The organism is Niallia sp. NCCP-28 (assembly GCF_023168165.1).
Classification (GTDB): domain Bacteria; phylum Bacillota; class Bacilli; order Bacillales; family Cytobacillaceae; genus Niallia.
Map to the genome: position 1 here is coordinate 1 of NZ_BQYJ01000004.1, position 461,373 is coordinate 461,373.

The 461,373-nt window shown below is 35.0% G+C and carries 416 protein-coding genes, 1 tRNA gene, 1 other RNA gene, 6 pseudogenes and 4 riboswitches (1 of these 428 only partly in view); of the genes and pseudogenes, 109 read left to right on the top strand and 315 right to left on the bottom strand.

The genetic code is table 11. The annotated features are described in order from the left end of the window. On the top strand, positions 1–1,272 hold a 1,272-nt coding region (locus NCCP28_RS12665), incomplete at its 5' end, for an Nramp family divalent metal transporter (protein WP_282579567.1). A 79-nt stretch (positions 1,273–1,351) separates the two neighbouring features. Here NCCP28_RS12665 and NCCP28_RS12670 read toward each other — a convergent pair. Continuing rightward, on the bottom strand, positions 1,352–1,864 hold the full coding sequence (locus NCCP28_RS12670) for a superoxide dismutase family protein (RefSeq protein ID WP_248561793.1): 513 nt from the start codon (positions 1,862–1,864) through the stop codon (positions 1,352–1,354). Positions 1,865–2,016: 152 nt separating this feature from the next. On the opposite strand from NCCP28_RS12670, the gene kapB reads away from it, so the two are divergent. After that, a complete protein-coding gene (gene kapB / locus NCCP28_RS12675; protein ID WP_248561794.1) occupies positions 2,017–2,397 on the top strand; it encodes a kinase-associated lipoprotein KapB in 381 nt (126 codons plus the stop codon). A gap of 154 nt (positions 2,398–2,551) precedes the next feature. On the opposite strand, the gene kapD is transcribed toward kapB, so the two are convergent. Next, positions 2,552–3,169 carry a 3'-5' exonuclease KapD gene (kapD, locus tag NCCP28_RS12680; RefSeq protein ID WP_248561795.1) on the bottom strand — a complete coding sequence of 206 codons (618 nt, stop codon included), beginning with the start codon at positions 3,167–3,169 and terminating at the stop codon, positions 2,552–2,554. A gap of 263 nt (positions 3,170–3,432) precedes the next feature. Here kapD and NCCP28_RS12685 point away from each other — a divergent pair, with 263 nt between their 5' ends. After that, entirely contained in the window at positions 3,433–5,289 is a 1,857-nt protein-coding gene (locus NCCP28_RS12685) for a transglycosylase domain-containing protein (RefSeq protein ID WP_248561796.1), read from the top strand. 269 nt (positions 5,290–5,558) lie between these two features. Here the strand turns inward: NCCP28_RS12685 and NCCP28_RS12690 are convergent, their stop codons facing one another. Continuing rightward, a complete protein-coding gene (locus NCCP28_RS12690) occupies positions 5,559–6,116 on the bottom strand; it encodes a DUF5366 family protein (RefSeq protein WP_248561797.1) in 558 nt (185 codons plus the stop codon). A 72-nt stretch (positions 6,117–6,188) separates the two neighbouring features. Beyond that, positions 6,189–6,407 carry a hypothetical protein gene (locus NCCP28_RS12695; RefSeq protein WP_248561798.1) on the bottom strand — a complete coding sequence of 73 codons (219 nt, stop codon included), beginning with the start codon at positions 6,405–6,407 and terminating at the stop codon, positions 6,189–6,191. Positions 6,408–6,807: 400 nt separating this feature from the next. Here NCCP28_RS12695 and NCCP28_RS12700 point away from each other — a divergent pair, with 400 nt between their 5' ends. The 9 genes from NCCP28_RS12700 to NCCP28_RS12740 all read left to right on the top strand — a co-directional run bounded on the left by NCCP28_RS12700 (position 6,808) and on the right by NCCP28_RS12740 (position 13,557). Next, positions 6,808–9,204 (top strand): Na+/H+ antiporter subunit A, encoded by a 2,397-nt coding sequence (locus NCCP28_RS12700; protein ID WP_248561799.1) that lies wholly within the window; start codon positions 6,808–6,810, stop codon positions 9,202–9,204. Then, the gene (locus NCCP28_RS12705; protein WP_248561800.1) at positions 9,191–9,616 is read left to right on the top strand and encodes a Na(+)/H(+) antiporter subunit B; all 426 of its coding nucleotides are present in this window, start codon (positions 9,191–9,193) and stop codon (positions 9,614–9,616) included. Before NCCP28_RS12700 ends, NCCP28_RS12705 begins: the two co-directional genes overlap by 14 nt. Next, entirely contained in the window at positions 9,616–9,957 is a 342-nt protein-coding gene (locus tag NCCP28_RS12710; RefSeq protein ID WP_248561801.1) for a Na(+)/H(+) antiporter subunit C, read from the top strand. The genes NCCP28_RS12705 and NCCP28_RS12710 overlap by 1 nt, the downstream gene beginning before the upstream one ends. Next, entirely contained in the window at positions 9,950–11,419 is a 1,470-nt protein-coding gene (locus NCCP28_RS12715; RefSeq protein WP_248561802.1) for a Na+/H+ antiporter subunit D, read from the top strand. The genes NCCP28_RS12710 and NCCP28_RS12715 overlap by 8 nt, the downstream gene beginning before the upstream one ends. A gap of 5 nt (positions 11,420–11,424) precedes the next feature. Continuing rightward, positions 11,425–11,901 carry a Na+/H+ antiporter subunit E gene (locus NCCP28_RS12720; RefSeq protein ID WP_248561803.1) on the top strand — a complete coding sequence of 159 codons (477 nt, stop codon included), beginning with the start codon at positions 11,425–11,427 and terminating at the stop codon, positions 11,899–11,901. 47 nt (positions 11,902–11,948) lie between these two features. After that, the gene (locus tag NCCP28_RS12725; RefSeq protein WP_375709410.1) at positions 11,949–12,188 is read left to right on the top strand and encodes a Na(+)/H(+) antiporter subunit F1; all 240 of its coding nucleotides are present in this window, start codon (positions 11,949–11,951) and stop codon (positions 12,186–12,188) included. Further along, entirely contained in the window at positions 12,169–12,528 is a 360-nt protein-coding gene (gene mnhG / locus NCCP28_RS12730) for a monovalent cation/H(+) antiporter subunit G (protein WP_248561805.1), read from the top strand. Before NCCP28_RS12725 ends, mnhG begins: the two co-directional genes overlap by 20 nt. Before the next feature lie 297 nt (positions 12,529–12,825). Beyond that, positions 12,826–13,008, top strand: a complete 183-nt coding sequence (locus tag NCCP28_RS12735) for an asparagine synthase (RefSeq protein WP_101177368.1) — start codon at positions 12,826–12,828, stop codon at positions 13,006–13,008. A gap of 168 nt (positions 13,009–13,176) precedes the next feature. Further along, positions 13,177–13,557, top strand: a complete 381-nt coding sequence (locus tag NCCP28_RS12740; RefSeq protein ID WP_248561806.1) for a YuzC family spore coat inner layer protein — start codon at positions 13,177–13,179, stop codon at positions 13,555–13,557. A gap of 149 nt (positions 13,558–13,706) precedes the next feature. Here the strand turns inward: NCCP28_RS12740 and NCCP28_RS12745 are convergent, their stop codons facing one another. After that, positions 13,707–13,895 (bottom strand): hypothetical protein, encoded by a 189-nt coding sequence (locus NCCP28_RS12745; RefSeq protein WP_375709404.1) that lies wholly within the window; start codon positions 13,893–13,895, stop codon positions 13,707–13,709. Between the two features lie 253 nt (positions 13,896–14,148). On the opposite strand from NCCP28_RS12745, the gene NCCP28_RS12750 reads away from it, so the two are divergent. From NCCP28_RS12750 to NCCP28_RS12760, 3 genes are read left to right on the top strand one after another with little or no spacing between them, the layout of a single operon-like run. Beyond that, positions 14,149–14,916 (top strand): SDR family oxidoreductase, encoded by a 768-nt coding sequence (locus NCCP28_RS12750; protein ID WP_248561807.1) that lies wholly within the window; start codon positions 14,149–14,151, stop codon positions 14,914–14,916. Between the two features lie 28 nt (positions 14,917–14,944). Further along, the gene (locus NCCP28_RS12755; RefSeq protein ID WP_248561808.1) at positions 14,945–15,436 is read left to right on the top strand and encodes a hypothetical protein; all 492 of its coding nucleotides are present in this window, start codon (positions 14,945–14,947) and stop codon (positions 15,434–15,436) included. 1 nt (position 15,437) lies between these two features. Then, entirely contained in the window at positions 15,438–16,457 is a 1,020-nt protein-coding gene (locus tag NCCP28_RS12760) for an alpha/beta fold hydrolase (protein WP_248561809.1), read from the top strand. Between the two features lie 118 nt (positions 16,458–16,575). Here the strand turns inward: NCCP28_RS12760 and NCCP28_RS12765 are convergent, their stop codons facing one another. Then, positions 16,576–18,081 carry a leucyl aminopeptidase gene (locus NCCP28_RS12765; protein ID WP_248561810.1) on the bottom strand — a complete coding sequence of 502 codons (1,506 nt, stop codon included), beginning with the start codon at positions 18,079–18,081 and terminating at the stop codon, positions 16,576–16,578. Positions 18,082–18,414: 333 nt separating this feature from the next. Here NCCP28_RS12765 and NCCP28_RS12770 point away from each other — a divergent pair, with 333 nt between their 5' ends. Then, positions 18,415–18,891, top strand: coding sequence for a divergent PAP2 family protein (locus NCCP28_RS12770; protein ID WP_248561811.1), 477 nt, complete (start codon positions 18,415–18,417; stop codon positions 18,889–18,891). An 84-nt stretch (positions 18,892–18,975) separates the two neighbouring features. Here the strand turns inward: NCCP28_RS12770 and NCCP28_RS12775 are convergent, their stop codons facing one another. Further along, positions 18,976–19,680 carry a 3D domain-containing protein gene (locus NCCP28_RS12775; RefSeq protein ID WP_248561812.1) on the bottom strand — a complete coding sequence of 235 codons (705 nt, stop codon included), beginning with the start codon at positions 19,678–19,680 and terminating at the stop codon, positions 18,976–18,978. Between the two features lie 257 nt (positions 19,681–19,937). Here NCCP28_RS12775 and NCCP28_RS12780 point away from each other — a divergent pair, with 257 nt between their 5' ends. Further along, positions 19,938–20,978, top strand: a complete 1,041-nt coding sequence (locus NCCP28_RS12780) for an NAD(P)/FAD-dependent oxidoreductase (RefSeq protein WP_375709411.1) — start codon at positions 19,938–19,940, stop codon at positions 20,976–20,978. 384 nt (positions 20,979–21,362) lie between these two features. Here NCCP28_RS12780 and NCCP28_RS12785 read toward each other — a convergent pair whose 3' ends face one another. Continuing rightward, entirely contained in the window at positions 21,363–22,826 is a 1,464-nt protein-coding gene (locus NCCP28_RS12785) for a SulP family inorganic anion transporter (RefSeq protein ID WP_248561814.1), read from the bottom strand. Between the two features lie 171 nt (positions 22,827–22,997). Here NCCP28_RS12785 and NCCP28_RS12790 point away from each other — a divergent pair, with 171 nt between their 5' ends. Continuing rightward, positions 22,998–23,540, top strand: coding sequence for a recombinase family protein (locus NCCP28_RS12790; protein WP_248561815.1), 543 nt, complete (start codon positions 22,998–23,000; stop codon positions 23,538–23,540). Positions 23,541–23,854: 314 nt separating this feature from the next. Here NCCP28_RS12790 and NCCP28_RS12795 read toward each other — a convergent pair whose 3' ends face one another. Beyond that, positions 23,855–24,220, bottom strand: a complete 366-nt coding sequence (locus NCCP28_RS12795) for a HesB/IscA family protein (RefSeq protein ID WP_248561816.1) — start codon at positions 24,218–24,220, stop codon at positions 23,855–23,857. Between the two features lie 279 nt (positions 24,221–24,499). Here NCCP28_RS12795 and NCCP28_RS12800 point away from each other — a divergent pair, with 279 nt between their 5' ends. Further along, positions 24,500–25,186, top strand: a complete 687-nt coding sequence (locus NCCP28_RS12800; RefSeq protein ID WP_309296628.1) for a DUF2225 domain-containing protein — start codon at positions 24,500–24,502, stop codon at positions 25,184–25,186. 245 nt (positions 25,187–25,431) lie between these two features. Here the strand turns inward: NCCP28_RS12800 and NCCP28_RS12805 are convergent, their stop codons facing one another. Continuing rightward, positions 25,432–25,671, bottom strand: a complete 240-nt coding sequence (locus NCCP28_RS12805) for a YuzB family protein (protein WP_375709405.1) — start codon at positions 25,669–25,671, stop codon at positions 25,432–25,434. Positions 25,672–25,981: 310 nt separating this feature from the next. On the opposite strand from NCCP28_RS12805, the gene NCCP28_RS12810 reads away from it, so the two are divergent. Beyond that, positions 25,982–27,061, top strand: a complete 1,080-nt coding sequence (locus tag NCCP28_RS12810; RefSeq protein ID WP_248561817.1) for an NAD(P)/FAD-dependent oxidoreductase — start codon at positions 25,982–25,984, stop codon at positions 27,059–27,061. A 276-nt stretch (positions 27,062–27,337) separates the two neighbouring features. On the opposite strand, the gene NCCP28_RS12815 is transcribed toward NCCP28_RS12810, so the two are convergent. Next, complete coding sequence (locus tag NCCP28_RS12815; RefSeq protein WP_248561818.1) at positions 27,338–27,661, bottom strand: YuzD family protein; 324 nt, start codon at positions 27,659–27,661, stop codon at positions 27,338–27,340. A gap of 87 nt (positions 27,662–27,748) precedes the next feature. Between NCCP28_RS12815 and NCCP28_RS12820 the strand changes: the two are divergent. After that, a pseudogene (locus tag NCCP28_RS12820) lies at positions 27,749–28,044 on the top strand (NifU family protein). A 168-nt stretch (positions 28,045–28,212) separates the two neighbouring features. Here the strand turns inward: NCCP28_RS12820 and thrB are convergent. From thrB to yutH, 4 genes are all read right to left on the bottom strand, one after another. Next, a complete protein-coding gene (gene thrB, locus NCCP28_RS12825; RefSeq protein WP_248561819.1) occupies positions 28,213–29,139 on the bottom strand; it encodes a homoserine kinase in 927 nt (308 codons plus the stop codon). After that, positions 29,136–30,200, bottom strand: coding sequence for a threonine synthase (thrC, locus tag NCCP28_RS12830; protein ID WP_248561820.1), 1,065 nt, complete (start codon positions 30,198–30,200; stop codon positions 29,136–29,138). The genes thrB and thrC overlap by 4 nt, the downstream gene beginning before the upstream one ends. Beyond that, positions 30,197–31,495 carry a homoserine dehydrogenase gene (locus NCCP28_RS12835; RefSeq protein WP_248561821.1) on the bottom strand — a complete coding sequence of 433 codons (1,299 nt, stop codon included), beginning with the start codon at positions 31,493–31,495 and terminating at the stop codon, positions 30,197–30,199. Before NCCP28_RS12835 ends, thrC begins: the two co-directional genes overlap by 4 nt. Positions 31,496–31,824: 329 nt before the next feature. Beyond that, positions 31,825–32,832: a spore coat putative kinase YutH gene (gene yutH / locus NCCP28_RS12840; RefSeq protein WP_248561822.1), complete on the bottom strand. Its 1,008-nt coding sequence runs from the start codon at positions 32,830–32,832 to the stop codon at positions 31,825–31,827. A gap of 187 nt (positions 32,833–33,019) precedes the next feature. Between yutH and NCCP28_RS12845 the strand changes: the two genes are divergently transcribed. Further along, complete coding sequence (locus NCCP28_RS12845; protein WP_248561823.1) at positions 33,020–33,517, top strand: phosphatidylglycerophosphatase A family protein; 498 nt, start codon at positions 33,020–33,022, stop codon at positions 33,515–33,517. A gap of 62 nt (positions 33,518–33,579) precedes the next feature. Here the strand turns inward: NCCP28_RS12845 and NCCP28_RS12850 are convergent, their stop codons facing one another. From NCCP28_RS12850 to lipA, 5 genes are all read right to left on the bottom strand, one after another. Then, a complete protein-coding gene (locus NCCP28_RS12850) occupies positions 33,580–34,356 on the bottom strand; it encodes a TIGR01457 family HAD-type hydrolase (RefSeq protein ID WP_248561824.1) in 777 nt (258 codons plus the stop codon). Positions 34,357–34,509: 153 nt separating this feature from the next. Then, positions 34,510–34,947, bottom strand: a complete 438-nt coding sequence (locus NCCP28_RS12855; RefSeq protein ID WP_248561825.1) for a DUF86 domain-containing protein — start codon at positions 34,945–34,947, stop codon at positions 34,510–34,512. Positions 34,948–34,964: 17 nt separating this feature from the next. Next, positions 34,965–36,206 (bottom strand): EAL domain-containing protein, encoded by a 1,242-nt coding sequence (locus NCCP28_RS12860; protein ID WP_248561826.1) that lies wholly within the window; start codon positions 36,204–36,206, stop codon positions 34,965–34,967. A gap of 130 nt (positions 36,207–36,336) precedes the next feature. Next, a complete protein-coding gene (locus NCCP28_RS12865; protein ID WP_248561827.1) occupies positions 36,337–36,618 on the bottom strand; it encodes a YutD family protein in 282 nt (93 codons plus the stop codon). Between the two features lie 252 nt (positions 36,619–36,870). Next, on the bottom strand, positions 36,871–37,785 hold the full coding sequence (gene lipA / locus NCCP28_RS12870; protein WP_248561828.1) for a lipoyl synthase: 915 nt from the start codon (positions 37,783–37,785) through the stop codon (positions 36,871–36,873). 341 nt (positions 37,786–38,126) lie between these two features. Between lipA and NCCP28_RS12875 the strand changes: the two genes are divergently transcribed. After that, complete coding sequence (locus tag NCCP28_RS12875; RefSeq protein WP_248562192.1) at positions 38,127–39,041, top strand: M23 family metallopeptidase; 915 nt, start codon at positions 38,127–38,129, stop codon at positions 39,039–39,041. A gap of 96 nt (positions 39,042–39,137) precedes the next feature. Here NCCP28_RS12875 and NCCP28_RS12880 read toward each other — a convergent pair whose 3' ends face one another. The 20 genes from NCCP28_RS12880 to NCCP28_RS12975 all read right to left on the bottom strand — a co-directional run bounded on the left by NCCP28_RS12880 (position 39,138) and on the right by NCCP28_RS12975 (position 60,241). Then, complete coding sequence (locus tag NCCP28_RS12880) at positions 39,138–40,223, bottom strand: HD-GYP domain-containing protein (RefSeq protein WP_248561829.1); 1,086 nt, start codon at positions 40,221–40,223, stop codon at positions 39,138–39,140. 460 nt (positions 40,224–40,683) lie between these two features. Beyond that, positions 40,684–40,986 carry a YunC family protein gene (locus NCCP28_RS12885; RefSeq protein WP_248561830.1) on the bottom strand — a complete coding sequence of 101 codons (303 nt, stop codon included), beginning with the start codon at positions 40,984–40,986 and terminating at the stop codon, positions 40,684–40,686. 109 nt (positions 40,987–41,095) lie between these two features. Continuing rightward, positions 41,096–42,439 carry a bifunctional metallophosphatase/5'-nucleotidase gene (locus NCCP28_RS12890; protein ID WP_248561831.1) on the bottom strand — a complete coding sequence of 448 codons (1,344 nt, stop codon included), beginning with the start codon at positions 42,437–42,439 and terminating at the stop codon, positions 41,096–41,098. A 339-nt stretch (positions 42,440–42,778) separates the two neighbouring features. After that, the gene (locus NCCP28_RS12895) at positions 42,779–43,624 is read right to left on the bottom strand and encodes a DUF72 domain-containing protein (protein ID WP_248561832.1); all 846 of its coding nucleotides are present in this window, start codon (positions 43,622–43,624) and stop codon (positions 42,779–42,781) included. Between the two features lie 238 nt (positions 43,625–43,862). Further along, on the bottom strand, positions 43,863–45,260 hold the full coding sequence (gene sufB / locus NCCP28_RS12900) for a Fe-S cluster assembly protein SufB (protein WP_248561833.1): 1,398 nt from the start codon (positions 45,258–45,260) through the stop codon (positions 43,863–43,865). Between the two features lie 70 nt (positions 45,261–45,330). Further along, positions 45,331–45,762, bottom strand: coding sequence for a Fe-S cluster assembly sulfur transfer protein SufU (gene sufU / locus NCCP28_RS12905; protein ID WP_248561834.1), 432 nt, complete (start codon positions 45,760–45,762; stop codon positions 45,331–45,333). Then, complete coding sequence (locus tag NCCP28_RS12910) at positions 45,752–46,981, bottom strand: cysteine desulfurase (RefSeq protein WP_248561835.1); 1,230 nt, start codon at positions 46,979–46,981, stop codon at positions 45,752–45,754. Before NCCP28_RS12910 ends, sufU begins: the two co-directional genes overlap by 11 nt. Then, complete coding sequence (gene sufD, locus NCCP28_RS12915) at positions 46,981–48,288, bottom strand: Fe-S cluster assembly protein SufD (protein WP_248561836.1); 1,308 nt, start codon at positions 48,286–48,288, stop codon at positions 46,981–46,983. The genes NCCP28_RS12910 and sufD overlap by 1 nt, the downstream gene beginning before the upstream one ends. A 16-nt stretch (positions 48,289–48,304) precedes the next feature. Then, a complete protein-coding gene (gene sufC, locus NCCP28_RS12920) occupies positions 48,305–49,090 on the bottom strand; it encodes a Fe-S cluster assembly ATPase SufC (RefSeq protein WP_248561837.1) in 786 nt (261 codons plus the stop codon). A gap of 412 nt (positions 49,091–49,502) precedes the next feature. Next, positions 49,503–49,868, bottom strand: a complete 366-nt coding sequence (locus tag NCCP28_RS12925) for a carboxymuconolactone decarboxylase family protein (protein ID WP_248561838.1) — start codon at positions 49,866–49,868, stop codon at positions 49,503–49,505. 155 nt (positions 49,869–50,023) lie between these two features. Continuing rightward, the gene (locus NCCP28_RS12930; RefSeq protein WP_248561839.1) at positions 50,024–50,866 is read right to left on the bottom strand and encodes a MetQ/NlpA family ABC transporter substrate-binding protein; all 843 of its coding nucleotides are present in this window, start codon (positions 50,864–50,866) and stop codon (positions 50,024–50,026) included. A gap of 11 nt (positions 50,867–50,877) precedes the next feature. Then, the gene (locus tag NCCP28_RS12935) at positions 50,878–51,546 is read right to left on the bottom strand and encodes a methionine ABC transporter permease (protein ID WP_248561840.1); all 669 of its coding nucleotides are present in this window, start codon (positions 51,544–51,546) and stop codon (positions 50,878–50,880) included. Then, complete coding sequence (locus NCCP28_RS12940; protein WP_248561841.1) at positions 51,543–52,559, bottom strand: methionine ABC transporter ATP-binding protein; 1,017 nt, start codon at positions 52,557–52,559, stop codon at positions 51,543–51,545. The genes NCCP28_RS12935 and NCCP28_RS12940 overlap by 4 nt, the downstream gene beginning before the upstream one ends. Positions 52,560–52,719: 160 nt before the next feature. After that, positions 52,720–52,831, bottom strand: a riboswitch (SAM riboswitch). Between the two features lie 290 nt (positions 52,832–53,121). Continuing rightward, positions 53,122–53,466 (bottom strand): hypothetical protein, encoded by a 345-nt coding sequence (locus NCCP28_RS12945; RefSeq protein ID WP_248561842.1) that lies wholly within the window; start codon positions 53,464–53,466, stop codon positions 53,122–53,124. A 544-nt stretch (positions 53,467–54,010) separates the two neighbouring features. Next, the gene (locus tag NCCP28_RS12950; RefSeq protein ID WP_248561843.1) at positions 54,011–54,325 is read right to left on the bottom strand and encodes a thioredoxin family protein; all 315 of its coding nucleotides are present in this window, start codon (positions 54,323–54,325) and stop codon (positions 54,011–54,013) included. Positions 54,326–54,327: 2 nt separating this feature from the next. Further along, the gene (locus NCCP28_RS12955) at positions 54,328–54,675 is read right to left on the bottom strand and encodes a toprim domain-containing protein (RefSeq protein WP_248561844.1); all 348 of its coding nucleotides are present in this window, start codon (positions 54,673–54,675) and stop codon (positions 54,328–54,330) included. A gap of 228 nt (positions 54,676–54,903) precedes the next feature. Continuing rightward, a complete protein-coding gene (gcvH, locus tag NCCP28_RS12960) occupies positions 54,904–55,287 on the bottom strand; it encodes a glycine cleavage system protein GcvH (RefSeq protein WP_248561845.1) in 384 nt (127 codons plus the stop codon). 46 nt (positions 55,288–55,333) lie between these two features. Next, the gene (locus NCCP28_RS12965) at positions 55,334–55,693 is read right to left on the bottom strand and encodes an arsenate reductase family protein (RefSeq protein WP_248561846.1); all 360 of its coding nucleotides are present in this window, start codon (positions 55,691–55,693) and stop codon (positions 55,334–55,336) included. Between the two features lie 369 nt (positions 55,694–56,062). Continuing rightward, positions 56,063–57,775 (bottom strand): acyl-CoA dehydrogenase family protein, encoded by a 1,713-nt coding sequence (locus tag NCCP28_RS12970; protein WP_248562193.1) that lies wholly within the window; start codon positions 57,773–57,775, stop codon positions 56,063–56,065. 87 nt (positions 57,776–57,862) lie between these two features. Continuing rightward, the gene (locus NCCP28_RS12975; protein WP_248561847.1) at positions 57,863–60,241 is read right to left on the bottom strand and encodes a 3-hydroxyacyl-CoA dehydrogenase/enoyl-CoA hydratase family protein; all 2,379 of its coding nucleotides are present in this window, start codon (positions 60,239–60,241) and stop codon (positions 57,863–57,865) included. A 234-nt stretch (positions 60,242–60,475) separates the two neighbouring features. Here NCCP28_RS12975 and NCCP28_RS12980 point away from each other — a divergent pair, with 234 nt between their 5' ends. From NCCP28_RS12980 to NCCP28_RS12990, 3 genes are read left to right on the top strand one after another with little or no spacing between them, the layout of a single operon-like run. Next, positions 60,476–60,607 (top strand): YuzL family protein, encoded by a 132-nt coding sequence (locus tag NCCP28_RS12980; protein ID WP_101177314.1) that lies wholly within the window; start codon positions 60,476–60,478, stop codon positions 60,605–60,607. Between the two features lie 37 nt (positions 60,608–60,644). Continuing rightward, on the top strand, positions 60,645–60,923 hold the full coding sequence (locus tag NCCP28_RS12985) for a hypothetical protein (RefSeq protein ID WP_248561848.1): 279 nt from the start codon (positions 60,645–60,647) through the stop codon (positions 60,921–60,923). 29 nt (positions 60,924–60,952) lie between these two features. Continuing rightward, positions 60,953–61,288 carry a spore coat protein gene (locus NCCP28_RS12990; RefSeq protein WP_248561849.1) on the top strand — a complete coding sequence of 112 codons (336 nt, stop codon included), beginning with the start codon at positions 60,953–60,955 and terminating at the stop codon, positions 61,286–61,288. Between the two features lie 225 nt (positions 61,289–61,513). Here the strand turns inward: NCCP28_RS12990 and NCCP28_RS12995 are convergent, their stop codons facing one another. From NCCP28_RS12995 to NCCP28_RS13005, 3 genes are all read right to left on the bottom strand, one after another. Then, positions 61,514–61,756, bottom strand: coding sequence for a DUF2573 family protein (locus NCCP28_RS12995; RefSeq protein WP_248561850.1), 243 nt, complete (start codon positions 61,754–61,756; stop codon positions 61,514–61,516). A 337-nt stretch (positions 61,757–62,093) separates the two neighbouring features. Further along, positions 62,094–63,260, bottom strand: coding sequence for a rod shape-determining protein RodA (gene rodA, locus NCCP28_RS13000; RefSeq protein WP_248561851.1), 1,167 nt, complete (start codon positions 63,258–63,260; stop codon positions 62,094–62,096). Between the two features lie 1,001 nt (positions 63,261–64,261). Further along, positions 64,262–65,548 carry a methyl-accepting chemotaxis protein gene (locus NCCP28_RS13005; protein WP_248561852.1) on the bottom strand — a complete coding sequence of 429 codons (1,287 nt, stop codon included), beginning with the start codon at positions 65,546–65,548 and terminating at the stop codon, positions 64,262–64,264. Between the two features lie 489 nt (positions 65,549–66,037). On the opposite strand from NCCP28_RS13005, the gene NCCP28_RS13010 reads away from it, so the two are divergent. Then, a complete protein-coding gene (locus tag NCCP28_RS13010) occupies positions 66,038–66,226 on the top strand; it encodes a hypothetical protein (protein WP_248561853.1) in 189 nt (62 codons plus the stop codon). Between the two features lie 171 nt (positions 66,227–66,397). Here NCCP28_RS13010 and NCCP28_RS13015 read toward each other — a convergent pair whose 3' ends face one another. From NCCP28_RS13015 to NCCP28_RS13050, 8 genes are all read right to left on the bottom strand, one after another. After that, positions 66,398–67,135, bottom strand: a complete 738-nt coding sequence (locus tag NCCP28_RS13015) for an amino acid ABC transporter ATP-binding protein (protein WP_248561854.1) — start codon at positions 67,133–67,135, stop codon at positions 66,398–66,400. Between the two features lie 32 nt (positions 67,136–67,167). After that, the gene (locus NCCP28_RS13020; protein ID WP_248561855.1) at positions 67,168–67,869 is read right to left on the bottom strand and encodes an amino acid ABC transporter permease; all 702 of its coding nucleotides are present in this window, start codon (positions 67,867–67,869) and stop codon (positions 67,168–67,170) included. Next, positions 67,856–68,665, bottom strand: coding sequence for an amino acid ABC transporter substrate-binding protein (locus NCCP28_RS13025; RefSeq protein WP_248561856.1), 810 nt, complete (start codon positions 68,663–68,665; stop codon positions 67,856–67,858). The genes NCCP28_RS13020 and NCCP28_RS13025 overlap by 14 nt, the downstream gene beginning before the upstream one ends. 361 nt (positions 68,666–69,026) lie before the next feature. Next, positions 69,027–70,892 (bottom strand): ABC transporter ATP-binding protein, encoded by a 1,866-nt coding sequence (locus NCCP28_RS13030; RefSeq protein ID WP_375709406.1) that lies wholly within the window; start codon positions 70,890–70,892, stop codon positions 69,027–69,029. Beyond that, the gene (locus NCCP28_RS13035) at positions 70,889–72,613 is read right to left on the bottom strand and encodes an ABC transporter ATP-binding protein (protein WP_248561857.1); all 1,725 of its coding nucleotides are present in this window, start codon (positions 72,611–72,613) and stop codon (positions 70,889–70,891) included. Before NCCP28_RS13035 ends, NCCP28_RS13030 begins: the two co-directional genes overlap by 4 nt. A gap of 20 nt (positions 72,614–72,633) precedes the next feature. Next, complete coding sequence (locus tag NCCP28_RS13040; protein WP_248561858.1) at positions 72,634–73,083, bottom strand: MarR family winged helix-turn-helix transcriptional regulator; 450 nt, start codon at positions 73,081–73,083, stop codon at positions 72,634–72,636. A 275-nt stretch (positions 73,084–73,358) separates the two neighbouring features. Beyond that, positions 73,359–75,368, bottom strand: coding sequence for a methyl-accepting chemotaxis protein (locus NCCP28_RS13045; protein ID WP_248561859.1), 2,010 nt, complete (start codon positions 75,366–75,368; stop codon positions 73,359–73,361). A gap of 695 nt (positions 75,369–76,063) precedes the next feature. Continuing rightward, positions 76,064–77,005 (bottom strand): carbohydrate kinase family protein, encoded by a 942-nt coding sequence (locus NCCP28_RS13050; protein ID WP_248561860.1) that lies wholly within the window; start codon positions 77,003–77,005, stop codon positions 76,064–76,066. A 267-nt stretch (positions 77,006–77,272) separates the two neighbouring features. On the opposite strand from NCCP28_RS13050, the gene NCCP28_RS13055 reads away from it, so the two are divergent. Next, the gene (locus NCCP28_RS13055) at positions 77,273–78,112 is read left to right on the top strand and encodes an undecaprenyl-diphosphate phosphatase (RefSeq protein WP_248561861.1); all 840 of its coding nucleotides are present in this window, start codon (positions 77,273–77,275) and stop codon (positions 78,110–78,112) included. 40 nt (positions 78,113–78,152) lie between these two features. On the opposite strand, the gene NCCP28_RS13060 is transcribed toward NCCP28_RS13055, so the two are convergent. Continuing rightward, positions 78,153–79,583 (bottom strand): sensor histidine kinase, encoded by a 1,431-nt coding sequence (locus NCCP28_RS13060; protein ID WP_248561862.1) that lies wholly within the window; start codon positions 79,581–79,583, stop codon positions 78,153–78,155. A 447-nt stretch (positions 79,584–80,030) separates the two neighbouring features. Here NCCP28_RS13060 and NCCP28_RS13065 point away from each other — a divergent pair, with 447 nt between their 5' ends. Continuing rightward, on the top strand, positions 80,031–80,246 hold the full coding sequence (locus NCCP28_RS13065; RefSeq protein ID WP_248561863.1) for an aspartyl-phosphate phosphatase Spo0E family protein: 216 nt from the start codon (positions 80,031–80,033) through the stop codon (positions 80,244–80,246). Between the two features lie 110 nt (positions 80,247–80,356). On the opposite strand, the gene NCCP28_RS13070 is transcribed toward NCCP28_RS13065, so the two are convergent. Continuing rightward, positions 80,357–81,382 carry an AI-2E family transporter gene (locus tag NCCP28_RS13070; protein ID WP_248561864.1) on the bottom strand — a complete coding sequence of 342 codons (1,026 nt, stop codon included), beginning with the start codon at positions 81,380–81,382 and terminating at the stop codon, positions 80,357–80,359. Positions 81,383–81,759: 377 nt separating this feature from the next. Here NCCP28_RS13070 and bcaP point away from each other — a divergent pair, with 377 nt between their 5' ends. After that, the gene (gene bcaP, locus NCCP28_RS13075) at positions 81,760–83,142 is read left to right on the top strand and encodes a branched-chain amino acid transporter BcaP (protein ID WP_248561865.1); all 1,383 of its coding nucleotides are present in this window, start codon (positions 81,760–81,762) and stop codon (positions 83,140–83,142) included. Between the two features lie 48 nt (positions 83,143–83,190). Here the strand turns inward: bcaP and NCCP28_RS13080 are convergent, their stop codons facing one another. After that, positions 83,191–86,316, bottom strand: a complete 3,126-nt coding sequence (locus NCCP28_RS13080) for an MMPL family transporter (RefSeq protein WP_248561866.1) — start codon at positions 86,314–86,316, stop codon at positions 83,191–83,193. After that, on the bottom strand, positions 86,313–86,741 hold the full coding sequence (locus tag NCCP28_RS13085; RefSeq protein ID WP_309296629.1) for a MarR family winged helix-turn-helix transcriptional regulator: 429 nt from the start codon (positions 86,739–86,741) through the stop codon (positions 86,313–86,315). The genes NCCP28_RS13080 and NCCP28_RS13085 overlap by 4 nt, the downstream gene beginning before the upstream one ends. A 215-nt stretch (positions 86,742–86,956) precedes the next feature. Between NCCP28_RS13085 and NCCP28_RS13090 the strand changes: the two genes are divergently transcribed. Beyond that, the gene (locus NCCP28_RS13090) at positions 86,957–87,349 is read left to right on the top strand and encodes a hotdog fold thioesterase (protein ID WP_248561867.1); all 393 of its coding nucleotides are present in this window, start codon (positions 86,957–86,959) and stop codon (positions 87,347–87,349) included. Positions 87,350–87,400: 51 nt separating this feature from the next. On the opposite strand, the gene NCCP28_RS13095 is transcribed toward NCCP28_RS13090, so the two are convergent. Together NCCP28_RS13095 and hxlR are read right to left on the bottom strand one after the other, a co-directional pair. Next, positions 87,401–88,426, bottom strand: coding sequence for a LacI family DNA-binding transcriptional regulator (locus NCCP28_RS13095; protein WP_248562196.1), 1,026 nt, complete (start codon positions 88,424–88,426; stop codon positions 87,401–87,403). A 264-nt stretch (positions 88,427–88,690) separates the two neighbouring features. Beyond that, entirely contained in the window at positions 88,691–89,053 is a 363-nt protein-coding gene (gene hxlR, locus NCCP28_RS13100) for a transcriptional activator HxlR (RefSeq protein ID WP_248561868.1), read from the bottom strand. Between the two features lie 180 nt (positions 89,054–89,233). On the opposite strand from hxlR, the gene hxlA reads away from it, so the two are divergent. The 3 genes from hxlA (at position 89,234) to NCCP28_RS13115 (ending at position 91,269) form a co-directional block, all read left to right on the top strand. Further along, complete coding sequence (hxlA, locus tag NCCP28_RS13105) at positions 89,234–89,866, top strand: 3-hexulose-6-phosphate synthase (protein ID WP_248561869.1); 633 nt, start codon at positions 89,234–89,236, stop codon at positions 89,864–89,866. A gap of 5 nt (positions 89,867–89,871) precedes the next feature. Further along, positions 89,872–90,429 (top strand): 6-phospho-3-hexuloisomerase, encoded by a 558-nt coding sequence (gene hxlB / locus NCCP28_RS13110; protein WP_248561870.1) that lies wholly within the window; start codon positions 89,872–89,874, stop codon positions 90,427–90,429. A 123-nt stretch (positions 90,430–90,552) separates the two neighbouring features. After that, the gene (locus NCCP28_RS13115; protein ID WP_248561871.1) at positions 90,553–91,269 is read left to right on the top strand and encodes a 3-ketoacyl-ACP reductase; all 717 of its coding nucleotides are present in this window, start codon (positions 90,553–90,555) and stop codon (positions 91,267–91,269) included. 95 nt (positions 91,270–91,364) lie between these two features. Here NCCP28_RS13115 and gtfA read toward each other — a convergent pair whose 3' ends face one another. From gtfA to NCCP28_RS13130, 4 genes are all read right to left on the bottom strand, one after another. Continuing rightward, a complete protein-coding gene (gene gtfA, locus NCCP28_RS13120) occupies positions 91,365–92,834 on the bottom strand; it encodes a sucrose phosphorylase (protein WP_248561872.1) in 1,470 nt (489 codons plus the stop codon). A 12-nt stretch (positions 92,835–92,846) separates the two neighbouring features. Beyond that, positions 92,847–93,803, bottom strand: coding sequence for a carbohydrate kinase family protein (locus NCCP28_RS13125; protein ID WP_248561873.1), 957 nt, complete (start codon positions 93,801–93,803; stop codon positions 92,847–92,849). A 310-nt stretch (positions 93,804–94,113) separates the two neighbouring features. Beyond that, positions 94,114–94,242: a hypothetical protein gene (locus tag NCCP28_RS23635; protein ID WP_282579568.1), complete on the bottom strand. Its 129-nt coding sequence runs from the start codon at positions 94,240–94,242 to the stop codon at positions 94,114–94,116. Positions 94,243–94,316: 74 nt separating this feature from the next. Beyond that, positions 94,317–95,519, bottom strand: coding sequence for a 3D domain-containing protein (locus NCCP28_RS13130; protein ID WP_248561874.1), 1,203 nt, complete (start codon positions 95,517–95,519; stop codon positions 94,317–94,319). Between the two features lie 536 nt (positions 95,520–96,055). Here NCCP28_RS13130 and NCCP28_RS13135 point away from each other — a divergent pair. From NCCP28_RS13135 to NCCP28_RS13145, 3 genes are all read left to right on the top strand, one after another. Next, complete coding sequence (locus NCCP28_RS13135) at positions 96,056–97,180, top strand: CdaR family transcriptional regulator (protein WP_248561875.1); 1,125 nt, start codon at positions 96,056–96,058, stop codon at positions 97,178–97,180. Between the two features lie 123 nt (positions 97,181–97,303). Continuing rightward, positions 97,304–98,716, top strand: a complete 1,413-nt coding sequence (gene glcD / locus NCCP28_RS13140; protein WP_248561876.1) for a glycolate oxidase subunit GlcD — start codon at positions 97,304–97,306, stop codon at positions 98,714–98,716. Continuing rightward, positions 98,713–100,050, top strand: coding sequence for a (Fe-S)-binding protein (locus NCCP28_RS13145; RefSeq protein WP_248561877.1), 1,338 nt, complete (start codon positions 98,713–98,715; stop codon positions 100,048–100,050). The genes glcD and NCCP28_RS13145 overlap by 4 nt, the downstream gene beginning before the upstream one ends. A 73-nt stretch (positions 100,051–100,123) precedes the next feature. Here NCCP28_RS13145 and cdaS read toward each other — a convergent pair whose 3' ends face one another. From cdaS to NCCP28_RS13180, 8 genes are all read right to left on the bottom strand, one after another. Further along, positions 100,124–100,747 (bottom strand): sporulation-specific diadenylate cyclase CdaS, encoded by a 624-nt coding sequence (gene cdaS / locus NCCP28_RS13150; RefSeq protein WP_248561878.1) that lies wholly within the window; start codon positions 100,745–100,747, stop codon positions 100,124–100,126. Positions 100,748–100,882: 135 nt separating this feature from the next. Then, the gene (locus tag NCCP28_RS13155; RefSeq protein ID WP_248561879.1) at positions 100,883–101,968 is read right to left on the bottom strand and encodes a nitric oxide synthase oxygenase; all 1,086 of its coding nucleotides are present in this window, start codon (positions 101,966–101,968) and stop codon (positions 100,883–100,885) included. 12 nt (positions 101,969–101,980) lie between these two features. Further along, on the bottom strand, positions 101,981–102,205 hold the full coding sequence (locus NCCP28_RS13160) for a hypothetical protein (protein ID WP_248561880.1): 225 nt from the start codon (positions 102,203–102,205) through the stop codon (positions 101,981–101,983). Positions 102,206–102,481: 276 nt separating this feature from the next. Beyond that, positions 102,482–102,604, bottom strand: coding sequence for a hypothetical protein (locus tag NCCP28_RS23640; protein WP_282579569.1), 123 nt, complete (start codon positions 102,602–102,604; stop codon positions 102,482–102,484). A 412-nt stretch (positions 102,605–103,016) separates the two neighbouring features. Continuing rightward, positions 103,017–103,781, bottom strand: a complete 765-nt coding sequence (aroD, locus tag NCCP28_RS13165; RefSeq protein WP_248561881.1) for a type I 3-dehydroquinate dehydratase — start codon at positions 103,779–103,781, stop codon at positions 103,017–103,019. A 29-nt stretch (positions 103,782–103,810) separates the two neighbouring features. Next, positions 103,811–105,040 carry an MFS transporter gene (locus tag NCCP28_RS13170; protein WP_309296630.1) on the bottom strand — a complete coding sequence of 410 codons (1,230 nt, stop codon included), beginning with the start codon at positions 105,038–105,040 and terminating at the stop codon, positions 103,811–103,813. A gap of 80 nt (positions 105,041–105,120) precedes the next feature. After that, a complete protein-coding gene (locus tag NCCP28_RS13175; RefSeq protein WP_248561882.1) occupies positions 105,121–105,984 on the bottom strand; it encodes a shikimate dehydrogenase in 864 nt (287 codons plus the stop codon). 130 nt (positions 105,985–106,114) lie between these two features. Beyond that, the gene (locus tag NCCP28_RS13180) at positions 106,115–108,106 is read right to left on the bottom strand and encodes an oxidoreductase (RefSeq protein WP_248561883.1); all 1,992 of its coding nucleotides are present in this window, start codon (positions 108,104–108,106) and stop codon (positions 106,115–106,117) included. A gap of 339 nt (positions 108,107–108,445) precedes the next feature. Between NCCP28_RS13180 and NCCP28_RS13185 the strand changes: the two genes are divergently transcribed. Then, complete coding sequence (locus tag NCCP28_RS13185; RefSeq protein WP_248561884.1) at positions 108,446–109,357, top strand: LysR family transcriptional regulator; 912 nt, start codon at positions 108,446–108,448, stop codon at positions 109,355–109,357. 282 nt (positions 109,358–109,639) lie between these two features. On the opposite strand, the gene NCCP28_RS13190 is transcribed toward NCCP28_RS13185, so the two are convergent. Both NCCP28_RS13190 and NCCP28_RS13195 read right to left on the bottom strand, forming a co-directional pair. Further along, positions 109,640–110,890 carry an MFS transporter gene (locus NCCP28_RS13190; RefSeq protein WP_248561885.1) on the bottom strand — a complete coding sequence of 417 codons (1,251 nt, stop codon included), beginning with the start codon at positions 110,888–110,890 and terminating at the stop codon, positions 109,640–109,642. A 253-nt stretch (positions 110,891–111,143) separates the two neighbouring features. Continuing rightward, positions 111,144–111,650, bottom strand: a complete 507-nt coding sequence (locus tag NCCP28_RS13195; RefSeq protein WP_375709412.1) for a shikimate kinase — start codon at positions 111,648–111,650, stop codon at positions 111,144–111,146. Positions 111,651–112,065: 415 nt separating this feature from the next. On the opposite strand from NCCP28_RS13195, the gene katA reads away from it, so the two are divergent. Next, complete coding sequence (katA, locus tag NCCP28_RS13200) at positions 112,066–113,520, top strand: catalase (RefSeq protein ID WP_248561887.1); 1,455 nt, start codon at positions 112,066–112,068, stop codon at positions 113,518–113,520. Positions 113,521–113,592: 72 nt separating this feature from the next. Here the strand turns inward: katA and NCCP28_RS13205 are convergent, their stop codons facing one another. The 6 genes from NCCP28_RS13205 to NCCP28_RS13230 form a co-directional block, all read right to left on the bottom strand. Next, positions 113,593–113,733, bottom strand: coding sequence for a hypothetical protein (locus tag NCCP28_RS13205; RefSeq protein WP_157827630.1), 141 nt, complete (start codon positions 113,731–113,733; stop codon positions 113,593–113,595). A gap of 343 nt (positions 113,734–114,076) precedes the next feature. After that, positions 114,077–116,491, bottom strand: coding sequence for a heavy metal translocating P-type ATPase (locus tag NCCP28_RS13210; RefSeq protein ID WP_248562198.1), 2,415 nt, complete (start codon positions 116,489–116,491; stop codon positions 114,077–114,079). A gap of 128 nt (positions 116,492–116,619) precedes the next feature. After that, entirely contained in the window at positions 116,620–116,826 is a 207-nt protein-coding gene (gene copZ / locus NCCP28_RS13215) for a copper chaperone CopZ (protein WP_248561888.1), read from the bottom strand. 12 nt (positions 116,827–116,838) lie between these two features. Next, the gene (locus NCCP28_RS13220) at positions 116,839–117,180 is read right to left on the bottom strand and encodes a metal-sensitive transcriptional regulator (RefSeq protein WP_248561889.1); all 342 of its coding nucleotides are present in this window, start codon (positions 117,178–117,180) and stop codon (positions 116,839–116,841) included. Positions 117,181–117,309: 129 nt separating this feature from the next. Next, complete coding sequence (locus NCCP28_RS13225) at positions 117,310–117,534, bottom strand: hypothetical protein (protein ID WP_248561890.1); 225 nt, start codon at positions 117,532–117,534, stop codon at positions 117,310–117,312. 193 nt (positions 117,535–117,727) lie between these two features. Next, positions 117,728–118,492: a MerR family transcriptional regulator gene (locus NCCP28_RS13230; RefSeq protein ID WP_248561891.1), complete on the bottom strand. Its 765-nt coding sequence runs from the start codon at positions 118,490–118,492 to the stop codon at positions 117,728–117,730. A gap of 403 nt (positions 118,493–118,895) precedes the next feature. Here NCCP28_RS13230 and NCCP28_RS13235 point away from each other — a divergent pair, with 403 nt between their 5' ends. Continuing rightward, the gene (locus NCCP28_RS13235) at positions 118,896–119,027 is read left to right on the top strand and encodes a hypothetical protein (protein ID WP_248561892.1); all 132 of its coding nucleotides are present in this window, start codon (positions 118,896–118,898) and stop codon (positions 119,025–119,027) included. Positions 119,028–119,060: 33 nt separating this feature from the next. Here NCCP28_RS13235 and NCCP28_RS13240 read toward each other — a convergent pair whose 3' ends face one another. The 11 genes and pseudogenes from NCCP28_RS13240 to NCCP28_RS13290 all read right to left on the bottom strand — a co-directional run bounded on the left by NCCP28_RS13240 (position 119,061) and on the right by NCCP28_RS13290 (position 132,301). After that, positions 119,061–120,023: a 2-hydroxyacid dehydrogenase gene (locus NCCP28_RS13240; RefSeq protein ID WP_248561893.1), complete on the bottom strand. Its 963-nt coding sequence runs from the start codon at positions 120,021–120,023 to the stop codon at positions 119,061–119,063. Between the two features lie 477 nt (positions 120,024–120,500). Beyond that, complete coding sequence (locus NCCP28_RS13245; protein WP_248561894.1) at positions 120,501–122,282, bottom strand: ABC transporter ATP-binding protein; 1,782 nt, start codon at positions 122,280–122,282, stop codon at positions 120,501–120,503. After that, a complete protein-coding gene (locus NCCP28_RS13250; protein ID WP_248561895.1) occupies positions 122,283–124,031 on the bottom strand; it encodes an ABC transporter ATP-binding protein in 1,749 nt (582 codons plus the stop codon). A 366-nt stretch (positions 124,032–124,397) separates the two neighbouring features. Then, positions 124,398–125,163, bottom strand: a pseudogene (locus tag NCCP28_RS13255) (glycoside hydrolase family 1 protein); the annotation flags it as partial. A gap of 206 nt (positions 125,164–125,369) precedes the next feature. Continuing rightward, entirely contained in the window at positions 125,370–126,134 is a 765-nt protein-coding gene (locus tag NCCP28_RS13260) for an SDR family oxidoreductase (RefSeq protein ID WP_248561896.1), read from the bottom strand. 44 nt (positions 126,135–126,178) lie between these two features. Next, positions 126,179–127,156, bottom strand: a complete 978-nt coding sequence (gene glpX / locus NCCP28_RS13265) for a class II fructose-bisphosphatase (protein ID WP_248561897.1) — start codon at positions 127,154–127,156, stop codon at positions 126,179–126,181. A 126-nt stretch (positions 127,157–127,282) separates the two neighbouring features. Continuing rightward, positions 127,283–127,933: a dihydroxyacetone kinase subunit DhaL gene (gene dhaL / locus NCCP28_RS13270; RefSeq protein WP_248561898.1), complete on the bottom strand. Its 651-nt coding sequence runs from the start codon at positions 127,931–127,933 to the stop codon at positions 127,283–127,285. Between the two features lie 14 nt (positions 127,934–127,947). Next, positions 127,948–128,952 carry a dihydroxyacetone kinase subunit DhaK gene (locus NCCP28_RS13275; protein WP_248561899.1) on the bottom strand — a complete coding sequence of 335 codons (1,005 nt, stop codon included), beginning with the start codon at positions 128,950–128,952 and terminating at the stop codon, positions 127,948–127,950. Further along, complete coding sequence (gene rpiB / locus NCCP28_RS13280) at positions 128,949–129,413, bottom strand: ribose 5-phosphate isomerase B (RefSeq protein ID WP_248561900.1); 465 nt, start codon at positions 129,411–129,413, stop codon at positions 128,949–128,951. Before rpiB ends, NCCP28_RS13275 begins: the two co-directional genes overlap by 4 nt. A gap of 411 nt (positions 129,414–129,824) precedes the next feature. After that, on the bottom strand, positions 129,825–131,099 hold the full coding sequence (locus NCCP28_RS13285) for an MFS transporter (protein ID WP_248561901.1): 1,275 nt from the start codon (positions 131,097–131,099) through the stop codon (positions 129,825–129,827). A gap of 83 nt (positions 131,100–131,182) precedes the next feature. Further along, positions 131,183–132,301, bottom strand: coding sequence for an MDR/zinc-dependent alcohol dehydrogenase-like family protein (locus NCCP28_RS13290; RefSeq protein WP_248562199.1), 1,119 nt, complete (start codon positions 132,299–132,301; stop codon positions 131,183–131,185). A 470-nt stretch (positions 132,302–132,771) separates the two neighbouring features. On the opposite strand from NCCP28_RS13290, the gene NCCP28_RS13295 reads away from it, so the two are divergent. The 4 genes from NCCP28_RS13295 to NCCP28_RS13310 all read left to right on the top strand — a co-directional run bounded on the left by NCCP28_RS13295 (position 132,772) and on the right by NCCP28_RS13310 (position 136,801). Continuing rightward, positions 132,772–133,566, top strand: a complete 795-nt coding sequence (locus NCCP28_RS13295; RefSeq protein WP_248561902.1) for a DeoR/GlpR family DNA-binding transcription regulator — start codon at positions 132,772–132,774, stop codon at positions 133,564–133,566. A gap of 576 nt (positions 133,567–134,142) precedes the next feature. Continuing rightward, positions 134,143–135,009 carry a permease gene (locus tag NCCP28_RS13300; protein ID WP_248561903.1) on the top strand — a complete coding sequence of 289 codons (867 nt, stop codon included), beginning with the start codon at positions 134,143–134,145 and terminating at the stop codon, positions 135,007–135,009. A 13-nt stretch (positions 135,010–135,022) separates the two neighbouring features. Continuing rightward, complete coding sequence (locus NCCP28_RS13305; protein WP_248561904.1) at positions 135,023–135,868, top strand: TIGR03943 family putative permease subunit; 846 nt, start codon at positions 135,023–135,025, stop codon at positions 135,866–135,868. Between the two features lie 315 nt (positions 135,869–136,183). Then, complete coding sequence (locus NCCP28_RS13310; RefSeq protein ID WP_248562200.1) at positions 136,184–136,801, top strand: DNA-3-methyladenine glycosylase; 618 nt, start codon at positions 136,184–136,186, stop codon at positions 136,799–136,801. A gap of 169 nt (positions 136,802–136,970) precedes the next feature. On the opposite strand, the gene NCCP28_RS13315 is transcribed toward NCCP28_RS13310, so the two are convergent. The 5 genes from NCCP28_RS13315 to NCCP28_RS13335 form a co-directional block, all read right to left on the bottom strand. Next, positions 136,971–137,228 carry a hypothetical protein gene (locus tag NCCP28_RS13315; RefSeq protein ID WP_248561905.1) on the bottom strand — a complete coding sequence of 86 codons (258 nt, stop codon included), beginning with the start codon at positions 137,226–137,228 and terminating at the stop codon, positions 136,971–136,973. A gap of 436 nt (positions 137,229–137,664) precedes the next feature. Further along, the gene (locus NCCP28_RS13320; protein WP_248561906.1) at positions 137,665–138,516 is read right to left on the bottom strand and encodes a Cof-type HAD-IIB family hydrolase; all 852 of its coding nucleotides are present in this window, start codon (positions 138,514–138,516) and stop codon (positions 137,665–137,667) included. A gap of 161 nt (positions 138,517–138,677) precedes the next feature. Then, complete coding sequence (locus tag NCCP28_RS13325; RefSeq protein ID WP_248561907.1) at positions 138,678–139,172, bottom strand: PTS sugar transporter subunit IIA; 495 nt, start codon at positions 139,170–139,172, stop codon at positions 138,678–138,680. Between the two features lie 29 nt (positions 139,173–139,201). After that, a complete protein-coding gene (locus NCCP28_RS13330; protein ID WP_248561908.1) occupies positions 139,202–140,563 on the bottom strand; it encodes a class-II fumarase/aspartase family protein in 1,362 nt (453 codons plus the stop codon). Between the two features lie 30 nt (positions 140,564–140,593). Further along, positions 140,594–142,147: a PTS transporter subunit EIIC gene (locus NCCP28_RS13335; RefSeq protein ID WP_248561909.1), complete on the bottom strand. Its 1,554-nt coding sequence runs from the start codon at positions 142,145–142,147 to the stop codon at positions 140,594–140,596. 208 nt (positions 142,148–142,355) lie between these two features. Here NCCP28_RS13335 and NCCP28_RS13340 point away from each other — a divergent pair, with 208 nt between their 5' ends. Further along, positions 142,356–143,927 (top strand): PRD domain-containing protein, encoded by a 1,572-nt coding sequence (locus tag NCCP28_RS13340; RefSeq protein WP_248561910.1) that lies wholly within the window; start codon positions 142,356–142,358, stop codon positions 143,925–143,927. Between the two features lie 428 nt (positions 143,928–144,355). Here NCCP28_RS13340 and ssrA read toward each other — a convergent pair. From ssrA to NCCP28_RS13375, 7 genes are all read right to left on the bottom strand, one after another. Next, positions 144,356–144,714, bottom strand: a transfer-messenger RNA (tmRNA) gene (ssrA, locus tag NCCP28_RS13345). 155 nt (positions 144,715–144,869) lie between these two features. Then, positions 144,870–145,337, bottom strand: a complete 468-nt coding sequence (gene smpB, locus NCCP28_RS13350) for an SsrA-binding protein SmpB (RefSeq protein WP_248561911.1) — start codon at positions 145,335–145,337, stop codon at positions 144,870–144,872. 105 nt (positions 145,338–145,442) lie between these two features. Further along, a complete protein-coding gene (gene rnr, locus NCCP28_RS13355) occupies positions 145,443–147,788 on the bottom strand; it encodes a ribonuclease R (protein WP_248561912.1) in 2,346 nt (781 codons plus the stop codon). 25 nt (positions 147,789–147,813) lie between these two features. Further along, positions 147,814–148,560: an alpha/beta hydrolase gene (locus NCCP28_RS13360; RefSeq protein ID WP_248561913.1), complete on the bottom strand. Its 747-nt coding sequence runs from the start codon at positions 148,558–148,560 to the stop codon at positions 147,814–147,816. Between the two features lie 282 nt (positions 148,561–148,842). Further along, positions 148,843–149,076, bottom strand: a complete 234-nt coding sequence (secG, locus tag NCCP28_RS13365; RefSeq protein WP_248562201.1) for a preprotein translocase subunit SecG — start codon at positions 149,074–149,076, stop codon at positions 148,843–148,845. A gap of 244 nt (positions 149,077–149,320) precedes the next feature. Next, a complete protein-coding gene (locus NCCP28_RS13370; RefSeq protein WP_248561914.1) occupies positions 149,321–150,283 on the bottom strand; it encodes a LacI family DNA-binding transcriptional regulator in 963 nt (320 codons plus the stop codon). 566 nt (positions 150,284–150,849) lie between these two features. Next, a complete protein-coding gene (locus NCCP28_RS13375) occupies positions 150,850–151,275 on the bottom strand; it encodes an alpha-L-rhamnosidase C-terminal domain-containing protein (protein WP_309296635.1) in 426 nt (141 codons plus the stop codon). Here NCCP28_RS13375 and NCCP28_RS13380 point away from each other — a divergent pair. Continuing rightward, on the top strand, positions 151,253–151,663 hold the full coding sequence (locus NCCP28_RS13380; RefSeq protein ID WP_248561915.1) for an AraC family ligand binding domain-containing protein: 411 nt from the start codon (positions 151,253–151,255) through the stop codon (positions 151,661–151,663). The genes NCCP28_RS13375 and NCCP28_RS13380 overlap by 23 nt on opposite strands. An 83-nt stretch (positions 151,664–151,746) precedes the next feature. Next, the gene (locus tag NCCP28_RS13385; protein WP_248561916.1) at positions 151,747–152,082 is read left to right on the top strand and encodes a helix-turn-helix transcriptional regulator; all 336 of its coding nucleotides are present in this window, start codon (positions 151,747–151,749) and stop codon (positions 152,080–152,082) included. Positions 152,083–152,548: 466 nt separating this feature from the next. Here NCCP28_RS13385 and NCCP28_RS13390 read toward each other — a convergent pair whose 3' ends face one another. The 9 genes from NCCP28_RS13390 to NCCP28_RS13430 form a co-directional block, all read right to left on the bottom strand. After that, entirely contained in the window at positions 152,549–152,722 is a 174-nt protein-coding gene (locus NCCP28_RS13390; protein ID WP_248561917.1) for a hypothetical protein, read from the bottom strand. A 294-nt stretch (positions 152,723–153,016) separates the two neighbouring features. Then, the gene (locus NCCP28_RS13395) at positions 153,017–153,268 is read right to left on the bottom strand and encodes a phage integrase N-terminal SAM-like domain-containing protein (RefSeq protein ID WP_248561918.1); all 252 of its coding nucleotides are present in this window, start codon (positions 153,266–153,268) and stop codon (positions 153,017–153,019) included. Positions 153,269–153,369: 101 nt separating this feature from the next. Then, a complete protein-coding gene (eno, locus tag NCCP28_RS13400) occupies positions 153,370–154,665 on the bottom strand; it encodes a phosphopyruvate hydratase (RefSeq protein ID WP_248561919.1) in 1,296 nt (431 codons plus the stop codon). Positions 154,666–154,689: 24 nt separating this feature from the next. Then, complete coding sequence (gpmI, locus tag NCCP28_RS13405; protein ID WP_248561920.1) at positions 154,690–156,225, bottom strand: 2,3-bisphosphoglycerate-independent phosphoglycerate mutase; 1,536 nt, start codon at positions 156,223–156,225, stop codon at positions 154,690–154,692. Next, positions 156,222–156,980: a triose-phosphate isomerase gene (gene tpiA / locus NCCP28_RS13410; protein WP_248561921.1), complete on the bottom strand. Its 759-nt coding sequence runs from the start codon at positions 156,978–156,980 to the stop codon at positions 156,222–156,224. The genes gpmI and tpiA overlap by 4 nt, the downstream gene beginning before the upstream one ends. 36 nt (positions 156,981–157,016) lie before the next feature. Further along, the gene (locus NCCP28_RS13415; RefSeq protein WP_248561922.1) at positions 157,017–158,201 is read right to left on the bottom strand and encodes a phosphoglycerate kinase; all 1,185 of its coding nucleotides are present in this window, start codon (positions 158,199–158,201) and stop codon (positions 157,017–157,019) included. Positions 158,202–158,307: 106 nt separating this feature from the next. After that, positions 158,308–159,315, bottom strand: a complete 1,008-nt coding sequence (gene gap / locus NCCP28_RS13420; RefSeq protein ID WP_248561923.1) for a type I glyceraldehyde-3-phosphate dehydrogenase — start codon at positions 159,313–159,315, stop codon at positions 158,308–158,310. Between the two features lie 52 nt (positions 159,316–159,367). Then, positions 159,368–160,384 carry a sugar-binding transcriptional regulator gene (locus NCCP28_RS13425; protein WP_248561924.1) on the bottom strand — a complete coding sequence of 339 codons (1,017 nt, stop codon included), beginning with the start codon at positions 160,382–160,384 and terminating at the stop codon, positions 159,368–159,370. A gap of 304 nt (positions 160,385–160,688) precedes the next feature. Beyond that, positions 160,689–160,760: transfer RNA gene (locus NCCP28_RS13430), tRNA-Arg, on the bottom strand. A 329-nt stretch (positions 160,761–161,089) separates the two neighbouring features. On the opposite strand from NCCP28_RS13430, the gene clpP reads away from it, so the two are divergent. Next, positions 161,090–161,701 carry an ATP-dependent Clp endopeptidase proteolytic subunit ClpP gene (clpP, locus tag NCCP28_RS13435; protein WP_248561925.1) on the top strand — a complete coding sequence of 204 codons (612 nt, stop codon included), beginning with the start codon at positions 161,090–161,092 and terminating at the stop codon, positions 161,699–161,701. A gap of 44 nt (positions 161,702–161,745) precedes the next feature. Here the strand turns inward: clpP and NCCP28_RS13440 are convergent, their stop codons facing one another. The 26 genes from NCCP28_RS13440 to NCCP28_RS13565 form a co-directional block, all read right to left on the bottom strand. Further along, entirely contained in the window at positions 161,746–161,991 is a 246-nt protein-coding gene (locus NCCP28_RS13440; protein ID WP_248561926.1) for an HPr family phosphocarrier protein, read from the bottom strand. Positions 161,992–162,279: 288 nt separating this feature from the next. Next, positions 162,280–163,224 carry a DNA-binding protein WhiA gene (gene whiA, locus NCCP28_RS13445; RefSeq protein WP_101177242.1) on the bottom strand — a complete coding sequence of 315 codons (945 nt, stop codon included), beginning with the start codon at positions 163,222–163,224 and terminating at the stop codon, positions 162,280–162,282. 190 nt (positions 163,225–163,414) lie between these two features. Next, positions 163,415–164,389: a gluconeogenesis factor YvcK family protein gene (locus NCCP28_RS13450; RefSeq protein WP_248561927.1), complete on the bottom strand. Its 975-nt coding sequence runs from the start codon at positions 164,387–164,389 to the stop codon at positions 163,415–163,417. A gap of 5 nt (positions 164,390–164,394) precedes the next feature. Next, a complete protein-coding gene (rapZ, locus tag NCCP28_RS13455; protein ID WP_248561928.1) occupies positions 164,395–165,276 on the bottom strand; it encodes an RNase adapter RapZ in 882 nt (293 codons plus the stop codon). A 19-nt stretch (positions 165,277–165,295) separates the two neighbouring features. Next, positions 165,296–165,754 carry an NUDIX hydrolase gene (locus NCCP28_RS13460; protein ID WP_101177239.1) on the bottom strand — a complete coding sequence of 153 codons (459 nt, stop codon included), beginning with the start codon at positions 165,752–165,754 and terminating at the stop codon, positions 165,296–165,298. 581 nt (positions 165,755–166,335) lie between these two features. After that, on the bottom strand, positions 166,336–167,289 hold the full coding sequence (gene trxB, locus NCCP28_RS13465) for a thioredoxin-disulfide reductase (RefSeq protein WP_248561929.1): 954 nt from the start codon (positions 167,287–167,289) through the stop codon (positions 166,336–166,338). 373 nt (positions 167,290–167,662) lie between these two features. Further along, a complete protein-coding gene (locus tag NCCP28_RS13470) occupies positions 167,663–169,168 on the bottom strand; it encodes a tetratricopeptide repeat protein (protein ID WP_248561930.1) in 1,506 nt (501 codons plus the stop codon). A gap of 223 nt (positions 169,169–169,391) precedes the next feature. After that, entirely contained in the window at positions 169,392–170,036 is a 645-nt protein-coding gene (gene hisIE, locus NCCP28_RS13475; protein WP_248561931.1) for a bifunctional phosphoribosyl-AMP cyclohydrolase/phosphoribosyl-ATP diphosphatase HisIE, read from the bottom strand. Beyond that, positions 170,033–170,794 carry an imidazole glycerol phosphate synthase subunit HisF gene (gene hisF, locus NCCP28_RS13480; protein ID WP_248561932.1) on the bottom strand — a complete coding sequence of 254 codons (762 nt, stop codon included), beginning with the start codon at positions 170,792–170,794 and terminating at the stop codon, positions 170,033–170,035. Before hisF ends, hisIE begins: the two co-directional genes overlap by 4 nt. After that, on the bottom strand, positions 170,788–171,522 hold the full coding sequence (hisA, locus tag NCCP28_RS13485; protein ID WP_248561933.1) for a 1-(5-phosphoribosyl)-5-[(5-phosphoribosylamino)methylideneamino]imidazole-4-carboxamide isomerase: 735 nt from the start codon (positions 171,520–171,522) through the stop codon (positions 170,788–170,790). The genes hisF and hisA overlap by 7 nt, the downstream gene beginning before the upstream one ends. 5 nt (positions 171,523–171,527) lie before the next feature. Then, entirely contained in the window at positions 171,528–172,151 is a 624-nt protein-coding gene (gene hisH / locus NCCP28_RS13490) for an imidazole glycerol phosphate synthase subunit HisH (protein ID WP_248562203.1), read from the bottom strand. A 1-nt stretch (position 172,152) separates the two neighbouring features. Next, positions 172,153–172,740 carry an imidazoleglycerol-phosphate dehydratase HisB gene (gene hisB, locus NCCP28_RS13495; RefSeq protein ID WP_248561934.1) on the bottom strand — a complete coding sequence of 196 codons (588 nt, stop codon included), beginning with the start codon at positions 172,738–172,740 and terminating at the stop codon, positions 172,153–172,155. A gap of 48 nt (positions 172,741–172,788) precedes the next feature. Next, entirely contained in the window at positions 172,789–174,054 is a 1,266-nt protein-coding gene (gene hisD, locus NCCP28_RS13500; protein ID WP_248561935.1) for a histidinol dehydrogenase, read from the bottom strand. A 29-nt stretch (positions 174,055–174,083) separates the two neighbouring features. After that, positions 174,084–174,728 (bottom strand): ATP phosphoribosyltransferase, encoded by a 645-nt coding sequence (gene hisG, locus NCCP28_RS13505; RefSeq protein WP_248561936.1) that lies wholly within the window; start codon positions 174,726–174,728, stop codon positions 174,084–174,086. Beyond that, positions 174,725–175,909, bottom strand: coding sequence for an ATP phosphoribosyltransferase regulatory subunit (locus NCCP28_RS13510; protein WP_248562204.1), 1,185 nt, complete (start codon positions 175,907–175,909; stop codon positions 174,725–174,727). The genes hisG and NCCP28_RS13510 overlap by 4 nt, the downstream gene beginning before the upstream one ends. Positions 175,910–176,400: 491 nt before the next feature. Then, positions 176,401–176,931 carry an acyltransferase gene (locus tag NCCP28_RS13515; protein ID WP_248561937.1) on the bottom strand — a complete coding sequence of 177 codons (531 nt, stop codon included), beginning with the start codon at positions 176,929–176,931 and terminating at the stop codon, positions 176,401–176,403. Beyond that, positions 176,928–177,581, bottom strand: a complete 654-nt coding sequence (gene ppaX, locus NCCP28_RS13520) for a pyrophosphatase PpaX (RefSeq protein ID WP_248561938.1) — start codon at positions 177,579–177,581, stop codon at positions 176,928–176,930. The genes NCCP28_RS13515 and ppaX overlap by 4 nt, the downstream gene beginning before the upstream one ends. Before the next feature lie 39 nt (positions 177,582–177,620). Next, a complete protein-coding gene (gene lgt / locus NCCP28_RS13525; RefSeq protein WP_248561939.1) occupies positions 177,621–178,424 on the bottom strand; it encodes a prolipoprotein diacylglyceryl transferase in 804 nt (267 codons plus the stop codon). A 58-nt stretch (positions 178,425–178,482) separates the two neighbouring features. Continuing rightward, entirely contained in the window at positions 178,483–179,412 is a 930-nt protein-coding gene (gene hprK / locus NCCP28_RS13530) for an HPr(Ser) kinase/phosphatase (RefSeq protein ID WP_248561940.1), read from the bottom strand. A gap of 429 nt (positions 179,413–179,841) precedes the next feature. Further along, a complete protein-coding gene (locus tag NCCP28_RS13535) occupies positions 179,842–180,198 on the bottom strand; it encodes a phage holin family protein (protein ID WP_248561941.1) in 357 nt (118 codons plus the stop codon). 5 nt (positions 180,199–180,203) lie between these two features. Beyond that, positions 180,204–180,392: a PspC domain-containing protein gene (locus NCCP28_RS13540; RefSeq protein ID WP_248561942.1), complete on the bottom strand. Its 189-nt coding sequence runs from the start codon at positions 180,390–180,392 to the stop codon at positions 180,204–180,206. 16 nt (positions 180,393–180,408) lie between these two features. Beyond that, positions 180,409–181,518 carry a DUF4097 family beta strand repeat-containing protein gene (locus tag NCCP28_RS13545; RefSeq protein ID WP_248561943.1) on the bottom strand — a complete coding sequence of 370 codons (1,110 nt, stop codon included), beginning with the start codon at positions 181,516–181,518 and terminating at the stop codon, positions 180,409–180,411. Between the two features lie 382 nt (positions 181,519–181,900). Beyond that, positions 181,901–184,768 (bottom strand): excinuclease ABC subunit UvrA, encoded by a 2,868-nt coding sequence (gene uvrA / locus NCCP28_RS13550; protein WP_248561944.1) that lies wholly within the window; start codon positions 184,766–184,768, stop codon positions 181,901–181,903. A 4-nt stretch (positions 184,769–184,772) separates the two neighbouring features. Further along, positions 184,773–186,752, bottom strand: coding sequence for an excinuclease ABC subunit UvrB (gene uvrB, locus NCCP28_RS13555; RefSeq protein WP_248561945.1), 1,980 nt, complete (start codon positions 186,750–186,752; stop codon positions 184,773–184,775). Between the two features lie 432 nt (positions 186,753–187,184). After that, complete coding sequence (locus NCCP28_RS13560) at positions 187,185–187,415, bottom strand: CsbA family protein (protein WP_248561946.1); 231 nt, start codon at positions 187,413–187,415, stop codon at positions 187,185–187,187. Positions 187,416–187,444: 29 nt separating this feature from the next. Further along, entirely contained in the window at positions 187,445–188,296 is an 852-nt protein-coding gene (locus tag NCCP28_RS13565) for an STAS domain-containing protein (RefSeq protein ID WP_248561947.1), read from the bottom strand. Positions 188,297–188,849: 553 nt separating this feature from the next. Here NCCP28_RS13565 and NCCP28_RS13570 point away from each other — a divergent pair. Continuing rightward, complete coding sequence (locus tag NCCP28_RS13570; RefSeq protein ID WP_248561948.1) at positions 188,850–189,872, top strand: HD-GYP domain-containing protein; 1,023 nt, start codon at positions 188,850–188,852, stop codon at positions 189,870–189,872. Between the two features lie 362 nt (positions 189,873–190,234). On the opposite strand, the gene adhE is transcribed toward NCCP28_RS13570, so the two are convergent. Further along, positions 190,235–192,841: a bifunctional acetaldehyde-CoA/alcohol dehydrogenase gene (adhE, locus tag NCCP28_RS13575; protein WP_248561949.1), complete on the bottom strand. Its 2,607-nt coding sequence runs from the start codon at positions 192,839–192,841 to the stop codon at positions 190,235–190,237. 389 nt (positions 192,842–193,230) lie between these two features. Here adhE and NCCP28_RS13580 point away from each other — a divergent pair, with 389 nt between their 5' ends. Continuing rightward, on the top strand, positions 193,231–193,854 hold the full coding sequence (locus tag NCCP28_RS13580; RefSeq protein ID WP_248561950.1) for a TetR/AcrR family transcriptional regulator: 624 nt from the start codon (positions 193,231–193,233) through the stop codon (positions 193,852–193,854). A gap of 237 nt (positions 193,855–194,091) precedes the next feature. After that, positions 194,092–196,302 (top strand): MMPL family transporter, encoded by a 2,211-nt coding sequence (locus tag NCCP28_RS13585; protein ID WP_248561951.1) that lies wholly within the window; start codon positions 194,092–194,094, stop codon positions 196,300–196,302. A gap of 52 nt (positions 196,303–196,354) precedes the next feature. On the opposite strand, the gene ggt (NCCP28_RS13590) is transcribed toward NCCP28_RS13585, so the two are convergent. The 3 genes from ggt (NCCP28_RS13590) to allC all read right to left on the bottom strand — a co-directional run bounded on the left by ggt (NCCP28_RS13590) (position 196,355) and on the right by allC (position 200,854). Next, positions 196,355–197,965 carry a gamma-glutamyltransferase gene (gene ggt / locus NCCP28_RS13590; RefSeq protein ID WP_248561952.1) on the bottom strand — a complete coding sequence of 537 codons (1,611 nt, stop codon included), beginning with the start codon at positions 197,963–197,965 and terminating at the stop codon, positions 196,355–196,357. 383 nt (positions 197,966–198,348) lie between these two features. Next, entirely contained in the window at positions 198,349–199,599 is a 1,251-nt protein-coding gene (locus NCCP28_RS13595) for a pyridoxal-phosphate-dependent aminotransferase family protein (RefSeq protein WP_248561953.1), read from the bottom strand. Between the two features lie 19 nt (positions 199,600–199,618). Next, positions 199,619–200,854, bottom strand: a complete 1,236-nt coding sequence (allC, locus tag NCCP28_RS13600) for an allantoate deiminase (RefSeq protein ID WP_248561954.1) — start codon at positions 200,852–200,854, stop codon at positions 199,619–199,621. A 239-nt stretch (positions 200,855–201,093) separates the two neighbouring features. Between allC and NCCP28_RS13605 the strand changes: the two genes are divergently transcribed. Both NCCP28_RS13605 and NCCP28_RS13610 read left to right on the top strand, forming a co-directional pair. Continuing rightward, positions 201,094–202,716, top strand: coding sequence for a PucR family transcriptional regulator (locus tag NCCP28_RS13605; protein ID WP_248561955.1), 1,623 nt, complete (start codon positions 201,094–201,096; stop codon positions 202,714–202,716). Between the two features lie 161 nt (positions 202,717–202,877). Then, on the top strand, positions 202,878–204,194 hold the full coding sequence (locus NCCP28_RS13610; RefSeq protein ID WP_282579570.1) for a nucleobase:cation symporter-2 family protein: 1,317 nt from the start codon (positions 202,878–202,880) through the stop codon (positions 204,192–204,194). Between the two features lie 276 nt (positions 204,195–204,470). Here the strand turns inward: NCCP28_RS13610 and ystJ are convergent, their stop codons facing one another. From ystJ to NCCP28_RS13645, 7 genes are all read right to left on the bottom strand, one after another. Then, entirely contained in the window at positions 204,471–205,664 is a 1,194-nt protein-coding gene (gene ystJ / locus NCCP28_RS13615) for an NADP-dependent malic enzyme (RefSeq protein ID WP_248561956.1), read from the bottom strand. 423 nt (positions 205,665–206,087) lie between these two features. Continuing rightward, positions 206,088–206,744, bottom strand: a complete 657-nt coding sequence (gene fsa / locus NCCP28_RS13620; RefSeq protein ID WP_248562206.1) for a fructose-6-phosphate aldolase — start codon at positions 206,742–206,744, stop codon at positions 206,088–206,090. 98 nt (positions 206,745–206,842) lie between these two features. Continuing rightward, positions 206,843–207,508 carry a ribose-5-phosphate isomerase RpiA gene (gene rpiA, locus NCCP28_RS13625; RefSeq protein ID WP_282579571.1) on the bottom strand — a complete coding sequence of 222 codons (666 nt, stop codon included), beginning with the start codon at positions 207,506–207,508 and terminating at the stop codon, positions 206,843–206,845. Between the two features lie 193 nt (positions 207,509–207,701). Continuing rightward, positions 207,702–208,562, bottom strand: coding sequence for a DUF421 domain-containing protein (locus NCCP28_RS13630; RefSeq protein ID WP_248561957.1), 861 nt, complete (start codon positions 208,560–208,562; stop codon positions 207,702–207,704). Positions 208,563–208,574: 12 nt separating this feature from the next. Then, positions 208,575–208,781 (bottom strand): DUF1657 domain-containing protein, encoded by a 207-nt coding sequence (locus NCCP28_RS13635; RefSeq protein ID WP_248561958.1) that lies wholly within the window; start codon positions 208,779–208,781, stop codon positions 208,575–208,577. A 63-nt stretch (positions 208,782–208,844) separates the two neighbouring features. Then, entirely contained in the window at positions 208,845–209,051 is a 207-nt protein-coding gene (locus tag NCCP28_RS13640; protein ID WP_248561959.1) for a DUF1657 domain-containing protein, read from the bottom strand. Positions 209,052–209,652: 601 nt separating this feature from the next. After that, positions 209,653–210,066 (bottom strand): MarR family winged helix-turn-helix transcriptional regulator, encoded by a 414-nt coding sequence (locus tag NCCP28_RS13645; RefSeq protein WP_248561960.1) that lies wholly within the window; start codon positions 210,064–210,066, stop codon positions 209,653–209,655. Between the two features lie 132 nt (positions 210,067–210,198). Here NCCP28_RS13645 and NCCP28_RS13650 point away from each other — a divergent pair, with 132 nt between their 5' ends. Next, the gene (locus tag NCCP28_RS13650) at positions 210,199–211,662 is read left to right on the top strand and encodes an MFS transporter (RefSeq protein WP_375709413.1); all 1,464 of its coding nucleotides are present in this window, start codon (positions 210,199–210,201) and stop codon (positions 211,660–211,662) included. A gap of 254 nt (positions 211,663–211,916) precedes the next feature. On the opposite strand, the gene zupT is transcribed toward NCCP28_RS13650, so the two are convergent. From zupT to NCCP28_RS13695, 9 genes are all read right to left on the bottom strand, one after another. After that, the gene (gene zupT, locus NCCP28_RS13655) at positions 211,917–212,729 is read right to left on the bottom strand and encodes a zinc transporter ZupT (protein ID WP_248561962.1); all 813 of its coding nucleotides are present in this window, start codon (positions 212,727–212,729) and stop codon (positions 211,917–211,919) included. Between the two features lie 350 nt (positions 212,730–213,079). Then, the gene (locus NCCP28_RS13660; RefSeq protein WP_248561963.1) at positions 213,080–213,292 is read right to left on the bottom strand and encodes a hypothetical protein; all 213 of its coding nucleotides are present in this window, start codon (positions 213,290–213,292) and stop codon (positions 213,080–213,082) included. Positions 213,293–213,551: 259 nt separating this feature from the next. Then, entirely contained in the window at positions 213,552–215,576 is a 2,025-nt protein-coding gene (locus NCCP28_RS13665) for a Na+/H+ antiporter (RefSeq protein ID WP_248561964.1), read from the bottom strand. A gap of 190 nt (positions 215,577–215,766) precedes the next feature. Then, positions 215,767–217,464: a methyl-accepting chemotaxis protein gene (locus NCCP28_RS13670; protein WP_248561965.1), complete on the bottom strand. Its 1,698-nt coding sequence runs from the start codon at positions 217,462–217,464 to the stop codon at positions 215,767–215,769. After that, entirely contained in the window at positions 217,448–219,127 is a 1,680-nt protein-coding gene (locus NCCP28_RS13675) for a pyridoxal phosphate-dependent decarboxylase family protein (RefSeq protein WP_248561966.1), read from the bottom strand. Before NCCP28_RS13675 ends, NCCP28_RS13670 begins: the two co-directional genes overlap by 17 nt. 96 nt (positions 219,128–219,223) lie before the next feature. After that, positions 219,224–219,314: riboswitch (cyclic di-GMP riboswitch) on the bottom strand. A gap of 181 nt (positions 219,315–219,495) precedes the next feature. After that, positions 219,496–220,689, bottom strand: coding sequence for a PDZ domain-containing protein (locus tag NCCP28_RS13680; RefSeq protein WP_248561967.1), 1,194 nt, complete (start codon positions 220,687–220,689; stop codon positions 219,496–219,498). Positions 220,690–220,922: 233 nt separating this feature from the next. Further along, positions 220,923–221,801: a 6-phosphofructokinase gene (locus tag NCCP28_RS13685; protein WP_248561968.1), complete on the bottom strand. Its 879-nt coding sequence runs from the start codon at positions 221,799–221,801 to the stop codon at positions 220,923–220,925. A gap of 153 nt (positions 221,802–221,954) precedes the next feature. Then, the gene (locus NCCP28_RS13690) at positions 221,955–222,791 is read right to left on the bottom strand and encodes an aldo/keto reductase (protein WP_248561969.1); all 837 of its coding nucleotides are present in this window, start codon (positions 222,789–222,791) and stop codon (positions 221,955–221,957) included. Then, complete coding sequence (locus NCCP28_RS13695; RefSeq protein WP_248561970.1) at positions 222,792–224,000, bottom strand: MFS transporter; 1,209 nt, start codon at positions 223,998–224,000, stop codon at positions 222,792–222,794. It lies immediately after the preceding gene. Between the two features lie 242 nt (positions 224,001–224,242). On the opposite strand from NCCP28_RS13695, the gene NCCP28_RS13700 reads away from it, so the two are divergent. Next, the gene (locus tag NCCP28_RS13700) at positions 224,243–224,605 is read left to right on the top strand and encodes a winged helix-turn-helix transcriptional regulator (RefSeq protein WP_248561971.1); all 363 of its coding nucleotides are present in this window, start codon (positions 224,243–224,245) and stop codon (positions 224,603–224,605) included. A 135-nt stretch (positions 224,606–224,740) separates the two neighbouring features. On the opposite strand, the gene NCCP28_RS13705 is transcribed toward NCCP28_RS13700, so the two are convergent. The 21 genes and pseudogenes from NCCP28_RS13705 to flaG all read right to left on the bottom strand — a co-directional run bounded on the left by NCCP28_RS13705 (position 224,741) and on the right by flaG (position 250,110). Further along, on the bottom strand, positions 224,741–225,772 hold the full coding sequence (locus tag NCCP28_RS13705) for a zinc-binding dehydrogenase (protein WP_248561972.1): 1,032 nt from the start codon (positions 225,770–225,772) through the stop codon (positions 224,741–224,743). 35 nt (positions 225,773–225,807) lie between these two features. Beyond that, a complete protein-coding gene (locus NCCP28_RS13710; RefSeq protein WP_248561973.1) occupies positions 225,808–227,079 on the bottom strand; it encodes a PTS galactitol transporter subunit IIC in 1,272 nt (423 codons plus the stop codon). 404 nt (positions 227,080–227,483) lie between these two features. Continuing rightward, the gene (locus NCCP28_RS13715; protein WP_248561974.1) at positions 227,484–227,768 is read right to left on the bottom strand and encodes a PTS sugar transporter subunit IIB; all 285 of its coding nucleotides are present in this window, start codon (positions 227,766–227,768) and stop codon (positions 227,484–227,486) included. A gap of 78 nt (positions 227,769–227,846) precedes the next feature. Further along, positions 227,847–228,158 (bottom strand): PTS sugar transporter subunit IIB, encoded by a 312-nt coding sequence (locus NCCP28_RS13720; RefSeq protein ID WP_248561975.1) that lies wholly within the window; start codon positions 228,156–228,158, stop codon positions 227,847–227,849. A 1-nt stretch (position 228,159) separates the two neighbouring features. Then, positions 228,160–228,642 (bottom strand): PTS sugar transporter subunit IIA, encoded by a 483-nt coding sequence (locus NCCP28_RS13725; RefSeq protein WP_248561976.1) that lies wholly within the window; start codon positions 228,640–228,642, stop codon positions 228,160–228,162. Positions 228,643–228,664: 22 nt separating this feature from the next. Continuing rightward, a complete protein-coding gene (locus tag NCCP28_RS13730) occupies positions 228,665–230,716 on the bottom strand; it encodes a BglG family transcription antiterminator (RefSeq protein WP_248561977.1) in 2,052 nt (683 codons plus the stop codon). Between the two features lie 349 nt (positions 230,717–231,065). Next, positions 231,066–232,490 (bottom strand): S41 family peptidase, encoded by a 1,425-nt coding sequence (locus tag NCCP28_RS13735; protein ID WP_248561978.1) that lies wholly within the window; start codon positions 232,488–232,490, stop codon positions 231,066–231,068. Positions 232,491–232,894: 404 nt separating this feature from the next. Beyond that, positions 232,895–235,272 (bottom strand): annotated as a pseudogene (locus tag NCCP28_RS13740) (heavy metal translocating P-type ATPase). Between the two features lie 484 nt (positions 235,273–235,756). Further along, on the bottom strand, positions 235,757–236,098 hold the full coding sequence (locus NCCP28_RS13745; RefSeq protein WP_248561979.1) for an ArsR/SmtB family transcription factor: 342 nt from the start codon (positions 236,096–236,098) through the stop codon (positions 235,757–235,759). Positions 236,099–236,318: 220 nt separating this feature from the next. After that, the gene (locus tag NCCP28_RS13750) at positions 236,319–237,722 is read right to left on the bottom strand and encodes a murein hydrolase activator EnvC family protein (protein WP_248561980.1); all 1,404 of its coding nucleotides are present in this window, start codon (positions 237,720–237,722) and stop codon (positions 236,319–236,321) included. Between the two features lie 157 nt (positions 237,723–237,879). Then, the gene (gene ftsX, locus NCCP28_RS13755; protein ID WP_248561981.1) at positions 237,880–238,773 is read right to left on the bottom strand and encodes a permease-like cell division protein FtsX; all 894 of its coding nucleotides are present in this window, start codon (positions 238,771–238,773) and stop codon (positions 237,880–237,882) included. Continuing rightward, positions 238,763–239,449 (bottom strand): cell division ATP-binding protein FtsE, encoded by a 687-nt coding sequence (gene ftsE / locus NCCP28_RS13760; protein WP_248561982.1) that lies wholly within the window; start codon positions 239,447–239,449, stop codon positions 238,763–238,765. The genes ftsX and ftsE overlap by 11 nt, the downstream gene beginning before the upstream one ends. Positions 239,450–240,275: 826 nt before the next feature. Beyond that, positions 240,276–240,587, bottom strand: coding sequence for a cytochrome c551 (gene cccB / locus NCCP28_RS13765; RefSeq protein ID WP_248561983.1), 312 nt, complete (start codon positions 240,585–240,587; stop codon positions 240,276–240,278). Between the two features lie 52 nt (positions 240,588–240,639). Then, the gene (locus NCCP28_RS13770) at positions 240,640–241,458 is read right to left on the bottom strand and encodes a YitT family protein (RefSeq protein ID WP_248561984.1); all 819 of its coding nucleotides are present in this window, start codon (positions 241,456–241,458) and stop codon (positions 240,640–240,642) included. Positions 241,459–241,902: 444 nt separating this feature from the next. Beyond that, a protein-coding gene (gene prfB / locus NCCP28_RS13775) for a peptide chain release factor 2 (RefSeq protein WP_248561985.1) occupies positions 241,903–243,013 on the bottom strand; the annotation gives its coding sequence in 2 pieces (ribosomal slippage) (positions 241,903–242,940 and positions 242,942–243,013; 1,110 coding nt in all). Between the two features lie 264 nt (positions 243,014–243,277). Then, positions 243,278–245,794, bottom strand: a complete 2,517-nt coding sequence (gene secA / locus NCCP28_RS13780) for a preprotein translocase subunit SecA (protein WP_248561986.1) — start codon at positions 245,792–245,794, stop codon at positions 243,278–243,280. A gap of 444 nt (positions 245,795–246,238) precedes the next feature. Continuing rightward, the gene (gene hpf / locus NCCP28_RS13785; protein ID WP_248561987.1) at positions 246,239–246,787 is read right to left on the bottom strand and encodes a ribosome hibernation-promoting factor, HPF/YfiA family; all 549 of its coding nucleotides are present in this window, start codon (positions 246,785–246,787) and stop codon (positions 246,239–246,241) included. 673 nt (positions 246,788–247,460) lie between these two features. Further along, positions 247,461–247,802, bottom strand: coding sequence for a flagellar protein FliT (gene fliT, locus NCCP28_RS13790; RefSeq protein WP_248561988.1), 342 nt, complete (start codon positions 247,800–247,802; stop codon positions 247,461–247,463). Beyond that, positions 247,802–248,203, bottom strand: a complete 402-nt coding sequence (fliS, locus tag NCCP28_RS13795; protein ID WP_248561989.1) for a flagellar export chaperone FliS — start codon at positions 248,201–248,203, stop codon at positions 247,802–247,804. The genes fliT and fliS overlap by 1 nt, the downstream gene beginning before the upstream one ends. A gap of 15 nt (positions 248,204–248,218) precedes the next feature. Continuing rightward, positions 248,219–249,739 (bottom strand): flagellar hook-associated protein 2, encoded by a 1,521-nt coding sequence (locus tag NCCP28_RS13800; RefSeq protein ID WP_248561990.1) that lies wholly within the window; start codon positions 249,737–249,739, stop codon positions 248,219–248,221. Positions 249,740–249,756: 17 nt separating this feature from the next. Beyond that, positions 249,757–250,110, bottom strand: coding sequence for a flagellar protein FlaG (gene flaG / locus NCCP28_RS13805; RefSeq protein ID WP_248561991.1), 354 nt, complete (start codon positions 250,108–250,110; stop codon positions 249,757–249,759). A gap of 1,158 nt (positions 250,111–251,268) precedes the next feature. Here flaG and NCCP28_RS13810 point away from each other — a divergent pair. Then, positions 251,269–252,432 carry a glucose-1-phosphate adenylyltransferase gene (locus NCCP28_RS13810; RefSeq protein WP_282579572.1) on the top strand — a complete coding sequence of 388 codons (1,164 nt, stop codon included), beginning with the start codon at positions 251,269–251,271 and terminating at the stop codon, positions 252,430–252,432. Between the two features lie 203 nt (positions 252,433–252,635). Here the strand turns inward: NCCP28_RS13810 and NCCP28_RS13815 are convergent, their stop codons facing one another. Continuing rightward, the gene (locus NCCP28_RS13815) at positions 252,636–253,478 is read right to left on the bottom strand and encodes a PD-(D/E)XK nuclease domain-containing protein (RefSeq protein WP_248561992.1); all 843 of its coding nucleotides are present in this window, start codon (positions 253,476–253,478) and stop codon (positions 252,636–252,638) included. A gap of 39 nt (positions 253,479–253,517) precedes the next feature. Then, positions 253,518–254,723 carry an ATP-binding protein gene (locus tag NCCP28_RS13820; RefSeq protein ID WP_248562209.1) on the bottom strand — a complete coding sequence of 402 codons (1,206 nt, stop codon included), beginning with the start codon at positions 254,721–254,723 and terminating at the stop codon, positions 253,518–253,520. Positions 254,724–254,992: 269 nt separating this feature from the next. Between NCCP28_RS13820 and NCCP28_RS13825 the strand changes: the two are divergent. After that, positions 254,993–255,201: pseudogene (locus tag NCCP28_RS13825) on the top strand (IS5/IS1182 family transposase); the annotation flags it as partial. A gap of 67 nt (positions 255,202–255,268) precedes the next feature. On the opposite strand, the gene NCCP28_RS13830 reads toward NCCP28_RS13825, so the two are convergent. From NCCP28_RS13830 to NCCP28_RS13925, 19 genes are all read right to left on the bottom strand, one after another. Beyond that, positions 255,269–255,832, bottom strand: coding sequence for a hypothetical protein (locus NCCP28_RS13830; protein WP_248561993.1), 564 nt, complete (start codon positions 255,830–255,832; stop codon positions 255,269–255,271). Between the two features lie 461 nt (positions 255,833–256,293). Beyond that, the gene (locus tag NCCP28_RS13835) at positions 256,294–256,395 is read right to left on the bottom strand and encodes a flagellin (protein ID WP_374109838.1); all 102 of its coding nucleotides are present in this window, start codon (positions 256,393–256,395) and stop codon (positions 256,294–256,296) included. A gap of 360 nt (positions 256,396–256,755) precedes the next feature. Further along, positions 256,756–257,991, bottom strand: coding sequence for a flagellin N-terminal helical domain-containing protein (locus NCCP28_RS23645; protein ID WP_282579573.1), 1,236 nt, complete (start codon positions 257,989–257,991; stop codon positions 256,756–256,758). A 132-nt stretch (positions 257,992–258,123) separates the two neighbouring features. After that, on the bottom strand, positions 258,124–258,354 hold the full coding sequence (gene csrA / locus NCCP28_RS13850; RefSeq protein ID WP_248561994.1) for a carbon storage regulator CsrA: 231 nt from the start codon (positions 258,352–258,354) through the stop codon (positions 258,124–258,126). A gap of 4 nt (positions 258,355–258,358) precedes the next feature. After that, the gene (gene fliW, locus NCCP28_RS13855; RefSeq protein ID WP_248561995.1) at positions 258,359–258,805 is read right to left on the bottom strand and encodes a flagellar assembly protein FliW; all 447 of its coding nucleotides are present in this window, start codon (positions 258,803–258,805) and stop codon (positions 258,359–258,361) included. A gap of 15 nt (positions 258,806–258,820) precedes the next feature. Continuing rightward, positions 258,821–259,411, bottom strand: a complete 591-nt coding sequence (locus NCCP28_RS13860; protein WP_248561996.1) for a DUF6470 family protein — start codon at positions 259,409–259,411, stop codon at positions 258,821–258,823. Positions 259,412–259,821: 410 nt separating this feature from the next. Beyond that, on the bottom strand, positions 259,822–260,706 hold the full coding sequence (flgL, locus tag NCCP28_RS13865; protein ID WP_248561997.1) for a flagellar hook-associated protein FlgL: 885 nt from the start codon (positions 260,704–260,706) through the stop codon (positions 259,822–259,824). A 10-nt stretch (positions 260,707–260,716) separates the two neighbouring features. Further along, complete coding sequence (gene flgK / locus NCCP28_RS13870; RefSeq protein WP_248561998.1) at positions 260,717–262,267, bottom strand: flagellar hook-associated protein FlgK; 1,551 nt, start codon at positions 262,265–262,267, stop codon at positions 260,717–260,719. A 13-nt stretch (positions 262,268–262,280) separates the two neighbouring features. Next, positions 262,281–262,778, bottom strand: coding sequence for a flagellar protein FlgN (locus NCCP28_RS13875; protein WP_248561999.1), 498 nt, complete (start codon positions 262,776–262,778; stop codon positions 262,281–262,283). 191 nt (positions 262,779–262,969) lie between these two features. Beyond that, positions 262,970–263,239, bottom strand: coding sequence for a flagellar biosynthesis anti-sigma factor FlgM (gene flgM / locus NCCP28_RS13880; protein WP_248562000.1), 270 nt, complete (start codon positions 263,237–263,239; stop codon positions 262,970–262,972). A gap of 259 nt (positions 263,240–263,498) precedes the next feature. Further along, the gene (locus NCCP28_RS13885) at positions 263,499–263,960 is read right to left on the bottom strand and encodes a TIGR03826 family flagellar region protein (protein WP_309296631.1); all 462 of its coding nucleotides are present in this window, start codon (positions 263,958–263,960) and stop codon (positions 263,499–263,501) included. Next, positions 263,935–264,630, bottom strand: coding sequence for a ComFC family protein (locus tag NCCP28_RS13890; protein ID WP_248562001.1), 696 nt, complete (start codon positions 264,628–264,630; stop codon positions 263,935–263,937). The genes NCCP28_RS13885 and NCCP28_RS13890 overlap by 26 nt, the downstream gene beginning before the upstream one ends. Further along, entirely contained in the window at positions 264,631–266,118 is a 1,488-nt protein-coding gene (locus NCCP28_RS13895) for an ATP-dependent helicase ComFA (RefSeq protein WP_248562002.1), read from the bottom strand. Continuing rightward, positions 266,088–266,372, bottom strand: coding sequence for a hypothetical protein (locus NCCP28_RS13900; protein ID WP_248562003.1), 285 nt, complete (start codon positions 266,370–266,372; stop codon positions 266,088–266,090). The genes NCCP28_RS13895 and NCCP28_RS13900 overlap by 31 nt, the downstream gene beginning before the upstream one ends. Positions 266,373–266,651: 279 nt before the next feature. Then, the gene (locus NCCP28_RS13905; protein ID WP_248562004.1) at positions 266,652–266,867 is read right to left on the bottom strand and encodes a nuclease-related domain-containing protein; all 216 of its coding nucleotides are present in this window, start codon (positions 266,865–266,867) and stop codon (positions 266,652–266,654) included. A gap of 377 nt (positions 266,868–267,244) precedes the next feature. After that, positions 267,245–268,090: a DegV family protein gene (locus NCCP28_RS13910; protein WP_248562005.1), complete on the bottom strand. Its 846-nt coding sequence runs from the start codon at positions 268,088–268,090 to the stop codon at positions 267,245–267,247. 155 nt (positions 268,091–268,245) lie between these two features. Continuing rightward, the gene (sda, locus tag NCCP28_RS13915) at positions 268,246–268,398 is read right to left on the bottom strand and encodes a sporulation histidine kinase inhibitor Sda (RefSeq protein ID WP_248562006.1); all 153 of its coding nucleotides are present in this window, start codon (positions 268,396–268,398) and stop codon (positions 268,246–268,248) included. A gap of 167 nt (positions 268,399–268,565) precedes the next feature. Continuing rightward, positions 268,566–269,252, bottom strand: coding sequence for a response regulator (locus NCCP28_RS13920; RefSeq protein ID WP_248562007.1), 687 nt, complete (start codon positions 269,250–269,252; stop codon positions 268,566–268,568). Positions 269,253–269,279: 27 nt separating this feature from the next. After that, a complete protein-coding gene (locus NCCP28_RS13925; RefSeq protein WP_248562008.1) occupies positions 269,280–270,422 on the bottom strand; it encodes a sensor histidine kinase in 1,143 nt (380 codons plus the stop codon). A 668-nt stretch (positions 270,423–271,090) separates the two neighbouring features. Here NCCP28_RS13925 and NCCP28_RS13930 point away from each other — a divergent pair. Further along, entirely contained in the window at positions 271,091–271,741 is a 651-nt protein-coding gene (locus NCCP28_RS13930) for a YigZ family protein (RefSeq protein WP_248562212.1), read from the top strand. 149 nt (positions 271,742–271,890) lie between these two features. Beyond that, positions 271,891–272,961 (top strand): LCP family protein, encoded by a 1,071-nt coding sequence (locus NCCP28_RS13935; RefSeq protein WP_248562009.1) that lies wholly within the window; start codon positions 271,891–271,893, stop codon positions 272,959–272,961. 132 nt (positions 272,962–273,093) lie between these two features. On the opposite strand, the gene NCCP28_RS13940 is transcribed toward NCCP28_RS13935, so the two are convergent. The 6 genes from NCCP28_RS13940 to galU form a co-directional block, all read right to left on the bottom strand. Continuing rightward, positions 273,094–274,158 (bottom strand): glycosyltransferase family 4 protein, encoded by a 1,065-nt coding sequence (locus NCCP28_RS13940; protein WP_248562010.1) that lies wholly within the window; start codon positions 274,156–274,158, stop codon positions 273,094–273,096. A gap of 502 nt (positions 274,159–274,660) precedes the next feature. Then, positions 274,661–275,470 carry a teichoic acids export ABC transporter ATP-binding subunit TagH gene (gene tagH, locus NCCP28_RS13945; protein ID WP_248562011.1) on the bottom strand — a complete coding sequence of 270 codons (810 nt, stop codon included), beginning with the start codon at positions 275,468–275,470 and terminating at the stop codon, positions 274,661–274,663. 14 nt (positions 275,471–275,484) lie between these two features. Further along, positions 275,485–276,300, bottom strand: a complete 816-nt coding sequence (locus tag NCCP28_RS13950; RefSeq protein WP_248562012.1) for an ABC transporter permease — start codon at positions 276,298–276,300, stop codon at positions 275,485–275,487. A gap of 65 nt (positions 276,301–276,365) precedes the next feature. Further along, the gene (locus NCCP28_RS23650; protein WP_282579574.1) at positions 276,366–278,483 is read right to left on the bottom strand and encodes a CDP-glycerol glycerophosphotransferase family protein; all 2,118 of its coding nucleotides are present in this window, start codon (positions 278,481–278,483) and stop codon (positions 276,366–276,368) included. 403 nt (positions 278,484–278,886) lie between these two features. Then, positions 278,887–282,762 (bottom strand): PA14 domain-containing protein, encoded by a 3,876-nt coding sequence (locus NCCP28_RS13960; protein WP_248562013.1) that lies wholly within the window; start codon positions 282,760–282,762, stop codon positions 278,887–278,889. 290 nt (positions 282,763–283,052) lie between these two features. Further along, positions 283,053–283,943 carry a UTP--glucose-1-phosphate uridylyltransferase GalU gene (gene galU, locus NCCP28_RS13965; RefSeq protein WP_248562014.1) on the bottom strand — a complete coding sequence of 297 codons (891 nt, stop codon included), beginning with the start codon at positions 283,941–283,943 and terminating at the stop codon, positions 283,053–283,055. Between the two features lie 435 nt (positions 283,944–284,378). On the opposite strand from galU, the gene tagD reads away from it, so the two are divergent. After that, positions 284,379–284,777, top strand: coding sequence for a glycerol-3-phosphate cytidylyltransferase (gene tagD, locus NCCP28_RS13970; protein ID WP_101178828.1), 399 nt, complete (start codon positions 284,379–284,381; stop codon positions 284,775–284,777). Further along, on the top strand, positions 284,770–285,957 hold the full coding sequence (locus NCCP28_RS13975; protein ID WP_248562015.1) for a CDP-glycerol glycerophosphotransferase family protein: 1,188 nt from the start codon (positions 284,770–284,772) through the stop codon (positions 285,955–285,957). The genes tagD and NCCP28_RS13975 overlap by 8 nt, the downstream gene beginning before the upstream one ends. 212 nt (positions 285,958–286,169) lie before the next feature. Here NCCP28_RS13975 and NCCP28_RS13980 read toward each other — a convergent pair whose 3' ends face one another. Next, on the bottom strand, positions 286,170–288,206 hold the full coding sequence (locus tag NCCP28_RS13980; protein WP_248562016.1) for a DUF6270 domain-containing protein: 2,037 nt from the start codon (positions 288,204–288,206) through the stop codon (positions 286,170–286,172). A gap of 476 nt (positions 288,207–288,682) precedes the next feature. Between NCCP28_RS13980 and NCCP28_RS13985 the strand changes: the two genes are divergently transcribed. Continuing rightward, positions 288,683–289,852 carry a glycoside hydrolase family 55 protein gene (locus tag NCCP28_RS13985; protein ID WP_248562017.1) on the top strand — a complete coding sequence of 390 codons (1,170 nt, stop codon included), beginning with the start codon at positions 288,683–288,685 and terminating at the stop codon, positions 289,850–289,852. Between the two features lie 55 nt (positions 289,853–289,907). Here the strand turns inward: NCCP28_RS13985 and NCCP28_RS13990 are convergent, their stop codons facing one another. Both NCCP28_RS13990 and NCCP28_RS13995 read right to left on the bottom strand, forming a co-directional pair. Further along, positions 289,908–292,877 (bottom strand): CDP-glycerol glycerophosphotransferase family protein, encoded by a 2,970-nt coding sequence (locus NCCP28_RS13990; protein ID WP_248562018.1) that lies wholly within the window; start codon positions 292,875–292,877, stop codon positions 289,908–289,910. A 286-nt stretch (positions 292,878–293,163) separates the two neighbouring features. Further along, complete coding sequence (locus NCCP28_RS13995; RefSeq protein WP_248562019.1) at positions 293,164–293,640, bottom strand: VanZ family protein; 477 nt, start codon at positions 293,638–293,640, stop codon at positions 293,164–293,166. Positions 293,641–293,883: 243 nt separating this feature from the next. Between NCCP28_RS13995 and tagU the strand changes: the two genes are divergently transcribed. The 5 genes from tagU (at position 293,884) to NCCP28_RS14020 (ending at position 300,290) form a co-directional block, all read left to right on the top strand. Continuing rightward, positions 293,884–294,813 carry a polyisoprenyl-teichoic acid--peptidoglycan teichoic acid transferase TagU gene (tagU, locus tag NCCP28_RS14000; RefSeq protein ID WP_248562020.1) on the top strand — a complete coding sequence of 310 codons (930 nt, stop codon included), beginning with the start codon at positions 293,884–293,886 and terminating at the stop codon, positions 294,811–294,813. Between the two features lie 535 nt (positions 294,814–295,348). After that, positions 295,349–296,065: an IspD/TarI family cytidylyltransferase gene (locus tag NCCP28_RS14005; protein ID WP_248562021.1), complete on the top strand. Its 717-nt coding sequence runs from the start codon at positions 295,349–295,351 to the stop codon at positions 296,063–296,065. Further along, complete coding sequence (locus tag NCCP28_RS14010; protein ID WP_248562022.1) at positions 296,058–297,083, top strand: ribitol-5-phosphate dehydrogenase; 1,026 nt, start codon at positions 296,058–296,060, stop codon at positions 297,081–297,083. Before NCCP28_RS14005 ends, NCCP28_RS14010 begins: the two co-directional genes overlap by 8 nt. An 89-nt stretch (positions 297,084–297,172) precedes the next feature. Beyond that, positions 297,173–298,303: a CDP-glycerol glycerophosphotransferase family protein gene (locus tag NCCP28_RS14015; RefSeq protein WP_282579577.1), complete on the top strand. Its 1,131-nt coding sequence runs from the start codon at positions 297,173–297,175 to the stop codon at positions 298,301–298,303. 112 nt (positions 298,304–298,415) lie between these two features. After that, the gene (locus NCCP28_RS14020) at positions 298,416–300,290 is read left to right on the top strand and encodes a CDP-glycerol glycerophosphotransferase family protein (protein WP_248562024.1); all 1,875 of its coding nucleotides are present in this window, start codon (positions 298,416–298,418) and stop codon (positions 300,288–300,290) included. Positions 300,291–300,698: 408 nt separating this feature from the next. On the opposite strand, the gene gloA2 is transcribed toward NCCP28_RS14020, so the two are convergent. The 3 genes from gloA2 to NCCP28_RS14035 all read right to left on the bottom strand — a co-directional run bounded on the left by gloA2 (position 300,699) and on the right by NCCP28_RS14035 (position 303,166). After that, the gene (gene gloA2 / locus NCCP28_RS14025) at positions 300,699–301,085 is read right to left on the bottom strand and encodes an SMU1112c/YaeR family gloxylase I-like metalloprotein (protein ID WP_248562025.1); all 387 of its coding nucleotides are present in this window, start codon (positions 301,083–301,085) and stop codon (positions 300,699–300,701) included. Positions 301,086–301,183: 98 nt separating this feature from the next. Then, the gene (galE, locus tag NCCP28_RS14030) at positions 301,184–302,146 is read right to left on the bottom strand and encodes a UDP-glucose 4-epimerase GalE (RefSeq protein WP_248562026.1); all 963 of its coding nucleotides are present in this window, start codon (positions 302,144–302,146) and stop codon (positions 301,184–301,186) included. A gap of 246 nt (positions 302,147–302,392) precedes the next feature. Further along, positions 302,393–303,166 carry a WecB/TagA/CpsF family glycosyltransferase gene (locus NCCP28_RS14035; RefSeq protein WP_248562027.1) on the bottom strand — a complete coding sequence of 258 codons (774 nt, stop codon included), beginning with the start codon at positions 303,164–303,166 and terminating at the stop codon, positions 302,393–302,395. Positions 303,167–303,524: 358 nt separating this feature from the next. Then, positions 303,525–303,612: riboswitch (cyclic di-GMP riboswitch) on the top strand. Positions 303,613–303,636: 24 nt separating this feature from the next. On the opposite strand from NCCP28_RS14035, the gene NCCP28_RS14040 reads away from it, so the two are divergent. Then, entirely contained in the window at positions 303,637–303,771 is a 135-nt protein-coding gene (locus NCCP28_RS14040) for an anti-repressor SinI family protein (RefSeq protein ID WP_309296632.1), read from the top strand. A 196-nt stretch (positions 303,772–303,967) separates the two neighbouring features. Here NCCP28_RS14040 and NCCP28_RS14045 read toward each other — a convergent pair whose 3' ends face one another. The 8 genes from NCCP28_RS14045 to NCCP28_RS14080 all read right to left on the bottom strand — a co-directional run bounded on the left by NCCP28_RS14045 (position 303,968) and on the right by NCCP28_RS14080 (position 312,003). Then, positions 303,968–305,152 (bottom strand): efflux RND transporter periplasmic adaptor subunit, encoded by a 1,185-nt coding sequence (locus NCCP28_RS14045; RefSeq protein WP_248562028.1) that lies wholly within the window; start codon positions 305,150–305,152, stop codon positions 303,968–303,970. 13 nt (positions 305,153–305,165) lie between these two features. After that, complete coding sequence (locus NCCP28_RS14050) at positions 305,166–305,828, bottom strand: hypothetical protein (RefSeq protein ID WP_248562029.1); 663 nt, start codon at positions 305,826–305,828, stop codon at positions 305,166–305,168. Positions 305,829–306,150: 322 nt separating this feature from the next. Further along, a complete protein-coding gene (locus NCCP28_RS14055) occupies positions 306,151–307,056 on the bottom strand; it encodes a peptide ABC transporter permease (RefSeq protein ID WP_248562030.1) in 906 nt (301 codons plus the stop codon). Continuing rightward, positions 307,049–307,927: an ABC transporter permease subunit gene (locus NCCP28_RS14060; protein WP_248562031.1), complete on the bottom strand. Its 879-nt coding sequence runs from the start codon at positions 307,925–307,927 to the stop codon at positions 307,049–307,051. Before NCCP28_RS14060 ends, NCCP28_RS14055 begins: the two co-directional genes overlap by 8 nt. 535 nt (positions 307,928–308,462) lie before the next feature. Next, on the bottom strand, positions 308,463–308,615 hold the full coding sequence (locus NCCP28_RS14065; RefSeq protein ID WP_248562032.1) for a hypothetical protein: 153 nt from the start codon (positions 308,613–308,615) through the stop codon (positions 308,463–308,465). A gap of 13 nt (positions 308,616–308,628) precedes the next feature. Next, entirely contained in the window at positions 308,629–308,970 is a 342-nt protein-coding gene (ssb, locus tag NCCP28_RS14070; protein ID WP_248562033.1) for a single-stranded DNA-binding protein, read from the bottom strand. A 662-nt stretch (positions 308,971–309,632) separates the two neighbouring features. After that, positions 309,633–311,372, bottom strand: coding sequence for a phospho-sugar mutase (locus NCCP28_RS14075; protein WP_248562034.1), 1,740 nt, complete (start codon positions 311,370–311,372; stop codon positions 309,633–309,635). Positions 311,373–311,484: 112 nt separating this feature from the next. After that, on the bottom strand, positions 311,485–312,003 hold the full coding sequence (locus tag NCCP28_RS14080) for a cupin domain-containing protein (RefSeq protein WP_248562035.1): 519 nt from the start codon (positions 312,001–312,003) through the stop codon (positions 311,485–311,487). A gap of 301 nt (positions 312,004–312,304) precedes the next feature. Here NCCP28_RS14080 and NCCP28_RS14085 point away from each other — a divergent pair, with 301 nt between their 5' ends. Further along, positions 312,305–313,996, top strand: a complete 1,692-nt coding sequence (locus tag NCCP28_RS14085) for a methyl-accepting chemotaxis protein (protein ID WP_248562036.1) — start codon at positions 312,305–312,307, stop codon at positions 313,994–313,996. Between the two features lie 551 nt (positions 313,997–314,547). On the opposite strand, the gene NCCP28_RS14090 is transcribed toward NCCP28_RS14085, so the two are convergent. Both NCCP28_RS14090 and NCCP28_RS14095 read right to left on the bottom strand, forming a co-directional pair. Further along, positions 314,548–316,026: an MFS transporter gene (locus NCCP28_RS14090; protein WP_248562037.1), complete on the bottom strand. Its 1,479-nt coding sequence runs from the start codon at positions 316,024–316,026 to the stop codon at positions 314,548–314,550. A 470-nt stretch (positions 316,027–316,496) separates the two neighbouring features. Beyond that, positions 316,497–317,930, bottom strand: coding sequence for an NAD-dependent succinate-semialdehyde dehydrogenase (locus NCCP28_RS14095; RefSeq protein WP_248562038.1), 1,434 nt, complete (start codon positions 317,928–317,930; stop codon positions 316,497–316,499). A gap of 512 nt (positions 317,931–318,442) precedes the next feature. Here NCCP28_RS14095 and NCCP28_RS14100 point away from each other — a divergent pair. The 5 genes from NCCP28_RS14100 (at position 318,443) to NCCP28_RS14120 (ending at position 321,885) form a co-directional block, all read left to right on the top strand. Further along, positions 318,443–318,694 carry a hypothetical protein gene (locus NCCP28_RS14100; RefSeq protein WP_248562039.1) on the top strand — a complete coding sequence of 84 codons (252 nt, stop codon included), beginning with the start codon at positions 318,443–318,445 and terminating at the stop codon, positions 318,692–318,694. Then, complete coding sequence (locus NCCP28_RS14105; protein ID WP_248562040.1) at positions 318,687–319,241, top strand: hypothetical protein; 555 nt, start codon at positions 318,687–318,689, stop codon at positions 319,239–319,241. The genes NCCP28_RS14100 and NCCP28_RS14105 overlap by 8 nt, the downstream gene beginning before the upstream one ends. 444 nt (positions 319,242–319,685) lie before the next feature. Then, a complete protein-coding gene (locus tag NCCP28_RS14110; RefSeq protein WP_248562041.1) occupies positions 319,686–320,636 on the top strand; it encodes a hypothetical protein in 951 nt (316 codons plus the stop codon). 93 nt (positions 320,637–320,729) lie between these two features. Continuing rightward, positions 320,730–321,080, top strand: a complete 351-nt coding sequence (locus NCCP28_RS14115; RefSeq protein ID WP_248562042.1) for a PadR family transcriptional regulator — start codon at positions 320,730–320,732, stop codon at positions 321,078–321,080. After that, on the top strand, positions 321,067–321,885 hold the full coding sequence (locus NCCP28_RS14120; RefSeq protein ID WP_248562043.1) for a permease prefix domain 1-containing protein: 819 nt from the start codon (positions 321,067–321,069) through the stop codon (positions 321,883–321,885). The genes NCCP28_RS14115 and NCCP28_RS14120 overlap by 14 nt, the downstream gene beginning before the upstream one ends. Before the next feature lie 444 nt (positions 321,886–322,329). Here NCCP28_RS14120 and NCCP28_RS14125 read toward each other — a convergent pair whose 3' ends face one another. Continuing rightward, on the bottom strand, positions 322,330–322,668 hold the full coding sequence (locus NCCP28_RS14125) for a 2Fe-2S iron-sulfur cluster-binding protein (protein WP_248562044.1): 339 nt from the start codon (positions 322,666–322,668) through the stop codon (positions 322,330–322,332). Positions 322,669–322,877: 209 nt separating this feature from the next. Between NCCP28_RS14125 and NCCP28_RS14130 the strand changes: the two genes are divergently transcribed. After that, complete coding sequence (locus tag NCCP28_RS14130) at positions 322,878–323,681, top strand: aspartate dehydrogenase (protein ID WP_248562045.1); 804 nt, start codon at positions 322,878–322,880, stop codon at positions 323,679–323,681. 148 nt (positions 323,682–323,829) lie between these two features. Here NCCP28_RS14130 and NCCP28_RS14135 read toward each other — a convergent pair whose 3' ends face one another. The 7 genes from NCCP28_RS14135 to NCCP28_RS14165 form a co-directional block, all read right to left on the bottom strand. Next, positions 323,830–324,513 carry a GntR family transcriptional regulator gene (locus NCCP28_RS14135; protein WP_248562046.1) on the bottom strand — a complete coding sequence of 228 codons (684 nt, stop codon included), beginning with the start codon at positions 324,511–324,513 and terminating at the stop codon, positions 323,830–323,832. Between the two features lie 283 nt (positions 324,514–324,796). Beyond that, positions 324,797–325,276 carry a GlcG/HbpS family heme-binding protein gene (locus NCCP28_RS14140; RefSeq protein ID WP_248562047.1) on the bottom strand — a complete coding sequence of 160 codons (480 nt, stop codon included), beginning with the start codon at positions 325,274–325,276 and terminating at the stop codon, positions 324,797–324,799. A 36-nt stretch (positions 325,277–325,312) separates the two neighbouring features. Then, positions 325,313–326,776 (bottom strand): aldehyde dehydrogenase family protein, encoded by a 1,464-nt coding sequence (locus NCCP28_RS14145; RefSeq protein ID WP_248562048.1) that lies wholly within the window; start codon positions 326,774–326,776, stop codon positions 325,313–325,315. A gap of 150 nt (positions 326,777–326,926) precedes the next feature. After that, positions 326,927–327,655: an iron-containing redox enzyme family protein gene (locus NCCP28_RS14150; protein ID WP_248562049.1), complete on the bottom strand. Its 729-nt coding sequence runs from the start codon at positions 327,653–327,655 to the stop codon at positions 326,927–326,929. Between the two features lie 230 nt (positions 327,656–327,885). Next, a complete protein-coding gene (locus tag NCCP28_RS14155; RefSeq protein WP_248562050.1) occupies positions 327,886–329,340 on the bottom strand; it encodes a hypothetical protein in 1,455 nt (484 codons plus the stop codon). Between the two features lie 115 nt (positions 329,341–329,455). Beyond that, positions 329,456–330,223, bottom strand: coding sequence for a creatininase family protein (locus tag NCCP28_RS14160; RefSeq protein WP_248562051.1), 768 nt, complete (start codon positions 330,221–330,223; stop codon positions 329,456–329,458). Positions 330,224–330,287: 64 nt separating this feature from the next. After that, a complete protein-coding gene (locus NCCP28_RS14165) occupies positions 330,288–330,614 on the bottom strand; it encodes a 2Fe-2S iron-sulfur cluster-binding protein (protein ID WP_248562052.1) in 327 nt (108 codons plus the stop codon). Positions 330,615–331,116: 502 nt separating this feature from the next. Between NCCP28_RS14165 and NCCP28_RS14170 the strand changes: the two genes are divergently transcribed. Further along, the gene (locus tag NCCP28_RS14170; RefSeq protein WP_248562053.1) at positions 331,117–331,452 is read left to right on the top strand and encodes a hypothetical protein; all 336 of its coding nucleotides are present in this window, start codon (positions 331,117–331,119) and stop codon (positions 331,450–331,452) included. 146 nt (positions 331,453–331,598) lie between these two features. Here NCCP28_RS14170 and NCCP28_RS14175 read toward each other — a convergent pair whose 3' ends face one another. The 3 genes from NCCP28_RS14175 to NCCP28_RS14185 form a co-directional block, all read right to left on the bottom strand. Beyond that, a complete protein-coding gene (locus tag NCCP28_RS14175; RefSeq protein ID WP_248562054.1) occupies positions 331,599–332,990 on the bottom strand; it encodes a hypothetical protein in 1,392 nt (463 codons plus the stop codon). Positions 332,991–333,348: 358 nt separating this feature from the next. Further along, positions 333,349–334,272: an LCP family glycopolymer transferase gene (locus NCCP28_RS14180; protein WP_248562055.1), complete on the bottom strand. Its 924-nt coding sequence runs from the start codon at positions 334,270–334,272 to the stop codon at positions 333,349–333,351. A gap of 149 nt (positions 334,273–334,421) precedes the next feature. Then, positions 334,422–335,411 carry an NADPH:quinone oxidoreductase family protein gene (locus tag NCCP28_RS14185; protein ID WP_248562056.1) on the bottom strand — a complete coding sequence of 330 codons (990 nt, stop codon included), beginning with the start codon at positions 335,409–335,411 and terminating at the stop codon, positions 334,422–334,424. 360 nt (positions 335,412–335,771) lie between these two features. Between NCCP28_RS14185 and NCCP28_RS14190 the strand changes: the two genes are divergently transcribed. Beyond that, positions 335,772–337,505, top strand: a complete 1,734-nt coding sequence (locus tag NCCP28_RS14190) for an ABC transporter ATP-binding protein (protein WP_248562057.1) — start codon at positions 335,772–335,774, stop codon at positions 337,503–337,505. A gap of 185 nt (positions 337,506–337,690) precedes the next feature. On the opposite strand, the gene NCCP28_RS14195 is transcribed toward NCCP28_RS14190, so the two are convergent. Further along, positions 337,691–338,539: an NAD(P)-dependent oxidoreductase gene (locus NCCP28_RS14195; protein WP_248562058.1), complete on the bottom strand. Its 849-nt coding sequence runs from the start codon at positions 338,537–338,539 to the stop codon at positions 337,691–337,693. Positions 338,540–338,778: 239 nt separating this feature from the next. Between NCCP28_RS14195 and NCCP28_RS14200 the strand changes: the two genes are divergently transcribed. Further along, entirely contained in the window at positions 338,779–339,522 is a 744-nt protein-coding gene (locus tag NCCP28_RS14200; RefSeq protein WP_248562059.1) for a GntR family transcriptional regulator, read from the top strand. A gap of 187 nt (positions 339,523–339,709) precedes the next feature. On the opposite strand, the gene NCCP28_RS14205 is transcribed toward NCCP28_RS14200, so the two are convergent. From NCCP28_RS14205 to ric, 7 genes are all read right to left on the bottom strand, one after another. Further along, positions 339,710–340,678, bottom strand: coding sequence for an SIS domain-containing protein (locus NCCP28_RS14205; protein ID WP_248562060.1), 969 nt, complete (start codon positions 340,676–340,678; stop codon positions 339,710–339,712). A 109-nt stretch (positions 340,679–340,787) separates the two neighbouring features. Next, complete coding sequence (locus NCCP28_RS14210; RefSeq protein WP_248562061.1) at positions 340,788–341,624, bottom strand: sugar phosphate isomerase/epimerase family protein; 837 nt, start codon at positions 341,622–341,624, stop codon at positions 340,788–340,790. 33 nt (positions 341,625–341,657) lie between these two features. Next, on the bottom strand, positions 341,658–342,503 hold the full coding sequence (locus NCCP28_RS14215; protein ID WP_248562062.1) for a fructoselysine 6-kinase: 846 nt from the start codon (positions 342,501–342,503) through the stop codon (positions 341,658–341,660). Between the two features lie 14 nt (positions 342,504–342,517). Beyond that, positions 342,518–343,240 carry an amino acid ABC transporter ATP-binding protein gene (locus tag NCCP28_RS14220; protein ID WP_248562063.1) on the bottom strand — a complete coding sequence of 241 codons (723 nt, stop codon included), beginning with the start codon at positions 343,238–343,240 and terminating at the stop codon, positions 342,518–342,520. Beyond that, positions 343,227–343,889, bottom strand: a complete 663-nt coding sequence (locus NCCP28_RS14225) for an amino acid ABC transporter permease (RefSeq protein WP_248562064.1) — start codon at positions 343,887–343,889, stop codon at positions 343,227–343,229. The genes NCCP28_RS14220 and NCCP28_RS14225 overlap by 14 nt, the downstream gene beginning before the upstream one ends. 114 nt (positions 343,890–344,003) lie before the next feature. Beyond that, the gene (locus NCCP28_RS14230) at positions 344,004–344,828 is read right to left on the bottom strand and encodes a transporter substrate-binding domain-containing protein (protein WP_248562065.1); all 825 of its coding nucleotides are present in this window, start codon (positions 344,826–344,828) and stop codon (positions 344,004–344,006) included. 459 nt (positions 344,829–345,287) lie between these two features. Beyond that, complete coding sequence (gene ric / locus NCCP28_RS14235; protein WP_248562214.1) at positions 345,288–345,977, bottom strand: iron-sulfur cluster repair di-iron protein; 690 nt, start codon at positions 345,975–345,977, stop codon at positions 345,288–345,290. 159 nt (positions 345,978–346,136) lie between these two features. Here ric and NCCP28_RS14240 point away from each other — a divergent pair, with 159 nt between their 5' ends. After that, the gene (locus NCCP28_RS14240) at positions 346,137–346,814 is read left to right on the top strand and encodes a Crp/Fnr family transcriptional regulator (protein WP_248562066.1); all 678 of its coding nucleotides are present in this window, start codon (positions 346,137–346,139) and stop codon (positions 346,812–346,814) included. Positions 346,815–346,878: 64 nt separating this feature from the next. Here the strand turns inward: NCCP28_RS14240 and NCCP28_RS14245 are convergent, their stop codons facing one another. The 11 genes from NCCP28_RS14245 to NCCP28_RS14295 form a co-directional block, all read right to left on the bottom strand. Further along, on the bottom strand, positions 346,879–347,607 hold the full coding sequence (locus NCCP28_RS14245) for a ZIP family metal transporter (protein ID WP_248562067.1): 729 nt from the start codon (positions 347,605–347,607) through the stop codon (positions 346,879–346,881). A gap of 324 nt (positions 347,608–347,931) precedes the next feature. Continuing rightward, positions 347,932–349,413 carry a glycosyltransferase family 2 protein gene (locus NCCP28_RS14250; RefSeq protein ID WP_248562215.1) on the bottom strand — a complete coding sequence of 494 codons (1,482 nt, stop codon included), beginning with the start codon at positions 349,411–349,413 and terminating at the stop codon, positions 347,932–347,934. A gap of 614 nt (positions 349,414–350,027) precedes the next feature. After that, a complete protein-coding gene (gene ggt, locus NCCP28_RS14255; protein WP_248562068.1) occupies positions 350,028–351,608 on the bottom strand; it encodes a gamma-glutamyltransferase in 1,581 nt (526 codons plus the stop codon). Further along, positions 351,605–352,843, bottom strand: a complete 1,239-nt coding sequence (locus NCCP28_RS14260; protein WP_248562069.1) for an MFS transporter — start codon at positions 352,841–352,843, stop codon at positions 351,605–351,607. Before NCCP28_RS14260 ends, ggt (NCCP28_RS14255) begins: the two co-directional genes overlap by 4 nt. A gap of 318 nt (positions 352,844–353,161) precedes the next feature. After that, positions 353,162–354,394 carry a Zn-dependent hydrolase gene (locus NCCP28_RS14265; protein WP_248562070.1) on the bottom strand — a complete coding sequence of 411 codons (1,233 nt, stop codon included), beginning with the start codon at positions 354,392–354,394 and terminating at the stop codon, positions 353,162–353,164. Between the two features lie 38 nt (positions 354,395–354,432). Beyond that, positions 354,433–354,666 (bottom strand): hypothetical protein, encoded by a 234-nt coding sequence (locus NCCP28_RS14270; protein WP_248562071.1) that lies wholly within the window; start codon positions 354,664–354,666, stop codon positions 354,433–354,435. A gap of 25 nt (positions 354,667–354,691) precedes the next feature. Beyond that, positions 354,692–356,170: an NCS1 family transporter gene (locus NCCP28_RS14275; protein WP_248562072.1), complete on the bottom strand. Its 1,479-nt coding sequence runs from the start codon at positions 356,168–356,170 to the stop codon at positions 354,692–354,694. A 161-nt stretch (positions 356,171–356,331) separates the two neighbouring features. Continuing rightward, on the bottom strand, positions 356,332–357,750 hold the full coding sequence (hydA, locus tag NCCP28_RS14280) for a dihydropyrimidinase (protein ID WP_248562073.1): 1,419 nt from the start codon (positions 357,748–357,750) through the stop codon (positions 356,332–356,334). Between the two features lie 27 nt (positions 357,751–357,777). Beyond that, positions 357,778–359,061 (bottom strand): NAD-dependent dihydropyrimidine dehydrogenase subunit PreA, encoded by a 1,284-nt coding sequence (gene preA / locus NCCP28_RS14285; protein WP_248562074.1) that lies wholly within the window; start codon positions 359,059–359,061, stop codon positions 357,778–357,780. Positions 359,062–359,086: 25 nt separating this feature from the next. After that, positions 359,087–360,448 (bottom strand): NAD(P)-dependent oxidoreductase, encoded by a 1,362-nt coding sequence (locus tag NCCP28_RS14290; RefSeq protein ID WP_248562075.1) that lies wholly within the window; start codon positions 360,446–360,448, stop codon positions 359,087–359,089. A gap of 416 nt (positions 360,449–360,864) precedes the next feature. After that, the gene (locus tag NCCP28_RS14295; protein ID WP_248562076.1) at positions 360,865–362,229 is read right to left on the bottom strand and encodes an aspartate aminotransferase family protein; all 1,365 of its coding nucleotides are present in this window, start codon (positions 362,227–362,229) and stop codon (positions 360,865–360,867) included. A gap of 288 nt (positions 362,230–362,517) precedes the next feature. On the opposite strand from NCCP28_RS14295, the gene NCCP28_RS14300 reads away from it, so the two are divergent. Beyond that, positions 362,518–364,152, top strand: coding sequence for a PucR family transcriptional regulator (locus NCCP28_RS14300; protein ID WP_248562077.1), 1,635 nt, complete (start codon positions 362,518–362,520; stop codon positions 364,150–364,152). Between the two features lie 167 nt (positions 364,153–364,319). Here the strand turns inward: NCCP28_RS14300 and NCCP28_RS14305 are convergent, their stop codons facing one another. The 20 genes from NCCP28_RS14305 to NCCP28_RS14400 all read right to left on the bottom strand — a co-directional run bounded on the left by NCCP28_RS14305 (position 364,320) and on the right by NCCP28_RS14400 (position 382,345). Further along, positions 364,320–365,288 (bottom strand): nuclease-related domain-containing protein, encoded by a 969-nt coding sequence (locus tag NCCP28_RS14305; protein ID WP_248562078.1) that lies wholly within the window; start codon positions 365,286–365,288, stop codon positions 364,320–364,322. Positions 365,289–365,476: 188 nt separating this feature from the next. Beyond that, positions 365,477–365,647, bottom strand: coding sequence for a hypothetical protein (locus NCCP28_RS14310; RefSeq protein ID WP_248562079.1), 171 nt, complete (start codon positions 365,645–365,647; stop codon positions 365,477–365,479). Next, the gene (locus NCCP28_RS14315) at positions 365,644–365,892 is read right to left on the bottom strand and encodes a hypothetical protein (RefSeq protein ID WP_248562080.1); all 249 of its coding nucleotides are present in this window, start codon (positions 365,890–365,892) and stop codon (positions 365,644–365,646) included. Before NCCP28_RS14315 ends, NCCP28_RS14310 begins: the two co-directional genes overlap by 4 nt. A gap of 177 nt (positions 365,893–366,069) precedes the next feature. Then, the gene (locus NCCP28_RS14320) at positions 366,070–366,507 is read right to left on the bottom strand and encodes a hypothetical protein (protein WP_248562081.1); all 438 of its coding nucleotides are present in this window, start codon (positions 366,505–366,507) and stop codon (positions 366,070–366,072) included. A 191-nt stretch (positions 366,508–366,698) separates the two neighbouring features. Next, positions 366,699–367,142: a VanZ family protein gene (locus tag NCCP28_RS14325; RefSeq protein WP_309296633.1), complete on the bottom strand. Its 444-nt coding sequence runs from the start codon at positions 367,140–367,142 to the stop codon at positions 366,699–366,701. A gap of 310 nt (positions 367,143–367,452) precedes the next feature. Then, positions 367,453–368,034, bottom strand: coding sequence for a DUF6944 family repetitive protein (locus NCCP28_RS14330; protein WP_248562083.1), 582 nt, complete (start codon positions 368,032–368,034; stop codon positions 367,453–367,455). A 370-nt stretch (positions 368,035–368,404) separates the two neighbouring features. Beyond that, positions 368,405–369,403 (bottom strand): SIS domain-containing protein, encoded by a 999-nt coding sequence (locus NCCP28_RS14335; protein ID WP_375709414.1) that lies wholly within the window; start codon positions 369,401–369,403, stop codon positions 368,405–368,407. Positions 369,404–369,521: 118 nt separating this feature from the next. Then, positions 369,522–370,943, bottom strand: a complete 1,422-nt coding sequence (gene aspA, locus NCCP28_RS14340; protein WP_248562085.1) for an aspartate ammonia-lyase — start codon at positions 370,941–370,943, stop codon at positions 369,522–369,524. Between the two features lie 331 nt (positions 370,944–371,274). Then, the gene (locus tag NCCP28_RS14345) at positions 371,275–371,895 is read right to left on the bottom strand and encodes an amino acid ABC transporter permease (RefSeq protein WP_248562086.1); all 621 of its coding nucleotides are present in this window, start codon (positions 371,893–371,895) and stop codon (positions 371,275–371,277) included. Next, positions 371,876–372,607, bottom strand: coding sequence for an amino acid ABC transporter permease (locus NCCP28_RS14350; protein WP_248562087.1), 732 nt, complete (start codon positions 372,605–372,607; stop codon positions 371,876–371,878). The genes NCCP28_RS14345 and NCCP28_RS14350 overlap by 20 nt, the downstream gene beginning before the upstream one ends. A gap of 20 nt (positions 372,608–372,627) precedes the next feature. Then, positions 372,628–373,371, bottom strand: coding sequence for an amino acid ABC transporter ATP-binding protein (locus NCCP28_RS14355; protein ID WP_248562088.1), 744 nt, complete (start codon positions 373,369–373,371; stop codon positions 372,628–372,630). 13 nt (positions 373,372–373,384) lie between these two features. After that, positions 373,385–374,239, bottom strand: a complete 855-nt coding sequence (locus NCCP28_RS14360; protein WP_248562089.1) for a transporter substrate-binding domain-containing protein — start codon at positions 374,237–374,239, stop codon at positions 373,385–373,387. A 67-nt stretch (positions 374,240–374,306) separates the two neighbouring features. Beyond that, entirely contained in the window at positions 374,307–374,660 is a 354-nt protein-coding gene (locus NCCP28_RS14365) for a sugar phosphate isomerase/epimerase family protein (protein ID WP_248562090.1), read from the bottom strand. A 796-nt stretch (positions 374,661–375,456) separates the two neighbouring features. After that, a complete protein-coding gene (locus NCCP28_RS14370; RefSeq protein WP_309296634.1) occupies positions 375,457–376,305 on the bottom strand; it encodes a PfkB family carbohydrate kinase in 849 nt (282 codons plus the stop codon). 154 nt (positions 376,306–376,459) lie between these two features. Further along, entirely contained in the window at positions 376,460–377,197 is a 738-nt protein-coding gene (locus tag NCCP28_RS14375) for a UTRA domain-containing protein (protein WP_248562091.1), read from the bottom strand. Positions 377,198–377,288: 91 nt separating this feature from the next. Next, a complete protein-coding gene (locus tag NCCP28_RS14380) occupies positions 377,289–378,026 on the bottom strand; it encodes a GntR family transcriptional regulator (protein ID WP_248562092.1) in 738 nt (245 codons plus the stop codon). 375 nt (positions 378,027–378,401) lie between these two features. Next, complete coding sequence (locus NCCP28_RS14385; RefSeq protein ID WP_248562093.1) at positions 378,402–378,668, bottom strand: hypothetical protein; 267 nt, start codon at positions 378,666–378,668, stop codon at positions 378,402–378,404. A 372-nt stretch (positions 378,669–379,040) separates the two neighbouring features. After that, positions 379,041–380,666 (bottom strand): glycoside hydrolase family 13 protein, encoded by a 1,626-nt coding sequence (locus tag NCCP28_RS14390; protein ID WP_248562094.1) that lies wholly within the window; start codon positions 380,664–380,666, stop codon positions 379,041–379,043. Between the two features lie 167 nt (positions 380,667–380,833). Further along, positions 380,834–381,838, bottom strand: a complete 1,005-nt coding sequence (locus tag NCCP28_RS14395) for a LacI family DNA-binding transcriptional regulator (protein WP_248562095.1) — start codon at positions 381,836–381,838, stop codon at positions 380,834–380,836. A gap of 213 nt (positions 381,839–382,051) precedes the next feature. Beyond that, the gene (locus NCCP28_RS14400) at positions 382,052–382,345 is read right to left on the bottom strand and encodes a methyl-accepting chemotaxis protein (RefSeq protein ID WP_282579578.1); all 294 of its coding nucleotides are present in this window, start codon (positions 382,343–382,345) and stop codon (positions 382,052–382,054) included. Positions 382,346–382,723: 378 nt separating this feature from the next. On the opposite strand from NCCP28_RS14400, the gene NCCP28_RS14405 reads away from it, so the two are divergent. From NCCP28_RS14405 to NCCP28_RS14425, 5 genes are all read left to right on the top strand, one after another. Then, positions 382,724–384,361 (top strand): spore germination protein, encoded by a 1,638-nt coding sequence (locus NCCP28_RS14405; RefSeq protein ID WP_248562096.1) that lies wholly within the window; start codon positions 382,724–382,726, stop codon positions 384,359–384,361. After that, positions 384,351–385,550: a Ger(x)C family spore germination protein gene (locus NCCP28_RS14410; protein ID WP_248562097.1), complete on the top strand. Its 1,200-nt coding sequence runs from the start codon at positions 384,351–384,353 to the stop codon at positions 385,548–385,550. The genes NCCP28_RS14405 and NCCP28_RS14410 overlap by 11 nt, the downstream gene beginning before the upstream one ends. A 28-nt stretch (positions 385,551–385,578) precedes the next feature. Beyond that, positions 385,579–386,691: a GerAB/ArcD/ProY family transporter gene (locus NCCP28_RS14415; protein ID WP_248562098.1), complete on the top strand. Its 1,113-nt coding sequence runs from the start codon at positions 385,579–385,581 to the stop codon at positions 386,689–386,691. An 85-nt stretch (positions 386,692–386,776) separates the two neighbouring features. Continuing rightward, positions 386,777–387,898 (top strand): GerAB/ArcD/ProY family transporter, encoded by a 1,122-nt coding sequence (locus NCCP28_RS14420; protein ID WP_248562099.1) that lies wholly within the window; start codon positions 386,777–386,779, stop codon positions 387,896–387,898. 87 nt (positions 387,899–387,985) lie between these two features. Then, complete coding sequence (locus NCCP28_RS14425) at positions 387,986–389,086, top strand: GerAB/ArcD/ProY family transporter (RefSeq protein WP_248562100.1); 1,101 nt, start codon at positions 387,986–387,988, stop codon at positions 389,084–389,086. Here the strand turns inward: NCCP28_RS14425 and NCCP28_RS14430 are convergent. The 3 genes from NCCP28_RS14430 to NCCP28_RS14440 form a co-directional block, all read right to left on the bottom strand. Beyond that, on the bottom strand, positions 389,079–389,306 hold the full coding sequence (locus NCCP28_RS14430) for a YczF family membrane protein (protein ID WP_248562101.1): 228 nt from the start codon (positions 389,304–389,306) through the stop codon (positions 389,079–389,081). The genes NCCP28_RS14425 and NCCP28_RS14430 overlap by 8 nt on opposite strands. Positions 389,307–389,506: 200 nt before the next feature. Beyond that, positions 389,507–390,688 (bottom strand): NupC/NupG family nucleoside CNT transporter, encoded by a 1,182-nt coding sequence (locus NCCP28_RS14435; protein ID WP_248562102.1) that lies wholly within the window; start codon positions 390,686–390,688, stop codon positions 389,507–389,509. Between the two features lie 520 nt (positions 390,689–391,208). Beyond that, complete coding sequence (locus NCCP28_RS14440; RefSeq protein WP_248562103.1) at positions 391,209–391,364, bottom strand: hypothetical protein; 156 nt, start codon at positions 391,362–391,364, stop codon at positions 391,209–391,211. A 164-nt stretch (positions 391,365–391,528) separates the two neighbouring features. On the opposite strand from NCCP28_RS14440, the gene NCCP28_RS14445 reads away from it, so the two are divergent. The 3 genes from NCCP28_RS14445 (at position 391,529) to NCCP28_RS23845 (ending at position 395,905) form a co-directional block, all read left to right on the top strand. Continuing rightward, entirely contained in the window at positions 391,529–394,141 is a 2,613-nt protein-coding gene (locus NCCP28_RS14445) for a S8 family serine peptidase (RefSeq protein ID WP_248562104.1), read from the top strand. 705 nt (positions 394,142–394,846) lie between these two features. After that, a complete protein-coding gene (locus tag NCCP28_RS14450) occupies positions 394,847–395,329 on the top strand; it encodes a sigma-70 family RNA polymerase sigma factor (protein WP_248562105.1) in 483 nt (160 codons plus the stop codon). Positions 395,330–395,650: 321 nt separating this feature from the next. After that, positions 395,651–395,905 carry a YkvA family protein gene (locus NCCP28_RS23845; RefSeq protein ID WP_375709407.1) on the top strand — a complete coding sequence of 85 codons (255 nt, stop codon included), beginning with the start codon at positions 395,651–395,653 and terminating at the stop codon, positions 395,903–395,905. A gap of 59 nt (positions 395,906–395,964) precedes the next feature. On the opposite strand, the gene NCCP28_RS14460 is transcribed toward NCCP28_RS23845, so the two are convergent. The 4 genes from NCCP28_RS14460 to NCCP28_RS14475 all read right to left on the bottom strand — a co-directional run bounded on the left by NCCP28_RS14460 (position 395,965) and on the right by NCCP28_RS14475 (position 399,346). Next, positions 395,965–397,278 carry a nucleobase:cation symporter-2 family protein gene (locus NCCP28_RS14460; RefSeq protein ID WP_248562106.1) on the bottom strand — a complete coding sequence of 438 codons (1,314 nt, stop codon included), beginning with the start codon at positions 397,276–397,278 and terminating at the stop codon, positions 395,965–395,967. Between the two features lie 2 nt (positions 397,279–397,280). Next, on the bottom strand, positions 397,281–397,889 hold the full coding sequence (locus NCCP28_RS14465; protein ID WP_248562107.1) for a xanthine phosphoribosyltransferase: 609 nt from the start codon (positions 397,887–397,889) through the stop codon (positions 397,281–397,283). Positions 397,890–397,989: 100 nt separating this feature from the next. Beyond that, a riboswitch (purine riboswitch) is annotated at positions 397,990–398,091 on the bottom strand. Positions 398,092–398,369: 278 nt separating this feature from the next. After that, positions 398,370–398,876: a hypothetical protein gene (locus NCCP28_RS14470; protein ID WP_248562108.1), complete on the bottom strand. Its 507-nt coding sequence runs from the start codon at positions 398,874–398,876 to the stop codon at positions 398,370–398,372. Continuing rightward, a complete protein-coding gene (locus tag NCCP28_RS14475; protein ID WP_248562109.1) occupies positions 398,876–399,346 on the bottom strand; it encodes a hypothetical protein in 471 nt (156 codons plus the stop codon). Before NCCP28_RS14475 ends, NCCP28_RS14470 begins: the two co-directional genes overlap by 1 nt. Positions 399,347–400,633: 1,287 nt before the next feature. On the opposite strand from NCCP28_RS14475, the gene NCCP28_RS14480 reads away from it, so the two are divergent. Then, a complete protein-coding gene (locus NCCP28_RS14480) occupies positions 400,634–401,428 on the top strand; it encodes an endonuclease/exonuclease/phosphatase family protein (RefSeq protein ID WP_248562110.1) in 795 nt (264 codons plus the stop codon). A gap of 199 nt (positions 401,429–401,627) precedes the next feature. Here NCCP28_RS14480 and NCCP28_RS14485 read toward each other — a convergent pair whose 3' ends face one another. The 6 genes from NCCP28_RS14485 to NCCP28_RS14510 form a co-directional block, all read right to left on the bottom strand. After that, a complete protein-coding gene (locus NCCP28_RS14485) occupies positions 401,628–401,828 on the bottom strand; it encodes a YwbE family protein (RefSeq protein WP_248562111.1) in 201 nt (66 codons plus the stop codon). Continuing rightward, positions 401,828–402,025 (bottom strand): hypothetical protein, encoded by a 198-nt coding sequence (locus tag NCCP28_RS14490; RefSeq protein WP_248562112.1) that lies wholly within the window; start codon positions 402,023–402,025, stop codon positions 401,828–401,830. The genes NCCP28_RS14485 and NCCP28_RS14490 overlap by 1 nt, the downstream gene beginning before the upstream one ends. 259 nt (positions 402,026–402,284) lie before the next feature. Continuing rightward, positions 402,285–402,887: a response regulator transcription factor gene (locus tag NCCP28_RS14495; RefSeq protein WP_248562113.1), complete on the bottom strand. Its 603-nt coding sequence runs from the start codon at positions 402,885–402,887 to the stop codon at positions 402,285–402,287. Next, positions 402,884–404,017 carry a sensor histidine kinase gene (locus NCCP28_RS14500; protein WP_248562114.1) on the bottom strand — a complete coding sequence of 378 codons (1,134 nt, stop codon included), beginning with the start codon at positions 404,015–404,017 and terminating at the stop codon, positions 402,884–402,886. The genes NCCP28_RS14495 and NCCP28_RS14500 overlap by 4 nt, the downstream gene beginning before the upstream one ends. Before the next feature lie 9 nt (positions 404,018–404,026). After that, positions 404,027–404,764, bottom strand: coding sequence for an ABC transporter permease (locus NCCP28_RS14505; RefSeq protein WP_248562115.1), 738 nt, complete (start codon positions 404,762–404,764; stop codon positions 404,027–404,029). After that, the gene (locus tag NCCP28_RS14510) at positions 404,765–405,664 is read right to left on the bottom strand and encodes an ABC transporter ATP-binding protein (protein ID WP_248562116.1); all 900 of its coding nucleotides are present in this window, start codon (positions 405,662–405,664) and stop codon (positions 404,765–404,767) included. Positions 405,665–405,907: 243 nt separating this feature from the next. Here NCCP28_RS14510 and NCCP28_RS14515 point away from each other — a divergent pair, with 243 nt between their 5' ends. Then, on the top strand, positions 405,908–406,159 hold the full coding sequence (locus NCCP28_RS14515) for a hypothetical protein (RefSeq protein WP_248562117.1): 252 nt from the start codon (positions 405,908–405,910) through the stop codon (positions 406,157–406,159). A gap of 481 nt (positions 406,160–406,640) precedes the next feature. Here NCCP28_RS14515 and NCCP28_RS14520 read toward each other — a convergent pair whose 3' ends face one another. After that, on the bottom strand, positions 406,641–407,294 hold the full coding sequence (locus NCCP28_RS14520) for a cupin domain-containing protein (RefSeq protein WP_248562118.1): 654 nt from the start codon (positions 407,292–407,294) through the stop codon (positions 406,641–406,643). Between the two features lie 166 nt (positions 407,295–407,460). Here NCCP28_RS14520 and NCCP28_RS14525 point away from each other — a divergent pair, with 166 nt between their 5' ends. The 3 genes from NCCP28_RS14525 (at position 407,461) to NCCP28_RS14535 (ending at position 410,047) form a co-directional block, all read left to right on the top strand. Further along, a complete protein-coding gene (locus NCCP28_RS14525) occupies positions 407,461–407,598 on the top strand; it encodes a hypothetical protein (protein ID WP_248562119.1) in 138 nt (45 codons plus the stop codon). A 324-nt stretch (positions 407,599–407,922) separates the two neighbouring features. Beyond that, on the top strand, positions 407,923–408,594 hold the full coding sequence (locus tag NCCP28_RS14530; RefSeq protein ID WP_248562120.1) for an HAD family hydrolase: 672 nt from the start codon (positions 407,923–407,925) through the stop codon (positions 408,592–408,594). A 217-nt stretch (positions 408,595–408,811) separates the two neighbouring features. Next, the gene (locus NCCP28_RS14535; protein ID WP_248562121.1) at positions 408,812–410,047 is read left to right on the top strand and encodes a mannitol-1-phosphate 5-dehydrogenase; all 1,236 of its coding nucleotides are present in this window, start codon (positions 408,812–408,814) and stop codon (positions 410,045–410,047) included. A 113-nt stretch (positions 410,048–410,160) separates the two neighbouring features. Here the strand turns inward: NCCP28_RS14535 and NCCP28_RS14540 are convergent, their stop codons facing one another. Together NCCP28_RS14540 and putP are read right to left on the bottom strand one after the other, a co-directional pair. Continuing rightward, positions 410,161–412,005 (bottom strand): Ig-like domain-containing protein, encoded by a 1,845-nt coding sequence (locus NCCP28_RS14540; RefSeq protein WP_248562122.1) that lies wholly within the window; start codon positions 412,003–412,005, stop codon positions 410,161–410,163. A gap of 511 nt (positions 412,006–412,516) precedes the next feature. Further along, positions 412,517–413,974: a sodium/proline symporter PutP gene (gene putP / locus NCCP28_RS14545; protein ID WP_282579579.1), complete on the bottom strand. Its 1,458-nt coding sequence runs from the start codon at positions 413,972–413,974 to the stop codon at positions 412,517–412,519. A 252-nt stretch (positions 413,975–414,226) separates the two neighbouring features. On the opposite strand from putP, the gene NCCP28_RS14550 reads away from it, so the two are divergent. Both NCCP28_RS14550 and NCCP28_RS14555 read left to right on the top strand, forming a co-directional pair. Next, entirely contained in the window at positions 414,227–415,324 is a 1,098-nt protein-coding gene (locus NCCP28_RS14550) for a DUF5050 domain-containing protein (RefSeq protein ID WP_248562124.1), read from the top strand. A gap of 225 nt (positions 415,325–415,549) precedes the next feature. After that, positions 415,550–416,521 (top strand): nuclease-related domain-containing protein, encoded by a 972-nt coding sequence (locus tag NCCP28_RS14555; protein WP_248562125.1) that lies wholly within the window; start codon positions 415,550–415,552, stop codon positions 416,519–416,521. Positions 416,522–416,729: 208 nt separating this feature from the next. Here the strand turns inward: NCCP28_RS14555 and NCCP28_RS14560 are convergent, their stop codons facing one another. From NCCP28_RS14560 to NCCP28_RS14580, 5 genes are all read right to left on the bottom strand, one after another. Beyond that, the gene (locus NCCP28_RS14560) at positions 416,730–417,977 is read right to left on the bottom strand and encodes an MFS transporter (protein ID WP_248562126.1); all 1,248 of its coding nucleotides are present in this window, start codon (positions 417,975–417,977) and stop codon (positions 416,730–416,732) included. A gap of 210 nt (positions 417,978–418,187) precedes the next feature. After that, positions 418,188–418,748, bottom strand: coding sequence for a TetR/AcrR family transcriptional regulator (locus NCCP28_RS14565; RefSeq protein WP_248562127.1), 561 nt, complete (start codon positions 418,746–418,748; stop codon positions 418,188–418,190). Between the two features lie 14 nt (positions 418,749–418,762). Beyond that, on the bottom strand, positions 418,763–419,452 hold the full coding sequence (locus NCCP28_RS14570; protein ID WP_248562128.1) for an MBL fold metallo-hydrolase: 690 nt from the start codon (positions 419,450–419,452) through the stop codon (positions 418,763–418,765). A 124-nt stretch (positions 419,453–419,576) separates the two neighbouring features. Beyond that, on the bottom strand, positions 419,577–420,566 hold the full coding sequence (gene bioB, locus NCCP28_RS14575) for a biotin synthase BioB (protein WP_248562129.1): 990 nt from the start codon (positions 420,564–420,566) through the stop codon (positions 419,577–419,579). Positions 420,567–420,782: 216 nt separating this feature from the next. Beyond that, positions 420,783–421,379 (bottom strand): TetR/AcrR family transcriptional regulator, encoded by a 597-nt coding sequence (locus NCCP28_RS14580; RefSeq protein ID WP_248562130.1) that lies wholly within the window; start codon positions 421,377–421,379, stop codon positions 420,783–420,785. Positions 421,380–421,627: 248 nt separating this feature from the next. Here NCCP28_RS14580 and NCCP28_RS14585 point away from each other — a divergent pair, with 248 nt between their 5' ends. Further along, positions 421,628–423,121, top strand: a complete 1,494-nt coding sequence (locus tag NCCP28_RS14585; RefSeq protein ID WP_248562131.1) for an MDR family MFS transporter — start codon at positions 421,628–421,630, stop codon at positions 423,119–423,121. 215 nt (positions 423,122–423,336) lie between these two features. Here the strand turns inward: NCCP28_RS14585 and NCCP28_RS14590 are convergent, their stop codons facing one another. Beyond that, a complete protein-coding gene (locus NCCP28_RS14590; RefSeq protein ID WP_248562132.1) occupies positions 423,337–424,203 on the bottom strand; it encodes a hypothetical protein in 867 nt (288 codons plus the stop codon). Between the two features lie 177 nt (positions 424,204–424,380). Further along, positions 424,381–424,818, bottom strand: a complete 438-nt coding sequence (locus NCCP28_RS14595) for a hypothetical protein (RefSeq protein WP_248562133.1) — start codon at positions 424,816–424,818, stop codon at positions 424,381–424,383. Between the two features lie 594 nt (positions 424,819–425,412). Between NCCP28_RS14595 and NCCP28_RS14600 the strand changes: the two genes are divergently transcribed. Together NCCP28_RS14600 and NCCP28_RS14605 are read left to right on the top strand one after the other, a co-directional pair. Continuing rightward, a complete protein-coding gene (locus NCCP28_RS14600; protein ID WP_248562134.1) occupies positions 425,413–426,126 on the top strand; it encodes a polysaccharide deacetylase family protein in 714 nt (237 codons plus the stop codon). Between the two features lie 291 nt (positions 426,127–426,417). Next, on the top strand, positions 426,418–427,260 hold the full coding sequence (locus NCCP28_RS14605; RefSeq protein ID WP_248562135.1) for an aldo/keto reductase: 843 nt from the start codon (positions 426,418–426,420) through the stop codon (positions 427,258–427,260). A gap of 70 nt (positions 427,261–427,330) precedes the next feature. Here NCCP28_RS14605 and NCCP28_RS14610 read toward each other — a convergent pair whose 3' ends face one another. Then, positions 427,331–428,389, bottom strand: a complete 1,059-nt coding sequence (locus tag NCCP28_RS14610) for an NAD(P)-dependent alcohol dehydrogenase (RefSeq protein WP_248562136.1) — start codon at positions 428,387–428,389, stop codon at positions 427,331–427,333. A 510-nt stretch (positions 428,390–428,899) separates the two neighbouring features. Here NCCP28_RS14610 and NCCP28_RS14615 point away from each other — a divergent pair. The 3 genes from NCCP28_RS14615 to NCCP28_RS14625 all read left to right on the top strand — a co-directional run bounded on the left by NCCP28_RS14615 (position 428,900) and on the right by NCCP28_RS14625 (position 431,916). Further along, positions 428,900–429,118, top strand: coding sequence for a heavy-metal-associated domain-containing protein (locus NCCP28_RS14615; protein WP_248562137.1), 219 nt, complete (start codon positions 428,900–428,902; stop codon positions 429,116–429,118). 79 nt (positions 429,119–429,197) lie between these two features. Next, positions 429,198–431,117: a heavy metal translocating P-type ATPase gene (locus tag NCCP28_RS14620; protein ID WP_248562138.1), complete on the top strand. Its 1,920-nt coding sequence runs from the start codon at positions 429,198–429,200 to the stop codon at positions 431,115–431,117. Between the two features lie 112 nt (positions 431,118–431,229). Then, positions 431,230–431,916, top strand: a complete 687-nt coding sequence (locus NCCP28_RS14625; RefSeq protein ID WP_248562139.1) for a Crp/Fnr family transcriptional regulator — start codon at positions 431,230–431,232, stop codon at positions 431,914–431,916. A gap of 312 nt (positions 431,917–432,228) precedes the next feature. Here the strand turns inward: NCCP28_RS14625 and NCCP28_RS14630 are convergent, their stop codons facing one another. From NCCP28_RS14630 to NCCP28_RS14650, 5 genes are all read right to left on the bottom strand, one after another. Then, entirely contained in the window at positions 432,229–433,032 is an 804-nt protein-coding gene (locus tag NCCP28_RS14630) for a DUF4097 family beta strand repeat-containing protein (RefSeq protein WP_248562140.1), read from the bottom strand. Next, positions 433,025–433,585 (bottom strand): HAAS signaling domain-containing protein, encoded by a 561-nt coding sequence (locus NCCP28_RS14635; protein WP_248562141.1) that lies wholly within the window; start codon positions 433,583–433,585, stop codon positions 433,025–433,027. The genes NCCP28_RS14630 and NCCP28_RS14635 overlap by 8 nt, the downstream gene beginning before the upstream one ends. Next, positions 433,578–433,901, bottom strand: a complete 324-nt coding sequence (locus tag NCCP28_RS14640; protein ID WP_248562142.1) for a PadR family transcriptional regulator — start codon at positions 433,899–433,901, stop codon at positions 433,578–433,580. Before NCCP28_RS14640 ends, NCCP28_RS14635 begins: the two co-directional genes overlap by 8 nt. A gap of 249 nt (positions 433,902–434,150) precedes the next feature. After that, complete coding sequence (locus NCCP28_RS14645) at positions 434,151–435,608, bottom strand: DHA2 family efflux MFS transporter permease subunit (RefSeq protein WP_375709408.1); 1,458 nt, start codon at positions 435,606–435,608, stop codon at positions 434,151–434,153. 15 nt (positions 435,609–435,623) lie between these two features. After that, positions 435,624–436,202, bottom strand: a complete 579-nt coding sequence (locus NCCP28_RS14650; protein ID WP_248562143.1) for a TetR/AcrR family transcriptional regulator — start codon at positions 436,200–436,202, stop codon at positions 435,624–435,626. Positions 436,203–436,419: 217 nt separating this feature from the next. Between NCCP28_RS14650 and NCCP28_RS23850 the strand changes: the two are divergent. The 3 genes and pseudogenes from NCCP28_RS23850 to NCCP28_RS14660 all read left to right on the top strand — a co-directional run. Further along, positions 436,420–436,578: pseudogene (locus NCCP28_RS23850) on the top strand (L-glutamate gamma-semialdehyde dehydrogenase); the annotation flags it as partial. 30 nt (positions 436,579–436,608) lie between these two features. Further along, positions 436,609–436,754: pseudogene (gene rocD / locus NCCP28_RS23855) on the top strand (ornithine--oxo-acid transaminase); the annotation flags it as partial. Between the two features lie 415 nt (positions 436,755–437,169). After that, positions 437,170–438,021: a dimethylarginine dimethylaminohydrolase family protein gene (locus NCCP28_RS14660; RefSeq protein ID WP_248562144.1), complete on the top strand. Its 852-nt coding sequence runs from the start codon at positions 437,170–437,172 to the stop codon at positions 438,019–438,021. A 540-nt stretch (positions 438,022–438,561) separates the two neighbouring features. Here the strand turns inward: NCCP28_RS14660 and NCCP28_RS14665 are convergent. From NCCP28_RS14665 to NCCP28_RS14695, 7 genes are all read right to left on the bottom strand, one after another. Beyond that, positions 438,562–439,380, bottom strand: coding sequence for a fructoselysine 6-kinase (locus NCCP28_RS14665; RefSeq protein ID WP_248562145.1), 819 nt, complete (start codon positions 439,378–439,380; stop codon positions 438,562–438,564). 13 nt (positions 439,381–439,393) lie between these two features. After that, positions 439,394–440,362, bottom strand: coding sequence for an SIS domain-containing protein (locus NCCP28_RS14670; RefSeq protein WP_248562146.1), 969 nt, complete (start codon positions 440,360–440,362; stop codon positions 439,394–439,396). Positions 440,363–441,446: 1,084 nt separating this feature from the next. After that, complete coding sequence (locus NCCP28_RS14675) at positions 441,447–442,346, bottom strand: hypothetical protein (protein WP_248562147.1); 900 nt, start codon at positions 442,344–442,346, stop codon at positions 441,447–441,449. Between the two features lie 300 nt (positions 442,347–442,646). Next, positions 442,647–443,723 (bottom strand): NAD(P)/FAD-dependent oxidoreductase, encoded by a 1,077-nt coding sequence (locus NCCP28_RS14680; protein ID WP_248562148.1) that lies wholly within the window; start codon positions 443,721–443,723, stop codon positions 442,647–442,649. After that, a complete protein-coding gene (locus tag NCCP28_RS14685; protein WP_248562149.1) occupies positions 443,710–443,994 on the bottom strand; it encodes a (2Fe-2S)-binding protein in 285 nt (94 codons plus the stop codon). The genes NCCP28_RS14680 and NCCP28_RS14685 overlap by 14 nt, the downstream gene beginning before the upstream one ends. 24 nt (positions 443,995–444,018) lie before the next feature. Beyond that, the gene (locus NCCP28_RS14690; RefSeq protein WP_248562150.1) at positions 444,019–444,936 is read right to left on the bottom strand and encodes an NAD(P)/FAD-dependent oxidoreductase; all 918 of its coding nucleotides are present in this window, start codon (positions 444,934–444,936) and stop codon (positions 444,019–444,021) included. Beyond that, positions 444,929–445,234, bottom strand: coding sequence for a 2Fe-2S iron-sulfur cluster-binding protein (locus NCCP28_RS14695; RefSeq protein WP_248562220.1), 306 nt, complete (start codon positions 445,232–445,234; stop codon positions 444,929–444,931). Before NCCP28_RS14695 ends, NCCP28_RS14690 begins: the two co-directional genes overlap by 8 nt. A 469-nt stretch (positions 445,235–445,703) precedes the next feature. On the opposite strand from NCCP28_RS14695, the gene NCCP28_RS14700 reads away from it, so the two are divergent. Next, positions 445,704–445,880: a hypothetical protein gene (locus NCCP28_RS14700; protein ID WP_248562151.1), complete on the top strand. Its 177-nt coding sequence runs from the start codon at positions 445,704–445,706 to the stop codon at positions 445,878–445,880. A 195-nt stretch (positions 445,881–446,075) separates the two neighbouring features. Here NCCP28_RS14700 and sinI read toward each other — a convergent pair whose 3' ends face one another. The 3 genes from sinI to NCCP28_RS14715 all read right to left on the bottom strand — a co-directional run bounded on the left by sinI (position 446,076) and on the right by NCCP28_RS14715 (position 447,178). Next, complete coding sequence (gene sinI / locus NCCP28_RS14705; protein ID WP_248562152.1) at positions 446,076–446,192, bottom strand: DNA-binding anti-repressor SinI; 117 nt, start codon at positions 446,190–446,192, stop codon at positions 446,076–446,078. A 177-nt stretch (positions 446,193–446,369) separates the two neighbouring features. Continuing rightward, positions 446,370–446,585, bottom strand: a complete 216-nt coding sequence (locus tag NCCP28_RS14710; protein ID WP_248562153.1) for a hypothetical protein — start codon at positions 446,583–446,585, stop codon at positions 446,370–446,372. Continuing rightward, positions 446,582–447,178, bottom strand: coding sequence for a TetR/AcrR family transcriptional regulator (locus NCCP28_RS14715; protein ID WP_248562154.1), 597 nt, complete (start codon positions 447,176–447,178; stop codon positions 446,582–446,584). The genes NCCP28_RS14710 and NCCP28_RS14715 overlap by 4 nt, the downstream gene beginning before the upstream one ends. Positions 447,179–447,453: 275 nt before the next feature. Between NCCP28_RS14715 and NCCP28_RS14720 the strand changes: the two genes are divergently transcribed. The 4 genes from NCCP28_RS14720 to NCCP28_RS14735 all read left to right on the top strand — a co-directional run bounded on the left by NCCP28_RS14720 (position 447,454) and on the right by NCCP28_RS14735 (position 452,348). Continuing rightward, a complete protein-coding gene (locus NCCP28_RS14720; RefSeq protein ID WP_248562221.1) occupies positions 447,454–448,911 on the top strand; it encodes a DHA2 family efflux MFS transporter permease subunit in 1,458 nt (485 codons plus the stop codon). A gap of 394 nt (positions 448,912–449,305) precedes the next feature. Further along, positions 449,306–450,226: a bifunctional helix-turn-helix transcriptional regulator/GNAT family N-acetyltransferase gene (locus tag NCCP28_RS14725; protein WP_248562155.1), complete on the top strand. Its 921-nt coding sequence runs from the start codon at positions 449,306–449,308 to the stop codon at positions 450,224–450,226. 429 nt (positions 450,227–450,655) lie between these two features. After that, a complete protein-coding gene (locus tag NCCP28_RS14730; RefSeq protein WP_248562156.1) occupies positions 450,656–451,240 on the top strand; it encodes a WxL domain-containing protein in 585 nt (194 codons plus the stop codon). Between the two features lie 70 nt (positions 451,241–451,310). Next, a complete protein-coding gene (locus tag NCCP28_RS14735; protein ID WP_248562157.1) occupies positions 451,311–452,348 on the top strand; it encodes a WxL protein host-binding domain-containing protein in 1,038 nt (345 codons plus the stop codon). 256 nt (positions 452,349–452,604) lie between these two features. On the opposite strand, the gene NCCP28_RS14740 is transcribed toward NCCP28_RS14735, so the two are convergent. The 7 genes from NCCP28_RS14740 to NCCP28_RS14770 form a co-directional block, all read right to left on the bottom strand. Continuing rightward, positions 452,605–453,636: a LacI family DNA-binding transcriptional regulator gene (locus NCCP28_RS14740; RefSeq protein ID WP_248562158.1), complete on the bottom strand. Its 1,032-nt coding sequence runs from the start codon at positions 453,634–453,636 to the stop codon at positions 452,605–452,607. Positions 453,637–453,678: 42 nt separating this feature from the next. Further along, complete coding sequence (pgmB, locus tag NCCP28_RS14745; RefSeq protein ID WP_248562222.1) at positions 453,679–454,347, bottom strand: beta-phosphoglucomutase; 669 nt, start codon at positions 454,345–454,347, stop codon at positions 453,679–453,681. Positions 454,348–454,371: 24 nt separating this feature from the next. After that, entirely contained in the window at positions 454,372–455,199 is an 828-nt protein-coding gene (locus tag NCCP28_RS14750; RefSeq protein WP_248562159.1) for a carbohydrate ABC transporter permease, read from the bottom strand. Positions 455,200–455,204: 5 nt separating this feature from the next. Next, entirely contained in the window at positions 455,205–456,086 is an 882-nt protein-coding gene (locus NCCP28_RS14755; protein ID WP_248562160.1) for a carbohydrate ABC transporter permease, read from the bottom strand. Positions 456,087–456,199: 113 nt separating this feature from the next. After that, complete coding sequence (locus NCCP28_RS14760; protein ID WP_248562161.1) at positions 456,200–457,450, bottom strand: sugar ABC transporter substrate-binding protein; 1,251 nt, start codon at positions 457,448–457,450, stop codon at positions 456,200–456,202. 27 nt (positions 457,451–457,477) lie between these two features. Further along, a complete protein-coding gene (locus NCCP28_RS14765; RefSeq protein ID WP_248562162.1) occupies positions 457,478–459,826 on the bottom strand; it encodes a glycoside hydrolase family 65 protein in 2,349 nt (782 codons plus the stop codon). Between the two features lie 400 nt (positions 459,827–460,226). Continuing rightward, positions 460,227–461,373, bottom strand: partial view of a UDP-glucose dehydrogenase family protein gene (locus NCCP28_RS14770; RefSeq protein WP_248562163.1) — the 3' portion only. It continues 191 nt past the right edge of the window; only the last 1,147 of its 1,338 coding nucleotides appear in the window; its start codon lies beyond the right edge, outside the window — the gene reads right to left on this strand; it ends in the stop codon at positions 460,227–460,229.

A 461,373-nucleotide genomic window follows, 5' to 3' on the forward strand; every position in this document is an offset into this window, starting at 1 on the left:
AAGGAAAGTGAAAATACCTTACCAAATAAAAAGGACGCAACGGTTGAAGCTATTTTAGACGGAAAAACAAAGGGATTTCGCCAAATCCTTCCTTTTTTAGGTCCTGCTTTTATTGCCGCAATTGCTTATATTGATCCTGGCAATTTTGCAACAAATATTGCTGCTGGCTCTAAGTATGGCTATTTATTATTATGGGTTATATTGTTTTCAAATATTATGGCATTGATTATCCAATCACTATCTGCAAAACTTGGAATTGCAACAGGGAAAAATTTGGCAGAAGTAGCGCGAGAAGAGTTTCCAAAACCAGTTTCTGTTGGTTTGTGGATTCAAGGCGAACTTGTGATAATCGCGACTGATTTAGCTGAATTTATTGGGGCCGCTCTTGGCATCTATTTATTGTTTGGCATCCCAATGATTGAAGCAAGCATTATTGCCGCAATTGGTTCATTTGCAATTTTAGAATTGCAAAGAAGAGGATTCCGTTCACTAGAAGCTGGCATTACAGCCATGCTTTTTATGGTAGTATTATCTTTTGTTGTACAAATGTTTTTTGCAAAGCCAGATATACATTCTGTTTTGCAGGGACTTTTCACTCCTCAGTTTCAGGGAAATGACAGCATATTGCTTGCAGCAGGCATACTAGGAGCAACAGTTATGCCTCATGCCATTTATTTGCATTCTGCTTTAACTCAAAATAGAATTGTCGGTCATTCTGATAAAGAAAAAAAAATTATCTTCCGTTTTGAATTTATTGATATTCTTATTGCAATGCTTGTTGCTGGCTTTATTAATGCTGCGATGCTGATTGTTTCCAGTTCCTTATTTCATCAAAATGGATTATTTGTCGAAGATTTAGAAGTAGCCTTTCATCACTTTGAACGCTTGGTTAGTCCATTATCTGCCATTCTTTTTGGTTTAGGGCTATTAATTGCAGGTCTCTCTAGTTCTTCTGTAGGCACTATGTCTGGAGACGTTATTATGCAAGGATTTATTCATTACAGAATCCCCCTTTATGTAAGAAGATTTATTACGATCATTCCACCTATTGCTATTATTGCTTCAGGGGTAAATCCCACTACTGCACTAGTGCTTAGTCAAGTGGTGTTATCTTTTGGAATTGGATTTGCATTAATTCCTCTCATTATGTTTACAAGTAATAAGCGCATTATGGGACCGCTCAAAAATTCAGCCATTATTACCATAATTTCTTGGCTAATGGCGGTTATTATTGTCTTTTTAAATATATTTTTATTAATTCAAAGCTTTTAACAAGAAAAAATATTGCTTCTAAAATTTATTTTTACAACACATAAAGCGATGCCGCTATTTTGTAGCATCGCCTTATTTATTATTTTTTTATGGCACTACAAGAAATCCGTGCGCCTGAATCTCCAGCGGGCTGCGTCATGCCATCATCCCCTGTTTCTGTTATCACAATAGATGTTCCCTTTTTTTGAAACAACGAATTTTTCCCTTCTTTTAAAGTAACTTGTGGGGCCATAATTTCCGCCTTTACTGTTCCATCATCTTCTGCAATAATGTTTGGCAGATCCCCAGCATGTGCACCCTTAGGGTGAAGAAGGCCATGTTCTTTTTTATCTGGATTAAAATGATTTCCTGCTGTTTGAAAATCTGGAGCATCACATTTTTTTGTTTCATGAATATGAATGCCATGAACACCAGGCGTTAATCCTTTTAAATCTAAACTTAGCATAACCCCATTTGATTTCTCCGTTAATGTAATGGTTCCTAATGAATCTCCTACATCATTAAACATTTCTACATCCATTTTTGTCACATTTCCTTGCGCGCATCCGCTAAGAAGAAACAGCATAGCACCTACTACAATTAATTTTTTCATTTTTTTAGCCTCCGCAAACATTTTTTTTAGTTTTTGTAGAAACAAACATATTTATGCCCGTTTATTCATGTCCACAAAAAAAGCAATATGATACTATTTAGTCAGCGGCTAAGCAAACATAGACGCCTATAAAAAATGAAGGGGGTTTTATTTTGTCAGAATTAAAGGTAGGAGAAGTTGTTTCTGCTTTTTATAAAACAGGAAAATATATAGGGGAGATAAAGGAAATTCGTAGCCAAAGTTATTTGGTGGAAGTTCTTGCTGTTTTAAAGCACCCTATGCAAGGAGATCTTCATCATCCAAAAGCAGTAGAAGGTGTTTTTTTTCATGAACGCAAAGCGCTTAGCTTTAAAGAAAAAACAAATGTCCCAAAACAAATGGCCAAAAGATTTGAAGAATCTATTCCAAGCTATCAAGATTCTTTAAATGCCGCTTTAGAAAAAATGCGACAAGAACTTTCTGAAGATTCATCAGAATTTGCCCAGCGTAGTTTGCAAAACCTTGCTATTATTGAAAAAGAGTATTCTTTGTAACATAAAACTTCAGCCATTGAGATTATTACTGGCTGTTAAATAGGGAGCAACAATCCTTTTCATTCATTAATGCAAATAAAAAAGTGGGATAAATGAAAATGCTTCGTTTCATTCACCCCACTTTTTCACATATACTCTTACTGTTTGATTTCCTTTAAGCAAACTTATTAAATAGTTTCGAAACATCAATTAAGTCTCCAATAGTTGTTGGTTCAGGTTTTTCCAAATATTTTTTGTCCTGTTCTACAAGCCTGAAAATATGATAGGTCGTTAAAGCGTCATCCAAAGCACAATGATGTCTCCCAGTTCCTTCTCTCCCATATTCTTTAACAGCCTTCCATAAACCAGTTTGATTTTGGTCACCAAAAAAACGCTTATATTCCATCGACAAATCTATTTCGTCCAATTGCAGAGAAAAGGGAATGCCCGCTTTAAAGCAGTTATTCTTTAATACCTTCATATCCATATTGCCCCAAGTGACAATAATATTGCGATAGCCGCAACATACTTCCTCTATTTTCTTCACTAAGTCGTAAAAAGATATTCCTTTATTCACCTCTTGTTGTGATATATGTAGAAAGGATTTGCATCTTTCAGAAAGAATTGGAAATTTACGGGGAGCAACATAGGACGAAAATTTTTCTCTAACGACATCATTTACAACCGCTACAATACCCACTTCAATAATTTCAGGAAAAAAACCTTTAAATTTTGCACTTTTTTCAGGCATTGTAAATTCAAAGTCAATAAATACATATTGAGTTTTTTCCATCTTTTCACCTTCTTTCACACTCTTATGACGAAAACAGATGATTCTAATGATTTCCTACTACTAAAATATGAAAACAAATGCAACATTTATGTTTTTATTTTATTATAACAGAATATTTCGGTATCCTTTTTAATTTTCTGTATTTTTTATAAGAATTATGGAAAAATTTTTAATAAAAGGGGCACCAAAAAAAGAAGTAATCTTTATTTAAATACTATATGATAAAAAGGAACTACTACTAAAGACTAAGCAGAGGAAAAATCGTGGCCAAAAAAAGAAATTATATCATTATATGCATTCTGTTCAGCTTATTTATTTGTATGGTTATAGCTGTAGCAAAAGAAAAAAAGCAGCTAGTCAGCTTTCATGGTTATTTAGAAAAAAAAATACCTATGTCAAATCTGGAGCTTGAAGAAACAAGCTATATAAAGGATCAACATAATCAAGTTATATCAGAAATTCAAACATCTATTCACAGAAAAAGCCTAACGGAAGAGGAAATACCTGATTTTATAAAACAAGTATTTATTCTTTCAGAAGATCAACATTTCTATGAACATAAAGGCTTTGATGTTCCCTCCATTGGCAGAGCGCTATTTACCAATTTAGAAGCGCAAAACATTAAACAAGGAGCCAGTACAATTACACAACAGCTGGCACGGAACTACTTAAAATCTTATGATAAAACATATAACCGCAAACTGCAGGAACTTTTTTATGCATATGAATTGGAGCAGAAAAGAACAAAAAAAGAAATTTTGACTGATTACATAAATGCCATTTATTTTGCTAATGGAATGTACGGTTTAGAAGCGGCGGCAGAGTATTATTTTAGCCATTCTGCAGGGGAATTGACAAATGCGCAACTTGTTTTTTTAGCAAGCATTCCTAATAATCCAACTGTCTATAATCCCATTAATCATTTCAGCCATACAAAAAAAAGGCAGGAACGACTGATAGACTTGCTTGCAGCCCATAACATTATCTCTAAAAAAGAAGGCCTGTTATTAAAAAAAGAGAAAATCATCTTAAAGCACAAAAAAACGATTGATTTATACCCAGACTATACAACTTATGTCAAAGAAGAATTAAAACAATTATTTGCTGAAAACAATGGCTATAGCAAAAAACTCCAAACTGCTTCAGATAAAGAAAAACAAGTATTAGAAAAAAAGCTGCAGGAAGAAGTAGCTGATTTATATAAAAAAGGGATTACCATTCAAACCGCGCTTTCACCATCGATTCAAAAAAATGCTGTACTAGCGCTGAATAAAACACTTGCACCTTATGAAACAGAAGGTGCAGTAGTTATTATAAATCATCATACACATCAAATTATTGCATTAGCAGGAGGAAAAAACTATAAAAAGCATGATTTTAACCGAAGTTATCAAGCCTATCGTCAGCCAGGTTCTGCCATTAAACCTATTTTAGTATATGCTCCTTATCTAGAAGAAACAAAAAAAGGGCTTTATTCTAAAGTAAATGCGGGGGCTTATTGCAGCGGAAGCTACTGCCCCCAAAATTATAGCGGCAAAAATTATGGAATGGTTACAATTGAAAAGGCATTTATCCATTCTTACAATACACCTGCTGTAAGACTTTTAGATGCTCTCGGAATAGAGAAGGCCTTTACTTATTTACAGCCATTCCAATTCCAGCGAGTTTCTAAAAATGACCATCATTTATCAGCAGCAGTCGGGGGACTTTCTTCAGGGCTCACCCCTCTTGAACTAACAGATGCTTATACTACGTTTGGAAACGATGGAATGTATCAAAAGGCAAGAGCTATCCTTTCAGTCAAAGATGCAAAAGGAAAAGAAATAATGAGATGGAAAAACAGATCAATTCCTGTTTGGAGCGAACAAACAAATGAAAAAATGAGGAGGCTGCTACAACAGACGGTTACATCTGGCACTGCAAAAAAGGCTTATTTCCCCTCAGCTTATCTTGGCGGCAAAACAGGCACTACCAATAACTATAAAGACTATTGGATTGTAGGTTTATCAGATAAACAGACAGCAGGCGTTTGGATTGGCAAAGACCAGCCAAGCAGCTTAAAAACGATAGAATCTCATTCTCTGCATCTTAAAATATGGAAACAAATAATGCAAAAATAAAGTGAAACTTCAATCAGTGAGGGTTTTCCATTTCCCCCACTGATTGTTGGCTGAATCAACCAGGCTTTGATGGGCAAATTTCTACCCAACTAGTTTTTTCCTTTTTTCTTTATCCCCTTGAGGTGGGGTCAAAAGTTCGTTAATGCGTGATAAAAAGGCTGTCCAAAGTCAATTTTTCTGACTATTGAACAGCCTCTTTTTCCATTCAAGAATATGGGTATATTAAAAATCGTAAATTTAATGGATTTCCCCCTTTTGGGAAAACTTTTTCAAATAGGCAGGTTCCTCAATAGCATGTTATAGAGCTTTAAGCAAAAAAAGACAATAGTTGCTAAAAGAAGAGACCACGTAAGCACTTGGAATAAAATAATAAAAATCATTCCTGTAAAACTTAAACTGGCACTTGCTGCATTTACAAAGTAAACAAAATACACAAGCGCTGTTATTATAAAGATGGCAGCAAGCAATATCGGATAAAAAATGCAAAATAATGAAATAATACTTCCAATAAAATAGATACTGCTCCCTTTTTTTGCCTTCACAAGACTTTCCCCTGTTGAATCTGCAGAAAAAAATAATAAAGACAGTTGATTTATAGTATCAGCCATAAGTTTTAATGCAGAAAATATCATAAAAAAGCAACCTGCTAAAAAAATAAGCAAAACCAGTCTGATGCTCGTTTCTGTAAAAAATTCTAATAATCCTTTGTATATTCCGATTTCCCTAAATAATGACAACAATGCAGTTTCTGTATTCATAGCAAATGCTAGACTAAACAAACTAATCGAAAAAAGAGGGAAATAGCTTGTAACATATGTATTGTTCATGAATACCTTCCTAAAAATACCTTCCTTATCACAACTAAAATTCTACTTGCCATTATGGATGAAAAAATTCCTCTATCTACTCCCTTCCTCCAAAGAATCATCTGCTATTTGCCGAATATACTCTCTCGGTTCAAACCGCATATCTACATTAATAAAAAATCTGTCTAAGTTTTCTGATGCTACACTATCTATTGGAGAATAAAACTCCCTTTTTTGCATTTGATTGATACAAAATGCACCAATGAATATTATCCCAAAAATAAACAAAGACAAGCAAATTTTATGCACCATTCCCCTCCCTCCTTTTTCTTATACTTGCAGAAAAATTCCAATCAGATAAGACTATACAAAAGAATTTCTAGTCTATTTTCAAAACAACACAGATTTATTTAATAAGCAATTATTCAACATTACAAAATATTTTTTAAAATTTTATTTAGTTTTTTCTTTTTCTTATCCTTTTATACAAAAAATAAAAAATTTTTTCCGAGGAATTTTTACGCATTTCTACCTATTTAATAAACAAACTAATAATAAAGAGATAGAAGCAATACGGGTTGTGCAGAGCCTTTTTTTTTGCGTTATAATCTTATTTAATTAATGGAAATGAACATTTTAGCAGGCTGATAGGATTGCAGTTTTTTCTGAATGCTATTTTTGTTCATTTATTTTTGCTAAGGAGGTTATTACTTTGACATTGCTACACTGGGCTGCATTATCTCCCTTTATTTACGCATTGTTTATTCCATTCATACATAAATGGTTTAAAAATCTGCATATGGGATGGTTTATTCTGCCGCTGCCTACTGCTTTATTTTGCTATCTTCTGAGCATGATTCCAACAACAGCTGCTAATGAAACCATAGTAGAGGTGGCTAATTGGATTCCATCATTACATATAGACTTTACAGTAAATTTAGATGGTCTTTCTCTATTATTCGCCTTATTGATAACTGGAATTGGTGCGTTGGTATTGTTATATTCCACTTTTTATTTAGATAAACAAAAAGAAAAACTTAACCTTTTTTATTTTTATTTGCTTTTATTTATGGGGGCTATGCTTGGCATCGTTCTTTCCGATAACTTGATTGTTCTTTATACATTTTGGGAAATCACTAGCTTATCATCCTTCTTATTAATTGGTTATTGGAACGAAAGAGAAAAATCCCGAAACGGTGCACTTAAATCAATGATTGTTACTGTCTTTGGCGGTTTATCTTTATTAGGCGGCATCATCTTGCTTTATTTATTGACAGGTTCTTTTGAAATCAGAGAAATTATTGCCTATATCCAGCAACAAGATGTTCATTCGCATCCTTTTTTTCTTTTAAGCATGTTCTGTTTATTAATAGGGGCATTTACAAAATCAGCACAATTTCCATTCCACATTTGGCTGCCTGACGCTATGGAAGCGCCGACGCCGGTTAGTGCTTATTTGCATTCTGCTACAATGGTTAAAGCAGGAATTTACCTTGTTGCTAGACTAACCCCAATCTATGCTGAGTCTGCCTATTGGTTATGGACAATCGCTGCAGTCGGAATAATTACGTTATTGTACGGTTCCTTTTTTGCAGTCAAGCAAACTGATTTGAAAGGAATTTTAGCGTATTCTACCATTAGTCAATTAGGTCTTATCATGTCGTTATTAGGATTAGGTGCAGCAAGCGTTCACTTTTCCTTAGAAAATGACTATTTTACAATTGCTACTGCTGCTGCCTTATTCCATTTAGTGAATCATGCAACATTTAAGGGAAGCTTATTTATGATGGTAGGAATTGTAGATCATGAAACTGGCACAAGAGATATTCGAAAGTTAGGCGGTCTAATGACATTTATGCCAATTACCTTTAGCATTGCTGTTATTGGCGCTTTTTCTATGGCTGGTTTGCCGCCATTTAATGGTTTTCTTAGCAAAGAAATGTTTTTTACCGCTATGATAAATATAACGAAATTTGATTTATTCCAATTTAACACTTGGGGCGTGCTGTTCCCAATACTCGCATGGATAGCAAGTGTTTTTACTTTTATTTACAGCATGTTGCTAGTCTTTAGAGTGTTTGCAGGAAAATATAAACCGGAGCAGCTGCCAACTAAACCACATGAGGCACCAATTGGCATGCTTATTTCACCATTGATACTCGTATCTCTAGTTATAGTTATTGGACTATTTCCTAATATTCTTTCCAATACCATTTTATCGCCTGCTATCACTGCAGTTTATGGAGGTGTTCCATCCTACGACCTTCATATCTATCATTGGCATGGATTTAACATAGAATTTTTTATGACAATTGGTGTATTTGTCCTTGGAATTCTTTTAACCTTAACTTTTACAAAGTGGAAAAATTTCTATCGAATATTTCCATATAGCATAAACGCTCTTTATAACTTTCTGATAGAAAAAGGGAAACTTTGGTCAAAACAATTAACAAATAGATATATGGTAGGTTCTATTCGGACATATCTTCTCTATATTCTTACATTTTTAGTTGCTACTGCAGGCTATACTTTATTAACAAAAAATGGAGTCAACTTTTACGGAAAAAACTTAGCTCAGATTGGATTGTATGAAATAGTTTTATCACTGATATTAATCGTTGCGACCATTTCTATTCTTTTCGCAAAATCCCGCTTAGCTTCCATCATTTTATTAGGGGCTGTCGGCTATAGTGTTTCCCTGTTTTTTGTTATTTTTCAAGCCCCAGATCTGGCATTGACTCAGTTAGTAATAGAAACTGTTTCTGTTGCATTATTTTTATTATGTTTCTATCATTTGCCTAGAAATGCACGAAAAAAGGAAAGCATTGGCTTTAAAATGAATAATGCTATCATCTCCGTATTAGTGGGAATTACCTTTAGCATTATTGCGATTTCCAGCTATAATACTAAATTATTCGATTCGATTTCATCCTACTATGTAGAGAATACCTATAAAAAAGCAGCTGGAGAAAATATGGTTAATGTTATATTAGTTGATTTTCGTGGATTTGATACTTTATTTGAAATTGCAGTACTTGCTATTGCTGCGATTGGAATCTACACGATGATTAAGCTGCGATTAGGAGGAAATAACCGTGAAAACAAATGATTTAATTCTACAGACTATTACCAAAATAATTATTTTCCTTATTCTCCTTTTTTCAGTAGATATCTTTTTTGCAGGACACTACACTCCTGGCGGTGGATTTGTGGGAGGATTAATGACAAGTGCGGCTCTTGTCTTATTATTGATTGCCTATGATATCAAAACGGTCGCAAACCTTTTTCCAGTCAATTATATCTATGTAGCCGCAACAGGTTTGCTTATCGCGCTTGTTACTGGAATAAGTTCTATTATTCGACATAAACCATTTTTGACGCATGCTTTTAATAAACATGTACATCTTCCTCTTTTCGGCGAAACATCCCTTCATACTGCGGCATTATTTGATTTGGGAGTTTACTTAGTTGTTGTTGGTGTGACAATGACCATTATTCAAAGCATTGGAGAGGATAAATAATGGAAATTTTAATGTCCATCATTATAGGAATCTTATTTGCATCTGCAACTTATTTAATGCTTTCTAAAAGCATATTGCGGATTATTATTGGAACTGGGCTTTTAAGCCATGGCGTTCATTTGCTGCTTTTAACAATGGGAGGGCTGAAAAAGGGAGCAGCCCCACTGCTTGGACAGCATGCCAGCTCTTATTCAGATCCACTGCCGCAAGCATTAATTTTGACAGCTATTGTCATCAGCTTTGGAGTAACCTCCTTCTTTTTAGTGCTTGCCTATCGCACCTATCAAGAACTGGGCACTGATAATTTAGAGAAATTGCGAGGTAAAAAAGAACATGAGTAATATTAGCGTTTTTCCGATTATCATTCCTTTTTTTACAGGAATTCTCTTAATTTTTTTCCATAAACACATTATGATTCAACGAATAGTATCTGTTGTCAGCTTAATAGTTTCTATTATTATTTCCCTTATTCTTATTGATACAATAAAAAAAACCGGTGTGCAGACTCTTAATCTCAGCAATTGGGAAGCTCCTTTTGGCATCACGCTTGTTTCTGACATGCTTTCTGCTTTATTGATTTTAACAACTAATATAGTAGCATTATGCTGCATACTCTACTCTTTTCAAGGCATAGATCAAGATAGAGAAAGCTACTTTTATTATTCCCTTATACAATTTTTGCTTGTGGGCGTAATTGGAGCTTTTTCTACGGGAGATATTTTTAACTTATTTGTCTTTTTCGAAGTGATGCTTATGGCTTCTTATGTGCTTCTTGTTATCGGCGGCACAAAAGTGCAGCTAAGAGAAACAGTAAAATATATACTAGTAAACATTATTTCTTCTGCTTTATTTGTTGCAACTGTTGGCTATTTATATTCCGTTGTCGGCACATTAAATATCGCTCATATTTCAAAAAGGCTGAGTGAAGTTGAAAATTCAGGCATTATTACAGTTATTGCGGTACTGTTTTTGGTTGTTTTTGGATTAAAAGGAGCAATTTTCCCTTTATTTTTCTGGATGCCCGGCTCCTATTATGCTGCACCTATCCCTATTTTGGCCCTCTTTGGGGCTCTTTTGACAAAGGTGGGAGTATATTCGATAGCAAGAACTTTTACGCTATTTTTCTCTGCAAATGAATATATTTTTACACTCTTAAGTATTTTATCTCTTATCACCATTGTGTTAGGAGTCATCGGATCTTTAGCTTATAATGATATTAAAAAAATTATCATCTATAATATTTTAACTGCAGTTGGGGTCATTTTGTATGGAGTGGCAGCATTTACTGAAAACTCTCTAATTGGATCCCTTTTTTATTTAATGCATGATATGGTCATCAAAACTGCCTTATTTTTGCTGATTGGCGCAATTTTTGCTGCTAGCGGTACATTCCATTTAAACAAAATGGGGGGATTATTGAATAGCCACCCTGCACTTGCCTGGACATTCTTTATTGCTGCCATCTCTTTGGCAGGCATTCCACCATTAAGCGGCTTTATCGGCAAACTGATGATAATTCAGGGAGGATTTGAAAAGCATGATTATTGTGGAAGCTTTATTGTCTTAATTTCAAGCCTATTTGTGCTTCTATCTGTTATCAAAATTTTCATCAAAGCATTTTGGGGAACAAAAACAAAAGCCGAAAAACCTTCCATCAAAGCTTTATTGTTCCCATCCATTATCCTTGTTTGCCTTTCCTTTTTCATGGGGATTTTTTCTGAAAGCATTTATTCATATATTTCACTCGCAGCTGACACTCTGCTTCATCCAACCAATTATATTGAAGCTGTTTTAAAGGAGTAGTAACTATGGCATTCCAATTATTATTAAATGTGTTTTTAGCATTTGTCTGGATGTTTTTAAAAGGATCCAAAGAAGCTGATACGTTTATTATTGGCTATATCATTGGATTGCTTTTAATTTTTTTGACAAGACGCTTTTTTACTGGACGTTTCTATTTATACAAAATCGTCTCTATTCTAAAACTGTTGTTGATTTTTATCAAAGAGCTTATTTTGGCAAATTATGCTGTCTTAAAGTCCATTTTTCAGCCAAATGCCAAATTGACGCCAGGCATTTTTGCAATGAAAACAGTGCTTACAGCAGATTGGCAAATCACCATATTATCTAATTTAATTACATTAACCCCAGGCACTTTAGTTGTTGATGTTTCAGAAGATAATTCTACATTATATATTCATGCAATGGATATCAGCGATAAAGAAGAAACAATCAAAGCGATTCAAGAAAGTTTTGAAAAAGCAATATTAGAGGTGAGTAAATAATGTTTTCTTTTGTTTTGCATGCTTCACTAATCCTTATTGCATTATCTATGATCGGTTTTATTTATCGTGTTATTAAAGGGCCTTCTACACCAGATAGAGTAGTTGCTCTTGATGCTATCGGCATTAATTTAGTGGCAATTACGAGCATTCTTTCCATCTTGTTAAAAACAACCGCATTTTTGGAAGTAATTTTGCTAATTGGAATTCTTGCTTTTATTGGCACAGTAGCTTTTTCAAAGTATTTAGAAAAAGGAGTGGTTGTGGAACATGATCGAAATAACCATTAAAATCATTACTGGTATCCTAATTTTTTTAGGAGCCGCTCTTGCTGTGGTTGCAGCATTTGGGGTAATTAAATTGCCAGATGTCTATACAAGGAGTCATGCTGCTTCCAAATCTGCCACTCTTGGAATTATGTGCATTTTGCTTGGCACAAGCCTTTACTTTTTCCAAACAGAAGGTGTGCTTCATTCGCGGTTAATTCTTGCCATTGCCTTTATATTTATTACATCTCCTGTCGCTGGCCACCTTATTATCCGAGCTGCCTACAACACAAAAGTCCCTATGTGCGATAATGCAATTCGAGATGATCTAAAGGACAAGTATAGGACTGTAACGAAATACTAGTTGATGATTGCAGCGGTAATTCTATTGCCGCTGTTTTTATTTATCATGCATTAACAGGCAGCTATCCCGAAGCGAAAAATAAAAATATAGATGTGGGATTTTCTCCATTCTCACTGTTGAAGTTTCAATTTATGCAAAATATGATGGAATAGTTTACAGGCCAAGCAGTATAAACCACGCTTCTATATTTAACTGCCAAAAAGTTCCCCATGTATTTCCACTTCTATTCTTGCCTCTACATGCCATACTAAAAAAGTCCATATACGGACCAAACCAAAAAACAGGAGTGATTTTTTAATGGAGCATATTCGTGAAGGGCTTATTCCTACTGTGTTGGGTACCGCAGTCACTACAGCTGGTCTTGTGATGAAACAAAACCGTAAAATTGATTCTATGATATCCAATACTGTTTTTGGTTTTGGACTGGCTCATATTGTGCTAGGAACCATTGATTTAGTGGAACATCGCAACCGATTTTAATAAATTCGGCAAGGAGTTCATCTTCTCCTTGCCCTATACAAACATTGCTTTTTCTCTATTGTTTCTCCATTTCCCAAAAGCTTCCCTATCTTTTCATCATATTTTCTCATCTTCCTGAATAAAATGGGGTTAGAAAATAGGTACCTGTTTAATGAAAGGATGGGTTTTATGCATCATAGATCTAAGTTCTTTTATATTCGGCACCCTGCTGTTATTTACCATCCCCATCTACATTATCCCCTTTTCCTTCGGGAACTTCCTGAAGTCAATCCTAATCAATGGATAGCATCAGCCAAAGACTCATTATTATTACTAAAAGATGCAGAGGCCTTACTGACAAAAATTATCCAATCACAAGCAATATCTAAGCAAATTATGAGTGCTGCTCAAGCTTCCAAAACCCAAACAGTGGAAAAGCTTGTCCAATCTCTTGGAACAAAAACGATGCCCAAAATATCGTATAATCCAGATGGAATTACTTTTAATTTTGACCATAAAAATCAGCCTCCCCATTGTTGTTTTCTTTCCATCCAATTAAAATGGAGATAATTAGAACAAACAAAAGCGAATAAATTCGCTTTTGTTTGTTCTTTTTCTTTTATTAATCGCTTTGTTAAATTTGCCTGTTGATTGCAGCGAGAGGTATTCGCTTCAATCAACAAGTGTCAAAATCAACAATGAGCTTTACCATATCCTTATTAATAATAAGGATATGGCCCGTATGGCACTGGTCCATATGGTACTGGTCCGTATGGCACTGGTCCATATATAAAAGGTCTTGGCCTCGCTATTGCTCCACCTACTAATCCGCCTACTAATCCACCTAATAATGGTGCTCCAAACCAAATTCTTGAATCTTGATAAGGATTTCTGTATCCATACATCATCGGCAATTACCTCCACTCTCTTCTTTTTTTATCCCCAATCTATCATATGCATACGCCCTGTGTTTGGACTGGGCTTTCCCCCTAAGTAATTGGTCCTTTGTCACAATGCTCTGATGATAAAGCTTCCTGTTTTTCTTCATACTCTTCAAAATCAATATGGACAAGGGCTAACTGATTAATTTATTCACCCTTCTTATGATGCTTGTTTATACTAATAAAGAAATATAGAACGAAAAAGGAGGTTGTAAATTCTATGAATAATTATTTCGATCTTACAGATAAAGTAGCCATTATTACAGGTGGGGGAGTAGGACTGGGCAAACAGATGGCCATTGCTCTTGGAGAATCTGGCGCCAATATAGTCATATGTTCTAGAAAAATCGAAAATTGTCTGCAAACGGTGGCAGAATTAAAACAAAAGGGCGTTCAAGCAATAGCAGTTCCTTGTGATATTTCTAAACAAAAAGATATAGACCATGTCATTCAGACAACAATTAAAAAATTTGGCTCTATCGATATCCTTATTAATAATAGTGGAACTTCTTGGATGGCTCCCACTTTAGATTACCCAGAAGATAAATGGGACAAAGTCATGGATATCAATCTAAAAGGCACCTTTCTATTTTCCAAAGCAGCAGCAAAAAAAATGGCAGAACATAAAAAAGGAAAAATAATTAATATTTCTTCTGTTACTGCCTTTCAAGGAACTCATCCTAGCTTTCTAGATGCAATCAGCTACAATACAAGCAAAGGAGCCATCATTACATTAACCAAGGAATTATCCGTTAAACTTGCTCCATATAACATTCAAGTAAATGCGATTGCGCCTGGATTTTTCCCAACAAAAATAACCTCTGTTTTCGAACAGCATAAAAAGCAAATTCTTGCCAAAATACCAGCAGGCCGATTAGGAGCAGAAGAAGATTTAAAAGGAATCGCTTTGCTTTTATCTAGTCAGGCTTCCGATTATATAACAGGTCAAATTATTGCAGTAGATGGTGGATTATCCTCTATGCTATAACACATAAAAAAGAAAGGATGGAAAATATATGAATGTTACACTTGATTTTTATGAAATATTAAAAAAGGGAGGAGGCTTGCTGCAATTTAGAATTAATGATTTTATTCAGCAACAATTAAATAGCACTTCAGCTATTCATTTAGTGAAAGATCATACTGGCACTTTAACAAAAAAAATTGAAAAAGTACAAAACTATGTAGAAAGGACAGCTGCTGTCATCAATCTGCCTACAAAAACAGATTTATCGAATGCTACTCAGCTAATCCTTCAATCAGAAGAAAAAATTGATGATTTAGATGAACAAATTTATGATTTGCAGATAAAGATTCAAGAAATAAAAGAACTTCTAGAAAAACTGTCTATTGCTCCAAAAGGCCATGCTGCAAATGCCTACAAACAAGAAGAAGTCATTTCAGCACTTCAACAGGAAATGAATGAAGTGAAACAAAAAGTCTCCAAACAAAAAAAGATATTAGCAAAGCTTCAAAATCCAATCGACTCCCCCGATAAGGAGCAGTAATATGAATAAGGGTAAATTATCATCCTTTATCGAAACAATCTCCTACTCTTTAGATCCTGAAGTTGGACTCTCTGAAAAATATCCGATTTGGAAAAAAAACAAAGCTACTTTATGGTATTATCCATCTCCAAACAAAAAATATAAAGAACCTATTTTTCTCATCTATTCTTTAGTCAACAAAGCCTATATTCTGGATTTAGCCCCCTCTATTAGTCTTATCGAAGCATTTACTCAAGCTGGCTATGATACCTATTTAATCGATTTTGGCATACCTGGTTTTGAAGATCGTAATATTACGATTGATGATTATCTTACAAAATATATTGAGAAAAGCTATAAACGAGCAATCCGACATGCCGGAACGGACGAAATGACTGTTATTGGATTTTGTCTTGGCGGAACACTCGCGACTATTTTTGCTGCCATAACAAAACAAAAAATGAAAAACTTAATTCTTGCTGTATCTCCAATAGATTTTTCCACATTCCCTATTTACGGCAATTGGTTAGAAGCTCTTCGCAATGGTGATATTTACATCGATGATTTAGTAGATAAAATGGGGATGATTCCACCAAGTTCCATTAAATATGGAACAAGGCTACTGGTTTCTCCTGTTGCCTATAGTCATTATTTAGCATTATTAAGCCAAGCAAATAATCCTAATTATCGTGAAAAATGGACGCGCATGAATAAGTGGACCATTGATCATATCCCATTATCTAAAGAAGCATTTAAACAAATTATGAATGATCTTATTCGTGATAATAAAATTATAGAAGGGGGATTAATAATCGATAATCAACCAGTTGACTTTCAAAATATTCGCTGCAACTTACTCGTTTTCTCCACTAAAAGCGATCCTCTTGTTCCAAGTAACTTATGTGAACCTATTATGGATTTAGTAGCAAGCAAAGATAAAACATTTACTCTGTTTGAAGGGGGACACGCATCCTTAGTTGCAAAAGGAACGATGCCCTATCCAATGGAAGAGTGGTTAATGAATCATACTACCCTTATTTGATGCTGTTAATCAGCTTAGACACCACTATACTAATGAAAAAGCTTTTCTTTAACATAAAACAACAAAAAAGGGTCTGTTAGTCAAATTTCTGACTACAACAGCCCCTTTTTCTCTTATTTTATTTGCCTTTTGCTTCGAATCTTTCTACTAACAATGCAAGTGTTCGCGTCATAGCACCTGTTGCCCCTGCAGCTCCTAAATTATAGCTGCTGTTTGTAGTAGACGTCCCTGCAATATCCAAATGAACCCATGGCGTATTTTCTGCAAATTCCCCAATAAATGCCCCACCCATAATCGCATGGCCATCTCTTGTTGGTGAATTATTTAAATCAGCGACAGCACTGCTTCGAACTTTCGCTTTATGACAGTCAAAAATCGGCAGCCTCCACAGCTGCTCTCCAGCTTCATAACTTGCTTCCAACACTTGCTCAAATAATGCTTCATCATTTGTCATTCCGCCTGTTGTTTCCATCCCTAAAGCTACTATAACGCCACCTGTTAATGTAGCAACATCTACTAAATAATCTGCTCCATGATGTTTTGCATAGGTAATGGCATCTGCTAAAACCAATCGCCCTTCCGCATCTGTATTTAACACCTCAATCGTTTTGCCGCTCATCGATGTAATCACATCATCTGGTTTAAAAGCAGCTCCACTAATCATATTGTCTGTTGATGGGATAACAGCGACCACATTTTGTTCCGGCTTTAATTCTCCGATTATTTCCATTGCTCCTAAAACAGCAGCAGCTCCGCCCATATCTGTTTTCATGCCCACAATGCCTGTTTTGGGTTTGATCGAATAGCCTCCTGTATCGAATGTTATGCCTTTTCCGACTAATCCAATAACATCCTGCCATACTTCTTTTCCCTGGTATTTAAGTACAATCATTTTAGGCGGCTCTACTGACCCCTGATTTACTGCTAATAATGCTCCCATCCCAAGCTTTAGCATATCTTCTTTTTCTAGGATTTCTATTTCAAAAGAATATTTTAATGCAAGTTCCTGTGCATAATCTGCCAAATCGCTAGCTTGAAGCATATTTCCTGGTAAATTCACTAAATCGCGAGCAGAATTTGTTGCTTTTCCATATACATAACCAACATGCAATGCAGCTTCTATGTCTATTTGATCAGCATAGCTGTAAACTGTTATTTCTTCTATATTTTTATCTGGTTCATTTGATTTTTGTTTATAGCCTGTAAATTCATAAGTTGCAAGAGAAAATGCCTCACTGAATGCATGGGAAACATCTAATGCATCTAATTTGCTTGTCGTAAACGAATCAGCCAATAAAGAGGTTTCAATCCATTTTTCTTTTTTAATTTTTTTGAATGCTGCCCCAAACAAATCCTTTAATTCGTGGAAGTTCAAATCTTTTTCTTTTCCCAATCCAATAAAGATAATGCGTTTTGATCCAATTTTTCCAAAAGTATGAATAGCCGATACCTTTTTTTTCTTTGCAGAAATATCATTTTCTTTAATTAAATTGGTTAGCTCGCCTTCAAAGACTTTATCCAGTTCAGCCAGTTGTCCTTCTAATTTGCTGGATTTCTCAAATAGCCCAATTATGATGCTCTCATGATGATTAGTGAAATTCCACTCGTTTTTATATGTAAACATAAAGATTCCCTCCATTCTTTCTATATTTATTATACTAAAATAAAATAAAGTTCGAATAGCTAATTATTTTTTTACTAAATAAAAAAATGATACCTCCCTCTTTTTTATGAATAAAACTGCTGCTATGGGAGTTTTTATTTATTATGTTATAATAAATAAAACTTTAATCAGCAAATATCTTGCTGCCAAATAGCAAAATAAATTCACTATTTTGTTCATCTTGATTTTCTTTATTCTATCGAAAAGTTCATACTATGTCTGCAATATTACTTTCTCCTTTATTAGGGTAAGAATATAACCATGGATATTTTATAAAAAGTGGAGGTGACTTTTTTGGATTTACTTTATAATTTCCCTTTAATCGCCAGTCTTGCAGCAATCTTTTTTGCTCAATTTATTAAAGTTCCCATTACTTTTTTTATCACAAAAAAAATAGATTGGAAGCTCCTTACTAGCACAGGGGGAATGCCAAGCTCTCATTCTGCCGCTGTAACAGCATTATCTACTGGAATCGCTCTTGAAAGCGGCATGGGTTCTCCTTTATTTGCTGTTGCAGCTATATTTGCTATCATCACGATGTTTGATGCAACAGGTGTTAGAAGACAGGCAGGGGAACAAGCTATCGTGCTTAATCAGCTAGTTGCTGACTTTAATAAATTCCTATTAGATGCAAAAGGTTGGCAAAATAAACCGGAGCAGCAAAAAAGAAAAGAACTAAAGGAATTGCTTGGACATAAGCCTATTGAAGTATTTTTCGGCGGGTTAACTGGAATTGCGTTAACACTTATTCTTGACAATCTTTTAAAATAATCAAAGAATACTTATGCTCAAAAGCAAAAAAGGATAGAACTGGTTCTATCCTTTTTTAATATGTATTTAACAACCTACAAGTTATTATCTACTTTCAGAATTGGTATATTGTTGTCGAAAAACTTGCATAGATTTTTTTTCATTCAATTTTTTCAGCATTGCTTCTGTTAGTTTCCCATTTCCCTTTTCGACTATATACACATCTAATGTTTTTTTCCCCCACTTTTTATAAACATCATCTACTGTTTTATAGTATAAATCCAATTTATTTCCATTTATTGCTGAGCCTGTATCTGCCACCACACCAAAACCGTACTCAGGAATAAACAATATAGTGCCTATTGGAAAAACTTTTGGATCAGCAGCAATCGTACTGTATAAATCTCTTTTTACTTTTACTCCAGAATAAGTAATGCCAAATAGTGGATCATTAGGTGTTTTTCCTGTTGATTCATATCCTGCTGTATACCCTGTTGCGACAACCTTTTTTTTCGGATAAGCTGACCAATCTCTATTTTCCAATAATGGCTTTTCTCCCAATACTTCCCTGCTAGAGGAAACTTGAGTTTTTTCTGCTTGTACCTTTTTTAAACTTTTAAAGGAGACATCCATTTCTTTTAATTTATGATAAATACTAGTTTCTTTTATACTCTCTATTTTATTTTGTTTCTCCTTACTAGAATAGGAACTTGCTTCAACACCCGAAATAGCTTGAAAAGTTGTTAATAATGCAAGAATAAATAATAGAAGCATTCCTATCCTTATCATTATTTTTTTCCTAAAAGTCATTCTTTCACTCCTCCCAATCCTATTCATTTCCTATTTTTAAAAAAATTATGCAAAAACAAGCTAGAAAAACAAGGTGACAAACTAGTAAATATTAACAAATGTATTTTTTCTTAAAAATAAAATACTAAAAATTAACAATATGCTAGTTTTATTAACATTCGTTAAAGAAGATAAAATAACCTTTTTATCCTAAATTTTTGCTACTGTTCTGGATAAAATAAGTTATTTTGCAAGTGTCTAATATTGTTTACTATGATATGATAAAAAAAAGTAATTTATCTATTAGAGGAGGCTTATACGCATTGAAAGAAGATCAAACCATTTATGACATAACAGTAATCGGGGGAGGACCTGTTGGCATGTTTACTGCTTTTTATGGTGGAATGAGACAAGCTACTGTAAAAGTAATTGAGAGTCTTCCACACCTAGGAGGACAGCTAACTGCTCTTTACCCTGAAAAATATATATATGACATTGCAGGCTTTCCAAAAGTTCGCGCACAAGAATTAGTAGATAACTTGACTGAACAAATGTCTAAGTTTGAACAAAACATTATTTTAGAACAAGCTGTACAATTGGTGGAAAAACAAGCTGATGGAATATTTAAATTAACAACAGATAAAGAAGTTCATTTTTCAAAAACCATTATTATCACTGCCGGAAATGGTGCATTTCAGCCTCGTAAATTAGAGCTAGAACAAGCTAAAGAATACGAAGGGAAAAACCTGCATTATTTTATTAATGATTTAAACCAATTTGCAGGAAAAAAAGTAATGGTATTTGGTGGAGGCGATTCTGCAGTAGACTGGGCAATGATGCTTGAACCTATCGCAGAGACAGTCTACCTTGCTCATCGCAGAGATAAATTCCGTGCTCATGAACATAGCGTAGAAAATTTAATGAACTCAAAAGTAGCAGTTAAAACTCCATTTGTTCCTTCTGAATTAATTGGTGATGAAGCAGGAATTAAACAAGTTGTCCTTGAAAATGTGACAACACAAGAGAAAGAAATAATCGATGTAGATGCAGTCATCGTTAACTATGGTTTTGTATCTTCACTCGGACCTATTAAAGACTGGGGTTTAGAAATTCAAAAGAACTCCATTGTGGTCAACAGCAAAATGGAAACAAATATCCCAGGAATTTATGCTGCTGGCGATATTTGCACATATGATGGGAAAGTTAAATTAATTGCATCAGGTTTTGGCGAAGCGCCAACTTCTGTCAATAATGCAAAAGCATATTTAGATCCAAAAGCACGTGTACAGCCGCTTCACAGTACTTCTATGTTTAAATAAACTATAGATCATTGCACAAAAAAGTGTAGAGAATCTCTAGAGACTTTCTACACTTTTTTTATTTGCATAAACCATCATTACAGGCCCGGCTTTCCTCTAAGAAACATTGTTAGCTTTGATTTGTTTTTCTATCGGCAATAATTTTGCCCTTCTTGATTGCTCTAATTCTTCTTTGCTTTGAAGAAATCTACACCCTATACTTATCTGTACCTTCATTTATCAGACTTGCAATTCCACTCGCTTCTTGGGCCGCTCTTAATGAATGTTCTGAAATATCTACAGCTATAATAAGATTATTTTATCATTTGCCGACAGAAGTCTTCCACTTCAAGCATTAGCTAGGTGGAGGCAATTCAAACATTCGTTACACTTCCAAACAATAAATTAATGCACAGATAATTTTGAATTCGACTTTTTATATATAGCTAATTTATCCACTAACCTTTTACTTGAGGAATTTAACCCTTTAATCATTACATTATTACGATTTTCACGGTATTTTAACACTACTTTATCTATAGCTCCTACTGCTGAATCATCCCAAATATGCGCATTCGAAAAGTCAATCACAATGTCCTTAGATTGAACCGAAAAATCAAAGGCTTCTACAAAACCTTCTACAGATGCAAAAAACAGTTGTCCTTCTACTTCAAAAACAATGCTGGAATTTTTTTGTTGTTCTTTTACTTTTATCGTGGAGATTTTCGCAGCAAAAAATATAGCACTTAAAATAACACCTGCTATTACTCCCTTGGATAAATCATGTGTTGCCACTACAATGAGAACAGTTGCAAGCATTACTATTGCATCCGTTCTTGGAGCTTTCAACAAGTATTGAAATGAAGACCAATCAAATGTGCCAATGCACACCATAATCATAATACCTGCTAGAACAGGCATTGGAATTTGTACAACTAAATCTCCTAAAACGATAATTAAAAACATCAAAAAAAGACCGGCCGTTAGTGTAGAAAGTCTCCCGCGCCCTCCTGACTTCACATTAATTACCGATTGTCCAATCATTGCACAGCCTGCCATGCCGCCAAAAAAACCATTAATAATATTCGCTATGCCTTGGCCTCTAGATTCTTTGTGCTTATTGCTGTCTGTTCCTGTCATATCATCTACAATAGAAGATGTTAATAACGATTCTAATAATCCAACAATGGCTAAAGCAATGGAATAAGGAAAAATAATTTTTAATGTTTCCCAAGAAAAAGGTACATCAGGAATAAAAAAAGAAGGAAGAGTTTGGGTAATAGAACCTAAATCTCCTACTGTCCGCAAATCAGCACCTGTATAAATAGATATAATCGTTAATAGAACAATAGCAATCAGCGGTGCAGGAACAGATTTAATAAATCTAGGCATAATATAAACGATCAGCAATGTTATCCCTACAAAAACATACGTTAATGCGGAAACTCCCCAAAAATGAGGTACTTGTGCCAGAAAAATAAGAATGGCTAATGAATTGACAAATCCAATCATGACAGCTCTTGGAATAAATTTCATTAATTTTGCTATTTTAAACATACCAAATACTACTTGAATTAATCCTGTTAAAATGGTTGCAGCCAAAAGATAATTTAAACCATATTCCTTTACTAAAGGAACCATTAATAATGCCATGGCTCCAGTCGCTGCTGAAATCATACCTGGACGACCGCCTACAAAGGCAATAATCACGGCTATACAAAAAGATGCATATAATCCAACCATTGGATCTACACCTGCAATGATGGAAAAAGCAATTGCTTCTGGAATTAACGCCAATGCTACTACAATGCCAGAAAGCATGTCTGCCCGAATGTTTGAAAACCACTCATGTTTTATTTTTTCTACCAATTTCCGTTCACCCCATCTATATATTTTAACTTGTTCTGCAAGTCATTTTATATTCAGCAGACATAGTTTACCATCTATCTTCCCAAAAAGGAACTATTTTGGAACTTTTTTATTTTAATAGTTTGTTATGTTATGATAAAAAAGAAGTATAATCGTTAAGGGAGATTTTGAATGCTAATTGGATATATGAGACCATATGAGGATGATTTTAATTGTAAACATCAATTAAAATCATTAAAAGAGCATTTTTGTGAAATGATTATTTCCGAGGAACATTCCTCAGCAAAAAAAAGAATACAACTTAACAATATGATAAATCACCTTAATCAAGGAGATAAAATAGTTGTAGCAAAACTATTTGCAATCGCAGATTCTACACGCCACTTAGTTGAGCTGTTAGAAACATTAGACGCTAAAGGAGCATACCTTCAATCTCTTGCTGAGAATGTAGATACAAGCAATGAATCAGGCTATCCCTTCTATGATATTGTAAAGCATCTTGTAGAATTCCAAGGTGATGTCATTAGCGAAAAAACAAAAAAGGGGTTATTAGAAGCAAAACAAAAGGGAATCTCGCCAGGACGCCCTAGAAAACCTGATGAAAATGTGCAACGTGCTATTATTATGCATCAAAGCAAAAAATATAGCCTTACCCAAATCAAAGAAGAGACTGGAATCAGCAAATCTACATTATATCGATATCTAGAAAATTAATGGGCGTTGCTTCCATTAAAAGATAGGCGAATGATTAAGATCATGCGCCTATTCGAAACTCCTCTATTATATAACTTCTCCATCTGCCCCGCTTCTTGCTATAGCAGTGGCTTTTTTATTTTCTCAACTGGATTCTTTTGTTTAGAAACATAAAAAATCCTCCTCAATCGTTATGTTTTGGACATTAACTAAATTGAGAAGGCTTGTAATCCACAACCCTAATAGGAAACATTAAGGTTTATTATACATTTTTAGGCTTTTGCACATATATAAATCCCCTGTAATTCACAATCCCTGCTATCGTTTTTGCTTTTTTAGCATTCCTCAGGGCTTCCAGCATTTTTCGCCGTTCTGAATGATGAGCCGCATCCGCATGACGCAATCGCATTTGGATTGTCGATGGTAAAACCGCCGCCCATCATGGATTGTTTGTAGTCTATTTTTGTTCCTTTTAAAATAGCTGAATCATTTTGGTCTACAATTAACTGGATTCCAAATTGTTCGGATAGCACATCTTGTTCTTCCTTTTCCGCTGCAAAACCCATTCCATAAGATAATCCGCTGCATCCGCCGCCTCTTACAGCAACTCTTAAGAATGTTGCATCTTCTTCACTTTCTTTCATCATTTCTTTTATTTGTAAAGCAGCCGCTTCTGTTAAAATAACAATTTCTTCTGACATATTATATATTCCTCCCTTATTTATCTTTTCTTTAGTATATACTCCTAAACATAACTACTCAACTGAATCGTTTTTGAGAAATTCTGATATTCTCCCTATCTTCACTAAAAAGAAACCTTAACCAGCAAACACTCTCTTTTATCCCCACTGTTCTTAGCTTTAAGATCCATCTTTTATTCTGTAAATTTTTTTTTATAAACCATCAAAACAAACAAGTATAATAGTACTATTTCGTGTATAATCATTTTGAACTATATTCCCTATCTTCAGGAAGGTGCGATGATGACTAGTATAGAACCACTTTACGATAAGCAATGTACATGTTTATTATGCGGCACTGATTTTACAACAAAAAAAATCCGCATAAAGTTTGTTAATGTGTTAAACCTTGATTCAGACTTTTCTCCTACATATGCTGATAGTAATAATCCATTATTTTATTATGTACATGTTTGTCCAGCTTGCGGATTTTCCTTTCATGAAGAATCCACTCCTAAATTTTCATTTAATGAAAAAATGCTTTTAATTGAAAAAGTATGCAACCAGTGGACACCTCGTTCTTTTGGCAGCAAGCGCTCTCTCAGCGATGCTATTACATCTTATAAGCTAGCGACTTATTGTGCGACATTGCGAGAAGAAAAACATGTTTTAATTGGAGGCTTATATATAAGATTGGCATGGATATACCGCTCCATTCTTGAGAAGAAGCAAGAGAATCGATTCCTTCTTCTTGCCCTGCAAGAATATGAAGCTTCTTATATGACAGGAGACTATAAAGGAACAATAGTCTCTGAATTAAAAACGATGTATTTAATAGGAGAACTAGCTAGAAGAACTGGACAAATCTCCAAAGCAATAAAATACTTTTCTCGTGTTATTGAGCAGCAAACTAACACGGTTGAACCTAATATCATTCATTTAGCCAAAGAAAGCTGGAGTAGAATCAAGGAATTTCCCCATACATGATTTACATAAACTAGAGCTTACATCTGATAAAAGACAAAGGGATTATCCAATAAGTTAATTCGCCAACTATTGGATAACCCTTTTTATGTTCAAGAATGCTGTTATACCAACATTTTTATTATTAAATGTTAATAGATTTTTCTTTTTGGACAATTTCTTTTATTCAGGCTATGTTAAAGTTTATTATTGATTGAAACAAAGGCCTGTAGTGGAAATCAACAGATACGTTTAACAGGGGGCTTTATTTAAAAAAAGGGATCTTCCTCTATAAATGTATAAACATTTTTAACTAATTCTTCTGTAGTTTCCCCTGTCACTACTTCCCCATTTACCAATGCAAATAAAGATTCGCCACATTGCCCACATAGTCCTAAACAGCCATAATCCAATACATCTAAATTTTCATCGCTTTCTAAAATTTCTTTGGCTGCTTGTGATCCAGAAGAAAGATTACTAAGGCAGAATTCTATAATTGGTTTAAACAAGTTTCTCACCTCTTTAATACAACATATCGTATCTTTTTTCATTTTAATAATCAAGAATAAAGTTGCTCTATCCATTAATATACTGTTGTATCAGGACAAAGTTTTTCGCCTTTTTCCCAATTGAATAGGCAATAAAGCCCTCATCTAAAAAGCAGGGAAAGACACAAAAATTTAGTCGGCAGAAACTGGCTGATTATAAGCACTATTATTGCTTGTACTTTGTTTATCTAAAACTTGTAAACTCCATAATGGAATAATAAATCATTACCAAATAAGTTTCGCAATAATTTACTTTTAAAGGGGACGTTGTATGAAAAATCTTGTTATTCTTGGAGGTGGCTATGGCGGGATAAAGCTTCTTACTAGTATTATTCCTCATTTGCCATACAATATTTTAGTAACACTTATTGATAAAACACCCTACCATTTTCTAAAAACGGAATATTACGCCTTAGCTGCAGGAACTATATCAGATAATCATATCCGCATTCCCTTTCCGGAGCATCCTCAAGTATCCTTTATTGAAGGAGAAGTGGGTGAAATTGATTTACAGCATAATAGAATTTTATTAAAGAATAAAATTACTATTTTATATGATGATTTAATTATCGGACTCGGCTGTGAAGATAATTACCACAATGTTGCAGGTGCGGATACATATACACATAGCATTCAATCTATTGAAAAATCGAGAAGAACTCATCAAGAACTAAATCAGCTCCTTCCAAAATCTAAGGTTGCGATTATTGGTGCTGGCTTAAGCGGAGTAGAATTGGCTTCAGAGTTGCAAGAAAGCAGGTCTGATTTACACATAACCCTTTTTGACAGAGGGAAAAATATTTTGTCTTTTTATCCACCTCGTGTCAGCAAATATGTAGAAAAATGGTTTGAAACACATCAAGTAAAGATTATTCGCTGCAGCAAGATAACAGAGATTAAAAAAAATACCGTCTACAATCACGGAGAGGAAGAGCATTTTGATTGTATTGTTTGGACAGCAGGAGTAAAACCAAATAAAGTGGTACAAAACCTCCAAGTAGAAAAAGATAATAAAGGACGTGTTATCTTAAGTAAATATCATCATCTGCCAAATAATAAGCACGTTTTTGTTGTTGGGGATTGCGCTAGTTTAAACAAACCACAAAGTGCTCAACTTGCCGAAGGACAGGCTGAGCAAATTGCAACAGTACTGATTGCCCGCTGGAAAGGGGAAAAACTGCCTGAAAAGATGCCTGAAATAAAATTAAAAGGAATTTTAGGCTCTTTAGGCAGCAAACATGGTTTTGGATTAGTTGCCAATACCCCATTAACTGGAAGAGTGCCACGCCTCATTAAATTAGGAGTGCTTTGGAAGGATAAAACAAAAAAGAAAAAAACATTTAGATTTTAATGAACAAAAAACTGGTTTAACTAAGCTGCTTCCTAAAAGATAATTGTTTTTAAATAGATCTTGTTGACGCAAACCATAAAAAAGCAAATTGATTAGAGCATAAGTTGCGAAATTAGTGGGACAGGTGGCCGTGCAATTCATCGCATTCTTGAGGATGCTCACCACCTGCCCCGCAGAAAGCGAGCATCCTCACAAAGAAATCAACTTGCTCCTTTGTTGATTAAACAGCGACAAAGTTTACGAAAACAGCTTTTAACTAAAAGAGTTTCCTCTTTTTCACATGCTGATATAACCATATTTTTCAAATTCTGCATAAATTGACTTCAAACGAGGATTGCCTTCTCCTATAATCTCGCCTTCAATCACCACAACTGGATAAAACAAATCTTCTTCAATAACTCTTTTGCAAAAAGCATTTTTTGCTTCATCTGCAGGCGGCTGAAAAATATCATAATATTTAATCGAAAATTTTTGGTCGGGAAATTTCCTTCCAATTGCTGCTTGCAGCCATTCATACGTATCTTTTGATGATGGCAAATTCACACAGCTTGCACAAATTTGTTCTGCCCCATAGATGCTGACTTCGACTTCTTTTATCACACTTATCGCTCCCTTGCTTATATATTTCTAGCTGCATTCTTCTAGCTTAATAAGTACCATTTATTGTTTAAATGATTTACTACTTCTATAATAGATTTTTTGTCTTATTGTGATTATAATAAAGAATAGGAAAGGAGTCGATATATATGGCAGAATTAGAAATGAAAGAACAAGTTCAGGAAGTATTAGATAAATTGCGCCCATTCCTTTTAAGAGATGGTGGAGACTGTGAATTAGTGGACGTAGAAGATGGTATTGTTAAATTGCGTTTATTAGGCGCTTGTGGCTCTTGCCCAAGTTCTACAATCACTTTAAAAGCTGGTATAGAGCGTGCATTATTAGAAGAAGTTCCTGGAGTTATGGAAGTAGAACAAGTATTCTAAGCATTCCAAATAAAAGAGACACCTTCAAAGAGACATTGCTTGTGGGATTTTACACTCGCAGTACATCCCTTTCATGGTGTCTTCTTTTTTATGCTTAATATAACTTTCCTGATAAAAAAAATCCTTGCTCCAAAGACTAAAAAGCAGTCAAGAAACAAGAATTCCCACTTATTTTTTTAATAAAGCATAGTCTAAACTTCCTGTTACACAACTACCTTTATAATCTACATGAATTGGCAAATAATCCATATTGGGAAGTAATTCTTTTAATCCATTGATTACGGCAGAGCTTTGTCCTTTTTTGATAAAACATAATACAGTAGGACCAGCACCACTCAAAGTAACGCCATATGCTCCAAACTCAAGGGCATGATCTTCGATTACTTGCAGATGAGGAACTAAAACTTTGCGGTACGGCTGATGATATTTATCCTTTGTCATCATTTTTCCCGCTAATTCCATATTTCCTGTTAAAAGTGCTGCAACTAATAAATTAGAAACTGCCCCTGCTGCAACCGATTCAGAATAGGACATCACCTCAGGCAGAACGCCTCTTGAAGATTTTGTAAGCAATTCTTCATTAGGAATTACTGCCACTAGTTCTAAATCAATAGAATGGATAACCTCTGCATCTATATCCTCATCTAATTGGCACCCTATTATTAATCCACCAAAAATGCTTGCCCCTACATTATCCGGATGCCCCTCCAGCAATGATGCTATATGAAATTTTTCCTTTTTGGATAATTTCAGATCACATATACAATCTGCAAGCTCAATTCCTGCTACTATGGCAGAAGCACTTGATCCGAGCCCTCTCGCCAGCGGAATATTGCTTGAAACTTTTATTTGGCAAGGCGTTAACTCTTTATTGTATTTTTTTGCAACTTCTGCTGCTGTTTTTACAATAAAATTCGTGTCATCTTTAGGGAAATTTTCTAATTCCTTTTCCATAGGGATTACTTCCCATTTATCAGAAGGGGTAACATCCAGTGTTAAATATAAATCCAAAGCTAATCCGATACTATCAAAACCAGGACCCAAATTAGCTGAACTTGCTGGAACCCTTATTTGAAGCATATCTCCTTCGCTCATATATGAACTACTCCTCTGATATGTTCCGCTACTGCTTTCTCGTCATTAGGAAGAAGGACTGGCTTAATAGGGCTTACATCGATAGCCGTATTTGGATCTTTTAGTCCATTGCCTGTTAAAACTGCAACTATTTTGCTGCCTTTAGCGATTTTTCCGCTTTGAATATGTTTATAAACTCCAGCAATAGATGCACAAGAACCGGGTTCAGCAAATACTCCCTCTGTTGCAGCAATTTTACGATAAGCTGCAATAATTTCTTCATCTGTCACTTCATCTATAATACCATTTGATTCTTTTTGTGCCTGTACAGCCAATTCCCAGCTAGCAGGGTTTCCGATGCGAATAGCAGTTGCAATCGTTTCTGGATTTTCAAATACTTTATTATGAACGATCGCTGCTGCTCCAGCTGCTTCAAAACCATGAATCTTTGGAAGACCCGTTTGCTTCGCTTCATGATATTCTTTAAATCCTTTCCAATAAGCACTAATATTTCCGGCATTTCCGACTGGAATCGCTAAAATATCTGGTGCTTGCCCGCCAAGCTGATCGCATACTTCAAACGCTGCTGTTTTTTGGCCGTCTAAACGATACGGGTTTACAGAGTTTACAAGAGCCACAGGTTCTGTTTCGCTGATTGTACGAACCATTTGCAATGCCTGATCAAAATTTCCTTCAATTGAAATAATTTCCGCTCCATACATTACTGCCTGCGCCAATTTCCCCATGGCAATTTTGCCTTCTGGTATTACGACGATACAGCGCATGCCTGCACGGGTTGCATATGCTGCAGCCGCTGCAGATGTATTTCCAGTTGATGCACAGATAACAGTATTATTCCCTGCTTCCTTTGCTTTTGCAACAGCCATAACCATCCCTCTGTCTTTAAAAGAGCCTGTAGGATTTGTTCCTTCTGTCTTAACGTATAATTCTACTCCCCATTCTTCAGAAAGCTTATCTAATTTAATTAAAGGAGTATTTCCCTCATTTAATGTCAGCATCGGTGTTGCTTCATTTACTGGCAGAAATTCTTTATATTCTTCTAAAAGGCCTTTCCATCTCATTGCACTATTCCTCCTTCTACACGATACGAACTTTTTACTGTTTGAACAGTTTTCAAATCTCTTAATTCAACTAAGATATTTTCATAATCTGCTAGTGACGCATGATGTGTCACTAAAACGATTTCCGCTAGCCCTTTTTCTTTTACAGGCAGTTGAAGTATCTTTTCAAAGCTTACACCATGTTGTGAGAAAATTGAAGTAATTTCAGCAAATACTCCAACCTCGTCTTTTACTTGCAATCGAAGGAAATATTTAGAAAAAATCTCATTTGCTTCTTTTAATTTCTTTTTATACTGTGGAGCCACTGCCCCTTTTCCATTTACGCCAAGTCTCATGTTCTTTAAAACATTTACCAAATCAGAAACGACTGCAGTTGCTGTTGGCATACTTCCTGCACCTGGTCCATAGAACATGGTTTCCCCCACTGCTTCTCCAAAAACATATACAGCATTAAACTCATCATTTACAGCTGCAAGTGGATGACTGTCAATTAAGAAGGTTGGCTGCACACTGACTTCCACCTTCTCATTATCCCGTTGTGCTACTCCAATTAACTTCATTGTATAGCCAAGCTGACTTCCATAGCGAATATCTTCTTCTGTTACTTTCGATATTCCCTGCACCTTTACGTCTTCTAGACTAATATTCATGGAAAAACCAAGAGTTGCAAGAATTGTCATTTTGCGGGCAGCATCCAAACCTTCTACATCAGAAGTTGGGTCACTTTCTGCAAAGCCAAGTTCCTGAGCTTCTTTTAATACCTCATTATAGGTTCTTTGCTGCTTGCTCATTTTTGTTAAAATAAAGTTGGTTGTCCCATTAACAATCCCCATCAATTTATTAATGCGATCTGATGCTAATCCATCTACAAGACCTCTTAAAATCGGAATGCCGCCAGCAACACTTGCTTCATAAAAAAGATCGCAGCCGCTTTGGCTGGCTTGCTGCAAAAGTTTTGCTCCATGAAGCGCCATTAAATCTTTATTTGCTGTAACTACATGTTTTTTATTTTGAAGAGCTTTGGTTAAGTAGTCCTTTGTTTCCTCTACTCCTCCCATTACTTCAATTACAACATCTATCTCCGGATCATTTAAAATATCTTCTGCATTCGTCGTCAGCATTTCTTTAGTAATAGAAATATCTCTTTCTTTATTTACATTTTTCACAAGGACTTTTTTTACTTTTACCGGACAGCCAACTTGGTGCATAATCTTATCTTGATGATTTTCAATAATTTTTACAACACCTGTTCCTACTGTACCTAACCCAAGTAAACCTATTGATATTGCTTCCATCTGTTTTCCCCCTAAAGATGTGCTTTATAAACGAACAATTGTCTACCTATAGTAGACATTATAGTGTTAGTTTATTTTTTTGACAAGAGGTGATTTACATATTCTTCTGAAATCTTTTTCACCACGTAAAATTTCCCCCTAGTATTACTTAGATTTGGTTATATTGTTAACATTGTTTTTCTACATTATAAAACAATGATTCGTTTATTCAACCCAAATTTTCTAATTAATATGATTTTTTATAAAATAGAGATTAATTTTTATCTTCATTAATAAAAGCCTTCACTTTAAAGTGAAAGCTCAGTAAAAAATATCATGTTGTTTTAACATTAAGTAGCCAGCCAGCCAACAGCCGGAAGTTTCATTTTTTTCATCGGCACTTCCACATTTTCGAAAAAATAACTTAAAAAACGCTCTGAATCCTTTGATTGGCTTAAGAATTTTTTCAAACGATCCTCTAAAAATAAACGATCTGCTTCATGAGAGGCAGAGTAGTAATTTTCAATGCATTCGATATAATGCATTGGAAAAAGCAATCTTGCGTAAATTAACCGCCAAGAAAAGGCGCTTAATGGCATAACACTTTGATAATCCCTGAAAAAGTTCCTTATATCTCTATGGTATGTTTTAATATTTTGAAAATACCGTTCCCGAGACCACTCTGATAAATCTCTTCCACAATGATCAAATACCCAATCAAAAGGGTTTTTAATATAATACTCCCCCATCCACGTTTCTTTACTAAAACGATTATGGCAAATCGTCCCACTGTCTACAGCAGCAGGCTCCTCGTCTAATTCTGCGTCTACTAAGTATTGCAGTGCATTTTCTGCTATCCCTAAATAATAGGGGAATGACTCTAGAAATAACCTATCAAATTCACTTTCTGGTTCTTTGTACAACATGCTGTTCCAAAAGCCCTCTATTTGATCAAGGCGCTTCTCCCAAAGATTTTTCCACTTTCCAATACGACTGATTTTTTCTACATTAAAAGGAACCGTTCTTCCTCTATAGTGAAATTTCCCAAGTTTTCTGCCTAGTTGTTTTGATGTAAATCTAGTCAATTGTTGATTTTGAAGCACACAAAATGTTTCTTCATTCATTTCAACACGGGTTTCCCCTTCTTTAGTAGCCAAAAAATGACTAACTTGACGATCGCCGCTTTCCACTAAATGCTGGACTAATTGCTCTAATTCATCCATTTCTTCATTATTTTTATTTCCAATAGGAACTAATGTATATAACTCTCCATTATGAATACACGCTTCAAATATTCCGATTCTTGTCTCCTCTTCCACCTCTATGCCATACTTACTGTATAGAATATTACGAATCATATGCCCCTCTCCTTCCTCTTTTCTTACTTTATTTCTATGCTCAAAAAAAAAATTTAATAGCAAATTGTACTTTTTTGCATATACTAATAAGCACAAGTAGATAAAGTGAAACTTCAATCAGTGGGGGTTTTACTGCCCGTTAATGCGGGATAAAAAGTTCCTACAACAAAAGAAAAAGGTGAAGTCTATGACATTTGAGGATATGGATCTAACAGAAAAAACAGCTAGACAATGGCTGCACGAAAGAGGCGTAGAGATACGGGATATAGCTGACCTTGTCTATCTACTGCAAGAAAAGTATCATACTAACTTGGAAATGTCTGATTGTATCGAGAACGTGGAACGAGTGCTTTCAAAAAGAGAAGTTCAAAATGCTATTTTGACAGGTATACAATTGGATGTTCTAGCAGAAAAAAAACTGCTCGAGCCTCCATTGCAATCAATAATTGAAATTGATGAGGGCCTTTATGGAGTCGATGAGGTACTTGCATTCTCCATTGTAAATGTTTATGGTTCTATCGGTTTTACCAATTATGGTTACGTCGATAAACTAAAACCTGGCATTCTCAAAAAATTAAATGATAAATCAACAGGAAAGTGCCATACATTCCTGGATGATATTGTAGGAGCAATTGCTGCGGCAGCTTCAAGCAGACTTGCCCATCGCGTTCGAGGAAAAGAATAGAACCTAAAAAATTTGACCCCAAACTTTTTATATCCATTGCTCTTTGGGGTCAAATAGGCCAATTATTTTATTACTTTCCAATCACTTAAACTATCCACAATAAAACTAGGCTTTTCTTCTATTGTCGACAGCTCTTCTTTTGTTGTAACACCAGTATGTACTAATATTGTCTCTACTCCAGCATGAATACCTGCTAATATATCTGTATAATAATTATCCCCAATCATTGCAATATCCTTTTTATCTATGCCCAATAATTTAATTGCTTGATCGACAATAATAGATTCAGGCTTGCCAATAACAAGAGGCTTTGTCTGGGTGGAAACAGTTACTACAGACGACAAAGCGCCATTCCCAGGCAATAATCCTCTTTCTGTAGGCAAAGCAGTATCTCCATTTGTAATAATATAAGAAGCGCCTTTTCTTACAGCTAAACAGGCCGCAGCTAATTTTTCATAATTAATATGCTGGTCCATGCCAATTACTACATAATCAACTGTTTCATTTCCTTCAGCAAGATCAAGATTTTGATTTAATAAAGCCATTTTTAGACCTTCTTCACCAATCATAAATACTTTTGCTGAGTTATTTTCATCCCAAATATAATTCGCCGCAGCCATAGCGGAGGTAAATACATCTTCTTTTTTGGCTGGAATATCAAATTCTCTCAGTTTTTGCGCAACAGCCTCTGGAGTTTTTGTTGAATTATTTGTTACATATAAATAGGGAATGTCCTCTGCTATCAAGCTTTTTACAAAATCACGAGCTTCTGCAATAACTTCTGTCCCTCTATACATAGTTCCATCTAAATCAATTAAATATCCTTTAAAACGTTTCATACATTTTACTCCTTTTTATTAAGGCTTAGTTAAAGAAGTCTGTGGATTTTGGCCTTATTCAAAATTTTTTTATACACAAAGCCAAAATTCTTCTATCAATCCTATTCGTTTACATAGCCCTTATTAAAATTTGCAGCGAATAAGACCTTCAGCTTAATTCTTAAAAGCTGTTACAGGCCCTAGCTCATTTAATAAATAATCATGAATTGCGACAATAAATTCTTTTAATGTTTGCACTCTTGCAGCAAAAGCATCATAAAGTTCCTGATGATCAATATTCAAATAATCATGAACTAGTTTTTTTCGATATAATAAAAGTTGTTTTAATTCTGCTGCGATTTTTTCAGAATATACTTTTTCATCTTCTAGGATATCAACAATGTCTTCATAACTGCCAGGATCTCTCATTATAAATCCGTCTATCATGCTGTTTCCAACATCAAGAACAACCTCTAGCATCATATGTGTTATTCTTTCTAAAGCAGCCTTCTCCATTAATGTATTCCAATTAGATTGATTCTCTAATAAAATAATTTGATTATCTAGATAGTGTAATTGCGCTTCGATTTTTTTGCGATCCACAAAATACATACCGTCTGTTCTCCCCTTTATATGCTTCTATTTAGACTGACAGGTCTACCATAAAAATACCCTTGTGCAAGGTCCACATTATAGCGGGAAAGCACCGATGCTTCTTCCTCATTTTCAATTCCTTCTGCAACCACTACAGAACCTATTTCTTTTGCGATTAAAAGTATCCCTTTCAACATGGACTCTTTTACAGAGGACTTATCAATATTCTGGATAACAGAACGATCAATTTTGATGATATCCGGCATAATTTCATTGATAGAATGCAAGCTTGCATAACCTGATCCTGTATCATCTACAGCAATACGAAAGCCTTTTTCTCGCAATGCTCTTAAATTAGGAATAAAATATTGCAGCCCTTCTATGGAGTCCCTTTCTGTCACTTCTATCGTGATTCTTTTAGGATTAATCTCTTTATATTTTTTCATTTTTTTCATTAATTCACGGACAAAACGGTGATTTCCAATTGTAAGTGGAGTAAAATTGATAAATATATCCTGCTGCCATGTGGTAGATTTTATTTGCTCTAATGTTTTATCTAACACAATCATTTCCAAATCATATAAGCACTTCATTTGTTTGGCTATAGAAAATAAACGCAAAGGGCTTTCCAGCGAAGTTCCACAAGGGCCTCTTGTCAGCATTTCGCATGCACGCACCTCTTTTGTTTCCATATCAAGTATCGGCTGCGCCAGCACACGTATTTCTTTATTGATAATAATCTTTTTGATTGTGCTAGCCATTTCATCATATTTAAACGATTGACGTTTTACTGCCATTAAAAAGGCTACTTGATGTGCTTTCATAATTGCCTCTTGCAAAAAAATGTTGTCCTTCTCTATAAATGCATAGCCAGCATTTATACTTGCAGTGATTATTTTTTGTTTTTCTTTTGAGGATGCTTGTACCTTATCTGCTATTTGCCGTATGGATGTTTCCACATTTCCGGTGGTTTCCGAGCGGTAATCAACGCGCAATAATAAAGTGAAATTTCCTGAAAAAAAATCATGCAGCGATAACACGCTTTCTGTATTTAACACGCTTTGGACTGTTTCCTGAAAAATGTGTTTAAGTCCAGTTATATACTGTTGAAAGTCATGTGGACCTAACTGCTGTTTCATTTCATCGTAATTATCTATATGATACGCAATTACCATCACTTCATATCCCTTTTTTATTGCAGATCTAACGCCCTTTGTGATTGGTTTTCTGATAATAAAACTCGGCGGGAAATATTTCAACCAAACTGTTGGAAACAAAATCTTACTCCAATTAATCAGCTTAGTTATTTTTTTATTATAGTTTTTGACCATGACTTCATTCCTCTCAAGCTCCACATTCCCCAAACCATTACACCATTTTTTCATAAAACTACTTTGTTCATGAAGTTCATTTTCCCTTTTTTACTTTTTTTACAACAAAATAAGCACAGCCGAAATTGCAGTATTCATATAAGTATTCTGTTAAAGTGCTTATTTTTGTATCAAAGCTTGATTTTTGATTTTGGTCGTCAAAAAAGCCGCGCAGCCGAAGTTGCCCGTAACCCCAATCTCCCACTATATAATCATATTTTGTTAAAATCTCACTATATCGATTTTTAAATGCCTCCTCATTATATCCATCTTTTCTTTCTTCCACTAGTTCATAACAATAATTATTTATGCAAATCAAATCTGTCACCTCCGCTTTTTGCCATTTTCTATGTATTGATCTACGCAGGATGCACTCTCTCTAATCCATTGACCACTATTTTGAGTATTTTTATTTTTCCTTTCCATTATAACCTTTTACTGAATAATTACATAGGGATGAAAACAGAATTTGCTTTATTTCTTTCCCCTTTAGAAAATATTAGAAAAAGGGAAAGAATAGTAAAACTATCCTTTCCCTTTTGTTATGGAAACAATCAAAAGAGCCTTTTCTTTAAGCTTCTTTAGCTTGTTCTGTACGCATTTGGTTTTTCTTTGCTTCATTTACTTGTTCATCCGCATGGTAAGAAGAACGAACTAAAGGACCTGCTTCGCAATGGCTAAATCCTTTGCTTAAAGCAATTTCTTTCAATTCCTTAAATTCATCTGGATGATAGTACTTTTGTACTTTTAAATGTTTTTTTGTTGGCTGTAAATATTGTCCAATTGTCATAATATCTACATTATTTTTTCTTAAATCATCCATCGTAGCAATGATTTCTTCTTTTGTTTCTCCCAAACCAATCATTAAACTGGACTTTGTAGGAGTATTTGGGTACATTTCTTTCGCTCTTCTTAAAAACTCTAATGATCTGTTATATTTAGCTCTAGCACGTACTCTCGGCGTTAAACGCTCCACTGTTTCAATATTATGGTTCAAAATATCCGGCTTTGCATCCATTAATATCCGTAAGTTTTCTTCCACTCCACCCATATCAGACGGTAGAACTTCGATGCTGGTAAAAGGACTTTTTCTTCGAATTGCTCGGACTGTTTCTGCAAATACTGCTGCACCGCCGTCTTTTAAATCATCTCTTGCAACTGCTGTAATAACCGCATGTTTTAGATTCATGCTAAATACAGAGTCGGCTACTCTTTCTGGCTCTTGCCAGTCCAACTCAGTAGGCAGTCCTGTTTTAACAGCACAAAATCTGCATGCCCTTGTACAAATATCCCCTAAAATCATAAAAGTTGCTGTTCTTCTTACCGCCCAGCACTCGTGAATATTTGGGCATCTTGCTTCTTCACATACTGTATGAAGTTTTTTTTCTTTCATCATTTTTTTTAAGCCTGTGTAGTTTTCATTTGTATTTAATTTTATTTTTAACCATTCAGGTTTGCGCAAGTATTCATCTTTTCGATCTGACATACTGTCATTCATCTCCTAGCTTATAAATTTCATTTCCCTATTGCTAAACACTGCTCTTATATAATCTGGCGACTATACTATAACACAGCTGTAAATGAGAACATGTATAATATACAATAAATTCTACTCTATATTCTTCTTTTGTCACTTTAACATAATGGCATGTTTGCTACAAGCTGAAGGTTCTATAATTACCATTAATTGATATTAATGATTTTTCTTTTTTCTCGGCAAAATAAGAGAACAATGCTGTAGAAAGGAGGACTCTCCATTTGTATAAATTAATCATCCTATTGGCAGTCTTGATATACTCATTTCCAGCTTTACCTGTAGCTGCTGCCATGAATCAAGAAGATATCTATAATAAACGTTTAGCTTTATATAAAAAAGTGGAAGCAGTATCTCAACTGCCTTGGTATTATTTAGCAGCTGTCGATCAATATGAACGAAATATTCGTTTTGCGAGAAGAGATTTACCTAAAGCAGATGGTTTAACAGGGATTTATTTTTCTAAAGAAAGATGGTCTGGCATCATTAATCCAGATTACAATGATACAAATCCAATCACAATTGAATTGTTTGGCGGGTTCGGTATAGATGGAAATGGAGACGGCAAAGCAGAAAGATCAAATGATGAAGATGTTCTTGCTTCATTTACTGATTATATCCTTCAATATGGAATAGATGAGGATAACTTTAAAATCGGCTTATGGAATTATTATAAGCGGGATAAAACCGTAGGAATTATTATGGGAAAAGCAGCGATCTATCGACATTTTGGAAGATTAAATCTTGATTCTCATGCCTTTCCTGTCCCATTAAGCAGCAACCATAGTTATCGCAGCACCTGGGGCGATGCTAGAGGATGGGGAGGAAAACGCATCCACGAAGGCACCGATATTTTCGCAGACTATAGTGTTCCTGTTAGAGCGACATCTTACGGCATCGTTGAAATGAAAGGATGGAACCGCTACGGAGGATGGCGTATTGGAATTAGAGATATAAATAATAATTATCATTATTTCGCCCATCTAAGCGGATTTTCAAAAGACTTAAAAGTCGGATCCATTGTAGAACCTGGAATGTTAATTGGCGGGGTTGGAAGTTCTGGGTATGGCCCTCCTGGCACATCCGGAAAGTTTCCGCCACATTTGCATTATGGAATGTATAAAGATAATGGCTACACAGAATGGTCATTTGATCCATACGCTCATTTAAGATTATGGGAAAGCCAGGAAAGGCAACAGCGAAAATAAAAAATAGATTATTGGTTTCGCTATGCTTAAAATAGCGATTGAACCAATAATCTATTTTTTCATTTCAAAATAAACATCCTATTTTCCCCATTAACTTTATAAAATCGATTCACAACCAGTAATAGTAATAGCAAGATTGACTTTTAAGTCTAATTCATATGGTACAACCTTTAATCCATTTCTCTCTAAAATACGAATGATTGGCCGTTCATTTAATCCCTTGTTTTGTCGGCAGACAATTCCTTTTTCCCCATTGCTTAGTGTCACTCCTAAACCAGTTGGATATAATACAATAGATTTTTTAAATGCTTGAACAATTTTTGCATCATATAGTGTATCAATACCAGTATATAGAATTTCTAACGCCTCATGGGGCAGCATGGCTTGTCTATATACACGGTTCGATGTAATTGCATCAAATACATCTGCGACTGCAATAATTTTTCCATAAAGATGAATAGTATCACCCGTTATCCCTCGAGGGTAACCAGAACCATTTAATCTTTCATGATGCTGATAAGCACAATGGGCAACTAATAAAGGCATCGTGTGCACTTTTCGCAACATTTGAAAACCGGCTTCGGCATGCTGCTTGATGATTTCATATTCTTCTTGGGTCAATTTTTGTGGCTTCATCAAAATATCTAACGGGATATTCATTTTTCCTACATCATGTAAAATGGCCCCTAACCCGAGAACCTCTAACTCCTTACGTGATAATTTTAATTCGATGCCTAATGCCAATGAATAAATAGTAACATTTAAGCTATGTGAAAAAATATAGTTATCATATAAAAACACTTCTGACATCAGCGAAAATAATTCTTTATTTGTTTGAAGCTCATCCAATACGTTCCCAATCAAGTTTTTAAATGTTGAGACAGCCTTTTCCATCATAATAGGCTTTTTTATAGTCACCGCATTTTTTATTTCATTAAATTTCTTCTCAATTGTTTGCATTGCTGCTTTTTTTAGTTTCTCTGAGATAGCTGGATTAGGATAAATATCATTTGTTCGTTCATCCTCTATGTATAGATAAGAAATGCCAAGCTCCATTAATCGTTTGATCCTATTGCTGTCAAGCTCTATGCCGCTATTAATTAGAACTAGTCCTTGATCATTTATTATTGGCTTTGCTAATTTTACTCCTTCATTAATATACTTTGTTCCGATTAATCTCATTTAAAGCTCCCATTCCATTTAAGATATATACGTAAAAAAGATTATACCGATAAAGCGAAACTACAAACAGAAAGGATTTTTCCATATCCTTCACTTTTTGCAGCCTAAAACAAGATAGGATATAGGTTACACAGACATTTCACAAAAAGTGGTTCTTATAAGTGTTTGTTCTTTTATATCGGGCTTTTGGCCATGCAAGATTTCCTCTAAACTCTCTTGCCTTTTCAGTAGGAGCCTTTAAGATAAAGCAATGGCCTAATCAGCGGGGCATTCATGCCTGCTACTATAATTTGTTATGTATATACATTCTATGTATGCAAAAAAAAACCAATAAAGACTTCTCAAACGCTATCGATTAAATAGGAATCAGATAGAAAATAACCTCTATCTGATTTTTGGTATGTTAGTTTTGTTAAAGAACACTATTTCGTTAACATAAACTTTATTTTATCATATAGATTTAAATCATTTTCAATAATGCTTCTTTTCCAATCATACCTGCGTAAATGCCGTAATTTTCTGCTTCCGCTGTTACTGACTCTAACGGGGCATCTAATAATTGCTCTATGGTTTTTACTCCAACTGCTCTTCCAGCAATAATTTTTCTATCTTTTAATTTTTCATTTAACAATGCTACATCTAATGCGCCGCACATAATATACCCTATTTCACTTTTAACAACAAGCAAGTTGGTTTTTGGTAATTGTACACTTATGCCAATAAATATTTTATCTTCTATCGTTATAGGAAATACATCTACCATTGCAAGTCACTCCCCTCTTTTACTACCACTAGTATATTCACGAGGGGGGAAAATCGTGTATTTTCTTGCTGCATCCGAAAAAAAAAATCCGTCTGATATTAAATGCGTCTTACAATGTTTCCGCCATTATATTTCTCATAAATTCAGGCAAAAAATATTGCTTTTCTTTGGCGCGATATATAGCAGGAAAAAAATTCCCAAAAGTAAACATATCTGGAAGAGCCACTGTATATGCTGCATCACCAACCAGTTCTTTATCCTGAAAATAAAAAACTGTTCGTTCTCCGATTGTTTTTGCTTCTATGCCCCAGCAAATCATTTTTCCTAACAAATTCCCTCTAAAGCCAAGTCCTTTTACTTGAAGATGCTCCCATTTTTCATTTTGCATATCAATAAGGATTTCTTTTAATTCAGCACCTGTTATTGTCACTTTACATGGATTAATCGGATGTGGGCAAATAGTTAATAAATCAAAGTAGGAAACAGGCCCTTCTTTTAATTCACCTAAAATGATTCCTTCATTGATAATAGAACAATCAGCATTGCACCATGTTTTTATTTCTTGGCATAAAAATAGTGCCAATTCTTTTTTAGACCATGATTTGCTTAAAGTTGTTACTTGAGATGATAAAGCTTTTTTTCCTTCTTGATACAAACGGTCGACAAAACTATCTTCGTCCTGAACAGCAGGCAGCTTGCTGGTATCATACAATTGTGCTTTTTTTTCTATTATCTTTTTGGTAGCAGTATCTACCGTTAAAACAATATGACCAATAAAGTGCCCAAATTTACCTGCGGCACCTAAAAGACTATTTTTTATCAATTTGCCTTGATGAAGAATATGATGGGTATGAGCACCCAAAATAACATCAATTTCAGGGAAACGGGCTGCCATTTCTTCATCTTCATTAATGCCTAAATGGGATAATACCATTACAATATCCACTTTGCTTCTTAATTGAAGAAGTTCTTTTTCTAATTCATAAAAAGGATCGGTCAATTGCCAGCCCAACAGTTCATATAGATGATTAAAATATGCAGTTAAACCGATAACGCCAATTGTTGTCCCCTCGTTAGTTGTATATATTTTAGAAGGAGTTAGCCAACTGGGGCGTTCTCCATTTTCTTTATATAAATTAGCTAAAATAACATCAAATGTTGCGTCTTCATATAAATGATCAAGTGCTTCATATGGCAGTGTAATTCCTTCATTATTGCCTATCGTCACTGCCGTATAATGTTCATTATTTAATAATTGTGTATTGATTTTCCCTTTTGTAGCTTCTGTATAGGGATGCCATAAATCTAAATGATCTCCAATATCAAAAAAATAAACCGAATCCCCAGCATTAATATGCCATTGTTTTCTTTCTCGCAAAAGCGCAAAAATTTTCGGCCAATTTTCAAAATGACTATGTAGATCATTTGTATGATATATATGGATAGCTTCCATTCTTTCGCCTTCCTTTTCGATAAGTAGTAAAATCAAATATGAGTTTCGCCGATTTCTTCCATTAAGTAAGGCTGCATAAATAAGCAAAGCTGGAATCAGTTGAAGTTTTGTTTAACACTAAGCTCTAATTTTCAACCTATTTTTATTAAAAGGCTGTTTTCGTAAACTTTGTTGCTATTCACTAAATATTAGGAAAGGTTAATTTCCGCTTCAGGATGCTCGCTTTCCGTGGGACGGGCGGTGCTCCCACAAGAGTATCGCACCTTCCGCTCCAATCAACCTAAATAGTTTTTGTTTACAAACTTATTTAAAAACAACAATCTTTTAGAAAAGAGCCTATTAAAACAAATCTAATTGCCTTGGTGCCAAGTTTTTATATTCAATATTTAATAGCTTAATTAATTGTAGTGCATTATCTGCAGCATCTCCACCAGAATTATTATTGAATACAACAAATATATTTTTGCAAACACTATGTAAATAGTTTATATGCTCTCTCCACTCTTCTAATTCCTTTTGATTATATTTATATAAATAACGAACCTCTCGCCATTTAGGATTATTTTTTTGCTGCCAGCCCTGCACGTTCCTTCCATGAAAACGTATTAAAACACTTTCTTCATTAGATGGCTCAATAATAGCTGGAATAGATCCTGTTCCCGCTTGTGGTTCATCACAAATACTATGAATCCACCCTTCCTCCTTCATAAATTGCAGCGTTTTATCGCGAAATTTTGGCATAAACCAAGATTGATGTCTAAATTCTAATGCACAAGGTATATTTCCCATTAATTTCTTGCAAGTTCGCAAATATAGAACATTTTCTTTTATACAATCAAACCAAGGAGGAAACTGAAATAAAACCATGCTTAATTTATTTGCCTTTTGATAAGGCTCTAATGATGCTATAAAAGCTGTAAACATTTCTTCCGTTGTAGAAAATGGAAGTTCTCCTCTTTGGTGGCCCGTCATTCCTTGATATGCCTTCACGATAAAACGAAAATCAGCAGGTGTCTCCCTACTCCATTTTTCGCCGTTTTTTTTCGGCTGGACAGCATAAAAAGAAGCATCCACTTCCACAATAGGAAAATATGCCGCATATTCAACTAGCTTATTGCGCGAGGAAGTGTTTGCCCTATATAAACTGTCATGATCTCCCCAACCAGTTAAACCAATATTTATCAAAATATCACCTTCTAAAGGAATTGCCAGTATGTATAATTAGACTTATTTTTTGGCTGTGTAAAAAAATTGAATTATTCGTTTTATACTATTCACTAACCTAGCTGTTTTTCTTCTTATTATCATAACATAATCAACTTAAATAACTACTTTTTAAAGTTATTTCCACTTTCTAAATTTAAAACATCTTATCATTCCTACACGCAAAAAACGCATCCTAATAGGATGCGTTTTTCATGAATTACCCGATTGAACCTTCCATCTCGAACTTGATTAAACGGTTCATTTCTACTGCATATTCCATTGGCAATTCTTTTGTAAATGGTTCAATGAATCCCATTACGATCATTTCAGTTGCTTCTTCTTCTGAGATGCCTCTGCTCATTAAATAAAATAATTGTTCTTCAGAAACTTTAGAAACTTTTGCTTCATGTTCTAATGAAATATTATCATTTAAAATTTCATTGTATGGAATAGTATCAGACGTTGATTTATTATCCATAATCAATGTATCGCATTCGATGTTAGCACGTGCTCCATCTGCTTTGCGCCCAAAATGAACAATTCCACGATACGTAACTTTACCGCCTTGTTTAGAAATAGATTTCGAAACAATTGTGGAAGATGTATTTGGAGCTAAATGAATCATTTTTGCACCAGCATCTTGGTGTTGTCCTTTCCCAGCAAGCGCAATAGATAATGTCATTCCTCTTGCGCCTTCTCCTTTAAGGATAACAGCAGGATACTTCATTGTTAATTTAGATCCAATATTTCCATCAATCCATTCCATTGTTGCATTTGCATCACAAACGGCACGTTTTGTAACTAAGTTATACACATTGTTTGCCCAGTTTTGAATGGTAGTATAACGGCAATACGCATCTTTTTTGATGATAATTTCAACAACAGCACTATGAAGAGAGTTAGTGGTATAAACTGGAGCTGTACAGCCTTCTACATAGTGAACATGTGCTCCTTCATCAACAATAATCAATGTTCTTTCGAATTGTCCCATATTTTCCGAGTTGATGCGGAAATATGCCTGCAATGGCGTATCTACTTTTATCCCTTTTGGCACATAAATAAATGAGCCGCCAGACCAAACAGCAGAGTTAAGTGCTGCAAACTTATTATCCGTTGGCGGTATAACAGTTGCCCAATGCTCTTTGAAGATATCTTCATTTTCTTTTAAAGCAGAATCCGTATCTTTGAAGACAATTCCCATTGCTTCCAAGTCTTCTTGCATATTATGATAAACTACTTCAGATTCATATTGAGCAGATACACCTGCTAAATATTTTTGCTCTGCTTCTGGTATACCTAATTTATCAAAAGTTTGTTTAATTTCATCTGGAACTTCATCCCAAGATTTTTCTGTTTTCTCAGAAGGTTTTACATAATAAGTAATTTCATCAAAATTTAATGAAGCTAAATCTCCACCCCACTGCGGCATTGGCATTTTATAAAAATGCTCTAATGACTTTAAGCGAAAGTCTAACATCCATTGTGGTTCTTCTTTCATTTTTGAAATCTCTTCTACAATTTCTTTCGTTAAACCGCGTTTAGAACGAAAGATAGAAACGTCTTTATCCGAGAATCCATATTTATAATCCCCAATTTCAGGCGCTTTTTTTGCCATTTCATTTTCCTCCATTCTATATGCAATTATTAACAAATTTAAGCAAAAAGGATTTGCTAACTTACTAGAATTAGATTCCTTCATTAACTCCTTTTTCCATTGCTTTCCATGCTAATGTTGCACATTTAATTCTTGCTGGAAATTTGCACACACCCTGCAGTGCTTCAATATCTCCTAAATCTATATCATCGCTATAATCTTTTCCTTGGATCATATCGGAAAATGTTTTGGAGAGCGTTAATGCTTCCTCTACTGTTTTTCCTTTAATTGCTTGTGTCATCATCGAAGCAGAAGACATGCTGATTGAACAGCCCTCACCTTCAAACTTTGTATCTTTCACTATTCCCTCTTCTACCTGCATTGTAAGTAAGATGCGATCTCCACATGTTGGATTATTCATATTAACCGTTAGACTTCCCTCTAAAACACCCTTATTGCGAGGGTTTTTATAATGGTCCATAATCACACTTCTATAAAGTGTATCTAAATTGTTAAAAGACATCGCTAAAATACTCCTTTGTTTTACTAATTCCTTCAACTAGTTTATCAATTTCATCTTCAGAATTATATAGGTAGAAACTGGCTCTTGCAGTTGCAGATACATTAAGCCATTTCATTAATGGCTGTGCACAATGATGTCCTGCACGAACAGCAATGCCCTCCGCATCTAACACAGTTGCAACATCATGTGGATGAACATCTTCTATATTGAATGTAATTACCCCTGCGCGATTTTTGGCATCTTGGGGTCCATAAATGGTTAGACCATTTATGCTGGACATTTTCTCCATTGCATATGCTGCCATTTTATGTTCATGTTCAATAATATTATCTAATCCAACCTCTTGAAGAAAATCAATAGCAGCGCCTAATCCAATTGCATTTGCAATGATTGGCGTTCCGGCTTCAAACTTCCAAGGAAGCTCTTTCCATGTTGATTCATATAATCCAACAAAATCAATCATTTCTCCGCCAAACTCAATAGGCTCCATTTTTTCAAGCAATTCTTTTTTTCCGTATAAGACGCCAATGCCTGTTGGGCCGCACATTTTATGCCCGGAAAATCCAAGAAAGTCACAGTCGATATCTTGAACATCCACTTTCATATGCGGAGCTCCCTGTGCTGCATCTACTACTAATACAGCTCCATTTTTATGAGCAATTGCTGCAATCTCTTTAATTGGATTAATTACTCCCAAAACATTGGAAACATATGTTACAGAGACAAGCTTTGTAGAAGAAGTAACCGTCGCTTCCACATCAGCAATAGAGATTGTTCCATCTTTCTGCAACGGAAAATATTTTAATACAGCACCTGTTTTTTTCGCTACTTGCTGCCATGGAATAATATTGCTGTGATGTTCCATCGGAGAGATGATTATTTCATCCCCCTCCGATAAATTAGCCATTGCATAACTTTGGGCAACAGTATTTAAAGCGGTTGTTGTTCCTCTTGTAAAAATAATTTCTTCTATAGATTTTGCATTGATGAAATTTTTTACTTTATCTCTTGCACCTTCATATGCGTCTGTCGCTTTTGTCCCTAATGTATGAACACCACGATGAACGTTTGAATTATATTCTCGATAATATTTATCCAATGTTTCTATCACTTGAACTGGTTTTTGAGATGTAGCTGCACTATCGAGATATACCAAGGGATGACCGTTGACTTCTTGATTTAATATAGGGAAGTATTGACGAACATCTTGGATATTCATTATTTTACTTTCCTTTCAATTATCTCAACCAATTGTTTTTTAACTCCTTCAATAGGAAGCTGTTCTACAACCGGTGCAAGGAATCCATGAATAACTAATCTTTCTGCTTCATGTTTTGGAATACCGCGGCTCATTAAATAATACAATTGCAATGGATCCACACGTCCAACAGATGCAGCATGTCCTGCTGTTACATCATCTTCATCAATTAAAAGAATTGGATTTGCATCTCCTCTTGCTTTTTCACTTAGCATAAGAACACGAGATTCTTGTTCAGCATTTGCTTTTGTAGCGCCATGCTCTATTTTGCCGATTCCATTAAAGATGGATGAAGCACTTTCTTTCATGACACCATGCTTTAAAATATATCCTTCTGAATTTTTGCCGAAATGGACAACTTTTGTTGTAAAGTTTTGTTTTTGTTCTCCTCTTCCAACAACAACTGACTTTGTATCGCCATATGAACCATCGCCAATTAGATTTGTAGTATTCTCAGAAATAGTGTTTCCATCATTCATAAAACCTAATGCCCATTCAATTTTCGCATCTCTATGAGCAATACCGCGGCGATTTACATATGTTGTAACACCTTTAGCCAAATTATCTACAGCACCATACTGAATTTTTGCATTTGCATTTGCAATAACTTCTGTCACAATATTAAATACAGCATTTTCTGGATCTACAGTAGATACATAGTTCTCTACATATACTATAGAGCTATTATCTTCAGCAACTACCAATACATGGTTGAAAAGATTTGCTTCTTTATCATCATGTAAGAAAATTGCCTGTATCGGTTCTTCTAATTCTACATTCTTTGGAACGTATAAGAATACTCCGCCGTTTAATAATGCAGCATGCAATGCCGTTAATTTATGTTCATCCACACTTACTGCATCTTTCATAAAATATTTTTGCACAAGATCGCTGTATTCTCTTGCAGCTGTAAAAATATCAGTGAATATTACTCCTTTTTCTTTTAACTCATTAGAAACAGCTAAAAAAGTAGGGCGGTTATTTCTTTGGATATACAATGTTTTATTTTTTTCTAGGTCAATAAGCGCCTTTGCTTCTTCCGGCAGTTCATTAACATCAGAAAAATCTTCACTGCTAACAATATGCTTTTCAATTTGAGTTAAATTCCAATTAGTAATTTTTGTTTTATCCGGTCTTGGCATCGGAAGGTCTTCAGCTTTTTCAAAAGCCTTCACACGTAATTCTGTTAACCAAGCTGGTTCGCCCATATCTTTTGAAAAGGACGTAATATATTCCTGATCAAATGGTAATTTAATTTCCGTTGTCATGTCGATCCCCCTAACCTTACGCTTCTTGTTCAACTGTTTCGTCTTCGATTCCAAGCTCTTTCTTAATCCAATCGTAACCTTCTGCTTCTAAACGCTGTGCAAGCTCTGGTCCGCCAGTTTTCACAATGCGTCCTTGCATCATTACATGAACCACATCTGGTGTAATATAATCTAACAATCTTTGATAATGTGTAATAATTAAACATCCAAAGTCTTCGCCGCGCATTTTGTTAATGCCTTTTGATACAACTTTTAATGCATCGATATCTAACCCAGAATCAATTTCATCTAGAATGGCAATTTTAGGTTCTAACATCATAAGCTGAAGAATTTCATTGCGTTTCTTTTCACCGCCAGAGAAACCTTCATTTAAATATCTTTGAGCCATATCCGGATCCATTTCAAGGAACTCCATATTGCTGTCCATTTTGCGGATAAATTTCATAAGAGAAATTTCATTTCCTTCTCCCAAACGGCTGTTTAATGCCGAACGTAAAAAGTCAGCATTTGTTACTCCACTAATTTCGCTTGGATACTGCATAGCAAGAAACAGGCCTGCACGAGCACGTTCATCTACTTCCATTTCCAATACATCTTCCTCATCAAGTGTAACGGAACCGCTTGTTATCTCATATTTTGGGTGACCCATAATCGCTGAAGATAGAGTAGATTTCCCTGTACCATTTGGTCCCATAATCGCATGGATTTCTCCACCCTTAATTTCAAGGTTAAGACCTTTAATAATTTCTTTTTCATCAATTGCTACATGTAAATCATTTATTACCAATTTCGATTGACTCATTATTTTATACCCCCATAATAAAAAGAAGTTTTATTCAAAAATTTTGTCGAAACTTCATTATCATTTTATTCTCATTCTAATATTATAACAAATAAAAACTGATATCAACCTATAGAATTGTTCTTTGCTGTTTCTCTGAAAAATGGAAAGGATTCCATTATAATATCAGCTTTATTTTATGTAAATTGTGTGAATTTTAAGAATTTTTAATTTGATCAGTCTAATTAGAATTCAACAGTTTCATTTACTTCTTAGCATGAATATTTCTCTGCTTAATAATGTAAGGAGAGGAACCAAATTTTTTGGTTCCTCAGAATAGCAGCAGCAAATTCAATAGAAAAAATTTCTATTATATTTGAAAGATCTTTTGTAAAATAATCATTTGACGAAAAGAATCTACAATAAAAATATTTTATTGCTTTAATGTTGTTAATTCCGAAACTGCCTCTTGAACAAGGGTAACTGCTTGACTCATGGTTGCACCGCCGCCAAAGGCAGCAGTTACCCCAATCGTTTCCAAAATTTCTTCCTCCGTTGCCCCTTGGTCTAGACAGCCCTTCACATGGTAGATAATGCAATATTCATCTTGCGAGTAAAGACTGATTCCTAATGCAATAAGCTGTTTTTGTTTTTTAGATAATGTTCCTTCTTGAAAACAAACTTCTGTGAATGCCTGAAAACTCTTAGCCAATTCTGGCATTTTTTGCGTAAATGTTCCTAATCCTTCTTTATAATGAAGCAACGCATGTTCCACAGAATGCCCTGATTGAATCTCCAAAATATCCACTCCCTTTATTCTTTCACATTACCTTTGTAGTATTGTATATTCCCATCTAATCTATTCTTCCCCAAACTGCTCTACTCAAACAAGAATTAAAATCGATAGTGGACAAAATAAAAGAGCCTGCAAATGCAGGCTCTTTTCAAAAAATATTATTCAGTGACAGGAACAACTGCACCTTTATATTTTTCGTTAATAAAATCTTGAATTTCTTTAGAATGTAGAACCTCTACTAAAGTTTTAATGCTTTCATTATTTTCATCACCTTTGCGAACTGTGATGATATTAGCATATGGTGACTCGCTTCCTTCGATTTCAATGGAATCTTTAACAGGATTTAAGCCGGCATCTAATGCATAGTTAGCATTGATGACAACAGCATCCCCTTCATTGTTGTTATAGATTTGCGGCAATAATGAAGGCTCATAATCTGCTTTAAATTTAATGTTTTTAGGGTTTTCTACAATATCTTTTACAGTTGCAGCTGTTTTTTCTACGCCATCTTTCAGCTTAATTAGACCGCCTTTTTCAAGCAATGCTAATACACGGCCATGTTCTGCTACAGAATTGCTGAAAATAACTGTTGCACCTTTTGGAAGTTCATCTAGGCTTTTATATTTTTTAGAGAATACTGCCATTGGTTCAATATGAATTGCTCCAGCGCTGACAAAGTCATAACCGTTGTCTTTGATTTGCTGTTCTAAGTAAGGAATATGCTGAAAATAGTTTGCATCCAATTCTTTTGATTCTAACCCTTTATTTGGCAATACATAATCTTGGAATTTTACAATTTCTAAATCAATGCCTTTTTTCTCTAAAAGAGGTTTTGCTTCTTCAAGAATTTCAGCATGCGGCACATTAGAAGCACCAACAACTAGTTTTGTTTTGCCATCTTCATTTTCTGCTGCATTGTTGTCTTCTTTTTTTGCTGTTCCACAAGCTGCAAGTGCCAACACTAAAGTAAACACTGCTAATAATGCAAATAACTTTTTCATTTTTTTCTCTCCTATCTTTTGTCTAATTTAGATGTAATATAATCTCCAATAAATTGGATGATAAACACAATAATAAGAATGATGATGGTTGCTACAAGCGTAACATCTGATTGTCCCCGCTGGAAACCTTCTAAATATGCCAAGTTTCCTAACCCACCTGCACCAATTACACCAGCCATTGCCGTAGAACCAACTAATGCAATAGTAGTTACGGTAATTCCAGATACTAGCGCCGGCATCGATTCAGGAAGCAGCACTTTAAATATAATAGTGGATGGTTTAGCTCCCATTGATTTTGCTGCTTCAATTACCCCTTTATCCACTTCCCTTAGTCCTATTTCAACCAGGCGAGCATAAAATGGCGCAGCACCAATGATTAAAGCAGGCAATGCAGCATTAACGCCAATCATGCTTCCCACTAAAATCGTGGTGAGCGGGATTAATAGAACGATTAAAATGATAAAAGGAATGGAGCGGAAAATATTTACAATCGCACTAATAATTTTATTGATGGCTGGGTTGCTCCACATATTTTCTTTAGCTGTTAAAAATAAAATAACGCCTAATAAAAGTCCTAAAATAAAAGTTGCGATAATGGAAATGCCCGTCATATATAATGTTTCTTGGGTAGCCAGCCACATTTTCTCCCAATCTACATTTGGAAATAAGTGTGTCATCATTTTTTAATCACCTCCACACTAATTTCTTCTGATTGAAGAAACTGAAGAGCTTGTTCTTTTTCCGCTCCATCTAAATGGATATATAATGTACCATATGAACCATTTTGTGTAGGGGATATTTTCCCTTGAATAATGTTCACTGTTATATCAAAAGAGCGAATCAACTTGGTAATGATTGGCTGTTCTGCATTTTCTCCGACAAAGCCTAACATCACAATGCTTCCAGATGTATACTGCGCAAGAATATGTTCAATGGTATCTTTCGTTTCTTCTGGCTCAATTACTTGTTGTACAAAACGTTTTGTAATCTCTGCTTCCGGATGTTTAAATACATTGATGACAGGGCCAGCTTCTACTACTTTTCCATTTTCCATTACAGCAACTCGATGGCATATTTTGCGGATTACATGCATTTCATGTGTAATTAAAACGATTGTTAGCCCTAATCTTTTATTTATATCTACTAGTAAATCCAAAATAGCATCCGTTGTTTGGGGATCTAGAGCAGATGTAGCTTCATCGCATAATAGAACTTTTGGATCACTTGCAAGAGCTCTGGCAATTCCAACTCTTTGTTTTTGACCACCGCTTAGTTGAGATGGATAAGTATTTTCTCTTCCTTCTAACCCAACAAGCTTAATTAACTCATCGACTTTTTTATCTCTATCTGCCTTTTTCACCCCTGCAATTTCAAGAGGAAAACTAATATTTTCTTTAACTGTTCTAGACCACAGCAAGTTAAAATGCTGAAAAATCATGCTTATTTCTTGTCTTGCTTGTCTTAATTTTTTTCCTTTTATTTTTGAAACTTCATGACCTGCAACGGTTACAGAGCCTTCTGTTGGAATTTCCAAGCCGTTTAACATGCGTATTAGTGTACTCTTTCCAGCGCCGCTATAACCTATAACTCCAAATATTTCTCCTTGGTTAATTTCCAAATCCACATTGTCAACCGCTCTTACTTCTTCATTTTTAGAAGGGTATATTTTTTTTACCCTATTTATATGAATCATATTCCCACCTGCTTTTTCACAAAAAATATATTTATGCTAATAAAAATCCCATTATTATTTTTATATATTATTGGATAGAGTCAAAAACTTCATCCTTTTTTCAACAAAAAAAACCTTTCTGCACATTATGAGCAGAAAGGCATGATAATCTGTTACCTTTCTCTCATCTATCAAAGCACAATTGCTTTGTGTGAATTGGCACCATATCAGCATTTTTCGCTGACGGTTGCCGGGTTTCATCGGGCACATCCCTCCACCTCTCTTGATAAGAGCAACTATATAATTAAAAGAATTTTTGTCGAAATTATTCGTTAGACGTACTTTAACATGTTCGTAAAGAAAGTGTCAATCCTATTTTCAGCATTTTTTAATATAATATTTTTTCTGAATTTTTAGTGAACAAAAAAAATACCCTTACATTCTTTTTGAATAGGCAAAAAAAATACACTGGCTATACCGCAGCGTACATTATATTTTCATTATCCCATATATTTAATTATATAAGAATATACTTTATGATTAAAACAAAGATGTTCTAAAGGCACTTTGCAAAAGACTCCAATTATTCAGCAGCTGCATCATGTAGATTTCCTAAATAAAAAAGGGACTCTAACATTAATACTTTTCGAAAATTAGAGGTAATAAAAATATCTTGGCTTTTTTTTGACTCACGCAATAATGTTTTGCCCAGCAATATCGCCTGCAAACCTTTCCTGCAGCCTTCTAATACAATATCTGGCTTACATTCCAATTTTTCTACAAGATGAAACTGAACATTTTTTAATTGAATACAATAATGTTCTTCCTCACATTTTACCAATAAAATAAATGTTTTTTTATAAAGCAGCGGTTTTATTGCATTACTTTTATTTAAATTATCTATCAATCGCTTTACTAGTTGATGCATAAATATACCCTCCTTCTTTTCATCCTCCCTATATCTTTTATAATGTATTCTTTCCTTCTATCTAAAACCCTTTTTAAAAAGCAGAATCCCTATTATTTTTATTTAGACAAAATAAGCGCTTTATTGCACAATTTGTTGAAGTTTGTCAATTTTCCGCTTATTTTAAAATAAAACGCCTTTCTTAAAATAAGGCAAGTAAAGTTAGTAATAATTCCGTCCATATATTTCCCGAGAAATGTCATACTATTATCTTCCATGTCGATTTGTATAAAGTAAAACTAACAATCAGTGAAGGTTTTCTCCATCCCCAATTGAGAAAGGATGGATTATGAGTCACTCAGCGTTGTCCAGAACTTGGATGTTTACATGTTCTTTTCTATCAGGACTTCACGGGCATTTTTTGCTCGCCTAGATTCCTTTTTTTATCAGCCCTTAAACAGAGAAACAAAATGCCGGATAACTGTCTAGCTAAAAAAATCGCCTTTTACAAAAAAGGCGGTTTTCCATTCCAGCTGAATAGTAAGGGCATCAGCTAACAAAACTATTATGTATATTTTTGAATTTCTTCTAATAAATAAGGAACCGAATGAAATGCATATTTTTTCTCCAGCAAGTTTCCTTCCTTAAATATTAACAGACATGGAACACTCTCCACCTCATATTTTTCTGCAAGTGCCGGATAATAATTTAAATCAATTTTTGCAAACACTCCATTTTTCACCATAGCTTCCACAACAGTCAGCATTTTTGAGGCAACCTGGCATGTCCCGCAAAGAGGTGTATACAAATAAAGCATAAAAGCCTGTTCCTTTTCTCCTGATATAACACTATTTATTTGTTCTATCGGCCAATTATTCATTTCTAATTCATCCTTAAATCTAAGTATTCCGGGAAAACATCAATATTCGCATGCAATAGAACCGTAGCCAGATGATGTGTTGGTGCACAGGCAACTTCTCTATACATTTTGTCAATATATAAATGTTCTGCTTCAGGCATTTCTTTTCTGAATTGTTTTCTTAACTTTTCACCAGATTTGTCAGCATCTACTAAGATATAAACATCTTTATCAAATAATTCATCTATTAATGCATCCAGCTTTGATACACCGATCGTTCCATTTGTACAAATAATCTCAATTGGCTCTCTAATAATATTTTTAATTTTCAACTTATCTGATTTGCCTTCAACAATGATTATTTTGCTCATCTCTGATCACCTAAATGGAAGTATTGAATTCAACTTTATCATATATAAAACAAGAGGGAAAGTACTTTTGATTATTTTTCTGAATTTTCACACCATTATTCTTTTTCTGGATAAAAAAAGGAGCTGATCCATTCATGCACGAATTCTTCCCACTCCTTTCAGCTTTATTTATGCTTACTATGAATGTCGAAGTTTTCGTTCATGTTTTAGGACAACTCCTTCTCTTTATTAATGTTCTTTTGTCATTTCCCCATATTGCTCTGCATTCATCAGTCCGTCAATATCCTCTTTGTTAGTAGGTTCAATCAAAACCATCCATGCTTTTTCATATGGTGATTCATTAACATACTCTGGATTATCGCTTAAATCTTCATTCACTGCCACTACTTTGCCGCTGATTGGAGCGTATAATTCGGATACCGTTTTAACTGATTCAACACTTCCAAATGGCTCGTTTGCAACAACATCATCGCCGACTTCAGGAAGTTCAACAAACACAATGTCCCCTAATTCTGATTGTGCAAAATATGTAATACCAATACGGGCGTTTTCATCTTCTACTTTTACCCATTCATGTTCTTTTGAATATCGTAAATCTTTTGGTATGCTCATATACAAGTCCCTCCAAATAATATTATTATATTAAAAAAAGCAGGCTTTATTTATTCCAACTTTCTTTAAATTCTTCTTCTTTAAACCCAAGTGTTACTTTATTTCCATCTGTAATTAATGGACGTTTGATCAGCATGCCGTCTGATGCTAGTACATCTAATAGCTCAGCGTCTGATGCTTCTTTTACTTTGTCCTTCAACCCAAGCTCCCGATACTTTTGACCACTTGTATTAAAGAATTTCTTTAATTCCACTCCACTGTTTTTATACAGCTCTTCCAATGTAGAGCGGGAAGGAGGATTTTCTACAATATGTACTTCTTCATATGCTACATTGTTTTCATCAAGCCAATTTTTAGCTTTTCTGCATGTACCGCATTTTGGATACCAATAAAATGCAACTTTCATTCTATCACCTATTTTTTGTTGAATTTCATTACATATACTTGCATATTATCATATTTTTCCTCAAAATCATAATAGAGAATAAACCTAAAAATGATCATATTTATAAATTGATGGCTAAAATTATTGTCAGGCCACTTTCCCATAAAAGTTTTTTTCCATATAAAAAGACTCTGTTCGTAAAGTTGTTTTTCAGCAAATAAATTTGTCTCTATTTAACTGATGTTAGCTTCCAAAAGGAAACAAAAAATCCTGACAGAAACTTGTCTCTAAAATTCCAATTTATCCAACGAACAATTACCACAAAAACAGTCTATAAAAAAAGACAAATTTAATGGAAATAATTTGTCTTTTTCTTCAGATTTATCCTTATTATACAATATATTGTTTTTTCGCTATTATTTCCTCTGCTGCTTTTCTTTTTAAGGAAATAATTGGTTTTGGCAAATGCCTTGTCAGCTTTTTTAAAGTTGCAAGCAGCAAGCGAAGATCATCTCCACTTTCCATATTTGCCAATATTTCTATTGCTTCAGAGTTGATTTGTTGAAATGCTTCTGCACAATAGATTTCTGTATAGAGTATTTTTTGCCCTTCCTTGTTTTCTCCTCTCTTTATGCCTTTTTCTGTTCGTAATATCACAGACTCCATATTGTAGACCATCATAATAATATTTGATAGATTGGCAAGTATTTCTTGTTCATTTTCTAATTTTCGGCCGAATTTTTGAGCGGTTAAGCCAAGTAAAAGCAATGCTATTTTTTTTCCGTTTTCCATAAACATTTTTTCTTGTGCTAAAACGGACTTTTCAGGGTCAGCCGGGAGCAGTGTCAGCAATTGTCGTTCTAGATTTTTAGCAGCTTGCAATAATGGAAGTTCTCCCTTTATTCCCTTTTTTAAAAGGGTAGCTGGAACTAATAATCGATTAATCTCATTTGTACCTTCAAATATACGATTTATTCTAGCATCACGATACATCCTCGTTATATCATACCCTTCCATAAATCCGTTTCCTCCATGCAATTGCAGACATTCATCCACAATCATATCAAGCACTTCCGAAGCGAATACTTTATTTAGGCTGCATTCAATCGCATATTCATTTATAGCAGAAGCTACTAATCTTCTATCAGCATCATGCGGCAATGTACTCATACTAGTGGAGATTAATCCGGCAGTTCTATAAACAGAACTTTCTGCTGCATATAAATAAGCAGACATTGTGGCTAACTTTTCTTTTGTTAGTGGAAATTGAGTAATTGGGGTATGAAACTGGATACGATTATTTGTATAGGAGATTGTCTTTTTGATTGCTTCTTTGCTTGCACCAACTGCCCCGACGCCTAATTTAAAGCGGCCAATGTTTAAAATATTTAATGCAATAATATGTCCTTTTCCCTTTTCTCCAAGCAAATTTTCTACAGGGACAGCTACATGGTCAAACTTTAATGCACAAGTGGAGGAACTTTTTATGCCGAGCTTATTTTCTTCCTTGCCGATAGAAAATCCTTCAAATTCTCTTTCTATGATAAAGGCGGAAAAATCTTTTCCATCTATTTTTGCGAATACAGTAAAAACATCAGCGATTCCAGCATTTGTAATCCACTGTTTTTCCCCTTTTAGAATATAATGGGTGCCTGCTTCATTTAAAGCAGCAGTTGTTCTAATGCTCATGGCATCCGACCCTGCTTGTGGTTCCGTTAATGCATATGCTGCTATTTTTTCTCCAGTTGCTAAATAGGGCAAATATTTTTCCTTTTGTTCCTGATTCCCAAATAAAACAATAGGAAGAGAACCTATGCCAATATGTGCGCCATGAGTGACAGAAAACCCTCCTGCAATAGACATCTTTTCTGAAATAATGGCAGAACTTATTTTATCTAATCCTAATCCGCCAAATTCCTCTGGGATATCACCACTTAAAAGGCCTAACTCTCCCGCTTCTTTCAACAATTCCACCACTTGCTTAAAATCGTGGTTTTCCATTGCAGCTAGATTTTTCATAACTTTTTTATCCACAAAATCTGTTGTCATCTTTCCAATCATCCAATGTTCTTCCGTGAAATCTTCTGGTGTAAAAATATCCATTTCTTTTGTTTCTTCTGTTAAAAAGCTTCCGCCCTTTTTCAATCTTATCACTCCGTCACAGTTATCTTATTTTTATCAAACAAAATTTTAGTCAGCAGGGGAAGTATCTTTCTTTTTCTCTTGATATATTTTTCCTAGCTGCAATAAATGAAGCATTCGTTTTTGTGTTTCTTTGTCTTGAATCAGCTCCATAAATGCTGATCTTTCCAATTGCAGCAAATAAGCTTCCTCTACTTCTGACTTAAAGGGCAAATTTCCTCCCGTTAAAACAAAGGCTAATTTTTCGCCGATTATTTGTTCATAAGATGAGATTCTTCCTGCTATTGCTAACTTAGATAATTCCCTTTTTAACAAATCATATCCTAGTTTGCCAGCAACAACCACTTTGCTTTTTTCCGGCGGATTATACAAAGCAGAATGTTTAAGCACCATTTGTTTTGCGTCATAAATTAAATAGCGTTTATTCATCGTAATTTGATCCTTTTTATTAAGCAGTTTCCATTCTTTTCCCTCTTCTGCGGAAGTAGCTACTTTACTTGTAAAAACAGTGAAAAATACTTCTCTGACTGTTTTTATTAATGCTTCCTCTTGAAGCAAATCTACTTCTTTTAATGAGTTTATATACAGTTCTTTTGTTCCCCCGCCTCCAGGAATTAGCCCTACCCCTGTCTCCACTAATCCAATATAAGTTTCTTGTAATGCTTGAACATAAGAAGAAGCTAAACAAATTTCAGCACCTCCTCCCAAGGTATTGCCAAATGGTGCTGAAACAATCGGCTTTTTCGCATATTTTATTTTCATCATGGCCTCTTGAAATTTTTGCACAACTAGTTCAATTTCCAAATAATCTTCTGACTGTGCTTCCATTAAGAGCAATGCCAGGTTTGCTCCTACACTAAAATTCATTCCTCCGCTGCCGATAACCAATCCCTTAAACGAAGAATTTTGTTCGACTTCTCTAACGGCTTCCTCTAACATCTCAATTGCATCCATTCCAATTACATTATGTTTGGCATGAAGTTCAAGCATAGCTACTCCATCACCAATATCAAAAAGCGTTCCACTATTATTTCTGGCTATTATGCCATTTTGTCTTTTTTTCTCCTGTACATCTATTTGGTAGGCATCCTTTTGAACTGGCTCATACGTTCCCTTATTGTAATAGGTGAGTGCTTCCTCTTCTTTTTTATAAAAAACATGTTCTCCGTTTTCTATCATTTCGGTTATCCAATTTGGAACCTCAATAGTTTCAGACTTTAACTTTGTTATGCTTTTAACCAATCCAATACTATCCCATATTTCAAATGGCCCCTTTTCCCAATTGAAGCCCAGTTTTACAGCCTCATCTATCTCGTAAATGGTATCTGCTATTTCACCTAATAAAGCAGCACTGTATAATAGAAATGGCATGATGCTTTCCCATAAAAACTTTGCATCTCGGCTGTCCTCATAAATAAACTTCTGCAATTCTTTTTCTGGCAGTTTCTTTTTTTCTACCCTTTTGTATTGCATGGTTTGATAATCAAGTGCCTCTATTCCTTTTTTGGTTTTTCTATAAAAACCGTTTCCTGTTTTTCTTCCTAACATATTGTGCTGAATCATTTCTTCCATAAAAGAAGGCATGATATAAAAATCTTTTTCCCTTTGATCGGAAGACCTTTCCCGAATATTTTTTACGACATATGAAAATGTATCTAATCCTACTAAATCTAATGTTTGAAATGTTCCACTTTTAGAGCGTCCAATTAACTTCCCAGTTAATTCATCTACTTTTGGAATTGACAGCTTTGACTTTGTCATTACTTTTACTATTGTTAAAAATGCATAGGCACCGATTCTATTTGCGATAAAATTAGGAGTATCCTTTGTAAGGATTACATTTTTCCCTAATTGTTTTTCTGCAAATTCTTTGAATTTTTGTAGGGCAGCCGGATTCGTTTTAGGAGTTGCTATTAATTCTAAAAGAGTAATGTAGCGTGGGGGATTAAAGAAGTGTGTACCCAAAAAATGCGCTTGAAGGTCTTCTGAACAATTTTTCATCATCGTTTCAATGGAAATGCCTGATGTATTGCTGCTTACAATTGATCCTTTTTTTCTGAAATCATCTATCTTTTGAAGCAATGATCTTTTTGCTTCTATATCTTCTGTAATTGCTTCAATAATCCAGTCTGCCTTTGATATTTTAGATAAATCGTCTTCTATATTTCCGGTTTCTATTAAAGAAAGTTTTTGCAAAGAAACAATTGGGCTAGGTTTTTGATTGATTAAATTTTTTTTTGCTTTATTCGCTAATCGATTTCTGCTATCAGTATCCAGTTGGGAGCGCAATTTATTCTGTTTTTCTAAAAGATCATCAGGAATTATATCAAGAAGCAGTGTAGGAATATCGGCATTTGCTAATTGAGCCGCTATAGATGCTCCCATTACGCCAGCTCCTATAACAACGGCTTGCTTTATCACACTCATTTTTTTCCTCCCTCTCATTTTTTATAATTTTTCAAAATAAACAATATTCGCCTATTTTATGCATCATAAATTTACCTTTTTATATTTATATACGATATTTTCTTATATCCTGCCTGTTTTTTTGTCCACATTTTTATCATTTTTATTTGAAAACTTATGGTAAATGATGATTTAATTCATTAAAAGTTTTGAGATAGGAAAGGCTACTATGTGTAAGTGTAGGAGGTGACATCAATGCCTAGAGTGAAAAAAAATCCATCAAAAGCTGGCGTAAGTGCAGCAAGTGTAAAAGGGAATGCTGGACCAACAGTTGAAAACGATGGTGGAGGAAAAGTAAACAGCCAAAATAATCAGTATAAAAAATAATAAATATTCCAAACCATTTCGATTGGAGGAAATTACTATGCAGCAAACAGCACATTCTGCTGTGCAAAATACAAATATAATGATGCAGCCGCCAGCCGCCATAACCGTAAAAGACTCTCTGTACTTGACAGACATGCTTTCATGGAATTTACTTGCAATGAAAAAAGCACATTTTTTTGCTGCCAATACAAAAGATCAAACAATAAAGTCCCATCTAGAAAAATGTGGACAAATGCATCAAAAACATTATGAACAGATAATTTCTCATTTAAATGCTCAACAACCTTTCAACAGTGGCACTCATCAACAGCAATAATTGTTTGAATTAGTTATGGAGGGAAACTGATGAACCAACAACCCATTCAAAATCCAGAAACACAAGTACCTAAAACACCACAAATGAATGACAGAGATTTTATTAATGATTTATTGGCGACAGAAAAGTATATGACTGCTTCTTATTCCACTGCTTTAAATGAAGCAAGCCATCAAGCACTATATCAAGATTTATTAGCAATTTTTACAGAAACACAAAATATGCAAAGGGAATTATATACTGTGATGTTCCAAAAAGGCTGGTATAAATTAGAGCCTGCAGAACAACAAAATATGCAGAAGTCTTACCAACAATTCAAAGGATATGCTAATCAATTTCCTTATAGTTCATCAACAGTTCAATAAAGGGAAACTCAATTAGGCTTTTACGGGCAAGCTTCTGCCCACCTAGATTTCTTGCTTTCTCTCGTAATCCCTTAGGGAGGCAAAAGCCCATTAATGCGTAATAAAACAAACAGGTAATCAGTGGGCTTAGTGTTTTTTAGTCCACTGATTATTAACAATTTCGATTAGAAAAATTTACTGCATGCATAAAAAGATTGTCCAGACCTCTTAGTAGCATATGTTTTGTTATTTATTTTGTTTTTGTTTTTCATTGATTTTTTTAATTTCTGCTATGATGTTCATGATTTCCTGCTTGCCTTCTGGAAACTCCTTATTCCAATGTTTCACTAAACTAGGCATAGATTTTGCCATATGCGAATAAAGCATCCAAATTTCTACTTTTGTTTGAAGTTCCTCGTTTTGTTGTCCCAATAGTAGCTCTGTATAGTCAGATAACAATCCAGCAAATTTTTTTTGAAATTCTTCCATTTTTTCCTCCACTAAAAATTTATAAAAATAAAGATTGACACAACACATATTATAATTTATTATAATATTAAATCAATTGATAATGATTATCAATATCGTTTGATTAAAATTATTTTATATCGACTGTTTCCTTCCCCCTCACCCAAAGGAAACAAGTAGATAAGTAAAAAAATAACCTGTCACATGACAGGTTATTTTTTGCGCCAAGAAATTCCTCTATTGCTTATGCACTTTATCCAGCTTTTAAACTCTATCACGCATTAGCTGACCCCATCTCCTACATTAAAATTACAAAAAACCAGACGGATGGAGCCCCTTCACTGAGAAAAATTTCACTTTATTCTCCATTTGAAAACATATATTTTTTATAGTGGTAACGTATAGAGAAAATTAATCCCATGGCCAGCATATTTCCCATCAAAGAACTTCCTCCATAACTAATAAATGGCAATGGAATTCCTGTAATCGGCAATACTCCAACTGTCATGCCGATATTTTGAAATACATGGAAAGTAATGGCGCTGATAACCCCGACACAAATGCATGTATAAAAAGAATTTTTTGTTTCTAAAGCAACTTTTGTAATATGATATATAAGAAGAAAAAATAAACTAACTAGCACACTTGCACCAATAAAACCAAATTCCTCTCCAATTACGCTAAATATAAAATCAGAATGGCTCTCTGGCAAATATACATCTCTTGTACCCATTCCTTTTCCAGCCGTTTCTCCTGAACCAATTGCCAATAATGATTGCGTTAAGTGATATCCCGTAGAACTTTGATAATTGTAAGGATCCAGCCAAGAGTAAATGCGTCCAAATTGATATTCTTGCACTCCTAAGTATTTTTCCAATAAATCCGGCTGCCACACTACTAGGTATAAGATTCCCGCTCCAAATGAGGCACCCCCCATAAATAAAGGCACTATTATTTTCCAAGTTATCCCTGATACAAAAATCATTCCAAGCATAATAGCAATAAAAACAAGGGAAGTTCCCAAATCTGGCTGCTGCATCACTAAAATAAGGGGGAAAAAAGTAATGCTCACGATTTTTATTAGCAGCCATAAATCTGTTTTTATCGTTTTCGCTAAGTATTTTTCTTGATGTTCCACGATAATTCTCGAAAGAGCCAAAATAATAAACACCTTAACAAACTCAGAGGGCTGAAGGGAAATACCTGGAAGCTGGAACCAGCTTTTTGCTCCATTTATTTCTCTTGCGATACTTTCAGGGGCAACAATTAACAGCAGCAAAAGAAATATGCCAAATCCATATGCATACCATGCCATCTTTTTTAATTGATCAGAATCTAAAGAGATAACCCCTGCAATAATAGCAACCCCTACGGCATACCAAAAAATTTGTTTGATTAAAAAGTTTTCATTGTATTGTCCAGTACTTTGCGCACTAAAAATAGCAACACAACTTGCAAGACAAAGCAGCATCAATATAAGCACAAGACTAAAATCTATTTTTGAATTATTTTGATTACGGTTCATTTATACATTACTCCTTGAAAAAATTACAGGATTAAAGTGAAATCTTATTATACTTACTGCCATTTAATCCAAAGTAATCACACAAGGCAGCAAATTTTTTGTCCATTGATACATTAAGCATTTATTCAATTCTTCATTATATTTGTATTTTTACTAAATAACAACTTTCGACATTTATTTAACTTAAATTTAATATACAAGTGATGTAATTGTAAAATAAAATTAAAGCTTTCCAAACATTTAAGCTCTTTTTTATCATTCCCGACAGAAAGACTCCTACTTCAAGAAATAAGAAGAGAGTAACCCAATGAATAAACGGAGATATGAAGTTCTAGCAGGAAAAACATCTGCTAGGTAAAATTTTCTATATTCTAAGCAACCATGCATACCGAAGTGGCGAAAACCAAGCTAAAGTGTAGAAAACGCGGTGAGTCAGCGTACAGGATTTTGTAAGTTTTCACCGTAGGACTACGGGTAATAAAGTCTACTTCATAACTAGTGGATACACTGGTGTTCGTAAAAATCCCCACTTCAAGCGTTAGGTAAGTGGTAGGTAGTTCAAGCATAGGTTTATTATTAATCAATTGTACACCCATTATCAGAAAAGCATCCTTATTAAAAACTATTATGCCTTATCTATTTCCAAATAACAGTTTCTTTAGCATATCACAAAAAAAAGGTAGACTGTCTACATATGTTAGACCGTCTACCTGATATATGCAACTATTTTATGAGGCATTAACGGGCTTTTGCCCCCTAGCTCAAGATGACAAGTAAAAACGGGAAATCTAGGCTGGCAGAAACTTTCTGAGTAAAAACCTGCTAGAAAGTCCTGAGGCAACGTCAGCAGGGATGGAACCTCCACTGATTATTAGTCGCCATTTATATTTGTACCTTTTTAATAAATTTTGCTTCATTTATTCTGCCATTGCTGAAAAATGCATGATTCAAACAATAAGCTGATTATAAATTGACTTCTATTAAGAAAATCCTCTTCTTTTTTATCTGTCAATAGTAAAACCTTTTGTTAAAGCAACTAAATCATCTGCTATTTGAGCAAGCTGTTTGGTTGAGCTTGTTATTTCCTCCATTGCTGCTAATTGTTCTTGAGAAGATGCAGAAACATTGATAGAATTTTGGCTGTTTTCTTTCGCAATGCTTGTTACTTGGTCTACAGACCCTGCAACCTCCATAATATTAATCGATATTTTATTTGTGGCCTGAAGCACACTATCCATTTGATGGCTCATATCGGACATAGAATCAGAAATAAGATTAAATTTCTCTTTTGTATTATTAGTAATATTAATCCCATCTTTTACTTCCTCTGTCACTCGTTTCATAGTTTTAACAGAGGTAAGTGTATCTTTTTGAATCTCATTTACTAGTACAGCAATTTGTTTTGCTGATTGGTTGGATTGCTCTGCCAACTTTCTTACTTCTTCTGCTACAACAGCAAAGCCTTTTCCAGCTTCTCCAGCACGTGCTGCTTCAATGGCAGCATTTAATGCAAGTAAATTTGTCTGATCGGCAATTTCCGTAATTACTTTTAAAAATTGCCCAATCTCTTGTGAACGCTCCTGCAATAAAGCAATAGAGCTATTCGATTCTTTAACAGAATTTTGAATAAGGCTCATTTGTTTTACGGTGCTTTCTACCACTTCTTGTCCTTCTTTTGCTTTTACAATGGCAGCATTGGACGATTTAGCCATTTCTTCTGTACTTTTTGCAATTTCTTTAATTTCACTATTCACCACTGCAACAGACTCTACAATAATTTCCATGCCATTTGTTTGCTCTTCAGATCCTGCTGCAACACTTTGAATAGCAGAGGAAATTTGTTCTGAAACATGGCTTGTGCTAACCGTATTTTCTGATAATACTTCCGCAGAAGAAGTAATATATTCAGATGTTTCGTTTACTTTTACAACAAGATTTTTAATGGAGTTTTTCATTAGAATAAATTCTTCCGTCAACATGCCAATTTCGTCATTTGATTGTTTCTTCATTTCAATGTTCAAATTGCCTTCTCTTATTTCTTTTGTGGAATACAGCAATTTTTTTATCGGACGAAGAATAATTCGATGAATAAAAAAGGATGCAATCAATGTTGTAATAATTAAATTAATAATAGTATTAATAAACATGCTGAGTTCAGGGCGAAACACCTGTGCGTTCCTCATTATTTCGTTCAAATAAATGGAGATAGGGGTGCTAATCATAGTAGCAAGAATAATAACAAGTATTAGTTTTATATTCAAGCTTGCAAACAGAGTCTTTTTACTCATAAATCATACCGTCCTCACCTTTTTATAGGATATTATAACTAATTTTTTTCTTAATGAGAAATTTTTTCTCTTTTTTATATTACATGTATCGGCTTTATTTTTCCTTTATAAAGTTGATTATTAAATTAATAGCTTTTTTATTTTTGGGATTACTTATAAAATGTAAAAATTCAGTTTATTATCAATAAAAAAAGAGGCATAGTTCCTAAGAACTATGCCTTAAAATGAGAGGAGGTTATGGGGTTACGGTATAAAGAGTAGCTTGCAATTACTTTCTGGAAGGTAATACAAGCTATCCTTTATACTTATTAGATATGTAATTTTTCAGAAAAAGTGTGGGCTTATCCTTTTTTTTTAAAAAAAGGGGCATTTCACTGCAAAAAGTCATGTATCTTTTTTGTTCTATCTTCTATTCTTGTTTATCTTGTCATATGTTTATTAAAGATTAAATGAGTATACTATAAAGGAAAATGGAAAGAAGGTAACAAAGTGAAAAACCTTTTTATTTTATCTGCTGTTCAATACTGTATGATTTGGACCTTTTTCAGCACTTTTATTTGCTATATCCTTACAGGTTTTACAGTATACACCCTAGCTGCGCTACTTGCCGGAATCACACTTTCCTTTTTAAACCTATTAGAAGACGAAGTGATTCATAGGAAAATTAGAGGAGATTAAAAAATTTACATTTATTATGTATAAAAAATAAAAAAAGAGACTACACTGTAACTACAAAGTGTAATTCCCCCTTTTGTTGAAGAGGAGTTAACATTCCGATTGAGGTATGCTGACTTCCTCTTTTTTTATTTTCTATAAAACAAAAGGCCTGATTAAATGGCAGGCTCCTTTTTATTCTTGGATTAATTGTAAAAATCGTTTGGTTCTTTGTTCTTTTGGAGCTGTAAAAATAGCAGCGGGATTTCCTTTTTCTATAATATAGCCACCATCCATAAAAATGACCTCATCTGCTACTTCTTTAGCAAACTTCATTTCATGTGTCACAATAATCATCGTCATGCCTTCTTTAGCAAGTTCTTTCATTACCTTTAATACTTCCCCAACTAATTCTGGATCAAGAGCAGAAGTTGGCTCATCAAATAACATAACTGCTGGTTCCATCGCTAATGCTCGTGCAATGCCTACACGTTGCTGTTGTCCTCCGGAAAGCTGATGTGGATAAAAACCCACTTTATCTCCTAAACCAACTTTTGACAACAATTGTTCGGCCCTTTTTTCAGCAATAGCTTTGGCTTCTTTTTTTACGACTACTGGTCCCTCCATTACATTTTCAAGAACTGTTTTATGTGGAAATAAATTATAGCCTTGAAAAACCATGCCAGTTAATTTTCGAAAAGCATTTATTTCCTTCTGTCCAACTTTTTTAGAAAAATCCAGCGTTTGATCTTGGATTGCTATTTTTCCTGAAGTCGGAATCTCGAGTAGATTTAAACAGCGCAGCATTGTTGTTTTTCCTGATCCTGATGGGCCAACAACTACAATTACCTTTCCTTTTTCCACTTCCAAACTTATGTCTTTTAATACTTCTAATTGTCCAAAATGTTTGGACAAGCCATTTATGGATATCATGTTATGCTCCTTTCAAAAAGGATTGCTGCCCTTTATTTCTCCAAATGTTTACTTAGCCTTTCTTCGATATGCTGCTGAATGATCGTAAGCGGAAAACAAATGATCCAATAAAGCAAGGCTACTTCCGAATACAACAGCAAAAACTCATAATTTGTGCTGGCTATTTGCTGTGCCACACGAAACATTTCTACTACTAAAATCATGGAAGCAAGGGATGTATCTTTAATTAAACTAATAAATGTATTAGATAAAGGCGGCAAGGAAACTCTGGCCGCTTGCGGTAAAATGATTCTTTTTAAGTTTTGGCTGTAGCTCATGCCAATAGAATAGCCAGCTTCCCACTGCCCTTTAGGAATACTAAGGATAGCAGCGCGGACAATTTCTGACCCGTAAGCTCCTACACTCAAAGAAAACCCAATAACAGCTGCAGGAAATGGATCAATAATGATATTTAAATTAGGCAAACCGTAGAATATAATAAACAGCTGCACTAATAATGGCGTTCCTCTAAAGATGGAAACATAAATTCTCGCTATATATTGAAGCACTTTAATATCAGACATTCTTGCAAGTGCAGTAAAAATCGCTATTATAAGACCAATAATAAAGGAAATGATGGATAATGGTATCGTATTAAAAAACGCTCCCTTCAGCAAAGGCAGAAGGGAACTCTGAGCAATCTCCGTATATCTTTCAAGCAGATCCGGGTCTGTAAATATATTACTTAAGAACATTTTCACCAAACCATTTTTCAGAAATTTTTGTGTAAGTACCATCATCAATCATTTCTTTTAACGCCTTGTTCACTGCATCAACTAGTGTATCATTATCTTTTCGGAACATTAATCCACTTTGTGAAACATCATCAGCCGAATCCACAATCTCAATCTTAGCATTTGGCTTTTGCTTTTTATAATCTAAGAAGGATAATTTATCATTAATCGTTACATCTACTCGCTTAGAATTTAATAATTCTGCCGATTGGTTAAACCCATCAACACCAACTAATTCTGCTCCATATGATTTCGCCATTTCTCCATAGTTGCTTGTTAAAGATTGTGCTGCCTTTAAGCCTTTTATATCTTCAAAGCTTTTTACATCCGAATCGCTTCTTGCAATTAGAACAGCCGAAGAAGATATATAAGGATCAGAAAAAGAATATTTTTCTTTTCTTTCATCATTTATTCCTACTTGGTTTGCAATCATATCAAAACGTTTTGCATCTAATCCTGCAAACATTGCATCCCATTGAGTCTCTTTAAACTCTGCCTTAACGCCAAGGCGTTTTGCCACTTCTTCTGATATTTCCACATCAAAACCAGTTAATTTGCCATTATCATCATGATAAGAGAATGGAGGATATGTTCCTTCCGTTCCCACAACTAATTTGCCATTTTCTTTTACTTTTGCCAATAAATCATTTTTTGTATCTGCACCATTGGACTTATCCGATTCTTCTTTTGTGCCGCATGCAGCCAGTACAAAGGATAAGCTCAATAATAATAGAATCATTATACTTAATTTCCTCATATTGTAATTCCTCCAAATTCCGATATGTCTTGTCAGCAATTGCTATCATATTATAATAAATAGGCTTTTGTCAAAGCTTAATACTCGCTTTTATTTTCACCAAAAAAGCAGGTATTAAACTTAAAAATTCTTTTTTGTTTTTTGGAATAATCAGTTATTTAATCATTTCAATCAAGTAAAATAAAAAGTGTTAAAAAAATTGGCAAGGGAAAATTTAGACTGAATGACAAAGCATGGCCATCGAGAAACTCCCCTTTTCGAGGAGCGGAGTTACCGTTTTGGGGTAAGGAGCACCGCAGAAAAGGGGAGTGATAAAAAGAGAACGTTTTTCAGCAGCCTGAAGAGTGGATTATCCACTCTTCTAATTAGCTTGGGCACCAGCAAACTGGCTATAGTAGAGATCTGCATAAAAACCATGTTTCGCTAACAGATCATCATGACAGCCTTGTTCTATCACCATGCCCTCTTTCATTACTAAAATCATATCCGCATCTTTAATAGTGGAAAGCCTGTGTGCAATGACAAAACTAGTTCTATTTTTCATTAATTCTGCCATAGCTTCCTGAATCTGCGCTTCTGTTCTTGTATCTACACTGCTTGTTGCTTCATCAAGAATTAACAGGGTGGGATTGGCAAGCAGCGCTCTTGCTATTGTAAGCAATTGTTTTTGCCCTTGGGAAATATTTGTTCCTTCTTCATTAATAATTGTGTCATAGCCATCTGGCAATGTTCGAATAAAATGGTCAGCATTGGCAAGCGTTGCCGCCTGCACAACTTCGTCTTCTTTTGCATCTTCTTTTCCATAAGCAATATTATCGCGAATGGATCCTTTAAACAACCAAGTTTCTTGAAGCACCATTCCAAACATGCTTCTTAAATGTCCACGATCCATATCCTGTATATTTATTCCATCAATAGAAATGGTCCCACTGTCTATTTCATAAAAACGCATTAATAAATTGACTAACGTTGTTTTTCCAGCACCTGTGGGTCCAACAATTGCAACTTTTTGTCCTGAATTAATAGAAAGGGATAAATTTTTAATCAATTCTTCTTCTTTTTTGTAGCTAAAATAAACAGAATCAAAGCGGACAGCGCCTTTTGGAAAGTCAATCGCTTTAGCTGATGAAGTTGTTTTTATTTCTTCTTCTTCATCTAACAGCTCAAATACTCTTTCAGCAGATGCAAGGGTGGACTGAATGATATTAGATATATTCGACAATTGCGTAATTGGTTGAGAAAACTGTCGTGCATATTGGATAAATGCTTGTACATCACCGACTGTAATACGCCCGGATGCTGCAAAAATTGCTCCGATTACAACAATAAGGACATATCCCAAATTATTAATCAATGTCATTAGTGGCATAATTAATCCAGAAATAAACTGAGATTTCCAGCTGGATTCATATAATTTGTCATTAATGCCATTAAATTTAGCAATGGCTTTTTGTTCATGCCCAAATGCTTTTACCATTTGATGGCCTGTAAATATCTCCTCTACATGACTATTTATTTTACCCAGTGTTGCTTGCTGATTTTTAAACTGAATTTGAGAACGTTTGGCGATCTTGATGGTAACAAAAATACTCAATGGAATTGTCAAAAAGCAAATAAGCGCCAATATTGGGCTTATTGTTAACATCATAATAATTACTCCTATAAATGTAACAACAGATGTAATTAACTGTGTTACACTTTGCTGCAGCGTATTATTAATATTATCAATATCATTTATCGCCCGGCTTAAGGTTTCTCCATAAGGGGTTTGATCAAAATATTTTAAAGGCATTTTTTCTAGTTTTTTCTGCACATCTTGTCTTAGCTCAAAAACTGTTTTTTGTGAAATGACAACCATAATAAGTTGTTGAATATACGTAAATAATGCACTTATAATATATAATCCAACCAGAAGAAGCAGTATCTTTCCAATAGCAGTAAAATCAATGGCTGCATCTGGTACTCCTTTTGACTTTGCAACAAGACCTTCAAATAAATGATCAATTGCTTTAGCCAAAATTTTGGGACTTAATATAGAAAAAACCGTGCTTAATATTGCTGCAATTACTACAAAAAACAATTGGATTTTATATTTCCCTAAATACACTGCAAGTCTCTTTAAGGTTCCTTTTGCATCTTTCGCTTTTCTGACAGGCATATGATTAGGGCCGCCATGTCCTCTTGATGGAATAATAGGGGATTTGTTATTTCCTTGACCTTTTGTCATACCGTTTCCTCCATAACGCCTTGTGAATAAACAATCTCTTTATACACTTCACATGTTTCCACAAGTTGATGATGGGTGCCGACTCCTGCAATTTTCCCATCTTCTAGCACAATAATATGATCCGCATCTTTAATGGTTGATACCCTTTGAGCTACGATAACTATTGTTGCATCGCCAATTTCTTTCTGTAAGGCGTTGCGAAGTGCAGCATCTGTACGATAATCCAATGCAGAGAAACTATCATCAAAAAGATACATCAGCGGTTTTCTCACAAGTGCTCTAGCAATCGATAACCGCTGCTTCTGTCCACCAGAAACATTAGTTCCCCCCTGTGAAATTGGTGCATTTATTCCTTTACTGAAATTTGCTACAAATTCTTTTGCCTGAGCAACATCCAATGCTTTGTCTACTTCTTCATCTGTTGCATCTTCTTTGCCGAAACGAATATTCTCTGCAATCGTCCCTGAAAATAAGACAGCTTTTTGAGGAACAAAACCTAATGTTTGTCTGAGTGCATCTTGTTTAAATTCCCTAATATTAATGCCGTCAATCAGAATTTCTCCTGCTTGTATATCATAAAATCGTGCAATCAAATTTAATATAGTCGATTTTCCCGAGCCAGTTCCACCAATAATAGCTGTTGTTTGACCTGGTTTTATTTTAAAAGATAGATTTTCAAGCACTGGCTTTTCCGCTTGAGGATAAGAGAATACAACATTTTTAAATTCAATTTCTCCTTTTATTGGCTTTTGATCTCCACTGTCTTCATCTATTATGCTTGCAGGCATGTGCAGCACTTCATTAATTCTCTCTGCAGATGCAGATGCACGAGGCATCATCACAAAAATCATGCTTACCATCATTAAAGAAAACATAATTTGCATGCCATACTGAATAAATGCCATAATATCGCCTACTTGCATCATACCTTGATCTACCTGGACGCCTCCAAACCATATGATTGCAACCGTTGATATATTTATAACAACTATCATAATGGGCATTGTAATTGCCATAATTTTATTGACATGAAGCGCTGTTTCTGTCAAATCTTTATTCGCCTGCCAAAACCGCTTCTGTTCATATTTTTCTTTATTAAAGGAACGAATTACTCGAAGGCCTGTTAAATTTTCTCTTAACACACTATTTAACTGATCAAGCTTTTTTTGCAATAATTTAAACAATGGAACTCCTTTTTTCATAATAGAAAAAATGACAAGTGCCAATACTGGTATGACTACAACAAAAACTAACGATAATTTTGCATTTTTGCTTACAGCCATAATAATGCCTCCAATACACATCATTGGAGCAAAGGCAACCATTCTTAATATCATAATCGTTACTTGCTGCACTTGATTAATATCATTTGTTGTTCTATTAATTAAAGAAGATGTTCCTAAGCTGTTTACCTCTTCCAGTGCAAAACTCTCCACCTTTTGGAACATATTTTCTCGAATATCCCTGCCAAATCCTGCTGCAATACGTGCTGAATAATAGCTAGACAGAATAGCGCAGACAGTTCCAAATGCTGCTATAGCAATCATCCATGCACCTAGCTGCAGCATATAGCTTCTATTGTTTTCCATAATGCCCACATCCACGATATCTGACATTAAATTTGGCAAATAAAGTTCTGAAAAAGCTCGAAACAATGTTAATACAAGAACAATAATAATTCCTATACGATACTTAGTTAATTCGCGCAGCAGCTTATTCATTTTAAATGCTCCAGTCTTTTTTAATTTGTTTCATCCCACTTGTTGTTAACAAAATAATCATTTACTTCATGCAATAAGCTAATAAACATGTCACTTTTTTCATCTCCTAAATATTGAACAAGATGAGTATACTTTTCTTCTATCTTGTGGAGGATTTCTTTTGTTAAGTCAGCTCCTTTTTCCGTTAAAGCTATTCGCACAATACGGCCGTCATCTTTATCATTGACCCTTTTAACCACCCCATCTTTTTCTAAAACATTAATTACTTGTGTAACCGATGGAGAAGTTATTTTCAATGCTGAACTAAGTTGCGAGATGGTTATCTCCTTTTCATTCTTATTGTTTTCTTGATGAATAATAAACAGCATAATTATCTCGCTTCTTTTATAACCATTAAAGGAGAAATGAATATGGGTAAGTTTTCGAAATTCCCTTAATGAATGCAATAATTGTTGCGCTTTTTCCTTCATTTAAATCATGCCTCCTTTTTTAATTAGGTAAGTAACCTAATTATATGGCGGAAAGATTGATTGTCAATTATTAAAGTATCCAATGAACTGAACATTATAAAAAAAAGAGACACTCGCCGCGAATGCACTCTTGGCAATTTTGCCTCTTTTTTCATAATGGGTGTTAGTCGAACGATTTTTACTTTTTCACAAAGCGAATATTTTTATGCCTTCTAACAAATGAGACAAGAATGCAAAGCTGTTGTTTTAAAAACAATCGATGAGAACTTTAAAAACTATTTTTTAAACATATTAACGATAATCATCAATTCTTCTGCCATTAAGGTTAATGCTTTAGCCGAATGAGAAATCTCGTCCATTGATGCAAGCTGTTCTTGGGATGCTGCCGCTACTTCTTCTGCACTTTCTGCATTAAGAGAGGCAATGGACACGATTTCGCCTGATTGGGATGTCACTTCTTGGAGGCCTGCTGACATTTGCTGTACAGTAGCAGATATCTCCTCAATTTGCGGACCAATTTCTTTTGTACTTCTAATAATTTGAGCAAATTTATTGGAAGTAGCTTCTGAAATAGATAAACCATCTTCTGCATTTATTAAAACTTTGCTCATTATTTGGACAGAATGCTCTGTATCCTGTTGAATTTCTGCAATTAAAGAAGATATTAGCTTAGCTGATTCTTGAGACTGTTCTGCTAATTTTCTCACTTCATTTGCTACTACTGAAAATCCTTTTCCATGTTCTCCTGCTCTGGCAGATTCAATTGCTGCATTTAATGCCAATAGATTCGTTTGATTGGAAATAGAGTGGATTACTTCTATTATCTTGCCGATTTCCTTTGAGCGATTGGAAAGAGAATGGATTACTGCATTGGACTGCTTTACTGATTTATTGATAAACTTCATTTGATGAAGATTTTGAGCAACGAATTCTCCGCCATCTTCTGCTAATGTGACTGTTTCTTTCGATAAAGCAGCAACATTAACAGATCTATCTGCAATTTGAAGAGCACCTTTTAAAATTTCTTCTAAAGAATGATTGGAACTTATCATTTTATCTGTTATTCCTTCTGCATCACTAGCTATTTGCTGTACAGCATTGCTTACTTGATTAGAGGCTGCTGACGTTTGCTCAGCACTTGCCAAAAGTTGTTCGGAAGAAGATGTTACCTGTTCCATGCTTGCGTTTAATTGCCCAATAAGCATTTTCAAATAGTTCTGCATCTCTGCAAAACTCTTGGAAAGCTCACCAATTTCATCATTCCCTGCATAAACAATTGTTTCTGTTAAATCACCATTGCTGATTTTTTTAGCACTGTTTGTTACCTTTTGTAATGGAGCTATAATCGATTTAATTATAATAAAAATAAGTGCCCCGCCAATAATGATGGATACCGCTATCACAATGGCCGTCATAATAAATATATTGGAAGAAGCCTGAGTAACTTCAGAATTGTACATAACCCCTGCAATTTTCCATCCTGTATCTTTATCTGTTTCAAATAACATTACTTTATCTTTGCCTTTTTCACTGAAACTTACGGATCCTTTTTCTTTACTGTAGATTTTTTTATGCCATGCAGCCTCTTTTGGCTTTATCCCTGAGGTTACTTGTGGATGGTACATATACTTTCCTGATTTATCCAATAAAGTCAAATATCCTTCTTTCCCAATTTTAGAGCCACGAATCATATCCTTTAATGAACTTAGTTTAAGGTCTATCCCAATAACACCTTTTTTATCATATGTAGTTTTTGCAAATGTCACAATGGAGTTGCCTGTACGACCATCTTCACGAGGCTGCAGCATAATAATTTCTCCATCTGCCTTTATAGCTTGCTGATACCAGTTTTCCTTTAGCGGATCTAAGCCTTCTGGTATATTTTGATTTGCATTCAGGAACATTTCCCCATCTTCTCTTGCAAAATACACCCCAAAAACATTTTGATTTTGTCCTAAGTATTGGGTGAAAATCCTTTGAATTTCTTCTTGATTTCCATCCAGCATACTGGCATTAATATTATTCGCCAAAAAAGTGGCATCCTGCTCTTTTGCCTCCATAATATTCTTGATTTCAGTATGAATGAAGGCCACACTTTGCTGTGCAGAGAGAAACATATTATTTTCAAGTTTCTGCTTGGCGCTATAAAAAGAAACTGCACCAATAATGATGCTTGGAACCAATAAAATAATCAAAAATGAGATAAGCAGTTTTTTGCGCAGCGATAAATCTGAAAGTTTGTGAAATTTAACAGATAGTAAATTTACTCCTTTCTTTTTTTTCATACTATTTTTTCTCCTCATATTAAATATTGCCCCTTTTAAAAATAAGTGTTATTAAGTTTATCGACAATATCGAGCAGATTATTATAGCAAAATAGCCATTTTTCTGAAAAAAAACACAAATCAGCGGTTATGATGTATTTTTCTTATTGTTTTACTATATGAATAGCCCTATATCACAATATAATCCAATAATTTTTTACGCTTTCCTTAATTCAATCAGTGCACTCCTCCGTAGCTCCGCCAATATGATTGGAGCAGAACACATTTTTTAATTGTGCCAATTGTAAATTAGGTAACACATCCATTGCTGCTCCCTTTATGCTTTTTTCCTTGAGACATTAATAGTTTCCAGCTCCCGCTTTTTACTATATCGTTTGATTCTGCTAAGTATCTGCTTGCAGCAAGCATTAAGCCAAATACTGAATTTGCTACAGAAGAGGCATTTGTCCTGGTGTATCAGTGGCCTTAACCCTCGCCTTTTTGCATCCTGTATGCAATCAATCATAGATCCTGTTTTGTTACAAGATAAACAGCTTCCATACCTAATTATGCTAATTCAGCGCAAAGCTGTTTCTCTTGTTTTTTAAAACTTCACTTAATGATAATAAAAACTTTGCATATTGTTTATGTTCCCTTCTCCATCTATTACTTTTTTAGTATTTTATTCTAATAAATTATTCAGGTGAAAAAATCCATTAGTCCATGTTAGAAGAGATTATTTGGCGATAATCATTTAATAAAGGCAATGATCCTATATGTTCAGTTACCTTCCCTCCTAAAATATTTCCAATTATTAAACACTGGCTTAAGGCTTCTGCTGTAGTTGGCATCCCACTTTCATGGATACAATAAAGAATAGCTGCCATAAAAGCATCTCCTGCTCCATTCGTATCAATTGCTTCCATTATTTCCCCCTTTTGATGAACCAATGAATCAGGCAGCAAACCATATGCACCTTTGTCTCCCATCGTAATAAAAACAACAGGAATACGATATTCCGCTAATCTCTTTAAACCTTCTTTAAGAGTATCTACCTCAAAAAGAAATAGCACTTCTTCTTCCGATAGTTTCAATATATCTATAGTATGGAATAAACTTTTAATGACGTTTCTGCACTCTTTTTCACTTGACCATCTTTGCAGCCTGATATTAGCATCAAAACTCACTAGCAAATTCATTTTTTTAGAAATATTTAATGCCCTTTCTGTCGCTTTTTTTGCTTCCGGATGAAAAAGTGTACCAGATCCAAAATAAAATATTTTTTTATTATGGAAAGCATCCAACGTAATGTCTTGTTCCTTTATAACAAGATCTGGTGTGTTGTTACTGTATGAATGAAAACGCCTTTCCCCGTTCATGCCTGTATGAATATGAACAGCACTTAATTCCTTATTACAATCAATTACGCTATATTTTAAACGAACTCCTTCTTTTTCTATTTCTTCTCTTACAAATAGACTATCTTCTTTTGTTCCTAGCTTTGTCAGATAATAGCTAGGTATTTGAAACCGACTAATATGTACAGCAACATTTACAGTTGCTCCACCAAGCTTCTTTTCAAACGAATTGTTTTTGCTGGTTGTAGAAAAAAAATCAATAAAGGCATCCCCAATAGTAATAATTCCTTGTTTTTTCAAAATCATCTTCCTTTTTAAAAGTTTATTTATGCATTAATCATACAAAATGAATCTCTATTTCCAAAACACTTTTTAAAACAATATTTTGAAAATGTGAAACTTCTTAATGAATCTTTTCGTTTTATATTAAGTGGAAAAGGAAAGAACCTATTCTCTGAAATTGGGAGTTTTTCTTTCACCATAAATTTGTTATGATATGGTAGGACATAAAGCCGAAATTAACAAATATACATATAGAAACTACAAGATTTAATAGGAGTGAATAGTTTGAACGAATTATGGAATATTATTGTTGCGGTTATATTAGGGCTAGTGGAGGGACTGACAGAGTTTGCTCCTGTTTCATCTACAGGACATATGATTATTGTTGATGATTTATTATTAAAATCAAAGGAAATTTTTTCCGAACCAGTTGCGAATACTTTCAAAGTCGTTATTCAACTAGGATCTATTTTAGCGGTTGTCATTTTATTTAAAGATCGTTTTTTAAATATTTTAGGCTTAAAAAAAGAAATTAATGGCGTTCGAAAAAAAGGACACCGATTAAGTTTAGTGCAAATTATCATTGGATTGCTTCCTGCTGGAATATTAGGTGTATTATTTGAGGATTATATCGATGAACATTTATTTACCATTCATACTGTAGTATACGCGTTGATTGTGGGAGCCGTTTTAATGATCATTGCTGATTTTGTGCAAAGACGAAGAAAAAATGCAGCAATTGACACAGTAGACAAGATTACAAACACCCAAGCCTTTTTAATTGGCCTGTTCCAATGTATTGCCTTATGGCCAGGATTTTCCCGTTCTGGATCTACTATTTCTGGAGGGGTATTGCTTGGGTTAAGCCACCGTACTGCAGCTGACTTTACCTTTATTATGGCTGTGCCGATTATGGCTGGTGCGAGCTTTATCTCATTGCTTAAAAACTGGCAATATATCACAATGGATGCACTGCCTTTCTTTATTGCAGGGTTTATCAGCGCTTTTATTTTTGCGATTATATCCATTCGTTTCTTCTTAAAATTAATTGATAAAATCAAACTATTGCCATTTGCGATTTATCGTATTGTACTAGCGGTTATTCTTATTGTGGTTTTCCTATAATAAAAAAAAACGATTCTTACCAAAAATAAGAATCGTTTTTTTATTCCGCCAAAGCATATAAAGGAATCAATATTTCAAATTCCGTCCCATTTGAAGAACTTTCCTTAATGCGAATATCTCCTCGATGTTCTAAAATAGTTTTCTTCACAAAAGCAAGCCCCAGTCCCATCCCTTTTTCTTTTGTTGTCGTAAATGGATTAAAAGCCTCTTCTAATTGATTAATTTCAATGCCTGTTCCACTATCATGCAATGTTATCACAACATTTTCGTTCATCTCACCTACCGTAATTAAAATCATTCTTGTTGTTCTTTCAGGAGGAATGGCCTCGATACTATTTTTTATAAGGTTAATAAACACTTGCTGAATATTCGGCTTATTTATATACGCCTTTATGTTTTTTTGCAGGTAATAAAGTTTAATAGTAACTCTATATTCTTTAGCACTTTCATTCACCATTTCCACTACTTCTTCTAAAAGTGCGTTAACATCTTCCATTGCAAAAGTCAGTTGTGCTTGTTTCATATAAAGTGAATAATTCTCTACAATTTCTTTAAGCTGGTAGGATGCTTTATCCACTAGGTCAAAAAACTCTTCATTTTTCTGATCAAGAACTGTATTTTCTTTTATTAGTTTGTGAAAGCCTCTAATGACTTGCACGTTATTTTTGACTTCATGTATAAGGCTGCTTGATAAACTGCCTGCATAATCTAATTTCTTCTGCCTTTCCAACAAGCCGTTATATTGATTTGTTTTATCTATATTCATTTTGATAAATTCAAAAATAATCATGCTGGCAAATAATACAATTCCAAGACTGCTAAATAAAATCCCCGTTTCTGGGATAAAATTAAGAAAACCAGAAAAAAACAATAAAAGAGAATAAATGGCATATGCCCGTAAAAATCTTTGTACATAATGATTTTCAACTTGCTTTGCTACAATGATCAAACAAAACAAAAATAAAAGAAATATAGTCATATGAAAAAAGTAGACAGTATTAAAAGATCCATAGACTGGAAAATAAAAATGAAGTCCGAACACTTTATTTTTTACAATAGTTAAACCTTGAATGCCAAGGGATGTCCAATTCATAACATATACAAATATGCTCCAAACAACATAAAAATAAAAAACTTTTCTATTGAATAGACAATGCCGCAATTTGATAGAAAAGTGAGGAGTGTTTTGATCTAATTTATTATTATCCAATATGATGATCACAAGATAAAAAATGATGGCAACAGAAAAGGTAGGTCCCATACGGAAAAGACGAAACAAAAATAAAGCAACCTCTTCTGATAGCAGTGTTGGAAAATATAATACACTAACAGACAATTGCCAAATGCTAATAAATAGCATGTAAATTAGTAAAGCAATGGAAAATTTAGAACCATTAAACAACCTAAAAGTGCCAATTGCTAATACAATAGGAATTAAACCAATCAAAAATATAAATATACCAACTATCATGCATTTCTCCTTCTATCAATAACCAAAATTAGTATAAACACAGATAAGTTCAATCTTTCAAAACCTCACTAAAAAAGTTTTGGCTATTTCCCTCATATATAATACCACTTTTTAATTTTTTCACAATCACATCGTTCTTTTGTCTAGTCACAAAGAATCATTTTAATAAAACACATAAAAAATCAAGTAAAAATCTTTAATTTTTTACATTTTTTTGGTAACATCCTAAAAGTACCCCTTATTCAAAGGGGCAAAAAGATCTTCATACTTGAAAATGAAAAGGAATAATAAGGAAGTCTAAGTCAGACAAATGAGTGTAACTGTAAAAGCCAGCAATTACACAAACCTAAACGAACACAAATACAATTCGCAACGATGTCTATTTTTCAGCGGCGAAGAAAAAACTCTTACTGACTGAAGTTTCACTTTATAAGGGAGTTAATTTTGATGACTGTTCCACTAGATAACAGAGAAGCTAATAATTTGTTGGTCCATATTCAACGTTTAAGAAAAGAGTTAATTGAAATTGGTCTACAAGAGGGCTTTCAAAGCACCAACACGATTCAAATAAGTCAAACATTAGATAATTATATCGTGTCATATCAAAAAATGATTTTAACATGCGGAAAAGACTTGCATACTGGAATTAGAAAAAGCTGTTAACTGCATTATATATTGTAAAGAGTCCATGACTAATCCTCAAAGGGCTCATTTCTTCTGTTCCCCTTTCGATATGGAATACTCCTTTACTATAATGCTGTTAACAACTTTATCTACTTTTTGCGATTGCCCTTTTTGGTACGTACGTTTTTCACTTCTAAAACATCTAAAAGAAAAATAAAAATCGGAATGCCTACAATTAGACCCCATACACCAAAAAAGTTTTCTGAAAAAATAAGAACTATAAAAGTAAAAAATACGGGCAAATCTGTTTTAGAAGACATTAATTTTGGATTCAAGATATATGCTTCCAATGCATGTATAATAATAATTAATATTATAATTGTTATCACTTGGGGAACTCCACCTAAAGTGTACGCAATTGTGGCCAACGGAATAAAAGAAATAATCACACCTGCAACTGGAATAAGCCCAAAAATAAAAATCATTATCGCTATACCAAATAATTGAGGAAAACCTAAAAAATATAACACTAATGTTGTTAATGCCGTATTAAATAATGCAATCATAAATTGGGCTTCAATTACTTTTCCAAATGTCCCCGCAAATTTCTCTCCAAAATATCGAAATTCAAAGTATAGAGCTGAAATCTTACTACGCTCAACATATTGCAAAAACTGCCTTAATTTATTCTTTTCCAATAAGTAGAAAAAACTTAAGACCATTGCCATAAATAATTGTACGCTAATTTGCCCAATACCAGAAAAGTACTGCACCAAAAAAGCAAACCCTTGGTGTAAATAGGATGAAATTTGATAATTTTTTATAATATCCACAACATAATTAAACACAATGTTATCATGGGGCTGCATATAAAAATTTATAATGCGCCTGATTAGCTGAGTAATCTCCACTATGACGGCAGGCAAATAAGCGCTAATGCCATATACTAAAACTCCAATTACAAAAAAATATAAAACAACTACAATAATATTTCGTCTTATTGGAATTCGAGTGGCAAATACATTTACAAATCGATCCATTAAAAAGGAAATAATAAATGTAAATAAAATAAGATTAATCATGCTTCTGACAGCATAAATAATACCGACAAAAAAAAGAAGAATAAAAAATCGTTTTACATCCTTGTTCAGGACAAGTTTTGACAAATAATCCATTTATAAGACCCCTGACAATTTTTGAATACTATATACAATATGTAGCAAACTTTCATTTATGCTATCTATTCCTTTTCCCTCATTATTTACGAATTCCATTAAAATAACAAGGTATATTTCCTTAAATTCCGACAAAATTTGCAAAAAAGAAAAAAGCCTCTCTCCTCGATATTTAACTTTATGCTTTTTTGAAAAGAAAGCATAACTATGAATAATGTCTCCCTTGAATACAAATGAATAATGCTATAGAAAAAATTTTCTCAATATACTAAATAGCTTCTTTACAAGTTATTTAAAAGTTAGTAAACTAACAAAGTTATTTCTTTTTTCTACATTATTTGATAATTTTCAACATTTATCTACAACAGGAGGATCATATGAATTTATTTCGTAAAAAGGCTGTTGCTACAAGCACTTCAACCCCTTTAAATCGAGTGTTAGGCGCTTTTGATTTAACTATGCTTGGTGTCGGCGCTATTGTAGGAACAGGTATATTTGTTTTAACAGGAGTGGCTGCCGCTGAATATGCAGGACCGGCGCTTATTCTTTCCTTTATCATAGCAGGATTAGCCTGTACATTTGCTGCTTTATGCTACTCAGAATTTGCCTCTATGATTCCAGAGTCAGGGAGTGCCTACACATATAGTTATGTTGCATTTGGCGAAATTATCGCTTGGATATTAGGCTGGGATTTAGTGTTAGAATACGGATTGGCTTCTGCTGCTGTTGCAAGCGGATGGTCTGGCTATTTCCAAGGACTATTAAGTGGATTTGGCATTCATCTTCCTACATTTATGACAAGCGCTTTCAATCCAGAAGCAGGAACCTTTGTTGATATGCCTGCCATTCTTATTGTTTTTATCATTACATTAGTATTGACTCGCGGCATTCAAGAATCCTCCAAATTAAATATTATAATGGTTATTATTAAAATTGCTGTTGTTTTATTATTTATCGTTGTTGGAGTATGGTATGTAAAACCAGATAACTGGGTGCCATTTACACCTTATGGTTTCTCGGGAGTAGCAACTGGGGCTGCTGTTGTTGTTTTTGCTTATTTCGGTTTTGATGCTGTTTCGACTGCTGCAGAAGAAGTAAAAAACCCGCAGCGAAATTTACCGATTGGAATTATCTCTGCATTAGCGATCTGTACTATTCTTTATATTATTGTTTCATTAATATTGACTGGCATCGTTCCATATACAGAATTAAACGTTAAAGATCCAGTTGCTTTTGCCTTAAATTTCATTAATCAAAATTGGGCTGCTGGTTTTGTTTCATTAGGTGCAATTATCGGAATAACAACTGTGCTAATGGTAATGATGTTTGGACAAACCCGTTTATTTTATGCAATCAGCAAAGATGGACTGCTTCCAAAAAAACTGCAAAAAGTTAGTCCAAAAAGACAGGTTCCGATTGTAAGCACATGGGTTACCGCTGCTTTAGTAGCAATCTTTGCAGGATTTGTGCCATTAAATCAACTGGCTGAATTAACAAATATCGGCACACTTTTTGCTTTTTCAGCCGTTTCCCTTGGAATTCTTGTATTAAGAGTAAAACAGCCAAATTTAAAGCGGGGATTCAAAACGCCGCTCGTTCCTTTTGTTCCAGCACTCGCTATTATATTCTGCTTTTACTTAATGCTGCAGCTTAGCACATTTACATGGCAGGGCTTTGGCGTTTGGCTAGTGATTGGATTAGTGATTTATTTCCTATACGGATACAGACATAGTAAGTTAAATCAAAAAAATAAAATCTAAAAAAGCATCGGTCCATTGCGGCCGATGCTTTTTTCCTTATGCAACTTTTTAATTGTTTGGTCTCTTAAAGGGCCACCAATTTGCTTCACCAAAGTTTTTGACCATAACTGGTATAAACAGCGGCAGAATAATGCACGCATATAAAGCTAAACCAATTAGAACAATGCTTGCAATTTGCAATAATGAAAGCATTCCTGAAGGCATCATGGCAGCGAATGTCCCACCTAAGATTACCGCGGCTGAAAGAATAACGGTTCCCATTTTTTTCATCGCTTCTAGCATCGCTTCTTTTATAGACAAATCACGATACTCATTAAATCGATCCATTAAAAAAATGCTGTAATCAACACCTAAGGCTATTAAAATAACAAATCCAAAAAACGGTACTGCCCAACTGATGCCCGTATACCCAATTAAATTCACATAAATTGCTTCATTTATTCCCATCGCTGTATAAAAAGCTAAAATTAAAGATCCAATAATATAAACTGGCATAATAATAGAGCGGAATAAAAAGATTAAAATAATCGAAATGCCAACAAGCATTAAAACAACCGTTCTAGAATAATCCTGATTAGACATTGTCCGCAAATCTGCATTAGTGCTGGTAATCCCGCCTACTGCCACTTTGGCGTTCTCTAATTTTGTTCCTTTTGTCACACGCTCTACTGTATTTTTGATATCATCGACTTGATTCATTGCTTCATTTGAATAAGGATTTGCAGCAAATATTATGTCAAATGTCATCAACTTGCGATTTTTTGACAAATACGTATCAATTGATTGCGCAAAATCTTTGCTTTTTAGTACTTCTTCCGGCAAATAAAAGCTGTCTTTGTCATTTTCCGATAAACCAGATAAATAATCTGTTGCTGATCCTATCCCCTCTGAAACCTTATCTAATCCTTCGGCACTCTGATTAAGCCCATCTGATAATTCACCAATTTGGCTGCCGATGCTGCCAAAACCTTTTAATAATTGTTTCTGCCCATCATTTACATCATTTAAGCCATTGGTTAACTTCGGCATATTCGAAACAATGGTGCCTTGTCCATCTGCCAATTGATTAAAAGCAGCTTGTTGTTTTTTTATTCCAGCAATTAGCTGCTCTAAACCTGAACCAAGTGATGCTTGATTTTTCAGCACTTCACTATAGCCATTATTTGCTTCTGTCATCCCTGATTGAAGCTGCTGCAGGCCGTCATTTAATTGATTAATGCTTGCTGCTATCGTCGGCAGCTGCTCTTGTGTGGTCAAGATTCCTTGTTTAATCCCTTGGTAAGCTGTTTCTTCATTTAAACCAGCATATTTTTGTTCTAAATAAGTAAAGGATTCTCCAGGAATTTGATTGATACCTTTTGATAATTCTTCCACTCCTGCACCTAATTTTTGATATTGAGATACAATTGTCGTTAAATTATTTTCTATTTTCTCATAACCTGGCTTTAACTTTTTATGTGCCGCCAATAATTGATTTGCCCCCGACTCTGCGTCTTCCAGCCCTTTAATAATTTGATCAGATCCTGCTGCTCCTTGACGAATTCCGTCTTCTATTTTCCCTAAATTCGTCTGAACTTCTGCTAATCCCGATTGAATATCAGATGTACCGCTAATTAAATCATTAATGCCATCTGTTGCGCTATTGAGCTGTGGAGTTGATTTAGAAAGCTCGCTTCCAGCATCATCGAGCCCTTCCTTAATCTTATCAATGCCCTCTTTGCCTTCCCCAAGTCCCTCTTCTAAGTCTTTAGCTTGTTTCGATAAGTATAACTCTTCGATTGGCTGCCCTGTTGGTCGTGTAACCGATCGAACCTTATCCACAAGCTTCACTTTTTCTAATTCTTTGCTGATATTTTCTGCTAAAGCCATATATTCTGCCGAATTCATTTCTTCATCATTTTTTATCACAACAGTTGTTGACATCGCTTCTCCAGGTCCAAAGCTATCAGCAATTGCATTAAATGCTTTAATAGAAGCAACATCACCTCCCACCTCATCTAATGAATTAAACGAGAGCTTTCCATCATATGTAACAAGAAATGGCACACATACAATCCCTACAATCGCTAAGGCAATAAGGGGACGTTTTAATGAAAATCTACCTGCAATTCCCCATAATTTACTATCATTATGACCTGCTGCACCTTTTGATGGCCAAAAAATCTTATGACCTAATACAAGCATAAAAAATGGAACAACCGTAAACAGAGCAATTAGCAATAAAGCAACCCCAACAGCTACTGCTGATGCAGATTGATATAATTTAAATTGCGAAAAACCAATGGCTGCAAATCCTATCATAACAGCAATACCACTAAAGAATACTGTTCGTCCCGCATTTTTATATGTTTCCACTATTGCTTCCACAATACTTTCCTCATGCTGCAGTTCTTCTTTAAAGCGTGATATTAAAAGAATGCAATAATCTGTACCTATCCCAAATAATACAGCTACTAAAAAGATCTGCGTATAATTAGAAATCGGAAAGTTGAATTGATCTACTAATATTGCTACAATCGATTGCGAAGCCAAATAAGAAACTCCAACTGTTATAAGGGGAATTAGTGGAGCCACAACAGAACGGAAAACGATTAATAAAACAGCCAAAATAAAAACAACCGTAATTCCTTCTGTTTTCTTTAGTCCTTCTTCTGAGCTTTTCGTCAAATCAAGATCAATCATCCAATTGCTCGTATAATAATGCTCTACATTAAACTCTTTAATTTCCTTATATAAAAGAGTATTTAATTCTTCTGCTTCCCTGTCATTCCAGCTGACAGAAAGAGAAACAAGAATTGTTTTTCCATCTTTTGCTACAAGTTGGTCTTTTAAATTTTCATCTTTAAAATGTGTTAATATATCTGTAATTCCTATTTGCTTTTTATTTTTTTCTAATTTTTCTACTGCCTTTTTGGCTTCTATTATTTCTTTGTCTGTCAGTTTTTTATCATCATAAAACACAAGAGCAACCGTAGACTGGTCTCCTATGCTTTTTTGACTCTGAATCTCTTCTATGAGTTTGCTTGCCTCAGAAGAACTATAAGTGCTTGGTGCACTAACTTTTCCCTTTTCTCTCACAAGATCAGCTATATTAGGTGCTGCCATAAATAAACCGACAATGACAGCAATCCAAATAATCGGTATAAACCATTTCCCCCTTAATATAGTTCTCATTGATTCCCCTCCTCATGAATTTCTTTGCTCTCATCGATTAATCGATCTAATTTTTCAAAGGTTTTCAAAAATGTTTGGATTTCCTCGTCATTAAATTGATTGATAATCGATTCTACTAAGCGCTGAATACGTTCTTCCATTTTTAAAAACACAGATTCTCCCTTTTCTGTAAGGGCTAAATAGATGACTCTTCTATCCTTCTCATCTCTTGTGCGATTAATCAATTCTCTTTCAAACAGACGATTAATAATAGAAGTAACTGCACTTTTATTTACTCCAAAAACCTGAGCTAATTCAGATGATGTACATGAAGTGGCCTGATTAATATAACGCATTGTATAATGCTGTTCACATGTTAGGGTATCTCCTATTTCCATGCGGATAAGATAATCCAGTTTTCGATTTACAGAAAAATTAATATCCACATAACGATCTACTACTTCTTTAATATTATATTTACTGATAAGACCCCGCCTCTCCACTAATTAGTTAAAACATTTAACTATTAAACATTTTAACTAATTAATGATTTTTATGTCAATAACATTTCTTATATTTTTAACTGTAGATTCATGCCTTATGCCTTTTCTTTATGCTATAATGTATCGCAAATATAGTAGACGCTTTGGAGGCCAATTGAATGTTTGAAATAAATAATACATTGATGGAAGCATTAGGAATAGAAATAAAAGAGGTAAAAGCAGATGGAACTTGCATCGCTACTATGCCAGTCGATCACCGCACTAGACAGCCATTTGGCTACTTGCATGGCGGAGCATCTGTCGCACTCGCCGAAACAGTGTCAAGTTTAGGAGCAGCAAGCTTAGTTGATCTGCAATCAGAAGCAGTCTTTGGACAAGAAATAAATGCTAATCATATTCGCTCTAAAAAAGACGGAACCGTTACTGCCATTGCAACAGTAATCCATAAAGGCCGGACAAGTATGGTCTATGAAACAAAAATTCTCGACGAGCAAGAACAATTAATAAGCATTTCCCGCTGCACGATTGCAGTGGTAGCTAAAAGAAGATAATAAAAAAGGGTGAAACTAGCATACTAGTTTCACCCTGATTATTATCTTTTTTTACATTGTTTTTCTGCAGCAAGATTTCCTTTCCACTATTTTTGCTGGCACTGTAATTCTTCTTGGCACAAAATCATCTTCCTTCAATAATTGAAGCAGGTATTTTGCAGCTTCCACTCCCAACTGATAGATATTAATATCGACTGTTGTTAAAGAAGGTTTTATATATTTTCCTATGATAATATTATTAAATCCTACAATTGAAATATCCTCTGGAACAGCAATCTTCAAATCCTCTGCATAGCTGATTAATTCAATCGCAACAAAATCATCAGCTGCAACAATAGCTGTTGGTGGATGGGGATCCTGCAAAAGTTTAGAAAATTGTTCCTTCATTCCATTCTTTAGCTGAGTATCATATACAACGAAACGTTCATCAAAAGAAACTTCTGCTTGTTCTAGCGACTGCTGCAATCCTTGTAATCGGTCAATTGTATAAACCATTTCCATATTTGCACCAACAAAAGCAATTCGAGTGTGCCCAAGCCCCAATAAATAATCTGTAATTTGTTTCGTTATATAAATATTATCATTGTCTACATAAGTAATTCGCTCTGCATTAATAAAGGGTCTTCCTATTACAGTAAAAGGAAATTGCTCTTTTAGTAAATAATCCATGATGTAATCATTGGTTTTGCTGTATAAAAGAATAATGCCATCTACCCTTTTCCCTTGAACCATTTGAACTACTTCCTGATAGATTTCGTCAGTTGATGCCCCTGTTGTCAAGTATATTCCATAATGACTTTCTCTTGCTTTTAAGCTGATGCCTCGCAGCACTTCAGGAAAAAAAGGGTTTTCAAGCGCTAATTCAGCGGAGTTTGGCATAACTATTCCGATTGTATTAGTTGATTTTACAACAAGACTTCTTGCCTGCAAGTTTGGATGATAGCCCAATTTTTCCATTGCCTCACGAACTTTTCTTTTTGTTGCTTCACTTATTTTTGGATGGTTTGCAAGCACTCGAGAAACAGTTGAGGGAGAGACATTCGCCACCTTTCCAACATCTTTAATCGTAACAGCCACCATTTATCCCCCTTTTAAAATTTATCACTTAGAATATTTATATAATAAAATAAATTTTAAATTTTTAATCATTATCGCTTTCTGTTTTTACATAAGTATTAAAAAATATAGCGCAGCTAAGATGCAAACGTTTGCATTTATTAATAAAAATATAGCATAACCAACTGGATGATGCAATAAATCATGTCATTTCACTAAACATCCAACCATTTGGTTATATCGCCTTGAAACTTTCTCTCAAATTAACTAAAGCCTTTTTATCTATTATTTTGTTTCTTTAATAGCAGGAGGAGTATCTAACACTGTATCTATATACTTTCTTCCCCATTTATACATACTTTCCAAAATCGGCATTAAACTTTCTCCTTCTTTTGTCAGAGAGTATTCTACTTTCGGAGGAACAACAGGATACACTACTCTTTTTACAATTTGATCTTCTTCTAGTTCCCTCAGCTGATTAACAAGCATTCTTTGTGTAATTCCTGGAATTAAAGCTTTTAGCTCTCCAAATCTTTTTGTTCCTTCTAGCCCTAAGTGCCAAAGTATCAACATTTTCCATTTCCCTCCAATAATACTCAATGTCAATTCTTTTTCACAATTAAATTCTTTATTTTCCATTCTTCCCATTATTAAACCTCCATTCCTTTTCTATCACATAGTATACTTTTTGACACTATATAAAAAAAAAGTGCGTACTTACTTAAAAGAATTATAAGTCGTATAATCAATTTTGTACAGAAAATGTATAAATAAGCAATTTAATTTTAGATAAACGAAATGCCAACATAAAAAGGGAGTGTGCTAACCATGAAATTACAATTAGCCTTAGACTTAGTTAATATACCACAGGCAATAGAGATAGTATCTCAAGTGCAGGAATATGTAGACATTGTAGAAATTGGTACACCTGTAGTTATAAATGAAGGCTTAAATGCTGTTAAACAAGTAAAAGAAGCATTTCCTAATACAACTGTATTAGCTGATTTAAAAATTATGGATGCTGCTGGTTATGAGGTAAGCCAAGCTACTTCATATGGTGCAGATATCGTAACGATTCTTGCTGTTGCAGAAGACGAATCAATCAAAGGCGCAGTAGCAGAAGCAAAAAAACAAGGAAAAGAAATCCTTGTAGATATGATTGCTGTGAAAGATATTAAAACACGCGCAAAAGAACTAGATGAATTTGGCATAGATTATATTTGTGTTCATACAGGCTATGATCTGCAAGCTGTAGGCAAAAACTCTTTTGATGATTTAAAAGCAATCAAAAGTGTTGTTAAAAAAGCAAAAACTGCTGTTGCAGGCGGAATCAAACTAGAAACATTACCAGAGGTTATTGCAGCTCAACCTGATTTAGTTATCGTTGGCGGCGGAATTACTGGCAAAGAAAACTTAAAAGAAACAGCATCTCAATTCAAAGAACTTATCGTGCAAGGTTAAGATTTATGAAGTCAACTGACTATATGCAAGAAGTGATAAAAGAGCTGAACCGAGCCTCCAAACTTGTATCTGATCATGATTTAGAAGAATTGGTGGACAGTATCCTCTCTGCAAAAAAAGTACTGGTTGTCGGCGCCGGAAGATCTGGATTTATGCTAAAGTCATTTGCGATGCGAATGATGCATATGGGCATTGATGCCTATGTTGTCGGTGAAACTGTAACAGCTAACTTTGAAAAAGAAGATTTGCTGATCATCGGCACAGGCTCTGGCGAAACAAAAGGACTTGTTTCCATTGCCGAAAAAGCAAAAGCAATTGGCGGAAAAGTAATTGCTGTCACTATCTTTCCTGAATCAACTGTTGGAAGCCTAGCTGATTATGCAATTAAACTTCCAGGTTCGCCAAAGGATAAAACAGACAGCGATTTTTCCACTATTCAGCCAATGGGCTCTTTATTCGAACAGCTTTTATTGCTTGTTTTAGACAGCGTCATCTTAAAGTTTATGGAGAAAAAGGGACTGGATTCTAATACAATGTATGGAAAACACGCGAATTTAGAATAATAGCAGGGAAAAGAGGTGCCCTACAACTAGGCCATTTCTTTTCCCTATTTTCATGCACTTTAGTAGATTTATAATAGATTTTCTTTTATATTAATATTTAATGTTGATAAAGGAGTGTTTTAAATGGCATCACTTAAAGGAAAAGTAGCATTAATAACAGGCGCTGGCCGAGGAATTGGCCGTGCAACTGCAATTGCCCTTGCACAAGAAGGCGTCCATCTTGGTTTGATTGGACTAACATCAGCCAATTTAGAAAAAGTAGCAGAAGAAGTAAAACAATATGGTGTAACTGTATCAATTGCAACTGCAGATGTTGCAAATAACGAGTCTGTTATCGAGGCAGTCAACCATGTAACTAGCGAATTAAAACAAATTGATATTTTGATCAACAATGCTGGAACGGCTAAGTTTGGCGGATTCCTTGATGTTTCTACAGAAGATTGGGAGAAAATCATCCAAGTAAATCTTCTTGGCACATATTATGTAACAAAAGCGGTTCTTCCAGGCATGATTGAAAGAAAATCAGGAGATATTATCAATATTTCTTCATCAGCCGGCCAAAAAGGAGCTCCTGTTACAAGTGCATACAGTGCCTCTAAATTTGCTGTATTAGGATTAACAGAATCTCTGATGCTGGAAGTGAGAAAACATAATATTCGTGTAACAGCACTAACACCAAGTACAGTTGCTACTGATTTGGCAATCGAAACAAATTTAACAGATGGCAATCCAGAAAAAGTAATGCAGCCTGAAGATTTGGCAGAATTTATGGTAGCCCAGTTAAAATTAAACTCTCGTGTATTTATTAAAACAGCTGGCATGTGGTCTACAAATCCTTAAACATATAAAAGGCAAGGAGCAGCCTAATCTTTAAGATTGATGCCCCTTGCCTTTTTTTTTCGCAAAATGTTTAAAAAACTCCTCTGGGGAATTTTTTAAATATCATATTGTACTTCTTCCCCTGATTCATTCACATACTCAATTACAGACTTATTTGTCTGAAGATTAATATATAGTGTACAGTATTTGTCATCCTTTTTCCAAGATAGACAAATTTCATCTGCAGCAGATTCTAATACTTCAAATGCTCCGTTAAATGCATCATATTCATTTCTAAAACGGATAAGCCTTAACAGCCTTTGCACTACTTCTTTGCCTAGAAACTCTTCAATTTCCTTCAAACTAAAGTTATGGCGGTTAATTTCACGGCCTTCACCTGTTTTTTGGACATTTTCTACATCATTTTCTCCTGCAAGAAGTCCTACATAATATACTTGAGGAACACCTGGTGCAAAAAACTGAATTGCCCTTGCTGCTAAATAAGCATCATCATCGCAATTAAGGACCGAATAATAAGAACATCTAATCTGATGCACATCAAATCCATCTTCCGCTTTATGCTCATCTGATAATATAAGACTAAGATTAGAGCCCCTTTCTAAGCAAACATCCACTAATGCTTTCGCTTCTTTCGTATCAATAAGGTCATCCATATCCGGTTTAACTGGGATGCCGTCATGACAATCAAGCATTGTAAACTGTTTATGTGGACGGTTTTTTAAATAATCAAGCAATTCATTGCTTGATTTATTGATTAATGTATCAAGAATTCTATATGGCAAGATAAAATCATAAATCCAACAGCCATGCTCTGCTAATTTATATTGAATCGAATAATGGGAATGAACTTCAGGAAGCAGTTCAATGTCTAGTGAATCAGCTAATTCCATCACCCAGTCAAGAAACTCATATATTTCTGGTTCAACGAAAAAACAGCTTGTGCCCAGTTTTTTAATAACATAGCCTACTGCATCCAATCTGACTATCTTTATATTCTGTTCTTTAAAATTAACAAAAAAGTCTGTAAGCAGCTGCTTTACTTTTTTTGATTTAATGTCTAAATCAATTTGTTCAGAAGGATCTGTTTTTCCAAAGGTTGTCCAAACTTTCTCTTCTTCACCAGTTTCTTCAATAGTAAAAGTAGAATATGGAAGAGGTCTGCGCAAAAACATTTTATCAATATCTTCTTGAACAGGTTGTCCATCTTCCCAAAGTTTATCTAATGTAATAAATAGATCGGCATATTCAGATTTTCGCCCTTTTTGAAGAAAATCTTGGAAATAGGCTGATTGTCTCGAAATATGGTTAACCATTAAATCGACTAATATATCAAAGTTTTCTCCAATTTGTCTGATATCTTCCCAAGTGCCAAAACTTGGTTCAATCTCTAAATAAGTTAGCGGAGCAAATCCCCTATCTCCTGAGGATGGAAAAGGAGGAAGAATATGAACTCCGCCTTTAAAAATATCAGAAAAATGTTTTAAAAGCACTTGATTAAGAGTCTTTAAGTCTCCTCCTAACGAATCTGGATATGTAATAAGCTGTACTTGATTTTTCACTGCCATTATTAATTCCTCCTAATATCCATACATTTCTTGAATTGCTTCCAATTTTGGCAAATCTACTACCGCACCAGTATATTTCAATTTATAGGCACTAACTGCAAAACCTAGATTTAACGCTTCTTTTATCGAATATCCTTTCACCACTGCTGTATAAAATCCAGACCAGAAAGCGTCTCCTGCTCCTGTTGTATCGACAATTTCTGTTGCCAATGTATGAAACCTGAGCGTTTCTGCTCCATTTGAAACGATGGCTCCATCTTCTCCTAATGTCATAATAACAAGTTTTGCACCAAGTTTCAGAAATTTCTCTATTTGATTTTCTGGAGTATCTTTTCCAAATAATCTTTCTGCATCATCTTCAGATGGTTTGATGATATCTACTTTACTGATAATACTTTTCACATACTCTACTCCATCTTCTCCCTTTTTCCATATCATCGGATGATAGTTCGGATCAAAGCATACTAATATATTATGCTTATTTGCTGCTTCCATTACCTTTTCAATTGTCTCACGAACAGGCATCCTAGAAATAGGCCAGCAAGAAAAGTGGACAATTTTTGACTGCAATAATGCCTCTTCAAGCTTAGAAGTATAAGCTATTCTGTAGTCTGCCCCTCGGTAAAAAACGGGAATGGGCGTTGATTTACTTTTAGTTACTACCACCATGCTTGTGGAATAATCGACTCTCTGCACACAATTTGTGTCAATGCCGGCATTTTGCAAATGATTTATTAAAAAGTCTCCTAAACCATCCTCGCCAACAGCTGATGCCACTTTAGAGTTGATGCCCAAGCTCTTCACATTCATTGCAATATTGGAAGGAGACCCTCCAAAAAATTTATGATAAGCAGTACTCTCAAAGTTTTCATCATAATCTTCAGAAATCATATCGATAAGAAGCTCTCCTACCGTTAAAATATCATTACTTCTATCTGAAAACTCAATTTTTTCATCCAATTTGAACATATGTACTCCTCCAAAATAGATTAATAAATACTTGCTAGATTATATTTATTGATTGATGGTAAAATCTATCTTCGACTTTCAAACAATCTCCTATAAAGCAAAACTTCAATCACCACGATTTTACGAGCAAATTTAGATCTCTTGTTTTCTTTCTCATTCTCGATATGTCAACCAAAAGCTCGATAAATGGGGGAATCATTTCTAAATGCTATTTTGGTACCGATTCCATTTCGGACTGCAATTAAGAAAGTATTTTCTAACATACAGATAAGCAATATAAAACATTTTTATCCTTTTAGAAACGATAATACTAACCAATTATCATCGTGATGGATTTTTTAAATGGCATCGTTTTCATACATAATTTATCATCTGCTTTTCTTTCTGTCAATTGTTTTTTTGTTATCGTTTTCACAAAAAATGCTTTCTTTTTTTTCAAAATTCATTTACTTCTTTTTCATAAAAAAACTCCCACAAAATAGTTTTGTGAGAGTTTCTTATGGACTCAATAATTTATTTTAAAATAATGACTTTAACTGTTTTTCTTCCCCATGCTATTGATTTGCTGTTATTTGGCATCAATACATCAATTTTATGTCCTTTGATGGCTCCTCCGGTATCGCCGGCAATTGCCTGACCATACCCTTCTACCCATACTCTTGTACCTAATGGAATAACAGAAGGATCAACTGCAATCAGCTTCATATTATTATTCTTTTTTATGTTATAGCCAAGTGCTGTAAAATCTGATTTTGTACTTTCATGACTGTAGGCAGTTGCAGTAACATACATTGTTTCTTCACTGCTTTTATTGCTCTGTTTGCTGCTATTGGCTGTACTGCTATTATTTGTTGAAGTATTGTTTGACTTGCTGCTTTCTTTTTTAGTAGAAACAGCTGCCACCTTTGTTGTTGCACTTACTGCTTCTTCTGCTGATTCCTTCGCTTTGGCAAGTTTTTGTTTTCTTGCTTCAGCAGATTTTTCTTGTTTTTTCAAATTAATTTGCTCTTGTTTAATTTGATCTTGAATAGCTGATTTTTCATTTTCAGCGAGTGTAATCTCTTTAGAAATATCATTGTATTTTGATTGTACGCCAGCAAGTGTTTGTTGGCCCTTTTGCAGATTTTTTTCTAATTCTGCTTGATTGACTGCCAATGTTTCATACTGATTTTTCAATACTTCCTCTTGCTCTGCAATTGCCTGCTTTTCTGTTTCAATTGTTTCCAAATCCTTTTGCTGTTGTTCCAGTATATCTCGATCTGTATTAAATATGACAGAAACAGCTGTTGCACGATCTAAGAAATCCGATAAATCTTCTGCATTAAGCAAGACCTCCAAAAAGACATTTGTTTGGTCATTATGCTGAAGTGTAACAAGGCGCTCTTTCATTACTTCTTTTCGCGCAAGTACTTTATCTTCTAATACAACAATTTCCTTTTTCTTTTTATCTATTAAGTTTTGAGTTTCTTTAATTTCATTTTCCAAAGCAGATATGTTTTCTTTATTTTTTTCTGTTTCATTCTTAAGGTCTGCTAAATCGTTATGTACAGCCTCAAGTTCTTTCGAAACTTCTTGTTTTTCTGCTTTTTTTTCTTGAATTAACGCTTCTTTTTTCTCTAGTGTTTCTTGATTCGTTTCTGCATGAGCCATCATAGATGTTGACAAGAATACGATACTTGTCAGAGAAATGACTATTATTTTTTTTAAGGAACGCATCTAAAAACCCCTTTCTCTATCTTTTATAACATAAGTAAAGGGGGGTTATATTACAATTCTATTAAATTATTAAGTCATTTAGCTTAAAAATGTCTTATTAACAGAAAATTCACTCTAAAACCTCGGTAAAAAATAGAAATTTCAACCATTTAAATTCCTTATTTTTCCATCATAATCATTATTTTTTATCTGGCTTTTTCATTTCCATTATACAGAAAACATGCACTGTAGAGGGAATGTATTGTCATTATTTTGATAAGCACTTACTATTTTCTCAAATCTTCCATATCCAATAAAAGGTAAAAATTAAATAACAGGCTTTAAAAAACTAAATATTCCAATATTAATCTTTTTTTCTTGGTGTCCATCTTTTTAATTATATAATGAAAGATAATCAATATTTATTCCATATTATATAATCCTACTGAATTTTATACTGTGACAGCCAATTATAAAAAAGATATCAATATAATAAGAGATGCTTTTAAAGAACCATTTGAACAACAAGGAAAACATTGGGAAAGGAAATGTGGAAAATGCTGCAGTCACTTTTAGCGAAAAACATTATTTTGGAAGTTAAAAAATGCTTAAATGAAGATCTCATTATTACAGATGTAAATGGGATAATCATTGCAAGCACCAACGAAAGTCGCATTGGTTCCTTCCATGAAGGAGCTCTTATTTGTTCGCATAAACAAACAAAAATAATCATCACAAATAAAGATCAAAAGATATTAAAAGGAGTGAAATCAGGCATTAACCTACCTGTGTTTTTTAAGCAGCAAATTATTGGTGTAATTGGCATAACAGGTGATCCTAGTAATGTCTCTCCATATGGAGAAATCATCCAAAAAATGACCGAATTGCTTGTTAAAGAAAGTTATTACTCAGAGCAATTAGAAAGAGAAGCTCGCACATTAGAAGCTTTCGTTTTTGATTGGGTTCAACCGAAAGAATGGTCCGAAACTTTTCAAAATCAAGCCGAACTATTAAACATTGATTTACATACAGACAGACAAGTAATTATTTGCCATTATTTAAGCAGCACAAAAGATTTAATGCAGACTAATATTTTGCAAGATATACAGCAGACATTCAAAATGACAGCCAACGATATTTTTGTCCGCTGGGGAAATCAGCATTTTGTTTTGCTTCATGCAACAAATAAAAAGGACAACAAGGGGCGCATATTGCATTTCCTAGAACAGCTGCAAACGTACTTGCAAGAAAAATACGCCTTAAGTACAACATTTGGGATTGGACAAACAAGTTTTCCCCATCACGTTTTTCAATCGTTCAAACAAGCTGAACGTGCTTTAATTGTGGCACAAAAGACAAATTCTATTATATTTGATGATCAATTGCTTCTTGAGATGTGTTTGCAAGATATCAAAAAAGAAACACGTATAGAGTTTGTTAACCGCACAATTAAAAATATAATAAAAGATGCAGAACTGCTTTCTACATTGCAGACATTTTTATCAGAAAATCAATCCTTTAAACGAACAGCACAAAAGCTGCATATTCATATTAATACACTTCATTACCGTCTAAAACGCATAGAGGAACTGACAAAACTAAATCCAAAAGACTTGCAGAATTTGACTACTCTCTACCTCGCCATTCAATTTTTGGATGATTATCTAAAAAACGTTAAATGAAACCGCTTAATTTTCAGTTGTTTATCCATAGCCAAACACTTTTTTATTTTTTATTATTAATACAAATGGGTGGGAAAGATTACGGATTTTGTTTTTCATCCTAATAAATGGAGGGATGATACATTGATAACAAAGGAAATAAAAGCATTATTTTGCGCTATAGTTGGCGCTGAAAATTATGATGACTCAAAAGTGGGCTGCCTTGTTTATTCCTATGATGCAACACCACAGTATCAAGCAATGCCTGAAGCTGTCATAGCTCCAAAAAATGCAGCTGAAATATCTGCAATTGTAAAAATATGCGATAACCACAAAATTCCAATTGTGCCCCGAGGCTCTGGAACAAATCTTTGTGCGGGAACATGTCCAACAGAAGGAGGAATTGTCCTTTTGTTTAAACATATGAATTCTATTTTAGACATTGATGAAGAAAATTTGACCGCAACAGTTGAACCTGGCGTTATTACCTTAGATATGATTGCAGCGGTTGAAAAGAAGGGGCTGTTTTATCCCCCTGATCCAAGTTCGATGAAAATATCAACAATCGGCGGCAATATTAATGAAAATTCTGGAGGTTTAAGAGGTCTTAAATATGGTGTCACTCGAGACTATGTTATTGCACTAGAAATAGTTCTTCCAAATGGAGATATCATTCAAACTGGAGGAAAACTTGCAAAAGATGTAGCTGGCTATGATTTAACCCGTCTATTTGTCGGCTCGGAAGGCACTCTTGGCATTATAACAAAAGCAACATTAAAGCTTATCCCAATGCCAGAAACAAAACAAACCATGCTTGCACTTTACCAAGACTTGGAAGCAGCTGCAAGAAGTGTTTCCAAAATTATTGCCAATAAAATCATTCCAACCACACTGGAATTTTTAGATCAGCCAACATTAAAAGTTGTAGAAGATTTTGCGCAAATCGGTCTGCCGACAGATGTAAAAGCAGTCCTTCTTATTGAACAAGATGGTCCTCTAGAAGTAGTCGAACAAGATATGAAAAAAATGGCAGACATTTGCAAAACAGAGGAAGCCATCTCCGTTCAAGTAGCACAATCTGCAGAGGAGGCAGAAAATCTTCGCACAGCACGGCGTTCCGCTTTATCAGCTTTAGCAAGATTAAAGCCGACGACTATTTTAGAAGACGCCACCGTGCCTCGCTCTGAAATCGCAAAAATGGTTGCAGCAATAAATGAAATCGCTGAAAAATACAGCCTTGATATATGTACATTTGGCCATGCTGGGGATGGAAATCTTCATCCAACATGTACAACAGATGTACGTAATCATAAAGAAATCGAAAGGGTCGAACAAGCTTTTGCAGAAATTTTTCAAAAAGCAGTAGAATTAGGTGGAACCATTACAGGAGAACACGGTGTTGGCATGATGAAGGCTCCATATCTTCATTTGAAACTTGGAGAAGCGGGAATTGCGGCAATGAAAGCAATAAAACAGGCATTCGATCCAAATAATATTATGAATCCTGGAAAAATCTTTGCAAAAGATACAAAAAAGCGTGTGGTGGTGGCAAAATGACAACGAGCAAAGAAAAAAAAGTGATTCAAGAGCAATTTAAAGAGCGGCTTAATGAAGATGATCTTCTTAACTGTATGCGCTGTGGTTTTTGTCTCCCTACTTGTCCTACGTATATTGAATCTGGTTATCTGGAATCCCATTCTCCTCGTGGAAGATTGGCTATTATGAAGGCGGTGACAGATGGTCTGATAGAACCCGATGAAGATGTAGAGCGTTCCCTTAATATGTGTTTAGGCTGTAGAGCCTGCGAACCAGTTTGTCCATCTGGAGTAAATTACGGCCATCTTTTGGAAGATGTTCGTGATATTATCAATCAAAACAAAAAGCATTCTCTTCCTGTAAGAACTATCCGTAAAGCAGTATTTGATGGACTATTTCCTTATAAAAATAGGATGCAGTCATTAACAGGACTAATTGGATTTTATCAGCGCTCAGGGCTTCAGACTATTGTTCATACAACAGGAATGCTAAAGCTTTTGCCAGATAGCCTCTCTTCTATGGAAAAAGTTCTTCCAGCGATTCCAACAAAAAAAGAGATGAAGAATCGTCCAACACATCTTTTGTCACATATTGAAACAAAAAAACGTGTAGCCTTCTTTTCAGGCTGTTTGATGGATACGATGTTTATGAAAACAAATGATGCAACATTAAGGTTGCTGCAGCTTGCTGGGTGTGAAATCATTATTCCATCAGAACAAGCCTGCTGTGGGGCTCTTCATGGACATAGCGGCGAAAAAAATGCAGCGAAAAAATTAGCAAAACAAAACATTGTGGCATTTGAATCTCTTCAAGCAGATTATATTATTACAAATGCCGGCGGGTGCGGTGCCTTTTTAATCGATTATGACCATCTTTTAAAAGATGAACCTGAATGGGCGGAACGAGCAAAAAAATTCACAGATAAATTAAAAGATATATCCAGCATTTTAGTAGCCTTAGAGTTCCATAAAAAAGCAAATTTGCATCTTCCCCATCAAATAATTACCTATCAAGACTCATGTCATTTGCGCAATGTGATGAAAATATCAACTGATCCTCGAACATTACTAAAAGCAATCGGCAATATAGATTATCGAGAAATGAAAAATGCCGACAGCTGCTGCGGTTCTGCCGGAATATATAATATTGTAGAATCAGAAATGTCCATGAAAATTTTAGACAGCAAAATGAAAGCAGCTAAACAAACGGAAGCGAAAACGATAGTAACAGCAAATCCTGGCTGTTTGCTGCAAATGAAATTGGGAATTGAAAGGGAAGGATTAGCCGATAAAGTTCGTGCTGTCCATATTGCGGACTTGCTACTGGAAGCATATCTACAGCCTGCTTCTAGCTAAATTACAGTTTATTTAAAAAGGCTATATCCATTTTCACCGCATTATGGAAAAATCTCACTTCCACTAAGTGGATTTAAACTAATCCATGGGGATGAACTGGATATAGCTTTCCACTAACGGCAAAAGAAATTCGTCCTGTTTCTTCTGAAACAACAAGCACAAGTGCATCTGTCTGCTCACTTAATCCAATAGCTGCACGGTGTCTTGTTCCTAACTTTTGTTCTCCTCTATATTGCTTGGACGTAGGAAAAATGTTTCCGGCAGATACAATTGTATTCTGATCAATCAATACACCACCATCATGAAGGGGATTGCCATTGTAAAAAATGGCTTCTATCAGCGAATAAGATAGTTTCGCATAAATTTGAACACCAGAATGAATAAAAGCTTCGACATTATCTTGTCTTTTAATGGCAATGAGCGCACCATGCCTCCTATTTGATAAATGCTGCACTGCTGCCGTTAATGCGTCGACCTCATTGGTAAAAGGCTTCAGATAGGTTTTTAAATAATGACTTGCTGCCGTTGCATGAACTATCCCAAAAATGGCATTCATCTCTTCAAAATCATTTAATATGCAGCAGCTGGTCTCCTCTATCATTTTTTCTAATGTAAGCATTCGCTCTAATAATTGATTCACCTGCACTTTCAGCATATCTCTTATTTCTTCGGGCAGCTCTACTTTACTAATTTCCATAAAAAACACCTGTCTTTTTTTCTCTTAATTTCTCCTTTATTGATATTATCTATACTCCCTTTTATTCTCTTTTTATAATATAAAAAACTATCCAACAGACGAAAATTCGGCTTATTGGACAGCTCTTTCTTTCATTTAATAACGAGGTTTCTGATTAAAAAAATTGGGAGATTTTGTTTCATTATTATATCGTTTATGAAAAATATGTGTAGCAGCCGGAGACATCGGCGGAATAAGCCAGGCCCAGTTACCAGTAATATCTCTCCCCTTATTTTCTTCTTTTTGCTCAAATATTTTAAACTGTTGTGCTGCCGTATGATGATCTACTATTGCTACACCATCCTCTTGAAAAGAGTGCAATACAGCAATATTTAATTCTACTAATGCTTTATCCTTCCAAAGCGATGCATTTTTGTGCTGATTCAATTCCAACATCGAAGCTATTTTAGGCAGCATATTATAACGATTATCATCAGCAAAATTCCTTGCCCCAATTTCCGTTCCCATATACCAGCCATTAAATGGAGCCGCTGTATATTGAATGCCTCCTATTTCTAGTCGCATATTTGAAATAATTGGCACAGCATACCATTTCAGCTTTAAATCTTGGAATCCTGAAATTTCCGGATGACGAATGGAAACTTCTAAAATTAACTCTTCTGGAATAGGGAACCATTGCGGCTTATCCTCATTTATTTGGACTACTAATGGAAGTACATCAAAATAAGTGCCTTGTCCCCTCCAGCCTAACTCTTGACAATATTTAGTGAAGTTCAGCGAATCAGGATCTCCAATTATGCCATTTTTGGTTTCATATCCCGCATATCTGATTAATTGATGATTTAAAATTCGTATGTTTGTTTGCTCTGTTGATTGATGAAAAATAGTAATGGTTGGTTTAATTTTCCCTCCATTTGTTGCATATTCAATATGTTCAAACAAAGCCTCTTTAATATCTGCAACTTCAGCTGCTTCTCGTTTATCTATTACATGCAATGTATCCCAAAACAATCTTCCAATACAGCGGTTATTGTTGCGCCAAGCCATTTTCGCTCCATATGCCAGCTCTTCTTTTGTATGGATATAATGTCCTTTATTTTTTATGTCTTTTTCAATTTCTTCTAAACGCTTTTCTATTTGCTGTTCCTTTTTATTTAATTCTTTGTAGCATTCCTTAATAAATGATGTTGCTTCATGAATAATATCTTGTTTGCTATTCAAAAAAAATCCTCCCTATTTAGATAGGATTATCCTATCATAAGCTTGTTTGAAGGAAAAATAATAGACGTTCACTTTCATAATTTCCGTAGAATATTTAACTTCTTTTCCGTATAAGGAGGCTGCAACAGAAACTTTGCCTTCTATTGGCCGAATATATGCAGAATAAAAGGTCACCTGCATAATTTCTGTAATAACTGCAGAAACAGATGGAGTCATTTCCCGCAGCAATGGCCCCAATTAATGGTACAACTACTAACTGAAAAGGATAATTAAATGGGCCTCTAATCAAAACTGTTCCTTATACTTCATAACGAATATAGCTTTTGGCCAGAAACACAGTAAAAGAAGTTTTTATCTTTTTTTGTATTTTCCATTTTTTTAATGCTTTATTGTATATGTAATGCTGCTTAAAACAAAACCAATTTCCGTTGTATAGCTTTCAAATGGATGTTTTCCTAAATCTTTTTTTAATGCAGCAATTATTTGCTCCTTATACTTTTTGATTTTTCCCCTTTAGTTTTTAAGGAATTGCTGCAAACAAAAATCAAATGGTCTCATTGCTTTAGTATAAAAAAATTGCTGTTTCTCTCGAATTAACTTTTGAATATACTGTTGATTGATTATTTCATCCGTCACTCCCTCTATCCCCTTTTATGTCTATCTTCATTTACATATAAAATCAAACAGTCTCCCTAAAAATGCAAGATATGCAAAAAGGCTGATGAAAATCGCTGTTATCGTTACCTTTTAGGATACTTATTACTATCAAAACAGTAATCTGTTCCTTAATAAGATAGTTCCTCGATAATCGAACGTTTCATTCAGCCTAAATTTCTTTTTGACTTTTTTAGCACTTCTGAAGCTAATATTGGCTCCAATGAGCAAATACTTATAAATTAACCGTCAATAAATCAGTAAAGGAATCATCTACTGATTGTTAGTTGCAACAATCAAGCTTCTATGAACAAGTTTCTCTTTTCGGAGGATTTTTCATTTCCTCTCCTCATCTTGAGGTGATGACTTACTGATCATTATATAACGGGGTAAATTATAATCCACTATGCACAACATCTAATATTCTTTTTAATTCCCCAACAGCAATCTGTCCAGGTGCAGAAGCTTTTTTCGCAGCAGCAAATGTTAACGCTGAACCAAATACTTCTCCTGCCATGCGGCTTACTGCTCCTTTTCCAGCCATTGACATTGTAATGATTGGTCGATCTGCATATTGCTCTTTCATTGTATTTGTTGCATCTAAAACAGTAATCACGTCTGCTGCACTATTTGGCATTAAGGCAATCTTGGGAATGTCTCCACCAAGTTCCTGAGCTTTGCGAAGGCGTGAAATAATTTCCTCTTTCGAAGGAGTTTTGCCAAAGTCATGATTAGAAATAATCACAGCAACATTATTAGCATGAGCAAATTCTACAATCTCTTTTATATCTTCTTCCTCATTAAATAACTCTACATCAATAATATCTGCTAGATTTGTTTCACATACTGCTTTATTTAGAGCAAAATATTCAGAAGCAGGCAACTCCTTCTCTCCCCCCTCTTTTGCACTCCTAAAGGTAAAAATCAACGGAATATTGCCGATTATACTGCGAATCGCTTGCAATGTTTTCATAACACTAGCTGTATTTTCTACTTCTTCATAGAAATCAACACGCCATTCTATTACATCTAACGGTAACGATGTAAGCATCAAAGCCTCTTCTTTTAATAAATCAACTGTGCTGCCAATTATGGATACGCATATTTTCGGAACTCCTTCCCCAATCTTTACCTCTCTTACCTTTACTATATTCCCCATCTTCTCTACTCCTTTTTCACTTTTTGCTTTTACTTAACCGCTACTTCCTCATTTACGATTTTTTCATTTACTTTTTGTATAACTTTACGATAGCGAATATTTACTACTACTGCAAGAAGAACTCCAAATAATGTAATCATTGCGTCAAAAAAGATAATACTGCTAATACTTGTTTTTGACATTACTCCTGTTATGACCGGTATAGAAAATGTTGCTAAGCTAGAAGCAGTATAAACAATTCCAGTAATTTTTCCTTTACTCGCTGGAAATAATTCAGACATAGTTGTTAACGCTAGCTGCAAAACTCCACCTGCTGCTGCAAAACCAATAATTATTCCTGCAATGATGCAAATTGCTGGTGATGGAAATGCCCATAATATCATTAGAGCAATAAAAGATATTAACGGATATACAAATACAAATGTGACAGGCTTTACTAAACCTTTTACTAAGTAAGATGTAATAAATACAGCTAATAAAGAACCAATGCTATAATAACTAATTAAAGATAAGGAGGCTGTTTGAGACATGCCGCCGACTTCTCTACCATATGTGGGAAGCCATACAGAAATCAAATAAAAAGTGGCCGTAGCTGTATATCCGATAAGAATCAAACATAAACCTTCTACCCAAAACTTTGGTTTACTTTTAAACTGCGTTTCTCCTATTCTTTCTTTATCCCCGTCTCCTTGTTGCTTATGATTTGGGAAAGGGCGCTTAATTAAAAATAATCCATTTAGCAAAAAAATCACCATACAGAATATAAAAGAATAGCCATAATATAAATCATTGTTCATAAAAAAACCAATCATTAATGGTAAGACAAATTGTCCGGCAGATATAAATGCTTTAATAATAACATTTGCTGTTCCGGCTGATTTCGGAAAAGATTCCATTAAGGCAGGATAGGTTCCAGAATCAAGAATAGAATTCGCCATTCCTGCTAATAACGCAAATACGAAGGCAACTGTTACATTAGTGCTTAGCAAAATACCGAGAAAGAACAGAGAATATACTCCCATTCCGATAAAAACAAATGGTTTTCTTCCGAATTTATCTGAAAGAACCCCAGATATAAAGAGAACAAGCAGTCTCCCTATCCCTAAAGCAGATATTACATAGGAAACCCCAGCAACATCAGTGTTTAACTGCTTTGTAAGAAAATCCATGTTTTGGGCCAATATAATAGCACCCATTCCATGTATAAAATAGTTGATATATAAGGAAATGGCAGTCGGCATATAACGATTCTTCAACATTTGTTTATCTCCTTTTGATAAAATAGTTGATTGCTCTATTTATTTTGTGATTTTATTCACAAATGCAATTATAAAAGAAATTAAAATAAAATTTCCTTTATATAATCAACAGGCATTTCTTTTCCAGTCCACAGCTCGAATGCTTTTGCCCCTTGCCACAGCATCATGCCTAATCCATTAATCGTACGGCATCCTTGTGCATCTGCCATGTCTAATAATTTCGTTTTCTCTGGCATATAAATGACATCAGAGACAATTAGATCCGAACGAAGCATACTTGGATCAGGAATTACACATTGTCCTTCCATTGGTTTCATGCCTACAGATGTACCATTTGTGAAGATTACACTATCAGCAATTTCCGCCCGTAAAGACTCAATATCATCTAAATCAAATAAATTTGCTTTACAATTAGTTTTTTCATTTATTTCATGAACTGTTTTTTCTGCTCTACTATAGTTCTCATCTTTTTTATTAAAAATGGAGATTTCCGCAACACCATCTAATGCCGCTTGAATACAGATAGCAGTAGCTGCTCCGCCTGCACCAGCAATCGTCATCTTTTTGCCGATAATATTAATTCCCGCTTCTTTTAGTGCACGCATATAGCCGGTGCCATCTGTAATATGACCTGTTAATATACCATTATCATTTACAATTGTATTTACAGCTCCGACCATTTCAGCTGCTGGTGACAATTTATCTAAATAGTTATGCACAATTGTTTTATTTGGCATTGTTACATTAGAGCCTCTAATATTTAATGCACGATATCCTTCTATAACAGCAGGAAGTTGTTCATTGTTAACGTCAAATGCTAAATAAACATAATCCAATCCTAGTTTTGCAAATGCTTCATTGTGCATTTTGGGTGATTTACTGTGAGATATTGGTGTTCCTAATAACCCTATTAATTTTGTTTTCCCTGAAATTCTTTCTGCCATTTTCTTTCACTCTCCTAATTTTTTATTGCAATCTTTAGCTGTAGATTATAATTCTTACAAGCTTTTATTTTCAATATATTTTATTAGAGAGGAAAACTTAGCAAAAGAGGCTTCCTCTCCATATATAAACTTACATTGCTCCTATTTTTTCAAGAGTGGTTAAAATATTGCGGCCTTCTCGCATGCCATCCATAATTTTTCTAGTAGACCAGCTATCTCCAATATTTACAACTTCCACATCTTTGTGCAAATAAAATTCTTGCAGTGCACTTAAACCTGGATTTTCCGGTTTCATGCCTAAACAAACGAATCCATAATCAAATTCTATCTGTGATTCTTTTCCCTTATGCTTCACTTTAAAATGATCTGCTGTCACTTCTGTTAATGCTGTATTCACATAAATATCAACATTTCTTTCTTTTAGCATAGTCATCATAGATAATTTAGTAATTATGTCAAGATCTTTTCCTAATTCTGGCTGCATTTCTATAATGGAAACACCAGCCCCTCTTTCAGCAAAAAATTCTACAACATCCAATCCTACTGCTCCACCGCCAATAACAGCTACTTTTTTGCCTTCAAATTCTGTGAAATCATTTATATTATTTAATAAGCCGAAGATAGACCAGACTTTTTCCCCTTCTACATCAATATGCTTTTTCAACCCTGGAATCGGCGGCAATAGTGGCTTAGAACCTGTTGCATTAATGACTACATCGGGATTCAATTGATCAATTCCATCTATATCTGCCTTTGTATTTATAAATGTAACAAGATTATTTAATTTTTCTGCTCGTTTTACTAAATAATCAGGCAGGTCCTCAATTCTTTTCTTCTCTGGCAGTCTAGCAATTTCTCTTGCAAGGCCTCCTAAATAATCTTTTTGTTCAAATAAGTAGGTTGTGCAGCCTACTTCTGCGGCAGTGCATGCAGCTTCTAACCCTGCAGTGCCGCCGCCAACTACAACAACATTAACTGGCTTCTTTATTTTTTTATTTTTGTATTCTTCATTATGAATAACATCAGGATTTACTGTGCATCTTATTGGTCGGTTTAAAGCGATTCGATGCCCTGCACATCCAATGTTGCAAGAGATGCATTTTCTAATTTGGTCAATAGTCCCTTTTGCAAGCTTCTCAACATAAAATGGATCTGCAATCATTTGTCTTCCCATTCCAATAAAGTCGGCATCTCCCCTTTCAAGAATCTCCTCTGCAATCTCTGGATTTCGAATATTGCCCGTTGTAATGGTCGGTTTATTAAATTTTTCCTTCACTGCCCTAGACATATAGGATCTCCAGCCATCAGCAAGACTCATTTGGTCAATTTGGAATTGCAAGGTTGGATTTAAAGCAGCCGATACATTCAATACATCCACGCCTTCTTGTAAATACTCTAATAAGTTTAAGATATCCTCTAAAGTGTTTCCTCCCTCTACAAAGTCTTCTGCGCTAAAACGCAAGGAAATTGGGAAGAATGGTCCTACTTCTTTACGAATGCAATCAATAACCAATCTTGCAAATCTAGCCCTATTTTCATAACTTCCACCAAACTCATCTGTTCGTTTATTATAAACTGGTGATAAAAATTGACATAAGATATAGGAATGTCCGGCATGGATTTCGATCAAATCAAATCCAGCCATTACCGCTCTTTTGGCAGCTTTTCCATAATCCTCTGCAATTTGATAAATTTCTTTTTTATTTAAAGGTCTAGGAATAGCACCACCTTCTTTTGAAGGAATATTAGATGAAGAAACTGGCTGCCCGCCAATTCTTTCCGGCACTGCTGAAGCTCCAGCATGATTTATTTGAATGGCAGCTGCTGCACCATGCTTATGGATTCTTTCAGTTAATTTATACATTCCAGGTATAAATTTGTCATGATCTATTCTAATTTGCGTCGTTCCATTTGAACCTTGAGGGTAGGTTATACAAGCATTTTCTACAATAATTAAACCAGTTCCTCCTTTTGCGCGCTGTTCATAATATTTTATATGATCTTCATTAAATTCACCGCTAGGCTCTGCAAAATTTGTCCCCATAGGCGGCATCACGATTCTATTTTTGATTGTTAGCCGATTAATCGTAATGGGAGTAAAAATATTACGATATTTTGCCATTTCTTTTTCCTCCAATACTACCTTTCTATTTCTTCAATAATTCACAATTAACAGTCATAAATGTTCAGAGTTTCACAAACTTCAAGAAAAAAATATGAAATAGAATTTTTTCTATTATTTTTATAAAGTTACTTAAATTGTAACGAGTACCACCATTTTCTCTTTTTAATATATGTTAAACTCGAAACAATCAATAACCTTATTTCTTACAAGTTAAGTATATAAGATGACAATCTATAAATCTAATGTGTTTTTTTTAGTTTATCTATAGATTTTTTCTATAATTTTTAATTCAAACGGTTGTTGCTTTTTTATTTACAGAGGAGAGGAATATGTAAGATGAATTTAAGACATCTCCATTATTTTCGTGTACTTGCTAAGCGGGAACATTATACACAAGCTGCAGAAGAACTGTCTATTGCCCAGCCAAGCTTAAGCCATGCAATTTCAGAATTGGAAAAAGAATTAGGTACATTTTTATTTGAAAAACAAGGCAGAAATATTCGATTGACTAAATATGGACGTTTTTTTTTGGACTATGTTAATTCTGGTCTCGAACAATTAGAAATAGGGGAAAAAAAGCTTAAACAAATACTAAGCCCCACTGAAGGACAAATTGATGTTGCTTTTATTTATACACTAGGAGCTAACTTTGTTCCTAATCTATTAAAAGCTTTTACTTCAAAAAAAGATTATGAAAAATTCTCCTTTAACTTGCATCAAAGTACAACCAAAAACATCCTGACGCTCCTAAAAGACCAAAAAACAGATTTGGCGTTTTGCTCTTATGTTGAAAATGAGCCTGATATCGAATTTATTCCTATAGTACAAGAAGAATTAGTGCTGGTCGTTTCCAACGATCATGCACTTGCTGATTTTGATACAATAAACTTAAAAGATACACAAAATTACCCATTTATCTTTTTTAGTAAATCTAGCGGTATACGCCCTTTTATTGAAAAAATGTTTAAGAAAATAGATATCCACCCTAATATTATTTGTGAAGTAGAGGAAGACCATGCGATGGCAGGATTAGTTTCCATTAATTATGGAATTGCCATAATGCCTAAGCTGAAAGCATTGCAGCATTATAATGTAAAAGTGATTTCTATTGCCGAACCATTAGTGCAAAGATTTATTTATATTGCAAGTTTAAAAAATCACTATTTATCGCCAGCCACTCAAAGCTTTCGAAACTTTACCATTAATTATTGCAATGATTTTTATTTAAAATACAGTAAGCTTATTTAAAGAAATAAAAACAGGGGAAGAAAAACAATTTGTTTTTCTTCCCCTGTTTTTTGATTTCTATTCATTTTACAAAAAAAGACGTTTTTTTGTATTTAATTAAAAAAAATTATGTAATGCTTATGATGGATTTTGGCACTTGGTTGATTCGAATGGAAGGCTCGAGACTCCTGCGGGCAAAGCGAACGCCTGAAGTAAAAATTAACAGGCAAGTTTAACAGAACTAAAAAGAGGGGTTGTACTCAAAAGTCATTTTTTAATGACTTTTGGGACAGCCTCTTTATCTTATGATGTTTGCTTTCTTAAATTTTTTAATATCATCTTTTTTTTATATCCAAAAACTTGATTATATCTTATTAAAACATAAAGTGCTAATCCAATACCGATGCCATTAATAACTAGTGCAAAGATAAAAACAGAGCTAATGCTTACATTTTTTTGCAATAATCCTGTCAAAAAAGGAATCAAAGTATATGCAATGGATGTGGCAGTATAAACAAAACCAGTAATTTCTCCTTTTCTATCGTTAAAAAACTCACTCATTACCGTGAGTGCTAATTGAAGTACACCTGAAATGGAAAACCCAATAATAAATAAGCAAATAATACTGAGTAAATGTGATTTAAATATAAGCAAAGAAGTGATTGCAGCTAAGGAAATTATCGGATAAATTAAAATAACACTTACTGGTTTAATGAAACGATGCAGTGTAATAACTAATACAGCAACAGACAAAAGGGAACCAAAACTATAATAGCTTACTAGCTCTATGGCATCTGTTTTGGAAAGGTGCAGAATTTGCTCTCCAAAAGTAGGAAGCCAAAGCTGCACTATATACAGCAAAGCTGGACCTGTAAACCCTATTGCAATAAGTGCCAAGCCTTCTTTTAAAAACTTAGGCTGACTAATAGCAATAGAATATTCCACTTTTTTCAGTTTTCTTTCTTTTTTTGGTTGATATGTATTTTTTGGAAACTTGCTATTCATAATCATTATTGCATTAATAAGAAAAACCAGTGCCGGTATAAAAAAAGATACTCCAAAAAAAATATCATGATTAATAATAAAAATAATGATATATGGCAGCAAAATAGCACCAATTGAAATAACACCACGTACTAAAACATTTGCCACTCCCGCTTTTTCAGGGAAAATTTCCATTAAAGCTGGATACGTACCAGAATCGAGAAAAGAGTTGGCAACACCTGCTAGCACTGCAAGTATAACAGCTAAAGTATAGCTGGATGTAAGCGGTATTCCTATTAAAAAAACAGCCATTAATATTCCAGCCAGCACAATAAATATTTTCCTATTATATTTATCTGATAACATACCAGATATATATAATGTACATAATCTTCCAAATCCCATTGCTGAAACTAAAAAACTGATTCCTGCTTTATCGGTATCAAAATGTTCTGTTAAAAAAGACATATTTGAAGCCAACATAATATTGACCATACCAAACATAATATAGTTGATGTACAATCCTATCGAAGTTTTAAAATACTTGTTATTTTCTAAGGCACTTATCATTGGTAAAGCCTCCTAAAAAAATCTGTTTTATTTTATAGTTTGAAAACTATTTTCATTTGTGAATACATTCACATGTTTTGCCAGATTTTTTTCTTTTGCTATACTCTTGAACACTAACATCATATCTAGATTATAAATATAATTCAATACATTTATTAAAACGACATATTTATTTCGATTTTTACACTAGGAGAATAAATGCACTGTAAACTGAAAAAAGAAATGCTCTGCATTTGAACATCCCTTTTTCCCATTATGCAAGGGGCTCATTCACTTCCCAAGCCAATTTTAAAGAATTAACAATATAATCTGCAACGTCCTCAATTTCTTGCCTGTCTGTCAATACTTTAGAATGATGATCAGAGTAGATGGCTTTTCGTTGATTAAATAAATCTTCCATGTCTTTAATAGATTTTCCCTGAAGCACTGGTCTGCTATCAATAATTAAGCTGATTCTTTCTTTCCATGAATCCCATGATAAATCTAAATGAATGACAATGCACTCTTCTAAACAAACTTGTTTGATTTCCTCTTGTAAAAAAGATCCACCGCCTAAAGATAAAATATGCAGCTTCTTCTGTTGACAAAGTTTAATAACTGTTTCCTTTTCTTTATCACGAAATGTCTTTTCACCCAGTTTATTAAATATTTCCGAAACAGGCATTCCATACTCTTCTTCTATTACTTGATCCACATCAAGAAAATCTCTGTATAATTTTTTGGCAACCGCTTTTCCAATAGCCGTCTTGCCTACTCCCATAAAACCAATAAAAACTATATTTTTTTCTTTCAGTGGAATACTTCGTCTATTCAAGGTAAATCCCCCTATTCTTACATAAAAATCGAGTTTTTTCTTTCTATATTATACGTCATACTAAATTTTTATAATAGGTTATTATGACAATATTCCAGCCTAATTTCTTTTTGATATTCCCTTACTGAATTCTCATTAAAACTGCTATATTCTCTATTACATTTCAAAAAACTCTATTTTTATCAACTATCTTTTTAAATTCCCCTTGCTTTCTAGATATATTTCTGTAATATTCCGATGCTTTCTAGCATAGTTATTTACAGGATCGAAAAAATTAATTATAATAATTATAAAATAATATTGATTTTCTAACTAGAGATGTTATCATTATGTTATTAGAATAAATTATGAGGTGATTCGCATGGCTAACAATAAATTAACAACAAGCTGGGGAGCTCCAGTTGGAGACAACCAAAATTCAATGACAGCAGGACACCGTGGTCCATCCTTAATTCAAGATGTTCATTTGCTAGAAAAATTAGCACATTTTAATAGAGAACGTGTTCCAGAGCGTGTGGTGCATGCTAAAGGCGCAGGTGCACATGGCTATTTTGAAGTAACTAATGATGTATCTAAGTACACAAAAGCTAATCTTTTCTCAGAAGTTGGAAAAAGAACGCCCATGTTTATCCGTTTTTCCACTGTTGCTGGGGAATTAGGATCTGCTGATACAGTACGTGATCCTCGTGGATTTGCTGTAAAATTTTATACAGAAGAAGGGAACTATGATATCGTAGGAAATAATACACCAGTCTTCTTTATTCGCGATGCAATCAAATTTCCTGATTTCATTCATACACAAAAAAGAGATCCGAAAACACATTTAAAAAATCCAACAGCAGTTTGGGACTTCTGGTCACATTCTCCCGAATCGTTGCATCAAGTATCCATTCTTATGTCCGATCGTGGAATTCCAGCTACATTAAGACATATGCATGGTTTTGGAAGCCATACATTTAAATGGGTAAATAAAGAGGGCGAGGGTGTTTGGGTTAAATATCACTTTAAAACAGAACAAGGCGTTAAAAACCTAGATGTAGCTACTGCTGCACAAATTGCTGGGGAAAATCCTGATTATCATACAGAAGACTTATTTAATGCGATTGAAAACGGCGACTATCCTGCATGGACTCTATATGTGCAAATTATGCCTTTAGAAGATGCAGATACGTACAGATTTGATCCATTTGATGTAACAAAAGTATGGTCTCAAAAAGACTATCCATTAATTGAAGTTGGCCGCATGGTGCTGGATCGCAATCCTGAAAATTACTTTGCAGAAGTAGAACAAGCAACATTCTCTCCTGGAACATTAGTGCCTGGGGTAGAAGTTTCTCCAGATAAAATGCTGCAAGGACGTTTATTCGCATATAGTGATGCACATCGCTATCGTGTGGGCGCTAACCACAATGCATTGCCGATCAACCGTCCAAAATGTCCAGTCCATAATAATCAACGTGATGGCCAAATGCGCTTTGACGGCAATGGCGGCGGTTCTGTTTACTATGAACCAAATAGTTTTGGAGGACCAACAGAATCTCCTGAAGCTAAAACGACTCCATTTACTGTATCAGGTGTTGCAGATAGTGTAGCTTATGATCATAACGACCACTATACACAAGCAGGAGATCTATACCGTTTATTATCAGAAGAAGAACGTACTAGATTAGTAGAAAATATCGTTGGTGCTATGCAACCTGTTGAATTGGAAGAAATCAAAGTGCGCCAAATCGGCCACTTCTACAAAGCAGATCCTGAATACGGCACTCGTATTGCAAAAGGTTTAGGATTAACTGTACCCAATGCAGTGAAATAAAAAGCTATAAATGGGAAAGCCTAAAAGTCTGCGCTTTAGACTTTTAGGCTTATTCCATTTTAACTTAATCATTTATTCTTCGATTGATTTTTTATTGGTAGATGCCCATTGATTATTTGTTTCGCTTTTATGATTTGTTTTAGATTTTTCCGTTACATCTACATTTGCTCCTGCCCATTGATTATCATTTTGCGATTTTTTTGCTTTTGTCATCCTAATTCCCTCCATTTATCTTTATAGTGGAAACTCACTACAGACTTACAAAGTTAGTATGGATATAACTCCTTCAAATTATGAAACAATATTTCACTTCAACCTTTTTTGACATTTCATATATTGCTCCTGCTGCATATCCTCTAAGAAAAAATTTGTTTTATTTTTTCATTTTTGCTTCCTTTTCGCCTTACTTTGAATCAAATTTTCCAAAATAGCTATTTTTCGACAAAAGTCTTATTTCCCCAGCATATTTTTCCCATAAGCAGCTGCAACCTAAAAAAACTGCCAATAATAACGAATCAACATTGGCAATTTCCTTTGTTCTTTAAAAATTATCCTTTTACAATTTTACTCTTTGCAGTCGAAGTGCATTTAATACAACAGAAACCGAGCTGAATGCCATTGCGGCCCCTGCAAGCCATGGCGCTAAAAAACCGAACGCTGCAAATGGAATGCCAAACACATTATAAGCAAATGCCCAAAATAAATTTTGCTTAATATTTGTCATTGTTTTTTTACTTAAAACAATACTATCTGCAACACTATTTAAATCTCCTTTCATTAAAGTAATATCGCTAGCTTCCATTGCAATATCGGTTCCTGTTCCAATTGCCATGCCGATATCTGCTAATGCAAGTGCTGGAGCGTCGTTAATGCCATCCCCAACCATTGCAATTATCTTTCCTTGCTTTTGCAGTTTTTTCACTTCATTTGCTTTTCCTTCTGGAAGCACTTCTGCAATCACCTGGTCAATCCCAGCTTCTTTTGCAATAGCTTTTGCTGTTCGTTGATTGTCGCCAGTAATCATAATTACTTCCAATCCAAGTTTTTTCAATCTATTGATGCTTTCTTTCGACGTCTCTTTTATCGTATCTGCTACCGCAAGCATTCCTGCATACTCTCCGTCAAAAGCGGCAAGCATCACTGTTTTGCCTTGCTCCTCTAATGCTTCCATCTCCGTTTGGATCATTGAAATATTGACCTCATTTAACTCCATTAACTTACGTGTACCAACTAGCACTGATTGCTGATCTACTGTTGCTTTAATTCCAAAACCAGGAATAGACTCAAATAAAGATACATCTAGCATAGAGATATTTTTTTCTGCCATACCATTGACCATAGCCCTTGCAAGTGGATGTTCCGATTGATTTTCTGCTGATGCAACTAATGCTAAAAATCGCTTTTCTTCATAATTGGTTCTAATATCCGTTAAAACTGGCTGACCATTTGTAACAGTGCCTGTTTTATCTAATAAAACGGTTTGGACTTTATGTGTCATTTCCAGATATTCTCCACCTTTAAAAAGGATGCCATACTCTGCCCCACGTCCAGATCCAGCCATTATGGATGTGGGAGTTGCTAGCCCTAGTGCACATGGGCAAGCAATGACTAGTACAGCTATTAAATTTTCTAAGGCGGCAGCAAAATGAAATGGATCTACTGCAAAATACCATATGCAGAAAGTAAAAATGGCTAAAGCAACAACAACTGGCACAAAAATTCCGGAAATTTTATCAGCAAGACGCTGTATGGGCGCTTTGGAACCTTGTGCTTCTTCTACTACTTTAATAATTTGCGAAAGCGCCGTTTCTTTTCCAACCTTTGTTGCTTTTACTTTTAAGAATCCATTTTTATTGATGGTAGAGCCAATCACTAAATCAAAGGCCTTTTTGTCGACTGGTATGCTTTCCCCTGTAATCATGGACTCATCTACGGCCGATATTCCTTCTAGTATTTCACCATCAACGGGTATTTTTTCCCCTGGTTTAACTGATACGATATCATGTACTTTAACTTCTTCTAGGGGAATGACAACTTCTTTTCCATCTCGCCATACTGTTGCTGTTTTTGCCTGCAATCCGATTAACTTTTTGATGGCTTCCGATGATTTCCCCTTTGCTTTTGCTTCTAATAATTTTCCTAAAATAATTAATGTAATCAGTACAGCACTTGTTTCAAAATAAAGTCCTTCTATATGTCCATGATGGCCTATCGATTGAATAGCTAAAAATAAACTATAAAAATAGGCTGCTGATGTGCCTAATACAACAAGTACATCCATATTGGCACTAAAGTTTTTTAATGCTTTATATGCACCAATATAAAATTGTTTTCCGATAATAAATTGAACAGGTGTGGCAAGAGCAAATTGAAACCATGCATTCATAAAAATTTCTGGAATATACAAAAAGGATGTAAACTGAAAATGACCAACCATTGTCCATAATAGCGGCAAGGATAAAATGGAAGAAAAGATAAATTTTCTCTTCTGCTTTCTAAATGTTTTCTCACGATAATCATCTGTTTCCCTATCATTTTTCGCATTGCTAATGGTTGCACCAAACCCAAGTTTTTCTATCTTTTCTATCATCTCTTTTTGTGAAACAATGGACGGAATATAATCAATGATTGCTTTTTCCAGCGCTAAGTTAACAGATGCGCCATTAACTCCTGCTACTTTTTTTAATCCCTTTTCAATACGGCTTGCGCAAGCAGCACAACTCATTCCTGTTATTGCAAGTTCTGCTTTTTCTTGCCTTACCCCATAACCTAAACCTTCTACTTTTGATTGAATGTCCAAAGGCGTTAGCAAATCTTCTCTATAGTAAATGGTTGCTTTTTCCAAAGCTAAATTTACATTAGCTTCTGTTACTCCATCCATTTTTTTTAATCCTTTTTCAATTCGATTTGCGCAGGCTGCACAAGTCATCCCAATAATTTCAAATTGGCTTTCTTTTACTGGCAGCTCCATTTGAGGGGCTGCATGATCTTTTTCACTCATCACTAACACTCCTTATACCTATACGGGGTATATAATCATTAAAAAAGAAAGAGGACTCCATATCATCGTATGCAAAAAAAGCCCCCTTCCTTTTTCATTTACTTTACATCATAGCCTTGATCATCAATAGTTTCCTTGATTGATTCTACACTCAATTCTTTTTCATTAAACTCTACATCAACAAATCCATTTTCCAAATTAACTTTTACTGCTTTTACACCTGCAAGTTCACCTACACTGCTTTCTACTGCTTTTACACAATGCCCGCATGACATTCCTTCTACTTTTAATGTTATTTTTTCCATATTTAACACCTCTTATTTTTTCATTAATCTTTGAATAGTAGTCAATACTTCATCGACTACTTCCATATCGCCTTCTTGAATGCGATCCACTACACAATTTCGCAAATGTCCCTCCAATAAAATTTTAGCTACACTATTTAAAGCAGATTGTGTGGCAGCTATTTGTGTAATGACATCATCACAATACGTATCTTTTTCAATTAGCCCCTTAATGCCCCTTATTTGACCTTCCACTCTATTTAAACGAGTAACTAAGTTTTTTTTGACTAAATCAGAATGATGGCTTTTCCTTTCAGAAACAGTGTGGCAATGTGCTTCTTTTTCCTCAGCCGCCGCTCGCTCTTTTTTCTCCATTACACCACTCCTTTTAATAAAATCCTAACATACCTACTAGGGGTATATCAAGATTTTAATATTGAATACTTTGTGACAATCTCCTTCTTTTAAAAAAATGATTCTGCAATTAAAGAATCGGAATCAACTTTATCTTCCAAAAGATATAGATTGCAAAGAATCATAACTTCTTCTGTTTGATACTGTTCTTGTAAACAAAGCAATTCTTTCCCCTAACTTTTCTTTGGTTCCAATAATCATTCGCTTTCCATTTTCTTTCCGTATTCTTTTCTCTAATTTCACTTTGTTTTGCAATGTTGTTCTTGCAGTAGATGCGTTGCTAATAACGGACTGATCGAGCACATTAAGTTTCAACTAATTTAATTATCTTCTTCCCTTTCTATACGTGGTGTATGATAATGATACACTACTACTTCAGCTATTATCCAAATCAGATATTGTTAAAACAGAAGTCCCACCGAGCATCTCCTTAAATCGTTGGCAATTATCAACATAAAAAAGGAATCAGTTAAGCTAACTGATTTCCTCCTTAAATTTCTTCCATCTATTATTTCTTCATTCCTGTGTAAATATAAATAGCATCTCGTAAAAATTCTGCACTGCCGGACTGCTTTTTATCATAATAGGCTGCAAACCTTTCATCATCCACGTACATTTGCGCCAAATTTGCATGTGCTTCCTTGGTATATGCACTCCAAGAGAATAGAAGCCATTGTTTATGCAGATCTGCTGTCTTTTGTGCGATATCGCTAGCAGGATCTCCTGTTTTAAAAGCTTCTGCCAATGTATCCAGCAATTCTTTTTCTAGATTTATCATCTTTTTATAGTTTGCCTCTGACATATTCCTAAATTTTGCATTTGCTTGATCAACGGTTTCATCTCCATATTTTTCGCGGATTTCTTTTCCGTATTTTTTTTCATTTTCTTCTATTTTACTTTGTTTAAATCCCTCAAACTTTTCTTTATTGCTCATATTTATTCTCCCTTCTGATCTTGCGATAGTTTTCTCTACATTCTCTATCAATGCATCTAATTGTGTGCGCTTTTCTAAAAGTTTTACTCGATGATCCAAAAGCGCTTCCTTTACATTAAAGGCAGAAGACATAATAATGCTTTTGATCACCTCAAGACTAACACCTAACTCTCTATAAAATAAAATCTGCTGCAATCGGTCCACTTCTTCTTCTCCATATATTCGATATCCAGATGAATTAATTCTGAATGGCTTAAGAATACCAATTTCGTCATAGTATCGTAATGTTCTTGAACTTACTCCCGCTAATTTAGCAAGACTTCGGACAGTATATTCCACTGCCTCACCTCCTTATAGCTACATAATAAAGGTTAACGCAACGTTAATGTAAATAGGTTTTTATATAATAATTTTCATTTCTTTTATATTAAAAAATCGAGTAACTTTCCAACAGGTATTTATTTGATAATTCCAAAAAAACAGGATAATCCCAGCTATAATTGTGTATAATAAAAGGAGAAAGAACTTTTCTTTTTTACCCTCATTAGCAAAATCCTTCCAAAACAAATTTTCAAAATTATTTATTTTTCATTCCGTTGGTTTTCAGCCATTATTTCCATCATTCATATTTATGGATGCGCCCATTTTTAAACCAAGCTTTGACTCTCAGCTTGTAGAATAATTTTCATTGGATAAAAATGATCAATGTTTCCATAATAAAAGGAAAAGAAGGGAGAATATCATGTTTCCAGAAAAAAATGATATCATTTCAGATGAGTTTTTAGATAAGGTTGCAAAAGAGATTAATGAAATATATGGATGGCATACAAAACTTCAAACCGAAGAGGACTTAGAAGAAGAAAAGGAAAACTAACTATATGAAAGCAAATTTTCCTTTTCCTTATTTTTATACTACAACATGCTTTGGTCTTTCATTATTTAATGCTGCAAGTAAATTTTCTGCAGCTAATTTGGCCATCTTTAAGCGGGTGTTGATGCTTGCACTCCCAATATGAGGAAGAGCAACTACATTATTAAGAGATAAAAGCGGATGATTTAATGAAAGCGGCTCCTCTTTAAAAACATCTAGACCTGCTGCCCAAATTTGTTTTTTTAATAAAGCCTGATATAAATCTGCTTCATTGACAATACTGCCTCTAGCTGTATTAATAAGTATCGCTGTCTCTTTCATCATCCTCAGTTCTTTTGCTGCTATTAAATTTTCTGTTTCTTTGGTATATGGAGTCATAATGCAAACAAAATCGGATTTTTTTAATAAGTATTCTAATTCCACATATTGCATATCAAGCTCTTTCTCTAAGTCCGACTTTTGGCTGCGATTATAATATAAAATATTCATATCAAAACCTTTGGCTCTTTTTGCTAATGAAGCGCCAATTCTTCCCATGCCAATAATGCCAATCGTTGCTCCAAAAATATCTTGTCCCGTCAATTGCATCGGAGACCATGTTTGCCATTCTCCATTTTTCAGATAATCGCTTGCTTCTACTAGTCTTCGGGCTGTTGACATAAGAAGAGCGAATGTTAAATCTGCAGTAGTTTCTGTTAAAACTCCAGGTGTATTCGTTACGGTAATTCCAAGATTCTCAGCTGCCTGTATATCAATATTATTATAACCAACTGCCATATTGCTGATTACTTTTAAATTTTTCGCTTTTTCCAATAAAGCTCTATCAATATTTTCTGTTAACAGGCAAAAAAGTCCATCCACTTCTTTAATTTCCTTTTCTAATACTTCATAAGGAACTGGAACATCCTCTTCCTGCCACATTTTAATGCTGCATGTACTCTCTATTTGCGCAATAATCTCCTGAGGCAATTTTCTTGTGATAAATACTTTCGGCTTCACCTCTACCACTCCTTTGCATCATTTATATTGATACTAACTGCTGCATTCTATTTCTAGCTTCCTAGTTTATTATAAAGGAAAAAATCATCTTCTAGTAAATCAAAAGAGCATTATAGTACTTTTTAATATACTGGAAGAAGTAATAACTTTGATAATAAAGAAGGGAAAATTTCCTTTTCTATGCCTTCCTCTTTTTTTCAGAAAGGCTCTTGTTAAATGTTCCAGTTGATTACAGCGAGACTCTTCGTTTTTTGCAGGCAATCCGGTATTACGCCTTCTGCTGAAATCAACAATAGAGTATTAACTCTTCCTTATAAAAAAGATGGCCTTTAAAAAGCCATCTCCCTTTTATATTATATAATTACTCTACTATTTCTCCATTCGAAGCAATGACTTCTTTATACCAATCAACCCCTTTTTCTTATAATATTTTCAAACTTTCCGCCAGAACTTAATAAAAGGTTTTAGCACGATTTTTTAACCTGCCGCATGTGCTGCATATTGAGACTTATATAATTTCCAATAAGCTCCTTTTCTTTTTATCAATTCCTCATGAGTGCCTTCTTCTATAATCCTTCCTTTTTCAATATAGAGAATCCGTGATGCATTTTGAATAGTCGATAATCTGTGAGCAATAATAAAAGATGTTCTGTCTTTAAGCAAAGATTCAAGTCCTTTTTGAAGAGCTATTTCTGTTTCCGTATCAATAGAAGATGTCGCTTCATCTAGAATGAGTATACGAGGATTCGCTAATAATGTTCTGGCAAATGAAATCAATTGTCTTTGCCCTGCCGATAATCTTGCTCCTCTCTCATTCACTTCTGTTTGATACCCTTCTTTTAATCTCCTAATAAAGGAATCTGCCTGCACAGCCTTTGCTGCATTTATCACTTCCTTATCTGTAGCATCCAAGCGTCCATAACGAATATTATCCATAATAGATCCTGAAAAAATAAATGGATCTTGAAGCATAATTCCCATTTGTTTTCTTAAAGAAGGTATTGTTACAGATTTTATATCTACTCCATCTATTTTTATGTAGCCGCTGTTTAAATCATAAAAACGGCTGATCAAATTAATAATGGATGTTTTTCCAGAGCCCGTAGCGCCGACTAAAGCAATTGTCTCACCTGGATTCACATGAAAATCGATATCCTTTAACACCCTGTCTGCCCCTTCATAGCCAAAATCTACATGCTCAAATTCTACCTTCCCATTAACAGGAGGCAATTCACGGTCATTAGGATTATTTAGAACTGTTGGTTTTTCATCCATCATTTCAAAAATTCTTTCCAAGTATGCCATTGCATTAATGATGGCATTGTAAAAATTACCTATATTAGATAAAGGAGTCCAAAACATCCAAATATATCCTATAAATGCTACTAAAGCTCCAACTGTAACACCTTGACCTATCATCGAAATTCCCACTATATAAATGAAAGAAACAGTAAGAACAGAGATATTCTCAATGGAGGGCCAAAGCAAAAATTGAATGCGTACAGCTTTCATCCAAGAATTTTTATATCCTTTTGAAACTTCCATAAAAATTTTTTCATTTTCATCTTCTCGAGCAAACGCCTGTGTTACCTTTATTCCATTAATACTCTCATGTATATAGGCATTCATATTGGACTGCTTATTGCTTAAATCTTGCCATGCCCTTCGCTGGGCATTTTTAATCAAGAAAATGATTGCCGCAAGCACTGGGAATCCAGCCATTGCAAAAATGGCAAGTTTTGGATTAATAGCAAACATAAATCCGATAATAACAATAAGACTAAATATATCTGTAATTAAATTGATGATTCCATTTGATAATAAATCACTTAGTGAATTAACGTAATTGACAATTCTTACAAGTATTTTCCCATGCGGTCTATTATCATAAAAGGAAAAAGAAAGAGACTGAATATGAGTAAATAAGTCTTTGCGGATATTCTGTATCACACTTTGCCCAATTTCAGACATCATTCTGATTCGATATTTCATGCAAACAGCAATTAAAAACAGGGCAATGACATATATTCCTGCGAGCAAAGACAGTTCTTGAACATTTTTTTCTGGTATCGCTGAGTCAATAGCATGTTTAATTAAATATGGACCTGTTAATCCAGCTGCACTAGCTAAAAGCATAATAAAAATAGTGAATATTATTTTTATTTTATATGGTTTAATATATTGCATGAGCCGTTTTAAATGGCTATAGCTGAAAGGAGTTTCTAATTCCTCATCAACATCAAATTTATTCCGAGCCATTTATATCACTTCCTCACCAATTTGCTTATTTTCAAAATTTCCATATTGATTCATGTACACGTCAAAATAATAGCCTTTTTTCTTCAGCAACTCTTTATGTGTTCCCCGCTCCATAATCTTTCCATTATTCATAACTAAAATGATATCTGCATCTTTAACAGAAGAAATTCGATGGGCGATGATAAAATTTGTTTTTCTTTTTTGCAATGATTTTAGTGTGTTTTGAATTCTATGTTCGGTTTCCATATCTAAACTAGATGTTGTATCATCTAATATAAGAATCGCAGGATCTTTTAATAAAGCTCTTGCTAAAGCAATCCTCTGTCTTTGCCCGCCAGATAAGCCAACTCCACGTTCCCCTACCACTGTGTCATAACCTTCAGGCAATTTAGAAATAAAGTTATGTGCATCTGCCATTTTGGCAGCATTTTGCACAGCCGCAAGCGAAGCCTCTGGATTGCCGTATGCAATATTGCCTTCAATTGTATCCGAGAATAAAAATATATCTTGCATAACAGTAGCTATACCATTGCGGAGTCTTTGGATATCCCACTTTTTCACATTTATGCCATCTAACAATATCTCGCCAGCATCTGCATCATAAAAACGGCTGATAAGATTCACCAATGATGACTTTCCAGCACCGGTTGGTCCAATAATCCCAACAGTTTCTCCCGTTTTTACGGAGAAGTGAATATCTTTTAAGACTGTTTCTTCTCCATAACTGAAAAAAACATGATGAAATTCCACCATTCCAGTCATTTTTGCTGTAACCGGCTGGTTGATATTGAGTATTTTTGATTTCATTTTTAATAAATCTTCTATTTTTTCAGCAGAAGCAATAAAACGCTGAACATCATTAAGTAGCCATCCGGCCATTTTCATTGGATTGCTGATAGCCCATATAAGCGAATTAAACATAACCAATTCCCCAAATGTCAGAGTTCCTTTAATTACCATAAGTCCCCCAATAAAAATCATTAATACAGTTAGCACTCCACCAAATGAATCAAGTATAGGCAAGTATTTTTCCCATATCTTAGAAGATTGTAGGTTTTTTTCTTTAAATCTATCATTTTCGATGGAGAATTTTTTAATTTCATAATTTTCCTTTGCAAATGCCTTTACAATCCGATTTCCACTGATATTTTCTTGTACCACTGAATTTAATTTAGCAAATTGGTTCCTGATTTCTGTAAAAGTTGGTTTTACATCTATAGTTAATCGAAAAGCAAAATACCCTATCACTGGGGTTACAATCAATAGCGTTAAAGCAAGCGGAGGATGAATATAAAACATAAAACCGATAGCAAACAGAAGAATGGTTGCGTTTTCAAAAATCATATAAATAGTCCATGCAGTAAAATGCCGCACTGCTTCTAAATCACCAGTCATTTTTGACATGATATCGCCTGTTTTCGTTTGATCATAAAAACTAAAATCAAGATGATGCAGCCGATTATACATATGTTCCCTCATCATAAAAATCACATTTTGGGATAAACCTTCAAAAACCATTTGATAGCTATAACGAACCATTGTTCTAACAAGTGTACCCACTATCATAATGCATAGAAATATCCATAATAAATGGTTTTCATTTCCCAGAATTACTTTATCGATTATCTTTCCTGCCAAATAAGGATTAACCATATTTAAAGCGGAAACAATTAATGCCATTAGCAATCCAGCACATAACCTTCGCCAATAATGAGACAAATATCCCCAAATCCATCGTAAACTGTGCAAACGTAACATACTCCTTTCTACGTGCAGTGATTATTCACAGCTTTAAGGAATCAGCAAACTATTATGGAACAAACGCCTCCTTTTTTAAAATGCACTAAATAATCTTATTAGGCTAAATGCTTTTCTATGTATGTATTTTGTGTATCTGCTGCTTTCATTTTTAAATTTAATGGTACTGCCGCTATCACAGAAGCAGCAGAAAGCAAATAATAATTATCAAAAAACCTCTTCGTTCACACTGCCTAAGCAATCTAGAAAAAAGAGCGGCCATAAATAGCCCCTCTCTGATTTATCACGCACTAACAAGCAGTGGAGGACGTGGAAAACCCTCACTGATTGAAGTTTCGCTTTATTTTATTTAGTCGATTAAAATCCATTGTCCTCGGCAACTGCCTTAAACCAATGCCCGCTTTTTTTAATTGTTCGTTCACCATCTTGATTTAGATTAACCGATACAAAACCATATCTGTTTTTATAGGCATTTGTCCAAGACCACATATCCATAAATGATATCCCTTCCATTAGAATCTTCTTGAATTGCTTGATGCCCCCCTTTCACATGATCCTGAATAAACTCAATGCGATAGTCATCTTGAATTATTCCATTTGCATCTCGAAATTTTTCTTCTCCTTCAACGCCCATTCCATTTTCAGAAATAAAATATTCTATATTTCCATAGTTTTCTTTTAGATTTACGAGAATATTATAGATTCCTTTTCATAAATTTCCCATCCTCTATGTAGATTCATTTTTCGTCCTGGCATAATATAATTATCAAAATAACGGTCTGGCATAAATGGACTTTCAGGATTAGGCAAATGTTCTTTTGCTTTTACTCGTCTTGGCTGATAATAGTTCACTCCAAAAATATCTACTGTATTATTTTTAATAATCGTTAAATCGCCATCTTCTATTATTGGCATATAACCCTCTTCTTGCAAAATCTCGACTAATTCCTTTGGAAATTCTCCTTTTACTGAAGGATCTAAAAATGACCGATTAAAGAAAGCATCTGCAAGTACAGAAGCTTTTACATCAGCAGGATTTTGGCTTCTTGAATACGAAGGTGTCAAGTTAAGGACAATGCCGATTTTTTCCTTTTTGTTTTTGTTCTTTGTATGCCTTAATTGCTGCCATTATCCCCGCCATTTATATAAATCGTTATTCCTACGCAGTTACATGGAAAGAAGCTTTTTTATTCGCTCTCTTTAATTTAGAAACTGAAAAAAGGACAAAACAGCTAGTTTATATGCTAACTAGCTGTTTTGTCCTTTTTCTTTACTATCATTTTTTTCAGAATTAATAATCTTAAAACTTCATCTATAATTTTATAAATATTATTTAATAGAATAGCCTCCATCTATTACCAAATTTTCTCCTGTAATCAGATTAGAAGCATCGCTTGCTAAAAAGACAGCACAAGCTGCTACTTCCTCTGGATACCCAAATCTACCTGCCGGAATTAATTGTTTCATATCCTCTCCAACTTTTCCTGCCCATGCTTTTTCACCAAGTTCTGTTAATATAACGGTTGGAGAAATAGCATTAACTTTTATATTATATGGAGCCCATTCTAATGCCAATACTTTTGTCATGGCAACAATTGCCGCTTTGCTTGCACAATAAGCTACATGCCGATCCAGCGCAATAACCGCTGCTTGTGAAGCCATATTGATGACGTTTCCACCGCCACTTTTGATCATTTCTTTTCCAACAATTTGAGAAAATAGGAAGGAAGCTTTCACATTTAATTCCATTGTTTTATCCCAATCGCTTTCTGTTAAATCTTCTGCCTTCTCAAGCAAAGCGACACCTGCTGAATTAAACAATATATCAATTCTTCCAAATATATCTTTTACTTTTTTTACACATGCTTCTATATTATTTTTATTTGTAATATCTGCTTTAATTCCAATGACCCGTTCTGGATGAATCGACTTTGCAATCTCCTCCAGTTCTTCTTTTACATCTACAATAGCTACATAAGCGCCCTTTTCTAAAAATAATTCTGCAGTTGCCTTACCAATTCCACTTGCTCCACCAGTTATCACAGCAATCTTATCTGTTAAATTAAAGTTAATGTCAAATCGGCTTTTTTCCATTTATACTCTCCTCTTATCTTAGATTAGATTACTTTTTAAATCGCTTAAATAGAGTGCCTCGCTTCAATAAATTGATAATTTTTGCTTTCTCCGCCAATTGCCACAAACGAATGAGTTAATCTAGTTGTTCCATCTTTGCTTTTAACACCTTGCAATAGCATGCCACTTGTTATCCCGGTTGCTACAAAAAAGCATTCTTCTGATCGAACAATTTCTTCCATTTTAAGCACTTTTGCAGGATCATCGATTCCCATTGTAATACAACGATTGTACTCTTCTTCATTTTGCGGCACTAATTTCCCTTGAAAATCACCACCTAAGCATTTTAATGCAGTTGCAGAAATAACGCCTTCTGGAGCACCACCTGTACCTACAAAAATATCTACATCACTTTCTTCAATGGCTGTTGCAATTGCCGCAGTAATATCCACATCGGAGAAAAGCTTTACACTGGCACCAACAGAAAAAACTTGTTCTATTAAATGTTGATGTCTTGGTCGATCTTGAATCATAACCGTAAGTTCTTTCACATTTTTATTTAAGGCCCTTGCTACTGCTTGCATATTCTCTGTCAAAGACCATTCTAAATTAATGCATCCCTTTGCTTTTGGTCCGACTGCTAATTTTTCCATGTACATATCAGGTGCATGCAATAAACTTCCACTACTGGATGCAGCGATTACACACAATGAATTATCTTGCCCTTTTGACACTAAAGTTGTACCTTCTACTGGATCAACGGCAATATCCAATGCAGGTCCCTTTCCTGTTCCAAGTTTTTCTCCAATATACAACATAGGAGCTTCATCCATCTCTCCTTCTCCAATAACAATCAAACCTTGCATATCAATTTGGTTCATTCCTTCGCGCATCGCTTCTGTTCCTGCTCCATCCGCTAGATTCTTATTTCCTTTTCCAACCCATGGATAGGACGCAATTGCCGCTTTTTGAGATATTTTTAGAAATTCCATTGCAAAACTTTGAACAGCACCTTCACTAAATACCATGTTGGAAGATTTCATATTATTCCCCCCCATTTTTTATTCAACACATTGAATAAATATGCATAAATTATAGCAACAAACTAATTATTTACTGTTCTAACCGCAGAAAGAGGAAAGTATGTTTACGCACTTTCCTCCATTTTTTTAAACCGCTTGGGTATCTTTTACCGTTTCTAAAAAAGCAGAAAGAATAAAATATGCAGATGTAGCTCCAGGATCTTGGAAACCTAGCGATCTTTCTCCTAATCTACTAGATCTTCCTCGTTTTGATAATAGCTCTTTTGTAGAGAGCATTCCTTTTTCGCCGGCAGAAACTGCTTCTGTAAATGCTGATAAAAAATCATTCGTTAGCATAAAATGACTTTTTAATGCTTCTAACGTCGGCTGTAAAGTATCAATCATTGTTTTGTCGCCAACTTCTGCTTTCCCTCTATCCTTCACCCCTTCAATAAAGGCAATCCAAAAATCTGCCAAATCCTGATCCACTAATTCTGTTTTATTTTGAAAAGCCTTCGATCCTCTTAAGAAACCAGTTGCATATAGGGGACCAACCGAACTTCCAACAGCACTTAAAAAAGTTTTTCCAGCAGACACAGCAATTTTTCCACAATCTTGTTCTTCTTTTAAGTCCGTTTTTAATTTTTCATCGATTGCCTGCCAGCCAATCGACATTGTTACACCATGATCTCCATCGCCTAGCTTTCTATCAAGTTCCGATAGATAGTCTTTTTGCTCTTCAATCATTTCCACTACATTATTAAGAAACCTTTTTAAATCTTCTGCTGTAAATTTCATTTTAATCTCCTCCTTTATCGTTGAACATACATAGCACAATCAGCTGGAGCATCTACTAATTCTTTTAATTCGTCATCTAATTTAATCAATGTTACAGAACAGCCGCCCATCTCTAATGAAGTACTGTAGTCACCAACATAAGATCGATGAATCTGAATTCCTTTTTCCCTAAGAATTTGTTCCACTCTTCGAAACATAATATAAAGCTCCATTCTAGTCGTTGAACCTAAACCATTTACAAGAACAGCTACTTGCTCTCCTTGATCTAGAGGCATATCTCTTAAAATATCTTCTACCAAACGAGTTGCCACCTCATCTGCAGGCAACAATTCTCCTTTTTCAACACCAGGCTCACCGTGATGTCCAAGTCCAATCTCCATTTCATTCTCCCCTAATTCAAAACTAGGTTTTCCAGTCTGCGGCAAGGAACATGGTGTTAATCCTACTCCCATAGAACGAGTGTAATCGTTTGCTTTTGTTGCTACACGAACAACATCTTCTAAAGAATAACCTTTATTAGAAGCAGCTCCAGCAACCTTTGTGATAAAAAACTCTCCTGCAATTCCTCGACGCTTCTCACTCTCTTCTTTTGGAGCTGAAGCGACATCATCTGTTACTAAAACAGTTCCAACCTCAATTCCAACTTCTAAATCTGCCAATTCAGCCGCCATGCCAAAATTCATAACATCTCCAGCATAATTTCCATATATGTAAACAACCCCAGCACCTTTATCTATCGCTTTTGTTGCTTCTAAAATTGGATCTGGAGGTGGAGAAGCAAAAATATTACCTACTGCAACACCATCTGCCATCCCCTCCCCAACATATCCCATAAATGCTGGTTCATGGCCAGACCCTCCTCCAATTAATACTCCAACTTTATTTTCACGAGTTTTACTAGCTACAACAAGAGAGCGTTTATTCTCTTCTAATTGCTTTACATAATTAGGATAAGCGCTTACATATCCTTCAATCATTTCATCTACTACATGGTCTGGATTATTTATAAGTTTTTTCATTTTGCAACCCCCTTTAAATACTCTTGCTCTTTATCCATAATCTGCTGCACTTTTCTTCCTGAATTTCCTCCTGTAAACTCTGACTCCAAATATGCCTGCACTACTTTTTTTGCTGCTTCCACTCCAATAATTTGGGCACCCATCGTTAAAATTTGAGCGTTATTGCTTTTTTGAGCACGCTCTGCAGAATAAACATCATGGCATAATGCCGCTCTAATTCCGGGAATCTTTCCTGCTGCAATCGCAACACCAATACCAGTGCCACAAATTAAGATGCCTCTATCAACCTTATTTTTTAAAATTTCATTTCCTACTTCAAATGCAACAGCAGGATAATCTACTTCACTGCAATTATCTGTGCACCCATAATCAATTACTTCGTGGCCAAGCTCTACTATAAATTTTTTAATAGCTTCTTTCATATCAAATGCATTGTGATCTGAACCTATTCCTATTTTCATTGTAGCATGCCATCTCCCTCAATATATAAATATTTTTCTATAATTACCCTTTTCTTGATTATATTTTTTCATTTTTTATTGAAAATGTCAATATTTTTAATCGTTTATTTTCGTTTATTTTCATTTTTTATTTTTTTATAAAAATAAACAGTTCAATCACTCTATTGTTATTATTCATAAAATAGCTCCATTTATACAAATCTATAAAAACATTAAATAAAAGAGAGACTTGATATAAACTACTGTATCAAGCCCCTCTACTTTTTTATCTCGCATTAACAAGCAGTAAAACCCTTATCTCTTGATTAGAAAAAAACATAAGAAATCTAGCTGGGAGGCCAACTGCCCGTAAAAGCCAGAGTACTTAACCAACAAACAGCAGGGGATCCCCCCACTGCTTGAATTTTGACTTTATTGAGCTGTACTCAACTTAGCATTTTCATCTTTTGGAACTTGTATATCTTGTTTTGGAAGATTAACAAAAATCATAAGAAATGCACTAAATAAATATAGCCCGGTATAAATCCAAATAATGCCTACTGTACCTACACTTGCAAAAAATAAGCCAACTAGTGCTGGACCGACAAAGGTACTTAATCCTGCACCTAAATTTAAAATAGACATAGCGGCACCACGTGATTCTGGAGCAAGGGACGGAATCAATGCAGATAGCGGTACATATGCAGCTAGACATGCACCAAAACAGATGCCAACTAGCGTTGTTGCGAAATAGTTTGCTCCCATAAAATGAGGAACATAATATAATAATGCAGTAAAAATGGCACAACCAACTCCACCAAACCACATGATCGTATTTCTCCAGCCTAACTTATCTCCTATAATACCCCATATTAGGTTAAATATTACATTACTAGACCATAAAGCTCCATATATTTGCAGCCACTCTGTTCGTGTAAAACCGATTTCAATCATATAAGCAGGCAAAAATACAACAAATCCATATGCACCAGCTGTATTAATAGTACGTACAATTCCACCTAAGCCAACTTTAGGTTTTTCAAACGCAATTGTAATACCTTTTGCAATATATTTAAACATATCTGCCTTTGTTTTAAATTTTTTCTCCACGCTATTTTTTTCATTATCTTTATTGATAAAGATTGCTAAAACAGCTCCAAGCACTACAAATATTAACGCACTCCATAATGTTTTCATTTCACCTAAAACAGGAAGTGCAAAACTAGAATAATACGCACCTAAAACATTTAGTCCGCCAGCAAATGAAACCCAAAACCATCCTACTGCTGTCCCTAATTTTTCCGTAGGGGCATAATAAGTCAACCAAACAAGGAAAGAGTATGAAAATAAGGGATATCCAAGTCCTCTCAGTGAGTATGTAGGAATCATCACGGCAAGATTCATGTTTGGAATACCAACTGTTAAAAAAACCAAAGTACCTACAATAAATAAAACAAATCCAATAGTCATTGCTTTTTTTGGCCCAAGTATTTCAGCTAAAACACCAGAAAGCCATGCAGCAATAGCAACAGCAAACCCATAAACGCTAAATAAAAGTGCTGATTGCTGAATAGAAAGTCCATTATCAATTAAATAAGATGATAACCAGCCTTGTTCTAATCCATCTCCCATCATAAACACTAAAACACCAATATATCCTAAGGCCATTTTATTATCCATTCCTAGTTTGGATAAAAAAGAATTCATGCTTATTCCCCCATTATTTTGTTCTATTTGCTTTTAAAAAGCAGTTATTATGGAGATGCCTTAATAACTGCTTTAAAATTATCCTATTCTTTTTCGAAATTTGGAATTAGAACAACTTTTAGCGACTCTTTGCCGCTCTTCACTAATTCGAATCCTTGTTCAAATTCTTCTAATGGCAACTTATGGGTTACTACACCTTCTGTTGGCAAATCTCCATTCATAATGCCTTCAATTACTAATGGATAGCAGTATGGGCCTAAGTGGGAACCTAATACATCTAATTCCTTTCTATCACTGATAATGCTCCAATCAACAGTTACCGGATCTTTAAATACGCTAAATTCAACGAATGTACCTAATTTGCGGATTAAGGATAATCCTTGTTCAACTGACTTTTGTGCACCAGTTGCTTCTATATAAATATCACAGCCGTAACCCTCTGTTAAATCTTTAATAATTTTTTCCACATCATCTCTTAGTGGATTCAAAACCATATCTGCTCCAAATTTTTTTGCAAGTTCAAGTCGATCATCAAATAAATCAAGAACGATTAATTTACCTGGTCCAGATTTTTTTATTGCACCTACCATGCCTAATCCTAGCGTCCCAGCTCCTGCAAGAACTACAACATCTCCAAGCTGAATTTTTGCACGTTGAACAGCATGGAAAGAGCAAGCATACGGTTCAATTAATATCGCCTTTTCAATAGGCAATTCCTCTGGTACATGATAATTAATTGCTTCTTTTGTAAATTTCATATATTCAGCCATACCGCCGTTTACGTTATTTTGAAATCCGTATAGATCATGTTTTTCGCACATCCAATATTGACCACGCTTACAAAAACGACAATCCCAACATGGCACTATTTGTTCTGAAATAACACGCTCCCCTACTTTATACCCTTCCACCTTATCTCCTACCGCCACAACACGACCAATAAATTCATGACCTGGAATCATCGGAGCTTTTATATATGCTGGCTGCTTTTCATCTCCCCAAAAGCTTGGTGCTCCGTCATATGCCTTCGCATCACCTGCACATATGCCACATGCTTCAACTTTAATTAAAATTTCCTCATCAGAAATTTGAGGCACTGAAACTTCCTCTAAACGATAGTCTCCTGGTGCGTATGCTACGATAGCTTTCATTGTTTTCGGAATGATTACTTCACTTTGATCTTCGTTTACAACAGTATTCATGCTCATTGTACTTATCCCCTTTTATATGTTTTTATAAATCTCTTCATCCAGTTAAAAAGTTTAATTGAATAATAGCAACTGTCAACCTGTCTCTCTTAAAGTTTCCATCTTCGCTTTTTAAAAGTCTTAAAGATAACGCTTTCAAACGCAGGAATAGTTATTAGCAGATCCCTCCTTAAAAGAAAGAAGTTTTTGTGCCAAACCAGAATCATTGCTCGCCATATCCATTAGTAGGTTTTGCTTGATTTCATTATAGTATCATCATTATCGTTTAGTCAAATTATTTTTGTTGTTTTTTTTCATTTATTTTCATTTGTTTTCTTTTAACAATAAATATTTACATTATACACAAATAATGTTGTAATATAAGTAATATACTTTTTTTGTTTTATTGTATTTTTGTTTTAAAGCTATTAATCGAATGAATCTTCCACCACTATATATAATAAATTAAGAATTTAGGTGAAATAATGGAAAAGAAATTTGCACCAGAGCGCAGAAAAATTATTCTTGAACAGTTGCAAGAAAAGCATCGCGTAATAATAAAAGATCTCTCAAAAGAAATTAAGGTTTCAGAAGCCACACTCCGCACAGATCTTTCAAAAATGGAAGAAGAAGGGCTGTTAAAAAGAACACATGGCGGAGCAATCTTAGTTGATTCCGATTCAGATACAAGTTTCTATACAAGAGAAGGGAAAAATAAACAAGAAAAAAATATCATCGCAAATATAGCGAAAGATTATATTAAAGATGGACAATGCATTATGTTTGACTCAAGCTCCACCGCCCTAGAACTTGTGCGCCTTCTTAATGATTCCTCTCTCCGCCTAACAGTTGTAACAAGCGGCATCAATACAGCACTAGAACTTAGAGATCATCCTAGTATTACGGTTATTTTACTTGGGGGAATTGTAAAAAAAGGATCATTTTCTCTTGAAGGAAATCTCGGAGTAAGCATATTGAATAAAATCAATATTGATATTTTATTCACATCAGCAAATGGTTTTTCATTTGAAGCAGGCTTAACTGATTTTAGCGTGTATGAAGTAGAATTAAAAAAAGCAATGGTTGAGGCTTCCAATAAAATTATTGCTCTGCTTGATCATACGAAGCTAAACAAAAAATCTATTGCTGCATTTGCAGAACCAGACAAAATAACTACCATTATTACTGATCATCCAGTTACCATGGAATTTCTTGAAAAAGCAAAAACCTATTCTATTGATGTTGTCTCTGCTTCTAAAAACAAACTAGATGCCCAATAAAATCATTTTAACTTGCTGCTTAATCTTCACTAAAAAATGTTCCTTGTTTTTGGAAGACGAAGGTAGTCTCTCTTGCAAAAAACAAATAAATTCGTAATATATTTGCTAACTGCTGTTCTTAGAGAAAAGAAATTAAATAGAAGCAACAAAAACCAGGATCTAAGAAACTTTTTTTTATAATTAGATTCTGGTTTTTCTTATATAGAGCAGACACCCACATATAGAAAATAGCTGCTCCAATATCTTGTCCCCTCTCCTCATTATTTTTCAAAACAAAATTTTTTTAAACTAACCTACACAATCAGCAAATTTTTTAGCCACGACTAATTAGAGGCAGCAATATTTCCGCCATATTATCACTTACGGCACCTTAATCGACAAAATATCCACAGAGCATTACTATTTTTATTTAATAGTGCAGATAATAAAGTAGATAATAAACTTTACTTAAACTGATATCTTTTATATAGTTATAAATTCAGCAAAGAAAAAATCTTTTTTTCATAAAACATTCATTTTCACATGATATAGTGACAATGAATGTTTATTCGTCTACAAATTAATTAGGGGTTGCATATGAATACTCAAACATTATTGCAAATGAACACTATCTTTATAAGCATTGTGATAGAAGCCCTGCCTTTTATCTTAATAGGGGTTATCATTTCTGGAATCATCCAAATATTTGTATCAGATGAAATGATCGCAAAATTCATTCCAAAAAACACCTTTTTATCTATCTTATTAGCCTCTTTTTTAGGCAGCATTATTCCTGCATGCGAATGTGGAATTGTGCCAATTACGAGAAGGCTAATCTTAAAGGGAGTGCCGCTGCCAGCTGCCATCGCCTTTATGATGACAGGACCAATTATTAATCCAATTGTGCTTTTTTCTACTTTTCTTGCTTTTGGAAACAGCTGGACAATGTTTTTTTATCGAGGGGGCTTAGCCCTTATTGTCTCCATGATTGTTGGATTTATCTTAAAATTAACCATTAAAGATTCTCCATTAAAAAATAGTCATCACCATCCTGTTCACTATCGCTCCATCAAAGATCGAATCAGTGCCATGCTAGAGCATTCCATTAATGAGTTTTTTTCTGTGAGCAAATATTTAGTTATAGGGTCATTATTAGCAGCAATCGTACAAACATATGTTAAAACATCTACACTTGTTGCAATTGGCAATGGCCCTATTTCTTCCCATATTGTAATGATGGGACTGGCTTATGTTTTGAGCTTATGTTCTCAAGCCGATGCATTTGTTGCGGCAAGTTTCAGAAGCAGCTTTTCGACAAGTTCATTACTCGCATTTTTAGTATTTGGACCAATGCTTGATATTAAAAATACTTTTATGCTCCTAAGCACCTTTAAAAGTAAATTTGTTCTTTTTGTATGCACAATTACTACACTTACTGTGCTAGTGGTTACACTAGTTTTTTAATGGAGGTTTGAACATGTTTCGGATATTAGTGCTTATCGGATTTACTTATTTATTTATGCATCTTCATGCCTCTGGAAATATTTCTAAATATATTAATATGAAGTATTCCTATATTTCAGAGGCGGCCATCTACATTTTTATCTTTTTTACGCTAATCTGCATTTACTTTTATATAAAAAAAGATAATGAACACGATCATAACCATTGTGGTCCAGATTGCGGACATAATCATGACAATGAGGATAATACTTGGTGGAAGCGAAGTTTTACCTTTTTAGTGCTGATACTTCCTGCAGCAACTGGCCTATTTCTGCCTACTGCTACACTTGATTCTAATATCGTGGCTAAAAAAGGGCTGTTTTTTTCCGCTTATAAAGAAGGAGATGCATATAGCCAGCGGCAGTTTCTGCAGCCAGATACAACAAGCTATTATGGAAAAGATGACTATTCCGAACTAATGGATAAAGGAGTCAAAAAGCTGCAAAAACAGGAAACCATTACGTTAGGAGAACAGAATCTTCTAAATGATTTAGAAACCATTTACAACTATCCAGGCCAGTTTATAGACAAGCAGGTAACAATAACCGGCTTTTCTTATAAAGAAAAGGAAATGAGCCAAAATCAAATATTTTTGCTGCGCTTTGGGATTATTCATTGCATTGCTGATTCAGGAGTATATGGCATGCTTCTCGATTTGCCTAAAGATGTCCAGACCAAAAATGATGAATGGCTGCAAGTCAGCGGCAAATTAGAAACGATTTATTATCAGCCATTCAAAAAAACTATTCCTGTACTTAAAGTTACTTCTTGGAAGAAGGTAGCACAACCCGAGGATCCTTATGCTTATAGAAGTTATTAAGACCACTCAAGTTTTTTGAGTGGTCCGGCTATCGGCAAACGCTCGCTTTCTTCGTTGTTCACCATGCTCGGATGCTCATTACCCATCATGGTAACTCCGCTCCTCCCATGGCTTCACGCCTCAAAATTCAATCGTTTTCGATTAGCCTGAAAGTTTGCATTTTTGATTTTATCTGCACACTGACCACTCAAGTTTTTTGAGTGGTTTCTTCATGGAATTGCTTATTTTTTCGTAAGGAGGGAATTATGGAATAGAACTAGTATAATTATAAAAATAATTTTATTTATACGAAAGGAGCAATGCATCTTACATATGATCGATTTTATTCATTCCTCTACTGAAGATATTGCCAAGAATTTATTAGGAAAGTTGCTTATACATAAAACCAGCTCTTGTATCTATAGCGGCTATATAGTAGAAACAGAAGCATATCTAGGCATTGATGATATGGCTTGTCATAGCTATGGAGGAAAAAATACACCTCGATTGCAGTCTATGTACAAGATAGGCGGAACAATTTATATTTATACGATGCATACTCATCATATGCTGAATATTGTTACAAAAGGGCAAAATGATCCCCAAGCTGTTCTTATTCGAGCAATAGAACCTGCGGAAGGTCTCGAGCAAATGGCTGCAAACAGAAAACAAAGTGGTATCCTTATCAGCAATGGTCCAGGAAAATTAACAAAAGCAATGGCTATTACAAAAGGATTAGATGGAAGGATGATAAATGAAGGCGCGTTATATATGGATGAAGAAAACAGCAAAATCCCAAATGAAATTATGACAACACCTCGCATTGGAATACCTAATAAAGGAGACTGGACTCTCTCTCCCTTACGTTATTATGTAAAAGGAAGTCCTTTTGTTTCAGGCTTAGCAAAAAAAGAGGTTCTCCCGACTTCGAAAATATGGAAGAATATAATATAAAAGGAGTTTGCATTTTCAAAGCTCCTTTCTTCCTTGCTTTGCTATTTTTCTAAGTATTCATCTAAACAAACAAATGGAGAGAACATCCTTTCAATACTTCTCATTTACTTGCTGCAAATCCTCTGGAGTTGGAACTTTAGAGCGTATAATTAACTTTATTTTCACATTTTCACCGACTTTTCCCACTATCTTCTTTATAATTTTTCCTTTGTTTATAAAATTCAATTGTTCCTAATAATTCATTAGAAAGCAACTCCATTTTTTCAAGATCCGCTCTTGTGACCACTGGATCTTCTGGATGCCATTTTACCGTTCGGACAAAATAATAATTTTTGATTGGATAAAGAACAACCTTAGATTGAGGAAATTTATTATAGATAAATTCCATCGTTCCTCGTTTTTTATAAGAATGTTTAATAATTTCCATAGATATCAATCCTCTTTTCCCAGCTAATGAACAAACTATGTCATATATCCCCTTATCTAACGTAAAAAAACGAAAAAACCAAGGGAATCTGTCCCTCTTAATTTTCGTTTCTTTTATTATTTTTGCCTCTTTATATATAATAAAAAGAGACTTCAATCTTTAATTTTCAATTGCAGCATAATAATTTTCCTACTGCTGAAATAACAATATTTTTAAAGTTCAATTACTGCTCTTTTATGAGTTTTAACTAAATCATCCTAAAAACAAAACAAGTGGAAATTAGTATAGTTCATTCATGCTAACTCAATTATAAACGAAAAATAAACTAAGCAGCAAAAAAACGCTGGGAATATGAGCAGAATTAATAAAAGAGAGGAATATTTCATAATAAAAAATGCGATTATTTTCTTTTATGAATCATTTATAGTTATACTTTCTATTGAATTTCAGATACAAAATTATTCAAGGCATATGCCACTCCATTATTATCATTTGCTAAGGTAATAATGTTGCATAAATTTTTCACCTCACAAATTGCATTCCCCATTGCGATAGGAAGACCTGCAATTTTCAGCATAGGTAAATCATTATAATTATCCCCTATGGCTATTGTCTCATTTAAGGGTATAGAATAGTATTTAGCTACTGCTCTTAGGCCATTCCCTTTGTCTCCTCTTCTATCCATAACTTCTACGTTAAAAATGCCTGAAGAAGTAATATAAATATTATTATTCCCATGTAGCCCCAATAGCACTTCTTCCTTTTTCTCCCTGTCAAATAAGAGAATAAATATTTTTTGTATCCATACATCTCCTAATTCAACTATTTGTTTTAAATCAGCATATCGTTTTATTAATGAGGAATTGTATGGTTTTTCTGTAAATCGTCTAAATTTCTTTTTATTTTCCTCATCTAAACTCTCTAATGATTGATATACCCTCTTGTTCCATTCATTATGTTCATAAATTCCTTGATTTGTATACAAACGATAAGGAATGTTTGTATCATCCAATTTACTTGTAATTTTTTGAACATCCTGTTCATTCATAGAAATCATATTTACTATTTTATTATCTATTTTTACAAATGTTCCATTACTTGCTGCAATAGGGCATGATAATCCATGACTATCTAAAATCTGTTCCACATCCTCCTGGGCACGTCCAGAACAAATCATTACAATATGCCCATTATTTTGAACGTGATGAATAGCTTCTATATCTTTTGAAGAGATTTTTTTATCTGGAGTTAATAAAGTTCCATCCAAGTCCAATGCTATCAATTTCATTCCATTAACCTCCATTCAGTGTAAGATAGCTTATATACTAAGAGCCGTCTCAAAAGCATAAGGTCAGATTCCACCATATATCTAGTAGAAATTTTCATTAAAAAGATTCTACTTATAGATATTCAAGTAAGATTCAGCCTTTTTGAGACAGCTCTACCTTCTTATTTTTGCTTAATTGTTATTATAGTTGTTTCTCCGCCTGTTACAACTTTCGGACTTTCTAAGGAAAGGGCTAAAAATCCTTCTGAGCTATTGGTAATAATGATAGGAATAATTGTGCTGCTCGCATTCTTCTGAATGTAATCAAGGTCAGCCTCAATAATTTTATCCCCCTTATTAACAGTATCTCCAACTCTTGCAAAAGTTTGAAACCCTTCCCCTTTGAGTGCAACAGTTTCTAACCCAATATGAACTAATACTTCTGCACCTGAATTTGTTTTTATTCCAAAGGCATGTTTTGTATCCGCCAATTGAACGACTTCCCCACTAACTGGAGCAACAATTGATCCATTATTTGGTTTAATCGCAACCCCTTCTCCCATAAGCTTTTGACTAAAAACTGGATCTGGAACATCCTCTAGTTTAATTAATTGGCCAGATACTGGACTTACTAGAATTTCACTCTCTGCTTTCTTCCCAAACCATTTTTTTAACATCTCTTTCACACTCCTTTTAAAAAGCTTTTCTATTTTTCTATTGCTTTAGCAATTAACCTTGCCTTTTTTGCCATCTCTACAGAAAAAACTTCTGATAATCCAATATAGCTTTCTGGTTTAAGCATTTGTTCTATTTCTTTTATAGTAAATACACTATTTATTTTTTCATCTTGTAGAAGAATCTCTTCAAAATCCACTCTATTATTCAGAGATTCCATAGAAAGATGGTAGAGTAAAGAGTGAGCTTGATCTTTCCCTACTCTCTCTGCAATTTTCATCATGATATATTCACTATTATCCAAGCCCTTATTTATTTGAACATTTTCATACATTTTCTCTTTATGCACAATAATATCTTTAGTTAATTCTTCTGTACGCAGAATGATTTCTATAATTAATGAAATAGCTTCTTCTAAGGTAGCATCAAAAATCATATAACTGCTGCTATCAGCCTCAAAAGGCCGTGCATTTGCTACAAGCCCAACCTGAGGAAGGGAGTAAATTTTCTGAGAGTTGGCTATTATTCCTTTAGAAAGCTTAGGATTTATTTTATGCGGCATCGTACTGCTTCCAACCGTTCCTTTTTTAAATCCCTCTGAAACTTCCCCATACTCTTCAATAGATGTTGCATAAACCTCTTCTGCAATTTTATGGCAATTACTTGCCAATAAAGCTAAGTTCATTATATATTCTATTTTATGTGCATTTATATTTCTTGAAGGAATTTCCATAGAATACATGGATAATATCTCAGCAACTCTTTGTTGTACTTTTCTTCCGTCTTCTCCTAATGAATTGAAAGCCCCTATTGCTCCACCCATCATTATCTGAAAAACTCTTTTTTCTGACTCTCTTAATCTCTCAACTGTAGCAATAAAGTCATTAATCCATACAGAAACTTTATATCCATATGTTATAGGAATAGCATGGCGGCCATGTGTCCTTCCAGCCATAATGGTATCTTTATGATTTTCTGCTAACTCCCCTAGGTTTTCTAAAATTTGAGCGACTACCTTTAATAATTTTTGATGTATTTTGTACATATTTAGTAGTTGTGCGCTCTGCTGAATGTTTTGAGTAGTAGCACCAAAATGAATATATTTCCCACTTTTCTCATCACATGCTTTTACTAACACTTTTAAAAATGGCACAAATCCATGCCCTATTTCTTGATAGATACGATCCATTTCTTCTAAATCTATATTCTCTATCCTGCAAGCAGCATTTATATTTTCAGCTGCTTCCTTAGGAATGATTCCGAGTTCGCCTTGAGCCTTTGCCAAAGCTGCTTCTACATCTAGCCATGATTGATATTTAGCTTCTTTCGTCAACAACTCTCTCATGCCATAGTCATACATTGTTTTAGTCTTTGAATCATACATTGCTCTCATTTATATCCTTCCTTCTGTTGATAATTTCTTTTATTTCCTTTCATCCACAGCATTTCTAATAAATTCAACATGTGGTCCAAATACAATGTGTATATGATTTTTTTGCGGGAAGAAAATGCCTGAAGTTCCAGAGTCTTTTATTCTATCTTCATTTACTTTTTCTTGGTCCATTAAATCAATTCTTAATCTTGTTACACAGTTATCAACGTTTTTAATATTTTCTTTTCCACCTAGACCTTCAATTACTATTTCAGCAATCTCTGGGTATTTTTTCTCTTTTAATAATGTACTATTTCTAACACTTTCTTCACGTCCAGGAGTTTTTAAATTAAATTTAGTTATAGCGAATCGGAAAACAAAATAGAATACAACAAAGTTAACTAGACCAAGTATTATCAATTGAACCCAATGTGTATTCTCATAAAGAAGGCCAAATATCCCAAAATCAAATATGGTGCCTCGAATATAACCAATAGAAATATCCAAGAAGTTTAATGGCAAAGCCATAATCCCGCTAAGTATGGCATAGACGATAAATAAGCCTGGCGCAATGAATAAAAAGGTGAATTCTAAGGGTTCTGTTACATTACCTAAAAAAGCAGTCAGTACAACAGTAATTAGTACACCTTTTGTAATCGTCTTATTGGACTTAAAAGCAGTATGATACATAGCTAAACCAATTGCTGGAATTCTAAATAATGTAATAAGCATTTGACCGGAAGCTAAATATTTTGTTAAATCAGGCATTAACCTATCCCAGCTTTCATGCTGTGGCCCTAATTCAAAAAGTATTTTATTTGTAGCATTTAAAATCCCAATATAATTTTGGCCATCTATAAGGTATACCCCACCTGCTTCTGAAAATCGAACAACAGATGCTAATACATGATGTAATCCGAATGGAATTAATGCTCTATGTGCAAACCAATAAAATCCAACCCCGACATATTCATTCATAAAGATAAAGGAAATAGCTAATAAAAACTGTGTAACAACTCCCCATATGATTGGAATTAAAATTCCTATAGGAAGCATCACCAAAAAGGTAATAATTGGTACTGATTTTTTCCCGCTAAAAAAGGCAAAGGCTAAAGGCAATTGCAGTTTATAGAACCTATCCGTTAATTTTGCGGCTATTAAACCTGCTATTATTCCGCCAAATGCATCAAGTCTTAATGTTTGAATCCCTAAGACCATGCCTTGGCCAACTTGCGATAGTTTTGCAGGATCTTCCACTAATGTTCCAGTAATGGATAGATAAACGTTCATTACAATTGTCATAATCAAATAACCAAGTACAGCTGAAAATACCGCTATTCCTTTTTCCTTTTTAGATACTCCATAGGCCACTCCCATAGCAAAAAGCAAAGGAATATTATTAAATACAACACTCGTTATTGTCTGTAAACTACTTATTGTAGTTTGAACTACTTCATTTCCTAAAAAAGGAATCTTATTGATCATATAATCCTGTCCTAATGCCCCTGTAATACCCATTATCATTCCTATAGGTGCCATTACAGCAATAGGCAGAAGCAATGAACGCCCAAAAACCTGAATACCAGTCTTTATTTTTTCTTTCATGGTATAATTATCTCCTTTACATAATGTTTGCTTCGTAATTGATTGTATGTTTGTTAAGCGCTTTCCTCAAGGTAACTTTATGGTTTGAAAGCGATTAACAAAGTTGCCCTAAAATATTTCTGCTAAATTTGTTATGATACTAGTAAAAGAAATCTTTGCACTATCTCCGAACATCTATCCATTTAATAAATTCTTATTGTAAAAGGAGATGAAATCTATTAGTATTAATAGCCTTGATTTAAAAATCGCAAGTTATCTGCAAGAAAAAAATTTGTTGAATTTATCTGAATCAGAACAGATCTTTAATAGAAGCATAAATAGTCTGAAGAGACATATCGCAAATATTAATATGTATCTTCCCGATGACAAGCAATTTGTCATGGATGGAAGCATAATAAAAAGCAGCTTAAAATATACCGACTATATTCAATTTATCAGCAATTTAAGTATTCAAGATTATATATCTTCCCAAGAAGAACGTATTTCGATGATTATTGTACTATCATTTTTAACCAAATATTTAAATACTTCTAAAATTTATGAGGACATTGGGATTAGTTTAACTACTAAAAAGAAAGATTTAAAAGCACTTTCAGATTACTTAACAAAAAATTATTTGAATTTAAAAACTGTACCAGCAAAAGGAATACAGATAGAGGGAACAGAGTGCACGTTTAGAATTTTAACTGCATCTATTTTAGTTTCTTTAATAGAGATCAATGAAAAGGAAGAATTGATTAATAGGAAAGCAAATAATCCTATTCAAAAATATCTAGTGGATATTTTTTTCGAGGTTGTCAAACCAGAAATAGTTCATTCAAAAGTTCTCATTAATGACTTTTATCAAAAAAATCATTTTAGAGTGTCCTATACGTCGAAAAAGTTTTTTTATTTATATATCATTTTAAGTTTATATCGAAGGAATCATAAGCACTTTATAGAAAAAAACGAAAATATAGGTCTTTATGTGTATAAGTGGAACTTTTTTAAGCATGCAGATGAACCCGAAAATCATTTTCTGGATTATATTATTGCGTCTTTAGACTACAATGCAAACGCTCCCTACATTATGGATGAACACTTAAAAAGGACAACAGAACGCTTCATTAAGAAAATACAAAAAAATATCATTACAAACTTCTATCAATATAAGCCTCTTTTTAAAGAGGTTTATACGTATCTTTACAAATGCATTATTCATTCACAGTATGGTTTTTATTTCTATGATAATAAGTTAGAAGACACCTATAAATTCTTGCCTAAATTATTTACTATTGTCAGTAGCGCTGTAAAAGTAATAGAAAATGATCATAATATTAAATTTAATAAATCACAAATCTCCACACTGACTTTAATTTTCAAAAAGTTTATAATGGAAAATAAGGTGATTGGAAGAAATACTAAAAGAATTGTTATTGTTACAAATTCAGCAATTGAGAAAACTGATTTTTTTATAGAGAATTTGCGTCATCATTTAGATATTGAGGTAATTCATACATTAAATATTAACGAGCTATATTTAATTGAAAAATTAGATTACGATACTATCATTACTTTTTCAAACCGAATTGCAACATTGCTGGCAGAACAAAAATACTCATGTGTAAAGCTGAAATTTTATTTTGATCAGAATGACATAGATATTTTATTAAAAGCTGGATTTTCGACCAGCTCTAGACGCAAGATTATTGCCGATTCATTTATAAATGAAATTTCCAACTTAAATTCTGATGATATAAAAAAACTATTGTTAGATAAATATGCTTCTCACTTTTTATAGGCAAACGCCTAATACCTTAGGTTGAATCAGATTGTTGCACTTAATGAAATTAATGGTAAATAAATTTCATCGTTCCTCTTTTTCGATAAGAATGTTTAATAAATTTTATCACGCAACAACGGGCTTTTGACCCCACTTAAGGGATGGTAAAAGAAAAAGAGAAATCTAGCTGGATAGAAACTTGCCCATAAAAGCCTGATTGGTTCCACTAACCATCAGTGGGGGGACGTGGAAAACCCCCACTGATTGAGTTTCACTTTATAGCAATCTTCTTTTTACAGCTAATGATTAGACTTTTTCATTTGCATACTCGCGTCTAAAGCAAAAAACCCTAAAATATGAGGAAAAGTTAACTTTCCCTCATATTTTAGGGTTTTCTTTATCTAATTCTTATGGACTAAAAAGCAAAAAACCACCAAATATGTATTTGGTGGAGACGGAGGGAGTCGAACCCTCGTCCAGAAACATCGTCACTTAAGCTTCTACGAGTGTAGTCAACATATTCGCATTTCGCTCATTCTTATGCCTGTTGACTGGCGTCCGATGAGCTAGTCTGATTGTTCTCTTCCTTCATCCTCAGACGGTGAAATCCGGCGTAGCCCACTATCGTTGAGTCCCTTACCCTACCACATGGGCGATGGAGGGAGGAACCGCTAAGCGCTATTAAGCAGCTAAAGCGAAGTTGTTTTGTTGTTTGCCAGTTATAGGCTTTGACGTTTTAACGAGGCCGATCCCCTCGACTCGCAACTTAAGCTCGAACTATCCCTGTCGAATCCGTAACGTCCCCATTAGGATAAAATCTTGCAATTGTTACATTGCATGATTCACGCAATATGCGTTCACGTTAGGAAGCTCAAAAATAGGAGCTTAAAAGCTTGCATGTCTTATCGACATAATTTATTATAGCATAAACTCACCAAATATCAATTGTAAGTTTTTGGATTACATTTTTTGCCTTTCACGCAATGCTCGTTCGATATTCCGATTTGCTTCTTTCTTTTTTAATGTTTCCCGCTTGTCATAATTCTTTTTACCCTTGCCGAGTCCAATTAAAACCTTTGCAAACCCATCTTTTAAATATAATTTTAATGGAACAAGAGCATAACCAGCTTCTTTTGTTTCTCCAATCAACTTGGAAATTTGCTTTTTATGAAGCAGCAGTTTTCTTGTTCGCAGCGGATCGTGATTATATCGGTTCCCTTGCTCATATGGACTAACATGCATGCCATATAAAAATACTTCCCCATTATGAATGCGTGCATACGATTCTTTTAAATTGATTCTTCCGGCACGAATGGCTTTTATTTCTGTTCCTTGAAGAACAATGCCAGCTTCATATGTTTCTTCTATAAAATAATCATGATTTGCTTTTTTATTTTGGGCAACTACCTTGCCTTGTCCTTTAGGCATTTCTCTTCCCCCTTACTTATAGCACCATTGTAGCAAAAAAAACGATTGCAAACAAATAATCAAAAATTAAGAAGCCGCTTAGGGGGAATGATTCCCCCTACTCTTTTAGCGGCGTTTCTTTTTCCTTTTTGCTTTTGGTGCATTTTCAAAAAACTTTCTTTCTTTTTTTCCTTTACGTTTCCCGTCTCCGCTGCTTTTTGCGCCTTTGCGGTCTTTGTCTGCTCTTTCCGATTTTCCTTTACGCGGGGAACGTGCAGTGCTTCCTGTAGAAAATACTCTGCCTTCTTTTTTCGGATCTTTCCGGCGAGTTCCCTTCATGCCTACAATTTCAAAGTCGATTGCTCGCTCATCTTTATTGACACTAACGACCCGAACCGTAATTTCATCCCCGATGCGGAATACTTTGCCTGTTCTTTCACCAATCATAGCAAAATGACGCTCATCATAACGATAATAATCATCTGTCATATAACTTACATGGACTAACCCTTCAATTGTATTAGTCAACTCAACAAACATCCCAAAGTTTGTAACAGAGCTAATAATGCCATCATATTCTTCACCAATTTTATCAAGCATATATTCTGATTTTTTCAGTTCATCTGTTTCCCGTTCTGCTTCCACAGATCTTCTTTCCATATTCGAAGAATGCTCCGCAATATCTGTTAGTTTGCTGTTCCATTTCTCTTGTGTTGGAGCACTTATATCCCCTTCGATTAAATAGGTGCGAATTAAACGGTGAACAATTAAATCAGGATATCGTCTAATTGGTGATGTAAAATGGGTATAAAACTCTGTCGACAATCCAAAATGTCCTAAACTATCTGGGTTGTATTTCGCTTGCTGCATCGAACGAAGCATAACGGTCGAAATCACCATTTCTTCTGGCGTCCCTTGAACTGCTTCAATGATTTCTTGAAGTGCCCGCGGATGCACTTCATTTGCTGTTCCTTTTACAACATAGCCAAAATTCGTAATGAATTCAAAAAACCTTCTTAGCTTTTCTTCTTTTGGATTTTCATGGATTCGATAAATAAAAGGAACTTGCATCCAATGAAAATGTTCTGCAACAGTTTCATTTGCAATTAACATAAATTCTTCAATTAATCTTTCCGCAACAGAACGTTCTCTTAATACTACATCTTCTGGTTTTCCATTTTCATCTACAAGCACTTTCGATTCTTTAAAGTCAAAATCAATGGCACCCCTAGTCATTCTTTTTTTGCGAAGGATTTCAGCAAGTTCTCCCATTAATTCAAACATTGGTACAAGATTCTTATATTTATTAATTAGTTCTTCATCTTTGTCTTGAAGGATAGACTTAACATCGGAATACGTCATGCGTTCAGTTGTTTTAATTACACTTTGAAAAATCTCATGAGAAACGACTTCCCCTGTTGAACTGATTTCCATCTCACATGATAAGGTTAATCTGTCTACTTTAGGATTTAAAGAGCAAATCCCATTGGAAAGGCGATGTGGTATCATTGGAATAACCCGATCGACTAAGTAAACACTTGTCCCTCTATCTTCTGCTTCCACATCAATTGGAGAAGACTCTGTCACATAATAGGAGACGTCTGCAATATGGACTCCTAATTTATAATTGCCATTATCTAACTTTGTTACTGTAACCGCATCATCCAAGTCTTTTGCATCTGCACCATCAATTGTAACAATCGTTTCATTTCTTAAATCACGGCGATTTTCTATTTCCTTCTCATCAATTACTTCTGGAGTTTGATTTGCTTGATCCAGCACTTCTTCTGGAAAAGCTAATGGCAAACCGTGTTTATGTATAACAGATAAAATATCGACGCCAGGATCATTTTTATGCCCTAAAATTTTAACAACGGCACCTTCAGCATTTTTGCGTCCTTCTGGATACGCGGTTAATTTAACAACCACCTTATGTCCTTCAATCGCTCCTTTAGTGCTTCCTTTCGGGATAAATACATCCGTTGCTATTTTCTTATCATCTGGAATAACAAAACCAAAATGTTTACTCTCAGAATAAGTTCCAACAATCTGCTGTATCCCTCTTTCTATAATACGGACAATCGTTCCTTCTCTTCGTTGACCAGAACTTTCTGAAGTAACACGAGCGAGAACAATATCTCCATTCATTGCTGTATTGACTTCATTTGGAGGAATAAATACATCGTCCATTCCTTGTTCTTCTGGAATAACAAAAGCAAACCCTTTAGCATGTCCTGCTAATTTCCCTCTAACTAAATTCATTTTCTCAGGCAGTCCGTATCTATTGCTTCTAGTCCGCACAACTAGCCCTTTTTCTTCCATTTGCACCAATGCTTTGACAAAATCTTTAAATCCAATAGAATCTTCAATTCCAAAGGCATCTTCCAATTCTTGTACTGTTAACGGCTTATATGCTTCATCTTTCATATAGGTTAACAGCTTATCGATATGTTGCTGAATTATTTCTTCCAAATTATAAACCTCCTTTAAGTCTTTTCTAATATTCTGTCCAATCTAGTTTTTCTAAAAACGCATAAAAATCACTAAAAACAGCATCCTTTTCTTTATCATGTGTAATAACATGGCCAGAATTTTCGTACCATTTTATTTTTTTAAAATCAGATTCTACTTCTTGATAGATAATATTAGCGCTGTCTGTGTTAATCATATGATCATGTCTCCCTTGAATTACAAATACTGGAGAATAAATCAAATCCACTGATTGACGCACATCTGCAATTAAATTCCGCAATTCTGTTAAAGTATTCATAGGAGCAAAATCAGCCATTTCCTTTTCAACTAGATCCTCTGACTTGCCTTCCCGCACTTTATAATTGCGGGCATATTCTAATACTCCTTCATACATCACTTCTTCACTCTTTAGATACATCGGCGAACACATTGTTACAATACCCTTTACAGGTACAGTGTAACCTAATTTCAGGGAAAATACGCCGCCAAGGGACAAACCGCCAACCGCTATTTCTTCATAGCCTTCATTTTTTAAAAATTCATATCCTGCCATCACATCTTGCCACCAATCTTTTGGGCCATATTGCACTAAATCTTCTGGTGGAACCCCGTGTCCTTTATATAAAGGAATATGGCAAGTATATCCTTTTGTATTTAAAAAACGACCTAACATTCGCACATCTGATGTGTTGCCAGTAAATCCATGCAATAATAATACTGCTCTTTTATTATCTCCTTTGAATGTTAACGGCTTTTGCTGAACTACTTTCATTATCTATACTCTCCTTTTCTTATACTTATCGTGCCCTAAGTCTTTTTATTCACTACATTTTCATTAAGCAAAATTATATAGAAAACAAATAATGAAAATACTGCTAAATCTATTCAAAAATATTAGGTACTCTTTATTTTAGTCAGAGACGGAACAAACAATCCAGTATTATGTTTTCCTTCTATAAAACCGACCTTTTTCTAAATTTACCCACATAATGAACTTCGAAAAAAAACCTGACCTTTACCAGGTCAGGCTTTTTACTCTATACCAGACTATTTTTTATAAATCAAAATAACTTACCGCAATCGTTAATGCAAAAAACAAAATAGCTAAAACGATTGTAGTATTGTGAAGAATTAAATCCAACCCTCTAGCTTTCTGTTTACCAAAAAGCTGCTCTGCTCCACCAGAGATGGCACCAGATAAACCTGAGCTTTTTCCTGATTGAAGAAGTACAACAGCAATAAGCGCTATAGCAACTATCATTAATAAAATAATTAAAACAGTGTGCAGCATATTAACACCTCCATTAAGACGAACATCACATTAGTATTAATGTAACATATTTTAGAAAAGGGAACAATAGCAGGCCCTATTAAAGAGAATCGTTTTTTTTATTATTTTTTCCTTATCTATTCCTTATAAAAGTAGGGTCTTCAAAGATAATTCAGTCAGTGTGCCATAGTGCGTGCTTATAAAGTCAAAACCAGCGATTTTCTCTCCTTCCTATGCCTTTTAACTTCAAAAACAATCTATTTTATACAGTTTGTCGTTTAATTAATTTGACAGCTATCTCTTCATGAGAAATTGTGGAACTGTCCATTGCCTGAAGAAATAGTTTTCTTCCAACTGCCTTTAATGGAATCTCCAGTGTCGTTATATTCATCACTTTTGCTATTGGCTGATTGTCGAACCCCATTAATGCAAGCTCATTCGGCACATGAATATTATGTTCCTTGCAGCAAGTTAAAATGCCAGCCGCTACCTGATCACTTGCAACCAATAGTGCTGATGGCGGATTTTCCATCTTCATCAAACGCTGCATTATCTCTTCTCCATCTTCAAAGTTGAAACACTCATAGAAAATATAATTTGGTCTGAATTCTTCCTGCCATTTATGAAGAAAATCTTTATAAGCAGCTTCTCTTTGTTTACTGTTAGTACCTGTTTTTCTTCCTACACAATAACCAATTTTATGGTGGCCCTTATTATGAAGATATTCTAAAGCTATGGAAAAACTTTTATAGTGATCGATATAAGTAGAAGATATATTTTTCCCCCGTGCATCTTCACCTAAAATAATAGGGCCATAAGCTGCGTACCCAGTGATAATGTCCCAATTGCAAATTCTAGAACAGATGATTAAAGCATCTATTTGCTTGTGCTGCAACATTTTTAGAGCTTCCACTTCTCGCTCTTCCTTATAATTCGTTTGAAACACAACTAACTTATAGTTGTGTTTTACTGCTTCATTAGCGATGCCTTCTACTAATAAACCGAAATAAGGATGATTAGTGAACGGTATAACCACACCTATTAAAAATGTTTTTCCTTTGCTTAAATGTACCGCATTGATATTACGCTGATAATTGCATTTCTCCATTGCAAGTCTTACTACAGCTTTTTTTTCATTGCTTACATATGGATGATTATTTAATACACGAGAGACGGTTGCTACCGACACTCCCGCCATCTTTGCTATATCTTTAATGTTTGTCATAGACTCACCTTCTATTAAAACTTTTCCTTGCTCTGAAACGCGTTTCATCATTTACGCTTAGTTTAAAGGGAGGAATGTTAGATGGAAATGATTTTGGGTATACTATGCTTAATTTTTTTATGTAGTTCCATACTTATTTTATCATCATTGCCCATAGCTCTTTATCAAAAAAAGCAATATACAAAACATAAATTATTAAAAAAACATAAAGATTATTACCTTTACTTATTTGATGTGTATTCTGACCATAATGATAAGTAACCGATGCTTAATCCCATTCATTAAGAAACTGGTATTAATTTATAACAAATTCACCCATTTTTTTGCAATAAATGCGTATAGATAATCATAAACAAACAAAAACCTCCTGCTTATAAATATACATAAGCAAGAGGTTTTTTGAACCTATATTGTATATAACGCCTTATTTAGATTGTTACTTACTCTTATTAAAGCACTCTTTACTTTCAGTACAATTTCTCACTATCTTTCTTTAAGAATAATAAAAAGATTGACATTTCACTTAATTTTTTTAAAAAAGTGCTCATTACCAATAAAACATTACTTTAAATATTTAAAACACGATTATCCCTATATTCAAACTGGTGCACACCACTTCCAACTCTAACATTTAAATCTTCTTTATTTGCACGTTTCAATAACTCTCCATTTAAAGTCAGATCAACATCTCCAGGTAGAATTACAGTTGCAGTTGTATTTGCCGGCACTTCAATATTCAATTTTACCATGTTATCTATTTTGGACCATGATGAAGACAATATTCCGTCACCGGTTTTAATTTCTGCTTTTGCCCATGTTAATCCACAATTGGTATAAGGTGCAATAATGTTTGTTTTATATCCCGGTTGCTCAGACTTTATCCCCCCTATATGTCGATATAACCAATCCCCAATACATCCAAATGCATAATGGTTAAAAGATATATGACCAACTTTTCCATCCGGTGCTATGGCAGACCATGATTCCCAAATTGTAGTTGCCCCATTTGATTCCCATAAACATGATTATTTGGAAATCAGTTATGCCTATTTTGGAAGTTTTACTCAAGTGATTAATGGCCAGATTGTCGAGATGAAAGAAGGGGACCTCACAATCCTTGATACAGATGTGATTCATACGATTAATAAGGTAGGAGAAGAAACCATTATCATTAATATCTTGCTAAGGAAAAATTACTTTATTCTATCCCGCTTAACAGAAAATGATCTCATTTCTGAATTCGTTATTGATGCAATCTATAAACCTAGTATAAATGGACGTTTCTTTACTTTCCATCTCATGGAAATGGAAAAGTCAGGCACTATATCAGTACTGCCATGTGCGAATATTTTGATCCAGATCTTGCGACCATTGAAGTGATCAATTGCAATATCGTCCTTCTATTCACCGAGTTGATGAGATTAGCCAGAAAAGCAAAACTGCCTAATAAGGAGACAACATCATTGAATTTATCCCTTGTGGAGATTCTTAAGTATATTGAGGAAAATTACCTATCAACAAGCCTTACAGAGGTGGCACAGAAGTTTCATTTCCATCCCAATTATTTAAGTCGGATTCTTAAAGAGCATTTTGGCAAGACCTTTAGTGAGATGATTCAAAAACTTCGTCTTCGCCAGGCAAAGCTTCTGCTTGAAAACACTCCATTACCAATAAACCGAATCGCGGATGAAATAGGATACTCCAACTTTAATCACTTTTATAAAAAATTCAGGGAATATTTTAATGTTACTCCCGCTGAATACCGAGTACAAATCACACAGCAACCAGACAAAAAGTAAAGAGCAAGAACACAATCTGTGGAAAAGAGCACTATGGGGGCAAAGGAAATTTTTGTGGAGTTAAGAAAACTTTCCGATTGCATGAGCATTTCATCCGAAGAAAACAAGCACTTTACTTGGTGTTATAAATGATAAAAATTTTAGATGTATTAAAGGGAGATAGAAAAATCATCAACTAATCTTTCGGATAATACCGAAAGATTCCAAAAGTGTCAGAGGATCTTAATAGATTCAAGCCAAATCCTGAACAGCTTTAACAACAATTTATTAAAACAAAATTAGCTTTTTACTTACAATTCTATTGTAATGAGGTATATAAGAAAGAATCGGAGTATATTCATTATAAGGAAAAAACGATCAGATCTGCATTGAAATTTTAGGATAGAACAAGCTTGAAGATGCACCTGTTATCTAACAATCCCCCGACCCATTAAGTCTAGGGGATTTCATCCTACCTTTTTGTGGGCTACAAACCACCACAGGACTGATTAGCATCCTTTGTTTTTTGCTGATTGTGTGCTTCTTCCGTTTCTTTTTGAACGGGTTCAAGTCCATAACCGGTAGAACTAATTTCTAAGTTCTTTTCTTGATTCTTTTTAGATGCCGGATTTAAAATTGGATCAAAATTATTTGTTTCCATTAGCGCCTCCTTAAAATCATGATATATAAATTATCTGCAATCATTTATCTTTTTATGATTAAAATATGATTTTCTTTTTGATTAGATTGACACGGCCTGGGTAGCCTTCACTTTCACTTATATTTTAAGCTCACATAAAATACGAATAGAACAATCAGAGAAGAATCCACCATAAGCAAAAAATCCCACCGAACTTTCACACAGAATTTAAACAACAAATGGTGCAGCTATATTCAAATGGAAAATAATATTTTGAAGCAGAGAACGCTGATACTAGGAAAAAGGTAAATGTAATCAAAAACGGCCAGCACAAGTACTCAACCGTATTTTATATAGGTTCGATTTGTTTCCGTTTCCTACTTGGTATTGTATGAACTTCTTTAAATGAATAGATGATATATCCTCAATCTGATCTACTTCATATTCCTTTTTTAAATACGCAATGAATTGCCCAATATTGTAATTGTACGTTTCATTTGTTCTTTTGGAGTAGTTCTTCATCTGTAATTCAAATAAGAACTCTTTTAATAAATCCTTAGTCAACATAAAAAAACCTCCTATTTAATGTGGATAACTCACACATAAATAGGAGGTTTTAAAGCTAAATATTGTACAGCTAAATTCAGCCTTTAGTTTCTACAATCTTATTATTTTTTAAGGTTGTAAAAAGATTTAAGACCATCATATACTGCTAAATCTCCAAGCTCGTCTTCGATGCGAAGAAGTTGGTTGTATTTAGCGATACGGTCTGTACGAGATAATGAACCAGTTTTGATTTGGCCAGCGTTTGTAGCAACAGCGATATCAGCGATTGTTGCATCTTCTGTTTCACCAGAACGGTGAGAAACTACTGCTGTGTAACCAGCACGTTTAGCCATTTCAATTGCTTCGAAAGTTTCAGTTAACGTACCAATTTGGTTAACTTTGATAAGGATTGAGTTAGCAATTCCTTTTTCGATACCTTCAGCTAATTTTTTAGTGTTTGTAACGAATAAATCATCACCAACTAATTGAACTTTAGAACCAATGCGGTCTGTTAATAGTTTGTGACCTTCCCAGTCATTTTCATCTAATCCATCTTCAATAGAGATGATTGGGAATTCGTTTACTAACTCTTCATAGAAAGTTACTAATTCTTCAGAAGTTAAACCAGTGCGGCCTTCTCCTGCAAGATCGTATTTGCCAGTTTCTTTGTTGTAAAACTCAGAAGAAGCAACGTCCATTCCTAAGAATACATCTTTACCAGGCTCGTATCCTGCTTTTTTGATTGCTTCGATGATTACTTCTAATGCTTCACGGTTAGAGCCAAGGTTTGGAGCAAATCCACCTTCATCACCTACAGCAGTATTTAAACCTTTTGCAGATAATACTGATTTTAATGCATGGAATACTTCAGCACCAGTACGTAAAGCTTCTTTAAATGTTGGAGCACCTACTGGCAAGATCATGAATTCTTGGAAATCCACGTTGTTATCAGCATGTGAACCACCGTTGATGATATTCATCATTGGAGTTGGCAATTGTTTTGCATTGAAACCACCTAGGTAACGGTATAATGGCAAACCTACTACTTCAGAAGCAGCATGTGCAGCAGCCATAGAAACACCAAGAATTGCGTTAGCACCTAATTTGCCTTTATTTTCTGTTCCATCAAGTTCGATCATTGCTTTATCGATTCCAGCTTGATCTGTAACGTCCATACCGATAATTGCCTCAGCAATTACTTCATTTACATTTTCTACAGCTTTAAGAACACCTTTTCCAAGGTAACGAGATTTGTCACCATCGCGTAATTCTACAGCTTCGTATTCACCAGTTGAAGCACCTGATGGCACAAGTGCACGTCCAAAGAAACCTGATTCTGTTAAAATTTCCACTTCTACTGTTGGGTTACCGCGTGAATCTAGTACTTCACGAGCGTATACATGTTGAATATATGGCATATTAATTCTCTCCTTTAAAATAACTTATTTTTTAATAATAGATGTTCCAGTCATTTCTGCTGGTTTTTCTAACCCTAATAAATCTAACATAGTTGGAGCTAAATCTCCAAGAATACCATCTGTACGCAATTCTGCATCTTTTTGAGTGACGATAACTGGTACAGGATTAGTAGTATGAGCTGTCATCGGCGTGCCCTCTAATGTTACAACTTCATCAGAATTACCATGATCTGCTGTAATAATAGCTTTACCGCCTTTTTGCTCAATCAATGTGATAATTTTCCCTAGACATTCATCAACTGTTTCAATTGCTTTAATCGTTGGTTCAAGCATTCCGGAGTGCCCAACCATATCAGGATTTGCAAAATTTAGGATGATAGCGTCAAAATTATCTGCTTCAATTTCTTTTAATAATGCATCTGTTACTTCATATGCACTCATTTCAGGTTTTAAATCGTATGTTGCCACTTTAGGCGAGTTGATCAAAATACGCTTTTCCCCTGGAAATTCTGCTTCACGGCCACCACTCATAAAGAAAGTAACATGAGGATATTTTTCCGTTTCTGCAATACGAAGCTGTGTTAATCCATTTTGCGATAATACTTCGCCTAAAGTATTATCAAGATTTGTTGGCTTAAATGCCACATACCCTTTTACTGTTTCACTAAAATGAGTCAAACATACAAAATAAAGATTCTTTGGATGGTTCTCTCCACGATCAAATGAACGGAAATCTTCATTTGTAAATGTATTGGAGATTTGAATTGCACGGTCTGGACGGAAATTATAGAAAATTACTGAATCTTCATCTTCAATCGTTGCAACTGGTTCTCCATTTTCTTTTGTAATAACAGAAGGCAATACAAATTCATCAAATATACCATTGCGATAATTATCTTCTACAACATCAAGAGGATTGGAGTAGCTAGGTCCTTCCCCATATGCCATTGCACGATAAGATTTTTCTACACGATCCCAGCGTTTATCTCTATCCATGGAATAATAACGGCCTGAGATGGTAGCAAATTCGCCTACACCATATTCTTTCATTTTATCTTGAGTTTCTTTAATGTATTTTTCAGCTGTCTTTTGACCGACGTCTCGACCATCAAGAATTCCGTGAATATATACATCTTTGATACCCTCTTCTTTTGCAAGACGAAGAAGAGCAAACATATGTTCAATATGGCTGTGTACTCCACCATCTGATAATAAACCAAAAAGATGAAGTTTTTTGCCTTTTTCTTTTGCATTTTTTATTGCATTTACAAAGGTTTCGTTTTTCTCAAAACTGCCTTCTCTAATTGCAACATTCACTCTAGTTAAACTTTGATAAACAACACGTCCTGCCCCAATATTTAAATGACCAACTTCAGAGTTACCCATTTGCCCCTCGGGAAGGCCTACTGCTTCACCGCTAGCAACTAAAGTAGCATGTGGATACTCATTCCAATATTTATCAAAATTAGGCTTATTTGCTTGAGCAACGGCATTTCCCATACGTTCGCTTCTTAAAGCAAAGCCATCCAATATGATTAATGCTACTGGCGATTTACTCATGCTTTACCTGCCTCCAATAATTGAAGGAAACTTTGAGCTTCTAAACTTGCTCCACCTACTAAAGCTCCATCAATATCAGATTGAGCCATGTATTCTTTAATATTTTCAGGTTTTACACTGCCGCCATACTGAATGCGAATGCTTTCAGCAACTTCTTTAGAAAACTGTTCACTTACTACTTTACGAATATGTGCACATACTTCGTTAGCATCAGCTGAAGTAGAAGATTTTCCAGTTCCAATAGCCCAGATTGGTTCATATGCTACAACAGTAGCTTTTAATTGGTCTGGTGTTAAACCTTGTAGAGCTTTAGTTACTTGAGTTGCAACGAAATCATTTGTTTCGCCGTTTTCTCTTTGCTCTAAAGTTTCTCCACAGCAAACGATTGGAGTTAAGCCATTTTCAAATGCAGCAATTGTTTTTTGGTTTACAGTTTCGTCTGTTTCATTAAAGAATTCACGACGCTCTGAATGTCCAAGCACAACATATTTCACACCAATATTTTCAAGTGCAACTGGGCTGATTTCGCCAGTAAATGCACCGCTTTTTTCAAAATGCATATTTTGTGCACCGATTTTTACTTCCGTACCATCAGTAAGTTCTACTAATTGTCCAAGAAATAATGCAGGAGCGCATACTACCGCGTCTACATTTTCACTTGAAGGAATAGAACCTTTGATTTCTTGAATGAATTCAACAGCCTCAGGAAGCGTTTTATTCATTTTCCAGTTACCTGCAATTATAGGTTTGCGCATGTTTCATACATCCTTTCATGCCATCTTTGTAAATGCTTATTTGTCGTTTAATGCTACAACGCCTGGAAGTTCCTTGCCTTCCATAAATTCTAATGACGCACCGCCGCCAGTCGAAATATGACTCATTTTATCCGCTAAATCAAATTTCTCAACTGCTGCCGCAGAATCTCCCCCACCAATTACAGAGTATGTATCTTGAGATTCAGCAAGTGCTTCTGCTACTGCTTTTGTGCCTTTAGCAAATGTATCCATTTCGAATACACCCATAGGTCCATTCCAAATTACTAATTTAGAACTCTTAATTACATCAGCATAAATTGCTGCTGTTTTAGGACCGATATCTAAAGCTTCCCAATCAGATGGAATTTCTTCAATAGAAACTTGTTTGATGTTTGCAGATTCTGAAAAATCGTCTGCAATTGTAACATCTACAGGCATGTAGAATTTAACGCCTTTTTCTTTTGCTTTTTCCATGTATGACTTAGCAAGTTCAATCTTATCTTCTTCTAAAAGAGATAAACCAACTTCATGTCCTAGAGCTTTCACAAAAGTATAAGCTAAACCGCCGCCAATAATTAAATTATCCACTTTTTCAAGCAGGTTTTCAATAACGCCAATTTTATCTTTTACTTTTGCTCCACCGATGATAGCAGTAAATGGACGATCTGGATTAGACAAAGCTTTTCCAAGAACATCTAATTCTTTTTGCATCAATAAACCTGATACAGCAGGAATATGATGGGCAATGCCTTCTGTTGAAGCATGCGCACGGTGTGCTGCTCCAAATGCATCATTTACGAATACATCAGCAAGCTCTGCATAGTTTTTTGCTAATTCTGCATCATTTTTTTCTTCGCCAGCATTAAAGCGAACGTTTTCAAGAAGAAGAACATCCCCTTCAGAAAGTTTGCTGATTTCTGCCTTAACAGCATCCCCGTAAGATTCATCTGTTTTCGCAACTTCTTTTCCTAGAAGCTCTGAAAGGCGTTTAGCAACTGGAGTTAAACGTAATTCTTCTACCACTTGGCCTTTTGGACGTCCTAAATGGCTTGCTAAAATAACAATTGCTCCTTTTTCTACTAATTCATTGATAGTAGGAAGTGCAGCTTGGATTCTTGTTTCATCTGTAATTGTTTGATCTTTCATTGGAACGTTGAAATCTACACGGACAAATACTTTTTTTCCTTTTAATTCGATATCGCGGATTGTTTTCTTGTTCATTATAGATACCCTCCACTTGCTATTTTTTTAAAATAGCGGAAACAAGATGTTTCCGCTGTTTGATTAAGGGTGTAGTAAACACTCCTAATTTTAGTTGTTACTAAAATTATTTTGTAAGTTGTGCGAAGTGTTTAACTGTTCTAACAAGTTGGTTAGTGTAAGACATTTCATTGTCATACCAAGCAACAGCTTTAACAAGTTGTTTGTCGCCAACTGTTAATACTTTTGTTTGAGTAGCATCAAATAATGAACCATAGCTAATTCCGATGATATCAGAAGAAACGATTTCGTCTTCAGTGTAACCAAAAGATTCGTTAGCTGCTTCTTTCATAGCTGCATTTACTTCTTCAACAGTTACAGTTTTATCAAGAACTACTACAAGTTCAGTTAATGAACCCGTTTTAACAGGAACACGTTGTGCAGCTCCATCTAATTTACCTTGAAGTTCTGGTAATACTAGACCGATTGCTTTAGCAGCACCAGTTGAGTTTGGAATGATGTTTTCAGCTGCTGCACGAGCACGACGGAAGTCACCTTTTGGATGTGGAGCATCTAAAGTGTTTTGGTCGCCAGTGTAAGCATGGATTGTAGTCATTAAACCTTCAACGATACCGAATTTATTTTGAAGAACTTGTGCCATTGGAGCAAGACAGTTAGTAGTACAAGAAGCACCAGAAATAACTGTTTCAGAACCATCAAGAATTTCATGGTTAACATTGTAAACAATAGTTTTCATTTCTCCAGTAGCTGGAGCAGAAATTACAACGTTTTTAGCTCCTGCTGTTAAATGAGCTTCTGCACTTTCTTTTGTTGTGAAGAAACCTGTAGATTCGATAACTGTATCTACATCAAGTTCTCCCCATTTAAGGTCTGCTGGATTTCTTTCAGCAGTTGTTACAACTTTTTTGCCGTTTACTAAGAAATAGCCTTCATGTACTTCGATTTCGCCTTGGAAAGTTCCTTGAGATGAATCATATTTTAAAAGATGTGCTAACATTTTAGTGTCAGTCAAATCGTTGATTGCAACAACTTCTAATTCTGGGTTTTCCATAATTTTTCTAAATGCTAAACGTCCGATACGTCCAAATCCATTAATACCAACTTTTACTGTCATTTTTATTTCCTCCTCGAATTTTAAGGATATTAATATATAAAGGGAATTCCCGTTATATCAAACTTTTGGCGGCTCCTTCATCTGTAATTAATACAGTAGAAGGCGGTGCTTTTTTTAAATATGCACGTATAGCCTTTGATTTTGATGAGCCTCCAGCAACTGCTATCACATTTGGCACTTCCGGCAGATTATCAAGGCGAATGCCAATGGTATCTACTTTGTGGACCACTTTGCCATTTTCATTAAAATAATAGCCAAATGCTTCACCAACTGCCTCTGCTTCTTTTATTTTAGACATGTTGCTAGCACTAGTTCTTCTGCGTTGCGCCATAGTAATCGCCTCGCCAATTCCATGCACTAATAAATCAGCAGACTTGATCAGGCTTAGCACTTCACTGATGTGAGGATCTTTTATGATGCTTTTGTACATATCTTCGCTTACCTCATCGGGAACATATAAGACACGGTGTTTGCTATCTGTATGATCTGCCATCATTGCACAAATAGTATTGGCTTGGTTTTTCACATCTTCCCCTATACCTCCCCTGGCAGGGACAAAAAGCAGCTCTCCATCCACAACATCAGGGGTTAGCATTTCTGCAACGGAAGCCATCGTAGTGCCTCCAGTAACCGCGATGATATTATCTCCTCTGAGAAGAGTTTTCATACAATTTGCTGCAGCAAGACCCATTTCTTTTTTCACCCATGGAGAATAGTCACTGTCACCAGCAACAATTATTACTTTGCTAATATTAAGTTTTTTATGCAATAATTTCTCCATTTCATTAATACCCGTTACTTCTCTCATTACACTAGAAAGACTTTCCAGAGTTTCTTTGCCAATCGAAGTCAGTGACATTCCAATAGTAGAAATTTGTATTAGTTTCTGTTCTTTTAAAAATTCCACTTCTCCTCGCAAAACTCTTTCAGTCAAACCTAAACTTCCTGCCAGGCTTCTTCTTCCAACAGGCTGCATATTATTAATGTAATGAAGTATGTAATATCTTTTTTGCATAACTGTAAGCAAATCAGGTAATAATCTTTTTTGAATCTCAATAAATGACAACATTGATGTAGCTCCTTCACTTACAGTGGTCATCAAAAGTCCCACATAGACATATTATGTCCCAGTGGATGCAAAAAAAAACATTCCTGCTACAAAATCATTCTAACACCAGTGTTAGAGATATTCAACTTAAATGAGTCTATTTTTAGTGAAATTTGGCGAAAAAGTGAAGTTTTCTCTTTGATGCAAACCCTATGTACAAACTTTTCCCTATACCATCCATAATCCCATTTTCATTTATAGCTAGCATTAAAATAATAAAAAAACACCTTTTTGCCAGGATGGCAAAAAGGTGTTTTTTTATTAGCGCCCTCGGAGGGAATCGAACCCCCATTTCAAGAACCGGAATCTTACGTGCTATCCGTTACACCACGAGGGCAGCATAAAAATTATTCTTATATAAATTTCACCTTCCTATTATATGCTAAATCTCCTTTGTTTGCAAGGCTTGAATTGTTTAAAATGATTGTGAGTGGGTAAACTGGTAAAGACCATGTAATTTATCAGAAACTGTATACCTTCATCTTTTCAGTATATAATTGTCCTAATAAATGGGTTTCGAAGGATTATTCTTAACTTATAGTAGTAATCGTTTGACCTTAATTGACCATCCGTGTATCATTATGATTACATACAGCATAGAAATTTCATTCTATACTGACAGAAACAATACTTATAACGTAAAATTATTTCAAAGGAGGATTTGTAATGAATTTAATTCCTACAGTTATTGAACAAACAAATAGAGGAGAACGCGCTTATGACATTTATTCTCGTCTATTAAAAGACCGCATCATTATGTTAGGAAGCGCAATTGATGATAATGTAGCGAACTCAATTGTATCTCAGCTATTATTTTTAGAAGCGGAAAACCCTGAAAAAGATATTTCTATTTATATCAATAGTCCAGGTGGAAGCATCACTGCTGGTATGGCTATTTTTGATACAATGCAATTTATCAGACCAAAAGTGCAGACTATCTGCATCGGAATGGCTGCTTCTATGGGTGCATTTTTGCTTGCAGCAGGTGAAAAAGGCAAACGCTACTGTCTTCCAAATAGTGAAGTAATGATCCATCAGCCTCTTGGTGGCGCTCAAGGCCAAGCAACAGAAATAGATATTGCGGCAAAACGAATTCTATTCTTGCGTGATAAATTAAATGGCATCCTTTCTGAGCGTACTGGTCAACCGCTTGAAACAATTGCTCGTGATACAGAACGCGATAACTTTATGACTGCAGAAAGAGCAAAAGAATACGGCCTTGTAGACCATATCATTACACGCAGCACATTAACAGAGAAAAAAGAGAACGATAAATAAGCTTACCGCAAAAAACACCTCGCTTTTAAAAGCGAGGTGTTTTTTTACAATAGTTCACTAAGACCTTTAAGCGCTTCCATCTCATCGCTTCCTTCAATGATCAGCTTAATAGTAGCACCCGAATTGATAGCTAGCCCCATAATGCCCATTATACTTTTAGCGTTTACTTTTCTTCCATCCTTTTCAATAAATACTTCTGATACATAATTGGATGCCTCTTGCACAAATATTGCAGCCGGACGAGCTTGCAGTCCTGTTTTTATCGTAACTACTATTTCTTTTTCCACCATCTTTTCACAATCCCTCCCGAAAATGTTATTATTCTATATTATACAAGTAATCAAGCAAAACATCATCTATTAATATAAATGCCCTTTAATTATTATTATTGCTTCAAAATTTCATGCCTCTTTTAACCAACGTTAAAAGTAATTTATCCTAGGAAAAATACCCTTTATCTTCTGCAACTGATTTTTTTGCTAATTCAGTCTATTTTTATAGGCAAGTTCCCTTTAATCTCCTCCATTTAATGAGTAATCCTAAAGGAAACTTGCCTATTTGTATAGTAGGAAAAGAAATTAAACGACACTTTCTCCCCTGCGCAAAGCTTCTGCAATTTCATCAATTTTTCTTAGACGATGATTAATGCCCGATTTGCTTATGTTTCCGGAGGTCACCATCTCTCCTAGTTCCTTTAATGTAACATCCTGATATGCTACTCGCAATTCAGCAATTTCGCGGAGTTTTTCTGGCAATATTTGCAAACCGACTGTTCTATCTATAAAACGGATATTTTCCACTTGTCTTAATGCAGCACCGATTGTTTTATTTAAATTAGCTGTTTCACAATTAACTAGCCTATTCACTGAATTTCTCATATCACGCACAATACGAATATCTTCGAAACGAAGAAGTGCACCGTGTGCACCAATAATATTTAAAAACTCAGTAATTTTTTCGGCTTCTTTTAAATAAGTGATACAGCCTTTTTTTCTTTCTAGCGTTTTGCTGTTTAAATCGAAAGTATTCATCAACTCACATAATGCGTCAACATGCTCTTTATATAATGAAAAGATTTCCAAGTGATAAGAAGAGGTTTCAGGATTGTTAACAGAACCGCCAGCTAAAAAGGCTCCTCTTAAATAAGATCTTTTGCAGCACTTTTTCTTGACAAGTTCTGCTGATATTTCATGTGTAAACATAAAATTTTCTGTTAATATTTTCAATTCTTCCAATATCTCTTTTGCTTTAGTTGAAAGTCGGACCATATAAACATTATTCTTTTTTAACCGCATTTTTTTTCGTACAAGAAGTTCTACTGGAATATCAAAATATCTTTTAATCAGCGTATAGATTCTTCTCGCAATTGCTGCATTTTCGGTTTGTATATCTACCACTAATTTTTGATTAGAAAAAGATAAAGTGCCGTTCATTTGGATCAACGCAGATAACTCTGCCTTTCCGCAGCAATTTTTGACTTCAATTGTAGTTAGTTCCTTTTTTGTCTCTGAAGCGAAAGACATTTCCTTCACCTCCATTAAAAAACGCAATATCATTAATCCACGTAGATTATTAATATAGCGTTCAAAATTATTTAAAGAGTAATATATCTAATATACTCTTTTTTATTTTCAGGGTTTTAAAATAATCCTGCATTTTCATTATAAGCTGTAATCTGATTAATCAATAGACTACAAATTATGGTTGATACTCCTATTCGCTTACAGCACCGCTATCTAAAAGGGAATAGAGTATTTTTGCTACTTCTAAAGTATTGTGGCGTATTACTCCCTCATCTAAGCTAATAATATCTCCCGCAATTACATTTAAGCCAAGGTATTCCAACTGATCTGTATCAAAAAATACAGGTTTCGCTTTTTCTTCATTGTATCTTTCCTGTACACTCTGAGGAATGTTTTCTTTATTCACCAGAATTGTATCAAGAAAGGAATTCTTCATATGCCTATAAATAGCTTTCACATGATCGCTTGCAGAATAATCTAATGTTTCACCTGCTTGTGTCATAATATTGCAGATATATATTTTTTTAGCTGATGCTTTTAGTATCTCTTCTGCAATTTCTGGAACAATTAAGTTAGGCAAAATACTTGTATATAAACTGCCAGGTCCAATTACAATTAAATCTGCATGGCGTATCGCCTGCAAAGCTTCTGGCAATGGGGAGGAATCTTTTGGGGTTAAAAATACTTCCTGAATTTTCTTATCACTCTGGGGAATTCTTGATTCGCCGCTGATGATTGTTCCATCCTCCATTAATGCATTTAATACAACACTATGATTGGTTGCTGGCAATACTTTTCCACGAACATTTAAGACCTTGCTCATTTCCTGTATGGCATACGTAAAGTTCCCTGTTATAGAAGTCATTGCTGCAATAATCAAATTTCCCAATGAATGCCCATCTAAATCTTTGCTGTTTGAAAATCGATGCTGAAACATTTCTTCCACTAAGGGTTCCACGTCTGATAAAGCTGCCAATACATTTCTTATATCACCAGGTGCTGGAATATCAAGATCATCTCTTAATCTTCCAGAGCTCCCTCCATCATCGGCAACGGTTACAATTGCTGTAATATCCACTGGATACTTTTTTAAGCCTCTTAGCAAAACGGATAAACCTGTGCCGCCACCGATGATTACTATTCTAGGCTGTTCGTTTTCACTCATGCATATTAATCCTTTCTCCTCTTCATATCACGATGAGTTATTGATACATGATAATCCTTTTCAAAATGATGCCCGATGTATTCCGACAAAGCAACAGATCGATGCTGTCCGCCTGTACATCCTATTGCGACAACCAGCTGAGATTTCCCTTCTTTTTTATAATGCGGGAGCATAAACGTCAATAAATCAAGTACTTTCTCAAGGAATTGATTTGTTTCCGTCCATTTTAATACATAGCTTGACACTTCCACATCAAGACCTGTTTTCGGGCGCATATGCTCAACGTAATGAGGATTTGGTAAAAAACGCACATCAAATACTAAGTCTGCATCAATTGGAAGACCATGTTTAAATCCAAAACTCATAACATTCACATTGAAGATAGAGTCTTTATTACCAGAGAATTCCTTTAGGATTTTCTCTCTTAACTCCCTTGGAGAACTTTGTGATGTATTATAAATTATTTGAGCCCGGCCTTTTAATTCCTCCAATAATTCCCGTTCTAATTTAATGCCTTCTAAAGGGAGGCCAGATGGTGCGAGAGGGTGAGATCTTCTTGTTTCTTTATACCTTCTTACAAGGGTGCCGTCCTCTGCATCTAAAAATAATACACGGGGTGCCACCCATGATTTTGCCATTTCATCAAGAGCACTGAATAAATGGTCAAAGAATTCTCTTCCCCTTAAATCCATAACCAATGCGACTTTATTCATCTTATTCTTGGATTCCTTCATTAGTTCTAGAAATTTTGGCAAAAGAGTTGGCGGCAGATTATCGACACAAAAAAATCCTAAATCTTCAAAGCTTTGTATGGCTACTGTTTTCCCTGCACCAGACATTCCAGTAATAATGACAAGCTGTGTTTCATTCACTCCACTCGCACTCATATTTATTCCCCCTATAAATTCAGCTTGGATCTAATCGGTAACTAATCAATTTAAAATCAGGAGTATACGTAAAGGTCCCATAAATAAGCCCATTGCCGTGAATCATATAATCTAAAATATGATAATCTCCCTCAGCCATTGGCAAATTTTTTATTTCTTCTAGATCATGCCATACAATTTTTCCTTCTTCTGACTCTTCTACATGAATGCCATCAGAATTGGTGGAGAAAAAGGTAAACATCATCCATTCAGATACTATCTTATCGCCATCTTTTATAATAAAAGTAAAGATTCCTTTAATATTGGGATTTCTTAAATAGATACCAGTTTCTTCCCTAAATTCACGAATGCATGAGTCTCTTACAGATTCTCCTGGTTCCATTTTCCCGCCAGGAGCAACCCACCAACCGCGTCTAGGCTTTTGTAATAAAAGTACTTTATTATCCTTTAATAACAAACAATTTGTCACTCGCTGCACTTCATTCACCTCAAACTTTTGTAAGTAACTTATGTAGGCAAACACACTCTATTCCTTTCATTATACTATTAATGCGACACACCCACAATAAAATGCCCTCTGTATTTAAAGGGAATCAATCTATGTTTTTGCATCAATCATTTAAAATAATAGATAGAAATATAACAAAACTGCCTCTAAGTTCTATTGCTTTTCTAATTTAGCAAGATTTAATCAACCTATTCATTAGCATTGCTTTTGTATACAAGTTTATTCCTAGTCATCTGTCAGCAAGACTGCATCACAAAAGATTGTAGCTAGCTAAAAAAGGACAAGGAATAAAAAGACGGGCAATTTTTTGCCCTCCTAGACCTCCTATCACCTCAAAATGGGGAGGGGAATAAAACCCTGGTAATGCGCGTGACCAAAAAGAGGCATCGTTTTAAGGCACAAAAAAAGCATAGGTTGATTACCTATGCAAAAAATATATATCTTAAAGGGGGTTAATTCTATTTTTATATTACCCAAAATATATTTCACTTTTATTACAGCAGAATTAAAAGAGGGTGACACTTTTTAGCATCTCCCTCTTGCAAACCTAGTTACTTGGCTTTTTCTTTTAATGTCTCCAGCAATTCTTCTACATAGTGCTGAACACTTTGTGCAGCAATGCTTCCATCACCTGTAGCTGTCACAATTTGGCGCAATGATTTTTCGCGAATATCTCCAGCTGCAAAAATGCCTGGAACTTTCGTCTCCATTCGGTCATTTGTTTCAATATAGCCATTTTCATTCGTAACACCAAGATTTTCAAAAGGTTTTGATAAAGGAACCATGCCAATATAAATAAATACACCATCTGCATCCAATTCCTGTTCTGTGCCATCCGCTGTTGAAACAAGCGTCACACTGCCAACTTTTCCATCTTTTTCATGAATGGATTTAATCGTATGGTTCCAAATGAAATCAACTTTCTCATTATCAAATGCTCTTTGTTGAAGTATTTTTTGTGCACGCAGTTCATCACGACGATGAACTATGGTAACTTGTGATGCAAAACGAGTTAAATATACGCCCTCTTCAACAGCTGAGTCTCCTCCACCAATTACAAATAAGCGTTTATTTTTAAAGAATGCTCCATCACAAACCGCACAATAAGATACTCCACGGCCGCCAAGTTCTTTTTCGCCTGGTACGCCTACTTTTTTATATTCTGCCCCTGTTGATAGAATGACAGCTCTTGCCTTATATTCTTTGGAACCTGCTTTTACTGTTTTATATTCTTTTCCATCCACAATTTCCTTAATATCGCCATATGCATATTCTGCGCCAAATTTTTTCGCATGATTAAACATTTTATTCGATAAATCTGGACCTAGGATGCTTTCAAAACCTGGAAAGTTTTCGACATCCTCTGTGTTTGCCATTTGTCCGCCAGGTATGCCTCTTTCAATCATTAGTGTTGATAGATTGGCTCTGGAAGTATAAACTGCTGCTGTCATTCCTGCAGGGCCTGCACCAATAATTATCACATCATAAATTTTTTCCTCTGTCATCCTAATCTCCTCCTTTTTTAATAGGCTTTGTTAATTAGCTTTGTTGATAAAACAAGTCGGTTCTATCTTATGAAATCTATAGTTACAATCCTTACAGGTAAGGCAAGGATTTTTTCGAATTCAAAATCACCAATGTTTATGATCATAAATGTCCATATAGTTCATCAAGTATTTTTCCCTTTTACCATCATCTCATCTATAGTATGGTTAGTACGTAAACATTATATTTTTCCGCAAGAAAAAGATCTTCTAATGCCATAATAAAGTATGTGCTATTTCTACTATAAGTATGACTAGCTATTCCTATCCTATAAAACAAACTGCTAATAGTCCAAAAATCTGCTCACTGCAGATGAATAAAGGGCGCTATTGCTCACCCCAAATAATCTGTTACTAATTTAACGTACTTTTGCAGTGTAGAAGTAGAAAGGCCGTAATAGCCTGCTGCTTCTTGTTGTGAAATTTTTTCATTTCTATATTTATGCCATATATATTCCATCGCAGCAGCAAAAGCTAGATTATTTTTCATAGAAATTCCCTTTTTGTGCAATCCAATAAAAACAGAAAACCACATTAAATATAATCCTGCCTCAGACGTTCCAACTGGGTGATGTTTTTTATACATCAATAATGCTGTATTATGTGCATGCAAAAGGGGCGCTTCTTTCATTTGAAGACCTGTTTTAATATAAAAAGAATATTGTTCTTCTAGCGGCGATAAATCACGATGTTCTGTCACATCAATAGAGGCAATTATTTCGTCTTTATAAGAAGAAACACTTGTTAAAAACCATGCAAATAATCTTTCCTCCAAATGATCGCTTTCTAATCTTTTTCGAATAGAATCTACATGATCTTCAAATCCATGCACATGATTTCTTATTTTATTCCATGGTTCATGTCCCTTTTTCTCGGGATTTTCTTGCAATACTTTTTCCCAAATGGATGCAGCAAAATTCTCTCTTCCCGTAAAAAAAGCCGCGTAGGATAACCAATAATGGAAAGAAGCATCTCCTGAAAACCCCTGTTTATAGAGTTTCCGCAGCCAAAAAAAAGCCGGAGTATATTCTCCTACTAATGCAAAGGTCGTCCCCAGCTTATATTGATGATCGCTGGACATAGGGTTGATTTTTTTTAGCATTTCCGTTAATTGCTCTACATTTTCCTTTTGGTCTTCATAAAAAGCAAACACCAACTTATTGCATAGTGCATGCAAGTTCCCCATATTCTTCTCTAGTACTTCATCTAAGATGCTATTTGCTTTTTTTACATCTCCAAGATAAAAATATGCTAATGCAAGATTATTATAGGCTGACCAATACTCTGGATAATCGCCTATTACCTTATTCAATACCTCAACAGCTTTTGGAAAATGTCCTGTTTCAAGCAATTCTCTTGCTTCTTCTTGTCTATTTATTAAATCTTCCTCTTCATATGCATCTTCCTCATGCAAATTATCTGACTCAAGTGTCAGCACTTCCAGAAGATCTTCTGTATCCTCCACAAAATCTCCATCTGGATCTAATTTCAAATAAAGGGTTGCATGATAATATGCATCCTTAAAAAATCCTAAATGCGCATAATTATTTGCAAGGAAATAATAACATTCCACCATCTCTTCATCTAATTCTTCAATAATAAGATGAAGAAGCTCATTTGATTTTTTGTATTCTCCAGTATCTGCATACACAATAGCAAGCTGGCATAGAATCATTGGTTCTCCTGGCTCTAACGCTTGCGCTCTTTGCAAATACTTTAATGATTTATAATAATCTCTTCGATGATATGCTTTAATGCCTTTTGAAAAATAATATTCGCCTGTAGGATTAAATGTAATAATTTTACCCATCGGTTGTAAAATTTTTGAGTTTTTATGCATAAAATCCTCCAATATAATGAAAGTCCCTCTTAGAACCATAACTTATAATAACGATAACTAATGTAGTATACCATATGATAAAGCATTCGGAGAAGAATCATTACTGGAAGTTTTGTCTTAATTTAAACATTCTCTTAAGAGGTATTGCTGTTATTCAAACAAATTTCCCAAAAAAAGAGTCTCCTAACAGCTGCAACAACTTTAGGTAGACTCTCTATATTCTTTATCCTTTTTCTTGATGACGTTTTTCTAACACCGTTAAAATTTCTGCAAATGGCAGCTCTTGCTCTCTTAATAATACAAGCAAATGATATAAAAGATCAGCGGATTCCCATTTTAATTCTTCAGCATCGCGATTTTTTGCTGCAATGATTACTTCTGATGCCTCTTCTCCAACTTTTTTAAGGATTTTATCTACACCTTTTTCAAATAAATACGTTGTATAAGCACCTTCTGGACGATTAGCTTCTCTTTCTTTAATCACTTGTTCAAGATTATATAAAATTTTGTATGGAGCTGAATCAAAATCCGCATTGCTTGCCTCACTATTTTGATAAAAACTTTCTGCAAAACAGCTAGTTGTGCCATTATGGCAAGCTGCTCCTTTAGGATTTACTAATACAACTAAAGCATCTGAATCACAGTCAAATTTTATTTCTGCAATTTTCTGTGTGTTGCCGCTAGTAGCTCCCTTATGCCAAAGTTCTTGTCTTGATCTGCTAAAAAACCAGGTTTCTCCTGTTTCTATTGACTTCCCTAACGATTCTTTATTCATATATGCTAAAGTTAACACTTCTTTTGTAGCAGCATCTTGAACGATTGCTGGAATAAGTCCTTTATCGTCAAATGTTAATTCTTCTATATTCATCTAACAAGCACTCCTCTTTCTTTCAGATATTCCTTTACTTCATGTACGGATGTTTCTTTATAATGAAAGATCGATGCAGCAAGTGCAGCATCTGCTTTTCCCTCTTCGAAAAAAACATCTGCAAAATGTTCTGCATTTCCTGCACCGCCAGATGCAATAACCGGTACAGAGACGGCCTCACTTACTGCTTTTGTTAAAGCTAAATCAAACCCTTTTTTTTCGCCATCTGAGTCCATGCTTGTTAAAAGAATTTCTCCTGCACCAAGTGTTACCGCTTCTTTCGCCCAAGAAACAACATCCTTGCCTGTCGCTTTTCTTCCCCCATGTGTAAAGACGCGCCAAGTGTTTATTTCCTGATCAAATTTAGCATCAATCGCAACTACAATACACTGGGAACCAAAAAAATTAGCACCTTCAGCAATTAGATTTGGATTTGTTACCGCTGCAGTATTTAAAGACACTTTATCGGCACCAGCACGAAGAATTTTTTTCATATCATCTAATGTATTGATGCCTCCCCCAACTGTAAACGGAATAGCTAATTCAGATGCAACTTCTTTTACTACATCGACCATTGTTTTTCTGCCTTCATGGGATGCAGAAATATCTAAAAACACCAGCTCATCTGCACCTTGTTCATCATAAAATCTTGCCAATTCTACTGGGTCTCCGGCGTCTCTTAATTGAACAAACTGCACTCCCTTTACAACACGGCCATCCTTTACATCTAAGCATGGAATAATTCTTTTCGTTAGCATGAACTATTCACCTCTAACGCTTCCTGAACAGAAAATCGCCCTTCATACAAGGCTTTACCAACAATAGCGCCACGAACGCCCACATCGCTTAATTCCTTTAATGTCACTAAATCTTCTAATTGGCTGACGCCCCCTGAAGCAATTACTTCTTTTCCTGTTTCTATCGCCATTTCCTTTACCGCTTGAAGGTTTGGGCCACTAAGCATTCCATCTGTTGCTATATCGGTAAAGATAAAAGTTTCTGCTCCTGCATCAGCAAATCTTTTCCCTAAATCAACTGCTCGCGCCTCTGATGTAGTGATCCATCCATGTGTAGCCACAAAGCCATTTTTTGCATCTATGCCTACTGCTATTTTCGAACCATATTTGCGAATCATTTCAATAGCAAATTCCGGATTGGACACAGCAATACTTCCAATAATTACGCGTGCTATTCCTTTATCTAAATAATGCACGATATCTCCTTCTGTACGTATGCCCCCACCAATTTGCACATTAACTCCTAATTTTTGAGCTGCATCAATAACAAAGGAATCATTTACTCTTTTTCCATCTTTTGCTCCATCAAGGTCTACCATATGTATCCATTTACTGCCTTGCTCAGCGAAATTTTTTGCCATTTCGAAAGGAGAATCTCCATAAACTGTTTCTTTATCATAGTCCCCTTGCAGCAGGCGTACACATTTACCGCCGCGCATATCGATTGCAGGATATACTGTAAAGCTCATTTGTTTCATCCTTTCTTTATCAGCTGTGTAAAGTTATTTAATAAATGCATGCCTAGCTTACTGCTTTTTTCAGGATGGAATTGCATCCCATAAACATTGTCTTTACCGACAACAGCAGGGACCTCTTTATCATAGATGCTTTTTGCAATTATCACATCTTCCTCTGTCTGTGCATAATAAGAGTGAACAAAATAAGCATAGCCATCCTGCACTTTTTCTGTTAACGGACCGTTTTTTTGAAAAGACAATAAATTCCATCCCATATGAGGAACCTTATACGTTTCTTCATTAGCCGTTATTCCAGGAAAACGAACCACTTTTCCTGGAAGCAAACTCAATCCCTTCGTAAGCCCATGTTCTTCGCTTTCTTCAAATAGAAGCTGCATGCCAAGACAGATGCCTAAAAGAGGGCGGCCACTTTCCACATAAGAATGAATCATAGCAGACAATCCTGTATCATTTAAGCAGCTCATTGCATCTTTAAATGCACCTACACCTGGAAGAATTAGTGCATCAGCTTCCATTAATTTTTGTTTGTCATCTGAAATAAAATAAGGAACACCCAATCGCTCAAGCGCCTTGCTGACGCTAAATAAATTCCCCATTCCATAATCAATAATGCCTAACATATTACAGCATTCCTTTCGTAGAAGGTACCCCTTTAATTCTTGGGTCAATGGTTGTTGCTTCATCAAGCGCTCTTGCCATCGCTTTGAAGATTGCTTCAATCATATGATGCGTATTGCTCCCATAATGCAAAATAACATGCAAATTCATTCTTGCTTCTAATGCAAACTTCCATAAAAACTCGTGCACTAATTCTGTATCAAAGGTTCCCACCTTTTGGCTTGGGAATTCTGCGCGGAATTCTAAATGAGGACGATTACTCAAATCCACCACTACTTGCGCCAATGTTTCATCCATTGGCACAAAACTGTTTCCATATCTTTTAATGCCTTTTTTATCGCCAACAGCATCCTGCAAAGCTTGCCCAAGACAAATTCCAATATCCTCTGTGGTATGATGATCATCTACTTCAATATCACCATTTGCTTGTACTGTTAAATTAAATTGGCCATGCTTTGTAAACAGATCAAGCATATGATTCATAAACGGAACCCCAGTGTCTATTTCTGAAATGCCTTCTCCATCAATATTAAACGATAGCTGAATATTTGTTTCACCTGTTTTTCTGCTTATGGCAGCTGTTCTTCCCATCCTAATCCCTCCAAAAAACATCTACTAATCTATTACAATAAACATTGATTATTTATATCGTGATTCAATCGCTCTTGCATGTGCTTCGAGGCCTTCTAATCGTGCAAAAGCGGCAATTTTCTCTGCATTTTCAAAAAAAGCATTTTTACTATAATAAATAACACTAGATTTTTTCTGAAAATCTTCAACATTTAAGGGGCTTGAAAACCTCGCCGTTCCATTTGTCGGAAGAACATGATTAGTGCCTGCAAAATAGTCTCCGACTGGCTCTGAGCTATATCGTCCTACAAAAATGGCGCCTGCATGGCGAATTGCTCCAATTTGTTCAAAAGCATCTTCTGTTATGATTTCTAAATGCTCCGGCGCCAATTCATTAATTGTTTCAATCGCTTCTTCCATTGTTTCCTTAACAAGGATTAAACCAAAATCTTCGATGGATTGCTGAGCAATTTCCTTTCGCGGCAAACTGCTCAGCTGCTGCTCTACCTCTTTTGCTACAGCTAACGCCAGCTCCTTTGATGTAGTTACTAAAACAGCGCTTGCTCTTCTATCATGTTCTGCTTGTGACAACAAATCTGCTGCTACTTCCTTTGCTTTTGCTGTCTCATCTGCTAAAATGGCAATTTCACTCGGCCCTGCGATCATATCAATATCTACATCACCAAATACTTCTCGTTTAGCAAGTGCTACATAAATATTGCCTGGTCCAACGATTTTATCGACAGGCGCAATAGTTTTTGTGCCATATGCCAACGCAGCAACTCCTTGCGCGCCGCCGACTTTATATATTTCTTTTACTCCTGCAATATGTGCTGCAACCAAAACAGCACTTGGAATTTCCCCATTTTCTCCTGGAGGGGATACCATTACAATTCTTTTGACGCCAGCAACATGTGCTGGCATAACATTCATTAAAACCGAAGAAGGATATGCTGCTGTTCCACCTGGCACATATACCCCTACAGAATCTAATGGCGTTACCTTTTGCCCAAGAATGGATCCATTTTCTTTTGTCACCATCCAGGACGACTTTAGCTGATTTTTATGATAACTGCTAATATTGTCTGCCGCTTCTTTTATAATGGCTACCATTTCTTCTTTTATATCACTATATGCTGCTTCGATTTCTTGTTCAGTTACCAAAAAATCTGTAATGTCTGTACGATCAAACTTTTGCGTATATTCCTGTAATGCGCTATCTCCATTTATTCGTACATTTTCAATAATTTCTTTAACAATATTCCTTTGTTCCTCTGTTCCTGAATCTACAGAACGTTTGATATTAATATTTTCTTCTCCATAGATAATTTTCATTTTAGGTCCTCCTTTCACTCTATATCGCCTTATCTTGTTAATGCATTGCCTTTAACAACATGATTGAGCCGTTCCACCAAGTCACTAATTCTTTCATCTTTCATTCGGTAACTCGCCGGATTGACGATTAGGCGTGATGTAATATCCACAATTCGTTCATATTCAATTAGCCCATTTTCTACAAGCGTTTTTCCTGTTGAAACAATATCAACAATTCTGTCGGATAATCCAATTATCGGGGCAAGTTCAATCGATCCATTTAATTTAATAATTTCCACTTGTGAACCCTGTTCTCTAAAATAAGCGGCTGCAACATTAGGATATTTTGTTGCGACTCGAGGTGCAATTTCATTTAGCTTTGTATTCGGCAATCCAGCTACAGCAAGATAGCATGCACTAATTTTCAAATCTAAAAGTTCATAAACATCTCGCTCTTCTTCTAACATGACATCTTTTCCGGCTATCCCTAAATCAGCTACTCCATGTTCCACATATGTTGGCACATCCATTGGTTTAGCTAGGATAAAGCGGAAATTTTCTTCTTCTACATCAATGATCAGTTTTCTAGAATCATCAAACTCTGGAGGCAATTTAAATCCTGCTTCACGCAATAAGTTTGCCGCTTCTTCAAAAATTCTTCCTTTTGGCATGGCAATTGTTAATATATCACTCATTTCACAACCTCCATTCCTGCTTTTCCTACTAATAATGATATTTCATTATATTGTTTGGTACATGCATCGACATTGCCAACTCCATTGATATCCTGTGTAATCACTTTAATGCCTGCTGCTCTTTTTTCCTTTGCCAGCTCAAAAGCTTCTTTTCTGCGATCTCCACTAAATAAAATACAATGGATATCCTTTGTTTTTTCTATTTCTCCAAGGGCTTCCAACAAATGATCCATACGGATAGCAAAACCAGTTGCCCCTGTTGATTTCCCGAATTTTTCAAGCAAAAGATCGTATCTTCCTCCACTGCCAATTGGAAAACCGACTCCCTCCGCATATACTTCATATAAAATCCCCGTGTAATAGCTCATATGACTCACTAATGTTAAGTCCAGTTTAACTCTTCCTGTTTCTTTATAATCCACAAGAATTTCCCATAACTGTTTTAATTCATCTATGGCGCTTTTCCCTTTATTATCTTCAATTAAATCATAGGCAAAATTAATTACTTCTTCTCCGCCTCTTAACTTTAAAAATTGATGCAATCTCTGTTTATCAATGCTAGATAAGGACAATTTATCTACATGCTGACGATAACCAACATAATTTTTTTCATATAAATATTTAGTTAAAGCATCTGCTCGTTCCTTTGTGCCCAATATTTGCAAAAAGAAAGTTTTCACAAATCCAATATGTCCAATCGATAATTGAAAGTTCTCTAATCCTGCTTCTTTTAAAGAAGAAATCATCAAGGCAATTCCTTCTCCATCTGCACTAATTGTTTTATCTCCAATATACTCCACGCCAATTTGCTCAAATTCTGCTGGGCGCCCGCCTTCTCTCTGCTGTGCCCGAAATACAGAAGCATTATAAGCTAATCGCAGCGGCAGTTGTTCTGTTAATAATTTAGATGCAGCTACACGTGCAATTGGTGCTGTCATATCAGGCCGAAGTACAAGTGTATGTCCTTGTTGATCCAATAATTTAAATAACTGTTGATCTAAAATTGCAGAAGCGGTGCCAACTGTTTCATAGTATTCTAATGTAGGTGTTTCAATAAATTGATATCCCCATTTTTTTATGTCTTTTTCCATTTTTCTTTTTATTTTATTTTTTGTTTCATACGTTTCCGGTAATGTATCTCTCATGCCTAATGGCTTTTCAAACATAAATAAACTGCTCATCATTACACCTCTTGTCGAATATTCCGAATACTTTAGTTCGCTAATATACTAACAAATTAAAGAGTTATTTGTAGTTTACTCCTCCTCTAACAGGAGGTCAAGAAAAAAATAAAAAATCTCCTTTTATTTTTATATAATTCTGAACTTAAAAGATAAAACATACTATTTAAAGATTCAGTCAATTAAAAAGAAAACTAATGCAGCTATTTCTTTTTTATTCTAATGAATCAGCGAATACAATAAAAAAGACGACTGCTTAAAGGAAACTTTACTCCATTGCATCAGCTTTTTGCTGCTTAACATCATCTTTTTGGAATAGAAACAAGTTTTCAGTAATAGTCGTCTCTTTTTATCTATCTCGCATTAACGGACTTTTAAACTCTCTCTCAGATTATGAGAGGAAACGAGAAAGCTTTCTTTTATCTAGGTGGGGGATAATTGCCCGATTGGTTCAGCCAGCAATCAGTGGAGACGCTGGCTGGCCACTTTTATTATTCCACAATATAAACAGGATTATTTTTTTTTCGTTCTTTCATTTCTTCCGCTGTATAAATAATCTGCATAGGATTCCCTCCGACAAAACTTCCAGCCGGCACGTCTTGATGAACAAGTGTACCTGCAGAAACAATTGCTCCATCACCAATTGTTACTCCAGGCAAAATAGTAGTGTTTGCTCCAACCATTACCTCATCACCAATTTCAATATTCCCGATTCTATATTCATCTATTAAATATTCGTGGGCAAGAATCGTTGTATTGTATCCGATTATGGTATTTTTACCTACTTTTATTTTTTCAGGATACATAATGTCGAGCATCACCATTAAGGCAAATGATGTCTGCTCTCCAATATTCATTCGCAAAAAAGTCCGATACATCCAATTTTTGCATGCAAGAAAAGGAATATATCTTGCTAACTGAATAATAATAAAGTTTTTTATTACTTTTATAAAAGGAACCGTTTTATAAACATGCCACAGCGAATTGGCCCCACTGACAGGATAACGGGTTGTCTTTCTCATTCTGCTTTCACTTCTTTAATAGAAAGCAATTCCTCCATATTATCGAAAATATAATCTGGTTTGTATTCTGCTAGGTGCTGCTTTCCTTTTAATGACCAGGCAACACCTGCTGTCATCGTTCCAGCATTTTTTCCTGCCAAAATATCATGATGATTATCGCCGATCATTATCGCTTCTTCCGGTTTAGCCTTCAGCTTTTTTAATGCTAAAAGAACTGGCTCTGGATCTGGTTTAGGTGTTTTCACATGATCCATTGCAACAATTACTTCAAAAAATTCATCTAATTTAGTTAGTTTTAATCCCATGGCTACTACATCTGATAATTTTGTTGTTACAATAGCAAGTTTAAATCCGCGATTCTTTAATTCTTTAACTGTTTCATACACCCCATCAAATATTGTTACAATACTATCATGATTTGCTAAATTATATTCCCGATATACTTTAATCATTTCTTCCGCTTTTTCTGCATCTAAAGATTCAAATGTTTCCTTAAGGGAAGGCCCCATAAACGGCAATACATCTTCTCTTTTATATTGAGTTGGATAATATTGCTCTAATGTATGTAAAAAAGAAGAAATAATTAATTCATTTGTATTAATAAGAGTTCCATCTAAATCAAACAGCAGCGTGTTTATTTTTTTACTCAAAATCCAGCTTTCCCTTCTATCCATTTATACATGCAATGGTTAATCTAAATAGCGCTTATTTGCAAACCCTGTTTTTCTTCTGTAAAAAATCGCCATAACAGCAAATGCTATCAGTCCGAGAGATATTAATTGCGCCATTCTTAAATCCCCAATCATCAGACTGTCTGTTCTCATTCTTTCAATAAAGAATCTTCCAATAGAATACCAGGTGACATAGGATAAAAAGATTTCCCCAGATCGCAAGTTTGCCTTACGCAACAGCAACAATACCACAAAACCTAATAAATTCCATATAGACTCATATAAAAAAGTTGGGTGATAATAAACACCATCAATATACATTTGATTAATGATAAACTCAGGCAAATGCAAATTTTCCAGAAAAGCTCGGCTCACTTCTCCACCGTGTGCTTCCTGGTTCATAAAGTTTCCCCAGCGTCCAATTGCTTGTCCCAATATAATGCTTGGTGCAGCTATATCCGCCATTTTCCAAAATGAAATATTTTTTTTCTTTGTAAATATGTAGGTAGTAATAATAGATCCAATCAACGCTCCATGTATGGCTATACCTCCATGCCATATTTTCGGAATATCACTTAGATGATTGCTATAATAATCCCACTCAAAAATTACATAATAAATTCTTGCAGAAATAATCGCAATAGGTATAGCCCAAAGCATTAAATCTGGAAAGTCATCATTGTGCAAGCCTCTTCTATTTCCTTCTCTAATGGCTAGGATTAGAGCTAAAACTAATCCTGTTCCAATAATAATTCCATACCATCTGACGTCAAGTCCACCTAAAGAAAAAGCAATAGGATCTATTGGCTGAATTTCTCCCAATTTATTTCCTCCTTCAATTATCTCTCATCCCTTTGTCTGCAAAGCCTGTTAACTATAATCATTTCCCAGCATCATCGGAAATAACATTTGCCAACTTACTCGTAAATTGCTCTGCTGCATTTACACCCATTCTTTTTAGACGGAAATTCATGGCAGCTACTTCAATAATGACAGCTAAATTTCGTCCTGGTCGAACTGGAATAGTTATTTTGGTAACATCCGTATCAATAATTTTCATTTTTTCTTCATCTAATCCTAAACGGTCATATTGTTTATTTTGCTCCCAAAGCTCTAAAGACATTACCATAGATATCTTTTTATAGCTTCTGACAGCACCTGCTCCAAATAATGTCATTACATTAATAATGCCTAGCCCGCGAATCTCTAATAAATGTTCTATCAGTTCTGGTGAACTTCCAACAATTGTATTTTCATCTTCTTGACGAATTTCTACACAGTCATCTGCTACTAAACGGTGTCCCCGTTTTACTAATTCTAACGCTGTTTCACTTTTCCCTACTCCACTTTTTCCTGTAATTAGAACCCCAACACCATATATATCTACAAGAACTCCATGAACAGCTGTTGTCGGTGCAAGTTTTTTTTCTAGAAAATTGGTCAATCGGCTGGAAAATAATGATGTCTTTTGTTTAGAGCGCATGATTGGCACAGAATTCTGTTCAGAAGCTGCAATTAATTCTGCCGGCACTTCTTTATTTCTTGTTATAATAATTCCTGGAGTAATATCACTGCAAAGTCTTCCCAGCCTAGATGTTTTCTCTTCACTGCTTAGTTTATTTGCAAATGTTAATTCTGTTTTTCCTAATAATTGAATACGTTCTGCTGGATAATAATCAAAGTAACCAGCCATTTCTAAACCGGGGCGGGATATATCACTTACCGTAATTGGTCTATTTATTCCTTCTTCTCCACTTATTAATTCTAAATCAAATTCTTTCATTACTTCTTTTATCAATACTTTCGCCACTGGAGCTCCTCCTTTAAAAGGTTCATTGCTGTTTATAAACATACACCATTTTTTAGCTCTTTTAAACATTCACTTTATTTTAGCATTATTCGCTAAATTTATGCTATATTCCATGTCGAAAATAACCTAAACCTAGATATAAAACCTCATTTGTGAAACAAAAACAAGAGTCGGGCTTTTTCCGAAGAGCTAATTTATTCAATTTTTAAGACTGCTTTCCCATTAATTGTTGTTTTTTATATAGTTTCATTCAGATTCCCCGTCGATTTGCCGTAATGCCACAAAATTTACGAAAAAAGCTATTAAAAAAATCTAAAATATTGATATATCCCCATTCTTGAATATAAAAAAGGCATCCAATAGCCAAATTGACTTATTGGATACCTCTTGATCCTCTATTATGTATAAAAATAAATAATCAATAGACAACTATTCTTTTTTTCTTCCCAATACCGTATTTTGAATAACAAGATTAAATAAAGATAAGAGGATGCTAAAAAATATACTCATTCCAAAACTGGAAATTCCAAAACTGTCTCCCATTAATTGAGCAGTCAGCGATAATGTAACAGCATTAATGATAAATAAAAATAAACCTAAAGAAAGTATTGTTACAGGCAATGTCAAAAGTACTAATATTGGCTTAACAATTACATTTAACAAGGATAGGATAATGCTTGCACCTAGTGCAGCACCTATCCCTGATAAATAAAAGGAATCACGAAATAGACCAGCTAATGCAATAAAAAATATGGCGTTTATAACAATACTTACAATCCAACGCATTTGTCTTACACCTCATTCGGCAATACATATACTAGCACAAGATATATTATTGCTAATGGAAAAAATCCAGTTGAAATGATTCCAATAATAAAAATCAGCCGCAGCAGATTTGCATTTATATTAAATCTTTCTGCTAATCCTCCTATAACCCCTGCTAGCTTTCTGTTGCTTTTTGATCGTTTTATTTCTTTCATCTTTTATTCTCTCCTTCTAACTTACCTCTTGATTCCCAATTTTTTTTATTTTGATTGTTCCTGTTTTTGTATTTGCATCAATTGACGTGCGCTTTTCCATCGATTGAATCGATTGAAACTGCAGTGTTTTTTGAAGCACATCCTTTTTTTCTTCTATTATTTGTATACCCTCTAACTCTACATTAAATCCGCCAAAGTTTGTTTTTAAATTCCCATTTACGGCCAATTCTTCTATAATATTTACATCCATATTTCCTGTGGTTCCTTTTAATTCAATATATTCGCAATCCTCCGAATGGTTGGTGCATACTATATCTCCATTAAATGATTGCAAGTCTACTCTTTCAAAGTAGCCGTCTACATGTATTGCGCCATTAATGGTTTCTGCATCCATAGCAGTTGCACTGGTTTTTTCGACATCTATACTCCCATTCGCTGCATCAACTTCCAGTTTTTTAGCTTGAATGGCTGTTAAATGAATTTTTCCATTTGCTGTTTTTGCATATATCTGACCGGAATGAAGATTATTGCTTTTTATCGGACCATTAAAAAGGCGTATCTTGGTTACTTTATATTCTTCTGTTGGTACATAGATGGTTGTTTGCAGCTTCATCCATTTATGATGCACTTTTACTTCTAGTTTTTCTTTATCTGCAGCCACGTCTACTTCCTTTAAGAATACGCGTTTTGCATCTTCTAACGAATCGACACGATAAACCTTCGCCTTACATTCTATGCGGATTTCTTGATTTTCCCAAGGAATAAGCTCCACATCTCCATTTGGAATATCAATATCAATCGTTTCTGGAATAATATCTGTATATTGAAAGATATGAAAAACTTCTTCATAATGGCCGAAGTTTAAATCTAAATCTACTTCTTTTACTTTTTTAATAGTCGAATCAACAAAATCAAAAATCTTTCCTTTTGCAGTTTGAAAATTAAAGGAAGAAGCCGTTTCTTTTTTCTTTTCCTGAAATTTAGATTCTTCAAAATCTACATGCCATATATCCTGCTCTTTTTTATTTTCCTCTTTATCCACCATTTCCATTAAAGCAATTGCTTCATCAACTGATAATTTTCCGCTTTCCACTAGCTTTAAAATTCGTTTTTTCTCATCTGCCATTTTGTTTGCCCCCCGTTCTGTTCGTAAAAACAAATAATCAATCCTGTTATCATTATATTTTGCATCCCATTCATTATCATCATAACCAAAAAGAGAATTGGCAAAAGCTAAAGTACATATGAGAGGGGAATTTTTTTATGCTGTTTCCCTTCTGCTTTACATACGAATCAGCTCCAACAAAGTTTCATTCCAAATCTAAATCTCCAAGAATAAGGATGTTAATCCTGATGGCCATCAGTCATTTAACATGCTTCGTATTTAGTTTATGTTTTCTTTTTTCCTTTAAGAATTAGTTTTAAGAAAAAAAGAAATGCAAAAATGCATTTCTTAAAAATCAGCTGCTCGCTGGTTACCATTCAAATAAGTGTTTGACTGTTGCCGTTTATACCTTTTCCAGTTCCTCTATTTGCTGCTTCATTCGAAGTCGGTCTCGCTCTAAAATAGGCTTTAAATATTTTCCGGTATAAGACCCTTCCAATTCGACTATTTCTTCAGGTGTGCCAAATCCTAATATTGTTCCACCTTTATCTCCACCTTCAGGCCCTAAATCAATAATATAATCTGTTGCTTTTATCACATCTAAATTATGTTCAATGACTAATACAGTATCGCCATTTTCCACCAGACGCTGCAAGACAACTAAAAGTCTGGATATATCATCGACATGAAGGCCTGTTGTTGGTTCATCTAAAATATAAAAAGATTTTCCTGTGGACCGGCGATGCAGCTCAGAAGCAAGCTTTACTCTTTGCGCTTCTCCTCCAGAAAGAGTAGTTGCAGGCTGCCCAAGTTTTATATATCCTAATCCAACATCCACAATTGTTTGCAGCTTACGATGAATTTTCGGTATATTTTCAAAAAAAGATAATCCATCTTCCACTGTCATTTCTAATACATCGGAAATATTTTTCCCTTTATATTGAACTTCTAATGTTTCCCTATTATACCGTTTGCCATGGCAAACTTCACATGGAACATAAACATCTGGAAGAAAGTGCATTTCAATTTTAATAATGCCATCTCCTCTGCATGCCTCGCACCTTCCTCCTTTTACATTAAAGCTGAATCTTCCTTTTTTATAACCTCGCACTTTTGCTTCATTTGTTGTTGCGAATACATCGCGGATATCATCAAAAACACCCGTGTATGTTGCAGGATTAGACCTTGGAGTTCGCCCTATAGGGGATTGATCGATATCAATGACTTTTTCCAAATATTCAATGCCGTTAATTTCTTTATGTTCTCCTGGTTTTGCTTTTGCACGATTTAATCGCTGAGCTAAAGATTTATGAAGAATTTCATTAATTAACGTACTCTTTCCAGATCCAGAGACACCAGTTACAGCGATAAATAAACCTAATGGAATCTTAACATCAACATCTTTTAGATTATTTTCATTTGCGCCAATAATTTCTATAAATCTGCCATCATTTTGTTTCCTTTCTAAAGGAAGCGGAATGAATTTTTTTCCAGATAAATATTGCCCTGTGATGGACTTTTTATCCCGCATCACTTGTTTTGGCGTTCCCGTCGAAATAATCTGCCCCCCATGAACTCCTGCTCCTGGACCAACATCAATTAAATAATCTGCTTCCATCATTGTGTCTTCATCATGTTCTACCACAATTAGAGTATTGCCAATATCCCTCATATGTTTTAATGTTTCAATTAATTTATCATTATCCCTCTGATGCAAACCAATAGAAGGCTCGTCTAATATGTACAAAACACCTGTTAAACGAGAGCCGATTTGTGTTGCTAATCTGATTCTTTGCGCCTCACCGCCGGAAAGAGTTCCTGCCGCTCTGCTTAATGTTAGATAATCTAAGCCAACATTTATTAAAAAACCGATTCGTTCTGTTATTTCTTTTAAAATAAGATTAGCAATTTGCTGCTCTTTTTCCGTTAAAGTAAGGTTCTTAAATAAATCATTCACTTCTACAATTGATTTTTCTGTTATTTTTCCAATATGCAAACCATTTACAAGTACTGCTAGCGCTTCTCTTTTTAAACGATATCCCTTACATGCGGGACAATGCTGAGTGGCCATATACTTTTCCATTTGCTCCCGAATATAATCTGAACTGGTTTCTTTATAGCGTCTTTCGACATTTTTTAAGACGCCTTCAAACTGAATATCATTCTCCCGCAATAGTCCAAAATCATTTTCATAACGAAAATGTATTTTTTCCTTTCCAGATCCATATAAAATTTTATCCAGAAGATTTTTCGGCAAATCTTTAACAGGAATATTCATATCAATTCCATAATGATTGCACACACTTTCCAATAATTGCGGATAATATTGAGAACTGATTGATTCCCATGGTGCAATCGCATTTTCCTTTAAAGTTAAATGCGGGTTGGGAATAACTAAATCAATGTCTACTTCCAGTTTGGTTCCTAATCCGTCACAATCAGGACATGCTCCAAAAGGACTGTTAAAAGAAAATAATCTTGGCTCTAATTCCCCTATAGAAAAGCCGCAGATTGGACAGGCATGATGCTCGCTGAACAGAAGCTCTTCCTGTCCAATCACATCAATAATCACTTTTCCTTCTCCAAATTGCAAAGCAGATTCCAAAGAGTCAGCCAGCCTTGCAGCAATTCCCTCTTTTACAACAAGCCGATCTATAACTACTTCAATATTATGTTTTTTATTTTTTTCTAAGGAAATTTCCTCTCCGATTTCAAACATATCTCCATCAATGCGAATCCGGACATATCCTTGTTTTTTTATATCCTCGAGCACTTTTATATGGGTGCCCTTTCTTCCAGAAATAACAGGTGCTAAAATTTGCAGTCGAGTTTTTTCTGGATATTCTAAAATTCGATCTACCATTTGTTCGATCGTTTGTGAGCTGATTTCTATTCCATGATCTGGACATGTTGGTCTGCCAACTCGTGCAAAAAAGAGCCTTAAATAATCATAAATTTCGGTTACCGTTCCAACTGTTGATCTTGGATTTCTGCTTGTTGTTTTCTGGTCAATAGAAATGGCTGGAGAAAGCCCTTCAATAGAATCAACATCGGGCTTATCCATCTGCCCTAAAAACTGACGAGCATATGCGGATAATGATTCCACATATCTTCTTTGGCCTTCTGCATAAATAGTATCAAAAGCTAGGGACGACTTTCCTGAGCCAGATAAACCAGTTATAACAACCAATTTATCTCTTGGAATTGTAATATCAATATTTTTCAGATTATGTGCTCTTGCACCTTTCACTATTATTTTATCTTTTGCCATATTTTCATCCCTCTGCTTTTAATTCTAAAAGTAAATCACGCAGCTCTGCAGCTCTTTCGAAATTCAGCGCTTTTGCTGCTTCTTTCATTTCTGCTTCCATTTGCATGATCATTGATTCTTTTTCTTTTTTTGTTAATTTTTTTAATTTTACAGAAGTTTGATATTCTTCAGGAGACTCAGCTGCTTGCGTTGCGCGAATAGTTTCTCTAATTTCTTTTTGAATCGTTTGTGGAACAATGCCATGTTTTTCATTGTATTCTTCCTGTATTTTTCTCCGCCGTTTTGTTTCTGATAAAGCCAGCTCCATAGATTTTGTTATTTTATCTGCGTACATAATTACATGTCCGTTTGCATTCCTTGCAGCCCGGCCAATGGTTTGAATAAGAGACCGATCAGACCGTAAAAATCCTTCTTTATCCGCATCTAGAATGGTTACTAGGGAAACCTCTGGAATATCCAATCCTTCTCGCAATAAATTGATGCCGACAAGCACATCATATTTTCCCATGCGCAATTCTCTAATAATCTCAATACGCTCTAATGTTTTTATTTCGGAATGCAAATATTGAACTTTTATCCCGATTTCCTTTAAATAATCAGTTAAATCCTCTGACATTTTTTTCGTTAATGTAGTGACAAGAACTCTTTCATTCCGTTTCATTCTTTCATGAATTTCTCCAATTAAATCATCTATTTGACCCTCAATCGGCCGAATATCGATAGTTGGATCAAGCAGACCTGTTGGCCGAATAATCTGTTCTACCATTTCAGGCGTATGCTCTAATTCATAAGGTCCTGGCGTAGCGGATACACAGATCATTTTATTGATATGTTTTTCAAACTCATTAAAGGTCAGTGGACGATTATCTAGAGCGGAAGGCAAACGGAATCCATGCTCTACTAATACGTTTTTCCTTGCTTGGTCCCCGTTGTACATCCCTCTGATTTGAGGAAGAGTAACATGTGATTCATCAATTACGATTAAAAAATCTTCTGGAAAATAATCTAACAGCGTATATGGTGTAGAACCTGGCGGACGTAATGTTAAATGTCTAGAATAGTTCTCAATGCCGGAACAAAAACCCATTTCCCGCATCATTTCCAAATCGTAGCGGCAGCGCTGTTCTAATCTCTGTGCTTCTAATAATTTATTATTTTCTCTTAATTTTTCTAATTGTTCTTCCAGTTCTTTTTCTATATTTTCAATTGCCAATCGCATTTTTTCTTCTCTTGTAACGAAGTGGGAAGCCGGAAAAATGGCAATATGATTTCTTTCGCCGAGAATTTCGCCAGTTAAAGCATCTACTTCTCTAATCCGGTCTATTTCATCGCCAAAAAACTCAACCCGGATACAATGCTCATCACGTGAAGCGGGAAAAATCTCTACAACATCTCCTCTAACTCGAAAAGTTCCCCTTTTAAAATCGATATCGTTGCGGCTATATTGAATGTCAACCAACTTGCGAAGAAGCTGATTTCTCTCTATTTCCATACCCGTTCTAAGAGAAACAACCATTTCCCTATATTCCTCAGGTGATCCCAAACCATAAATGCAAGATACACTTGCCACAATGATAACGTCTTCTCGTTCAAAAAGAGAAGAAGTTGCCGAATGTCTTAATTTATCTATTTCATCGTTAATGCTTGCATCTTTTTCAATAAATGTATCTGTTTGCGGAACATATGCTTCTGGTTGATAGTAGTCATAATAACTAACAAAATATTCAACAGCATTATTTGGAAAAAATTCTTTAAACTCACTGTATAATTGTCCAGCCAGCGTCTTATTATGGGCAATAATTAAAGTTGGCTTTTTCACTTCTTTAATCACATTGCTTACTGTAAAAGTTTTTCCCGTACCTGTTGCTCCCAGCAATGTCTGTATTTTTTTTCCTGATTTTATCCCCTCGACCAATTCCTTTATAGCCCCTGGTTGATCGCCTTGAGGGGTATACTTAGAAACTAAATCAAATTCCTGATTCACCTAAAATCCTCCCAATCAATCCTTATGCAATAGGATTATTTCCTTACTTATCAACAAAAAAACAATTATTTTAGATAAGCCATTTTTACAAGAATCTCATTTCCATTTTTTATTTCCTGTCAGCTTCTCTTCATTATTATATGTAAAAATTAAACCTATATTTTTGCTTAGTATATTACCATTCTACCACAAACCAGCCATTTCAAACCAGAAAAAAGCGAACAAATATTCGTTTTTTCTTTTTGCCTAAAAGAAAAAGAATAACAAAGATTCGAATCACAACTCTTTTTTTACAAAATAGATAGTCTGCATTCTCATCAGTTATTCTTACTGTTAAACTTTATTCAGTTAAATGGAACCCCTCGGCAATTCTCCTCACAATCAATCACTGCGGGTTAACTAGAGAACTTTGGGACAACGAAAATAAAAAAGTTATATGCGGGACTCTCGGCGATCCTTTAGCCACTTGCTGTACCAAAAACCAACCGTCAAAGAAAAGGAATCTATCACAATAAGCAAAAATGAATCTGTATATCCTTTATAAACAGAAGCTGCAATCAAAGCTACTGTTAAAATGAGTGCAATTACCCGATTGTAAGTCACTCTTGTAAACAAGACAACTAAAAGTCCAGGAAAAAAAAGTGCCGATAAATATTTAATCACAAAATATACACCTCTTTATTACGTTATCATTATTTTAGCGACGGCAGGCTTAATGAAGCTAAAGCACTTGCCAAATTATTGAAAGTTGAAACTTTGCTAAAATCTATTCCTAATTGAATAATAGTTTGAGCAACTTGTGGTCTTATACCTGAAAAATGCGCTTTAACACCAATTAATTGTAATGTATAAATAACATGATATAGCTGATTTGCCGCCATCATATCAATAATAGGCACCCCTGATAAATCAATAAATAAATTATTAATCTTTTTATCTGAACATTGCTCTAAAGTTGTTTCTACGATAAAACGTGTTCTTTGCATATCAAACACACCAATTAATGGCATTACGCCAATGCCATCAGAAATAGGGATAACGGGGTTGCTAAGATCATTAATTATTTCTTGTTGAACAGACAGCTGCTGATGTTTAAACTTATCATAATATTCAATAAAAATATTAGTAAATAATTCAAATGCAAAATTTGCTAAACCAATCCAGTTAAATACAATCGGCACTGTTAATTTGCTAGGATCATTTTCGGCAAACTTCCGAATATAAGAAATCAGTATTAATTTAACCTGGTTTAATTGCTGAATAGATTCTAAAATCGGCACTAATTCCTTTGACCTTTTTTCAGCAATGACCACAGCCCAATCGTTTAAATTTTGTGTATACACATCTTCATCTTCTATAAATACTGTTAAAACATTTTCAATTAAAATGCGGTGACTTTCTTTTAATTTTGCAAAAGCGGCAGCAGAAATATTCGAATTATAATAAGTTGAAGGGCTATTTTCTATTGTTTTTAACCAATCATCCGTCATATTATTAATATGATTTTTTAAATATGTATATAAATCTTTTCTACAATCTATCATAAATTCTCCTCCTAGATAAACCACTGCACATTTGACAAGCAGAAAGCACCTTCTCTTTTTTTTGCATTCAGTAAAAAGGAAGTCATCACAGAAGATCCCGATGCAAATATGTATTTATCCTGCTATATTTTATTTTTTCTTATGGAAAATTTTTTTTGTGAATTTTGTCAACAAAACCTCTAACGGCTAGAGACTTAAAACTTCTTTTCTCCCATTTAATTGCTAAATATTTATTAGTCAGTTTTTTATTCTATTATATAGTTGTATTTTTTTTCTAACAAGCTAGATGTACAGTAACAAAAAGGAAATTTTTCTCTATTATTTAATCACTGCCGCGAAACCTTTAATATGCTTCCATCATATAGACTAAAACCAACTAAAAAGCAACTTCATTCATCCAAGTTCTTCCTATTAATATTTTTTTATAAAATTAGGATAAATGATTGATACTTACTAGGAATATAGTAGGTTTTGTCATTTTTCTTTATAAGGTAAAATTTACTAGAATAATTTATTTCTATTTTCAAATTTTTTTTATTAAGGAGACATTTATATGGAAGATAAAAATATTTTAATAGACATCATTGGAAATGAATTAACAGAAGATATTTTTTCCAATTCCATAGACGGTCTTTTACTGCTTAAAAAGGGAGTAAAAATAAACGCTACACATATAGAACTATTAAAAAAACATCAAGTAGAACCAGCTTTTGCCATTTCATTAATTAAACAGCATTCTGTCTCTATTGATAAATCATATACTTTTTTATTAGAGGACGTAAAAGAGATATTCCATAACATATTGCAAAAAAAAGAAGATGGCATAGAAGAATTGCTGACCCATTTTGCTAAAGTACTAGAACTTGCTTTAAAAGACCTTTCCATATTAGATATCATTCATCAAGATATTGATCCCTCCAATTATATTTATCAACATAGCATTAATGTTGGAATTATTTCAGCAATCATTGGCAAAATACTCGGCCTTTCAAAAAAGGCATGCCATTTACTCGGACAAATGGGCTTATTCCATGATATAGGCATGTTAGCAGTCAATCCTGAAATTCTGCAAAAAAAGGAACGATTAACGCAAACAGAATACAAAGAAATCCAACAACATACTATTATTGGAAAAAGTTTACTTTTCCCCATCACTCAATTAGATATTCTAATATCAAGAACCGCTCTATTGCACCATGAAACAATCAATGGAAAAGGCTATCCAAATAAACGTACAGAAAAAGATATCCCTATTATGATACAAATTATTACAATTGCAGATACATTCAATAGCATGTGTACAAATACTTATCAACAAAAAAAATCATATTATGAAGCGATAAATAAGTTAATTAATAGTGCACAAAGCAATGTTTTAAATCCTGCCATTGTTATTCCTTTTGCCCAATTTATCATGAATAAACAATTATTTAAAAAAGTGAAATTAACAAACAATAAAATTGCGGAAATTATCTTTATTCATCAAAATGACCCCCACTTGCCAATAGTGCGAATAGAAAATGAATATCTTGATTTGCGACTGGCTAATCCAATCAAAATATCTGGTCCAGCCTAATAGCATAAAAAAAACGAGGACATCAATTCCTCGTTTTTTCATGTATAGAAATATTGGAATTCTGCTTTATTCCATTCAACCAAAATAAAGCAGAGAGAGTAACTAAAGTTAACAATATGCTTCTATTTATCACGCATGATCGGAATTTTGCCCCCACTTCAAAATGATAAGAGAACATGAAAATCTATGTGGGCAGAACCTTGCCTGTAAAAGCCTGATATGTGTTATAAACAGACACATACTAAGAACAAAACATCCTATATCAACACCTTTGTGACCTTATATCCTATAGGACACCTCTGACACAATCAGTGAGGATGGAGCCCCTCTTAGAGCCCCATCAGACTAATTGAAGTTTCACTTTATACGCCTTTAAATGCTTTGCGATAAATATCTGCCAGTTCAGAAACCAATGGCAATTTAGGATTTGCTGTTGTGCATTGATCTTCAAATGCACGATCTGCTAAATAATCTACTTTCGCTTCAAAATCTTTTGCATTTACGCCATTTGCTTCGATGCTCATCGGAATATTTAATTCTTTGCCAAGACGAATAACAGCGCGGATAAAACTGTCTACTCCTTGTTCTACTGTATTTGCTGGCAATCCTAAAATTCTTGCTAATTCAGCATAACGCTCATCTGCTTTAAAATATTCATATTTCGGAAATGCAGTGAATTTTTTTGGTTTTTCAGCATTATAGCGAATAACGTGAGGCATTAATATCGCATTAGAACGTCCATGGGCAATATGGAATTCTGCTCCCAATTTATGTGCTAAACTATGGTTAATTCCTAAAAATGCATTTGCAAATGCCATCCCTGCAATAGTAGAGGCATTATGCACTTTTTCACGTGCTTCCTCATCTGTTGCACCATTTTTGTATGCTCTTGGCAAATATTCAAATATTAACTGAACTGCTTTTACGGCAAGTGCATCTGTATAGTCATTTGCCATATTGGATACATATGCTTCCACCGCATGTGTCAATACATCCATACCAGTATCAGCTGTAACTGCTGGCGGAACTGTCATCACAAATTGTGGATCAATAATCGCTACATCTGGAGTTAATTCATAATCAGCTAATGGATATTTTACATTTTGTTCTTTATCTGTAATAACAGCAAATGAAGTTACCTCAGATCCTGTTCCAGAAGTAGTTGGAATGGCAACAAATTTTGCATTGCCTCCTAAACTAGGATATTTATAGACTCTTTTTCTAATATCTAAGAATTTTTGTTTTAATCCAAAGAAATCTTCATCTGGATGTTCATAGAATAGCCACATGCCTTTTGCAGCATCCATTGGAGAACCACCGCCAAGTGCAATGATGCAGTCTGGTTTAAATTTAGCCATCATCTCTGTTCCTCTTATTACGGTATCTAATGATGGATCTGGCTCTACATCAGAGAATACTTCTACTTGGACTAAATTTTCTCTTTTTCTTAAATGATATAATAATTTATCCACATACCCAAATTGCACCATATATGGATCTGTTACGATAAATACGCGAGAAATATCTTTCATTTTTTGTAAATATTGCACTGAATTTTTTTCAAAATAAATTTTTGGTGGAACTTTAAACCATTGCATATTATTATTCCTTTTAGCCAGTTTTTTTACATTCAATAAATGTACATCTGTAACATTGGTAGATACAGAATTTCTTCCATATGATCCGCAGCCAAGCGTCAATGAAGGCATAAACCCGTTATAAATATCGCCGATTGCCCCTTGAGAAGATGGAGCATTATTAATGATGCGGCATGCTTTCATTCTTAATGCAAATGCTTTTGTTACTTCTTCATTTTCAGAATGAATAACAGCAGAGTGACCCAATCCGCCGAACTCAAGCATTTCTTCTGCACGTTTAATTCCTTCTTCTGTTGAATCTACTTTATAGCAGGCAAGTACTGGACTTAATTTCTCTCTAGAAAGTGGATATTGCGGTCCAACTCCTTCAAGTTCTGCTATTAAGATTTTTGTATCCTCAGGGACTTTTACTCCTGCCAAATTTGCAATAAAGTGTGCGGATTTCCCTACAATATTAGGATTTACTGCACAAGTATTTTCGTTGATTACTAGACTTTCAACTTTCTTTTTCTCTTCTTCATTTAAGAAATAGCAATTATTGCGCTGAAGCTGATCTTTCACTTCATCATAAATTTCTTTATCAATAATGACTGCTTGTTCAGATGCGCAAATCATTCCATTGTCAAATGTTTTAGAAAGAATTAGGTCGTTTACTGCTCTTTTTACTTTTGCTGTTTTTTCAATATAGCAAGGAACATTTCCTGCTCCAACGCCAAGTGCCGGTTTGCCGCAGCTGTAAGCGGATTTTACCATTCCAGGACCGCCAGTAGCTAGAATTAAGGCAATTCCAGGATGGTTCATTAAAGCTTGCGTCGTTTCAATAGATGGCTGCTCTATCCATTGAATGCAATTTTCAGGTGCTCCAGCTTTAACTGCTGCATCCCGTAAAATTTTTGCTGCTTCACTGCTGCATTTTTGTGCAGATGGGTGAAATGCAAACACAATTGGATTTCTTGTTTTAATTGCAATAATTGCTTTGAACATCGTTGTTGATGTTGGATTTGTAACCGGTGTAACCCCTGCAATTACACCAACCGGATCAGCTATTTCCACAACTCCATTTACTTCATCATCATTGATGACGCCTACTGTACGATCATATTTAACATTATGGTAAATATATTCCGTCGAAAAAATATTTTTAATAATTTTATCTTCATAAACGCCTCTTCCTGTTTCCTCCACAGCAAGCTTCGCTAAATACATATGTTTATCTAAACCGGCTAATGCCATTTCTTTGACGATCTGATCAACCTGTTCTTGATTTAAATCATAAAACTCTTCCAAAGCTTTTTTTCCTTTAGCGGCTATTTCATCAATTATTGCATTCACATCTTTTTTTGCTTTTACATCCTTTTCTACAACAGACATCTTTAAATCCCTCCACTTTATTAGAGAATCTTTCCAAATAAACATGTGAAATATTTCACATATAAATTTTGAAGAAAAACTACTTATTTAGTAGCTGATTGCCTAGAATGACCACATCCTTTTACTGATTTTAACATAATAAAATAGATGAAGTTCAAACAATTGATGGTTAAAGATAGTTGGATAATATTAACTAATCATCCATATTTATCTTTGTTTTTCTTTACACCCTTATAATAAACTGTTTTATAACAACCATCAATAGTTTTAAATAAATTTGTTCAATATTTCACAAACTTTTTCACATTTCAGTCACAATTGCTTTTTTTTTCTAATCCCCTTATACTTATCAAGTGATAAGCACATGCAAGAAAGGAAGCATGCTATTAATGGATTCATTATCAGGAAAACAATCTGCAGAACTTGATACGCCTAAGCTTATTGTCCAAGTGGCTTATTCCTTATTTATGGAACTGGGCTATAGAGCCGTCAGCACAAGAAAAATAGCACAAACTTGCGGCATCACTCAACCTGCCCTCTATCATCATTTTAAAAATAAACAAGAAATATATGTGGAAGTTCTTATTGATGCTATTAATCAAATAGAAGCCGCTCTTTTTGCTATTAAGGAAAAACATGCAGAAATTAAGGAACGCCTATATAGAGTTACCTGTTATTTTATGCAGAATTATCAAGTGGACTTAATGCAAATGTTTCACGACCTTCAGCATGAGATGCCGTTAGAAATTCAAAAAGACATAGAAGAAAAGTGGAAAAAAGGATTTCTTCGCCCTATCATTAATATGCTGGATGAGGCTATAGCTAAAGGTGAAATTGCTGCATTGGAAAAGATTCATACAACAAGTCATGAAATTTCTCTTCTTCTATTAAGTATTATAAAATCAGCTATTCAACCTGATTATTTAAAAAGGATGTCTGTGCTAGAACAACAAACCTATATAACTAATAAAGCTCGCTTAATTGTACATATCCTTTTATCTGGAATCAAGTAAGCTTTATTAATTATTCTAATAGAATCATTGCATGTCATCCCATTTTTATTTACATGGCATGCAATCCTTTTTCCTCTCAGCTTATCAATTGATAAGCCGAGAGGAATGGTTAACGTATGTTTCACTTAAATCGGCGCTTTTTATCCCAATTAATATGGGATAAAGTGAACCTTCAATCAGCGGGGGTATTACTGCCAGTTAATGCTTGATAAATAATAAGAAGAAGGAGAATAAAACATGAAAAAAATCATTTCTAATTATTTCACCTTTGTAGCAAGTGCTAAAGGAAGAGTGATAACCATCGTGAGCTGGATTTTTCTTGTTGCTCTTTTAAGCATTTTTTTGCCGCAAGCGAGTGAACAAAAAAATGAAATCGCCAAAAATCTATCAGCAAATGCTCCTTCACAGGAAGCTGCAAAAATTGCTGAAAAAGAATTTCCAAATGAGCAAGGTACACCAGCATTAATTACTTTTTACAGAAAAGATGGCATAACAGAAAAAGATTTAGCAAACTTTCAACAATTAGCAGCAGAGATTTCCAAAAATCCCGTTGCTCATCAACAAAGTATTATGCCTATCCACCAGCTGCCTACCCGGGCTTTATTAAAAAATATTTCAAAAGATGGAACTTCATTTGTCTTTCCAGTCCTTTTTGATAAACAAACAGAAACAGCTGAATTAGAAAAAGGCATTCAGGAACTAAAAAAAGCGAGCAAAGATATTTTTTCTTCCGATCCGTTTGATACAAATTTAAATAAAGACAATGTTCTGCACGCACGCATAACAGGTCCTGTTGGCATATCCATTGATGCAACAGCATTATTCAGTCAAGGAGATCTTTCCTTATTGTTTGCAACAGTTGCCATTGTTTTAATTTGTTTGCTTGTTATCTATCGTTCTCCTATTCTTGCACTTATTCCATTGATTGGAGTAGCAATCGCATATGGTGCAATCAGTCCCATTCTTGGTGCTTTAGGCAAATCTGAGTGGATTGTATTTGATTCCCAAGCCATCTCCATTATGACGGTCCTTTTATTTGGAGCCGGCACAGACTACTGTCTATTTTTAATTGCGAAGTATCGTTCTTTATTGAGCATTGAATCAGATAGCCGTATTGCTATGCAAAAGTCTCTATCTCGTGCTTCTGGAGCAATCGCGATGAGCGGTTTGACAGTTGTTGTTTCTCTTTTCGTTTTATTGTTAGCCAAATACGGTTCCATTCAGCGGTTTGCAGTTCCTTTTAGTATCGCTATTCTGATTATGATGATTGCAAGCCTGACTCTTGTTCCAGCAATACTGAGCATACTAGGAAGAATTTCTTTTTATCCGTTTATTCCACGCACAGAGGAGATGCAGCAAAAACGAAATAAAAAACCCAAAAAAACGAACAAGAGATTCGGAAACTTTATTGGAACATTAGTAACGAAACACCCTTGGAAAGTGACTATCGTTACCTTGTTATTTTTATCCGTATTCGCACTATATTCTACCAAAATAGAATATACGTATGATACGTTATCGTCTTTTCCAAAAGATATGCCTTCTCGTGAAGGCTTCACATTAATTGAAGAACATTTTACAGCAGGCGAGCTTGCACCTGTTCAAGTTATTATACAAACAGATGGAGAAGAAATAAATGTAAAAGAAACAATAGAAAAGCTCACTTTTGTTTCTACTGTTTCAGATAGCGAGCCAGCGAAGAATGATAAAAATCTTCAAAAATATACAGTAGAGTTAAATACAAATCCATATTCTAATAAGGCAATGGAAGAGCTGCCATTGTTAGAAAAAGCGATTGTAAAGTCTTTAGAAGATAGCGGTATACAAAACAGCAAGGAGAAAGTTTGGATTGGCGGCATCACCGCCGAACAGCTCGATACAAAAAATATAACTACAGACGATGCTAGTATTATTATTCCTGTTGTAATTAGTATGATTGCTGTTTTACTATTTGTTTACCTGCGCTCTATCACAGCTACCATCTATTTGATTGCTACTGTGCTTTTATCTTATTTCAGTGCACTAGGAATAGGCTGGGCCGTTTTGCATTATTTCTTTGATGTTGATGCGATACAAGGATTAATTCCTCTTTACTCCTTTGTATTTATTGTGGCATTAGGAGAGGATTACAATATTTTTATGATCTCAAGCATTTGGAAAAAAAGCAAAGAAATGCCTTTGCTTCGAGCCGTTAAAGAAGGCGTTTCAGAATCTGGTAGTGTTATTACGTCAGCAGGTATTATTTTAGCGGCAACCTTTATGGTATTAACAACATTACCTATTCAAATCCTCGTCCATTTTGGAACAATTACAGCTATTGGCGTTTTGCTTGATACATTTGTAGTCCGTCCATTTTTGGTCCCAAGCATTACAGCAATATTAGGAAAAAAAGCCTTTTGGCCTGCAAAAAAACAAATCAGATTACTAAAAAAACAGGAAAATAGCTAAAAAAGGGAGATGCTCGCAAAATAGCATCTCCCTTTTTATACAAAAAATAACGTTACCAAACAGCCACACTGCCATCTGTCCGGGATTCTGTGCCTCCATAATACACGCCTGTCTCTGGATCTCGCCAAATAATCTGCGCTCTGCCAAACTCATTCGAATCAATAGACATGTTTATTTCATGCCCTTTTCTTCCTAATCCTTCTATAATATGGCGAGGGACACTTGTTTCAAGCATAATTCGATTATCTCCAAACCATTGCCAGCGAGGTGCATCAATGGCAGCTTGAGGATTTAAGCCAAACTCAATCATATTCATTAATACTTGCACTTGTCCTTGTGGCTGCATAAATGCTCCAATAACGCCAAAAGGTCCAATTGGCGTATTCCCTTTTGTGATAAAACCAGGAATAATCGTATGATAGGTTCTTTTTCCCGGCTTCAAACAATTAACATGGTCTGGATCAAGGGAGAAATTATGCCCTCTATTCTGCAGGAGAATTCCTGTTCCCGGCACAACTAAACCTGATCCAAAATCACGATAATTACTTTGAATAAAAGAAACCATATTACCGTCCTCATCAGCTGTTGCCATATAGACTGTTCCACTATACTGAGGTTTTCCAGCCTCTGGAGGTTTCGCCGTATCGGTGATTAAGCTTCTCCGTTCGTTCGCATATTCATCTGATAGAAGCTCCTCCACTTTCACACGCATATCTTCTGCTTCTGTAACAAATGCTTTTCCATCAGTGAAAGCTAATTTCATTGCTTCCAACTGTGTATGATATGTTTCGATTTGCTCTTTTTCATGAAACTTATACGCTTTTAATATATTTAAAGCCATTAATACGACAATCCCTTGGCCATTAGGAGGGATTTCCCAAATATCATAGCCTTTATAATTAGTAGAAACCGGTGTCACCCATTCTGGATAAAAATTCGCTAAATCTTCTTTTCGAATTTTCCCGCCATATTTTTTAGAAAAGGCATCAATTTGATCAGCGAGCTCTCCTCTATAAAAAGATTCTGCATTCGTTTCGGCAATGCTTTCTAAAGTGGTGGCAAAATTTTCACACTTCCATATCTCCCCGATTTGCGGGATTTTCCCATTTGGAGCAAAAGTGTCAAAAAATGCTTCATATTCTTCGCCTTTTAGCATTTCTTTTAATTTATCTACTCCATTTCTCCAATTCCTTCCCCCAGTTGGCGAAAGAGGAAATCCTTCCCTAGCATAGTTAATCGCTGGCTTTAATACTTCTTTTAAACTTAGCTTTCCAAATCGCTTAGAAAGAGCGGCCCATGCACTAGGAGCTCCTGGAACAGTTACAGGAATAAATCCTCTTTCAGGAATGGAATCATAGCCTTCGGACTTTACATAATCAACCGTTGTTTCCATCGGAGCAGTACCACTTGCATTTAAACCATAAAGGGAATTATTCATCCAGACAAGGGCAAACGCATCACCGCCAATTCCATTAGAGGAAGGTTCCACCACTGTTAAACAAGCGGCTGTCGCAATAGCTGCATCAACAGCATTGCCTCCCATTTTTAATATTTCCATGCCTGCTTGTGCCGCAAGAGGCTGGCTTGTCGCAACCATTCCTTTTTTTGCAATAGAACATACTCGCTTAGATGGATAAGGATAAGTTAAAAAATAATCATTCATCTATAAACCCCTCTCTTTTTAGAAAAGGCTGTTTTCGCAGTGATTGTATAAAGTGAAACTTCAATCAGTGCAGGTTTCCACGTCCCCCACTGATTGTTAGTTGAACCAATCAGGCTTTTTTGGGAAAGTTTCTATCCACCTAGATTTCTCGTTTTCTCTTACAATCCCTTAGGTGGTGGTCAAAAGCCCGTTAACGCGTGATAAACTAAGTTTACTGCAAAACAACAAAGTTTACGAAAAGAGCCTTAGGAAAATAAAACGAAACTAACAACCTTGTTTTTATGGCAGAAAAGAAAACATCAATCAGCAGGAAATTGCTTTTCCTAAACTGATTGATGGTAAATCAAACAAGACGCAGCTTAGCTAAAAGCCTAAAATTCCTTCTAAGCCTTCTGCCAAGCTTTATTGACATTTGTATAAATATCTAATGAAGCCTGCACACCCGCACCTGTTTGCACTTTCACTCCATGTCTAATCAAGCTAGCTTCTAAAGCAGATAAAGCAAATAGGACATTTTCTTTGCGACAGCTGTATCCCATCGTTCCTATTCTCCAAATTTTCCCATGTAATGGTCCAAAACTGCTGGCAATTTCTACACCAAATTGCTCAAGCATCATCGCACGGACTGATTCTGCATCGACACCCTCTGGAACTTTTACGCAAGTAACTGTCGGCAATTTCCAGCGGCTGTCGCCAAACAGCTCTAAGCCCATTCCTTCTATGCCTGCAATCAATGCTTTCTCATGGAACTTATGGCGAGCAAAACGATTCTCTAACCCTTCTTCAAGCAAAATTCTTAAGCCTTCATGCAACGCATATAGCATAGAAGTTGCCTCTGTATGATGATTTAATCTTCTTGGACTCCAATAATCCTGCAATTGACTTAAATCTAAATAATTACTTTTAATTGGGTGATGATACGATTTTTCCGCTAGCTCCTTATCTGTTGCAATCCCTCTTTCTACTTTTTTACGATCAAGAAGGATTTTTTCAATTCGCTCATTATACGTAATTGGCGCATTTCCAGAAGGAACAGAAATACATTTTTGGTTTCCGCCAATAGCTGCATCAATATGCCAATTATCTGTTTGCACATCCGCACCGCCAATGGTTGCAACAGCGTCTACAATAAAAAGGACGTCTTGTTCACGGCAAGCTTTTCCAATCTCCGCTAGCGGCTGCATGCATCCTGTTGATGTTTCTCCATGCACTATTGCGACTACTTTTGGATTAACTTTTTTCATTTCATTAATAACTACTTCTGGATCAAATACTTCTCCCCATTCGCAATGCAATAAGTGAAGCTCTGCTCCGTGTCTTTCCGCAATTTCTGTAAGCAAATGTCCAAACCTTCCATAAATAGGAATAAGCACTTTATCCCCTGGCTCGATAACACTGCCAAGTACTGCTTCTAATCCTGACCTAGATGTACCATCGATTGGAAATGCCCATTGATTTTTTGTTTGAAATACTTCACGAACCATGCTCATTACGGTATTCATAATAGAAGTAAATGCAGGATCAAACTGTCCAAGAATTGGTGTGCTCATCGCTCTTAATACTCTTGGATCCACTTCTACTGGTCCTGGTGTCATAATGGTTCTTAACGGTGCATTAATTTCTTGATAGCTCATTTATTTTCATCCCTTCTCATTAATAGGCTAATTTGTGCAGCAATTCAATTAAAACAATAACCCCATTTTTTAAATCTTCTATTTTTGTAAACTCTAGCGGCGAATGACTAATTCCCTTTTCACTGGGAACGAATAACAATGCGGTTGGGCAAAATGTTCCAAACATTTGGCTATCATGCCCTGCCCCACTAATCATTTTTTTATATGGCAAAGACAAATCTTGTAAAACATAATCAGCCATATCAATGAGATTTTCATCCATTTTTACTGGCTTTACATCTACCCATTGAGAAATGTCCAATTCTATTCCTTTTTCCAGGCATATATTTTCAAAGTGGGCAAAGATTCTTTTACAGTACTGATCTAATGTCTCTTCTTGATGATGGCGGACATCTAATGTAAACACTACTTCATTTGGTATAACATTAGGAACATTTGGTGAAACTGTCAATTTTCCAACCGTTGCTACTAAACTCTCATCTATTTCTGCAACCTTATTCATTGCATATGCTATGAATTCTGATGCCATATGCATGCTGTCTTTACGGTAATTCATCGGTGTCGTTCCCGCATGATTGCTTTCGCCAGTAATTTTTATAGTAAACCTTCGCTGTCCCACGATATGTGTCACGATTCCTAGGGATTTTTTTTCTTTTTCTAAAACCGCCCCTTGTTCAATATGAACCTCAATAAAACTGGCAATATCATCACGAACTGATGATTGATTAGAAGGAGGAAATCCTGCAAGCTCCATTGCTGTATGAAAGGGAATGGAATTTGCGTCTTTTAGTTCTTTGCTGTCTTCCAGCTTATATTTTCCTGTAATAGATCCCGATCCCCAAAAGGCCAATGGAAAACGACTGCCTTCCTCTTCACATAAAGACACTACTTCGATTGTTTTTTTCGGAAGACCATGGTGTTTATATAAATATTGGACTGCAAGCAGACTAGCAATAACACCATATGCCCCGTCATATTTCCCTCCATCAACAACTGTATCAATATGGGAACCAGTAAGAATTGCCTTTTCTTTTATTTCCGTTCCTTCTAATCTTCCAAATAGATTCCCGATGCTGTCAAAGCTTACTTTTAACCCAGCTTCAGCCATTTTTTCCTTTAAAGCCATTTGCGCTTTTTTCCAAGAATCATCGTATAATAATCTTGTTACTCCATCGTTTTTAGTTGCTCCAAAACTACTTAACCAGTTCAGCCATTTTTCCACCTCAACTGTTTCCATATTAATCGTTGTTTGCATGCCAACCTTCCTCTCGCTAAATATCTAAAAGAAACCCATTTTCAAATTTTCAGTTTTTTTATTTATTTGTTACGTTTTATAACATTTATTTTTCATTTTAATAAGGATATAGGTGCAATACATTAGAAAAAATGATAGAATTATCATAATATTTTGTGCATATTAACCAATGGATAAATTTTAATTACAAATACCACCTATTTCATATGTAACTTTTTTTAACATTATTGGAGGGCAAGATGAAGTTAAATGATCTTTTAAAAAAACCTTTATTCCAAAACTTTCATTTAATAGCGGGAGAAGCTGGATTAGATAAACAAATAAAAAATATTACAATGATGGATGCCCCGGATATCGTTCATTATCTGCATGAAAATGATTTCCTTGTCACTACCGCCTATCATTTAAAAGACGATCCTGCAAGCATTACAGAACTTGTACAAACTATGCATAAACAAAAATGCACAGCTTTAGGCATTAAAACAAAACGATTTTTAAATGAAATACCAGAAGCAGCTATTCAATATGCCAATGATAATGGTTTTCCTATACTAGAAATACCATTAGAGACTTCTTTAGGGGAAGTAGTAAATGCATCCTTGCAATATATTTTGGATCAACGCACAACAGAACTAACAACAGCTTTTGAAATCCACCGAAAATTTACACAAGACATTTTAAAAGGGAAAGGAATAAAAAAACTGATTGATGATCTGTCGGCCATGATTGGTCAAAAAGTAGTTTTATTTGATCAACATTTCCATCTTCATGTATCCTCTCAATCAAAATATCCTATGGAAAATCAAATTTCATTACTGCATTCTCATGGTTTTCAGCTACTATTAGGACAAAAAAGCCATACATGTTTCACGATTCGCCATACAGAAGAGACCGTTTGCATTTTCCCTATTCCTACTCATATAGGAAAACCCGCTTATTTAGTCATACTTGGGCATATCCCAATCCATGATCAGAGTCTGCTGTTAATTATTGAGCAAGCAACAAATGTTCTTTCTTTTGAATTAATGCGAGAATACACGGTTAAACAATATGCCAAACGCGCCCGAAACGAGTTTTTTATTAATCTTGTCGATAGCACATTTACATCAAAAGAAGAAATTGAAAATAGGGCAAAGGAATTCCACTTAAAAAGTGAACAACCATTCATTACAGTACTAGGAAAAATCGACCAAGAAGGCAAACAAAAAAGCTTTACACAATATCAGCTAGAAACAGAGTACATCTATGAATTTCTAGAAACGGAAATTAATAAGGCGCCATTCATCGTCCATTTGTTTATAAAAGGAGATATGTGCATTCTTCTAGTAGAAGTGGAAGAAACAAGTCATGAGATAGATTCCGCTATTATTCCATATTTGAAAGATATGCAAACATGCATCTCCAATATTTTCAAAAAAACAATTTCCTTTGGCATCAGCAATATCAGCCATCACTTGATAAATATTCCAAAAACTTATATTGAAGCAGTAAGCGCCATTCATACCGGACAACTTTCTGGCAATCAACAATTTATCCAAGTGCATCGGCCAAAAGATGTTTCCGAAATTTTGCGGATCATTCCAACAAAAGATCTTCAGGAATTTTATGATCATATTTTCCAAGGATTCACTGTTACTCATCAGTTAGAGGAAGAACAAATTTTGTTAAATACGCTATCGGTATACTTAGAAACACATTGCCAAATCTCTGAAACAGCAAAACGATTATTTGTTCACCGCAATACGGTCATCTATCGTTTAGAAAAATGTGAAGAGATATTAGGAAGAAGTTTAAAAGATGCAAATACAACATTTCATTTACGATTAGCATTTCGAATTAAAACCATTTTGCAAACACAATAATCATTCAATATTTCGGCAATATAGCAAATGTATACGATATTGTCGAAATATTTTGTTTACATTAACCAATGACTTCTCTCTATCCGCTATTTATTATGTTAATTAAGATAACTTTATATGTTATAAAAATTAACACCGTTTAAATAAAAGGAGAGGTTATGGTGAGCAATAATAAAAATGGTCGGTTAAAAATATTTTCTTTGGGATTGCAGCATGTTCTTGCTATGTATGCAGGAGCTATATTAGTTCCATTATTAGTTGGGAGAGCTTTAAACCTAACAACAGAGCAGCTGGCCTATCTCGTTGCAATTGATTTATTAACATGCGGATTAGCAACATTGCTGCAAGCCTGGAAAAACAAATATTTAGGAATCGGACTTCCCGTCGTGCTTGGCAGTTCTTTTGTTGCTGTAACTCCAATGATTTCGATCGGCGCTACATATGGCATTACAGCAATATACGGCGCTATTATTGTCACTGGTTTATTTATTGTGGTTTGTGCTCCGTTTTTCAGTAAAATTACAAAGCTTTTCCCTCCTGTCGTAATGGGAACGGTTGTTACCATTATTGGTTTATCTTTAATCCCGACAGGAATAAAAAACATGGGCGGCGGTGCTGCAAGCGAGGATTTTGGTTCAGTAGAAAATCTGGCGCTTTCTTTTGGAGTTCTTTTGTTTATTTTAATCCTTAATCGTTTTTCAAAAGGTATGCTGCAATCTTTATCTGTTTTAATCGGCATCATGGCAGGCACTTTTGCAGCAGCACTTGCTGGCAAAGTGAATTTCTCGTCTGTAGCAGATGCAAGCTGGTTTCATCTGCCCCAAATCTTTTATTTTGGAGTTCCTACATTTGAGGTTGGACCTATTCTGACGATGTTGATTGTTGGACTTGTCATCATAATTGAATCTACTGGTGTATTTTTTGCCCTAGGAAAAATATGTGATAAATCATTAACCGAACAAGACCTGACAAGGGGGTACCGCGCGGAAGGTTTAGCGATTACACTTGGGGGCATTTTTAATGCTTTTCCATATAATACATTTGCACAAAATGTTGGGCTTGTACAGCTCTCTAAAGTAAAAACAGCAAATGTAGTCATTGCCGCTGGCGGAATTCTTGTTTTCTTAGGGCTCATTCCAAAAGTCGCTGCTTTTGCAACAATCGTCCCAACGCCAGTATTAGGAGGAGCAACAGTAGTTATGTTTGGTATGGTTGTTTCTTCTGGCATTAGAATGCTCAGCACCGTTGACTTTACAAAACAATCTAACTTGCTTATTATGGCATGTTCAATTTCCATTGGCTTAGGGGCAACTGCTGTGCCCGATTTATTTGCGCAATTGCCATCCGCTCTTCGAATTATCGTAAGTGACGGCATTATTACTGGAAGCCTATGTGCAATCCTTCTTAACTTGTTGTTTAATATGAAAACAAAAAATGAAAAGGTTGCAAAAGCTGACAAATTGGCAGAAGCCCATTAAAAAAAGAGAGATGTCTTGAATCAAGGCATCTCTCTTTTTTTATGAAACATAAAAGGAAATATTATAGTTTTTGAATCTCATTCACATAACAAATAAAGTTGCTGCTTACGATGAAAGTATCTAATTCTCTGCTTCATTGACCGTCTCATTCATATCACTTGCAAAGCAGCTACTCTAAAAAGGAGTCTCCAATAGTCGGAAAATCAGTTTATCAGCAAGTTCTTTATAAGTAGTTAAGCCAACTATATTATCTTTGACTCCCGACTTTGCTTTTTATTATTTTTGCTCTACTGTCGTCGATCGCGCAACATTTGTTTGAACAGCTGCTTTTGCCACTGCTTTTGCTACTGCAGGAGCAACACGCAAATCAAATGGACTTGGAATCACATAATCCTCATGTAATTCTGCATCGATTATTAAATTGGCAATCGCTTCTACTGCCGCTTTTTTCATTTCTTCATTAATATTTTTAGCACGCACATCTAATGCACCACGGAAAATCCCAGGGAAAGCCAAAACATTATTTACTTGGTTAGGATAATCAGAACGTCCTGTTCCTACTACTTTCGCTCCTGCAGCCTTTGCATCTTTCGGATCTATTTCAGGAACAGGATTTGCCATTGCAAATATAATAGCATCTTTATTCATAGAAGCGACCATCCCGCTAGTTAAGGCCCCTGCAACTGAAACACCGATAAATACATCGGCATTTTTTATAACCTCACTTAATGAGCCCTTTTCTTTATGAATATTGGTATACGCAGCTACATCAGCCTTCACTCTATTCATGCCTTCCGGTCTTCCATCATAAATGGCACCCTTTGTATCACACATAATCATATTTGTTACACCGTATGAGTATAATAGCTTGGTAATTGCAATTCCTGCGGCTCCAGCACCATTTAAGACAATTTTTAAATCCTTCATTTCTTTTTTAACTATTTTTAACGCATTTACTAGCCCGGCTAATGTAACAATTGCTGTTCCATGTTGGTCATCGTGAAAAACAGGTATGTCCAACTCAGCTTTTAGTCTTTCTTCAATTTCAAAACAATGAGGAGCTGCAATATCCTCTAAGTTAATTCCACCAAATGTTGGAGATAATAATTTAACGGTTTCAATAACTTTTTCTACATCCGTTGTATCCAATGCAATGGGAAATGCATCTACTCCTGCAAAGCTTTTAAATAAAATTGCTTTTCCCTCCATTACCGGCAGTGATGCAGCTGCCCCAATGTTGCCTAATCCAAGAACAGCTGTGCCATTTGTAACAACTCCCACCATATTTCCTTTCATTGTATATTCATAAACAGTTTCTGGATTTTCATAAATGGCTTTACAAGGTTCTGCTACTCCTGGTGAATATGCCAAACTTAAATCATGAGCATTTTTCACTTCCACTTTTGCCTGTACTTCTAATTTGCCTTGTTTCTCTCGATGCATACGAAGGGCTTCTTTTTTCAATGTCATTTGTTTCTCTCCTTTTTTCCGCACATTATCTTCCAGCGATTATCATGCTCCTAGTGAACATAAAATGAAACGTTAATCAGCAAACTTTTTCTTTATCTCCAGACCAAGCAGACTTATAAGGTGGCCATCTAGCCTTCCCTCCATCCAGTAGCAGAGATTTTGTAGCCTCGTAGAAAGCGAGATAAACTATTCTCTCTCTGATGATATAATGAAGTGTAAGAAAATGAAACGTTAAAAAAGAAAAAAACAGAATTATAAAAAAAAGAAAGAGGTTATTCATAAATCCATTTAAAGGAATCATGTCAACTTCTTTCTAAGATTTGTGTTTACATTAATTAATTTATCTTTTATCTGCATCAAATCGTTCTGTCGATGGAAGATGTTTAACAACAAATCAATGGATGAACCATCGGTTGCAAGCAGTTATTGCTTCCAATCGGCTGCGAATTTTTCCAATCCTTGATCTGTTAACGGATGCTTAGCAAGCTGCTTTATCACACTAAATGGAATGGTTGCAATATGTGCACCTGCAAGGGCAACTCTTGTAACATGGTCTGGGTGGCGAACAGATGCTGAAATTATTTGTGTGTCTAATTGATGGATTTTAAATAACTGTGCTATTTTTTCAACAAGCAGCACACCATCTTCAGAAATATCATCTAATCTGCCTAAAAATGGCGATACATATGTGGCACCTGCTTTTGCTGCCAATAATGCTTGGTTTACTGTAAAAATCAGTGTTACATTTGTTTTTACACCTTTTTTGGACAAATATCTTGTTGCTTCTAATCCTTCTAATGTCATTGGCAATTTAATGGTAATACGTTCATCATGGTTGTTTAATTTAATTAATTCTTCTGCCTCTGCAATCATTTCTTCTGCTGTATGAGCATTCGGCGTCACTTCCGCAGAAACAGATTCTACTTCAGGAACAGTTTGCAATATCTCTACAATGCGATCCTCAAATTTTACACCTTCTTTTGCCACTAAAGAAGGATTTGTTGTTACTCCTGCTAAAACGCCGATTTTATATGCTTTTTGTATATCCTCTAAATTTGCTGTATCGATAAAAAATTTCATCATTTATTCCCCCATATCAGTAATTATTGAAGCAATGCATGTCATTCTAAAAATTTTATCATACTATGTACTTTTTATTGTAAGCGATTTAAATTTTATTATAAAACAATAACTTTATTATCATTACCTACTGTAATAACATGATCAACCATATTAATAAACAAACCATTTTCCACTATCCCGGGAATATAGTTAAGCGCCGCCGCTAATTCTTTAGGCTGTACGATTGCAGAAAAATAACAATCAATAATATAGTTGCCGTTATCTGTAACAAAAATCTTTCCTTCTTTTTCTCGAAACACTGTTTTGCAGCCAAATTTTTGAATGGCTTTTTCCGTTAGTTTTGCACCAAAAGGAACAACCTCAACAGGAAGAGGAAAACTTCCCAATTGTTGAACAACTTTATGAGAATCCACAACAACAATAAATTTTTCTGCATGTTTTGCAATAAGTTTTTCCCGCAAAAGGGCTCCGCCGCCGCCCTTAATAGCACAGAAATCAGAATCAATTTCATCGGCACCATCAATTGCTACATCTATCTTTTTCACCAGATTAAGATCCAGCAATGGAATGCCTAAGCTTTCCGCTAAATTTTCCGTTTGCACAGAAGTTGCCACACCAGAAATAGTTAGGCCATTTTTTATCATGTCTGCAATCTTCACGATTGTGTAATAAACAGTTGAGCCTGTCCCTAATCCTACAATCATTCCATCTTTAATATATTCCTCTGCAGCTCGTTCTCCTACTGCTGCTTTTTCATTCAAAAAACACCCTCCTCGCCTGAGATATTTTTGCTGCTTTATTGAGATTCTATCTTTCTTACCGTTATAGTAATACATTTAAGCGAAAAATTCTATTGAGAACACTTACATTTTTTCAAATGATTCTTTTGGCTTGATTGCAAAAAAATAAATTTGGCACATATCGAAATATGCACCAAATTTTATACAATGGTATTTAATTTTCTAAATATATTTTCACTAGATTTTGTACTTCCAGCATTTTTGCTGCATTCTTATTATACATTGCTTTTGCCTCTTTATTATCTGTTTGCAGAGCATATATTTCTAAGTCTGCTTGTATTTTTTTAATAGTAGCCAACATCAGGGGACGCTCTTGCGGGGATGCAAGTTTCAGCTTATCATCAAAAATATCGACAATCAGTTCCCCATATGAATTTACTTGCCCGAAAAAAACGTTATCTAATGTTACACCAATCTTTGCAAGTTCTTCATTAAGCCACGCTGCCGTTTTTCCAGCCTTTTTTAAAGAATCATATAATATATTGCCATCCATAATAACGGTTTGCGGCACTTTTTCATTCGGCACTTTCATCTTCATATCTTTTGGTGTTATTGGCCGATTTTCCTTTTTTAGCATAACGCTCAGCATGCCCTTTGGCTCAAGAACTGCATACTCAACTTCTGATAAACTAAAAACATCTTTTTGTCTTAATAAACTTGAAAAATCATCAATCGTATATTTTTCATTTTTAAGATTCTCTTCCAACAGCTTTCCGTTTTCTACAAGAACAGTGCCTGTTCCTTCAATAATATTTCGTAAGGTTTTGCTTTTTAGTGAAATGACATCTGCTAAATAGGAAACAATGCCAAACACAAATATCCCAAGTATGCCATTTGATATTTTAGCTTCTGCACTTAAGATTACTTCACCAGCAATATCCCCAAGTGTAATACCAGCTATGTATTCAAATAATGACAATTGAGAAATATGCTTTTTTCCTAATAGTTTGGCTGTGATAAATAAAATAAGTACAAATAAAAATGCTCGGAGTACAACTTCCATGCCTGTTAACATCCCATTAACTCCTTATGACGAACTATATTCATTCTCTTCTCTTTCAATTGCATAAACTCTCAACTGAATATCATTTTTTATTTGACCGACTAAAACCATTGCCTCATGGAATTTTTGCTGTGCTTCTTCTTCCATTGAATTTAAAGCAAATGTCGATAATTGTGATTCTAATCCTTTTAAGCTTGCTAATGTCTGTTTTACATTAGATGCGACAGTCATCTAATAGCTCACCTTTCTTTAAATGGCATGATCGGCAACACTCGCCAACCATGCCCGCTATTTTTATTGTCCAGCGTATTGAGGCTCTTCTTGTTCAATTTCTTGGACTCTTGGGTTTAGAGAATCAATAACCTGCTGTGTTTGTTGTGCAGCAGTTTGATACAGCTGCTTTGCTGATTGATTATCTGTTGCAAGAGCAAATGTTTCTAAGCTTGCTTGTGCGCTTTTTAATCCAGCAATTGTTTGCTTTACATTATTAATAACAGTCATTTACACACATCCTCTAAACAGATTTTTGTTGCCTCTTTTATATTCTCTAAATTTTTTTTTCTTATTCACATGCTTTACAGCCTAAATTTCCCACTATTTTAGCGGCACGCAAAAAAGGAGAATCTAAAATGATCTCCTTTTTCCCCCTTATAGTTCTTTTCATTCTATTTTTATTTTGATAGCTGACACATAACTTTTTACTGCTGTACTCTCATATACTGTTTCCATCCTATTTGTCTACTTACAGTAAAACTTCAATCAGTGAGGATTTTTCACGTCCCCCACTGATTGTTAGTGAAACCAATCAGGCTTTTATGGACAAGTTTCTACCCACCTACATTTCTCGTTTTCTCTTGCACTCCCTTAGGTGGGGGTCAAAAGCCTGTTAATGCGTGATAAAAACTTATATCATTTTTAACATATACACTAGCTGAATCAAGGCACTTCCAACTTATATAGCTGTTTTCTATTGCATCAGCCATTTCTTACATATGGCGAATACAATTATCATCCTTTACATTTTGCCTGCTTTATCAACAATCATTCATTATTAAGTAAAATTAAATCATACAAAAAATATAATATTTACCTTCCTCATTATTCATTCAGGATAGATTTTTTGCAATAAACGTATCAGCTGCTTTTCCTCTTCTTCTGTAAAATTTTTTGTGATTTCTTCATTTAAATTTTCCAGCACCCTTTGAATAGCAGGATAAATATCGATCGCTTTTGCTGTCGGATATAAATTATTGGAACGCCGATCTTGTTTATCTGTTTTTTTCTCAATATAGCCTGCTTCCACTAATTGTTTAACTGCTCTTGCGGTTGTTGCTTTATCAAACTTTAATACAGACGTCAGTTCATCTTGATTTATGCCTGGCTGTCTTATAATTTTTTTTAAAAAGGCATATTGCCCACCATTGCCAAGATTATATGGTTTTAATTCTTTCGCAAGAAATTTCTGATTCTGGCGATGAATTAACGAAACTAATCTTCCTAATGGCACCTCCCTCATTTCTTTCACCTCTTTGCTGTTATTTTTGCATATAGTAGCATACAAAATTTTAGTTGCGTACGCAACTAAAATCTTTTACAATATAAACAAAAATGTTGCGCACGCAACTATTTAGAATGAGGTGAAAGTTTGATTACAGCAAAAAATACAGCAGCTAATAAGGAAGCTGTTTATAATAAACGTTGGCTCATACTAATTGTTCTTAATATCTTTACATTTATGTGTACATTAGATGGAAGTATTGTAAATATAGCATTGCCTACCATCTCTCAACTTTTAAATCTTACATTATCCGAATCACAATGGATTGTAAGCATTTATTTAATGACAATATGTATGGCTATTCTATTTTTCGGCAAACTCGGAGACATATATGGAAAAATTAAGATCTTTAAATATGGTGCAATTATCTTTATTATAGGTTCTTTTCTTTGTGGTTTAAGCCATTCCTTATTTTTCCTGCTTTTTTCTCGTTTTATCCAAGCCATTGGTGCTTCGATGACAATGGCCAATAGCCAAGGGATTGTAACAGAGATTTTTCCGCCAAAAGAAAGAGGGAAAGCACTAGGAATTATTGGCACCTTTGTTTCTTTAGGGAGCATAGCAGGTCCAAGCCTTGGAGGAATTATTCTTTCTAGTCTAGGTTGGGAATATATCTTTTGGATAAATATCCCTATAGGCATTATTGCAATTCCACTTGCATGGCGTCTTTTGCCTGCAGATCGTATAACAGCAAAAATAAAAATAGACATACCTGGCAGTTTATTGTTTTCCTTTTCCGTCCTTTTGCTATTTGCAGCCCTCTTATTAGGCCAGCAAATCGGCTATATGAATAAGTGTATTATTATTTCATTTGTTTTTGGAGTTATTTCTTTTATCGCATTTCTTATCATTGAAGCAAAATCAGCTAACCCAATGCTCCACTTGGCCATTTTTAAAAACTCGCTCTTTTCTATCAGTATTTTTTGCGGATTTTTAGTATTTGTCGTAAACTTTTGTTTTAATATATTAGCACCCTTTTATACACAAAGCATTTTAGGTTTATCTCCATTGCAGGCTGGATATTTGCTGATGCTTTTCCCAATTACAATGGCTATTGTCGCACCATTAAGCGGCAGCCTTTCCGATAAAATCGGCGGGCAAATCATTACATTTTTTGGGCTGCTATTATTGGTGGCAGCACAACTCGGACTGACTTTTCTCCATGAAAATAGCTCCCTTATTAATGTTGCATTATTAATTATTCTATCAGGGGCAAGTTCTGGTTTATTTCAGTCTCCTAATAATTCATTGGTTATGTCTACCGTTCCGAAACAACAGCTAGGGATTGCAGGCAGCGTCAATTCCCTTGTGAGAAATTTAGGAATGATTGTAGGTATATCACTTGCAACAAGCACACTTTTTTCCGTTATGAGCATGAGGGCCGGCTATAGAGTGACAGCATTAATTCCAAACAGACCGGATATTTTTTTAGAGGGTATGCATGTTGTTTTTATCGGTTCAAGCATTCTTTGTGCATTAGCAGCCGCTTTGACAGGTTGGCGATGGTTTTTTTCATTAAAAATAGAAAAACGGCAGCAAAAAAAGGCATCCTAGCCAAAAGGGATTCGTTAAAGCTACTGGCCACAGTTAATTAGAGCGAGTGTGTTTGGCGAAATGCTAACAAACAGGCTTGCGAACACCTCTTTTAAAATCAACGGTCATTTTAACAGAGGCACATAAAAAAAGGAACAACTAAGCGATATGCTTAATTGTTCCTTTTTTTCCCCTCATCAACAGGCAATAAGCTTCCAAATGATTAAAGTTTCATTTTATGGATCATTATTTTGTCTGACTGAATGCAGCGCTTCCTAAATAAATAACAGCAAACTGATCGCCATTACAGCCATCCCTGCAACTAATCCATAAATCGACAGATGGCCTTCATCATATTTTTTTGCTGCTGGCAAAAGTTCATCTAAAGAGATAAAAACCATAATTCCTGCAACTGCTGCAAAAATGAGGCCAAACATAATATCATTTAAAAATGGCATTAATAGTAAAAAAGCAACAAGTGCCCCTACCGGCTCTGCTAAACCAGATAAAAAGGAAAGTTTAAAAGCCTTTTTCTTATCCCCTGTTGCAAAATAAATCGGAACGGCTACCGCAATACCCTCTGGAATATTATGAATAGCTATCGCAACAGTAATGGCGACGCCAAGCCCTGGATCTTGCAATGCCGCGGTGAATGTTGCAATGCCTTCAGGAAAATTATGAATAGCTATCGCTAATGCAGTAAATGTCCCCATTTTCAATAATGCCTGATCCTTTTTTTTCTCCAGATCCACTGCATTGATTTCTTCCACTTTTTTCAACTCATGCGGATTATTTTGTTCTGGTACAAATTTGTCAATAAGACCGATAAGTAATATGCCGGCAAAAAATCCGCCTACTGTTAACCAGTTCCCTAAATGATCTCCCAAAGAATCCACAAGTGCAACCTTGGCTTTAACAAAAATCTCAATCATGGAAACATAAATCATTACACCTGCTGAAAAGCCAAGCATCCAAGATAAAAATTTAGTATTAGTAGTAGAGGTAAAAAAAGCAAGCATACTTCCGATACCTGTTGCAAGGCCTGCTAATAATGTTAAACCAAAAGCTAATAATAAATTATCTGGCATCCTTATCCCCCTTTATCTATCTTTATTCTTGACTATGTTTAAGAATGCTTTAACAAAACAAGATTGGAACTATTTATTTGAAATATAGTCTCCATTTAGATTCGTCAATATTTCCAGTTTATCCAACATAAACTTATCATCCATTCACTAGTCTTTTTTTGCTTTGCATAAAAATGTTTCCTATAGGAAAATTTTATACACCTTACAAAAATACGTCAAATTATATTTATACACTATTATATTAAAATGTTTGTTTCATAAATAAAACACATGGAACTAGCCGTTAATCCATATAAAGGAGGGATAAAATAATGAAGCAAATATGCGAGGAGAATAATTCTACACTTACTTTATTTAAATTCAGCCAAATACTTTTGAATTTTCTTTATCACCTCTGTAACCGCCATTGTGCCAATACTGTCTATAAGCACATGATCATAAATTGCTTTACATCCATAAAAAGCGGCGGTTCCTATTGTCAAATCCAAAATAAAAAAACGCTTAACTGCTGTAAAGGGGATAAACACTACAACATTGCTCTTATTCTCCTTTATTGTCTCCATTTGTACCCTCCTTATTATTTTTTCTATGCTATGTATGGAATAGATTGTCTTATGATTTTTTGCTATGAACTTTTTGGCATCATAAAGTGAAACTTCAATCAGGCTTTTATAGGCAAGTTTCTATCCACCTATATTTCTCGTTTTCTCTTATAATCCCTTAGGCGGGAGACAAAAGCCCGTTAATGCGTGATAAAAAGAGAAAAGGCGGCTTAAAATATAGTCGCTATATATCTTAAGACACCCCACATCAAAATTCTTACTATTCTACATGTTCAAACAATGTAACACTCTCCATATAATTAATAAATCTTCTTAATTCTTTTACTTGATCTTTTGTAATATCGCCAGTTTCATACATTCTGCGTATTTCTGATCGCTCTTTATCAAGCACTTTTATGCGAAGTTCTTCCTTTTGTTCTTCCATTCCCTCACTACTTCTGCTGGTTGGCAGTTTCATTCGATTAATCATTCTTTTGTAATCAAGAATCACCGCGGCGAAAGCTTCTTTTTCTTCTTTTGCATTTGCCTCAAGATTTTTAAGAGCATATTCCATCGCTTTTAATTGAATCTCACGGCCAATTGCTAAATGAGACTTTTGTCTATCATAATCTTTGTGAAGTCTGCCTACTACATGTTTACAACCTCTAATCAGTATTCCAATAAAATATTTTGTTGCTGATTTCAAATTATTGGAAAGCACTTCCTCTCTGTAATTCAATGCCTTCTCTAATTTTGCATATAATCCACTATTCAGCTTCTCATTTTCAAACATTTCCTGAATATATTTTCTTTCCATCTTCAATGCCATTAAGCCGAGTTCCACCTTGTTTTTTTGCAATCGTTCATTTGACTCTTCCTGATTCAACCCTTGCTGAATTTGCTGTATTCTGAATTTATATTCTCCAATCAACTGATATACAGCTGTTTCATTTTCCTCATTTAATTCTTGCTTTAATGTTGCTACTGCAGATAATAAAAGCACCTTTTTCGCTTCTGGCAAATTTATTCCCGTTTCCATTCCTTCTTCTACCACTTCTCCTCCGCTTACTAATGGCAGAATAAAGGTAGCAGCCAATAAAGTAAATAAAATAACTCCTGCCGCTAAAAAAAGCAGTAAAGAGCGTTCAGGAAATGCATCTCCGCTTTCCAAATAATAGGGAATGGATAGTATCCCCGCCATCGTAACTGCCCCGCGAACACCTGTTAAGCTTATTAACAGCGCTGTTTTTGCAGTAGGTTTTTCTTCTTTTTTTACTTGAAGGAACCTATATTCATAATATGAAAACAAGTAAGACCAAATAAATCGAATTCCTAAAATAACAATGCCTATAGCAATAACATATCCAATAATCAGCCAATTTCCTATATTGGGATTTGCGACCGTTTCAACCATAGAAGAAGGAATATTTAAACCTAATAATAAAAAGACTATTCCATTTAAAATAAATAAAATAATGCTCCAAATATTTTCCGTAAGCACTTGCTCCTCTGCCATAATAATCTCCGTTTTTTCCCTTACGATAGTATGAATAATGCCGCCGACGACTACTGCAATAACACCTGAAGCATGCAGCATTTCTTCTGTTACAATAAAAATAATAAATGGGGCAATAATTTGCAGCAACGAATGAAATGTTACATCATTAATACCTTGCCTGCGCAATGTAAAACGGATCCATATTATAATAAGACTAAGCAATACACCTAAAACAGCCCCAGCAATAAACATATACATAAAATCATATGTTGCCTTCTGCAAAGAAAAAACTCCCGTTACTACGGCTGCAACTGCATAATTAAACGCAACTAAACCGGAAGCATCATTAATCAATGATTCTCCTCTAACCAAATTCAGCACTTTCTCTGGAATATGTATACGCTTTGCAATTCCATTTACTGCTACTGGATCAGTTGGAGAAAGAATAGCCGCTAAAGCAAAAGCTGCAGCAAGAGGGATCTCTGCTATCATCCAATGAATAAAATATCCTCCTCCAATAGTCGTTACAAGCACGAGCACAATTGCGTTGCCAAAAATAGGCGCTTTCATCTTCCATAATTCATCCCGCGGAAAATACCTTCCATCATTGTATAAAAGAGGTGCAATAAACAGCAGCAAAAACCATTCTGTTTCAATCTCTAAAGAAAAATCATTAAATACTAAAGAAATGATAACACCAAATGCTATTTGAGTTAATGCTGTAGGGATAAACGGTATATAGTGACTAGTGATGTTTGAAATTAATAAGCAAGACAACAGCAATATGATAGTCATTAGCAAATCCATAAACTTCTCCTTAAAAAACTAAGTTTTCCTCTATTCTATTTATAAAAGAGGGATCTTATTTATCTACTGGTTCTTTTATAATTTCTCTTCTTGTTTGTCTCTATCCTATACTTTTTATTTTAATCTATCCGTCCAATAAGCAAAATAAAAAACCATCTGAATGTCTCTATAATTCAGATGGTTTTTTTCTTTAAAACTTAAATTTATTAACAGCTTCAAGTAAACTTTCTGCCATTTTAGATAGATTATTAGATGCATAGACTATCTCATCAATAACTGCCGTTTGCTCTTCTGAAGCAGCTGATACATTTTGAGCATGCCCGGAGAATTCTGCTGAAGCATCTGATAATTGATCAATCGATGCAGCAATCCGGCTTCCATCATCATTCATGCCAATAATTTTATGTTCAATTAATGAAATTTGATGAGCAACTTCATTTACCGAATAGCGAATTTTTTCAAATGAAGCACCTGCTTCATCAACAGTTGTTAAACCTGTCTGCACGGCCTGATAACCTTTTGACATTGTTTCAACCGCTTTATAAGATTGATCTTGCATGTAAATAATCTTTTCGCTGATTTGTTTAGCTGCACTGCCAGATTCTTCCGCTAATTTACGCACTTCCTCCGCAACTACCGAAAACCCTTTGCCATGCTCTCCTGCCCGTGCAGCTTCAATGGATGCATTTAAAGCCAATAAATTTGTTTGATTTGCAATGTTGGAGATTAATGTAACAATTTCACTAATTTGATTGGAACTTTCATGCAAATAATTAATAACTTCAGCTGTTTCACTAACATTCTGATTAATAATCTGCATCTGCTCCACTGCTTTTCCTACAACTTCCGAACCAGATTCTGCTGTTGCAGCCGTACTAGTTGAAGTAATGGTAACATTTTTGATGCTAGTTGTAATATCCTCTATATTAGTAGTGATATTAACGATATTGCCACCTATTTCTTCAATCGTATCTGCTTGTTGATTTGTACCAGATGCTACCTCTTGAATGGAATCATTAATCATAGATATAGAATGGCTCGTTTGTTCTGTGCTTGAAAATAATTGTTGAGAGGTTGCAGCCACTTGCTCTGAACTTTGTGAAACTTGTCCGATAAGAATTTTTAATTGCTCCGCCATTTTATCAATATTCTTTGACAGCTCACCAATCTCATCATCAGAGTTTACCTTCAATGACTTCCCTGTAAAATCTCCAGACGCCAATGGTTTTACATATTCAACCAAAGAAACGATAGGCTTTGAAATACGTTTGCTCATCCAGTAAGCTACTATGCTTCCTAAAATTAATACAAAAATAGTTAAACCTAATGATACATAAATAATTTGAGAAAAAAGTTTTTCAATAAAAGAAGCATCCATGTCCATGCCCAAAATAGCATTTGTTCCCTTTATAGGCATAAAAATAGATTTATGAATTCCAAATTCATCTTTGTAAATATCACTTATTACTATTTCACCAGCCAAAGCTCGGTTCATATCCTCTGTAAATGAATAATCGGATCCTCTTTCTTCCGTATCACTTAATGCAGTAATATGCCCCTCATTATTATCTTTCCCAAGTACATATACATTTTCAACATCCGTTTGTTTCTTCAACTCATTTAATGTAGATAATAATTGTTGATATGCTTCGTTAGAACCTTCTTCTGCTTCTTGTACATTATCTGCTTCTATATCATCAGAGATAATGGCTAAATTTGCACGCAGTGTTTGCTCAAATCCCGTAACTACCTGATTTTCCACAATATATCTAGTAAAGGAATACAAGGCTCCACAAAAAACAAATGAACTGATGGCCAACAACATAACATAGCTTATTAAATTTTTTCTAAATATAGATCCGCTTTTTTTCTTAGTTGAGGACTGCAAAGCATTCTTCCTCCTGTTTCTTTGAATCATTGTTTTGATTCATCGCTTCAGTAATTCGCGGCATTAAAAAATCAATCATTTCATCCAGATGTTTTGTTTCTGTATATGGAGAAATGGAGAAGAACTTAGATGCATATACAGGAAGCCTTTCTTTTGTATCATTTGCCTCAATTAAGCAAACTTTTTTTGTATCCCCAAAAAAGACTTCATCTCTATCGTTGCCTAGAAGTTCAAACAGCTTTTGATTTAGCTGGTTTGTTGCTTGAATTGCTTCACTAGTTGCCTTTCCAGAAACTTCTTCTTGCCAGCATGCCTTATTTTCATAAATTCTAAATACCGTTATAGGTCCAATATTACATGGGTTAATTACTGCTGCATTAGTAAATGCATTCTCTAATTTTTTGCGGAATGCAAGATTTACTCTTACATAGTTTCCAAGAATCTGCTGATAACCTTCCATCCCAAAAGCCTGCAATGCAGCATAAATGGCAATAGAACTAGCCATTCGGGAACATTCAAGTGTATATCCTGTATGATAGCTGCCATAGCCGCGGTTTCCTACATAAGGAGTCTCAAATTCTTCTAAATCCAACAACCCTAATGAACTTCCATCTTTTGTTAAAAACAAACTTGTTAAATATGGCGTTTGTCCTAATTTTTGAAAATCGAAACACAAACTATCTGCAAGATATAAATATTGCATTCTCTCTTTAATTTGTAATAATCCTCCTAAAACCTCTTCTTCAAATTGTAGCGGGTTTTGTTTAAAATCATATTTATTAAAAATGCTGTAAAATCCACCTAATGCAGAATCCGCATGAACATGTATATGATCTAGTCTATAAGAGGCTGTAAGGGCATCTAACACTTCTCTAATTTCTTTGACATTATCTATGCCGAATGAATCAGTTGTCCCTGTTGTTGCTACAACGTAAACGGGAATGCCCCCTGATTCGATAACTTGAATCATCTTTTGTTTTAAATCATCTATATCCATTGAATGATCTTCCAGTGTATTAACACGAATCAGATGATTAGATCCAATCCCTGTCGCTTCAATTGATTTTAATAAGCTATAATGTGCACCTTCTGATGCAAAGCAATATAAGTTAGATGGCACTCCTTCTTCTTTCGCTTTTGGAAACATTTTAGCAATGGCTAGACGCAAACCTGTAAATACGGCTCCTTGTCCTCCCCATGTAGTATATCCCCAGCTTTTAGTATGGTCATAGCCAACTAATTTTGACATCATAGAAATAACTTTTACTTCTGCTTCTGCTCCCGCAGGACCATATACATCCCAAAGGTTATTTCCATTTACCAAAACAGTTGTCAGCATTCCTAAAATCCCAGGAATACTTGCCATTGGCAGAACATTTGTCACAAATTTATGTGTATGATAAGGGTGCCCTTGAACCAATTTAAGTAACTCTTCAACTACCGCAGACATTTGCTGTCCACTAGTTGGAATAGTCGATTCTTCAATTAGACCTCGATAAAAATCTGCATCTCTATCCTTTACTTCACCTAAAATAGATTTGTTGGGATCTTTATAAGTATCCATTTCCTTAATTAATGCTGCAATTAAATTTAAAAGTTCTTCCTGTTGTTTTGCATTTCCATCCTCACTTGGAAAAAGCTGCTGAACATCTTTGAAATCCATAAAATTTGTCTCCTTTTTTTTATTGCACACAAAAAAGCATTTTGCCTATTTCAAGAGGCAAAATGCAAATAAAAGATAGCTCAATCAGTATCTTTTGCATGCGGCCCAGCTATCATAGCATTATTATTAACGCCTTAGATCTGAAGCTTTGCGTCTTCGTTTTTCAACGAGTTTGCCTAACTATATAAATATATAAATTAATAAGTCCAATTGTTTCATCATACCAATTTACGATCTACATATCAATATACCCATTACTTTTTTCACAAACCATTTTTTTACAAACAAAAAAAAAGCAAAAAAGATGCAAATGATTCTGCTTCCTCCTTGCTTTGAAAAGCTTTAGTTTTTTTACAAAAACATAAAAATCATACTGCCGCATTTCCTTCTTGCTTATGTTCTTGAATCAAAAGCAGCCCCAATTCATGGTAATCCCCTTCATATAACGCTCGCTGCACAAAACGATTTTCACCTCTAGTATCAAGTACTTCTATCTTGCAATGAGCAGAATTTTTCTGCAGTGCTTTATACAGCTCGATGTCATCATGAATAGGAATGCTGTTTACCTTGGTAATTAATTCTCCTATTTTCAAACCCATTTTATCTGCTGGAGAATCAGGGACTATTCCTAAAATCATCACCCCATTATTTTTTCTTGAAAAATAAAAGGATTTCGTTTTTTCTCTATTTTTTTGTCCGATTGTTATCCATTCACGACCAATAATAGCCAGGAAAATACTTGCATAAACAACAGGCGGATAGAAATAAGCGGCAATAGAGCTTAGCGTGATAAGCACGCCTAAAAATATTGTGTTTTTTCCGACAGCCTGAATAGCAGTGATCGGATGAACGCCTTGAACTTCTTGTTTAAATCCCAATAAAAATGGTACAAGCAACAAGGAATACGTTTCATTTCCTACTGTAAACATAGGCCATCCTTCAATGGGACTGGTTAAAATGCCGTTTGGAATAAATAAAAAAAGCGGCAGTAACCAGATTCTTTCTGAAAGATGCACTCCTATATATTGCCCCCGCTTGCTTTTTATTAAACGCGGCGATGTTTTTTGCGCACCTTTTCTCTTTATAAAGATACCTTCTGCGACAATCAATAATCCTAATAGGATAATAGCAGTTGGAAAAATAATAAGGTTTGCATCTAAATCACTTTTAGAAAACAAGAAAAAATCCCAGTCTAAATGCAAAGAAAGAATACTTAATAAAATACCCAATCCAACTGTATATACAGATGACAGAAACCTTGTTTTACCGATTAAACTTAATAAACATGTAAATAAGCCTATATATATAATCATTTCCATTGGAACAACTACAACAAAAAGAATCGATACAACAGATAAACATAGACCAATAATCAATCCTGTATTCAAGACTTGCTTTAATTCAAAATAAGCATTTTCTGCCCTTACAGTAAACTGCTTTCTTTCCCTTTTTACTCTAGATACGCCAAGGTATGCAGCAAAAAAGAAAGAAAGATAAAATATCGGATTTAAAAATAACTTTCCTGCTCCTTTAAAAATCTCAAATAGAACATCTTGTCCCATTTGGACATCCCACCTTCTACATACTTGTTAGTTGCTTCATCTGCAGCATAAATCTTATTAAATTTTGAATATACTATTCCTATTAAAACGTTCTAATTCTATTATATTCTACTGGGAAATTAATAGAAAGCCTATCTATAATATTTTGGCAAATATACTCAATCGCCAATAAAGAAAAGGGGACATCCCGGAAGCCGAAAAACAGCTTCTGAGATATCCCTCCATTAACTCTATCATTTTACTGTTACTTGATTCTCTTTAAAAACAATGCCATCCTTCAGCACCTTTAATTGCCCCGTTTGCTTTTCATTTGCAACCCATAACAAAATTTCTTCCGCTAATTCGTTTGCTAAAATCCGGTCAATTGCCGTTGGATTTGTCCCCATGCATAATGCTTCATCTATTTCTGCATATTTCCAGTCTGCATCTATTTTGCTTATTAATTCGTTTTCCACCACATTTGCCAACCCAACACTATAAACCAGTACATTCGACGTATTTTGATTAGTAAAAGATTCTGTGATGTTATTTATTAATTGCTTCACTTCTCCTTCTTCTAAATCATTTGCCAGAAAATGTCCATCCACACTGATTGCAATATCTTGAAGCATAGATGTTGGAGGCTGTCCTTCTATAGAAAAGCCAAACAATCTCGGTTTATCATATTTTAAAGAATGAATGGTATCTTTTACCTTCAAAACATTTTGTGTAATGCTATTTAAAGCAGTATCATAACCTAAAGACCATTCTGAACCTTTTATATTATTATGAATGGATACAGGCACAAATAGAGAGTTGACTTTTTCGCTGTCTGAAAGCTTTTCTTCCCATGCCATTTTTGCCTTTTGATCTCCAATGACAATCCCCATATCCATATTTATAAATAATTCTTCCCAATTTTGAATATGATCTGCTGCAGATAATTTTAAATAAGCATTTCCTAAATAAGGGGAATCACTTAATTCATTTAGCTCACGATATGCAACCTTCTCATCCTTAGCTACTTCTATTCCAATTAGCTTATACTGTGATGTCAATTCTTTCGAAAGTTTAAAAAGAATCTGTTTAACCCCAGCTGGTAAGGTGCCTAATACTATTACTCCAACTTTCAAAGTAATTCCTCCTATTTTCAAATCATGTTGGTCATACAACAGATATTATAAAGGAAAATTCTGAATATTGGTATCCCCATATGCCAAACTTATTGTTATTTTCCTAAAAAACGTAAAAAAGCTCCTCTTATAGCAGGAGCCAAAAATTACATTTTAAAAATCAAAATTATCTGGATCTGGACCAACACGTTGATCAAGATTCAATCCATCGATTTGTTCCATTTCTTCTTTTGTGAGAGTAAAATCAAAGACTTGGGAATTTTCAATAATTCGATGTTCTTTAATAGATTTGGGAATAGTAACAACTTTATTTTGCAAATCCCAACGGATAATCACTTGCGCAATTGTTTTATTATACTTTGCAGCAATCTCCTGCAGTTCAGGATTATCCAGCAATTGTCCTTGCATTAAAGGTGACCATGCTTGTATTTGTATATTTTGTTCTTGGCAATATTTGATTAGTTCTTTTTGTGTTAAGCGTGGATGAAGCTCTACCTGATTAATCATTGGCTTAATATCAGCATCTTTCCGCAAATCTTCCAAATGATGTATTTGAAAATTGCTTACACCAATCGCTTTAATTTTTCCTTCTTTATAAAGATGCTCCATCGCTCTCCATGCATCTTTATATCTGCCCTCTTTCGGCCAATGAATTAAATATAAATCTAAATAATCTAATCCTAATTTTTCTAGAGTAACTTCAAATGCCTTTAATGTTTTTTCATAGCCTAAATCTTCATTCCACACTTTTGAAGTTATAAATAAATCTTCTCTTGTAATGCCCGCAAGTTCAATTCCTTCTTTGATTCCTATTCCAACACCTTTTTCATTGTCATAAATAGCAGCTGTATCAATGCTTCTATAACCATTTTTGATTGCTGTGCGAACGGCAGCAATCGTTGTTTCTCCATCCTCTACTTGAAATACCCCTAAACCTAACCAAGGCATTTTTACTCCATTAGCTAGTGCAACTGTTGATTGTAAGTTCATTTATATATCCCCTTTAATTATATTTTCATTCTGTTTTGATCCTTTTTCTAGCATTAAACTATATCCAGTAAGAATAACTGCCAGCATAACCATTATTCCGCCAACCCATGTTGTATGAATTATTCCAATCTGTTTTGTAACCACTCCACCTAAATAGGCCCCTATAGCAATACCTGCATTAAATGCTGCTATATTTAGTGCTGATGCCACATTAACAGCACTTGGCACAAATCGTTCAGCAAGCATTACAACATATACCTGCAATCCAGGAACATTCATAAAAGCTAACAGTCCCATAAAAATAATCGTAATCAATCCTGCTAGTTTAAATGGTATCGTAAACAGTAAAACAAATAGAATAATCGCTTGTACAAGAAACATATAAAATAGGGAGCGAAGTGGATTTAGATTGGAAAGTTTCCCCCCAATCATATTTCCAATGGCAATTGCAATCCCATATGCTAGTAGAATTAACGCAACTGTTTCTTCCTTAAACCCTGTCACTTCATGCAATAAGGGAGACAGGTACGTGAAGATGACAAATGTTCCCCCATATCCTAGTGCCGTAATAATAAAGATTAGCAAAAGCCTGCCATTTTTCACTAATTTGACTTGATCGCTGAATGTCACCTTATCTCCTTTAGACAAGTTATTTGGCACAAGGATACTATTAGCAATAAATGCGACAATGCCTATAATAACAATTGCAGCAAAAGCTAATCTCCAGCCATATTGCTGACCCAAAAATGTTCCAAATGGCACACCTGTTACGGTCGCCACCGTTAAACCTGTAAACATAATAGAAATGGCAGATGCCCTCTTGTCTTTTGGAACAAGGTCTGCAGCAATAGTTGAACCAATAGACATAAATACCCCATGAGAAAATGCAGCAATAATGCGGGCAAATAATAAAACAGTTATATTGGTAGCCAATGCAGCAATACTATTTCCAAGGATAAAAATAATCATAATCCAAAGCAGCAGGGATTTCCTTTGCATATTAGATGTAATCGATGTTAATACCGGAGCTCCTATTGTGACACCTAAAGCATAGATAGACACGGTTAACCCTGCTGTTGTAATGGATATGCCTAAATCATTTGAAATAAGCGGCAGCAAACCAACACTAATAAATTCTGTGGTACCAATTGCAAAGGCACTTATTGCTAATGCCAGCAATGCTAGTGTACTTTTTTTATCTAGACTCATATTTCCTCCATCCTTTATCTTTATTAACTAATGAAAGCATGCGCATGCTTTTCTTAATGAAAGTATTTTTACAAAACCACTAATAGGCTTTTACGATAAAATACAAATTGCAATTTCACCGGCAAATGTTATTATGAACTATATAGATCAAATAAAAAAGTACGCACTTTAAAGTAATGTAGGAACCTAAAAGGTATATAGGAACTTTTTAGTGCCTATATTAACTAGGAGGATAATAGAGAATGAATAATAAAAAATACAATATTTCCGTAGAAGCAACCCTTGAAGTAATAGGAGGAAAATGGAAGTGTGTCATACTTTGCCACCTGACACATGGAAAAAAAAGAACAAGCGAATTAAAACGTTTAATGCCCAACATTACACAAAAAATGCTGACCCAGCAGCTTCGCGAGCTAGAAGAAGATGGGGTAATAAACCGCATTATCTACCAGCAAATCCCCCCTAAAGTAGAATATGAACTAAGCGAATATGGAAAAAGTCTAGAAAGTATATTAACAGCATTATGCAATTGGGGAGAAAAACATATTACTAAAATTTACGGAGATAAAACATTAGTGCTAGAGGATAGTATTTTAAATAAATAACATTAAAAAACCCCAATAAGTTGGGGTTTTTGCTGTTTTATGATTGGCTGTTTTCGTAAACTTTATTGTTTTAAAGGAGCAGGTTGATTTAACCATGGATTTACTCATAGAAACGATCCGAAAAACAATAATGTCTTATGATTTAATCAATACTTTAATTTCATCTCCAGCCATTACCGTTTCAAAGGCTGTTCTCCAGTCATCAAGTTCGGCAACTTTTGTAATCATTTTATCTGTATTTATCTTTCCAGATGCCAAAAGATCTAACGCTAGATTCCAAGAGCTTGGTTTTTGCGATCGGCAGCCAACATAATTTATTTCACGCTGAATAATCGATTCTTGATCTATTTCATTCTTTTTATTTGCAAATAAGCCAACTTGAACAAAAGTGCCCTTTTTCTTTGTCAGAGACAAACCTTGGTTTACTGCTGGAACTGCTCCCGAACAGTCAAACACTTTATCAGCCCCGTAACCATCTGTATAATTGGCTATTATTTCGGATAAATCTTCTCTTAATGTATCTACCACTACATCTATCCCCAGCTCTTTAGCCAGTTCCAAACGTTTGCTGTCTTTGGTAATTCCAGCGAGAATAACAAAGGCGCCTTGAGCCTTTATTACTTGGCAAAGCAATAATCCAATGGGACCTGGACCAAAAACTAATACTTTATCATCGGATTGAATAGTTGTTTTTTCTAATGCTGCATGAACGCAGCAAGCTATCGGTTCTGTTAATGCAGCCGCTTCTAAACTTACATTATCAGGAATAAGATGCACACTTTCTTCTCTTGCAATTACATAATCGGCTAAACTGCCATTAACTTGTGTGCCAATTCCTGTTCGATGCGGGCATAAATTATAATCTTTTTCTTGACAATATAGGCATTGTCCGCACGTTGTGAAAGTTGTTTCGCTTGTTACTCTGTCCCCAACTTGAACCTTTGTGACATTTTTCCCTACTTCAACGACGATTCCTGAAAATTCATGCCCCAATACAACAGGAGTGTTTTTACTGTTATATTCCCCTTTAAAGGTGTGGATATCTGATCCGCAAATACCTGTATAAGCAACTTTTATCTTAATTTTATCCTCAGAGACAATCGGCTCTTCCAACTCTACTAAGGACATATTATCATAACCAGGCGCCAGTTTACTTACAGCTTTCATCTTACATGCCTCCCCATTTTTTATTCAGAACTATTCTAGATTATATTTTGAAATAACTGAGATACTTTAAGAACCAGCCAGTTTAAAAGGTTTCCGCCAGTATCTAAATTCGATACTTGAGTAGCCCCGCCAGGCATTTCAAAAGAACCGCCTGCAAGCATTTGTGTAAATACAGGAGCAAAATCTGTTGCCATGTATAAAGAAAGCGCAATCATTATGGTTCCTACAATAACAGAGTGAATAATATTTCCTTTTCTTGAGCCTACGATAAATGCCACCAAAAATGGAATTGTCGCCAAATCTCCAAACGGCAATACTTTATTGCCTGGAAGAATAACTGCTAATACTAATGTGATAGGAACTAAAATCAATGCTGTTGACATAACAGCAGGATGCCCTACCGCTAGTGCTGCATCTAAACCAATATATAACTCTCTTCCTTCATAGCGTTTTCTTAGATAGTCTCGAGCTGCTTCTGAGATTGGCAGCAAACCTTCCATCAGAATTTTTACCATACGAGGCAATAGCAGCATAACAGCCCCCATAGAAATCCCTACTTGGAAAACATCTCCTGCATTATAGCCAGCTAATATTCCGATAACGATTCCTAAAATGAAACCCATCATCATTGGTTCGCCAAAAATGCCAAGTCTCTTTTGAATCGTATCAGGATCAGCTTTTATTTTTTGCAAGCCTGGAATTTTTTCAATTAAATATCCTAGCAAGATGCCAAGTGGCGCAAATGAAGCTGTTGACGCTGTTGGAAATGTAATTCCCGGAAGACCATAAAACTTCTCTACCATCGGCTGTGTTTTATCAGCAATAATAAGAACAATAACTTCATATACAACCGCGCAAAGAATAGCGAAAAGGTAGCTGCCTGTTAAAATATAGCCAGTAGCGCCAGCAGCGATAAAATGCCAATAATTCCAGATATCTACATTCAGTGTTTTTGTTAGCTTTAGAAAAATCATTAAAAGGTTAACCCCTAAACAAATCGGCAAAAGAATAGCGGCAACTGGTGATGCCCAAGCACCTGCTGCTGCAGCTGGCCATCCTCCATCAATTACAGTTAAATTAAGACCAAATCTTTCGACCATCGCTTGTGCTGCTGGTCCTAAACTTCCTGTAAGAACACCAATGACTAAATTAATCCCGACAAAACCTATCCCAATCGTTAATCCTGAACGAAACGCTTTTTTGAAACCGGTTCTAAATATCAACCCTATAATAAGAATCGCAAGCGGCAAAATGACAGTAGGCCCTAAACCAAGTACATACTGAACGCCATCTAAAAGCTCTTTCATATGGAAGTTCCTCCCTAGACGGAAATTAGTGTCAGGTTAGAAGTATTTTTTCTCATTGTTGCTTTTCTAAAAAAGCTTTAGTATTCTATCATTCTCGTTTCTTACTAAATAACAATCAGACAAAATCTACTTCTAACCTGGCCTTTTTTGGATAAAGTGAAACTTCAATCAATGGGGGTTTTCTTCATACCCCACTGATTGTTAGTTGAGGCCTATAGGATATAGGTCACACAGACGTTGCCACAGGAGGTGGCGCCCTTAGTCTGTGTTCTTTTATATCGGGCCTTTACGGGCAGTGATCATTTCCCGTGTCTTCTCATCATCTTGAGGTGGGGGTCAAAAGCCCGTTAGTGCCGGATAAACCTTTCAATAGAAATTATAAGAAAAGGTTTGATAGAACATGCCTATTTATTAAAGTGATTAATAATTTGTTGATCAATTTGTTCCATGCCAATTCCACTGATATACCCTGTTGCAACAATTGCAGGAATATCATATTGTTTTGGCAAAATAGTAGTAGAAACAATTAAATCAGCATCGCCTTGAAGAGTTGCAACCTCAGCAATTTTGCATTGTACAATCTCTGCATTAATGTTATTGTCTCTTACTAAACTTTCCACTCTATTACAAACAACCGTTGATGTTGCGATACCTGCTCCACAAGCTACTAGAATTTTTCCTTTTTTCATGTTAATTCTCTCCCTTTTTTGTATATTATCTATTTAGAAGCAATGATTATTTTGCTTTCCAACCTATTTATTAAACGTTTACATTTTAATTGTAGATGATTCCAAATATGCTTTTATATAATCGATGATCTCTTTATCTAAATCTTCCATTCCGATGCCGCTAATATACGGTGTAGCACTTAATGCTGGTGTAATATAGCTCGTAGGCAAAATGGTAGTGGACAATATCAGTGCTGCTTGAGACTGCAAAGAAGCGACTTCGGATATTTTACATTGCACAAGCAATACATCCAAATGTTCTTTTTTGAATAATTCTTCTAAATGATCCATTACTACTGTTGATGTTGCAATCCCTGCGCCACATGCTACAAGCACAGATGCCCTATTCAAATCAATCACCTCCTATAATAGCGATATTTATATTTTCAAAGATAGTGATTATTTCTTTTTTGTTTTTTGCTTGGATGATATTTATTAAATTATCTTTTATTTGGATGACTTGCATCAATTCTTGCAATACTTCCAGTTGACTATGCGGCTGGTTTAGCCCAAGCATAAGCACTACATCTACATCTGTAGTTTTTGTATTATCTTCCATTAAAGAGAAAGCTACAGGTTTTTTTAAGGTAGCCACTGCAATAAATTGTTCTATCACATGTTCTGGATCTGTATGTGGAATGGCTACACTATAATCAGCCATGCATAGTCCTGTTGGAAAAATCGATTCTCTTTCTTTGATTTTTGCTAAAAAAGTATCTTTTACATATCCTTGATCATAAGCCTCTTGATACATCACTTGGAATAGCTCATCCTGATTTTCTACCTCTAGGTCCACTTTTATCAAGTTTTCTTTAATAAACGAAACTACTGCCATTTTTTCCCCTTCTTTCATCATGCTATGAATATTTCCTTATGACTTCATAAAGATCATTTAAATTGTTTTGTGCTGTTAATTGCTCTATTTCTTCCTTATTTTTAGAAAGATTCATCAATTGCCTTAGTGCTTGCAGATGCTTATTTTTATCTGTTGCAGCTAATACAACGATAAAATAGACTCTTTCCCCTTCATTAAAAGGCAGCCCTTCTTCTATTTTCAATAAACTCATGCCAATTTTATTAACACCACAGTCAGGATCTGCATGTGGAATGGCAATAACATTTCTTAAAACAATATGTGGAAGCATGGTTGGATATTGTCTAATCATTTCCTCTACATAATTTCCTGTGATTGCACCACTTTGCAACAAGGGAGCAGATGCTATTTTTATTCCTTCTTCCCAACTAGCTACTTTGCGTTTTACCACCATCATATCTGGGGTTAAAAGATTAGCTAATGATAGATTGCCCCGAGTCTCCACTATATTATTTTGATTAGCAGGTTTAAGTGAAAAATGCTCTTGTAAAGCGTTTGTCAACAGCTGCTTCTCTTTAATCACTGCATATTTCTCAATCGTATTCATTAATTGATCTATATTGATGATATTAGTGGTTAAGCCATGAATTTCATTTAATACTCTTTGTCTTAGCTGTATTTTTTCTATATCAGAAATAATGCTTTCTACAATAAACAACTTCTTATCTGTTTGTAAGGGCACTGGTGAAAAAATAAGATCAAAATCAAATTTTAGTTTTTGAAATTCTCGTATGGATAAAGCATGATAGAAATAAAATTCTGGAAATAAGTCCCGCAAAGTACTTTCCATTAGCTTCGAAATAGATACTCCATTAGGACAAACAACCACTGCTTTCATTTTCTTTTGAATCGTATCCCCTGAGCTTAATAAATGGCCCCCTATTAAAATAGTAAGAAACAGCAGTTCATTTTTTTCTATCTCGCAACCTATATAGTTTTCAAGAGGTCCTACAGAATCTTTCACAATAAAATGGATTTCTTCCAATTCTTCGCTGCTCTTTTCTATGGTGGGATAATTAGTTGTAAGATGATATTTTATTCGATAGTAAGCAGGCTTCATATGAAGCACAAGCTTATTAAGCAGCAATTCCTTTTCTTTCATTTTAATGCATGCCTTATTTTCAAATATCTCAAGTGTTTGTGCTATTGATTCTTTTAATGGCAGAACTTCTTTATCTGATAAATGAGATGTCAATATTTTGGATGTCAACAGCTGCAATGTAATAAACAAACGCTCTAACTTTGGAATATTATCTATTCCATTTACCAGCACTTCTGCTGCAAGATACTCTTTTGTTTCAGCTAATTCTTCATAGCCTAATGAGTTGTGATCTTTAATAAATTTTCCTTGTTTCATCCTTTTGAGGGTAATTACCATAATGAATGGCAATAATCTGAAACTCTCATCAATGAATTGAAGTTCTAGCTTTGTTTCTATTTCTTCCATTTGTTTTTTTACTGCTTGTATTTCTTCGTTTTTTACATTTAAAAAATCTAAGATATGAACTTCTGCATGATACATAGATAACATATTTCGCAATACATCAATTGCCAGCTTTCTTACATTCCATTCCTTTCCTTCTAATTCATAACCATTAGATCTTGAATAGCTAATGGCCAGATGATAAGGTTCAATTATTTTCTGCACTGTTTTTAAGTCGCGAAGTATCGTATTTTTGCTGACTTTTAGCGCACTAGTGAAATGGAATAGAGATAAATCATTATCATTATTGATTATAAGCAAGATAATCAGTTGAGCCCTTTCCTTTTCTGAAGGAATATACTGATTGTGCTTATTTTCATCCACTTTCTCTGCAAATATTTGCATTACTACTGGGCTAATAATAAATTTGCCGCTATTTGTTTTTTTAATTGGAGGATAGTTGTTTCCTTCTAACCAATTATTGATTTTCTGAAAACTGTAACTGACCTGCCTCCTTGATAAATTAAACTTTTTTTCTAGTTTAATATTAGAGGTATCTGGATTTACAATTACTTCTTTAAGAAGTGTATTACTTCTCTCATCAAGGTACATTTGTGATTCCCCCTTAACTTGATTTTATTGTAGCATGAAAAAAACAATAAATGTATGCGTTTTCATCTCCAATACCTGTTTGTGAAATGTGTCACTTAGTGATTAAATTGTACAGCTTGATTATGTAATGGCGTTTGGATGCACAAAAAAAGCCAGCTCCTCCGCTGCCATAATTAGCATTATATAATGAATAGGTCCATTATATAATGCTAAGAAAATACAATAATGGCATATGAATAGCTGACTTTTCTTCACTTATGTGTAAAATTTTTAATTTGCATTAATCCTTCTCTTAAAATTAAAGTCCAAATGAAGGGAAGAATATGATATCACTCATTGCCGTTTCATTCTATCTCACAATATAATGAAGTGCTGTCTGCAGCTGAATATCATTTTCTTCATCTTTCATTGCAGCTCGAACTGCTTCCTGCATTTTGCTGGCTGTTGTTGCATTAATGTTTCCAGTTGCTTTTAAAGCATGCTTCATTTGGAATGCTTTTACGGCTGTTTTTGTTTGGCTGCTGAAATATCCGTCTTTTCTATCAGTAGTATATCCCAGACTTGTTAGTATTTCTTGTGCATATCTTACTTGTTCACTGTTCATTTCTTGCACTAAGGTTTCTTCAATCTGCAATGGATGTGTTTGATATAAGGCTGATTGCTCTACTTCTAAATTCGGTGCGATGCCTTTTTTATGAATCCAGTTGCCATCAGGGGTCAGCCACTTCGCTAATGTTAATTTGATTTTGCTGCCATCATCCATTGGCACCGCCTGCTGTACTGTTCCTTTTCCAAATGTCTTTTCCCCAATTAACGTATAATCTGCCCCTTCTTTTAATGCTCCTGCCAAAATTTCCGAGGCAGACGCACTCCCCTTATCGACAAGTACTACTACTGGATACTCTTTTGTTTTTGTTAAGGTAGAAAAAAACTGTTCTTTTTTTCCACTTCTATCTGCAATTTGCACATATGGTTTATCATTTGTAACAAACTCTTCTAAAATGCTGTTTACACTGGTGAGAAGTCCTCCAGGATTGCCGCGCACATCTAATATTAATCCTGAAATTCCGCTTTTCTCCAAGTCCTTTAACGCTTTTTTGAATTCTGCTGCTGTTTCTTCTGAAAAAGAGGTAATTTGCAAGTAGCCGATATTTTCACCGCCATCTTTTTTAATAGAAGAATATACAGTTATTTGCGGCACTTCATCTCGAACTACCGATATCGTAAGAGGGTTATCCAAACCTGATCTAATAATCTCCAGCTTAACCTTCGAACCTTTTTCTCCTCTGATTTTCTTAATTACTTCATATAATTCTTGTCCCTCTACACTTTTTCCATCTACTTTAACAATTTCATCATTTGGCTTTAAACCAGCTTTTTCTGCTGGAGAATCTTTAATTGGCGAAACAATTACAATTTTCCCATCTTCCGTGCTTACCTCTGCTCCAATCCCTTCAAATGAGGGATCAAGGGCCTGATCAAATTGTTTTGCTGTTTCTTTATCCATATAAACAGAATAAGGATCATCCAATGTAGAAAGCATTCCTTTAATAGCCCCTTCTTCTAGCTTTTCTTTATCTACCTTTTCCACATAATTATTTACGATTAAATCATATGCTCTTTCTGCTTTAGATAGAGCATCATCTTCTTTATTAGAAGAAGATGATGCTGATTCTAGCCTTTCTTTATATATCGCATTCATGCCAATATAGGCACCACCTGCTCCCGTCAAAAGGGAACCTGTCATATAAACTGCCAGCCATTTTCGATTCATCTTAATCGTCCTTTCTGCAAATCAAACTCTAAAAACATATTGTTTCATGTATATGATTCCAAAGGACAAGTTATGAAAAAATGGAGACAATCCTGTTAAGAAAAAGAAAAATCTTTTGAAACAAAAAGAAATATTCCTATAGGCTGACCCTTTTCAATACAAAAAATAGTTATCATTTTATCACGCATTAACGGGCTCTAGCCCCCCGCCTCAAGATTATAGGAGAAAATGAGAAATCTAGGTAGGCAGAAACTTGCCTGTAAAAGCCTGATTGGTTCAGCTAACAAACTCCCCTTTTATTCGCTGTCCTCCTCCTTGTTTACATTTCAAATGAGTGAATATGGGCTTAACCATAAAAAAAGTTATCCAATAGCCGAAACATCGACTTATTGGATAACTCTTTTTTATAAATCATTTGTTTTTAAGACTCTCATTGCATTCAAAACAGCAAGCAATGTGACGCCTACATCTGAAAAAACCGCTTCCCACATAGTTGCAATGCCAAATGCTCCAAGCAATAGGAACACAGCTTTACTCCAAGGGCAAAAATAATGTTTTGCCAAACAATCTTGCGTGTTTTCTTTGCAATTTTGATTGCTGTCGCTATTTTAGAAGGCTCATCTGTCATAATGACAATATCTGCTGCTTCGATGGCAGCATCTGACCCTAATCCTCCCATTGCCATCCCAACATCTGCCCTCGCTAACACTGGTGTATCATTAATGCCGTCTCCGACAAATAAAATCTTTTCATTTGTTTGCTTAGTTCTGTCCAATTGTTCCATTTTTTCAACTTTATGCTGAGGCAATAATTCTGCATATACTTCATCTATCGCCAGTTCTTTGGCGACTTTTTCCCCAACAGCCGATGCATCGCCTGTCAGCATGACTGTCTTTTTCATATTTAGCTCTTTCAGCAATTGAATCGCTTGTTTCGCATCATCTTTTAGTTCATCAGCAATTACGATATAGCCAATAAAGGTTTTATTAACAGCAACATAAACAACGGTGCCGACTTCTTTGCTTTCTAAAAATGGAATATTCATTTCGCTCATTAATTTCCGATTGCCAGCAAGTATTTCTTTTCCTTCTATTACTACTTCCATTCCATGCCCTGATATTTCATTGCTAGTGATGCTGTCTTCCAAGATATCTTTTCCATATGCTTTTCTAATCGATTCAGCAATAGGATGATTGGAGTGCACTTCTGCAAATGCCGCATATTGGAGCACTTCATCCTGTGTTACACCTTTGGCAGCATGAATTTTCGTTACCTCAAAAACACCTTTGGTCAATGTTCCTGTTTTATCAAAAACAACATATTTCACATCATTTAGCGCTTCTAAATAGTTGCTTCCTTTCACAAGAATTCCTCTGCTTGATGCTGCCCCAATTCCTCCAAAAAATCCAAGAGGAATGGAAACGACTAAAGCACATGGACAAGAAATCACTAAAAAGATTAACGCTCTATACACCCAATCAGAGAATGTTGCCCCACTTATGATGAGTGGTGGAACAACAGCTAATAAAAAGGCAATAATTACAACAACTGGTGTATAATAACGAGCAAACTTTGTTATAAAATTTTCTGTAGGAGCCTTTTTGCTGCTCGCATTTTGCACTAAATCTAAAATTTTTGAAACCGTTGATTCTCCAAACTCTTTTGTTACCTCTATTGTTAAAACACCATTTTTATTGATAAATCCGCTTAACACATCACTTCCTGGTTTTATATCCCGTGGAATGGATTCACCCGTTAATGCAGAAGTATCAACCATGGATGCTCCTTCTATTACCTTGCCATCAAGGGGGATTTTTTCACCTGGCTTTACAAGGATAATATCGCCTACTTCCACTGCTTCTGGAGACATTTTTTGAAATAGTTCATTTCGTTTTACATTTGCAAAGTCTGGACGAATATCCATTAAACTGCTGATGGATTTCCGTGAACGATTGACTGCAATTCCTTGAAATAATTCACCAATTTGGTAAAACAGCATAACAGCCACACCTTCTGCATACTGCCCGACAGCAAAGGCACCAATTGTTGCAATTGCCATTAAGAAATGCTCATCAAACACTTGACCGCGAATAATGTTTTTTACTGCACGCAATACAATATCTCCACCAATGATCAAATAAGCAGCAAAAAAGAAAAGAAATTCCATAAAGGGAGAGAAGGGAGCAAATATGCCGATGGCGGCTACAATACTGCCTCCGATTAAGCGCACTATCATCTTTTTGATATTTTCTCCCCCATGATCATGACTATGATTGTGAGCATGTGTATGGTGAGGCTTTTCCTTTTCTAAGGGCAGAACATGTACATGGGGCTCCAACTTTTTAACTACTTTCTCCGCTCGCTCTTGCATTGCCTCCAGCTGATGGCCAGCTGCTTTTACTGTTAATTTTTTAGAAACAAAATCCACTGAAGCTGAGGCAACTCCAGCCAATTTGCCTACTTCTTTTTCAATTTTTGCCGCACAATTGGCACAATCTAATCCCTCCAGTAAAAAAGTTGCCGAAGCTATATGCCCCTTTTGCTTTTCCTCCACTTTAATATGAGGTTCTAAACGTCTAATTTCTTTTTGTGCCTTTTCTATAATTCTCGCTTCATCCTGCTGCTCAATAGCTAAGGATAAAGTCTGGGTTGCAAAGTTGACAGAACATTTATCTACCCCTGCAACGGCGGCTACACCTTTTTCAATTTTCATTGCACAATTGGCACAATCAAGTCCAGTTAAAGTAAATTCCTTTTTCGTTAACTGCTTCCCTTCCTCCACAATAATCTCCTCTTTCTCATAAAATTTGCTTCTGCATCCATCTATAAAATCCGTTATTTATTAGGTGTTTTCATTATATGAATAATTAATCATATATTCATATTAATTATATGAATCCTTTCAGAAAATTGTCAATAAATATTCTTTATTATTTTTTATTTTTCCAAACATTATTCATTCTTTCTCCATAAAGTCACTCTTCACTCAATGGATTTTGCTTGCCTGTAAAAAAAAGAATAAAACCTATAATAATCCCTTTCCCCCTAATTATCCCGCATTAGCTAGGCCTTTGAACTTTCCAGCTGAGAAGACGAGAAATCTAGATGAATAGAAACTTGCCCATAAAAGCTGATAGAAAAGCACACAGACTAAGGATACTAAGGACGCCGCGCCCTATCGCAACATCTGTGTGACCTATATCCTATCTTGCGTCAACCAACAATCAGAGGCCCCCCGCTGATTTAAATTTCAATTTATCTTTGTTTTAATGATGCATCGCATGGTCAATCATTTGCTGCAAAACACTCATTACATGTTCATCATCACAAGAATAAATCATAGTGGTGCCTTCCCTGCGATATTTTACTAGCCGAAGATTTTTCAAAAACCTTAATTGGTGAGAAACAGTGGACTGCAGCATCTGTAAGTTTTCTGCTATTTCGTTAACAGAGTGAGGTTTATTTGACAATAAATGAAGGATTTTAATTCTTGTCGGATCTGACAAAGCTTTAAATGTCTGGGATACAATAAATAAAGTTTCTTCATCCAGCAGCTTATTTCCACTTTCCATCGATTGATTTTGTTCCTCATTATCGAAGTTGCTCATAACTATAACTCCTCTTTTATAAAAACATTTTTTTTATTATAACATAAGATGATTTCCCAACTATTTATTAAAAGCTTGCTGCCATCTACAAGTATCCTTTGAATTAGTTTTTCCTTATTGTTATGTGTAGTTTCTGAGAAATCAGGGTATGCTACTAAATAAGAAAAACGAAAAAACAGCCTATACTATTATAGACTGTTTTCTCATAAAATGCGCTTATTTAAAGAGGAACAATACCTACTGGATTAATGGCGTTGGATTTTGCTGCATTCCATTGTCCTTTATGCAGTTCAAAATGTAAATGTTGTCCAGTAGATTCACCTGTATTGCCCATTGTTCCGATTCGTTGTCCTTTTTTCACTACTTGGCCAGCACCTACAAGTCTGCTTCCAGATCTCATATGAGCATACACTGTTGTATATACTTGTCCATCTATTGAATGAGATACAAAAATTACTTCCCCGTAACTGCTAGATGTATAGGAACGAATAACTACACCATCTGCTGCTGCAACAACTGGAACTGTTCCGCCTGCTGCAATATCTACACCAGCATGAAAAGTACCCCAACGATGACCTAAACCTGAAGAAAGATAGCCATTTGCTGGTTTTGTAAAGTTGCCGGCAGATACTTTCGGTGCCGATGCTGTTGCAGAACTGCTTGATCTCTGAGAGCTTGCACTGCTTGTGCTTTGAGAACTCGAGCTGCTAGATGCACTTGAACTGCTTGTGCTTGCAGAACTGCTTGCTGCTTTTTTCGCAGCAGCTGCTGCCGCTGCCGCCGCTTCTTCAGCTTGTTTCTTCCTTGCTTCCTCTGCTGCCTTAGCTTCAGCCGCTACACGCTCTTTTTCTAGTTGAATCGCCTTTTCCATGGCTGATTTTTGACTAGCAAGAATGGCCTCTTCTTCTTCTAATGACAGCATTTCTGCATGAATATCATTTTCTTCTTTTTTTAATTTTGCCATCAGTGCATCTTTTTCTTTCTTTTGAGCGTTTAAGCTAGATTTCATACTTTCTAACTCACTTAAGTATGTTTCTAGAGAATTTAACTGTGTTTTCAATTTTGCCTGTGATTCTTCTAACAGCTTTTTATCTGCTTCTTGCTCGCGAAGTATATCTTGGTCTGCTTCCACTATTGTAGCAACTGCTCCCATGCGATCAATGAAATCACTGAAGCTTTGAGAGCCCATTAATACATCAACATAGCTGACAGCACCGCCTGTTTCTTGGTATGCTCTTGCTCTTTCTTTCAGCAATTTATTACGTTGTTCAATTCTTTTTTTCACTTCTTTAATTTGTGCCTCTAGCTTTGCTATTTCTACTTTCGTGTCTGCTATCTGTTCTTTTTTCTCGATGATTTTCACTTGTGTATTGGAAATTTCCGTATTTAATCGTTCAATCTGTTTTTTTACATCTGCTTGCTGACCTTGTACATCTGTTATTTTTTCATTGGCATTATTTAATTTGGACTCCACTTTATTTTGTTGATTTTCGATATCTTGTTTTTTTTCATTGAGTTCATTTAAGGAACTTGCTGCATGTACATTTTTTAGCGGCATCTGTGTCATTATGCCGCTAATTCCCAATGCAGCAACTACTGATAATTTAACTACTGTTGATTTCAAGCTGAGATCTCCCTTCAACCGAGCTGCTATTTTCTCACTTTATTTAATCGCTAAAAAAGCGTACTTTTCGACATTTTTCGCACCAAGGAATGTCCCACATTATAAAATATCCATAATGTGGGACATAGTATTTCGTATCATAGTTACTCTTAATCTATTAAACACGCAAAAATTTGCGGATACTCATTACACTTCCCCATACTCCAATTACTGCTCCCATTAAAATCAACAAGGCAGATACTTGGTAAACAAATGGAGCAAAATCAAGTATTTGAATAAAATTTGAAGCCAATTTTGGCTGTAAATATTGATATGCATAATAATAGATGGTCGATACTGCTGCAATTGGTATAATCGAACCTAAAATGCCTAACCACATTCCTTCAAGGAAAAATGGCCAGCGAATAAACCAGTTTGTTGCACCAACTAATTTCATAATTTCCACTTCGCGTCTTCTTGCAACAATCGTAATTTTAATCGTATTAGAAATTAAGAACATGGCTGTAAACAACAGTCCAATAATCAACACGATTCCTACGTTTCTGCTGACACTTGTCACTTTAAATAGTTTTTCAACAGATCCTTGTCCATATTTAACTTTTGCTGCATGGTCAAACCCTTCTATTCTGTCCGCCACTTTAATGGTATCTGCTGGGTCTTTTGTTTTGACAACAAATACATCATTTAACGGATTATCCTGCTCAAACAGCTTAAAGGCATCTCCATCTTCCCCTAAACTATCAATTAAATTATTTAATTCTTTTTCTTTTGGAGAAAACTTCACGGTATTGACTTCTGATATATTTTTAATCTGTTCCTCAAGCGCAGCCCGCTCTTCTTGTGTTGCTGCAACATCAATATGCACACGAATTTCCACATTTTCTTCTATCGTTGTCGCCACTTTATTTAAATTCATCATAATGACAAAAAAGACGCCCACAAGTATTAACGTAATGGTTACAGCACTTATGGATGCAAATGTCATCCATCCATTTCTAAATAAGCTTTTAAAACTTTCCCTTGCATGTCTGCGAAACGTTCTAGCCTTCATATCCGTATTCACCTCGCTGCTCATCCCGAACAATTCTTCCGCTTTCAATGGCAATAACACGATGCTTAATTGTATTAACAATCTCTTTATTGTGTGTTGCCATAATAATGGTTGTCCCTCTATTATTAATTTCTTCTAGCAGATTCATAATATCCCAAGATGTTTCTGGATCAAGGTTACCAGTTGGTTCATCTGCAATCACCAATTTTGGCGCATTAATAATTGAACGTGCTATCGAAACACGCTGCTGCTCCCCACCAGACAATTCTGTTGGCAGCATTTTTGCTTTATGCTTTAAGCCGACTAAATCCAATGTTTCCATTACCTTTTTGTTAATCTTTTTCGGATTTTCTTCAATTACTTCAAGAGCAAAAGCAACATTTTCATATACCGTTAACGTCGGCAGCAATTTAAAGTCTTGGAAAACAACTCCAATATTTCTTCTTAACATCGGCACTTTACTCATTTTTAACTTTGCCAAGTTAATGCCGTTTATCATAATCGTTCCTTGTGTCGGCTTCTCTTCCCGATACATCATTTTAATAAAAGTGGATTTTCCTGCACCACTTGGACCTACAACGTAAACAAATTCACCCTGTTTGATCTTGATATCCAATCCATTAACAGCAATTACGCCATTAGAATACTTTTTCATTACCTTTTTCATTTCTATCATCTATTATCACACCTGATTATTATTTGTTAGAAACATTTGCTATATAAATCCCTGAATTTTTTGCACGATAAAGGAAACCACTCTTCTCTCTATTGGCTTGTTAGGGCTGCTGAGAGTTACAGTTCTATTTTTCTATAAAGTCTTACTGACAAAGTTTACACGATAAATACATCATTCGACAAATTTCAGTCAAAAGAAAGGAACAAAAAACGAGTTCCCTTCGTTACTCAAGTTATTATATCATTAACCTCCAACAAGTTAACGGAAAAAATTATTACATTTTCTTTTCAAACGTCTATTAATAAACTATTTTTTAATAATTAGTTAATATTACCATACAAATAATGCTATATCCCATCTATTTTCCCCTTATTTTTGTACATCCATAGGTATTTAGACCTTGATTTATTGTAATCAAAAGGTAATATTTACATACAATCTTTTACAAATATTGTATCATTTATTTTCATTTTTTTGGCTTATTCTATTAAATGCCTTCCATTCAGTTCATTCCCATTTATCTTCTTTTCCCTTTTATCTATCCTATTTATCGACAAATCCTTTAAATACAGGCTTTATTTAAGAATCTATGTTGATTGAAGGGGACTATTTTAAAATGATCTTTTAATGAATAAATGAATCGTTTTTCCCAATCTTGCCGTTCACCCCCTGAAAGCGAATGGCAAGACTGGAAAAAAGCAGGTGGTTTCTTTTTCAAGCAGCCTCCAATGCCTTACGCGGCAGACAAACAAGTTTAATAGAGCCAAAATAAAAAAGTTTTATTCTGTAAAATAGCAAAGCCATTTTAAAAATAAAACTTTTTTCCTTATTTCTTGTCAGCCAGCCACTGGGCCACTGCTTCTGCATCTTTTCCTTTTAATACGCCTTTGGGCATAGTGCCCTTGCCTTCAAGAATAATCTTCTCAATATCTTCTTTTGACAATTCAGACCCTACAGCTTGTAAATTTGGGCCGCCGCCGCCTTCTAAATTGCTGCCATGGCATACGGAACATTTTTGATTATACAGCTTTTCAGGATCTCCTGCTTTTGCAGAACTTGAGGATGACTCCTCGTTATTGCCGCAGCCAGCTAAAAGAAAAAAGGCAAATATAATTGTTGGCATCATTAATTTTTTCATGCAAGCATCTCCTTTTCAAGCAGATCTTGTTTTTATTATACCAATTCCTCCATTATTTAAAACCCTTGCCCAATACTTCTGATGCATCCATTACAATAACAAATGCAGTGGAATCAATTGATTGAACAAGCGACTTTAATTTGGTAAACTCTGACTGATCAACAACGCACATTAAAATTGGCCGTTCAAAGTCTGTATATCCACCATGTGCTGTTAATTTGGTTACACCACGATCTATTTTTGTTAAAATGCCGCTTTGCACTTCTTCTTGTTTTTCTGTTATAATAAGCGCCATTTTTGAGCTTCTCATTCCAATTTGCACTAAATCAATCGTTTTGCTTGTTACAAATAAGGCAATCAGGGCATATAAACCTTGTTCAATGCTAAAAACAATGCTAGCCGTCACAACAATCAAACCGTCAATTATAGCTACACAATTTCCTAATGATATTCCGGTATATTTATTGATGATTTGCGCCGCTAAATCAGTTCCTCCCGTAGAGGCCCTTCCCTTAAAAACAATGCCAATGCCAAGTCCAATCCCAATTCCTCCATAAATAGAAGCTAAAAGAGGCTCATGTGTCCATGGCTCCAAATCTTTTGATATATATACAACAAAGGGAAGAAATATCGTTCCAACCAATGTTTTTACTCCAAAGTTTTTCCCTAATAAGATAACCCCTGCTATAAATAATGGAATATTAAATGCCCACTGAACAAAAGCAGGTTCCCAATTAAGTTTTGCTTCTAAAATGGTGCTGATCCCGCTTACTCCCCCAGAGGCAATTTGGTTTGGCAATAAAAACAGATTAAAGGTTAACGCCACAATTGCCGCACCGACTAACACATAAATATACTCACGCACTTTCACTTTCCTTCACACCTCTTTAAATAATGGACGATATAGATAATATGTTACGATCCTTTTTAACAAAAGTTAGCTAAAACATAAACTATATAGCCTTCTCTCTTTTCTTATCATTTCCCAAGCAGAGAGTATATCATCCATTAAAACAGGTGTAAACCGCATTAAATTAGCGTGGTAAAGGGGTAAAACAGCAATTTTTCTTCGTTTTTACTCATACGGCGTGATTGTGCATCTTTTTTTAAAAGGCTATTTTCGTAAACTTTGTTGCTATTTAATTAAAAAAGATTAGGTGATTTCCGCTTCAGGATGCTCGCTTCAATCATCTTCTTTATCAACAGCGGTTTGAGTAAACAAAGTTTATTTAAAAACAACAATCTTTTAGAAAAGAGCCTACAAAAAAAGAAAAAGCCACCGCTGCTTTGACATAGCGATGACTTTAATCGATTATTATTCAATGTCACTTAATTTAGAACGCAAATAAGCATTGATAAATACATCTAAATCGCCATCCATTACAGATTGGGTATTGCCCACTTCTGTATTTGTGCGATGATCTTTTACCATCGAATATGGATGGAACACATAGGAACGAATTTGGCTTCCCCAGCCAATCTCTTTTTGTTCGCCACGAATCTCTGCTAATTTTTCTTCTTTTTCTTCAATTTTCTTTTGATACAATTTTGCTTTCAACATTTTCATCGCTGTTTCTCTATTTTTAATTTGAGAACGTTCTGTTTGACAGGAAACCACGACTCCTGTTGGCATATGGGTAATACGAACAGCAGAATCTGTTGTATTGATATGCTGGCCGCCAGCTCCGCTAGCACGATACGTATCAATTTTCAGATCTTCTGTACGCACTTCAATTTCAATTTCATCATTAAACTCAGGCATTATTTCACATGATACAAAACTTGTATGTCTTCGTCCTGACGAATCAAATGGAGAAATGCGGACAAGGCGGTGCACCCCTTTTTCCGCTTTTAAATAGCCAAAAGCGTTATGTCCTTTAATCGCTAGTGTTACACTTTTAATTCCCGCTTCATCGCCAGGAAGATAATCCAATGTTTCCACTTTAAAGCCTTTTTTCTCTGCCCATCTAGTATACATGCGAAGAAGCATGCTGCCCCAATCTTGGGATTCTGTTCCTCCAGCACCTGGATGAAGTTCTAGAATGGCATTGTTTTTATCATATGGTTCACTTAACAACAGATTTAATTCAAAATCGCTTAAGCGTTTTACTAAATCAGTCAGTTCCTCTTCTAATTCACTTCGCAATTCTGCGTCATCTTCTTCTTTCACTAGCTCATATGTCAATTCCAGGTTTTCATACACTTCAAACAATTTGTAGAATTCATGCGCCTGGTCTTTTAATGCATTGCTTTCTGAAATAACTGTTTGTGCTGCCTGCTGATCATTCCAAAAATCTGGCTGAAGCATTTCATCTTCTAATTCAGCAATGCGAGCCTCTTTATTTTCTAAGTCAAAGAGACCCCCTAAAGTTTTCTAGTGTTACCTCTATCTTCTCTAATTCATTGCGAATATCTGCTAATTCCATTTTACTGTCACCCTTTATTTAAATATAGTTCAATAATGTCTGTAGATTTCTACCTTATAGTATTATATGGCTTTTCACAAAAAAATGCATGCACTAGGGAAAAGTTCCTGGTTTTTGCCCAACTTTTTTTGGCAAAGACTAGATATTAACTAAACTTCCCATAAAGTGAAACTTCAATCAGTGGGAGTTTTACTGTCCGGCCTGTTAATGCGTGATAAAAAAAACTGTCTCTCCTATAAAGAAGAGACAAGATTTCACTAGTTATTATACACTTTTCCCACAGCAGTTTTTGTATTTTTTTCCGCTTCCACATGAACATGGTGCATTTCTGCCTACATCCATTTTTTTCGTAGCTGGACGTTTTTTCGGTTTCTTTTCTCCATCTTCTTTCGGATTAACCGCTTCGCCCTTCATTACTTCTTCACGCTCTAAGTTGTTGCGGATTTCTGCTTTCATTACATATTTAGCCACATCTTCTTCAATCGCAATAATCATATCTTCAAACATTGCAAAACCTTCACCTTGATACTCGCGAAGTGGATCAATTTGGCCATATGCACGTAAATGAATTCCTTGGCGCAGCTGATCCATTGCATCAATATGATCAATCCATTTGCTGTCAACAGCACGAAGGACAATAACTCTTTCAAATTCACGCATTTGTTCTGCCGTTAATTTTTCTTCTTTTTCATCGTAATTTTTTAATACTTTTGCATAGATTAATTCAACAATATCCTCACTGTCTTTGCCGCGAATTTCACTAACTTCCAATTCTCCTTCATGAAGAAGATTTCCATTCGCATAATCGACAATGGCCTGCAGGTTCCATGCTTCTTGATCTTCATGATCTGGTGTATGTGCTCCTACATTGCGCTCTAAAGAAGCTTTAATCATTTTTTCTACAATCGAACGCAAGTTGTCAGAAGTCAACACTTCATTACGCTGCGTATAAATGATTTCCCGTTGCTGGCGGAGAACATCATCATATTGCAGCAATTGTTTACGGGAATCAAAGTTATTGCCTTCCACTCGTTTTTGCGCAGATTCTACGGCACGTGATACCATTTTGCTTTGAATAGGCTGAGTATCATCCATGCCAAGTCTCGCCATCATATTTTTCATATTATCTGAACCGAATCGGCGCATCAGTTCATCTTCCATGGAAAGATAAAACTGCGTAACACCTGGATCTCCTTGACGTCCAGATCGACCGCGAAGCTGATTATCAATACGTCTGCTTTCATGGCGTTCTGTACCAATTACTGCAAGACCACCAAGATCTTTTATGCCTTCAGCTAGTTTAATATCTGTACCGCGGCCAGCCATATTTGTTGCAATCGTTACAGCACCTTTTTCCCCAGCATGTGCAATGATTTCTGCTTCTCTTTCATGGTTTTTCGCATTTAAGACATTATGAGGAATGCCTTTTTTAGAAAGATAGTTGGAAATAATTTCTGATGTTTCAATCGCAACCGTACCAACCAATACAGGTTGTCCATTTTTATGTCTTTCAGCAATGTCTTCTACTACTGCTCTAAACTTGCCATCCATGCTCGCATAAATTAAATCCGGACGATCATCACGGACAATTTCTCTGTTTGTGGGAATGACAACAACGCTCATATTATAGATGTTGCGGAACTCTTCTTCTTCCGTTTTTGCTGTTCCAGTCATCCCCGCTAATTTTTCATACATGCGGAAATAGTTTTGGAAAGTAATGGTAGCCAAAGTCATGCTTTCATTTTGAATTTCTAAATTTTCCTTCGCCTCAATTGCTTGATGAAGCCCGTCACTATAGCGGCGGCCTTTCATTAAACGGCCTGTAAACTGGTCTACAATAACGATTTCTCCGTCTTGCACCACATAGTCGACATCATTGTGCATGCTGGCATTTGCTTTTAATGCTTGAGAAATATGGTGGTTGATGGCGACATTGGATACATCAAATAAGTTTTCAATTTGGAAAACCCGTTCCGCTTTTGACATGCCTTCTTCTGTCAATTGCACACCTTTTGTTTTTTCATCATATATATAGTCTTTTTCTGCTTTCAGGCTCTTAACAAACGTATTTGCCCGAACATATAATTGTGTAGATTTTTGCGCAGAACCGGAAATGATCAACGGTGTGCGCGCTTCATCAATCAGGATGGAATCCACTTCATCAATTACGGCATAAAATAACGGTTTTTGCACTTTTTGCTCATTATATAAAACCATATTATCCCGAAGATAATCAAAACCAAATTCATTATTTGTTCCGTACGTAATATCAGCATTATAAGCAGCTTGTTTTTCTTCTTTTGACATGCTGTTTAAGTTTAAACCAACTGTCAGTCCAAGGAATTCATAGAGTTTTCCCATTTCCGAAGCATCACGTGCTGCCAAATATTCATTGACTGTTACAACATGGACTCCTTTTCCAGAAAGGGCATTAAGATATACAGGCAAAGTAGCCGTCAACGTTTTCCCTTCCCCTGTTTTCATCTCGGAAATATTTCCATCATGAAGAGATGCTCCCCCCATCAGCTGAACAGGATATGGATATAGACCTAATACACGTTTTGCCCCTTCACGCACAACGGCAAATGCTTCCACAAGCAACTCATCCAATGTTTCGCCTTTTTGATAGCGCCCTTTAAATTCTTCTGCTTTTTCTGCTAATTGCTCGTCCGTCAATTTAGCAGTTTCCTCTGCTAACAATTCTACTTTATCGGCGATTTTTGCGAGTTTCTTCAAATCCCGCTTATTTTGATCAAATACTTTATTTAAAATTCCAAGCATTAAATAACGCTCCTTTATTTATGGTTATGGGAAGAAAAATACTATTTACCTGTTGGCAGAGATTCTGATTTGCTCCTTCTTTCTGCCATCTGCTTTTTCCTTTTGCAAAATAATGATTTGTTTATAAAATCTCTTGTTATATCCGATTAATAGTAATGCATTATTATTAAAAATGCATGAAAATGATTTGGCAATTTTATTAACAAATAGAGCGAAAAAGTCTTATTCGCAACATAAAAAATCGTCTCTTATTCCATTTATTCTTTATCTTATCTATCTTACCATTTCCATACTAGTGTGACAACTTATGTAGTGATTAGTGGAAGCTATATTATTACTATTATGCACTTATTTTTTTTATCCATAAATAATAGAGAAAAAATTCATTTTATTTATTCGACAGCATATAAAAACGCAGGAGACAATCTCCTGCGTTTTTATATGTTATTTTGCTTCAATCAACCCGTATTTACCGTCTTTTCTTTTGTAGACAATATTAGTGGAATTTGTTTCAGCATCTGTATAGATAAAGAAGTTATGTCCTAATAAATCCATTTGCAGAATAGCTTCTTCGCTGTCCATTGGCTTTAGATCAAATCGTTTTTGGCGGACTATTTCTAATTCATCTTCTTCTACTTCAGTGGCTGCAGCACTTTCAAAAGATCCAAAAAACTCATTTACATTGCCTTTTTCGCGGAATTTGCGGTTTACTTTTGTTTTATGTTTTCTAATTTGCCGTTCTAATTTATCTGTTATCAAATCAATGGCGGCATACATATCGACATGATCTTCCTCGGCACGCAGCACCAATTGACTCATTGGAATAGTCACTTCTACTTTTGCTGTTTTATCATTATATGTTTTTAAATTGACATTCACATTCGCATCTGGTGTTTCGGAAAAATAACGCTCCAATTTCGTAATTTTTTTCTCTACGTATTCTCGTATTGCTGGAGTTACCTCAATGTTTTCTCCTCTTATGTTGAAATGCATAAGTTACTCCTCCTTTATTATTTCCAGTGCAAGTCTATTTTCTCTAAAGATAAAGCAATTTATTCTTGCTAGAGAAGAATTTTGACTATACTTTATATTTCTAGTTTACCCTAGCAAATTCCTGCTGAAACTTTTAGAAATTTCGACAAATTTGTGAACTGGTAGTTTTTATTCTATTTCCTTTATTTTCATTCTTTCTGCGGTTAATCCCGGAGCCTTCCTAGCATCTGCACTAGACTACTGAAAAAGTGAAAAATTATCTTTTAATAATAGATAGAATCGGCTTTCCGAGGCTGACTATTCGCTTTCCGGGGGCGAGCGCCGAGCCGCTTCGTCGCTTTGCTCCTGCAGGGTCTCGCCTGTCTCGCTAATCCCCCAGGAGTCGAATAGACGCCTCTCCAAGCAAGTGATGGTTTCCTTTTCAATAAAGTGAAACTTCAATCAATTGATTTTTCTCCATCCCCTCACTGATTGTTAGTTGAACCACTCAGGCTTTTATAGGCAAGTTTCTCCTCACCTAGATTGCTCGTTTTCTCTCCTAATCTTTGAGGTAAGGGTCAAAAACAAAAGCCTGTTAATGTGTGATGAATTTTTCCATATCCTTATTTAAAACACATACTTATCGTAAAAATAAGCATAATAAAAAACCGCCTGTATAAAGACGGTTTTAGGGTTATTTCCGTTTATCATAAAACATGCCATCTGTCTGCAGTGCTTGATAGGGATTAACATATTTTTGATTGGATGATTTTTTTACTTTTAACTGTTTTAGCTCTTGTTGAATCGTTAGTTTTTCCTGCTGAAGAGCTTCTTTTAATTCTTGATCTTGCTGCATTAAAGCCTGTCCCATCTTTTTTTCACTATCCGTTTTTGGGGGAGAAAGCAATGATAGGCACGCTTGCCTTTGCGTAAAAAGTTCTTCCATTTCTTTAATGAAGTCTTCTTGCTCACTTTTCTCTTTTACAAGCTCAATCAATTGTGCGGTAATGGCAAACAATTGTTTATATGTTTCCATTAAATTTGGCCGCCTCCGCCATATTGCTGTTGTCGGTTTAATTGAATTGCCTCTTTCCATGTATCGCGGAATTCTGTTATAAGAGACTCCACTTCTTCAATGATGCTTTTATCATTATCAATATTTGCTTTAATTAGCTGGCGGTTCATATAATCATAAAGCGCCATTAAGTTTTTGGAAATAGCAATATCCATATTTAAAGTCACCATCAACTCTTTAATGATATTTTGTGTTTTTTGAATATTGGTATTTCGTGCACTAATATCTTTTGCATCGATTGCTTTTTTTGCCAAATGCAAAAATTTCAAGCAGCCATTATACAGCATTAAGGTTAAATCGCCTGGTGATGCTGTATTTACAGAATTTTGCTGATAAGATTGATACGGATTTGTAGTAGCCATTTTTTTACTCCTTTTTTAAGAACTCATCATATTAGTCAAATACGTAGACTGACTGTTCGCTTTATTTATTGCCGTTTCCATCGCCGTAAATCTCGCCCAATAGCGACTTTCTATTGACTTTAATTTATCTTCATAGCTGGAAATTTTACTGCTATAATTATTCAGCATTTTCCCTAAAGAAAAAGTATTGTTTACACTTGATGATTTCCCTGCTTTTGCTGTAATATCAGTCATTGCTGATTTTAAGCTGGCCCTTAATCGCTGTGCAATTCCTTGTTCTGAAGTAGTTGTGCCACTTTTTTGGAACAATTCATAGATGGCATTAGGGTCTTTTGAAATCGCAGCACGCAATTTATCTTCATCTATCGTTAGTTTCCCGCCATCTAAATAATTGGAAGTTGTCGTAATGCCAATTTGCGATAATTGACTGAATCCAGATGTACCGCTGACTGCAGTACTAAAATTAGATCTCAATTTTGTTAAAACAGAGTTTAAAATAGAATCATTTTTTAATGTTCCGCTTTTCGCAAACTTCTCCCACTTTTCAATTTCATCATCTTCCATATCTTTTTTTTGGGCAGCAGTTAATGGTGCATAGTCCCTGTATTTTGTTTCACTTAATTTTGTGCGGATTTTTTCAATAGCCGTATTGTATTTATCAACAAATTGGGTAATCGTGTTAAGAATCCCATCTACATCAGGTGTAGAAGAAAAGGTAACAGCATCGCTTGTTACTTTTTTGGCAGTGAATTCTACGCCGTTTATTTGGAACGTGTTGGAGGGTCTAGTAGTTTCAAGGCCGTTATAAGTAAATTTGGCATTTTCTCCTGCTGTGCCGTTTGCACCTGTATTATCTGCAGCTAGATTCAACACACCAGTAAAAAAAGACGAAGCTCCTGTTACATCACTAGAAAGTGCAATCTCTGCACCATCTTTTATATCCCCTGTATTTTTCGCTGTTAAAGAAATCTGTTTGGTAGTAGAGTCATAAAATGCCGTTGCCCCAGAATCCTTATTGATTTTCGCAATAATGCTGTCTAATGTATCTTTAGACGGATCAATTGTATATTTAAATGCTTCATCATCTGATTGCATGGTACCATCTTTTTTGATGGCTTTGATCGTAATAGTTTGTGCCGTTACAGCTGGGCTTGCTTCTGACAATGTTTTAGAAGCATCCGTAATGGCAGTAATTTCACCACTATTTTTCATCGTTGCCGCTTTTGCAAGACTATTAATTTTAATCGATCCAGAAAAATCCATCGTAGAATTCACGTTTTTTACAGAAAGTGCATCCGCATCAGACACAGTAACCGTCTTTTTAATATAAGATGCTTGTTTGCTGATTCCATTAAAAATGCTCGTATCTAAGTCTAATAATAAAGAATTCATTTCGCGGTAATCGTCCCGCTGCCATTCTGTATAGGTTTTCTTTTGTTCCAGTTTATCTAACGGCACTCGTTCTGCTGTCATCAATTGTTCGACAAGGGAATCAATATCCATGCCGCTTGCGAGTCCGCCTATTCGCAATACCATTTGGCTGTCACCTCTTTTTATATCTTTTCATCTATCGCAAGTCCCATAAATTCCCGCATTGCTGCATACATATCCAGCATTTTTTTCGATGGAATTTCGCGTATTACTTCTTTTGTTGTATCATCAATAATTTTCACGTAATAATCATGCAGTTTTTCATGAAGCTCAAATTTCAAGGAAGTTTGTGTCGGCATAAATGATTCATTCATTTCTTGAACCATATTCATCAACAGCTCTTCCTGGTTTCTTTTCTCTGACGAATCATAGCTTATTTTCTGTGTTTCCGGCATTTCATTGCTTATAATTTGATTTGTGCTCATTGCTCTAGATGTAGGGTATATCGGATAGGCTGCAGTTCTTTCAATCATCATTTATCCTCCTACTCTCGACTAGAATTCTATTAGTTATATCGTCTATATTAAAAGAATTTAAATAATGAATATAAAAGAAAATAGATTTAAGAAAATCGAACCATGATTTATATCCCATATTTATCAACCATTAACAGGCTTTTGACCCTCATTTCAAGATGATAGGGGAAAATGAAAAATTTAAGTGGGTAAAACTTTCCTGCAAAAACCTGCTATAAGAGAACACAGACTATAGGCATCCACTTACTGCAGCAACGATTATGTTACCTATTATCTAGAGGACGCCGCTAACAATAAATGAGGATGAAGAAAATTCCGCTGATGGGCGTTTCCATTTATTTTAGCGATTTTTTAGTTCTATTAATCGGAATCGGGAATAGAATATTCTCATGTTATTGAAAATCGCTCGTTCTCTTCGTCACCCCCTTTCTGCGGTGCTCATTACCTTGAAAAGTGCGGTTCCTCGATAGTCAAGCATTTTCATTCATCCTGATTTTCACTTCACAATTTTTTTGACACTCTAAAAACAAAATAGTCTATCTTTTATCCCGCATTAACTGGCATTAAGCCACAATCTTAAAATTATGAGAAGAAATGAGGAGATAACTGCTTGCAAAAGCCTGATTGATTTAATTAACAATTAGTAGGGGACGGAAAAGCCCCCACTGATTTAAGTTACACTTTATTTTCCTCTCTTTTGGTTTTGAAATTATTTTTCATGGGTACTTAAACATTAAACCTAAAATAACCAAAAACATTTCGACAAAAAACACCATAATATTTGTTTTTTCGAGATAAATCTGGGTTATAAACCATGTTAAGGCTTACAAAATGTCGATGAATAGCTAAATTACTCTAAATATTTTTATTATTTTAACTCCAGATTTTGATAGAATTAACATTAAATTAACGACAACACCAAATTAGAGGAGGACAACCATGAAATATATTAATTTAGCAGAATTACAAGAAGAAAATGAAAAGGTTTTCGAAAACGAAGAGGAACATGAATACTATTATAAGCTGTGGGAAGACGACAGATTGTAAATAAATAAATAAATAAATAAATAAATAAATAAAAGCAAACACCAACAGAGGGTTTACTGCCCGTAAAAGGGATCAATAATATCGAAAGAGCATACACAGGAGGGAATTTTTTTGAAGAAACAATGTATTGCAATGCTTTTAGCTGGCGGAAGAGGAACTAGATTAAAAAAACTAACAGAACATTTGGCAAAACCTGCAGTACCCTTTGGTGGTAAATACCGTATCATCGATTTTACATTAAGCAATTGCCGCAATTCTGGCATCGATACTGTCGGTGTACTTACACAATATCAACCTCATATTCTCCAAAATTATATTGGCGACGGAAAAGAATGGGATCTAAATAGACGCGATGGCGGATTAAGCATTCTTCCTCCATACCAATGCAATGACAAAGATCATTGGTACGAAGGCACAGCACATGCAATCTATCAAAATGCTCCTCTAATTGATCAATATAATCCAGAATACGTACTGGTTATTTCCGGAGATCACATTTATAAAATGGACTATAATAAAATGCTTGATCAGCATATTGCTACAGGCGCAGATGCTACTATCTCTGTAACAGAAGTGCCTTGGGATGAAGCAAGCCGATTTGGCATTATGAATACAGATGAGAATACAAATCGTATTGTAGATTTTGAAGAAAAACCGAAAAATCCACGTTCTAACTTAGCTTCCATGGGTGTTTACATCTTTAAATGGAGCACATTAAAAAGCTATTTAGAAAGCGAAGAGCAAAATGAATTGTCTTCTAAAGATTTCGGCAAAGATATTATTCCTGCGATGCTATTCGATAATAAGAAGTTATTTGCCTATGAATTCCAAGGCTATTGGAAAGACGTCGGCACAATCAGCAGCTTCTGGGAAGCAAATATGGACTTGCTTAACAAAGACACAAATATTTTCCTAAACGACAAAGACTGGAATATCTACACAGCAGAACAAACACATCCACCGCAATACTTGGACGAAGACGCACAAGTAAAACGCTCACAAATCAGCGAAGGCTGCGAAGTGTACGGAACAGTAGAACACTCCATCCTCTTCACAGGCGTTAAAGTCGGCAAAGGCTCGGTTATTAGAAACTCAGTGGTCTTACCAGGTGCAGTGATCGGCGAAAATGTCATCATCGAAAACGCAGTAGTCGCATCCGATGTAAAAATTGCAGATGATGTAGTAGTAGTCAGCACAACTGATGACATTGCATTAGTTGGCGAAAATATGGTGAAAAAAGAAAAAGCCAGCGCAGGTTTGTCTAGGGTGATATGACTGTCGAGGTTTAAGAGGTAATGAAAAGATCCAGAATTAGCGGTAGGCGCCGATTCTGGATCCTTTTTGTTACTATTTAATCATTAGATATCAACTAATGATGAATAAAGATTTACAAACTTCTCATTAAAGTTTACAAAAAAATAGAAACTAAAGCGATATTTGACTAGACTCTTTATAACTACCAATTCATTTTTAGGGAATCAAAAAGTAATTTCTTGAATAATGATTGTCTCTAGTTCTTTATCAAAATCTTGCTTTTTTCTAGTAAACGCCTTTGCAAAAACTTCAGAATCCTTAATTATTTTCTCTTTATCAAAAATAAATAAGAAGAGATAATCTGCTTTGTAGTGAAAGGAGTCTGCACCTAATTCTTCTGTTATCTTCCGCTCCGTCATGTTTGGCCTTGTACATTTGACCTCAATTACTATTCCATATTCGTCCAGTGTAATATCATATCTTACTGAATTATAGCCGGCATCATCAAACTTCTCTAATCTTGCATATGGAAATATCGGCTTAATTAACGAATATACTATTCGCTGAACATCATATTCATTTCCTATTCGAATATGATCTAGGTCATCTTTTTTAATTTTGCCATTTCCATGAACAGCATCTTGATACATGGCTTTCATATGCATATGAAAGTTTTTTAATATTCTTCTAATAATGATGCTTGCCATTGTTTTATCTATAGAATCATCATTTGTTTCTGTTAAGTAAACTCCTGACTCAATATTAGATTTTAAATGCTCCAAAAAAACTTTTGCCTTTTTACATGCATCTTGGATTTTATTAATGGTATCAATTTCCGAAAACTTATTTAGAAAAACTTTTGTCTCCATAAAAAAATCCCTGCTTATTGCTCTTTCAGAAAATATTTGATCCAAAGTCTTTTTTACATCATTTTTCCAATCCTCAAATGCATGAAGATCACTTTTATTCTCCTCATATTGCATAATAATCTTTTCTAGACCATCTATTTTATTATTTATTGCCTGTATAGCAATTTTAGGAGATGTATTTAGGTTCGTTCTGGACATATACACGATCCTTTCTAATCTAAAAGATATCAATGAATACTAATGGGCTCTCCATCTTAGATAAAATAAAAATAATGGATCCAATATATATATTTGATTATCCTTCCATTCAAAAACTTGATAAATGGATTCACTTGATAACATAATATCATGAATTTTTTGACAGGCATCTCTAATTTTCTTTCTATCTATTCTTTCCTGTGAGGTTAATGTTAATCTATCTACTCTTTTTTTTATTTCCTCTAGAGAAATACTAATAATCGGAGGATCCTCGGCTATTGCTTTTAGCAAAAGACTATAAATATCTGCTTTCTCCCCATTAGTGTTTGCTAATCCATACCTTTTTCTTTTTTGTCCCCGTGTATACGGACCTGATTCTAACTTTTTAACCACTTCTTTATACGGGAGATTTATAGTGGTGAAACGATAGCTTTCTTCTAATTTTTCCTTATCTTTTATTTCCTTTATCTCTTCATCTCCATCCATATTTAAAATAAGAGATAAATTTAAACAGATTGATTGCATTAATTGTGGAGAGGTAAGACTTTCTACTGCCATCTTTGAAGCAAAATCATCACTTATTTGGACGCCGAGCTTTTCAAAACCAATAATGGCGATTTCTTTCAATTCGATTTCTTGCCACGGCTCAATATTTATCAAACTTAATCTGCCACTCAAATCAGGATTTTTTCTTATCGCATCATCTGCTCTATGAGGGAGTGATATAACTACAGCTTTAAATTCCCTTCTAATAGCATCCTTTAATTGGTAAGCGATGTCTAACTGCAATTCTTCCGGAGCATAATGAAAATCATCCAAAACTAAAACTAAATTATTTTCTTTAAAATGCTGAATTATTTTATCCTTACTTGATATATATTCTTCTCGATTAATAACTGATTTATCTTCTGGGGTATACTCATTGCCTCTTATCTTAATCATTTCTGAATATTCACCTTTAATCGATAAACCAACCTTCTTAGCAATGATTTCCCAAAAATCCAATCCATGCTTCAAGTCGCTGCCTGTTAAAGAAATAGCATGTTTCACTCCAATAACTTTCTCACATAAAACAGTTTTGCCTGTTTTGGATGGACCGATTATAGATGTCAAATATCCGGGAGTATTGAGGGCTTGTTGCAATCGCAATTCGTACGTAAAACCAAAATCAGAAGACTTCCTATAAACATACGTATATTCTGGAAATGTACCCGGTTTAAAAACTTCATTTGAACGGAGCCTCACCAAAGTCTTTTCCTCCTTACATACCTTAATACTTATATTTTAACCTAAAGATCCCTATATTCAAACTTAAAACATACCTTTTCATACCTTTTAGCACATTTTACTCCTTTGAATTGCTTATTTATACTTTGTATAACCTATTATATTGCATACTAAAAAAGACCCTAGTAAGACTAGAATCCTTGTTTTGTTCTAAATATTGATTTGATTGATCTAACACTATCTTTAGTGAATGTACAATTGTACATATCGGACTGCCCCTTAAATTCCCAGCTGTTAAAGAAAAGTTAAATGTACTAAAAGAAGTCGTAGAAGATTATACCGAACAACTAAGCTATTCAGATAATCCAGATGCACGTGTTGGACATAAAAACAGTGGATTCTTCTTTTTTTGGTTACAAAAACGCATATCGCTATGAGTGATGAACGAATTATTATAGCTGCCATTGTAACAACTGGTGAAAAAAGCGATGGAAAATATTCTGCGCTTGTGTAAAGTATCACCGTAGCGGGGGACAGGCTCACTAGCCCCAGAGTTCTCATCGCTAAATTCTGTTATATTCTTGCAAAAGTTTCTCTTTTACTTCTTGATTCACTTGCCCTCCATCGATGTATTCGATAACTTCTCTAAAAAAACCATTACTTTTTCCTATAATGCTCTTTGAACAATGAATTGCTTCTTTCTCATAAGATTTATCCTCATAGGTTTTTTCAGACTCTTTTCGAACTAATTCCTCAGTTAAACACCCATTTTTAATTTGCTTAACATGAATCAATTCATGTACTAACGCTAACCGAACATATACTTTTACTATCTGAGTATAAACTTCATATTCGTTAATTAATAATTCGAAGGTTACAGAGCACTTTTCCGCTATTCTTCTTGAATTAATAAATATATTATTGGTTTCACAAAAATCTTTTATAGTTCCGATAGTAGCCAACGAACCTATGCTATTATCATTTTTACATAGGAGTAAATTAGTCTCTACATTTTGTATATTTAGATATTGTTTTATTCCTACAATATATTCTTGTAACTCTTCACTATCAATATATACTTTAATTTGTCTATCGGTTGGTTTAACATGATATTCTTTTATTGCCATCTATTACTCCTTTCTTATCAGAAACGACATCTGTCTGTATAAAGAAAGAAGACCCTAGTAAAACTAGAGTCCCTTTCAAATATTCTAAAATTAACGAAGAAGTTGTAGAACTCCTTGTGGTTGTTGGTTCGCTTGCTTTGCGACTATGTCTTTCGATCATAGAATAGACTATATCTTCATCCTAAATTATTAGGAGCCGGGCACTTCGAACAATTTTTATTGTCCTACGAGATTCATAGTCATAGCTTCCCGCCTTAGACCGTATTCCCTAGTCGTTGAACCTTCTCCAGAGTTTCCTCACAGGAGCTTGGCTGCTGATTATCCATTGTTGCATCTCCATCATTTTCAGACCCTTACACATACCGTTTCCAGTTTCGCTTTGGTTGATGAAGCTTTAGGAAGTTCCAGCAATTCACCCAGTTATCCTCTTACCCGTTGCCAAGTAAGACGCCCTCTATCAATTATCGAAGAAGTTGCAATACTCCTTGCGGCAATTGATTGGATTGAGCCAACATTGCTTGTGCTGCTTGACCAAGAATAGAGTTTTTAGTTTGATTCATCATTTCTTTCGCCATCGTGCGAACATTTACTTTCATAAATGACTAGACTATATCTTCACCCTCTAAATACTTAGTTAGGGGTCGGGCACTTCGGATTCACAATGCTGATGTACATCGCTTCACCTATGGATTTCATCATCATAGCTTTTCGCCTTAGATGGTTTATCCTAGTCGTTGAACCTTCTCCACTTTTTCAAGACAGGAGCTTGGCTGCTGATTGCCCAATCTTTTCTTTTTTCACACCTTCACGCCTACCATTTCTAGTTACGTTGTAGTAAGAAAAGCTCTTAGAGGTTCCCAGCAATTCACCCGATAATACTCTCTAGCCGTTACCAGCTAGGACGACTGTGCTTGTTGCTGTTTTTAAGCAGCTAAAGCATAATCAACGTCACGAACACGTGATTCAGCAGCAGTTAAGTTTTCAGAAGAAGTTGTTAAGTTATTGATAGTGTGATCTAAACGGTTTTGGTATGCCCCTAAACGCGAACGTTCTCCAGATACTTTACCAATCGCTTGATCCAATACTTTAATTGCTGCACTAGATTTTGTAGAATCAGATAGATCCAATGCATATTCAGCAGTTCCTGATGTGCTAACATCTGTTAATTGATTAGCTGCTCCTGCTGCAGTAAAAGTTGCACCAACAACATCATCCCCAGTTGTTGTTCCAACACCTGCCGCAGTTCCGCCTGCAGCTGTTCCTGCAACTCCAAGAGCAGCAGCACGCATATCATTAATTTGAACTGTGAATTGTTGTGATTGGTTTGCACCAATTTGTAATGAAATACCAGTTCCAGTTGTTGTTGCTGGCGTCGCTGGTACTGCTGGCGTTGCTGCTACAGCTGCTGTTAAACTATAAGTGAATTCATCACCAGTCACTGCTCCAGTCAATCCACTTAACTCTACAGTCATGCCATCTGTTGTAAAAGTAGTAGTACCGCCTGTTATAGTTGCATCTGTAATTGCATCGGTAGCTCCACCATCGATAGAGTAACCAGTTGCAGTTTTTTCAAGAGTTAAAGTTTTATCTGCGCTGCCACTATAAGTACCAGTTAAAGTAGCATTTCCTGTTGCAGTATTCCCTACAGTTGCTGTCATGTTTGTTGCAGATGCAAGATTTGTAGCTGCTACTGCTGGTACTGCTGGCGATCCTGAAGTACCTGGTGTTGTAACTATAGCTTTAGAACCATCCATTAACTTTTGTGTATTGAACTCAGTAGTGTTACCAATACGGTTAATTTCAGATGTTAATTGATTCATTTCTTTTTGGATTTCACTGCGGTCATCCGTTGTATTCGTATCGTTTGCAGCTTGTGTTGCAAGTTCTTTCATACGTTGAAGGATATCAGTTGTTTCACTTAATGCACCTTCAGCAGTTTGCACTAAAGAAATACCATCTTGCGCGTTACGAGATGCTTGATCCAATCCACGGATTTGTCCACGCATTTTTTCGGAAATCGCAAGACCTGCTGCATCGTCAGCTGCGCTGTTGATGCGAAGACCTGAAGATAGTTTTTCCATAGATTTATTTTGTGCTTCTGATGCGCTGCTTAATTTGTTGTAAGTATTAAGAGCAGCGATATTATGATTAATTCTCATTACTATTTTCCTCCTTGAAGTTGTTGTCCACATCCTTGTGAACGTTAAGTTTAGTAGGAGTTAAGGAAGGTCGGCCGCCCTCCCTCTCTCTTACTTTCTATATCGACTTCAAGGAAAAAGTTTTAAGAGATTTTATGATTTTTTTTCATTTTTTTTGAATAAATTTAGAAACGTTGAAATATCAGCTGATGCTGTTCTATTTTCTTGCATAATTTGCTCATAAACTTCTTTGCGGAATATTTCAATATCCTTTGGTGCAGAGATGCCGATTTTTACTTGATCCCCTTTTGATGCAATAACTGTTATTTCTATATCTTCGCCAATTTTAATTACCTCACCGTTTTTTCGTGATAGAACTAGCATTTTATCACCCTTTCACCAAAGATTTTTTGTTAGGCAATAAAAGATGCTTTGTTATATAATCCGTTTGATTTAAAATCACCTGTTTTGCCAGATTCTTTTTTTGATTCAAAATAATTGGCGCCTGCAGGTTTGCGGTAGTTTTTTCGAATGGCTCTTGAACCGTTAAAATAGCAAATACAAGAACATCTTTTTCTGAAGCAAGTTCCAACTGCTCTACTGCATTCTCTTCTAGATTAAAATCATAGTCTGAAAAAAATAAAAATGGGTTGGAGATGACAAATGCAAGTTGTTCATTTTGAATAGACTGGAGAGCAAAAAAACTTCCCTCTTCATCCAATGGCAGTACAATAAATCTATCTTCATCAGGAAATCCTGGTATTGGCTTAACAAAACTTATTATTTCTTTTTCTTTTATTTCTTTTTCGCCATGATATTTTGTATTTATTTTCACTTTTTTATCAGTCCTTTATATGTATTGTTCATAGTTTATCCCAACATGCTTTAAATTTTCAAAATCAATCTCTAAAGATGGATACTGCGCTAGCATAATGGATACTTTCGATGGAGTATAGTTAAAAATAGGCTTATTTGCTTTTGCATTAATAATAGGATCTTTTTGCTCCACTTCTATGTTTACTTCACCTGGATCATAGTCTAATTTCACACTGCCTGGCGAGGGAATCCAGCCTAATCCAAATTGTTTTGGTTCTCCTTCACTATTTCGTTTTGCTTGCTGCGGGATGGGATTAGAGGTGCCTTTTTGAATTTGCATCAGCTCCCTGCCCTCTTGAGCCCTTCTTGCAATTCCTTCTAGCCATGCTTGTTTTCCTTCCGCCGCGGCATCTTCAATCATCCTTGGTACACTTTTATAGCCGACATCTTCTCTTGCTTTTGTTTGGTCAATCGTTAGTTTTGCAGGTCTTCTTTCGATCGTCACTTCTGCCTTTGGCTGTTCTATCTCTAAATCTGCTTTTGGCTGTTCCATATCGAGTGAACCTTTTTCAACATGAATATCCAATCTAGCCGGAGTTGACTGTAATCTGATTTGCGGGAACATACGCTTTTTCTCCTTTTCTTTTTATGTAAAAGTGTTTTTTTTAAATAAGTTATAGACACAGGCTGATTGGAGCGGAAGGTGCGAGACTCCTGCGGGAGCAGCGGGACAGGTGAGACCCCGCAAGGCACAGCCTGAGGAGGCTCAACGCCCGCCCCGCGGAAAGCGAGCACCTGCAGCGGAAATCAGCCACTTGTTTTATAACACCAAAATTTACGAAAACAATCTATAAGTGAAACTTCAATCAGGCTTTTACGGGCAAGTTTCTATCCACCTACATTTCTCATTTTCTCTTATAATCTTGAGATGGGGGTTTTACTGCCCGTTAATGCGTGATAAAAAAAGGACTAGACAACTATCCCTACAACTAAAATCTATAGTGTAGTTATAGGCATCTAACCCTTTTTAAATGATTATCTTAAAAAATCAATCAATGATGTTTGAATAATTTTTGCGGCAACGCTTAATGCTGCATTATGCACGCTTTCCTGCACAGAAAGATTCGTAATGGCTTTTTCCATATCAACATCTTCATTATCGGACAGCACTTTATTTGCCAACACATTTTGGGAATCTAGTCTTGTTTCAACTAATTCTAAACGGTTATAGCGCGCTCCCAGTTCTGTACGTTGAGTTGTAAGATCGTCTGTAACTGTATCTAATCGTGAAAGCAAATCATCCAATCCTGCTGTATCATTATTTTGCATTTTTTCTTGAATGCTTTGCACAACGTCAAACATTTCTTGGCTGAATGCAGTTGGACTGACATTGATTTTTAAATTAATGCCGCTAGACACTTGTACATTATAATTATCAATCGCTGGATCCGTAGCATTTGCAGCAACTTGCGGCGGATTTCCACTTACAAGGGGCTGTGAAATATCTGTTCCATGAAAGATATATTTTCCATTTACTTTGGAATTGGCAACCGTCACTAAATCTTGTTTAATCTGCTCAATCTCTTGGGCAATGGCTGTTCTTGCATCTGCACTATTTGTATCACTTTTCCCGTTAATCAACAATTCACGAATACGCTGCAATCCAGTATTCGCCTGCTCTAAACTCGCTTCCGAGTTATCCATCCACAAATAGCCTTCAGATAGGTTTCGCTGATATTGTTCTACTTCCGATAAATTGGAGCGATAGAACATTCCTTTCATCGCAACAACGGGATCATCAGATGGTTTGGTGATTTTTTTGCCTGATGCTACTTGATTGGATAAGTCATTTAACTTATTATAGCTGCTGCTTATATTGCGCAGGGAATTGGCTGAAACCATTGATTGTGTAACACGCATTATTATTCACCTACCTTCTTAACCCATTAATAATCGTATCTAATAGTTCATCTGTTAAAGAAATCATTCTTGCAGATGCATTGTATGCTTGCTGGTATTGAATCATATTGGTCATTTCTTCATCCAACGAAACAGAACTGACACTCATTCGTTTATTTTCAACCGTTTGCTGTAAGGTTGTAGAGTTGGAAAACATTTTCGAAGCTTCTTGGGCGCTTACTGCCATGCTTCCAATAACCCCTTCAAAATAATTGCGGAAGGTTGCCTGCTCTGAATTATCGCCATAATCATATTTATTGTTGATAATCTCTGCCAGCGCACTCGCAATTGTTGCATCTCCTAAAGTAGCAGAACTAGGATTTGCACCAGAAGCATTTGCAATATTATCTAAACTGCTTTTAATTGCATCTGAAATTGTAATTCGGCTTGCAAAACCGTCACGGCTTGTAATTGAGCCGCCTGCGCTTTTGGAATCAGCAAAAAAAGAAATATCTTGATTGGCTCCTGCTGTTATTTCATTTGGGCTCATCCCATCCCCATGAACGGCATTAAATTGGGTCGCAAAGGTATAGGCCAGATTATCCAACTCTGTGAGCATATCATTGTAGATTCCTTTAATATCGCCATTGGTATCTTCATAACCATAGGATTCGACAATGCTTTTTAATTTGCCTGTTGAATCAAAGTTGTTTATGTCCACTGTTGTGCCGCCAACCGAAATAGAAGCGACAGCTGTATCTGCACTATTTTTATTGACGCTTAGTTTGTTATAGCCATTGGCATCCACTAATGTTGCGACTGCAGTGCCATCATCATTTACTAAGCTGACAATCGCTTTTCCTTCTGCTTGCGCTAAACCATTTCCGCCTGTGCTTTCATAGCTTACTTTTATTTTCACGTAATTGGATAGGTCGTCCAAAAGGCTGTCCCGCTTATCGTATAAATCATTTGGCAAATAGCCATTTGGTTCCACTGTTGCGATTTGTTTATTTAATGCATCCAATTGAGATAAAATTGTATTTACTGCTTTTTCAGAAACGCCAATTTCATTTTCAATATTGGTTTTTTCTGCTGAAACAGTTTTATATAAATAATTGAATGTATCGGCAACCGCAATTCCTCTTTGGCGGACAACGGCGCGAGCTCCAGCGTTTTGCGGATCTGATGCAAAGTCTTGCAGAGAAGACCAAAAAGAATCCATTGCAGCTGACAGCCCAGAATCAGATGGTTCATTCATGATTGTCTCTAAGTTGCTTAATGCAGAAGATCGGTTTTCCCAATAGCCTAGTTTGCTGTTTTCAGAGCGATATTGGGTATCAAGAAAGGTTTCTCTTAGCCTTGTAACCGTTGTTGCTTCCACACCTGTGCCAATTTGTCCTGCTATCTTTGGAGCATTCATGCCTACAGAAGGATAGCTTGTCGTTTGCTGCAGATCAACACGCTGTCTTGTATAGCCAAGTGTATTTGCATTGGAAATATTATTGCCTGTTGTATATAAGGCGCTTTGTTGGGCGACTAAACCTCGTTTTGCAGTTTCTAGCCCCATAAAGGTTGATGCCATAACCGTTCCTCCACTATGCTTTTATATTTAATAGACTCATAGATTGTTTGCCAATTGTATCCGTTCTGATTGCATCTCCATTTAAAGGTCTTCCATAGTTGATGCTTCTGTTTGTTGGCTTAAATGCATTTAATGAAACATTGACGAATTGCAGCGATTGCGTCAGCAGCTGCTGATTTAATGTATTTGCTTCTTTTAAATCCATTATAATTTGTTTTAAGTTATCCGCTGTTTCTGCCACTTTTGCTGCTTCCTCTTGATTGAGACGCTTTATGCAGTCTGTAAGCGATGGATGCAGAAGTTCTGGGGCAATTTTTTTTGCTGCATTTTGCCGTGCAGCTTCAAGCTTTTGAATGCTCATAATATGAGCTTGTTCATCTTTCATGATTTGCTGAAGAGGCTCAATGTCCCCCTTTTTAATAACCTCTGTTTTGTTCCCGGCAATTGCATGCAAACTTTTATGCAGCTTCACCATTTTTTCCAATATATCGATTAATAATAGTCCAGACATCGCTGCCCCTCCTTTTCTTTTTAATTTTTTGCTCTTTTTTCAAGGATTGTTGTCTGCGCTTATGAATGAAGCCCGCTGATTTCCGCTTCTGGCACTTGCTTTCCGCAGGAGTCAAATGCCCTCCGCTCCAATCCACTCAGTTTGTTAAACTTCATTTCATGATAAAAGGCAACCGGCTTTACAAAAACAGCTTAGTTTTTAGAATAGAAATTTAAAATGCTTTTTGCGACATCTTGCGCTTTTACTTCATAGGTTCCTGCTTGCACTTGTTTTTTCAGCGCTTCGATTTTTTCTGCTCTTTCAGAAGAAATTTGCGACACTTGCTGCAATTCTTTTGCTGCTGCAGAAATTTCTACTTTATCTGTTCCTTTTGCTGCTTCTGTTTTATTTGCTGCGTTGATTTTATTGACTGAATTTTTATATGGGTTAATACCTTGTGTTCCAAAATTATTAATTTTCATCGTGTACTCCTCCCTTTCGATTCCGAACAAATTATATGATTACTTCTATTATCGGATGATTAGCTAACCATTTAAACATTTCCTGTTGATTTTCTTAAAATACGCCAAATTAACTAAACAAATGCAGATTAAATAGAGAATATTTACCTAACATAGGATTTATAATGAAGACATTTGGACTGTTTTTATTTAGACAAGTGGATAAAAAGTGGATTATGGATGAGGCTTATTTAAGGAATAACGTATATCGCTATTCCCTTTATTCCTTTTCTGAATAATATGTCGAACTTCTTTTTGTCAGTTCTTTTTTCCGAGCTTCCTCTGCTTCTAAACTTTTTAGGCCTGTTTTCATATCAGCTGAACATTTTGAACACAGTCTTCCTGCTCGTATTTCTGTTCCGCATTTTGCACATGGATAGCCCAAATTTGGAAATTGCGCAAGTTTAATGCGTCCTTTTTTGATAAACTTATATATAAGGGTTGCTTTTACTCCTGTCGCTTCCACTACTTCATCCATTCTTGCTGTTCGATTATGCTTTTTGCGGATAAATTGATACACTTTATCAAAATCAGCTTCTTCCTCTTTCCAGCATTTAGTGCATGTTTCTCTGAAGCTGTTGACTACATATAATTCCCCGCATTTTGGACAATTCTCTAGATTGGCCATACCCCTTTTCCCCACTTTCGCCTTTAGTTCATCTTGCAATGGTAAAAGAAACAACAGATTTTGCTCCTGCCTCTTTTACAGCCATTGCTGCATGATGCAATGTTGCTCCTGTAGTATATATATCGTCAACTAGGATCACATCTTGAGAGATAATCTTTTTGTTATTTTCTACTGCAAACACAGTCTCTGCTTCTAACCTTGCAGCACGTGTTTTTTTTGATTGTTTTTCACTATGCATCCTTGTTAAACAATTTGCACTAGGAATGCCAGCACCATGCAAAATGGCTTCCGTCTGGTTAAATCCTCGTTCGTACAAACGAACTTTGCTTAAAGGAATGGGAATGGCAACTTTATTGTGAAATAGCTTTTTAGGGATATATAAAGAAAAGGAGCCTGCAATCTGATAATCTCCTCGATATTTAAACCGGGCAATCACTTCTTTTAAAAAATCATTATATAAAAATAATGAAGAGTTTTGTTTTAAAACACCTTTCCATTTAGAATTTTCTTCCCATCTTTTGCAATCATGGCAAATGTCATCATAAATAAATGAAGCATCTAAATCCACTAGAGGCCGATTGCAAATCGTGCAGCATTCCCCAACAATCGGCACTAGTTTTTGTTTGCAGCCATCACATAAATAAAAAGGCGGTTCTTTTGATAAAAAATAGGTCCAGTTAAAAACAGGAATCACTTCTGTTAAACAAATGACACAGTATATCATTTAAATCAACATTCCTTTTTCTTTTGCTTCTTTATTGCTGTTTTCTATTTGTTTTTTTGCTGATGTCATGGCATTTGTTTTGCCATAATGAAAAAAGACAATATCTCCTTTGGGATACTCTTTTTTCCTTCCTGCTCTCCCAGAGATTTGGACAAGAGCGCTGTCGGTAAATATTTGATTTTCTGCCCCGAGTACTGCAACATCTATATTGGAAAATGTTACACCTCTTTCTAAAATCGTTGTTGTAATAAGCAAATCCAATTGTTTTTTGCGCATTTTCTGCACTTTTTCTTTGCGGAAAGGATCTTCTGCATAAACGGTTTCTAAATGGGGCGTCCATTGTTCAAAGATAGTTTTTACTTTTTCCATATACGCGATTTTTGGAATAAAAAGAAGAACTTGTTTACGAGAGTGGATGCGCTGTGTTATCCAATCGATTATAACTGAAGGAAGTTTGCCTTTCTCTAGCCGCTTCTCCCAATTTCCACACCAAGTGAATTGTGGGGTAGGAAGGGGGTGTTTATGATATCTCGCAGGAATGGTGACATAGTTGATTTTGTTTTGCTGGCATTTTTTTCTCCAGGTTTTATTAGGGGTTGCTGTTAAATAGATCATGGCAGAGTCTGGTTTGCGGGCTGTTTGTACAGCATATTGAAGATTTGCATCGTACGAATAAGGAAAGGCATCCATTTCGTCTAAAATAATTAAATCAAACGTTTGTTTAAATCGAAAAAGCTGGTGTGTGGTGCTGATAATAAGGGGACTGTACAGCTGTTTATCTTCACTTCCTCCATATATGGGAAGCACAGGGATATCTGGAAAAACTTCTTGCAGGCGAGGGGCAAGTTCCAGCACTACATCGGTTCGTGGGGTGGCAATGCAGACTCGTTTATTTTGTTTTAGTGCTTTTTCGATGCCTTTAAATAAGACTTCTGTTTTCCCAGCTCCGCAAACTGCCCAAATTAGAAGTTCCGATTGTTGATCAATTATTTGCTCCATTTTGTTTGAGGCCCTTTGTTGACCAAGGGATAATTGGCCCTTCCACTGGAGTTTGGCATCTTTTGTTTTCTGTACAACAGCTGGACCGATCCAGCTAATAAGCGGTGTACATTCGCTGATTCGTCCCATCATAATGCAATTGCGGCAATAAAAGCAGATTTCCTTGCATCTTGCACAATGGAATGACGCAAAATGGTGCTGATTGGCATTTCCACAGCGATTGCAGCAATAAAAATCGCGCCGTTTTTCTACCCCTTTGTTGTAAAGGCAGTATCCATTTATATAATGTCTGTGGACTTCTTCTACGGAAAAGGGTATTTCTTCCAACAAAAGATATTTGCCTTGAAGAAGAGATTGGAGGTCTGGATTGTAGTGAAAATTAGAGTTGGTTGGCTGGGATAGGAGGTTTGGAATGTCGGCAATTCTTTTTGTTTGTTCGATTGTTTTGGTGGCGGGTGTTAATAAATTACTTTGGATAAGGAAGCGCATTGAGATTCTCCTTTGGTTAATTTGTCCAGTCTTTTTATCTCAAGATAATATTCATTGTCTTTTCTTGTGCCTTTTTTCTTTAGCTGCATTTGGGACATGATTCTTGCAGCCAAAGAGAAAGACTTTATTTGCAAAAGTTCTCTTGCCTGCTTATTATTAATTGTTTTTCCAAACAAATAATAATAATCCTTTAATGCATAAATATGTTCACTTTTAGTTTTGATTTTGCATAAAGGTACAATGCCAACTCGCATTAATTCTTTCTAATGGAATATAGTTGCAGCTCCTACATATCACTCCCTTTATGATTTCTTCTTTTTTTACAGCAAATTTTTTTAGAACAGAAACAGCTAATGGTTTATTTTGTCTTTTTACTGTCTTTATTAGTGCTGTTAATTCGTTATCTGATAGACTTGCGGAGAAAATGGAATCATCTATTTTACTAATTTGAAAAGGAAGATAGTTTCGGTGGATTAATTGCTGAAATATAGAGGGATCTTTGGAGTCTGTTTGAATCAAGGCCGTGGGATTGCTTATGACAACCATACTGTACAGGGAATTGAAGTATATTTATTTAGCCAATTATTCAATTGAAATTCTAGTCTTTTCAACTGAGTTAATGGATATGGCAGTGTCGATGTCGATTCTTCCTTTTTGCGGATTAATTGATGGAACTCTGTATCAAAATACAATTCTCCAGCATAGTTTTTTACTTCTAAAATAAGGGCAAACTTTTTGGATAAAATCAATTGCCGTCATATAATCTTAAATCGTGTAAAATATAATGCTTTTTATCATCAATAAAACTAAGTGGAAATATCAGATTTTTTTCTCTTTGGTAACCGGCTAATTTCATATTGAGTTCTTTTTTATGAGGGGGAATTTCGGGTGATTAGAGGGCAATCTTCGCAATAATGCTTCTAGCTGAAGAATAGATTGGGGAATTTTAAGATTTTTTGCAAGCAACAGACCACATCCTTTTTTTATTTTGCTTTATATATTAGAGGTTTTATCTAAAAGTTCCTGCTTTTAATTAGCTTTTTTTATAAATATTTTTTCATTTTCAATTTTGCCATTTTATTGATTTTTCGACAAAAGTCGATAAATTAAAGGATAAAAAAAAACCTCAAGAGGTTCTTTTTCTTATCCAGCCCATTCCCATAGCCCCTTCTCCTAAATGTGTGCCGATAACAGCGCCAAAATAGCTTATAGTGAATTCTATATTTGGAAATTCCATTTCTAATTCTTTTTTCCACTCTTCTGCTTCCTTTTGGCGGTTTCCATGGATGATGACTGTTTGGAATTGCTCTCCTTTAGTTGCTTCAGCCATTAACTCTACCATTCGTTTCATTGCTTTTTTCTTTGTGCGGATTTTTTCAAATGGAACAATGACTTTATCTGCAAAATGAAGCAGTGGTTTGACTTGAAGCAGGCTGCCAATCAGCGCTTGGGCACTGGAAAGTCTCCCGCCCCTCTGCAAATTGCTTAAATCATCCACCATAAAATAGGCATGGCTGGATGTTTTAAGCTCCTCTAAAATCCGGATTATTTCTGCTGCTGATTTACCTTCCTGCACAAGCTTTGCCCCTTCAATAGCAAAAAAACCTTGGACCATGCAGCTGACTTCACTATCAAAAGGATAAACTTTGATTCCTTCTACCATAGTCCCTGCCGTTACCGCACCTTGATAGGTCCCACTGATTCCACTTGATAAATGAACACAGACTACTTCATCATAATCAGCAGCTAACTTTTCAAACAGCTCCACAAACTTTCCAATTGGCGGCTGGGAAGTAGTCGGCAAATCCTTTAATCTAACTTCTTCGTAAAATTGTTCTGCCTTTAGATTTATTTCTTCTTCATAAATTTCATTTCCAAGTATAACTGTCAAGGGAATCATATGTATATTATAAGCATCTCTAATTTCTTTCGATATATATGCAGTACTATCTGTTACAATAGCTGTTTTCATGTAAATAATTACCTTCCTATCTATTCGGATTGTATGTTCATTTTAACTAAAAAAAGGCTGCTTTGCATTATATTCGCCTTTTTATTTCATAAAATACGAAAAAAGGTAATTTATCTTGTTCTTTATCATATTGATAGGAAATAATGGCTTTTTATTTATTTAACTTTTCTTTTATCTATTTCCTGCAATTTTCTTTTTGTGATTTCTTTTGATAAGATTTCTATAAAATCTGCATCCAACTTTAAAGAAATTGCTAGGTGAAAAGCTTGCATTAATTCAGCATTTGAAAGATTATTTATTCCATTCATCCCAAACACTCCTATCCATCTATTTATCAATAGTGTGCCTTAAATTATTTTATTATGCGAGCATATACTAGTACATTTAGGCTATTTTTTATGAATTATGTATTTTATCTGAATTTTCTTTTTATTATTTTATAAAAAAAAGCGTCCCATCTTTTGGGACACTTTTTTTATCGAACTTCCACCCAGCCATTTTTTATTGCAACAACAACAGCTTGTGTACGATCGTTTACATTCATTTTTTGCAAAATATTGCTAACATGATTTTTTACTGTTTTTTCGCTTATAAATAAAGCTTCCCCGATTCCTCTATTGCTTTTTCCATCTGCAAGAAGCTGCAATACTTCACATTCTCTTCTTGTCAGCAGATGAAGCGGTCTTCTAATTTCAATAGTTTGCACATAGTGGTCGCCGCTTCCTGATTCTTCTTGTGCTAAACGGCGATATTCATTTACTAAATTATGGGTTACTTTCGGATGAAGATAAGAACCTCCATCTGCTACTACCTTAACAGCCTCCACCAAAGCATCTGCGTCCATTTCTTTTAATAGATATCCGCTTGCACCTGTTTTTAAAGCATGAGTTACATAATTTTCATCATCATGAATGGATAAAATAATGACTTTTTTATCTGGAAATCTCTCCAGCAGCTGTCTTGTTGCTTCTACACCATTTGTTTTAGGCATATTTATATCCATAATCGTTACATCTGGTTCAAATTTATCTACTAGGTCAATTGCTTGAGAACCGTCATCTCCTTCAGCAACTACCTCAAAACTTGATTCAAAATCTAAAATGCGTTTTACCCCTTCTCTAAACAATTGATGATCATCAATAATCAGAATTTTTGTAGCCAATTGTTTCGCCTCCCTAAACTTCCCTCTTTAATCATTGATAGGAACACTTACCATTACAACAGTTCCTGTCCCTATCTTCGTATCAATCGTTAACTCTCCATTTAAGAGTTCGACTCTTTCTCTCATTCCTATAATCCCAAAAGATTCCTCTTTTTTTTGCTCTTTATTGAACCCTTTGCCATCATCTTTAATCATGACAATCACTTGATCTCTGCGTATCTCTATTCTAACCGTTATCACTTTTGCTTCCGCATGTTTTAATGCATTCTGAACAGATTCTTGAATCAGACGGAATAAAGCTACTTCATATTTGCTAGGCAGCCGCAAGTCTTGTCCTAAACTAGAAAAGACAATTCTTGTTTTTTCATGATACTCTTCTATCGTTTGAAGATATTTTTTTAAAGTGGGCACAAGTCCCAAATCGTCAAGAGCCATTGGACGAAGATCATAAATAATTCTCCGAACTTCATAAAGAGCGCTTCGCACCATCATTTTTAAACTTCTTATTTCTAAAATAGCCTCTTCTGCACCTTTTTCCCGATAAATTCTTTCCACCAAATCAGAACGCATCATTACATTGGCCATCATTTGCGCTGGTCCATCATGGATTTCTCTTGAAAGACGTTTTTTTTCTTCCTCTTGTGCACCTATAATTTTTAATCCGAAGTCTTGTTTTTGCTTAGCATCCTCAAGCACTTCGCCAACCTGCTTTAAATCACTGATTAAATAATTCATGACAACGGAAATTTGCGTCACAAGATGCTCGGCTCTTTCGATCGTTTCATCTAATCCGATTAAACGTCTCTCAATATCATCTCTGCGTTCACGGTATTGTTTTTCCAAAGAGCGGTTTATGCTTAATTCCATTTGCAGAGTATGAGCTTTTTCATACGCCTCTCTTACTTCCATTTCCGTATATTCATTAAAATGCTTGCTGACTTCAGACAATCTTCTTCTTGCAAATCTTGCTTGAATTTCTAGTTTATCCCCTTCTTCTATCGCCTGTAACACTAGTGCTTTTATCTCTTTTAATTCTGTTGTTAATTGTTCATAGTCTTGTCGACATTGTTCTCCAATACGAAAAATCTCATCTTTGCTAAAGCCAACAGTTTCTACCATTTGCTCTAAAATTAAATCTAGTGTTTTTGTCTCAAATTTCCTTATTACCATATATACAATTCCTCCAAAAGGACTGAAAACCCTTCCTGTATCCATTCTATTTTAGCGTGAAAGTATATAATATATATTTTACAATAGAAAATAATAAAAAAATCGTTATTTATTCTTATCTTAACAACTATTTTAATGAGTCTTTAGACCTAATTATTTTATATTCCAATAAAACCATATGATAAAAATTATCGATACTGACATAATAATAGCTAAAACAAACATCATCAGTATAAATAAAAACTCCAATTAGACTTTTACAGGCTAGTTTCTCCCTACCTAGACCTCTCTTCTTCTCTTAGGTTGGGGCAAAAGTCCGTTAAATAGTGATAAAATTACACAGGCGGTTTCTCCCACTTATTCCGCTAATAACTAAGTCATCCACCTGTAATGTACTGTCAATATAGGATTTAACAAACTATTTCCCGCAAAAAATAAAAGAACTATTTGAGCATTGAGTTTTATTTATTATACCATGTGTCCTAGCTGTTAATATTAAGATTTCATTACAAACCATTCAAGAATTGAAGAAAAACTCGTGTCGAATTATAATGAAAGAAGGCGCTAAAGTGAATACTTTAACAAAAAATCAGCAAAGGTCTTCTAAAAAGCCATCTAAATATTTCCCAACAAAATTTCTATTACTTGTAAAAAAGGAGCGATGTTTTATGCTTCCTTGCTACCAAACTGTTCAAGGATACGGTGAACATGAACTGATTATTCAAAAATCACGTTTTATTGCACATATTCAGAGAGTAGAAACAGAAGAAAAGGCACAGGAATTTATCCAAGAAATCAAAAAAAGACATAAAGATGCCACACATAATTGTTCTGCTTATTTAATTGGGGAAAACAATCATATTCAAAAAGCTAATGATGATGGAGAACCTAGCGGAACAGCAGGTGTACCCATTCTGGAAGTTTTAAAGAAAAAAGAATTAAAGGATACCGTTGTTGTTGTCACTCGCTATTTTGGCGGAATCAAACTTGGAGCTGGAGGGTTGATTCGGGCATACGGAAAAGCCACTTCAGAAGGAATATTCTCCACTGGTGTAGTGGAAAGGAAATTGATGAAAATTATCCGGACAAGCATTGATTATACCTTCCTTGGCAAAGTAGAAAATGAGCTTCGATCTTCTTCCTATCAGATAAAAGATATTCATTATGTAGATAATGTTCAAATTGAAACATATATCAATATCAATTCGATTCAAGTATTTACAGACTGGATAACAGATTTGACAAATGGCCAAGGAGAAATGGAAGAAATCGGAGAAGTCTATTTAGAAACCCTGTTGTCCAAAAATAACGAGGGTTAACTAAGAAATACCCATGCAAAGAAATTTCTGCAAAAAATACTAGAAAATTCCCTATTAAGAAATAAGACACAGATTTACGTAATCACAATTCGATAGTACAATATTCATATTGATATTTCGACAAAATTCTTTTATTAAAGGAGAAACAAATGGCAATTAACAGAGAGTCTGTAAATAATAATAAACGCAAACGAAAGAAAAGGCTTTTCACTTTTATCCTTGTACCGCTTTTGGTTTTGGCTGTCAGCGGCGTAAGTTATGGAGCATTCCTCTATACAAAGGCAAAGTCTGTTGCAGACGATTCCTATCAGCCAATTGATAGAGAAACAAAAAGAACATCAAAGGTAGATCCAAAGATTGATGATGTATCCATTCTATTTATTGGAGTGGACGACAGCGAAAAACGGTCTTCCAAATCAGGCACTACTAGATCAAGATCAGATGCATTGATGCTTGCAACATTAAATGAAAAAGAAAAATCAGTTAAGTTGCTAAGTATTCCTAGGGATTCTTATGTATATATTCCCGAAAGAGGCTACAGCGATAAAATTACCCATGCCCATTATTTTGGGGGTGTTAGCTCTACATTAGAAACGGTAGAAGAATTGCTCGATATTCCTGTCGACTATTATGTAAAAATGAATTTTGACGCTTTTATGGATACAGTAGATGCATTAGATGGAATTGAAGTAGATGTACCCGTGACTTTTACTGAACAGAACTCAAAAGATAAAAAAGGAGCCATTCATTTAGAAGAAGGCTTGCAAACATTAAATGGTGAAGAAGCATTAGCCCTTGCAAGAACTCGTAAAATCGATAATGATATTGAACGAGGCAAACGCCAGCAGCTTGTATTAAAAGCAATTATGAACAAAGCAGTATCTGCGAAAGCTATTACAAAATATACAAATCTAATGGAAGCTGTTGGGGATAATATGACAACAGATTTATCTTTTAGCGATATTCAATCCTTTTTATCCTATGCAACAGCAGAAAATGGTCTTCAAGTAGACAGCCTTACTTTAACAGGAAGCGATAGCTATATTAACGGCAAATATATTTATCAATTAGATCAAACAGCATTAGTGGAAACACAGTCTATCTTAAAGGAACATTTAGGTCTCACTGATAGTGATAGTAATTCCACCACAGATAATGAAACAACAACAGATGATTCAACTGGAGCATCTCTTGACACAACAAGCACTATCAGCAACTAATATTCTTAAAGCAGATTCCTTTTAAATAGGGGATCTGTTTTTTTCCTATATTGCCGTTTTTCCCTTTTTTTTATCATTTTAAACAAATTTAATAACATAAAAAAGATGTCCCCTTTATAAGGGACATCTTTTTTATGTTTTATCTTTTTCAGTTGTATATCGCAAATCATTAATAAATTTTAATATTGGTTTATAATTTTTTCCGACCAACCCAATTTTTTCTACAAATAATTCAATAATTAACAGCATAATGGCAATTAATAAAATAGCGCCCCATACTTTTGCTTGAGAGAATATAACCGCAACCAGTCCAAAAAACGTAGCCATTGCATAAATAATAATCACCGTTTGTCGATGAGTAAAACCAATATTTATTAAGCAATGATGCAAATGGGACTTGTCAGGCGCCGACAAAGGCTGCTTATTGATTAGTCGGCGAATGATTGCGAAGAAAGTATCAGAAATCGGCACCCCTAAAATAATCACAGGAATAACAAAGGAAATTAACGTTACGTTTTTAAACCCTAATAAGGACATCACCGCAATTATATAGCCAAGAAATAGAGCGCCTGTATCTCCCATAAATATTTTTGCAGGATAAAAATTAAAAAATAAAAATCCTAATGTACTGGCTAAAACGATAGAAGATAATGCAATAACATAGCCATTCCCCATAATCATTGCCATTCCAGTAATCGTAAACAATGCAATGGAGGAAACACCTGCGGCTAAACCATCCAGTCCATCAATTAAATTAATAGCATTTGTAATTCCAACAATCCAAAGAATAGTGATCGGTATATCTAAAAATCCAAATTGCAGCTGGCCGCCAAATGGCAAGTTGATAAATTCAACTTGAACACCGCCCCATACAACCACGGCAACTGCTGCAGCTGTTTGTGCAATAAATTTTATTTTCGCATTAAGATTATATATATCATCAAGTACACCAGTAATGATGATAATAAGGCTTCCAAGCAGAATCGGATAGTGATACGCTTTATCAGGATTAACCAGAAGCGCACCAATAAGAAAACTTATATATATAGCTAAACCGCCCATTCGAGGCATAATTTTTTTGTGAACTTTTCGCTGTTCTGGTTTATCTGTAGCTCCTACCTTAAATGCAAGTTTTTTCACAAGAGGTGTTAGTACGATAGAACCAATAAAACACATAATAAGTATAAAATAAATCATAGAGAGCCTCCCTAATGCCCTACTATACTAACAAATCCAGGCATGATCATTTCTGAATATATATCGAGGTTTATTATAGCACAATCCATACAAGCTTGGTGCATAATATTTGCTGCCTAATTTTACAATTATATTACAAACAAATAATATTTTTAATGCTGCCTTAACCTTCTATAGATTAAGACGTATACAAAAGACAAAAAGTTGCATATATTTATTCTATTTATTTTCCGATAAAACGCTTCTACAGTTTCTCCATTAATAATGATTCATTTATCAAGTAATGTTTTTATTTAGTATAGACTAATTAGATAAAAGTAAAACTATTTCCTGGACGAAATATATCTCTTTAAGATACCGCTTTCAAAAAAAGTGAAGATTCAATCCGACTTTACAGCAATTTCTGCCCACCTAACTTTTTTATTTTCTTTTATAGAGGGACAAAAGTTCGTTAAAAATAAACAGCCAATTTGCTTCAAATATGGCTGTTTATCATCATATATTATACTTTTCCTGCAAAATTAGGATCGCTTCTCTTTTTAAATCCTTCTTCACGGAATTCTTTTTTCTGTTTAGCAGTCAGTTTATTGTATTCTTTTAAAAATTCTTCATACGCAGGTATAACTTCTTGAATGCTGCCTGTCATTTTTAATTCCCCATGCTCCAGCCATATTGCTTTTTGGCAAAATTGTTTCATTTGGCCGATTGAATGACTGACAAAAAACATGGTTTTTCCCCGCTCTTTAAACTCTTCCATCTTTTTTAAGCATTTATCTGCAAACGCCTTATCTCCAACAGACAGCGCTTCATCTATTATCAGCACATCTGGATTTGTATTAACAGAAATAGCAAAACCAAGACGAGACTTCATTCCGCTCGAATAAGATTTTACAGGCTGGTCAATAAATTTGCCAAGCTCTGAGAATTCAATTATATCCGGTTCCAATGCTGCAATTTCTTCTTTGCTGAATCCCATCATTAAACATTTTAATTCAATATTCTCTCTGCCTGTTAATTCCCCATTTACTCCAGCTGCAACAGCAATTAAAGAAGCCTGCCCATCAATTTCCACTTCTCCAGAGGTTGGGGGCACAATGCCTGCAACAATATTGGATAAAGTTGATTTCCCTGATCCATTTACACCGACAAAACCAATAACATCCCCTTGTTCTGCTTCAAAACTGACATTTCTTAATGCAAAAAAAGCTTCTCCATAACTTTTCGGCAAAAAGATATCCTTTAATTTTTCTCCATTATTTGCATACAGCTTATATCTTTTTGTTAAATTCTTTACAACTACAGATTTTTTCATCGAACCACGTCCATTTATAAAAAGTCAATAAAATGTCTTCTGAATCTTACATGCATATAGGAACCAACTGCCAAAAGCAGAATAACCAATCCCCAGAAGTACAAAGTAATCGCTGGATGTGCCGTAATAAACCAGCCTTCTCCAAGAAGTGCATAACGATAGCCTTCTATTAAATAATAAACTGGATTTAAACGCATGATAAATCCAAATGTTTCTCCTAAACGTTCTGGAGACCATAAGATCGGCGTAATATACAGCAGCACTCTCATAACTGCTTGCAAAAGCATCTGAAAATCACGAACAATAGTAGAAATTGTGGATGTAATCAATGATAATGCAAACAAAAAGATAAGTGATGCAAATAAAAAATATGGCAGCTGCAGGTAATAAATAGAAATCGGATACCCTGTAAATTGAAAAATAATGATTATAATCCCCATTAACAACAATTGCGGATACAATAAAGATAAAATAACATAAGAAGGAATGGCGCTTAAAGGAAAATTCATCCTTGAAACCATCCTTAACCTGGAATAAATAGACCTTGATCCTTGGGTAATAGATGGGTAGATAAAAAACCATAATACTATTCCAGCTAGCATCCAAACTAAATAAGGAATCTTTCCGTTTTGGCCGTCCACCATTTCTCTTTGCTGGACAAATCCAAAGACAAACCAATAGATCGCAATTTGAATTCCCGGATTAATCAATTCCCAAAGAATTCCTAAATAATTATTTCGGTTAGCGCTTTTTAATTCATACATCGAAAGCCTTTTAATTAAATGAAAATTATCGATTTGTTCCTTTAATACTTTAAACATAGAAACCATAATATATGTGCCCTTCTTTATAAATTCGAAAACGCATGATACAAGTGTATATCTGCGGATTTCATCTATTTTAGAAAAACCTCTTTGACTACACGGCTAGAGGCATTTCCATCTTCCAAATAGCAAAATGTGTTATAAAAGTCAGTATATTTTTCTGTAAACTCCATGTTGTCCACATTTTTTATATAGTCAATTACTTCCTCTGTTGTTTTTACTAGTGGACCTGGGGCAGTTTTTTCAAAATCAAAATAAAAACCGCGCAATTTATCACGATATGTTTCAATATCATATACATAAAAGATAATAGGCCGCTTTAGGTTGCCATAATCAAAAAATACAGAAGAATAGTCTGTTATCAGGAGATCTGCAATTAAATAGAGTTCTCTAATATCCTCATAATTGGAAAAATCATAGGCAAAACCTTTATATGGCGTCAAATCAAAATTTTCTGCCACTAAATAGTGCATTCTTAGTATCACTACATATTCATTGCCTAATTCCTTTTTCAATTTTTTTAAATCCAATTCTAAATCAAATTTATATTTGCCTTTTTGATAAAACTGATCGTCTCTCCAAGTTGGTGCATATAATATCACTTTTTTATTTAACGGAAGATTAAACTTTTTCCTTAACTCATCCATATTGTCTTTTGTCGCCTGATCATATAATATATCATTTCTTGGATAGCCTGACTCTATTACTTTTTTATCAAATCGAAATGCGCTTCTGAAAATTTTAGAAGAATAGGCATTTGGAGAGATCAGATAGTCCCAATTTCTTGCTTCAAATAAAAAGTTTTCTTTATACTTTTCCGTACTTGTTCCAGGCATATAAACTTCATCCATATCTGCCGCCAATTTCTTTAAAGGTGTACCATGCCATGTTTGCAAATAAGTAGTGTGTTTCGGCTTCGGTATCCATAAAGGCAGCCTGCTATTGCTTACCCAAAATTCAGCTCTTGCCATCTTAAACAGCCATTTTAAAGAAAAGCGAGGAACAATCACTAAATCTTTTTCTTCAAAATTCTCAATGAACCTTGAATCCACACTCCAATACATATCAAAGTCAGGATGATGCTCTTTTAAGTATTCGTAAATCGCTCGAGGATTGCAGCTGTATTGTTTACCTAAAAAGCTTTCAAAAATGATTGATTTCTTTTTAACAGGCAAATAGCCTACCAGCTGAAATAATATTTTATACACTACTACAATCTTATTTGCTTGTTTCCACTTATAAAATATTCTTCTTATTCTTTCTTGTATTTCCTGATTCAAATAAAATACAGAAGCAGAAACAGTTAAAAATCCTCTTTGTTTTGTCGCTTTTAATGTTACTTTCTTTTTTGATTTGCCAATCTTCAAAACTTTTGATTGGGAATTTTCATGGATAAATGGCTGATAAGATAGTCTTGGGCTTGTTATATGATCAGCTGCATCAGAATCAGAAAAAGAAAATTCCAAATAGAATCTTAAATTGACAGCCCGATTATGCTCGAGGCACTCCTTAATATTGATAGTCGTTTCAAAGCCAATATTATCATAGTTGTTTAAGCCGCATCCATATTTTTCGGTTAAATCTTTTCTTATTTTTCCTTTTACAGGATACCTGAATTTTTTTTCATTTAAATCATTTGAAACAATTAATGTTCTCTTTATATTCCCATTCTGCAAACTATTATGCAAAGGATAAAAAGAGTATCCTGACAAATAAACCGTTCCATCCTTCTGTAAAGAAGCTTCATCAATGCCAGCCAATATATAAGGAGGCGCAGTTTTAAACGAAATGCCGCCTTCTTTGGTAGTGTATGGAGTAAAAAGAGAATGATCTTTTTCAAATAAATAATAGACTAAGGCATAAGATTGCTTATTGGATTTAAGTCTATATTTCTTTTTATTGGCTTTATCTCCTAACTGAATATAAAGATCCCAAATTGCTTTCTGTGAAAAGTCTTTATTATAAATATTTAAATCAACAGCCGTTTCATACACACCATACCCATTTAGAGAGGCAACTTGTGTAAAAGGAAAGGAAATAACTGTATCTGTATTTCTTAAACGAAAAAGGAGCGATTTATTTTGCTTGTTCAACAACAAATTTTCGTCGAAATAAAACTGAATAATTAAATCCTTATTTTTTATTTCGATTTCCTTTATTTGTTTGTTACTAACCTCCGCTTCACGCATCCTGTAACTCCTCTCGAAATATGTGAAAAAAGATAATATGTAGTAAGATATTTATTATTATAAGCATTTCCCCTACTATTTAAATCTATGAAACATTATATAGATAAAAAAGCTGGATTTCAAACTATATTGAAATTACTGCAAAAGTAGGATTTGTACTGTTAAATTTTTGTCACATAATCTTTTATTGTTTATGTTTTCATTATACAGCATAGAGATAATAGGCGTCTTCTAGTTATTTTTGCTTATAGTGATGTAATATTTTAAAATAACATTTATCGCTTTTCCCTCCTACTGATGGAAGTTTCACTTTATTGAAGGCTAAAAAAAAAACATTTTCACTTCCTTTTCCTTGTGAAGTGAAAATGCCCAAATAATTATCTATTAAACTGTTCTCTTTACGCTATTTATATTTTGGTATTTCCATTTCCATTCGATAGGAACTAAGCATTCCATACAAAGAACTAATTTTATTCACTTGTTTACTTGCCCATCCAATATCTGTTGCATATTGATGCACCCCTGGATTTAGTGGATTCCAGCGCATTTTATAAAGTGTATCCTGATTATAAGTAGGATGATTGATATAATTTTCCCCAATAAACTCTGCCCCACCAATAATCGCTTTTTCTGGAGTATCCCATCCTTGTTTATAAGCGTACTCGGAACCGCCTTTTAATGGTGCTGCATCATAAGCTCCAATTCCATACATATTGTATACCGTTTTCGGTGTTACTTTTTTGCCATCCACTGTTGAAACCTTTATGCCGGTTGCTAAACTGGATGTACCATTTCCTGTTTCAAGCAAAGAGTGGGAAATCAAATAAATTTCATTTACTCTATATTTTTCTCCTGCTTGTATAAAGGCTCCAGCTTTTCCTGATAAAATGCCTTTATCTTTAAGAATATTGGAATTCACCTCACTTTCACTAACGTTTGCACTGCTTGATAAAACCAAAAACTGAAGTTTCTGTTTTTCATCATTTATAAAGTTAGCTGCATCCATATAATACTTAACATCAGTTGGTCCTGCATTTACCCATGTGTTATAGGCCAAGCCATAGGTTGCTGGAAAGTCAGTAGTTGCCTTTTTCAGCTCTTTCCAATATTTATAATAATCTACCTCGTACCATAAAGTACCACCACTGTCTTTCACCTTAGATTTAATGGTTACTTTATCTCCTTCTTTCAACTTACCCACTATCCAATAGCTGGTTGATGGACCACCGCGGACGTTCCATGTACCATTTTCTATTAACCCATATTCATTTTTACTGCTAATATATCGAAATGCATTTTCACTCATATAGGTTGTATATTTTTTATCTGTTTGGGCGCTTTTAGTCATTTGAATATTAACCGCTTCATTAAGCGAATAGTTTGTATTCTCATAGCTTGTAAATACAGCCTTTGCCTTTTCCATAGAAAATTTAATGGATGCATTTCCTATGCCTTCTTTATACTTTAATACAAATTGGTGTTTTCCTTTAGATAAATAATAACCAACTTCTTTTGTTTCTTTGTTAATTTTTCCTGACCATGCATCAATCACTTTCTCGCCATCTATTTCTAGGATCACTCCGTCATCTGCTTTCACAATGAAGTTATAGTTTGCATTTTCTGAGATGACAAACTCTCTTTTAAAAATAGCTGAAAAGTAATCTGTTGGAATATCCGAATCTGGAGAATCAGTTTTCCAATTGAAATTAATATCAGTGATAGTATCTAATGAATCTTTTCCTCCCACTATAACAGGTTTCTGAGCATCCTTTACCTTATAAATAGGATTTTCGTCTTTCTCCATTGATTTTGGGTAATATTCTGCATACCATCCAGATGAATCAACAAGATTGCTGTCTTTAGCTGATATAAAGGATAATTTAAACTTTGCATTCGCCTTATTAGTGTAATGCCTTACTTCAATCCAATGAATATTTCCTTTATTTGTATTTTCTATTTTTACTTTTGTACTTTTTTCTTTATAAGCTCCATCTTTCCATTGGTCTATCACTATTTCTCCATCAATTAAAACTTGAATACCATCATCTGAGAAACCACGAATCACATATTCTCCAGCATCTAACTCTTTTGCTGTTATATACTTAGCAGAGAAATTATCTTTATTTACTCCATTTGCTGGAGAGTTCGCACCAAAATCCTGCGACAATGTCATACTGTTAGAAGTGTTGATCATTTTAACCGCCGCAGGAGTACCTTCTAAATTCTTATTATTATAATAATAAGCTAACCAATCTCCTAGTGGTGCAGCATCAGCAAATACTTTCGCATCGCTTTTCTTATCAAAATAATCTACTTTTATGATCTGGTTTCCCGCCTTTTTGGCATCATATATGGCAGTATCGTAAGTCCCTTTTGAACCAGACCAACGATTAATCAACCATTTATTGTCAATACTGACTCGAATTCCATCATCAGCAAATGTACTTATAAAGTATTTCTTATCGCCTGGTAACAATTTATAAAAACTAGCAGAAAAATTATCTTTTTCTAAATTTTTAAGAGGAGCATTTTTTCCCCAATCAAAAGCGATATCCTCCACTCTATTTTCATAAAATGTTCCACTAGTGCTGGTATTATTATAATAAGTTGCATACCAATCTTTTGTAGAGAGCTCTGCATTAGACGGTTTTATAGAAAAATCCAATGCACTTTTGCCTGTTCCCTCAAAATATTCCACTCTTATTTCATGAATATCTTTTGTTGAAGAACTAGTATCTTTTATTGGAACTTTCACTGCAATATTGCCGTTATAGCCAGACTTCCATTCATCGACCACTTTTTTCCCATCTATATATACCCTAATCCCATCATCAGCTTTCGCTTTGATGAGATAATCGCCTTCTTCCAATCGCTTAAATGTATAAAATTTGGCCGAATAGTTGTTATATTTTACTTTATCTGATGGTCTGCCATATCCATAATCAAAAGTCAGTGAATCATTAGAAGATGGATATATCTTTGAATCTTCAGGGGCACCCTTTAAGCTGACATTATTATAATAATAGCCAATCCATTCGCCAAAAGGCAGCACTTCTGCAAATAATGATGCATTCCCTGTGTTCTCATAATAATCTGTCCGAATGGAATGATTTCCCTTAGTCAAATTAGGCAGTACAGCAGAACTGAACTTACCGCCAGTTGACCAGCTATCAATAGCCTTTGAATTATCTGCATACATTCTAAGTCCATCGTCTGCATAGGCATGCAAAAAATAATCTTTATTTTCATCAATGGTTAGACTTTTTTCAAACCTTGCTGAAAATTTATTAAAATGTATATTTTCTATCGGAGCTTTTGTTCCCCAATTAAAGGCGATACTTCCTACTCTATTTTCATAAAATGTTCCACTAATGCTGGTATTATTATAATAGGTTGCGTACCAATCTTTTGTAGAGAGTTCTTCCTTAACTGGTGTTATAGAAAAATCCAATGCACTTTTGCCTGTTCCCTCAAAATATTCTACTCTTATTTCATGAATATCTTTTGTAGAAGAACTAGTATCTTTTATTGGAACTTTCACTGCAATATTGCCGTTGTAGCCAGACTTCCATTCATCGACTAATTTTTTCCCATCTATATATATCCTAATTCCATCATCAGCTTTCGCTTTGATGAGGTAATCGCCTTCTTCCAATCGCTTAAATGTATAGAATTTAGCAGAATAGTTATTATATTTTATTTTATCGGATGGTCTGCCATATCCATAATCAAAAGTCAGTGAATCATTAGAAGATGGATATATTTTGGAATCTTCAGGAGCACCCTTTAAGCTGACATTATTATAATAATAGCCAATCCATTCGCCAAAAGGCAGCACTTCTGCAAATAATGATGCATTCCCTGTGTTCTCATAATAATCTGCCTGAATAGAATGATCCCCTTTAGTCAAATTAGGCAATACAGCAGAACTGAACTTACCGCCAGTTGACCAGCTATCAATAGCCTTTGAATTATCTGCATACATTCTAAGACCATCGTCTGCATAAGCGTGCAAAAAATAATCTTTATTTTCATCGACGGTTAGACTTTTTTCAAACCTTGCTGAAAATCTATTAAAATGTATATTTTCTATTGGAGCTTTTGTTCCCCAATTAAAGTGCAAAGAATCATAGTTCTGTTCTATGGAACTGCCTGTTAAACTTTGATTATTATAATATCCTCCTGACCAATCAGACGATGCCTTGGCTTTATCAAAAGGTATATATAATAAAAAAACAAATAAAACTATACCTAAAAAGAAAATCAACTTATTGTACATAACTTTACTAACTATTTATTACACCTCCACAAATATTTAAAAATTTTCGATACTATTATTATCTATGAAAATAGTAGATATGTTAAGAAAAAATGTCGAAAAATAATAGTCTTAATTTCCTATTTTCGACACTATTCGCCTCCTTTACACTGACATTTTTTTAAAAAAACACAAATTTTACCCATTTTTCCCCTTCCCTTGAATCATTCCCTGCTTTTTCTATTTTCCATAAAAAAAACTGACTAGCGATATTCGTTTTAAAAACGATTTCTAGTCAGTTTCTTTTTATATTATTTTTCTAAAACTTCTTCCTGCAATTTGTCTGCCAGACCTACAAGGTATTGTTTTAGCGGCTCTTTAATATCTTCGCGTTTCAATGCCAATTCAATAGTAGTTTGAATAAATCCTAGTTGTTCTCCTACATCATAGCGATTTCCTTCAAACTGATAAGCAAATACTCTTTGAATTTGATTTAATTTTTCAATTGCATCGGTCAGTTGGATTTCACCGCCAGCTCCTACTTGCTGTTCTTCTAAGAAACGGAATATCTCTGGAGTGAAAATGTATCGGCCAATAATCGCCAAATTAGATGGCGCTGTTCCTTGGGCTGGTTTCTCAACAAATTTCTTTACTTGATATCTTCTTCCTGCTCCTTCAATTGGATCCACAATTCCATAGCGATGCGTTTCCGAATCTGGCACTTCTTGCACTCCAATAACAGAAGAAAGTGTTTGATCATATTCTGCCATTAATTGACCTAAACAAGGGTTTTCACTGTCTACAATATCGTCACCTAACAACACCGCAAATGGCTCATTTCCAATAAAGTTTCTAGCACACCATACAGCATGACCAAGACCTTTTGGCTCTTTTTGGCGAATATAATGTATTTCTACATTAGAAGACTCTTTCACTTTCTCCAACAGATCAAACTTCTCTTTTGCCACTAAATTTTCTTCTAATTCCCAGGCATTGTCAAAATGATCTTCAATAGCTCTTTTTCCCTTACCTGTTACAATAATTATATCTTCAATCCCAGAAGCTATAGCCTCTTCTACAATATATTGAATAGTCGGCTTATCGACAATCGGCAACATCTCTTTTGGCATCGCTTTCGTAGCTGGTAAGAATCTTGTCCCAAGTCCAGCTGCTGGAATAATTGCTTTTCTTACTTTACCCATTTATTTAAATTCCTCCAGATCAGCACTTTTTAGTATATATTGTATTACTTATCTAAATTTATGTCTACTGCTTTAAAAATGCTATAAGTTGAGAGCATTAGTAATTATCTCCACTTAAATCGGGGCGAATTCCTGATACAGGCTACTCAAGGATAAAATTACACTAAACTACACAACCTACATTATCCAAAATGTTTAAAAACATTCAATATTTCCCTCTTTATGCTTAACAATTATTTTGTACAAATGAATATGATAAAATTAAACATTCGGGATGCTCAAAACTTTATTAATGTCCTATGCGATCTTATCATTAACTACCTTGTCTTTTGATATTAAAAAGCTTAGAATTACTTTATTATATACTTCTTACTTCAATATTAAGCTCATCATAAGAAAAATTGAAATAAAGTGCAATTATTCAGGAGGAAATACATGAAGAAAGTTATCACATATGGAACCTTTGACTTACTGCATTGGGGTCATATTAGTATTTTAAAAAGAGCGAGAGAACTAGGAGATCATCTTACAGTAGCATTATCAACCGATCAATTTAATTCCATAAAATGTAAAGAGTCTTATCATAATTATGAAAATAGAAAGTTCATTCTGGAATCAATTCGATATGTAGACCATGTAATCCCTGAAGATTCTTGGGATCAAAAAATAAAAGATGTCAAAAATCATAATATTGATGTTTTTGTAATGGGAGATGATTGGAAAGGGCAATTTGACTTTTTAAAAGATTATTGTGAAGTCATTTATTTGCCGAGAACTGTGGGAATATCTACTTCTAAAATAAAAGAAGACTTATTGAATTTACAAAATGGTTAGAGAAGTATTTATTTCCATTTACCTTTGCATCTTTTCGTTTTTATTTAACCTTTCTAAATTGTTTCCGATAAACAAAAATAAAATAGTTTTTTGTACATCTTTTACAGAGAATCCTTATTTTATTTACAAAGAACTAAAAAAACAAAAACTTGGTTGTGATATTGTTTTTTTAACAAATAATTCGACTTGCTATTCATTTTTTTCAACTAATGCTTCACCTAACAGTAAAGTATTATATTTTTCGCCTAAAAAGGTTGTCACCTTTATTCATTCCATTTATCATTTAGCTACAGCAAAAGTTGTCTTAGTTGATAATTACTACGGGTTTCTAGCAAATATTAACTTTAAGAAAAAAGCAAACTGCATTCAAGTTTGGCATGCTAATGGAGCCATTAAACGCTTTGGTCTTCAAGATCCTTCTATTAAAGATAGGAGCAAAAGAGCTATTAAACGCTTTTATAAAGTTTATCGAAAATTTGACTATATACTTGTTGGATCAAAAAAAATGGAAGATATATTCATTAAAGCATTTAATGCCTCAACAAAAAATATAAAAAGAACCGGTATACCTAGAACCGACATATTCTTACAAGAAGAATTAAAAGTTTCTCTTAAAAATAACCTTTATGCTAGTTATCCTATTCTTAAAAATAAAAAAGTAATTTTATATGCGCCGACTTTCAGGGACAGCAATGACAAAAATAACCAGTTCCCTATAGACTTGGAATTACTTAAAAACAGATTAGGAGAAAAGTATGTTTTTATTTTGAAACTACATCCTTCTGTAAAAATGAATAGCCTTTCTATTATGAAAAAAAGTGATAATTTCCTATTAGATTTATCCAGTTATTCAAATATGAATGATTTATTATTTATTACTGATTTTCTCATAACGGATTACTCTTCTATTCCCTTTGAATTTTCCTTTATGCAAAAACCAATGCTATTTTATCCATATGACTTAAAAGATTACGAAGAATCGAGGGGATTCTGGCAATCTTATGAAAGCTTAGTCCCAGGACCAATTGCATTTTCAACTCATGATATTATTGAAATAATTACTCAAAATCGATTTGATCTCCATTTAATCAAGCAATTCCATGAAGATTGGAATACCTATTCTCGAGGGAAATCCAGCAAAAATGTCATAAACTTGATAAAAGAATGCATGAACCATTAATATTGGATATCAGAATAAACAATTGATTTTAATAGAGCTACTTTTATTTTAGTATAAAAAATCGTCTTTTCTTAAATGGTGGCTTAGCGATTTCCACTTTGAAGAAAAGACGATTTTTTTATTGGTAATCTAACTATTAATAAAAAACATTAAGCTGCACTCAAACAACACTTTTTATAAATAAAAAAATCCGAGATTTCTGCCATACGAAACTAGTCTCGATTATTTTGGAGTTGTGTGCTTCTTTCATTAAAAACTATTATTTTTAACAATTTATCGATGTAACTTTTATAATATCTGCTTTCAAAATGATGGGGGCCAGCATTTACTGGATGATCAATGCTTCCAATATAATTATAGCTAGTTAGATCCAAGTAATGAGCATCTGGAAGTTCATTTAAAAAATAGCTATTCATATATTCCCAAACCGTATTAAAATGTTCATACTCACTTTTACTTATATAACCTTTATCAATAAAAGAGTGAAGATCATTATTTTCATCATAAAATTTATCGATTAGCCCACCTTTATTTAAAATAATTTTATTAGATGGAACTATCTTTATTATTTTATTAATAAATTCATCACAAGATTTTCTCCATAATTCAAGAAACTCAGGCTTTTTATTATTTAATAAAGTTGTCGTAACAGATAAGTGATTGCGATAATAATTGGATCTTTTTATTGAACTATTTAAACCAAGTATTTTATTGTCATCCAACAAAATAACTCCATGAGTTGCATCTACAAAAAAATCAATAATTAAATAATCAAAATCATTCTCTTCTAAATCTTGAAATATGGACTTTTTATACTCTCTTTCCACATTCATTAAATCTGCCTCTGATAAATCTAGGTATTTATTTTTATCAAATTCCACTTTTTCGCTATTCATACTGGCAATAGAAGGTTGAAAATTCGTATATACTATTTGAAAAAAATCTTTATAGTCGGGATTAAAAAACTTTTTTTGAGAATTGAATGCAGATCTTGAATAACATGATCCGACAATTGCTAATTTATATGGATTCCCTTGAACTTTCATCATATCAAATGAAATAAAACTCTTTCCATTCATATTAATTTGCAATGACTCTACCCTAAATCGATATTTATGCGGTTCTTTAATTATTATTTTTTCAGAATACTTTTTCCCCTGTATAGTATATGATACGATTAATTTGAATGTTTGACTTCTAGAAGAATTAACTCTATCTAAGAAATCATTAAAATCGATATGCACAAGAATTAAATTCTCTTCTAAATTTGTAAATTCAATATTCTCGAAGAAAATATACTCCCTTTTATTTCTTATTTTAAACTCCCTGTCTAAACTTACTGAAACATTTTCTATCGGAATTATACTCAACAAATTTTTGGCATTAATTTTAAACTGTATAGAATTATCCAGTATTTCATAACTTTCAAGATAAATATCAAATCCTGTTTTCTCAACATGCATTTGCAACATGTTTTGAGAATTTTTATTTATTTTTGCTTTAACATTATTTGTTAGTTCAATTTCTTGTACATTAAGACTATTTTTTATTTTAATTGGGTATTGAAAGCTAATATTGTCTTCTTCAAATAATGCTGTAATATCTAGTTTAGTTTTACTTTCATAGCCACCTAATAAATTTAATTGTTCTTTTTCTATCTCATACTCGTAATTATCAAGTTGTTGCAAATAAATGTTTTCTCTATAAAGCTGCAAGTCAAATATCTTTTTTCCTATTATTATTGCTTTTGGATAAATGGTTTGACCGCTAGGGAAATCCAAGAAAAATTTAACTGAATTTTCTATGATAGCCACTTCTTTAATAATTGGATCGATATTATTTGCTTGAATTTTAAGTGCAATTTTGTTTCCTTTTGTAATATATGGTTTTATTTTGCTTAGTTTATTTAATGGGGTATAATCATAGCTTTCATTAAATTTTTTTCCATTAAAAGGATGTTTTAAATTATAATACCCATCTGAATTTTTGACATGTATATCAACAATATTTTTTTGCCCTTGGATGGAAGTAAATAAATTCAAGAACATATTTAAATTTATTGTCACAACATATTCTTCTTCTATTTTTTCAGATTTAATGGCTATTTCTTGATCATATTCAATAGAATTCCAAACATCTTTATCCCTTGTTCTTAAACTAAGATAAATATCATTGTCAATTGTTTTATCTGTATCAAATATTATTTTTATTTCTTTATTTTCAAAATAAAATTCCTTTATCTTAAACAATATATTTCTACTCCTTAAATTATATTTATAGTAAAAAAAGCATGATAAAATCTCACTTTTCGAATATTAAAGTATAAATTTTTATTGAAACAAACAAGTTTTTAAGAAAAGAACCATTTTTTAAATCCTTAATCTAGAAATTATCAAATTAATTATTTTAGTAAAATAATTAATTTGATAATTTCGGAAAATCCAAGAACTTACATCTATTCCTTATCTAATCAGGTTATTTTAGAATTAACCCTATTATTATAATCACAAATTATGCTGCAGTATACCATTTTAAAAAAGGAACATAAATAGAGATACTATTATTTTTATTAATCAGAAAAGAAATAATAAAAATCTTATTCTATTTAGAATAGATATAATACAAATTCCTCTTAAAAAAACAGAGGCTTTACCATATACTTTGTATTTAAGTGCTTTCCGCAAAAGTTCTTAATTACACTTTTATCTAAAAGGAATGAATATAATTGACTAAATTTAAACTATTACTTTTATTACTAATAACTATAATATTGATATTAATAATACCATTAGTTCATCCTATTATTAATACTTCTAAACCCCTTGTGCAAAAAAATAATAAACCCTTTGATGCTAAAGTCCTGGAGCTTTTAGATAAGGATTATAAAATAATGGAGCTAACCTTTTATCCTAATGCTGATCCAACAATCATAATTCAAAATGCTTTAAATGAGGCGAAAAATTCAACAAAACCAATTAAAATTATAGTTCCTCCGGGGCAATACAAACTAACGCAAAGCTTACATATTTATAGTAATACTTGGCTTCATTTCTCAAATAATACCGTATTAAAAAAAGCAACAAACCATCACGAGATTATGCTAATTAATGGGGATTTTCATGATTCTTATCAAGAATATAATGGAAATTCTAATATTGTTGTAGATGGCGGAATATGGGATGCAGAAGGAGCTGATCCATCAGTTTGGACACCTTCCATTTTTGGATTTGCCCACGGTAAAAATATTATTATACAAAATGTTGTCTTAAAAAATATTTCTGGTGGACATGCTATTGATTGTGCCGGCAATAAAAATATTATTATTCAAGACAGCAAATTCTTAGGATTTAATATTTCTAATAAAAATAACTATGTGGAAGCAATACAAATTGATGGGATGATTTCTTCTAAAGCCTTCAGAAGATTTGGGGACGTAGACTCTACTGTCACTAAAAATATTTTAATTCAAAACAACTATTTCGGTAATTCCCATGTAAAAACAATGAAACCATGGGGAGTGGGAATTGGCAGTCACTCAGCTTTGCATAATCATCCTCATTCCACTATCAGAATAATCAACAATACTTTTGAAGGGCTTTCGCTTGCTGCTATTAAAGCTTATAACTGGAGCGATGTAATAATTAAAGGAAATAAAATGATTGATTGTTATGTCGGAATCCAAATAGAGGGCAATGGAGTTTATTACCTTGAAACGGGGAATAAAGAGTCTGGAGAATTAGCTATCGACAACTTTCATGTAACTTCTAATAAATTCTATAATATAGAGAACTCTTCTATTTTAATAACTAAAAGCAAAAATCCCCTCGAACAAATTATTATGAAAAATAATCTTTATCAAAATTCAGCAACACAACTTACTATCTTAGGCAATTAATGAAAGAAGGGAACCTTCCTAAAGTCATTAGACTTAGAAAGGTTCCCTTCTTTTTTTAATTTAGTATATTTAACAACCGCTTTCCCAATTGGCGCACGAGCGGCCTTTCATTATATTTTCTCCACATAGCTCTGAGTAATAAATTTCTTTTTACTTTCGCTTCAAAGCTTTCAGGAGCAGTGATTTCTTTTTCTTTCAGGCTGATTTGTTTAAAGATACGTTCACTATTATTTTGATCGATATATTTAAAATAATTCCCTCTAATTGAACTATATTCCTCTTTTTCTTGGAAAGAATTATTAATAAACATGTTTAATTTTCCAATTAACTCAGGTGCAGTATACGCTACTTCACCGAATATATCCTTCTTAAGATCCATATAGCTTCCCTGATTTTCCATATATTTCTCTAAATCGAAGTGGAAAAATAATGTAGGCTTTTTCTGATAATACATTTCCCATGCCACACTTGAATAGTCTGTTATTAATAAGCTAGATCTCATTAATAAATCATTTATACGAGCCTCGCCAAACTGATATATTCTAATGTTGTCAAACGATTTTGTAAAGTTTGAAACATATGGCATAAACTTTGGATGCACATAGAAGTTCAAGATAATATTTTGTTCTTTTAACACTCTATAAAGATCTTCAGATTGTAAAATTGCATTGTATTGCTGATAGTATTCTGATGATATAAATTGCTCATCATCTACTTCTTCTAGCCAATTTCTCCATGTTGGCATCAACAAAATCTCTTTCTGATCTGTATCTTTTATTTTATTTTGAACAACATCCCATCTAGCCAACCCAGTAACAATAATGTCCTCTTCCTTATAATCAAAGTAAGTTTCCACTATTTTTTTCTCGAAATCAGATGAGACTACAAACATATCTGCACCAGTTGCAGAACCAGCTTTAAAGGTATTATCTACACGCTTTAAACCTAATACTCCATGTTGCAAAAATACAAATTTCTTTCTATCCACATACTGACGTATAACTCCTGTCGAAACTCTCCAAGCATAACCATGACCTTTTGATTCCGAAGAAATTATCAGCTTTGATGCCAATAGTAAAATTAGATGCTTTGTGCTCATAAAATAAACGACATTTTTTTTATAGGGTTCTAAATTTTTCTCGTCTGGGGACCCCTTTTTGATTACATAATAGATATTCTTTTCCTTATGATTTTCGTAGCAATATTTAAAGAAATAAAAACTATTGTCTTGTGCCGTCTCTGAATATTTTTCATGTATTAGCCAAACAGGCTTCCACTGAAAATAAATAAATAAAAGGTGATATAAAATAAAGGCTGTATACTCATTGATCTTATATTTAAGAGATTCATATTCGCCCATTTGTCTATAAGTAATACTTAAACAATTATTAATTGTAATATAAGGATAAATCATATAATTTTCTTTATTTACTATACTATACTTGATCATCCGATGTTTTAACTTTTGTTTAATGGTTACTTTATGATTATGAAGACGTATAAACCTTTGTTCTCCATTCGACACATCAACTACAGCATAAAAATCCCAATAAAATTGTTCTAATATTAAATCCTCTAAATTTATATGCACTGTAAATTTGCTTACATTAGGACTAACAGAAACTTCTTGTTCTTTAGGGGCTAATATTACCCTAGATTTATCCTGTCTCAGTCTTAGAGCAATCCCTTTCACTACAAAATTATCGGTTTCTTTCATTTTAACGGTTGCAGTCAGCCTAAGTACTCCTTTTTCTATTTGTAAAGAAGATAAATCTGACATTGCAGGATACTTAGAATTTATATATTGCTCTTCTGTACAAAAATAAAAAGAGAGTTCATGATCCTTTGTCAAATAAGGAGAAACCCCATTTCCTTGACTAACTATTGGTTTATATCCAATAATTTTCCCTATTTCGGAATTAATCGTTGTATTATATAAACCTATCCTTTTCTCTTCCGTATAAAAATCATATTGTATCTTTACCGATAAATCCCATCTTCCAGAAATATCAGCTAAAACATCTAATTGTGATATAGGAATGCTGATTTCCTCTTTCCCATTATTTACAATGCTATTAATTTGCAGATTTAACTTTTCACTGCTTTTTCTTTTCTTTAGGAAAAAAGTTGCTTTCTTAGCAAGTTCTAGCTCCATTGCGTTAATTTGAAATTTAATATTGTTGCCTTCTAGCTTATAGTTTTCCGCATGTAATTGCCCTTTAAATTTTTTATTCAAATTATTTTCTTGAATAATTTTCTTTTTTAGAGAAAAGACAAATTTATTTTCCTTATTCTCTAACTGTATATTTAATCGACTTCTTTCTAGATTTTTTCCTTTATATCCTTCTAAATATACATTCCATTTTTTATTTTTATTTAGCATTGCCAAATCTTTTTTGTTTATAATAATCATTTTTCGGCTGCTGTCTAGCATAAATGGGATAGAACAAACCTCTCCTTTGTTCTTCATATATAAATGAATCGTTTTACCGAAGCTGAAAGGAATCTTATTTTTTAAATGGAGATAAACTTTAGGTTTGCTTTCCCTAATTTCTTTTACTTTCTGTGTATAATTAACTATATTAAAACTTTTCTCTTCCAAAAAAAATAAATTGCCAGAATGGATGGATAGACCGTTTCTTTCAGTTAAATATGGTATCATGCTGTCCGCTCTTGTATTAGTTAATATAGGAGATAAATATCTTATTTTTTCTGAAGCAACCGGAGCATTATATAATCCAATCCGTTGTTGCACCTTTCCTTGTTTAGACTCCAAATAAAAGTCCCAACGTCCGCTTCCCATTTGACTTAATTGATTTAAATCAATTTTAAAAACAAAATTATCTTTTTTTTGTTTTATTTTTGCATTTAATTTAATTGTATTTTGTTTTTTACGATTCTTTAATACTACATGGTAAGAGCTATCTCTATCTTGCCCAGAACTAGGAAGCGTAAAAATCAGTACATTTCCATCCCATGAGACTTGATCAATTGTTATCCTTTTTTTATTTCTTCCCTGCACCATTTCATCTCCCGTTCCTCTTTTTAATCACCTTTACTAGACTGCCTAGCTTAATAATATAATTATAATGTTTTTACAATCTATTACAATGCAAATACAACAATTCCTATTAGCGGATTAATGAAAATAGCTATTTTTCCCCATCACTGGAAACAAGTTTCTCTTTTGTTTTCCTGCTATTAATGGACTAAATATTTATTAAACTTCACATACATACATCATCTATTTGAATAAAAATACAGCAAAAACCCATTCGCATCCTCTAAAAAAATGTCCTTAATCATATTCATCAAAATTTATTATTCCACTTCAAATACCATATTATCCCGAATATTCCACCAATGCTGTCCACTACAACATCCTCCCACAATGGCGTTCTGCCACTTGTAAAACTTTGATGAAATTCGTCTAATGCTGCGTAGCAAATAACGATTACAAAACTGATCATGGCCATCCGCTTCTTATTGACTAAAAAATGAGCTAATGCTCTTATTGTAAAAAACGCCAAAAGGAAAAATACAGTAAGATGGGATGCCTTTCGAATAAAAAATTCGATAAAATGAGCCACGCCTAATGCTGATACACTAATTTCTTTACCGGCATAGGAAAATGATATCCACGAAAGCAGTTTATTTAATAGTGCAGATTGATTGAGTGAAGCAAGCCATGGGGTAATGTCCTGATCTTTGTATGGCTGAGATGAAAAAGCGAAAATGGTAACTAATATGAAGATGACTGGCGCTATTGCAATTACAATTTTTTTCATTGTATAGTCCTTTCCCTATCCTTAAAAATGCTCCGCTATTTTATTTATAGCTCTTGAAATTTTTTATTTATGAATGAAATTGCTCTTTTAAAAGAAACTATATGATAAATAAACCTATAGTTTCTTTTAATAGTTTATATTTTACTATCTCTTCTAGAAAAACCATATGAAATCTTTGCAATTTCTGCTATTCTTTATATTAGTTTTATCATTTTTTGTCAAGATATGGAGGTTTTTATAAGTATGAGTTCAGATAAACCAAAACGAAAAAAAAGAACATGGCTTCGTGTCACTGGAATAGTACTTTTGCTTTTAATTATCGGTATTGGCGCATATGCCTTCACCGTTTGGAATTCACTTACCAATGCTGTAGATACGATGCATCAGCCGGTTGAGCGTGAGACAAATAAACGTGAAAATTCATTAAGTTTAAGCAAAAAAGAGCCATTTTCTGTATTAATGCTTGGTGTAGATGAGCGTGAGGGTGATAGTGGCCGTTCTGATACGATGATCGTATTAACAGTTAATCCAGAAAAGAAATCAGTTAAAATGTTGAGTATTCCAAGGGACACTCGCACAGAAATTGTCGGCCATGGCACAACAGATAAAATCAACCATGCATATGCATTTGGCGGTGTTGCTATGTCTATGGATACAGTAGAGAACTTCTTGGACATTCCAATTGATTATTATATGCAAATTAATATGGAAGGTTTTAAAGATATCGTAGACGCTGTGGGCGGAGTAACCGTAAATAATGATTTAGACTTTACGTATGAAGGTGTTCATTTCGCAAAAGGCTCAATCACTTTAGATGGTGAAGATGCACTTAAATTCTCACGCATGAGAAAACAAGATCCTAGAGGCGACTTTGGCCGCCAATTAAGACAGCGCATGATTATACAGGCTGTATTAAAAGAAGGAGCCAGCCTCAACTCTTTAACAAACTTCAATGATATATTCTCTGCATTAAGCAAAAACATTAAAACAAACTTAACATTTGACGAAATGGTTGATATACAAAAAAACTATAAAGACGCAGCTGGCAATATTGATCAAATGACCATTACTGGAACAGGCCAAACAATCAATAAAATTTGGTACCTTGTAGTATCTGATGCCGAAAAAACAAAAATCCAGAATGAATTAAAAGACCATTTAGAAGTAAAATAACAGGTGAAGGGAGCTTTTCCCTTCACCTTCTTTTATAACAAAAACTGTTTTCTAAAAGATTGTTGTTTTTTATAAGTTTTATGACTGAACCCTGTTGTTAAACAGGTTGATTGGAGCGGAAGATGCGAGACAGACGAGACCCTGCAGGAGTGAAACGACGCAGCAGCTCATCGCTCGCCCCGCGGAAAGCGAGCATTCTGGAGCAGAAATCAACCTGCTCATTCAAAAGCAACAAACTTTGCGAAAACAGCCATAACAAAAGATCTTAATAAAAAAGAAACCTTTCTGCTGAAAAAACGTCCTATATAATAGGAACACAAAGGCTTAAAGCATTATTTGCACCCTTATTAATAGTGACCATTCTCCTAATTTCGCAAGGCAACTATTTCTAATGTTTGATTCCAGTATTACGTTTACAATACATCCTCTAATTTAGTTGAAATGACTATAAAAGAAGTGTATATTTAGTTTGATTTGTATAAAGGAAAAGTTAAATATTTATTAATATAATGAATGCACAAAAGGAGAAATTAAAATGATTTATGCACAAATATTAGCAGGCGGCAAAGGAACAAGAATGGGCAATGTCAGCATGCCAAAACAGTTCCTTTCATTAAATGATAAACCAATTATTATTCATACAATAGAAAAATTCTTATTAAATGACCGTTTTTCCAAAATAATTATCGCTTCCCCAAAAGAATGGATTAATTATACAAATGATATTATCCATAAATTCATTGGGGCTAATGAACGTTTAGTCGTAATTGAAGGTGGAGAAGATAGAAATGGAAGCATTATGAACGGAGTAACTTATATAGAAGATACTTATGGTCTGGTTGATGAGGATATTATCGTCACACATGATTCCGTTCGTCCTTTTATCACCCATCGCATTATTGAGGAAAATATTGATTTCGGCTTAAAATACGGAGCTGTCGATACGGTTATCTCAGCGATTGATACAATCGTAGAATCAGAAGATGGAGAATCTATTTCTCATATCCCAGTTCGTGATTTCATGTATCAAGGCCAGACTCCACAAACATTTAATATCAAAATGCTGAAAGGCCATTTTTATTCTCTATCAGATGAACAGAAAGCAGTATTATCAGATGCTTGTAAAATTTGCGTTCTAAAAGGAGAAAAAGTCAAATTAGTTACTGGAGAAGTATTTAATATTAAAGTAACGACGCCATTTGACTTAAAAGTAGCAAATGCCATTATCCAGGAGAAGATAAACCATGATTAATCAAGTATATCGACTTGTTTCCCCAAGACAATTTGAAGTTACTTATCAAGATTTTTCCTTACAGACAAATATGGTTGTAATAAGGCCCACTCACTTATCTATATGCAATGCAGATCAGCGTTATTATACGGGATCAAGAGGCAAAGAAGTGCTTGCAAAAAAATTGCCCATGGCATTGATTCATGAAGGAATCGGCAAAGTCGTATATGATCCGAAAGGAGAATTTGCTTCTGGAACAAAAGTTGTAATGGTGCCTAACATCCCTACAGAAGAAGATGAATTTATTGGGGAAAACTATTTAAGAACAAGTAAATTCCGCTCCAGTGGATATGATGGATTTATGCAAGATTATGTTTTTCTAAATCGTGACCGTCTTGTAGAAATTCCAGAAGATATGAATCCTCATGTTGCAGCGTTTACCGAGCTGATAACCATTGCAATGCACTCTTTAACAAGATTTGAGTCAAGATCCCATAAACGCCGCAATACATTTGGCGTCTGGGGAGATGGAAACCTTGGCTTTATTATGTGCCTATTGCTAAAGAAAAAATATCCTGGCAGCAAAGTCATCTCATTTGGCAAAACCAAATATAAAATGGATCGTTTTTCATTTGTTGATGAAAGCTATCAAATCGATGAAATACCGGAACATGTCACGATTGATCATGCATTTGAATGTGTGGGCGGCCTGGGAAGCCAGTACGCTATTGATCAAAGCATTGATGTCCTTGTGCCAGAAGGATCTATTTCTATTTTAGGCGTTTCAGAATATCCAGTAGAAGTAAACACAAGAATGCTTCTTGAAAAAGGGATTACGATGATTGGAAGCAGCAGAAGCGGACGAGCTGATTTTGAAAATACAGTTGCGTTTTATAAAGACTATCCTGATGTAGTCGATTATTTTACAACATTAATCGGCGAAGTCCAAACGGTCAGCTCTATTCAGACAATCATTGAAGCTTTTGAAAAGGATCTTACCTCTTCCTGGGGGAAAACCATTATGGAGTGGAAAATTTAATTACATGAAGAAACTCAATTAAGAAAGGTAGGGTATTTTTGAAAGCAATAAAATTACTACCTACACTTTTTTCGAAATATATAATCAAGATGGCATACTCTATTTTTTGTTTATTTTTTAAAGTGGATGAAAAAAAGGTGACTTTTGCATCATCTCGTTCTAAAAAAATGGATGGCAACCTTTATTATGTTTGGAAAGAATTTAACAAAAGAGAACCAGATTATCAATATATTGAATCCTTTTATAAAATAGACAATTCCATTAAAGGAAAATTCGCCTATTTCTTTCACATATTAAAGGATAGTTACCATTTAGCTACATCGAAATATTTTATTATTGATGATTATCACTTTTCTGTATATGTTATTCACCCTCGACAAGGGACAGAAATTATTCAGCTTTGGCATGCATGCGGTGCTTTTAAAAAGTTTGGCATGAGCACACTCGGCAAATCTTTTGCTCCAAGCCAAGAGTATTTACAAATAGTGAAGATACATTCCAATTATTCAAGAGTATATGTTAGCTCTTCCGAAGTCACTCCCTTTTATGCAGAAGCATTTGATATGAATGCGGAAAATATTTATCCTCTTGGTGTGCCGAGAACAGACTATTTTTTTGAATCTACAAATAAGGAAATTCTTTTAAAAAAGCTGACTGATTTATTTCCTGCAGCAGCAAACAAAAGATTGATTTTATATGCGCCAACATTCCGGGGAAAAAGCCATCAGCAAGATGGCTTTATCTCCCCCATTGATTTTAAGCTGTTAAAAGATTCTCTTGCTAAAGATACAGTGTTTCTTGTCCACCTTCATCCATATATGTCCTCTTCCTTTCAGATAGATGAAGCTGCAGCGGACTTTGTGATACATATTACAGAAGAATTTAATATCCAAGAAATGCTGATATTGGCCGATGTACTTATAACAGATTATTCATCGATTATTTTTGATTATAGCCTCCTAAATAAACCTGCTGCTTTTTTTGCGCATGATTTGGCAGAATATGTAGAGGAACGTGATTTTTATTATGATTATGAAAAATTTGTACCTGGACCAATTTTTACTAATACAGAAGAGTTAAGCAGATGGTTAGAATTGGCCGATTATAACCTTGCTGAAATAACCGCTTTTCAAAAAAGATTTTTTGAGTATACAGATGGAAAAGCTTCGGAACGAATTGTTTCCCATTTATTAAATCAACGTATTCCTGGCTCTTATTAATATGGAAAATTTTGATTTAGGTAGACACTCAATAAATTAAACATCATTAGAGCTTATTATAGTAATAAAAATTGAATTATTATTATGTGGATAAATTAAAGGAGATCAATTTATGTTAAAAAGGATTGTTCGAAAACTTAGAAAGCGGAGAAGTTCTGCTTCAAGCAATATTGTTAATAATGATTTAGAGTACAGTATCGATAAACCTTTAGAAATTCAAAAAGACAGAATCATTATTAATAAGGATAAAATTAATGAATCCCTGCCGATTCTTAATGAATTAGCAGGAAAAATAGAAGAATATATTCCACATCGCAAAATAACCCATTTAACTTGGAATGGCCCTATTTTAGAGATAGAAGGCTATTTTTATCTTGAAAATATCCCTATGAAAAATGAGGACTTAGTGAAAAAACGTTTAGTTTTAATTAGCTCCAATAGCTTAAAAGTTTCTATCCCTCTACAAGATGTATTAATAAAGGATATTAATACATCTGATAAAATCAGCGAGGAATACAGTTGGGCTGGCTTTAAATCAAAAGTCAATTTTGCTACGATCACTTCCCATAATCGTCCATTGCCAGAGGAAAGCTATCGATTATTTTTGGAATTAGATGTTCATGTACTTGGAGATAAACTATATAAAAAGTCCTTCCCATTAGGTAATATTGAGCATTTTCTAGATAATGGATTTCACTCTGCAAAAATGGAATATTACACGGCACGCAAAGAAATGAAATATAATTTACTTGCAACTTATGATCTTCCATTAAAAACGTTAAAAATTACATCTTCTAAGTTAAAGGATATGGATCCTACTGTAATGGGGCTTGATGCAGATGAAAAACAGCGAGGAGTATTTTATCGCCTTGTCCATAAATATTGTTTCTCTCTAACCTATAAGTTATGTAAGATGTTTCCGTTAAAAGAGAAAAAAATTATCTTTGCATCTGATAGCCGCAGTGAACTGAGCGGGAATTTTCAATTTGTCTTTGATGAATTATTGAAAAGAGACTTAGATTATGATTACCATCTATTATTGAAAAAAGGTGTAGATGAGAAAAAAAGCTATAAAGAAATATTTACTTTAGCCTATCATCTAGCAACAGCAAAATATATTTTATTAGATGACTTTTATCCGATGATTTATCCTTTAAAAATAAGACCGGGAGCAGAGCTAATTCAATTATGGCATGCTGTCGGAGCATTCAAAACATTTGGATTCAGCCGCTTAGGGCGTCCAGGGGGTCCTTCGCCAAAGTCTAAAAATCATCGCAACTATACAAAAGCAATTGTCAGTTCCCATAATGTAGCAAAACATTATGCAGAAGGATTTGGAATCGATGTAGATAAAGTAGTTCCAACTGGTATTCCTAGAACAGATGTATTTTTTAATAAAGAGTATCAAGAAAATGTTCGAAAAAATCTTTATGAAGAATATCCTTTCTTAAAAGGAAAAAAGGTAATCATGTTTGCACCGACTTTCCGCGGAAATGGACAACAATCTGCCCATTATCCAATGGAAGTGTTAAACTTAGAAAAACTTTATCATGAGTTGAAAGATGAGTATGTTTTCTTATTCAAAATTCATCCTTTTGTAAAAAATGAATTCAGCATACCATATCAATATAGTGATTTCTACTATGATTTCTCCTCTTACCGGGAAATCAATGACTTATTATTTATTACAGACATCTTAATTACGGACTACTCTTCCGTATGTTTTGAATATGCTCTATTAAATAAACCAATGATTTTCTTTGCATTTGATGTCGAAGAATATGTTCGCACAAGAGATTTCTATTACGATTATCATTCGTTTATTCCAGGTCCTTTAGCAAAAACAACAGAACAAATGTTAAGCATTATCCAAAAAGAAGACTTTAAAATGGAAAAAATCGAACCATTTGTCGATTATTTCTTTGAAGATCTGGATGGCAATTCAACAGAACGTGTAGTGGACCAATTAATTATTGATAATGTCTAAAAAAACGAGCCGTATTATTTCCTTTACTAGGAATAAAAAACGGCTCGTTTTATGCTTATTTCCCCTAAATCCCCCTATATTAAGGAAATATTATCCCTTCTCCGACATTTCTCGGGAAATATTCTGTCATGTTTTGTTGATATTTTTGTGGTTTTTTCTTATACAAAATGCGGTATAAGCTAAATACATCTAATTTTTTAAGAAACTAAAATTTTCTATACACGATATTTTTAAAAGAACCAAATAAAAACATAGAAAGGATGAAGAATAAAATGAAAATTAAAGCTGGAAGCTGGAAATTATTAAGTTCTCAAGACAAACAATTTATTTTGCAGGCAGTCAGCAGTTTATCCCAATATAAAGGAAAAACAAACTAAATTGCCTACACTTGTTTCTGGTTCACGGATCTTACATTTCATAGATTTCAATAGGCAAACCATCTGGATCAGCGAAAAAAGTAAATTGTTTATTTGTATATGGATCGATTCGAAGAGGCTCTACCTCTATATGATGTTCCTTTAAATATTCAATCGTTTCCTTGACGTTTTCTACCTCAAAAGCTATATGACGCAAACCTGCCGCCTCTGGATAACTCGGCCTTTCTTTTGGATTGGGGAATGAGAAAAGTTCAATTTGATAGGCATCATTTACTTGAAGGTCGAGTTTATAAGACTTTCTTTCTTCCCGATATACTTCTAATAATGGCAAAAAACCTAAAATATCAACATAAAATACTTTTGATTTTTCATAGTCGCTGCAAATAATAGCAATATGATGTATTCTGGTTATTTTCATTGGCTTATTCCTTTCTTTCATCTTTGTTATCATTCTTATACTGCTTTTTATATTAAAAAACGAAGAAATACAGTGTATCTCTCCGCTTTGTTTTACCTTTACTGTTTGTGCCAATTCCATGCGCTAGCAATAATTGTTTCTAAGTCACGCTCTGCTTTCCAGCCTAGCTCTTCATAAATTTTATTAGAAGAAGCAATCAGTCTTGCCGGGTCACCTGCACGTCTATCTGCATAGATAACATTTGCGCTTTTTTCGGTAATTCTTTCACAAGTTTCAATTACTTCTTTAACAGAATAGCCTACACCATTTCCTAAATTATATGTTTCTGCTTTTTTGCTGCCATCTAGCAATGCTTCTAACGCTTTAATATGAGCTGCTGCCAAATCAGTTACATGAATATAATCACGGATGCATGTACCATCTTCTGTTGGATAATCTGTACCAAATACAGAGATAGCTTCACGAGTTCCTAATAGATGCTGTAATATAATTGGAATCAAATGAGTTTCTGGATCATGGTTTTCTCCAATTTCTCCGGATTCATGCGCACCAGCTGCATTAAAATAACGCAATACTACATAATTTAATCCATATGCTTGATGGAAGTCTGCAAGTATTTGCTCGATCATTAATTTTGATTTCCCATATGGATTAATGGGAGCTGTTTTTGAACCTTCTGAAATCATTTCATCTTCTGGTATTCCATATGTAGCTGCTGTAGAAGAAAAAATAAAATTTTTCACTTTATGTTTTAGCATCATCTTTAATAATGTCAGCGTGTTGGCCACATTATTTTCATAATACTTATATGGATCTTGAACAGATTCTCCAACCAAACTAAATGCCGCAAAATGCATTACTGCTTTTATTGGATATTTAGAAAAAATAGGCTCTAGATCCTCTTCTTTTCCTAAGTCCCCTTTTACAAAGATGGCACGAGAATCGATTGCTTCCTCATGTCCAGTTGTTAAATTATCTAAAACAACCACTTCTTCTTTTTCAACCAATTCTTTTACTAAATGGCTTCCAATATATCCTGCGCCGCCTACTACTAATATCATATTGCTGCTCCTTTACAAACTTACTATTTTTATAGCTGTTCTTTTCCTAATATATGTATTTTAACATAAAACAAAAAATTATAGCGTTTTTATCCTTATTAGGGGACAGTAGCTTCCACTACTTCAAGTATCGCTTTATAAAGTGATACCTCTTCTATTTTTTACATTCAGCTATAAAGGTTATCTCTATTCAAAAAAACAAGAAAGTGCAATATTTATACTTTCTTGTTTTTTATAGCAGCATCACTAAGCACCCTTATTATGCTTTTTGCTTTTTTTACTTAGCCTTTGCTTAAACATATAATAAAAAAATAGAAAATGGCCGACTAAATTGCGCTTCCACAATCTTTTCGGCTCCTTTGCCATACGGTACAGCCATTCTAAACGGAGCTTTCTAAATATGCTTGGAGCACGATTAACCGTACCAGACGAAAAATCAATAAATGCTCCTACCGCAAGTGTAACCGTGCAATTCAATTGACTGCGATTTTCTGCAATCCACTTTTCCTGCAATGGCATGCCAAATCCAACTAATAATAAATCTGTTTGGCGCTGATTAATTGTATCTATTACATCGCCAGATTTATTATGGTCATAATAGCCATGCTGTTCTCCAACAAATTCTAAGTATCTATATTGTGCCCCTAACCGGTCTAATGCAGCTTTTGCAATTCCTGGTTTTGCCCCTAATAAAAAGATGCGGAACTTCTGCTCTTTTATTTTATTTAAATGCTCAAACAAAGCTGGAATAAAATCAGTCCCGTTCATATTTTCTTTAAACTGAAATCCATAAATTTTCGCTCCAATTTCTACTCCAATACCATCATTTAATAATAAATCACTGTTATTTATTATTTTTTTATATTCCTTATCTTGTTGAGCTAGATTATAGCAATGGTCATTTAAAAAAAAGACATCTGTTTTTTCTTTTTTTTGCAGTTTTTCTGAAACAGCTTGTAAGGCTTCATGCTGGCTCATAACATTTACTTCTATATTTCCTAACCATCTTTTTTCTATCATAAATAGTGTCTCCTATTAATCATTTATCCGGCACTGACAGGCTTTTGACCCCCACCTAAGGGACGATGAAATCTAAGTGGGGGATCACTGTCCGTAAAGGCCCGATTGGTTCAACTAACAATCAGTGGGGATGGAGAAAACCCCCACTGATTGAAGTTTCACTTTATCTGTAGCTTACATTATATAAAAAAAAAATACTTCCTACAATTTGTCCCTTTTTCCCCGATCTCATTGTTGAATTTTGTCGAAACTTTAGTTACAGTTACTGTATTAATATAATAAATAACATGATAAAATTATATCAAAATCTGTATTATTCTTAGTTACATAAAGTTCAAGCGAAATTTATTCAAATTATCCAAGATAAAGGCAAACCATTTGAAAAAATGGGACGCAAAGCCTCAGATCTAAGGTAATTTTATTACTATGATGGCTGGGCCACCTTATATAATATAAGGAGGTTTATTACCTTGATAAATTTGTTTCCCACTGAGCCAAACCCTATAGAGGAATTAGATTTAGAATGGTTGAAGCTAATCTTAGAGGCCAAAGAATTAGGGTTAACCCCCACACAAATATACGAATTTTTAGAGTCTAAAAAATAAACAGCTGTCTAAAAAGACTGAATTTTCAAACCGTCTGATTTCGTATAAAAATCAAATAAAATGATAAGCAGCAGCGGCATGTTTTAATAATGCCGCTGTCTTTTTGCTGCCTTTCACTTCTATTTAACAGGCAGAACCTTTCTCGCAAAAGCTTGGCTGGTTCCGATGATAATCAGTAAAAGACATGGGTTTCTATTTATAAAAATCCTTTTAGCATATAACGAAACATATCTTTTTTTCTTCTATTTTCTGTACTTATATGGGACCACTGTTTTACTTTGATAGGTGTTATAAAGGCATTGCCATACATTTTATTGTTGATAGTAGGCAGGATAACCACTTCTTTCTCATCTAATCCTTCTTCGATTTGCTGGAATCCGCCGATTATCGCTCCTGCGTTAACTGCTTTTTTGTTCAATAGGCCCTTTTCAATTGTATAAACATACTGGCTATCCTTTTTTACCTTTACGCTCTTTTTAGGAACCGTAATAGCATTCTCTATTTTCTCTGTAATAATTTCCATATCATAATGAGTACCTGCTATTAGTTCTTCTGATTGTTCATTTATATTTATCGTAAATGGATAATAACTTTCACTATTTAATGTCGTTTTTCCTTTTGGAAGTGCTGATATGCTTACAACTGTTCCTGTCAGTATTCTTTTGTTTTGATCCTTTAAGGTTACTTCCATGCCTTCTGCCAATTTATTTCTTTCCTTTTCCTTTAACAAACCTTCTACCTTTTGATCACTTGAGACAATCGTAATAATTGGATTCTTTAAGTCTTCTTGAATGGATTCAACATATCCAGATATTGTACTGAGTTCTGCTTCTTCCCCGGATTTTTCTTCATTTAATTGCATTAATGCCTGATTCTTCTCTAACATGGCAGTTGTTTTTGCCAATTCCTGTTCTTTCTCCGCTATATCCTTTTCAATAGAAGTGGAAACAGAGACATTGCTGTTTTCCTCAGAATAAAGCAAACTCTGTTGTATGCTGTATAGTTGATTAATTTGTGTTTCTAGACTGCCTTCTTCTTTCTCTAAGCGCTCCACTTCCAATTGAAGGGAGCTAATTGATTCTTGCAATTTACTGTTTGTATAGGAAAGCAACGGGGTGTCTTGTTCCACATATTCCCCCTTTTGCACTAAAAATCCAGCAAAATTGCCTTTCGTGCTATCATAATAAACAGCCTGTCTGTCTGCTGGGAGGCTGATGCCCTGTTTCTGCATGGTTTTGATTAAATCCCTTTCAGCTGCTTTCGTCCACGAAGAAACAAAAGTAGTCTGATCAAAATGATGTTCTTTTTTCTGCAGCAAGATAATATTGACTCCAAGAAATAGAGCAATTGCAAAAACCAGTAAAAATTTTCTCCCCTTCATTCTCCCGCCCTCCCTATACTAAATTTTCCAAATGCCAATAGGCGGTTAATGCAGAAATAATAAGAAAAATAATATAGATTACTAATACAATCATAATAATATAACGTCGACTTTTTCCTGATATAATAGTTAAATACTTATATTGGATATAAATCATCCATATTTTAAATAAACTGATTTCTGCAAAAAAATAGTGCACTAGTTTTTTATCAGTAATTGTTTGTGCAATTATCCCTAGGGAAAAAATCGAGGATAATGGAGTAAGGCCAAAATATATTTGCACAGGAATAATCAATACCTTTTCAATTAAAAGTATGGTCATTGCTAAAACTTGTATATAAAGCAACTTATGGTAGTCAACATCTGAAAAAACGTAAAAATATAAAGCTACTAAAAAAAGATGCAGCGAAAAAAACACCCATCCCCATATAACTTGTCCAGAAGCAAAAAGCAGCTTGTTCAATTCAAAATCACTACTGTTATATTCTTCTAATTCTTTTGAAATCATTTCATTTCCTATCCCCAACAAGGAGCTTATTGCAAAAACTATCGTTGCGATTAAAAACAGATAAATTATTTTTTTTAATAATCCAGTCATCTTTTCCGCTGTCTGCAGTTCATAAGAAACAGTATTTATCTCTTTTAATCCTCTTATAATTCGGGCATAAAAGTCCACCCTTAAACTCCTCCTTAATAGCGATCAATAATTTAAATTCCTTTATTATCATATCAAAAATTTCCGGCTAAAGTTAAATATATTCTATAAACAGCAACGAACAAAGCCTTTTTTAGGAAACATCATAAAGTGAAACTTCAATTAGTGGGGAGGTTCTTCATCCCACACTGACTGTTAGTTGAACCAATCAGGCTTTTATGGGCAAGGTTCTACCCACCTAGATTTCTCGTTTTCTCTTACAATCCCTTAAGGGGGGACAAAAGCCCGTTAATGCGTGATAAAAAAGCAAGAGTAATGGAAAACTCTTGCCTTTTTACCACTCTTATAGGTACATATTTTTCCTCATCTTTTTTCTGCCTTGTTCTGTAACTCCTGCGGATAAAAGATAGAAGGATAGCAATAAAAGGACATACGCTAAAAGGGGAAATGCTACGATCCATTGGGAATGGCTGAAAAAGGAACGAGCTTGTCCAATTAACCCAGCCCATTCATGTGTGATAGATAAGTAAATCTTAAAATCCGGCTGAAAAATTGTTCCTCCAAAAAAAATATGAAAAATGCCTAATTGTCCAATAAGATGAAGCACTTGAATCGTTTCATTCATAAATAAAATGGATAAATTCCCTTTTAATATTGGCAAGATATGCTTTTTCATAATATGCCATTTAGTTCCTCCCAATGTTTCTGAGGCCATTACATATAAACTTTGTTTTACTTCACTTGTTTTTGCATATATCACATCATGCACTCCAGATATTCCTAATATAATCATTAAAAATGCTTGAATTACTGCTAAAGAAATGGGCAATAAATTAGGATTTATCGCAACGCCAATCATAATAAAATAAATAATCACAACAGGAGGAATACTATTAAATATAGTGACTTTTTTCTTTTTCGGCGCAAATGGCCTCCCATTTAAACCACGAATAATGCCAAATATGCTTCCTATTATAATTCTTATCGCTGCGACAATCATAACCGTAAACACTGTATATTTAGCGCCATGCAGCAAAAGGGATAAAAGATCATAGCCCCATTTATCTGTTCCAAAAGGATGCTCTTTAGATGGAGGAAGAGGCGGTACAATCAAGGATTCTCCATAACTGACTTTCACTTGATAATCTTTTGGATATGGAGCAAGGTAGGAACCAAAAAAACTAATAAAAATAAAAAATGCCAATAAAGTAATACCTAACCACAATTTATAATTAATATTCTTATACATGCTCTATTACCCTTTCTACTAGATGGATAACTCCAGTAAATAATAAAAAAATTGCCAGATAAAGAAAAAATAGCCCCAATAAGCAAAAGATAACTAAATTATATTGATAGCCAAATGTTGTTTGCGTCAAAAATAACATGGATGTCATTCCACGTATATTAAATAAATATTCCACAATAAATAGATTGCTTATCATAATAGAAAGAATCTTATGCAAATCTGCTTTGAAAAAAGGAGTCACATTTGTTGTTACATGATAAAGATAAATTTGTTTTCTATTTAATCCTTTGGCAACGCCAGTGAGAATATAATCTTGAGTCAACACATCTTTTGTTTCTTCATTTAACGTTTTTATTACATAAAGAAGAGGAATAATAATCAATGACAGCAAAGGCAATAATACAGCAGGGTCATCACTGCTAAAGGAAGCGACCTTAACCGTTTTTATCCCAGTTGATTGATAAATAAACGTAACAAGTAATTGCATCAATAAAATAAGAACAAAATCTGGCAAAATACCTAAAAAGCCAATGACCTTATTTAAAAATCTTTCGCTCCCTCTCCATAACCATATACCTAAAATAAAAGCTAAAATTAAAACAACCAAACCTGCTGCAAATAAATAAAGAAACGACTCTAAAAAGGCATTCCCCATATCTGACAGAATAAATCTTGTTCGATCACCTTGTGCATAATAAAAAGAATCTCCCGAAAATAGCCCAATAAAAAATTCTTTCATTACTGACAAAAACATAGACGGCTTAAAAGAAACATTTTCACCTGTTTGATAAAAAGCATATGGAAATGCAGCCAGAATAAAAATAAATACAATACTTCCAATATGTATAATTGAACCTTTCAAATACCTCATCTCTCTAGAATCCTTTCCATTCTCTTTTGCCACATAATTAGTTTATGGACTTAATAAGTGTCTCTCCTCTTTTCTCCCTCTCCCTCGCATTTTTATATTTCAATACTTCAAAATATTTTTTATGGAATAATAGTTGGCTAAAACTTTATTATTTTATTATAACAATACCATTAATTTTCAGTATTTTTAAGCTATTCACGCAAAACACTTCATATTTTCTAGTTCTAACGTGCAGCCATCAACCATTTTGCTGACTTTTTGGCTTATTGAAAACGTTGGTTTTTCGAGATGAGAATTCTGGAGAAAAGCAGAGTTACTAGTTTTAAGAAAAAAGCATCTAACAAGGCGAGCAGCAAAACAAAAGATTTTTATTGCATTTGAACTATTAACAATAAAAAAACAGTGCCTGTTTAGACACTGTAAAAATGAGGTTAGAGAAGTAGTCATTTGATTTTTTATACTGAGGAATACTTGTTTAAATGATATTTAAACAGGAAGGATTTATCATAATCATATGAAATAATAGGTATGCGGGCTACAAAGAAGATAAATGTGGAAGTATTTCCGATAGGATAATTTGCTCTAACTGCGTTATTCTCGTTTGATGCTCCTCCATTCTTTCATTAGTTTTTCCTTGCATGGCTATTAATGCAGCAAGTAAATCACTGCTTTGGGTTGCAGCTTTCACTTTCGCTCACTCCTTATGGGATGGTTTGCTGTAGTTTTTTTGGTTCTAAAAACTTTACATATTCAGCAATTACTTCTGTGACATAAACCCTTTTCCCCTCTTGATTATCATAATGACGGGTTTGAATTCTGCCCATTATGCCAATTAACGAACCTTTTCGGCAATAATGCACCGTATTTTCCGCTGTTTTTTTCCAAAAAGTGCATTGCACAAAATCAGCATCATATTCTCCCCCTTGATTTCGATAATTGCGGGTAACTGCCAGCGTTACATTTGTAACAGATGTTCCTTCTTGTGTCACTTTTAGCTCTGGATCACGAGTTAACCTTCCTACCAAAGTAACTTGATTAATCATTAGCATCCTCCTTTCTTTCGCTGATTAACTACATCATACTAAAAAGATTCTCCTATGAAAAATAGCCAAAAATAAAAATTCGCTTTAAAATAAATAGAATTTTTATTTTTGGCCTAAGTAAATTTTTAGCTTTTAACCCTGTTTCCCTTTATAAAATTACAAATTTTAGGGTATTTATCCTTATTTTTGTAATTTTTCATAAAAATTTTTAAAAAATAAAAGGGGCTGGTAAACTATCCTGTTGATTTCCACTCCAGGCGTTCGCTTTCCAATCAACAAATTGCAAAAACCCATCCTAAACATTACCTAACTTTTTTTCAAATTAAATACAAAAACACCGTCCTTTCTTGTAAAATAAATAGAAAATAAAAACAGGGGAAGAAAAACAAATTGTTTTTCTTCCCCTGTTTTTATTTTAGGACTTATTAGGCAGCCCCATACTAATTTATAACATTCATATCATCTATTTGCATATTTCCATCCATTTTATAAATTATAGTATTTATTGGGATATTCCTTTTGACACTGCTTTTATCTCCCATTAACGGGCGTAAGGTCCCATCATAATGGCAATGTCTGTGTGACCTTATAACTTATAAACTCCAACTAAAAAGCCAGTGGGGATGAACCCCTCCCACTGACTGTTAATTTCACTTTATTTTTTAGTTATTGTATCCTTCAATCACTTTATTCACCTGAACCATTACGCCTTCTTTAAGAGCCGCTAATTTTGACTGGCTCTCTTTTAATGAAGGGCTGGTAACGCTGAAATAAAACTTAGCTTTTGGTTCTGTTCCAGATGGACGAAGGCAGAACCATGAACCGTCCTCTAAATAATATTTAATAACATTAGATTTTGGAAGATCAATTAATGTTTCTGTTAAACCTGCTAATTTTTTGCTTGTTAAATAGTCTTCTACAGCTGCTACTTTCAAACCATTTACTTCTTCAATCGGCTGATTGCGGAATGTATCCATAATATATGCAATTTGTTCTGCTCCATCTTTTCCTTTAAGAGTCAGAGATTCTAAACCTTCTTGATAGAAACCATATTTTTCGAAGATTTCTACCAATCCTTCATATAATGTCATGCCTTTTGATTTATAGTATGCTGCTACTTCTGCAGCAAAAATTGCAGACTGAACGGCATCTTTATCACGCACAAAATCGCCGATTAAATAGCCATAGCTTTCTTCATAGCCAAATAGGAAAGTATGCTCGCCTGTTTGTTCAAACTCTTTAATTTTCTCTCCAATAAATTTGAAGCCTGTTAATGTATCAAGTGTTGGGATGCCATATGCTTTGGCGATGGTTCTGCCAATTTCAGATGTAACAATCGTTTTAATAACTATACCATTTTCCGGCAAAATCCCTTTTTCCTGTTTTTGCAACAATAGGTACTCAAGCATTAATGCGCCTAATTGGTTTCCTGTTAATACGGTATATTCTCCATTTAGATCTTTGACTGCAACCCCTAAACGATCTGCATCTGGATCTGTTCCAAGAAGAATATCTGCATCTATTTCTTTACCATAACCAATTGCAATTTCAAAAGCAGCATGTTCCTCTGGATTTGGCGATTTAACCGTTGAGAAGTTAGCATCTGGAAGCTCTTGCTCTTTTACAACTGTTACATTTTCAAAACCAAATGCTTTTAAGCCAGCACGAACTGGCTGATTTGCTGTTCCATGCAAGGGTGTGAAAACAATCTTCAAATCTTTTACACTATCTAAATCGCTATTTAATTGAATGCTTTTTAGCTCTTCAATATAAGCTGAATCCACATCTTTCCCAATATATGTTAATAGACCTTTTTCTAATAGCTCTTTTTCTTCCAGCACTTCTATAGTCAATTCATTCTCTACAGCGTTTACATAACGAATAATAATATCGGCAGCTTCCGGAGGCAATTGACCACCATCTTCTCCATATGCTTTAAAACCGTTATATTCAGGAGGATTATGACTTGCTGTAATGACTACTCCCGCAAATGTATTTAAATGGCGAACAGCAAAAGATAATAATGGAGTCGGACGCAATTCTTCAAACACATAAGATTTTACTCCTAATTTCCCAACCACTTTCGCAACTTCCAAAGCGAATTCAGGTGATTGATGACGAGAATCATATGCAACCGCAACACCGCGATTCATTGCTTCTTCTCCTTGTTCCACTATGTACTTTCCTAGACCCTCAGCAGCTTTACGCACTGTATAGATATTCATTCGGTTAATGCCAGGTCCCAGCTCTCCACGCATACCGCCAGTGCCAAATTCAAGATGCTTATAAAAGCTGTCTTCAACCAATTTTTCAGATTGCTGCAGTTCTGCTAATTGTGCTTTTAAATTTGGTTCTAAATCTGCAAAGCTTGTCCATTTTTCAACAATTTCTTTATAAGCCATAATCCCAGGGCCCACCTTTACCAATATATTTTTACTACCTTAACATTACCTAAATTTTGTATATAAGTAAAGCCTTTTTGGGGGAATTCCCCCCCTTCTGCCTTAACTGCATTTACAAATTGCTCATTTTTTTATTCCATAATTTCACAAGTGGGCCATGTTCTCCGTAGACTGGATCCTTAGTCGGAAGAAGTGCTTTTTTAATTTCCTCTCCAGTTCCTTCAATATCTTCTTTTGTATTTTGCTTAAGATTAAATTCCTGCCCATCTGGATATGCGCCAATTACTTGAAAATCAATGGAAGCAGATAGTTTTTTATGTCCTGTTCCTGCTGGAAGCACCAATATATCTCCACTATTTACAATAACTTTTGTGCCAGATTCTCCACCAATCAACAATAAACCCGATCCTTTTAAGATGCCAAGAACTTCATGAGCATTGCTGTGATAATGGTGAAAATCATAAATTCCATTAATCCAAGTGTTTTTCCAATTATTAGACGTTATAATCATTTCCATTTTATCTTCATTATTTTGAAATACCTGTTTATAATGCAAAACTGGTAAAGTTGGATTATTCGGTATATAGCCATTTTTTTCAAAATAGAAAATTGTTATATCTGGTTTTATCATATAAAGCTGCACCTCTTTTCTTCTATCTATTTTGTATATACCCATAATTTAAATAGTTCATTCCATTTGCATCCTAATAAAGTGCAGCTTAAATCAGCAAGTTTTTCACATAATCCAATCTCGAGATGAGGGTCTAAAACGTTCTAATGAGAGAAGGATTTTTTGTTCACTTGTTAAAGAGAAAATTCTGTTTTTATACAAAGTATTAAATGGGAACTTTTATTACCGATATATGTATTATGCCATGAAGGCAAATTCTGAGATTTATACATAGAAAACAATATAGGAGTAGTGAAAATAAATGAACTTTAGTATTAAACAAAAATTAATTGGGAGTTTTCTACTTATTTCTCTCTTTTTTAGTCTTGCTGCGGTCTATTCTTCTTTAAGTGCAAAAAAAACGGAAAAATCTTATCTATATATTATTAATACTGTTTCAGAGTTACGAATAGTCACAGATGAAATTCAAACAAATGCGGCTTTGCAGTCTGGCTATTATAGAGGCTATTTGCTTTATAATGAACCTCTGTATAAAAATCGCCTAAACAGTGCAAATTCCAAGATAGAAAACCTTGTTTCGGAAGGGCAGAAATTGGCCCAAATAGATGAAATAAAAAAAAGCCTAACAGAAATAGGAGAATTAAATAAAGAATACGGACAAAAGGCAAATTCCATTATGAATTCTGCACAGGGAAATAAAGAGAAAGCAATAAATGATGGATTGCAGCAGCTTGTCCCGATTGCCAACGAGTTAACAGAAAAAGCTGCTTCTCTAAGTTTATGGCTTAAAAAGGAATTAGTAGAACCTGAAATAGCTAAAGCAACACAAGAAGCAGAAACACGTATGATAACTATGATAGCTTTAAGTGCTGCAACTACTATTCTTGCGCTCCTGATTGGAATCTCCCAATCACTGTTTCTAACAAACACATTAAACAAACTTAAAAATGCAACAAAAGAAGTAGCGGAAGGAAATCTAAAGATCGAGCCTATTAAAATAAAACAAAAAGATGAATTATATGATTTAAATCAATCATTTGATCAAATGAAAAATAATTTGGTGCATATGGTCACAAATATTTCTGTAAGCTCTGACCATGTTGCAGCAAGTGCAGAACAATTAAATGCAAGTGCGGAACAATCAAACAAAGCTGCAGAAACAATCGCATCTTCCATTCAACAAATCGCAAGTGGAAATGAGTTCACTTCTTCAAGCCTGGTGGATAACTCTCAAAATATTGCATTTATTTTTGATCATGTATTAAAGATTGCTGAGGAAGCGGAAGTTGTCTCTAAACTTTCACAAACAGCAACAGAAAAGGCAGTAGAAGGAGCTGCTTCTGTTGAAAATAGTTTGACTCAAATGCAATTTATCAAAGAATCTGTTGAACGGACTAATGCTGTTATTACCTCTTTGTCTAATCGTTCAAAAGAAATTGAAAATATTGTAACGTTAATTGGCAACATTGCTGAACAAACAAATTTGCTGGCCCTAAATGCAGCTATTGAGGCAGCACGAGCTGGTGAACATGGCAAAGGATTCTCCATTGTGGCAGAAGAGGTTCGAAAATTAGCAGAACAATCGCAAACCTCTACCAAAAGCATTGCCAATTTAATTCAGGCCATTCAAAAAGAGACAATAGAATCAGTTAACACTCTTCAAGAGGCGATGAAAACAGTGGAAAATGGAGCCGTACTTTCCGAAAAATCAGCATTAGCTTTCTCTGAAATAGTGGAAAGCACCAAAAAAGTTACTCCAAAATTAATGGAAGTAACCCAAACAATTTCTCATATAACAAGCCGTGTAAAAGAAGTAGACACATCAGCAAAAGAAATTGTCTCCTTATCCAAACAACAAGCCATCAGTACGGAGGAATCTGCGGCATCGACAGAAGAGCAGCTTGCTTCTATGCAAGAAATTAACGCTTCTGCAGAAGCACTGGCACAAATGGCGGAGGATTTGACACATATAGTCAGCAAATTTAAGCTTTAAATTCATGCAGTGATAAAGGGAAACTTCAATCAATGAAGATTTTCCATATCCTTCACTGTTTGTAGCCTGAGTCCTATAGGGGAAGTAAAGCTGGGACATAAGTATTCCAGTTGAAAATAAAAACGAACAATTATATGGTAATTACATATAATTGTTCGTTTTTAAACTTTTAAAAGGGTGGTTTCAGTAAAGTTTGTTGTTATTACCCGCAGCCTAAATAATTAATTTTTTCTATTTTTTTAAATGGTTTTAGATAAAAACCTTTAAAAAAGAAGTGGAATGGAACGAATAGTTTTTACACTTGACTATATGTAAAAACACAAGTAACCAAGATTGCGAAACTAGCCTTTATTTTAAAGCTAAAGTTAGAGATTATTCGTCTTTACAGATTATCTAATTAGTTGTGTCCCAACCTTCTTTTCTGTCAGGCTTTACAGACAGTTATCTCTTACTTAGTCTTAGTGAGTTTCCCGTTTTCTCTTCTACTCCCGAAGCGAGGCTATTGCTGCCCGCTCCGTTAATGCGTGATAAGAGGGTTTAAGAGCAAAAAATTAGACAAGATCATCTTTTTTCCTTTCTGACTCTGCACTTTTCCACATGCACCTAAAAAAATAAACCCCAGCCAAAACCGTTAATGCTCCCAATAATAAAAATAAGTAATGAAAACCTGTCATTACTTCTGCTGATCCTTCTTTAGGATTCTTCATCCACCCTTCTAAAGAATGATCAAGCCAGCTATTCATAAAAGTAATGCTTACAGCTGTTCCAAGGATCATTCCAATATTTCTTAATAAAGCAATTGTACTGCTCATCATTCCTAAATATTGTAAAGGGACATAAAACATCATAATACTATAATTGGGAGAGGTAAGGATTCCCATAGAAAATCCCAAAAAACAAAATAAAACAATTAAAATGGGCAAAGTTGTATTTTGAGATAAAAGGCTTAATGTAAACATGCTAATACTTAAGCAAAATAAACCAATAAATACTATTTTTATGCTGCCAAAGCGATCAGATAAAGAACCGCTAATAGGGCCAAATAACGCAAGAAACAAAGGATAGCACATTAAAAGCAAACCAGAATATTCTGCTGAATAGTGCAGCACCCCTCTTAAATAAAAAGGCAAACTGACCATTGCAGCAAATGTTGCAGCATAACTAATCGTTAATATAACTCCACCTGAACGCACCATTAAGGAAGAAAAAATCCCCGGGTCAATAAATGGATAGTCTACTCGTCTGCTTCGATGCATAAATCCCCAAAAAACAATAACGCTAATGATAAGAATCGCAAATAAAACAGGGGTTGCTGCACCTTCTCCAATACTATTTAACACATAAACAAATGTTACAATGCTTACAGCAAATAGCATGCTTCCAATATAATCAAAAGAAGACTTATAAAACTGTTTGTCCAAAGGAATATACTTTTGTGCCAGAACAAATGCAGACAAACTAAAGGGAACAATTATCCAAAAAAGAATATGCCACGAAAATGCCTCAATTAATAGCCCGCCTACTGATGGTCCCAACAAAGCCCCAAAACCGACAGATGTACTAATAATTCCCAATGCTCTTCCTCTGTGCTTTTCTGGATAAGCATCTGTCACAATCGCCATATTAACTGCTTGAAGCATAGCCGCACCAAAACCTTGCACTACTCTGCCTATAATTAATAATTGAATGGAAGTTGATAATGCAGAGGCACCGGCTCCTACTGCAAAAATAAGATAACCTAGATTATGTATTTTCTTTTTGCCATATTGATCTGCTACCTTCCCCATAAATGGCAAAAAAAGCATAATTGAAAGCAAATAGCCATTCACTATCCACTGAGTCAAGGAAAGGCTCGATGAAAAATAAAGAGAAATATCAGTAAGAGCAATATTTACAAATCCTGCAGAAAAATGAGAAAGAAAGGCGCCTGCACATACAGAAACCAAAAGCAAAATAGAATGCGTTTTTTGTTTATTCATTCTATTTACACCAGCTGTTGACACCCCATGCACTACATTTGTTTTTTTCATACATACCACCTTTTCAGGCAGCAGCTCACCACCTCAATTTTCAACTATATCCATAAATCCATATTTTATATTCATGCAAAAAATGATTAGTAAAATTTCAGCTTTACAAAGATTTATAATAGTATCTGTTATTGCTTCAACTATATCCGCTATTTTTGCAAGGAAACAATAAAATATAATCAAACATTTTAAAGTGAATTCTTTTGAGCGCAATGAATGCCCTTCAGAAAAAAGCTGTTTTCTAAAAGATGGATGGTTTTCGGATCGTTTCCATAAGTATATCCATGGTTAAAGCAGGTGGATTGGAGTGCAAGGTGCGAGACTCCTGCGGGATTAGCGGGACAGGTGAAATCCAAGGAAAACGAGCATCCCTCCACTGCAATCAACCTACTCCTTTAAAAGCAACAAAATTTACGAAAACAGCCTAGAAAAAAATTAGATGAGCTCAAAACAGCTCATCTAATCTTTTTCTAAATATTTAACTCAAGGGATAAGTATTTATATTCTAAATAATCTTCTATCCCATATTTTCCTCCTTCACGGCCTATTCCTGATTCTTTTATCCCGCCAAATGGAGCTTGTGCCGTTGTCGGCAATGGATCATTTATGCCGATAATGCCATACTCCAAGCTTTCTGAAACCCGAAAAATCCGTGAAACATCATTTGTATAGAAATAAGAAGCAAGACCATATGGTGTATTATTTGCCTGCTCTATCACTTCTTCTTCTTTTTCAAATAAAAAAATAGGCGCAACCGGACCAAATGTTTCTTCAGACGCAATTTTCATTTCACTCGTAGCATTCAATAAAATGGTTGGTTCATAAAAAAATCCTGCCTCAAATTCTTTTCCTTCAGGCCTTTTGCCTCCATAGATAATTTTTGCGCCTTTTTGCACCGAATCTTCAATATGTTCTTTTGTTTTGGCAACTGCCTGTTCATTAATTAATGGCCCAATGGTAACACCTGGTTTCTTTCCATTTCCTACTACTAGCTTCTTCATTTTTCCGGTTAAAATTTCGGCAAATGCATCGGCAATATTTTTTTGTACATAGACTCTATTTGTACACACACAAGTTTGGCCCGCATTGCGAAATTTACTAGCAATTAAACCATCAGCAGCACGATTTAAATCTGCATCTTCAAAAACAATAAAAGGTGCATGTCCCCCTAGTTCCATGGACACTTTCTTCATTGTATCTGCCGCCTGACGCGCAAGCTCTTTCCCGACTGCAGTAGATCCTGTAAAAGTAATTTTGCGCACATCTGTACTTTTCATCATTTCCTGTCCTATTTCTTTAGGCATGCCATGCACTAAATTTAATACACCTTTTGGAACGCCCGCTTCATGGAATGCTTTTAACACTTCTATTGCTGTTAAGGGAGTCGATTCTGCAGGCTTAATAACAACTGTACAGCCTGCAGCCAATGCAGGAGCAATTTTCCTCGTAATCATGGCAATTGGGAAATTCCATGGCGTAATGGCACCAACAACGCCTACCGGCTGCCTCATGACAATAATTCTTTTCGTCGGGGAGCTGGATGGCATTGTGTCACCATAAATTCTTTTTCCCTCTTCTGCATACCATTCTAAATAATCGCAGGCAGTATTGATTTCACCAAGCGCTTCTCCAATCGGTTTTCCCATTTCAGATGTGATGATTTCTGCAAGCTCTTCTCTTCTAGAACGAAGAATGGAAGATACATTTTTTATATAATGAGATCGATCATTTGCTGTTAATTTTGACCATGGCTTTAAGGCAGCTTTTGCAGCATCTATCGCTTTTTTTGCCTCCAGCGCTCCTCCTTTTGAAACAGCTGCTACCATTTCTCCCGTAGCAGGATTATACACCGGATATGTTTCCTTCGACTCAGCCTCACACCATTGTCCATTTATATATAACATTTTCTCGCCCTCATTTCCTTTAATTTTAGTCGATTCTAAGTTTGTAGATAGTTCCATTTTAGCAGAGTATGTATTGCCACTTCCTTTTTAATGCTCAAAAAGGCTGATCTTAAGTTTTGTTGCTGGCAAATTTTTTGGGAACCTATATATGCCGTTCTCATTATTTTATGTTCACTTTATGTTAGTATGTTCCTATTTTTTGTCCTGCCCTTTGTAACTATCTCTAACAGCGTATTAAAATGTTCTAGCCTAAAAAGAAAAAACAGCCCTGATAATTACTTAACAGGTTTACTTTAGAGATGCAAACAAGTAAAACACGAGAAAAAACACATTAGAATTCACAGATGAATTCTAATGTGTTTTTTTGTTATAATACCAACGTTTATAGGAGTTTTTTTAAAATTTCTCACCCTAATTCGCATATATAATCACACATATGGAAATAATTATTGTAGGGTATGTGAATTGTTTGTGATTTATACTGTGAATTGATTACGGAGGTGAAAACCCCTATGGGAATGAAGTTTATTGAGCCTAAAAATAAGCGAGCGGAAAAGGTTGATTGGAAAATCTCTGAACGCACCCGTTCGATTGTGAAATATTATGCGGAATATACGGATTTTACCGAAGAGGAAGTTGTTGACGAGTTCCTGCTCAATCTCTTGGATGATAAGAAGTTTCTAAAATGGGTGGAAGGAAAACGTTATAATAAGCGAATTTTAACTCAAATCTTTGATACGGAGGAGGATGCTAATATTGGCTAGACTGAAACGGTTGGCAATGCCATCAGATGATGCGGTAGAAATTTTTGAACCTGTTTCCTCAGATGAGTTATTAGACAGGCATCTTGACTATCCTATTTTAAGTCCGAGGCGTTTCGCCAAAAAATACAACAAGTTATTCGAACCTGTTGAATTTGTGTTCAACGGTAAAGTTCATAAAATTCAATTCAATCATTGTGTCAATCCATATTGTCTTTGGTTTGGTCAGCCACAAATGAGATTTGAGCACATTAAAAATAAACCTAGCCGATACAAATTAAGCAGTAATGGGCGAAATAGAACAAGCTCAATTGTTTGTAATCCGAGTCACGATGACCATCCTGAAGAGAAACCTCACAATTGTACAGTCACACCTATATCCAATTGTGAGGTAGCGGAAGAAATTAAACGATTAGCCACGATGGATATTGTGAAGGATATTGAACCAGATTATGTTTTTCATAATGAAGACTGTGTGAATGGCGATTTTACACCTTTCACCCATCAAAAGCACTTTTATCGAAGAGGAACGAGCAGTGGTGGTTCATAGAAATGGCAGTGTAAACAATGCAAAAAAATAACCAATGTTCTTCCAAACCGTGAACAAAAGTTTACCTACCACCACAAGAAAAATGACATAATGCCGATGTTCGCTAAAATGCTTCTCAACCGAATACCTGTAAGCAAAACCTGCGAGGCTTTGGATATTTCACCTAAGACTTACTATCATAAATTGGAATGGCTGTATCGCAGATGCTTGGAGTTTCTGGAACGGCACGAACAAAAGCCTTTGAAAACGATGGAGTTTAACTCCCTTTGGCTCAATACGGACAAGTTGATTTATAATCTAAACAATGTTCGCAGAAAGGGTCACGGCGGTCTTCGGTACGATAATTTGGAAGACAAGTTAATGCAGACCCATATTATTGTCACAGGTGATGTTGATACAGGTTATATATTTCGGTCAGATGTCGCCTACGATTGGTTGATTACATTGAGAGATATTAGTGAAGATACCCAATATTACAGAGAAGACCACCTCTATGAGTTTTCAAGGAAAAATGCACGGCTTCGGCTTTCTTGCTCACCGCAGCCGCCAACGGAGAACGATGATGAAACAGACCTTGAATATGAGACATTATTGGATGAATTCCAAAGAAGAAGCAAATATATTGAGGGTCTGCACACCAATTCAAATTACACGGCTCTCGTACATCTTTGGATGATTAAACAAACTCTTCAATCGCAGAAATGGCGGTTTGTTTCAGATGAAGATGAAACGATTATGAAAGCAATCTATCGAACTTTTATCGAGGAAATCACATCAGGTGATGTCCATCATTTCCTTTGTAAAGTGGACCGTGAAAAAGAGCTTCCAGAGGCATATAAGGAACACATTACCGCAGCTTCAAAGTTGAAGGATTGGGGCGAGTCACAAGGATTTGATGAATTGTCTTTAAAGAAACTGGCATCATTGAAAGTAGTGTATGAACTGCAAGGACAACCTCTATTTAAGGTTGTATCAGATGGAACTCAAACTTATAAAGTTTGGGCAAAGAGTCCGATTGAACACCCTCTACCTCCATCGGACAAAGGGTATTTTTCGGTTGATTGCACAACAGATATTAGCTCTCTTTCCGATGATTATGTCGCCAATATGCTTTTAAAAGTTAGTGACAGACCAACAAGCAATTTTATGCAATCCATCAGGAGAAGATTATCCATTTTAGAAAGACCGTTAGTAACGGCAAGAGGTGGTGGTAAAAGCTATATTTACGCTAACTTTAACCCTAAATATGCACAAATGGCTGTTACCATCTTGCGTAACTACTATAACTTTTGTTTGGGAACGAAAACAAAGGGAAAGGAAAAATTAACTCCAGCCCAATTACTTGGTTTAACAGACAAGCAATTCACGATTAATGATATTTTATATTTCAAATAAAAATCACCCTCTTAAAAAAGGGTGATTTTTAATAAATGAATACCTTGCTTTATTAGGTAATATATATTATAAATGATTAAGGGGGTGTAAAAATTGGAAATTAACAAAGAAGTATTAAAAGGGCATATTGATACATTAATCCTCTCGTTATTACATAGCAGAGATATGTATGGATATGAATTAGCAAAATTGGTTCGTGAAAAAAGTGAAGAACAATTTGAACTAAAAGAAGGTACGCTTTATTTATCATTAAAGAGATTAGAAAATAACAAATGGATTTCTTCTTACTGGGGTGATGAACAAGGACCAGGCGGAAGACGAAAATATTACAAACTTACTCCATTAGGTGAAGAGGGATTTGAAGAAAAGCGTAAGGAGTGGCAATTTGTAAAAAAAATTATTGATACATTTATCGAAGGGGGAGAAAATCTTGAAACAAATTGATGCGTATGTAAATTCTGTTTATCAGAATATCGGAGGTAATAAAAAAGAAATTCAAGAATTAAAAGCAGAGATGAAAAGTCATTTGATAGAAGCTGTTCACGAATTAAAAATGGAAGGAATGAATGAACAAGAAGCCATTAATATTGCAATTGAGCGTTTCGGTGGTGAACAAGAAATGCGTTCGATTGTAGGTCAACTATTTAAAGCTCAAAAAACATTCGCCAAATGGGTGCTTTATCTTGCGATAGCTGTACTTCTTTTTACCGTTTCTGCATTTGGGTTTGTATGGTCAACTGAAGAGGAAAATTCTAATGAAAACTCTATTGTAGCTACACAGGTTTTAGATACTTTACATAATAAGAATAATATTACTGAAGAAATGAAAGTAAAAATAAATAGTTTAATAAAAGGTACTGACCAAATCTCGATGGTTGAAATTTATAATGTAAGCGATGTGGATAATAATAATTTGGTATTTGATTATGTAAGAGATGCAAAGCCAGATTACCGTTTTGAACAAAAAGTGTGGAACCCTAAATGGCTTCAAGCTAGTTTCTTCCCTTATGGAAATGGGGACGGTAAACAGTGGTACGTTGAAATGGAAACAAGACATATGGGTAGTTTGATGTCCATAATTTTGTTTCCAGGAGTTGCAATTTATGTAACTTTGTTTACCATTTGGGCAACGATTAATGCATATCATCATAAACGATTAAATGTTGGATGGATATTTGTATTTACATTGTTCAATGTTTTTGGGTATCTGATTTATTACATTTTTGGGAAAAGAGCAAGGGTAAATTAATTTTAAAGGAGCTTGAATTATCAAGCTCCTTTTTTCTGTGAATTGTAATGTGGATTGTGTAGCGAACAATATGTGATTTACATTGCGATTTAGCTTGTTATTTAAACTTTTGCACCCCAAAAGTAAACCCGTTAATAATTACTATAGGCTGCTAGAATTTTTTATTTCTGAATGTCGTTCGTTGCATATATACCTTTCATTCACATAGCATCTTGTGCTAAGCGTGACTCTCGTTTGTATATGGGTTTGTGTGCGTAATATACATTTGCTACTGCTTGCTTGCTACAATACTTGCATGTAACACCAAAGTCTTTTGGTATGCGATAAAAGTGTGGAGCATTAAATTTAGCAATTGCTTCCTTAACATGTGATTTACAAACCCACATAAACAGCCACTCCTCTTTTAAGAAAATTCAGAATTTAATAATTAGAATAGTTGATAGACTATTTCACTTTTTGGTAGCGATCTGGTTTTCTTTTCTTAACTATATTCGTTACTTCTTCATCCCAAGAAACTGCAACATCACCTTCTGTTACAAACGTTTGGCAGCCTAGACGATAGCCTTTTTCTAACCATTCTTCGCCAAGTTTTCTTCTTTCTTGAATTTTAACTTGGTCCAAATTTTCTTGGCCAGATTCTGTTTTAAATACACAATTTCCACAAATTCCTCCACCGCATCTATTCGGCAGCTCGCCATCATATCTTAAGGAAACACGCAAAACATTAGAATTATCTGGAATTTCAAACACCTTCCCGCTTGTTAAGAAATTTATATTTGCCATTTATTCATCTCCTCTTTTCGTATGTAAGTTTTCGTTTCATCTCTTGGTATACAATATACCATATTTCGAAATTTCAGACAACTTATTTTTTACTATTTTTAAGTTATTTATAGATTTTTTTACTATTATATCGTGATTATTCTAACAATGATATATAATTATTGTATACCAAATACAAAAGATAACTTTTTAATAAGGTGGGAGATAATATGTTAACAGTTGGATTAATTGGATATGGCGCAATTGGAAAAGATGTAGCAGCCTATATAAAAGAAAACAAGGCTGGAGATGTTAAATTAGAAGCTATTCTCGTACGAGATAAGCAAAAATATCAAGATTTAGATAACGCAGCACTTTTCATAGACAATGAGGCTGAATTCTTTCAGACAGGACTAGATATTATAGTAGAAAATGCAGGTCATGATGCTGTCTTTCAATATGCAAAAAAAGCTTTATCCTCTGGCAGCCATTTTATTGTTGTATCTGTCGGGGCTTTCTCTAATACGGATTTTTTCCATAAAATAAAAGGGATAGCTAAACAAAATAACCGAAGATTAATCATTCCCTCTGCTGCAATTGGCGGTTTAGATCGGATAAGTGCTGCTTCTTTAAATGGCTTGGAAAAAGTAACACTTATAACAAAAAAACCCCCAAAAGCTTGGAAAGGAACTCCGTCTGAAAAAATAGTCGATTTAGATGCACTCCAAAGCCCCTTCTTGCTATTTGAAGGCACTGCAAAAGAATCTGCCCAACTTTTCCCAGAAAGCACCAATGTTTCAGCTGCCTTAGGGATAGCGGGTCTCGGAATGGAGCAAACAAATGTAAAGGTGTATGTTGATCCATCTATCATTGCCAATACACACAAAATCGTTGCGGAAGGTTTTTTTGGCAAAATGGAAATAAATATAGAAAATACTCCCTCTGCAGACAATCCAAAAACAGGATACATTGTGGCAATGAGCGTTTGCAAAACACTAAATAATTTGTCCTCTCATCTTATGATTGGCATTTAAAAAAACTCATAGTGTGACTTACTTACTCTTTTTAGGAAACTTAATCAACTTGAACTAATTTCATCATCATAGGTGATCTTTCCTTTCATACTATACCTCTCCGTTAAATGAGGATAAAAATAAACTAGACTAAAACGTTTAGCCTAGTTTATTTTTGCTGATTTTTTTGTTTTTCTTTTAATTTTTCCATAATATGAATATATGCTTTTTTAGCATTTTCTATATGGATTTTTGTTAAAGATTCTGCCATCTCCACCTCACCGTTACGGATGGCTTTCATAATGCCGATATGCTCTCTCAATGATTCTCTTCTTCGGCCTGGTGTTTCGTATCCCATATTTGCGGACATATGAATATAATCCATTAATCCTGACAAGATATCGTATAACTTAGGGCTTTTTGCTGCCTGGTAGATGAGATAATTCGTTTCCGTATGCTTTATTTCAAATTCTTCTTCCGATTGTGATTCAAAGGATTCTAACTCTGCAATTTTTTCATCAAATTTCCCTACCATTTCATCATTGATTTGCTGTGCAGCTAATTTTACGGCTAACACTTCTAATGACGAGAGAATGGTAAACACTTCAATAACATCACTCTCTGAAACATTTGAAACAACTACCCCTTTTCGCGGCACTGTTTTTACAAATCCTTGAGATTCTAAGCGGAATAAAGCTTCTCTTATAGGAGTTCGACTAATATTCAACTTTGCAGCTAGCTCTCTTTCAATTAATCGATCCCCTGGTTTATATTCGCCTTCTAAAATCATTTGTTTTAGAAATCTGTACACATGTTCACGAATTGATAAAAAGTGCTCTTCTTTCCATTCCATTATTAACTCACCTTCTTTCTTTAAGAAAAATTGTCTTCTACTTGCTTGAGTTTACCAAAATTTCTTATAAAGTAACACATTTTTTGCTTTAATTCATTTGGAAAACAATCTATGTACTTTAACTATACTCACATTAGACTACTAGGATACAAAAAGCCATAAACAAATAACCTCAAATCGCTTCAAGCAACCGCGAATTTGAGGTAGTATAGGTTTATAAAAACATAATGGAACAAAAGTGCCCAGCTTACAATAGAAATAACCAAACCAGCAACTATTTTTATTATTTTTTAATGTCAGGTCCTGTTAATACGCTTAATCCATCTTTTTCTAAAAATTGTGCGAGTGCTTCTAAAGCGGCTGTACCTACTGCTGTATCTTGTTCACCGTTGCCGCCGCTTATGCCAATTCCTCCTACTACTTCTCCATTCACTACAATAGGGAATCCCCCAACAAATATAGCAAATTTCCCTGGGATCATTAATTGTATTCCATATGCTTCATTACCAGGAAGCGCTGGACCAGTTGGCTCTTGGTTAAATAAATGTGTAGATCTTTTATGTCCAGCAGCGGTAAAAGCTTTAGAGGTTGCAATTTCTGGGCCTGTAATCCGCGCTCCATTCATGCGTTCAAGGGCAATTAAATAGCCGCCATCATCTACAATTGCAATGGTTTCCAATACAGCTATTTCTTTTGCTTTAAAAATGGCTGCCTCCATCATTGCCTTTGCTTCTTCTATTTCTAATTTCATAACATTTTTCAAAACAGTTCCTCCTACTCTTCTATATAATAATCCTTTTTAATAACCTGTATAAACTGTCTTTAATTGGGTAAAAAATTCTAATCCTACTCGTCCTGATTCACGGAAAGTCGATGTGCTGGATTTCTTTAATCCTCCAAATGGTGCATTCATTAAATTCCCTGTAGTGGTGCGATTTACTTTCACTGTTCCTGCTTGAATATCCTTCGTAAATCGATAAGCAAACTCGAGACTATTTGTTACAATACTTGCAGATAGGCCATACTCCACATCGTTAGCAATTTTAATTGCCTCCTCATAATCTTCTGCCTCTATTACAGCAATAACAGGGCCAAAAATTTCTTCTTTCGCAATTCGCATAGATGGAGTCACATCAGAAAAAATAGTTGGTTGGACAAAGTAGCCATTTTCATATTTTCCATCTAGTAATGCTTCTCCGCCAAATATTAGCTTTGCGCCTTCTTCTTTGCCTATATCAATATAATCCAGTACATTATCCCATTGTTTTTTATTTGCTAATGGACCAATTTTTACGCCCTCCTCAAAACCATCACCAATTTTAAGTGCACTCGTTTTTTCCACTAGCTTTTCAATAAAAGCATTCTTGATACTCTTTAAAACGATTACTCTGCTTGTGCCTGTACAAGCTTGACCTGTTAAAGAAAAACCTCCATTTACTGTCAAAGTAGCTGCCTTTTCTATATCTGCATCCTCCATAATAATAATGGGGTTTTTTCCGCCTAATTCCATTTGTGTTCTTGTTGTAAAGGAAGTATGGCGATAAATATACTCACCAGCTTTTGTTGATCCAGTAAAAGTGACGGCTTTAATCGCTGGATGCTCTACTAAAATATCACCAATAGCCGCAGAACTGCCTGTAATAAAATTAATAACCCCTTTTGGTATGCCAGCCATATGAAATGCTTCTACTAAACGATAGGCAATGAGTGGTGTATCAGATGACGGCTTAAACACAACCGTATTTCCTGTAATTAAAGCAGGCGCAATCTTCCTGACTGGAATAGACAATGGAAAATTCCATGGTGTAATCACGGAAATGACTCCTAATGGCTCTCTTTCACTAGACACTTTCATATTAGGGTCATCATTCGGAAAAGTTTCTCCTGACAAGCTTTGGCCTTCCACTGCATAATAGCGAATAGTAGCAGCAGATCTTAGCACTTCATTTCTAGCATCACCAATTGTTTTTCCTTCTTCTCGTGTTAATTCAGATGCGAGAATATCCACATTGTTTTCCAAAATCACTGCTGCTTTATTTAAGATTTCTGCCCTTTTAGAAGGAGAAACTTTAGCCCAGGCTGAAAATGCTCTTTCTGCTGCTTCAATCGCAAGCATAGCATCTTCTTTATCAGATGCTTGAAAAACGCCAACAATTTCTTCCTTATTAGCAGGATTAATACTAGTAAATGTCTCATTGCCTTTCGCTTCTACAAATACACCATTTATATAATTTTTATATGTATCTACCTTTATCGAAAGCAATTTTTTTCATCCTCTCTGTCCTTTTTCTTCCCTTTAACTTTTGCTATCTTTTCCTTTAAAAAGAGAGCAGCTTCCACAATACGGAAACTGCTTTTTATCTTGCTTATAGAGTAAGGAGCATCATTTACTGCTGAGTTATAGAAGTTTAAATTAGGCTTGTACTAATTTTCCAAGGTCTTGCTCGAGATATTCTTTGTATAATCCATCCATATACATTCTTCTCATTTTTGCACCTGTACGAACAATTTCTAAACAAGCTTGTTGTAGTTCAGGTGTATCTGCATGATCTAAAACGATTTTGTAGCCCCGCTCCCCATGAATCTCATCTGAAACAATATGAAGATCAAAGAATTCAATTTCTTCATCTGTAAAACCATATTTTTCACGAAGAACTGGTGTTTGTTTACGATAAATATCCGGAACTTGTGATTCAAGACCGACAACTAACGCAGCTGTTGCAACAACAAAATTTTCTCTTTGTGCAACAGAGTAGCACCAGCTTTGCAAGCCTAATGTTGTTGGAGCCATATTTGCTGGATTTGTAATTCGCTCACGAGTTGTGCCACAAGCTTCGGCAAATCGGATTAATAAATCAGTATGGCGATCTGCAGCGATTTCCTCTTCATACATATTTTGTAAAGTAAAATCTTTAGCAGCTTCGTATTTTGCTAGATTTGGCGTATTATGATAGATATATGCTAAATAATCCGCAAATGGTCCTACATAATGGAAGTGATTTTCTGCCCATCTAGCAAAATGCTTTCTTTCTAGCTTTCCATCCGCCCAAGCGACAGTGAATGGCGCCTTTTGACTATGATTTCCTTTAATTGCCTCTTCTAGTTCTTTACGAAATTCATCTTTTGATAATAGCTCATTCATCTGTAAAATCTCCTCCCAAATAGTTTTTATATTTTTGTACATTGTATACCAAATGTGTTCAAAAAAATATTTTAGCTCATTTTTTATCTTCTATGTAGGAAAGATGATTCGCTAAAATAATTATGTATTTGGTATACCATGTATTTATAATATACTAACTTTTCCAACTTGTAAATATTTTTTTGCAATATTTCTAATATTTAAAAAACATAAATGCAAATCTAGTTTTACTACCAAATAATAATTGCTATAATCGTTGAAAGAACAAGTCCCCCTACTACAGGAAGAAAGTTTTTTCTTGCCAATTCAAGAACAGATACTCCACAGAAACCAGCCACTGCAACTAATGATGACCAAGCAATAATCGTTCCTCCACCAGTCCAGACAGAGCCCATTTGCCCTATTGCTCCAAGGGTACTAGCATCTAGACCTGAAGAGTGAGCCAATGCTCCTGAAAGGCTCCCTACTAGGGGCAGACCTGAAAACCCTGATCCTTCAATTCCAGAGATCATCCCGACAAGAAGCAATCCAAAAGCTGATATAACGGAATTATCAGGTATATAGCTTTCTGCACTTGTTATTAGATCGACTAAAAAAGCTGGTTTCGGTGCATCTTCTGGTAAGGAAAGAATTGAACCGGTAAAGTCAGCACTTCCTAAGAAAAAGAATCCTGCAATTGGAATAACAGGTCCCATTGCTTTAAAAGCAAATACAAAACCTTCTACCAAATGTTCACTAATTTTATCCAAAGCATGTACGCGATGATAGGCTACAGATGCAAGAGCCAATAAAATTGCTCCGACTCCTCCAATAAAGGCAGCACCATCTCCTCCAGCAAATCGACCGCTTCCAGATGATGTAAACATAAATATCATCACAGCAAGTAGAGAAACTGGTACCACTATGGCAAAGATTTTTCCCCATCTTTCCTTATTAGGAATAGAAACGCCTTCCTCTAAACTTGCAGCAACTTCATTTTCAATAGGGTTTGAACCAACTTGACTTCTTTCATATAAATCAAATGCTTCCAACGCTTCTTTGCTTTTAGGTTTGTAAAAAGATTTTCTATTCGCATATAAAGCAATTCCTAATGCGGAAACCCCAGTAATTAAGGAAAGCACTAACACTTTTGTTGCCACTTCACTTGTTTCAATACCAGCTGCTTTTGCAGTAAGCATTGGAGCAACTTGCATAATATAATCGGATGATAATGCCATTCCTTGGCCTGCAATCGAAACAGTCATTGCAACAAACATTGGCGGCAATCCTGAACGAATAGCGGCTGGCAGCAATAAAGTACAAATTAACGGTACAGCCGGTGTTGGCCAGAAGAATAGTGAAATAATGTAAGTCGTAATAGCAATGGCAAAAAAGGAAATATACCCATTTTTCATTACCTTCTCGACTGGGGCAATCATTTTTTGATCTGCTCCTACATCTTTTAAAGATCTTAATAAAGCGACCATAACGGTAATAATTAAAAAGATATTAAATAATTCTTTTGCTGCAATTAAGCTTGCGTTAAATACAGCTTGGAATCCGCCAACAAATGACGATTTATAAATCATGGAAACAAGAAACGTCCCGATAATAGTTGGAAGGACAACACCTTTTTGCATAAGCATTGTTACGATAACTAATATGGTTATAATAGCATACATCCAGTGAGCTGCGGTTAATTCCATTATTTTTCCATCCCCTCTATAGAAAAAGTGCAACGAACAGCCTTTTACACCTTCCTAATCCCCCATTATTTTTCAACATAAAAGACTCTCACGGATGTTTCTCTGCCATTTTTTATTAGAGTATAACTGTTTCAATTTCGAGTAATACACAAAGATCATCAGCCAAATTTACCAACGCTTCTTCCACAATCATTTCTCCAAGTTCAAAACTAGCTTTTGTTCCATCACCAATACAGCCATTTCTTGTCATTTCTTCATAATGATAAAATCCTTGAATGGCTTTACCAGGTCTTAAAAGCTCCCACTTTTCTCCCGAATTAACCTCTCCTTTTGTCAATCGATCCATACGGATTAAGTGTGGGGCTAAATACATCGCCTCAGACACTTCTCTTTCACAGCTGTGGCCAAAAAGTGTGGAGCTAATACCAGCTGAAATTGCCTTTTTAGCTGATGCTGTTGTTTTTGCATAATAAATGGCTACTTCTAATTCCTTAGAAAGTGAGGTGCATGCCACACCTAATGTCGATTGATTCCCCCCATGTGCGTTCAAGAATAAAAAATTGGTTATTCCATGCTGCTTTAAGGAGACAACCATATCTTTTAATATCGCGATTAACGTAGTAGGCTTAAGAGAAATAGTTCCTGGAAAATGAATATGGTGCTCAGAAACACCAAAATTCACGGTAGGTGTTTTCATTACATATGGATATAGTTTTTCTGAAAGACGTTTAGCCATTTCAGTAGCTAATACAGAATCTACACTTTCCACCATATGTGGACCGTGCTGCTCATGAGCCCCAATTGGTATAATTGCTAGCTTAACTGTTGCTAACGCTTCTCGAACTTCTTCCCATGTCATTTCATTTAAATCATATAAGGACATAGAGTTTATCCTCCTATAACACATTTAGGCTTTTTGTATACCATTTATTTTTAAAAAATAAAAACTATTTTACTTGCTGTTCCTTCCGTTTTTTAATGGCGACTGTTTCTTCTTGTGATATTTCAATATCATTAGTAATTGTCATTTGGCATGCAAGGCGAAAACCTTCCTCCACTTTTTCTCCTAGCATCTTCTTTTCTTTCCAGTTTGCTTCTCCTAGATCCTCACTACCATTAATTATTTTGCATGCACATTTTGTACATCGGCCCATTCCACAGCCATATTTTAACTCTGGAAGCTGCTTAATTCCTGCTAAAACTACTAAATTTGCATTATCTTTTACTACTTGCTCTATTACTTTTCCATTAACATGAAGCTTTACATTTGGCATATCCTCACCCCTGTTGTTAAAGTAGTATTTTTGACATTTGTAGAAAAGATTCAAATTTACATTTGTTCTCTTTTTCTTTCTGTCCTGCAAATCTACTAATCATCATCTTTTTTACAACAGCCTTGTCTCCCCCCTTTTTAAAATAAATTTACTTTTGCAACATATTCATAGTGAATATTAATTTTCATTATACACAGGAGTTTTAATTCCGCTGTTAAATTGTCAGATAATGTGACTTGGTTTTTTTCCTTATTAGAGAATATGCTCCCACCTTTATTTACAGAAAATATTAATTTTTCAGAATAGATATTGTTTTTTCTATCTAGATAGGATAAACTTATAACAAATTTGGTATACAATAAACAATAGAAGGTGGGGTGCATTCATTATTAGTCCATATAATGGCTTTGTTACTGAATATTGTTGTTAAACGTTTTTTTGTTTATTCGTGTGAGACATGTCTTTCACACGTCTTCATACTAAAAAGAGGAGTGGTAAAAAGATGGATAAGTATATTGTCTTAACAAATAAGGACACCTTTCAAACAATCATTGAGGGAGATGGATTAGAAGCTGTTGAAACATATCACTTCTACTTTTTTGAAGAATTAAAAGCAAAATATACAATAGCAAAAGTCTTAGATGATTCTATTAAAATTAAACTATACGAAAATTATGAAGGAAAAGAGTATGTTAATCTTATTCGCGTAAAATTCTTTGAAAGCTTTTCCACCATTGAAGCTGCAAGAGAAGAATTATTTGAAATCGTCCGCGCTTCTGGCAATAGCAAAGAATCTAAATTTTCTACTTTAATTAAAGCAGAAGAAGCAGCTAGCTAATCTAAAGATACTTATTTATAACTGTTTTTGTTGGTTCATTTACTTGTGAATCAACTTTTTTTAATGTTTTTTAAGGGTTGAACTTTTCAAAAAAAAGCAGCAATCCCCTTTTTTATATCCTAAGGATTACTGCTGCATTTATTTTATTAAGTTTGTAAAATAAGTTTTATCACATAGATGTATATACATCCACAAAATAAGTAAGAAAAGGTATATCGTATATTCCAGTTCGATATTTTAAATGAACTCTCCTTTACAATGCTAGACATCAAACCAATTGTTGTATTAAATGGACCAACCAAAAATGCTGAAACTGCTCCGACAAGCATGACAACCGTTAATATATTTGCTGAAATGCCAAGGAGACTAGGGTTTATTGCTTCTGCCATCAATGCTAATGAAATCGTTGGATGCAAGCCTATAAAAGAAAAAATAACAGGAATAATTGGAATAATAAGTAAAAAGATCGTTGCTCCGACTATATTTTCAAGGCGAATCATCCAATGGTTAATAAGAAGATCTGTTTTAGATATTTGTATCGCTGAAATAAAAAAACCTGCAGATAAGTAAATAAAAAATTGTTCGTTCATTTTTTTAGATAAAGAGCCAATATATTCTTTTAAAGAAGCGCTATACTCTTTTCTTCTCTTAATAAGCAGGCACCAGCAAAATGAGAAGGGAATAACAAGCAAGGAAACAATCGTAATAAAGGTAAGATTAAATAAAAACTCGGCCAATATTAAAAGACCATTAAGCAAAATAATTGCTGCCACTATATGTAATATTCGTTTCATTGATCTACTTTTTGTCTCCTCTATAGCAGCAGCTGTTTCTTGATTATTACTAGCAAATAATATGGAATTATTGCTTGATTTGTTGGCTACCCTTGCCCCTAAATACCAATCTAATACTAACCCAAATAAACTTAAAGGCAATACATATGGCAAAATGGACAACCAACTCACCCCATTAAGGCTTAAAGCAATGCCCACAACCGGTGTAATAGGAGACCACATTAACGGCATTGTAAATCCATGAGTAATGGCTCTACTAATAAATCTTTTTTCGTTTTGCAAAGGATAAAATCCCAAAACTGGTTTGATTGCATAATAAGCCATAGGAACTGTTGCTACATTCATAAAGATACTAAGAAAATAAGCAATGCTCGATGTCATCATATAAAGATGTTTAGAATTTTTGACATTGCGCTGAATAATTGCTTGAAGACTTGATGCATAATCTCCTAGTTTAATCGGAAAAGCCAGAATAGGCACCAATCCAAATAATGCCAATAATTCTAACATATTTCCAAAAGAACTTATGTATTCATAGAAAGATGCATTACTTTGCCATAGCATGATTCCGCCTAAAGTAAGAAAAAGTAAACCAAGCATTCTAACAAAATGACCAACTACAAAAAGAGTATAAAAAATAATTCCTAAACAAATACAAGATAGCAACAATCCTAATGGCAAAGATGGAAAAACAACCGAACATAAATACATAAACAAGGTAAAAATTAGCAAGTAATTAAACATTTCATCACCATCTGTCTATTTTTTTCCTATTATAATTCTTTTGTGGCATTTTGTATACCATTTATCCTGATAGAATATGAAAATAAATATCTGTTATGGACATAAAGTGAAACTTCAATCAGTGGGGATTTTCCACGTCCCCCACTGATTGATCCTTGAGGTAAGAATAGGATAGAGGTCACACAGACATTGCGCGCGTAAGTCTGTGTTCTTTTATATCAGGCTTTTACTCAGCTAGTTTCTACCCACTTAGATTTCTCGTTTTCTCTTATAATCTCTTAGGTGGGGGTCAAAAGCCCGTTAAATAGTGATAAATTAAAAACAGCTAGGACTCTTATATCCTAAGCTGTTTTATTTATTATTCCCCTAAATTTTCCTCCAACATTGTCTTCACTTTTGCCTTTTCTTCATCTGGAACAACTAGATAATAGCTTCCATTTATTGTGGCATTGGATCCCTTTATTTCATATTGCTCGATATTATTGCGCACATTTCGATAATTTTTTTGAATTTCCATCATTTCATCGAACGTGATATTTGTTTTTACATTGCTGCCCAATGCGTTTAGAATATTGTCAAAATGTGAAACAGACTTTATGCTGGCTGCCTGGTCGATAATAGCTGTAATAACTTTCCTCTGTCTTTCATTTCTTCCAAAGTCTCCTTCAGGATCAAGGTGGCGCATGCGGACAAACCCTAATGCTTTTGCTCCATCTAATTGTAATGTTCCTTTTTTATAATGATACCCTTTTTTATAATAGCCTTCATCGATCCAATCCAAATCATTATTAACTGTTATGCCGCCAACTGCATCTACTAGATCACTTAATGCTTCCATATTTACTTGAATATAATAATCCATATCTATTCCTGCAAACTCTTCCACTGTATCTAAAGTCATTTTAACGCCGCCATATGCATATGCTGCATTAATTTTATTGGTTGTACCTTTGCCGACAATTTCTGCTCTTGTATCGCGAGGGATGCTGACCATTTGCATTTTTCCAGTTTTCGGATTAAGGGTCATCACGATTAAAGTATCCGTTCTTCCCACATCCCCTTCTCTCTCATCCACACCCATTAAAAGAATCGAAATAGGCTTTTTATTGCCAAGGGCCTCTTCCTTTTGCTTTGCCTCCGTTTTCGTTTCTTCTCCCACCGGTTCATACATCTTATTTGCTGTTTTTTCTACATAGTTATATAGATAAGCAATATAAGCACCAATACCGATAATAAGAACTCCTATAATGGAGACAATTGTAATAATAACTTTTTTCTTCATTTTTCCTCTCACTTTCCATCTAAGTTTTCTAAAAGCAAATTACTACTATTCTACTAATCTAACATGAAAATCAAATGAAAATTTCTGATTTTTTCACGAAAAAAATACTCTCTGCATGATCTAGAGAGTATTTTTGAACATCTGTTTTCTTATATCTTTACAATAATGCGTCCTTTTATTCCCCCTGATAAAATAAATGGCAATTTATCGGGAAGTTCAGCAAGATTTACCTCTTCATAAATGAAATCAGCTAAATCAACTGGTTTAAAATCACTTGCAAGGCGTGCCCAAATTTTCTCCCGCTCATCCATTGGACAATAAACGGAATCAATGCCAAGAAGATTTATCCCACGCAAGATAAATGGAAAAACACTTGTAGGCACTTCTCCTCCAGCAGTTAATCCGCTAACGGCAACCGATCCATTGTAGCTGATTTTGCTGATAATGGCTGCTAATTGTTTGCCGCCAACAGGATCAATGGCACCAGCCCATAATTGTTTATCCATTGCTTTTATCGTTCCATTATAAACTTCTTCTCTGCCAATAACTTCTTTTGCACCCAGTTTCATTAAATACTCTTCTTCTCTTTTGCCTGTGCTTGCCACAACCTCGAATCCCAGATTTGCTAAGATATTTACACCAAAACTGCCAACACCGCCAGTTGCACCAGTAACAAGAACCTTTCCCTTTTCAGGCGTTAATCCATTATCTTCTAAACGCTGAACAGAAAGGGCTGCTGTAAATCCAGCTGTACCTATAATCATTGCTTCTTTTAAAGACAGGCCATCTGGAAGAGGAACAAGCCAATCTCCAGGAATTCTTGCATATTCACTATAGCCTCCCGTATGAGCTACCCCAATTTCGTAACTTGTTGCAATTACCCTATCTCCCTCTTTAAACCTCTTGTCTTCAGAAGAGACAACAACTCCTGCTAAATCAATTCCAGGAATATGAGGATATGACCTGACTATTTTTCCATTTGGTGTGCTTGCTAGTCCATCTTTATAATTAATGCCAGAATAATGCACTTTCACGATAACATTGCCTTCTGATAAATCATCTAGTGATATATTTTTTATTTGCACCGAAAAGTCTTCTTCTTTTTTATCTACCACTACAGCTTGAAAAGTATTTTCCATTTCCGTCACCTCCCATCTATCCTATCAATTAAAAAGACTATGGTCAAAACATAGAAATTACCCTATAAACACAGGGAAAAGAAGAAATATCATTCTATTTTTTGTCGATACACAAAAAAAGAAATATAATAGAATTACTTGCTTTTTTCAGAGTATCGAAAAAGTTTCAAAGCAAAAATTCAGGCTGAATGAACACACTCGACTACCTTAGGAGTCCCCCTTTTTGAGGAGCGGATTTACCTTCTTCGGGTAATGAGCACCGCAGAAAAGGGGAGTGACAAAAGAGCGAGCGTTTGCGGACAGCCTGAAAAAAGAAATATACTGGAAGTACTTGCTTATTTAGAAAGGAGATTTAAATATATGGAAAAACAACAACCTGGCTTAAAGCCATTTTTTTCCCTGCTATTGTCGACAAATATTCCAAAATTAGCGCTGACAATAGGATTAATCGCTAGTGTCATTACTACACTAGCCGGACTTGCCATCCCACTCCTTACCCGAGAACTAGTGGATGGATTCTCTGTTGCATCACTCAGCATTCCCTTTATGATAACGATCGGAGCTGTTTTTATTGCTCAAGCCATCATCAGCGGTCTTTCCACCTATTTGCTTGCTGCTGCAGGACAAACTATAGTATCCCGTCTCCGTGAAAAAATGTGGCTAAAACTTCTCCGTCTTCCTGTCTCTTATTTTGATAAACAGCAGAGCGGGGAGTCTGTCAGTCGTATCGTCAATGATACAGGCATTGTAAAAGATTTAGTTTCCCAGCACTTCCCTCAGTTTGTGTCTGGACTGATTTCAATCATTGGCGCAATTATCATTTTATTCATAATGGATTGGAAAATGACGCTTCTAATGCTTATTGCCGTTCCTATTACGATGGCTATTATGATGCCATTAGGAAAAAAGATGGGAGCTATATCTCGCGGTCTGCAGGATGAAACGGCAAACTTTACTGGTGATATTCAACAAACACTGTCAGAAATCCGCTTAATGAAAGCATCGAATGCTGAATCATTCGAAGAACAAAAAGGGGTTAACGGCATACATAAATTATTAGGATTTGGACTAAAAGAAGCAAAAATCTTCGCCATGATTGCCCCGATTATGTATTTTGTTGTCATGCTTGTCATAGTAATGATTATTGGTTATGGCGGCATCCGTGTTGCCAATGGAGAAATGTCTACAGGAACACTTATTGCATTTTTGCTTTATTTATTTCAGATTATCTTCCCTATTACATCTTTTGCTATGTTTTTCACCCAATTGCAAAAAGCTAAAGGGGCAACAGAACGAATGATTGACATTTTGGAACTTCCATTAGAGGAAGGACAAGAAGGATTAGAATTAAGCATTACAAATGAATCTATTTATGTGAAAAATATTTCTTTTTCCTATGAAGAAAATGAGCCCATCCTGCAAAACATTTCTTTTGCAGCACACCCTGGCGAAATGATTGCATTTGCAGGACCAAGCGGCGGCGGAAAAACCACGATGTTTGGATTATTGGAACGATTTTACGAACCAACTAGTGGTCAAATTTTTATTGGAGATGCATCTATTCATCAATTATCTCTTTCATCGTGGCGCAGTCAAATTGGCTATGTTTCACAAGAAAGTGCAATGATGGCAGGTACTATTCGGGAAAATTTATGCTATGGACTGGAAAATAAAGATACTATCTCTGATGATCGCTTATGGGAAGTTGCTAAAATGGCTTATGCAGATGACTTTATTCGCATGTTTTCTAACGGATTGGATACAGAAGTTGGCGAACGAGGTGTTAAACTTTCGGGCGGTCAAAGACAGCGAATCGCTATTGCACGTGCTTTTTTAAGAAATCCCAAAATTTTAATGATGGATGAAGCAACTGCCAGTCTGGATAGTCAATCAGAGGGAATTGTCCAGCAAGCTTTAGCGCGATTAATGGAAGGCAGAACAACTTTTGTTATTGCCCACCGCCTTTCTACTATTGTAGATGCAGATAAAATTATTTTTATTGAAAAAGGCGAAATAACCGGTATTGGGAAACACCATGAATTAATTCGAACACATAGCTTGTACCGAGAATTTGCCGAACAGCAGCTTGCATAAGCTGATCAGAATGCTAGGAACCACAGCGAAAATAGTCGGTTTTTGTCGAAAAATAACTATTCAGCACAAAAACAGCAGCAAACTAACGGAAAACGGCAGCAATAACTCCCAAAAACGCAGCAATGAACCTTGCTGGCCACAAGTTATAAGCAAAAATAAAAGCAGGAAGGGTTGCCCCTTCCTGCTTATTTGTCAGCTAATTGTTTAATGACGGCCATCACATCTAAATCACCAAGGTTATTGGCAAGTGCCTGCTGAAAAGTTTCATAAGCAGATGCACCAATTGGCAATAGCTCCTCTGTTTCATTGGCAAGACGCAAATCTTTTGCCATATGCTTTAATGCAAATGCAGCAGGATACTCATTATGTAGGATACTTGGTGTTTTCATTTTAGATATCGCCGTTCCAACTGCGCTCTCTGATATAATTGTCAGCATATCTTCTTTTTTGATGCCTTGTTTTTCTGCAAATAATACTGACTCGGCAATTCCTTGCACGGTTATGCCCAACAATAAGTTGATAGCTAATTTTGCATTGCTGCCTGAGCCAGATTCACCTAAATATAAAGACATTTTACTCATCGGTTCAAACAATTTTTTTACTTGCTCGTACGCTCTTTCTTCCCCGCCTGCTAATACAATCAGGGTGCCATCTTTTGCTGGCTGTACACTTCCAGAAACTGGTGCATCTATAAATGCCGCATTAAATTTTTGGGCCTCATCGAATAGTTCTCTAGATGTTTGAGGTGAAACTGTGCTCATATCAATAAAAACTTGTCCCTCTTTGGCCAATCCAAATAGATTATTTTCAAGGTATAAGCTTTTTACTGCAGCATCATCAGAAACCATTGTAAATACAACATCACTAGATTCTACTAACTCTTGTAGATTTGCCCCCTGTGTTGCTCCTTTTTCAAGCAGCTCTTTTCCTTTTTCTGCCGTTCGATTATACACTGTTACTTCATATCCTGCTTTAAGCAAATTTGAAGCAATCGGTATCCCCATATTTCCAAGCCCAATCCAGCCTAATTTCATGTAACACCATTCCTTTCTATGTATATATCCACCTTAAGAATAGCATATTCTTTTATAAAAATAATACGATAAAGCACTTACATTTTGTCATTATTATGGATTTATCCATTAGTTATTCCAGATAAAAGCTAGCTCAATTATTTATATAGTATAGAAGGCAGCCCGCTCAACTCGTACTATAATGAAGGGAAATCTGCTATAATATCGATAAAAATAATCAGCAAAGGGGAGACAATTCCTTGCTTAATAGCGATAGTTCCATTCCTTTATATCTACAACTCAAACAAGCGATTACAGAAGAAATTAATCGAGGCACTTATTTGCCAGGGGAGAAGCTTCCTACTGAAACGGAGTTATGTGAACAATATAAAGTAAGCCGCATTACAGTTCGAAAAGCAGTACTGGATTTAGTAGAGGAAGGAGCTCTGATTAGACAACAAGGAAAAGGTACTTATGTAAAACGGCCAAAACTGCAAAGAGAGCTGGTATCGGTGTCTGGTTTCTCAGAAGATATGATTTCCTCTGGCAATACACCGCATAATAAAATACTATCCTATCAAATCAAAGAAGCTTCTAGAAATATTTCTAAAAAGCTAAATATTCCACTTGGATGCAATATATTAGAATTAAAAAGAATGCAGTATATGGAAAAACAAACTTTATCCCTTGAAATCACAACATATTCTTTGGATCTTTTTCCTAATTTAGACAAACAGCTTAAACAAAATAAAAATATCTCCATGCATCGTATTTTAAAAGAGCATTATGACGTTATCCCTGCATATGGAGACAAAGTGGTAAATGTGACGTTCGCTAATGCAGAGGAAGCCGAATTGCTGAAATGCACCGTTAATGACCCACTTTTCGAAATTGAAAAAATTGCCTATAATGACGAAAAAGTCGCTATCTATTATTCGTTAATTTATTATCATACAAGCCAAGTAAGTCTAAACATTACAAGTCCATTTCATTCTCACCAATGAGTCAGCCTTCCCCTGATATAAAGTGAACCTATTATTAACAAAATCCCCCTATATATTAATGGAAGGTACATAAAAAAGCTGGCATTTTTCCGCATGCCAGCTTTTTTTATTTGCTAAATGAATTCTACTATATGGGATAGTGCCGATTATTTTTTGTAATTAATTATAGCTTATCAAACATTTACTTTTAGTATTCTAATTTCCACATGTATCTTCTTTTTGTTAATGGGTGGTTACGAACGATTGCCAACTGTTCTGCATAAACGCGCAATACTCCTGAAATTAGCATTGGGTTAAAGTAATCCACTACTTCACTTGCAATGGCAGAACCTAATCCATAGTCTTTCGCATCTACTACCGTTGTTTTCGCATCAAAACGATTTAAGAAATCCAACGCTCTTGAATCCATTTCTCTTGTTCTGCCGTCATTCATCAGTAATAGGAATGGAACATCTTTATCCACTACTTCAAATGGACCATGGAAGAATTCTCCATCATGGAAAGTCCCTGAATTGATCCACTGCATTTCCATCAATAAGCAAATAGAGAATGAATAGGCAACCTCATGTGTAGCGCCGCTGCTCATTACATAAATCACTTCATCATCTTTATACGATTCTGCAAATGCTTTTGCTACTGGTCCAACAGAAGCAACTGCTTTTTCTATTAAATCATAGATTTTGCTGAATCCATCTTGCATTTTATCATAATGCTCATAGCCTTCAAATTGATTTAATATTTCTACAGCCAATCCTAAAACCTTTGTCATTTTCTCCATTTTCGCAGCATAGTTTGCTTCAAATCCATGAAGAACTACATAGTCTGCATCTTTTGTAAGTGCTGAACCTTCTACATGTGTTACAGCAATAACATGGGCTCCTAATTCTTTTGCTTTAGCAGTTGCTGTAACAGATTCCGGTGTTGCTCCGCCTAACGAACATGTGATAACGATACTCGTCTCATTTACTGAAATTGGTGTGGCAAAGTTAAATTCATTCGATGTATATAAACTTACTCGCAAGTCGTTAGCATTGCCTTCTAAAAAATATTTAGCTGGATATAATTCTGCTTTTGAAGCACCGCATCCTACAAAAAATACACTTTTAACGGTTGGTTGCTTATCTTTGATTGATGCGATAATTTGCTTTAATTCCATTTTTTATTCCTCCAAAGTGGGTTATATATTTAAATGATAAATTTATCATTTATATCCAATGTCTATAACTAATTAAAAACTGTTTAAAAATAAACTATCTATGTTTATATCAATCATTCATAAATGGAGTGAATGCTTTCATATTGCGTTTATCATGCGCGGCAGGATCTTGAAAATAACGGGAATCTGTTATTTCCTGCCCTAAATATCCTTGATAATCATTCTTTTGCAGTACAGTTAAAAAATTCTCTAAGTTATGATGACCATCTCCCCAAATCAAATGTCCATAAGGGTTGCCATCAATAAAGTGTGTATGGACAATATCGCTCTTAAACACATCAAACCAATCTTGCAATGTCTCACCGGCAACGCCCATCGCAGTTGTATCCACAAGGATTTTCAGATGTGGATGATTGATTTCATCCATCATTCTTTTGGCATCCATTACGGTTGTGACTAGATTGGATTCTTCTGGACGCAAGCTTTCTAATGCTAATGTAATCCCTTCGCGTTTTGCTAATTCTGCTAATTTAGAGAGCATTTCACGAGATCGTTTCCAAGCCTCTTCCCGGTCTTCATCCAAATAGCCCCAACCTGAATTACATTGCATAATCGGACTTCCTAGTTCTGCACATGCTTTAATGCCATTTGAAAAATATTGAAAACTTTTTTCAAAGATTTCTGGTTTTGCAGCAGCAAATTGATATGGATACATACAATTTTCTGGGGTAAATACAACTAGTTTTAAATTTCTATCCTCTATCTTTTTCTTTAAAGCTTTGCAGTCTGAATAGGTTGTCGGATCTAGATAATAGTGGGGAGCACCTGTCCAAAACTCAATTGACTGTATTCCTGCCGCTACTTGTGCATCTAAAAAGTAATCTAAAGAATATCGCATATAGTGGATATTCATTCCAGCTACTTGTTCTCTATGAATTAACGCCACTTTTCCAGCCTCCTTTATGAACAAACTTTTAAATTATGAATATACTTTTCCAAAGCCAAATGAACCATCTACTAAACATTGTTGAGAAGAAAATTCAGCAGCTTTTTCAAGACATTCTTTTATAATCGTCTGTTTGCCTAACTTCCCACTTTTTAATCCGATTAAATAATGCACCATAAAACAAGTAATAAAGGAATCTCCAGCGCCCATTGTGTCTATCGCTTTCACCAGTTTCGGCTCTTGCAGATAAAATGTTGATCCATCATATAATAGAGCTCCTTTTTCTCCCATCGTACAAAGCACTAGTTTACAGCCTAAATTTATGACCTTTACCATTAAATTCAGCATCTCATCTGTTTTTAAATGACTGCAGGAAAAGTAGGCATAATCAACTTTTGCAGCAATCTGGTTTACCTGCTCTTGAGTAAAGTCAGATGAAAAATCAAAACCAATTGGCACACCTAATGCTTTAATCCTCGGCAATTCATCTTCACTAAAACCATATAAACCCGTGTGAAGCAGATCAAATTCCTTTATATATGCAAGATCTTTTTCTGTTAAATTCAAACCATTTTCTCGCAAAACGCCGCATCTGTTGCTTCCTAAAAACACACGGTCGCCATTTTGCAGTGTTACTCTTGCACAGCCATTTTCTCCCTCATACTGCTTGCTGCAACTGATGTCTAATCCGATTTCTTTTATACTTTTTTGAACATGCCCTGCCTCTTCATCTGTTCCAAAGGCACCTAAAAATGCTGCTTCTGCTCCTAATCTTTTTGCATATACCGCAAAGTTCAAAGCATTTCCACCAGGATACATTGTATTAATATGTTCATATTTATCGACAACATTATCTCCTAAGCCAATAACCTTTATCATGATAAAAACCTCACTTATAGCACTTTTGATAGAAAATCAATTGTTCTAGGATGTTTCGGATGTTCAAAAAATTCTTTTGGACTATTCTCTTCTAAAATTTTCCCTTGATCTATAAATAGAATGCGATCTCCTACTTCTTTTGCAAAGCCCATCTCATGTGTAACAACTACCATTGTCATTCCCTCTTTGGCAAGATTTTTCATAACAGCCAAAACTTCCCCTACCATTTCTGGATCAAGAGCCGAAGTAGGTTCATCAAACAGCATGACTTCAGGTTTCATCGCTAAAGCTCTTGCAATGGCAATTCGCTGCTGCTGTCCGCCAGATAAAGAAGATGGATAAACATCTATTTTTTCTGATAATCCTACTTTTTTTAACAATTCCACTGCTAATTCTTTTGCTTCCTGCTGCTTCATTCCTTTTACCCGAATAGGCGCATGGCATATATTCTGACATACTGTCTTATGGGGAAATAAATTAAATTGCTGAAACACCATGCCCATTTTCTCTCGGACTTTATCAATATTGATATTTTTTTCCGTAATATTTTGATTATCGAGATAAATATCTCCACTTGTAGGAGTTTCCAATAAGTTTAAACATCGCAAAAATGTACTTTTGCCAGAACCAGATGGACCAATAACTACAACTACTTCTCCTTTATGAATATTGACATCGATTCCTTTTAAAACTTCACTTTTCCCGTAAGATTTATGTAAATCTTTAACTTCTATCACTTGTCTTTAACCTCCGTTCTACAACTCCTAAAATTCTGGATAATGTAAATGTCATGACTAAATATCCAAGTGAAGCAACTAAAATTGGTTCCAAACCTAGTGCAGTATTTCCTCTTACAATTGTTGTTTTATACATTAATTCAGCAACACCTATAATAGAGACAATAGATGAATCTTTAATGCTGCCTATAAATTGATTGCCTAATGCAGGCAATATATTCTTAAAAGCTTGAGGCAAAATAATGTCAAACATTGCTTGTCTTTGATTCATGCCTAAACTTCTTGCAGCCTCCATCTGCCCTTTGCTCACTGCTTCAATGCCAGAACGAATCGTCTCGGAAATGTATGCAGCGGCATTTAAAGACAACGCAATTGCCCCCACCGCCAGATCTGGAATATCGTATCCTGCAAACAGCAGCGGGACTCCAATATAGATAATATAAATTTGTGCAAGAAGGGGTGTTCCTCTTATAAACTCTACATAAATATCACCGATCAGCCGAATAATATAAATAGATGATCTCCTTAGAAGCGTTAGTCCTATCCCAAAAATACTCCCTAATATCACGGCAATTACAGCAAGGATGATCGTAATATAAGCACCTGTTAAAAAGAACTGATAATAATCTCCCAAAAATGAAAAGTTCAACTTTCTCCCCCCATTTCCTTAAGCTATTTTGGGATTCTGCGCCTTCCCCTCCATGATACAAAGCCACTTGGATCAGGAATTTGTATCATGGAAGGAATGGTAAAAATAGTTCATTTAATCTTCTAACTCTACTCCATCCATCGCATCTTTCAGCCATTTTTCATAATCTGGTTTTATTCTTTCAATTGTGCTGTTGATTGCATCCATTATTTCTTTATCTGTACCATTTGGCATCGCAATAGCAGCGCCTGCTGATGGATCTTCATAATAAATTTCACTGGCAGCAATAGAAGGGTTGCCTTTTTCAAGCAAGGTAGCTGTTGGAATATCTACTAAAACAGCCTCCACTTTTTTGTTCGCTAAATCTAAAGATAATTCGGTTGATTTTCCTAATAGTTTCAGCTCTGCTTTCGGAAGCTCTGATTCTAGAATAGATTGCTGAACAGATGTTTTGATTGCGGCTATCTTTTTATCTGCTAAACTATCTGCTGTTTTATATTTAGTTAGATCCTCTTTTCTGACCAGCATGACGTTTCTGCCTTTATAATACACATCTGTGAAATCAGCATTCTTTTCTCTTTCCTCTGTCGGACTCATTGCTGAAACAATCATGTCGATTTTTCCGCTTTGAAGGGCAACAAGCAAACCATCAAAATCCATATCTTTAATTTCATATTCCACGCCTAAGTCTTTGGCCACTTCGTCTAATAACTTGATATCGGAACCAACAATCTTGTCTTCTCCACCTTTGATAGAATGATATTCATATGGCGGTGTTGCAGCCATTGTTCCAACAACAATTTTTCCTTTTTCTTTCAGGCCCTCTAGTCCACTCGCTGAAGTACTGCTTTTTGTTGAAGAACCGCAGCCTGCTAATACAATACTCATCATACTTACTAGCAAAATTGCTGATATTGCTTTAAGAAAGTTTTTCTTCATGCTATTTCCTCCTATTTATCTTTTAGTTGTTGATAAGATGTTATAAATCGTTATATATTATTAGAAAAAAAATAATCTTCTGTCTATTTTATTTAAAAATATATACTTCCTAAAAAAGCAATGAGCCTATTACCTTTTAGTCAACAAACTATTTATCTCAATCCTATTGCCTCTATCTCCTAAACAACTAGCATGAAAGTCAAAAATTCTACCGATATATCAAGTGCCGTCTTTTTTATTTTGCCTCCTTTATTTATATTTCCCTCTGTTTTTTATCTATAACGTTATATAACATTATAATAATATCCAAGCCTATAGAAGTCAATATATTTTCTGAAAATTTACAAAAAACTTTAAACTTCTTTTTCATGCTGCCAAATATTTTCCTGCCATAATTCCCTTCCTCCAATCAAAAAGGAGGTTCCATTTCTGCCAGAATGGAACCTCCCTTTTTCTTATTTAAATGCGTTTAAATAAAATATTGTTTTCTAAATGGATATGATCAAAAGTCATTGATTCAAGCTCTTCTAATTTTAAGTAGGTTAAACGATAAGTGTTGCATGCACCTTCTGGAATCTCAAAGTCATTAGTAGCTGTTCGAATATTTCTTAAATACTCTCCTGCTTCCTCGTGCTCTGATTCTAAATGATCAATCTCTGCCTTAGCCCTTTTCAGATCTTCATCCGCTAATGTTTGCTCATAAGATGCAATATAAGGGAATATAGATGTTTCTTCATCTTGCAAATGCTGTTCCAAGTCTTTTTTCAATAGGAAAAAATTATCATATACTGCCTTTAAATGAGAGTCTCTTTGGCCATGTACCCGATATACTTTTGTTACAAATGCACTTAGTTCATCCAACATTTCTCTTGTTGATTGATGATATTTTTCTGTAATATAATCAATCAGGTTTATTAATGAACTAGTTGTCCAATCTGTCTCATCCTCTTGATTATACGCTTGATACATAGTATTGATGCTATCTAAAATTTCCTTTGTCTCCAATTCTTTCTCTTGCAGCACTTCACCGATTGGACGATTTCCTCCACAGCAGAAATCTATCTTATATTGTTTAAAAAGCTTGCTAGCTCCTGGAAACTTTGTTACTATGTCGCCTGTTTTCATCGATTCAGTAAAAATAGTAGTCATCATAATAACTCCCTTTTCTTAGAATATCCATAGTATAGCTGTGAAAAAAAAAGAAAAATAGGATTCAAATCACATTTTCTATTTTTATGGTATAATTTTTTTAGTTAGACATATTATCAATTGTGAAAAAGTGAGCATAAAAACGAGGTGAATATGATTATGGAGTATTGTGCAAAAAGAGTTCCCATTTTTCATTCTCTATCCAATAAGGAAATAGAAAAAATAACAAAAAAAGTACAGCATCAACACTTTAAAAAAGGACAATTATTAGCAGATGAGAGAGAATGCGCTGATTCTTTATATATTATCCATAGTGGAAAAGTAAAGCTTGTAAAGTTAACCGTTCATGGGAAGGAACAAATTTTGCACCTATTAGCAAGTGGAGATTTCTTTGGAGAGAGAAACTTATTTGCCACTACAGAAGGCAATAACTTCAGCGCCTATGCAATGGAAGATACCAAAATTTGTCTCCTTTCAAAAAAAGATTTTGATGAAATGATGATCGCAAATCCTGAAATCTCCATTAAACTTTTAAAAACAATTATGGAAAGACTTTCTCATACAGAAGAATTGGCAAAAATATTGGCTACAAAAGATCCCGAAGTCCGAATTGCTCATTTGTTGGATGAGTTTTGTGCAAAATTCGGCACGATCACTGAAAAAGGAGTTTTGATTGATCTGCCGATTACACGAGAAGAGATTTCAAATTATGTTGGATTAACGAGAGAAACAATCAGCCGCAAGCTAAGCAAGTTCGCTGATATGAATTTGCTTACATTAATAGGAAATAAACAAATTTTAGTTAAAAACCCAAAAATTTTTAACGAATGGTTTTAGCCTCTCAATTTTACTGCGAGAGACTAACCATTCTTGCTATATTACTCGGAAACTTTTATCTTTGTTATAGAGAGTCTAATATTAAAGAGGTAAGCAAGCCTAATGCAGCAATTAAACCTGTAATGGCTCCCCCTTCTTCAAAAGCCTCTGGCATCATCGTCGATCCAACCATTGCAATAATGCCGCCTGCTGCAAATGCTGCAATCCCCGCCATCAATTCCTCTGAGGCATTGTCTAAAAGAGTATAGCCTGAAAAAGAACAGATAGCAGAAATGATTAATACAGCAAACCATAAAGCAAATATTTTCTTTTTGGAATAGTTGCTGCTTAATAGACCAGCTGTGCTTGATAACCCCTCTGGGATATTACTGATGAAAATAGCGATTACAAGAAGCATGCTGACCGTTTGCTGACCAATCAAACTCGCTCCAATTATAATAGATTCTGGAACAGCATCCATCACTGTTCCAATAAAAATTGCTAAGCCAGATGAGTTCTCAGCGGTGTTCCCTGATGATCTTTTCCTGTTTTTTGCCCCCTTTTTGGAAATGATAATGTCCAAAATCGAAAAAACAACAGCTCCGCCTAAAAAACCTATTGCTGTGGCATATAATCCACCGCTTTCCACCGAGTCCTCTAATAATTCATAGGTGGCAGCTCCAATTAATACACCTGTCCCAAATGCCATGATGAAACCAATCAATCTTTTTTTTATTGGAAGAAAAACCGCTGCCAATGCTCCTAATAATACAGCTGATCCAGATATTCCTCCCCACATCGCCGCATGCCACATTTGTTTAATCCAACTCCTTTTGCTGTTAAACCTATTGCACTATTCCCTTTAGTATTTGGAAAAAAACAAATTTAATTATTAAAGAAATTTTTTGTATAAAAAACTTCAATTATTGAGTGTTTTTTATATCCAGCGCTGATTGCTATCCATCTAAATTTCCCGTTTTCTTTTATCACCTCTTGCATGGGGAGCAAAGGTTCGTTTATGCAGTATAAGTTCAACAAAAAAGACTATTCCTCTATCTACATTCTGGAACAGCCTAAAACAATAAGATATGAAGTTGTATATTCTATATCTCCTAATTGAGGTCAGTTCCTCTAATAATTATGCCGTATGTCTTCCGCGCAATGTCCAAATCTGATAAACCATCATCAATGATTTGATAATCGTTAAGTAGGTTAATGCTATCCATCCTGTCATTAAGTATGGGCTAATTGCTTCTTGGACTCTACTGCTTGTTAGAAAATCTCGATATTCAAAACATAAATAAACTCCAGCTGCAATTACTACCATGGTTAAAATGATTCCTTGCACTAGTTTGCTGCTCGTTTTACCAGATTCTGCTGCATATTGATTAGCCCAGCCATCTTTTTTATTTGCTGAAAGCTTTTCCAGCCATACTTGACTAAAGGTCATTAAATTTACCCATAAATATAACTCTGGACTTATAAGCAAACCAGCTAAAATGACATCAATCGTTCGATGCATAGGTGTTTTTATTGCTAGTATAATGTTTAATATAGAAGCAAGTGCTATTGGTGTAATCCATATCCATGACCAATAGAACTGGTCAGTGGCAAGAGCTACAGACAATAAAATAATAAACATAGCACGTATGACTAAATCAGACAAAAGCTTCATTTGATTTCTCCATATCTTTCCCTTGTGTCTCGTTTGAACACTTAAATCTTTATTTGTCAGCAAATCAACTGTACCAGAATTCCATTTATTGCGCTGCTCACGGAAGGTATGATAGGAGCGCATTGCATCAACAAAACATCTGCCTTTTGGACTAATAAGTGTTTTCCAGCCAGATTTCTGCAGCTGCCATGTTAGCAGCATATCTTCTACATCACTGTCATTTTGCCATGGTCCATCCAATTTATTATGATTCACCACTTCTTGCAGCGCTTCAGGTCTAAATAATGTGGCTTGCCCGCCTAATACATATGTGCTTCCTCCATGATATTGAAGATCTAAAAGCCAACTTGCCATATCCTGCTTCTGCTGATGCGTCCACCAGCGAGTAAGCGGACCACCATACTCCCCGCTCGCTAATTTTTCCTCGTAATAAACATCATGTTTAGAAAGAAGGCTTTTCTTTTTCGGCATACGCATTGTATATTTTGCCATAACCCCGCCAATGTTGCGGGCACTCATCAAACCTTCCCATAAATAAGTTAAACAATTAGGAGCCAATCTGCTGTCTGCATCCATCCCTAATACAGCCTTAATGCTCTGTTTGTACAGCTCTTCATGTTCTGTAAGCTGTTTATTATATATATCCAGCAAATCTCCATAAAGCAATTTCCACCCAGCGTTTAAGGCCCCAACTTTTCGGAGTTTATTATTTTCTGTAATAACTACTTTTAAATTTAAATTAAATTCTTCTCCTGCTGTAATTGCTTTCTCTTCTGTACGATCTGTACAATTATCTGCAATCACATATACATCCAACTCTACCCCTTTAGGAAGCAATTGATCATTCAGACCTGCTAAACAATCACGAATAGATTTTTCTTCATTATGTGCGGGAATTAATGCAACAATTCTTGGCTTCATATAGCTTTTTTTAATGCCAGGCATATTAAAAAACGATATACTCCCTCTTTCTTCTTCCAAAACTAACGACAAGCAACTCACCAACCTTCGCAATTTTTCCTAGTTATATTTTTCATCCCACACATTAGTTCTTTAAAAAGAACAAATGCTCAAAAAAAAATAAAAATCTATTTGTTCTATATTTATTTTATTTTCGTTCTTAACTAAGAACATATTAGCATCTATATCCTGCATAGTCAACGAAAAATTATTATTTCATTTAAGAATGGTTTTAGAAAATATAGGAAAAAGATAAAAGGACTTAAAAAAATCAGTTTATTTCTATTATTTATCCCACTAAAAAATTCATTATAATGAACAAGTTTATCTTAGTCTAAAAATTATTATAATGAAGCTATTGATTATGCATTTATGTGAAAGAAGCATTATTATTCCAATAAATTGAAACTTTAATCAGTGAAGGTTTTCTTCATCCCCCACTGATTGTTAAATCAACCTATCCGGCTTTTGCAGAAAATTTTCTACCTGTTTATATCCCTCATTTCCTTTTCTCTTCTCGAACTGGGGGACAAAGCCTGTTAATGGAGATAAAAAAACTGCATGCCCTTTTTTTGGCATACAGCTTTATAATTTGTTTGCTATCGACCTACAGCAGCACCATCACTTCTTGGGTCTACTCCACCATATAAATATCCTTGTTCATCGATTAAAATAGCATTCGCATGTCCAACAATTCCATCATATGCTTCAACACGATTAACAAGATGTCCAGACTTCTGCAATTGTTCCAGCACATCTCGGGGAACTCTGCTTTCTATTTTCAATTCTTGGTTTTTCTCTCCCCATGTTCTTCCCCACACAAATCTTGGTTCATTAATAGCTGTCTGAGGATCCATTCCATAATCTAATATCCTTGTGATCATAAGTGTTTGTGTTTGCGGCTGCCCTTCTCCTCCTTGAGTGCCATATAACACATATGGTTTATTATCTTTAAAAGCCATCGCCGGCATCAATGTATGAAATGTCCGCTTTTTCGGTTCTAATGTATTTACATGTGCTGGGTCAAGACTAAAAAAAGACCCTCTATTCTGCATGGTGATTCCTGTAGTTCCTGCAACCACCCCAGAACCAAATTCAAAGTATAGACTCTGAATAAAGGAAACGGCATTTCCATCTTTATCTACAACAGCGGCATGTGCCGTGTCGCTTCCAACCGGCCTGCTTGTTATATCTCTAGCAGCAGAAAATGAAATCGATGAGGCCATTTCTTTTGCATAAGATTTGCTTAATAGTTTTGCTAGTGGGATATCTTGAAAACTAGGGTCTGTTAAATACTCATTTCTATCTTGGAAACTTCTTTTAATAGCTTCAACCAACAGATGGTAATACTCATAGGAACCATATTTTATTTCCGATAAATCAAAGTTTTCTAATATATTCAAAATCATTAATCCTACAAATCCTTGAGAATTTGGCGGAACTTGATACATCGTATAGTCCCTGTAAGTGCTGGTTAATGGCTCACTCCACTCCCCTTTATGGCCTGCGAAATCAGCAAGTGTCAATAAGCCCCCTTTTTCTTGCAAACTTGCCACAATCCGCTCGGCAAGCTCTCCGCAATAAAAATCATCTCTGCCTTTTTCTCCTAATTGCTTTAATGTATTGGCAATATCGTTTTGCACAAACCTCACAAATTTAGCTGGCACTTTTCCATCCGGCAAAAATATTGCAGCAGCATCCTTATCCACTTTTAGCATCTCTGCGTTTTTCACTGTATTCTCCCATTGATCATTAGAAAGAGGAAAACCATTTTCTGCGTATTCAATAGCTGGAGCAAGCACTTCAGCAAGCTTCATTGTTCCATATTCTTTTAGCAGAGCATCCCAGCTATCTACCATGCCAGGAACAGTTATTACACTTTCAATTCCTCGAAAAGGAATGGAATCTCTCCCTTTATATTTATCTCTTGTTACATTTTTTCCAGATCTTCCGCTGCCATTGTAAGCCCGCACTTTCTTTTCGGCTGATTGAAAAGTCAGCCAAAAAGAATCTCCCCCCAGTCCAGTCATATGCGGATAGACAACAGCCAAACAAGCACTGACTGCAACAGCAGCATCAAAAGCATTTCCACCTTTTTCTAAAATATGCTCTCCAGCTTGTGAAGCTAAATAATGAGGACTTACTACCATCGATTTAGTGCCAACAATTACTTTCTTCAAGCCAATTTCCCCTCTTTTCTTACTGTATTAATAGTTTTAACTGATTGCCCATTTGTTTGATTATCACTTGTAAACATAAAGAATACAGCACCGATAATCAATAATCCTCCTGCTAAATAAAAACCGAATTCAAGGCTTCCAGTTTTATCTGCAAAGTATCCAGTAATATATGGAGCAAAAATAGAAGAAAGCATGCCGCTAAAGTTAAAGAATCCATACACTCTAGAATACATGGATGGCGGTGTAATATCAGCCATATAAGAAATCAATACAGGGTCAAGCGCTAATTTTCCAAGTAAACCATATAAACATAAACCAACAATCAAATAATTGTAGTTATCCGTATAAGGAATGGCAAATTGGCAAATGGCTCCTGCTAAAGCCAGTCCAATGATAAGAGGCTTTTTGCTTTTGATGCGATCTGATAAAAATCCAAATAAAATCGCTCCAGGAATGGATGCCCATGGCACTAATGAAGAAATGATTCCTGTTTGAGATGCTTCAATGTCTCTTGCTGTTTGCAAATAATAAGGAAGCCATGTCAGCATTCCAAAAAAACCATATAAAGAACAGAAAATAAGAATATAAACGAAAATATGATTTTTTGTAAATAAAGTTTTCATTGCTACTTTTTCTTGTGTTTGAGCAGCTTGCTTTTTTTGTTTATGAGAATCGTCTCTTACAAAGATGGCTATTAGAATAGCCACTAGGATAGTAGGAATAGCAAACACATAAAATGGGAACTGCCACCCTTTGTTTAAAGTATAAGTAAAATAGCTAGAAGACATAAATCCTAAAGAGATACCAAATGCCATCCCACTATTGATAATAGCGGAAACAAGTCCTCGATATTTTTTCGGTGTGATAGTAGAAGATATGCCATATTGTGAACCATAATATGTTCCTTCTCCTAATCCAGTTAATGCTCTCATCAGCAGGAAAATGCCAAAAGTCGTAGATGCCCCACTTAAATAGGTACCAACACCAAAAACAATAAAGCCGACTACAAGCACTTTTACTCGACCAAATTTATCTGCTAAAAATCCTGTTGGAATTTGCATAAAAGCATATGCTGCAAAAAATACAGTTGCCATAAGACCTAGCTCTGTTTGGTCAAGATTCCACTCTTCTCCGATGCTTCCCATGACTGGCGATAAGATATTTCGGTCAGCATACATAAATACCCAACCTAAAAAGAATAAAAAGATTACAAGTGCAGGATGTGTTTTTTTCATGTTCTAATCTCCTTTTATCTGAATGTTGAGATAATAGTAACATGATAATTTAATAAATAATCGATTAATGTCAGATTATCTAACACTGTTTTTTCCAATCGTAAATCATATAAATAAAAAAAATACAAATAGTAACTTTTTCATTAAAAATAATAACTTTTCGTTAAAATGATAACCCTTTCTTATTATTACTACTTACATATTGTTAACTTTTCTAACAATATTCCCTTAATATCCCAAATAAAAAAAACCTGCTTAGACGGCAGATAGTTTCTTAATCTATTGCCGCCTAAACAAAGGTTTCAACTAGGTTATTTATTATCTCTTATCAATATCCAGCACTGTTTCCAGCATTACATTTACGCCTTTTTCGCAATCCTCCCATGCAGTAAATTCTTCTTCGCAATGACTTTTCCCATTCAAACTTGGCACAAAAAGCATTGCTGTCGGAGCGATGCTGGCAATAAATTGAGCATCATGACCTGCACCACTGGCTATTTTTTTATACGAATAGCCAAGTCCATTCACTGATTTTTCTACGCTTTCCAAAAGTTTTTCATCAAACCATACTGTCTTTCTATCCCACTGTTTGTTCACTTCAATCGTGCATCCTTCTAGATAGGCAAAACTCTTTATTTCTAGAATAATTTCTTCTACCTCCTTTATAATGACAGGGCTTTTATGTCTTGCTTCTATTGTAAATACAACTTTATTGGGAATAACAGTATGGATATTTGGAAATATATTCATCCTTCCCATTGTATACACTAGATTTTCATCCAGTTGGCTCAGCTTGCTCCGGAATGCGGAAATCACATTATTAGCAGCAAAAAGGGCATCTTTTCTCATTCCCATTGGAGTGGTTCCTGCATGATCAGATTCCCCTGTTAATGTAATTTCATAACAAACCATGCCTACTACACATTCTACTATGCCTATCGTTAATGATTCCCGCTCTAGAACCGGCCCTTGTTCTATATGCAATTCTAAAAAGGCAGCTGCTTTCTTTAATCTAGCTTCAATATCGCCAGCATAGCCGCTTTTTTCTAGTGCTTCTTTCAATGTAATTCCATTTGCATCTTTTTTCTCCAGCATCTCCTCTTTATCAAATTTGCCTGAAAGCACCCCTGATGCCATCATAGAAGGCTCAAATCTAGCGCCTTCCTCATTCGTATAGTTTACAATCATAAGTGGATAGCGCAATTGCATGTTATTCTCAACAAGAGTCCGAGCGACTTCCAAGCCTGCTGCCACCCCTAAAACACCGTCAAATCTCCCTCCCTTTTTCACTGTATCTAAATGAGAGCCCATAACAATTGGCAGTTTTTCTTCCTTCCCAGCTAAAGTGGCATACATGCACCCCATATCATCTACTGCAACAGACATGCCGATTTCTTCACAGCAGCTGCGAAAATATTCTCTCACTCCCATATCTTCTTCTGATAAAGAGAGGCGAGTAACCCCATTATTTTTTGTGCGTCCAAAGTCTGCGAATCTTTCCAATGATTCTTTTAATCTTTCGCCATTAATTAATAGTTTTTGTCCTTCCATTTCCATGCCCTCCCTTCTATTTGCCAAAATGAATTTTATTACTTGGCAATCTTATTTACGATACAATTTCTTCTCTCTTCTATTAACTTCACAGAAAAGTATTTCCTTGCATTCGCTGTTGTCAAATGAACAATGGCACTATTATTCTCTTTATTAGAAAATTCCACAGTCGTTCCATTTAAATCTTCTATAATATTTTTCATGTAATAGCCTTTTTGCAAATAAAAGTCTATTTGATCACGCTCCTGCAAAAACTGCTGATAATCAGACATAACTTCAATCCCCTCTCCCCTTTGATTAAACTCTATCCGTTACCGCATCTGTTGCTATGATTACCTCTTCTTCAAGTGCACCATCAATTTCCCAATCCCTTCCAACGGTAATCCCCAAATATTTTTCATCATTTGGATCGATTATTTCTGCCTGCTCATATTTTTTAAACCACCAATATTTTGCTAATGCATAATACAATGCTGCTCCTACAATAAAACCTACAATAGAGGAATAGGTTGAAAGCATATTGGCAACGACTCCACCTACAATCCATGCGATTAAACCTGCCAAATTAAATCCTTTCATATATTTAAATTGGCCATTTGCCTCATATAAATCTTTTACATGCACACGTCTTTTGCGTATTAAATAATAATCTGCAAACAAAATTCCAACAATCGAACTTAAGATCCCGCCGATAACAAGGAGCGCACTATTTAAAATATCGAATAAACTCCACGGCTGCGCTAACACCCCAATAATTCCAGCTATCATAACCCCTACCCAAAAGGGCATTTTTGGTCCGCCCACATTAGAGAAAATCGTGGCCGCAGGAATAATGTTGGCGGAAGTATTTGTTGACCATTGAGCAAGCACAATCATTAACATTAATACGCCAAGAACAATACCACTTGCAGTCTCTTGCAGTGCTGCAACAGGATCAGCATTTGCTACCGCCATATAAGATACTGCTCCAATAACAATCATAAAGGTATTAACAATCGGCATTACAACAATGCTGCCGAATAATTGCGTTTTGTTTCGCTTAAACCAGTTTCTTTCATGCTTAGGAGCTTTAAAAAAGCGGGATAAAGAAGGCATATCAGCTGCCAGAGTTGCCCAAAATCCCATGTTGCTCATTACAACCACCATAAATGCTGTAAAAGCAGCTCCACCTGCAACAGGACTCTCTACCCATGACCAAATATTTTTTCCTTGATCTACTGCATCTGAAGATAAAGAAATATACATCCAGCAAGAAATAAGAATAATGATAGGGGCTGCAAGGTCAGCAAAGCGTTCTATCGACTTAATTCCAAGCGAGGTGTTGATTAGCTGCAATGCTGCAAACACTAGAAAACAAACAAGCCAGTTATCAAATTCGAATAACATATTCATAATGGCATTAATCGCAGTAGAGCCAAAATAAGTATTGATGCCAAACCAGCAAGCAGCTGTAATCCCCCGGACTATCGAGGGAATATGCGTTCCGATTGTGCCAAATGGCGCCCTCATATACACCGGAAATGAAAGTCCATGCTCGATGCCTATGTCTCCAATAATCGTCATAAATATTCCAATTGCCACAGAGCCTATTAATGTTGCCAGTATGACCAAACCTAATGGCAAATGCTGTATAGCAGCACCTCCAATAGCAAATGCAGCTAAAACAATTGCCATTCCTACCCAAATAACCGCAAAACCAAAGGAACCAATTGTTCTGTCACTATGGCCAATCGGCATTAAATCAGGTGATTTTAAATAATTGTTTTCTTTTTGCATGGAGTTTGCACCATCCTTTTATATTCAGAAGATTAAGAAAATTAAAAATGCAGATTTCCTGCTAATATCGACTGATTAATAATCAATAAAATAATCTTTTTAGGCTAGTCGAAAAAATCACCTATACAAAGCAATTATTTTCGACTGCCAAGTTGACCTATTTACATCGTTAACGGCTTGCTTTTTTTCGCTTCGTGTTTTTCTCCATATTTTGCTCGTTTTATAAACTGACCAGCCCCAGCTTTTCCTACAAATTGTTTTTCACGAATTACAAATTCCCCTCTTGATAAAACAGAAACCGGCTCCCCCTTTATTTTCATCCCCTCAAATGGGTTATAGTCAACCGCCATATGATGGGTTTCTGCAGAAATAATCCGCTCTACTTCCGGGTCAAAAATAACAATATCAGCGTCTGCACCAATGGCAATTGTGCCTTTTTTCGGATATAAACCAAATAATTTCGCTGCTCTTGTGGAAACAATATCTACAAACTGATTAAGTGAAATTCTGCCCTTTTTAACCCCCTCTGAAAAAAGAATGCTTACCCTATCTTCAATAATAGGCCCCCCATTTGGAATTTTAGAGAAATCTCCTCTTCCTAATTCTTTTTGTCCTATAAAATCAAAGGAACATTGATCAGAACCAATTGTTTGCAGCTGCCCTGTTCTTAAAGCATTCCAAAGGGATTCTTGATTCCATTTCTCCCGAAGAGGTGGACTCCACACATATTTTGCGCCTTCAAAATTTGGTTTCTCTAAATAAGTTTGATCGAGCACTAAATATTGAGGACAGGTTTCTCCCCATATATCAATGCCTTTACTTCTTGCTTCCGCTATTTTTTGGGCAGCAACTTCACAAGATACATGCACAACATAAAGCTGAGAATCCGCCAAATCTGTTAATACCGCAGCCCGGCCCGTTGCTTCCCCTTCCACTTCAGCAGGTCTTGTTAAGGCATGATAAATAGGATCTGTATTTCCCTCTTTTAATGCTTTTTTTACTAAATAATCAATCACATCGCCGTTTTCTGCATGCACCATCACAAGTGCTCCCAACTCTTTCCCTGCAACAAGTGTTTGAAAAAGCGTTTCATCATCTGCCTGAAATTGATTCTTATAAGCCATAAATACTTTAAGTGAAGTAATTCCTTCTTCTTCAATCATTTTGGACAGTTCATTTAATACCGCCTCATTTGATTCAACTATTTGCAGATGGAATCCATAATCAATGACTGCTTTATTATCTGCCTTTTTATGCCAAGTATCTACTGCACTTTTTAATGTATTTCCTTTTTTTGTTAAACAAAAATCAATAACCGTTGTGGTTCCGCCAAAAGCAGCGGCAATCGTTCCTGTTTCAAAATCGTCCTTTGTCATAGTGCCCCCAAATGGCATATCTAAATGGGTATGTGGGTCAATTCCTCCAGGAAACAAAAGACAGCCTTTTGCGTCAATTACTTCTCCATCAATATCCATGAGATTCTCTCCAATTTGTGTAATGACTCCGTCTTCTATGCAGATATCTCCTTTGTATGTATCCGTCGCTGTTACAATCGTCCCGTTTTTAATAATTTTTTTCATTTTTCATCCATCCTTTCTTGATCCCTATTATTTATTTAATACTCTGGAAGCACGGAAGGCACCAGAAACAGCTTGACGCTCATTCCAAGTCATCGGCGGCAATCCATTATCCACTTCTACCATATCTATCGCTCCATCTACAGGACAGACAATCGAACATAAATTACAGCCAACACAATCTTCTTCTCTTACTTTTAAATAGCTTTTTCCATCCCCATCTTTTAGCAGATCAATGCACTGATGAGAAGTATCTTCACAGGCGATATGGCATTTATTGCAGTTAATGCAGACATCATTATTGATTTTCGCCACCACTTGATAATTCAGATCCAAATCTCCCCAATCCGAATATCTTGCTACTGATTTTCCGATCAAGCCTGCCACTGAGGCAATTCCCTTTTCCTCTAAATAATGATCTAATCCTTCTATCATATCCTCCACTATCCGAAAGCCATGATGCATCGCAGCAGTGCACACCTGTACACTTGTTGAACCCATCAGCATAAATTCCACTGCATCTCTCCATGTAGAAATGCCGCCAATTCCAGAAATCGGCACATTAATTCTTGGATTTCTGGCACATTCTCCTACCATATGAAGGGCAATTGGTTTAACGGCAGGCCCGCAATATCCACCGTGCGCTCCCTTGCCAGCAACATGTGGAATTGTATCCCATGTATCAATATCTACACCAGCCAAGCTATTTATCGTATTAATCATGCTAATTGCATCTGCCCCGCCATTTGCTGCTGCCTCAGCAGTTGCTGTAATATCGGTAATATTCGGCGTTAATTTCACAATAACAGGAGTTTTTGCTGCTTCTTTTGCCCAATATGTCTGTTTTTCCACCAATTCTGGCACTTGCCCCGAAGCAGATCCCATTCCCCTTTCTGCCATGCCATGCGGACAGCCAAAATTCAATTCCAATCCATCCACTCCGACTGCTTCGACTTTTTTAACAATTTCATGCCATTTTTCTTGCCTTGGTTCTACCATTAAAGAAGCGATAATAGCATGGTTTGGAAATCGTTTTTTCGTTTCATAGATTTCCTTTAAATTCACATCCAAAGGCCGGTCTGTAATCAATTCAATATTATTGAAGCCAGCTACCCTTTGCCCGTTAAAGCTGACTGCTGCAAATCGGGAAGAAACATTTAAAATAGGATCCCCCAACGTTTTCCATACAGCTCCACCCCAGCCTGCTTCAAATGCCCGCTGCACTTGATAGCCAGAGTTAGTTGGAGGTGCAGATGCTAGCCAAAAAGGATTCGGTGATTGTATTCCTGCTAAATTTGTCCGTAAATCTGCCATAAATCAGCCTCCCAATGTCTGTTTATTATGCTGTTTCTGCACCTTTTGCCCCCAGCAATTGATGAATGGCATAAGCACTTTCCTTGCCTTGCTGTGCTGCCGATACAACCATTGCATCCCCCTGTCCTTTTCCAAAAATAACATCCCCGCATGCGAATACTTTTGGGTTAGATGTTTGATAAGAGTTTAGATTGATCTTCACAATTCCTCTATCATGTTCCACCTGAAATTCCTCTATTAAACTTGCATATCGAGATTGGCCAATAGCTTTAATCACCACATCTACATCTAACGTAAACTCTGAATCCATTATCGGAACTGGGTGTAATCTTCCATCCTCATCAGAATTGCCAAGAGCCATTTTGACACATTCCAATGCTTTTACTTGCCCTGATTCTCCAGTAATTTCCTTCGGAGCGGTAAGCCATCTGAATTCCACCCCGTCCTGTTTGGCAAATTCGTATTCAAAGTCATATGCAGTCATTTCTTCCTCTGTTCGTCTATATAAAATTTTGACATTGGCAGCTCCAAGACGAACAGAACAAGTTGCTGCGTCAATGGCGGTATTTCCAGCTCCAATAACAACTACTCTTTTGCCGACAAATTGATCTGTTATTGGATTTGTTTTTGTAGCTTTTACAAACTCAATGGCATCATAAACACCTGCTAGATTTTCTCCCTTCAATCCTAAATCAGGAACATGTGACATGCCGATTGCAAGCAATATGGAATCATAGCTGGACATAATCTCATCGACAGAAATATCTTTTCCAACTCTTGTATTTGTCCGTATCTCCACGTTTACATTTTTTACTTGTTCTACTTCCCAATACGAAATTTCTTTTGGCAGCCTAAAAGAAACAATGCCATACGTATTTAGGCCGCCAGCACTTTCTTCTGCTTCAAAAATGGTAACTTCATAGCCAAGTAGAGCGAGCTCCCTTGCCGCAGATAATCCTGCAGGCCCTCCGCCGACTATTGCAACCTTTTTGCCAATTGGTTTGCCCGCTTTAAATAAGGTTAGATTATTTTTGATCGCCCAATCTGTCGCATATCGCTGGAGATTTCCGATCATAATCGGCTTTGTCGAATGATTTAACACACAGGCCCCCTCGCATAATTCCTCTGTGGGACAAACACGAGAACAGCTTGCGCCAACGGGATTTGCTGACATGATTGTTTTTGCTGAGCCTTTTAAATTGCCTGATGAAATTTTTTTGATAAAACCAGGAATATTAATTCCAGTTGGACATGCTGTAATACAAGGAGCATCATAGCAATAAAGACAGCGATTTGCTTCCTCTATCGCTTCCTGATTTGTTAAACTCGGCTCGACTTCCTCAAAATTTTTCACCAAATCCAAAAGTAAGCTGTTCGGTTGTTCCATAAAAAACCTCCTTATGCTTTTTGTTTTTCAAACCATTTATTTATGGAAAAAGGCTCCACAAAAGATGTAAAGCTTTTGAAGCAACAAATATTGAATTTGCTTATCATAAAAATTGAATGTTTGGATAAATTTGTGTTTCGCAGTTTGGTATAAGAAAAATCTACAATGTTTCTAGAACTGAACTTGTATATTTTCTGAGATGAAGGAGTTTAATGGTTATTTCACGACGAAGATTTTATGTGAGTTTTCTTTACGTAATTGGTAAATCAGAAGAATTTAATCAAGAATAATGCTTATTATAAATGGATATTTCTTGATAGTAAACAATATTTTTGAATTTTTTCATTATTATGTAATATAATCTAACAAATAAAAATAGGGACAAACTAAAATTCTTCATTTATCCCTATTCATCCTTATATAATATATTGATTTTCAGCCAATACCTTTTTTAGCACAGATACAATAATCTCCAGGTCCTCTTGCGTACAGGACAATGGCGGGCTTAATGTTAAAATATTGTTAAAACCATCCACCGTATCCCCATTTTTGCCGACAATTAAACCTTCCTGCTTACAACCCTGAATAATTTTGCCTATAAAATCAGGTGGAACAGGTTTTTTGGTCTGTTTGCTTTCTACTAATTCCATGCCAATAATCATGCCAATTCCACGAATATCTCCTACATTTGGATGAGCTTTGGCTAATGACTGTAGACTTTGCAGCAAAAATTCGCCACTCTCAGCAGATTTTGCAACCAAATTTTCTTTCTCCATAATTTCCAGGTTTTTCAAAGCTACTGCACAAGCTGAAGGATTGCCTCCAAATGTATTAATATGGCGGAAATGCAAGTTTTCCTCACTACCTTTAAACTTTTCAAAAATCTCTTTTTTAACAGCTGTAACAGATAAAGGAAGATAAGCGCTTGTCAGCCCTTTTGCCATTGTAACAATATCTGGTTTCATCTGAAAATGCTGATGTCCAAATTTTTTGCCTGTTCGGCCAAATCCGCAGATTACTTCATCAATAATTAGCAGTACACCATATTTTTGACAGATTTCTTGGACTTTTTCCATATAAATCGGATGTGGAATAAGAACGCCGCCACCTGTAATAAGAGGTTCCATAATAATTCCGGCAATGGTTTCTTTTTGCTCCCAAATAATTTTCTGCTCTAATTCCTCTGCCCTCATAATATTAAACTCTTCCACTGTCATATTTTCTGGTCGACGATAAGAATCAGGTGGTGCAACATGAAGAAACCCGCTTGCAAGTGGTTCATATTTATATTTGCGAAGTGCCTGTCCGGTTGCCGACAATGCTCCCATCGAATTCCCATGGTATGCGCGGTGTCTTGAAATAAATTTATATCGATTCGGTTCTCCATTTTGCTGATGGTATTGGCGGATTAATTTAAAAGCAACTTCATTTGCATCCGATCCGCTGTTGGAATAAAAAATCATATAGTCGCCTTCTAGCCACTCATTTATTTTTTCAGCAAGTTCAATTGCCGGCATATGGCTTTGTGTCATCGGCATATAACATAATTCTTTCATTTGCTCATAAGCAGCTTGTGCTAATTCCTCTCTGCCATATCCAATATTGACACACCAAAGACCGCTCATTGCATCTAAATATTTATTGCCATCATAATCTGTCAGCCAAGCCCCTTCCCCTTTTACAGCAATCATTGCGGGCTTTTCTTCCACATATGGGGAAATGTGATGCCAAACATTCTTTTGATCTTTTTCAACTAATGACATGGTTTTTATCTTTTCCATTCCTCATTCTCCCTTTCATAAGAAACCTGCATTTTGGATTGTATTCATTGACGTAAGGATTATGACTAAGATAGTATTTAATTTACAGATAATTATAAATATTTTCATGTTACATTATGTAAAAATCCACAGCCTATTTCTTAACATAAAGTGAAACTTCAATTAGTGGAGAGGTTCCAAATTCCCACTTATAGGATATTGGTTGCGCAGACATTGCCACAAGATATGGACTTTTATAGTCTATATTCTTTTATATCAGGCTGTTACAAGATAATGGGAGGATTTATCATGAAGGAGATTGAATTGACTGTTCAAGATGTATTAAAGCGTCCACTATTTAACTGCGCAAAAATAATAGCCGGAAAAAAAGGCATCAATAGAAAAATTAAATGGTCTCATATTCTAGAAGTGAAAGATATTGATATGTTTGTAAATGGTGGAGAGCTTATTTTAACAACAGGAATGAACATCCAATTTGATGCACAAAACCAATTGGACTACGTAAAAAAGCTGATTGATTTGAATACAGCTTGTCTTTGCATTGAAATGGAAACCTCTGTGAAAAGCTTATCTGAAGATGTCCTTTCCCTTGCAGAAAACTATGATTATCCAATTATTATATTTGAACAAACAGTAAAATTCGTAGAAATTACCCAGGACCTGCACACATTCATTATTAATCGCCATCATCAGATGATTACAGACTTAGACCTTCTTTCTACTAAATTTAATCAAAAATCTTTGCAGCCCAATGGCATTTTAAAAATTTTGCAAGAACTTTATCATTATTTTCAGCAGCCCGCCTTTTTTTTCGGCAATACTCTAGAAAAGTACTACTTTCCATCTGATCAGAAACATACAGAATGTTCTATCCGAATTTTTATAGAAGAAAATGAGGAGACTCTTTTTAACAAACGATTTGTTTTCATCAGACAACAAACTTTTGTTGTTGTGCCAGTTCGTGTGTTTGAGCAAATTTGGGGATATATTTTTCTTGAGGCTTTCGACCTTTCAGCAAACGAATTTTATACTCTAGTATTAGATCGGGCAGCTATTGCCATTTCACAAATATTGCTGCGCTTCCGTACAATAGAGGAACGAAAACAAAACTTGGAAGATGATTTAGTTCGTGCTCTTCTTTTAGAGCGTACATTGGAGTACGAACAATTTAGTTCTATTTTTCCTATCCAATATTTAGAAGCTCCGTACCGGGTCATGTGTTTGGGATTAAAAGAAAAGCCAATTGATTCTAGTCCATCTCATTGGGAAGAGAAAAAAATTCAGATGTCAATGCTGCTGCGATCTCTATTGAATAAGGCTGGTTTTTACTCCCTTTTATCTGTGAGGCCCCATGAAATAATAGCTATCGTTTTTATTCCGCCTTCTATCCAACTACATATAGAACGAGATAAGTGGAATCCGTTTTTACATGCTCTTTTAAATGTAAATCCAGGTTATTTTCCTTCTGCTTTTTTAGGAATCAGTTCCCTTTATTTTCAAGTTTCCTCCATAAATAAAGGTTACGAAGAAGCAACCTATGTTTTATCTTTAAAAAATAGAAATATATCACCTACCCATTTTTTTGATGAAATCGGGATATACCGTCTGCTTCTTCCCCTTAGCAAAACGGATGGATTAAAAGACTATATCAATTATTATCTAGGAAAAATCATTGAGTATGACAAACAAAATGACAGTGAGCTCCTTAAAACACTTGCTGTTTATTTAGAATGCAATGGTTCAAAAAAAGAAGCTGCCGAGCGACTATTTATTGTTAGACAAACGCTTTATCATCGGATTGAAAAGCTAGAGTTATTGCTGGGAACTGAATTTTTGAATCCTGTCAATAGACTCGCATTAGAGGTAGCCATACATGGTTATTATTTGGAGGAAAGTAACAAAGTGATAGGGCAGTTAATCTAATAGAGGTTCTAACTTGTCTGCTGAACTTTTTTATAGAGTAGTCTTGCTGCTTTACAATAAAAGGCATTAACAGGCTTTCGCCCCCCACCTAAGGGATGGTGGGGGGCAAACTGGCCACTAACAATCAGCGGGGACGCGCCCCCACTGATTGAAGTTTCACTTTATCATTATGATTTATCCTTTAATTGATACACCCTGCCTTTGGTTCTCCCAAAACTGGGAAGATGAAGTGATTTTAAAATTCTTGTGGCAAGTGGATAGGAAGAAATATTAATAAACTCCCTCAATTTGCTGCTTGTAATAGAGGAATCAATTAAAAGATAATACTCTTGCATACTCTGTAAATGAGCATCCTTATGTTTGAAATGACATTGTTTGCAGTACCAATTGCTATGGATTCTTAATAACGGCAATTTGTCACATTTAGGACATCTAACTCCTTTTAGTAATTCTGCTTCAGCAATCTGAAATTTTTCGAGAACAGAAGAATAGTGGGGAGTATGCTTTTTTAGTAGGAGTCTAATTAATTTTTTTATTTCTTTTTCTTGGAGAAAATTAGGTTTATTTAATCTTTCTATCTGCTTTAATTTAGTTGGAATAAATTCGCGGTGAATAACCTTTTCCTGGATAGCTATATTTTCTTGATCTGTGCTGATTTTTGTTTGGGGATTTACAATAACGACTGCTGAGGAAATTGGAAGATTACAAAAACCATTATTTAAGAGCCATTTTTCGAATTGGCTCTCCTGCCTTTGCACTTGCAGCAAAGGATCAGCAAAAACTTTTACTTCCCCATTCTTTTTCTGAATAAGCTGATGAAAAGTGGAATCGAAGTACAATTCGCCTATAAAATTTTTCACTTCTAATATTAGGGCAAATCTTTTTGTTAAAATTAAAGTGTCTATTTGGAAATAGTTCGGTGGATCGGCTAGGCGTAAATCATGTAAAATATAATAATCTTTTTCATTTAGCAAACTTAAATAATAATCAATAGAGCATTCTCCTTTATACCCTGCAGAAAATCTTTGGATTTGGTCATCAATGGAAGGAATTTTTGAATGATTGGAGGGCAATCTTGTTTTGAGGGCCAATAATTGACGCAGAATAAGAGGTTCTTTCCGTTCTTTTATAATCATATAGTTGCTCCTTTCCTATCCTAATATTTGCAGTAAACTTTTTCGACAAAATGTGAAAACAATCCTGCCTATTGGCTAAAATTTTGTATTACTTTTCAGCAGAGTGCCTATGTATAAGTTCTCTTTTCCTTTGGCGCCTCCTTTTTTTATCGATTCCAGCTTCTTTTTTATCGATTTGGCTCCTTTTTTTATCGATTCGGTGCTGCTCTCCTTTGACGCCCCTTCTTTTTATCGATTCCAGTTTCTTTTTTATCGATTTCGCTTCTTTTTTTATCAATTCGGTGCTGCTCTCCTTTGACGCCCCTTCTTTTTATCGATTCCAGCTTCTTTTTTATCGATTTTGCTCCTTTTTTTATCAATTCGGTGCTGCTCTCCTTTTGAGCCCCTTCTTTTTATCGATTCCAGCTTCTTTTTTATCGATCTTGCTTCTTTTTTTATCAATTCCGTGCTGCTCTCCTTTGGCGCCTCTCTTTTTATCGATTCCAGCTTCTTTTTTATCGATCTTGCTCCTTTTTTTATCAATTCGGTGCTGCTCTCCTTTGACGCCCCTTCTTTTTATCGATTCCAGCTTCTTTTTTATCGATTTTGCTTCTTTTTTTATCAATTCGATGCTGCTCTCCTTTTGAGCCCCTTCTTTTTATCGATTCCAGCTTCTTTTTATCGATTCCAGCTTCTTTTTTTATCAATTCGGTGCTGCTCTTCTTTTGCGGGTTCATTCTCAAGGATTCTTTTATCAATAAAAAAGGGATAACCGCAATTTAATGCGATTGTCCCTTTTTTATTACGTACATTGAAAAGATCTGATTCTATTTGTATCGGTTCCGTAGAATACCCATCTAAAATTGCGCCAGCGATAACCTGCAACAGAAGTTCTTCCTACAAATGTTGGATAGAACCAGAACCCTCTGCCGTTTTCTAGCCAAACATAGGTAAAGCGATGAAGGCATCTTCTCATCGAGCCCGCATCTACTGCAAAGGTGCTCACTGTTTGCTGCTGTAGCTGTGGAGTATAAGAAGGCGGTGGTCCTGATGGGGGTCCTTGATCGCTGCCACCTCCTGAAAAACCTGGGGGAGAAGACTGTCCTCCTGGAAAACCTGGAAATAAATTCCCTAAATCAGGTATAGGAAAAGAACCTTGAGGCGGAAATGGCGGAACAGGCGGTGCACCATGTATACGATAATCATTGATATAATATGGATAATAGGGTGGATAATACATATATAAGTCTCCTTTCAAGACATAGTATGCTTTAACATATGCAATCCGCCTAATATGGTGAATCGATCTTTTGAAAAAGGAAAAAGCCCACCTATCTATTTTATACCTCCCTACAGATCAAAACTTGCAAACTGGATTATTTATTCACCAATAAGTCTATACAATCCTATAAATTGGGTTGTATATGACGTTTATTTTTTCAGGAAATTCAGTTGATACACTTGGACAAACTTATACACTCCATAACCAATTGCCGCTCCACTCGCATTTAAAATAATATCATCTATATCTGTAAATCTGTTAGGAACAATAAGTTGAATGATTTCTATACAAGCTGACAAAAATGCACCTGCTGCTGCTCGAAAAACAGTATTCACCTTTGGAAATACCCATGAAAGAATATATCCGAAGGGAACAAATAAAAGAATATTACCACCGACATTGATTATGAACGTCCACAATGACTGTTCAGTAAATAATCCATGCATCATTTCAAATGGAATAAGATTGATTCCTCCATCCCCGACACCAATGCCTAAGGATGGATGTGGAAGCATAGTTAAATACAATATATATAAAATTGAGAAGACAAAACACATAGTTATAAGATTACGAGAGATAAGTAGCACCACCATATTATATTATAAAAAAAGGAAATAACATTTCACCATATATCTCCACAATCAAAATCCTTGCCAGCATCTTTTTATATATAAACGAAAGTGAAACATCATTTGTTTCACTTTTACAGAGCGTCGAAAAAGTTTTATAGTAAAAGATCAGGCTGAATGAAAACGTTTGACTATCGAGGAATCCCACTTTTTGAGGAGCGGAGTTACCGTTTTATGGTAATGAGCACCGCAAAAAAGGAGAGTGACGAAAAGAACGAACGTTTTTCAACAGCCTGAGAAAGTGAAACATCATTTGTTTTACTTTTATTTATTGCTATTCATTGATTCCTCGTTCTATTTCTTCTCTTTCTTCTTTAATTTGGCCTATTAAGGAAATAACAGAACCCGTCGCCTGTATCCATGAACCCACTACGCCAACAGAAAAAAATGTAGATGCTTTCGGAATTGTTTGTTTGAGTTGTTCTATACCCCCAACTGCTTGCATAGAGTTTCCGATCCCTTGCAGCAAATTGCCGATTATATTGTATGCTCTTCCAGATTCTGTGCTGTCCTCAAACTCATCTGCCAAACCAACTAAACTTCCCAAAGCCTGCAGCCAAGTTCCTGTAATAATCAGTTTTTGATCTTTTTTATCTCCTAAATCCAACAGCAGACCACCAATGACGGTTGAATTTCCAACCGCCTGAATTTCATCCCCTAATTTCTCTAAAGATATGCTGCCCTGTCCGTCTGCCGATAGTGCACTGCCTGATGCTTGCAGTGCATTGCCGATTAAACGCAGATTAAACCTTACATCTGTACCCAGTTTTTCAAAAGGTGTGTTGCCAATAGCTGCCTCAATTGTACCTATTGCCGATAAAAAAGTGCCTAATATTTCTTTTGTGTGATCATTCATTTTCTTTTTCTTCACCCGCTTTTAGGAGAGAAACTACTTTGCGAACTATTTTATACTGCTATTATATTGCCAAACAAAATTATTGGACCTATACTTATTTTTTCTTAGCCTCCTGGATTTGCGTCAGTTTTAACTTTTTCTTTTAAAAAAATCCTGCAAAAAGCAGCAGCATTGGCAATCCTACTGCAATGTCCAAACTAACAGGACCCCATATTCCTTCTATTAATATTCATAGATTGATGATGATTTTTTACCATCCAATAACTAAAACCGCTTAATGAGTTGATATACAGAAAAAAAGACCTCCCTTCCCAAGTGGAAGGGGGTCTTTAGTAAAATACTGAAGCTTCAATAATGCCTCTTTCTTATATTAATAAGGAACTTTAAACATATATCTTCTTGTTTCTAATGGATGGTTTCTTACCTTAGATATCGCTACTGCATATTCTCTTAAGACAAAATTTAGAACAAGCGGTGCAATATATTGTTTCATTTCCTCATCGATACTTGTTAATTCTAAATCTTTAGCATCTAGTATTAATAATTTTTCTCCATGTTCCTGCAAAAATTTTAATGCTCTTTCTTCCATTGGACGAGTTTCATCAAGACCCAGCAAAAGGATAAATGGAACATCTTTATCAAGTACTTCAAACGGACCATGGAAGAATTCTCCCGCATGAATAGCATGAGAATGAATCCATTGCATTTCCATTAAGATACATATAGCGAAGGAGTAGGCTATGCCATAGTTAGATCCGCTAGCCATTGTGTAAATAACTTTTTCGTCTTTATAAAGATTAGCATATGCCTTCGCTTTATCTGCACATTGCACTTTTGCTTTTTCAAATACAGTGCCAAGATTATTTAAGCTATTCAGCAATTTTTCATATTTTTTATTATCTTCTTTTACATACAGTAATCCCATCGATAATTGATAAAGAATAGCATAGTTCATAATTTCTGGATGAGGATCCAACTGTCCCGCCGGTGCCCAGCTGTAATTTACTATAAAATCTGATTCATCTCCGAGTGGAGCATGATCTACATACATAAGAGATACTGTTAATGCTCCTTTGCTTTTAGCAAACTTAGCAGCTTCTGTTGTTTCCGGTGTTTTTCCTTTGTGTGAACATAATATAACTAAAGAATTTTCCCCTAAGGTTTTTGGATTGCGATAAATAAATTCATTTGAGTTAAATACTTCTGCTGTAATTTTATCAGATTCACGATCAATGAAGTATTTGCTTGGATACATCAAAGCAGAAGACCCGCCACATGCTACTAAAAATACTCGGTCAATCTCTCTCTCCTTATATGCATTTAACACTTCTTTCACTTGAGCTTGAGCTGAAACGGTAATATTCGAAATAGACATTTGAACTTCCTCCTCTTATTTTAACATATGTTGTTATATGTTATTATATTATAATTTATAACATCTAGGGTAAACGAAGTCAATCATTTTAAAAAAATATTCTAACAATTTTTTATATTCGGCTGATTTCTATTTCTGCAATTCCAGGTTTTGTCATACGCAATGGATCCAAAATAACATCCAGTTCTGCTTCGCTCAACACTTTATGATCTATACATAAATCGCGAACAGACTTGCCATCTGCAATTGCCTCATGTGCAATAGCAGCCGCTTTCTCATATCCAAGATAAGGGTTCAAAGCAGTAATTATTCCAACACTTTCCCCAACAAAAGCCGCACATCTTTCCTTATCAGCCTTTAACCCCTCTAAGCAATGTTTTTGAAAAACAGTAAATCCTTGATTCATCATAGATAAAGACTGCAGCAAATTAAACACCATGACAGGCTCCATTACATTTAATTCTAATTGCCCTGCTTCAGATGCAAGACAAATTGTATGATCATTTCCTATTACCTGGAAAGCAACTTGATTAACCACTTCACAAATAACTGGATTAACCTTTCCTGGCATGATGGAAGATCCAGGCTGTCTAGCAGGAAGAATAAGCTCCCTAAATCCAGCTCTTGGACCAGATGCCATCAACCTTATGTCATTTGCAATTTTCGACATATTAATCATACAAATTTTCAAGGCTGCAGAAACCTCTGTATATGCATCCGTATTTTGAGTAGCATCAACAAGGTGCTTTGCAGCTACTAAAGGAAAGCCGCTAATGTCTCTCAAGCTTGCAACAACTTCCCTAATGTATTCTGGATCTGCATTTAATCCTGTTCCCACTGCCGTGGCTCCCATATTAACTTCCAGTACATTTTCCTTTGTTTTTTCAATTCTTTTTATATCTCTGGACAAAACACAGCGAAATGCCTCAAATTCTTGTCCTAGTCTAATCGGAACAGCATCTTGAAGATGTGTTCTCCCTACTTTTAAAACACTATTAAACTCTAAAGCTTTCGATTGAAATGCTCTAATAAGTCCATTCATGGTAATCAGCAGCTTATTGATTTGCATTAAAACAGCTAAACGTATCGCAGTTGGAAAAGTGTCATTAGTGGACTGGGACATATTAACATGAGAATTAGGACTGACTATTGAATAATTTCCTTTTTGCCCTCCAAGCAATTCAATTGCCCTATTTGCAATAACTTCATTTGCATTCATATTGATGGATGTTCCTGCACCGCCTTGAATTGGATCCACAATAAATTGGTCATGCCATTTCCCCTCCATAATTTCTTGTGAAGCTTGGCAAATAGCCTCTCCAATGTAGTTAGGCAGCCTTTTAATTTTCATATTTGCATATGCTGCTGCTTTTTTTATCATTGCTAAAGACATAATTAAATCTTTATCCAATCTATATCCGCTAATAGGAAAATTTTCAACAGCTCTCATTGTTTGTATACCATAATAAGCGTTCCTGGGGACCTTCATTTCTCCCAGAAAATCATTTTCCATCCTGGTTGTTTTAATGGACATAGAATTTGCTCCTTCTAATGATTATTTATTCCCGTCGAAAAGAGAGTCTTTAAAATAAAGAACTCTTTCTAACTATTTTTGCTTCATTCATTTTCTTATCCAATGCAATTTTCCCCATTTATTGGTTGTTGATAAAGTGAAGCTTCAATCAGATTTTTATTCAGCAAGCGTCTATCTCATTTTCTCTTACCATTCCTTAGATAGGAGGAACAAAGCTCGTTAATGCGTGATAAATAAAGAAATTTTAAAAAGCAAAAAGCCTGGTTCTCTAATCAACGGAATGATTTCTTCCCATAGCCCTTGCTTCTTATATTCCTTTTTCTTCCTATGATTATAGGGATACTGACATTCTTTTTTCCATTTTTTTGGCTAATATTGATAAGGGATAGCAAATAATAAAATATACAACAATTACAAATGCATATACTTGAAATGCGATTGCTCCGCCTTCCATTATTTCTACTCTTTCTATTAAAATTTGAGCAGATTTTAGAAAATCTGTATTTCCTATTAATACTGATAAGGAAGTTGATTGTATTAAATTTGATATTAAACTAATAATGGAAGGAAGCACTCTCCTAAAGGCCTGAGGCAGAATAACAAAACGCATGGTTTGAAAATTACTTAGGCCTAAAGATAAACTCGCTTCTATTTGTGTAGGCGGAATAGACTGAATCGCTCCTCTTACAGCGATAGAAATATTAGCGCTGCTCCAAACACTTAAAGCAAGCATTGCTGACATAAAGCTATTTACCTGTATACCAAACTCAGGAAGGATAAAAAATACCATAAATAAGGTAATAACAAGGGGCAATCCTCGAAACAACTCTGCATATCCTCTTGCTAACACTGAAATAACATTCTTTTTCTTGCTTGATTGAAGGGCACCTATTATTATTCCTAATATAAGCGCAATAATGATGCAGCAAACACTAAGAAGGAGTGTTTTCATTAACCCGTCTAATAGAAACTGGAAGTTTTTCAGAGCTGCTCACCCTTTCTGTTTTTTTATTATTAAAATCTAATTTTTTTTCAATCCGGCTAAACAAATAAGATGTTCCCCAAATAAGAATCAAATAAATTACAGCAATAGACACTAAAATTTCATATGTTTTAAAGTCATAAGCCATTCTATCTACCGCTACAAACGTCAATTCTGCAACACCAATTCCCGTCATATATGCTGAGTTTTTTATAAGGGATACAGCCGTATTAGAAAAAGCCGGGAAACTGATTCTAAATCCTAATGGGACAATAATATATCGCACTATTTGGAAGGTTCCCAATCCAAGGGACTGTGCAGATTCTATTAATCCCTTTTGTACTGCATTCGTTCCGCCCCGAAAGTTCTCTACTGCATATGCTCCTCCCCATAAAGTCAAAGTAATAATTCCTACAGCTACAGCAGGAAGTTTAATCCCAATAACAGGAAGGCCAAAATATAAAAAGAAAACATGTACAAGCAATGGTGTATTGCGGAAAATCTCAACAAATGTGGTGACAATTTGAGATAAAACAGGCACTTTAAGTGTACGAATTACTGCACCGCCTATTCCGATAATCAAGGATAAAATAATGCTAGTAATACTTAAAAATAGAGTTAATTTAAGCCCTGTCAGCAATATGGGAAATGTTTTGATTACATAGGACATATCAAAGCCCATCTAGCATACCTCCTTTCTTTTTACATAGCATTTAAAAGAAATTTTTGTGTCCGCTCTTCTTTAGGATTCTCAAATATTTCTTTTGGGGTGCCTTGTTCAACAACTACACCTTCATCCATAAAAATAATCCGATCTCCCACTTCCTTTGCAAAACCCATTTCATGTGTCACAATCATCATAGTTGTGCCTTTGGCTGCCAAGTCTTTCATTACTTCCAGCACATCTCTTACTCTTTCTGGATCTAAGGCAGATGTCACTTCATCAAATAACAGTACTTCTGGATTCATTACTAAAGATCTTGCAATTGCTACACGCTGCTGTTGTCCCCCTGATAATTGCGAAGGATAGCTGTTAGCTTTATCTAATAACCCGACTTGTTCTAATAATGCTTCTGCTTGAGGAATCACATCTTTTTTGGATTTCTTTTGAACATTGATTGGAGCTAATAATAAATTCTCCATTACTGTCATATGAGGAAATAAATTGTAGCTTTGAAATACCATCCCAATTCTTTGTCTAACTTTCTGCAAAGCTGCTGGTGTATATTCAATTTCATCCTTTTCATCGAGGAAAATCTGACCATCATTAATATTTTCAAGACCATTTATACATCGAAGCAATGTACTTTTTCCTGATCCGCTTGGCCCTATAATTACAATTACTTCCTGCGGATATACATCGAAGCTTACACCTCGGAGAATCGAAAGTTCCCCGAAGTGCTTATGTAGATTCTTGATCGATAATTTCGGCTTAGTTCTACTCATTTTATTTCCTCCTTTATGGTCTTGGGATTAATCCATCGGATGTAGAGTCTGCCATGCTCGGCATATATTTTTCTACTAGCGTTTGATAGTAATCTTCTTTTTTCATTTTTTCTAAAGAGGCATTTAAAAATGCTAGCAATTCATCATCGCCTTTTCGAACACCTTGCGCCATATGAGAAGCTGCTACTTGATCCCCTACCATCACATAATTTTTATTTGTTTTAATGAACTCTGACATTAGGACCGCATCATGCAGTATAGCATCTGCTCTTCCATCTTTAAGTGCACGGAATGCATCTGAGTTATTCTCTATTTTTATTTGCTTGGCAGTTGGAATATTTTCATCTAAATAGATAGAAGCAGTTGATCCTTTAATAACAATTACCTTTTTGCCAGCTAAATCTGAAATCTTTTTAATATTGCTATCCTTAGGAACCACCGTTACAGCTCCTGCATAAAATGTGCTAGCTGTAAAATCTACTTCTTTTTTTCTTTCTTCTGTAATCCCCAATGTAGCTGAAATAAAATCAACTTTTTTTGATTGCAAAAAAGGAATGCGATTTGTAGCATTTACTGGTACATATTCGATTGCATCTTCAGAACCGAAAGCATATTCAGCCATTTTTTTTACGAGATCTATTTCATAACCGACATTTTTGCCGTCCTCATCTAGATAGCCTAATGGCGGATAGTCAACTTTAACAGCTACTACAAATTTCCCTCTATCTTTTATTTCTTTTGGCAAAGCCGGCAAATCAGTTGCTATTGGTTTTTTCTCCGTGGTACTAGCCTCTTCTTTTCCGCATGCAGATAAAATTCCCAAAAGCAGCATAAATGCAGTAACTAAAAGTATTGAAATCTTTTTCAAATGAATCCCCCACTTTTCTTTTTTTTATATCACTATCTGCTTTTTATAGCAGAAAAGTTTACTTCCCTTATTTAGCCTTTGCATTGTTTTTTAATAAGCAACTCATATAGAGAAGACTTTTCTTGGTGGCTTCTTCTGGCTCCCAATTATATTGTGGTCCTATCAATTCTAAAGTGAAATGATTATTATACTGAATATTTAGAATACTATTCATAAAAGAATCTAAAGAAAAATTTCCTTCTCTCCAAGCAAGATGAGCCGTTGTTTTGCCGTCTCCATCTAATAAATGAATATGTTTTAAATCTTCTCCAAACGCTTCCCCGCATTCATCAATGGAATCACCTGCTAAAGTCAGAGGAATCGTATCAAGCATCACTTTTAAGTTAGGTGAATTTATCTCTATATAAATGAGGGACGCCACCCCACAACTCAATAGCCTGAAGCCCTAACCGCATGGTTGAATCTAAAAAGTATTCCAGTGAATAACGGTGATAATGAAGATTCATATTTGCTATTTTCATAAATTCCCACAACCTTTGACTAGAATAAAAAGTTAGTAAGCATATTTTGAGTGATTTATGCTTTCACATCAAATATATTGATTTTTTTATAATGCAAACTTAATTATCCTGAAACTAACCATTGATTCCATACACAATACCTTTATAACAACATTATGTAACCGCATTCAAACTTGTAATATGTTATTATATTATTTCATATAATATTATTAGTCAATATTTCTTTTGAAAAATTTTCAAAGTAAATATTTCGACAAATTCTTTTTAAAAATATAATTGTATCTATCATTTGCTATTCTTTAATTTTTAAAATCGCCTCTCACATCCTTGTTTGCATGTTATTATTTTTAAAAATATAAATATTCAGTTTTTTAAAAAAAGCAAAACCACTCCCTATTTACAACCTAATCTTCACTTCTATTTGTTATGTATTGTTATATATAAATATATAATCATAAATAGTTGCAGTCAATAGCTTTTTTATCTTTTTATAACATATAATGTTATATTTTATTACACAACCTTAAATTCCCATGCAATTAAGAAGAAATACACTGTGCCATTAGATTACAAAAGGGCTTTTCATTGATTTTGATTATAGAATTTTACTTAACCAATTTTTTAATATCTTTGACTAAATCCCTAAAATTAAAAATAAGGCGCCACACACGCAGCACCTCACATTCCTTTTGCTAACTATAATACAATTTTATTGCTTTCTTCCTTCTTTTTCCCATAACCAAAAGCTCCAGAACATTCGCATGTCATGGCAGCAGATTGAGCAGCAACATACAATGCATGTTCCATATCTTTTCCCTCATGATATGCTGCAAGAAAACCACCAATAAAGGAATCGCCTGCACCCATTGTATCCACTAATTTGGTTGGCAGAGGATTTTGTTTATAAATTTTTCCATTGCGGGAAAAAACAGCATTATCTTCACCTCTTGTAATCCCAACGATTTCTACTCCATAATCATGGACTTGCTCTATCAATTCATAGATTTCTTTTAAAGACATATCGCTTCCTGAGAAAAATGCATAATGAATGAATGGGCATACTTTCTCTAAATAGTCATTATTCCAACGATCAGTAGTAGAAAAATCAAAAGATATATCTTTATGAGCAAGTTTTGGCAATTCATTCTCCAAATCGCTGTTAATACTTGTATGAATCAGATCATAAGCATCAATAAAATCCATATCTTCTTGGTTAAGGCGCAGAGAAAGCAAAGATTGCACTCTAACTGCTCGATTTGTCCCAATAAATTGGCGATCCCCATCCTCGGTAAGCGAAATAATCGCTTCTCCAGTAGGACCATAAACTTTGCGGACTCTACTAATATCTATATTTTCTGAATTTAACGACTCTAAAATATGCTTTCCTTCTCCATCATTTCCTACTATGCCTAAGTACGCACTCTCTTTTGCACCATTTCGTTTTGCTGATACTATAACATTGACTGCATTTCCCCCAGGATAAATGAGCCCCTCATGTTTATAAAAATCCACTACACTATCGCCAATACCTATAATCTTCATCATATCCCCCTATCCAACATTAAAATTTATTATATTTTATTATATATTAATATATATCATTTTAATTTTAACCGTCAATTTATTTTGAAAATGGCTAGAAATAGAACTTTAAAATAAAAAAATCACGCCTTCTAAATTAGACATGATTTTTTACTAATTATTTATTTTGTTCTGCATCAATGGTAAAAATAACCTTATTCGTCATAAACAGAGAGGTCGATAAATGAACAGCTCTATCCTGCTGATCAAAGCTTAGTTTTTCAATAGAAAAAAGAGCAGTTCCAGCATCACATTTAAATAATTCTGCTTCATAAGCAGATGCTGAAATCCCTTCTAGAATTTTAGAGGAACGTGTAATATCAGTATTATATCTTTCTTTTAAAATACTATACGTAGAGGTTGATTCTCCTATATGCCTTTCAAGATTCGGAAAATAAACAAGAGGAAAATAAGATGTTTCAATTATAAAAGGCTCATCATCTTCGATAAACAGCAAACGGTGCAGATTTAATACGCGTTCACCAATAGGGAGTTTAAATTTTCCGGCAAGTTCCTCGTCCATATTAATAATTATGCTTGAAAGTATTTGAGAACTTGGCCTTTTTCCTGAAGATATGGTTAGTTCAGAGAAGCCGCCTGCAGAAATCAACTCTCGCTTTTCCTTCATCGATTTAACATAAATGCCCTTTCCTTGATGACTATGTAGTATTCCTTCTTCCACCAAATCTTTGATGGCTCTTCTTGACGTGATCCTGCTTACTCCATAAATTTCACATAATTCTGCTTCAGTAGGCAATTTTTCTCCTGACTTATATTTTTCTCTTTTTATATCTTCTTTAATAACCTGCTTTAGCTGAAAATATAAAGGAAGCTTACTGTCATTATTTAATTTCATATTCCATTGCTCCTATTTATTAGTACTTGTTATATAATATTATATTATAAGTACTAATATGTCTACCCTTCCATCTCTACATCATGCTTGATTAATTCTTCACCTGAAATTCACTTGTAATAGTAAAACTAACATGACTAGTTATATAGTAAAGGATGGAATGATAAATAGGCATTTGGTTGGCATCAAAGGCAATTTTCTCAATCTCATAAAGAGAATCACGCACATTGCATTTTAAATATTCAGCTGTTTCTTTCTCCGCAAAAATAACGTTTAGAACTTTATTATTATATGCAGGGATGACTTCATAGTGCTCTTTAAGAATTTTATGCATGGATGCATTTTCATGAACAAGCTTAACTAAATTTGGATATAATTCTAATGAATAAGTGGAATTTTCATAAGATAACGGCTCATTATTAAAATATAGCAATCTTTTCAGTTCTAAAACCTGGCTATCTAACGGGATATTCAGTTTCTCCGCCATTTCCTTGTCCGCTTCTTTAATAGAGTGCGAAATAATTTGAGGCTGTGGAGTAATTCCAGCTGAAATCATATATTCAGAATAACCATTAACCGCCACTAATTCTCTTTTGACTTTAGAATGTTTAACAAAAGTTCCTTTTCCCTGCTGTTTGAGCAGATAACCTTCTTCCACTAAATCCAATACAGCTTTTCGGACTGTTATCCGACTGACGTTATACTTTTCGCATAATTCTGGTTCAGTAGGCAGTCTTTCACCTGGAAGATAAATACTATTATTAATATCATCCATAATCGATTGTTTTAACTGTAAATATAAAGGAATAGAACTTTCACTATTCAGCAAGTTACCCCTCCTTTTGTTTTTGGCTATGTTAAAGCTTATTGTTGATTTTAAGACCTTTTATTGATAAGAGGCTTCTGGACCGCCCGCAGAAATCCACAGGAAAATTTATCAGAGCCTTATTTGTAAAAAGTTAATAGCTTGTTTGAAATGGATTTCTGTCCAAATAAAATGAAGTTTCAATCAAAATTTACGGGCAATTTTCTGCCCATCTAAATTTTTTATATTCTTTTATCATCCCCAAAGAATATAATATAACGTTCTATAACGTTATATTATATTCTCATTTAGATTATGTCAATAAGTTAGCCTTTATTTTCCAAGATATTCTATATTAAGAAAAAATTTTTTTTCATTTGCAAAGGAATCAAATTGGTTTTATGCAAACTCTGCTGAACCAAAGCACATGCTAGCAAACAAACTTCCCTCTAGCATTTCCAAACAAGCCTTTAAATTGCTGCCATCTTTATAAGCCTTTAGCAAATTAGAAATAATTTTTCTCATTGCTTCCACATGGATATCGATTTGGAAACATTGCCCCTCACCCACTGCCAGCACTAAATCGATATCATTTTCTTTAAATATTTCAGCATCCTTTAAACACTCAATATCTCTTGGATTTTGAAAAACATCAACAAACATCACAACAAAATAGTCTGATTTCCCTTTTTTTAAACATACTATATTTCCTGGTATTTTTAAAATATTATCTACTCTACTTAATTTTTAAACTTTTATAGGTCTATTGGATTATTTTTTGAAAAATAATCAGATAATCATCTGTTTTTAAGAAATTTTTAAGGTATACATAGGTAAAATAAAAGTAGGATGGAACTATAAATCCAAAGCATCTACCACACTCACTCATAAGATGTTTTGGATCTTTTTTTATTTTCTTACATTCTCATAACTCAAGCAGTTTAAATCTCCAATTTTTATTACTATCTACATATAAAAAAAGCAACTTACAGCAATCTTTCTTTTTTTCACTGCTGTAAGTTGCTTTTTTATAGGCACTTATGCTTTTGCCGCAAATGTTTCATATGGCTTTAAATAGATATTGTCAAATTGAACACTTTCTCTCTGATAGTTATTGATAATAATATCTTGGCTTTCTCCATATTCCGGCAAGCTGATTGTTCTTTCTTTATCACTAAAATTGGCAATAACCACCCAATTTTCTCCTTCATAGGTTCGGCGATATGCAAAAATTTCTTCTGGTGCATTTTCAATTAATGCAAACTCTCCCCATACTACAATTGGATTATTTTTTCTTAATTGAATTAATTTTTGGTAGCAGCGGAAGATAGAGTTTGGGTCTTCCAAATTATTTTTGACATTAATGTCTGGATAATTCGGATTAATATGCAGCCAAGGTGTACCTGTTGTAAATCCTGCATTTACTGTATTATCCCACTGAATCGGTGTTCTTGCATTATCTCTGCCTTTTGCATTAATGGACTCAATAATCTCCTCTTTTGAATACCCCTCTTCTAATCGTTCATTATACATATTAATGCTTTCTATATCATTTACTTCGCTAATATCTGAAATAGGACAATTTGTCATCCCTATTTCTTCTCCTTGATAAATATAAGGAGTGCCTTTCATTAAATGCAGCAGTATAGCGAACATTTTCGCACTTTCATTGCGGTATTTTTGATCATTTCCCCAACGTGATACAATTCGCGGAAGATCATGATTATTCCAGAATAAACTATTCCATCCTTCATTGCCTAAGGAAGTTTGCCATTTTGCTAGAATTTTCTTTAATTCTCCCAAATCCAGCTGTTTTAAATCCCATTTTTCTTTTCCTTCTTGTTGATCTAATCCAATATGTTCAAATTGAAAAACCATAGACAATTCTTTTCTTTCTGGATTCGAATATAGTTTTGCAATTTCTGGTGTAGCCCCCCATGTTTCTCCAACTGTTAATACATCATAATTCCCAAAAGTTTTTTGATGCATTTCCTGTAAATACTCATGCAATTTTGGTCCGTTTCCAGTAATTTCTTGATCAGGTACTTTACCAACTAAATCAATAACATCCATTCGGAATCCGCCAACACCCTTTTCCAGCCAAAAGTTCATCATATCCCAAACTTCTTGTTGCACTTTTTTATTTTCCCAATTTAAATCTGGCTGTCTTTTGCTAAATAAATGCAGAAAATATTGGCCGCTTGCTTCATCATATTCCCAAGCAGATCCACTGAAAGTTGACTTTAAGGCATTTGGCACATCCCCTTCTACTGGATCACGCCAAATATAATAATCGCGATAAGGATTTTCTTTGCCTTTTTTCGCTTCGACAAACCATTTATGTTCATCAGATGTGTGATTGACTACTAAATCCATCACAATTTTTATTTGTTTTTCATTTGCTTTTGCAATTAATTCATCCATGTCTTCCATTGTTCCGAATTCATCCATAATATCTTGATAGTCGCTAATATCATAGCCATTGTCATCATTAGGAGACTTATACACAGGACTTAACCAAATCACATCTATCCCCAATGTCTGCAAATAATCTAACCGGTTGATAATTCCTCTTAAATCTCCAATCCCATCACCATTGCTGTCTTGAAAACTTCTTGGATAAATTTGATATACAACAGATGTTTGCCACCATTTCTTTTCCATATATAACTCACTTCTTCCTGTGATTTTATTTTTTAGTGATGAACTGCCTATTAATTCTTATTCATTGATTTTTTTAAATCTCAGTATCCCTGCTAATTTATTCGAAAATTATACCATTTCCTTTGACTACGCAAACGTTTACGTAGCATTCAAAAAAAGTTATACTATCACATTATTTTTTTTACCGATTCTCTAATTTCTAAACTATAGGAAATGATTTTAGAAGAAATGCCCTTTTTACTATGAATAGCTTCAATTACTCTTTGGCAACCCTCTTCTCCCATCTCTAAAAAAGGCTGACTAATGGATGTTAAAGGTGGTATGGACATTTCAGCAACTCTTGTATTATCATAGCCTATAACAGATAAATCCTCAGGAACTTTTAAATCATGATCATATGCTGCAGAAATAATTCCTAATGCTACATCATCGCTTACTCCAAAAACAGCAGTTACTAATATATTCTCTTTTAAATATTCCTTCATGGCTTCTTTTCCAGCATAGAAACTGAAGTCGCCAAATTTGACCATATAGGAATGGAACTTTATCCTATTATCTTCCAAAGCCTTTTTATATCCTTCTATGCGAGGCATTCCTGCCACCCTATCATTCGGGTCAACTCCTGCCAGCCCAATCTTTGTATGTCCATTTATGATTAAAAATTCAGTAGCAGCATAAGCTGCATCAAAATCGTTTACCTTTATATATGGTGCTTCATTATCAGGTGTGTCAGTAGATAGTAGAATAAAGGGAATGTTTAGCGACTCAGCCAATTTGACTTGTTCAGTATTCAATTCAACAGTAACAATCACCAAACCATCTACCTTTCTTGCGGCCATTATATCCATGCATTCATTAAACCGATTACCATTAACACCTGAATGAGATAAAATTACGCTATATCCATTTGTATGCGCCATACTCTCGATACCGTTTACAATATCAGCGTAAAAAATAGTAGCAGCATTGGGCATGATAACACCTATTATATTGCTGGAATTTTGCACTAGACTTCTTGCCATTTCATTTCTTCTGTAGCCTAGTTTATTTGCTATATCCATTATCTTTTTTCTGGTTGTTTCATTGTATCCGCCAGCATTGTTTAATACTCTAGAAACTGTTGCTGTCGAAACATTCGCTATTTTTGCAATATCCTTTATTGTTGCATTCATTTTCTTCACCCTCGAAAGTAAACGTTTACACAACAAATATATCATCCTATTTCAGCTAAATCAATATGATTCAAACAAAAAAGTAAACGTTTACGTATTTTCCGCCGCTTTCCTCCTTTACGGAGAAAAAGTATTTTTATTCCTTTCCTTTTCTAAATAGCCTATACTCTATAATAAAAAAGAAGCCTTTTTTTCAGGCTTCTTAACTATATTTTATAGCTTGCTCGCAAAATCATTTAACTTTTTAGCCATCTGCTGAATTTCTTCCATCAACATAGAGGTTTGTTCAATCGATTTCGCTTGTATTTGTCCAATAGATGCAATTTTTTCAACTGACTGATTAATTAGGTTTGTCGCATCTTTTATTTGAGACATTGTATTGTTTATCGTTTGAGTAGATATAGCTGTTTCCTTCGAAAATTTGCGGATTTCATTCGCAACAACTTCAAATTCCTTTCCCTTTTCTCCTGCCCGGGCTGCTTCAATAACTGCATTTAATCTAAAGATTCTACTTTGTTATACATACATGCTTCTCTCCATCCTAAAAATATTTTATTCTTTCCTAATTATTATCATCTATTTTCTAAAGGCTATTTTTTTCAAAGTTTAGAGCTTTTGAATGAGTTGGTTGATTCCGATCCAATCAACCTATTTAACAACAGGGTTCAGCCTGACCTTTTACGATGAAACTTTTGCGACACGCTGAGAAATATTTCCTATTATTAAAATGAATACTTCTTTTAATGCGCAAATGTGCATCTAAATCAAATAAAATCTCATATGAATCTGCTTTATCCAATATGCATAAATTAGGAATTATGGGAAATTATTATAAAGACGATTTAAATGAATATATCATAATCACATATAATGGAGTATCAAACTATGAACAGTTCATGGAGCCGAATATTTACAAAAAACAAAAAAACAGTAGAATATGTCGATTTAGAATTAGATTCTATTTCAAAAGAATTGAGTACAGATGTAAATATCAATATTAAAAATATCAAGCAAGCGCTAGGAAATAGCAGTGATTTAACTTTAAGAGAATTTAAACTAGGAAAACCTTTTTCAAAAAAAGTTGCTACGCTTTATATAAATGGTCTAGCAGATAAACAAATTATGGGCTCCTTTATTATTGAACGGCTTATGGATGATATAAATATCGCTGAAAATGAAAAAATTCCTCCCTCAGAACAAATAGGCATCTATATTAAAGAACATCTATTAGCAATAACACATGTAGTAGAAGTAAAAGATTGGAAAAAACTATTTCTTTTGCTTCTATCAGGCCAAACAATCATTTTAATTGATGAATGCAACCAGGCAATTGCATGTGCAGCTCAAGGTGGAGAACTAAGGTCTATCTCAGAGCCTTTGTCAGAACCTTCCGTCAGAGGGCCTAGAGACAGTTTTACAGAATCGCTTATTACTAATACTTCTTTAATTCGAAGCAGAATTAAAACACCTGATCTATGGCTGGAAACAAGAGAAATCGGAGACATTACTCAAACGGAAATTGGCATTATGTATATTAATGGCATTGTCAATAACAAGCTTCTTCAGGAAGTCCGAGAACGGCTGGATAAAATAAAGGTAGATGACGTGTTTGGCTCAAGTACGATTGAAGAATGGATTTCCGATAAAATGGCTACTCCTTGGCCCACCATGTTTGTAACAGAAAGACCAGATGTCGTTGCTGGAAATTTACTAGAAGGAAGGGTTGTTATTTTTGTTAATGGAACTCCAAATCCTTTAATTTTGCCTGCGACGTGGATTCAATTTTTTCAAACAGCAGAAGACTATTACTTGCGCTGGTCTATTGTTGGTTTTTTGCGGTTAATTAGAATCTTATCCTTTATGATAACCTTGCTTGGTCCGTCACTTTTTATTGCCTTTTTATCTTTTCATCAGGAGTTGATTCCAACACCTTTATTGATTAATCTCGCAGCACAACGCCAGAATGTTCCCTTTCCGGTTATTATTGAAGCATTATTGATGGAATTTACCTTTGAAGTGTTACGTGAAGCGGGTGTAAGGATGCCTCGGCCAGTTGGCCAGGCTGTTTCCATCGTCGGTGCGTTAGTATTGGGTGATGCAGCGGTTTCTGCTGGAATTGTGTCAAGTGCAATGGTTATTGTTGTGGCAGCAACAGCCATTGCCAGTTTCACCATTCCTCATTATGCCATGACGGATGCAACGCGGCTGCTTCGTTTCAGCTTTATGATATTGGCTGCAACTTATGGCCTTTTTGGAATTGGGATAGGAGTAATTGTATTGGTTGCACACACTTGCAGCCTGCGATCATTTGGAATACCATATTTAGCTCCATTTTCTCCTATTATCATAGCAGATCTAAAGGATACAATTATCCGCCTACCTTTGCCGTTTATGACGAAGCGTCCTCGCTTAATAAATAAAGGGAATGCAAATAGAGTGGAGGGGACTGCTGATTTGGGCCCTACGGAGAGAAAAGAGAAGAAAGCAAATAATAAGCCTAAGAGTGATACTAATGAAACGTAATATATTTTTGATTTTTTTAATATGCAGTAATTTCCTATTTTTAGCTGGATGTTGGGATAGCAGAGAACTGCAAAAACTCAGCATTATATCTGGCATTGCCATCGATAAAGATGATAGTGCTGAAAATAGATATCTCGCAACTATTCAAATTATTAATCCATCACAAGTTTCTGGCGGAGAACAAGGAGGAAAAGTACAAGCAACTCCGGTAAGAACTTTTTCCGGCTCAGGCAGTACGCTTGCAGAGGCACTTCGGAAAATTTCGCCAATGGCACCAGGGCAACTTTTCTATCCTCATATTCAGGTAATGATATTAAGTGAAGAAGTTGCTACAGAGGGCATTCAAAACTTATTCGATTTAATTGAAAGGGATTCAAATTTCCGTCTGCTTTTCCCTGTTCTGATTGCAAAAGACACACCGGCAAAAAATATTCTTCAAGTAACCACGTCACTTAATCCCATTCCTTCTGATTCGATAGTAGACAATTTGGAAACCTCACAAAGTGAATGGGGAGAGTATATCAGTGTTCATGCGGATCAATTAATTGAAGAACTGAAGGGTGGAAACTTCGTTGTCTCAGGGGTTCAAATTAAAGGCGAAAAAGAACAAGGCAATAAAGGAGAAAATATTCAGCAAATATCTCCTGCAGCAAGTATAGAAATAGGGGGCCTTAGCCTTTTTAAAGATGGAAAACTTGAGAATTGGCTGGAACAAAATGAAGCACGGGGAACTACATGGATTATGGATGAAATGAAAAAAACTATCCTAACTCTTGATTCTGATGAAAAAAAAAATGCAATTGCTATTGAGGTCAATCGAGCCCAAACAACAATCAAAATTAAAATTAAAAAAAATCAGCCCATAATAAACATCTTTGTTAATGCTGAAGGAACCATTTCTGAAACCCTTGTCCCTGTTGACCTTTCACACTCAGCAAAAATAGAGCAGCTGGAAAAACAAATGGAAAAGGAGATAAAAAAAGAAATTCAATTAACCGTAGAATTGGCTCAGAAAGAAAAAAGTGATTTTTTAGGCTTTGATGAGTACGTCAACATTAAAGATAAAAAGTTATGGAAAAAAATTGCTGACACGTGGGATGAAGAAGTATTTCCTGAAGTGCAAGTAAATATCAATGTTGACGCATATATCCGTCGAACAGGCATGCGAATGAATCCTTCTAGTAAGTAGTCTTTTACAGAAAGGAGGGATTTCATATATGGAGAAGGCTAAATTAAGCGTTATACAATTATTTGCTATGATGTTTATGTTTAATATGGGGACTGCATTAGTTATAAGCTATGGAATTTCTGCCAAAAAAGACGCATGGTTTGCAATCCTTTTGTCTATGGCTGCAGGGATTATTCTTTTTTTCATCTACTACCTCTTATTTCGGCAATATCCTAAATTGCCTCTGACAAGTTATAGCAGAGAAATTTTCGGCAAATATTTAGGATGGGCAGTTGGTTTTTTATATATTCTTTATTTTTTGCATGTTTCTTCAAAAAACATTCGCGAACTTGGCGACTTATTTGTTTCATCTACTTTACAAGAAACACCACTAGTTGTAATCATCATTCCATTGGTTCTTGCAATTTGTTATGTGCTTTATATGGGCATCGAAGTATTGGCAAGAACTTCTGAAGTATTTATTGTGATTTTATTTTTATTCGGCATTGCAGGAAACTTTTTTGTATTAGTATCTGGAAATGTGGAATTTCATAATTTGCGTCCTTTTCTTGAAGATGGCTGGAAACCTATTTTAGATACTATTTTTCCATATACAATCACTTTCCCATTCGGAGAAATGATTGCATTTACCATGCTGCTCCCACTTTTAAATAAGTCGAAATATGTAAAGAAAGTCTGGCTTTCTGCTTTAATATCAAGCGGCTTGATTTTATCCTGGACCGTCAGTTTAAATATTGCTGTTCTTAGTGTAGAAGTAACGGAAAGAGCGACTTTTCCTACTTTAGCCACAGTTGGAAAAATAGATCTGTTGGACTTTGTACAAAGACTTGATGCAATAGTTGTATTTACGCTGCTGATCACAGTATTTTTTAAAGCATCTATCTATATCTATGTGGCTGTTATTGCAATCACAGATTTATTTGGGCTAAAAAATCATTATCGTATTACGTTTCCTATTGGGGTTATTGTTATTTATTTATCAATGGCAACATCTTCAAATATTCCGGAACATTCAGCAGAAGGTCAGTTGGAAGCATTTTATCTGCATCTGCCGCTTACAATTATTATACCGCTTGTTATGCTGATTGTTGCTTACATAAAAAAGTTCTTCAAGAAGAAAAAACCAGCTAGACCCTTGTAAAAAAAACAGCTTTCTTCTAACAATAAATACTAGTTAGCTCGATTTTTACTTACATGCTTTAAAGATAGGAGACATCTATTAGACAATGGAGAAAGCCAAAATTAGTGTTATTCAACTATTTGCGATGATGTTTATTTTTGAGATGGGAACTGCATTAGTTATCAGCTATGGCATAACAGCAAGAAAAGATGCATGGATTGCATCTCTCCTGTCAATGGGAGGGGGAATTATCTTATTTTTTATCTACTACTCCTTATTTCGGCAATACCCAAAACTTCCCCTCACAGGCTATATAAGAGAAATTTTTGGCAAATACTTAGGATGGATGATCGGTTTTATTTATATCATTTACTTTTTGTATATTGCTGCTAGAAACTTGCGGGAGCTCGGCGACTTATTAGTTTCATCTACTCTAAAAGAAACACCATTGATGGCTATCATCATCCCATTGGTTCTTGCAATCTGCTATGTAATATATATGGGAGCAGAAGTATTGGCTCGAACTTCCGAAGTATTTATTGTCATTTTATTTTTATTTGGAATTGTAGGGAATTTTCTTGCCTTGGTTTCTGGAAATGTAGAATTTCATAATTTGCTGCCAATCCTTGAACATGGATGGAAGCCAATTTTAACTACAGCTTTTCCAGAAATAATCGCGTTTCCCTTTGCAGAAGTGATTGTATTCACCATGCTGCTTCCCTTATTGAACAAACCGAAATATGCAAAAAGAGTTTGGCTTTCCTCCTTATTGTCAAGTGGCATTATCTTAAGCTGGACTGTTAGTTTAAATATCGCTGTTCTTGGAGTCCAAGTAACCGAAAGAGCAACATTTCCTACATTATCAACGGTAAGCAAGATTAATCTGATGGATTTTATACAAAGGCTTGATGCCATTATAGTGTTTACCCTATTGATTACCGTATTTTTTAAAGCTTCCATTTATCTATACGCTGCTGCTATAGGCATTGCAGATTTGTTTAAACTGGACAGCCATCATCGAATTGTGCTGCCAATCGGGACCGTAGTCATTTATTTATCACTAAACACGGCTTCCAATTTTTCCGAACACTTAGAAGAAGGAAAGCAACTATCCTATTATTTGCATGTACCGATGCTGATGGTTATCCCCCTTCTTTTGCTAATTATTTCTTTTATAAAAAAAACCTTTAAGAAAAAAACAATCAGCATTAGTGGTCATACCGATTAGTATAAAAAGCTGGCACGTCTAAAAGCTATTCTAATTAATTTAATATAATGCATATGCACTCTAAAGATAGGAGATATAGTGTAGACAATGGAGAAAGCAAAGATTAGTGTCATCCAACTATTTTCAATGATGTTTATATTTGAGATGGGAACTGCTTTAGTTATTAGCTATGGCATAACAGCTGGAAAGGATGCTTGGCTTGCTACTCTTTTATCAATGGGAGTCGGCGCGGTCTTATTTTTTATCTACTATTTATTATTTCGACAGTATCCAAAGCTTCCTCTCACAGGCTATATAAGAAAAATTCTCGGCAAGCATCTAGGATGGACGATAGGTTTTCTATATGTTTTATACTTCTTGTATATTGCTGCTAGAAACATTCGGGATATCAGTGCTTTACTTGCAACAACAACTTTAACTCAAACACCATTATTAGCCATCGCCATTCCCTTAGTCCTTGCAATCTGCTATGTCCTGTATATGGGAATAGAAGTGCTTGCAAGGACCTCTGAAGTATTTATTGTTATTTTAGTCTTTTTTGGACTGGCAGGAAATTTTTTTGTTTTGGTTTCAGGAAATGTAGATTTTCATAATTTGCTTCCTTTCCTTGAAAATGGATGGAAACCAGTTTTAACCACTGTTTTCCCTGAGACAATTATTTTTCCATTTGGAGAAATGATCGCATTTACAATACTTCTCCCTTTATTAAATAAACCAAAATACGTAAAAAAGGTCTGGCTTTCAGCTTTAGTATTAAGTGGAATTGCCTTAAGCTGGACTGTTAGTTTAAATATCTCTGTTCTTGGAGTAGAAGGAATGAAAAATGCTACATTTCCCACTTTAGCAACAGTCAGCAAGGTTAATTTGCTGGATTTTATACAAAGGCTTGATGCTCTTGTGGTGTTTACTCTATTGATTACCGTGTTTTTTAAAGCATCTATTTTTATATATGTTGCAATTATTGGAATTACGGACTTATTTAAACTAAAAAGCCATCATCGAATTGTATTGCCAGTCGGGACCATTGTCATCTATTTATCGCTAAACATGGCTTCTAATTTTGTAGAACATTTAAATGAAGGAAAGGAAATGATCTATTCTATGCATATACCAATGATACTAATTATTCCTTTAATCCTATTGCTCATTTCCTTTCTACGCAAAAGATTCACAAAAAATTCTAGTTAGAACGATTCGATTTACTTTTTATAATCATTATAATTTGATGGCTAATAACAATTAGAAAAAGTCCTGTCAACATCACATATTCTCCTGCATCCATTACCCGGAATGGATTTATTAGATGAGATAAAGATTGTGAGAGGCTAAAATTCATGGAAAGATCTAATAATATGACTAGGGATACGGAACAAAATAGAATCATAAGAAAGATGCCTAATATTTTCATTCTTTATTTCTCCTTTGCTAAGCAATTTACTTTTATAGTATTGGTAAAATTGAAGTAAATAACCTAACGAAAGAGCAAGAATAACAGCATCATTTTTATTTTGCTGTTTCTGCCCATTGCTCCACAGCACTCTGCAGCGCATGATTTTTTATACAGATAATAAAAAAAGACTAGGCAGATGCCCAGTCTCCTTTCATTACCTATATAAACAATCCAACAACTGTCGCAGTCAACACCGAAGCTAATGTTGCTGTCAGAAGCATTTTCAAACCAAATTTTGCAACAATGTCAGCCTTTTCTCCATTAATGGCTTGAATGGAACCAGAGATAATGCCGATGCTTGCGAAATTAGCGAATGATACTAAAAAGGTGGAAACAATGCCGACCGTTTTTTCTGACAAACTTGGAATCAGCTCTTGGAACTGAAGCATTGCCACAAATTCATTTGCCGCAAGTTTTGTTCCCATTACAGAACCAGCTGTAACCATTTCATTTGCAGGAATTCCCATGATCCAAGCGACTGGTGCAAAAATATAGCCAAGCATTTCAGTAAAACTCATACCAAAAATACTGTTAAAAAATCCATTAATTAATGCAAGCAATCCAACATATGCCACAAGCATTGCCGCAACAATTAAAGCTACTTTTCCACCGTCTAAAGCACCTGCCGAAATGGCTCCAAAAACAGAATTCGAATTGGATACCTCTTTAATATTAATTGTTTCATCTTCATTCTTTTTAATAGGAGCGACTAAAGTTGCTATAATAAGAGAGGATAAAGAATTTAAAAGCATCGCAACCAGCACATATTTTGCCGGAATCATATTTATATATGCCCCCATAATGGATGCCGAAACAGATGCCATTGCAGAAGTGCAGACAACAAATAACTTATTTGCATTCATTGTATTTAAATGTGATTTAATAGCAAGCAATGATTCTGATTGTCCAAAAAAGATAGAATTTATGCTGTTAAACGTAACAACCTTGGAAAGACCAGTTATTTTCGCCAACGTTCCCCCAATATATTTAATCGCCAAAGGCAGTACTCTTATATGTGTCAATAAAGATAATAGAGTAGATGTAAAAATAATAAGCATTAATACATTGATAAAAAACACGCTGGAGCCTTCTGGAACTAGTCCACCTGTTACAAAATTAACGCCTTCATATCCATAGTTTAATACATCAGAAACACCATTCGATACAGATTCAATTATTTTAAGGCCAGCTGTTGTTTTAAACATAATAATCGTAACAATAAACTCGAGCACCATTAGAATAATAATTGCTCTGTAGTTGATATTCTTGCGATCATTTGAAAGAATAAATGCGACTGCCAGTGTAATAAAAATCCCCAAAATCCCAATAACGATTGACAAAACCAAAACTCCTCCTAGTTGTATTTTCGTGTGCAAGTATTTTATTCCCACAAAGTGGAAGTATCAGTCGAATTTAAAAATTTAACACAAATATGCATGGAATATATTATTTCTAAATATTAATTATCTTAAATAATAAAGTGATCCTTCAATCAGGCCTCTACAAGCAAGTTATCCTCCCTCTAGCATTTCTCATCTTCTCTTAAAATCTACAGGAAAGGGACAAAATCCCATTAATGCGTGATACATTTATTATTTCTCCATCTATTTAATATCCAATAAAATACATATCCAAATCAACTAAATTAATCATCCGAAAATTATTTCACACAAATTTTTATGATACTAAAGAAGACGGTGGTTGTCATCTATTTAACCGAAAAAATAAAAAGAAAATAACGGTATCTATCGCTCTCCGAAAAGATAGCGCTTTACACCCGTTTTACTTATTATCAGATTCTACAAACTAGAAAAAATCTGATTATATCCAACAAAAAAAGGCCTTAGAAAAGCCTCCTCCTTATTTTCCTATTATATTCAGCACCTCTTTTACAGAAGAATAAAATGCAATTGATATATTTGAAAATTTTTTCATATTGATACTATTTTGAGTCATTTCTGGTTTCATGCCGCTTATAATCAGTTCTGTACCCATTAAACTTAATAAATGATACAACTTTATAATTCCTTGATGCATTGCTTCATCTTTATACTCCCCTCTTTTTACCCCTAGCTAAAATTTCACTTCTATTAGTTTTAAATATATTACTTTCTCCAAAAAACCCTATATACTAATCTATGTAAATAAGTTTGGCTATTAAAAGTAGAGGACGAGTGCAGATGAAAAAAATTATGGGATTATTTTTTTTCGTAGTATTATTGATTTTTTCATCAAGTGTATCTGCAGAAGAAATGGAAGTAGAAAGCAAAATTTCTAAATTTAATACAAAAGAATTATTTGATGCAAAAAAGGACTTTAACGCAAAAGAACTGGTCATTAAATTCAAAAAAAATGTCAGTGAAAAAAAGAGATGGGAAATATTATTAGCTGCCCGTCTAAAGGAAGATTCCTATCTAAAAGGATTCTCTCTTGTTAAAACCACATCAGATGAAGATTTAAAAACATTGGCAGACACACTGCTAAAAAAGAAAGAAATTGAGTTTGTCGAACCAAACTATAAAATTAAAGCTTCCTATACACCTAAAGATTCTAATTACAATAAACAATGGTATTTAAAAAAGATTAATACCGAAAAAGCTTGGAACACAACAAAAGGCTCTTCTGCTATTACGATTGCTGTACTTGATGCTGGGATGCAGACAGGACACCCTGAATTCAAAGGCAGAATTACAAATCCTTATAATGCAGTAACTGGCGGGAATTCTCTTACTCCAAGCAGTCATGGAACACATGTAGCCGGCATTCTTGCAGCTGCCAATGACAATAAAGGCACAGTTGGAGTCGCTCCAAATGTTAACATTATGCCTGTTGATATTTTTGATGGGGAATTTGCAGATACATATGATGAAGCAACTGGGCTAATCTATGCAGCAGATAAGGGAGCAAATATCATCAATATGAGTTTTGGCAGTAAATACTATGCCTATGCAGAAGCATACGCTATTCAATATGCCGCATCAAAAGGAGTCGTGTTAATTGCAGCTGCTGGAAATGATGCAAGTTCAAAAAACTATTATCCAGCAGGATATGATTCGGTTATCTCAGTAGCTGCTACAGATGAAAGTGACCACAGCTCCTATTATTCCAATTATGGGAGTTCTATTGATATTTCAGCTCCTGGTGATGATATTTATTCTACTGTTCCGAACAATAAATATGGGTATATGTCCGGAACTTCCATGGCAACCCCTATTGTATCTGGAACAGCAGCACTTGTATTATCGAAAAATCCACTTTTATCTGCAACAGATGTAAAGAATATTTTGATTAAATCGACAAAAGATCTTGGAGCTAATGGATGGGATTATTTATTTGGATATGGCCGCATTGATGCGGAAAAAGCAGTGAAAAACACTCCAGCTCCTTTTGGCACTTTATCTGTAGACACTATATATAAAATAAAAGGAAATAATAAGTTGAAGTTCTCTGTTCCTATTTATAAAGGAACAAAAGTAACGGCCAGAATCGAAAATTCACAGAAAAAAACCATTCGAACAATTATTTCCAATAAAACTTGGAATGGAGGCAAATTGTCTAGTTCATGGGACGGAAAAGATGATAAGAATGATTTTGCAGCTGACGGCAAATATACACTAGTTGTAAAAGCAACAAATGGGAAAGAAACAGTCCATCAAACCAAAGAAATAAAAGTAATTAATGAAATTAAACCTATTGTCACCATTAGCGGCAGTTCATCCATTAGTTTTTCACCGGCAATAAAAAACAAAGGCACCACTAGTTTCAACTTGAATAAAAGTGCCAAAGTAGAGGCAAAAATAACTGCCAGCAAAGGAAAAACAGTGAAAACCCTCCTATCTCAGAAATCACTTGCTAAAGGGAATCATCCTTTAACATGGGATGGAAAAAACAATAGCAATAATGTAGTACCAGACGGCACTTATCAACTTTTCTTATCTGCTGTCGACATGCACAAACAGAAGGCTGACCCTAAAAAACTGAAAATGATTGTGGATACAAAGGGGCCAGATGTAAAAGAAAAACTTGCTTTTTCCATTTTTAAACTAGATGGCCAAAAACAGCAAACAGCTACTATGGAATTGACAGAACAAGCAGAAGTCAGCGTCTTTATCAAAACAGACAAAGGCACCACTGTAACGAAAATAACTGCCAGCAAAATAATCAAAGCAGGAAAAACTCTATTTTACTGGAATGGACGAACAGATAAAAACACCATTGTTCCTGAAGGAAAATATTATTATTATTACGAAGCAAAAGATAAAGTTGGGAATATTATCAAAAAAAAGGGCAGTCTATTTACAATTCAAAATTGGCAAAAACCTATAATAACCGTTAATCCAACTTTTTACTATAAAACAAAAGGAAATCTGACCATTCCATTTACTGCTTCTAAAGATGGTACTGCTAAATTAGAAATATATAATGGCAGCGTACCTGTTGAGTCCATGCAAAAACAAGTGGCCCAAGGTGCACAATCTATGAATTGGGACGGAACAGATAAAAACGGGAAAATCCTGAATGATGGAACCTACCAGCTGAAGTTTACATTAGTGGATAAATATAAACAAACAACCACCCAAACAGCTAAATTAATTGTTGGTCTTGAGCCTATTGCCATAAAAGCACCAGCCATCGTTCAGTACGACTACAATAATCCGCAGAAAATAGATGTATTTTACCGCATCTCGCATAATGCTGCTATTACTATCAATATATTGGATTCAAACAATGAATTAGTTAAAATCATCCAAAATAACAAACTTCAAAATCCAGGAATCAGCAAATTCAGTTGAGATGGCAGCACAAATAAGGACTATTATGGATATGCAAAAGGCTATTTTTATGAAATAACAGCTGTTAATGCTGTTGGAAACAAAAAAATCGTCAAAGGCTCGCTTTCAGCAGATCAACCAACTTGGCTAACGAGGGAAGAAATTACTGGGGTACCTGGCGATAAAGCTTATTACAAAGGCTTAAATATCCTTACAACTATAGATGAGAATACAACATTAGAATTGACTGTATATAATCTGCCTTCTAAAAGCAAAGTGGATTATAAAAAATTTCCTCTAACAAAGGGATCGAACATAAACTATTATAAAAAAATTTCTGATGACAAAGATTACTTGTATAAGCTGACATACACCGATGAACTTGGAAATAAATACGAAAAGGAATATGCAGAAACTGATTTTTAACTGGATAGAAACAAGCTGTACATTATTTGCAGCTTGTTTTTTATTGGGGGACGGCAATTTTTGCAAAAAAATTGATATTAAAAAAAACTAAAAATAACTAGCCAAAATAGAAAAGCAATATACTAAAACAGAAACAATAAAGCTGCTTTCTATTAAGTTTAAACCCGATTTCACTCATTTCCCCCTCCTTTTTCCTTCCAATCCTATTGTTTCTTCTTTCGCTTCCCCCTATTTTTTCCTATAAAGTAAAGTGCACCTAGGAATAAAAAAGAAAAGTGCTTTTCTAAAAGGAAAAGAAGCATGTACGAATCCAATATAGAAATTTTAATCGAACAATATACACCAATGATCTACCATATGATCCAAAAGCTCTCTATTTATAAAAACAAAGAAGAATTTATTCAAATAGGGTTGATCAGCATTTGGGAGACTGCCCATACCTTTCATTCAGACAAAGGGCAATACAGCAGCTATCTTTACAAGCATATGCGCGGCAGATTTTTAGATGAACTAAAGAAACGGACAAAAGATCAAGAACGCTATGTTCATCCAGAAGAAGAATTCTGGTCTTATATAGAAAGCCCGGAACTCTATAAAGAGGAGGAATATGCCATCCGCCAACTATGCAAAACGCTGACAGATTGCCAAACAAAATGGGTTATTTATACGATAATCTATCAGTGGACAATAAAGGAAATTGCAGAAAAAGAAAAAGTCTCTCTATCTGCCGTAAAATGGTGGAAAAAGGGAGCTCTTGAGAAACTTAGAAGCATATTAGGTTAAATTTGCTACATTTTTATTCCATATCGGTGCAATTTTTATCTATATTGTTGCATTTTTACCGCCTTTTGGTGCAGTTTTTTTCTATATAGCTATTTTTCGACAAAAATCGACAATACTCTTCTTCCGATTCTGGTAAAATTATAAATTAATATCAATCAAAAGGAGGATTTACCAATCGAAAAGTCTCCAGAAGAATTAAACAAAGAACTAGAAGCGAACCAAAAACATTATTCCGATGAAAAATTTTGGACTAAATTAAAAAGATATGCAAAAAAGGCGGGCTCTGCTGTTGTATATGCTGTATTACTTTTATACTTCACCTTGCAAAAACCAGAAGTTCCTGCAAAAACAAAAGCAATAATCATTGGCGCATTGGGTTATTTCATTCTGCCTCTTGACCTTATTCCTGACGTTGCTGCAGGTTTTGGCTTTACAGATGATTTAGGAGTGCTCGGAATTGCCCTCCTGCAAGCAGCCATGTATATAGATGATGATATAAAGTCAAAGGCGAAAACAAAATTAGAAGAATGGTTCGGGAGCAATGTAGATACATCAGAGATTGATGACAAAATATGAGGAGTATTTTGGAAAAATAAAGGCCTATCCCCGCATACAAAGGGACAGACCTTTATTTTTTATGATGCTTTCTGTTCGCTCACTTCTGGCTGCACTGCTTTTCTTTGGAAATTTGGTACCATATTAAATAATATATTTAATACAATCGCTGTAAAACTGCCTGCTACAATTCCACTTTGCGCTAAAATGCGGACAGTTTCTGGCAACTTTATAAAAAGATCCGGAACAACTGTTACGCCTAAACCCATACCAACAGAGCATGCCAAGATAAGCAAATTGCCTTGTTTATTAAAATCAACTTGGCTTAACATTTTCACACCATACGCTACAACCATTCCAAACATGGCAAGAGAAGCTCCTCCAAGTACTGGAGTTGGAATTAATGTAGTAATAGCCGCTACTTTTGGCAAGAATCCCAATATAACAAGGATTGTACCAGCTGCAAAAATGGCATTTTTTGTTTTGACGCCTGTTAATTGCACTAAACCAACATTTTGAGAATATGCCGTATATGGGAAAGAATTTAAAATTCCTCCTAATACAGAAGCAAGCCCTTCTGAACGATAGCCTCTTGCTAAATCCTTTTCTGTTACTTTTTGTTTTGTAATATCTCCTAAAGCAAGGTAAACCCCAGTGGATTCGATTAAGCTGACAATCGCGACTAAAATCATAGTAATAATGGACGAAAGTTCAAAAGTAGGAGCACCGAAATAAAACGGCTTAATGCCATGAAACCATGATGCTTCACCAACTTTTGAGAAATCAACCATACCCAGCATACTTGCAACAATTGTTCCAGCAACTAATCCAACTAGAATAGAAATTGTTTTTAAAAAGCCAGTTGCAAATTTATTTAATAAAAGAATAAAAGCTAATACGCTAAATGCTAAAATCAAATTTTTAGGATCCCCAAAGTTCTCGCTGCCTTGGCCCCCTGCCATATCATTGATTGCGACAGGAATTAATGTTAATCCAATAATTGTTACAACAGAACCAGTAACAATGGGAGGGAAAAATTTTACTAATTTACTGAAAACAGAAGAAATAATGACAATAAAAATCCCAGAAGCAATGATTGCTCCATAAATTGCCGTAACTCCATGCTGTACGCCAATTGCAATCATCGGTGATACAGCAGTAAAGGTACATCCCAGCATAACTGGCAAACCAATGCCAAAAAACTTATTTTTCCAAACTTGCAGCAATGTAGCAATTCCACATGTCAATAAATCAATAGATACTAAATAAGTAAGTTGTTCAAAAGAAAGATTTAATGCTCCACCAACAATTAATGGTACAAGTACAGCACCAGCATACATTGCCAGTACATGCTGCAGACCAATAGACCAAGTTTTTACTGGGCTATTTCCCATGTTTAATTTCCTCCTGCGAATGCTTTTTCTAATTGTCTGTCTTTTGCAAATTGAACTTTTCCGTCTTTTAGAGCTTCAATTCTTGCCAATGATTCCAGGCGATAGCCTTTAGCAATCAGATCATCCGCACCAGGCTGGAAAGATTTCTCAATTAAAATGCCAATGCCGCTAACTTTAGCTCCAGCTTGTTCAACTAAACTTGCAAGCCCTAGAGCCGCTTGTCCATTCGCAAGGAAATCATCAATAATCATTACATTGTCGCCTTTTGTTATATATTTATTAGAAACGGTAATTTCATTTGATTCTTGTTTTGTAAAGGAATAAACAGTTGCTGTATAAAGATCTGTTGTTAATGTTAAGGATTTTCTTTTTCTTGCAAAAATCACAGGCACATTTAATGCTAGGCCAGTCATGATTGCAGGAGCAATACCAGATGACTCAATCGTTAATATTTTTGTGATGGATTCACCCTTAAATCTTTCCGCAAATTCCAAGCCAATTTCTTTCATAAGAACTGGATCCATTTGATGGTTGATAAAAGAATCTACCTTCAACACATTTTCGCTTAATACGATGCCTTCTGATTCAATCTTTTCTTTTAATAGCTTCATTTCCTCTAAATCGCTCCTTCAAAAAAAAATAAGGGAACAGCAGTTTACTACGAAAGTAAGCCGCTGTTCCCTTATCTATTAGCCAATTAAAACTGGCTAATATATATAGGCGCTTACTCGTAGTCAGATAATTTACGGTTATCCGGTAGAAACTCGCAGGCCCTATTCCTGCTATTATACGAGAATATTATAAATAATTTTGTTTTAGACATTTGAATTATAACGGAATAATCGAAAAATGAAAACAGTTTTTTAGCAAAAGGCGAAAATTACCTAAAGAATTAGATTATATTGTTCATATTTTGATCTATTTCTTCAAAAATAATATCCGTTTCTTCTTAATGTTTTCCTTTTTTCTGAAAATAATATTGTTGTTTTTTTACATCCATTTACTCTCTGCATATATTCAGATAAAAAGAAGTGATTCTATTGAAATCATGCTATTATATTACTTCAAAAGGCTCTCAGAATCAGCATTTTTTATGAAGAAACTGGCTTTTCATAATTCATCCGCTTTTTTATATAGCGGTAATACAGCCCTGTGATTGTTTGAGTGACAATAAAAAAAACAACAGAGTAGGAAAGTTTATAGCCATTTTGAAACTCTATAATATGCACCTTTGTCAACAACCAGCTTGTTCCATACCCGATAGCTCCCCATATTAGCACATACCAAATGAATTTTTGTTTTTTTATCTTAAAAAAATCATAAAAATAGATAAAAAAATAACCGCTTGGCGCTAGATTTAAAAAATAAAGAAAATCAAAAATTTCATAATGATTATTATCATTTAAACTGTAAAAATCTATAAGCCCTGTTCCAATAATAATATCAAACAGCATACCGCTGACAGAACCCCAAACCAAACTCAACATGGTAATATAGCGAGGCAGCCTTTTTGGCAAGATAAAAAAAATAGTCCACATCCCAATAAGCATTCCTAATATAAGCCACTCATTTAAGTCAAAGCTATCCCACAGTTTCATTAGTTGACTACCTCGCGATAGGATAATTTACGATATGTTTTGCAGAAATAGGCTGCGATAACATGCAATGCAATAAAATAGATTCCATCATATGCCAAACTCCACTTTTTATAAGAAATAATCTCATAATGATTGCATATAGCTGTCATTATCAGCAAAAACACAATGGAAACACACGCACTTAGCATTTTCCTAAACAGAGACTTTCGTTTGCTGATGGCATTTAAAAAAATAAGAAGAACAAAAGGGATGGCAATATACCAAAATAAATTATACGAAATAAAGTACAAATGATTGGTTGTAATTTTTATCAGCTTCCATTCTCCTTCCAGCAGCCAAGCGTAATGAATATTAAAAATTAGAATAACTAAATAAACAAAAGTATTATCAGCAATTGTTAAGTTTTTTTTCAATACAGCAAACAGAGAGGCAACAAGCCAAACGACTAAGAAGAAAAAAGTAAATTCCATAGTTTTCCACCTTTATTCATTATGATTCGGTTCACCTATTAGGGTCATGTTATTATTTCCATTTTTATAAAAAATATCCGTTCTTATCAAAAAAGCAGAAATAGATGAACGTCTGACGAGTGCGGTGAAGTACAGCAAATCTAAACGGAGACAATAAGCATGCGGGAAAATTCTTGCTGAGTGGGAAAAAGATCAAAATATGTGATTTCTTCCATAGCGGTTCGATTCTGTTGTTGCACGATCACCCCTATGATATAACTTACTCTGTAAGCAAATTTTGCTATAAAATTTTCAGCAAAAAATCAAAAGCGGTTATGTTCTGCCTAACATATTGAAAAGAATTTCGTAAATACACTAAACTATAAACTGACTAGAAGAAGGTGGTAATCGTAAAGATAGAGGCATTAATCAATTGCTAGAGATGTACTTTCATATATTCAAGTACATTCTTCACAATAAAAAGCATATGTTATCAATTGAAAATTAACGAGCAATGTTTCCCGTTCTTCCATTTTGCGTTTAGACCAAAAATGGGTTTCAGCGGCTATAATGAATTCCGTGTATACTTAAAATAGCAAACCCAAGGAGAAGTCATCCAAGAAGTTAAAATTACCGAGAATTTATATGCCGATATCCAAGAAACTATTAAAAATGCAAAATAAAAGATTATGAAGCCATCTGTAAACTGATGGACAATTCTGATCGTATATTTGTTTTTGAAACAGGCAATCTGCAGATGAATTGCAGTGCATATTTTTCGGCATTTGTATGCTATAAGAACACAAAAAGAGGCCGAAATACTTGTCCAAAATTTAACTGTCAACGATTTTCTCTGGGGATACCCCTGTACTATTCTCTGCTGTACAAGCTTTAGTTGCCAAAGAAGTTCTCTTTGTCTCTGCAACAAATTTAAAAAGCAATAGGTTGCAGCAATAACGCCCTATCATCTCTATAAAATCAGTTTAGAAACAAAAATAAGCAATGAAGTTCCCATCAATACATTCTCCTCTTTTTTATAGTCGGAGAAATATTGTTCCAAAAGTCGATCATCGCTATACATCATCCATAAAGTGGAACTTCAATCAATCGGGGTTTTCTTCATCCCCCACTGATTGTCAGTTGAACCAATCAGGCTTTTACGGGCAAGTTTCTCTTTACCTAGATTTCTCGTTTTCTCTTATCATTTCTTAGGAGGAGGTCAAAAGCCCATTCATTAATCCATGACAAACAATAAATCAAAGCTTTAAATAGTTATGCCTATTTAAAGCCGCTTGGAGGCACTGCAAAATGAAATTGTTAACATTAAATTGTCATTCTTGGCAGGAAGACAATCAAATAGAAAAAATCCAATATTTGGCTAATGCTATTAAAGAAGAGGCCTATGATGTAATTGCCTTACAAGAGGTAAGCCAACTAATAGAGTCGGAAATTGTAAAAGAAGCCATTAAAAAGGATAATTTTGGGCATCTCTTATTGCAAGAACTAAAAAAGATTGGCATTACCGACTATTCATTTATTTGGGATTTCTCTCATATCGGATTTGAAATTTACGAAGAAGGTTTAGCCATTTTAACCAAACATCCCATTATAGAAGATTACTCCTTTTTTATTACAAACGGAATAGATACAAACTATTGGAAAACGCGAAAAATTGTTGGAACAACCATCAACTATCATAATAATCCCATTTCCTTTTACTCCTGTCATATGGGATGGTGGAAAGACGAAGAAGAGCCTTTTAAACAACAATTCGATTCCCTTCTGCAGCAAGTGGGTAAAAAGGAACTTTTTTTTCTTTTAGGAGACTTTAATAATAGTGCTACTTCCAAAGAGGAGGGCTATGACTATATGCTAAGCCGACATCTTTATGATACCTACACGCTAGCAGCAGAAAAAGATGCTGGCATTACTGTAAAAGGAAAAATTGCCGGTTGGGATACCAATAAACATGATTTGCGGATTGATTTAATTATGGCAAACAAGCCCGTTCCAGTTGAATATTCCCAAGTGATCTTTAATGATCGCAATAGATCAATCATCTCCGATCATTATGGCGTAGAAATTAAATTAGGATTATATTAAAAAAGGACAATCGCGTTATAGACTAATAACGCGATTGTCCTTTTTTAACTGGCTGTTTCTAAAAGATTGTTGTTTTTCAAATAGTTTCAATAAGTAAATCCATTATTAAAACAGATTGATTGGAGTGAAAAATGCGAGACTCCCTTCACTGCAATCAACCTACTCCTTTAAAAGCAACAACGTTTACGAAGACAGCCTTTTAATTAGTTGCTTTAATTAGCTGAACCCGTCCCACCTGGCCATCTTCTAGTCGCACCTTAATTCCATGAGGATGAAAAGGAGACTTTGTTAAGATATCTTTCACAATGCCCGCTGTTCGTTTCCCTGTTCTTTGATCTTGCTTCAGCACAATTTCTACACTGATGCCTGGCGTTATATCTTTTCTATTCTGACCGTTCATTATACACCTGTGCGTTTTCTTTGATTATTTGGCTTTTTCGTTTGCTGGCTGTTCATTTTTTGCATTTTTTGATTGCCGCCTAACATTGCTTTTCCGCCTTGCGCTTGCTGCTTTTTATTGGCAAGCTGCTGTTTCATTGCTTCCTGCAGACTGATTTTCTTTTTTTCTGTTTGTTCATTTGTATTATTATCGTTCAAGGAAATTTCCTCCATTATTATAGAAATAGTTTGACTCTCCTCATCATATCAAAGGTAAGTAGATACTTCCAATCCAAAATTTAGACAATAAAGTGAAACTTCAATCAGTAAGGATTTTTTTCATCCCCCACTTATTGTTAGTTGAACCAATCAGGCTTTTATAGGCAAGTTTCTATCCACCTAGATTTCTTATTTTTCTTACATACAATCCCTTATGTGGCGATCAACTGCCCATTAATGCGTGATAAATGAATTCTAGCTAAATCCATCCATTGCTTTTTGCTTTTGAAATGGCTTCTATTCTATTTTTCACTTCTAATTTATTTAAAGCTTCCGAAATATAATTGCGAATCGTACCAGATGACAAATATAATAAAGCAGAAATTTCTTTTGCTGTTTTCCCCTCTGCCACAAGAGCCAACACTTCCCTTTCTCTCTCTGTCAAAGGATTTTCTTTGCCCATATGCCCAAAAATCAATTCTGATGAAAACTCTCTTTTCCCTTTGACAACTTGGCGGATTGCCTCTGCCAATTCTTCACTTGGCCCATCCTTTAAAAGATAACCATGAACATTTGCTTTCAAAGCTCGTTCAAAGTAGCCTGGTCTTGCAAAAGTTGTCAGAATAACTACTTTGCACGCAGAACCATTTCTTTTTAACTCTTCTGCTACATCCAGCCCACTTCTTACAGGCATTTCAATATCTACAAGGCAGACATCAGGTTTTAACTTATTAATCAGCAACAGCGCTTCTTCCCCATTTTCTGCCTGGCCAACCACCTCAATATCCTCCTCAAAACCCAATAAAGTTCCAAGAGCTCCCCTCAGCATTCTTTGATCTTCCGAAATGATGATTCGAATCAAAATGCCATCCCCTCTTTTCTCTCTTTCACAATAATTGGAACTGTTATTTCTAGCAGTGTTCCATGATTTGAAGTGAAAGATAATTCTCCTTCCACTAGCTGAAGACGTTCCTTCATTCCATTTAGTCCATTGCCCAACAAGCGCTGGCCGGAAATTCCTATGCCATTATCTGAAATGGCTACTTCCACCTTTCCATGTTCTAGCAAAATTCTAACAGAACAGCATTTTGCCCCGCTATGTTTTATAACATTATTAATCGCTTCCTTTAAACAAAGACTTAAAATATTTTGCGTTAAATGAGGGATTTCGCTGACCTTTTTATCTATATCCATATCAAATCCTATATCAGCAGCTTCTAGTATCGTTTGCACCTCGACTAATTCTTCTGCAATTGTAATCGCCCTCATATCAGAAACCAATTCCCTAACTTGCTTTAAAGCACTGCGAGATATTTTTTCCATTTCCTTCGCTTCAAGCTTTGCCTGTTCTGGTTTATGAACGGCTAATTTTCCAACAAGCTGGCTCTTTAATGTCAATAAAGATAATGTATGGCCTAATGTATCATGCAAATCCCGAGCAATCCGCATTCGTTCCTCCCTTTTTACCAGCTGATTAATCTGCTCATTCGCCACATCCAATTGCTTTTCCAGGTCCATTCGTTTATTCATCGAGCGAATGCCAAATGGCGACATTAGCATAATCACAAAAAAAGGAAGATAATAAATCATACTGCCAAAAGAAGCATTGCCTACATAATAAAAAAGCGGAATAATCTGCGTTATAGCAAAAACAGCAAGCGCTTGATAAAAATGACGTTTATTTTTATAATAGCCGATAAAATTAGCAGGGAAAAATCCCATAAACAAAATATTGGGATTATAAAAGATGCTCAATAAAAAGATAATCCCCATTTGCACACCAATCCAGAATGTGTAAATTTTTTTATCCATATACATATACAACTGGCGGTAGGAAACTAGGAATAGCGCCAACAACAGATAACCAATTACACGTTTTACCCCTGTTGCTTGTGCTATATAAAAGGCTGGCAAAATAAGATACACTAAAAACATATATGGGAAAAAACCAAATCTTGCAGGAAATAGAACGATTCTTTTTTTAGCTTCCATACACCCTCCTTAAACAGCTTCTTGCTTTCTTCTTATATAAGTTGATAGTAGCATAAAAAGGAAAAGATATCCTATTACAAAAAGAAAATTACTGCTGCCAGGAATATTGCCCCTAATAATCTCCCATGCCCCATCTGCAAAATGATAAGAGGGGATCCATTTGGCGATTGTTTGCATTACATTCGGAAATATTTCAATGGGCATCCACATTCCACCAGTAATTGCTAATGCCATATAAATAAGATTGCTGACTCCAGATGCTGTTTCCACTTTTTTCATGGTTCCAATCACTGTGCCCATTGCCAAAAATGGCAAAGAACCAAAAAGAATCCATATTCCTGAAGTGATCCACTGCAAGAAAGTAAGCTCTACCCCATTTATCAGGACGCCTGCACTAAAAATAACCAAAATAGAAAATAGATGAATAGCAGTTTGTGCCATCATTTTCGACGCAAAATAAGTTCCCGTCGAAAGAGGTGTAGTCTTAATAAACCGTGTCCATCCTTCCGTCTGTTCCTGCACCAGCTTTATCCCCAATGACATAATAGATGAACCCATTACACTAAAGGTCGTCATAGACATTAAATAATGGGCTTTCCACACCTCTTGATTTTCCTGCGGTGTACTGATCACCCTTGTAAAAAGAAAATAAAACAAAATAGGCATACATAAAGACCAAAAAATATAATATTTATTGCGGAACATTCGAAGCAATTCCGCTTTTGTCTGCATAAAGAAGATATTCATTTACATCACTTCCCTTTTTGCTGCCAGTTCTGAAAGTGCCTCTTCCAAATTCCCTTGATGAACTTCAATTTGCGTCATAGATAGTTTGTTGGCGAATAAAACGTTAAGCAATTCATCTGTCTGATCTGTTAAAAGAACAACACGGTCATCCACCTGTTTTGCCTCTAAACAATGAGGCAGTTTACGATATATATCCAAAGAAACATTTTTGCCAGCTTGAAAAGAAATCCTTTGTTTCGATAATCTATTTTTTAAATCAAACGGGGTCCCATCTTCCATGATAGCGCCATTCTTAAACAAAATGATTCTTTCTGCCACTTCATCTGCTTCCTGCAAATAATGGGTAGTAAAGATGATAGTTTTGCCGCTGTTCTTTAATCTCTTCACCGTATCCCAAAAGTTCTTTCTTGCGGTAATATCCATGCCTACTGTCGGTTCATCCAAAAACAGCAAATCAGGATTTCCCGCTAATGCCAATGCAAAATTCAGACGCCGCTTCTGTCCTCCAGAAAGCTTCTCGGTTCGTTTATTCCAGTCCTTTTTCTCGAATCCCGTAATGTCCAATAAGTCAGTTGTTGCCATTGAGTTAGGATAATAGCTCTGCACTAAAGAAATAATCTCTTTTACCTTTAAGCTATCCATCACACTCACTTCTTGAAGCATACAGCCAATGCGCTCTTTTACCTCTTTCCGATTTGGATTTTTCCCAAATACCATAATCTCTCCATCAGTTGGCCTTACTAGACCTAACATCATTAAGATAGTGGTTGTTTTTCCAGCACCATTGGCCCCTAATATTGCTACAACTTCTCCCTTGTTTATAGAAAAAGAGATATTCTCAACTGCCTTTTGATCAGCAAATACTTTTGAAACATTAGTCAACCGCACAATATTATCCATCTCTCCACCTCCAACGCTTTATAGTTACATTCTATGAGAATATAAAGCCATTGATTAGTTGTGGATGTCATCAAATGCAAATGACAAATGTCATAAAGTGTTTCTCCCTGCCTAGATTTTCTGTTTCCTCTCCTCATCCCTTAAGTAGGAGCAAAAGCCTGTTAATGTGTAATAAATAGGAAATACTATCACCATTTATTCATATATATGAATAGGTTAACTACCGATAATGGGGGGCTGCTTATGAAAAAAAGAAAATATCATCTTGAACCTGGATATATAACAATTCCTGATGCCAATAAGATTGTATTGCGGATATTGAGAATTGTGAATCAGAAAGATCAAACTCATTATAGAAAAATTCTTGCAGAAGCAAAAAAAGGATTATATGGAGGAAGAAAATACGGAGAGCGAATATACACAGTACGCAAAAAAGATATTATTCAATATGCAGAAGAACTTCTTCGAGAAGAACAAAAAAGCTATTTCACTTAGCAGTTGCAAAAGATCTAAAAGAAATAGAAAAACAAAAACAACTGCCGCCCATTAATCATGTCACCGCTGAAAAGATTAGAAATTCTCTTACCTTCTTAAAATTTCATGCGATCATTTCCAAAGATGCCTATCAAAATGGTCAGCAGCTATTAAACATACGATTAAGAATATCCGATTTTTAAATCGGCTCTCACTGACGATTGTTAGCAGCTGCCAATAGCGAATTTTGTCGAAAAATAGCTACTTCAGAAAAACTGAACCAAAATACCAGAAAACTGACACAATAATAAAAAAAAACGAAACAATGCACTAGCTTTTCCGGATTTAGATAATAGAAGCATAATCTTAATTCTGATTAAAAATAAGTCAGAAACTTGGCCAACTACAGGCAAAACAATAATTCCGCCAATATTCTGTGCTTTTTGATATGTAATTGACTTTGCTAGAAATGCTTTTCTAATCAAAGCCAAAAGAATTTAGTTTAATATCCTTGTGTATACTGCGAATGAACGGGATATCCTTTCTGATAGGCTGATGCATGCGGAGCATATCCACCTTGATAATTTTGTTCATAATTTCCATAATGCGCTGGCTGCTGATTTCGATTGCAATTTTTCGATGGTCCAATGAAAACAGACTCTTTAATCGGAGCAGTCGCCTTTTTCCATGTATTTACGTCCATGCAATACGTATGCGCCATCAAATCAGGCGGCGTTAATCGCAATAAATCTGATCCTAAGATAACCTCAGGCGTTTTAGCATCAAATATAGCCAGCAAATGGGTATTATCGGTTGTTGCCACCTCATAATGCCACCAGCCTTGAGGAACATTTGCAACTTGGCCAGGAGTTATCGGATAGTTTTGAATTTGTTTTGTAAAAGGATTCAGCAGCGAAACAGTTGCAGCCCCAGAAATGCAATACACCAACTCTGCTGCATTTTGATGAACATGAGGTTCCACCACATTATTTTTGCTGATATAAATATCCAGCAATGAAACATTTTCCAATGTATTTAGCTGTGCAATACCTAACACATTAATATAATTATTACTATCCTTCGTAAATAATCTGCTTTTATTGACATCTGCCGTAAACTTTGTTTTTGGCGATGTATAATCAAGATATTTAGCCATCCCAATTCCCACTTTCCCCGCGTCTTTTTCCCAGCTATTGTATGGATGCAACTAAAATTAGTGCCCGTACAGAAGAAAATAGCCAGCCCAAACTGCAAAAGTATACATGTTTAAATACTTTAAAATCGTCTATATATAAAGTAACTATCGGAGGAGGTTTTTGATCATGAATATAGAAAAACTAAAGGACAAAGCCATCGATGCAGCTAAAAAAGCACAGAAAAATGAAAAAGTTCGTGAAAAGGAAAAAGAAATGGGTGTGAATGCAACCGAGAAATTGAAAGAAAAATTGGGAAGGAAATAACAAAAAAACCTTGTGATATTCGGAAATTATCCATTTATCACAAGGTTTGTTTTTTGCATTTTTACTAATTAAAAGACACGAAAAAAATAAAATAAACAAATTTTTTAAATTTTTTATGCGAACGATTCCATTATTGTTACATAGATGTTTTCCAATGTTATATTTTATCACATGGACAATCGAATTCCACTGTCCCTTCTTGAATAAGATATCGATTGATGTTACGGTTATATTAGACATTCGCAATTTTCAGTGAATTCTAAGCTGGATTTTAGTTTTTTTTATGAAAATTCATTTTAATTTGAAGGGAGAAATGAAATTTATATGATTAAAGCTATAATTTTTGATTTTGATGGAACAATTATTGACACGGAAACAGCATGGTATATCGCTTTTAGAGATGCTTATAAAGAACACGGTATTGATTTAACATTAGAAAAATACTCAGAATGCCTCGGCACTAGTCTTCATTCCTTTAACCCTTACACTTATTTAAGCACACATCACAATATTCCAATAGATTTAGATGAATTCAGAGAAACCATTCAAAATGCACACACTGGGATGATGGAAAAAGAGTCCATTCGACCTGGCATCTTAACTTACTTAAAAGCAGCCAAAGCAAGTGGATTAAAAATTGGGCTAGCGACAAGTTCTGAGCTAGCATGGATCGAAAAGTTTGTAGATCTTCTTGGCATCAGAGACTACTTCGACTGCTTTTGCACAGCAGACAGCGTCAGTAATGTAAAACCAGATCCTGAACTATATTTACAAGCATTAGATTGTCTAGGCGTTCAAGCAAACGAAGCGATTGCAATAGAGGATTCTCCAAATGGCTCACGCGCTGCAGTGGCTGCTGGCATTCATACTGTTGTCATTAAAAATACTATCACCGAGCAATTGCCCTTCGGAACAGGCCACCACACTATTGACTCATTAGAAAACTATGAATTGAATGACCTATTTGAAACCATTATTCAAAAAATCGGAAAATAAAAAAGGCAAAATACCTTGCAACACAGCTAAAAAATTTTTTTATAAAAAGGTAGCATATACTCAGGATGCAGCAGAAAGGATGTTCATATCGCTGCTCTTAAATACCAGCTAATTCAACTTGTTTACATGATATTGCCGAATATTTCCTCCTCTATACTTCTTAGCATCTCATTCTCTGCTTATCTTTCGAATTATCCAATAAAAAAGGAGAGTATCTATGAAAAGGTTTGAACAGGATCATCCCAAATTAAATGAACTTACTTGTCCCACTAAGCATAAGCCCCATGCTGTGCATTTTGGGGCAGGGAACATTGGAAGAGGTTTTATCGCATTGCTTTTAACCAAATCAGGCTATGATGTTTGTTTTGTTACACGCAACAAAAAGAAAATCTCCCTACTTCAGCAAAAAAAACAGTACTCCGTATATATCGCCAATCCATCAATTGATGAATTACTCGTTAAAAATGTTACAGCCATTTCCTCACAAAACAAAAAAGCGGCAGCTAAACTGATCGGGGAAACAGATTTAATTACTACTGCAGTTGGGATTGCCAATTTGCCAAATATCGCAAAAAATATTGCATCTGGCATCGAACGAAGGTTAAAAAGCAATAATACAAATCCCCTTCATATCATTGCTTGCGAAAATGCGATTGGCGGAAGCTCACAGCTAAAAAAATGGGTATATGAACAACTTCCCGAAGAATTACATGAAAAAGCAAATCGTTTTATTGCATTCCCAAATGCAGCTGTTGATCGAATTGTTCCTGCAAAACCTCATCCAGACCCACTTGCTGTAACAGTTGAACCTTACTTCGAATGGGTGATTGACCGTTCTGCGATGCTTGGAGGACTGCCCGAAATAAAAGGTGCAACATTGGTAGATTCCCTTGAAGCCTTTATTGAACGAAAGTTATTTACTGTCAATACTGGTCATTGCTTTGCTGCATACTATGGCTATTTAAAAGGGTATTCTACCATACAAGAAGTAATGGCTGATGCAGCATGCAAAACTGAAATTAAAAAGGTGATGCAAGAAACGGGAGATATACTCACAGAAAAATATGATTTGGATGAACAAACTCATAAAAAATATATTGATAAAATTCTTCATCGCTTTACCAATCCTAAACTGATTGACAAAGTCGTGCGGGTTGGACGCTCTCCCATTCGCAAGCTTTCCATTAGCGATCGCCTTGTTCGTCCGACTCTTTTAGCATATGATTTAGGCCTCGATGTATCGAACCTAATAAAAGGAATAGCTGCTGCACTGCTGTTTGACTATGAAAAAGATCCAGAAGCGGTCAAATTAAATCAAGCTATACGGAAAAATGGCATTCATCAAGTTATTGCCAAATATTTAGGAATTCCAAGCTCCCACCCTCTTCATCAAAAAATCGCCAATAAATATGATGAATTTAAGCAAAGATATCGCCTTATACAAGAAGCATGAACTTTCTCAGCCAATGAAATTTCTTTTTATTAAATAGATAAACTCGAAAAAACTTTCAATAAAAAAGATGATCTGTAATGTTGAATCTACAGATCATCTTTTTATTGAAATTTCTAATTTACTTTTACGCTTTTTGCACTGCTTTTATTTCCAGCTGCATCGCTTGCATACACATTTAATGTAGAGCCTTTCTTTTGGGCTGCTATTTTTACTTTATAGTTCCCTTTGCTGTCTGCTTTCCCTGCTCCAAGCTTTTTGCTGCCATTGTAAATAGAAACAGTTGCACTCTTTTCTGCTTTACCTGTCACTGTTGTCGTTTTGCTTGTTACTTTATTGACAATCGGTGCACTTGGCGCTGTTTTATCCAGTACTTTCACTGTTTTGGTGCCGCTCTTATTTTTTGCTGCATCCACTGAGTAGACGCTGATGGATGTTCCTGCTTTTTGCTTTGATATTTTAATAGAATATTTTCCATTGCTAGGCACTGTTGTTTCGCCTATTTTTTTGCTGCCCACATACGCATATACCTTTGATTTTGCCTCAGCAGTTCCCGTTATGGCAGTAGACTTATCGGAAACTGAATCTACACTTGGCGTTTTCGGTGCTGTTTTATCTAATACTTTTACTGTTTTATTAGCACTTGTATTCCCAGCTTTATCAACGGTATATACACTGATGGATGTTCCTGCTTTTTGCTTTGATATTTTAATGGAATATTTTCCGCTTTTTGCTGTTGCCTCTCCTAACTTCTTGCTTCCTGCATATGCATATACTTTTATGTTCGACTCTGCTTTTCCTGTAATCACAGTAGATTTATCAGAAATTGTATCAACGGTTGGTGTTTTGTCTAGGAAAGAAGCTTTTAGGCGGTAATTAGCTTTTGTAATGCCACTCCAAGAATACGGATCTATATAAAAATAATAAGTTCCCTTTGATAATTCTTCAGAAATAATAAGCTTTGATCCTCGAGAACTAGCATAATCGTAATTAATTTCATTCCCATATACATCATATAAAGATATATAATATCCACCTGTTGTATTATCTAAAGTAATACTAACATTTCCGCTCCGATTTGTTGTAAATTGGTAAACATCTCTATCTAGACTAGAATAGCTACTAGATGAGTAATATTTATTTGAAACGATAGACAGGGAGGTTTCTTTCGTTTCATTCGGCTCAAAGGTAGAAGTACTTCTATTAATAGCACCTGGATAAGTTACTTTTAATTGGTAAGTAGCTCCAGTAATTCCACTCCATGAATATGGTTTAATCTCCAAATAATATTTCCCTTTTTGTATTTTTTCTAAAATTCGAAGTTTTGCTCCTCCTGTACTATCATAATCGTATTCAACTTCATTTCCATATTCATCATATAAAGACATATAATATCCACCTGTGATATTTTCCAGTGTTACATACACTTCTCCATCTTTATTTGTTGTAAAATTGTATATATCCCTGTCTATATTCGAATCACTTGCGGATTTATATAGTTGGCCAGATTTGATTGATAAACCCGTTTCAAATGTGTCGTTAGGTTCAAAAGTAGCCGTATTCCTTTTAAAAGAACCAGCATAAGTAGCTTTCAATTGATAAGAAGCACTTTTAATTCCACTCCAAGAGTATGGTTTAATTTTCACATAATAAGTTCCCTTTGAAACTTTCTCATAAATAGCGAGTTTTGATCCTTTGGTACTATTATAATCGTAATCTATCTCATTTCCATTTGCATCATAGAGCTCCATATAAAAACCACCTGTCGTTTGATCAAGCGTTATATATACTTCTCCATCTTTATTTGTTGTAAATTTGTATGTATTTTCAGCGTTTACTGAGGCAATTGTTCCTTTTACCGCAACGCCTGACGAAATACTATAATCTTTTGCATGCGCTAATTCACTTGAAAATAAACCAATAAGAATAAGAAAAAAAGCTACACTTAAAATACGTTTCATTTTATTTCCCCCTACCTATATTCTGTTTCCTTTTTGTTTGTCCCTTGCTATAGTTAGCATTCTCTGTCTATTAAACAAACAAATATCCCTTATAGATCGATTAACTAGTTTATTTTACCACATACATTCCTAATTTTATCCAATAACATTTCAAAAACCGGAACTTTTTAACTATTCTTTGTATTTTTTTGTAAAATAAATAGCTATCCCCCAAAAAATCGAAGCAAAAAATAGCCAAACTGAAGCAATTTCACCATTTTTATTGCAGCAATGCCTTTATCGTATCTATTAATGTTTCATTTATCTTCCCTTGGTCTATATATATAGTAAAACCAAAGGAGGTTGTTCTAAAAAATGGTAGAACGCAATGATCTGAAAAACAAAACAGTTGACCGTGTAATAGAAACGCCAAAAGAGGAAAAAGAAAAGAAGTCGGATAAAAATAAAGAAAAAAAGGATTAAAAACAAACCCCTTAGCGCAAAAAAACTAAGGGGTTTGTTCCTGCTTCTTTTATGAAGAATGTGTATAATCATCAAACTCTTTATTCATTTCCACACTCGGTGCTTCCGTCAACAAGCTGACTATCCAAATAGCAGCTAATCCTACGAAAAATCCTGGAATAATCTCATACAAACTAGTAACCAGTATTGGAATATTAGCCCAAATGATAACAGTTGTCGCTCCTCCAATAATTCCAGCAAGGGCTCCCCATTTATTCATCCGCTTCCAGTACAAACTTAATAAAATAACAGGACCAAACGAAGCGCCAAAACCTGCCCAAGCATAGCCTACTAAAGATAGAATCGTGCCATTTTTATCAAATGCAAGGATAACAGAAACAGCAGCTACTGCAAGAACAGCAAACCTGCTGATAAGTATAAGTTCTTTATCTGTTGCAGATCGGCGGAAGAATGTTTTATATACATCTTCTGTTAAGGAACTTGCCGTTACAAGCAGCTGGGAAGAAATGGTACTCATAACAGCGGCTAATAATGCAGCTAATAAGAATCCAGTAATAAGAGGATGAAACAATATCTCGCTCAGCTTAATAAATACTGTTTCAGGATCAGATAAATTAAGCCCTTGCTTTGAATAATAAGCCAAACCTATAAATCCAGTAAACATAGCTCCTCCCACTGAAAAAATCATCCAACTCATTCCTATGCGTCTTGCTTTTTTAATTTCTTTTACAGAAGAAATCGCCATAAACCGCACAATAATATGAGGCTGTCCAAAATAGCCTAAGCCCCATGCTAACAAGGATATGATTCCTAGTACTGAAGTTCCTTTAAAAATATCGAATAATTTCGGATCTATCCCTTTGATTTCATTAAACGCTGGTCCAATTCCGCCAATTTCCATAATCGTAACAGCAGGCACAAGAACAAGTGCAATAACCATTATTAATCCTTGCACAAAATCTGTCCAGGTTACTGCTAAAAAGCCGCCAAATAATGTATAAGCAATTACAACTGCCGCAATAATCCAAAGACCTACTTTATAATCTAGATTAAAGGTTGTCTGAAACAGAACACCGCCTGATACCATTCCAGAAGAAACATAAAATGTAAAAAATACGATAATAACAAGTCCTGAAGTTAATCGCAAAAGATTGGATTTATCACCAAAGCGATTCTCCAAATAAGCTGGAATAGTCATAGAATTATTGGCATGTTCTGTGAAAGTTCGGAGTCTAGGTGCAACATACAGCCAGTTTAAATAGGCTCCTATTGTTAAACCAATAGCAATCCATGATGCGCTTAAACCTTGTACATACATAGCGCCGGGAAGCCCCATCAAAAGCCATCCGCTCATGTCCGCTGCACCTGCACTTAATGCGGTAACAGCAGGACCAATTGATCTGCCTCCCAACATATAATCGGATAGATTCGACGTGCGTTTGTAGGCAAAGAAACCAATCACCAGCATGCCCACCATATAAATACTGATAGAAATTAGAATCCCGATATTCAAACTTCTGCCCCCTTCTTGTTGTAATAAGATAATTGCTAGATTTTTCTCCCAAACTACTAATATAACAGAAAATTATCAACATTCCATGTTTTTATTTATTTTTTAATATTTATATTAGCTATTTGCATAGAAAAATTATCTTTTTTAAACTGCTGCAAACTTATAAAAGTAACAAAATAACATTCAATTATGCTAAACTATCAATTAGGTATTTTTAACTATTTAGTCAAAAAAGGGGAAATCTTAATGAAAAAATACTTTCATTTATTACTAGCAGGAATATTATTGTTTTTACTTTTTCCTGCACCATCTCAAGCAAAGTCAACAATGATTTATTATCCTGTAACAAGTACAGATAAAATTAGTGCAGGCATATATAAATCCGCTCCTAACGGAAAAAGCAGTGCAGTATTAAAAGAAAAAACATATACATTAAAATCAACCAAAACTCCGCCTCTTAAATTGGCTGATTTCACATCAGCAGATATAAACAATAAGATTGCTACAAAAAAAGATTTTGAAAAAGATACGTATATGAATAATATGCCGATTGTGGATGTACAAGCAGCAGGATCAGATATCTACTTTACCAAATTTCTATTTAGCGGTTCCTACAATGGATCTTATTGTGGCGGAGGTTCTGCTGATATATTAGAAATCTATAAACAAAACAGCAAAGGAAAAATAACAAAGGTAACGACAGATAAAATATCAACAAACACAGACAATGCTTTTACTGTCAGCGGAAACTATATCTATTATGCCAAAGTAGAAAAAAATGGCTTTTCCAAATTTACTATTATTAAATCTACATTAGACGGAAAAAAGAAAACAACATTAAAAAAAGCAGTGGATGATTTTTGGATAAGCGGAAATAAAATCTACTATACAAGCAAAAATGCATTATACAGCATGAACTTAGATGGAAAAAAAGATACAAAAATTTCTAGCATCAAAGCAAAATTGTATAATATATCTGGCTGCGATGAAGGCAATTATGCCGTTTCAAATAATGGCATCTCTTATTTTGACTATAACAGCGATGCACCATACAACTACTATTTTGACTTCAGCAAAGGAACGGTAACAAAAATAAAAGAAAAAACAAAAGATGGAAACTACCCTTATGTTGTGGACGTAGATTTAAGCAAAAAACGCTATATTGGAATTACGTGGAATGACGATATCGAAAACAGCAATATAAATGTTTATAATTTCGATGGAAAGCTAATAAAAAAATTAATGACAACTGATTTTTCTAACCTAGCCATTCACTCTATTGATGCTAAAACAGGTGTATTGCTGTATGTTCAAGGGGAGCAATTAAAACAAATAAAATTTTAATATAGAATTGGTGGGAGCGAGCGTATTCCCGCCTTCTTTTCTATCGTTTTTTGTCGAAAAATAGCTATTTCAAGTAAAATTGAAGCTAAACTTCCGCAAACCGCAACATTGCATATACAAAATGATGCAATCTAGGCGCATACCTCTTTTTTTCAGAAGAAAAGAAGGATTTCCCTCGACTTTATAGAACCTATTACATGAAAAAATTAATATCGGAGTGATGACATGATTGCAAAACGCCTTGAAAGACCCCTTCTTATTCCTAAACTGGAAACATTGCTAAAAAGAATTGTCCCCAAACATGAAAAAATCCCTCTTATTCAATCTGATTTGCATAAACTAGCAGCTGGATATCGCGGAGAACAATCTCTGCACTTTGCATTTAGTTTTTTGCCGGAAAATAAATATTATATTCTTCACGACTTGCGCCTATTTGATGGAAAACACTATTTTCAAATCGATGTATTAATCCTCTCCACCAAATATCTTCTTTTATTAGAAGTTAAAAATATTTCTGGAGAATTGCATTTCGATACGGCATTTAACCAATTGATTCGAATAAAAGGTGAAAAGAAAACTGCTTTTCCAGATCCTCTAACGCAAGTAAAAAGACTAAAACTACAATTACAGCAATTCTTAAAATTAGATGAATCGATCCCTATTTATAGTTTAATTGTGATAGCCAACCCCTCTTCCATCATTACTGCAAACCGCTCCCAACAGTCTCATATTCTTCACAGCAGCTACCTTCCCTTTCAAATGGAGCAAATCTCTGAATCCATATCCCGCCATGCACTGGATGAACATTCCATAAAAGCACTGATCAAAAAAATAAAAAAGAAGCATATGCCTTTTCATTCCTCCGTACTATCAAAATATCAGCTTGAATCAAATCATATACAAAAAGGCGTTATCTGCAAAAACTGCGGTTACCTCCCAATTAACAGAATAAACGCAAACTGGCATTGCCCCAAATGCGATTTTAAAGACAAAAAGGCACATTTACGGGCGCTGAAGGACTATTATTATTTATATGGAGATACTATTACCAATCAACAAGCTAAAAGGTTTCTGCAAATAGATTCCACCTCTCTTGCCATTAGACTATTAAAACCAGTCTCTGCCAAAAGCTCCTTAGAAGGGAGAGGAAGAACTTATTTCCTCTCTATAAAAACACTTTCTAAATTGGAAAAATAAAGTAAAACCTCAATCAATAGGGGTTTTCCACATCCTCCACTAATGGTTAGTTGAACCAATCAGGCTTTTACGGGCAAGTTTCTCTCCACCTACATTTCTCGTTTTCTCTTATCCTCCCTTAGGTGGGGTCAAAAGCCCGTTAATGCGTGATAAAAAGAATTTAGCAGCAAAAATAACCTTTATTTGCAGTATATAAAACACCGTTAGTTTAAACTAGTTTATCCTTCTTCCATAAAAAGACGAACAAAAAAATACAGCAAACAGAACAAATAAGAGCTAGAGCACCAATCATTCCATACCCAACCTGCAATCCAAGAATATTATTTTTCCCGCCTCCGATAGAATCAATAATAAAACCGATGAAAAAACTGCCGATTACACTGGCAATCCCCATTAATGTGACCGTAAATGTAATAGCTGTTCCCGTTCCTTTCGGATACAGTTTCGTCAATAATGCCATAACAGTTGGATAGATGGGAGCAATTCCAACGCCCGCAAGCGCAAAAAGAATGGCCCCTTTTTCTCCTACAATCACTGCAGATAAACTGCATATACCGGACAAAAAGGCAAAAATCATAATGGAGAGAGTATAGCCAATTTTATCTGTAATAGGCCCAAGCAATAGTCTCGCTAAAGTAAAAAACAGAAAAAATAATGACAGCATCTCCGCGGCACCCTTCAAACTCCAGCTGTATGATTTGACCAAAAAGTTAACAAGCCAGTTGCCCACAGAAATTTCTGATACAATTCCAAAAGAAAGAATGGCTACAATCAGCCATGCAACTGGGTCGCGAACAAGAGAATGATATGAAATCACATCTTCTTTTTCTGCATGCTCTTGTGGAAACTTTCCGAATAAAGACGGGATGATCGGCAAAAGAGAAACCAATAACATAATAAAATACATTCCACGCCAGCCAAGTTCTCCGCTTCCTGCATTCCATGTCATCATCGACGAAGCAAAAATAGGTGCTACTATTGAACTTAATCCATAAAAAAAGTGAGAAAGATTCATCATCATTCCAGTATTTTTTGTAAAAATGCGAGCTGCCATAATGCCTAGGCCAATTTCAAGCATACCGTTCCCAATATATAAAAGAAAATAAGAAGCAGACAGAAAAAAATAAGCATGAGAAAAATACATGCATACACCTGAAAAAGCCATCGAAGCAAAAGCAATAATCCCTGTCCACTTAATGCCAATTTTATTAGATAATGCAGATGTAAAAGAGCATGCTAAAAGATATCCCAGAGAGTTTAAAGCAAGCAAAAAACCAAGCTGGGCTTCACTTAAACTAAAGTCGGTCTGAATCTTTGGTATAGCAGGACCCTTTATATTTTCAGATAAGCCAAAAATAAGGAAGCCGCCAAAGACTATTGACAATAAAATATAATAATTAAAATCTGCATACTTACTTAAATTTTTGGATACAGCTTTATAATTCGGATCTTCCATTCTACTCCTCCTATTGTCGTTTAAACTTGCAAAACACTATTAATATACGAGAAAAAATGATTTAATCCTTCTCTCCAATTTCAATATACATGCAGCCTTCTAGTTTTTTTTGTCTATTTTTATCACAAAATAGCTATCCAGACTAAAAATGAAACAATCTTAGCAAAAGTCGGAGCACATTCTTAAAATTTTGGAGCAGCAATAAACAATCTACTCTTTTATCCCCCGCAAAAATGCATCTACTAAAAAAATAAAGCTTTTATCCGTATCTACTGGCAGGCCGAAACCGCCTTTTAATTCGATAGATGCAAATCCATGCAATAAGCTGCGAAATCCCCTGATGGCATGGATTAATTTCTCTTCGGCTAAACCAAACGGACTTAGAATTCCCCTAATTAGTGCAATTATTTTATCTGCCATATTAACGATGTCCTTTTGTTTTGGATTAGGAGCCTTGATTGTTAATTCATACAGTCCAGGATGATTTCTTGCAAATTCGATGTAAGATTTGCTTAAAGCATGGATTGCTTCTTTTTTCTCCAATCCTAGTGTAGCCTCTTTTAATTGAGCATAAAAATTCTCAAGCGCCAACAATGTTAATCGATTAAATAATTCCGACAAACCACTGATATGATTATAAAGAGAGGGCGACTTTATTCGCAAACGTTTTGCCAAATTCGCCATTGTGACTTCCTGCAATCCATTTGCATCTGCAATCTCTGCTGCAACTCTAATAATATCATCTACTACAATTCCTGCTCTTTTTGACATTTCCCCTGCTCCTTCTATTTAGATAGCAACTTCTTTAATTGATTCTGTGGATTCTTCAGCAAATCTCCATGTCCTACTGCTAAAAGAGAAATATCACAGGCTAATACTTTTTCGGCACTTTTTAAGGCTGCTTCCTTATTCCATGTTGCCATCGCAGGAAAAGGAAATACTATTTTCCATTGTCCAGAAACGGCTAATCCCCCTTTTATTTGAAAAGCATCACCTGCAATGAAACTATGATCTCGTCTATCTAAAAAAGCCATGCTTCCAGGAGTATGGCCAGGCATACTCACACATATGAGGGAACCGACGCTATCTCCATCCTTCAGCAGAATATCTGGTTTTGTGCAGATATTCTTTGGCAATCCCCCTCTAAGCTTATGCGGCTCTTCTTCCTTTAAAATAGAGTGGTCCCCTTGCAGAATTCTTGCATCCCTTTCAGAAATATATACAATTGCATCAGGAAGATTTTCCTTTAAAGCATCTAAAGAACCAATATGGTCGCCATGGGCATGTGTTAAAACAATTTTTGTAATGGGTTTTTTTATATTTTTTGCTGCCTCTAAAATGTGCTTATAGCTGAAAGAAAGAGCAGCATCAATTAATGTCAATTCATTTTCTTCCTCAATAAGATAGCAGTTCACAGGGAATATCTTCGGAAAAAAAGTTAACTGATACAAATGATTATGCTTTGTTATTCTCATTTTTTCACTCCTTAAGATAAAACTAATGGTATTAGTTTCATCTTAACTAATACCATTAGTTTTTACAAGGGGACATTTGCATCCAGCCCCCTTTCCCATAACTTAACTCCTTGCCTTTACAAGCTTATAAAGCACAAGTTTCTATTTCAAATCCTAAATCTTCTATCAACTGATGATCTGCCTCGATTTGCTGCCCTTGAGTGGTTAAATAGTCGCCAATAAAAATAGAGTTGGCTGCATAAAGAGCCATTGGCTGCAAGGATCTTAGATTTATTTCCCTTCCTCCTGAAACGCGAATCTCTTTGTTTGGGCAAATAAAACGGATTAAAGCCAATACTTTTAATGCTTTTAACGGCATGGTAAGGGGAAGATTTCCTAATGGAGTGCCTGAAATGGGATGAAGAAAATTAACAGGGATGCTGTCTACTTCCAATTCCTTTAATGCAAAAGCCATCTCTACAATTTGTTCATCCGTTTCTCCCATGCCTATAATTATTCCAGAACATGGAGAAATATTTGTATTTTTTATTAGCTGTATCGTATCAGTCCGCTGATCATATGTATGAGTTGTTGTAATATATTCATGATGATTCTTATGTGTATTAATATTGTGATTATATCGGTGCACTCCCGCTTCTTTTAGGCACTCAGCTTTTTCTTTAGTTAACAGCCCTAAACAAGCGCATATTTTTAAAGAAGTGGTCTCAGTAATTTCTTTCACTGCTTCCGCAATTTGTTCAATTTCCCTATTGGTAGGTCCCCGCCCACTTGCCACAATACAATAAGTGCCAGCTTTTCTCCGAATTGCTTCTTTTGCCCCCTCTATAATGGTTTCTTTATCAAGAAGAGAATACTTTTCTACTGCTGCTTCTGAAACGATCGACTGGGAACAATAACCACAATCTTCTGGGCATAGGCCGCTTTTTGTATTCAACAGCATATTTAATTTCACTTTGTTTCCATAAAAATACTTCCTAATTTGATAAGCTGCATTCATTAGCTCAAGAATCCGCTCATTCTCTATTTGCAGAATCCCTAAACCTTCCTTCATTGTAATAGCATTTAATTTCAATGATTTTTTGACTAGGTTTTCTAAATCTAAACTGCTTTTCATCTTTAGCTCTCCTTTTTATGTTAACTAAATATATTTATAGGTTAACATATTTAAACAGTAAAAGACAGCCTGTGCTTACATAGATTAAACTTATCAAATAGACATGTCGTCTTTTGTCGAATAATAGCTATATCGAAAAAAATCGTAGCAAACACCATAAAAACCGCAACAACCCCCGCAAAAAAGGCATGGCAATTTAATCTGCCATACCTTTACTTACGAATACTTAGCAAAATAATGAGAAAATAAATGATCTATCTGCTTTTCAATCGGAATAGGATTCCATATAATTGGAGCATTTTGTTTGCAAGCCATCAAAATCGGAAAAAAGAAGGCTGCATGGATTTGCATCATCATCATAGTTAAAATATCTGAATCCTCTACCCCAGTAATTTCTTGAATCGTCATTTTGATTTTATTTAAACCCATTGTTTTCATAAAATTTTTATAATCTAATTGTGATTCAAAAGAAATATCGCCTTTGCCAAGCATTTCTCGAAGCAGCTCTGGATATACGATAATAGAGTTTATATAATGAAGCAAAAAGGTTTTAAATCTTTCCTTTGGCGGCATAGAATAATCATCTAAAATGGAAAAAGCTTCTTGAAAGGAAGCGAGAAGAACTTTTAATGTTTCATTGATCAATTTATCTTTTGATCCAAAATAATAATTAATCAGCGCCAAGTTCACATCGGCTGCTGCAGCTATTTTACGCAATGTTATCTTTTCTAGTCCTTCTGTTTTAATCAGCTCTAATGTCGCATTTAGTATATTTGTTTTGGTAGTCCCATCTTTTTCGGAGCTTTTTGTCATCGTTTAACTCCCCTATTTCTAAACTCAAATCAATAAAATCCGTTTATTTTACTATAACGATAATATGCTTTAGCTTTTGGGTCAAGGGATGATGCTCTTATTATTGCAAACATTTACAGCAATTATTTTTCTTGACAGATAAAAAGAAACCAGTTAAATTCATGTTAAACGTTGTTTTAAACACTGTTTAATTTTTAATATTCAAACAAAATGTTTAAAACTAAAGAAAAAGAAAGTAGTGTGAAAATATGGCCAATCCTAACAATGGGTCAACTTCTGATGCTTCCCATGAGTTTTCTATTAAAACAATCATTGCACCCCTTCTTGCAGTTATCGTTGGAATGATTATGGTTATTTTAGACAGCACTGTCGTCAATGTTGCCATTCCTAATTTAGTCGATTATTTTGATACAGACCTCAAAACCATTCAGTGGACAGTTACTGGCTATACATTAGCTCTCTCTGCAGTAATCCCACTTGCAGGATGGATGACAGATAAATTCGGAGCCAAACGGATTTTTCTTATTACCATTGCCTTATTTACAGCAGGATCCGTATTATGTTCTCTTGCACAATCGCCAGTTCAGCTGATTATTTTCCGAATCATTCAAGGCATAGGCGGCGGAATGGTCTCTCCAATTGGGATGGCTATGGTATTTAAATTGGCTCCCCCTGACAAAAGAGGTGCCATCATGGGAGTTCTAGGAATTCCTATGCTGCTTGCTCCAGCACTTGGTCCTGTCTTATCAGGCTGGCTTGTAGAATATGTAAGCTGGCATTGGATATTCCTAATTAACTTGCCAATCGGTATTGTCGCAATGTTCGTTGGCATGAAGTTTCTTCCTGAATCAGAAAAACATGCTGCACCACATCTTGATGTAATTGGCATGATTCTTGCTCCAATTGCTTTTGCCATGCTTGCATATGGCGTTAGTGAAGGTGGAACAAGCTGGACTTCTAAGTCGACTATTATCGGTTTAACAGTTGGCGGTATTGCATTGCTTCTATTTATTTTTGTAGAACTGCGCCAAAAACAGCCATTGCTTGAGCTACGTGTATTCCGTTCTTCTGACTTCACAAGAGGAATTCTGCTTGCTTGGCTAACTCAAATAGCCTTATTTGGTTCAATGATTATCACACCATTATACCTGCAGCAAGTAAAGGGCTATACAGCATTAGAAACAGGGCTGATCTTATTGCCTCAAGCATTGGCTTCTGGAATCTTTATGCCAATAAGCGGTCGTTTATTTGATAAAATTGGTGCTCGCCCTCTTGCCCTAACAGGTCTTGGCGTTATTTCTACAGGACTTTACTTGTTGGCACAAGTAAAAGTGGATACAAGTTTAGGAATGATTCTTTTATCCTTATTTTTAATGGGAGCAGGCATGGGACTTACAATGATGCCTGTCAACACACATGTGTTAAATGCAGCTCCCCGCAAATTAGTCAGCAGGGTAACGCCACTGACAACAGCAGCTCAACAAGTTGTCGTTTCCTTTGCTGTAGCTGGTTTAACAGGCTATTTAACATCACATATTACAACACATATGAAAGATGTTGCCAAAGGATTAGCCCCTGCTGAAGCAGTGACGGCAGGATTTGCAGATACCTTCTTCCTTTCTGCCTGTCTTGCTGTGGCAGGATTCTTATTCAGTCTCCTTCTTCGCAAACCAAAGAATAAGCCTGAAGATAAGCCTGATCCTGAGGAAAAGGCAAACCCTGCATTAATGGCAGGACATTGATAATAAAAAAGGAGGATCTCCCTCCTTTTTTATATTTGCGGTAGTTATTTAGTAGTTTTTGTCGAATAATAGCTAAATCGAAGAAAATCGCAACAAATACCATAAAAACTGCAGCATACATGTCCAAAATCGCAACAAAACCATCCAAAACGCAGCAACATCTATTAATCACAGCAAAAAAAGGTATGGCGAAAATAATCCGCCATACCTTTTTCTTACTGTATTTTTTCTTCCCAGCCAAACATTTCTCCATCTTCTCCGTCTACTTCCAATCCCGGATGAATAAATGGCATAAAAACTGCTGGATTTTTTGATTTTTCCGTAATTGTTTTAATATGTTTGCCGATAATAAACTGTTCTTCTGCTCCTACCAAACCAAATGGCAGTTCACTCGCTCTTCCAAAATAGATAGAACTTGTTTTGCCGCTTGCTAGTCTTACTTGTTTGCTGTTGATTAAATATGGCTTATCCCGCGGTGAAGTGTAGATGGTTTCCCAATCCTTTATTGTTTCAAATTGAATTTTCGATAAATGTTCTCCTGCCACAGAGATAAGGATAATATCCGGCTCTAGGCAATCAATCAGTTCGTGCCATAATGGAACGCCTGTTGCCTGAAGATCTAATTTCGTTTCTTTTGTTAAGTCGCCCCATGTAGGATTCGTAGCTAATGGTGTGCAGATATCTGTATGGAGGGCGGTATTTTCTTTTCTGTTGTAAAAACTGGCATCTAGGCCATTTAACATATTTTCGAAAGCTGGATTATACCAAGCATTGTATGGGTCGTCGTCAAAATACTGATTAAGTGCAGAAGTATACTGCTGATTGAAATGATAATAATGGTCTTGTTTCATAGATTGAAACCTTTGGAAAGGGTCTGGTTCAGGGAAATCTCTCCTTGATGGGTTCAGACCAACTGTAACGATGCGAATAGGGGATTCTAGATATTTTTTGATATTGCCAAAATACATAATCGGCATAGAAGGTTTAACTAAATACGATAACTCCTTTTTGCTTTCATACAAGTCCCAATACTTTTTAATCAATGTGGTTTGTTTTGCATGTTGAATAACAATAAAAATCATCCTTTCATTTTGATTGCAAGCAGGCAACTAAGTTATCTAGCTGTGCTTGTCTATTTAATTCGCTTTTGAAGCAGCAAACTCCTTCTTCTTTTACTACTATTTGCATTTTTTTAATTTCCATGCGAAAAAGCACAGCAAAACAAAAAGCTAAACCTATTTTTTAGGTCTAGCCATCTTTTACCCTTTATACCTTCTTCCTTTTTTGCTAGTATCGCCTTCTTTTTTTTCTTTTTTGACAAGCTTAGTCAGTCCATATCGAATTACTCTCCATACAACATAGATGCCAAAAAATAATAAAAATCCATAGATGCCTGCCACAGCATCCGCAAATTCCATATTTCCCCTGCCTGTAATGCCCTGCTGGATTTCAATCGCAAATACCAGCACTAAGATCAAGGTGAACGTATAAATAAAAGAAATGCTTGTGATGCTCCATTTTGCCAGTCGTCTAAAAACAGCTTGCACAATAAAAAAAGCAATGATGCCGATAATGCCGATAATCCACAGGTGCAAATCTTTATCAGTTGCCTGCCAGCCAATTTGCGCTGCTGCTGCCATAATGACATCGTGAATAATATTAACTATCTCTGCAATAATTTTAAATAAATCTGCCATAATAACCTCCGAAATACTTCAAATCACTCTCATTATTTTCAAATACTTGGATAAACTATCTATCATACAATATACATGTAAAATTCATAAAGAACATAAAATGAAACTTCAATCAGGGAAGGTTTTCCACGCCCTCTACTGATTGTTGGTTGAACCAATCAGGCTTTTATGGGCAAGTTTCTGCCCACCTAGATTTCTCGTTTTCTCTTATAATCCCTTAGTTGGAAGTCAAAAGCCCGTTAATGCGTGATAAACAAAATCCAGCATTAACTTCCAGACTGAACAAAAACAATTGGCTTTTGAGGCAGCGCAGCCAAAGGACAAACAATAAAAAAGGAGTGCTGGTCGACAGCCTGTATACATGTAAACATTTATTTACTATATTATTAACTGATATACCCCAATTTTCAAGCAGCAAGCTGCATAAAGTGAAACTTCGACCAGTGGGGTTTTCCACGTCCCCCACTGATTGTTAGATCAAGCAATCGGGTCTTTACGGGCTAGTTTCTACCACCTAGACTTCTCATCATCTTGAGGTGGGGTCAAAAGCCTGTTAGTGCCGGATAAACAGACGTCATGGTGGTGGTACAAACAGTGAAAACATATATTTCTTTTCTTCTTATTATTATGTTTATGTTTATTGCCCATTCAGAAAATGTCGTACATGCCAAAAATAACTCTTATGAAAGCAAACAATCAATCTATTTAACCTTTGATGATGGCCCTAATGAATACACCAAAAACATTCTTAATTTATTAAAAAAAGAGAACGTAAAGGCAACCTTTTTTGTGCTGGGCCCAAATGCAGCATCGCATAAATGCTTGTTAAATAGAATCGTGAACGAAGGACATACAATTGGTCTCCATGGAATGAGCCATCGTGCAAAAGAATTTTATAAAAAACCGCAAACTGCTGTTAAAGAAATGAAAGAAGCTCAAAAAATTGTCAAAGATATTACAGGGATAACCAGTACAATTGTGCGAACACCTTATGGCAGCAAACCATATATGACCGCATCATACCGCAGAGCGATGAAAAAGGCAGGATTTCAAATGTGGGATTGGAATGTGGACAGTGAAGACTGGAAAAAGCCGCAAAACAAAACTAAATCAATAAAAATAATCGAAAAAAATATCCAATACAACGATAGAAAAAATAGGGCAAGCATCATTTTAATGCATGATCAAGCTACAAACCCCAAATCCTTATCCGCTGCAATTAAAAAACTAAAAAAGCAAAAAAGAATATTTAGAACAGCGGCAGACGCAACTCATCCATTTAATTATTATAATACCTGGAATGACTAGCCTCCTCCCCTATTAGAAGACTGATTATTCCTCGCTGCAAGTGCAAATATTAGCCATTCCCTCTTGCTTTTTCTATAATTAATTTAAGGCTGTTTTCGTAAACTTTGTTGCTATTCACTAAGCACTGGGAAAGGTTAATTTCCGCTTCAGGATGCTCGCGGCGGTGCTCCCAAAGGAGTCTCGCATATCCGTTCCAATCAACCTAAATAGTTTTTTGTTTACAAACTTATTTAAAAACAACAATCTTTTAGAAAAGAGCCTAATTTAAATAGTCAAAAAGGGGAGGATATTATGAATACTTCAATTCCAGAAATTACACTGAATGATGGATTAACTTTGCCTGCGGTTGGCCTTGGAACCTATGATCTAAGAGGGGCTGCAGGAGTTCAAGCGATGACTAGTGCCATTGATATGGGGTATCGTTTGCTTGATTCTGCCTTTAATTATGAAAATGAGGGCGCGGTTGGAGAAGCTATTCGCCGCAGTTCTGTCTCTCGAAATCAGCTTCTTGTGACTTCAAAATTGCCTGGCCGCCATCAAAAATACGAAAATGCCATCTATACTATCCAAGAATCACTATACCGTTCCAAACTAGATTACTATGATTTATTTCTTATCCATTGGCCAAATCCTAAAACTGACTTATATGTGGAAGCATGGCAAGCACTAATTGATGCAAAAAAATGGGGGCTAATCCGCTCCATCGGTGTATGCAATTTCCTGCCAGAACACCTGGACCGCCTCATAAAAGAAACAGGAGTAGCACCAAGTGTCAACCAAATAGAACTCCATCCATATTTCTCTCAAGAAGAACAGCTTGCCTATGATAAAGAGAAAAAAATTGTAACAGAATCATGGAGTCCATTAGGCCGAGCCAATAATGTTCTCCAAAATGAAACCATCCAACAAATCGCAAACACACATCAAAAAACAATTCCACAAATCATCTTGCGCTGGCATATTCAGCTTGGTGCCCTGCCAATCCCGAAATCAAGCTCACCAAAACGTCAGTTAGACAATTTGAATATATTTGATTTTTCCTTAACAGAAGAAGAAATGAACCAGATTTCAAACTTAACACGACCAGATGGACGAATTGCAGATCAAGATCCAGCGGTATATGAAGAATTTTAAAAAACAATATGAAAAGGGCTCCTGTTAGTCAAAAACACTAGGAGCCCTTTTTTAAACCTATTCTTGCCTTTTAGCTAGATATTCCTGGATAAATCATGATTTTTAATGTGTTTGTTTTATCATGAATCGCTTTTTCAAAAGCTTTTGCCGCTTCATCCAACGGATATTTATCGGTAATCATTTTTTCTATATTTATTTTATCGCCAGAAAGCATTTCAATAGCGCGGGGATATGTATGATGGTAACGGAATACCCCTTTTACATCGATTTCTTTATCGATGATTTGAGATATGCTTACTGGCACTTCATCTTGTGGAGACAAACCGACAATTGCCACCCTTCCTCCTCTGCGTACAGACAAAATTGTTCCTTGAACAGCTTTAGGGCTTCCAGCTGTTTCAATCGCAAGATCTGCCCCTATGCCATTTGTATATTCCTTTACTTTTTCTTCTAAATCTTCTTCACGTAAATTAATAATATGAGTTGCTCCCATACTTTTGGCAACTTCTAAGCGGCTTGTTTCTAAATCGACGCCAATAATCATTTTTGCCCCAGCTGCTTTGGCTGCAGCAGCAGTCACAAGTCCAATTGGCCCCATTCCCAGAATAATTACTGTTTCGCCAGCCTTTAATTCCCCCCGACTAATTGCATGCACGCCTACTGAAAAAGGTTCTACTAGAGCAGCCGTTTCATAACTCATGCTATCTGGGATAGGAAAAACTAAATCCTCTCTCATCACAGCATATTCGCAAAATACCCCGTCATAAGGCGGTGTCGCCAAAAACTCTACACTTGGACATAGATTATAGCGTCCTTCTTTACAATAGGTGCATTCTCCGCAAGTTGCTCCAGGTTCAATGGATACTCTTTGTCCTTTCTGAAGGCCCCTAACATTTTTCCCCACCTCCACAATATCTCCAGAAGCTTCATGCCCTAATATAATAGGTTTTTCTACCACATAGTTTCCTATTTTTCCATGTTCATAGTAATGGACATCTGAACCGCAAAGCCCTACTGCTTTTATTTTAATCAATACTTCATTATCCTTTAGAATTGGAATTTCTACATTCTGCAACTCAATATTTTTAAGACTTGTGAGTACTGCTGCTCGCATTGGATTTTTTTTCATTGACCATTTCTCCTCCTGGATCCACTATAAAGATAGCGCTTTCTTTTTATCGGTTGAATAGTCTGCATTTAAACAGGCTATAGATTTTCCTTTTAGGCTTCCCAGCAGCCCTAGCCTCATTCTACTGCAAATACAAATGATATCCCTATAGAAAAAATTTCTTTAAAACAGAAAATATTTTCTCCTTTCCTTAAATAGTTAAGATTGTTTCTAAGACTATTAAAAATTACATTCTAAATATTGTCAAATATTTAAATAAGCATAAAATCAACAAATAACAAGATTCGCTTATTCCAACCTGAGACAGGCTTTCCAAGAAGCAACGTTTTTCTATTCACGCCATTCTTTATGTTTCCTCTCATTTCTTTAAAAAAAGATGTCCATTTTAATAGTCCCCCTCCCCTCTATTTTGCCATCGAAGGATTTTTCTTCTAAAAATTGATTTATATCAAGTAAAAAAAATGAACGCTCCATTAATATAAATATATCAAAACAAAGGAGGAAATCGAAATGGCAAAAGCTGTTTTTCAATTAGAGCCATTAGCTTGTCCATCATGCATCAAAAAAATAGAGACTGTCTTAAATAACACAACAGGGGTGATTTCCGCTAAAGTGTTGTTTCACGCCAGCAAAGTGAAAACAGAATATAATTCATCCATTATCGGCGGAGATGGATTAGAACAAACGATCAGCAAATTAGGCTATTCTGTTTTATCTGCCAACTATTAGATATGCCTTACAAATAGCGGATAAACAAAGCCAAAAATCTGATGACACTCCATTTTTCTAAATCAAAGGAAGTGAAACAATGATAGAACTTATTCATAAAAACAAACGATTCCTCGCCTTTTTTTCTGGAGTTTTTATCCTTACTGGGCTTCTCTTAGGATTATGGGGAAAAGAGGAACTAAAAAGTTTTTCCCTTATTCTCTCTACTTTAGCAGCCGGTATTCCGATTGGAATAAAAGCGATGCAGGCATTGCGCATGAAGGCCTTCAGCATTGAACTATTGGTCACCATCGCAGTGATCGGCGCCCTGTTTATAGGAGAATATACGGAATCCTCTATTGTCGCCTTTCTCTTTTTATTTGGCGCCTATTTAGAGGTGCGCACGTTAGAGAAGACTCGCGCTAATTTAAAAGAACTAATGAATATGGCTCCAGAAACTGCAACTGTCATTCAAAACGGGAAAGAAGTAGAAATACCTGTAGAGGCCGTTGCAGAAGGGGATTATATTATTATTCGGTCTGGCGGAAAAGTGCCTGTTGATGGCAGGATTATAAAAGGGCAGGCAGCTTTATCTGAAGCAGCCATTACTGGGGAAAGTATACCTGTGATGAAAAGGCACCAAGATAAAGTATTCAGCGGGACGATTGTAGATAGCGGATATGTGGAAGTGATAGCTGAAAAGGTTGGAGAGAATACAGCCTTTGCCAAAATCATTGAACTTGTGGAAGAGGCTCAAGCTTCAAAAACAAAAACGGAGAAATTTCTCGATCGTTTTGCTCAGCTTTACACTCCCTCTATTGTGCTTTTGTCCCTTCTTGTTTATGTACTTACAAAAGATATTCATCTAGCCATTACCTTTTTAGTCATTGCATGTCCTGGGGCACTGGTAATTGGTGCACCAGTATCAAATGTTGCAGGAATTGGAAACGGAGCGAAGCATGGCATCCTTGTAAAAGGCGGAGAAGTAATGGAAAAATTCTCAAAAGCAGATGTCCTAATATTTGATAAAACAGGCACACTAACGAAAGGCAAACCAACTGTTACAGATATTCAAATATTTTCTGATCAGAACGTAAACGACCTATTAAAAATAGTGGCAGAAGCAGAAAGCATTTCAGAGCATCATTTAGGCAAAGCCATCATTAATGAAGCACACGCAAGAGGAATTAAACAGACAGAGAAGCCTATAAATCCAAAAGTGGCAAAAGGAAAAGGGATCTACGCTGTAGTAGCAGGCTCTTTTGTCATGGCGGGGAATCGCCAATTAATGAAAGAAGCAGCTATTACTATTTCAGAGGAAGCAGCTTATTATGCAGCAGCTCGTGAACAGGCTGGAAATACAGCAATTTTCGCAGCGATTGATGGGAAAATTGCTGCAATAATTTCTATCGCCGACCAAATTCGGGAAGATGCACCAGCTGCCATATCAGCACTCAAAAGAAACGGCATCAAAAGGATTCTTCTATTAACAGGAGATAATAAAGCAACAGCGAAATTAGTGGCAGATCAGCTTGGAATTGGGGAATATCATTTCGAACTATTGCCAGAAAACAAAGTGGAAGTGGTGAAAAAATTACAGAATGAAGGACATATTGTAGCAATGATCGGGGATGGCATTAATGATGCGCCAGCCATTGCTGCAGCAGATGTCGGCTTGGCAATGGGAGAAAGTGGAACAGATGCCGCAATCGAAACAGCAGATATTGTTCTGTTGGCAGATAAATTAATCCAATTACCCCATGCCTACGCACTATCCAAAGCAACCATACGCAACATGAAGGAAAATACGTTTTTTGCTGTTGGAATGGCCTTTCTCCTTTTATTAGGAGTATTGCTTGAATCTGTTCATTTGGCATCCGGCATGTTTATTCATGAAGCAAGTGTATTAATCGTGATTCTTCATGGGATGCGCCTAACAACATTTCAGCAAAAAAGAGAGCAGATCAGCAGGAAAAAAGGACAAGTAGTCAAACACCGGTGGGAAGATGGCATATTATGATTATTGTTTCGTCAATAAGGCAATATAATAAGGTGAAACTTCAATCAGTGGGGAACAAAAGCCCGTTAATGCGTGATAAATAAAGGCATATTCTATAAAAAGGAGGGGGATTATGGCAGAAAAATTACATCTATGCAGCCACCATTCTTGTGTATCATTGGTTCCTATTTTTAATCACTTAGAAGAAAAACATCGGAAAGAAATCACCGATACCGTTCAATCTGTCTCCTATACAAAAGGAGACATCATTTATCAAGCAGGTGATCATTCCGACTCCTTATATATTGTGAGCAGCGGAAAAATAAGAATTTACCGCCTTTCTGAATCCGGAAAAGAACAGCTTATACGAATATTATATCCAGGGGATTTTACAGGAGAACTTGCTTTATTTAATGAAACAACACAAGAAGCCTATGCAGAAGCAATGGCAGATACGCATATCTGTATGATGAAACGTTCTGACTTGCAAAGCTTGATAATAAAATATCCAGCCATTTCTTTTCCCTTGTTAGCAGAGTTTGCTTCCAGGCTGGAAAAGTCAGAAAAACAAGCAGCCAGCTTTGCTACAGAAAAAGTAGAAAAACGGATTGCCCTTTATTTGACTGAATGTATCGACGACTCAGAACCAACAAAGGAATTTATGCTGCCAATGAGCAAAAAGGATCTTGCTTCCTATTTAGGAACTACTCCTGAAACAATCAGCCGCAAATTAACTGAACTGGAGCAGCAAGGATATATTGAGCAAAAATCAGCCAAACGAATCAAAGTTTTAGACATAAAGGGCCTTTTGCTTGTTTGAAGCTGGGCAGCAAATACGGAGAATGAAGCCTATGATCTTGTCTTGTTGCTGCTTGCAATAATGCAAAAGCTTTTTTCCTCGTCTAAATTGCTCTTATCCTCCCTTATGCGGGAATAAAAATCTATTCAAGAGATAAAGGCAGCAAATCCTAGAACTCGCTGCCCCCTTTCCACTACTATCATAACGAGAATCTTCTATCAAGCTTTTACCGGCAAGTTTCTTCCGCCTGAATTTCTCGTTTTCTCTTATCATCCCTTAAAGCAAGGCATTCGAGAGCCCATGAATGCCTGATAAGCCTTTAAAGGTTTTTGCCTATTTTATTACACTAATTTTTCCATTATTTGTTTTTAGCTTAATAATATTATCTCCATCACCAATAACAGCATTCCCCTCATATTTATCGAGAATATTAACCCGGCCATTATCTACATGAACATCAAAAGCAACATTTGTCGGCTCTTTTTCCGTTTCTATTTCAATGCTGCCATTATCTGTTTCCAATTCCATCGATCGATCTAAATCTGCTGTTTTGATCGAAATTTTTCCGTTATTTGTTTTGCCTTTAATTTTGCCGCTAACATCATTTAATATTAATTTTCCATTATCTGTTTCTATGTTCACACTAGCTGATGTTATATTTTTCAATTCTACACGGCCATTATTTGTATTTCCTTGCAACTGTTTGACATTTAAACCTGCAAGTTGAACATAACCATTATCATTGTCGATTTTTAAAGAATTGTATTGTTTTTCAGGCAATGTTATTTTTAGCGTAAGAGATTCTCTACTAAAATCAAGATGAAGAAAGCCGAATTGCTTCTCCTCCAGACTAACAATGAGAGTATCTCCTTCCATTTTTGCGGAGAAGTCATTTTTTGTATTTTTGGCAGCTTTCCCAAATAGCTCCACTTTGGCAGCTTCATCTTTTGTTGGAATGATTTCCACACGTGCATTATTTGAATTGACCTCTATTGATTCAATATTTTTTTGTTCAAACGTTTTTTTCTCCTGAATGCTAACTCCCTTATCAAGGAAACCAAAGGTCAACACGCTGCCGACTACCCCTACCACAATAAGAAAAGCTGCAATAATCGCTATTTTTTTCAAATTAGTCATGCTTTAATCCACCCTTCACAAGTGATACATTATATTTTAAATAACGCACAAATCCTTTTATTAAAAACTTGGTAATATAGAACATGCCAATCGATATAAAAAGCCCAACTCCACTAAGTAACATCGACATAAAAAGATAAAAAAATTCAAATGCTCCCGGCTGCAGTACTAAATCGATAAAAATAAGCAATGGGGAAAGAATAAAGGAAACGCCGACTGCCCATCCTGAAAAAATTAAGGAAACTAATGCAATAAAGGGCCCTAAGACAATAACTAGATTAAAAAATCCCAATCCAATAACAGCCCAAATTGCTCGAAAAATATTCCCAGTCGTTGCTTTTGCATCGACTTTCTCCACATGATAAGAAGCCAATAATTCCTTTGCAATTTGATTTGGCGATCCCAACGCTTCCGCTATTTCCTGTTCGGTTTTGCCTTCTTCTAATCCGATGAGAAAATGCTCCTTATAATCTTGGAGGATATCCTGCCTCTCTACTTGTGACAATGGTCTTAAAGCGGACTCTAAACTTTTAAGAAATTGATCTTTAGTCATTTTTAACACCTTCTTTAATTAATTGATTAACACCATTGGAGAATACATGCCATTCTTCAATCAGCTCATGGAGATACATTCTCCCTTTCTCCGTTAATTTATAATATTTGCGAGAAGGACCTTCTGTTGATTCTTGCAAGTATGTTGTAAAGTATTCTTCTTTCGTTAATCTTCTAAGCAATGGATAAACCGATCCCTCTGAAATTTCAATCTGATCAGAAATTTTTTGGACCAGCTCATAGCCATACCTGTCTTTCTTATCCAAAAGCACCAGCACACACAACTCTAAAACTCCTTTTTTAAATTGGACATTCAATATAACGTCACCCTATTCCTTGTATAATTTAGTACTGTTTATTGTATAGTACTGTAATATAAAAATACCTGATGGATATAGAATACCATCTAGTATTGTTTATTGCAAGGTACTGTTTTAAAAACAGACGCTCACTTTTCAACAAAAGCTGTTTTACCAATGGATTTACTCATTAAAAATAGCTGAAAAAAAGAAACAGGCATCTATCAGTTGAAAATTCGACCAATAGATACCATCTATGTTCTACCCCTATTCTCCTTGCTTTACCACTACTCTCTTAAGGAAAAAAGATAAGCCTAATCCGATAACACCTAAAATAATCGCAAATACAAAAGCATTTTTTACACCCTCTGTAAAAGCAAGCAATTGATTGATTGGATTTTCTGGATCTGTTACAGTGCTCATATATTTCTCAGCGCCAGATGACAAGATAGAAATCGCAACAGCGGTCCCGATTGCTCCTGACACTTGCTGCAAAGTATTCATAATGGCGGTTCCATCAGGATACAGTTCTCGAGGAAGCTGATTTAAGCCATTCGTTTGTGCTGGCATCATCACCATAGAAACTCCAATCATCATAAAAATATGCATTCCTACAATAAAAGCAGAAGATGTTTCCATTGTAATGCTAGTAAACCCAAACATTGTTCCAGTAATAATAACAAAGCCAATAATAACAAGCCACTTCGGTCCAAATCGATCAAATAGACCGCCCATTACAGGAGAAAGCAAACCATTTATCACTCCACCTGGAAGCAATAACAACCCTGCTGCAAATGTGCTTAACGCTAAAGATGTCTGCAAATATAATGGCAATAAAATCATCGAAGACAAAATCGTCATCATTGCGATAATAATCATCACTAGCCCTAATGTAAACATTGGATATTTAAACACACTTAAATTCAACATCGGTTTTTCCATCTTTATTTGGCGCAAAGAGAATAAAATCAAAGAAACGATTCCAACTGCTATAGAAACTATAACGATTGGATTGCTCCATCCACCGCCTTCTCCTGCACTGCTGAATCCATAGACAATTCCACCAAAACCAAGCGTGGATAATATAATAGAAACGATATCAATTTTAGGTTTCGTTGGTGTTGTTACATTTTGCATAAAGTACATGCCGTAAATAAGGGCACAAATTAAAAGGGGCAAAGAAATCCAAAATATCCAATGCCAAGAAAGACTTTTTAAAATGAGACCAGATAATGTAGGACCTACAGCAGGTGCAAACATGATAACCAATCCAATAACACCCATTATTTTCCCCCGTTTTTGCGGCGGCACAATCATTAAAATGGTGTTAAACATAAGCGGAAGCAGCAATGCTGTTCCCATCGCCTGCACAACACGAGCAATCAAAAGCACACTAAATGTCGGTGCAATCGCTGCAAGAAATGTTCCAATAATGGAGATAATCAAAGAAGCGATAAATAGCTGTCTTGTCGTAAACCATTGCAATATCAATCCAGATATCGGAACCAAAATCCCTAGCGTAAGCAAATAACCCGTTGTAAGCCATTGTGCTGTTGTTTCATGAATTCCAAAACTAGTAATCAAATTATTTAATGCCATATTTAAAGCTGTCTCACTGAACAATCCTATAAAACCAGCAATGACAAAGGATACAATAACAGGAACCGTTCTGATATTTCCTAAATTATTTCCCTTATCCATTGCGGCACTTGTTTCTGCTTGCATCTTGCATTTCCCCCTTTATTCTTCCTTTTTAAGCAGCAAAGGCAGCTGTTTTGCGATAGTGCGGAGCGGCTCCCCGCTTTCGCTTGTCATTGCCAAAATGCATCCACCTTCAATCATTGCATTAATGGCAATGCTTAATTCTTTGGCTTTCTCTTTGGTATACCCAAATTGCTTTAATTTATCTGTATACAATGATTGCCATTCTTGAAAGGCAGATTGGCAGGCACAGCGAAGCTTCTCATTTGTTGATGCTGTTTCAGAAGCAATCAATCCAATCGGCAGTCCCTCCATATTCATCTTCTTATCAAATTCTGCTGCAATCTGCTCTATATGAAATTGAAACGCCTCTACAGCAGAATCCTTTTTATTTAAATCTCCTTGCGCCTCTTCCAATACTTGCTCCTTCATTAACAGGATAGCTTCTAAAGCAATTTCTTCTTTTCCTTTAGGAAAATGATAATAAAGAGAGCCTTTTGGAGCTCCACTTTCCTCAATTATTTGATTAAGGCCTGTTCCATGATAGCCTTGGCATTGAAATAATTGAGAAGCAGTCTTTATAATCAAATCCCGTTTTCCTTCTTTTTTTTGCTTCATTTCTACACCTCTAAATTATAACGATTGGTCTACATAATATTAAATAAATTCCTGCTCCATGTCAATTCTTTCATTTTCTTTATAAAATCTGCTATCTATTAGAAAAAGAAGACAAAACACTCGCTTATTTTCTGGTAAACCTATGTGAATATAATAACCATTTCTTCCTTTATTAAATATTTTCCTCATCGCATTTTAAAAGCGCCTGCAAAAAAAACATGTTGGAAATTTATGATTTAATAGAAGATGTACAGAAGCAATTATCGATTAGCAGCCAGTTGATAGATTTAATATATCCGCCGCTGACTCCAAAGCTAGAAATTCTAAATATTTCATTCTTCATATGCAAGCAAAAACAACATTAGAGACAGTTTAATGAGCATATTAGATCTGGGAAGAAGATACAGATAATAATAGATATATGACGATTATTCCGCCATATATCAAGGACATCCCTATCCTAAAATTATTGAAGCTTTAAAAAAGCCCGAAGATAAGGTAACATTAATATCAAGAGTTTTCTATAATGATCAGTTTGGCCTCTGGTATAAAGTGAAACTTCAATCAGTGAGGGGTTTCTTCATCTTCTACTGATTGTTAGTTGAACCAATCAGGCTTTTACGGACAGTTATCTCCCGCCTGCATCCCTTAGGTGGGAGTCAAAATCCCGCTAATGCGTGATAAAACAATTTGTACATTAACTACAAACTATTTAAAGGATAATAAGTATTTATTTTATTTTTCTTAAAAGAACACTTGCAGAAACAACTACTCATTTTTGCTGTAAGTGTTTAATTCTCCGTTATTTAGTCTGAAAATTAAGAATAATAAAAATGCAAAAGAATTAATAAATATTCAATTGTATTTTGGGTATGCATGTATGCTTCTCCATTTTTATTTCAGAGACTGTCTATTTCTGAAAGAGAAATGTGAAAAAGATTATATTTTCAGAAGGGGATGAATCCGAATGATAAAAACTCAAAACTTCCATGCGGTAAAATGTTCTAATGAATATAATAAACTGAGGCATGTAATTGTATGTCCGCCAAAATTCATGAAAATTGAAGAGGCGATTAATGAAACTCAAAAACAATATTTATTACATAATATCAATCAAAAGCTCGCTATGAAGCAGCATAAAAATTTTGTACATGCGCTTCAGGAAAATGGAGCGGCAGTTCATATGCTGCCTACTGAAAAACGTTATAATGAGCAGGTTTTCACCAGAGATATCGGCTTTTGCTTAGATGATACATTGTATATTGGAAATATGAAAAGCAGGATACGCCAAGGAGAAGAATCTATCCTAAAAAATTGGCTGGATTCCCACAATATTTCTTATAGTGAAATCACATCAGGTTCGATTGAAGGCGGCGATGTGATTATCGCAGAGAATAAAATATGGATTGGTTTAAGCGGAAGGACTTCTCAAGAAGCAATAAATGAATTAAAAACGAAATTGCCTGCTTATGAAGTAATTCCTTTAAAATTAAAAAAGAGGATCCTTCACTTGGATTGTGTATTTAATATCATCTCCCCTGATACTGCCATTATTTATAAACAGGCATTTTCCGCAGATGCAATCGCGTTAATAAAAGAACACTATCATTTAATTGAAGTATACGAGCAGGAACTTTTTTCAATGGGGCCAAATGTATTGTCTCTTGAACCAGGAAAATTATTGAGTCTTTCGCAAAATGTGCAAATAAATAAGCGGCTGCGCAAAGCAGGCTTCCACATTATAGAGGTTGATTTTTCTGAGATAATTAAATCAGGTGGTTCTTTTCGCTGCTGCTCACTTCCTATTGTTCGTATATAACACTCGTTATCCAATAAAGTATAAAACTAAAAAAATCCCAAAACCAAAAGGCTTTTGGGATTTTTGCAATTGCATTACTTTCTTATGCTTTATTCCTGTTTAATAGGCAGCAACAACAAAATAAAAATTATAGCAGCAATTTCTCGTTTATGCAGTCTATATCTTATCTTTTCTCAGGCTATAAGGCTATACAAACCAGCTAATTTCCTGCCAATCGTTAGCCCCACTTTATCAGCTTTTTCCATAATATTCTACTTTTTAAAGAGAAAGATTTTCCTAGCTGCAGGCAGTTGCTGACAAATTGAAAGAGCACCTGCCATTCTTAAGAAAATGCTCCTTTTTCAACAAGTTTCTTCTTATTATATATTTTCCTTTTGCCTCTTCCATCAAAAAAAGGAATTACTAGAGGCATAACAAAACTAGAATGCTGCCCTATGCCTAAAGCATCTCTTCTTTGTTTTTTTCCAAAAGACTAAGTAAATCGATATAAAAATGCCCTGTTGACCGAGTCCTATTTTCTGAATGGCTCGCTTTAATATTTCACTCGTATACTATTCCGTATCCAAATGAGCCTTCAACCAGACAGCTATTTGCCGCAAAGGATGCAGCTTCTTTCATGGATGACATAATATTCCCATCTTTTAAATAATGAAGCAAAAACGCCGTGATAAATGAGTCGCCAGCTCCCATTGTGTCCTTGACTTCCACATATTCAGGATTTTGATAATAAAATTGCGTACCGTCATATGCTATCGTTCTTTCACTTCCACGTGTTGCTAGGAGTATTTGTCCTTTTTTCTTAAAATTAGACTTAATAAATGTATGTGTTTCCTCATCTGACATATGGCTGCAGGAAAAGAAAGCAAAGTCTATATAAGAAATATATGAATCAATGTCCGCTTGTGTGAAGTCATCAGAAAAGTCAAAAGACAATGGTCTGCCCAACTCTTTAATTTCTGGCAGCAGATGAACTGTATGACTATATAATCCTGTATGAATAACGGCAAATTCCTTAATGTACACCTTATCTTCTTCTGTTAACTTTAGTAAATTCTCACGTGTAACTCCACCATCATTGCTGCCAAGAAAAACCCTGTCGCCATTCTCCAATGTGACACGAGCACATCCATTTTCCCCAGTAGCATGTCTGCATCTTGAAATATCAATTTGCAGTTCCTTTAAAACACTCTCTACATATTCTGCTTCTTTATCATTCCCAAATGTACCAATAAAGGCAGATTCCACGCCCTTTTTTTGAGCAAAAACACTAAAATTTAGAGCATTCCCACCAGGATACATTGTTTTGAGATGGACATATTTATCTACTACATTATCACCTATACCCAAAACTTTCATCATGCTTCACCTCTGCTTAGTATGCAACCTTCCCCATATAACGACGCGTTTCTAATGGATGTTCGCGCACTTCTGCTAACGCTTCACGATAGACGCATAAAATGCTGTAGAATAATACTGGATTAAAGAACTCTACCACTTCTTCCTGAATTTTGCTAATGCCTAATTCTTTTGCATCTACTACTTCTACTTTTTCTGCATATTGATTTAAGAATTTCAGTGCCCGCTCATCTAATGTTCGTGTACGTCCCTCATTCATCATTAAGATAAAAGGTGTTTCTTTATCCGTTACTTCAAATGGGCCATGGAAGTATTCTCCAGAATGGATAGGTGCAGCATTCAGCCATTGCATTTCCATTAGCGAACAAATAGAAAAGCCATAAGCATGACCATAAGATGCGCCACTTGATAAAACATAAAACAAATCTTCATTCTGATATTTATCAGCAAAAACCTTTGCTCTTCCCTTGACTAGCTTCTCGCCCTTTTTTATAATGCCATTAATTTTTTCCATGCCATCTTTAAATGCTTTATAATATTCATATCCTTCTGTCACGTTTAGGATCTCTACAGTAATTCCTAAAATAATGGCCATTGGATTGTTTTTCACATCACTATCAGCGCCCCATTCATATAAAAAGGCATGATCTGAATATTTCAGCAATGCAGCATCCTGGTTGTGGGTTAATCCAATTGTATAAGCTCCACGTTCCTTAGCCACTTTAGCGGCTTCCACTGATTCTGGTGTATTGCCGCCATGTGAGCAAACAATAACAACAGAATCTTTATTTAATCGTTTTGGTGTAGCATGCACAAATTCATTAGCTGTATATAGCCCTGCAACAATCTTATTTGCTTCACTTTCAAGAAAATATTTAGATGCATACATATCTACCAAAGAACCGCCGCATGCCACCAAATATACTTCCGAAATGCCTTTTTCCGTTTCTCCATTAATAGCACTGACCACTTTTGATACTTCCATTTTTATCGCTCCTTATTATACACTTCACCGAATAATACGTATTAATACGTATTATATTTGTAAATTTACTATAACGTCTTTTCATTGACATCGTCAAGAGTATATTTTATTTTTCATCATCTTGCTCCCAGCTATAAAAATATTGTATAAAGTGAATCTTCAATCAGTGAGAGTTTTCCCCCTCACTGATTGTCAGTTGAACCAATCGGGTCTTTACGGGCTAGTTTCTACCACCTAGATTTCTTATTTCTTCTCATCTCTTGAGGTGAGGGTCAAAAGCCCGTTAATGCCGGATAAAGTATGCAAAAAAATGAAGATTATCTCTTCATAAGCGCAGACATATGCAGAATTATTGCTGACAGCAGGTTTTGGGATAATCGATACTTCCCTACCGTTTCACCATAAGCTTTTTTCTTAATAAAGATGTTCCAAGTACTTCAGCAATTCTATTATGCTAAAGTTTATCTACCCAATTGTTCTTAACAAAGAATTTTGTCGAATCATTTATGCGTTTTACCGAATGGATTGTAGTATAATTTACTTATCATGAAATAATTAGCAGATATAGCAATTTTTTCACAAGAACGAAACAATTAACTAAAAATGATTTTAGTCATTAAAGTATTGTAGTTCTATTGGGAGGCGAATTAAAATGTCAAAAATTAAATCTCTATTTTGTTTATTTAAACGAAAACATAAGTACAGCTATTATAATGATTATTGCATTAGATGCGGCAAAAAGAAATCTAGTCATTAACTAGCAGTTTGTACTGGGCATTTATTCTATCGATCTTTACAGCAACTATATGACTATACTTTCTGCACTTAATCATTTTTGCCAAGTATTAAACAACCCGCCTTTTAAAATGGAGAATAAAAGCAGTAAGAACAGATATAAAATAATCTGCCCTTGCTGCTTTTTTCATAGCTTTTGTTATCCTGAAAAAATATCTTAAATAGGATTTAAACCAAAGAGAATTTTTTTATTACAAACTAGCTCTAGCTTCTTATTATTCATTTTTCATATCGCTTTATTTACGTTCTTCATTCCTTAGTACAAACCTTTAATCTACCTGAAGAATATTTACATGGATTTTCCTCTTTTTAGTTTTCGATAAATCACTTTTGTTATCTTACAAACTTCATCATAAGCTAAACCACCTCCAGTTCCTAAACCTTGTGTATGTATAACGACTGTTCTTTGATTATTATAAGAGAATTCTCCATATAGACCTTTTAGCTTTCCATTAAATCCAAATGGGTTCAGATCAGCTTGAAACTCTCTTTCAAAGAAATCTTTTAATGAATCGGAATCATTATCTTTTTGAAAGTTGCCTGTACAAAATATTACTTTTTTCGGATATTCTTTTAATAAATCAGCCAATATTTCTTCTCGTTTTTTTCTCCATGCAGCAAAACCAGGGTTTTCAAGACGTACAGTCTTTTCGAAAACATTTTTATAATCAGATTTTTTCAGTTCCGTATAAGGCCAACTCTGTGCTGCTCTTAAAAGCGGCTGATAGTGTGATAAAGCTGTTTTCCAGTTGGAAATTCTTGTGTAGCTATACATATCCTCATAAGAATCATTTAATTTATTTTTGACATCTTCAGAAATTTCGTCTGCTCCTTTAAACCATTTATCAATACTTGCCATACTATTTATACGGAGAGCCTCTTCCAAAGCAAACAGCATACGAGCAGGATATTTTACAACGTCCGGAAATCTATTCGTATATTTTTCTTCTTCTCCAAAAAGTTTCCTCTTTATTTCCCCCGCTTTTTTTGCAGACGGATGCCAGTACCCATTCAACCGCTTCTCCCCATCCAGCCAATATTCTTTCTCTAGCCCAAAATAATTGATTCTTGCATCCAGCTCCTGTTCAAGTTTCTCATTATTTGCTCCTTCATGTTTACTTATCACTAAAAACTCCGCATTACGAAAATCGCCATATCCTAAAAAAGAATGTAATGGATTTAAATCCAAATCAATCACTCCTAATCTGTTAAAATGCTAACTCAAAAACTACTTTCATTATCCTATAAACTCCCATTTTTTCCTATCCAAAGGAGTTTTCAGGTAATTCACGTTATCTCCTCTATAACTGCCTATGAAGTTGCTTCAACTTCTTCTATTTTTGCTGCGATTTTTTTCTATTTTATTGCACTTTTTTAATAGTTTGCTCCGTTTTTTTTAATAGCTACTTTTCGGCAAAAATCGCCATCTCTCAACCTAAATTAAAAAACTGCAAACAATGACTCGTCACTGCTTGCAGCTTCCTCCATTTTATCTTAAAAAACGATTTACATGATATTTGCTATAGTCTATAGATGTTTTTTTATAAAGAATCAAATCAGAAATGATATTCCCAATCAACGGAGATAAGGTCATTCCACTGTGCATACAGGCGACATATAAGTTTGCTTTCCCGTCCACTTCTCCAAGTATTGGAAAGCCATCCTCAGGAATCGCTCTTAAGCCTGAAAAACTGCGAATAACCATAGCATCTTTTAAAGCTGGAATAATTTTCACTGCCCTTTTTGCAGTCTCTTCCACTTTATCAAAAGTGGACCGCTTATCAAAACCCGCTTCCTGTTCTGTAAAATCACTTAATACTTCTCCATTTTTTAATTGGCGCATTCCCATAATGACATGCTTAAATAATGGCTGCATTTGCTCTGTCACCAATATTTGACCTCTGACTGGCTTTACTGGAATATGAACATCAAACAGCTCTCCCACTTCTTTTGACCATGTTCCAGATGCAATAACAACATGCTTCGCAAACAGCTTCTCTCCCTGATTTGTTGTAAGAATATAACCATCTTTTTGCCTTTTCACCTTTATTACCTTGTTATAGAAATAATAATGAACGCCATTTTCTTGTGCTGCATTCATATACCTTTCTACTAAGCGAAAAGGATGAACACTTCCATCTATCGGACTATACGTAGCACCCACTACTTCTGATGATATTTCTGGTTCAATCTCCAGCACTTCCTCTCGGGTCAGCACCTGAACAGGAATTCCAGCTTGCTGCTGCTCTTCTGCTAGACAAATAGCATCAGCAAGTGCGTCCTTCTCAAAAATTGGCACAATTCCTCCTTGCTGCATATATTCAAAATCGCCAATCTCCTTTTGAAGATTTGGATACAAGTCCGAGCTTTGTTTATTAAAAAGAGCATAACTGGCAGGCTTTTTAGAATGCACCCATATCCAAGCCTGTGTAGCGCCAGATGTTCCACTTAAAGGAAAATCTTTTTCCATAACGGCTATTTCCTTTTCCCCTTTTTTCGATAAATGATACGCAATGCTGTTCCCGATAACACCCCCGCCAATAATCACTGTATTATATGTCTTCACCTGCATCTCCCCCAGTTAACAGCGTACTTAATACAACCGGCCTAATCGGCATCCTCGGACGATGTATGCCAATATCGCCATAAGATTTCCCCGTCGTTTCATGGATCATTTCTACCATTAAATCCGAGCAGATTTTTGCCTGGCAGACTCCTGAACCACATCTTGTTAGCCGCTTAATATCATTGGGAGTATGAGCGCCTTTTGAAATCGCAGCCTTCACATCCTTTACTGTCACATCTTCACATCTGCATACAATAATTGAATCCTTCACTAGTTACCTCTCCCCCCAGTTGCTTTAGGCTTTTTCAGCGATAGATGCTGCCGCAATTTCTGCAGATGCTAATATAGCTTCATAAGATGTAAAACCGGCAGATGCTCCAGCAACAAATACATTTTCAATAGAAGTTTCCATCTTTTCATCATAGCTTGGCACAAATGATTGCAGCTTCTCGCTATACTGTATATCACAGTCAAAAATGGACAATGTTTCTAGAACAGGACTTCTTCCTCCATCTGTGCAAATAAAATCCGCCTCTATTTCAAATAGTTGGCCATTGCAAAGTGCAACAGCTAATGAACCCACTTTATTCCCTTTAGACAAAGCTGTTACCTCTTGTACATGAAAAACAGGTATAGAACCAAATGATAGATTTTCACTGCTGTCATCCCCAGAAACCAGAATTGCCTCCACTTTAATGCCTGTTTTATCAAATAACTCTACTAATCCAAGTGTAAAAGAACTAACTCCATAAATTACTGCACGTTTTCCTGGCCGCACAAAATCTCGATTAATAAACTGCTGTGCTGCTTCTATCGTCATCACACCTGGCAAAGTCCAGCCATCAAATATAACAGGCTTTTCTGATGCACCGGTCGCAATAACGATATTTTTTGCTTTTATTCTCCTGATTTTCTCCTTATGTACAACGCTGACATCACGGTTCTCATATAATCCAATGACAGTATGATCCAACATCACTTCCACACTATACTGATTAAGTTTTTGCAGCCATTTATCTACCAGCTCAAATCCTCTTAATTTTTCTCCATTTGATAAGGAAGAAATTTGCTGTGTTTGATAAGCTGCCTTCCCTCCAATGTACGGCGACTCTTCCACTAAGATAACCTGGATCTGCTGTTTTGCCAGCTCTGTTGCTGTAACTATTCCCGCAATTCCACCACCTATTACTAATACTTGCGTTTCTTTACACATATTCTTTTCTCCCGATCTTTGGTTTTGCCGCACACCTTTCAATCATCATTCCATTAGCAATTAGTGTCTTTGACGCTAGCACTCTTTCTTTTTTATTAACCAACACATAACATGTTTCACTTCGCGGCTCATAAGAATAAACGCCTCTAGGGTTGCCTCCTTTGCTATCTGCGAGATGGTATATCCCATTCATCAACAACGCTCCGGCAATCGTTTGATGGGCATATCCTGTTAATTTTTTATTGTCAAAAACGAACTCTACCTCTTTTTTTTCTATAGAGAAAAAAGGATGTTTCACTAAATCCAATATAATCACCTCGAATTTATTTTTTAGTAGAATGCCAAATCTTGAAATATGTATATTACACTGATTCTGGAAAGTATAAATCTTCTAGGAGTTATGAATAAAGAGGGAAAAATATAAAGGAAATTAGAATACTGATTTACTGCTTTTTTAAGATATTCTTATTCTAATAGCTTCATATCTGAATTGTCTAATAATTAAACTTGATAATTATTCCATTTATTTGCTAGAGAAATAAATATAGTAGATATAGCTTTCATAAAAGCATTGGAGGGAAGCGCAATCATCCTATAGGCAAGCAGTTTAGCCCCGATTCTCCCCGACAATTTTAGCGTAGCTATTATTTTTATTCTATTTATCTAGTAAATCCATTTTTTCATCATTTTTTTCTTATTTTGACGTATAATTTAATAGAAAGAGAATATATTTTATTAAACTATACTTTAAAGGTGGTTGGATTATTATGAACTATAAATATTTATTGTTTTGTACTTCCTGTGGCTGCCCTACAGAAATACCAACACATATATTAAATCAGTATATCTCCAATCATGCCGTTAAAGTAATCTATTGCCATACATGCCAGGGAGCAAATAAAATCCCTGATTATTTGCAGAAAATAGCAAGTGAATTGAAGTAAAACAGAAGAATAAGGAGCGTAAATGAAAATTAATTTAAATTTACCATTTTTCCACTAAAGGCAGCCCCATTCATTTATATAGAAAAGGGGCTGTTGTCATGCGAGAAAAGATAAGAAGTCTTCTGCTGATAAATGGTATAGCGGAATGATCGATTTTTTTATTTCATTAATAAAAAAAGACCCCTTATAAGGAATCTAATTTTTTGCAAGAAATGCCAAAACTTCTTCTATAGAAATGCCTAAATCCCGAGCTTCTAAAATCAACTCTAGCCATTCTTTATCTAGTTCTTCTTCTTCCAGAATCTTTCTCATTATGTATCCTCCTAAAATAGTCATTATTTTAGGTAGCTCAGCTGTCTTATTTATTACAATAACTATATTCAGGTAACTTAGCGTTCCAATTTCAAGAAAATAACTTGCTCCCAATCCGAAAACACTAGTTCTATTTTACTATCTAATATATCCAAAAACAAATAAATATCGTTCGTATTATTTCGACAAAACTCTACAATCCCCTTCTAATTGAAACAGCAATTCTCCCTCTATTTTATCTATATAATATTCCGCAACAAGTCCTATATGGCCTGCTCCAGCCACAGTGATCGTATAGATAGTGCCTCTCCAACCACTTTTCACCTCAATTAATTGCCGTTCTTGATTTCTCCTGCCCTTCTTCAAGAAAGTTTTTTCAATAATTGTATTCAATCCCCTGTCATATTTAATCTCTCATGATGAAGCAAAGAAAATTGTTTAGCTAGAAAAGCTGGCGTATATGGCATATCATTTTGAAGCCAAGCAATGATTGTGCCTATCAAAGCTGCCGAATCGTACCATACTAAAATGTCCTTTTGAACGCCTGCTGATAAAAAATTGCTCCCCCTCTTTTCTATCCTTGCAACTATTATATCTCTTAAAAATAATAATAAACGGTCTCTAAAAATGGGTATTCGCTTAGATGCAAGGATTACCTTATAAAAATTCGCATGTTCGGCTATATGCTCAAGAAACTTTACCATCATGCTCCAATCTCCCTCTTCACCTGCTTTATGGTTCCGTGGTATTTGATTTAAAACCATCGAAATATCCTCAATCATATCGTCCGCCATTTTTTCAAGCATATCTGGAATATCACGATAATGGAGATAAAAGGTCACTCGGTTAATCGTTGCGCGCTCCGCCAAACGATTTACAGATATTTTTTGAATATCCATTTCTTGAATCAATTCAATAAAGGCATCTCTAAGCAATTTCCTAGTGCGAAGTATACGAGGATCTATATGATCTTTTTTATTGTCCATTCTATCCCTTTCCCTTCCTTATCCATAACAAGCTACATTTTTAAGAATTGCGTCGTAAATCCCAAAGATAAACGACAAAAAAAACATGTATGTAAACTAATTTACAATTTATCAATATGTGTAGCTTGTAAATACCATTTATAGTACTTATAATCTCATTTATACAATGTCAATTATACAACACACTGTAAATTTAATCGAAGATAGATTTGAAAGGATGAATTCGATTGACTAAAAATGCAACTATAAATGGTTCTATAAAAAAGGGACCTATTATGTTCATTATGATTATGGGGGCTTTTCTTGCGACGTTTAATCAAACGATTATGAGCGTTGCCATCCCAGAATTAATGAACGATTTTGATATCCTTGCTTCAACGGCCCAGTGGCTGACAACAGGCTACATGCTGGTAAATGGCGTTTTGATTCCAATCACCGCTTTTTTAATGCAGCGCTTTACCACTCGCCAACTATTTCAAAGTTCCATGATTATTTTTCTTATTGGGACGATTGTATCAGCCATCGCAGCTAATTTTCCTGTCTTGCTGACTGGCCGGCTCATTCAAGCAGCTGGCGCTGGAATTATTATGCCGCTGCTTATGAATGTTGTCTTATCTCTTTTCCCTCCTGAGAAAAGGGGATCGGCTATGGGAATGGTAGGGCTTGCTATTATTTTTGCTCCTGCCATTGGACCAACACTTACCGGTTATGTTCTTGAGAATTTCCCTTGGCAAACCATGTTTTACGGAATGATTCCCTTTACTGTCATTATTATTATCTGCGGTCAGATTTACTTGAAAAATGTGTCGGAAACTATCCGCACAAAGGTTGATTTTATTAGTGTCATCCTTTCAACAATCGGATTTGGCGCTCTATTGTATGGCTTCAGCGTAGCAGGCAATGAGGGCTGGTCCAGTGCAATAGTAATAGTTTCTCTAATTGCGGGAGTCCTTTCCCTTGGACTGTTTACTTGGAGACAATTGGTTTCCGCTAATCCACTTCTTGATCTGCGGGCCTTTAAATACAATATGTTTTCCTTGACTACTATCATTAATATCGGAGTTACCATGATGATGTATGCAGATATGATGCTGCTGCCTCTCTACCTTCAGAATGCCCGCGGTTTTACCGCTTTAGAATCAGGTCTCTTGATGCTTCCTGGAGCACTTCTGATGGGCTTATTAAGTCCGGCCGTCGGAAAACTATTTGATAGATTCGGGGCGAAATGGCTTTCTATTATCGGCATAGCCATTATTATCATTACGACTTTCAGCTTTATCGATTTGACGGACTCTACCAGCTATACGTATCTTATCCTAATGTCTACAGGTCGACGCATTGGAATGGCTCTATTTATTATGCCTATCCAGACTGCAGGTTTAAATCAATTGCCGTCTAGGCTTAATGCACACGGCACAGCCATCTCCAACACTATTAGACAAGTGGCTGGCGCCGTTGGTACTTCTCTGTTGGTGACCATAATGACAAACAGCACTAAAACGCACCTTCAAGATGCAATGGCAGGGGGAGCAAGCGGGGCAACACAAGAACATATGCTTATGGAAGCTTCTATCCAGGGAATAAATGATGCGTATTTCGTTGTTCTTATCATCGGCTTTATCAGCTTACTGCTTGCCTTCTTTATCAAACGTGTTGAGCAGGCTGCAGAAGAATACTCCAGCAAAAAAGAAAGCAAAGAAAACCTAACAAAAATGAGAGATGCCCTTGACTGAATCAGTTCTCCCCCTTTCACTAAAGGATCTCAAGGGAGAAATGCTTGACGTTAAACGAAACAAAAAGAAGTTTCCTTCCTAATTTTTTATATGTCTTAAGGAGCGCTAGGCTTGCAAAAGCTTCAGGTGCTCCTCTTTTCTTATTGGACACTAACCTCTAAAGGAAATAGCAGCACAATCAAATCGTTTCCTTTTAGCGGCTGCATTACATCAAAAAATAATTCCGTTCACTAATAACTTCCTTTCTACAAGGCAAATCCCTCATTTTATCCTTATAAGGATTCTGACTTCGTAACCAAGAGCTACCGATTATTTTATATAGTTGACTAAGTCAACTATATTCCTTTATACTATTATTAATTTCATTTTTCAGAATATAAGGGGGGGCGTACTTATGGAATCCATTCATTATGTAGAAAAAATCCGTAAATTCAACAGACATTATGCAAATGTTCTTGGAAAAATCGATCAGGAAATTTATCATCAACCGTTTCCCTTAACAGAGGCCAGGATTATAACAGAAATCTATTACAGAGATGGCTGTACAGCAACTGAAGCCAGAGAAAACCTTGGAATTGACCGAGGCTATATGAGCCGAATTGTGCAGCGATTTGAAAATGAAAATATCATCACAAAAAAACAGTTAACGGAAGATAAACGTCAGTATTCACTCCATCTAACCGAATACGGCAAAAAAATTTTCAACGACTTGGTCAGTAACGCAAATGACGAAGTGAATAAAATGATTAAACACTTATCGCAAAAGGACCTATCAAAACTTGTCACATCCATGGAAACGATTGAATCAATAAATTCGAAAGAACAATTCTCCCAATCAGAAGTCATTATTCGACCGTTTCAGCCTGGAGATGCTGGATATGTTGCTCATCTTCATGGAAAATTATATGAAAAGACATATCAGTTTGGACAGATATTTGAATATTACGTTATGAAAGGTTTAAGCGAATTTCTGATTGATACAGAAGGCGGTGAACTATGGATTGCGGAGGTCAATGGCGAAAGTGTAGGCTCCATTGCCATAACAAAATCTAGTGATACAGCAGCACAGCTAAGATGGTTTATTTTAGATGAAAATTACCAAGGCATGGGAATAGGAAAAAAACTCATAGAGACAGCCCTTCAATTCTGCAAAGAACAAAACTATCAGCATGTGTACTTATGGACAGTAAGCATTTTAGAAGCAGCTCGTTATCTTTATCAAAAATTTAATTTTATACGAACAGAAGAAAAACCAAATCAGGAATGGAACGGAACAACATTAATAGAAGAACGCTGGGATCTCGACCTTTCTTAATAAAAAAGCTAAAATGGGGAAAAAAAGGACCAGTACTCATTATCTCTGAGAATAATTTTAGAATTATTTATACAGGGAAGACAGCCATCGCTTAGATTAGACCGCGATGACTGTTTATCCCTATTGAATGTTTTACTGCTTGTATTTCAATTCAACCAAATCCACTTTTAATTGCTGTCAGAACTTCCTTAATGTCTTATCCAATATGATGGGCCAGCCCCACATAAACAACACTTCCAAATTAATCCCCTTTTGGCATCAAAATCTATCTTTCTAACTTTCTTAAAATCTCTTATGATGAGATAGTTGATGAAATTCAATTCCCTTCTAACTTTTTGAGAAGTGGGTTCGAGCCAAATCGACAAATTATTTTTGTTGTTTAATAGTTCGTTTTAACATTCTCAATTTATATCTAGGGGGAATTCATTAATGAAAAATAAATCTTTATTATCAAAAGCTATTGCATTTTCTGCTGCATTTACTATTGCTGCTACAGCATTCAGCACAACATCTTTCGCAAGTACAACATCCTCATCTGTAACAGGTGGCAATCTATCAGGTGGTAATATAACATTCGAACCACTTTCTGCAACTCTAAACGGCAGCCAGGTAAGTTCATTGGCAAACTGGAGTATTACAGATATTACGGATGCAAGAGGAACAGGTGCGGGCTGGAACATTTCATTGACCCTTTCACAATTCAAAGAAGTGGATGGTAATGGTGATTACGTATCTGGCGGAAAGGAACTTGCTGCTAATTCCCTTAAAGTATCAACAATCCCAACAATTGCACAGGTAGATGCTACTTCTTCTGATGTCTCAACTATTACGCCTGTTGTTGCAGGCACATCATTAGATACAGAAAGTGCCATAAAAATATTGACTGCACAAACAGATGGCGGAATGGGTTCATATACTTTCGGCAACTTAGGTGTAGAACTAACGATTCCTGCTAACGCTTATGCAAAAACTTACAAAACAGAAGCGACTGTAACTTTAAATACAGCTCCTTAATAGATGTTTATTTTTTAAGAAGTCCTCCCATACTAAGGAGGACTTTTTATGTTAGGAGCGTAATTATGGTATGAAACGAAAAAATATTCTTATAATACTACTATTGCCTCTCTTTCTCTTATCATTCCCTTCTTTCGGGGTTTATTCAGAGAAAAATGAGCTGGAATTTCGTGTGGAACCAATCTTCCCTAAATCTCAAATTGGAAATTCAGGGTATTATCATTTTAAAGAGACACCTAATAAAACTGTAACTTTACAAGCAAGGGTGAAAAATGACAGTAAAAATCCCTTGGAATTAACACTTCAAGCTTTAAACGCTTACAGTGGAAATCAAGGCATTCTTTATGGAGAGAAACCAGTTCTTGAAGGAACGAATATCACTAAAGATGAATTTCAATTTAAGAAGGTTGTAACAAGTCCTAACGAAATCTCATTAGGTCCTTTGGAGTCGAAAGTCATTGAGTTTACAGTAAAGATACCTGATATTAAAGGCACTTTACTTGGAAGCATAGAGTTCCGTCTTTTTAAAGGAACAGAAGAACTAACCGGAAAAAACGAAAATTCACAGTTATTGGTTGACCAGTATAAAGCAGTGAATATTGGGGTTCAAATAGATGTAGAGGATTATAAAACAACACCTTCCTTGCACCTAGGAAAACCACACTTTTCTCCTGAGCAAATCTCCATCATGATTCCGATGGAAAATAAACAACCTGCTATTATTTCAAATATTCAAGGAACCTATAAAATCACTAAAAATGATGATGATGCTTTCTTACTGACAGGTGACATCCCGACATTCAGCATGGCTCCAATGACTGTCTTTTTTTATCCGATTCAGTGGACAGGATCCCCTTTAGAAACAGGAACATACCATATCGCCTCCACGCTTACTGTCAATGGGAATGCCAAAAAAAACTTAGAGCACTCATTTAAAATTGAAAATAAAGAAATAAAGGAAACACAAGAAAAACAGAAAGCACGAGGAGAAATACAGGTGAAGTCCAATACCTTTCCATGGATGATAGTGCTAATTGGTATATTGGTGCTTATTATTGTTGGTTTGCTGTGGGTAGTGCTGCGTTTAAAACCGCAAAAAAAGGAATGAACGCAAATATCCATGACAATTTTCAGTTAAAGAAAAGAGATGATACAGAGTTTTTCCTCCTGGATAACTAAAAGAATAAAAGCACAGCCTACTTAAGCAGCTGTGCTTTTATCCCCTTTGTTATTAGTCAAAAGGAAGGGTTTCTTATTTAGTCCAATACCTCAATAGTAATAGGATCAGCTTGCCTTCAATCATCAAATGGCAGAATTTATCGGCTGACTTCTCAGTTTGCCCTTACTAGAGGTTTGCCCCCACATTAAAGCTTTAATCTTTTAACACTTTCCCTCTCAATAATTTCATGCTCAATATAAACCTTTTTCCCTATTAAACGGTCATCATGATTATCCATCATTTGCTGAAGCAATAAGGCCGCTTGTTTCCCTATTTCAAAAAAATCTTGTTTGACAGTTGTCAGCAGCGGCTGTGTATACTCTGTAATAATAAGTCCATCAAATCCTGTAATAGAAATATCCTCAGGAATTCTCAAGCCTGCTTCTTTTACTGCTTTCATAACGCCAAATGCCATTAAATCGCTAAAACATAAAAATGCAGTAGGAACTTTTTGCTTTAAATATTCCTTCGTTCTTTCATATGCCAATTCCTCAGAAAAGTCAGCATATAGAACATCTTCTTCTTTTAGTTCTAATTTATTTGATTGAAATGCCGCAAGCACTCCTTCAATCCTTTGGCTATTGACTACTGTTTCTACCTTTCCAGCAATTACTGCAATATCTCGATGATTTCGTTCAATTAGATAATTAGCAATATCACGGCTTGCTTCAAAATTATTTGTAGAAACATTGGAGATTAGACCATTGTTGCTATTAGTGCTTATATCTATTAACACACAAGGTATCTTTGTATCGACTAAATCCTGAAAGTATGGATCATTAACACTAATTCCTTGCAAAATAGCGCCGCCAATATTTCGTTCCCTGCAAAACTGTGTGTAGCTCTTCTGTTTTTGCCTGTTTGTATCTGTAAAAAAATAAGCTAGTTCGTATTGATTATCTTCGACAGCACTATAAGCACCTTTAAATAGATTAAATGCATTGTAATTATCCTTTCCATTCATATCTAGGAAACCCGATGTAATCATCCCAATAGTCAACCGTTTTTTAGAGGAAAGATTTTTAGCGATAACATTTGGTGTATAGTTCATTTCTGCTGCCACTTCTAAAATTCTCTTTCTCGTCTTATCGCTGATATCTGGATAATTATTAAATGCTTTAGATACGATGCCTATGGAAACTCCAGCTGCCTTTGCAACATCCTTAATCGTTGCCAACCTTACTCACCTTCTTCTATTTTCGTCCTCTTTAAAACTTTCCTAATCATTATGACAATATGCTTCGTATACTTCATTCCAAATCAATTCACTAGTGTCTTTTAGCACTAAATCAGCGCCAGCCTGTTTCATTATCTCCATTGTACCTACTCCAACAGCGTACATACCAGCTTTTTTTATCGCTTCAATTCCTGCCTCAGAATCCTCCACTCCAATACACTCAATCGGCTTCACACATAACGTTTCTGCCGCTTTTAAGAATATATCTGGAGCCGGTTTTCCACTTGGCACAGAATCAGGATTAACAATTGTATCAAAGTAGTTTGTGATTTGTAAATAATTTAAAATGGCAGGACCATTTTTGCTTGCTGAAGCTAAACCAATTTTAATATTTCTTTCCTTTAACGTATCTAAGCATTCTCTAATCCCAGGATAAATGTTCTCTGGTTTTAAGTAGGCAAGCAACTGTTTGTATTCTTCATTTTTTTTAAAAGCCAACTCCTCTTTTTCTTCCTCTGTATATTTATCAATAGCATCTCCATGACGGAGAATTCTATTTAAGCTGTCCATTCTGCTTATCCCTTTTAATGTTTCATTAAATTCTTTATCAAAATCTATAGAAATAGAGTTGGCTAAATTCTTCCATGCTTGAAAATGCAGTTCTGCTGTATCTGTAATAACCCCATCTAAATCAAAAATTACCGCTTTAATCATCTAAATCCCCTCTTTCCAAACCTACTTAACTCCAGTAGTCTGATCATTTTTTGTTATAAAATATTTATTTAACAGGAAGTAGATGACAAAAATAGGGATAATAGAAATGATTGATCCCGCCATTATTACATCCCATTGTGTTGAATTCTTAAATGTTTTTGATAATGCATTTAACCCTTGTGTAAGCAGGTATTTATCTGGACTTGAAAGAAATAATAATGGTTTCATAAATTCATTCCAAACCCCCATAAATACGAATACACCTTGTGTCGCAATGGCCGCCTTGGCATTTGGGAGCACCACACGAATGAATGTTCCGAATTTGGTCAAGCCATCCATTTCTGCCGCTTCTTCCACATCACGAGGGAAGTTTATAAAAAATTGTCTCATCATAAACATATAGCCAATATTAATCATCGTCGTAAAAATAATCGACCAATAAGAATTTATTAATCCTAAATTAGATATAACAATATACAGGGGGATCATTGTTACCTGGGAAGGAATCATAATTAAAACCAACAGCAAACTAAACAAAACCTTCCGTCCTTTAAAGTCAATTCTCGCAAGGGCATATCCTGCCATCGTATTAAAGAAAATATTAAAAATAGTGGTCAAAAAAGCAACGATTAAAGAGTTGCTTATCCATTTTGGAAACTGTGAATCAAATATTTTTTCATATCCTCCTAAACTCCATGTTTCAGGCAAAAATGTCCCTCCCCCTGCAATTTCAGCTGTAGTTTTAAAGGAGGTAAGGATACTCCAAACAAATGGAGCAAGCGTTATAATAGAGTAAATAATCAATAATGCATATACCGTTATTTTTAGGGTTCTGTTATTTTTCTTCATTATAATCACCCGTTCACTTGATCTGCTTTTGTAATCTTATTTACAATAAATGTTACAGTAAAAATAATTAATCCTAGTAAAAATGCCATAGCTGTTGCACGTCCCATATCATTGCTGGAGAAGGCTAATTGATAAATATACAACGAGAAGGTTAAAGTAGAGTTCTGCGGTCCGCCAGTTCCATTCGAAATAATAAATGCCTGGTCAAATACTTGGAAACACCCTACAAGCCCCATTGTTATAACATAAAACGTAATGGGCATTAGCTGAGGAACTGTCACATGCAAAAATTGCTTCACTTTATTTGCTCCATCAATGGAGGCTGCTTCGTACAAACTGTCAGGAATATCTTGTAGACTTGACAGAAAAACAACCATAAAATGAGGAATCGTTGAAAATATATTCATGGCCATAATAACAACTAAAGCTAAATCCGGATTTGTTAAGAACTGAACTTGTATGCCAAAATACGTTTGAATAAAGTTTGTTATTAATCCATTATTATTGAATAGCCACATAAAAATTAAAGTCATGGCAGATGAAGATGTTAGGGTTGGTATAAACATAATCGTTAAAAATAATCTATTGAATTGGATTCTACTATTTAGCAACGATGCTAAAATCATAGCAATAATTGTTTGAATAGGAACAACTACTCCCACATAGGTAGATGTATTTTTGAAGGCCGCCCAAAATTTAGGGTCATCAAACAGTTTTAAAAAGTTGTCGAATCCTATATAAGTTCTTGTTCCCGATAAAAGATCTACCTTAAAAAACATCATAAAAAACGCATATGCTATTGGGACGATAGTGAACACAAGAATAACAATTAGTGCAGGCAGCATAAAGGAATATCCTTGCATATTACGGTGACTTTTTTTGCCCACTTTACTCCACCTCTTTATTAGTGAAAAACCTTTGAATTTTGATTAATGCGCTTACCTTCCATCTATACAGTAACAGCTAGGGAGGCTATATTTTTACATAGCCTCCAAAATGATTATTGTTGACGTTCTATCTCACTATTTGCTTCTTTTTCTGCATCCTTCATTGCTTGATCAACTGACTTATCTCCATTAATTGCTGCTATGAACTGATTATCAAATGCAGTAGCAATAACTGGAAGATTAATGCCAGAAGACCAAACTGTTCCATAACTTGCACCTGCTATATGTGCTTTTAGCACATCTTCGCTTTCAATATCCATCTCTTTTGCAATAGATTGACGAGTAGGGAAAGTTCCGGAAATTTCACTCCATTGCTTTTGGCCTTCACCAGTCATATAATTAACAAATTCAATAGCTGCTTCTTTTTTCTTTGTGTCTTTTGCAATAGCATATCCAACAGTAAATGTCATGGACTGCTCTTTACCATTAACAGTTGGAGCTGGCATTACTTGATAGTTAACATCTGAATAATCTTGTCTTAATGCACTCAATACCCAGTTTCCTTCAATCATAATGGCTGCTTTATTTAAGCCAAATGCCGCACCAGCTGAATCCATGCCAAGATCAATTTGAGGATTCTTTAGATACCCTTCTTTATTGCCATCTACAATACTTTTCAGAAAACTAATCGCTTCTTTGCTAGATGTAAAATCTGCTAAATTATCTTCCGTTACTGGATTTAAGCCACTTGCTATTAAACTACTCATATTCCTAGCAAAAGTTGCATCAAATATAACTGCAGCTTGGTCCTTCGCTAATTTTTTTTGAAGTTCCTCTGCAAATTTCACTAGTCCTTTCCAATCCTTTGGGACATCTTCCACAGAATACCCAGCTTTTGATAACATATCAGTATTTACATACATGGCAAGAGTAGAATAGTCTTTTGGCACTGCATATAATTTTCCATCTGGATCTTTAAAGGCATCCAATACAGGCTGATAAAAATCATCTTGATTTTCTACATCTTCCGTAATATCTTCCAAAACTCCGCTTTTAATAAATTTCGGAGCTGCAAATGCCTCCATATTAAACACATCAGGCGGGTTCTTCGCAGCAAATCGTGCTGTTAATGCATCTTGGAAGTTATCTTGTATTACTTCTATATTTACTTCAATGTTCTTTTCTTTTTCAAAGCTTTCTACTGTTTTTTCTAAGCCCTCCGTCTCGCTTGGCGAAGATCCCCAAACAGCTAGAGTAATAGAGTCTTTATCTGTTGAAGTGGACGTCTTTTCATTACTAGAACTGCAAGCAGCCAAACCAAATACTAATGCAGAAGCCATTGCGAAAGAAGCAAGTTTTTTCATAAATTATTCCTCCAATTAGATGATTTTTTATTGAACAACTTTATTGGATAAGCTAATTTCTATTTCACCATGGCCTTCATACTTCTTGCCAAATGTTTCAAATGCAATTGGTTCCTTGCACTCTAATTTCAACATGTCCTTTGTAATCTTAATGGCCACTTTCTGCCCTTTCCAAAAAATATTAAAGTTCATCTCTTTCCAATGTTTTGGCAAGGTTGGATTAATGCGAAGTTTGCCATCTAATACCCGAACTCCAGCAAAACCCAGCACAGCCGCCATCCAAATTCCCCCGATTGATGCAGCATGAACTCCATGATCGGAGGAATCCATTTTTGGCCCAAGATCAATTTCTGCCGCTCTTCTGAATAGTGCGTATGCCATTTCATCTTCGCCTAAATCATTCGCTAGGATAGAATGGGAAGATAAACTTAAAGAAGAATCATGCAATGTTCTTGGTTCATAGTAGCTAAAATTCGCTTTTTTCACTTCTGTTGTAAAGTTTTTCTCCAATAATAGCTGCAGAATAACTACATCTGCTTGTTTCGTTATTTGCATTTGATTAACTTGTTCCAAATTATAATCATCAAACAAACTTCCGACTTTTTTCTGGTTCTTATATTTTGTTAAATCTATTTCTTTTAACTGTAAGTACTGATCATCCTGCGGAATAACCAAATCTTCTTTTCGCGGCTGCGGCAAATAGATTTGGTTCACTATATCCTGCCAGTTTTTATAAGCTTCAACTAAATCTAATTGTTGATTTAGTTTTGCAAGCATTCCTTCCTTACTATTGGCTAGATCACGATAATATTTCATAGCCAGCTGGATATTATGATGTGCCATATGATTAGTAAAAGCGTTATTATTCACATGCTCTTTATACTCATCTGGACCTACTACTTCATTAATGTGGTATTCTTGCTTTTCTTCCTTCCACTCTAAACGACTTGCCCAGAACTTAGCCGTATCGAAAATCATTTCATAGCCGTAATCATTCATAAACTCCTCGTCGCCTGTGATGGTATAGTATTGATCTACAGCTAAAGCAATGTCAGAAGTAATATGCTGCTCAATAAATCCAGACCAGATTTTTGTCTGCTCTCCTGTCACAATATCAACAGCACCCCATACTGGCGTTACTTCTCCATCTGTTGGCCAAGCTGCTTCCCAAGGATACATTGCCCCTTCATATCCATTTTCATGAGCCTTCTTCCTTGCACCCACCAATCCAAGATAGCGATATTTTAATAATGATTTTGCTATTGCTGGATTGCTGTATATAAAGAATGGCAAAATAAATACTTCCGTATCCCAGAAAGAATGACCTTTGTATCCTTCTCCACTTAATGCTTTTGCTCCAATGCCCATTCTTTCATCATGTGCTGGAGTCATGATCGTTAAATGATACAAAGCAAAGCGCAACGCTAACTGATCATAAGAATCCTCACTCGTAATCTCCAAGCTATATTTATTCCAGACCTTTTTTTCCCAAGCATTCACATGTTCTTGAAATAAATTCTTATACCCTTTAGCAAAATTATCCCGCAAGTCTTGAAGGGAATATTCGCGAAGCTTTGTTAAATCATAAGTTGGAGTATCAAATTCTTTATCCCTGCTCGTATAAATGGCAGTGATTTTTTCCATTTCCAATGTATTTCCTGGCTGTATTTTATAGCTATATGTCAGCCAAACTTTACGACGATCCATTTTCATGATAGGCTCTTGAATTTCATTGCCGTCAACAGATACTTTATGGGCTGTATTAATCACTACATCGATTTTTGATTCTGTTGTTGTTTGAATAAGCTGGACAAATCGCTTATCAAATATTCTTCGTTCCCCCTCATGAAAATGTTGAGATCCTGAATTGCTCATTTGTGCATTAATTCCAGAATCAACAGAAAACTCTACTTCATCCTTTGGAGAATGCACTTCCATCTTCATGCCAATAATATGCAGATTATCAAGCGATACAAATCTTCGAAATGTAAATTGAAGTTCTTTCCCTTTTGGAGAAACCCAAGTAATCTCTCTCGACAATTCTGCAGTTTTTAAATTCAACTGGCGAATATACTCTTTTGTTTCGCCGAACTCAAGACTGAAACGCTCTCCATCTACTCGAATGGCAAGCTGAACAACATCCGCCAAGTTAGGAAGCTCTGTTACCTCATTCTCATCGAATTTATTAAAGGTACCGCTTACAAATAAATTTCTTACTTCCTTTAAATATTGTTCCTCTGCGGCAGAACGCAACCCCATATAACCATTTCCTAAATACATAATCGATTCGCATTTTCCTAACGCATCAGGAGAGAATTTTCTTTCTGAAACAATCCAATTTCTATATTCATCCTGACCTAAAGCATAATCCATCATTATCAAATAACCCCTTCCGAAAACGTTTTAGTTTTACATTAAAAAAAGATAGTGAAATTATCTTTACGAAAACGTTTTTGTTAAGTTTTAAAAAAAATTATCTTTATTCATAAAAAATAATTTTTGCTTTCACTAATTTTACGAAAACGTTTTTGTTTTTCTCTAAAAAAACTTAACTGCATTTGAAACGCTTACAAAAATAATATAATATACCCTCTTTCATCTGTCAATAAGTTTTACTATTTTTTACATAGAATAAAAGATGCTTTCTTCTATACCATTGATACACATGCCAGAACGCAAGTAATACTACTTCTATATTTACAAAAAATATCATCCTTGCACTAAAGGCAGCATAAGTATCAAAATACCTCTACCGCCTTTATTATGCCTGATTATTTTATACTTTTACCTGTTCAACGACAGCAGCCGCCTTCACTTCCGGCCGCCCAATCGATTGATAATTAATCCCTGCTGCTTTTGCTTCTGTTAATGAAAAACAATTGCGCCCATCGTAAACAAACGGCGTTTTCATCTTTTCTCGGAATACTTTCATATCCATTGTTTTGATTTCTTCCCATTCTGTAAAGATAAAACATAGGTCCGCATCCTCCAATGCCTCTTCTGGAGTTTCTTCATAAACCACACCTGTTGGATAAACCTTCTTAAAGTTCTCCACACCAATAGGATCATAAGCATAAACTTGTGCACCTTCATTTAATAACAAACGAATATTAGGAATAGATGGAGCTTCTCTTAAGTCATCTGTTCCTGGTTTAAAAGTTAAACCTAATACAGCAATTTTTAAGCCTTGGAAAGAAGCAAAGTCTTTTCTTGCCTTTTTCATCAGCTTAAACTTTTGCTTTTCATTTACTTCAATCGCAGCTTTTACTGTACGCAGAACATAACCTTCTTCTTCGGATAGCCAGTGCAAGGCTTTTGTGTCTTTCGGGAAACAAGATCCGCCGTAGCCAATCCCGGGGTTTAAAAATTTATCGCCAATCCGAGCGTCATAGCTCATCCCAGTGGTTACCTCCTCAATATTCGCTCCAACTGCTTCACAAAGGTTGGCAATATCATTTATAAAGGAGATTTTTAAAGCTAAAAAGTCATTCGAAGCATACTTCACCATTTCCGCACTGCGGCGACTCATCGTCAAAATAGGCTGATTAAATGGCGCATAGATAGCTGTTAAAACTTGTTTAGCCTGTTCACTCTCTACTCCAATAACGATGCGAGAAGCATGCAGCGTATCTCTTACGGCTGTTCCTTGAGCAAGAAACTCTGGATTAGATGCGACTTCCACCTTCACCTTATGTTGTAAATGGTTTTTAATAAACACTTCGACCTTATCATTTGTGCCCATCGGGACCGTTGATTTAATGACAACTAAGCAATCATGTGTAATAGTTTCCGCAATTTGGCGAGCTGCTGTATAAATAAAGTTTAAATTAGCGGAACCATCTTCATTTTCAGGTGTACCTACCCCAAGAAAAATGACATCTGCATCACAATAGGCATTTTTATAATCTGTCGTAAAAGACAAC

What these genes read in the sequence shown, in the direction of transcription:
- NCCP28_RS12670 (WP_248561793.1), bottom strand. Translation starts at nt 1,864, where the DNA reads ATGAAAAAATTAATTGTAGTAGGTGCTATGCTGTTTCTTCTTAGCGGA.
- kapD (WP_248561795.1), bottom strand. Translation starts at nt 3,169, where the DNA reads ATGGAAAAAACTCAATATGTATTTATTGACTTTGAATTTACAATGCCT.
- NCCP28_RS12690 (WP_248561797.1), bottom strand. Translation starts at nt 6,116, where the DNA reads ATGAACAATACATATGTTACAAGCTATTTCCCTCTTTTTTCGATTAGT.
- NCCP28_RS12695 (WP_248561798.1), bottom strand. Translation starts at nt 6,407, where the DNA reads ATGGTGCATAAAATTTGCTTGTCTTTGTTTATTTTTGGGATAATATTC.
- NCCP28_RS12710 (WP_248561801.1), top strand. Translation starts at nt 9,616, where the DNA reads ATGGAAATTTTAATGTCCATCATTATAGGAATCTTATTTGCATCTGCA.
- NCCP28_RS12715 (WP_248561802.1), top strand. Translation starts at nt 9,950, where the DNA reads ATGAGTAATATTAGCGTTTTTCCGATTATCATTCCTTTTTTTACAGGA.
- NCCP28_RS12720 (WP_248561803.1), top strand. Translation starts at nt 11,425, where the DNA reads ATGGCATTCCAATTATTATTAAATGTGTTTTTAGCATTTGTCTGGATG.
- NCCP28_RS12725 (WP_375709410.1), top strand. Translation starts at nt 11,949, where the DNA reads ATGATCGGTTTTATTTATCGTGTTATTAAAGGGCCTTCTACACCAGAT.
- mnhG (WP_248561805.1), top strand. Translation starts at nt 12,169, where the DNA reads ATGATCGAAATAACCATTAAAATCATTACTGGTATCCTAATTTTTTTA.
- NCCP28_RS12735 (WP_101177368.1), top strand. Translation starts at nt 12,826, where the DNA reads ATGGAGCATATTCGTGAAGGGCTTATTCCTACTGTGTTGGGTACCGCA.
- NCCP28_RS12740 (WP_248561806.1), top strand. Translation starts at nt 13,177, where the DNA reads ATGCATCATAGATCTAAGTTCTTTTATATTCGGCACCCTGCTGTTATT.
- NCCP28_RS12745 (WP_375709404.1), bottom strand. Translation starts at nt 13,895, where the DNA reads ATGATGTATGGATACAGAAATCCTTATCAAGATTCAAGAATTTGGTTT.
- NCCP28_RS12750 (WP_248561807.1), top strand. Translation starts at nt 14,149, where the DNA reads ATGAATAATTATTTCGATCTTACAGATAAAGTAGCCATTATTACAGGT.
- NCCP28_RS12755 (WP_248561808.1), top strand. Translation starts at nt 14,945, where the DNA reads ATGAATGTTACACTTGATTTTTATGAAATATTAAAAAAGGGAGGAGGC.
- NCCP28_RS12760 (WP_248561809.1), top strand. Translation starts at nt 15,438, where the DNA reads ATGAATAAGGGTAAATTATCATCCTTTATCGAAACAATCTCCTACTCT.
- NCCP28_RS12765 (WP_248561810.1), bottom strand. Translation starts at nt 18,081, where the DNA reads ATGTTTACATATAAAAACGAGTGGAATTTCACTAATCATCATGAGAGC.
- NCCP28_RS12775 (WP_248561812.1), bottom strand. Translation starts at nt 19,680, where the DNA reads ATGACTTTTAGGAAAAAAATAATGATAAGGATAGGAATGCTTCTATTA.
- NCCP28_RS12780 (WP_375709411.1), top strand. Translation starts at nt 19,938, where the DNA reads ATGATAAAAAAAAGTAATTTATCTATTAGAGGAGGCTTATACGCATTG.
- NCCP28_RS12790 (WP_248561815.1), top strand. Translation starts at nt 22,998, where the DNA reads ATGCTAATTGGATATATGAGACCATATGAGGATGATTTTAATTGTAAA.
- NCCP28_RS12795 (WP_248561816.1), bottom strand. Translation starts at nt 24,220, where the DNA reads ATGTCAGAAGAAATTGTTATTTTAACAGAAGCGGCTGCTTTACAAATA.
- NCCP28_RS12800 (WP_309296628.1), top strand. Translation starts at nt 24,500, where the DNA reads ATGATGACTAGTATAGAACCACTTTACGATAAGCAATGTACATGTTTA.
- NCCP28_RS12810 (WP_248561817.1), top strand. Translation starts at nt 25,982, where the DNA reads ATGAAAAATCTTGTTATTCTTGGAGGTGGCTATGGCGGGATAAAGCTT.
- thrB (WP_248561819.1), bottom strand. Translation starts at nt 29,139, where the DNA reads ATGAGCGAAGGAGATATGCTTCAAATAAGGGTTCCAGCAAGTTCAGCT.
- thrC (WP_248561820.1), bottom strand. Translation starts at nt 30,200, where the DNA reads ATGAGATGGAAAGGCCTTTTAGAAGAATATAAAGAATTTCTGCCAGTA.
- NCCP28_RS12835 (WP_248561821.1), bottom strand. Translation starts at nt 31,495, where the DNA reads ATGGAAGCAATATCAATAGGTTTACTTGGGTTAGGTACAGTAGGAACA.
- yutH (WP_248561822.1), bottom strand. Translation starts at nt 32,832, where the DNA reads ATGATTCGTAATATTCTATACAGTAAGTATGGCATAGAGGTGGAAGAG.
- NCCP28_RS12845 (WP_248561823.1), top strand. Translation starts at nt 33,020, where the DNA reads ATGACATTTGAGGATATGGATCTAACAGAAAAAACAGCTAGACAATGG.
- NCCP28_RS12850 (WP_248561824.1), bottom strand. Translation starts at nt 34,356, where the DNA reads ATGAAACGTTTTAAAGGATATTTAATTGATTTAGATGGAACTATGTAT.
- NCCP28_RS12855 (WP_248561825.1), bottom strand. Translation starts at nt 34,947, where the DNA reads ATGTATTTTGTGGATCGCAAAAAAATCGAAGCGCAATTACACTATCTA.
- lipA (WP_248561828.1), bottom strand. Translation starts at nt 37,785, where the DNA reads ATGTCAGATCGAAAAGATGAATACTTGCGCAAACCTGAATGGTTAAAA.
- NCCP28_RS12875 (WP_248562192.1), top strand. Translation starts at nt 38,127, where the DNA reads ATGAATCAAGAAGATATCTATAATAAACGTTTAGCTTTATATAAAAAA.
- NCCP28_RS12880 (WP_248561829.1), bottom strand. Translation starts at nt 40,223, where the DNA reads ATGAGATTAATCGGAACAAAGTATATTAATGAAGGAGTAAAATTAGCA.
- NCCP28_RS12885 (WP_248561830.1), bottom strand. Translation starts at nt 40,986, where the DNA reads ATGGTAGATGTATTTCCTATAACGATAGAAGATAAAATATTTATTGGC.
- NCCP28_RS12890 (WP_248561831.1), bottom strand. Translation starts at nt 42,439, where the DNA reads ATGGAAGCTATCCATATATATCATACAAATGATCTACATAGTCATTTT.
- sufB (WP_248561833.1), bottom strand. Translation starts at nt 45,260, where the DNA reads ATGGCAAAAAAAGCGCCTGAAATTGGGGATTATAAATATGGATTCTCG.
- sufU (WP_248561834.1), bottom strand. Translation starts at nt 45,762, where the DNA reads ATGTCTTTTAACAATTTAGATACACTTTATAGAAGTGTGATTATGGAC.
- NCCP28_RS12910 (WP_248561835.1), bottom strand. Translation starts at nt 46,981, where the DNA reads ATGAATATCCAAGATGTTCGTCAATACTTCCCTATATTAAATCAAGAA.
- sufD (WP_248561836.1), bottom strand. Translation starts at nt 48,288, where the DNA reads ATGACAACGGAAATTAAATTACCATTTGATCAGGAATATATTACGTCC.
- sufC (WP_248561837.1), bottom strand. Translation starts at nt 49,090, where the DNA reads ATGAGTCAATCGAAATTGGTAATAAATGATTTACATGTAGCAATTGAT.
- NCCP28_RS12930 (WP_248561839.1), bottom strand. Translation starts at nt 50,866, where the DNA reads ATGAAAAAGTTATTTGCATTATTAGCAGTGTTTACTTTAGTGTTGGCA.
- NCCP28_RS12935 (WP_248561840.1), bottom strand. Translation starts at nt 51,546, where the DNA reads ATGATGACACACTTATTTCCAAATGTAGATTGGGAGAAAATGTGGCTG.
- NCCP28_RS12940 (WP_248561841.1), bottom strand. Translation starts at nt 52,559, where the DNA reads ATGATTCATATAAATAGGGTAAAAAAAATATACCCTTCTAAAAATGAA.
- NCCP28_RS12945 (WP_248561842.1), bottom strand. Translation starts at nt 53,466, where the DNA reads ATGCATCAACTAGTAAAGCGATTGATAGATAATTTAAATAAAAGTAAT.
- NCCP28_RS12950 (WP_248561843.1), bottom strand. Translation starts at nt 54,325, where the DNA reads ATGAATAATTGGCCGATAGAACAAATAAATAGTGTTATATCAGGAGAA.
- NCCP28_RS12955 (WP_248561844.1), bottom strand. Translation starts at nt 54,675, where the DNA reads ATGAGCAAAATAATCATTGTTGAAGGCAAATCAGATAAGTTGAAAATT.
- gcvH (WP_248561845.1), bottom strand. Translation starts at nt 55,287, where the DNA reads ATGAGCATACCAAAAGATTTACGATATTCAAAAGAACATGAATGGGTA.
- NCCP28_RS12965 (WP_248561846.1), bottom strand. Translation starts at nt 55,693, where the DNA reads ATGAAAGTTGCATTTTATTGGTATCCAAAATGCGGTACATGCAGAAAA.
- NCCP28_RS12970 (WP_248562193.1), bottom strand. Translation starts at nt 57,775, where the DNA reads ATGGATATTTTTACACCAGAAGATTTCACGGAAGAACATTGGATGATT.
- NCCP28_RS12975 (WP_248561847.1), bottom strand. Translation starts at nt 60,241, where the DNA reads ATGAGTGTGATAAAGCAAGCCGTTGTTATAGGAGCTGGCGTAATGGGA.
- NCCP28_RS12980 (WP_101177314.1), top strand. Translation starts at nt 60,476, where the DNA reads ATGCCTAGAGTGAAAAAAAATCCATCAAAAGCTGGCGTAAGTGCAGCA.
- NCCP28_RS12985 (WP_248561848.1), top strand. Translation starts at nt 60,645, where the DNA reads ATGCAGCAAACAGCACATTCTGCTGTGCAAAATACAAATATAATGATG.
- NCCP28_RS12990 (WP_248561849.1), top strand. Translation starts at nt 60,953, where the DNA reads ATGAACCAACAACCCATTCAAAATCCAGAAACACAAGTACCTAAAACA.
- NCCP28_RS12995 (WP_248561850.1), bottom strand. Translation starts at nt 61,756, where the DNA reads ATGGAAGAATTTCAAAAAAAATTTGCTGGATTGTTATCTGACTATACA.
- rodA (WP_248561851.1), bottom strand. Translation starts at nt 63,260, where the DNA reads ATGAACCGTAATCAAAATAATTCAAAAATAGATTTTAGTCTTGTGCTT.
- NCCP28_RS13005 (WP_248561852.1), bottom strand. Translation starts at nt 65,548, where the DNA reads ATGAGTAAAAAGACTCTGTTTGCAAGCTTGAATATAAAACTAATACTT.
- NCCP28_RS13015 (WP_248561854.1), bottom strand. Translation starts at nt 67,135, where the DNA reads ATGATATCCATAAATGGCTTGTCCAAACATTTTGGACAATTAGAAGTA.
- NCCP28_RS13020 (WP_248561855.1), bottom strand. Translation starts at nt 67,869, where the DNA reads ATGTTCTTAAGTAATATATTTACAGACCCGGATCTGCTTGAAAGATAT.
- NCCP28_RS13025 (WP_248561856.1), bottom strand. Translation starts at nt 68,665, where the DNA reads ATGAGGAAATTAAGTATAATGATTCTATTATTATTGAGCTTATCCTTT.
- NCCP28_RS13030 (WP_375709406.1), bottom strand. Translation starts at nt 70,892, where the DNA reads ATGACAAAAGGTCAAGGAAATAACAAATCCCCTATTATTCCATCAAGA.
- NCCP28_RS13035 (WP_248561857.1), bottom strand. Translation starts at nt 72,613, where the DNA reads ATGAATAAGCTGCTGCGCGAATTAACTAAGTATCGTATAGGAATTATT.
- NCCP28_RS13040 (WP_248561858.1), bottom strand. Translation starts at nt 73,083, where the DNA reads ATGAAGGAAAAAGCGCAACAATTATTGCATTCATTAAGGGAATTTCGA.
- NCCP28_RS13045 (WP_248561859.1), bottom strand. Translation starts at nt 75,368, where the DNA reads ATGAAAAAAAAGAAAGGAGTAAATTTACTATCTGTTAAATTTCACAAA.
- NCCP28_RS13060 (WP_248561862.1), bottom strand. Translation starts at nt 79,583, where the DNA reads ATGATAGTTGGTATATTTATATTTTTGATTGGTTTAATTCCTATTGTA.
- NCCP28_RS13065 (WP_248561863.1), top strand. Translation starts at nt 80,031, where the DNA reads ATGACTGTTCCACTAGATAACAGAGAAGCTAATAATTTGTTGGTCCAT.
- NCCP28_RS13070 (WP_248561864.1), bottom strand. Translation starts at nt 81,382, where the DNA reads ATGGATTATTTGTCAAAACTTGTCCTGAACAAGGATGTAAAACGATTT.
- bcaP (WP_248561865.1), top strand. Translation starts at nt 81,760, where the DNA reads ATGAATTTATTTCGTAAAAAGGCTGTTGCTACAAGCACTTCAACCCCT.
- NCCP28_RS13080 (WP_248561866.1), bottom strand. Translation starts at nt 86,316, where the DNA reads ATGAGAACTATATTAAGGGGGAAATGGTTTATACCGATTATTTGGATT.
- NCCP28_RS13090 (WP_248561867.1), top strand. Translation starts at nt 86,957, where the DNA reads ATGTTTGAAATAAATAATACATTGATGGAAGCATTAGGAATAGAAATA.
- hxlR (WP_248561868.1), bottom strand. Translation starts at nt 89,053, where the DNA reads ATGGGAAGAATGGAAAATAAAGAATTTAATTGTGAAAAAGAATTGACA.
- hxlA (WP_248561869.1), top strand. Translation starts at nt 89,234, where the DNA reads ATGAAATTACAATTAGCCTTAGACTTAGTTAATATACCACAGGCAATA.
- hxlB (WP_248561870.1), top strand. Translation starts at nt 89,872, where the DNA reads ATGAAGTCAACTGACTATATGCAAGAAGTGATAAAAGAGCTGAACCGA.
- NCCP28_RS13115 (WP_248561871.1), top strand. Translation starts at nt 90,553, where the DNA reads ATGGCATCACTTAAAGGAAAAGTAGCATTAATAACAGGCGCTGGCCGA.
- gtfA (WP_248561872.1), bottom strand. Translation starts at nt 92,834, where the DNA reads ATGGCAGTGAAAAATCAAGTACAGCTTATTACATATCCAGATTCGTTA.
- NCCP28_RS13125 (WP_248561873.1), bottom strand. Translation starts at nt 93,803, where the DNA reads ATGTTCAAATTGGATGAAAAAATTGAGTTTTCAGATAGAAGTAATGAT.
- NCCP28_RS13130 (WP_248561874.1), bottom strand. Translation starts at nt 95,519, where the DNA reads ATGCGTTCCTTAAAAAAAATAATAGTCATTTCTCTGACAAGTATCGTA.
- NCCP28_RS13135 (WP_248561875.1), top strand. Translation starts at nt 96,056, where the DNA reads ATGCTGCAGTCACTTTTAGCGAAAAACATTATTTTGGAAGTTAAAAAA.
- NCCP28_RS13145 (WP_248561877.1), top strand. Translation starts at nt 98,713, where the DNA reads ATGACAACGAGCAAAGAAAAAAAAGTGATTCAAGAGCAATTTAAAGAG.
- cdaS (WP_248561878.1), bottom strand. Translation starts at nt 100,747, where the DNA reads ATGGAAATTAGTAAAGTAGAGCTGCCCGAAGAAATAAGAGATATGCTG.
- aroD (WP_248561881.1), bottom strand. Translation starts at nt 103,781, where the DNA reads ATGGGGAATATAGTAAAGGTAAGAGAGGTAAAGATTGGGGAAGGAGTT.
- NCCP28_RS13170 (WP_309296630.1), bottom strand. Translation starts at nt 105,040, where the DNA reads ATGTTGAAGAATCGTTATATGCCGACTGCCATTTCCTTATATATCAAC.
- NCCP28_RS13175 (WP_248561882.1), bottom strand. Translation starts at nt 105,984, where the DNA reads ATGGCAGAAAGAATTTCAGGGAAAACAAAATTAATAGGGTTATTAGGA.
- NCCP28_RS13180 (WP_248561883.1), bottom strand. Translation starts at nt 108,106, where the DNA reads ATGGCAAAATATCGTAATATTTTTACTCCCATTACGATTAATCGGCTA.
- NCCP28_RS13185 (WP_248561884.1), top strand. Translation starts at nt 108,446, where the DNA reads ATGAATTTAAGACATCTCCATTATTTTCGTGTACTTGCTAAGCGGGAA.
- NCCP28_RS13190 (WP_248561885.1), bottom strand. Translation starts at nt 110,890, where the DNA reads ATGATAAGTGCCTTAGAAAATAACAAGTATTTTAAAACTTCGATAGGA.
- NCCP28_RS13195 (WP_375709412.1), bottom strand. Translation starts at nt 111,650, where the DNA reads ATGGGAGTAGGCAAGACGGCTATTGGAAAAGCGGTTGCCAAAAAATTA.
- katA (WP_248561887.1), top strand. Translation starts at nt 112,066, where the DNA reads ATGGCTAACAATAAATTAACAACAAGCTGGGGAGCTCCAGTTGGAGAC.
- NCCP28_RS13205 (WP_157827630.1), bottom strand. Translation starts at nt 113,733, where the DNA reads ATGACAAAAGCAAAAAAATCGCAAAATGATAATCAATGGGCAGGAGCA.
- NCCP28_RS13210 (WP_248562198.1), bottom strand. Translation starts at nt 116,491, where the DNA reads ATGGAGCTGCCAGTAAAAGAAAGCCAATTTGAAATTATTGGGATGACT.
- copZ (WP_248561888.1), bottom strand. Translation starts at nt 116,826, where the DNA reads ATGGAAAAAATAACATTAAAAGTAGAAGGAATGTCATGCGGGCATTGT.
- NCCP28_RS13220 (WP_248561889.1), bottom strand. Translation starts at nt 117,180, where the DNA reads ATGGAGAAAAAAGAGCGAGCGGCGGCTGAGGAAAAAGAAGCACATTGC.
- NCCP28_RS13235 (WP_248561892.1), top strand. Translation starts at nt 118,896, where the DNA reads ATGTTTCCAGAAAAAAATGATATCATTTCAGATGAGTTTTTAGATAAG.
- NCCP28_RS13245 (WP_248561894.1), bottom strand. Translation starts at nt 122,282, where the DNA reads ATGGCTCGGAATAAATTTGATGTTGATGAGGAATTAGAAACTCCTTTC.
- NCCP28_RS13260 (WP_248561896.1), bottom strand. Translation starts at nt 126,134, where the DNA reads ATGGAAAAAAGCCGATTTGACATTAACTTTAATTTAACAGATAAGATT.
- glpX (WP_248561897.1), bottom strand. Translation starts at nt 127,156, where the DNA reads ATGAAATCTTCCAACATGGTATTTAGTGAAGGTGCTGTTCAAAGTTTT.
- dhaL (WP_248561898.1), bottom strand. Translation starts at nt 127,933, where the DNA reads ATGAAATTTACAGCAGAAGATTTAAAAAGGTTTCTTAATAATGTAGTG.
- NCCP28_RS13275 (WP_248561899.1), bottom strand. Translation starts at nt 128,952, where the DNA reads ATGAAAAAACTTATAAATAATCCAGACCATGTAGTAGATGAAATGATT.
- rpiB (WP_248561900.1), bottom strand. Translation starts at nt 129,413, where the DNA reads ATGAAAATAGGAATAGGTTCAGATCACAATGCATTTGATATGAAAGAA.
- NCCP28_RS13285 (WP_248561901.1), bottom strand. Translation starts at nt 131,099, where the DNA reads ATGAATTCTTTTTTATCCAAACTAGGAATGGATAATAAAATGGCCTTA.
- NCCP28_RS13290 (WP_248562199.1), bottom strand. Translation starts at nt 132,301, where the DNA reads ATGAATACTGTTGTAAACGAAGATCAAAGTGAAGTAATCATTCCGAAA.
- NCCP28_RS13295 (WP_248561902.1), top strand. Translation starts at nt 132,772, where the DNA reads ATGGAAAAGAAATTTGCACCAGAGCGCAGAAAAATTATTCTTGAACAG.
- NCCP28_RS13300 (WP_248561903.1), top strand. Translation starts at nt 134,143, where the DNA reads ATGAATACTCAAACATTATTGCAAATGAACACTATCTTTATAAGCATT.
- NCCP28_RS13305 (WP_248561904.1), top strand. Translation starts at nt 135,023, where the DNA reads ATGTTTCGGATATTAGTGCTTATCGGATTTACTTATTTATTTATGCAT.
- NCCP28_RS13315 (WP_248561905.1), bottom strand. Translation starts at nt 137,228, where the DNA reads ATGGAAATTATTAAACATTCTTATAAAAAACGAGGAACGATGGAATTT.
- NCCP28_RS13320 (WP_248561906.1), bottom strand. Translation starts at nt 138,516, where the DNA reads ATGAAATTGATAGCATTGGACTTGGATGGAACTTTATTAACTCCAGAT.
- NCCP28_RS13325 (WP_248561907.1), bottom strand. Translation starts at nt 139,172, where the DNA reads ATGTTAAAAAAATGGTTTGGGAAGAAAGCAGAGAGTGAAATTCTAGTA.
- NCCP28_RS13330 (WP_248561908.1), bottom strand. Translation starts at nt 140,563, where the DNA reads ATGAGAGCAATGTATGATTCAAAGACTAAAACAATGTATGACTATGGC.
- NCCP28_RS13335 (WP_248561909.1), bottom strand. Translation starts at nt 142,147, where the DNA reads ATGAAAGAAAAAATAAAGACTGGTATTCAGGTTTTTGGGCGTTCATTG.
- NCCP28_RS13340 (WP_248561910.1), top strand. Translation starts at nt 142,356, where the DNA reads ATGAAATCTATTAGTATTAATAGCCTTGATTTAAAAATCGCAAGTTAT.
- smpB (WP_248561911.1), bottom strand. Translation starts at nt 145,337, where the DNA reads ATGCCTAAAGGACAAGGCAAGGTAGTTGCCCAAAATAAAAAAGCAAAT.
- NCCP28_RS13360 (WP_248561913.1), bottom strand. Translation starts at nt 148,560, where the DNA reads ATGAAAGTAGTTCAGCAAAAGCCGTTAACATTCAAAGGAGATAATAAA.
- NCCP28_RS13370 (WP_248561914.1), bottom strand. Translation starts at nt 150,283, where the DNA reads ATGACAAACATTAAAGATATAGCAAAGATGGCGGGAGTGTCGGTAGCA.
- NCCP28_RS13380 (WP_248561915.1), top strand. Translation starts at nt 151,253, where the DNA reads ATGGCAGACCATGATTCCCAAATTGTAGTTGCCCCATTTGATTCCCAT.
- NCCP28_RS13390 (WP_248561917.1), bottom strand. Translation starts at nt 152,722, where the DNA reads ATGGAAACAAATAATTTTGATCCAATTTTAAATCCGGCATCTAAAAAG.
- NCCP28_RS13395 (WP_248561918.1), bottom strand. Translation starts at nt 153,268, where the DNA reads ATGTTGACTAAGGATTTATTAAAAGAGTTCTTATTTGAATTACAGATG.
- eno (WP_248561919.1), bottom strand. Translation starts at nt 154,665, where the DNA reads ATGCCATATATTCAACATGTATACGCTCGTGAAGTACTAGATTCACGC.
- gpmI (WP_248561920.1), bottom strand. Translation starts at nt 156,225, where the DNA reads ATGAGTAAATCGCCAGTAGCATTAATCATATTGGATGGCTTTGCTTTA.
- tpiA (WP_248561921.1), bottom strand. Translation starts at nt 156,980, where the DNA reads ATGCGCAAACCTATAATTGCAGGTAACTGGAAAATGAATAAAACGCTT.
- NCCP28_RS13415 (WP_248561922.1), bottom strand. Translation starts at nt 158,201, where the DNA reads ATGAACAAGAAAACAATCCGCGATATCGAATTAAAAGGAAAAAAAGTA.
- gap (WP_248561923.1), bottom strand. Translation starts at nt 159,315, where the DNA reads ATGACAGTAAAAGTTGGTATTAATGGATTTGGACGTATCGGACGTTTA.
- NCCP28_RS13425 (WP_248561924.1), bottom strand. Translation starts at nt 160,384, where the DNA reads ATGTTGTCATTTATTGAGATTCAAAAAAGATTATTACCTGATTTGCTT.
- clpP (WP_248561925.1), top strand. Translation starts at nt 161,090, where the DNA reads ATGAATTTAATTCCTACAGTTATTGAACAAACAAATAGAGGAGAACGC.
- NCCP28_RS13440 (WP_248561926.1), bottom strand. Translation starts at nt 161,991, where the DNA reads ATGGTGGAAAAAGAAATAGTAGTTACGATAAAAACAGGACTGCAAGCT.
- whiA (WP_101177242.1), bottom strand. Translation starts at nt 163,224, where the DNA reads ATGTCTTTCGCTTCAGAGACAAAAAAGGAACTAACTACAATTGAAGTC.
- NCCP28_RS13450 (WP_248561927.1), bottom strand. Translation starts at nt 164,389, where the DNA reads ATGAGTGAAAACGAACAGCCTAGAATAGTAATCATCGGTGGCGGCACA.
- rapZ (WP_248561928.1), bottom strand. Translation starts at nt 165,276, where the DNA reads ATGAGTGCGAGTGGAGTGAATGAAACACAGCTTGTCATTATTACTGGA.
- trxB (WP_248561929.1), bottom strand. Translation starts at nt 167,289, where the DNA reads ATGACAGAGGAAAAAATTTATGATGTGATAATTATTGGTGCAGGCCCT.
- NCCP28_RS13470 (WP_248561930.1), bottom strand. Translation starts at nt 169,168, where the DNA reads ATGCATAAAAACTCAAAAATTTTACAACCGATGGGTAAAATTATTACA.
- hisIE (WP_248561931.1), bottom strand. Translation starts at nt 170,036, where the DNA reads ATGAATATAGAAGAATTAACATTTGACGATAAAGGACTTATTCCAGCA.
- hisF (WP_248561932.1), bottom strand. Translation starts at nt 170,794, where the DNA reads ATGCTAACGAAAAGAATTATTCCATGCTTAGATGTAAAGGATGGCCGT.
- hisA (WP_248561933.1), bottom strand. Translation starts at nt 171,522, where the DNA reads ATGAGCTTTACAGTATATCCTGCAATCGATATGCGCGGCGGTAAATGT.
- hisH (WP_248562203.1), bottom strand. Translation starts at nt 172,151, where the DNA reads ATGTTAGGCATTATTGATTATGGAATGGGGAATTTATTTAGCGTCAGC.
- hisB (WP_248561934.1), bottom strand. Translation starts at nt 172,740, where the DNA reads ATGGGAAGAACAGCTGCCATAAGCAGAAAAACAGGTGAAACAAATATT.
- hisD (WP_248561935.1), bottom strand. Translation starts at nt 174,054, where the DNA reads ATGAAAATTATCTATGGAGAAGAAAATATTAATATCAAACGTTCTGTA.
- hisG (WP_248561936.1), bottom strand. Translation starts at nt 174,728, where the DNA reads ATGAGTGATATATTAACAATTGCCATGCCAAAAGGAAGAATTTTTGAA.
- NCCP28_RS13510 (WP_248562204.1), bottom strand. Translation starts at nt 175,909, where the DNA reads ATGAGCAGTTTATTTATGTTTGAAAAGCCATTAGGCATGAGAGATACA.
- NCCP28_RS13515 (WP_248561937.1), bottom strand. Translation starts at nt 176,931, where the DNA reads ATGAGAAAGACAACCCGTTATCCTGTCAGTGGGGCCAATTCGCTGTGG.
- NCCP28_RS13535 (WP_248561941.1), bottom strand. Translation starts at nt 180,198, where the DNA reads ATGCGTTGGATTGTAAGTATTGTTATAAACGCCATATTTTTTATTGCA.
- NCCP28_RS13540 (WP_248561942.1), bottom strand. Translation starts at nt 180,392, where the DNA reads ATGAAAGAAATAAAACGATCAAAAAGCAACAGAAAGCTAGCAGGGGTT.
- NCCP28_RS13545 (WP_248561943.1), bottom strand. Translation starts at nt 181,518, where the DNA reads ATGGCAGATGAGAAAAAACGAATTTTAAAGCTAGTGGAAAGCGGAAAA.
- uvrA (WP_248561944.1), bottom strand. Translation starts at nt 184,768, where the DNA reads ATGGCAAAAGATAAAATAATAGTGAAAGGTGCAAGAGCACATAATCTG.
- NCCP28_RS13565 (WP_248561947.1), bottom strand. Translation starts at nt 188,296, where the DNA reads ATGATAGATTGTAGAAAAGATTTATATACATATTTAAAAAATCATATT.
- NCCP28_RS13570 (WP_248561948.1), top strand. Translation starts at nt 188,850, where the DNA reads ATGGAAGATAAAAATATTTTAATAGACATCATTGGAAATGAATTAACA.
- adhE (WP_248561949.1), bottom strand. Translation starts at nt 192,841, where the DNA reads ATGTCTGTTGTAGAAAAGGATGTAAAAGCAAAAAAAGATGTGAATGCA.
- NCCP28_RS13580 (WP_248561950.1), top strand. Translation starts at nt 193,231, where the DNA reads ATGGATTCATTATCAGGAAAACAATCTGCAGAACTTGATACGCCTAAG.
- NCCP28_RS13585 (WP_248561951.1), top strand. Translation starts at nt 194,092, where the DNA reads ATGAAAAAAATCATTTCTAATTATTTCACCTTTGTAGCAAGTGCTAAA.
- ggt (WP_248561952.1), bottom strand. Translation starts at nt 197,965, where the DNA reads ATGAATGATTATTTTTTAACTTATCCTTATCCATCTAAGCGAGTATGT.
- NCCP28_RS13595 (WP_248561953.1), bottom strand. Translation starts at nt 199,599, where the DNA reads ATGAGCTATCAAGAAATTAATGCACCGTTAAGAACCATTATGACACCA.
- allC (WP_248561954.1), bottom strand. Translation starts at nt 200,854, where the DNA reads ATGCAAACAACGATTAATATGGAAACAGTTGAGGTGGAAAAATGGCTG.
- NCCP28_RS13605 (WP_248561955.1), top strand. Translation starts at nt 201,094, where the DNA reads ATGAAGTTAAATGATCTTTTAAAAAAACCTTTATTCCAAAACTTTCAT.
- ystJ (WP_248561956.1), bottom strand. Translation starts at nt 205,664, where the DNA reads ATGACATTGAAAAAAGAAGCCCTTCGTATGCATCGAGAGAAACAAGGC.
- fsa (WP_248562206.1), bottom strand. Translation starts at nt 206,744, where the DNA reads ATGAAATTTTTTATCGATACAGCAAATTTAGAGGATATACAAAAAGCA.
- NCCP28_RS13630 (WP_248561957.1), bottom strand. Translation starts at nt 208,562, where the DNA reads ATGTTAACAGGCATGGAAGTTGTACTCCGAGCATTTTTATTTGTACTT.
- NCCP28_RS13635 (WP_248561958.1), bottom strand. Translation starts at nt 208,781, where the DNA reads ATGACTGTCGCATCTAATGTAAAACAGACATTAGCAAGCTTAAAAGGA.
- NCCP28_RS13640 (WP_248561959.1), bottom strand. Translation starts at nt 209,051, where the DNA reads ATGACTGTTATTAATAATGTAAAGCAAACAATTGCTGGATTAAAAAGC.
- NCCP28_RS13645 (WP_248561960.1), bottom strand. Translation starts at nt 210,066, where the DNA reads ATGAGGGAGGTGCCATTAGGAAGATTAGTTTCGTTAATTCATCGCCAG.
- zupT (WP_248561962.1), bottom strand. Translation starts at nt 212,729, where the DNA reads ATGCCAGATAATTTATTATTAGCTTTTGGTTTAACATTATTAGCAGGC.
- NCCP28_RS13660 (WP_248561963.1), bottom strand. Translation starts at nt 213,292, where the DNA reads ATGGAGACAATAAAGGAGAATAAGAGCAATGTTGTAGTGTTTATCCCC.
- NCCP28_RS13665 (WP_248561964.1), bottom strand. Translation starts at nt 215,576, where the DNA reads ATGGATTTGCTAATGACTATCATATTGCTGTTGTCTTGCTTATTAATT.
- NCCP28_RS13675 (WP_248561966.1), bottom strand. Translation starts at nt 219,127, where the DNA reads ATGGATTTCAAAGATGTTCAGCAGCTTTTTCCAAGTGAGGATGGAAAT.
- NCCP28_RS13680 (WP_248561967.1), bottom strand. Translation starts at nt 220,689, where the DNA reads ATGGGACAAGATGTTCTATTTGAGATTTTTAAAGGAGCAGGAAAGTTA.
- NCCP28_RS13690 (WP_248561969.1), bottom strand. Translation starts at nt 222,791, where the DNA reads ATGAACTTACAATCAACAGTTGCACTAGCTAATGGAGTAAAAATGCCT.
- NCCP28_RS13695 (WP_248561970.1), bottom strand. Translation starts at nt 224,000, where the DNA reads ATGAGTCTAGATAAAAAAAGTACACTAGCATTGCTGGCATTAGCAATA.
- NCCP28_RS13700 (WP_248561971.1), top strand. Translation starts at nt 224,243, where the DNA reads ATGAATAATAAAAAATACAATATTTCCGTAGAAGCAACCCTTGAAGTA.
- NCCP28_RS13705 (WP_248561972.1), bottom strand. Translation starts at nt 225,772, where the DNA reads ATGAAAGCTGTAAGTAAACTGGCGCCTGGTTATGATAATATGTCCTTA.
- NCCP28_RS13710 (WP_248561973.1), bottom strand. Translation starts at nt 227,079, where the DNA reads ATGAAAGAGCTTTTAGATGGCGTTCAGTATGTACTTGGTTTAGGGCCT.
- NCCP28_RS13715 (WP_248561974.1), bottom strand. Translation starts at nt 227,768, where the DNA reads ATGAAAAAAGGAAAAATTCTAGTAGCTTGTGGAGCAGGTATCGCAACA.
- NCCP28_RS13725 (WP_248561976.1), bottom strand. Translation starts at nt 228,642, where the DNA reads ATGGCAGTAGTTTCGTTTATTAAAGAAAACTTGATAAAAGTGGACCTA.
- NCCP28_RS13730 (WP_248561977.1), bottom strand. Translation starts at nt 230,716, where the DNA reads ATGTACCTTGATGAGAGAAGTAATACACTTCTTAAAGAAGTAATTGTA.
- NCCP28_RS13735 (WP_248561978.1), bottom strand. Translation starts at nt 232,490, where the DNA reads ATGAATCGAAAATGGCTGGCAGTTTATATGACAGGTTCCCTTTTGACG.
- NCCP28_RS13745 (WP_248561979.1), bottom strand. Translation starts at nt 236,098, where the DNA reads ATGAGCAACTTCGATAATGAGGAACAAAATCAATCGATGGAAAGTGGA.
- ftsX (WP_248561981.1), bottom strand. Translation starts at nt 238,773, where the DNA reads ATGAAGGCTAGAACGTTTCGCAGACATGCAAGGGAAAGTTTTAAAAGC.
- ftsE (WP_248561982.1), bottom strand. Translation starts at nt 239,449, where the DNA reads ATGATAGAAATGAAAAAGGTAATGAAAAAGTATTCTAATGGCGTAATT.
- cccB (WP_248561983.1), bottom strand. Translation starts at nt 240,587, where the DNA reads ATGAAAAAATTAATGATGCCAACAATTATATTTGCCTTTTTTCTTTTA.
- secA (WP_248561986.1), bottom strand. Translation starts at nt 245,794, where the DNA reads ATGCTTGGAATTTTAAATAAAGTATTTGATCAAAATAAGCGGGATTTG.
- hpf (WP_248561987.1), bottom strand. Translation starts at nt 246,787, where the DNA reads ATGCATTTCAACATAAGAGGAGAAAACATTGAGGTAACTCCAGCAATA.
- fliT (WP_248561988.1), bottom strand. Translation starts at nt 247,802, where the DNA reads ATGGAAACATATAAACAATTGTTTGCCATTACCGCACAATTGATTGAG.
- fliS (WP_248561989.1), bottom strand. Translation starts at nt 248,203, where the DNA reads ATGGCTACTACAAATCCGTATCAATCTTATCAGCAAAATTCTGTAAAT.
- NCCP28_RS13800 (WP_248561990.1), bottom strand. Translation starts at nt 249,739, where the DNA reads ATGGTATTGCGAATAGGCGGACTCGCAAGCGGCATGGATATTGATTCC.
- flaG (WP_248561991.1), bottom strand. Translation starts at nt 250,110, where the DNA reads ATGATGATTGAAAGAACTGCAGCCTATCCGATATACCCTACATCTAGA.
- NCCP28_RS13815 (WP_248561992.1), bottom strand. Translation starts at nt 253,478, where the DNA reads ATGTCCAGAACGAACCTAAATACATCTCCTAAAATTGCTATACAGGCA.
- NCCP28_RS13830 (WP_248561993.1), bottom strand. Translation starts at nt 255,832, where the DNA reads ATGGCAATAAAAGAATATCATGTTAAACCAACCGATAGACAAATTAAA.
- NCCP28_RS13835 (WP_374109838.1), bottom strand. Translation starts at nt 256,395, where the DNA reads ATGATGAATCAAACTAAAAACTCTATTCTTGGTCAAGCAGCACAAGCA.
- NCCP28_RS23645 (WP_282579573.1), bottom strand. Translation starts at nt 257,991, where the DNA reads ATGAGAATTAATCATAATATCGCTGCTCTTAATACTTACAACAAATTA.
- csrA (WP_248561994.1), bottom strand. Translation starts at nt 258,354, where the DNA reads ATGCTAGTTCTATCACGAAAAAACGGTGAGGTAATTAAAATTGGCGAA.
- NCCP28_RS13860 (WP_248561996.1), bottom strand. Translation starts at nt 259,411, where the DNA reads ATGTTCCCGCAAATCAGATTACAGTCAACTCCGGCTAGATTGGATATT.
- flgL (WP_248561997.1), bottom strand. Translation starts at nt 260,706, where the DNA reads ATGCGTGTTACACAATCAATGGTTTCAGCCAATTCCCTGCGCAATATA.
- flgK (WP_248561998.1), bottom strand. Translation starts at nt 262,267, where the DNA reads ATGGCATCAACCTTTATGGGGCTAGAAACTGCAAAACGAGGTTTAGTC.
- NCCP28_RS13875 (WP_248561999.1), bottom strand. Translation starts at nt 262,778, where the DNA reads ATGTCTGGACTATTATTAATCGATATATTGGAAAAAATGGTGAAGCTG.
- flgM (WP_248562000.1), bottom strand. Translation starts at nt 263,239, where the DNA reads ATGAAAATTAATAATTTTGGAACACAAGGTATTAACCCATATAAAAAT.
- NCCP28_RS13890 (WP_248562001.1), bottom strand. Translation starts at nt 264,630, where the DNA reads ATGATATACTGTGTCATTTGTTTAACAGAAGTGATTCCTGTTTTTAAC.
- NCCP28_RS13895 (WP_248562002.1), bottom strand. Translation starts at nt 266,118, where the DNA reads ATGCGCTTCCTTATCCAAAGTAATTTATTAACACCCGCCACCAAAACA.
- NCCP28_RS13900 (WP_248562003.1), bottom strand. Translation starts at nt 266,372, where the DNA reads ATGCGAGTTGGCATTGTACCTTTATGCAAAATCAAAACTAAAAGTGAA.
- NCCP28_RS13910 (WP_248562005.1), bottom strand. Translation starts at nt 268,090, where the DNA reads ATGAAAACAGCTATTGTAACAGATAGTACTGCATATATATCGAAAGAA.
- sda (WP_248562006.1), bottom strand. Translation starts at nt 268,398, where the DNA reads ATGAATGGAATAAATAATCTTTCAAATGCTGAATTAATGCAAGCTTTT.
- NCCP28_RS13925 (WP_248562008.1), bottom strand. Translation starts at nt 270,422, where the DNA reads ATGGTAATAAGGAAATTTGAGACAAAAACACTAGATTTAATTTTAGAG.
- NCCP28_RS13930 (WP_248562212.1), top strand. Translation starts at nt 271,091, where the DNA reads ATGCTTCCTTGCTACCAAACTGTTCAAGGATACGGTGAACATGAACTG.
- NCCP28_RS13935 (WP_248562009.1), top strand. Translation starts at nt 271,891, where the DNA reads ATGGCAATTAACAGAGAGTCTGTAAATAATAATAAACGCAAACGAAAG.
- NCCP28_RS13940 (WP_248562010.1), bottom strand. Translation starts at nt 274,158, where the DNA reads ATGATTTATTTTATACTTATTATGTGTTTTATTGGTTCTATCGTACTA.
- tagH (WP_248562011.1), bottom strand. Translation starts at nt 275,470, where the DNA reads ATGAAAAAATCTGTAGTTGTAAAGAATTTAACAAAAAGATATAAGCTG.
- NCCP28_RS13950 (WP_248562012.1), bottom strand. Translation starts at nt 276,300, where the DNA reads ATGGTTTCTATGTTTAAAGTATTAAAGGAACAAATCGATAATTTTCAT.
- NCCP28_RS23650 (WP_282579574.1), bottom strand. Translation starts at nt 278,483, where the DNA reads ATGCGTGAAGCGGAGGTTAGTAACAAACAAATAAAGGAAATCGAAATA.
- NCCP28_RS13960 (WP_248562013.1), bottom strand. Translation starts at nt 282,762, where the DNA reads ATGTACAATAAGTTGATTTTCTTTTTAGGTATAGTTTTATTTGTTTTT.
- galU (WP_248562014.1), bottom strand. Translation starts at nt 283,943, where the DNA reads ATGGGTAAAGTAAGAAAAGCAATTATTCCAGCAGCTGGACTTGGGACA.
- tagD (WP_101178828.1), top strand. Translation starts at nt 284,379, where the DNA reads ATGAAGAAAGTTATCACATATGGAACCTTTGACTTACTGCATTGGGGT.
- NCCP28_RS13975 (WP_248562015.1), top strand. Translation starts at nt 284,770, where the DNA reads ATGGTTAGAGAAGTATTTATTTCCATTTACCTTTGCATCTTTTCGTTT.
- NCCP28_RS13990 (WP_248562018.1), bottom strand. Translation starts at nt 292,877, where the DNA reads ATGGTGCAGGGAAGAAATAAAAAAAGGATAACAATTGATCAAGTCTCA.
- NCCP28_RS13995 (WP_248562019.1), bottom strand. Translation starts at nt 293,640, where the DNA reads ATGAAAAAAATTGTAATTGCAATAGCGCCAGTCATCTTCATATTAGTT.
- tagU (WP_248562020.1), top strand. Translation starts at nt 293,884, where the DNA reads ATGAGTTCAGATAAACCAAAACGAAAAAAAAGAACATGGCTTCGTGTC.
- NCCP28_RS14005 (WP_248562021.1), top strand. Translation starts at nt 295,349, where the DNA reads ATGATTTATGCACAAATATTAGCAGGCGGCAAAGGAACAAGAATGGGC.
- NCCP28_RS14010 (WP_248562022.1), top strand. Translation starts at nt 296,058, where the DNA reads ATGATTAATCAAGTATATCGACTTGTTTCCCCAAGACAATTTGAAGTT.
- NCCP28_RS14015 (WP_282579577.1), top strand. Translation starts at nt 297,173, where the DNA reads ATGGCATACTCTATTTTTTGTTTATTTTTTAAAGTGGATGAAAAAAAG.
- NCCP28_RS14020 (WP_248562024.1), top strand. Translation starts at nt 298,416, where the DNA reads ATGTTAAAAAGGATTGTTCGAAAACTTAGAAAGCGGAGAAGTTCTGCT.
- gloA2 (WP_248562025.1), bottom strand. Translation starts at nt 301,085, where the DNA reads ATGAAAATAACCAGAATACATCATATTGCTATTATTTGCAGCGACTAT.
- galE (WP_248562026.1), bottom strand. Translation starts at nt 302,146, where the DNA reads ATGATATTAGTAGTAGGCGGCGCAGGATATATTGGAAGCCATTTAGTA.
- NCCP28_RS14035 (WP_248562027.1), bottom strand. Translation starts at nt 303,166, where the DNA reads ATGATAGAAAAAAGATGGTTAGGAAATATAGAAGTAAATGTTATGAGC.
- NCCP28_RS14045 (WP_248562028.1), bottom strand. Translation starts at nt 305,152, where the DNA reads ATGAAGGGGAGAAAATTTTTACTGGTTTTTGCAATTGCTCTATTTCTT.
- NCCP28_RS14055 (WP_248562030.1), bottom strand. Translation starts at nt 307,056, where the DNA reads ATGTATAAGAATATTAATTATAAATTGTGGTTAGGTATTACTTTATTG.
- NCCP28_RS14060 (WP_248562031.1), bottom strand. Translation starts at nt 307,927, where the DNA reads ATGAGGTATTTGAAAGGTTCAATTATACATATTGGAAGTATTGTATTT.
- ssb (WP_248562033.1), bottom strand. Translation starts at nt 308,970, where the DNA reads ATGATTAATCAAGTTACTTTGGTAGGAAGGTTAACTCGTGATCCAGAG.
- NCCP28_RS14075 (WP_248562034.1), bottom strand. Translation starts at nt 311,372, where the DNA reads ATGGCTTATAAAGAAATTGTTGAAAAATGGACAAGCTTTGCAGATTTA.
- NCCP28_RS14080 (WP_248562035.1), bottom strand. Translation starts at nt 312,003, where the DNA reads ATGATAAAACCAGATATAACAATTTTCTATTTTGAAAAAAATGGCTAT.
- NCCP28_RS14085 (WP_248562036.1), top strand. Translation starts at nt 312,305, where the DNA reads ATGAACTTTAGTATTAAACAAAAATTAATTGGGAGTTTTCTACTTATT.
- NCCP28_RS14090 (WP_248562037.1), bottom strand. Translation starts at nt 316,026, where the DNA reads ATGAAAAAAACAAATGTAGTGCATGGGGTGTCAACAGCTGGTGTAAAT.
- NCCP28_RS14095 (WP_248562038.1), bottom strand. Translation starts at nt 317,930, where the DNA reads ATGTTATATATAAATGGACAATGGTGTGAGGCTGAGTCGAAGGAAACA.
- NCCP28_RS14100 (WP_248562039.1), top strand. Translation starts at nt 318,443, where the DNA reads ATGGGAATGAAGTTTATTGAGCCTAAAAATAAGCGAGCGGAAAAGGTT.
- NCCP28_RS14125 (WP_248562044.1), bottom strand. Translation starts at nt 322,668, where the DNA reads ATGGCAAATATAAATTTCTTAACAAGCGGGAAGGTGTTTGAAATTCCA.
- NCCP28_RS14130 (WP_248562045.1), top strand. Translation starts at nt 322,878, where the DNA reads ATGTTAACAGTTGGATTAATTGGATATGGCGCAATTGGAAAAGATGTA.
- NCCP28_RS14135 (WP_248562046.1), bottom strand. Translation starts at nt 324,513, where the DNA reads ATGGAATGGAAAGAAGAGCACTTTTTATCAATTCGTGAACATGTGTAC.
- NCCP28_RS14150 (WP_248562049.1), bottom strand. Translation starts at nt 327,655, where the DNA reads ATGAATGAGCTATTATCAAAAGATGAATTTCGTAAAGAACTAGAAGAG.
- NCCP28_RS14155 (WP_248562050.1), bottom strand. Translation starts at nt 329,340, where the DNA reads ATGGAATTAACCGCAGCTCACTGGATGTATGCTATTATAACCATATTA.
- NCCP28_RS14160 (WP_248562051.1), bottom strand. Translation starts at nt 330,223, where the DNA reads ATGTCCTTATATGATTTAAATGAAATGACATGGGAAGAAGTTCGAGAA.
- NCCP28_RS14165 (WP_248562052.1), bottom strand. Translation starts at nt 330,614, where the DNA reads ATGCCAAATGTAAAGCTTCATGTTAATGGAAAAGTAATAGAGCAAGTA.
- NCCP28_RS14170 (WP_248562053.1), top strand. Translation starts at nt 331,117, where the DNA reads ATGGATAAGTATATTGTCTTAACAAATAAGGACACCTTTCAAACAATC.
- NCCP28_RS14175 (WP_248562054.1), bottom strand. Translation starts at nt 332,990, where the DNA reads ATGTTTAATTACTTGCTAATTTTTACCTTGTTTATGTATTTATGTTCG.
- NCCP28_RS14180 (WP_248562055.1), bottom strand. Translation starts at nt 334,272, where the DNA reads ATGAAGAAAAAAGTTATTATTACAATTGTCTCCATTATAGGAGTTCTT.
- NCCP28_RS14185 (WP_248562056.1), bottom strand. Translation starts at nt 335,411, where the DNA reads ATGGAAAATACTTTTCAAGCTGTAGTGGTAGATAAAAAAGAAGAAGAC.
- NCCP28_RS14190 (WP_248562057.1), top strand. Translation starts at nt 335,772, where the DNA reads ATGGAAAAACAACAACCTGGCTTAAAGCCATTTTTTTCCCTGCTATTG.
- NCCP28_RS14195 (WP_248562058.1), bottom strand. Translation starts at nt 338,539, where the DNA reads ATGAAATTAGGCTGGATTGGGCTTGGAAATATGGGGATACCGATTGCT.
- NCCP28_RS14205 (WP_248562060.1), bottom strand. Translation starts at nt 340,678, where the DNA reads ATGGAATTAAAGCAAATTATCGCATCAATCAAAGATAAGCAACCAACC.
- NCCP28_RS14215 (WP_248562062.1), bottom strand. Translation starts at nt 342,503, where the DNA reads ATGATAAAGGTTATTGGCTTAGGAGATAATGTTGTCGATAAATATGAA.
- NCCP28_RS14230 (WP_248562065.1), bottom strand. Translation starts at nt 344,828, where the DNA reads ATGAAGAAAAACTTTCTTAAAGCAATATCAGCAATTTTGCTAGTAAGT.
- ric (WP_248562214.1), bottom strand. Translation starts at nt 345,977, where the DNA reads ATGACTACTATTTTTACTGAATCGATGAAAACAGGCGACATAGTAACA.
- NCCP28_RS14240 (WP_248562066.1), top strand. Translation starts at nt 346,137, where the DNA reads ATGGAGTATTGTGCAAAAAGAGTTCCCATTTTTCATTCTCTATCCAAT.
- NCCP28_RS14245 (WP_248562067.1), bottom strand. Translation starts at nt 347,607, where the DNA reads ATGTGGCATGCGGCGATGTGGGGAGGAATATCTGGATCAGCTGTATTA.
- NCCP28_RS14250 (WP_248562215.1), bottom strand. Translation starts at nt 349,413, where the DNA reads ATGCCTGGCATTAAAAAAAGCTATATGAAGCCAAGAATTGTTGCATTA.
- NCCP28_RS14260 (WP_248562069.1), bottom strand. Translation starts at nt 352,843, where the DNA reads ATGAAAAAAACACATCCTGCACTTGTAATCTTTTTATTCTTTTTAGGT.
- NCCP28_RS14265 (WP_248562070.1), bottom strand. Translation starts at nt 354,394, where the DNA reads ATGGAAGGACAAAAACTATTAATTAATGGCGAAAGATTAAAAGAATCA.
- NCCP28_RS14270 (WP_248562071.1), bottom strand. Translation starts at nt 354,666, where the DNA reads ATGTCTGATTATCAGCAGTTTTTGCAGGAGCGTGATCAAATAGACTTT.
- NCCP28_RS14275 (WP_248562072.1), bottom strand. Translation starts at nt 356,170, where the DNA reads ATGCAAAAAGAAAACAATTATTTAAAATCACCTGATTTAATGCCGATT.
- hydA (WP_248562073.1), bottom strand. Translation starts at nt 357,750, where the DNA reads ATGAAAAAAATTATTAAAAACGGGACGATTGTAACAGCGACGGATACA.
- preA (WP_248562074.1), bottom strand. Translation starts at nt 359,061, where the DNA reads ATGGCAGATTTACGGACAAATTTAGCAGGAATACAATCACCGAATCCT.
- NCCP28_RS14290 (WP_248562075.1), bottom strand. Translation starts at nt 360,448, where the DNA reads ATGGAACAACCGAACAGCTTACTTTTGGATTTGGTGAAAAATTTTGAG.
- NCCP28_RS14295 (WP_248562076.1), bottom strand. Translation starts at nt 362,229, where the DNA reads ATGGAAAAGATAAAAACCATGTCATTAGTTGAAAAAGATCAAAAGAAT.
- NCCP28_RS14300 (WP_248562077.1), top strand. Translation starts at nt 362,518, where the DNA reads ATGAAGGAGATTGAATTGACTGTTCAAGATGTATTAAAGCGTCCACTA.
- NCCP28_RS14305 (WP_248562078.1), bottom strand. Translation starts at nt 365,288, where the DNA reads ATGATTATAAAAGAACGGAAAGAACCTCTTATTCTGCGTCAATTATTG.
- NCCP28_RS14320 (WP_248562081.1), bottom strand. Translation starts at nt 366,507, where the DNA reads ATGTATTATCCACCCTATTATCCATATTATATCAATGATTATCGTATA.
- NCCP28_RS14325 (WP_309296633.1), bottom strand. Translation starts at nt 367,142, where the DNA reads ATGGTGGTGCTACTTATCTCTCGTAATCTTATAACTATGTGTTTTGTC.
- NCCP28_RS14330 (WP_248562083.1), bottom strand. Translation starts at nt 368,034, where the DNA reads ATGAATGATCACACAAAAGAAATATTAGGCACTTTTTTATCGGCAATA.
- aspA (WP_248562085.1), bottom strand. Translation starts at nt 370,943, where the DNA reads ATGTCCATTAAAACAACCAGGATGGAAAATGATTTTCTGGGAGAAATG.
- NCCP28_RS14345 (WP_248562086.1), bottom strand. Translation starts at nt 371,895, where the DNA reads ATGAAAACACTCCTTCTTAGTGTTTGCTGCATCATTATTGCGCTTATA.
- NCCP28_RS14350 (WP_248562087.1), bottom strand. Translation starts at nt 372,607, where the DNA reads ATGGGCTTTGATATGTCCTATGTAATCAAAACATTTCCCATATTGCTG.
- NCCP28_RS14355 (WP_248562088.1), bottom strand. Translation starts at nt 373,371, where the DNA reads ATGAGTAGAACTAAGCCGAAATTATCGATCAAGAATCTACATAAGCAC.
- NCCP28_RS14370 (WP_309296634.1), bottom strand. Translation starts at nt 376,305, where the DNA reads ATGATGAAGATTATAGGTATTGGCGATAGTGTAGTGGATTTTTATAAA.
- NCCP28_RS14375 (WP_248562091.1), bottom strand. Translation starts at nt 377,197, where the DNA reads ATGAAATTAAATAATGACAGTAAGCTTCCTTTATATTTTCAGCTAAAG.
- NCCP28_RS14390 (WP_248562094.1), bottom strand. Translation starts at nt 380,666, where the DNA reads ATGGAAAAGAAATGGTGGCAAACATCTGTTGTATATCAAATTTATCCA.
- NCCP28_RS14395 (WP_248562095.1), bottom strand. Translation starts at nt 381,838, where the DNA reads ATGAATGCAACAATAAAGGATATTGCAAAAATAGCGAATGTTTCGACA.
- NCCP28_RS14405 (WP_248562096.1), top strand. Translation starts at nt 382,724, where the DNA reads ATGAACAGTTCATGGAGCCGAATATTTACAAAAAACAAAAAAACAGTA.
- NCCP28_RS14410 (WP_248562097.1), top strand. Translation starts at nt 384,351, where the DNA reads ATGAAACGTAATATATTTTTGATTTTTTTAATATGCAGTAATTTCCTA.
- NCCP28_RS14415 (WP_248562098.1), top strand. Translation starts at nt 385,579, where the DNA reads ATGGAGAAGGCTAAATTAAGCGTTATACAATTATTTGCTATGATGTTT.
- NCCP28_RS14420 (WP_248562099.1), top strand. Translation starts at nt 386,777, where the DNA reads ATGGAGAAAGCCAAAATTAGTGTTATTCAACTATTTGCGATGATGTTT.
- NCCP28_RS14425 (WP_248562100.1), top strand. Translation starts at nt 387,986, where the DNA reads ATGGAGAAAGCAAAGATTAGTGTCATCCAACTATTTTCAATGATGTTT.
- NCCP28_RS14430 (WP_248562101.1), bottom strand. Translation starts at nt 389,306, where the DNA reads ATGAAAATATTAGGCATCTTTCTTATGATTCTATTTTGTTCCGTATCC.
- NCCP28_RS14445 (WP_248562104.1), top strand. Translation starts at nt 391,529, where the DNA reads ATGAAAAAAATTATGGGATTATTTTTTTTCGTAGTATTATTGATTTTT.
- NCCP28_RS14450 (WP_248562105.1), top strand. Translation starts at nt 394,847, where the DNA reads ATGTACGAATCCAATATAGAAATTTTAATCGAACAATATACACCAATG.
- NCCP28_RS14460 (WP_248562106.1), bottom strand. Translation starts at nt 397,278, where the DNA reads ATGGGAAATAGCCCAGTAAAAACTTGGTCTATTGGTCTGCAGCATGTA.
- NCCP28_RS14465 (WP_248562107.1), bottom strand. Translation starts at nt 397,889, where the DNA reads ATGAAGCTATTAAAAGAAAAGATTGAATCAGAAGGCATCGTATTAAGC.
- NCCP28_RS14470 (WP_248562108.1), bottom strand. Translation starts at nt 398,876, where the DNA reads ATGAAACTGTGGGATAGCTTTGACTTAAATGAGTGGCTTATATTAGGA.
- NCCP28_RS14475 (WP_248562109.1), bottom strand. Translation starts at nt 399,346, where the DNA reads ATGGAATTTACTTTTTTCTTCTTAGTCGTTTGGCTTGTTGCCTCTCTG.
- NCCP28_RS14480 (WP_248562110.1), top strand. Translation starts at nt 400,634, where the DNA reads ATGAAATTGTTAACATTAAATTGTCATTCTTGGCAGGAAGACAATCAA.
- NCCP28_RS14485 (WP_248562111.1), bottom strand. Translation starts at nt 401,828, where the DNA reads ATGAACGGTCAGAATAGAAAAGATATAACGCCAGGCATCAGTGTAGAA.
- NCCP28_RS14500 (WP_248562114.1), bottom strand. Translation starts at nt 404,017, where the DNA reads ATGGAAGCTAAAAAAAGAATCGTTCTATTTCCTGCAAGATTTGGTTTT.
- NCCP28_RS14505 (WP_248562115.1), bottom strand. Translation starts at nt 404,764, where the DNA reads ATGAATATCTTCTTTATGCAGACAAAAGCGGAATTGCTTCGAATGTTC.
- NCCP28_RS14510 (WP_248562116.1), bottom strand. Translation starts at nt 405,664, where the DNA reads ATGGATAATATTGTGCGGTTGACTAATGTTTCAAAAGTATTTGCTGAT.
- NCCP28_RS14515 (WP_248562117.1), top strand. Translation starts at nt 405,908, where the DNA reads ATGAAAAAAAGAAAATATCATCTTGAACCTGGATATATAACAATTCCT.
- NCCP28_RS14520 (WP_248562118.1), bottom strand. Translation starts at nt 407,294, where the DNA reads ATGGCTAAATATCTTGATTATACATCGCCAAAAACAAAGTTTACGGCA.
- NCCP28_RS14525 (WP_248562119.1), top strand. Translation starts at nt 407,461, where the DNA reads ATGAATATAGAAAAACTAAAGGACAAAGCCATCGATGCAGCTAAAAAA.
- NCCP28_RS14530 (WP_248562120.1), top strand. Translation starts at nt 407,923, where the DNA reads ATGATTAAAGCTATAATTTTTGATTTTGATGGAACAATTATTGACACG.
- NCCP28_RS14535 (WP_248562121.1), top strand. Translation starts at nt 408,812, where the DNA reads ATGAAAAGGTTTGAACAGGATCATCCCAAATTAAATGAACTTACTTGT.
- NCCP28_RS14540 (WP_248562122.1), bottom strand. Translation starts at nt 412,005, where the DNA reads ATGAAACGTATTTTAAGTGTAGCTTTTTTTCTTATTCTTATTGGTTTA.
- NCCP28_RS14550 (WP_248562124.1), top strand. Translation starts at nt 414,227, where the DNA reads ATGAAAAAATACTTTCATTTATTACTAGCAGGAATATTATTGTTTTTA.
- NCCP28_RS14555 (WP_248562125.1), top strand. Translation starts at nt 415,550, where the DNA reads ATGATTGCAAAACGCCTTGAAAGACCCCTTCTTATTCCTAAACTGGAA.
- NCCP28_RS14560 (WP_248562126.1), bottom strand. Translation starts at nt 417,977, where the DNA reads ATGGAAGATCCGAATTATAAAGCTGTATCCAAAAATTTAAGTAAGTAT.
- NCCP28_RS14565 (WP_248562127.1), bottom strand. Translation starts at nt 418,748, where the DNA reads ATGTCAAAAAGAGCAGGAATTGTAGTAGATGATATTATTAGAGTTGCA.
- NCCP28_RS14570 (WP_248562128.1), bottom strand. Translation starts at nt 419,452, where the DNA reads ATGAGAATAACAAAGCATAATCATTTGTATCAGTTAACTTTTTTTCCG.
- bioB (WP_248562129.1), bottom strand. Translation starts at nt 420,566, where the DNA reads ATGAAAAGCAGTTTAGATTTAGAAAACCTAGTCAAAAAATCATTGAAA.
- NCCP28_RS14580 (WP_248562130.1), bottom strand. Translation starts at nt 421,379, where the DNA reads ATGACAAAAAGCTCCGAAAAAGATGGGACTACCAAAACAAATATACTA.
- NCCP28_RS14585 (WP_248562131.1), top strand. Translation starts at nt 421,628, where the DNA reads ATGGCCAATCCTAACAATGGGTCAACTTCTGATGCTTCCCATGAGTTT.
- NCCP28_RS14590 (WP_248562132.1), bottom strand. Translation starts at nt 424,203, where the DNA reads ATGATTTTTATTGTTATTCAACATGCAAAACAAACCACATTGATTAAA.
- NCCP28_RS14595 (WP_248562133.1), bottom strand. Translation starts at nt 424,818, where the DNA reads ATGGCAGATTTATTTAAAATTATTGCAGAGATAGTTAATATTATTCAC.
- NCCP28_RS14605 (WP_248562135.1), top strand. Translation starts at nt 426,418, where the DNA reads ATGAATACTTCAATTCCAGAAATTACACTGAATGATGGATTAACTTTG.
- NCCP28_RS14610 (WP_248562136.1), bottom strand. Translation starts at nt 428,389, where the DNA reads ATGAAAAAAAATCCAATGCGAGCAGCAGTACTCACAAGTCTTAAAAAT.
- NCCP28_RS14615 (WP_248562137.1), top strand. Translation starts at nt 428,900, where the DNA reads ATGGCAAAAGCTGTTTTTCAATTAGAGCCATTAGCTTGTCCATCATGC.
- NCCP28_RS14620 (WP_248562138.1), top strand. Translation starts at nt 429,198, where the DNA reads ATGATAGAACTTATTCATAAAAACAAACGATTCCTCGCCTTTTTTTCT.
- NCCP28_RS14625 (WP_248562139.1), top strand. Translation starts at nt 431,230, where the DNA reads ATGGCAGAAAAATTACATCTATGCAGCCACCATTCTTGTGTATCATTG.
- NCCP28_RS14630 (WP_248562140.1), bottom strand. Translation starts at nt 433,032, where the DNA reads ATGACTAATTTGAAAAAAATAGCGATTATTGCAGCTTTTCTTATTGTG.
- NCCP28_RS14635 (WP_248562141.1), bottom strand. Translation starts at nt 433,585, where the DNA reads ATGACTAAAGATCAATTTCTTAAAAGTTTAGAGTCCGCTTTAAGACCA.
- NCCP28_RS14645 (WP_375709408.1), bottom strand. Translation starts at nt 435,608, where the DNA reads ATGCAAGCAGAAACAAGTGCCGCAATGGATAAGGGAAATAATTTAGGA.
- NCCP28_RS14650 (WP_248562143.1), bottom strand. Translation starts at nt 436,202, where the DNA reads ATGAAGCAAAAAAAAGAAGGAAAACGGGATTTGATTATAAAGACTGCT.
- NCCP28_RS14660 (WP_248562144.1), top strand. Translation starts at nt 437,170, where the DNA reads ATGATAAAAACTCAAAACTTCCATGCGGTAAAATGTTCTAATGAATAT.
- NCCP28_RS14665 (WP_248562145.1), bottom strand. Translation starts at nt 439,380, where the DNA reads ATGATGAAAGTTTTGGGTATAGGTGATAATGTAGTAGATAAATATGTC.
- NCCP28_RS14670 (WP_248562146.1), bottom strand. Translation starts at nt 440,362, where the DNA reads ATGGAAGTATCAAAAGTGGTCAGTGCTATTAATGGAGAAACGGAAAAA.
- NCCP28_RS14690 (WP_248562150.1), bottom strand. Translation starts at nt 444,936, where the DNA reads ATGTGTAAAGAAACGCAAGTATTAGTAATAGGTGGTGGAATTGCGGGA.
- NCCP28_RS14700 (WP_248562151.1), top strand. Translation starts at nt 445,704, where the DNA reads ATGAACTATAAATATTTATTGTTTTGTACTTCCTGTGGCTGCCCTACA.
- sinI (WP_248562152.1), bottom strand. Translation starts at nt 446,192, where the DNA reads ATGAGAAAGATTCTGGAAGAAGAAGAACTAGATAAAGAATGGCTAGAG.
- NCCP28_RS14715 (WP_248562154.1), bottom strand. Translation starts at nt 447,178, where the DNA reads ATGGACAATAAAAAAGATCATATAGATCCTCGTATACTTCGCACTAGG.
- NCCP28_RS14720 (WP_248562221.1), top strand. Translation starts at nt 447,454, where the DNA reads ATGTTCATTATGATTATGGGGGCTTTTCTTGCGACGTTTAATCAAACG.
- NCCP28_RS14725 (WP_248562155.1), top strand. Translation starts at nt 449,306, where the DNA reads ATGGAATCCATTCATTATGTAGAAAAAATCCGTAAATTCAACAGACAT.
- NCCP28_RS14730 (WP_248562156.1), top strand. Translation starts at nt 450,656, where the DNA reads ATGAAAAATAAATCTTTATTATCAAAAGCTATTGCATTTTCTGCTGCA.
- NCCP28_RS14735 (WP_248562157.1), top strand. Translation starts at nt 451,311, where the DNA reads ATGAAACGAAAAAATATTCTTATAATACTACTATTGCCTCTCTTTCTC.
- NCCP28_RS14750 (WP_248562159.1), bottom strand. Translation starts at nt 455,199, where the DNA reads ATGAAGAAAAATAACAGAACCCTAAAAATAACGGTATATGCATTATTG.
- NCCP28_RS14760 (WP_248562161.1), bottom strand. Translation starts at nt 457,450, where the DNA reads ATGAAAAAACTTGCTTCTTTCGCAATGGCTTCTGCATTAGTATTTGGT.
- NCCP28_RS14765 (WP_248562162.1), bottom strand. Translation starts at nt 459,826, where the DNA reads ATGATGGATTATGCTTTAGGTCAGGATGAATATAGAAATTGGATTGTT.